This is a genomic window from Persicobacter diffluens (assembly GCF_036244895.1).
GTDB lineage: Bacteria > Bacteroidota > Bacteroidia > Cytophagales > Cyclobacteriaceae > Persicobacter > Persicobacter diffluens.
This window is the reverse complement of the sequence record NZ_BQKE01000003.1, coordinates 1-461373: the sequence shown is the minus strand read 5'-3', so window position 1 is coordinate 461373 and position 461373 is coordinate 1. Positions and strand designations below refer to the sequence as shown.

316 protein-coding genes, 5 tRNA genes, 1 pseudogene and 4 riboswitches (1 of these 326 only partly in view) are annotated in these 461373 nt (G+C 41.6%); of the genes and pseudogenes, 156 read left to right on the top strand and 166 right to left on the bottom strand.

What is annotated here, in order from left to right:
* The 6 genes from AAA970_RS21215 to AAA970_RS21190 all read left to right on the top strand — a co-directional run.
* Nucleotides 1-588 carry the 3' portion of an outer membrane lipoprotein-sorting protein gene (locus AAA970_RS21215; RefSeq protein ID WP_338238888.1) on the top strand. Its footprint begins 168 nt before the window's first position, so 588 of the gene's 756 nt are visible here — the last part of the coding sequence; the start codon falls outside the window, past its left edge; it ends in the stop codon at nucleotides 586-588.
* Nucleotides 589-600: 12 nt separating this feature from the next.
* Nucleotides 601-1821 (top strand): ABC transporter permease, encoded by a 1221-nt coding sequence (locus tag AAA970_RS21210; protein ID WP_338238887.1) that lies wholly within the window; start codon nucleotides 601-603, stop codon nucleotides 1819-1821.
* Nucleotides 1822-1824: 3 nt separating this feature from the next.
* On the top strand, nucleotides 1825-3039 hold the full coding sequence (locus tag AAA970_RS21205) for an ABC transporter permease (protein ID WP_338238886.1): 1215 nt from the start codon (nucleotides 1825-1827) through the stop codon (nucleotides 3037-3039).
* 43 nt (nucleotides 3040-3082) lie between these two features.
* Nucleotides 3083-3784, top strand: coding sequence for an ABC transporter ATP-binding protein (locus AAA970_RS21200; protein WP_338238885.1), 702 nt, complete (start codon nucleotides 3083-3085; stop codon nucleotides 3782-3784).
* Entirely contained in the window at nucleotides 3781-4953 is a 1173-nt protein-coding gene (locus AAA970_RS21195) for a hypothetical protein (protein ID WP_338238884.1), read from the top strand. Before AAA970_RS21200 ends, AAA970_RS21195 begins: the two co-directional genes overlap by 4 nt.
* Nucleotides 4954-5419: 466 nt before the next feature.
* Nucleotides 5420-6607 (top strand): adenylate/guanylate cyclase domain-containing protein, encoded by a 1188-nt coding sequence (locus AAA970_RS21190; protein ID WP_338238883.1) that lies wholly within the window; start codon nucleotides 5420-5422, stop codon nucleotides 6605-6607.
* A 644-nt stretch (nucleotides 6608-7251) separates the two neighbouring features.
* Here AAA970_RS21190 and AAA970_RS21185 read toward each other — a convergent pair.
* Both AAA970_RS21185 and AAA970_RS21180 read right to left on the bottom strand, forming a co-directional pair.
* A complete protein-coding gene (locus tag AAA970_RS21185; RefSeq protein WP_338238882.1) occupies nucleotides 7252-8445 on the bottom strand; it encodes a Pycsar system effector family protein in 1194 nt (397 codons plus the stop codon).
* Nucleotides 8446-8970: 525 nt separating this feature from the next.
* Nucleotides 8971-11097, bottom strand: a complete 2127-nt coding sequence (locus tag AAA970_RS21180; RefSeq protein WP_338238881.1) for a HAMP domain-containing sensor histidine kinase — start codon at nucleotides 11095-11097, stop codon at nucleotides 8971-8973.
* Nucleotides 11098-11189: 92 nt separating this feature from the next.
* On the opposite strand from AAA970_RS21180, the gene AAA970_RS21175 reads away from it, so the two are divergent.
* A complete protein-coding gene (locus AAA970_RS21175) occupies nucleotides 11190-11858 on the top strand; it encodes a response regulator (protein ID WP_338238880.1) in 669 nt (222 codons plus the stop codon).
* Nucleotides 11859-12722: 864 nt separating this feature from the next.
* Here the strand turns inward: AAA970_RS21175 and AAA970_RS21170 are convergent.
* The 3 genes from AAA970_RS21170 to AAA970_RS21160 form a co-directional block, all read right to left on the bottom strand.
* Nucleotides 12723-19247, bottom strand: a complete 6525-nt coding sequence (locus AAA970_RS21170; protein WP_338238879.1) for a S8 family serine peptidase — start codon at nucleotides 19245-19247, stop codon at nucleotides 12723-12725.
* Between the two features lie 436 nt (nucleotides 19248-19683).
* Nucleotides 19684-23778, bottom strand: a complete 4095-nt coding sequence (locus AAA970_RS21165; protein WP_338238878.1) for an Ig-like domain-containing protein — start codon at nucleotides 23776-23778, stop codon at nucleotides 19684-19686.
* Nucleotides 23779-24689: 911 nt separating this feature from the next.
* The gene (locus AAA970_RS21160; protein WP_338238877.1) at nucleotides 24690-27056 is read right to left on the bottom strand and encodes a TonB-dependent receptor domain-containing protein; all 2367 of its coding nucleotides are present in this window, start codon (nucleotides 27054-27056) and stop codon (nucleotides 24690-24692) included.
* Between the two features lie 320 nt (nucleotides 27057-27376).
* Between AAA970_RS21160 and AAA970_RS21155 the strand changes: the two genes are divergently transcribed.
* Together AAA970_RS21155 and AAA970_RS21150 are read left to right on the top strand one after the other, a co-directional pair.
* Nucleotides 27377-27547, top strand: coding sequence for a hypothetical protein (locus AAA970_RS21155; protein WP_338238876.1), 171 nt, complete (start codon nucleotides 27377-27379; stop codon nucleotides 27545-27547).
* 368 nt (nucleotides 27548-27915) lie between these two features.
* Entirely contained in the window at nucleotides 27916-28326 is a 411-nt protein-coding gene (locus AAA970_RS21150; protein ID WP_338238875.1) for a DoxX family protein, read from the top strand.
* Nucleotides 28327-29071: 745 nt separating this feature from the next.
* Here the strand turns inward: AAA970_RS21150 and AAA970_RS21145 are convergent.
* The 7 genes from AAA970_RS21145 to AAA970_RS21115 form a co-directional block, all read right to left on the bottom strand.
* On the bottom strand, nucleotides 29072-33373 hold the full coding sequence (locus tag AAA970_RS21145; RefSeq protein ID WP_338238874.1) for an Ig-like domain-containing protein: 4302 nt from the start codon (nucleotides 33371-33373) through the stop codon (nucleotides 29072-29074).
* Between the two features lie 908 nt (nucleotides 33374-34281).
* Complete coding sequence (locus AAA970_RS21140; protein WP_338238873.1) at nucleotides 34282-35511, bottom strand: M64 family metallopeptidase; 1230 nt, start codon at nucleotides 35509-35511, stop codon at nucleotides 34282-34284.
* Nucleotides 35512-35618: 107 nt separating this feature from the next.
* Entirely contained in the window at nucleotides 35619-37235 is a 1617-nt protein-coding gene (locus AAA970_RS21135; RefSeq protein ID WP_338238872.1) for a helix-turn-helix transcriptional regulator, read from the bottom strand.
* Nucleotides 37236-37416: 181 nt separating this feature from the next.
* A complete protein-coding gene (locus AAA970_RS21130) occupies nucleotides 37417-38490 on the bottom strand; it encodes an alkane 1-monooxygenase (RefSeq protein WP_338238871.1) in 1074 nt (357 codons plus the stop codon).
* A 443-nt stretch (nucleotides 38491-38933) separates the two neighbouring features.
* Nucleotides 38934-39353 (bottom strand): DUF6691 family protein, encoded by a 420-nt coding sequence (locus tag AAA970_RS21125; RefSeq protein ID WP_338238870.1) that lies wholly within the window; start codon nucleotides 39351-39353, stop codon nucleotides 38934-38936.
* A gap of 6 nt (nucleotides 39354-39359) precedes the next feature.
* Nucleotides 39360-39926 (bottom strand): YeeE/YedE family protein, encoded by a 567-nt coding sequence (locus tag AAA970_RS21120; RefSeq protein ID WP_338238869.1) that lies wholly within the window; start codon nucleotides 39924-39926, stop codon nucleotides 39360-39362.
* Between the two features lie 11 nt (nucleotides 39927-39937).
* A complete protein-coding gene (locus AAA970_RS21115; protein ID WP_060688968.1) occupies nucleotides 39938-40798 on the bottom strand; it encodes a TSUP family transporter in 861 nt (286 codons plus the stop codon).
* 556 nt (nucleotides 40799-41354) lie between these two features.
* On the opposite strand from AAA970_RS21115, the gene AAA970_RS21110 reads away from it, so the two are divergent.
* Nucleotides 41355-41567 (top strand): hypothetical protein, encoded by a 213-nt coding sequence (locus AAA970_RS21110; RefSeq protein WP_060688967.1) that lies wholly within the window; start codon nucleotides 41355-41357, stop codon nucleotides 41565-41567.
* Nucleotides 41568-41617: 50 nt separating this feature from the next.
* Here the strand turns inward: AAA970_RS21110 and AAA970_RS21105 are convergent, their stop codons facing one another.
* The 8 genes from AAA970_RS21105 to fsa all read right to left on the bottom strand — a co-directional run bounded on the left by AAA970_RS21105 (nucleotide 41618) and on the right by fsa (nucleotide 51890).
* On the bottom strand, nucleotides 41618-41899 hold the full coding sequence (locus AAA970_RS21105; protein ID WP_338238868.1) for a hypothetical protein: 282 nt from the start codon (nucleotides 41897-41899) through the stop codon (nucleotides 41618-41620).
* A 1139-nt stretch (nucleotides 41900-43038) separates the two neighbouring features.
* The gene (locus tag AAA970_RS21100; RefSeq protein ID WP_338238867.1) at nucleotides 43039-43320 is read right to left on the bottom strand and encodes a hypothetical protein; all 282 of its coding nucleotides are present in this window, start codon (nucleotides 43318-43320) and stop codon (nucleotides 43039-43041) included.
* An 819-nt stretch (nucleotides 43321-44139) separates the two neighbouring features.
* Entirely contained in the window at nucleotides 44140-45087 is a 948-nt protein-coding gene (egtD, locus tag AAA970_RS21095; protein WP_338238866.1) for an L-histidine N(alpha)-methyltransferase, read from the bottom strand.
* A 10-nt stretch (nucleotides 45088-45097) separates the two neighbouring features.
* Nucleotides 45098-46258 (bottom strand): ergothioneine biosynthesis protein EgtB, encoded by a 1161-nt coding sequence (egtB, locus tag AAA970_RS21090; protein ID WP_338238865.1) that lies wholly within the window; start codon nucleotides 46256-46258, stop codon nucleotides 45098-45100.
* A gap of 567 nt (nucleotides 46259-46825) precedes the next feature.
* Entirely contained in the window at nucleotides 46826-47542 is a 717-nt protein-coding gene (locus AAA970_RS21085) for a DUF4197 domain-containing protein (RefSeq protein WP_338238864.1), read from the bottom strand.
* Between the two features lie 21 nt (nucleotides 47543-47563).
* Complete coding sequence (locus AAA970_RS21080) at nucleotides 47564-49126, bottom strand: GAF domain-containing protein (protein WP_338238863.1); 1563 nt, start codon at nucleotides 49124-49126, stop codon at nucleotides 47564-47566.
* A 608-nt stretch (nucleotides 49127-49734) separates the two neighbouring features.
* Nucleotides 49735-51156 carry a D-xylose transporter XylE gene (gene xylE / locus AAA970_RS21075; protein WP_338238862.1) on the bottom strand — a complete coding sequence of 474 codons (1422 nt, stop codon included), beginning with the start codon at nucleotides 51154-51156 and terminating at the stop codon, nucleotides 49735-49737.
* A 62-nt stretch (nucleotides 51157-51218) separates the two neighbouring features.
* Nucleotides 51219-51890 carry a fructose-6-phosphate aldolase gene (gene fsa, locus AAA970_RS21070; RefSeq protein WP_060688957.1) on the bottom strand — a complete coding sequence of 224 codons (672 nt, stop codon included), beginning with the start codon at nucleotides 51888-51890 and terminating at the stop codon, nucleotides 51219-51221.
* A 252-nt stretch (nucleotides 51891-52142) separates the two neighbouring features.
* On the opposite strand from fsa, the gene AAA970_RS21065 reads away from it, so the two are divergent.
* Complete coding sequence (locus tag AAA970_RS21065; protein ID WP_338238861.1) at nucleotides 52143-52946, top strand: hypothetical protein; 804 nt, start codon at nucleotides 52143-52145, stop codon at nucleotides 52944-52946.
* Between the two features lie 98 nt (nucleotides 52947-53044).
* Entirely contained in the window at nucleotides 53045-53521 is a 477-nt protein-coding gene (locus AAA970_RS21060; RefSeq protein WP_338238860.1) for a nuclear transport factor 2 family protein, read from the top strand.
* Between the two features lie 725 nt (nucleotides 53522-54246).
* Here the strand turns inward: AAA970_RS21060 and AAA970_RS21055 are convergent.
* The 3 genes from AAA970_RS21055 to AAA970_RS21045 all read right to left on the bottom strand — a co-directional run bounded on the left by AAA970_RS21055 (nucleotide 54247) and on the right by AAA970_RS21045 (nucleotide 60581).
* The gene (locus AAA970_RS21055; RefSeq protein WP_338238859.1) at nucleotides 54247-55764 is read right to left on the bottom strand and encodes a RagB/SusD family nutrient uptake outer membrane protein; all 1518 of its coding nucleotides are present in this window, start codon (nucleotides 55762-55764) and stop codon (nucleotides 54247-54249) included.
* A 49-nt stretch (nucleotides 55765-55813) separates the two neighbouring features.
* Nucleotides 55814-58822, bottom strand: a complete 3009-nt coding sequence (locus AAA970_RS21050) for a SusC/RagA family TonB-linked outer membrane protein (RefSeq protein ID WP_338238858.1) — start codon at nucleotides 58820-58822, stop codon at nucleotides 55814-55816.
* A 667-nt stretch (nucleotides 58823-59489) separates the two neighbouring features.
* Nucleotides 59490-60581, bottom strand: coding sequence for a hypothetical protein (locus tag AAA970_RS21045; RefSeq protein WP_338238857.1), 1092 nt, complete (start codon nucleotides 60579-60581; stop codon nucleotides 59490-59492).
* 474 nt (nucleotides 60582-61055) lie between these two features.
* On the opposite strand from AAA970_RS21045, the gene AAA970_RS21040 reads away from it, so the two are divergent.
* Nucleotides 61056-64442 carry a glycoside hydrolase family 9 protein gene (locus AAA970_RS21040; RefSeq protein ID WP_338238856.1) on the top strand — a complete coding sequence of 1129 codons (3387 nt, stop codon included), beginning with the start codon at nucleotides 61056-61058 and terminating at the stop codon, nucleotides 64440-64442.
* A gap of 327 nt (nucleotides 64443-64769) precedes the next feature.
* On the opposite strand, the gene AAA970_RS21035 is transcribed toward AAA970_RS21040, so the two are convergent.
* The 4 genes from AAA970_RS21035 to AAA970_RS21020 all read right to left on the bottom strand — a co-directional run bounded on the left by AAA970_RS21035 (nucleotide 64770) and on the right by AAA970_RS21020 (nucleotide 73019).
* Nucleotides 64770-66512 (bottom strand): amidohydrolase, encoded by a 1743-nt coding sequence (locus tag AAA970_RS21035; RefSeq protein WP_338238855.1) that lies wholly within the window; start codon nucleotides 66510-66512, stop codon nucleotides 64770-64772.
* Nucleotides 66513-66902: 390 nt separating this feature from the next.
* The gene (locus AAA970_RS21030) at nucleotides 66903-68240 is read right to left on the bottom strand and encodes an ATP-dependent 6-phosphofructokinase (RefSeq protein ID WP_084792973.1); all 1338 of its coding nucleotides are present in this window, start codon (nucleotides 68238-68240) and stop codon (nucleotides 66903-66905) included.
* 777 nt (nucleotides 68241-69017) lie between these two features.
* Entirely contained in the window at nucleotides 69018-70940 is a 1923-nt protein-coding gene (acs, locus tag AAA970_RS21025; RefSeq protein WP_338238854.1) for an acetate--CoA ligase, read from the bottom strand.
* 726 nt (nucleotides 70941-71666) lie between these two features.
* Complete coding sequence (locus AAA970_RS21020) at nucleotides 71667-73019, bottom strand: porin (protein WP_338238853.1); 1353 nt, start codon at nucleotides 73017-73019, stop codon at nucleotides 71667-71669.
* A gap of 886 nt (nucleotides 73020-73905) precedes the next feature.
* Here AAA970_RS21020 and AAA970_RS21015 point away from each other — a divergent pair.
* From AAA970_RS21015 to AAA970_RS21005, 3 genes are all read left to right on the top strand, one after another.
* Nucleotides 73906-75483: a hypothetical protein gene (locus AAA970_RS21015; RefSeq protein ID WP_338238852.1), complete on the top strand. Its 1578-nt coding sequence runs from the start codon at nucleotides 73906-73908 to the stop codon at nucleotides 75481-75483.
* A gap of 10 nt (nucleotides 75484-75493) precedes the next feature.
* Nucleotides 75494-76876, top strand: a complete 1383-nt coding sequence (locus AAA970_RS21010; RefSeq protein ID WP_338238851.1) for a DUF5723 family protein — start codon at nucleotides 75494-75496, stop codon at nucleotides 76874-76876.
* A 97-nt stretch (nucleotides 76877-76973) separates the two neighbouring features.
* Nucleotides 76974-78689, top strand: coding sequence for an amidohydrolase (locus AAA970_RS21005; protein ID WP_338238850.1), 1716 nt, complete (start codon nucleotides 76974-76976; stop codon nucleotides 78687-78689).
* A gap of 951 nt (nucleotides 78690-79640) precedes the next feature.
* Here the strand turns inward: AAA970_RS21005 and AAA970_RS21000 are convergent.
* From AAA970_RS21000 to AAA970_RS20985, 4 genes are all read right to left on the bottom strand, one after another.
* Complete coding sequence (locus tag AAA970_RS21000) at nucleotides 79641-80270, bottom strand: TetR/AcrR family transcriptional regulator (protein WP_338238849.1); 630 nt, start codon at nucleotides 80268-80270, stop codon at nucleotides 79641-79643.
* 1577 nt (nucleotides 80271-81847) lie between these two features.
* Nucleotides 81848-82615 (bottom strand): helicase associated domain-containing protein, encoded by a 768-nt coding sequence (locus AAA970_RS20995; protein WP_338238848.1) that lies wholly within the window; start codon nucleotides 82613-82615, stop codon nucleotides 81848-81850.
* 224 nt (nucleotides 82616-82839) lie between these two features.
* Nucleotides 82840-84273 (bottom strand): MBL fold metallo-hydrolase, encoded by a 1434-nt coding sequence (locus tag AAA970_RS20990; protein WP_338238847.1) that lies wholly within the window; start codon nucleotides 84271-84273, stop codon nucleotides 82840-82842.
* Between the two features lie 252 nt (nucleotides 84274-84525).
* Entirely contained in the window at nucleotides 84526-85236 is a 711-nt protein-coding gene (locus AAA970_RS20985) for an HAD family hydrolase (protein ID WP_338238846.1), read from the bottom strand.
* 91 nt (nucleotides 85237-85327) lie between these two features.
* On the opposite strand from AAA970_RS20985, the gene AAA970_RS20980 reads away from it, so the two are divergent.
* Nucleotides 85328-86104, top strand: a complete 777-nt coding sequence (locus AAA970_RS20980) for an ABC transporter substrate-binding protein (protein WP_338238845.1) — start codon at nucleotides 85328-85330, stop codon at nucleotides 86102-86104.
* Nucleotides 86105-86118: 14 nt separating this feature from the next.
* Here the strand turns inward: AAA970_RS20980 and AAA970_RS20975 are convergent, their stop codons facing one another.
* Entirely contained in the window at nucleotides 86119-86397 is a 279-nt protein-coding gene (locus AAA970_RS20975) for a hypothetical protein (protein WP_338238843.1), read from the bottom strand.
* Between the two features lie 679 nt (nucleotides 86398-87076).
* Nucleotides 87077-87772 (bottom strand): response regulator, encoded by a 696-nt coding sequence (locus AAA970_RS20970; RefSeq protein ID WP_060688934.1) that lies wholly within the window; start codon nucleotides 87770-87772, stop codon nucleotides 87077-87079.
* A gap of 832 nt (nucleotides 87773-88604) precedes the next feature.
* Between AAA970_RS20970 and AAA970_RS20965 the strand changes: the two genes are divergently transcribed.
* Nucleotides 88605-90053, top strand: a complete 1449-nt coding sequence (locus AAA970_RS20965; RefSeq protein WP_060688933.1) for a RepB family plasmid replication initiator protein — start codon at nucleotides 88605-88607, stop codon at nucleotides 90051-90053.
* 339 nt (nucleotides 90054-90392) lie between these two features.
* On the opposite strand, the gene nagB is transcribed toward AAA970_RS20965, so the two are convergent.
* Nucleotides 90393-92312: a glucosamine-6-phosphate deaminase gene (gene nagB, locus AAA970_RS20960; protein WP_338239114.1), complete on the bottom strand. Its 1920-nt coding sequence runs from the start codon at nucleotides 92310-92312 to the stop codon at nucleotides 90393-90395.
* A gap of 304 nt (nucleotides 92313-92616) precedes the next feature.
* Between nagB and AAA970_RS20955 the strand changes: the two genes are divergently transcribed.
* Nucleotides 92617-93843, top strand: coding sequence for an ROK family transcriptional regulator (locus tag AAA970_RS20955; RefSeq protein ID WP_338238842.1), 1227 nt, complete (start codon nucleotides 92617-92619; stop codon nucleotides 93841-93843).
* Nucleotides 93844-94129: 286 nt separating this feature from the next.
* On the opposite strand, the gene AAA970_RS20950 is transcribed toward AAA970_RS20955, so the two are convergent.
* Together AAA970_RS20950 and AAA970_RS20945 are read right to left on the bottom strand one after the other, a co-directional pair.
* Nucleotides 94130-94996 carry a ParB N-terminal domain-containing protein gene (locus AAA970_RS20950; RefSeq protein ID WP_338238841.1) on the bottom strand — a complete coding sequence of 289 codons (867 nt, stop codon included), beginning with the start codon at nucleotides 94994-94996 and terminating at the stop codon, nucleotides 94130-94132.
* A 15-nt stretch (nucleotides 94997-95011) separates the two neighbouring features.
* A complete protein-coding gene (locus AAA970_RS20945; protein ID WP_060688930.1) occupies nucleotides 95012-95788 on the bottom strand; it encodes an AAA family ATPase in 777 nt (258 codons plus the stop codon).
* 3735 nt (nucleotides 95789-99523) lie between these two features.
* On the opposite strand from AAA970_RS20945, the gene AAA970_RS20940 reads away from it, so the two are divergent.
* Nucleotides 99524-100459 carry a bifunctional enoyl-CoA hydratase/phosphate acetyltransferase gene (locus AAA970_RS20940; protein WP_338238840.1) on the top strand — a complete coding sequence of 312 codons (936 nt, stop codon included), beginning with the start codon at nucleotides 99524-99526 and terminating at the stop codon, nucleotides 100457-100459.
* Complete coding sequence (gene buk, locus AAA970_RS20935; RefSeq protein ID WP_338238839.1) at nucleotides 100443-101552, top strand: butyrate kinase; 1110 nt, start codon at nucleotides 100443-100445, stop codon at nucleotides 101550-101552. The genes AAA970_RS20940 and buk overlap by 17 nt, the downstream gene beginning before the upstream one ends.
* A gap of 148 nt (nucleotides 101553-101700) precedes the next feature.
* Here the strand turns inward: buk and AAA970_RS20930 are convergent, their stop codons facing one another.
* The 4 genes from AAA970_RS20930 to AAA970_RS20915 all read right to left on the bottom strand — a co-directional run bounded on the left by AAA970_RS20930 (nucleotide 101701) and on the right by AAA970_RS20915 (nucleotide 105961).
* A complete protein-coding gene (locus AAA970_RS20930) occupies nucleotides 101701-102186 on the bottom strand; it encodes a hypothetical protein (RefSeq protein WP_338238838.1) in 486 nt (161 codons plus the stop codon).
* 77 nt (nucleotides 102187-102263) lie between these two features.
* Nucleotides 102264-103649, bottom strand: coding sequence for a pyridoxal-phosphate dependent enzyme (locus AAA970_RS20925; RefSeq protein ID WP_338238837.1), 1386 nt, complete (start codon nucleotides 103647-103649; stop codon nucleotides 102264-102266).
* 99 nt (nucleotides 103650-103748) lie between these two features.
* Nucleotides 103749-104255 carry an HNH endonuclease gene (locus AAA970_RS20920; RefSeq protein WP_060688925.1) on the bottom strand — a complete coding sequence of 169 codons (507 nt, stop codon included), beginning with the start codon at nucleotides 104253-104255 and terminating at the stop codon, nucleotides 103749-103751.
* 794 nt (nucleotides 104256-105049) lie between these two features.
* Nucleotides 105050-105961: an aldo/keto reductase gene (locus tag AAA970_RS20915; protein ID WP_338238836.1), complete on the bottom strand. Its 912-nt coding sequence runs from the start codon at nucleotides 105959-105961 to the stop codon at nucleotides 105050-105052.
* A 207-nt stretch (nucleotides 105962-106168) separates the two neighbouring features.
* Between AAA970_RS20915 and AAA970_RS20910 the strand changes: the two genes are divergently transcribed.
* Together AAA970_RS20910 and AAA970_RS20905 are read left to right on the top strand one after the other, a co-directional pair.
* A complete protein-coding gene (locus tag AAA970_RS20910) occupies nucleotides 106169-109516 on the top strand; it encodes a methylmalonyl-CoA mutase family protein (RefSeq protein WP_338238835.1) in 3348 nt (1115 codons plus the stop codon).
* Nucleotides 109517-109812: 296 nt separating this feature from the next.
* Nucleotides 109813-110778, top strand: coding sequence for an ROK family protein (locus AAA970_RS20905; protein ID WP_338238834.1), 966 nt, complete (start codon nucleotides 109813-109815; stop codon nucleotides 110776-110778).
* Nucleotides 110779-111443: 665 nt separating this feature from the next.
* Here the strand turns inward: AAA970_RS20905 and AAA970_RS20900 are convergent.
* Nucleotides 111444-112226 (bottom strand): hypothetical protein, encoded by a 783-nt coding sequence (locus AAA970_RS20900; protein ID WP_338238832.1) that lies wholly within the window; start codon nucleotides 112224-112226, stop codon nucleotides 111444-111446.
* A gap of 150 nt (nucleotides 112227-112376) precedes the next feature.
* Nucleotides 112377-113666: an L-cysteine desulfidase family protein gene (locus AAA970_RS20895; RefSeq protein WP_338238830.1), complete on the bottom strand. Its 1290-nt coding sequence runs from the start codon at nucleotides 113664-113666 to the stop codon at nucleotides 112377-112379.
* A 171-nt stretch (nucleotides 113667-113837) separates the two neighbouring features.
* Between AAA970_RS20895 and AAA970_RS20890 the strand changes: the two genes are divergently transcribed.
* Complete coding sequence (locus AAA970_RS20890) at nucleotides 113838-114434, top strand: hypothetical protein (RefSeq protein WP_338238829.1); 597 nt, start codon at nucleotides 113838-113840, stop codon at nucleotides 114432-114434.
* Between the two features lie 217 nt (nucleotides 114435-114651).
* Here AAA970_RS20890 and AAA970_RS20885 read toward each other — a convergent pair whose 3' ends face one another.
* Together AAA970_RS20885 and AAA970_RS20880 are read right to left on the bottom strand one after the other, a co-directional pair.
* Entirely contained in the window at nucleotides 114652-115587 is a 936-nt protein-coding gene (locus AAA970_RS20885) for an META domain-containing protein (protein ID WP_338238828.1), read from the bottom strand.
* 625 nt (nucleotides 115588-116212) lie between these two features.
* Entirely contained in the window at nucleotides 116213-116398 is a 186-nt protein-coding gene (locus AAA970_RS20880; RefSeq protein WP_338238827.1) for a hypothetical protein, read from the bottom strand.
* Nucleotides 116399-116548: 150 nt separating this feature from the next.
* Here AAA970_RS20880 and AAA970_RS20875 point away from each other — a divergent pair, with 150 nt between their 5' ends.
* The 7 genes from AAA970_RS20875 (at nucleotide 116549) to AAA970_RS20845 (ending at nucleotide 126869) form a co-directional block, all read left to right on the top strand.
* A complete protein-coding gene (locus AAA970_RS20875) occupies nucleotides 116549-117319 on the top strand; it encodes a hypothetical protein (RefSeq protein WP_338238826.1) in 771 nt (256 codons plus the stop codon).
* A gap of 979 nt (nucleotides 117320-118298) precedes the next feature.
* Complete coding sequence (locus AAA970_RS20870; protein ID WP_338238825.1) at nucleotides 118299-121343, top strand: TonB-dependent receptor domain-containing protein; 3045 nt, start codon at nucleotides 118299-118301, stop codon at nucleotides 121341-121343.
* Nucleotides 121344-121355: 12 nt separating this feature from the next.
* Nucleotides 121356-122963, top strand: coding sequence for a SusD/RagB family nutrient-binding outer membrane lipoprotein (locus AAA970_RS20865; protein WP_338238824.1), 1608 nt, complete (start codon nucleotides 121356-121358; stop codon nucleotides 122961-122963).
* 424 nt (nucleotides 122964-123387) lie between these two features.
* A complete protein-coding gene (locus tag AAA970_RS20860; RefSeq protein WP_338238823.1) occupies nucleotides 123388-123777 on the top strand; it encodes a hypothetical protein in 390 nt (129 codons plus the stop codon).
* An 838-nt stretch (nucleotides 123778-124615) separates the two neighbouring features.
* On the top strand, nucleotides 124616-124927 hold the full coding sequence (locus AAA970_RS20855) for an MTH1187 family thiamine-binding protein (protein WP_338238822.1): 312 nt from the start codon (nucleotides 124616-124618) through the stop codon (nucleotides 124925-124927).
* 120 nt (nucleotides 124928-125047) lie between these two features.
* Nucleotides 125048-125110, top strand: a riboswitch (Fluoride riboswitch).
* 69 nt (nucleotides 125111-125179) lie between these two features.
* Nucleotides 125180-125872, top strand: a complete 693-nt coding sequence (locus AAA970_RS20850) for an iron-sulfur cluster assembly scaffold protein (protein WP_338238821.1) — start codon at nucleotides 125180-125182, stop codon at nucleotides 125870-125872.
* 4 nt (nucleotides 125873-125876) lie between these two features.
* Nucleotides 125877-126869 (top strand): GGGtGRT protein, encoded by a 993-nt coding sequence (locus tag AAA970_RS20845; RefSeq protein WP_338238820.1) that lies wholly within the window; start codon nucleotides 125877-125879, stop codon nucleotides 126867-126869.
* Between the two features lie 348 nt (nucleotides 126870-127217).
* Here AAA970_RS20845 and AAA970_RS20840 read toward each other — a convergent pair whose 3' ends face one another.
* From AAA970_RS20840 to meaB, 3 genes are all read right to left on the bottom strand, one after another.
* Entirely contained in the window at nucleotides 127218-127637 is a 420-nt protein-coding gene (locus AAA970_RS20840; RefSeq protein WP_338238819.1) for a VOC family protein, read from the bottom strand.
* Nucleotides 127638-127648: 11 nt separating this feature from the next.
* Nucleotides 127649-128128 carry a DinB family protein gene (locus tag AAA970_RS20835; protein WP_338238818.1) on the bottom strand — a complete coding sequence of 160 codons (480 nt, stop codon included), beginning with the start codon at nucleotides 128126-128128 and terminating at the stop codon, nucleotides 127649-127651.
* 355 nt (nucleotides 128129-128483) lie between these two features.
* Nucleotides 128484-129500, bottom strand: a complete 1017-nt coding sequence (gene meaB, locus AAA970_RS20830) for a methylmalonyl Co-A mutase-associated GTPase MeaB (protein ID WP_338238817.1) — start codon at nucleotides 129498-129500, stop codon at nucleotides 128484-128486.
* Nucleotides 129501-129673: 173 nt separating this feature from the next.
* Between meaB and mce the strand changes: the two genes are divergently transcribed.
* From mce to scpA, 8 genes are all read left to right on the top strand, one after another.
* Complete coding sequence (gene mce / locus AAA970_RS20825; protein WP_338238816.1) at nucleotides 129674-130084, top strand: methylmalonyl-CoA epimerase; 411 nt, start codon at nucleotides 129674-129676, stop codon at nucleotides 130082-130084.
* Between the two features lie 86 nt (nucleotides 130085-130170).
* A complete protein-coding gene (locus AAA970_RS20820) occupies nucleotides 130171-131733 on the top strand; it encodes an acyl-CoA carboxylase subunit beta (protein WP_338238815.1) in 1563 nt (520 codons plus the stop codon).
* Nucleotides 131734-131744: 11 nt separating this feature from the next.
* On the top strand, nucleotides 131745-132116 hold the full coding sequence (locus AAA970_RS20815) for an OadG family protein (RefSeq protein ID WP_338238814.1): 372 nt from the start codon (nucleotides 131745-131747) through the stop codon (nucleotides 132114-132116).
* A 20-nt stretch (nucleotides 132117-132136) separates the two neighbouring features.
* Nucleotides 132137-132565, top strand: a complete 429-nt coding sequence (locus tag AAA970_RS20810) for an acyl-CoA carboxylase biotin carboxyl carrier protein subunit (RefSeq protein ID WP_338238813.1) — start codon at nucleotides 132137-132139, stop codon at nucleotides 132563-132565.
* Between the two features lie 11 nt (nucleotides 132566-132576).
* A complete protein-coding gene (locus AAA970_RS20805) occupies nucleotides 132577-133839 on the top strand; it encodes a sodium ion-translocating decarboxylase subunit beta (RefSeq protein WP_338238811.1) in 1263 nt (420 codons plus the stop codon).
* A 70-nt stretch (nucleotides 133840-133909) separates the two neighbouring features.
* Nucleotides 133910-135202 carry an acetyl-CoA hydrolase/transferase C-terminal domain-containing protein gene (locus AAA970_RS20800; RefSeq protein WP_060689491.1) on the top strand — a complete coding sequence of 431 codons (1293 nt, stop codon included), beginning with the start codon at nucleotides 133910-133912 and terminating at the stop codon, nucleotides 135200-135202.
* 54 nt (nucleotides 135203-135256) lie between these two features.
* A complete protein-coding gene (locus AAA970_RS20795) occupies nucleotides 135257-137104 on the top strand; it encodes a methylmalonyl-CoA mutase family protein (RefSeq protein ID WP_338238810.1) in 1848 nt (615 codons plus the stop codon).
* A 7-nt stretch (nucleotides 137105-137111) separates the two neighbouring features.
* A complete protein-coding gene (gene scpA, locus AAA970_RS20790; RefSeq protein WP_060689489.1) occupies nucleotides 137112-139256 on the top strand; it encodes a methylmalonyl-CoA mutase in 2145 nt (714 codons plus the stop codon).
* A 377-nt stretch (nucleotides 139257-139633) separates the two neighbouring features.
* Here the strand turns inward: scpA and AAA970_RS20785 are convergent, their stop codons facing one another.
* From AAA970_RS20785 to AAA970_RS20700, 18 genes are all read right to left on the bottom strand, one after another.
* Nucleotides 139634-140185: a hypothetical protein gene (locus tag AAA970_RS20785; protein WP_338238809.1), complete on the bottom strand. Its 552-nt coding sequence runs from the start codon at nucleotides 140183-140185 to the stop codon at nucleotides 139634-139636.
* Between the two features lie 361 nt (nucleotides 140186-140546).
* Nucleotides 140547-140924, bottom strand: a complete 378-nt coding sequence (locus AAA970_RS20780; protein WP_338238808.1) for a hypothetical protein — start codon at nucleotides 140922-140924, stop codon at nucleotides 140547-140549.
* 317 nt (nucleotides 140925-141241) lie between these two features.
* The gene (locus AAA970_RS20775) at nucleotides 141242-142927 is read right to left on the bottom strand and encodes an AAA family ATPase (protein ID WP_338238806.1); all 1686 of its coding nucleotides are present in this window, start codon (nucleotides 142925-142927) and stop codon (nucleotides 141242-141244) included.
* A 296-nt stretch (nucleotides 142928-143223) separates the two neighbouring features.
* On the bottom strand, nucleotides 143224-144909 hold the full coding sequence (locus AAA970_RS20770; protein ID WP_338238805.1) for an AAA family ATPase: 1686 nt from the start codon (nucleotides 144907-144909) through the stop codon (nucleotides 143224-143226).
* A gap of 151 nt (nucleotides 144910-145060) precedes the next feature.
* Nucleotides 145061-146746, bottom strand: coding sequence for an AAA family ATPase (locus AAA970_RS20765; RefSeq protein WP_338238804.1), 1686 nt, complete (start codon nucleotides 146744-146746; stop codon nucleotides 145061-145063).
* Nucleotides 146747-146897: 151 nt separating this feature from the next.
* Nucleotides 146898-147410 (bottom strand): PD-(D/E)XK nuclease domain-containing protein, encoded by a 513-nt coding sequence (locus tag AAA970_RS20760; RefSeq protein ID WP_338238803.1) that lies wholly within the window; start codon nucleotides 147408-147410, stop codon nucleotides 146898-146900.
* A gap of 297 nt (nucleotides 147411-147707) precedes the next feature.
* Complete coding sequence (locus AAA970_RS20755; RefSeq protein WP_338238802.1) at nucleotides 147708-149393, bottom strand: AAA family ATPase; 1686 nt, start codon at nucleotides 149391-149393, stop codon at nucleotides 147708-147710.
* A gap of 437 nt (nucleotides 149394-149830) precedes the next feature.
* On the bottom strand, nucleotides 149831-150958 hold the full coding sequence (locus AAA970_RS20750) for a transposase (protein ID WP_338236619.1): 1128 nt from the start codon (nucleotides 150956-150958) through the stop codon (nucleotides 149831-149833).
* A gap of 267 nt (nucleotides 150959-151225) precedes the next feature.
* On the bottom strand, nucleotides 151226-152080 hold the full coding sequence (locus AAA970_RS20745; protein WP_338238801.1) for an RHS repeat-associated core domain-containing protein: 855 nt from the start codon (nucleotides 152078-152080) through the stop codon (nucleotides 151226-151228).
* A 220-nt stretch (nucleotides 152081-152300) separates the two neighbouring features.
* Nucleotides 152301-152411, bottom strand: a complete 111-nt coding sequence (locus tag AAA970_RS27845; protein WP_420916738.1) for an AAA family ATPase — start codon at nucleotides 152409-152411, stop codon at nucleotides 152301-152303.
* Between the two features lie 158 nt (nucleotides 152412-152569).
* Entirely contained in the window at nucleotides 152570-153007 is a 438-nt protein-coding gene (locus tag AAA970_RS20735) for a hypothetical protein (protein ID WP_338238799.1), read from the bottom strand.
* A 2-nt stretch (nucleotides 153008-153009) separates the two neighbouring features.
* Complete coding sequence (locus AAA970_RS20730; RefSeq protein WP_338238798.1) at nucleotides 153010-155100, bottom strand: RHS repeat domain-containing protein; 2091 nt, start codon at nucleotides 155098-155100, stop codon at nucleotides 153010-153012.
* A 118-nt stretch (nucleotides 155101-155218) separates the two neighbouring features.
* Nucleotides 155219-156907: an AAA family ATPase gene (locus AAA970_RS20725; protein WP_338238797.1), complete on the bottom strand. Its 1689-nt coding sequence runs from the start codon at nucleotides 156905-156907 to the stop codon at nucleotides 155219-155221.
* Nucleotides 156908-157075: 168 nt separating this feature from the next.
* Nucleotides 157076-157558, bottom strand: a complete 483-nt coding sequence (locus tag AAA970_RS20720; protein ID WP_338238796.1) for a hypothetical protein — start codon at nucleotides 157556-157558, stop codon at nucleotides 157076-157078.
* Between the two features lies 1 nt (nucleotide 157559).
* Nucleotides 157560-157760, bottom strand: coding sequence for a hypothetical protein (locus tag AAA970_RS20715; protein ID WP_338238795.1), 201 nt, complete (start codon nucleotides 157758-157760; stop codon nucleotides 157560-157562).
* A 156-nt stretch (nucleotides 157761-157916) separates the two neighbouring features.
* Nucleotides 157917-158276: a hypothetical protein gene (locus tag AAA970_RS20710; protein WP_338238794.1), complete on the bottom strand. Its 360-nt coding sequence runs from the start codon at nucleotides 158274-158276 to the stop codon at nucleotides 157917-157919.
* Nucleotides 158273-159112, bottom strand: a complete 840-nt coding sequence (locus AAA970_RS20705) for an RHS repeat-associated core domain-containing protein (protein ID WP_338238793.1) — start codon at nucleotides 159110-159112, stop codon at nucleotides 158273-158275. The genes AAA970_RS20710 and AAA970_RS20705 overlap by 4 nt, the downstream gene beginning before the upstream one ends.
* A gap of 859 nt (nucleotides 159113-159971) precedes the next feature.
* Nucleotides 159972-160271: a rhodanese-like domain-containing protein gene (locus AAA970_RS20700; RefSeq protein WP_338238792.1), complete on the bottom strand. Its 300-nt coding sequence runs from the start codon at nucleotides 160269-160271 to the stop codon at nucleotides 159972-159974.
* 273 nt (nucleotides 160272-160544) lie between these two features.
* Here AAA970_RS20700 and AAA970_RS20695 point away from each other — a divergent pair, with 273 nt between their 5' ends.
* From AAA970_RS20695 to AAA970_RS20670, 6 genes are all read left to right on the top strand, one after another.
* On the top strand, nucleotides 160545-161951 hold the full coding sequence (locus AAA970_RS20695; RefSeq protein ID WP_338238791.1) for a TolC family protein: 1407 nt from the start codon (nucleotides 160545-160547) through the stop codon (nucleotides 161949-161951).
* Nucleotides 161952-161974: 23 nt separating this feature from the next.
* Nucleotides 161975-162928 (top strand): HlyD family secretion protein, encoded by a 954-nt coding sequence (locus AAA970_RS20690; RefSeq protein ID WP_338238790.1) that lies wholly within the window; start codon nucleotides 161975-161977, stop codon nucleotides 162926-162928.
* 13 nt (nucleotides 162929-162941) lie between these two features.
* Entirely contained in the window at nucleotides 162942-164114 is a 1173-nt protein-coding gene (locus AAA970_RS20685; RefSeq protein WP_338238789.1) for an ABC transporter permease, read from the top strand.
* A 456-nt stretch (nucleotides 164115-164570) separates the two neighbouring features.
* The gene (locus AAA970_RS20680; RefSeq protein WP_338238788.1) at nucleotides 164571-164987 is read left to right on the top strand and encodes a DUF2147 domain-containing protein; all 417 of its coding nucleotides are present in this window, start codon (nucleotides 164571-164573) and stop codon (nucleotides 164985-164987) included.
* Nucleotides 164988-165189: 202 nt separating this feature from the next.
* Nucleotides 165190-165774 (top strand): LOG family protein, encoded by a 585-nt coding sequence (locus AAA970_RS20675; RefSeq protein WP_338238787.1) that lies wholly within the window; start codon nucleotides 165190-165192, stop codon nucleotides 165772-165774.
* 12 nt (nucleotides 165775-165786) lie between these two features.
* Entirely contained in the window at nucleotides 165787-167286 is a 1500-nt protein-coding gene (locus tag AAA970_RS20670) for a sodium-dependent transporter (protein ID WP_338238786.1), read from the top strand.
* A gap of 1350 nt (nucleotides 167287-168636) precedes the next feature.
* Here the strand turns inward: AAA970_RS20670 and AAA970_RS20665 are convergent.
* Nucleotides 168637-170508, bottom strand: a complete 1872-nt coding sequence (locus AAA970_RS20665) for a GAF domain-containing protein (RefSeq protein WP_338238785.1) — start codon at nucleotides 170506-170508, stop codon at nucleotides 168637-168639.
* Between the two features lie 312 nt (nucleotides 170509-170820).
* On the opposite strand from AAA970_RS20665, the gene AAA970_RS20660 reads away from it, so the two are divergent.
* The 4 genes from AAA970_RS20660 to AAA970_RS20645 all read left to right on the top strand — a co-directional run bounded on the left by AAA970_RS20660 (nucleotide 170821) and on the right by AAA970_RS20645 (nucleotide 175218).
* On the top strand, nucleotides 170821-171543 hold the full coding sequence (locus tag AAA970_RS20660) for a tetratricopeptide repeat protein (RefSeq protein ID WP_338238784.1): 723 nt from the start codon (nucleotides 170821-170823) through the stop codon (nucleotides 171541-171543).
* Nucleotides 171544-171604: 61 nt separating this feature from the next.
* On the top strand, nucleotides 171605-172525 hold the full coding sequence (locus AAA970_RS20655; RefSeq protein ID WP_338238783.1) for a universal stress protein: 921 nt from the start codon (nucleotides 171605-171607) through the stop codon (nucleotides 172523-172525).
* Nucleotides 172526-172663: 138 nt separating this feature from the next.
* Nucleotides 172664-173377: a DUF2490 domain-containing protein gene (locus tag AAA970_RS20650; protein ID WP_338238782.1), complete on the top strand. Its 714-nt coding sequence runs from the start codon at nucleotides 172664-172666 to the stop codon at nucleotides 173375-173377.
* Between the two features lie 308 nt (nucleotides 173378-173685).
* On the top strand, nucleotides 173686-175218 hold the full coding sequence (locus AAA970_RS20645) for a glycerol-3-phosphate dehydrogenase/oxidase (RefSeq protein ID WP_338238781.1): 1533 nt from the start codon (nucleotides 173686-173688) through the stop codon (nucleotides 175216-175218).
* 507 nt (nucleotides 175219-175725) lie between these two features.
* Here the strand turns inward: AAA970_RS20645 and AAA970_RS20640 are convergent.
* Nucleotides 175726-176670 carry an exonuclease domain-containing protein gene (locus AAA970_RS20640; protein ID WP_338238780.1) on the bottom strand — a complete coding sequence of 315 codons (945 nt, stop codon included), beginning with the start codon at nucleotides 176668-176670 and terminating at the stop codon, nucleotides 175726-175728.
* Nucleotides 176671-177410: 740 nt separating this feature from the next.
* On the opposite strand from AAA970_RS20640, the gene AAA970_RS20635 reads away from it, so the two are divergent.
* The gene (locus AAA970_RS20635; protein WP_338235692.1) at nucleotides 177411-178574 is read left to right on the top strand and encodes a transposase; all 1164 of its coding nucleotides are present in this window, start codon (nucleotides 177411-177413) and stop codon (nucleotides 178572-178574) included.
* 86 nt (nucleotides 178575-178660) lie between these two features.
* Here the strand turns inward: AAA970_RS20635 and AAA970_RS20630 are convergent, their stop codons facing one another.
* From AAA970_RS20630 to AAA970_RS20620, 3 genes are all read right to left on the bottom strand, one after another.
* The gene (locus AAA970_RS20630) at nucleotides 178661-180550 is read right to left on the bottom strand and encodes an LTA synthase family protein (protein ID WP_338238779.1); all 1890 of its coding nucleotides are present in this window, start codon (nucleotides 180548-180550) and stop codon (nucleotides 178661-178663) included.
* A gap of 115 nt (nucleotides 180551-180665) precedes the next feature.
* Nucleotides 180666-181982, bottom strand: coding sequence for a response regulator (locus tag AAA970_RS20625; protein WP_338238778.1), 1317 nt, complete (start codon nucleotides 181980-181982; stop codon nucleotides 180666-180668).
* The gene (locus tag AAA970_RS20620) at nucleotides 181979-182518 is read right to left on the bottom strand and encodes a heme NO-binding domain-containing protein (protein ID WP_338238777.1); all 540 of its coding nucleotides are present in this window, start codon (nucleotides 182516-182518) and stop codon (nucleotides 181979-181981) included. Before AAA970_RS20620 ends, AAA970_RS20625 begins: the two co-directional genes overlap by 4 nt.
* Before the next feature lie 274 nt (nucleotides 182519-182792).
* On the opposite strand from AAA970_RS20620, the gene AAA970_RS20615 reads away from it, so the two are divergent.
* From AAA970_RS20615 to AAA970_RS20605, 3 genes are all read left to right on the top strand, one after another.
* Nucleotides 182793-184259, top strand: a complete 1467-nt coding sequence (locus AAA970_RS20615) for a xylulokinase (RefSeq protein WP_338238776.1) — start codon at nucleotides 182793-182795, stop codon at nucleotides 184257-184259.
* Nucleotides 184260-184277: 18 nt separating this feature from the next.
* Nucleotides 184278-185591, top strand: coding sequence for a xylose isomerase (gene xylA, locus AAA970_RS20610; RefSeq protein ID WP_338238775.1), 1314 nt, complete (start codon nucleotides 184278-184280; stop codon nucleotides 185589-185591).
* Nucleotides 185592-186091: 500 nt separating this feature from the next.
* A complete protein-coding gene (locus AAA970_RS20605; RefSeq protein WP_338238774.1) occupies nucleotides 186092-186343 on the top strand; it encodes a type II toxin-antitoxin system Phd/YefM family antitoxin in 252 nt (83 codons plus the stop codon).
* A 24-nt stretch (nucleotides 186344-186367) separates the two neighbouring features.
* Here AAA970_RS20605 and omp85 read toward each other — a convergent pair whose 3' ends face one another.
* Entirely contained in the window at nucleotides 186368-187690 is a 1323-nt protein-coding gene (gene omp85, locus AAA970_RS20600; protein ID WP_338238773.1) for an Omp85 family outer membrane protein, read from the bottom strand.
* Nucleotides 187691-188110: 420 nt separating this feature from the next.
* On the opposite strand from omp85, the gene AAA970_RS20595 reads away from it, so the two are divergent.
* The 10 genes from AAA970_RS20595 (at nucleotide 188111) to iolE (ending at nucleotide 202118) form a co-directional block, all read left to right on the top strand.
* Nucleotides 188111-188992, top strand: coding sequence for a LamG domain-containing protein (locus tag AAA970_RS20595; RefSeq protein WP_338238772.1), 882 nt, complete (start codon nucleotides 188111-188113; stop codon nucleotides 188990-188992).
* A gap of 394 nt (nucleotides 188993-189386) precedes the next feature.
* Nucleotides 189387-190502 (top strand): aminopeptidase, encoded by a 1116-nt coding sequence (locus AAA970_RS20590; protein ID WP_338238771.1) that lies wholly within the window; start codon nucleotides 189387-189389, stop codon nucleotides 190500-190502.
* 250 nt (nucleotides 190503-190752) lie between these two features.
* Nucleotides 190753-191172 carry a DUF4174 domain-containing protein gene (locus AAA970_RS20585; RefSeq protein ID WP_084792967.1) on the top strand — a complete coding sequence of 140 codons (420 nt, stop codon included), beginning with the start codon at nucleotides 190753-190755 and terminating at the stop codon, nucleotides 191170-191172.
* 523 nt (nucleotides 191173-191695) lie between these two features.
* Entirely contained in the window at nucleotides 191696-193603 is a 1908-nt protein-coding gene (locus AAA970_RS20580) for a GMC oxidoreductase (RefSeq protein ID WP_338238770.1), read from the top strand.
* Nucleotides 193604-193626: 23 nt separating this feature from the next.
* Complete coding sequence (locus AAA970_RS20575) at nucleotides 193627-194748, top strand: ferritin-like domain-containing protein (RefSeq protein ID WP_338238769.1); 1122 nt, start codon at nucleotides 193627-193629, stop codon at nucleotides 194746-194748.
* Nucleotides 194741-195229 carry a hypothetical protein gene (locus AAA970_RS20570; RefSeq protein ID WP_338238768.1) on the top strand — a complete coding sequence of 163 codons (489 nt, stop codon included), beginning with the start codon at nucleotides 194741-194743 and terminating at the stop codon, nucleotides 195227-195229. Before AAA970_RS20575 ends, AAA970_RS20570 begins: the two co-directional genes overlap by 8 nt.
* Nucleotides 195226-196488: an FG-GAP-like repeat-containing protein gene (locus tag AAA970_RS20565; RefSeq protein ID WP_060689455.1), complete on the top strand. Its 1263-nt coding sequence runs from the start codon at nucleotides 195226-195228 to the stop codon at nucleotides 196486-196488. Before AAA970_RS20570 ends, AAA970_RS20565 begins: the two co-directional genes overlap by 4 nt.
* 3 nt (nucleotides 196489-196491) lie before the next feature.
* Nucleotides 196492-198492 carry an amylo-alpha-1,6-glucosidase gene (locus AAA970_RS20560; RefSeq protein ID WP_338238767.1) on the top strand — a complete coding sequence of 667 codons (2001 nt, stop codon included), beginning with the start codon at nucleotides 196492-196494 and terminating at the stop codon, nucleotides 198490-198492.
* A complete protein-coding gene (locus AAA970_RS20555; protein WP_338238766.1) occupies nucleotides 198485-201214 on the top strand; it encodes an MGH1-like glycoside hydrolase domain-containing protein in 2730 nt (909 codons plus the stop codon). Before AAA970_RS20560 ends, AAA970_RS20555 begins: the two co-directional genes overlap by 8 nt.
* Nucleotides 201195-202118 (top strand): myo-inosose-2 dehydratase, encoded by a 924-nt coding sequence (iolE, locus tag AAA970_RS20550; RefSeq protein ID WP_338238765.1) that lies wholly within the window; start codon nucleotides 201195-201197, stop codon nucleotides 202116-202118. The genes AAA970_RS20555 and iolE overlap by 20 nt, the downstream gene beginning before the upstream one ends.
* Before the next feature lie 181 nt (nucleotides 202119-202299).
* Here the strand turns inward: iolE and AAA970_RS20545 are convergent, their stop codons facing one another.
* The 4 genes from AAA970_RS20545 to AAA970_RS20530 all read right to left on the bottom strand — a co-directional run bounded on the left by AAA970_RS20545 (nucleotide 202300) and on the right by AAA970_RS20530 (nucleotide 206018).
* Nucleotides 202300-203529, bottom strand: a complete 1230-nt coding sequence (locus tag AAA970_RS20545; RefSeq protein ID WP_338238764.1) for an acyloxyacyl hydrolase — start codon at nucleotides 203527-203529, stop codon at nucleotides 202300-202302.
* Nucleotides 203530-203767: 238 nt separating this feature from the next.
* Nucleotides 203768-204331: a DNA-3-methyladenine glycosylase I gene (locus AAA970_RS20540; RefSeq protein ID WP_338238763.1), complete on the bottom strand. Its 564-nt coding sequence runs from the start codon at nucleotides 204329-204331 to the stop codon at nucleotides 203768-203770.
* A 4-nt stretch (nucleotides 204332-204335) separates the two neighbouring features.
* Nucleotides 204336-205547, bottom strand: coding sequence for an acyloxyacyl hydrolase (locus AAA970_RS20535; protein ID WP_338238762.1), 1212 nt, complete (start codon nucleotides 205545-205547; stop codon nucleotides 204336-204338).
* Nucleotides 205548-205712: 165 nt separating this feature from the next.
* Complete coding sequence (locus AAA970_RS20530) at nucleotides 205713-206018, bottom strand: type 2 periplasmic-binding domain-containing protein (RefSeq protein WP_338238761.1); 306 nt, start codon at nucleotides 206016-206018, stop codon at nucleotides 205713-205715.
* A gap of 246 nt (nucleotides 206019-206264) precedes the next feature.
* On the opposite strand from AAA970_RS20530, the gene AAA970_RS20525 reads away from it, so the two are divergent.
* The gene (locus AAA970_RS20525; RefSeq protein WP_338238760.1) at nucleotides 206265-206633 is read left to right on the top strand and encodes a hypothetical protein; all 369 of its coding nucleotides are present in this window, start codon (nucleotides 206265-206267) and stop codon (nucleotides 206631-206633) included.
* A 495-nt stretch (nucleotides 206634-207128) separates the two neighbouring features.
* Here AAA970_RS20525 and AAA970_RS20520 read toward each other — a convergent pair whose 3' ends face one another.
* Nucleotides 207129-208190: a bestrophin family protein gene (locus AAA970_RS20520; protein WP_338238759.1), complete on the bottom strand. Its 1062-nt coding sequence runs from the start codon at nucleotides 208188-208190 to the stop codon at nucleotides 207129-207131.
* Nucleotides 208191-208584: 394 nt separating this feature from the next.
* Here AAA970_RS20520 and AAA970_RS20515 point away from each other — a divergent pair, with 394 nt between their 5' ends.
* The gene (locus AAA970_RS20515; protein ID WP_338238758.1) at nucleotides 208585-209028 is read left to right on the top strand and encodes a hypothetical protein; all 444 of its coding nucleotides are present in this window, start codon (nucleotides 208585-208587) and stop codon (nucleotides 209026-209028) included.
* 79 nt (nucleotides 209029-209107) lie between these two features.
* Here AAA970_RS20515 and AAA970_RS20510 read toward each other — a convergent pair whose 3' ends face one another.
* Nucleotides 209108-210205 (bottom strand): ISAs1 family transposase, encoded by a 1098-nt coding sequence (locus AAA970_RS20510; RefSeq protein ID WP_053404476.1) that lies wholly within the window; start codon nucleotides 210203-210205, stop codon nucleotides 209108-209110.
* A 96-nt stretch (nucleotides 210206-210301) separates the two neighbouring features.
* Between AAA970_RS20510 and AAA970_RS20505 the strand changes: the two genes are divergently transcribed.
* Both AAA970_RS20505 and AAA970_RS20500 read left to right on the top strand, forming a co-directional pair.
* A complete protein-coding gene (locus tag AAA970_RS20505; protein WP_338236619.1) occupies nucleotides 210302-211429 on the top strand; it encodes a transposase in 1128 nt (375 codons plus the stop codon).
* Nucleotides 211430-212259: 830 nt separating this feature from the next.
* A complete protein-coding gene (locus AAA970_RS20500) occupies nucleotides 212260-213036 on the top strand; it encodes a DUF3667 domain-containing protein (protein ID WP_338238757.1) in 777 nt (258 codons plus the stop codon).
* Between the two features lie 183 nt (nucleotides 213037-213219).
* On the opposite strand, the gene AAA970_RS20495 is transcribed toward AAA970_RS20500, so the two are convergent.
* Both AAA970_RS20495 and AAA970_RS20490 read right to left on the bottom strand, forming a co-directional pair.
* Nucleotides 213220-214653 carry a sulfatase family protein gene (locus AAA970_RS20495; RefSeq protein WP_338238756.1) on the bottom strand — a complete coding sequence of 478 codons (1434 nt, stop codon included), beginning with the start codon at nucleotides 214651-214653 and terminating at the stop codon, nucleotides 213220-213222.
* 221 nt (nucleotides 214654-214874) lie between these two features.
* Nucleotides 214875-215222: a DUF3024 domain-containing protein gene (locus AAA970_RS20490; protein ID WP_060689443.1), complete on the bottom strand. Its 348-nt coding sequence runs from the start codon at nucleotides 215220-215222 to the stop codon at nucleotides 214875-214877.
* Nucleotides 215223-215705: 483 nt separating this feature from the next.
* Here AAA970_RS20490 and AAA970_RS20485 point away from each other — a divergent pair, with 483 nt between their 5' ends.
* Nucleotides 215706-216089, top strand: a complete 384-nt coding sequence (locus AAA970_RS20485; RefSeq protein ID WP_338238755.1) for a DUF805 domain-containing protein — start codon at nucleotides 215706-215708, stop codon at nucleotides 216087-216089.
* Between the two features lie 32 nt (nucleotides 216090-216121).
* Here the strand turns inward: AAA970_RS20485 and AAA970_RS20480 are convergent, their stop codons facing one another.
* Entirely contained in the window at nucleotides 216122-217030 is a 909-nt protein-coding gene (locus tag AAA970_RS20480) for a diacylglycerol/lipid kinase family protein (RefSeq protein WP_338238754.1), read from the bottom strand.
* Nucleotides 217031-217360: 330 nt separating this feature from the next.
* Between AAA970_RS20480 and AAA970_RS20475 the strand changes: the two genes are divergently transcribed.
* The 3 genes from AAA970_RS20475 (at nucleotide 217361) to AAA970_RS20465 (ending at nucleotide 218831) form a co-directional block, all read left to right on the top strand.
* Nucleotides 217361-217684 carry a hypothetical protein gene (locus AAA970_RS20475; protein ID WP_338238753.1) on the top strand — a complete coding sequence of 108 codons (324 nt, stop codon included), beginning with the start codon at nucleotides 217361-217363 and terminating at the stop codon, nucleotides 217682-217684.
* Between the two features lie 620 nt (nucleotides 217685-218304).
* Nucleotides 218305-218556: a type II toxin-antitoxin system Phd/YefM family antitoxin gene (locus AAA970_RS20470; RefSeq protein ID WP_338238752.1), complete on the top strand. Its 252-nt coding sequence runs from the start codon at nucleotides 218305-218307 to the stop codon at nucleotides 218554-218556.
* Nucleotides 218553-218831, top strand: coding sequence for a Txe/YoeB family addiction module toxin (locus tag AAA970_RS20465; RefSeq protein ID WP_338238751.1), 279 nt, complete (start codon nucleotides 218553-218555; stop codon nucleotides 218829-218831). Before AAA970_RS20470 ends, AAA970_RS20465 begins: the two co-directional genes overlap by 4 nt.
* A gap of 439 nt (nucleotides 218832-219270) precedes the next feature.
* Here the strand turns inward: AAA970_RS20465 and AAA970_RS20460 are convergent, their stop codons facing one another.
* From AAA970_RS20460 to AAA970_RS20445, 4 genes are all read right to left on the bottom strand, one after another.
* Nucleotides 219271-219654 carry a hypothetical protein gene (locus AAA970_RS20460; protein ID WP_338238750.1) on the bottom strand — a complete coding sequence of 128 codons (384 nt, stop codon included), beginning with the start codon at nucleotides 219652-219654 and terminating at the stop codon, nucleotides 219271-219273.
* 151 nt (nucleotides 219655-219805) lie between these two features.
* Entirely contained in the window at nucleotides 219806-220702 is an 897-nt protein-coding gene (locus AAA970_RS20455; RefSeq protein ID WP_338238749.1) for a hypothetical protein, read from the bottom strand.
* Between the two features lie 811 nt (nucleotides 220703-221513).
* Nucleotides 221514-222686 carry a dicarboxylate/amino acid:cation symporter gene (locus AAA970_RS20450; RefSeq protein WP_338238748.1) on the bottom strand — a complete coding sequence of 391 codons (1173 nt, stop codon included), beginning with the start codon at nucleotides 222684-222686 and terminating at the stop codon, nucleotides 221514-221516.
* 346 nt (nucleotides 222687-223032) lie between these two features.
* Complete coding sequence (locus AAA970_RS20445) at nucleotides 223033-223830, bottom strand: metal-dependent hydrolase (protein ID WP_338238747.1); 798 nt, start codon at nucleotides 223828-223830, stop codon at nucleotides 223033-223035.
* Between the two features lie 387 nt (nucleotides 223831-224217).
* Nucleotides 224218-224415: riboswitch (cobalamin riboswitch) on the top strand.
* A gap of 134 nt (nucleotides 224416-224549) precedes the next feature.
* Between AAA970_RS20445 and AAA970_RS20440 the strand changes: the two genes are divergently transcribed.
* From AAA970_RS20440 to AAA970_RS20425, 4 genes are all read left to right on the top strand, one after another.
* Complete coding sequence (locus tag AAA970_RS20440) at nucleotides 224550-225836, top strand: InlB B-repeat-containing protein (RefSeq protein ID WP_338238746.1); 1287 nt, start codon at nucleotides 224550-224552, stop codon at nucleotides 225834-225836.
* 27 nt (nucleotides 225837-225863) lie between these two features.
* A complete protein-coding gene (locus AAA970_RS20435; protein ID WP_338238745.1) occupies nucleotides 225864-226985 on the top strand; it encodes an InlB B-repeat-containing protein in 1122 nt (373 codons plus the stop codon).
* 238 nt (nucleotides 226986-227223) lie between these two features.
* Nucleotides 227224-227415, top strand: a riboswitch (cobalamin riboswitch).
* A gap of 136 nt (nucleotides 227416-227551) precedes the next feature.
* Complete coding sequence (locus tag AAA970_RS20430) at nucleotides 227552-229069, top strand: InlB B-repeat-containing protein (RefSeq protein ID WP_338238744.1); 1518 nt, start codon at nucleotides 227552-227554, stop codon at nucleotides 229067-229069.
* Nucleotides 229070-229403: 334 nt separating this feature from the next.
* Nucleotides 229404-231335: a family 43 glycosylhydrolase gene (locus AAA970_RS20425; RefSeq protein ID WP_338238743.1), complete on the top strand. Its 1932-nt coding sequence runs from the start codon at nucleotides 229404-229406 to the stop codon at nucleotides 231333-231335.
* 425 nt (nucleotides 231336-231760) lie between these two features.
* On the opposite strand, the gene AAA970_RS20420 is transcribed toward AAA970_RS20425, so the two are convergent.
* From AAA970_RS20420 to AAA970_RS20395, 6 genes are all read right to left on the bottom strand, one after another.
* Complete coding sequence (locus AAA970_RS20420; RefSeq protein ID WP_338238742.1) at nucleotides 231761-232822, bottom strand: alcohol dehydrogenase family protein; 1062 nt, start codon at nucleotides 232820-232822, stop codon at nucleotides 231761-231763.
* Nucleotides 232823-233061: 239 nt separating this feature from the next.
* A complete protein-coding gene (locus tag AAA970_RS20415; protein WP_338238741.1) occupies nucleotides 233062-233919 on the bottom strand; it encodes a glycine betaine ABC transporter substrate-binding protein in 858 nt (285 codons plus the stop codon).
* A 77-nt stretch (nucleotides 233920-233996) separates the two neighbouring features.
* Nucleotides 233997-234854, bottom strand: coding sequence for a glycine betaine ABC transporter substrate-binding protein (locus AAA970_RS20410; RefSeq protein ID WP_338238740.1), 858 nt, complete (start codon nucleotides 234852-234854; stop codon nucleotides 233997-233999).
* A gap of 10 nt (nucleotides 234855-234864) precedes the next feature.
* Complete coding sequence (locus AAA970_RS20405) at nucleotides 234865-235731, bottom strand: ABC transporter permease (protein WP_338238739.1); 867 nt, start codon at nucleotides 235729-235731, stop codon at nucleotides 234865-234867.
* 1 nt (nucleotide 235732) lies between these two features.
* Nucleotides 235733-236977 carry a quaternary amine ABC transporter ATP-binding protein gene (locus tag AAA970_RS20400; protein ID WP_338238738.1) on the bottom strand — a complete coding sequence of 415 codons (1245 nt, stop codon included), beginning with the start codon at nucleotides 236975-236977 and terminating at the stop codon, nucleotides 235733-235735.
* Nucleotides 236978-236987: 10 nt separating this feature from the next.
* Nucleotides 236988-238145 carry a hypothetical protein gene (locus tag AAA970_RS20395; protein ID WP_338238737.1) on the bottom strand — a complete coding sequence of 386 codons (1158 nt, stop codon included), beginning with the start codon at nucleotides 238143-238145 and terminating at the stop codon, nucleotides 236988-236990.
* 504 nt (nucleotides 238146-238649) lie between these two features.
* Here AAA970_RS20395 and AAA970_RS20390 point away from each other — a divergent pair.
* Complete coding sequence (locus tag AAA970_RS20390; RefSeq protein WP_338238736.1) at nucleotides 238650-239186, top strand: helix-turn-helix domain-containing protein; 537 nt, start codon at nucleotides 238650-238652, stop codon at nucleotides 239184-239186.
* A 492-nt stretch (nucleotides 239187-239678) separates the two neighbouring features.
* Here the strand turns inward: AAA970_RS20390 and AAA970_RS20385 are convergent, their stop codons facing one another.
* From AAA970_RS20385 to AAA970_RS20340, 10 genes are all read right to left on the bottom strand, one after another.
* Entirely contained in the window at nucleotides 239679-240743 is a 1065-nt protein-coding gene (locus AAA970_RS20385) for an IS110 family RNA-guided transposase (protein ID WP_338237572.1), read from the bottom strand.
* A gap of 840 nt (nucleotides 240744-241583) precedes the next feature.
* Nucleotides 241584-242351, bottom strand: a complete 768-nt coding sequence (locus AAA970_RS20380) for an enhanced serine sensitivity protein SseB C-terminal domain-containing protein (RefSeq protein ID WP_338238735.1) — start codon at nucleotides 242349-242351, stop codon at nucleotides 241584-241586.
* A 479-nt stretch (nucleotides 242352-242830) separates the two neighbouring features.
* Nucleotides 242831-244360 (bottom strand): C1 family peptidase, encoded by a 1530-nt coding sequence (locus tag AAA970_RS20375; protein WP_338238734.1) that lies wholly within the window; start codon nucleotides 244358-244360, stop codon nucleotides 242831-242833.
* Between the two features lie 466 nt (nucleotides 244361-244826).
* Complete coding sequence (locus tag AAA970_RS20370) at nucleotides 244827-246059, bottom strand: IS256 family transposase (RefSeq protein ID WP_338238733.1); 1233 nt, start codon at nucleotides 246057-246059, stop codon at nucleotides 244827-244829.
* 1263 nt (nucleotides 246060-247322) lie between these two features.
* Nucleotides 247323-248129: a 1-acyl-sn-glycerol-3-phosphate acyltransferase gene (locus tag AAA970_RS20365; protein WP_060689421.1), complete on the bottom strand. Its 807-nt coding sequence runs from the start codon at nucleotides 248127-248129 to the stop codon at nucleotides 247323-247325.
* 90 nt (nucleotides 248130-248219) lie between these two features.
* Nucleotides 248220-248294, bottom strand: a tRNA-Val gene (locus AAA970_RS20360).
* A 120-nt stretch (nucleotides 248295-248414) separates the two neighbouring features.
* Nucleotides 248415-248489: transfer RNA gene (locus AAA970_RS20355), tRNA-Pro, on the bottom strand.
* Nucleotides 248490-248579: transfer RNA gene (locus tag AAA970_RS20350), tRNA-Ser, on the bottom strand.
* A gap of 24 nt (nucleotides 248580-248603) precedes the next feature.
* Nucleotides 248604-248678 (bottom strand) — tRNA-Pro (locus tag AAA970_RS20345).
* 34 nt (nucleotides 248679-248712) lie between these two features.
* Nucleotides 248713-248786, bottom strand: a tRNA-Pro gene (locus AAA970_RS20340).
* 292 nt (nucleotides 248787-249078) lie between these two features.
* On the opposite strand from AAA970_RS20340, the gene AAA970_RS20335 reads away from it, so the two are divergent.
* Nucleotides 249079-249903, top strand: coding sequence for a BadF/BadG/BcrA/BcrD ATPase family protein (locus AAA970_RS20335; RefSeq protein ID WP_338238732.1), 825 nt, complete (start codon nucleotides 249079-249081; stop codon nucleotides 249901-249903).
* A 53-nt stretch (nucleotides 249904-249956) separates the two neighbouring features.
* Here the strand turns inward: AAA970_RS20335 and AAA970_RS20330 are convergent, their stop codons facing one another.
* Nucleotides 249957-250475, bottom strand: coding sequence for an outer membrane beta-barrel protein (locus AAA970_RS20330; protein WP_338238731.1), 519 nt, complete (start codon nucleotides 250473-250475; stop codon nucleotides 249957-249959).
* A 270-nt stretch (nucleotides 250476-250745) separates the two neighbouring features.
* On the opposite strand from AAA970_RS20330, the gene AAA970_RS20325 reads away from it, so the two are divergent.
* Nucleotides 250746-251195 carry an OmpH/Skp family outer membrane protein gene (locus AAA970_RS20325; RefSeq protein ID WP_338238730.1) on the top strand — a complete coding sequence of 150 codons (450 nt, stop codon included), beginning with the start codon at nucleotides 250746-250748 and terminating at the stop codon, nucleotides 251193-251195.
* A gap of 419 nt (nucleotides 251196-251614) precedes the next feature.
* On the opposite strand, the gene AAA970_RS20320 is transcribed toward AAA970_RS20325, so the two are convergent.
* The 6 genes from AAA970_RS20320 to AAA970_RS20295 form a co-directional block, all read right to left on the bottom strand.
* Nucleotides 251615-252091 carry a YchJ family protein gene (locus tag AAA970_RS20320; RefSeq protein WP_338238729.1) on the bottom strand — a complete coding sequence of 159 codons (477 nt, stop codon included), beginning with the start codon at nucleotides 252089-252091 and terminating at the stop codon, nucleotides 251615-251617.
* Nucleotides 252092-252238: 147 nt separating this feature from the next.
* The gene (locus AAA970_RS20315) at nucleotides 252239-253255 is read right to left on the bottom strand and encodes a glycosyltransferase family 2 protein (protein ID WP_338238728.1); all 1017 of its coding nucleotides are present in this window, start codon (nucleotides 253253-253255) and stop codon (nucleotides 252239-252241) included.
* Between the two features lie 63 nt (nucleotides 253256-253318).
* The gene (locus AAA970_RS20310) at nucleotides 253319-255745 is read right to left on the bottom strand and encodes a GumC family protein (protein WP_338238727.1); all 2427 of its coding nucleotides are present in this window, start codon (nucleotides 255743-255745) and stop codon (nucleotides 253319-253321) included.
* 6 nt (nucleotides 255746-255751) lie between these two features.
* Complete coding sequence (locus AAA970_RS20305; protein WP_338238726.1) at nucleotides 255752-256558, bottom strand: polysaccharide biosynthesis/export family protein; 807 nt, start codon at nucleotides 256556-256558, stop codon at nucleotides 255752-255754.
* 202 nt (nucleotides 256559-256760) lie between these two features.
* Nucleotides 256761-258125 (bottom strand): sensor histidine kinase, encoded by a 1365-nt coding sequence (locus AAA970_RS20300; protein ID WP_338238725.1) that lies wholly within the window; start codon nucleotides 258123-258125, stop codon nucleotides 256761-256763.
* Entirely contained in the window at nucleotides 258122-258829 is a 708-nt protein-coding gene (locus AAA970_RS20295; protein WP_060689411.1) for a response regulator, read from the bottom strand. Before AAA970_RS20295 ends, AAA970_RS20300 begins: the two co-directional genes overlap by 4 nt.
* Before the next feature lie 875 nt (nucleotides 258830-259704).
* Here AAA970_RS20295 and eno point away from each other — a divergent pair.
* From eno to AAA970_RS20260, 7 genes are all read left to right on the top strand, one after another.
* Nucleotides 259705-260985 carry a phosphopyruvate hydratase gene (gene eno, locus AAA970_RS20290; protein WP_338238724.1) on the top strand — a complete coding sequence of 427 codons (1281 nt, stop codon included), beginning with the start codon at nucleotides 259705-259707 and terminating at the stop codon, nucleotides 260983-260985.
* Nucleotides 260986-261710: 725 nt separating this feature from the next.
* Nucleotides 261711-263738: an LruC domain-containing protein gene (locus tag AAA970_RS20285; RefSeq protein ID WP_338238723.1), complete on the top strand. Its 2028-nt coding sequence runs from the start codon at nucleotides 261711-261713 to the stop codon at nucleotides 263736-263738.
* A gap of 464 nt (nucleotides 263739-264202) precedes the next feature.
* On the top strand, nucleotides 264203-265921 hold the full coding sequence (locus AAA970_RS20280; RefSeq protein ID WP_338238722.1) for an ABC-ATPase domain-containing protein: 1719 nt from the start codon (nucleotides 264203-264205) through the stop codon (nucleotides 265919-265921).
* A 571-nt stretch (nucleotides 265922-266492) separates the two neighbouring features.
* The gene (locus AAA970_RS20275) at nucleotides 266493-267149 is read left to right on the top strand and encodes an LbetaH domain-containing protein (protein WP_338238721.1); all 657 of its coding nucleotides are present in this window, start codon (nucleotides 266493-266495) and stop codon (nucleotides 267147-267149) included.
* 47 nt (nucleotides 267150-267196) lie between these two features.
* On the top strand, nucleotides 267197-268495 hold the full coding sequence (locus tag AAA970_RS20270; protein WP_338238720.1) for a DUF1800 domain-containing protein: 1299 nt from the start codon (nucleotides 267197-267199) through the stop codon (nucleotides 268493-268495).
* Nucleotides 268496-268507: 12 nt separating this feature from the next.
* A complete protein-coding gene (locus AAA970_RS20265; RefSeq protein WP_338238719.1) occupies nucleotides 268508-269701 on the top strand; it encodes a DUF1501 domain-containing protein in 1194 nt (397 codons plus the stop codon).
* A 91-nt stretch (nucleotides 269702-269792) separates the two neighbouring features.
* The gene (locus AAA970_RS20260) at nucleotides 269793-270164 is read left to right on the top strand and encodes a DUF983 domain-containing protein (RefSeq protein ID WP_338238718.1); all 372 of its coding nucleotides are present in this window, start codon (nucleotides 269793-269795) and stop codon (nucleotides 270162-270164) included.
* A 609-nt stretch (nucleotides 270165-270773) separates the two neighbouring features.
* Here the strand turns inward: AAA970_RS20260 and AAA970_RS20255 are convergent.
* Complete coding sequence (locus AAA970_RS20255; protein ID WP_338238717.1) at nucleotides 270774-271898, bottom strand: outer membrane beta-barrel protein; 1125 nt, start codon at nucleotides 271896-271898, stop codon at nucleotides 270774-270776.
* A 161-nt stretch (nucleotides 271899-272059) separates the two neighbouring features.
* A complete protein-coding gene (locus AAA970_RS20250; protein ID WP_338238716.1) occupies nucleotides 272060-273418 on the bottom strand; it encodes an ammonium transporter in 1359 nt (452 codons plus the stop codon).
* A 594-nt stretch (nucleotides 273419-274012) separates the two neighbouring features.
* Here AAA970_RS20250 and AAA970_RS20245 point away from each other — a divergent pair.
* Nucleotides 274013-275344, top strand: coding sequence for an MATE family efflux transporter (locus AAA970_RS20245; RefSeq protein WP_338238715.1), 1332 nt, complete (start codon nucleotides 274013-274015; stop codon nucleotides 275342-275344).
* 308 nt (nucleotides 275345-275652) lie between these two features.
* On the opposite strand, the gene AAA970_RS20240 is transcribed toward AAA970_RS20245, so the two are convergent.
* From AAA970_RS20240 to AAA970_RS20225, 4 genes are all read right to left on the bottom strand, one after another.
* Complete coding sequence (locus tag AAA970_RS20240) at nucleotides 275653-276081, bottom strand: hypothetical protein (RefSeq protein ID WP_338238714.1); 429 nt, start codon at nucleotides 276079-276081, stop codon at nucleotides 275653-275655.
* A gap of 157 nt (nucleotides 276082-276238) precedes the next feature.
* Nucleotides 276239-277318 (bottom strand): YncE family protein, encoded by a 1080-nt coding sequence (locus AAA970_RS20235; RefSeq protein WP_338238713.1) that lies wholly within the window; start codon nucleotides 277316-277318, stop codon nucleotides 276239-276241.
* The gene (locus AAA970_RS20230; RefSeq protein WP_338238712.1) at nucleotides 277319-279238 is read right to left on the bottom strand and encodes a TonB-dependent receptor; all 1920 of its coding nucleotides are present in this window, start codon (nucleotides 279236-279238) and stop codon (nucleotides 277319-277321) included.
* 42 nt (nucleotides 279239-279280) lie between these two features.
* Nucleotides 279281-280387: a PKD-like domain-containing protein gene (locus tag AAA970_RS20225; RefSeq protein WP_338238711.1), complete on the bottom strand. Its 1107-nt coding sequence runs from the start codon at nucleotides 280385-280387 to the stop codon at nucleotides 279281-279283.
* A 104-nt stretch (nucleotides 280388-280491) separates the two neighbouring features.
* A riboswitch (cobalamin riboswitch) is annotated at nucleotides 280492-280685 on the bottom strand.
* Between the two features lie 288 nt (nucleotides 280686-280973).
* Between AAA970_RS20225 and AAA970_RS20220 the strand changes: the two genes are divergently transcribed.
* Together AAA970_RS20220 and AAA970_RS20215 are read left to right on the top strand one after the other, a co-directional pair.
* Nucleotides 280974-282146, top strand: a complete 1173-nt coding sequence (locus AAA970_RS20220) for a sensor histidine kinase (RefSeq protein WP_338238710.1) — start codon at nucleotides 280974-280976, stop codon at nucleotides 282144-282146.
* Between the two features lie 128 nt (nucleotides 282147-282274).
* Nucleotides 282275-283285, top strand: coding sequence for a LacI family DNA-binding transcriptional regulator (locus AAA970_RS20215; protein WP_338238709.1), 1011 nt, complete (start codon nucleotides 282275-282277; stop codon nucleotides 283283-283285).
* Between the two features lie 388 nt (nucleotides 283286-283673).
* Here AAA970_RS20215 and AAA970_RS20210 read toward each other — a convergent pair whose 3' ends face one another.
* A complete protein-coding gene (locus AAA970_RS20210) occupies nucleotides 283674-284879 on the bottom strand; it encodes a DUF418 domain-containing protein (RefSeq protein ID WP_338238707.1) in 1206 nt (401 codons plus the stop codon).
* Nucleotides 284880-285526: 647 nt separating this feature from the next.
* On the bottom strand, nucleotides 285527-286729 hold the full coding sequence (locus AAA970_RS20205) for an NAD(P)-dependent oxidoreductase (protein ID WP_338238706.1): 1203 nt from the start codon (nucleotides 286727-286729) through the stop codon (nucleotides 285527-285529).
* 102 nt (nucleotides 286730-286831) lie between these two features.
* On the opposite strand from AAA970_RS20205, the gene AAA970_RS20200 reads away from it, so the two are divergent.
* The 5 genes from AAA970_RS20200 to AAA970_RS20180 all read left to right on the top strand — a co-directional run bounded on the left by AAA970_RS20200 (nucleotide 286832) and on the right by AAA970_RS20180 (nucleotide 291054).
* Nucleotides 286832-287509: an ACT domain-containing protein gene (locus AAA970_RS20200; protein ID WP_060689393.1), complete on the top strand. Its 678-nt coding sequence runs from the start codon at nucleotides 286832-286834 to the stop codon at nucleotides 287507-287509.
* A gap of 152 nt (nucleotides 287510-287661) precedes the next feature.
* Complete coding sequence (locus AAA970_RS20195; protein ID WP_338238705.1) at nucleotides 287662-287985, top strand: hypothetical protein; 324 nt, start codon at nucleotides 287662-287664, stop codon at nucleotides 287983-287985.
* 130 nt (nucleotides 287986-288115) lie between these two features.
* Entirely contained in the window at nucleotides 288116-288379 is a 264-nt protein-coding gene (locus AAA970_RS20190) for a hypothetical protein (RefSeq protein WP_338238704.1), read from the top strand.
* Nucleotides 288380-289025: 646 nt separating this feature from the next.
* Nucleotides 289026-289844: an XRE family transcriptional regulator gene (locus tag AAA970_RS20185; RefSeq protein ID WP_338238703.1), complete on the top strand. Its 819-nt coding sequence runs from the start codon at nucleotides 289026-289028 to the stop codon at nucleotides 289842-289844.
* A gap of 46 nt (nucleotides 289845-289890) precedes the next feature.
* Nucleotides 289891-291054, top strand: coding sequence for an iron-containing alcohol dehydrogenase (locus tag AAA970_RS20180; protein WP_338238702.1), 1164 nt, complete (start codon nucleotides 289891-289893; stop codon nucleotides 291052-291054).
* Nucleotides 291055-291928: 874 nt separating this feature from the next.
* On the opposite strand, the gene rlmF is transcribed toward AAA970_RS20180, so the two are convergent.
* Together rlmF and AAA970_RS20170 are read right to left on the bottom strand one after the other, a co-directional pair.
* Nucleotides 291929-292873: a 23S rRNA (adenine(1618)-N(6))-methyltransferase RlmF gene (gene rlmF, locus AAA970_RS20175; RefSeq protein WP_338238701.1), complete on the bottom strand. Its 945-nt coding sequence runs from the start codon at nucleotides 292871-292873 to the stop codon at nucleotides 291929-291931.
* Nucleotides 292874-292909: 36 nt separating this feature from the next.
* Entirely contained in the window at nucleotides 292910-293233 is a 324-nt protein-coding gene (locus AAA970_RS20170) for a hypothetical protein (RefSeq protein WP_338238700.1), read from the bottom strand.
* A gap of 132 nt (nucleotides 293234-293365) precedes the next feature.
* Between AAA970_RS20170 and AAA970_RS20165 the strand changes: the two genes are divergently transcribed.
* Nucleotides 293366-294268, top strand: coding sequence for an EamA family transporter (locus tag AAA970_RS20165; protein ID WP_338238699.1), 903 nt, complete (start codon nucleotides 293366-293368; stop codon nucleotides 294266-294268).
* Between the two features lie 420 nt (nucleotides 294269-294688).
* Here AAA970_RS20165 and AAA970_RS20160 read toward each other — a convergent pair whose 3' ends face one another.
* From AAA970_RS20160 to AAA970_RS20150, 3 genes are all read right to left on the bottom strand, one after another.
* Complete coding sequence (locus AAA970_RS20160) at nucleotides 294689-295156, bottom strand: YHS domain-containing (seleno)protein (protein WP_338238698.1); 468 nt, start codon at nucleotides 295154-295156, stop codon at nucleotides 294689-294691.
* Between the two features lie 123 nt (nucleotides 295157-295279).
* Nucleotides 295280-296017: a hypothetical protein gene (locus tag AAA970_RS20155; RefSeq protein ID WP_338238697.1), complete on the bottom strand. Its 738-nt coding sequence runs from the start codon at nucleotides 296015-296017 to the stop codon at nucleotides 295280-295282.
* Between the two features lie 346 nt (nucleotides 296018-296363).
* A complete protein-coding gene (locus AAA970_RS20150) occupies nucleotides 296364-297542 on the bottom strand; it encodes a right-handed parallel beta-helix repeat-containing protein (RefSeq protein WP_338238696.1) in 1179 nt (392 codons plus the stop codon).
* 202 nt (nucleotides 297543-297744) lie between these two features.
* Between AAA970_RS20150 and AAA970_RS20145 the strand changes: the two genes are divergently transcribed.
* From AAA970_RS20145 to AAA970_RS20105, 9 genes are all read left to right on the top strand, one after another.
* Complete coding sequence (locus AAA970_RS20145; protein ID WP_338238695.1) at nucleotides 297745-299130, top strand: exopolysaccharide biosynthesis polyprenyl glycosylphosphotransferase; 1386 nt, start codon at nucleotides 297745-297747, stop codon at nucleotides 299128-299130.
* A 100-nt stretch (nucleotides 299131-299230) separates the two neighbouring features.
* Complete coding sequence (gene rfbG, locus AAA970_RS20140) at nucleotides 299231-300352, top strand: CDP-glucose 4,6-dehydratase (protein ID WP_338238694.1); 1122 nt, start codon at nucleotides 299231-299233, stop codon at nucleotides 300350-300352.
* A complete protein-coding gene (locus AAA970_RS20135; protein ID WP_338238693.1) occupies nucleotides 300324-300878 on the top strand; it encodes a dTDP-4-dehydrorhamnose 3,5-epimerase family protein in 555 nt (184 codons plus the stop codon). Before rfbG ends, AAA970_RS20135 begins: the two co-directional genes overlap by 29 nt.
* Complete coding sequence (locus AAA970_RS20130) at nucleotides 300862-301395, top strand: dTDP-4-dehydrorhamnose 3,5-epimerase family protein (RefSeq protein WP_338238692.1); 534 nt, start codon at nucleotides 300862-300864, stop codon at nucleotides 301393-301395. The genes AAA970_RS20135 and AAA970_RS20130 overlap by 17 nt, the downstream gene beginning before the upstream one ends.
* A gap of 9 nt (nucleotides 301396-301404) precedes the next feature.
* The gene (locus AAA970_RS20125; RefSeq protein ID WP_338238691.1) at nucleotides 301405-302685 is read left to right on the top strand and encodes an NAD(P)H-dependent oxidoreductase; all 1281 of its coding nucleotides are present in this window, start codon (nucleotides 301405-301407) and stop codon (nucleotides 302683-302685) included.
* Complete coding sequence (locus tag AAA970_RS20120; protein ID WP_338238690.1) at nucleotides 302682-303671, top strand: beta-1,6-N-acetylglucosaminyltransferase; 990 nt, start codon at nucleotides 302682-302684, stop codon at nucleotides 303669-303671. Before AAA970_RS20125 ends, AAA970_RS20120 begins: the two co-directional genes overlap by 4 nt.
* A gap of 9 nt (nucleotides 303672-303680) precedes the next feature.
* Complete coding sequence (locus AAA970_RS20115) at nucleotides 303681-304667, top strand: beta-1,6-N-acetylglucosaminyltransferase (protein WP_338238689.1); 987 nt, start codon at nucleotides 303681-303683, stop codon at nucleotides 304665-304667.
* Nucleotides 304630-305865: a glycosyltransferase family 61 protein gene (locus tag AAA970_RS20110; protein ID WP_338238688.1), complete on the top strand. Its 1236-nt coding sequence runs from the start codon at nucleotides 304630-304632 to the stop codon at nucleotides 305863-305865. Before AAA970_RS20115 ends, AAA970_RS20110 begins: the two co-directional genes overlap by 38 nt.
* Nucleotides 305841-306974, top strand: a complete 1134-nt coding sequence (locus AAA970_RS20105; protein ID WP_338238687.1) for a glycosyltransferase family 4 protein — start codon at nucleotides 305841-305843, stop codon at nucleotides 306972-306974. Before AAA970_RS20110 ends, AAA970_RS20105 begins: the two co-directional genes overlap by 25 nt.
* Here the strand turns inward: AAA970_RS20105 and AAA970_RS20100 are convergent.
* Nucleotides 306964-308106, bottom strand: coding sequence for a glycosyltransferase family 4 protein (locus AAA970_RS20100; RefSeq protein ID WP_338238686.1), 1143 nt, complete (start codon nucleotides 308104-308106; stop codon nucleotides 306964-306966). The genes AAA970_RS20105 and AAA970_RS20100 overlap by 11 nt on opposite strands.
* Nucleotides 308107-308179: 73 nt before the next feature.
* Here AAA970_RS20100 and AAA970_RS20095 point away from each other — a divergent pair, with 73 nt between their 5' ends.
* Entirely contained in the window at nucleotides 308180-309016 is an 837-nt protein-coding gene (locus AAA970_RS20095) for a glycosyltransferase family 2 protein (protein ID WP_338238685.1), read from the top strand.
* 125 nt (nucleotides 309017-309141) lie between these two features.
* Here AAA970_RS20095 and AAA970_RS20090 read toward each other — a convergent pair whose 3' ends face one another.
* Entirely contained in the window at nucleotides 309142-310671 is a 1530-nt protein-coding gene (locus tag AAA970_RS20090) for a lipopolysaccharide biosynthesis protein (RefSeq protein ID WP_338238684.1), read from the bottom strand.
* Nucleotides 310672-310796: 125 nt separating this feature from the next.
* Between AAA970_RS20090 and AAA970_RS20085 the strand changes: the two genes are divergently transcribed.
* Nucleotides 310797-311999: a glycosyltransferase family 4 protein gene (locus tag AAA970_RS20085; RefSeq protein WP_338238683.1), complete on the top strand. Its 1203-nt coding sequence runs from the start codon at nucleotides 310797-310799 to the stop codon at nucleotides 311997-311999.
* Here AAA970_RS20085 and AAA970_RS20080 read toward each other — a convergent pair.
* From AAA970_RS20080 to AAA970_RS20060, 5 genes are all read right to left on the bottom strand, one after another.
* A complete protein-coding gene (locus AAA970_RS20080) occupies nucleotides 311983-312396 on the bottom strand; it encodes a hypothetical protein (RefSeq protein WP_338238682.1) in 414 nt (137 codons plus the stop codon). The genes AAA970_RS20085 and AAA970_RS20080 overlap by 17 nt on opposite strands.
* A 35-nt stretch (nucleotides 312397-312431) precedes the next feature.
* A complete protein-coding gene (locus AAA970_RS20075; protein WP_338238681.1) occupies nucleotides 312432-313370 on the bottom strand; it encodes an exonuclease domain-containing protein in 939 nt (312 codons plus the stop codon).
* A 22-nt stretch (nucleotides 313371-313392) separates the two neighbouring features.
* Nucleotides 313393-314034, bottom strand: a complete 642-nt coding sequence (locus AAA970_RS20070) for a porin family protein (RefSeq protein WP_338238680.1) — start codon at nucleotides 314032-314034, stop codon at nucleotides 313393-313395.
* A 117-nt stretch (nucleotides 314035-314151) separates the two neighbouring features.
* Nucleotides 314152-314310 carry a DUF5522 domain-containing protein gene (locus AAA970_RS20065; RefSeq protein ID WP_338238679.1) on the bottom strand — a complete coding sequence of 53 codons (159 nt, stop codon included), beginning with the start codon at nucleotides 314308-314310 and terminating at the stop codon, nucleotides 314152-314154.
* Between the two features lie 63 nt (nucleotides 314311-314373).
* Entirely contained in the window at nucleotides 314374-314841 is a 468-nt protein-coding gene (locus AAA970_RS20060) for a hypothetical protein (RefSeq protein ID WP_060689365.1), read from the bottom strand.
* Nucleotides 314842-315039: 198 nt separating this feature from the next.
* On the opposite strand from AAA970_RS20060, the gene speD reads away from it, so the two are divergent.
* From speD to AAA970_RS20040, 4 genes are all read left to right on the top strand, one after another.
* Nucleotides 315040-315414 carry an adenosylmethionine decarboxylase gene (gene speD, locus AAA970_RS20055; protein ID WP_060689364.1) on the top strand — a complete coding sequence of 125 codons (375 nt, stop codon included), beginning with the start codon at nucleotides 315040-315042 and terminating at the stop codon, nucleotides 315412-315414.
* Nucleotides 315407-316480 carry an agmatinase family protein gene (locus AAA970_RS20050; RefSeq protein ID WP_338238678.1) on the top strand — a complete coding sequence of 358 codons (1074 nt, stop codon included), beginning with the start codon at nucleotides 315407-315409 and terminating at the stop codon, nucleotides 316478-316480. The genes speD and AAA970_RS20050 overlap by 8 nt, the downstream gene beginning before the upstream one ends.
* Before the next feature lie 203 nt (nucleotides 316481-316683).
* Nucleotides 316684-318009 (top strand): serine hydrolase domain-containing protein, encoded by a 1326-nt coding sequence (locus AAA970_RS20045; RefSeq protein WP_338238677.1) that lies wholly within the window; start codon nucleotides 316684-316686, stop codon nucleotides 318007-318009.
* Complete coding sequence (locus tag AAA970_RS20040) at nucleotides 317975-318628, top strand: TatD family hydrolase (protein ID WP_338238676.1); 654 nt, start codon at nucleotides 317975-317977, stop codon at nucleotides 318626-318628. The genes AAA970_RS20045 and AAA970_RS20040 overlap by 35 nt, the downstream gene beginning before the upstream one ends.
* A 444-nt stretch (nucleotides 318629-319072) precedes the next feature.
* On the opposite strand, the gene AAA970_RS20035 is transcribed toward AAA970_RS20040, so the two are convergent.
* The gene (locus tag AAA970_RS20035) at nucleotides 319073-319198 is read right to left on the bottom strand and encodes a hypothetical protein (RefSeq protein ID WP_338238675.1); all 126 of its coding nucleotides are present in this window, start codon (nucleotides 319196-319198) and stop codon (nucleotides 319073-319075) included.
* 21 nt (nucleotides 319199-319219) lie between these two features.
* On the opposite strand from AAA970_RS20035, the gene AAA970_RS20030 reads away from it, so the two are divergent.
* Nucleotides 319220-319948 (top strand): tRNA threonylcarbamoyladenosine dehydratase, encoded by a 729-nt coding sequence (locus AAA970_RS20030; protein WP_338238674.1) that lies wholly within the window; start codon nucleotides 319220-319222, stop codon nucleotides 319946-319948.
* Nucleotides 319949-319964: 16 nt separating this feature from the next.
* Here the strand turns inward: AAA970_RS20030 and AAA970_RS20025 are convergent, their stop codons facing one another.
* The gene (locus AAA970_RS20025; RefSeq protein WP_338238673.1) at nucleotides 319965-320315 is read right to left on the bottom strand and encodes a hypothetical protein; all 351 of its coding nucleotides are present in this window, start codon (nucleotides 320313-320315) and stop codon (nucleotides 319965-319967) included.
* 721 nt (nucleotides 320316-321036) lie between these two features.
* Between AAA970_RS20025 and AAA970_RS20020 the strand changes: the two genes are divergently transcribed.
* A complete protein-coding gene (locus tag AAA970_RS20020; protein ID WP_338238672.1) occupies nucleotides 321037-322437 on the top strand; it encodes a type III PLP-dependent enzyme domain-containing protein in 1401 nt (466 codons plus the stop codon).
* A 444-nt stretch (nucleotides 322438-322881) separates the two neighbouring features.
* Here AAA970_RS20020 and AAA970_RS20015 read toward each other — a convergent pair whose 3' ends face one another.
* On the bottom strand, nucleotides 322882-323727 hold the full coding sequence (locus AAA970_RS20015; RefSeq protein WP_338238671.1) for an SDR family oxidoreductase: 846 nt from the start codon (nucleotides 323725-323727) through the stop codon (nucleotides 322882-322884).
* 276 nt (nucleotides 323728-324003) lie between these two features.
* On the opposite strand from AAA970_RS20015, the gene AAA970_RS20010 reads away from it, so the two are divergent.
* From AAA970_RS20010 to AAA970_RS19985, 6 genes are all read left to right on the top strand, one after another.
* Complete coding sequence (locus AAA970_RS20010; protein ID WP_338238670.1) at nucleotides 324004-325044, top strand: DUF4421 family protein; 1041 nt, start codon at nucleotides 324004-324006, stop codon at nucleotides 325042-325044.
* 480 nt (nucleotides 325045-325524) lie between these two features.
* Entirely contained in the window at nucleotides 325525-326379 is an 855-nt protein-coding gene (locus AAA970_RS20005; RefSeq protein WP_338238669.1) for a DUF1295 domain-containing protein, read from the top strand.
* Between the two features lie 92 nt (nucleotides 326380-326471).
* Nucleotides 326472-327341: a M90 family metallopeptidase gene (locus AAA970_RS20000; protein WP_338238667.1), complete on the top strand. Its 870-nt coding sequence runs from the start codon at nucleotides 326472-326474 to the stop codon at nucleotides 327339-327341.
* A gap of 573 nt (nucleotides 327342-327914) precedes the next feature.
* Nucleotides 327915-328178 (top strand): hypothetical protein, encoded by a 264-nt coding sequence (locus tag AAA970_RS19995; RefSeq protein WP_338238666.1) that lies wholly within the window; start codon nucleotides 327915-327917, stop codon nucleotides 328176-328178.
* 207 nt (nucleotides 328179-328385) lie between these two features.
* On the top strand, nucleotides 328386-329225 hold the full coding sequence (locus AAA970_RS19990; RefSeq protein ID WP_338238665.1) for an AraC family transcriptional regulator: 840 nt from the start codon (nucleotides 328386-328388) through the stop codon (nucleotides 329223-329225).
* Nucleotides 329226-329348: 123 nt separating this feature from the next.
* Entirely contained in the window at nucleotides 329349-329909 is a 561-nt protein-coding gene (locus AAA970_RS19985) for a carboxymuconolactone decarboxylase family protein (protein WP_338238664.1), read from the top strand.
* Nucleotides 329910-330124: 215 nt separating this feature from the next.
* On the opposite strand, the gene AAA970_RS19980 is transcribed toward AAA970_RS19985, so the two are convergent.
* Nucleotides 330125-330361: a hypothetical protein gene (locus tag AAA970_RS19980; protein WP_338238663.1), complete on the bottom strand. Its 237-nt coding sequence runs from the start codon at nucleotides 330359-330361 to the stop codon at nucleotides 330125-330127.
* Between the two features lie 130 nt (nucleotides 330362-330491).
* Nucleotides 330492-331424, bottom strand: a complete 933-nt coding sequence (locus tag AAA970_RS19975) for an Rpn family recombination-promoting nuclease/putative transposase (protein WP_338238662.1) — start codon at nucleotides 331422-331424, stop codon at nucleotides 330492-330494.
* 298 nt (nucleotides 331425-331722) lie between these two features.
* On the opposite strand from AAA970_RS19975, the gene AAA970_RS19970 reads away from it, so the two are divergent.
* Nucleotides 331723-332547: an alpha/beta hydrolase gene (locus tag AAA970_RS19970; protein ID WP_338238661.1), complete on the top strand. Its 825-nt coding sequence runs from the start codon at nucleotides 331723-331725 to the stop codon at nucleotides 332545-332547.
* A gap of 71 nt (nucleotides 332548-332618) precedes the next feature.
* Here the strand turns inward: AAA970_RS19970 and AAA970_RS19965 are convergent, their stop codons facing one another.
* Nucleotides 332619-338300, bottom strand: a complete 5682-nt coding sequence (locus tag AAA970_RS19965) for an Ig-like domain-containing protein (protein WP_338238660.1) — start codon at nucleotides 338298-338300, stop codon at nucleotides 332619-332621.
* Nucleotides 338301-339044: 744 nt separating this feature from the next.
* Between AAA970_RS19965 and AAA970_RS19960 the strand changes: the two genes are divergently transcribed.
* Nucleotides 339045-341699: an MG2 domain-containing protein gene (locus AAA970_RS19960; RefSeq protein WP_338238659.1), complete on the top strand. Its 2655-nt coding sequence runs from the start codon at nucleotides 339045-339047 to the stop codon at nucleotides 341697-341699.
* A gap of 610 nt (nucleotides 341700-342309) precedes the next feature.
* Here the strand turns inward: AAA970_RS19960 and AAA970_RS19955 are convergent.
* The 4 genes from AAA970_RS19955 to AAA970_RS19940 form a co-directional block, all read right to left on the bottom strand.
* Entirely contained in the window at nucleotides 342310-343728 is a 1419-nt protein-coding gene (locus tag AAA970_RS19955; RefSeq protein ID WP_338238658.1) for a sulfatase-like hydrolase/transferase, read from the bottom strand.
* 156 nt (nucleotides 343729-343884) lie between these two features.
* The gene (locus tag AAA970_RS19950; protein WP_338238657.1) at nucleotides 343885-344757 is read right to left on the bottom strand and encodes an energy transducer TonB; all 873 of its coding nucleotides are present in this window, start codon (nucleotides 344755-344757) and stop codon (nucleotides 343885-343887) included.
* A 206-nt stretch (nucleotides 344758-344963) separates the two neighbouring features.
* The gene (locus AAA970_RS19945; RefSeq protein WP_338238656.1) at nucleotides 344964-346508 is read right to left on the bottom strand and encodes a sulfatase family protein; all 1545 of its coding nucleotides are present in this window, start codon (nucleotides 346506-346508) and stop codon (nucleotides 344964-344966) included.
* Nucleotides 346509-346513: 5 nt separating this feature from the next.
* Nucleotides 346514-347884: a sulfatase-like hydrolase/transferase gene (locus AAA970_RS19940; RefSeq protein ID WP_338238655.1), complete on the bottom strand. Its 1371-nt coding sequence runs from the start codon at nucleotides 347882-347884 to the stop codon at nucleotides 346514-346516.
* Nucleotides 347885-348707: 823 nt separating this feature from the next.
* On the opposite strand from AAA970_RS19940, the gene AAA970_RS19935 reads away from it, so the two are divergent.
* From AAA970_RS19935 to AAA970_RS19920, 4 genes are read left to right on the top strand one after another with little or no spacing between them, the layout of a single operon-like run.
* Complete coding sequence (locus tag AAA970_RS19935; RefSeq protein ID WP_338238654.1) at nucleotides 348708-350153, top strand: hypothetical protein; 1446 nt, start codon at nucleotides 348708-348710, stop codon at nucleotides 350151-350153.
* A 17-nt stretch (nucleotides 350154-350170) separates the two neighbouring features.
* Nucleotides 350171-353305, top strand: a complete 3135-nt coding sequence (locus AAA970_RS19930; protein WP_338238653.1) for a SusC/RagA family TonB-linked outer membrane protein — start codon at nucleotides 350171-350173, stop codon at nucleotides 353303-353305.
* Between the two features lie 11 nt (nucleotides 353306-353316).
* Nucleotides 353317-354987 (top strand): RagB/SusD family nutrient uptake outer membrane protein, encoded by a 1671-nt coding sequence (locus AAA970_RS19925; RefSeq protein WP_338238652.1) that lies wholly within the window; start codon nucleotides 353317-353319, stop codon nucleotides 354985-354987.
* Between the two features lie 15 nt (nucleotides 354988-355002).
* Nucleotides 355003-356328: a hypothetical protein gene (locus AAA970_RS19920; protein WP_338238651.1), complete on the top strand. Its 1326-nt coding sequence runs from the start codon at nucleotides 355003-355005 to the stop codon at nucleotides 356326-356328.
* A gap of 564 nt (nucleotides 356329-356892) precedes the next feature.
* Here the strand turns inward: AAA970_RS19920 and AAA970_RS19915 are convergent.
* Nucleotides 356893-357606 carry a metal-dependent hydrolase gene (locus AAA970_RS19915; protein WP_338238650.1) on the bottom strand — a complete coding sequence of 238 codons (714 nt, stop codon included), beginning with the start codon at nucleotides 357604-357606 and terminating at the stop codon, nucleotides 356893-356895.
* Between the two features lie 194 nt (nucleotides 357607-357800).
* Here AAA970_RS19915 and AAA970_RS19910 point away from each other — a divergent pair, with 194 nt between their 5' ends.
* On the top strand, nucleotides 357801-358907 hold the full coding sequence (locus AAA970_RS19910; protein WP_338238649.1) for a response regulator: 1107 nt from the start codon (nucleotides 357801-357803) through the stop codon (nucleotides 358905-358907).
* 348 nt (nucleotides 358908-359255) lie between these two features.
* Here the strand turns inward: AAA970_RS19910 and AAA970_RS19905 are convergent, their stop codons facing one another.
* Complete coding sequence (locus AAA970_RS19905; protein WP_338238648.1) at nucleotides 359256-360599, bottom strand: MATE family efflux transporter; 1344 nt, start codon at nucleotides 360597-360599, stop codon at nucleotides 359256-359258.
* Between the two features lie 157 nt (nucleotides 360600-360756).
* Between AAA970_RS19905 and AAA970_RS19900 the strand changes: the two genes are divergently transcribed.
* Nucleotides 360757-362124 carry a TIGR00366 family protein gene (locus AAA970_RS19900; RefSeq protein ID WP_338238647.1) on the top strand — a complete coding sequence of 456 codons (1368 nt, stop codon included), beginning with the start codon at nucleotides 360757-360759 and terminating at the stop codon, nucleotides 362122-362124.
* 59 nt (nucleotides 362125-362183) lie between these two features.
* Here AAA970_RS19900 and AAA970_RS19895 read toward each other — a convergent pair whose 3' ends face one another.
* Both AAA970_RS19895 and AAA970_RS19890 read right to left on the bottom strand, forming a co-directional pair.
* A complete protein-coding gene (locus AAA970_RS19895; protein WP_338238646.1) occupies nucleotides 362184-363464 on the bottom strand; it encodes a S41 family peptidase in 1281 nt (426 codons plus the stop codon).
* A complete protein-coding gene (locus tag AAA970_RS19890) occupies nucleotides 363464-364960 on the bottom strand; it encodes a helix-turn-helix domain-containing protein (RefSeq protein ID WP_338238645.1) in 1497 nt (498 codons plus the stop codon). Before AAA970_RS19890 ends, AAA970_RS19895 begins: the two co-directional genes overlap by 1 nt.
* A 654-nt stretch (nucleotides 364961-365614) precedes the next feature.
* Here AAA970_RS19890 and AAA970_RS19885 point away from each other — a divergent pair.
* The 4 genes from AAA970_RS19885 to AAA970_RS19870 all read left to right on the top strand — a co-directional run bounded on the left by AAA970_RS19885 (nucleotide 365615) and on the right by AAA970_RS19870 (nucleotide 370199).
* The gene (locus AAA970_RS19885) at nucleotides 365615-366265 is read left to right on the top strand and encodes a class I SAM-dependent methyltransferase (RefSeq protein WP_338238644.1); all 651 of its coding nucleotides are present in this window, start codon (nucleotides 365615-365617) and stop codon (nucleotides 366263-366265) included.
* Nucleotides 366266-366478: 213 nt separating this feature from the next.
* Complete coding sequence (aceB, locus tag AAA970_RS19880) at nucleotides 366479-368074, top strand: malate synthase A (protein WP_338238643.1); 1596 nt, start codon at nucleotides 366479-366481, stop codon at nucleotides 368072-368074.
* 113 nt (nucleotides 368075-368187) lie between these two features.
* Complete coding sequence (gene aceA, locus AAA970_RS19875; RefSeq protein ID WP_338238642.1) at nucleotides 368188-369462, top strand: isocitrate lyase; 1275 nt, start codon at nucleotides 368188-368190, stop codon at nucleotides 369460-369462.
* Nucleotides 369463-369752: 290 nt separating this feature from the next.
* On the top strand, nucleotides 369753-370199 hold the full coding sequence (locus AAA970_RS19870; RefSeq protein ID WP_338238641.1) for a hypothetical protein: 447 nt from the start codon (nucleotides 369753-369755) through the stop codon (nucleotides 370197-370199).
* A gap of 248 nt (nucleotides 370200-370447) precedes the next feature.
* Here AAA970_RS19870 and AAA970_RS19865 read toward each other — a convergent pair whose 3' ends face one another.
* Nucleotides 370448-370675, bottom strand: a complete 228-nt coding sequence (locus AAA970_RS19865; RefSeq protein ID WP_060689322.1) for a hypothetical protein — start codon at nucleotides 370673-370675, stop codon at nucleotides 370448-370450.
* A 512-nt stretch (nucleotides 370676-371187) separates the two neighbouring features.
* Between AAA970_RS19865 and gltB the strand changes: the two genes are divergently transcribed.
* From gltB to manA, 9 genes and pseudogenes are all read left to right on the top strand, one after another.
* Nucleotides 371188-375687 (top strand): glutamate synthase large subunit, encoded by a 4500-nt coding sequence (gene gltB / locus AAA970_RS19860; RefSeq protein WP_338238640.1) that lies wholly within the window; start codon nucleotides 371188-371190, stop codon nucleotides 375685-375687.
* A 23-nt stretch (nucleotides 375688-375710) separates the two neighbouring features.
* Nucleotides 375711-377141, top strand: a complete 1431-nt coding sequence (locus AAA970_RS19855) for a glutamate synthase subunit beta (protein ID WP_338238639.1) — start codon at nucleotides 375711-375713, stop codon at nucleotides 377139-377141.
* 127 nt (nucleotides 377142-377268) lie between these two features.
* The gene (locus tag AAA970_RS19850) at nucleotides 377269-378498 is read left to right on the top strand and encodes a DUF885 family protein (RefSeq protein WP_338238637.1); all 1230 of its coding nucleotides are present in this window, start codon (nucleotides 377269-377271) and stop codon (nucleotides 378496-378498) included.
* A 116-nt stretch (nucleotides 378499-378614) separates the two neighbouring features.
* Complete coding sequence (locus AAA970_RS19845; protein ID WP_338238636.1) at nucleotides 378615-381818, top strand: AsmA-like C-terminal region-containing protein; 3204 nt, start codon at nucleotides 378615-378617, stop codon at nucleotides 381816-381818.
* Nucleotides 381819-382037: 219 nt separating this feature from the next.
* Nucleotides 382038-382742: pseudogene (locus tag AAA970_RS19840) on the top strand (NAD(P)H-dependent oxidoreductase).
* Nucleotides 382735-384099, top strand: a complete 1365-nt coding sequence (locus AAA970_RS19835; RefSeq protein ID WP_338238635.1) for a monovalent cation:proton antiporter-2 (CPA2) family protein — start codon at nucleotides 382735-382737, stop codon at nucleotides 384097-384099. The pseudogene AAA970_RS19840 and the gene AAA970_RS19835 overlap by 8 nt, the downstream one beginning before the upstream one ends.
* A complete protein-coding gene (locus AAA970_RS19830; protein WP_338238634.1) occupies nucleotides 384100-384663 on the top strand; it encodes an NAD-binding protein in 564 nt (187 codons plus the stop codon).
* Between the two features lie 206 nt (nucleotides 384664-384869).
* Nucleotides 384870-387413 carry a beta-mannosidase gene (locus AAA970_RS19825; protein WP_338238633.1) on the top strand — a complete coding sequence of 848 codons (2544 nt, stop codon included), beginning with the start codon at nucleotides 384870-384872 and terminating at the stop codon, nucleotides 387411-387413.
* Between the two features lie 33 nt (nucleotides 387414-387446).
* A complete protein-coding gene (gene manA, locus AAA970_RS19820; RefSeq protein ID WP_338238632.1) occupies nucleotides 387447-388667 on the top strand; it encodes a mannose-6-phosphate isomerase, class I in 1221 nt (406 codons plus the stop codon).
* A gap of 248 nt (nucleotides 388668-388915) precedes the next feature.
* Here the strand turns inward: manA and AAA970_RS19815 are convergent, their stop codons facing one another.
* Entirely contained in the window at nucleotides 388916-389995 is a 1080-nt protein-coding gene (locus tag AAA970_RS19815) for an AI-2E family transporter (protein WP_338238631.1), read from the bottom strand.
* Nucleotides 389996-390305: 310 nt separating this feature from the next.
* Here AAA970_RS19815 and AAA970_RS19810 point away from each other — a divergent pair, with 310 nt between their 5' ends.
* On the top strand, nucleotides 390306-391730 hold the full coding sequence (locus tag AAA970_RS19810) for a sulfatase-like hydrolase/transferase (protein ID WP_338238630.1): 1425 nt from the start codon (nucleotides 390306-390308) through the stop codon (nucleotides 391728-391730).
* 779 nt (nucleotides 391731-392509) lie between these two features.
* Here the strand turns inward: AAA970_RS19810 and AAA970_RS19805 are convergent.
* The 3 genes from AAA970_RS19805 to AAA970_RS19795 all read right to left on the bottom strand — a co-directional run bounded on the left by AAA970_RS19805 (nucleotide 392510) and on the right by AAA970_RS19795 (nucleotide 399215).
* The gene (locus AAA970_RS19805) at nucleotides 392510-393820 is read right to left on the bottom strand and encodes an MSCRAMM family protein (RefSeq protein ID WP_338238629.1); all 1311 of its coding nucleotides are present in this window, start codon (nucleotides 393818-393820) and stop codon (nucleotides 392510-392512) included.
* A 948-nt stretch (nucleotides 393821-394768) separates the two neighbouring features.
* Nucleotides 394769-396373: a CBM96 family carbohydrate-binding protein gene (locus AAA970_RS19800; RefSeq protein ID WP_338238628.1), complete on the bottom strand. Its 1605-nt coding sequence runs from the start codon at nucleotides 396371-396373 to the stop codon at nucleotides 394769-394771.
* 1870 nt (nucleotides 396374-398243) lie between these two features.
* On the bottom strand, nucleotides 398244-399215 hold the full coding sequence (locus tag AAA970_RS19795) for a Gfo/Idh/MocA family protein (RefSeq protein WP_338238627.1): 972 nt from the start codon (nucleotides 399213-399215) through the stop codon (nucleotides 398244-398246).
* A 910-nt stretch (nucleotides 399216-400125) separates the two neighbouring features.
* Here AAA970_RS19795 and AAA970_RS19790 point away from each other — a divergent pair.
* From AAA970_RS19790 to AAA970_RS19760, 7 genes are all read left to right on the top strand, one after another.
* A complete protein-coding gene (locus AAA970_RS19790; RefSeq protein WP_338238626.1) occupies nucleotides 400126-401499 on the top strand; it encodes an NAD-dependent succinate-semialdehyde dehydrogenase in 1374 nt (457 codons plus the stop codon).
* 65 nt (nucleotides 401500-401564) lie between these two features.
* Entirely contained in the window at nucleotides 401565-402179 is a 615-nt protein-coding gene (locus AAA970_RS19785) for a LysE family transporter (protein ID WP_338238625.1), read from the top strand.
* Between the two features lie 455 nt (nucleotides 402180-402634).
* On the top strand, nucleotides 402635-404755 hold the full coding sequence (locus tag AAA970_RS19780; RefSeq protein WP_338238624.1) for a nitrite reductase: 2121 nt from the start codon (nucleotides 402635-402637) through the stop codon (nucleotides 404753-404755).
* Nucleotide 404756: 1 nt separating this feature from the next.
* Nucleotides 404757-405545, top strand: coding sequence for a uroporphyrinogen-III C-methyltransferase (gene cobA / locus AAA970_RS19775; protein WP_338238623.1), 789 nt, complete (start codon nucleotides 404757-404759; stop codon nucleotides 405543-405545).
* A gap of 6 nt (nucleotides 405546-405551) precedes the next feature.
* Nucleotides 405552-406133, top strand: coding sequence for a precorrin-2 dehydrogenase/sirohydrochlorin ferrochelatase family protein (locus tag AAA970_RS19770; protein ID WP_338238622.1), 582 nt, complete (start codon nucleotides 405552-405554; stop codon nucleotides 406131-406133).
* 666 nt (nucleotides 406134-406799) lie between these two features.
* Nucleotides 406800-408365, top strand: coding sequence for a S1C family serine protease (locus tag AAA970_RS19765; protein ID WP_338238621.1), 1566 nt, complete (start codon nucleotides 406800-406802; stop codon nucleotides 408363-408365).
* A 494-nt stretch (nucleotides 408366-408859) separates the two neighbouring features.
* Nucleotides 408860-410554: an AAA family ATPase gene (locus AAA970_RS19760; protein ID WP_338238620.1), complete on the top strand. Its 1695-nt coding sequence runs from the start codon at nucleotides 408860-408862 to the stop codon at nucleotides 410552-410554.
* A 678-nt stretch (nucleotides 410555-411232) separates the two neighbouring features.
* On the opposite strand, the gene AAA970_RS19755 is transcribed toward AAA970_RS19760, so the two are convergent.
* From AAA970_RS19755 to AAA970_RS19730, 6 genes are all read right to left on the bottom strand, one after another.
* Complete coding sequence (locus AAA970_RS19755) at nucleotides 411233-411622, bottom strand: hypothetical protein (RefSeq protein ID WP_338238619.1); 390 nt, start codon at nucleotides 411620-411622, stop codon at nucleotides 411233-411235.
* Nucleotides 411623-412325: 703 nt separating this feature from the next.
* Nucleotides 412326-413840, bottom strand: coding sequence for a sulfatase family protein (locus AAA970_RS19750; protein WP_338238618.1), 1515 nt, complete (start codon nucleotides 413838-413840; stop codon nucleotides 412326-412328).
* A 942-nt stretch (nucleotides 413841-414782) separates the two neighbouring features.
* Complete coding sequence (locus tag AAA970_RS19745; protein ID WP_338238617.1) at nucleotides 414783-416033, bottom strand: hypothetical protein; 1251 nt, start codon at nucleotides 416031-416033, stop codon at nucleotides 414783-414785.
* 11 nt (nucleotides 416034-416044) lie between these two features.
* Nucleotides 416045-418432, bottom strand: a complete 2388-nt coding sequence (locus tag AAA970_RS19740; RefSeq protein WP_338238616.1) for a TonB-dependent receptor — start codon at nucleotides 418430-418432, stop codon at nucleotides 416045-416047.
* A 23-nt stretch (nucleotides 418433-418455) separates the two neighbouring features.
* Entirely contained in the window at nucleotides 418456-419616 is a 1161-nt protein-coding gene (locus tag AAA970_RS19735; protein WP_338238615.1) for a PepSY-associated TM helix domain-containing protein, read from the bottom strand.
* 136 nt (nucleotides 419617-419752) lie between these two features.
* Nucleotides 419753-420472: a CatA-like O-acetyltransferase gene (locus tag AAA970_RS19730; protein ID WP_338238614.1), complete on the bottom strand. Its 720-nt coding sequence runs from the start codon at nucleotides 420470-420472 to the stop codon at nucleotides 419753-419755.
* 612 nt (nucleotides 420473-421084) lie between these two features.
* Here AAA970_RS19730 and AAA970_RS19725 point away from each other — a divergent pair.
* Entirely contained in the window at nucleotides 421085-422317 is a 1233-nt protein-coding gene (locus AAA970_RS19725; RefSeq protein WP_338238188.1) for an IS256 family transposase, read from the top strand.
* 164 nt (nucleotides 422318-422481) lie between these two features.
* Here the strand turns inward: AAA970_RS19725 and AAA970_RS19720 are convergent, their stop codons facing one another.
* The 12 genes from AAA970_RS19720 to AAA970_RS19665 are packed head-to-tail and all read right to left on the bottom strand — an operon-like array spanning nucleotide 422482 to nucleotide 435464.
* Complete coding sequence (locus AAA970_RS19720) at nucleotides 422482-425079, bottom strand: hypothetical protein (protein WP_338238613.1); 2598 nt, start codon at nucleotides 425077-425079, stop codon at nucleotides 422482-422484.
* A gap of 12 nt (nucleotides 425080-425091) precedes the next feature.
* Nucleotides 425092-425256 carry a hypothetical protein gene (locus AAA970_RS19715; RefSeq protein ID WP_338238612.1) on the bottom strand — a complete coding sequence of 55 codons (165 nt, stop codon included), beginning with the start codon at nucleotides 425254-425256 and terminating at the stop codon, nucleotides 425092-425094.
* Complete coding sequence (locus AAA970_RS19710) at nucleotides 425228-425971, bottom strand: hypothetical protein (protein WP_060689294.1); 744 nt, start codon at nucleotides 425969-425971, stop codon at nucleotides 425228-425230. The genes AAA970_RS19715 and AAA970_RS19710 overlap by 29 nt, the downstream gene beginning before the upstream one ends.
* A 5-nt stretch (nucleotides 425972-425976) precedes the next feature.
* Nucleotides 425977-429618: a hypothetical protein gene (locus AAA970_RS19705; protein WP_338238611.1), complete on the bottom strand. Its 3642-nt coding sequence runs from the start codon at nucleotides 429616-429618 to the stop codon at nucleotides 425977-425979.
* Nucleotides 429619-429638: 20 nt separating this feature from the next.
* On the bottom strand, nucleotides 429639-430022 hold the full coding sequence (locus AAA970_RS19700) for a GPW/gp25 family protein (RefSeq protein ID WP_338238610.1): 384 nt from the start codon (nucleotides 430020-430022) through the stop codon (nucleotides 429639-429641).
* 1 nt (nucleotide 430023) lies between these two features.
* On the bottom strand, nucleotides 430024-430311 hold the full coding sequence (locus tag AAA970_RS19695) for a PAAR domain-containing protein (protein WP_338238609.1): 288 nt from the start codon (nucleotides 430309-430311) through the stop codon (nucleotides 430024-430026).
* A 2-nt stretch (nucleotides 430312-430313) separates the two neighbouring features.
* Nucleotides 430314-432050, bottom strand: coding sequence for a phage baseplate assembly protein V (locus AAA970_RS19690; protein WP_338238608.1), 1737 nt, complete (start codon nucleotides 432048-432050; stop codon nucleotides 430314-430316).
* A 14-nt stretch (nucleotides 432051-432064) separates the two neighbouring features.
* Nucleotides 432065-432736, bottom strand: a complete 672-nt coding sequence (locus AAA970_RS19685; protein ID WP_338238607.1) for a CIS tube protein — start codon at nucleotides 432734-432736, stop codon at nucleotides 432065-432067.
* 3 nt (nucleotides 432737-432739) lie between these two features.
* Nucleotides 432740-432901, bottom strand: a complete 162-nt coding sequence (locus AAA970_RS19680; protein WP_338238606.1) for a DUF5908 family protein — start codon at nucleotides 432899-432901, stop codon at nucleotides 432740-432742.
* 12 nt (nucleotides 432902-432913) lie between these two features.
* Nucleotides 432914-433420 (bottom strand): phage tail protein, encoded by a 507-nt coding sequence (locus AAA970_RS19675; RefSeq protein ID WP_338238605.1) that lies wholly within the window; start codon nucleotides 433418-433420, stop codon nucleotides 432914-432916.
* Nucleotides 433401-433838 (bottom strand): phage tail protein, encoded by a 438-nt coding sequence (locus AAA970_RS19670; protein ID WP_060689287.1) that lies wholly within the window; start codon nucleotides 433836-433838, stop codon nucleotides 433401-433403. Before AAA970_RS19670 ends, AAA970_RS19675 begins: the two co-directional genes overlap by 20 nt.
* A gap of 45 nt (nucleotides 433839-433883) precedes the next feature.
* Nucleotides 433884-435464, bottom strand: coding sequence for a phage tail sheath family protein (locus tag AAA970_RS19665; protein ID WP_338238604.1), 1581 nt, complete (start codon nucleotides 435462-435464; stop codon nucleotides 433884-433886).
* Between the two features lie 633 nt (nucleotides 435465-436097).
* Between AAA970_RS19665 and AAA970_RS19660 the strand changes: the two genes are divergently transcribed.
* Genes AAA970_RS19660 through AAA970_RS19650 form a run of 3 tightly spaced genes read left to right on the top strand, consistent with a single transcriptional unit; the run spans nucleotide 436098 to nucleotide 443614 of the window.
* Complete coding sequence (locus tag AAA970_RS19660) at nucleotides 436098-437435, top strand: ATP-binding protein (protein WP_338238603.1); 1338 nt, start codon at nucleotides 436098-436100, stop codon at nucleotides 437433-437435.
* Between the two features lie 41 nt (nucleotides 437436-437476).
* The gene (locus AAA970_RS19655; RefSeq protein WP_338238602.1) at nucleotides 437477-440620 is read left to right on the top strand and encodes a hypothetical protein; all 3144 of its coding nucleotides are present in this window, start codon (nucleotides 437477-437479) and stop codon (nucleotides 440618-440620) included.
* 12 nt (nucleotides 440621-440632) lie between these two features.
* Nucleotides 440633-443614, top strand: a complete 2982-nt coding sequence (locus AAA970_RS19650; RefSeq protein WP_338238601.1) for an nSTAND1 domain-containing NTPase — start codon at nucleotides 440633-440635, stop codon at nucleotides 443612-443614.
* 180 nt (nucleotides 443615-443794) lie between these two features.
* On the opposite strand, the gene AAA970_RS19645 is transcribed toward AAA970_RS19650, so the two are convergent.
* A complete protein-coding gene (locus AAA970_RS19645; RefSeq protein ID WP_060689282.1) occupies nucleotides 443795-444358 on the bottom strand; it encodes a hypothetical protein in 564 nt (187 codons plus the stop codon).
* 81 nt (nucleotides 444359-444439) lie between these two features.
* On the opposite strand from AAA970_RS19645, the gene AAA970_RS19640 reads away from it, so the two are divergent.
* From AAA970_RS19640 to AAA970_RS19620, 5 genes are all read left to right on the top strand, one after another.
* Nucleotides 444440-446197 (top strand): glycosyl hydrolase family 18 protein, encoded by a 1758-nt coding sequence (locus AAA970_RS19640; RefSeq protein ID WP_338238600.1) that lies wholly within the window; start codon nucleotides 444440-444442, stop codon nucleotides 446195-446197.
* Nucleotides 446198-446199: 2 nt separating this feature from the next.
* The gene (locus tag AAA970_RS19635) at nucleotides 446200-446748 is read left to right on the top strand and encodes a Pvc16 family protein (protein WP_060689280.1); all 549 of its coding nucleotides are present in this window, start codon (nucleotides 446200-446202) and stop codon (nucleotides 446746-446748) included.
* Nucleotides 446749-446750: 2 nt separating this feature from the next.
* Nucleotides 446751-447755 (top strand): hypothetical protein, encoded by a 1005-nt coding sequence (locus AAA970_RS19630; RefSeq protein WP_338238599.1) that lies wholly within the window; start codon nucleotides 446751-446753, stop codon nucleotides 447753-447755.
* A 19-nt stretch (nucleotides 447756-447774) separates the two neighbouring features.
* The gene (locus AAA970_RS19625) at nucleotides 447775-450939 is read left to right on the top strand and encodes a contractile injection system tape measure protein (protein ID WP_338238598.1); all 3165 of its coding nucleotides are present in this window, start codon (nucleotides 447775-447777) and stop codon (nucleotides 450937-450939) included.
* Nucleotides 450940-452049: 1110 nt separating this feature from the next.
* Nucleotides 452050-453579 (top strand): IS5 family transposase, encoded by a 1530-nt coding sequence (locus tag AAA970_RS19620; protein WP_338238597.1) that lies wholly within the window; start codon nucleotides 452050-452052, stop codon nucleotides 453577-453579.
* Nucleotides 453580-454767: 1188 nt separating this feature from the next.
* Here AAA970_RS19620 and AAA970_RS19615 read toward each other — a convergent pair.
* Complete coding sequence (locus AAA970_RS19615) at nucleotides 454768-455823, bottom strand: IS110 family RNA-guided transposase (RefSeq protein ID WP_338237047.1); 1056 nt, start codon at nucleotides 455821-455823, stop codon at nucleotides 454768-454770.
* A gap of 4043 nt (nucleotides 455824-459866) precedes the next feature.
* On the opposite strand from AAA970_RS19615, the gene AAA970_RS19610 reads away from it, so the two are divergent.
* Complete coding sequence (locus tag AAA970_RS19610; protein WP_338238596.1) at nucleotides 459867-460979, top strand: fibrobacter succinogenes major paralogous domain-containing protein; 1113 nt, start codon at nucleotides 459867-459869, stop codon at nucleotides 460977-460979.
* The last annotated feature ends 394 nt before the right edge of the window (nucleotides 460980-461373 follow it).

Sequence of the window (461373 nt, the reverse complement as noted above, 5' to 3'; positions counted from 1 at the left end):
ATGGAAATGAAATCCTGGTCCATGGGCGGAGATGAGTATTTTTTGGTTTTAATCACCTCTCCGGCGAAAGACAAAGGGTCTTCCAGTCTGAAGCGAAAAAAAGAAATGTGGAGCTGGACCCCAAGCATTCAAAGAACCATCAAAATTTCCCCTTCGATGATGTCTCAGTCCTGGATGGGTTCTGATTTCACCAATGATGATTTGATGCGGGGATCCTCGGTGGTGGAAGATTATGAACACCAATTAAAAGGTAAAGAAGTGGTTAATGGTCAGGAATGCTTCAAAATTGAAATGATTCCCCATGAAGACGCTGCGGTAGTTTGGGGAAAAGTATTGATGTGGGTGACCACCGATGGCTTGTACAATCAAATGCGGGTGGAAAATTACGATGAAGATATGTACCTGGTCAATACCCTAAACGGTTACGACATCAAAAACCTGGGAGGCCGCCAGATTCCCTCCCGCCAAGAAATGGTGCCTGCGGAGGAAGAAGGTAAAAAGACAGTGATGATCCTCAATGAAGCCGAATTCAACCAAAAGATTTCGGAAAAATTCTTCACGCAGCAAAATATGAAACGCGTACGCTAAAATTCCTGAATCATGATGATTAGAAAAATTGCCTGGAGAAATTTATGGAGAAACCGCCGGCGCACCCTGGTGAGTATTTCCTCCATATTTTTCGCTGTCATTTTGGCCATACTGATGCGCTCCATGCAGGAAGGCTCCTACAACCAAATGATCGACACCGCTGCCAGATTTTATATGGGTTATGGCCAAGTGCACCAGCAAGGCTATTGGGCGGATAAGACCATCAACCAACTGATGGAAGATATTCCTACCAACCGGGCCAAAATCAATGCTGTAGAGAATATTTCATCAGTTTTCGGTCGATTGGAAACCTTTGGTATGGCTGCAACCGATTCCCTGACCAAAGGGGTGATGGTCATCGGAACCGAACCGGAGGGGGAAAACCAATTATCTAAACTAGCGCAAAAATTGGTCAAAGGTCAATATTTAACCTCCAACGGGCCCGACATCATGGTAAGTGAAGGTCTGGCAGATTTCTTACACCTCAAGCCCGGGGATACCCTGGCCATTTTGGGACAGGGCTATCATGGTGCCACCGCAGCAGGTTTGTTTGCCATTACGGGCATTATTCGACATCCGAATCCACAATTGAATAACCAGACCATTTATATGAATCTGCCCACGGTGCAGGAATTTGTCTCCGCCCCACAAATGCTGACCTCCTATATCCTGAATATGGCGGATATCCGAAAAATAGACCACACTCTAAAAGAAGCTCGAAAAGTCCTTAACCCCGAGGATTATGAAGTCATGAGTTGGGAGGAACTCAGCCCCGAAATGGTAAATATGATTGAGGCCGATCGCGCCGGTGGGGTCATTATGGTTTACATCCTCTATATCGTGATCGCTTTCGGCATTTTCAGTACCATCCTGATGATGACCATCGAGCGCGAGCGGGAGTTCGGCATCCTTACTGCCGTGGGCATGGAAAAAGGTAAAATTTACCACATGATGATTTTAGAAGCTTTATTCATCGGCATGCTCGGAATGGGAGCCTCGGTCTTAGTAGGCTACCCCATCCTCTGGTATATGGAAAAACATCCCATTCCCCTGACTGGTGACATGGCTGTAGCCATGGAGAAAATGGGTATGGAGGCCCTGATCAACTTTTCTGCCAGCATGGACATCATCTGGCCACAGGGCCTGGCCATCTTCCTGATCATGCTGGTCTGCACCCTCTACCCTATCTATCATATTGCCAAACTTAAAACGGTGGAAGCCATCCACGCTTAAGCTATGATGATTACAAAAATATCCTGGAGGAATATCTGGAGAAATAAAGTCAGAAGCGGAATTCTGATTGCCTCTATTGCGGTTGGTCTGTTGGCCGGCATATTTTCCATGGCGCTGATCTCCGGCATGATGGACGCCCGAATTCAGGAGGCCCTGAATACGGAGCTGTCCCATGTGCAAATACATCAGTCCGGATTTGAAATGAATTACAACATCAAGGACAGTATTCCCTCCGCAAATGCCATACTCCAACAAAGCCGACAAATGCCGGAGGTACAAGCTGCCAGTGGGCGAGTAGTGGTAAACGGAATGGTTTCTTCGGCCAATGACAGCCGGGGCATTCGCATCATCGGGATGGATCCCGAAGAAGAACAAAAAGTCACCGAAATGAAAAGCTATATCATTGATGGGGATTACTTTGAAGGAAAACGTAAAAATCAGATTGTCATTGGAAAACGCCTGGCAGACAAACTAAAAGTCAAAATCCGATCTAAGGTCGTCCTTGGATATATGGGGCCGGATCAGGAAATGATCAACACCGCCTATCGGATAGCCGGAGTTTTCGCTACCAGCTCACCGGATTTCGATGAAGGAACAGTCTTTACCCAATCTGAGGATATGTGGCGAAACAGTGGCTACACTTTTATTCATGAAATTGCAGTGAAAGGGCAAAACGGGGGGAATAATGCGGAAGTATTGGCGGATTCCCTGCAAAGGCATATCGCCAATAACAAACTAAGCATTCAAAGCTGGAAAGCGCTGGCCCCGGAGTTGAGCACCCTGGCCAATAGTGGTAATGTACAATCTTACCTTTTACTAGGCATCATTCTTTTTGCGCTGGGATTCGGTATCCTCAACAGTATGACCATGGCCATTTTTGAACGCTCCAGAGAAATTGGCGTGCTCATGGCTGTGGGGCTGGAGCGGGGCAAAGTATTTCTCATGATCCTTTATGAGACCATTTACCTCTCTCTGATAGGCAGTGCCATTGGCGGATTTTTCTGCTTTTTCCTGATTCAGTACTATGCGAAAAATGGATTGAAGTATGCCGAAAGCAGTATGGCCGGCTTCAGTAATATCGTATATCCGGCTTTACCGGATGGCTTTCTGATTCCCCTATTGGCCATGATCCTCGCTACCGCCATTTTATCCGCCCTGCCACCAGCCTTTAAAGCCATTCGCATGAACCCTTCGGAAGCTATCCGACATAAAGGATAACTTAAACGCTGATCCAAACAAAGCAACGAAAAAAGAAAATATCATGATTGAAATAAAAAATATCTCCAAAATATATAATGAAAATACCGTTCCCGTACAGGCCTTGAACGAAGTAAATCTGCGCATCGAAAAAGGGGAGTTCACAGCCATAGTCGGACCATCCGGCTGCGGAAAAACAACCCTTTTAAACATTCTGGGTGGGCTCGATACCCCTAGTAGCGGTGACATTCTTATTGACAATGCCAATCTTCACCAACGCTCTTCTTCGGAAATGATTGCCTTCCGCCGGGACCATATTGGATTTGTCTTTCAGGATTATTCCCTGATGCCGGTGTTAACGGCCAGGGAAAATGTGGAATTCATCATGGAACTGCAGGGAAAATCCAAAGTGGAACGCAATAGCCGTTCTACTGAATTGCTCACCGCGGTAGGCATTGCCGATAAAGCAGAAAAATTGCCTAATCAGCTTTCCGGAGGGCAACAACAAAGAGTTGCCGTGGCCCGTGCACTGGCCTCCAAGCCTAAATTAATTTTGGCCGATGAACCCACGGCCAATCTGGACTCCAAGTCCACCACGGACCTGCTGGACATCATGCGCCAACTCAATGAAAAAGAAAACATCACCTTTGTTATTGCCACCCATGACCAGCGCGTGATGGATCGGGCAAAGCGGGTGATTCGTTTTGATGATGGGAAAATCATCGAAGATGAGGTTTCCGAAAAGAATCAGGCATCATCATTATGAAGAAAATAGCCGGCGCATTTTTTATCATTCTTTGGTGCATCCCACTGCTGGGATTAGGGCAGGAAAAAGGTAAAAGTAAATTTCAGGAAAATTTTCAGGCCAACGGTTACCTCAAATACATGCAAACCGTGGCCAGCCTGAGCGAAGGGAGTGATCAGTGGTTCATTGACAATCTGATCCACAACCGACTTAATTTCAGCTATTACGCCAATGATCATCTGACCCTTCATTTAGCGGGCCGCAACCGGATGATTTACGGAGCTAGTCCGGAACTGGTGCCCGGCTTCAAAAAGGGGTTTGGAGCCCAGGACCAATATGCCCTGAATATGTCACATAGCTGGGCCAGCGGAAGTTCATATGTGATTAATTCCGAAATTGACCGGGCGTATTTGGATTACAACAAAGGTGACTGGCAATTTACAGTGGGCAGACAACGAATAAATTGGGGGGTATCGATGGTCTGGAACCCTAATGATCTCTTTAACACCTACTCTTTCTTTGATTTTGATTATGAAGAAAGGCCTGGTGCGGATGCCATTCTGCTCCGGCGATACCTGGGGCCCGTGAGCTCTTTGGAGGTGGTCTACTCCCCTTCCAACGGATTTGACTTTCATAATTTCGCCGGTTTATACAAATTCAACCTTTGGCAATATGATTTCCAGCTTTTGGCGGGCTATGTCCGACAAAACTATAACTTAGGGATGGGCTGGGAAGGGCAAATTGGCGGTGCCGGCTTTAAAGGAGAAGGAAGCTGGTTTATCCCGGATTATGCTGGAGAAGAAGCCAGCCTGGTGCTGGATATTTCCCTGGATTATACCTTTACCAATTCCCTTTATCTTCATACTGAAACCATATACAATAGTGCGGGAGCCACTTCTGCCATTGGTCCTATTATGGGAGATTTTCAGCTTACCCCTAAAACCCTCAGCTTATCCAGATTTGCTTTTTTCAATGAAGCCCAGTATCAAATTAGTCCACTCACCCGCTTAGGGGTAAACAGCATTATTAACAGCAGTGATGGTTCCTACTATATAGGCGGAAACCTCAATACCTCTTTTAGTGACAATTTTGAGCTTCTGGTTTTTGGCCTTTTCTTTTTTGGAGAAGAGAACTCCTTATACGGCATGGGAGGATCACAAATAAATTGGCGTTTGAAATACAGTTTTTAAAGGCAGGGAATCTAAACTTGAACAAATTAAAGAAATCCAGAGGCAGTTCATCCTGCAATAATCCCGGTTCATCGAGATTTTTGCCCGAATGGAAATGAAGTTTAATATCTTCATGTCGTAAACAAAAAATACAATTCTATGTACGAAAATGCCCTTAACCAATATGTAATAAAAGACTGGTTTTGTCACCAAAACAATATTTTAATTCGGTAGAAATCCTCGAATATCCCCTGCATTCAAACAAAAAGGCTTGATAAAATTTATAAGAACAACAAAATAAAGTGCTAAAGACAAACAATATTTATGACCCAAAGTCAAATTCTTGACTCTCCGCTAAAGAAAACCGTTATAAATTGTATACCATACAGCTCAACAACTATTTGGCCATCCTGCTTTAACCAAAATTGGCATTATTTATAGAAACAGATTTACAGACTTCCTGAAAAAGGAAAAGCATTATTAGAATATGTCTTTAATTAAAATATCTCCCCTCAACCAGTACCGCTTATTCAAGTTACTGGTCATGCTGGTGTTTTGGAACCTGGGGATCATGCTCATTGGATTTTTAAAATTTGCAGGAGAACCGGAAGCGGTTGGCCTGATGGAATCTAAAGCCATTATGTTTTTTAGGCACAAACAGTTAATTGCCATTGGAGTGGCCAGTTTTATTGCATTTTTCACCTGGCTGGTGGATGAGTTTGTGAATACCTGGGCCAAAAGACGGTACGAATGTTTACGCGCCACGATTCCGGCAGGTGTAGTGTTTTTTCTGACCTTCATCTTAATCACCATTGCAACCAACCTCTACCATTATACTACTAATTATGGGATGGGCTATTGGGAAGCCTTCAAGCAGCTGCCTGATTTTGTTATGAATACCACCTGGTTGTTTTTTCTCGTGGTCGGCACAATGATTAATGGCGCTATCACCAGTTATATTGCTGCCAATAATTATCTGGGGCCCGGAAATATGCCAAAGATTCTCCGTGGGAAATTCAGAATTCCCCAGGAGGAGAACCGCATTTTTATGTTTGTAGATTTAGAATCCTCTTCTAGAACTGCCGAGATTTTGGGCCATCAAAAATACTCTGAATTCCTTCAGGAAGCTTTCCGCGAAATGAGTAATCTGATTATTGCTCACCGTGCCCAAGTTTACCAATATGTGGGAGATGAGGTGGTATTAACCTGGTTAGCCAAACCCAAGAATTTCAGGCACAGCATTGCATTTTATTTTGATATGGTAGAACAGTTAAGAAAACGGGAGGACTACTATTTGGAAAAATATGGCATTATCCCTCGATTTAACGCCGCTCTCAATGCGGGGAATGTAATGGCAGCCGAAGTAGGGGAAATCAAAATTGAGATCGCCTATCATGGAGATGTACTCAATACTGCTGCCCGGGTATTAAAAGAGTGCAAAAAATACAACGTCCATTTTTTGGTGACCGAAGATTTTGTGAGAAACTCTGGCATTTTGGGTAAAGATTATGAGTTCACTTACCTTGAAACGGCCAAATTAACCGGAAAAGCAGAAGAAGTTTCGATTTATGCAGTGGAAGCCGACATGGAGAAAAATGACCCCAAAGTCAAAGTCCTTCATAAATCCAAAGGAAAACCTAATGATGCCCTGAGACGGCGATCATCCCTTGAGTAATGTGCACGGAGCGGAAGGGAAACATCAACCTTTAAATCCGATATATGGAAAGCACTACGTCAAATTTTCGAGCATCAGATTTAACCCGTAATATTCACCGCTAAATCAAGTAATTCGATTTAAGTGACTTAAATTCTATTCAAAAAGATTATGAATACTAATTTGTTAACAGCCTAAAACGGGGTAAGCTTGCTTTGTCATTATTCATCTGCTTGCTAGGAAAACACTTGAAATAGAGCACGATGCCTTCATTTTTTCCACCTTGCTGCTAAACGAGGATTTAGGCCTGAATTATTAGGGAAAAAAATTAGCTATTCAACACATTGAAAAAGACTAACGATGACCGTTAGTCTTTCTTTTTATAGGTATAATAATCTATTCCTAAAACGCGATCACCTTCCAAAAAAATTACCAATAAAGGACTTGTTTCCGAAACGCTTCTTTTGCCAATCCATGTTCAAAACGTGAAGCCTGAATACAAGCATATTATTTTCCGATCCAAGGATTTGCCTAACTGTACGCTGGCAGCTCCATTCAGTAAGGTCAAATTATTGCCACAGGATTCCTGTTGAAATCATTCCTAAACCAAATACGAAACGCAGCAATGGGATTCCTTGATGTTTTTCCCAAAAAGCCAGACCTTCTCAAATAAAATAAACAAATAGATAAGCCAAAATACTGGAGGTAAAGCCAATCATAAACACGGTATAGGCCAGGCGTAAAAGTTTAAACTTCTTCGCCAAAACAAGCCCTAAAAAATACTGATCCTTGATCATATTATTATATAAAGAATCATAATCCTGCATGAGCCTGTTCACCTCCTTTTCATAAACGCCATATTCCATTCTCCAGAAATTCCCAAAGAACAACAGGTTCACCTTCTTTTGCTTTAGATCTTCATCAGAAGGAATGCCGGAGGTCACCGTGGGGCGTGTAGACAAAATGGCCAAAATCAAAGTGGCTAATGAGGTCAACAAAAAGAGCATCAAAGGAATAAAAAGCTCCTTATTTTCCTGCACCATGGGGTAGCCGGTCATCGCCCCAACAGAAACAATGAGGGAAGTCACGGTCAGCAAAATGTTCGCCTTATTATCGGCAATGGAGCTCAAACTAATCTGGTTTCGGGAAGTCAAGCGAAACATAGACTGAATCCCCCTTTCTGTGGAGGGTTTTTTAAATAATTTCTCTTCCTTTTTAATTTTATGCTTTTTCTCTTCTTTGGCCTTTTTTCCCTTCGACAGCTCCCGCACCCTGTCCATATTCATTCGCTTTCCGGCGGCAAAGTGCTTTTGGGCAAAATCCGTTTTATAACGATGCATTTCCATGAAATTCAAGGTCATTTTCCAATAATAACTGTCCTCGAAATCCTTATTTTCCTTGGCACGCAATTCATGCATAAATGCCTTGGAATACAGTACAAAATCATCTCGATGAAAATGAAAAAAATCCGCATCTGACATGATACAGGCCAATAAACCTTCCGGCTTGGCATCCATGCGGGTAGCATCGATCAACTTTTCAATTTGCTGGATTTCTTCCTCCGGTAATTTCCCGGTCAGAAAAGCGCGCGCCATCTCCTGACTCACCCGCTCATGCCCGTTGGCCTGCTTGCTGTAGCCGGCATCATGAAACCAGGCGGCAACTTCAAGGCAAAAAAGCTCCTGTTCGGAAATGTCATATTGTTTTCCAATCAATCGGGCCTCTTCCATTACACCCAATACATGCTGAAAATTATGAAAAGTACATACCGTTTGATCAATATGCTCATTATAGAAAGCCACTACATGTTCTTCCACTTCTTTCAATAGGGCCTCTTTATCTTTCGTTACTCCAAGCATTGTATCTTAAAAATAATTATCCTTTTCAAATTATGAATCCCAATAACAAAGCCTATTTTAAGCATATTATGTGGGAATTCTAATCAAAACCACCATTATCAATACAAAACAGTAGTTATAAATGTTGATGTCCGCAAACTAAGGTGTTTATGGAAAACAAAAAAATGTGCTTTCCACCCTTATCAACTCATACGTAATGTGCAATAAATCATCCAAATCCCTTTTTTTCTTCAGAGCAAAAGGGGGCTATGGTCTTTTACCTTACACCTTACTTAACCTGAATAATTCAGCCCAAAATTAAGAACCCGCCTTAAGTAGCTTTTTTCAACTCAATAAGGAGATGGTTGCGAACTTGTTAGCCCGAATTATTCACCGCTAAATTTATTAGCCAATCGCAATCGTCTTATTATTTCTCAACAATAACGATGCTTTTCTCTCAAAATAATCGGGAATCACCTGGGTAATCATGAAATTTTCGCTGAGAATTTTGGCGGTTAAACTTGTTCTTAGCATTCCTATCACCGGTTAAATTAACGGTTGGCCTACCGGCTGGCTTTGGAGACAAATTTCAAAAAGCCACATTCCCTCTTCATTAAAGTAACCTGAAATTTCACCCCCCAAGCTTTCTACAAAACGGGCTGTCATGGGTAAGCCGAACCCAACCCCGCCGGCTTTGGCTCCAACAGGATAAAAACCTTCAGAAGGAGAAAAAACTTCCGCCAATTGTGCTTCTGACATACCAGCACCACTATCCATAAGCTGGATTAAAACGTCCTCCTCCCTTTCCAGAAAATCAATCTTAATCCTCCCCTTTTGGGGAGTAAATTTCACCGCATTAGATAGCAAATTCCGAAGGCAAAAGCTCAGCATCTGTACATCCGAAATCAACTTAACCCCACTAAAGTCGGGATAATGAACTTCCAACTGCTTATTTTGAATCAGCTTTTCATAAAGGCGTATATTCTCCTCAACGATACTATGAAAATCGACCACTTCATTTCTGGGAACAATCTTTTGCCCCTGCATCAATGCCCAATTCAATAAATCATTAATCAACATGATCACCGAATCAACGGCCCCCTCCGCCTGCTGAAGTTCTAAAAGTAAGGAGCGATCTAACTGAGGGTTGGATAAAATCCCGTAAATTTGATTTCGAATATTGATCAGAGGGCCTTTGGCATCATGACCAATAATGGAAAACATGCGGTCTTTAATCCCATTTGCCCGCAAAAGCTCCTCCTGAGATTCCCCTAACATTTCATTGATGGCCATCAGCTCCTGATTATGCGCTTTAATCATAACCGCATTGGACTCCACCAGTCGGGTATTTTTCCTTAATTGCACCAACCATAACATTAATAAAGCCACGCCAAAAATGAAGGCAAATAAAATGAGCAGGAGAAAATCATTTTTGGTTTGTTGCTGGTCAAGCATAAGGTTTTTCACATATTTATCCTGCCGAAGGTCAACAATTTGCAAATCCTTAAACCGGTTATCAAAATAGGCATTGGACCGGGCAATAGCATCAATTTCCTTTTGCTCATTACTGCGCTGTTGCGCTATTTTCGAATTACGGATGAGCTCCACCGCCAACTCAAAATTCCCATTGATCTCTGCAATGTCCGCCTTGCCCACCAATGCTATTTCAAGGTTTTCAAAGTCATGATATTTTCGTGCATACCATAGGGCAGAATCGAAACTATTTTTACTGAAAGTAAAGGCCTTCATACTTAATTGCAACTTCCCAATGGCATTAAAAACACATGCTTTCTCTGCATTGTAATTCCCCTGCATGACCTGCAAAGCATTTTGATAAAAGTCTAAAGCAAGTTGATTTTTACCTTGTTGACTATTCACCTTGGCCATATTGATCAGCATATGGTAATAATTCCCATGTTCAGGTTTTGAATAATGTAGCGCTAATAAATACAGGGAGTCTGCCGAAGCCGTATGGTTGAGTTCATATTGCGAATCGGCCCACAAACCCAAAATATAGGCCATTTGACTGGAATCTGCTTGTTGTTGAAAATAGCGTAAAGCAGGAGCCAAATAAACCGGAACCCGATCGTATCTCTGGATATTTTGAGCTAAAGCACCGATTTTCAATTGCGTCTGGGCGATACGCCCGGTATCCTGAAGCGTTTGTGCAAACACCAGGGCTTTCTGCAGATTATCGTTCGCTTTAAAATAATTGTAATGATTCGTATAGTAATCGGAAAGGTCCATCAAGACACTATAATTCTTCACTAAATAAACCTCCGTATTGCGTAAAGCGATATATTGATCTAAAGTCAAACTATCACTGTTCATGGAAATATGAGTTTGACTAATTGAAAGCAGCAATTGATTGGCCAGTGTTTCAGGAATTTCATTAATATATCCTACCGCTTGATATAAGCTATCTAATGCTCTTGAGTAATTACCTACAAAATTATATTGTCGGGAAAGATTAACGTATGCTCTTACGATCTCTGTAGAATAGTCTGCCTCCATCGCCACTTGCAGCGCTTTATGGGCGAAGGCGCCACTTTCCTCGGGATTATCATAAAAACAGCCCTCTGACGCTGTATTTAATTCATCTGCTTTATGCCGCTTATCTATAAAAGCAAAACATAGTATTGCGCAAAAAATTACCGAATATAATTTGGACATTTTTACTCATTCATTAATACAATTTCAAATTTACCACTATTTTTGGTTTTTTATATCGAGAAGTATACTAATATTAAGATAAATGCATCAGTATGAATGATAGAAGCCCTGAATTTGACCTGCTTTTAGTAGATGATCACCCTATCGTCAGTGCTGCCTTAGAGCCATTAATTAAAGCCATTGAGGGAGCAAGTGTTATTGGAATAGCTCGAGACGGCGAGGAAGGCCTTTCCCTGTACCAAAAATATAAGCCGGAATTAGTGATTGCTGATATTGATATGCCTAAAATGAATGGAGTGACATTGGCTAAAAAAATAAAAAAAATAAATCCAGATAGTAAAATAATTTTTATTACCAGTCACAGTGATCTCAACACCCTGGTAGAGGCTATGGATATTGAAGTAAATGGATTTATCTTCAAAGAAAATGCTATGGCAGATATTCAATCCTCTATCATTGAAGTCCTGAAAGGAAACAAGTACCACTGCAAGGAGTTTGAGAAATTCATCAACCTACAAGAAGAAAAAATTAAAGAAATACGAATGAATAGAGATTTGGTGAAATCATTAACCAAAACAGAAATGCAAATTTTACAATTGATTGCTATAGGGAAAACATCCCCTCAAATTTCTGAATCCTTATTCAAGAGTATTAAGACCATTGAAAATCACCGATATAATATTTGTAAAAAATTGCAGGTCACCGGAAATAATCAATTGCTCGCATTTGCCTTTAAAAACAGACAACAACTCGAGCGCTAGGAATGGCCAAATACCGCTGATGCAAAACCAAAAGAACGTGCGTAAAAACGCAGCATCCGAATCAAATTTCGAATGCTTAAAATAGGGGGCGCATAGCATTTATTAAATACAGAGACGGTACGCTCGCAATCCACTTGAAATAATATTATAATGAGGCCGATTCATTTTGAGTTTCAGGGCTTTTTCATAAAAAGCTAGATCAGCCATTCAATACCTTATATAGAACAATTAATCGTTTCTTTTTCATTTTTTCTTGATAAAAAACGAAACAAAAAAATCAAGGCTGTGATCAATGTCGGCGGGACAAGGAACCTGCTGACGGAATCCATCAAGGCGACATTTGCCGATGACGCGAGACTGGTAAAGTATTGCAGAAATGTCGCTGTGATGCCTTCTGGTCGCCAGCAGAACCTTTGTCTATCCGCCCATTGATCAAGGCCGGAGGGTTGATGTGGAAGGTTTTATACCATAATGTCAATACTGTAAAAGGTAGTAAGCTAATCCATAAACAAGCGCTCAAATCAAATAAACTCCCATTGGGAACTAAATCATTCCTATAATTTGCCCATTTGTAGTTTTATGAAAAAGCCGTGTTTTGAGTGTTTTGTATTTTACTGGTATTATTCCTCGGCAGATTTAGAATATGTTTAAAAGGCACTATCTAACTACAAATTCGAATTATTGGGAGTGATTTTGGATAATTTCTCCACAATAGCGATGCTATTATCTCAAAATAATCGGGTATCACTTCTGCAATAATCAAATTTTCGCCGCGAATTTTGCTTTTAAGTGCGCTCTTTGCCCGCTCCCAAAAACGAAAAAAGCTGCAACAAAATCTTGCTGCAGCTTTCCAAAATAATCCACTTATCGAATAAGCTGTTCCGTGCTCCAATATTCCCCATTGGTACCACGAAAATGAACGATGTATAAACCGGTTTCCAAAGCGGAAACATTGAGTTTTGATTCCCCTCTTTCCAATTTTTGCTTTAACACAACTCTTCCGGAAAGCTCCATTATCATTATTGTTCCTGCCTCCTGATGGATAACATTGAGTTGTTCATTGGCCGGATTCGGGTAACAATTTATCCTATTGGAGGCTGGAGGGCTTGTTGTCAAAGTTTGTTTCGACCTAAAGAAGTAATGTTTTTGACTAAGCCCATCCTCTGCGATTATTGTCACAGCGCTTTCCTCATTGACCAAAATCGGATCAGTACCATTCAGTTTGATGCGTTGAAACTGCGTCAGGACCGCCCCGGTAGAAATCACATATTCCATAACGTACTCCTGATCATCTAGAGTTAAATTCTCTTCAAAATAAATATTGTCTCCTTCAATGACCGCCACCATATCTTCCTCCATATTTTCGTTCAAAGCGGCTGGAATAACCAGAGACTTTAAAAGGTGGGCATCATTAATGACCTGCCTGCTCACCACCGGATAATAATGATTGCTGACCCCATCTTCCGCCACCACTTTTAGCATAAATTGGCCTCTGCTATGATCAATCATGGATTTTTCACTTTTCAGGGTATCCTTTCCCATGAGTACCTGAGCTCCCACGGCCGCTTCAAAGGAGACCTTGGTTTGTGACAGGTCATCCTCCTTATTGGCCTGAATAATCCATTCGCCTGCTTCCAAAACACCCTCCATGTCTTCGGAAACCAAAGGATTGTGTTTGGCTAATATCCCATAAGCATTCAAATCGGCCCCATCATTCAATGGATCCATCACTTTTATTGACCAAAGGCTCGTGTTTACGCCATCCATAGAACGAACTTCCCAGATCATATTTTGGGTTAAATCAAAAGCAGCTCCGGTTTTAATTTCTTGGCCCTGATAACTGATTTTTGCCCCCGGAGAAGCAGAAAATTCCAATGGCACATTTTGCAGATTCATGGAAGCCGTGGGATAAATTAAGACCTCTTTCGCTGAGGGATTAATAATGCCATTGGAAAAATGATCTTGAATTTTCACCAAATTAAGTTCATTCAGGCCTCTTGCTTTTGGGGCATCATAAAACATCGCAAATCCAATGGACTTACTCAAAGCTTCATTAATTTCACCATCGTACAAAGTGGCTGTTTCAGGATCTAATTGCCATATGTGGTAGTAATCACTGGTCTTTAAATTATCCCGGCATGCGAGATACATTTTCCCTTCATTATGGTCCCAAAAAAGATGAGGGTGAGGAGCTGTGCCCACAAAAATGCCAATATTGCCAATTAATTCAGTCGTCCAGCTACCTTCATAGAGTCGATATAAATTCCCCAAATCATCAAGCCCGTAAAATTGACCGGAAATATCAGCGGTAATCGTCTTAATCGATTCATTTGAAAGCGTCCCAACCACTTTGGAACGACCATTTTCCATTGAAATCTCATGAATATCCGCAGAATAATAGGCTTTACCATATAGCTTCCCAGTCGGTTCCGAATAAGCCATATCCCGAAATTCCACCTCCGAAATCCCCAACAAATCCAACTCCCCGCTTAAGGCGTCCAGCGTGGATAATTTTCCCCCCGAGGAGCTTACGTACCAATTATTATTAGCGATAGTACCGGCATAAACATAAAAATTCCGTCGGCTGTCTACATTAAAAGTTTCCTGCAAATTTTGTAAATGAAACTTCACGGGACCCGGCGCTAAACCCTCACCACCCAAAATGTTATAAGCATATACGGTGTTTAATGGCATTACCTGAACTTCCAGCTCCCTGCTATTATTCACGCTGACCTCATCATTTTGGGCCGTCAGGCTAACCTTAATCTCATATTGCCCCTCACTGAAGTGGTAGGAAGAGAATTTCACCTCTTTTTGCGTACCAGCCTCATGATCCTTGATGGATTTTGATGCAACTTCGGTTCCATTAATTTGAAGCGTCAATTCGTAGTCTTGCCGTGATTTTCCCTTATTCCAAATCGTAACGGGGAGCATTTTATCTCCCGGCGCCTGGTAACGATCCATACCGATAGCTGCCACCGCCAAATCATTCATTGGCGGTGTTCCGATGAGGTTAATGGTGTAATCTTCCACCTCACCGGTAAAACTCACGCCCACCGGCTCCATTAATCCGAAAGAAATTACCCGAATTCTCAATCGCTTTTTTCCGGCCTCCACATCATAAGGAGGAGTAATCACCGCTTTCATACCATGGGAACCCTCCGGCTCAAAGGCATAGGTTTCCTCTTCAGTAAAAACACCGTCAAAATTCCAGTCTATCCAGAACATTCCCTCTCCATAACTATCATTCTTGGTAACCGAAAGCAAATATTCCTTACCATACTCCATGGTCACCTCTTGGTTGGAGTGGTCTTCATACATATTATCGCCGGAAGACTGATTAATTTCTCCAATGGAAACATTGGAAATATAGATGATTCCAAATCCTAGCGCATCTTCATAATCCGACTGAAAGGCCACCCTGCTGGTATCGTTTCTGGCTAATTCATCTTCCTCAAAAATGGTATAAGCTTTTATATGATAGGGCTTACCAAATTCGTTCAATATTTCCATTTCCGGGAATTCAAAGTCCTGCTGATCTCCGGGCTCCAATGGAGTATTCACCGAAAGAACCACCGGACTGTTGTCATTTACCTGATAAGCGACCTGGTACTGATCTACCTTTTGCTTTCCAAAGTTACTCACCAACACCGCAACATGCTCCGCGGCGGTCAAGCCATGAGAAGTGGTGGGATGCAGGATAGCAGTCACCCCCAAATCAAATTCAATAGTGGGCGCTACCTCTTCAATTTTGGCAATCCAGCCTGCCTCATTGATCATTTCATCGGAATAAAAACGGAAAGTAAGACCACCGTTGTTAGCGGAGGAAATAAAGCTAAGCTCCGGATGATCGGCGGCCCCTCCATTCATGGTCACAAAAGGTTCTCCTCCGACATTTGAACCATCATAAATATATAAATAATCATAATCCTTCTCCAGGGTAATTTCTTCAAAACTAACTTTCAATTTCTTTGAAGGATCCGCAGGCAAAAAGGTATGAATACTATGGGTAGCATCCGGGTAATTGAATACTCGTCCTCCTCCATCAGTGAAAATAACCGACTGATTCACAAAGGTCGTTTGCGTATAATCATGGGCCGCCATGGGCACAATATCTCCGAAATTATAGAAGGGATTACCACTTATTGCATTATTCTCCTGATCCATATCGTTGGCTAACTTTATCCCTGCCTCCACCATATACCGGGCGTCTTCCAAAGAAAAATCCCCTTTAGTATCAAAAGTATATTCCATCACTTCAAAAGAGGCCAGAGATTGCCCCGGGGTTTCTTCCACTGCCGTCCCTTCTAAATCATTTTCTTTAATTTTATAATACAGTTGATAATCATCGACCGCTTGCGATCCTACATTAGCCACCTGCATTTCGACAAGGCCCTCCCCCATTCGCAAACTACTTTTGGGATGACTTAAATTGACCACCGTTAAGTCATAAGCCTGCTTTTCATATAATTTGATATTATCAATACCGACCGCATCCCCCTGTGGAGCCCAGGCAATGACACCCGAAGGGTACCGACACATTGCCCGAAACTCAATATCCATATCACCACCCAAATAGTCAGACAGATCAAAATACATCCTGGCCTCGCTGGTCAACTGTCCCTCACGGCCGGTAAAGTAGCTTTCCCCGGTCACATCGTTGACGGCCTCGCCATTGACATAAATTCGAAATACACTTTGATTGGGTGCTACCGAAGAGCTTTGTTTCAAATCAAAAGATAACACCATGGACTCCAGGCCATCGGGAATTTCCGTTTTCAATTTTGCCATAGAAATAAAAGGCGCATTTTTGGCCCAAACCTGAGCTGCCGTACCGGAGGCATCGTAAGCCATGCCGCTAAGACCTCCCTCAAATTTCAAATAGTGGCTTTGCTGATCGGTATCAAAATTTACCGTGGCGTTAGCATGCTCGGACTTCGATATCTTAATATAAGGAGAGTCCCCGCCTTCGAAATCTTCTAAAAAGGGAAAATTTGAGGCATATTCCCGCTTACGAAAGTCTATGGCTTTTGCTCTCTGACTAAAAGCGCCCTTGCTCCGATTGATGGCGCGAACACTGTACCACCCATCTTCTGCCTGATATTGGGTGGCCGCAATTTCTGCCTCCACTTCTAAATGATCCCCTACTATTTTCAATATTTCATAGGATGACGCCCCTTCAACCTCCTCCCAGCTTAAGGCGTTTTCACTACCCTCTACCAGAACAGGCCGCCCCATGATACAAAAATCGCCCGTGCTACTCTTAAAATGCTTCCCGGAAATAACCCGCATTCTGGCCTTGCCCAGCGCTCCTTCCGGGGCAGGAAAAGCATAATTTCTGACATTCGAAGGTACCTCTGCAATGGTTTTATAAGTTAATCCTGCATCTTCCGAAAACTGAATGACAAATGGCTCCTGATGGTTTTGCGGGGCAGTCCAGTAAACCAACATTCTTTTACCGGCCTCATAGGACTCTCCTCCCACCGGTGCTAAAATATCAATTCCTTCCTCCACAAAGTCCCAACATACACTAAAATCCTGAGGGCCTTTGGCCACTTCAAACCCTTTTACAGCCAGCGTGTAATAGCCTTCTTCCGGCACATCAATAACTACCTGCTCGATATTATTGAGGTGATCCTCCCCTTTCACCGCCAAATCGGCTGGGCGTTCGCCATTTAACACCAAGGGCAAGTACCGCCGACTCCCTTTGCTTACTTTAAGGTCAAGGTCATTAACCAAATTCTTGGCACTAAAAGGACCTGCCGGTGCATCAGACCAGGTCAGCATTATTTTAAGTTGACGAATACCCTTAGGCACCCAAATGTCAAAAGTCTGCTCCTCCTCCTGATCCAGGCTTTGTTCCCAAAATTGGGCATTTTCAATCGCCTTCACCGCCCGCAATGCATTCAGATCCCCATAGCCATAACCGAAATCGGGCCCTTCTGGTCCCAAATCCGTTGCCGTATTACATAAAATGCCCTTTATTAAAGCCGCAGAAGGCATACTTCCGTTAAACTTTCCCTGATACAATTCATACAATTGTGCCGCTACACCGGAAACAATGGGGGTGGCCTGAGAAGTACCATCCATCTGCTCATAATCATTATAAAAAGAACAGCTGTATACTTCTGTTCCTCTGGCACAAATATGCGGGCCAAAGCGGCCATCCGATACGGGGCCCCAGGAGGAAAAGCTGCTCATTTCCCCCATATCCGTTAATGCCCCAACCGTCAATATATTTTTTGCTGATTTTGAGCTTGTTCCATAGGTAACGGTTCCCCTGGAATTACCGGAAGAATAAACATGCAACAGGCCCGGATGGACGTAAGTCACCAGGTCCAGATCAGCATCGCTGGGCAAATAGGGCCAATAAAAACCTCCGGCGTGCGGAATCCCATAGGAGTTCTGCGTGATATGAATGCCCAAATTATCCGCGGCAGCCATCATTTCCTCGGCGGTAGTCAAGCCATTGGTCCCTACATTAAAATTAAAGCTTTCAATTTTGGCATTGTGAGCAATGCCCTCTGCCTGGGGATCTACTAAACCTTTACCGGCCATAATTCCGGCCACATGATTGCCGTGGGCAAATAGATGATCCTCCAATTCATGATTGGTCACCCGGCCATTAAAGTCCATATGGTGCTCCACATCCTGGTCCCATATCCCCAGAATTATGCCTTTCCCCGTTAAAGTTTTGTCCGCACCCAAATGTGTTTTTAGGGCCGATTGTCCGGACATTAAATTACCGGGCAGATCATCACTTTCGGCCATTGGTGCAAGGGGGGTAACGTATTTCAACCAGAAAAAATCGTTCAGCTTTTGCAGGTTGCTGATGTTCAGTTGACAGGAAATGCGGTTGAAATAGGTTGAAAAGTGAATACGCTCCGCCCCTAATTGTTGCAAATCAGATTGAATCTGTGACCGATCCACATCCGAAAAATATAACAGCTCCAGTTTAATTTTATTGTTTCCGGCCAAGGCATGGCGTGGCAGTTCCGCTTCCAGAAGCGCCGGATTTAATTTTTGTACCTCATTCAGGCTAATCACAGATCGAATCCGCTTTTCAGCAGAGCGAGACGGAACAGCAGAAACCGCCGTGATATAGGCATTATTTCCCAGGTACTCATTCAGTACCAGGCCCTGATTTTTCAATTCCTCCCGCATTTGCTGGTTAGGTAATTGGTAAAATTGCAGGATCACGTAATAGGTTTCAGCGCCGGATCGGCCCTTCTTTTGCAGCTCAAAGAAGTGCTGTGCATTCTCTGGAAGCGCAATAGTTCCTCCATTAAAAAGAACTTGCTCCCCTTCGAAAGTCGTCTGCCCCCAGGCCGATGCTCCCATGATCAGCAGCATGGCCAGCATAAGGACTTTACTTTTTAAAAAAGACATCAATATTATGAAATGCTATGGAGTAGAAGCGTTTTTTTGTCTTCTGCTCGCAGGTTAAGAAAATCAGGGAGTCACAAATGCTGAAAACCGATGCGCTTCAACAATGTCACTCCCCTAATGAATAAGAGGGTGCTTAGTGCGTATTTAAGCCGAATTATTCACCGCTAAATTCATCAACTAAGCACAATGAGCTTATTTTCAGCTCGTTAAAATTTATTTTCTTTGATTTATTATAGCCCAAATTTGGGCAAGCTTGCTTGCTCCTCATTCCTCTGTTTCGTTGGAAAAAAATGAAATAGGAAAAATTCCTTCTTTTTTTCCGCCTTACCGCTAAACGAGGATTTAAGCATGAATATTCCGGGTTAAAAGCCAAAATTCTTTGCCACAAAAGCTAATTTGCTTCGGATAAAATGGTTTTTAGACACGCTCCACCTCTTTACCACTTAAGAATAGGTTGACTGTGCTTCCCGGTAGGGGTTTCAATCACCACAAAATACCAGCCCGGTGATAAAGCCCCTACCGAAAGCCGGCTAGTGGTATGGCCAACTTCCCAACGCTTTACGGTCTGGCCCTGTGCATTGATAATGGACACCTGCTGAATGATTTGCCCCTTGGGTGCCTGAATATTGAGCTCCTCCCGCGCGGGCACAGGGAAGACCTTAAACTCCCCGGCCATGGCAGAGGCCAATACTTTATTCACCTTGATATTGATCACTTGCTCCAGGGACCAACCTTCCTGTGTGGCGAACAAAGTCACTGCATGGTCTTCTTCCAAGCTTCCACTCAAAGTGGCGGTTCCATCCTTATGGTCTTCCAGACTTAAAGTGGACGCCAGGTTTTCGGTGGCAATAGCAATAGCAATATCATATCCGGCCAATCCTTTAAAACTAATCGGATAATTAAAAGCAGATCCGGCCATGACTTCCATACTTTGCTCAGCAGTGAACGATAATGGATTATCGATGGCTTTAACGGTCAGGATATATTCCTGGAATAATTCCCATTTTGCCGTAGAGGCCTTTAGTTTCACTGCAAAACCTCCTTGTTTTGGGGAGGTCCCTGCCAGGGAATAAGCACCTTCTGTCTGAGCAAGTTGCAACCAGTTGGGAGCCTGCACTAACTCCAGGGTCACCGGCATATCAATTTCTGATTGTACTTCAATGTTATAGTGATAATCCTCATATTGATCAACTTCCATTGCCGGCAAAGAAGCAAAAGAAAGCGGATTATCAATATCGCTTACTACCACGCTGAATTGGTGGCCTGCCGTCATTTGCCCATCTGTAGCAGAAAGGCGAACACTGAAAGTCCCTATTTCATCCGGTGTACCGGTAAGCAGCAATTCATTATGGCCATTTTCGTGCATAGATAGCCATTCCGGCGCATATTCAAGTTCAAAGGAAAGGTCATTTCCATAGTCATGAGTGGCCTGAGCACTATAAGAGAATTCATGATATAACTGTGCTACTGTAGCAGAGGAAGAGGAAAAGGAAATAGGGTTTTGGCCAATTTCTTCCAACTGAAAATCATCCAAAAGCAATACCCCTTTGGCCGCGGCTGATGTGGCATAAAACCCGAGGTATAAACGTTCGCCCGCAGGAGCCAGGAAGGGCAAGGTAACCGTTTTCCACTGGTCATCTTTCGTGATCAACTCCCCTATTGGCAGTTCCATCAAATAATCAACATGGTTGCTGTCCGCCAGGTAAACTTTTAACTCCTCCTCGAACACTTCCTCTGTGAGGGCATCTGCTACTGCCTTTACTCTAAACGAAAGTTCAAAGCTTGCTCCCTCCTCCATCGCGATAGGAGCAGAAAACAGGATATCTTTTTTCGCGGTGGCCATACTGAAATCCATCATCATCGCTCCGGACCCGCCCTGATCAGCATCCTTATCAGATTCGGCCACATATTTCCAACTGATGCCATCTTCATTCACATCCTCCACACTCCATCCCAGAGGCACCATAGCTCCGGCTTCCGGCTGCTCATCAAAGAATTCCACATAAGGAAAGGTTGAAACTAATGGATCCTCCATAGTGGTAAATGACCATACCGAATTATTCAGACTGCTCCCATAGGAATTGAACGATTCCACTTTCCAATAATAGGTCTCCCCGAAGGCCAGATGATTCAGGTGATGATGAGGTTGCTCCACCGCTAATTCCTCTCCATTCAACACATTGGTTCCTTCCGGATCAGTACCCACAGACAATTTATACCCATCTGTTGCTCCTCCACCATCTGCCCAACTCAAATTTAATCCTTTCATAATATCTACCTCCTGCGCACTCATGGCCGGGGATGGAGCGTTGGCAGGAAGCGGAAACCCATTACTGATTTTTTCCCAGGTAATATCATCCAGCAACATTTTGGTCAGGGCCGAATGCGTTGCGTGCCTAAAGGCGATATAGGGTCCCTTGGCGTTGGGACTGAATAAAATGCTATATTGCTTATAAGTGCTGGTCAAATCAAACGTCTCTATTGTTTCGAAAGTCTCCGGATCTGTTGGATCGGTCATCAGCCCCACTTCTAAAATTAAATCGTAGTCCTCTACGGATTTCTTGGCCTGAAATACCAGGCGATTCACATCAAAATTTTTCACCCCGGGGCTCACCAAAATCAGAGGGGAATCCGCATCATTCATTCTCATCATGCGCATACAATAGGGGCCGGAAAAGTATTCCAAAGATCCACCAATTACTTCAGGGCAAGTCAATAAATCCCAGTCCGATTTTATCTGAGACCACTTTTCGGGCATGGATTTCTCCGCATCAAAGTTTTCAAAAAAGGTATTCAATGGCGCGTAGGAGGAACCACTTAAGCTGATGACACTTTCACCACCAACCGAATTACTTTCAAAAACTAAATCTGCTCCAAAAGAATTTACCTCCTCAGGGTTAAAATACAGATCGGCAATGGCCGTTTCTCCCGCTTGAATAGTCCCGCTAAAATCTGAGGAAAAAGGTCCCGAAGAGCTACTCCCCCGGATGATTAAAGCACTGCGACCTGTATTTTGAATTTCCAGAGGTACTTTGATGCGCCCGCCTACTGAAATAGCGGGGAAATCATAGGTATCCTTTCCCAAAACCATTACCGGCACCTGCTCAATCTCCCTCACGCTGATATTATCGATCCAAAAATTTCGAGGACTCCACGCCCAGGTGCTGTGCGCTCTCCATCTCATGTACACATCACTTCCTGCGTATGCTGAGAGATCAAAAATCTCCAGCTGATACTCCTCCATATGAGATTCAGGCGTCATTTCCCCTACGATAACCCAATTTTCCCCACCATCGGTCGACACTTCAAAATAAGTGGACATAAAAGGGCCGGATCTAGGGGCTGAATTACTACTGTTTTTCCAATAAAAGGAGATTTCTGTATTTTCCGGAAGGTTAAAGCGTGGCGTCGTCAGGGCGAAATCCCCTTTTTGCCATGGGCTCACATAGGCGCCCATTTTTCCTTTATAGATATCCAGCGCATAGTCCGCAATATCCACTGCAGCCCAATCATTATCAAATGACCAATCGGAAGAATCCGGCCAGTTGGTATTCACAATTCTATTAATCCGCTTTCCGCTGAAAGAACTGATATAGTAGTCTTCAAAATCCACATCAAAAGGGTATTCGTTGATCACCTTCTGCGCTGTGAAAGCCAGCACTGGAGAGCTGGTAGTTTCCTCTCCTTTCTTCGCCACAATTTGATAATAATAAGTGGTGGAGGAAGCCCATAGCTCCTGATGCTTATATTCATAAGATCCATCTGCCGCAACCACCTGATTTTCGGCAATCAGCTTTAAATCCTCTTCGGACTCTCCTAAATAAAAGTCATACCGATCGGTATTACAGAGGTCAAATTTGATTGCAGCATTCGCGTCCACTTTGGTCTCATTGTTACCAATGGAGGTCACATAGGGCGTACAGGGTTGATCACCACTGTTTTCATAATAAAATCTAACATTGGGGGTAGCGTCATTCCAGGGAGCATTTCCCGTATTATATTCCGGAAAAGCGCTATCACTTCCACAGATCATTTGCTCCCCAGGCTTAGAAGTCCCAAAGAATAACCCACTGGTGGCCATAGAATTGCCGGAATGGTTCTGCCAGTGAATGATGATATGGCTATCTCCATCATATTCAAAATCATCAATGTCAATCTCCATCCAACCCTCTCCATTTGCGGGATAAGCGATGTCTCCCTCAAATACCTGCGTGTAATTGGCCAGATCCGGATATGCCGGGGAAAGCTCCTCACTGCTTACCTGTCTGAGGTAAATTTTTTGTTGTTCAAAAGCATACTCCCAGCCACCAAAATTTTTATTCGCATAAAAAGCGAGTTTGTTAATAGACTTGGCATCTCCTAAATCCGTTGATTTATAAATAAAACTTCCCCAGGAATATTTCCAATTGATATAAACCGGATTAGTAGTTTGAAGCGTCCCATTTCCGATTTCTACAAAATTCTGAGCTTCCGCTTTCGGTAGGGTAAATACAGAAAACAAAATCCCAAAGAGTAAAAATAATCTTTTCATAAGCTAAGGTTAATAAGGTAAATGATAGGCGAAACAAGCACTACACGTTTGATATCAACTTTCAAACATTGACTGTTCCATGCTCACAATACTACACCTTAGCTTCTCCAAAAAAAATAGGGGCTTCCCCTCATTTTTACGTTAATTGATATCAAATTATCAAAAATAACGCTCCATAGGCTAAATCATGAACACCAAATGAGTAATTTTTCATAAATATCATATTAACACCCCTTTATCAAAGCTGAAAAATACGCTTGCCTATTCCCCCTCCTCTTTTCCTCCAAAAAAGCTAATATTTGCATTATTAACCTTCGTACCAAAGAAAGCCGGAGCTTCCGCCACAATACCCTTTTCTCCTAATTACCGACAGAGTATAATTCGTTGCTTTTATGTGACCTTTTTTCAATGTTCGGATTGCTTCAAGTCTCATTTTTCAATATTCTCTCTTTATTTTCATTCCATTTTGATAAAAAACGAAACAAAAAAGCAAAACAGTAATCAATACCGGCGAACTATCGAACCTGCCCCAGCAAGCCCTCATGCCGTGGTTTGGTCCAAAAAGGAAAGAAAGTTGATTACGTGGAAATATAGTGGAGATGCCTTCCTGATCAGTAACAGCGCTCAAAGCTCATCGCCAATTACTCACAACCAATTAATTGAGGTGGAAGAAGGAAATAATCCTGATAACTCCATTCCGCTAAAAAGGCTACTCACCTGTTCAAGTCTGAAAAATCATTCGTGAAAATTTGGGCAATTTGTGGCCAAAAAAATCGGAATCAAAAAAGGCCACAAGCTTGCTGAGGTGGTGTAACCTTTACCACAACAAACCAATGGCCTTTAAATACTAAAAAGCGTGTAGAAAAGCAGCGATTCCCGCTTTAATCATTCAAAATTTGTCCACAGGCTTATTAAAAGCCCATGTCCATATCATCGCCTCCACCGGAGGTACGCCCTTTAGATCTGCCTTTTTTACTATGGTTGGACTGACCAAAGTTATAGGTCAGCGCCAAATCCACGGTTTGGAACAACATATTAAAAGTCATGTCCTGATAGTAGTAGGGATCCCAGTTTTTAATTTGGAACTGCATCAAATTGAAAGGGTCATTTACCTTCAGGGTGGCGGACATCTTATTCTTCAGCATTTTTTGCTTCACCGCAATATTGGAAAAGATGAAGGCATCTCGCTCCCCATTGGTCACATTTCTGGGGGCGGAATATCGCACCATCGCCTGCAGGCTGGCACCTTTCCACAAATCAAAAGTATTGTTCATGCTCAGGTTATAGGCAAAACCTTCTGCCACGCTCAGTTCCGGATATTCATCCCCCGGATCCATATACTGATAGAATAAATTAGCCGATCCCATTACTTTCCACCAGTCGGTGGGCTGTGCCATTAACATGAAGTCAAAACCGGCATTTTGGGTGGAAGCCAAATTGGCATAAGTACTGTATACGATATCATCTTCCCGATAATTTACACGGGTAATGTCTTCAGTAGAGTAACGATAATAAGCGATAGAGCTCAACGATCCCCAGCTAAAATTATGCGTGTGACCCAGTTCATAACTATCGGTAAAGGAAGGACTCAAATAAGGATTACCTGTACGAATATTCTGCTCATTGGAACGATCCTCGAAGGGGTTCAGCTGGCGAACGCCGGGTCTGGAAACTCTTCTGGAATAACTGGCTTTTAATTTATCCTTATCCGTCAGGTTATAATTCAGATGCAGAGAAGGATAAAAAGCGAAATAATCATTCGGATATCGATCAGTCTCCTCCGTGATTAATTCAGAAGCAATCTGCGCCTGCTCCACCCGGAAACCTAACTGAGCTTGTAGTTTCTCACTGAACTTCCCGTTCATCACCCCATAAAAGGAGTTCACCAATTCATCATATACAAAATGGTTACTACGGCTGGGATCTGATATAAAATCCTCCCCGCTATCACTAGTGCTCACTTTCGTATTCTGATCAATTTTATTATAGGTCGTTTGCCAACCTGTTTCCAGCTTCCATTTTTGAGAAAGCGGATGCACATAATCCAGCTGAAAGTTGATATTGCGGTCATTATAATCCACATCATTAATCTCTCTGGTACCAAAGGTGGAATAACGAGTCATATCACCATTGGCAAAGGTGAAATTGGCGGTTAACTTCTGCCCCGGCTTATTAAAAGTACGCTCATAATCTATCCCAATGTTTTGATTGATGCCATCATCATTACTATTGGAAATTTGCTGAAACTCCGACAAGATATTGCCATCGGCATCTCTATTGCTGGTTAACAAATTATTATAGGAAGATCTACCCGAAAAATTCAGGCCTCCGTTCATTCCCAGGGTATTTTTTCCCCAGCTATATTCAGCCCCTAACTGAAACATATGAGAATCCCGCCCCATTTTCCGATCTGAGGTCTGCTCCATGATAGACTCTACCTGACCATCTTCATCAAAATTCGTTCTAAAAACATCCTGCTCCGCCAGGCGATTGCGCTGGCGAAAACTGTAGCTGGCATTTAAGTTCAATCCATCGCTGTAACGATTCACATTGGCCGACAAACCGTAATTGTCATAGGATCCGGCACTTGCGGTCACCCCTCCAAAGACGCCACCTTTGCGGTCTTTTTTCAATACCACATTGATGATTCCCGCGGAGCCCTCAGGGCTAAATTTGGCCGAAGGGTTGGTGATTACCTCCACTTTATCGATCATATTGGATGGAATCTGCTCCATTAAGGTGGCCGGATCAGAGCCCATTAATTTGGACGGTTTTCCATTAATCAAAATGCGCACATTCTCACTTCCTCTCAAAGAAATATTGCCATCCGTATCCACCTCAACCATAGGAATATTTTGCAAAACATCCTGAGCTACTCCCCCTTCGGCAGACAAATCACTGCCCACAGCATAGGTCTGGCGGTCTATAGAGTTCACATATAACTCCCGTTCCGCCTCCACTGTCACTTCGGAAAGTTCCTGCACCGCATCCGCCAATTGAATTCTACCCAAATTCACCGCTTCGGATCTTCCCGGAAAAAACTTCACTTTCTCCTCCAAAGTTACCTCCGCATAGCCCATGCTTTGCACTTTCACGATGAAGATGCCGGCAGGAATTTCTTTTAAAAGAAACTTCCCATTGTCTTCACTAATGGCCCCATCCACCAAGCTTTCCGGATTTTGCGCATCATATAATGAAATCGTTGCATAAGGCACGGCCTGACCTCCTGCATCATAAACCTCCCCACTTAAGGTTCCTATTTTAGGTCTTTCGTTCATTGGAGGTAATTTTCTTCCTCCCCCTGGGCCTTGAGCCATAGCAAAAAAATTAGCCACAAGCATCAGGCATAGTGCCAGGCTAAAAGTAATATTTTTCATTCCGATTATTGAGATGTTATTTCTGATGATAAAGTCTATTCAAAAATAGGGTAAGCAATCGAACATTTCGCCATTTTTTCTACCAACACGGTATATTCCTCAACCAACGGTCATGAATTAGTCCGATATTAAAAAAATTCATCCCCTAAGGGCTCGATTGATCAAAAGTGGAAGGCCATCGTTTTAGGAATTTGTTTATATAAAAAATAACAAAACCTAACATGCAGAATCGATACTTTAAAAAGGCGGAGACCATTGTGGCCATTGCACTTATCCTTGGAATGGTATGGGCCGGAAAGAAAATTGAAACCAATGCCAAAAAAATTAAATCCGCTTTCATTAGTCAGCATGATGATCCTTTAAAAGCCTATATGCCCTGGTGTGAAAATTAGCCCGAATAAATCATCCCCAGATTTGGCTATCCACCCGAAAGCACCTACTTGCAATGATTTTAGCTGGTTCTATTTCTATTTTCAACGGCCAAATTTGGGTGCCCTTATTTTCTAATCATCTTTTAGAAGGAGAAAACTCAAAATAGGAAAAATTCCTTCCTTTTTCTGCCTTGGTGCTCAACAAGGATTATGCATGAATATTCTGGGTTGAGTCAGAAAATCAGTTTAGACAATAGCCTACTGCCCGTTAAATAAGGGTTTTTAGACCTACAAAAAATCCTTAACTCCACAGGAGCTTCGCTAGTTCCGACATAATTGTTATCCGTGGATCTTTTTTGGATTTATCACATTCGTGTACCTTTGCGCCCATGAATGAAATTATCCAATCCTACGATCAGTGGGCAAATGCGGATTTCGCCTTACTCTGCCTGAGGCTAATCTCCGGCGCCTTTTTGCTTCGCCTAAGCATCCATAAAATCCGACATTATGAAGAAAGCCTGAAAACCTTCCCTGTATTTTGGGGATTGAAGCCCGAAAATGCACTCCGGCTGACCCTCATTTGTCAATTACTTTTTACGCCCCTCATGATGACGGGCTTATTTTTCCCTTTTGCAGTGAGTGGTTTGGTGATCATGTTTTTGGTAATCACTCTGGATGTTCATAAAGGATGGAGTTTTGCCGACCATGAATTTTCCCTGCATTACCTCACTTTTTATTTGATATTGCTACTATCAGGAGCTGGAAAATACAGTTTAGATGATGTGTGGTTTGGCCATTAAAGTGTTTAAATCGTAAATTTATTATTGATAAAAACCGAAACAAAAAAATCAAGGCTGTGACTAATGTCGGCGGGACAACGAACCTGATAACGGAATCCATCAAGGCGACATTTGGAGAATGCAGGTGACGGGTGAAATATTGCTAAAATGTCGCTGTGATGCCTTCTTGTCGCCAGCAGAACCTTTGTCTAACCGCCCATTGATCAAGGCCGGAGGGTTGATGTGGAAGATTTTATACTATAAAGTCAATACTGTAAAAGATAGTGATCTAGCTCATAAACAAGCGCTCAAATCAACCCTCATTGGGAACTAGATCATGCCTATAATTTGTACTTTTATAAAAAAGCCGTGTCATTCAGGATTAACCCGAACTATTCACCGCTAAATTTATTAACTGATCGCAAGTGGCTTAATTTAATTACAATATATTTTCTTTGATTTATAATAGCCCAAATTTGGTCAAGCTTGCTTTCTGCTCATTCATCTTTTTTGTAGGAAAAAACTCGAAATAGGAATGGCTTAATGGCTTTGCCCGTAATGAATGAGTCTAAATTCATTCGTGATCATTCGGGCCATTCGTGGCAAAAAAAATCTCAAAAGCTTCCCGCTGCTCTCATCGGTCAATAAAAAGTCCCGAACCAAAGAATTGGCCGGGACTCCTATTAAGTTTGAGCTAAAAAGCTCCGATGAGTATTCTTAAAACCCCTTGTAAACAAGAAGGTTAAAATTTCTATCCTTTTGGGGCTTAATACTTCACAATTTTCGTGACTTTATCCCCCAGGGAAGTTTTGACCTTCACGATGTAAACACCTGCAGTCCAATCCCCTGCTTTTACAGTTTCCTCCATATTGGCAGTTCCTCCCAACATTTTGCTGTAAACCGGACGACCGTTAACGTCAGTAACTACTAAAGATTCAAACTTTTCATTTTCTTTTCCCCGGTAAGTCACCTTCATTTCATCCTCTACCGGATTTGGTGAAACCCCGCCATATAGTTTTTCAGGATCTTCCCCATCTTCCACCACATTGATCGTCACTACTGAAGAAGAGTAAGTTCCTTCATCTGTGACCATTTCCGCACGGATTTCATAAATTCCGGCTTCATCAAAGTAAAGAATGGTCTGATAAGGGGAATCGGTCAACTCAGCTGAAATTTGACCATTTACATAAATGTAAACTTCAGCTATATAGGAGCTACTGGCTTCCACCTGAACAGGAACGGCATTATTCACAAAATAAACGGCTCCTTCTGTAGGATTAATCAATCGGATTTCATTATCCGGATCCTGGGTTACTGTCACAGTTGAAATCCCCGAGAAAGCCACCTGATTATTCTGATTGTAGGCAATGGCCTGAATTTCAAACTCTCCTTCATGTTCGAAGGTATATTCGTAATCATAGTTCGGGGTGGTAACAGAAGCGACTACGATTCCATTCACGCGGTAATCAATACGATCAACCGCTCCCTTAATTTCCACCTGGAAAATTTCAGTGGTTCCGGGAAGCAAAAGCTTACCATTATCCGGATTTACCAAGTGAACGGTTGCCTGTGTATTGGGCACCATTTCAAAAGTAACCTCTTCGGTGTCCATATAATGCTCGCCCGAAATATAAATTTTTGCATAGAGCATTTGTTTTCCGGAACCTGCTGGGGCATAGTCTATGCTAAAAGGAGCAGTGGTTACGGTTTCAGCCAATTCCCCATTAAGGAAATATTCTACATAATCCACTCGATTAAGGCTTCCAAAAATCTCAAATGGAACCTGACTTCCTTCTGTATATTGTGCGCCATCGGTTGGGCTGGCAATCGCATAAGTACCACCTTCAAAGTCGACTACAATATTTCTTTTGTCCTCGGCCACTAAGGTGTTGCCATAATATGCTTTGGCTTCCAATACTTTATCTCCACTTTGAGTAAAGGTATAATCCAGGGCAAAAGGTGCCTCTGTACGCTGACCAATTTTTCGGCCACCTACATAAAACTCTACCAGGTCCGTAGCAAAACCGTCAACTTCCACTGCCATATTCAAAGGCTCATTTGGCTTGACTAATTCCCCTTCTTCAGGAGTCACAAAATGAACCGTACCTTCCACCGCTATGGAAATTTCATTGGCGGAAGAGGTTAATACCTCATGCCCATTTTCAAAGGCCACCGCATAAATCTCCTGATTTCCAATCACGCTAAAAGCAGTAGTTGCTTCAAAAGGTGCTTCTGTGGCAACAGCCACTTCCAATCCATTGGCAAAATAACGCACCTCATCAATATTTCCGGTATAGCTTACCCGAAGTGGGACTTGCGTATTGACCAAATAACGCTCTCCGGCAGTTGGAGAAGTTAGGTTTAATACACCATGTACATCTTGTTTTACTGAAATATTAACCTGATTAGTTGATGTAGCCAATAATTCATTATTATCATCATAAGCCTTGGCCAACACTTTAAATTCTCCCACTTGTGTTAGGTCATAACTTGCGTGGAATGGAGAATTAGCGGAAGAAATCACGACCTGATCATTCAATAGGTAATCCATTCTTGCTACCCCATTAATGGCTCCGGAAATTTCCAATTGCATCGCATCTCCCACCAAATATTCCTGACCGTCGACAGGGTTGGTCAAAGAAATGGCTACATTCACCGGATCCACAATCTGCACAATACGCTGGGTGGTGGTCGCCAATACATTTCCAGCTTTCATCATTTTCGCAACAATCGGCAAATCATCTCCGGCCTGCTCAGTAACATAATTGAATTCATAAGGGGCGCTGTGTGCAGAACCTACCAATTCATTATTTAAATAATAATCAATCTGGTCAATATCCGTAGCCGTTGGAGTGGCTTTGAAAGGAATAGTGTTCCCTACCGTGAAGGTGGTGTTATTCGCCGGGCTTTCCCAGGAGATGGAATAATCATCCACTACTGAAATTTGGTGAACCCCTGAAGTGGCGATGACCTGCTCATCCTTCACCGCTTTAGCCATTACCGCATAATTTCCTGCTTCCTCAATCGCTTTGACACCCTCCGCATCATTAGTGAACCATTCATCATTCACATAGAAATCAATTTTATCAGCTTCTGCCCCTAACAAGTCCGCTTCGAAAGCAATCGCTTCCCCGACATCGTAAGTCTCTCCGGCTTTTGGTGAAATCAGATTTAATACCGCCTCATCTGGTTCTACTATGGTAAAAGTTGTACTGTTTTCATCCAGCACAGCTCCGTTCCAGTAAGCTTCGGCCTTTAAGGTATATGGACCCGCTTCCTCTAAAATTAAGTCATGCGTAAAAGGAGCAGCTACTGTAGCGATTTGAGTGCCGTTTAAAGTATAAACTACTTCGTCAACCACCTCTAAATTCCCTCCAACCTTCAGCTGAAAGGTTTCGCCTGCCGGTAATTGTGCTCCGGCTGCCGGGCTGGTCACTAACAAATTAATCTCCTCCGGATCTACCAATACGATTCTTCGAACACCACTCTCCGCAATAACATCCCCACTATAAAAACCTTGGGCAGTTAAGGCTGGATTGGCTTCTACCAAAGTGTGATTAAAGGTATATGGTGCTTCCTGCACCTGACCTACCGCCTGACCATTTACATAAAATTCTACATAATCAAAGTCAGCATCTGAGGCTTCCACTGTCAAAGGCACTTCGGAACCTTTCAGGAAGGCAGCGCCTTCTGCTGGTGTTTGCCAGGACAATTTACCGGACAGCTGATCAATATTAACGGTATGGGAAGTAGAAACGGCTTTTTCTTCTCCATCTTTATAAGACTTCGCCAAAACATGGTTGGCGCCCACCTGATGGAACTTATAGGTAATCTCATAGTGAGGGGCATCTTTTGAACTGCCTACCCACTCTTCATTGACATAGTAAGATACAGAATCTACCGGCGCTTCGGTGGTAGAGGCTTTAAATCCGACCTCAGCATCTCTCAGGTGATAGGAATCATCAAAAGGCTCCACCAAAGTAATATCGTAAGCATCCAGCTCTTGTTTGGTGATCTCAATACCATTCAACATCGGGTTTTCAACAATGGCTTCTAATTCAAGCGTTGCCAATCCGTTCAAAGCCACAAATGGAATATCGACGAAACCACCTGTTGCTGCTCCAAATCGCTCCACGATATCAAATCTACTCAATACGGTACGACCATTCATGATCACATCAAATACACGGTCACCCACTTCTGAAGTACCATGAAAACCATCTGCAAAAAACAGTCTCGCTGTATATTCCCCGGAGGCCAATGGAAATTCGTAAGAAAAAGTACCAGTGGTGGAGAAACGATGAGTATTGAAAATCTCTGTTTCCATTTGCGAAACATCGACCGCGTCATCGTACTTATTTATTGGAATTGAGTAAGTGTTATCGGAACCAAGATCTTTGATATACAGGGAAGGATTATTCTCATCATCCACGGACCAATCCAGGCCATCATCCTCCGTCAGCGCAATACCGCCAACATTTACACGATACAAAACATTGGAAGGGTGAACAATGAAGTCTAATGAGTTTTCTACCGACTGACCATTTTCATTAGTCGCCTTTACGATGATCGTTCCGGAATCTTTACCTTCCGTTGGAATATTTACGGTCATGGTATTTCCAGAAATGGAAGCTTCCACCAGGCTACCGGAATTGGATTTGATACTGTAAGTCAAAGGCTGACCTGAAAAATATTCATCCAAATTAAAAATCTGGTCCGGAAGACCATTTGCCCAGTCCATCGTAGGAAAAGGTTGAGTAACGGAAGGAGGAGTTGGCCCGGCCTCACTGATCGTAATTTTATAAGCATAAACAGCGGAATTACCGGCTTTCGCCTTGACCGTTAAGCTTTCGCGTACGGTGATTTTCTCACTGTTGGATCCGCCATTGGAACCGTTGCCCGGGGTGCTACCATCTAACGTCCAGCGAATAGCTGAAGAAGAAGTTAAACTTACGACTACCTCGTCCCCATTTGGACAAGCCGCAAAATTTATGTTCTGGGCGTTAGATACACCCATGCCGACGAATAAGGCCATAATTAGCCCCATCCAAAACTTTTGGTTACTCATAAAAACACTCAAACTTAATAGTCACTCAATTCCATTTCCGCTCAGGAGAGCAGAGAAAAAAACAAATAAAAACTTGACTAAACGCTAAAACACTATTCAGAAAAGTAGATTAAAACTTATTACTTATAATATTTAATTGTTTTAAAATTCAATACTAAAACTGTATTAAATCAAAAAAACAAATTATTAATTTACAAAAACTATCCTCCAACAAATTTAAAACTATCAAAAAATATAAAAACAACACTTTCTATTCCTTTACTAAAATTTTCTTTGATGTAAAAAAACATATATCTAATTCTCCCTTTTTATAAATTCTATTCTTCACTCTATTTCAAGATGTTACCAAAAATGCAAGCAGTATGCCGAAAATGCCTTCCGAAGGAAAAACTTAGACAAAGCCCTCATTTACACCTTGTTTGTGAATCAGCCGTTGGGTGAATCAATAGCACCGCCTTTCATTCCAATACTTTAAGAGGGCAATTCTATGACCAACCGGCTAATTGACTGATCAACAGTTGTTAAACAAAAACGATTCCAAGAAACAAAAAGAAGGAAAGGGAACTGCATTTTCCCTTTATAGTGAAAAAGTATTCACTAATTTCATCAGAAAATTGATGCAAATCGATCTAAAAAAATATTACTTTTTTATACAAAACGTATGTTTAATAAAATGGAGTGTAATAAGATAGCCATATAATTATATTTTGACAGGTCGTTTATCATGGCATTCCTAAAAAGTCAATTAAACAGCGTAATAATTACATTTAAACATTCCCCTAATTAAATTAAAAAAAAGGGCTCATTTTTTATTATTCTGTTAACCCAAAAAGCTCCTTCTGTTTAAGTATTGATTTTCAGCAGATTAAAGAAATTCTTGAAATTTCCCCTGACTTTTTAATCCATTTTTAATACAATTGGATCGTTTTTTGAAGGGCGGCCAAACACACTTTACAAAATGGAACCTGACGATAGCCAAACATTTTGCAATCAATCTGGGGTCGGAAAAATCCCTGGTATTGATGGCCGGCTCCTTCAAAAGCGCCCACTTCCATAGGCCAATTTGGCCGATACAATAGGGCTTCCAGCTTCAAATTTTCTTGTTCCAGAAATTCTTCCCAATCCTTCCCGCTTTGAATATTGGCCTGTTGCATACGCTCCTCCTGCTCCAAAAGAAATGCCTCATAAGGAATTTTATTCCAGGGAGAGGGGATCTCAATATTAACTTCCGTCTTCCAGGGAAGGGCCTCCAAATCATCCCCCACATTGGGTGCCCAGCTCAGAAAAAAGGGATTTATAGGCGCAGATTCGGCCTGCAAGGGGTAGTATTCATCCGCTAAGTCTGACAACAAATGTCCTAATTCATGGATAAAAATGACCTCGGCATATTCATTTTCAGCCCCAACGGTGGCCACCTGTTGATAGATACCTCCTCCTAAATAGGCAGTCCGGTTCCACAAAACCACCTTATAGTGGTGCTGTACGCTACTCAGCTCTTGGTTTAATCGGTGTAGGGCCAAGGTCAAGGCATAGCGATCAGCACCAAAAATATTGCTTTGTAAGCGCAGGTCGGCACTATTCTTTTTTAAATTAATGGCCTTCAGGCTAATCTGTTGACGATGTTCTTTAAAAGGGGGCGTGGATAATAAAGCATCCGATAACGCCCGGGCTTTCAATTCAAACTGACGCTGAGCGCCGGTATCATAATCCACGCCGATCAATAAAATACATAGCGGAGCATCTGCAGCCAGCGCTGGGTTCAGCTCCTTATAGTCTAGAGCAGGACAGGGAAGCGCTTTAATGGAGGAAATCGGCATTTGGGCGACCAGCTGATATTCTCCCGACACCCTGGAAAGCAGCCTTACAGCATAGGCAGTGGGTAATTTTGGAAAGCGAAGGCTGGCCTGAAAACTTGCTGTACTATCCTTTGCCCCAGGCGTGGTTAAAAAATCAGTCCACAGGGTACTCAGCTGACTGCTATAAAGGGTGTCACCCGATTGATTCAACAATTGAAATTGATGACTTCCTCCTTCCTTTATGGCAGGAAAAGAATAAGCGGGGGCGCTTTCCAGAAAAAATCCCACGGAACGAATTTTTTCCTGCTCCCAATTGCCCTCATGATAAAAATCCCATCTCACAATAGGTTGCGCCCACAAAAGGAGAGGGCAAGTGCATAGCAGTAAAAGAAGGCTTATTTTTTTCCGCATAAAAAAGGTCGTTGGCTTTTGTTCCAACGACCCTTAAATTAATTTTTTTTCCACCAGAAGACAATCATTCTCCGGCGTCTTGAAATATCCGTAGGTTCTAGTTTCCAAAAAGTATCCGGTTGCATGAGCAACAAACCACCCTTGTCCACTTTTAAATCATTTATTCTACCTGCAGAAGTAAACAATTCCAGAGAGCCGGTCTGCTCTCCCAAAGCATCTAATGGCATAATGCCCCAAACTAATTTTTCCTCTTCGGGCAAATCAGCACCCTGATCACCGGCCAGGGCACTTTGCTTCTCTATTTGATTGATCCGCTGCGGCGTCAATGGTAGCTCATGCGTCTTCCCATACCAAAGGCTTGTCGCTACCAATTCCAGCCCACCCTCAAATTGCTGCTGAAATTGTCTGAAGTTATCGGTTTCCAACATGAGCGGAAGTGTCTCCATCTTCGTAACAATATCCGGCATACAAAAGGATTCCCGGGTATTGGCTTTATCCTGTAGCCAGCTGAAAAGACTGTTGGCTAGGCCGCGGGTCTCCTCTGAGGTCCACATTTGCGGAATAATAGCATAACCTTCTCCCTTTTCTATTGCGGGCAATTTCACCTCCCGCGGAGCATCTGTTGGGCTGGAAGGGCTTCCACCGGTTAACTGATCCATCATTTTCTGCAAACGACGTCTGAGGCGGTTTTGCAATTTCACCGGAGCAAGCACACGTACTCCCTCCCCAAAACGAATCAGCTCTTCTTCCAGATCGGAATTCAGCTTGAGCTTCAACTTTATCTCCACGCCACTTTCGTCAACTTTTAAAACCTGCTGACTTTTGTGTATAGGCTGGGAAAGGATAAAAGGCGCCTGTTGAAAATCAAAATGCAGACTCACTTCCTCCTCCATATCATCTGCAGGATTGGTTACCCCAATCAAGGATTCAAAATGTTCCCGTAAATCCACACGGGTATTGGCCACATATTGGATTTCCGAATTACTCAATCCCTGCAGACGATCCAGTGCCAGCGTTTGAATGGGGGCTGCCGCCCCCCGGACACCAATAATAAACCAACGATTTCTAAATTCCTTTAATAAGTAAGGATGAAAAACAAATTGCTGAGGTTCGGCCGACCGCAGATCCTGGTAAACCACTTCCAATGCTTTTCGCTGCTTAATATTATCGCGCACCTGCGTCAAATAATTCAGGCTGCTTTCTGATTCCTGATCTTCAAACTGGAACACATTTTCCTCCGGAAACCGATGAGCCTCCACTTTATCCCCCAGCCGCTGAATGAGTCCGGCAATATCATTATAATAGGAAAAGCTCTGAAATTCTGATAAATCTTCCACTACACTACTCAAGCGAGCAAAATCATTCTTGGTCAGTGGTAGTTTGGTAATGGAGAATTCGGGATCTTTATATCGGTAATACTTTCGTGAAAGCACTTCAATGTCCGCATTGTAACCTAATTCATCGGAACGCAACATTTGCAAATCAAGCTGAACGGTCCGCTTTCCTACTTTCTTATCTTCTTCCATTTCCCCCGCATCACGCAAAGCCTGGGTACAAATATCTATCAGATTTTCCAGCGTATAATTTCCGGAGGGGTCTCGCAAACAATTGTCTATCGCCTTATACCTGATGAGCGCGCTACGATTTACTGCCATAAGGATCCTATTTTAAAAAGTTTTGGCAGACTAAAGCCCACCAAAAGGTGCATATATTGATGTTGAACATGAATAGACCAATAAAATTGATCCTAACAGCTTACAAAAAACATAAAATAGGAAAAAGATCCAAAAGTTCCCCCAGCCGGAAATCAGATTAAATAAAAACAAAAAAAGAATTTCAGCCTATCCGGCTGATGGAGACCGGATTACGAATTTCATCCAATTTTGAATGCATCACCTTAAACCAGAGCGGGGGTAAAAAAGCCAACAATATCATCCCGGGATAACCTGTAGGTAACTGCGGAGCCTCCTCATGATGGCGCAGGATCTGATATTTACGAGAGGCCAAATAATGATGATCAGAATGCCGGGACAACTCAAATAAGGTCGCCCGCCCCCATTGGTGGTTGGAGTTCCAGGAATGGCAGGCGCGAGTCCTTTCATAGGAACCATCCTCCAGTTGTTTTCTTAATAGCCCATAATGCTCAATATAATTGACTGATTCCAATAACAAACAGCCCAACAGGGCGGCCAGTAAATAAGCCAAAAATACCTTAGGCGATGTCAGAAAGAAAATCAGGCTCAACCAAACAAGCTGCATGGTCAAAAATTGTAACATTTCATTATGCCAGGACCAGGTGGTGCCATATTTTCTCTGAACACTTTTCGCCGCCAGCTTCCAGGCGGACTGCCAGGAAAACACCATGGACCGTCCCCAAAAGAAAAAGATATTTTCACCCTTTCGAGCAGTAGCCGGATCCAGAGGAGTGGCCACATAGCGATGATGTCCCCGATTATGCTCAATAAAAAAATGCATGTAAAGGGAAGACATCAACAAGAACTTGGCGGTCCATTGCATAAAAGGTGACTTTCGATGCCCCAGTTCATGCGCAACATTAATCCCAAAAACACCACACATTAACCCCATGCTCATGATGTGTCCCACGAAGGTCAGATTCGACATTTCCACAGCCATGATTTTTAAAAAAAGCCACAAAATTCCAAACTGACAGCCCGCGGCCAAAAGTAAGAGAAAATCGAAAATACGGTTGGCCTTTAATTGCTCTTCCTCGGATAAGCCCGGATTGGACACATCAGGACGTAAAAACAACTCCAGCAGCGGAATAAAGCCAAAAGCATAAAAAAAGGGAATAAATGATGCCCATTCTTCCCATTGAAAACTAAGGTAAACCAATAGGGGCAGGATAAAGGCAATCAGGTATTTCAGCAAATATCGAAAATAAAAAAGCATAGACTTGAAAGTTTCTTTGATAGAAATTAATCAAATCCATGCTTTTTTACAACGCTAGCTAGCGATCTGTCAGGGGATTGCAAGCTACCCAAAATCGCAAAAGCAATACATTAAGGCTACTTCATACTTACCGGTGGCAGCTGCAAAACGACTAAGGAAGGGCATATTTTGGCTTATTGAGCGCAATTTTCCTTTTTCACAAAAAGCCCCAATGAGGTCATTTTGCTTTCCCCTCATTCATCTGTTTCGTCAGAAAAAGCTCGAAATAGTAAACTATTCCTTCATTATTTCCGCCTTACAACTAAACCAGAATTTAAGTGTGAATAATCCGGCTTATATAAAATTTATTCAATGGCCAGTCAGGCTTATTGTAAAAACGCCAGTTGCCTTTCAAAAATTTCGAATTGGTAATTCATCCTGTAAACCAACCAGCACTTATTTATCTAGTGGGGCAATTTATGCTTGACCTGTGCGTAAGCAAAAGTTCCCAGCATCGCTGATAAAATAGTCACCAACATAAAGGAAGCTCCTGTACCCACCAGCATATACATCGGGCCCGGGCAAGAACCAGTTAATGCCCAACCCAGACCGAAGATGATTCCTCCGTAAATATAGCGCTTGGGCGAACCCGTTTTATCCGCTGGAGCAATCACCTGGCCTTTTTTATCCCGCATTTCAATACGTTTCATAAAATAAGTCCCTAAAGCACCCACCATTACAGCTGAACCGATCACGCCATACATATGGAAGGATTCAAACTGGAACATTTCAAAAATTCTAAACCAGGAAATGATTTCTGCTTTTGTAAAAACAATACCAAAAGCGATTCCCAATAATATATATTTTATACCTCTTTGTATCATGACTAATTAAGATAATAGATAAGGAAATACCACATGTACCATTACTAAACCGCCGGTAAAAAATCCGATTACAGCGAATAAAGACATTTTTTGGAAATTTGATAGTCCGCTAATAGCATGACCTGAGGTACAACCCCCGGCATATCGGGCTCCGAACCCTACTAAAAAACCACCACCTATTAAGGTCAAAAAGCCTGACAGATGAGTCAGCTGACCCCAACCCATGATTTCCGTAGGGTAAAAATGGTCATGAAAACTGGTAATGTGTATTTTTTCCAAGGCTGCTGCCGTACCTGCAGAAACTGCTACGCCACCATGCGCCCCATTCATCCAATGATAGGCAATAGAAGCACCCAAAAAGGAACCTAACACAAATAATAAGTTCCATCGCTGGCTTTTCCAGTCAAAATTGAAAAATTCATTTTTCTTGCCGGCACCAACAATGCTACAAGCCGTTCGCAAGGTTGCGGATATACCAAAACTTTTTCCCCAATATAAAAGGGTCAAATACACCAATCCAATGATAGGCCCTGCCACCCACCATGGCCAAGGCTGATTAATCCAATCCAACATTTAATTAATTGCTATTTTTTATGTAAAAATGATTGATTCAATTCCAAATTTTCGGGCGCCTGTGAAAAGGTATCCTGTAGGCGTTCCACCAAAATGAATAAGCCCATTACTAAAACAAACCAGCCAAAAAGCACTTTGAGCTTTCCTCCGCTAACATGTTTATTTAGTCTGGCTCCTGCCAAAATACCCACCAAGGCTAATGCGACAAACTGCAAAAGCAATGCCCAATCCACCTGATAAGTGACATTTGAAGCATTCAAAATGTCCGTTAGAAAACCAAACAGAGAATTAATGGTAATAATCACCAAAGAAGTCCCCATTGCTTTTTTTACCGGCAACTTTCCAACAAACATCAGGGTGGGAATGATCACAAATCCTCCACCGGCCCCCAGCATCCCCGTTAACAAACCAATGAATAAGCCGGCAAAAGCTAAGCCAAACGGATGAACAGGACCTGTTGCCAACTGCTCTCCCCTACCCCGAATCATGGCGACAGAAGAAATCACCATTACAATGGCAAAAACCAGCATAAAGGCCAGATCATCGGTCAATACCCATGACTCAAACTCCCACAACACTTCCGGAATAAGCGGAACTACCACTGCACGTGCGAAATAAACCGAAATTAAAGCGGGTATTCCCAGCCAAAGGGATTGCCGGAAATCCACTTGTCCATTTCGCCAAAATCGATACGCGCCCACAGAAGCTGCCATGCCTACAATAAATAAAGAATAGGCAGTGGCTTCTCTCGCCCCGAGTCCCAACAAATAGGTTAATACCGGAACAGTGAGAATGGATCCTCCTCCTCCGATCAATCCCAGCGTTAGGCCAATAAACAAGGCGGCCATCAGTGCCAAGGTCAGTAAGGTCATTGTTTGTTTGTTGATTTGTTACAAAGAAAAAGCAATCCATTTCAGCTTACAGTAACAAAAGTCACTTTTGAAGATTTAATCCAAAATTGGTGTAAGGATATTTTGGAAAGCCTCGTCTGCTGTGAACAAGAAACCCTTTATTTTAGGTTAAAAAAAAGGGTTCAACTATTGGTCCAATACAGCTGTCGCCATTCCTGATTTGATCTAAACCCCAATAATTCAGCGGTAGATTCAATAGGCCACGTTTGAAACTTAATTATTGATATTTTTTAGGTGGTTTTGCTATTTTTTTATTGGCCCATATACGGGCAAGCCAGCTTTCTCCTCCTATATCTGCTTTGCTGGAAAAAATTTGAAATAAGAGACTGTTCCTTCATATTCCCCGCCTTGCCGCCCAAGGAGGGTTTTATCACGGATAAATTCAGACTAAGGTGGCTAATCCATCGATTATAGTTCCGAAAAGCTATCCTATTTCGATTTTTTTACCCAAAAGCTGATTTTGGTTTGATTTTGGCAAAAAAGAAAGCCGTAAATTAGCCCTTGAAAATTAACTATTATGGAAAAATTGGCGATTGGTACCATCTTCAAACTCAATGGTCGTTCACTTAAAGTGGAACAAATTTCACAGCAACAATATGGCGACGATCCGAATTTGTATGAGGTATATCTTACTGATAAAGCAATTTATCGCAACCGGAATATCATCAGTACACACCGGGTGAATACCTGGATAGCGGAGGGAAGAATAGAAATTGTAGCAAATAAATAAGGCAGTGAAAAATCACTGCCTTTTTGCTTTTTATTAAAAATTTGCCAGCATTACTTTACTAATTTTCTGGCAGATTTATCACTTTTTACTTTCTGGAAAGTAGTGGTTTCGTTGTCGGCATCCAATGCATTTACTTTCTTCTGAGAAGCGGCTCTGCTACGGCCTACTTTATCACTTTTAGTTTGCTGCGCAACAAAATCAGCCGCGGGTGCCTGTGTCGTCATTTTTGAAATTCTTTCCTTCGCTACAGCAGTCTTATTACTTTTTACTTCCTGTGCATTAACACTGATGGAAAGCGCCATGGCGAAACCGAATACTAGGGCATTTTTCATTTCAAGATATTTTTAGATTTTACCATTATCCTTTCACTTATATCAGTGCAAATACCGGGCAAAATCCACATCATAAAAATAGCATTATTTTAAGACTAGCACATCCGAAAATTTAAGCCCAACTTCAGATTTAAAGCGCTATTCGGCAAAAATTCAATTGTCAGATCAAAAGGCCATTCCTAATTAATCTATATTCTGAATTTAAGGGGTTTTTCATTAAATGAATGGATGAAATAAAAGCCGAAACAGGCATGCTTAAATCCTGATGTAGCGGTAAAGCAAGGCAAAAAAAATGAAAAAATAATTCCTTATACTGGGGTCTTTCCAAGGAAGCGGGTGAAAGTGGAGAAAGTAAAAATCAGATGATACTTCATAACTCGCTGAGCCAAAACCCCTGGAGGAGGTTTATTGAATCTAGCGTTGTGTGGATTGTATTTGGGAGCATTTGGCGCTCATTTCTCCTCTATTTTGCCGTTGACTTTCGGGGGAAAAAATCGCACCATCAATTCCCATTTGAGTAACTCCTCTCGATCACTGGTCTTTGCGTCCTCGCTAAGACCCAAAATTAAATGAGCGTCCGCTCAATCCACTATATTTTGTTCGCTCCTTCCCATCTTTAAAAATCAATTCTAAAACTCATTGGATGAAATATGAGGGCAAAACATTCTTCTATAATGAAATACACTCATTTTTCATTTTTTCTTGATAAAAAACGAAACAAAAAAATCAAGGCTGTGATCAATGTTGGCGGGCCAAAGAACCTGCTGACGGAATCCATCAAGGCGACATTTGAAGAGGACGGAAACTAGTCAATGCTTTCAGAAATGTCGCTGTGATGCCTTCTTTTCGCCAGCAGAACCTTTGGCTTGCCGCCCATTGATCAAGGCCGATTGTTGAAATGGAAGGTACCGCAGCAACCCAATCCACAAAGGCAACTTTAAAATAATTCGTGCAAATTAGTGTAATTCGCGGTTAAAAAAACCTCACCAACATTCCTGCACTAAGTTCCAATAAGCAGCAAACGCCCCAATTGGAGTAGGCTCCATATTCTCCTAACCAAATGAAGAAGAAAAATTGGACAAAATAAAAAGGCAGCGATTACTCACTGCCTTGAACTGTCCTTGAATTACTCAAGGGATCTATCTTACTAATTTTCTAGCGGATTTATCACTTTTTACTTTCTGAAAAGTAGTGGTTTCGTTGTCGGCATCCAATGCATTTACTTTCTCCTGAGAAGCGACTCTGCTACGGCCTACTTTATCGCTTTTAGTTTGTGGTGCAACAAAATCAGCCGCGGGTGCCTGTGTCGTCATTTTTGAAATTCTTTCCTTCGCTACAGCAGTCTTATTACTTTTTACTTCCTGTGCATTAACACTGATGGCAAGTGCCATGGCGAATCCAAATACTAAGGCATTTTTCATTTCAAGATATTTTTAAATTTTACCATTATCCTTTCACTTATATCAGTGCAAAGACCGGGCAAAACCCACATTAAAAATATAATTTTACCAAGACTACCCTTTAGTTAAAAAAAGGGACGCATTAAAAAATTCACCTCATCGGCTCATGATTTCAAATAATTATTTTAAGTCCATTTAACCGCAAACCACCCTGGACCAAAAGAACAAATTATTTCAAATAATCCCCTAAAAATTCAACCTAGAAAAAATAAAACTTTCCTCAAGATTTTTTTAAAGCTGATTGAAGCAATGGGTTTTTTCTTCTCATTTTATCAGAACCGACCCGAATTTTGCTTTGCTTTCCCTTGCGGAATAAGGACTTTTGAGAAGGCGGATTTCCCCATCGATTCTTTTGAAGCATAGCACGATCTGATCTAATAATTTGAGCCTTCCCATACGGTAAATGAAGGATTTTTAGATTATTATGATTAGGCGCCCATAATATAGCCTCCGTACGATTTTGAGCAAACAGTCCGCTAGAAACCAGCAGTAAAAAAAGTAATATACTTATCTTCATAATCGGATCCTTTGTATAATTAACTCCAATTATGAATACTTGGATTCAAGCGCTCAATATGCCTTATTTGGCATTAATACCGAAATGAAGGGGATTTTATGTCAACCACTTTCATCATAAAAAACTTGCCTTTAATTGCATCCCCAGATCCAGAGGATTCAAATAAATATTAATGAAGAAGGTGATTTTTAACCCCAAAAAAAAATTGCACAAAAAAAGGAACACCAGGTTCCCTTTTCTTATATCCAATACCTAAGCTAGGCCTATACTTTTTCCCAAAGCGAATCCACAAAATACTCCTTTTCATCCTTAAACTCTTTTCGGACATAAAACCCGGTACGAAAAGCCAATCGGTCGATCTGCTCTCCTGAGAATTTCCGACTCAATTCGGTGTGAATTAATTCATTTTTTCGAAACAAAAATGACTTATCCATGGCCGAGAAATAAACAATTTGCTTTTCCAGACTCACCAAATAACTATTCACAAAGCCACGAACCGGATCATAATGGGAATAGAATTCAAAAGCATCCAGATTAAAATTGGCGCCCAACTCCCGATTCATCCGCTTCAACAAATTCAAATTAAAGTCAGCGGTAACACCGGCTTTATCATTATAGGCCTGTTCAATTAATGCCGGATTTTTCTGCAGGTCCATGCCCACCAAGAGCAAATCCCCAGAATTCATGGAATTGGCAATCATTTGAATAAAAGCCTCCGCTTCCGCAGGCTGAAAATTCCCAATATTGGAGCCTAAAAACAAAAATAGTTTCGGGTGTGGATCAACCTTTAAGGAAGGTAAAATATGGAAATAATCACCCGCGAGCACATCAATGGACAGCGTGGGCAAATCCTCCAACATATGCGCTTTGAGTTGGCCCAGCACATCCCGGGAAATATCCATAGGCCGGTAAACAAAATCCATTTCCCGGCGCAACATTTCCTGTAAGAGGGTTTTCGTTTTGGAACCATCACCAGCGCCTAATTCTACCACCTCAAAAGCCTCTTTGAAGGGAAGTGCATCAACAATGCTGCCCCCCTTTTTTTCAAATATTTCTGCTTCGGAGCGGGTCAGGTAATATTCCGGAAGTTCCATAATCTGCTGGAAAATGCGATCTCCGGCAGCATCATAAAAATATTTGGAAGGAATAAATTTTTGAGGGGATTCAAAACCGCGTTCTATATCTACTTTGAAATTAAATTGATCACTCATGAACTAAAATTTAAAGAGATTCAGCCAAACGGATTCCGGTGAATTGCCAGGCCAATTGTGGATGGAAAAAATTTCGGTAGGTTTTGCGCGCATGCCCCGGAGAAGTGGCAACAGAAGCCCCTCTAAGGACCATCTGGCTTACCATAAATTTTCCGTTGTATTCTCCCACCGCGCCCGCCGCTTTTTGATATTTAGGATAGGGCAAATAGGCCGACTGCGTCCATTCCCAGCGCTTGCCCCAGGCGAACAAATCAGCCGCCGCCTCCCATTCAAATTCCGTGGGCAACCTCAAACCCCTCCATTGGGCATAGGCGAAAGCTTCATAATAATTGACATGACAGAGAATTTCTTCCCGTCTCACGGGCACTCTGCCTTCCATGGTGAAATGCACCCAATCCTGCCCTTCCTTCTCCCAATATAGCGGTGCCTTTCTTTCATTTTGATTCACCCAATCCCAGCCTTCAGAATGCCAAAACTCATGTCTTTTATAGCCATCTTCTTCTATAAAAGCCATAAAGTCACTATTGGTGACCAAATCCTTGCGAATCCTGTAAGGGTTTAAAAAAGCCTGATGACGGTTCAGTTCATTATCGAAACAAAAGCCTTCCCCCTCAAAGCCGATATCTACCATTCCTCCCTCCTGCTCCAGCCAGCCTCTCTCCTCATTAATCTGGTGTAATAAAGCACCACCCTGCTTATAAACCGGATAAAGCGGATTCAGGCTAAAAGTAAACTTGGTGTCGGTCCAAAAAAGTTCCTGATGCTGTTGTTCATGCTGCAGGCCCAGCTCTATTAAATCCCGTACTTCAGGACTCAACTGCTCTTCCTGCTGCAAAAAAGCCTGCATATGCGCATCTACATAAGCACGGTATTCCATCACTTCCTCTACTGTTGGGCGGGACATCCATCCCCGATGCGGACGAGCCACCCGATCACCAACAGACTCATAATAAGAATTGAAAACATAACGATAACGAGGGTGGAAAACCTGGTAATCGGATAAATTTGGGCTTAGGATCATTTCCTCGAAAAACCAGGTGGTATGTGCCAAATGCCACTTTGGGGGACTGACATCTACTACTGGCTGAGGGACAAAATCTTCGGTTTTTAGGGGTTCGACCAACTGCAGGGAATGACTCCGTACTTCCTGGTACTTTTTCAATAAGATCACAAATAAAGCGTTAGATTTAAGATGATTGTGTTAAATAAATTAGGACATTTACCCTATAAATCAAACTTATCCTAAAAAATATAATCTTACCGAGAAATTAATTAACATAAAATGTAGGAATCCTGAACCGAATGATGCATGAAGAAGTCTTCGTTTAGCTGCAAGGCAGGAAAAATGAAGGAATTTTCCCTATTTCGAATTTTTCCCAACGATGCAGATGAATGAGAAGAAAGCAAGCTTGGCCAAATTTGGGCTATAATAATTTAAAGAAAATAAGTTTTAAAGACCTGAAATTAAGTCACTTTTGCTTGATCAATAAATCCGGCGGTGAATAATTCGGGTTAAATTCAGCGGAGAATATCCGGGCTAATTTCCTCAAAAAAAGGCTTTGATTTTGGTGGAGCATTATACTAAAAAAAGCGGTATCGTGAATAAACAAGACACCGCTTCAATATTGCAGTTGATTAAACCGAAATCCCTATTTACAAGGATTTTCAAATAAGCTTTAAATTTATTACCGAATCAATACCGGTTTATTTGGGGAGCATTTTGGCATTTCAAAAATTGCTAGAGCCCTATACCTCCACCCAGCACCCTGCTGATCAAGGAACTTCCAAATTCAGAAGGATTCGCCCTTACTTCGCGCTCTCTTTCTTCCATTTTGATAAACATGCCGTCCAGGGCTTTTTCCGTCACATAAGCCCCAAGTGTTTCCGCATCTATGGTTCCACTCGAAAAAGGATAAGCATTATAAACCCCGGCAAAAGCCCGGTACAAATCATTTGTGGATTGGCCCGCCAGAATTTCCTGATCCAGCTGCTTGTTTATTGGTGTCCCGTAAGCTTCCATCAGCTGATCAAAAGCTTCTGCTTTCAGGTATTCGGTCGCTTCGTTGCCATTAGCCCCATACAAAATGCTGGCGGCATCAGTGAAGGTAAGATCAGCGATGGCGCCCTTAATGATTTCCGTAGCGGCATCACTGGCCGCTTCTGCCGAACGGTTAATGCCCAATTCTACCTGCTCCATATCTACTACTGCAGCCACCAGCGCTTTGATAGTTGCATTTTCCAACACCTTTTGCGCTTCCGGTGGGAGAGGAATTTTCACCTCTTCATCGCCATAATAACCATCTTCCACCCCTAAAACATCAACGGCACTGTCTACGCCAATATCCAACACTTCTTTAAAGGCTGCGGATACCTCTCCTTGGCTCAGTTTTTCTACCACCTCACAGGCCGTAAAAAAACTGCCTGCAATCAACAGGCAGTAAATCAATTTTTTCATAATAAATAGGTTAAACTCAGATTATGATTCTACAGATGTTTTCAGTGTTTCTACCTCCTCTCTCAACTTCACGAGCTCTGTTTCATCAAATTGAATTCCAAGCAAACCATTTTGTTTCAAATGATCAATATAAAATGGCATTTTTATCGTTCTAAGGTATTGTTCTTTTCCACCGGACAAAGCATCCTGCTCTCTTTGCAAGAATTCCTGCGCCCCATTTCGAATAATGTCTTTTTCTACGGCCACTAAATCGCCTCCTTTTTCGGGTCCAAAGAAATCAATATCGCTCAAACCGATGATCTTGCTATCATCTCCTCCCATAACAGCACGGGTTGCCTCATTAATGATCACCATCCTACATTCGGCATCCTTCAAAAAGACTTTATTGGGTAGCTGGTCCAAAATTTTCTTGAAGACATTCGCCAGGTCCTCCGAACGTTGTTTTTCTTCATTCAGCTCGGCTTCTTTTTCCTCTCTTAATCGATGGAAATTTTCCTGAGTGGCCTGTAGTTCTTCCAAATTCTGGCGTAATTCCTCTTCCTGCTGGCGGGTCTCGTGCTCACTTTCCTGCAAACGTTTCATCATTTGCTTGGTATTGATCGCAATTTTCCAGGAAGAAAGAGCGCTTGCCACATTATTCCCCAGCTTATCTAAAAATTCCATTTGGAACTCTTCGATCTTTTCAAAAGAGGCCAATTCCAAAATGCCATGCACCTCTTCATTAAAAATTAAAGGCATCACCGTTACACAGGTGGGCAAAGCCTCTCCAAGACCGGAAGTAATTTTCAAATAGTCTTGGGGTACTTCTGTAAGATAGATCGTTTCCTTTTCCAAATATGCCTGCCCGACTAATCCTTCTCCAACCTGAATTTCAGCTTGCTGATATTTCTTACGACCATAGGCATAGCAAGCGGCCATTTTCATCACTGCCTTGCCTTCATCAGTTTCCTCCACCACATATAAGGCCCCCTGATTGGCATCAAGATATCGCACCAAATCGGACAGGAAAAGATCAAAAGCAGTATCCTGCTGATCATTATTTATTTCTCTTAAAATTGAGGTGAATTTGGCCAGCCCTTCATTGGACCAGTTGCGTTTTTCTTCTTTTAAGCTGATTTCTGCCAAACGATCACGTAAGGCGATCAAGCTTTTGCCTAAACGATCGTTTTCATTCATTAACTCGAGCTCCTGTACATTTTCGCCCTTGGCCCCCAAATTCTCCACAAAATCAGTGGTTTTAGAGAGGTAGTTGCTAAAATCAAACAAATGCTCACGGTATGGGGTGGACCAATTCTTCTTTTTACTAGGCCGCACCTCACCCCATTTGCCGGAATACAAAGTATCCAGGCCTACCAAAATGGCTCCGATTTGCTTACCAACAGACTTGGTAAAGAAGAAAATCAGCCAAGTGGCCACAATGTAATATCCTATAATAATGGCATAAAACACCGTAAAAAATTGACTTACCCTCTCATTATCAAAGTCATGCAAAAAATAGTAAGTCAATAATGAAAGAAGCAATGGAAAAAGTACAGTGATGCATATCACCGTTACCGCCAGCGGGTGAGTGAAAAATTTTCTCATATACAATAGTTGGTCATCCTATAATTTTAAAAAATCAATTCCCGTCTTCCAGATAAAACAGCGGAATTGTGCTGTAAAGATAAGGTAATATTCTTCACCTTATTCTAATAAAATGTATAAAAATATTCTTTATGGTGCAATTAATTACATATAAAATCATTCCATGAGTTTCCTTATTCGCGCTCCTTGAATTGCTTAATTTACTTAAGGATGCATGGCTTAAAAAATAAAGACCTTTCTCTCTTGCCCCGAATTATTCATCACATATTTATTTACTTCCTCCAAGTCACTCACCATCATTTCATTACTTGTATTTTTAATCCCCCCAATTTGGGTAAGCTAGCATTCTCCTCCATCATCTGCTTGTTTGGAAAAAAACGAATTAGGAAAAATCCTTCATTTTTCCCGCCTTGCAGTTATACGCGGACTTAAGCATACCTTATGCGGGCAACGAAATTTTCAGACTGGCGGCAGAAGAATGGGGCAGAAAGTATGCATCATTCGGGCTGATTGCTTCTCCATTCCCTCATAAATAAAAAAGGGAAGCCATTTTCAAGCTTCCCTTCTGTTGTTATTATTGACTCCTATCAATATTCAATTGTCCATCCTTATTTGCTTTTAGTCCAAAGCTGCTCCATATCCTCCAGGGACTTCCCTTTAGTTTCCGGAATCATTTTCCAAACGAAAAGTGCCGAAAGCAAACTCATTACGCCATAGAACATATAAGTGGCGCCTCCGCTGAAATCCATCATGGCAGGATAGGTGGAGGAAATAAAATAATTGGCTGCCCACTGTGAAGCCACTGCGATGGCCATGGCCTGCCCCCGAATTTTATTCGGGAATATTTCCGCTACCAGCACCCAACAGATAGGTCCCCAGGACATCATAAAAGACGCGGTATAAATAATGATAAAAACGAGTGTCCCAATTCCGATGATTTCCATAAAGGATAAGGCACTAATGGCCAGCATCCCTAAAGCCATTCCCAAAGAACCAATAATTAACAATGGCTTTCGTCCCCAACGGTCCACGGTTAGAATGGCGAGAACGGTAAAAAGTACATTTACCACACCCATCACCACCGTTTGTATCATGGAAGCATCTCTACCAGCACCCATTTGTTCAAAAATTCGTGGCGCGTAGTATAATGCGACATTAATACCCACAAATTGCTGAAAAATACACAATAGAATCCCCACGATTAAAACTTTGGATCCATAGGTCATAATATGTGCTCTGACCTGCTTGCCCAATGAACCTTTAATATCCTGCAAAATTTCACCGGCCTTGTCTACGCCATTGATTTTGGTTAAAACCGATAATGCAGCGGACTCCTGATTTTGTAATGCTAAATAACGGGGCGTTTCTGGTACTCCTAATAAAAGTAAGCCAAAAACCGCTGCCGGAATACATTCCGAAAGGAACATCCATCTCCAGCCTTCCTGAAAAACCCACTCATCAGGTTGGCCATTGGTAATTCCCCAATTCACAAAATAGACCACCAGCATACCGAAGATAATGGCAAACTGATTGAAGGAAATCAAACGACCCCGAATTTCCGCTGGAGCGATCTCACTAATGTACATCGGGCAAACCGCCGAGGCCAATCCCACCCCTATTCCTCCGATGATTCGGTAGAAATTAAACATATAGAGCAATCCCATGGTCGGTTCTCCTTTGGTGAAAAACAACATCTCCGGATTACCAGAACCCAAAGCCGAAAGGAAAAACAAAAAAGCAGCAAAAATTAAAGATCTTTTACGGCCAAAACGGGAAGCCAGCATACCAGACACCGCCCCACCGATAATACAGCCAATCAATGCACTGGAAACCGTAGCCCCGTGCACAAAATTACTCAAGCCCAGTCCCTGTATTAAATACAACTGAATGGATTTCTCTGCTCCGGAAATCACGGCGGTATCATAACCAAAAAGTAATCCTCCCAAGGTGGCTACCAGGGTGATTCCAAAAATAAACGCATTATTTCGCGAAGTTGCCTGCTTGGGCTTCGCTTGTATTGTCTCCTGCATACCAAAAAAAAATTAAAAAAAATCGGGAGATTCCCCCAAATCTCCCGAACACACATTTTTACCTAGACGGCCGCTAACTCCTGCGCTTTGGCGTGGTCTGCCAAAAATTGCTCCAAGCCCCGATCTGTTAATGGGTGCTTGGTCAGAGAAGCGATCACCTTATATGGACAGGTGGCCACATGAGCTCCTGCCTTTGCACAGTCCAATAAGTGCATATTTCCACGCACAGAAGCGGCTAATACTTCTGTTTCAATTGCGGGATAGTTATTAAAAATCGTTACAATATCTCGTATCAATCCCATTCCTTCGGTGGCGATATCATCCAAACGGCCAATAAAAGGGGATACATAAGTAGCGCCCGCTTTGGCGGCAATCAAAGCCTGAGTGGCAGAGAAGATCAATGTGCAATTGGTACGGATCCCTTTATCGGAAAGATATTTTACCGCCTTCACCCCATTCTCAGTCATTGGAATTTTTACCACAATTTTAGGATCAATGGCCGCCAGGCGCTCGCCCTCGGTGATCATGCCCTCAAAATCAGTTGCGATTACTTCCGCACTCACCTTATCTGCCACTACATCACAAATGTCTTTATAGTGCTGCAAAACGGCTTCATCTCCTGAAATACCTTCTTTGGCCATTAATGACGGATTGGTCGTTACCCCATCCAATATGCCTAAATCCTGCGCCTTTCTGATTTCCTCTAAATTGGCGGTGTCAATAAAAAATTTCATATTTTGAAGCTATAGTTGATATTTCTTTATTTAAATATAAATTCTCCACGGCCAAATTCATACGGCACGGTTAACATTTTCCCAAAAAAACGGTTTCGCAACCGCTTCCAATAAATTTTAACTCCTGAATTTAGCGTGGATTTTCGGAAATTATTAAATACTACTAAAGCCCGGTCGTACTATTGAGCTCCGCATCAGTAGAGAATTAGCCTCCCTGCTTTTCAGAAAAGCGAGAAATCACTAAATTTTGAAATGAAAAAAGCTTATTCCCTTCTATTCCTGTTGATGCTCTTTTCCGCCTGTGAGGAAAGCACTGAAACCACAAAAGATATACATCTGCCCCTATTGGTGGAAGACCAAATGGCGCAAAGTGCTTTAGGCCATCGGCAGGAATACCGACTTCAACAGAGCTATCCTTTTAGCTTGGGAGGAGACAGCCGGTATTCGGTAAGTCATTTTTCCCATGACAGTTTAGCGGAGGTTTATGAAGTCTATCAGGATGCAGGGGATTATGGTCATCAAAAAACGCAATATTTTTTAAAGCAGGACACCGTCTTTCTGATTTTGGAGGAAGGTTATCGCAATGTGCTGAAAGCGGGAAATTACCAGGGAGAATTTTATGAAAGGAGAATATACCTTAAAAACGAAAAGATCGATTCGGCTTCTGAACAGACCGCTGCGACCAAAGAACAAGTAAATCTGGCGTTGCCCAACTCCTGGGAGCCGGCGTACCTTACCGAAGGTCAGCTTCACCAGCTTTGGATGCTGGAAAATAATTTTAAAAAAGCACCCCAATTCCAATGGACTTTTCAGGGCATTCAAAATGTTGGCGCTGGTCACCCCTTATTTTTACTAAAAGGAGAAGAACACCGACAGGCCTATTTCTATATTGACGCCCAAAGTCAGGATCCGGAAATACTGGAAGTTTTAGCCAATCCTGCCCGGTATGTGGACAAGCCTGTTAAAGTTCGGTATAGCATGCAAGCCATCGATGGGGGCATACAGGCTTTTCTGGATGAAATTATTTGGCTAAAGCGGGAAGATTCTCCAAAATAGTTTCCCAATTCAGCGATAATTTAAATCGAAATATAGGGAGAGCATTTTATTTATGCTGCAATGTCCATAAATTGCCGCGAAGCTAGAAGCGCATAATCATGATCGATATATTAAACAATAAAGAATCAATAGTAAATTTTGTTAATCGGTTTTTTGTAGCCGTGGATGATCGCAACTGGAACCGGGTAAAAAAGCAATTTGCGCCTGAAGTTCAATTGGATTATTCTTCCATGGGCGCAGGAGCTGCCGCCAGCCTGAAAAGGGAAGAAATCATAAAGCAATGGAGTAGTTTCCTACCGGGTTTCGACAATACCCATCATCAAATAGGGAACCATATTATTGAGCACTCCTTAAATACGACCACCGTGGTTTGTTATGGTACAGCACTTCATTATTTATACAATGACAGTGGCGATCATATCTGGCGTGTGGTAGGGAGTTATAATTTAGAATTGAAAGCGGATGAAAACAATAAGTGGAAGATCCACCTGTTACGTTTCAATCTTAAATTCGCCGATGGAAATCTCGACCTTCCTGAAATGGCCAGAAAAAAAGTAGAAACCGCCAATACATAGAGCGTTTTTTAAAAGCCATCCAGCTGCAGGTTCGATTTATTGGAAGCTATTTGCTCAAAATAATCGGGTATCGCCTCTCCAATACTTCAAATTTCCACTGCGAATTTTGGCTTTGTATCAAGCTCTTAAAAATATCAAGACTTACTAAGTTCAGTAAGTCTTTTTTTTATCTATCATTCGCGAAAAAAAACATAAAAGAATCCTTCCTGAAAGCAAATTATTGGCCGCAGGAATCACAGGCCCCCACTAGCAAACTTACCACCAATCCCTTATCATTCGTTTCGCCGATTTTTTTTCGCTTAAATTTGGGGAGTTTGCTTTCTGCTCCTTTATCTGCTTCCCTGTCAAAAACTCGAAAAAGGAAAAATCCTTTCATTTTTCCCGCCTTGCAGCTAAAAGAAGATTGAAGCCGAATTATTCACCGCAATATTTTTAATCAGGCGCAAGTGACTTATTTTCAGTTCTTGAAACTTATTTTCTTTGAATTATAATAGCCCAAATTTGGGCAAGCTTATTTTCTCCTCATTCACCTGTTTCGTTGGAAAAAACTCGAAAGAAGAAAAATCCTTTCATTTTTCCCACTTTGCAGCTAAAAGAGAATTGAAGCCTGAATAATCCGGGTTAAGCTTACATAATTCGGCTTAAAACAAAAAATGGGGAAATTTAAAAAATCTCCCCATTATGCTATTGACTGCTAAGCCTGCGCTTATTAAACATCACCTGGATTAATAGCCCCAGTTATTTTCATTAATATTTTCGTTGGCATTGATTTCACTCATTGGAATAGGCATCCAGAAGTTTTTGTCTCCCGCAGGAACAATGGCCATCTCGTCGTCTAATGAAATCGCATCACCAAAGTCTGTAGCCTTGCCTGTAAAACGATATTCCGATGGCAGGTTATTTCGGCGAAGGTCTGCAACAGCATATCCCTCATAAGCCAATTCCTTTTGACGCTCCAACAATACATCTTCCAAATCTGCTGAATTAAAGTTGGTGATCTGCTCGTCGTAATAAGCCTGCTGGTCAGCAGTAGGTTCTTCCGGTAACACAATGCGATTCATTCTTACCTTTTTCACCCATTCTGCCGCTTCGCCCTGGCGATCCAATTTCACCAAAGCTTCCGCTACGTTCAATGCAACTTCAGAGGCACGCAACACCTTTGGAGCATGCAATCCCCAGGTATCATCACACTCAAAGAATTTACCATTGTAAACTTCCCAAACATCCTTTTTATTTGAAGGGATATTTTTCTCATCCCCATTATCGTGCGTTCTCACCAAGAACATCTCCGAACGAACGTCCATATCATGATTGAAAGTATTGTAGAAATCATAGCCTGCCTGAAACTGACCGTATCCACCACCTTGCTCATCACGCATATACATACGACCCAAATTGTTGGCACCCTGTGACTGGTTACCGGTAACCACCAATTCGAAAATGGCTTCCGCATTGGAACCATAACCCTGGAAGAAATTGTACCAATCCTCTGCTCCAACAATCGACGTACTCACTAACTGACCATGGGCTACTACTTGCTCTAAGTCCGAACGATTCCCCTCAAAATTGCTATTGCCTTTATCAGCGAATTCCTCTACGGATTTTTGCAAATACACACGAGTGGCCAGGGCATCACAAGCTTCTGCTGTTGGATAAGCCGATGAAGTATTGGTGATCAATCCTTTAGCTTCTTCCAAATCTGCCAAAACTCCGGCATAAATGGTCGCCATATCATCCTTTGCAGGGTGCTCTGATGGGGAAATCACAGACGTTACATAAGGAACCGACCCATAGAAACGCAATAGATCCATGTGAACATAGGCTCTTAAAAATAGGACCTGACCACGCTGATCCTCCGTGATGTCCTCACGCTCCAGGAAGCGGTTCACATTGGCTAACACCGCATACATTTGCTGAAAAGCCTGGATTTCCGTAGAGCCTGAAACCGGTGCATCCGGCTCAGGAAGGTTGGCACTTTTATCCATGGCGTGAAACTGCAAGAATCGAGATCCCTGTGGGTCCAAAATGACCGAACTGGTTCCGATCTCACCAAAGATGGTGGTGTTTCGACCATAATAATTGCGTTCGAACATCAGGTATAACATCCCGTTGATCGCCTCCTGAGGCGCCACATCTTCAGGGATTTGCCCGTTATTTGGATCAGTATCCAAAAATCCCATACAACCTCCGGTCATCATACCAACCAAGAGCAGGGCGAATATATTTTTCAAATTAAATTTCATAAGCTTAATATTTTTAACTCCAGCCTTTTAAGGCGAACAAAAAATATGATTAAAATTTAACGGTTACACCACCGGTAAAAATCCGTCCTTCAGGATATTCGAAGAAGTTGATTCCATCTCCACCTGCAGTAATCGGTGTAAAACCAGAATAGCTAGAGATGGTGAACAAGTTCTGCGCCTGTACAAAGAAGCGAACGCCTCCAACTCTCCAGTTTTCTACAATATGGTTAGGCAGGTTGTAACCTAAAGTAATGTTTCTCAATGACAGGTAAGAACCGTTCTCTAAATATCTGGAAGAGTGGTTGGCGCCTGCCACATCATTCAATGCCGGACGATAAGCAATATCTCCAGGCTGCGTCCAACGGTCTTCCATCGCTCTTACATGCTGGTTGGAAGTACGGTTATCAGAATCTACAAATCGGCCGGTAGAATTATAAATGCTTCCACCAACAGAGAAAGTAAACATGAAGGACAAATCAAACTGACGATATCTCAAATCATTCGTGATCGCACCTTGCAACCATGGGTATGGGTCTCCTAAATCCGTGTATTCTGCCTCCCCGTAAGAAGTGGTGGCCACTCGTCCTGTACGCGGATCTACATACATATTTTCACCCATGTTCTCTGGCGTTACGGATGGGTCATTCACAAACCAGGAGGACTGACCGTTATTTGGATTTGCTCCTGCATATTCCGGTAAATAGAAAGAGTTCACAGGCAATCCTTCACGTACGATGTTAACCGCTCCTACCAGAATGTCCTGACCACCGTATAGCCTTGTTACCTCATTCACATTGTGCGTCAGGTTAACAGAAGTAGACCAGGTGAAATCATCACGCTGCATATTCTGAGTAGTGAAGTTCAATTCCACCCCTTTGTTCACCATTTCCCCAACGTTGGCGGTTTGTGTTACGAAACCGGTAGTGGCGGAAACAGGCGTTTGCATTAACAAATCCGAAGAGGTTTCATGGTAAAAATCCAAACCCCCGGATAACCATCCGTTGAAACCAAAATCAACACCAATAGAAGATTTCAATCTTTTCTCCCAAGTCAGGTCTTCATTCCCCAACTGCGTCCAATAAGCTGCCGGATTACCATTATACTGGTTAAAAGCATACAATGGACGATAAGCATAATCTCTTGACAATGGGTTCAGACCAATGCCCAGGTTTGCGTTACCCGTCGTACCGACAGAGGCACGTAACTTCAATTGATCAAACTTGGTGCTTGCCATAAAATCTTCCTTGGCGATGTCCCAAGCTCCTGCTACGGACCAGAAATTACCCCAACGGTTTTCAGGTGCGAAACGAGAGGAACCATCACGACGGTAAGAAACCGAAGCAAAGTACTTATTATCATAATTATACTGTACTTGTGATAGCATGGACAAGAAGCGATATTGCTCCAACCAACCTGTAATTCCCTGGTTCATGGCAATACCATCTGGCGCTTCAATACCGGAAGGCAAATTCTCACCATAAGCCCCGGTTACTGAACGGTCATTGGACTGTGCTTCCCAACCCGCCAAAACATTCAGGTTATGTAAACCAAAAGAGGTTTCATAATTGAAAGTATTGGTAGAAGTAAGCGTCATGTTGAAGGCGTCCGTATTGTTCAAAGAACCATTGGTTGCCGATCCATCATAAGTGGTTCCGTCCACAAAATAACGGTTGTTCACATATTCAAAACGTGCCGAGTTGGTAGAACTGAAAGATAAGCCTTCGTAGATGTCCACATTCAAACGGCCCATCAAACCACCATTCAACGAATTCATTCTACGGTAATTGTGGTTCAAATCATAAAGGAAGTTGGCCGTAGAACCCTGACCCGTAACCCCTGATGAAGCATCCAAAATTGGACGAAGATTTCCACTTGCATCATAAGGTGAAACAAAAGGAATCTGCATATAACCCGCCATCAAAGGTGAAGAATACAAGTTACCATTAGAGGCATTATTCTGTGTGATATATGACAAATCGGTTCCAAGCGTGAAGCTCACACGATCATTCACCTGATTGTCCACATTCATACGCATCGAGAAACGCTCAAAATCGGATCCCTTCACAATACCTTCCTGATTGAAATAACCTACCGAGGCAAAGAACTTGGTCTTATCATTACCCCCCTGGGCGGACAATTGATAATTGGAAGTACGTCCTGGCTGGAAAGCCAAATCAAACCAATCATACGAATTTCCATCCCAGCCTGCTGGATCATATTCCACTCCACCGGCCATGGCCGTACGGTAATCGCGGTATTGGTTCAGGTCCATCATGTCCATATTACCATAGTTAACCACGGACACCCCTTCCTGCACCGAAGCAGAAAATTGCGTTTTACCCACCGCACCACGTTTGGTCGTGATTAAGATTACCCCATTCGCTGCACGAGAACCGTAAAGTGCCGTAGCTGCCGCATCTTTTAAAACCTTTACATCCTCGATATCATCCGGGTTAATATTGGACATCGGATCACGCTGCGCCTGCTGATTGGCCTGTACCATATCATCAGTATTGATAATCACTCCATCGATCACATACAATGGATCAGTTGAAGCAGTGATGGAGCCCACCCCACGAATACGGATGTTGTTCTTCGCTCCCGGCTGTCCGGTAGAAGTCGAAACACTCACCCCTGTAGCCTTACCCTGCAGGGCATTGGTGACGTTTGGCGTAACAATATCAGTGACCACTCCAATGGTTTGCACCGGAGACGCCTCATCCTTTTTGGTATAACCGACAATCACTACATCATCCAACTGCTCGGCATCAGCCCCTAAAGTAATATCAATTTGTGTCTGGTTGCCCACCAACACTTCTTGTTCCTGCATCCCCACAAAAGAATACACTAAAATCGCATCTCCGTTTGGTACTTCCAAGGTGTACCCGCCTTCAAAATCGGTCACCGTCCCGATAGTCGTTCCTTTTATGACTACATTCGCCCCGATCAGGCCTTCTCCGGTGTCGCCTTCCATAACAGTACCTTTCACCAATTGCTGTGCATAAGCACTTAGTGAAAAGCATACTGCCAATAAGGTCATCAGTAATTGATTTCTCATTCGGCAATTAAAATTAAGATAAACATTATAGGTAATTGAAAAGAAGAAGGCTTACCTCAATGCCGACAGGAGTGTTAAATCAATTGTTAAATTGATAAAAATTTGCAGGTTTTAATCGTAATAAGATTACAAACTTAGATAAAAAATACGAAAAACAAAACAGGATATCCCAGACCTGCAGCGACACTCCGCTACGACCACCCTTGAATATTACAATACCGGTATTTGATTTCAAATTCCAATTAAGAATTCACCGATTTAAAAAAAGGGGGGCGAAAATTTACAGGATTTATAAAAATAAGGGGCATTCAATGCAATTGAGCGGGTTTAAAAGGGGAATGCCCCCGCCATTTTAAAATAAAATTAGACGCATTAACGCCTAAGTAGTATTTGAATACATTTAAGATTTCCTTAGGATGTTTTAACCCAAAGGTATGCCTTTTGACGGAGCACTCATTGAAGAAGTATCAATCGAACGTTCATTTAATGGAATTCCAACCTTAGGCGTAACCACAGAATTACTCTCAACGACAAGTCTACTCGATGAAGTCTATTTTTAATCAAATTCATAAAATTATAAATTTCATAATTTTATCAGTAACGTAATAAAAATAGCCCAAAACGAAAAAAAGCCGGTTTGTGCCAACCAGCTTTTTTAATCATTATTTTACCAATCTCCACTATCAAAATCGAAGAAATCACCATCATCGCCACCCCCACTAAACCAGGAATTTTCGGAATCTCCCCCAAACCATCCATCGGAATCGGAGTCATCATCAGACCAGCCACCAGTATCATAATCATCGCCGGCATATTCTTCCTGACCAAAATCCTCGGTGTTATTAAAATCCGACATGCGTTCCTCCATTTCCATGTTTTCATCCAACAAGGATAATTCCGCCGCATCCGCAGACGCCACAAAGCCCATATCATAGCCATCAGGATCTATAACATTCACATTATTCACCATGATATGATGAGAATGACTCATGCTGGACCATAACATCGAATAAAACAAGAAATCTCCTAAACCAAAATAAGGCTGATATCCTCCATAATAATGATGATTTTCCACCCTTTCCTGTCCAGCCATAGCCTCCCTGGGCGCCACCATCTTTTGCTTGATCTGAAGTCTTATATCATCTACGCGTATGAATTGCGCTAAATGCTGTTTCAACTGGTTCATAAACGTTTCGAACTCCAATTGTTTGGCATTTAAATAGTTGTCATAACCTTCCTGACTACTGAAAAGTGCCTCCATTTTCACCTTCATCTCCTCCACCGTAGCGGTAGGAGCCGCTTTAAAATCGCGAAGCAAACCTTCCACCTTGATTTCAATAGGGTAAGCCCCCACCTCATGTGTCCGGTTAATGTCCACTTCAATTAAATAGTAAAAAGAGCCCTGTTCATGCTCCAGCACTAAAAACAACTGTTCAAAAAAAGTGGACATCGCATGGTTAACCTTCAAATCATACTGATCAAAAGCCTGCTCAAAATCATCCTTTTTTCCTTTGGTATCTACATAAAAGTCTATTTCATCATGAGATAAGCGAACAATATTATTAATACCGGCCTTCTGAAACCCATTCTTTAATTGTTGTAATAAGGATACCGCTTTAAAAGTCTCCACTTCCGCTTTCTTACTGGAAAGTCCCATGGTCAGACTATGGAAAAATTTCTTAATCCCTCCTTCCGGTTTTACCCGCTCAATATGGGTTAACTGAGCAGGATCTATTGCCATTCGTGCTGAAAAAATCATATCATTCAAATTAAATTTTGATGCATCTTACGAAGAAAATTTATTTTCTGCACCTGAAAATGTAATTCATCTCCTCAGCAAGGCCTAACGCTTGTTTGCATTATGTTAAATTAACACCGTTTAAAAGGAATCGAATTACGCAACAATGCAGGAATAGCCATCGGGTATTGCGTAAATAGGATATATTATTCCAATAGCTTTTAGCATTAAAAAATGTTTTTAAAATAGAAAAAGATCCTCGATGAAAAACAAAGGGAAAGGCGTTCTACCTAAAAAAAATATACAAAAGATGCTGTGGGTTGGCTCCAAAGAGGAATTAACTCCTCAAAATCAGGGATTTGAATCCTATCGAATCTTTTATAAAATTATATATACCATTGAGGATCGGAAAATACATCCTATAGTATTAGTAGCTTCCGTTCCGGAGATGTCAGGCGCCTGTTTTTAAATCATTTTTTTACAAGATGCAGTATAATGAAAACATCAACACTTAGAAGGAAGATGGTCTGTCTGATTTTTTTTCTGACAGCATGGCCTATTAGTCTCTGGGCTCAACACAATTATGGAGAGGCACTTCAAAAATCATTATTATTCTATGAAGCCCAGCAAGCGGGGCAACTACCGGAATTTAACCGGGTATCCTGGAGGGGCAATTCTGTTGAAAATGATGGAAGCGATGTTGGCCTGGATTTATCTCAGGGCTGGTATGATGCGGGCGACCATGTAAAATTCAATTTTCCGATGGCTTTTTCGGTCACTGCTTTGGCCTGGGGTGGAATTGAAGCAGAATCGGTCTATAAAAGCACGGGCCAATGGGACATCCTGTTGAATAATCTTCGGTATGTCACGGATTATTTTATCAATTGCCATCCGGAGGATAATGTCCTGTATGGGCAAGTCGGAGATGGGAATTTGGATCACAGTTATTGGATACCGGCCGAGGTAGTAGAATTAAGCTATCCCCGGGAAAGCTTCAAGGTAGATGCTGAAAACCCGGGAAGTGATTTAGCCGGAGAGACTGCCGCAGCCCTGGCGGCCACGGCGATTTTGTTCCAAAATGAAGATCCGGCTTATGCGGCCCTACTCATTGAACATGCCAAATCTCTTTATAACTTTGCTGATCAATACCGTGGTGAATACTCTGATGTAATTCCTGCCGGAAGCTTTTACAATTCCTGGAGCGGCTATCAGGATGAGTTGGTTTGGGGAGCCATTTGGTTATACAAAGCCACGGGTGAACAAGCTTATTTAGAAAAAGCCAAAACGGAATACGCCTTCCTGAATGAAGAACTGGGCATGGAGGGTTCAAAATCTTTTGGCTGGACTTTGGCCTGGGATGATAAAGGCTATGGCTGCTATGTGCTCATGGCCCAAATTACCGGGGAAGCCACTTATAAAACAGATGCCGAACGCCATCTGGACCAGTGGTTTGAAGACAAACCTATCCCAAGCAAAGGACCTAACTTCACTCCTTTCGGTTTACCACATTTAGATACCTGGGGGTCCTTAAGGTATGCGGCCAACACTGCCTACCTGATGCAAGTTTATGCCGGGGTGATTGAATCGGAGAATGCAGCCAAAGCCCAAAAATATCGGGATCAGGCCAAATTCATTGTAGACTACACGCTGGGAGATAATCCAAGAAACAGCAGTTATATGATTGGCTACGGCCAAAATTCACCCAAGAATCCTCACCACCGTACCGCTCATGGCCCCTGGTCCAGAAGCGAAAGCATCCCTGAAGTGTCACGACACGTTTTAATTGGTGCTTTGGTCGGTGGGCCAGGATCGCCAGATGATTTTGACTATGAGGATGATAGAGGGGATTATATTGCCAATGAGGTTGCCTGTGACTATAATGCTTTATACACCGGTGCCCTGGCCATATTACAAGGAAGTCATGGCGGCGAACCACTTTCTGACTTTCCCGTGGCGGAAACCCCTAGTGGAGAATTTTTGAATGAGGCTAAAATTAACAGTGAAAACAAAACATTTACTGAAGTAGCCATTTGGAGCAATAACCGGAGCGCCTGGCCCGCCCGTGTTCCACGCTTAATGTTCCGCTATTTTGTGGATTTGTCGGAAGGTTTTGATTTAGGTTATGACTTGTCAGATTATACCGTTTCTTTCAATACCAGTAATGCGACTGCCAGTGATTTACTAGCCTGGGATGAAGAAAGCCATTTGTATTATGTGGAAGTTGTATTTAAGGAAGACGTACTAATTTTCCCGGGCGGCCAGTCTGAATATCGGGAAGAAGTACAAATGCGAATCGCCTTACCCGACACTTATCCGGCAGAGGCCTGGGATCCTACCAATGATTTCTCCTATCAGGGGATGACCAATAGCCTGGCCGAAAATCCGAATATCCCAATTTATGATTTCAGCACCGGTGCACTTTTGGCCGGAAATGAGCCTGATGGAGGGAACATTCCAACGGCCAGTTTTACTGCTACGCCAGAAAAGGGATTTGGTCCCTTAACTGTCAACTTTGATGCTTCCGCTTCTTCTGACCCCAATAACGAGCCGCTTTCTTTCATTTGGGATTTTGGTGATGGCAATACCGGAAGTGGCGTAACAGCAGAACATACTTATACGACCTTTGGAACTTTTTCGGCTATGCTTACCGTGACCAACTTGTCCGGGTTGAGCCAGCAAAGTCAGGCCACCATCACAGTGGAAGACCCGAACCAACCTCCGGTAGCCAGTTTCACCGTCACTCCACTAACCGGGGAAGCGCCACTAGCGGTAAGCCTGGATGCCTCCGCCTCCACCGATCCCAATGATGACGAATTAACCTATAGCTGGGATTTAGGAAATGGAGAAAGTGCCACTGGCATGTTGGTGGATTATATTTATAACCAAACCGGAATATTCACCATTACGCTGACCGTCTCTGATGGCGTGTATAGTGACGAGGCGACTGAAACCATAACCGTTTTTGATGATCACCCAATTGCATTATTCACAGCGGATCAAACTTCCGGATATGCTCCCCTATCTGTCAACTTTGACGGAAGCCAATCCTATAATCCGGCAGGTGGTGAAATCAGCCTTGACTGGGATTTTGGTGATGGCACATCAGCCAGTGGGCCATTGGTAAGTCATATTTATGAGGCCATCGGCGATTATTGGACTATTCTGACCGTGACCAATGCTTCCGGAAAAAGTAGCATGGACAGTATCATGATTGCAGTCAGTGAAAAACCCGCCTTTGACTGTACCTTCGGTACGCCGATGGATGCCCCACTACCTACTACCGGGCATACTGATTATCAATATGCTCATGTATTGGGAGAAGGGGGACCGGATTTGTCCAATGTCAGGAAATTTTCCATCAATTGGGGGCTGGAAAACAACGGACTCTGGCAAATGGCTTTTGATACCAATGATGGAAATCCGGACTGGTATATTGATTTAAGAAGCTCGGCTTCCTGGTCACTGAATACCGCCTCCCCTCAAATCAGCTTTGATGGAAGTGGAATAAGCGGATTTGATGGGGATTATTGGGTGGCCATGGATCAGGGGAATTTTGTGATGGTAGCGAAAAATGCCCCCTATAGCCTTTACTTCTCCAATGAGGCCATCGCTCCGGATTGTGAGGCACAAAACCAAAGATTACTGGCAACAGAAATCGTTGGCGGAGCGCGCGTTCTCCCTAATCCGACTAAAAGCCAATTCTATTTACAATTACCTGCAGGAAAAGAAAAAGCAGAAAGTCAGCTCTTTACGATTGACGGCCGAATGGTTAAAAATCAGGTAGGACAACAATTTGGAGCGAAACTACCTGCCGGCATTTACCTACTAAGAATTAACTATGGAAATGGAAGTGGGGAAACCTTAAAAGTGATTAAACAGTAAAAATTCCTATGTTGAAGGAGCTGCGACAAATTAGGGAGCAGCTCCTTTTTTTTTTTTGCGTGTTTAAAAACTTTCACTTAACAAAATAAGACTGGAATTTTAAACCGGATGATACCTACTTCCATTCTGGTTTGCTGCAAGGCAAAAATAATAATGGAACTCTTCCTATTTCAAATTTTCACAACGAAGCAGATATAGAGATAGAAAGCAAAATTATCAAATTCGGGCTATTAAAAAATCAATAAAACGACCTTATTGGCCTGAAAATAAGCCATTAATGTGAATTGTTAAATTTAGGGTGAATCATTCCGGTTTAACAAGCTCCTATTACTTAACAGGGAAGATCCTGCCTTTATAAACCGTTGCGCTTACCTCAATATCCTTCAACTTTTCTTTGCCGACAACATAGGGATTCTGATTCAGAATGGTGAAACTGGCTTCCTTCCCGACGGTGATAGAACCCAACCGCTCCTCCAGGCCAATCACTTTTGCGGCATTAATGGTGATTCCTTTCAGCGCGGCATCCAAACTTACCTCTAAATCCTGTCGTAAAACATTTCCTTCCATGCTTTGCCTGTTTGCACTGCACCAGGCCAAAAAAAGCGGATCTGCAGGAGCCACAGGCAAACCGGAATGCAAGCCAAAAGGGATGCCTAATTTTTCCACCATCCCCAAGGGACATATAGCATGACTCCTGACCACTCCTAAAGCCGCCTTAGAAAAGGTCTCCCCAAAGGCAGTTAATAAATAGGGATTCGCATTAATCATCCCCCCCAAATCCCGAACCGTTTCGATCTCCTCAAATTCGGCGCAGGTAAAATTGACCAGCGTAAACGCCTGAAAACCGCTGGGAATTTGTTTACGTTTTTGCATTACTTTCTCTAAGCCGAGGTGGATGGCCTGATCCCCATCAGCATGATAATGAATTCGGTAAGGTTCTTCCCAGAAAATATCCATTAAAGTTGTTATCTCCTCCGGCTTTTGCAGCCAAATGGGCTTTGCCATTTGCAGTCGGGGATTTTTCATGACAAAATTACCAGAAATAAAGGCACCATCTCCCCGAATACTGATTTGATTTTCAAGCACTTTTATTTTAGGATGATCAGGAAATTGCTCAATCTTTAGCTCCAGGCTGTCAATTATGGCAGCGCCATATTGATGATAAAAAGTCCCACTTCCGGGAATAAAAAAGGAATTTAACGGGCTATCATCACTCCCCAAAATTTCCAGATAGACCGCGACATTCTGGGGACGAATCATGGATCCCGTTTCGCAAATTGTGGTTATCCCTTTGGCATGCAATAGCTCGATCAATTGTTCTAAGCCAGCCCTCAATCGATTGTCCGCTGCCAGGATAGGAAAAATTTTGGGTAACAAATAAATTAAAGCGCCCTTTTCCTTAAAAACACCAGCCGCTAAATCCACTTGATCCTGCACCTCCCGGGGAAAGCTTTTTAATTCAGATGCACTTGTCCCTAATATGTCCATCATTTCCTGGTTCAACAAAAATTCCTGGGTAGATCGATGCCAAATACCCATGGGGCGGCCCTTAGCAATAGAATCCAGTGAATGAATGGTTAGTCGACCATGAAAAAGCGGATGATAACCCCAGCTAAAAAATAAGGCTTTAGGGTGTTTCAACAGTTTTAATTCCTGCTGCAATCTTTTTCGGTATGCTTGTGGATCCCGCGCGGCAGTCCATAATCTGTCGGGCAATTCCCAGTCTTCGGGCGCAATAATGGGCATAGACAAGCATAAAGCACCCAAAAAGGGATGTAGTTCGGGTTCGATAAAACCGGGCATCATTGTTTTTCCTTCCAAATTATAATCATCGGCAACGGGAAATCTTTCCATGGCCTTACGAATACTCCCGACAAAGATGATGCTGTCTCCCTCCACCACTACCGCTTCTACCTGCTTACCGATATCCCCGTCCATGGTTAGAATATCACCACCATGGAAAATTTTAAAGCGAGATTCATAAGCCTTTTCTTTCAATTCCTGCTGTTGCCCACTATGGCAGGAAAAGCAAAAAAATAACAATAGAAAATAACATAACCGGTAAAACATGGAAGAGCATTAATTAGGCTAGCCGAAAAGGAAAAATTCAAATCATTGGAAATTCTTACCTCTTCCCTGTTATAATCAATCTTGTCTTAAATTGTTAGCCCGAATTACTCAACCCTGGATATAGCCCCCCTTAAATGGCTTATTCTCATCCTGATAAGGTTATACAATATAAACTAATAATAGCCCCAATTTGGAAAAAGGTGCTTTCTCCTCATTCATCTGTTTCGTTGGGAAAAACTTGAAATAGGAAACTATTCCTTCATTTTTTCCGCCTTACAGCTAAACGAGAATACAAGCATGAAAACTCCGGATTAAAAGCAGTCGCTCAATAAAAACGGCAAAAAAAAAGCGACCCGAAAGTCGCTTTTAAAATCTATTTATAAGAAAAACTTATTTCTTATCGTTTTTCATGCTGTAAGGCTGTCCCGTATTTTCCAATACAGACCACCACAATTCACCATTCAGGTCAATTTTCTTACGTGAGCTCGTTGCAGTTGGAATCGGCAAATAAGTGAAGTGCGTATTCCAACGACCTACTACGAAATCCGTTTTTCCTGCCATCACACCATGAACAGCGTTCATAGCCAATGAAGAACAGAAAATAGAATCAGAGGCATTGGCCTGCTCAGAACGGATGATATAAGAAGGGTCAATATATTTAACCGTTGCTTCAAACTCCTGATCTTTAAAGAATTTGGTGATAGTATCTTTCAACAATACCCCAATATCTTTGTGCTTCACGTTACCTGATGCATCTTTCACAACTGAATCATCACTGTCGAACAAGTTCTGACCTGCACCTTCTGCTACTACTACCACTGCGTGACGCCCTACCTGTAAACGCTCTTTCAATGCTTCCAGGAATCCGTTTGGTCCGTAAAGATCAAACTCGCTCTCTGGCACCAATACAAAGTTTACATCTGGCATAGCCAAAGCAGCATTAGCGGCGATGAATCCAGAATCACGACCCATCAATTTCACAATAGCAACACCATTGAAAGCACCAGTAGCCTCATTGTGTGCATCACGGATGATTGGCGCTGCAGTGGTAAATGCAGTTTCAAATCCGAAAGTCTTGTGAATGAAATTAACGTCATTATCAATCGTCTTAGGAATACCCGCCGTAGCGATTTTCAATCCGCGACGCTCAATTTCTTCCTGAATAACGTGGTTACCTGACAACGTTCCGTCTCCACCGATGGTGAACAACATATTGATGTTGTTACGCTCCAAAGTATCCACCATACGCTCGATGTTCTGACGTCCACGTGAAGATCCTAAAATAGAACCCCCAAACAAGTGAATATCCTTCACCACATTAGGGTTCAAATCTACCCAAGTGTGACCGAATTCCGGAATCAAACCTTCATAACCGTAAGGGATTCCGACAATATTTTTAACATTGTAACGGTAGTATAAACCGTTGACAACCGAACGAATTACATTGTTGATACCTGGGCACAAGCCACCGCATGTTACAATGGCTGCTTTGGTATTCGCTGGCGAGAAAAAGATTTTTTCGCGAGGACCAGCTTTCTCAAAAGTGATAGGCTCGATTCCTTCTTTCAGACACTTTTGGAAGTTTTCCAAAGTAGCATCATAAAGAATACGATCGTTGTTATCTACAAATAGCCCATCCACCATTGGAGTGTTTGCATAGGCATTATAAAGTGGAGAAGTTACCGAGCACTCTCCTAAAGATTTTACTTCGAAATCTTGATTTGTCATTGCCTTTATTTCCGTTTGCTTTATTCCTTCAATACTAAATGTTTCGAGCCCAAAGGTATTCGAATACATTTATAAAAGTAATGACCTTCCTTATTTTTTTAAACTTTATGCGCCAAAAAAAATGATATTTGGTAGTTTTCTCATGAAACAAAAATTAAAAAGAGGCCATTTAGTACTTTACGAAGATCATTTTCTAAAATAAACCAAACAAAATCCGAAATACTCTTCCCAAAATGCTACGTAAGTTTTGGGAGTAAATAAACGAATTTTGTTGAAATTGCAAGCAGCAGATAAAGCTTAAGCACCTTAATCCGAATGATCGCCGCTGGATACTGGAAGTGGCGTTAAAATTCTTATGATCAGTACATTTTGAATGGATTTGATGATTTTTTAATAGTATAAATAGGGCTAAGCTAACTTTCGCCTCCATCCTCTATTTTGTTGTGAAAAACTCCAATTAGACTGCTTTTCCTTCATTTTTTTTGGCCTGGTAACTACGGGAGAATAGGAGCAGGAATAATCCGGCTTAATGTGAGTAATAAGATTGAAAAACAACCCATTTTCCAAATAAATATTGACTTGCATTGGCCACCAATTAAAGGGAAAACAACCCCTGTGCGCTTTCCGGATATAAGTTAAAAAATGTTGATCATCAAACTGTTTGCGGGCTAAAGGCGGTTTACACAATCGTTTTCGATTTTTAGAATTTTCCAAGAAAACAGCCCCAGGAAAAAAATAAAATAGGGAGCAGAAGCCCCCTATTTTTCTTGTTAAATATCAGCTTTCGGTTAGCTCATCTTTTTGTGCTCCCTCCTTAATGGACTCCACAATTGAGGGATCCAGTAGGGTGGAAATATCCCCAAAATTATCCATTTGCCCTTCGGCAATTTTCCTTAAAATACGCCTCATAATCTTACCAGAGCGGGTTTTAGGCAATCCACGAACTATCTGTACCTTGTCCGGACGGGCGATTTTACCAATTTTTTCCACTACCGTCGCCATGATTTCCGTTTTCAAATCACTGATCGTGCTCACTTCCAGTTTGGAACTGTCACAAACCACATAGGCATAAATGCCCTGCCCTTTGATCTCATGTGGATAGCCGACCACAGCACTTTCCACCACGCCCTGGTACATATTAATCGCATTTTCAACCTCTGCCGTACCCAATCGGTGGCCGGAAACATTCATCACGTCGTCAACGCGGCCTAAAATTCTATAATAACCGTCCTCATCGCGGCGACAACCATCACCGGTAAAATAATAACCCTTAAAAGTCGAAAAATAAGTGTTTTTACATCGCTCATGATCACCCCAGGTAGTTCGGATCATGGACGGCCAGGGGTATTTTATACAAAGATTTCCCTCTACGCCTTTGCCTTCAATTTCATTACCTTCCGCATCCACCAATACCGGCTGAATACCCGGCAAAGGTAATGTGGCATAGGTGGGCTTGGTAGGCAATACTCCGGCAATGGGACTGATCATAATACCGCCAGTCTCGGTTTGCCACCAGGTATCGACAATGGGGCATCGTCCCTTTCCAATATGTAAATGGTACCACTCCCAGGCTTCCCGATTGATCGGTTCTCCCACTGTCCCCAACACTTTGAGGCTGTCCAGCTTGTATAATTCGACATACTCCAACCCCTGAGCCATCAATGCTCTAATCGCTGTGGGCGCGGTGTAGAAAATATTCACCTTCAAACGATCTACTATTCGCCAGAAGCGTCCGGCATCCGGATAAGTGGGAATCCCCTCAAACATCACGGAAGTAGCCCCCTCCAGTAAGGGGCCATAGACAATGTAGGAATGTCCGGTAATCCAGCCAATATCTGCCGTACACCAATAAACATCATTTTCCTCATATTGAAAAACATTGCGGAAAGTGTAGGCGGTATACACCATATAGCCTCCGGTGGTGTGCATGACCCCTTTTGGCTTACCGGTAGAGCCGGAAGTATATAAAATAAAAAGGGGATCTTCGGCATCCATAATTTCCGCTTCACAGGCAACCTCCACCTTTTCTAATTCCTCATGCCACCACAAGTCACGTCCCTGTACCCAGTTTACCTCCTCTGTCGTGCGCTGATACACAATGACTTTCTCCACGCCTCCGGCTTTTTCAACGGCTTCATCAGCTATGCTTTTCAGGGGAATGACCTTGTTTCCTCTTGGACCGAAATTGGCGGTTAGCAATACTTTCGCGCCAGCATCCGCAATTCTATCTGCCAAAGCCTGTGCCGAAAAGCCTCCAAAAATCACGGAGTGAATGGCCCCAATACGCGCGCATGCCAATACTGCAATGGCCAATTCCGGCACCATGGGCATATAAAGGCAAACACGGTCTCCTTTTTGGACGCCATTATTTTTTAACACATTGGAAAATTGACAAACTGCCTGATGCAATTGTTTATAGGTATACACCCGATCCTCATCACGGGGATCGTTAGCTACCCAATGAATGGCCGTTTTATCAGACCGATGTAGTAAATGGCGGTCAAGGCAATTTTCGGTAATATTTAATTGCCCGCCTTTGAACCACTCCACCTGATAGTCTAAAAAATCATAATTCAGGACTTCCTCCCATCTTTTCCTCCAGACGAATCGCTCCGCCTGGGCAGCCCAAAAAGCTTCGGGGTCCATTACACTTTTCCGATAGTCTACGGCATAATCTTCGAGGTTTTTAATTCTGCTCATGGTTATAGTTTATGGTTAGGGTTTTGTGTTTGCTAGACGAGGCAAGTCGGAATAGTTTCCTACTTATATTATAAATTCAGGAATTTTTAGAAAAAATCAAACGAAATAAAGCATTATTAAATAAGGCTTAATATTAAATATTCTTTCTTTAAATCGATCTTTTACAATAATTTATACTTTTATTCCCGATTTTCCAATATTTAAAAGCCTCCAAGTAGCCGAGCACCCCAATCAAAATCTAAGACATCGGTTTCCATAAAAAAAGCCTGTACGAATGGTACAGGCTTTTTTATTTTTGCCTTAATAAGAAGCAGGCCAAGATGTGATCCCATATTTCAATTTGAAATTCAGGCGGCAATGCTATTGATAGTTACAGTGTGGCCGGTGGTTCTGCATTAACCGGATTGTGCTCCGCTAAATTTATTGGATTATTTCAAAAAGCTTATTATTGGCGCAACGCAATTATTTACATGGATTATTTAGTAGCACAAATTTGAGAATACTTGCTTTTTGCTCCTTCCCAGCTTCCTTGGAAAAAACTCCAAATAGAAAACTATTCCCTCATTTTTCCCACCTTGCCGCTAAACGAGAATCCAAACAGCCATAATCCGGCTTATTTAACATCGCTTTACAAAAGCTATTATCAAATCCAATCCAAAAATTTCAATTAGCATTCCTGATTGGATTCCTAACATCCTCAAAATCCAAAATTTCCATTCCTACATGTTAAAGCGCAATCTGCGCTTGAAAACGAATCTGCTGTGTGGTAGCCCCGGGCAGCAAATTGTTGAAGTCATTCAAATACTCCAGTGAAAGCTTAGCATGATGAGACAGAATCAACCAGTTGGCGCCAATATTTAATTGATGTCCATTCTGATCAGCCACCTTGAAATCATTCTGAGAATAGCCGACATAAGGCTGAAGACGGCCGTGATCGGAAAATCTAGGAAGCAAATATCCCCACTGCGTATAATAAACACTTCCGGTAGAGGTCCATTTTCCCTGATATTGATCCCCATAATCATAATGATAATAGGCCGCATAGGCCGTCAAGGCACCTTCTCCTACCGGCGCATCATAAAATACATCCGCCGAAAAATGCTGAATGCTGGTCAGCTCAGTTTGCGCTTTTAGTTCCGAAGTAGAAAGCTTTCGAAGCTCCTCAAACGATTTTGGCTCCATACCTTCCTTGGTAGAAATAAGTCCGTCCTTATGATAGAAAAATCCGGCCCCAATGTTAAATACCGTTTTTGCCCCTAAATAAGTTCCTGCCAAGAAAGGCAATTTATCCGATTCCTGATCCAGAAACTGGTAGGTAAAATAACCCTGATACACTTTTCGGCCCAGGTTACCGTTGGACAAATATTTGGTAGCATAAGCACCGGATCCATCCAGCATGTCCATGCCTGTGGCGTCAAATGAATTCTCCATGGCCTCATTCGTGGATATACGGTAATGAAATTTACCCAATTTCCCTTTGGCATATAAACCGATATGACGTCCAAATTGATCCGAATTACCCAAGGAAGGCCACATAAAGAAAGGCTTCTGGGCATCCAAAGTCAAAAAAGTAATGGTTGAAGCATTAGACAAACGGGAAAGCCCATTCCAATAATGCAATCCACCGCCCAGGTAAAAAGAGTATTGATTGTTATCAAAAACTTTATACTCCCCCCAGGCATCATGTAGAAACATTTGAGAGGCATTAGCCGTGCCCGTTGGCGAAAGATTATCCGGCCCTAAATTATTTAAACCAAAATGGGTCACAATCAGGAAGCGATCCGATACCTGAGCATAGGCCATCATACGTGCCCTTCGGACCGAAGGGGAAAACTGTGTGCTTCCTTCTTCATTTTGATCTGCAACTCCCCAAAGCTGGGTCCACAAAAGAAAACGAATATAGGCATCACCAGTTTCGTCTAAATTTAACTGTAAAGGGTGGTAAATATCGTCCTGCACGCGTTTCAGGCCTTTATCTTTCTTGCCCTGACCTTCTGCCCATACAGCAGCATTCATTCCTCCGATCAATAACAATACTAAAGACCATCTTCCAATGGCAGAGGGTAATAAATGTCCCATTTAAAAATACTTAAAGGTAAAAAATTTAACGGGCGCAAAAATACACCCATATTTCTTAATTCGGAATATTTTAAAGGCATTTACATTAATACTTGATGAGAAATTTCTCCTCATCTGGAGGAAAATCCTTTCAAAGCTCCATAATATCTTACGCCTTCTCCATTCAAAATAAACCACTTTTATATCGTAAGGACTTTGGTGAAAAAATTGGGGGTGTGCTGCCGATATAATGCCATTCGATAAAATGGAAATAATGGAGCAACTTATGGAGCTATTGATAGGAATGACTGACCTCCAAAAATATTATGGGTGGCCCCATCGGCCTATGGGATTTTAAGCCAAATTATTCACCGCTGAATTTATTGAGCCACCACTTACCTTTCATTATCAAGGGATTCCAGTTGATGTTTTATTGTTTTGATAGGCCAAAATTGGGTAAACTTACTTTCTCCTCATTCAGCTGCTTTGTTGGAAAAAATTCAAAATAGGGGACTATTTCTTCAATTTTCCCGCCTTGCAGCTAATCGAGGCAAGCATGTATAATTCGAATAAAAACCCTATCAGAAGGGGAGCTTTAATTGGGTTTTTTTTAAAGGAAAGCCCCCCATTTTAATGCAAGATGAGGAAATTCCGGAGGGAGAAATGCGAATAAGTTTCTGATATATTACTTCCTGATCATTGCACGCCGGCATTTTGTTAATTTTCTTTTAATAACTTTGGGACAAAATAAAGATACTTGGAGTATGTAGAAAGCCATCATGAGGGGTTCAAATTTGAGGATCAGGGAAGAGATACAGGATTTCTTTTCAAAAATAAATCAAATTTGCTTCGAAGGCTGCGATTTTAAACCCGCGCGAAACAGACTCCACATTAACCTGACTCCTATATGAATAAAAATTTTAGTGTTATAGGCCTAATGGCACTATGCATTTTTTCGGCCTGTAAGTCTGCCTGGCTCAATGTGGACCAGCTCCAGGTGGACACCGACCAAATGACCAATGTCTACAGTCCAATCGGTGAGGCGTCTTATTCTATTGCCGATTTGATGACCACCCTTATTGATGATGACGCAGTAGAATTGCGTACTGGTGAAAATGGCGAATTATCCATTGTGTATTCCCATAAAAATGAACCCTTTGTTTTGGATGATTTATTGGGCCTGGACAATCAAAAATGGGAAGAGGACATTACCCTTTACCGATCATTGCCCAGCAATCAACGCAACAATCAAGAGCAACTCATTGCCCGCAAAACATTCTACTTCACCTTTGACCGCATGGAGGGTACTACACTCACCCAAATTGCGTTTGTGGAAGCCCTGCTCACCATGAGTTTTGAGCACCCTGATCGATCGAATTTCCGGGCCGAGGTCACCTTTCCAAAAATGTTGGATGAAAGTGATCAGCCAAAATTTTTCGCGGTAGACTTAGCAGATTCCAAACCACAGATAACAGATGATTTATCCGCCCACAGCCTCACGATGAGCTCGCCGGAAGGCACTAACACCATCAGGGTAGACATTGATGTATACCTGAAAGATGCTGCTAATATCGATATTATCCAATTCAACACCCCGATGGACATCATATTGGCCTTAGGCGATATTGAACCAGAATGGATTGAGGGCTATATCGGGGAGGAAGAAAGAAACTTTAGTAGCGGGCCTATTCGTTTAGCTTTTCTGGACAAATTCGAGCCAGGGCAGATCGCAATTCATAATCCTACCTTATCATTTACGATAGAAAATGGTTTCGGAGCCACCTTCAATACTTCGCTTCAGGTCAATGGTCAAAGTGGGCAGCAATCGGTGTACCTAACCGGTGCCACGGATTTTGAAGTGGCCAGACCTCAAAAGAGGGATGATCAGCCCGTAACCACCAGCCGTACTTTTGATAATACCAATAGCAACCTGGCTGAACTTGTCAACAGCTTTCCGTCAGCAATGGAATTTGAGGTAAAAGTAATCTCTAAGGCCAATAATAATACCAGTCCCGAGCCCGTCAATTTTTATAAACCCGATCAGGGAATTCATACAGCGTTAGAAATCACCCTGCCATTAACCCTCACGCTAGACCAGTTTCTTTTCACCCAATCCACCAACATCAATCCAATGGAAGTGGATACGGCTATGGTAAAAAGTGCACAATTAATTGTGAATGGCGCCTCAAGCCTGCCCGCTGACCTTCGAATGCAAATTATAATGGCCAATGAGCAGGATCAATTCATCGGCCAGTTATTCCCGGCAGAAGGCTTTCCGCTCTCCGGGAGCCATGGCCAGGAGGAAGAACACACCAATATCATCGCAGACCTGGACCAAAATACTCTTCATGCGCTTTCCAATACCGAAAAGCTGCATATCTACCTGTATTTCGATAGCCCTGAGGGAATGGTGACTTTTCGTGCTGATCAGCACATCCGGCTAAATTTCGGAATAAATGCCAACATTAAATCCCTTGATTTTTAATTCTGAACCTATGAAAAGCCTATTTACCACCCTCCTGTTGATCATCACTGGCTATCAAGGTATGGCGCAGTATATGCAAACCCTCTATCAGTTGGATCCCCATGCGAATGTGGTGGGTTACAATTTAAATCCCGCCTATATCAGCGATGCAAAAGTTACTGTTGGTTTACTTCTCGGAAATTTTTCAGCACAGGGAAGAATCGGAATGTCTGCCAATGAGATGTTTAGCCTGGATGAGCAAAATAATACCCTGACCTTAAAGCCGGAAAAATTTCTTGAAAATGCTCCGGATACCTATTACAACCGGATTTTTACCAATTACAACCTCCTTTTTGTGGGCGTTTCCAATAAAAAAAGTTATTTCACCTTTGCTATTGATGCCCGTGCCTTCACAGAGCAGGAAGTTTCCAATGGCTTACTCTCCCTGGCCGTCAACGGAAATGGCTTTAGCGAGGAAGATCTGGCTAATGGACTTTCTTCCAAAAGTTTTACGAGTGCCTTAAGTACCGCCACCACCGCTTTTGGACAGGCAGCATTGGGATATTCGAAGAACATAGATGATCGATTAACCATTGGAGGAAGAGCAAAATTCCTTTGGGGAATTGGGCATGCCAGCTCCAACGAAGTTAGCCTGACCATTCAAAATGACCTGACGTCCAACTCCACGACCCTCACCACTGAAGGAGGGAATTTTCAAACAGCAGGAGTGGTAGATTTTATGGACCCAGACGGCAATAAGGTGCCCACATTTACAGGAAATTACGGCATGGCGATAGATTTGGGCGCCACTTATCGTTTAACGGAAAAAGTCACCTTAAGCGCCTCCCTCCTGGATTTGGGAGGAATTAAATGGACCAAAAATGGGCGTCAGCTTAGCCTAAAAGGCGGCAGTTATGCCTTTGATGGAATAGATGTGGAGCCACTGATCAATTTAACGGGCAAACATGATCATGCTTCCATCAATTTGAATGAAGATGTTTTAAGGGAGCTGGAGGAAACTTTACAAATCGATACCTTAAGCAACCAAAACTTCCACACGGCTTTGCCTGCTCAGTGGTTTCTGGGAGGGTCTTACCAGTTGGCTGAACGTCATCGTGTAGGAGGCACCTGGATGAATAGTGTATATAAGGGTCGTTGGCTCAGCGGATTCAGTGCCTTTTACAATATTTATGTAGGCGCTGGCTTATCTGCCCTGGTGAACTGGACGGGTGTTAATGGTACTTATGCGAATGTAGGTGCTGGCTTACGATTAAATATGGGCGCCGTCCAATGGCATATTTCCTCCGATAATTTACTGGCAGCTTTTAAATTAGAAAACGCAAGAAACTTCTCATTGGCTACCGGTATTAATTTTCAGTTTGGAAGAAAAGACATGAAAGTAAAAAATTGGTAAGCCAATAAATACCAAAAATAAAGGAAAAGGGGGAGTCATCAGGCTCCCTTTTTTTTTATCCCGAAGACCATTATTTTAGTCATTGAAATTCAAACCTATGATGAAAACATACCTCAGTTTATTCCTCCTCCCACTAATGTGGGCTTGCACCTCCGAACCAAAAGGAGATCGAATATTTTACAATGGAGCCATCTATACTGCCAACCCACAGCATCCGAAAGTGGAAGCAGTTGTGACTCAAAAAGGAAAAATATTATTCGCCGGAGAGGAACAGCAGGCCCGAAAGTTTGTGGGAGCATCTACTCAGGCTTTTAATTTAGAAGGTAAAACCATGACTCCGGGCCTCATTGATGCACATGCCCACCTGATGGGCATCGGCACGCAGCAGGTACAGCTCAACCTTTTGCGGGATCAGTCCTGGGAAAGCATCATAGAAAAAGTACGACTACAGGCGGAACAATTGCCCGAGGGCAGCTGGATACAAGGAAGGGGTTGGCATCAGGACAAATGGGACAGCTTACCGGTATTGATCCATGGATTTCCCATCCATGATGAATTAACCAAGGCGGCTCCAAATCATCCGGTATGGTTAAAACATGCCAGCGGACATGCCGGAATTGCCAATCAAAAGGCCATGGAAATGGCGGGCATTTATGCCAATATCAAAGAGCAAAAAGGGCAATTGCAGGTAAATGGCGGTGAGGTAATGCTGAACAGGAGAGGAGAACCCACGGGGCTTATGAATGAAAATGCCTGCAACTTAATTGAAAGCAAGATTCCCACAAATGATGCCTCAGCCAATGACCGCACCCTCCAAAGGGCCATTCAGCATTGCCTGGAAAATGGAATTACCGGCTTACATGATGCCGGAGCAGGGGAAAAAACGCTGGAGACTTATTTTAGGGCTTTAAAAAATCAAAAGCTTCCCCTTCGCTTATATGTTATGCTGGATGGAAGTGATGCTGCTTTACTTGAGGAATGGGCAAAAAGAGGGATTTATGAGGATTCCTCTCACCATTTAAAAATTCGCTCGATAAAATTGTATACTGATGGTGCCCTGGGCTCTTCCGGCGCCTGGCTTTTAGCGCCTTACGAGGACCAAAAATGCTGTCATCATGGTCATGCGGTAACCCCGGCTGACACCCTGGGACAACGCATCAACTGGGCACTTAACCATGGCTTTCAAGTCTGCGCCCATGCAATTGGTGATCAGGCCAACCGGGCCATGCTGGATCATTTTCAAAAGGCTTTCCAGTTACGTGACCTGAAGCCTCAAAACTATCGGTTTAGAATAGAACATGCCCAACACATTCACCCTAAGGATTTGAATAGATTTGCGGAAATGGGCGTTATCCCCTCCATCCAGACCATTCACTTTGCCTCCGACAGACCTTGGGCTATTGATAAATTAGGTAAAGAAAGAATTGAAAAAGGAAGCTACGCCTGGCAGACGCTCTGGAAGTCAGGAGCTATCATCATTAATGGGACGGACGCCCCGGTGGAGCCCCTGAATCCTATAGAAAACTTTTATGCTGCAGTGTCCCGAAAAACCCTTAAAGGCACTCCTGAGGGGGGCTATGAAGCCTGGGAAAAACTTAGTCGACAACAGGCACTAGAGGCCAGTACTGCCAACGCAGCATTTGCCGCATTCCAGGAAACCATTAGTGGAGAAATAGCAAAGGGAAAACTCGCCGATTTCACCATCTACAACCAAAACCTTATGGAAGTGCCTGAACAAGAGATTTTAAATACTAAAATAATGTATACCATAATTGGAGATAGTATCTACTATCAAAACACTGTTACACAGTGAGTAACAACAGATACCCTTCAACGGACGGATAGCCTACCATTCTATAAAACAGGTCCTCAAGAGCGTGTTTAAAAAGCTAAAATTCGTAGCGAAAATTTGAAGTGTTGTAGAAGCAAAGCCCGATTATTTGGAGCGATTAGCATCACGAATATGGAGCAACTATCCAAAATCACTTCCAATAATTTCGAGTTTGAGTTAGATGATGCGGTTTTGAACATGCTCTTAAATGAAAGAGGAAAGCTTAAATCCTCCTTTGACTGCTAGACTGAAAAATGAAAGAACTGATTCCTATTTCAAGTTTTTTCCACCGATGCAGATAGATGAGGAGAAAGTAAGCTTGCCCAAATTTGGGCGATAATAATTCAAAGAAAATAAGTTTTAATGACTTGAAAATAAGTCACTAATGCTTGGCTAATAAATTTGGCGGTGAAATTCGGGTTAAGCCTATTAATGCGTCTTTTAGCACGATGCAAGGAGTCTTGCGGTGAATAATTCGGACTAAATCCTGTTTGAACTACAAGGCTGAAAAAAGTAGGCTTTGTTTCCTATTCCGAGATTTTCAAAATAAGCGGATGAATGAGGAAAAAGCAAGCTCCGCAAAATTTGGACGATAAAAGATCCCTAAAAATACTAAAACATCCTGATTTTGGCGTTTTAGGGCGACTACCTAATTCTGAGGGGGAATAATCCAGGTTAACAGCGGCTGGGATGGCATAATCCGGGAGTTCGTTCTGAGCATGTTTACTTGTCAATATTATAATCGAAACAGCATTATGGTGACAGTGTTACGAGAGGGTAACAATAAATAAATCGCTATTCATAAACCCTCTCCCCCATCAATATCGATTATTCCAGTTTTTATTCTGAAATATTGGTGCTACACATGCTCTGAACTAAAAAACTCACGCTACCGGCTCAATTTTAAAGCAATCTACCGGAAAATAAAATGGCTTAGACTAATGACAATTCTCCTTGTGTAATCGGTAGTAGATTTTCTTTCAACATTTTAGAAATAAAATCTTTGAACTTATTCACCTGTATCGGTTTTTGACTTTTTCTCTTAAAAAAAGTATAAATCTGCTCTTCTGATAGAATGTACATCATCACCATACTGTAAAGAGAGGGGACAAAAATGGTAGGCTCAACTCTTGGTTTGAAAACCTCCTGTTGTATCCCCTGATTCACAATAGAATTAAGTTCTTTTAATACCATGTCGGAGGTCACCGTAGCTTTGGTATACAATTCTTCACGAACGCCCAAAAATTGCTCAATCTTTACAAGTTTAAGCAAATCTGCATTCTCCATTCCTAAGTCAATTAATCGGAAACAAACTTCTCTTAATTGATCTTCAGGGCTTAATTTTCCCTTTTCAATTTCTTTGAAAATATCCTGTACATGGTGTTGGTAAATGGCAATAGCTTCCTCCAGGATACGTTCCTTGGAACCAAAATAATAGTTCAGCATACCCTGACTTACGCCGGCAGCTCTGGCAATCTCACGAGTAGAGGCCCCATCGAATCCTCTTTGCGCAATAACAGCAATCGCGTGTTTTAAAATGTTTAATTTCTTGGTATTAATCATAGGGTCTGATTTTTGACAACCCGACTCCCGCCTTTTTAAAGGGCTGAAATGCCGAGTATCGAGCCTGGTTTGGGCTCATTAAAAAGTATCTGTGATTATTAAAACAGTGGTTGATAATCAATAGATTAATACAAATTTCAATTAATCATGTATAAAAACCAAACATTAAAATGCGCCAAAATGATATTTAATTTTACGGATTAATTCATTCGATTGAATAGTATGCGCTGAGGTTAATCTATGGCTATTTTTTAAAATTTTTATAGCATTAACAGAAAATAAATTTATTTAATTTTATTGAGATTCTAATCTGGATATTTCTCTGACGTTAAGGATTAAAATAGTATTTGACTTATATCCCAATTAGAAAACAGGTATATAATACTCAATATTTAATATAAAAACTTCTAAATTTATAACAAAAGGCATAAATAGGCCAAAAAGTAGACACTTGGCTCCCCTATCCAGGAACACTTTAATAAGCCTGAGCCCGATGCCAGGCACGTACTATTAAAAGGGGAATAGGATTAGTTTTCTCCATATGGGATGGAGTCCTGAAAAAATTCCTAAGCTACTCAAGCCTTTATCAGGAATACTGATTACGCTCTCCTCATCGAAAACAGCCCTCTCCGACTACTAAAATCAAAATACCCATCTCTAAGGATCAAGCGATTGGTTTATTTACCACCAAGCCCTGCCCCCCACTCACCTGATTTAGCCCACCAGCATTAATCCGGCTTAATCATTCCCAAAACCTCTTTTAGCTGCAAGCCGGAAAGAATGAGCCGCATTGTTCTACATTTTTTCCAACAAAGGTGATGAATGAAGTGAAGGTAGCTTACCTAAATTTGGGCTATAAAAAACTTAGTGAACAAAATCGTAAGGAATTGATAGTAATTCAATTATGGTTAATCTCTAAATCTAGGGGTGAATTTCTCGAGCAAACAATTTGTTTTTGCCTTAATTTCTTAGCGCGTCTTTAAAAGCGAAAATTCGTAACGAAAAATTGAAATATGGTAGAAGCGATACCCGATTATTTTGAGCGCATAGCAGCGCTATTGTTGAGATATTATCCAAAATCGCTTACAATAATTCGAATTTGAAGTCGGATGGTGTGCTTTAAAACACCCTCAAAAATCAGTTTTTTAGCCTTGACTTCTTAAACCGAAAATTAATGCTTAACCCGGATTATTCATGCTTTACTCCTCCTTTAGCTGCAAGGTGGACAAAATGAAGGAATTTTTCCTATTGCTAGTTTTTTCCAACGAAGCAGATGAATGAGGAGAAAGCAAGCATGCCCTAATTGGGGATATTTTTTGCCTAAGACAAGCACTCGTATTTACCTCATTACAACCTACCTGTGTCTATTTAGTGAATTTATCGGCGAATAATTCGGCTTAAATTCGTCTTAATCGTCAGCCGATGAGCACCATATAAAAACCCATTGTCGAAAAATACAACAATGGGTTTAAATGCCCTTCCCTCCTTCAAAAGAAAGGAAAATATTTTTTTAGGTTAAGTCTGAGAAATTATCTTTCCACAAAAAATGGAATAGGAAACTAAAGACCACTACCTCCTTAAATATTGGTTTTCTCTGCTACCTTTTTCCTGTCTTCTGCTTCACTTTTCCCTTTTTTAAAACTCTGTACCTGCTTTTTGATATCAATCTCATCCATGGCATTGATGGCATTTTTGGTTCTTTCCCGCTTTAATTCAAAAGGGAATCCAATGCTTTCCAATGCCTGAAGTTGCAGTGGGGTTCTGGTGCGTTTAATTTGATTATACATCCAGGCGTACAATTTCTTATCAGAGGTAGGAACGTTGAAATGTCCATTTTTCTTATGAAAACGTTTCATTTTCAAGAACATTTTCTCCCAATAGTCCTCGAGTACATTCCAGGAAAATCCAATGTCTTCTAACCGCTTTATGCGCTCTAAAGGGATTCTGTTTTCTTTATATAACCTTCTTTGCTCATTTACAAAACGGCTCAATTTATACAAATCAGAACCACGAGGCCATAACGTTTGAGACACATGAGTGGTGCCGTACTTATCTTTGTACTCTAGCAACTTCTCCATATTTTCCTCAAACTTGTCTTTGGTGCGATAACCCCAATCGAATTCTACACTTTCAAGTAATTCCTTTTTTTCATCTGAAAATACTTTACGGGTCCGGGCAAATCTCCTTTGGTTTTTACACCATAGATACAATTTGGCATATTTAGCATCTCCGTGTGGGACCCTTGAATGACCATTCTCATCGTAGAAATCCTTGAGTTCATTATATCGCTCCATCCATTTGGCATCCCAATACTGATGATTTGAAGCTTTTGATATCTTGTCCATCAACGATTAATTCTATTTAAGCAAACACATTACATACCATTAGAAATTCTTCAGTCGATAAATTTGACACTTCTTTCTAATTGGGTGTCAATTTAGGATAATATTACACGAAATCAAATTCAAAAGCGCAAAGCGGGGATAATTTTAAGGATAATTTGGTTATTTGATTGCAGAAAAGGCAGAAAACATGTCCCAAATACACATTCCTGCCTTTTCGTTTTCTGCTATAAAGTACTTGGACAAACGGCATCCGTTAAAGGAATACTCGTCTCACTAATCGCTTTAAATCCACCTTGAATATCAGTCAGATGGCTATAGCCTTCCCTCTTCAATATGGAGGTAGCAATCATAGAACGATACCCTCCGGCACAATGTACAAAGTAAGGTTGGGCCTTGTCCAGTTTACTCTTCCAGTCCTGAATAAAGTCAAGGGCATGATGTTGTGCCTGGGGAATATGTTGTTTGGCGAATTCCCCTTCTTTTCTGACATCTAAAATTATTCCTTCAGCCATTTCTTCGGAAAATTGCGTTGCCGAAATGCTTCGTATAGATGCTAAGGCTTCTTTATTTTTAATCCAATTTTCAAGTCCACCTTCTAAATATCCAATTACCCCTTCATAACCAACCCTCGCCATTCGTGTAACGGCCTCCTTCTCTCTGCCTTTTGGTGCAATCAGCAGAATCGGTTGAGCCAAATCTTCAATCAGGGCGCCAACCCACATGGCAAACTGTCCATCCAGCCCAATAAATACGGAATTTTCAATATGTCCCTGAGCAAATTCTGCTGCAGAACGTACATCTAAAATCAGCGTGTTTGGCTTCAATGCATAACTTTTGAATTCCGCCACCGAAAGTGCTTTGAGGCTTTTATCTTCCACCTCTGCAAGGTTCGCATAGCCTGATTTATTTAACAGGGCATTTTTAGGGAAGTATTGTGGGGGAGGTGCTATACCGGTGGTCACTTCCTTAATAAATTCCTCCTTAGTCATATCAGCTCTTAGCGCATAATTAGTCGCCTTTTGAGCACCAAGCGTATCGACTGTTTCCTTACTCATATTTTTCCCACAGGAAGAGCCCGCTCCATGTCCCGGATATACCACCACTTCATCAGGCAGCTGCATGATTTTGTTTCTCAAGGAATCAAAAAGCATACCTGCCAACTGCTCCATCGAAAGGTCCGATCGAACGGTAAGGTCCGGCCGCCCGACGTCTCCAAGGAAAAGTGTATCCCCAGTAAAGATCGCCATTGGTGCACCCTGGGCATTTTTTAAAAGATAAGTACTGGATTCAGGCGTATGCCCGGGAGTATGTAACAATTCCAAAGTAACTTCTCCCAAAACAAACTTTTCCCCATCCTGCCCTATATGAGCATCAAAACCGGTTTCGGCACCGGGACCATAAATAATTTTCGCACCCGTTCTTCTGGCCAATTCTACATGGCCGGACACGAAATCCGCATGGAAATGGGTTTCGAAAATATATTTGATCTGGCTCTGGGTTTCCGCTGCCATTTTGAGATATTCATCCACATCTCGAAGGGGATCAATTACGGCTGCTTCTCCATTGGAGTGAAGAAAATAAGTGGCTTCTGCCAGACAATTAGTGTAGAGCTGCTTTACGCTGACTGCATCACTGTTAATCTCAATGGGTTTCATCATTATGGTTTGTTGTTGTAGTTGAATTTCACATTCAAGAAAGAAAATTCCAAACAATCAAACCGTAACATTTGTCACTCAGCTCAAAACAAAAAAAACGGGTACGAAACTAAGCGTACCCGCATTTCCACTGTTCAACCTGCAAATTGCTGTTATCCAAAAGTAGGCAAATTTTCTGAGGTGTCGAAACGCTGATTGATTTATATTTGAGAATAATGAAAGAATAAAGCACTCATCCGCCCGACCATCAGTCCATTATCCTTTTAAGCCGGAAAGTTGCTCTGCAAGCTGCGCCATATTTTCTAAAGATTCAAAACGAGACTTTTGATCTGGCGTTAAATCAATTTTTTCATGTTCCCAGGTAGACTCAAATGGGATATAAACCGCCTCTGCTCCAATTTCCAAAACGGGCATGATATCAGACTTCAAAGAGTTGCCCACCATCAGAAATTCCTCCGGACGGTAATCATATTTTTGCAATATTTCTTGATATTGGACTGAGGACTTATCCGAAACAATTTCAATATGCTTGAAAAAATCCGCCAATCCGGATCGTGCCAATTTACTTTCCTGATCCATTAGGTCCCCTTTGGTAATAAGTACCAATTCATATTGACCGTGCAATTTTTGAAGGGTCTCTCTTATGGTAGGCAATAGCTCCACCGGATGGGCGATCATATCTCTGCCCCAGTCAATGATCATCTGAATGTCCCCTCCCTTAATTAAACCTTCCGTCAATTCTACGGCGGTTTCAATCATGGACAGGATAAAGCCCTTTATGCCGTAGCCAAAGTACTCCAGGTTACGAACTTCTGTTTTATATAAATGCTGCATTAATAGTTCCCGCGGAACATATTGCTCCAGGAGTCCGGCAAACTTCTCCTGAGTGGCATTAAAAATTGTTTCATTTATCCACAGCGTATCATCTGCATCAAAGGCTACTACACGAATATTTTGATAATCCATAATTCTCTTTTGCTAGGGATAGTTTTTCAAATAAACTTTATATTACGAGGGAATTACGTTATATACGAACAAAATCTCATTTTTTTACTTTATGCCAGTTGAAAATATCTTCTTTCCGACCAAAGAATATAATACCCTTGCCTCCCTTCCAAAAGATATCCTCTCTGTGGTGCCCTCTATCACAGAATTACTTTTTGATCTCGGCTTAGGTGATAAAATTGTCGGACGAACCAAATTTTGTATTGAACCCAGAGAGCAGGTGGAGCCCATCCCCACCTTTGGGGGCACAAAAAATCTTTGGAGGGAAAAGATACTACAGCAAAAAGATGTCGTTCTGATTGCGAATAAGGAAGAAAATTTAAAAGAAGATATTGAATTTTTAAAAGGAAAAATTCCTATTCTGCTTACCGATTATGAATCGCTGGAGCAAAGCCTGGAATCTATTGCCTGGCTGGCTGAAATATTAGGCGTAAAAAAAGCGGGAAAACAATTATTGGGCAGCATTAAGTCAAACTCAACACCCAAAACTCAGGGGAGCATGAAAGTCCTTTATTTAATCTGGCAAGAACCTTACATGACTGTAGGAAAAGATACCTATATTTTTGACCTGCTGGCACAGGGTGGTTTACCACATATGGTTTTTAGTGAATCTGACAGTCGATACCCGGAAATTTCGAGCCATCAATTAGCCCAGGCGGATATCATTTTGCTATCAACAGAGCCCTTTCCGTTTAAGGAAAAACACCGCCGCAATTTAGAAAAAGCCTTAGCGAAGCCGGTGGTACTCGTAAGTGGGGAAGATTTCTCCTGGCCAGGCCATAGAATTCCCCATGCTTTCAGATGCATGGAGAAGCTGGCCAGCAAATAGGAATAAGAAAAGAATTACTCTTTCTCGAGTAGTCCGTTCATAAACTCAATTCTATTTTGAATTTCATCTTCTACTACTTCCAGAATTTTCATGATTTCAGCGTGATTCATACGATCAACCGCTTTCATCTTCTTATTGTAGGACTGATAGCTAATCCCTAATCCACTGACAATATCAGTCTGTTTAATGGGAAGAGAGGCAATCAAATCGGGCAGCTTATTGATCATAGCTTCATAAGCCTCAACCACATCTCTCATTTCCTTAAGAGATGGAACCGTGTTTTCTTTACTCATTTCTTTTATGTGTTAACCTTTACAAATCAATTTTAAATGGCAACATGCTGCATCCAATTAAAGTTAGGCGAGCTTCACCAATTTTTTATTTCAAAAATACTGCACCAAGATAATTGGAGGAATTTGAAAATGTAATAATGCCTCCATTTTTGATTAAGGAATAAAAGAGCAAAACATACGTTGGCTAAAATAAATAATTGAAGAAAAAAAACGTGTGGACTTTTTAATCCAGGAGGAATAGTACAAACTTAAAAAATTAATATACAATCAATTATATAGAAAAGCATAGCAATAAGGATCCATATTTAGATCAATTACTAACAAAATAAATCAAAAAAATAAAACTTAAATTACATCATAAATAGCATTTGGCATTTTCTAAAAAATAAAAGGGACTACCTTTTTGAGGTTAGTCCCGATAAATTTGATCGTCCGGAAGAATGCGTTACCGAAATATTATGGAAATATCGGCTTCTAATTTTTTTTCTAATAGCGGAGAAGGATTATAAACCGTCAGTTTACAAACACCTCGATCCTCCCTAAAAAAAGGAAATGCGATAGGAGCCTATTTTAATAGAACATCCCTATTTAGACCGGATTATTCCGGCTTAAGATAAGTTTGATCCTCTCAGGAAATACCAAAAATAATCTAAAAGAATTCCGGCTTTAATAAACACGTTTAAAGATTATCATTGAATTTATAACCTACCCCTTTGATGGTCACAATCAAATCATTGCCAATTTTTTCTCTGACCTTTCGCACGTGCACATCTACCGTTCTTGGTAAAATATAAACATCCGTTCCCCAAATATCTCTAAGCAACTCATCTCTGGACAGTATCTTGCCCGGCGTTTGCGCCAAGGTATACAAAAGTTCAAATTCCTTTTTGGGCAAGGAAAATTTCTCCCCATTGGCCTCTACCGTATAGGAAGTTTTATCAATGCGTATACCTGGGAATTTTAGAATATCACCCGTTCCCTGTTCTTTTACCACAGAGCGCTCCATAAGAGCCTCTATCCGCCTTTTAAGCGCACGAGGCTTCACTGGCTTAATGATATAGTCATCTGCCCCCATATCAAAGGCAGCGACCTCAGAATACTCCTCAGCCCTTGCGGTCAGAAATACAATCAGTGTATTGTCCATCTCCGGATTATTACGCAATTGTCGACAAGCCTCAATACCATCCATAGTCGGCATCATAATATCCAACAGGATCAGGTCCGGTTTAAAAGACCTGGCAATGGCTACGGCCTCCTGACCATCTTCAGCCGTTTGTATCTGATAACCCGAGGCTTTCAAATTATATTCCAACAAGTCACGGATATCTTCTTCATCATCCACAACTAAAACTTTATGCTGTATATTTTCCTTCATAATGATTGTCTAGTTCTTATCACAATACTAGCACTAGCGGATGAATATATTTTTTCCCTAAAATTATCTTTAAATTAAGGCATCATGCGATCTGTTAACATTTAGTTTTTATAGCTCCATTCCGAAAAGAAAAACGCCAAAAATTTTAGAGAAGACATAACAAGGATCGCCTGTCCATGTTTTGTCGCGTCTAATTTACGTGGCTCTCAAACAGCTAAAATAAGGTGAAATCTTCCTGCGACAGATTATGGACTCTGCTAAAATAGATTGTTTTAAAATTTCAATCCCTATTTTGTCTAACTAAAAATGATCAAAACGGTGTTTTGTAATGTTTTAAAATGTTTTTATTGTTTTAAATGTTTTAGGCTTTATAATTCACAGTAATTCAATTAGTTACAACGGTATTTTGCGACAAAGAAAGGATAAGCTACGACATCATATGTATAAGTCGTGACAGATCGTGGATTTAGGTCGACGTGATGGGGATTTAAAGGGACGGAATGAGGATATTGACGTCATCATAGGGATTTATCGAGACACTATAGGGATTTTATATAGCATAGCTTTTCAAGCCATTTCTTCAATTGTTGGAAAAATGATGATTGATAATGATCAAGTGCAAATATAAGAGAAAGTTTGTATTTTTGACTCCCTCTTCTGTCGTATATAAGCCATTTTTATACTTAATATGTCGTGCTTAGTATAAGGGGCATTTGGGGCTTATTGTGTATCAAACCATGATTTTCTAAATTATTGTCCCCTAAATGTCGTATTCATTTTGGAATATCCCTACAATGTCGTAGTTTAGATTTAGAATTGAATACGACATTATATGAACATCACTGATCGTTCCGTCGCTGGAATAAAAAATTATAAGATTGTTAAGTCTAATAAGCTTATCAATTCCAAACATACTTTGAGCCCTTTGCAGTGGCGATTAATTCTATTGACTGCTGCTCAGATCAAGAAAGACGATACTGAATTTAATGAATGTGTGATCGGTTTAAGAGAGCTTTTTGACCTCAAACGTGGGGATAAAATCTCCGATAAATACAATCAGGCCAGAGAGGCTGCCGTCGGTTTGACCAACTCTTCGGTCTATATTCAAAAGGGTAAACATTGGGTAGCTTTCCCCTTTGTAACAAAAGCAGAGGGAAAGGAAGGAGAAGATTATATTAAAATCCGTTTTGCCCAGGAAATGAAGCCTTTTTTCCTGCAATTGAATGCAGGTGAATATACTTCTTATAAACCGATCAATTGTTGGGGATTCGTAAGTGGGCATAGTTTCCGCCTGTATGAATTGTTGATTCAGTATTTCCCTAATATCAATAAACGCACCTTCAAAATTGCTGATTTTAAGAACCTTTTGAATGTAGAAGAAAAATATAAACGTTTTTCTGATTTAAAAAGAAGGGTAATTGATCCGGCCGTGCATGATATTAATAGTTATGAGCCCTCCGGGATGTTCGTAGATTATGAAATTAAACGCAGAGGCCGTTCGGTCAACGAGATTATTTTCTCTATGTCCAAAAAAGGCAATGGATTGGTTTCGGATGGGGCGCATGAGTTAATGGGCGAGGTGAATATTAAACCGCAAACTATTCAGCCTCAATTGAATTTTGATCAGCTTACCGCTGAGGACGTTACTCCTGTAGAGAGCCTTTCAGAAGATGAGGAAATTTTGGCTGCTATTGGCTATAAAGCAAAGACGAAAAACGGCATGTCGCAGGCATTAGAGGCTATTTCTCATCTGATCAGGCAATATGGATTAATTCAGGTTCGTAAAAAGGTACGTGTCGTGCAGCAGGCCAAAAAGGTGGAGAATCCAATCGGTTATTTGACCATGGCTTTAAAAGAAGATTATCAGCTGCGCATGGAGCCTGCGGTTAATCAAAAGGCGGATGCCACTCAGGCTGCTTATGTCGAGAATAGACAAAAGGAACAGGAGGCCCGTCAGGCGGTTATGTTGCATAAGAAAAAGCAGGAAAGTATCTCCCGTGAATTTGATAAATTTTGGAAGGATCTGTGTTTCGAATATTTGAATAATAATATTTTTGGCCAATTCCCAAATTACGTGAATTATTTAAATGGAGAAGCTTCTGCTTATGAACGTAAGTTCCTTCAGGAATGGAATTGTAATAAGCCCACTACCGAAGCGAAAAAGTATTTTGGTCGATGGATTATCGGACAAATCGGGACGGAAGAACATAAGCGTTATTTGAATGATGGCGTCAAATTCTACGCCATGAAGCATCATAAATTTAATTGGGACCAATATTAATACGACATTTTAATTTCAATAAAAAATCAGGAGTACAGCAGTACTCCTTTTTTTGTCACTGTTGTTTTAGTCACTCGTCGATTTGTAAATCGCTGTAAAACAGTGGGTTGAACGATACTCTTACCAAATATTATTTGGCCTACTCTTCAACTTGTTGCAAAACAGCACCTTACAGCAAAGTGGTCACAAAAGGGATATCCACACTTTTGGTTCAATACGACTCCCTTTTTTGTCGTAATTGATCTTATTGCGCAGCTTTTAACTAAAAATTTTAGCATAAAAAAGCCGCCCCGTGCAAAGGGCGGCATATTGAAATTGTGTTCAATTTGAACGGTGTGCCTATTTATTCAAAAAGTCGTAACGAACAAAAGCTTCCATGGCTTCATATTCTGCCAGTCCCAACTGATTGTAAAGATCAGCCGTCTCGCGATTACGTTCTTCTGCTCTTTGCCAGAATTCGCGGGAATCATTTCCCTGGAAAACAACTCCGTCTTTCTGGGATTCGTGGTAGAAAATTGCTTTTCTTTTTTTCAATACCTGATCCGGAGACATCGGTACCGCCATTTCAATTTCGTGCACCGGCCATTCGTGCCAAGCTCCACGGTAAAGCCATACCCAGCAATTCTTCATATAGCTTTCTCCTTTCAGTTGATCCAGTGCACTAAATATAGCATCCAAACATACCCGGTGTGTACCGTGTGGATCTGCTAAATCTCCTGCTGCGTAAATTTGGTGAGGCTTCACCTCTTCGATCACATTCTTGATGATATCAATATCTTCACTACTAAGAGGTGCCTTTTTCACGCGACCCGTTTCATAAAAAGGAAGTTCAAGGAAGTGCATGCGCTCTTTTGGCATTCCGATATATTGGCAAGCAGCAATAGACTCCTCTTTTCGGATGAAAGATTTGATTTTTCTTACAGAGGGCGTATCAATATCACCCGTCTCTTTCATGTCTAAGAATCCAACGATTTCTTTGTAAGCAGCATCAGATTCTTTGGTCGAAATATTAAACTGGTCATTAAAATCTTTTACAAATCGGGCATATCGACGGGCATCATCATCCATTACCGCAATATTCCCGGAGGTTTGGTAGGCCACATGTACTTCATGACCCTGATCTACCAGGCGCTGTACCGTTCCTCCCATTGAAATAACATCATCATCCGGATGCGGAGAGAAAATCAAAACCCGTTTCTTTTTAGGTTCCGCTCTTTCCGGACGCTGAGAATCATCTGCTTCAGGTTTACCTCCGGGCCAGCCGGTGATGGTGTGCTGAAGCATATTAAATACTTTAATATTGATATCATGAACAGGACCTTTTAGCGTAATCAGCTGATCCAGTCCATTCTCGCTGTAATCCTCGTTGGTTAATTTTAGTACCGGCTTACTTAATTTAAGCGATAGTGAACAAACAGCTTTTTTGATCATTTCATCTGTCCAATCAATATCACGTACCAACCACGGATAATCGATTCTCGATAATTTTTCTGCTGCAGGCTTATCCAGAATAATATCACAGTTATGATGTTCTTGCAGGAAAGTAGTCGGAACGCTTTCCGTAATCGGGCCTTCCACTGCTTCGCGAATAATGGGTGCTTTGCCATTACCCCATGCCATCAGAATAATTTTCTTGGCCTGCATAATTGTGCCTACTCCCATCGTGATCGCGCGTCTTGGAACATGAGAGATTCCACCAAATCCGGGGGCGGCATCACGGCGGGTTAATCCATCCAGCGTAACCATTCGTGTAGTGGAACGGATACCGGAGCCTGGCTCGTTAAAACCGATATGACCGGTACGGCCAATACCTAAAATTTGTAAATCAATCCCACCTGCCTCGCGAATTTTCAATTCATAGTTTCGGCAAAACTCCGGAACTTCTTCCATTTTCAGGGTTCCGTCCGGTACATGGGTGTTTTCAGGAAGGATATCAATATGGTCAAATAAGTTTTCCTTCATGAATCGTACATAAGAATGTACCGATTCTGGTTGCATTGGATAATATTCATCCAAATTGAAGGTTAAGACATTGGAAAAACTCAGTCCATCCTCTTTATGGGCCCGGATTAATTCTTCATAGACCTTTAATGGAGAAGAACCAGTGGCCAAGCCAAGTACTACTTTTTGTCCTTTTTCCTGACGGCTTTTAATTAAACTAATAATTTCTTGAGCAATCCACTTAGAACCTGTATTAGCATCTTCATAAATCGTGGTGTTTAAATGCTCAAATTCTCGGTCTGTTAGGAATTTTTCCATGTTCAGCCCGATTTCTTTTTCATTTACCGTATCAAAATACCCTTCCATTATATTGAATATTTTACAAAATTAGCTTCTTTAATAATAAAAAGGATTAATTACCCCTTTGTTTACGAATGTATCTATAATAAAAGGGAACTACAACTTTTTAATATTAAAAAATCAAAAACTACGGGGTATTTAATAAAAAAAGTTATTTTTATAATGATAATTGACTTCAGGATCCTTTTGTTTTGAAGTTTTTTAGATTTAATTATTTAGTGAAAACCATTTTTTGGTCAAAATTTCTAAGAACCCAAATTTAATGGAACCGACAGTTAGTAAAATTTCCATAAAAAAGCAGATACGTAAAAATCAGATTCTTCGGTTTTTTCGAGAGAATCCGCTGCTTTCTCCTTCAGATATTGCCAGTGAGACGCAATTAACCCTACCAATGGCTTCTTCTTTAACAAAAGAGTTGGCTGATGAGGGCTATATTGTCGTGGCCGAAGCACAAAATTCAAAAGTAGGTCGTCCGGCGACGCTCTATCAGTTAAATCCGGAAGGTGGTTATACCTTGGGAATAACGTTAGGGGCTCGAAAGTCCAGAATGATTTTACTCAATTTACGGGAGGAAGAACTCGATTTCATTGAATATTCCACCGTTGATTTGAATGATACGGAAGCGACTATTAATACTTTGTCAGAGAGAATAGATGAATTGGTCAGCAAAAATAGCATTCCTAAGAGTAAAATTTTGGGGGTGGGTTTTGCCTTATCCGGTTTGGTAAATGCTAAAAGTGGAAAATCTTTAACCTATTTTAAAGATTCCCCTTCTTCTTTGAAAGACTTATTAGAAGAGCGATTGGGCATTGAGGTCGCCCTCGAAAATAATGTGAATGCAGTCACCCTGGGAGAGCTTTATTTTGGGAAAGCGAAAAGCTGTGAAAATGTAGCTTGTATACACCTGGACTGGGGTATAGGAATGGGCCTAATTTTGAACAATGAATTGTATGGAGGCCATTCCGGATTAGCTGGTGAAGTGGGCCATATTCGAGTGGTGGAAGATGGTGATATATGTTCTTGTGGAAAAATAGGTTGTTTGGAAACGGTGGCTTCAGGTCGTGGATTGGTTAATAAGGCCGTCCGACTTTTACAAAAAGATCACCCTAGTATTTTGAAGAAGAAATTAGGGAATAATTTGGAGTCACTTACTTTGGATCAGCTTTTGGACGCCGTGAAAAGCGGAGACCAGTTTTCTCTGGAATTGGTAGAAGAGGCCGGTAAATACATTGGGAAGAGCATTGGTATATTGATTAACCTACTGAATCTGGAGCGTGTGATTTTAAGTGGAAAATTATCTCAGATGGGAGATGCTATCCTCTACCCTATTCGTTCAGCCATCATGCGTAGCTCTCTTACGGAGATGAATGATGATGTCGATATTGTGATTTCTGACATAGATGAAAGAGCCGGTTGCCTGGGTGCGACGACCATGATTAGTCGGAAAGTATTTGAGACGGTGAATGTGGAAGCAGATATGTACGTTTAAGCCGAATTATTCACCGCTAGATTTAATGAGTCGATATTAGTATTAAATAATCAGGCTTTTGCGGTTTATTTTTTCGAATTATCAATAGCACAAATTTGGGCATGCTTGCTTTCTCCTCATTCATCTGCTTCGTTGGGAAAAACTCGAAATAGGAAACTATTCCTTCATTTTTCCTGCCTTGCAGCTAAACGAGGATTTAAGCATTAATAATCCGGGTTAACCTATTTCTTCGGAAATGAAAAAAGCCGTCTTTTATGGACGGCTTTTTTTATATTTTTATTAGTAATTAATGATAGCTTTTTTGGAGTTTGATGATCATTTCCTGTAAAAGCTCGAATTCTCCATCTTCACTTTTTGCGTTGATTTTTTTCAATCGCTGATTGATTTCTTTTTTTAACAGATCGGAGGGGCTTAATGCTTTAGCAACTTTTTTTGTAGGTGTGGTTTTCTTCTGAACTATTTTGGTGATGTCCTCTACGGATTCAATCGGTTTTTTAACCTCCGCTTTGGCCAATTTCTGTACATCTGATTTCCTTACCTTAGTATCACCTGTTAAAATGGAAGCTTTTAATTCCGGATTTTGATCCCCAATGACATCAAGTCCTTTTGCAAATTCCGCATTGTTTCGAATGGATTTTGGCGAAGTTTTGTACTCCTCAGCTAATCTTTCTTCCGTTTTTTGAACCACTGCTCCTTCTTCCACCGGAAGATTTTTGCGATTTCCACCATGACTTCCCTTCTCTCTTTCATAGCGCATTCCTATTAAATACGCCCTTTGTTCATCTGTAAGATTTCGTCGGCCCAGCTGATTATTAATCATCCAGTCTTTCGCTTCTTCCAGATTTTTGAATTCCAACAATCGGAAATCAAAGTGTAAATGGTGTTTCTGAGTGATCGCATATCGGTTATGGCCGTCCACCAAAATATACTTCCCCTCATGTTTCCAAATTAGAATGGGTTCTCGAAGTCCCTCCTTAAGAATGTTATTTTCCAATTGCTCAAACTCCTCCTGCTGTAAGGCCGGAATTAATTGTTTCAGCTCTTCATTAATGGAAATATTATTCTTAATGACTTCTTTGGAATCCCCTAAAAAATTAGCGGCAGCAGTTCCGGCTACCTTTTTCTCTTTTGCAATTTGGAATTTCTTCGCCATAGGTTTTGCTTACTCCTAGTTCAGGTTTTTTACTAATTCTTCTGTCAGTTTCATATAATCGGTCGCACCATTGGAGGTGGGTGCATAATCCAGTATATGTTGGCCAATTTCTACAGACTCGGCCAGCGAGATATTCTGTCGAATATTGGTGGTCATCAGCTTTTGCTCCCCGATCAAATCACGAACCTGGTTGACGGCCTCCTGGGAAAGCACCGCCCGGCTGTTATACTGGGTGAAAAAGGCTCCGGCCAAATTCAAAGTTTGGTTTGCACCAGCTTCTTTGATTTCTTCAATAATGGAAATGACCTTTTTTAAACCATCCAAACTGTATTTTTGGGCGTGTAATGGCACGATTACTTTGTTGGCTGCTACCAATGCGTTAACCGTAATAATTCCCAAAGAAGGAGGACAATCCAATAAGATGAAATCATATCGATCTTCCACCTCCTCGATGGTTTTCTTTAGTTTGAACTCTCTGCCTAAGCTGGCATTTAGTTCAGTTTCATAATCCGCTAAAGAATCATTGCTACTGGTCATGTGAAGGTTTTCTTCCAATGAAATGATGATATCTTCCAGCTTATAATTCTTTCTAAAAACCGAAGTAATATTGCGATCATCGCTCATGTCAAACCCCAAACCATTGGAAAGATTCCCCTGGGAGTCCAAGTCCATGATCAATGTTCTGTATCCTAGTCTTGCAAGACAAGCCCCCATACTCGCTACGCTTGTAGTTTTGGCTACTCCTCCCTTGCGGTTGGCAAAAGCCAAAATAAAAGGTTGTTGTTTTCCCATCGTAAAATTAAATGAATCGAATTCCTCCAGAAAAAGTGATTTTAAAATGAAGGTTTCTGAACTTCAAAATTAGAAATTCTCCAGCTTCCAAAAAATTAATCAAGGCTCATTATCTAAAGAAAATTGAAAAATCAGTTCGGCGAATGCTCATTTTTTCGCCTTAAGCAATTTATTAAATCATTTTGATAAAATCCTTTTCACTGAATTTTTTGTCTTCTTTTCTTTCAAAATTTTTCATGGGGTAACTTTTACCATTTGATTTTTATACTCTTTACTGGAAAGAAATTTGTTTATCCATCCGCTTAAATTGGGCGGTTATCGGATCTCTTTGGGGCTATTGACTGGAATTAAAGTTATTGATAAAGCGGTAGATTTCTAAAAGCGTTTTTTTTGCGCACTGGTATTTTTTTCGGGTTTTAGAGGAAGTGGCTTTTACGTTTTTTGTCCTATATGTAGACCGTTATAGTGTCCAATAGATTTGCGGATAATAGATATACGTTTTGTTAAGCGGAATTAAAAAACTTGCTAAAATCATTCCCATTGGTAGATTTTATTAGTCTGTAGATGCAGTGCTATTTCCCAATCCCTATTTTTTTTACTTCTATTCTCCGTTTTTAAAATTGGGTAGTAAGTTTATGATTCGTCTGCAAATCAAGCGGTAAAATTTGCCCTTTGAATTGGGGTTGATAAGGCCGAGGAATTTGAATAGATCAGGTAAGGTTTGAGCCTCGTTGGATTTATTTGTGGCGTTTAATTAGTGAAAAAATACTTTGGTAGGTGGTTGGTCCAGGAGATGGTTTATTATTGCGTGCTGGCTATTTTCTTAGGCCCATAATTGTGTTGCTGAGTTTGAAACTGTCGTATTAATCAAGCGGCAAATTTTGCCCTTTGAATTGGGGTTGATAAGGCCAAGGAATTTGGATAGATCAGGTAAGGTTTAAGCCTCCATGGATTTATTTGTGGCGTTTAATTAGTGAAAAATACTTTGGTAGGTGGTTGGTCCAGGAGATGGTTTATTATTGCGTGCTGGCTATTTTTTTAGTTCCATAATTGTGTTGCTGAGTTTGAAACTGTCGTATTAATCAAGCGGCAAATTTTGCCATTTGAATTGGGGTTTATAGGGGCGAAGAATTTTGATAGGCCAAGTAAGCTCCGGTCTCAATGGAATTCATTTGTAGCGCTTGTTTGGATAAGAATAGTTTGTTAAGCGGAAGGCTTAGCAAGTGATTTATTATGGCGTCTTGGCTATCTTGTTAGTTCCATAAATTGTTTTACTCAGTTTGAAACTGTCTTCTTATTCAAGCGGTAAAATTTACCATTTGAATCGTAGTTCATAAGGTGGAAGAATTAGGATAGGTTGTGTAAGCTCTGGTGCTCATTGGAATTCATTTGTGGTGCTTTTTTGGATAAGGATAGTTTGGTAAGCGGAAGGTTTAGCAAATGGTTTACTACTGAGTCCTGGTTATCTTGTTAGTTCCATAAATTGTGTTGCTCAGTTTGAAATTGTCTTCTCATTCAAGCGGTAAAATTTGCCATTTGAATCTATAGGGTCAATGAATTTGGATAGATCAGGTAAACTCTTGTGCTCATTGGAATTATTTGTGGCGCTTTACTGGTTAAAAATAGTTTAGTAGTTGGTAGGTCCAGGAGATGGTTTATTATGTCGTTCTCGCTAATTTTGTAGTTCCATAATTGGTGTTGCTGAGTTTGAAATTGTCTTCTCATTCAAGCGGTAAAATTTGCCATTTGAATCTATAGGGTCAATGAATTTGGATAGATCAGGTAAACTCTTGTGCTCATTGGAATTATTTGTGGCGCTTTACTGGTTAAAAATAGTTTAGTAGTTGGTAGGTCCAGGAGATGGTTTATTATGTCGTTCTCGCTAATTTTGTAGTTCCATAATTGGTGTTGCTGAGTTTGAAACTGTCGTATTAATCAAGCGGCAAATTTTGCCATTTGAATTTGAGATTATAAGGTCGATGAAATATTTTATTTCAAGTATTCCCAGGGTCGCCAGAACCACTGGTCTCAGTTGATATACTTAACCCAAATTGTGTAGGCTTCAATCGTAGTTTAGCGGCAAGGCGAACAATGTTGAAATATTCCCTACTCTAAGTTTTTCCAAGGAACAAAATGAACAAGGGTACAGCAATCTTAGCTAAATTGGCCTTTTTAAAAAATCAGAAATTAGGTTTTCAATGCTCTTAAAAGATCTCGCCTGGGGTAGATCTTTTGCGGATTTTTCATATAATCACAAATGAAAAAATTTTAAGAAAGACCACTTGCAAATAAGGTTTTTTTTGATTGGAATGTTTTTTAATAGGCTACAACCTTCTACCCTATTGGTTTTATAACTTAAATTCTTCCGCACTATCAGTGGGGCTTTGATTGAAAAGCGAAAAGCATTGCTGCTGTCGAAGAGATTCCTCATAGCGTTAATTCCTTAAATTTTTCTCTATTCGATTCAATTATTAAATCATGCCTTGATGGCTTCCGGCAGCTAGTATTGTGGTTCGCTGGAATTGATGACCGCCTTGTTTTTTTATCAAGACAAAATGAAAAATAAGCGATGGAAAATAAGTTATTGAATGGCCGGTCTATCATTTTATTAAAAATGGCTGGTGGATTTATTGAATCTAGCAAAGTATGAATTCGGTTGAGGTAGTCTGGAAACAAATTGATCTAGTCCAATGGCTAACTATTTCCCAACACCATTATCCATTTTTAAAATAGAGCTGAGCAGTTTGTGGTTCGTCTGCAAATCAAGCGGTAAAATTTGCCAGTTGAATTTTTGTGTCCATAATCTTTATGGTAGAGCTTAGAGATCAATTATTGAATCAGGCAATAAGTGATTAATAATTTTGGTGTTTTGTTTACCATTAGCGCATCGGTATTCCCTTTAATAGCAGGCTTGATAAATCGCTTTGCTTAGAGCGGGTTTAATAGCCTATTTTCGCAACGAAAATTTGAACCATTGCAGAGGAGATACCCGATTATTATGAGAGAATAGCAGCCCTATTGTTGAGAAATAATTCAAAATCGCTTTCAATAATTCGAATTTGCGGTCGGATGGTGCGCTTTTAAACATACTTTTAAATATGACCGGGGAGTTTTTCTTCCTGTAAACAAGAATTACCCACAAGAGCCTGACGGATTCTTACCAATTTTGTTCATGGGTGGAATTTTTCTTTGGTGGCTCAATTTAAAAAGGAAGGGAATATCTTTTGACTCCTCATTGTTCTACCTTTTGGGTTGAAATGACCTGGTTGAAAGATTAGTTGACAGAAAATTATTTGATAGTTTTAGGGATATCACTTTATAGCCGACAGGCCTCTAGTAATAATTTCTTTTTACGGGGAGATTTTAATTACGTCTCTCCCCCATTAGCTTTTATTAAGGGGTAAGAAAGTACTTTAAAAACCTCTTATTTTTTCGTTTTTACTGCTACCTGTTTGAGTTTGGGATAAAATATCAAAAGGTAAATTTTACCATTTGTGTATTTTCGTTCGAAATAAAGCAAAAAAACATAAATTGGTTAAGGTCAGAAGGTTTGTTTAAGAAGCCTGAAATATGCAGAATTTTTTTTGGTTCATTCCTGTTAAATACTGCTTAAATAGTGGATGATTGTTCTTTTTGGCCGAATTATTTTTGTTTTTGGTGAGATTTTTGAGTCTTTTTTATTGTGTATTTTTGATAAGTAGAGACAGAGTAAACCCATAGAATAAACCCGTATAAATGAGGCTAAAGAAATTATCGGATTTAAAAGAAATCCTAGCTGGAACAAGTCAGAAGTTGCGGTTGGTAGTGGCTGGAGCCGCTGATGAACCCGTTATTGGTGCTGTTTTAAAGGCCACCAAATTAGGTTTGATTACCCCCATTTTGGTTGGTGATGTGGATAAAGTCCGTGAAATTTCAGCGCGAAATAAATGGTCTTTGGACAAGGTAGAATTGCATAATGAGCAACGAGATGTTGAGGCAGTGGAAGTGGCTGTTCGTTTAGTATCGGAGGGTAAAGCGGATGTTTTAATGAAAGGCATGGTCGCGACAAAGATCTTGCTGAAAGGAGTGTTGGACAAGAAGTGGGGTTTACGCGAATCCAAGGTACTATCCCATTTGGCCATGTTTGAAGTTGCTGGTGCAGGACGGTTAGTGGGATTGACTGATGCGGCCATGAACATTCAGCCCGACCTCCATCAGAAAGCAGATATTATTCAGAATTCTGTAAATTTTCTTCGCCAGATTGGCTATGAAAAACCATTGGTGGCGGCCCTTGCTCCGGTGGAAGTAGTTAACCCGGCGATGCAGTCTACTATAGATGCGGCCTGTTTATCAATGATGAGTCAAAGAGGTCAGTTAAGGAATTGTGTGGTGGACGGCCCATTGGCTTTTGATAATGCTTTTGATCGGGAATCTGCACATCATAAAGGAATAGAATCGGCAGTTGCTGGAAATGCTGATTTATTGGTGGCGCCGGATATTGATGCCGGCAATGTGCTTTATAAGTCCTTAAGCTTTGCCGCCAGAGCGGAGTCGGCTTCTGTGGTTTTGGGAGCCAAAATTCCAGTGGTGCTCACTTCAAGGGCAGATACGGAGATTTCAAAATTATATTCGATTTTACTAGCGGCAGCAGCCGTAGCTATGAGAAAGGAGGCTGATGATGCTACAACATAAAATATTGACGATCAACCCTGGTTCTACTTCAACCAAGATCGCCATCTATAAGGGGGAGTTAGAGTTATTGAATCAAACAATTCGGCATAGTCGTGAGGACTTAGAAGCTTATGTGTCGATATTCGACCAGCTGGATTTCCGAAAGCAATTGATCGCTGAAGCCTTACAACAGGCTGGCATTGATATCGCCCAATTAGACATGGTTGTGGCGAGAGGGGGCTTGCTTGAGCCGATTAGTTCGGGAATTTATGAAGTCAATGAAGAAATGTTGCATGATCTAAAAACGGCTACTTTGCAACATGCTTCTAATTTGGGGGCTCCCATTGCTCAGGCAATCGTTGAGGAAGCTCCGCAAAAATTGAAAGCCTATATTGCTGACCCGGTGGTAGTAGATGAATTGGCTGATGTAGCAAGGGAATCCGGTCACCCTCTTTTTCCCAGGAAATCTATTTTTCATGCTTTAAATCAAAAGGCAGTAGCTCGTCAATTTGCCCAAAAAGTGGGGAAGCCCTATGAAGAGTTGAACCTAATAGTGGCTCATTTGGGAGGCGGAATTTCCGTAGGGGCGCATCAACAAGGGAAGGTAATTGATGTAAACCAGGCCCTGGATGGAGAAGGGCCCGTTTCTCCGGAACGATCGGGTACCTTACCTGTCGGAGATATTATTCGTGCTGCTTTTAGTGGAAAGTATTCCGAAAAAGAAATGCTTTCGATGGTGGTCGGAGAGGGAGGAATGGTGGCCTATTTAGACACTAATGATGCCTATCAGGCCGTTCAATCAGTAGAAAAGGGAAATGCGAAAGCGAAGCATTTTTTTGATGTACTCACCTATCAGGTAGCGAAGGAAATTGGCGCCATGGCTGCCGCTCTTGGAGGTAAAGTGGACGCTATTATTTTGACTGGCGGATTAGCAAAAAGTGATCGCCTTGTTGAGTTGATTGCTGATCGGATCAAATTTATCGCTAAAGTAGAAGTCTTTCCCGGAGAGGATGAGATGAGAGCCCTCGCTCTGAATGGTCTTTGGTTATTGGAAAAGAAAATTGAGGGTAAAATCTATAATCCTCACGGAAAATCTTTTGAAATCCAAGGCTAATATTTAAGTAGCTGGTAGTCAGCTAAATAGTAATTTGAAGGTTTTTCCCTATCCTTATCTAAGAAATTTCCTATCGCAATTACTAGTTTAACATAATAATTAAATTTATACAACAAAAAGGCGCATTATTGAACATGCGCCTTTTTTATTAGTTTACTTCTTCCATTACTAAAGGAGTATTGACTCCCTGTGCAATTCTTAATTGTGTATCTATCACATTTTCAATTTGGAAGAAACGAACCGCAATGAAGACGTTCAATTCCTTTTGCAATTGTTTAAAATATTTCTGTTTGATTTTTAGAATGGCTTTTTCCTTTTTGAAATATTCCTTCCCTATTTCATCCAGACGTTCCGCTGAAATTTTCTTTTCTTCAAAGTTTGCTAAATGCACCAGATTTTCAATAACCTCATAAGAATAAGGTGCCATCTCTTGCTCATAAGCGTTGTATATGGGCCAGAAAAGCTTGCTTTCGCTTTCTTTTAATTGCATATTTTCGACAAATAATGCTTTCTTCTCCACCTGAATTTCAGTATGGATCATCTGAATCTGATCTGCACTTACTTCGGTTGTTTGCGCCTTTACTGACCAGGATACTGCAGCGAATGCAAGGAATAAAAAGAGTTTTTTGATCATAATAAATGTGGTCTTTGTTTTGAGGTAGATGTGCAATTTAGATTTATTTTCCCTAAGAAGAACATGAAAATTTCTATTTATTCATTGAATTTTAATCTCATGTGATTTAATAAATCTATTTGTGTAATGAGTCCGAGGAATTCCTCACCGTCCATTAGAATGGGAACCAGTCCTTTACGGAATAATTCATGAAGCACTTCCACCGAATCATCTTTTTGAACAAGCCTCAGTTGGGTACTCATAATGTCTCTGATAGGTAAATCAAAATCAGAGGAATGATTTTTAAGAGATATTAATAAGTCGGATTCATCTACTATGCCCACAATTTGATGATCCTCCATTACGGGTAATTGAGAAATTTCATACAGCTTCATCCTTCTCAGGGCATGACTGATTTTGTCGGTAGGTTTCAGGGTCACCACTTCCCCTTTCTGGAAATTCCTCGTTAATACATCTCTAAGGTCTCCCCTTTTTTCGACTTTTAGAAAACCCTGGTCACGCATCCAGAAGTCATTGTACATTTTGGACAAGTACTTGTTCCCCGTATCGCAGACAAAAGTAACGACATTCTTGGGACGGTCTTGCTTTTTGCAATAAGCCAGTGCGGCGACGATTAGTGTTCCTGAAGACGAACCGGCCAAAATTCCTTCCGTCTGTAGCAAGGTTCTGGCAGTTTCCAGGCTTTCGGCATCAGTTACGGTAATGGCTTCTTTTACATGGGAAAAGTCTCCTACGTCAGGAACGAAGTCCTCCCCTATTCCTTCCACCATCCAGCTACCTGCCTCATCAAAACTACCTTTGTTGATATAATCGGCTAAAATGGAACCCTGAGGGTCGGCCAGAATAATTTCCGTATTGGGGTAATGCTCCCGGAAGTATTGACTGAGGCCGGTAATCGTACCGGAGGAACCGACGCCCACCACCACTGCATCTACCTCTCCTTTCAGTTGGGCAGCAATTTCGGGTCCAGTGGTTTCGTAATGTGCTTTGGGGTTTGCAGGATTATTAAACTGATTGATGAAATAGCTTCCGGGCGTTTCTGAGGCAATCTTTTCTGCCAGGTCCTGATAATATTCGGGATGTCCTTTGCCTACGTCAGATCTCGTCATAACAATCTCTGCTCCCATTGCCCGGAGGTGTTGTACTTTTTCCTGACTCATTTTATCCGGTATAACTAATATAAGACGATAACCTTTTATGGCAGCGACAAGGGCCAGGCCCAGACCGGTATTTCCGGCTGTGGCTTCAATGAGTGTACTGCCTTTTTGAATGAGTCCTTGCTTTTCGGCTTCATTAATCATGGATAAGCCTATGCGATCTTTAATGGAGCCTCCGGGATTAAGGGATTCAAGTTTGAGGAAAAGGGAACATGGACCGGTGTCCAGCCGGTTAACTTTTACCATTGGCGTGTTGCCAATCATACTTAATGTGTCGTAGAACAAGGATGCCTCGGTTGGGTTCATTGTTGGTTTATTTTGGATTAAAAAAATGTTTGATGTCTACATAAGCAAACGAATAATGGACGCAATGGGATAATTTGCATAAAAAAAAGTCCTCTAAAATTAGGAGGACTTTAAGTAGGGAAGCCAATGATTTTGGTTTAACCCATTGTTTTGCAACATCATTAAAAAGGAGGGCCGGAATGGTTGGTGCCTCATGGGCATTTGAGCTTCCTCTGGCGTGCGATCTCCTTTTTTTGAATTGCAGGACTGACATGCCGTTACGAGGTTTTTCCAGGTGGATTTTCCACCTCGGGATCTGGGTAAAACATGATCAAGGGTGAGGTCCTTTTTGGTATCGCAATAAACGCATTGGTTAGCATCCCTTTTGAAAATATTGCTTTTTGATAGAATTACCTTTTGGTAAGGAATATTAACATATCGACGTAGCTTGATGATAGAAGGAACAGGATAGGCTTTATCCACGGTGTGCAGGTACTCCCCCTCTGCTGCATTCACAATTTCCGCCTTTTCTAGGAAGACCAAAAGAAAGGCTTTGTAAATATCACAGATGGCCAGGGCACTGTAATCAGCGTTTAAAAGAAGCGTATGTTTGTGAAATCGAGTCATACAAAATGGCTTTAATATCCTTAATATTAGGAATTTAGCCATTTTGTTTGAATAAATAGTACTTCTGTAATGAATTCACCATTTTTTGGCTTTTAATAAGGGCTTTTGGCATACATTGGTCCCATAGTCGGCATTAAGCGGAAATATTTACCGCTAGATGATTTAGGCTATCACAAAGAATCCGATAGCAGAGTGTTAGGCTTATTTTTGCTGATTTTCTCATTTTTCCAAATTGGGCTAGGATTGCTTCCTCCTCATTCATCTGCTGCCTTCGGAAAAACTTGAAACAGGAAAAATTAACCCGAATTATTCACTGCCAAATTCATTGATCCAACTCAAGAGTTTTAATTTCAGTCTTTCCCAGGTATTTTTCTTTGGGTGTCAATAGTCCAAATTTGGGTAAGCTTGCTTTCTCCTCATTCCTCTGCTTCGTTGGACAAAACTTGAAATAGGGGCCTATTCCTTCATTTTTTCCGTCGTGCATCTAAATGAGGATTTAAGCACAAATAATCCGGGTTACGGCATTTTTCTGCTTGTCATTATACGAAAATTTAAGAGCATGTTTAAAAGTTCTCCATCCGGCTTCAAATTCGAATTATAGGAAACGATTTTGGATAATTTCTCAACAATAGGGTTACTATTCTCTCAAAATAATCAGGCATCGCTTCTGCAATACATCAAATTTTCGCTTTTAAACACGCTCCTAATCAGCTTCATCAATCGTTTTGGTAAAAAGCGTTTAGGGGGGATTGCCCTATCCTATAATCTTACCTTTCCGAAATGATCATATTGGCTTACGGTACTTCTTCACCAGTAGCAGCAGTCCAGAGTTTGAACCAGTCCTCTGTGCTTAATTGATGGTGAATCACTTTCAGGGCTTTTACCATACGTTCCGCCTTGGAGGTTCCCAGAACCGGTACCGGTTTTGAAGGGTGTTGCATCAACCAGACCAACAATAATTCATCTAAAGCCAGCTCGTATTTCTCCATTAGCGTGTGGGCAACTTCCAAAATCGCCTGATTTTGCGCTTTTCCCTCCGCAGTGAATAAAGCACCACCCCCAAGAGGAGACCAAATCATAGGAGCAAAGCCGTGTTGCTGGGCCTGATCGAAAGTACCGTCAAGATAGGGACGGCGATGCATCAGACTTGCCTCTACCTGATTTGTCACCAAAGGGCTGATGCTACGGAGTAATTCAAATTGATGTGGAAGGAAATTAGATACTCCAAAATACCTGACTTTTCCGGATTGCTTTAGCTTTTCCATTGCTTCAGCCATTTCCTTAATATCCATCAATGGGCTTGGGCGGTGGAAAAGTAATAAATCGATATAGTCAGTATGTAGATTTTTTAACGATTGTTCTACCGACTGGAGGATATAATTTTGGCTGTAATCATAATATTTGATATCAAAGGCAGGCCGGTTGTCCGAAGGAAGGCAGATTCCGCATTTGGTCACTAGCTCCATATTCTGTCGTAATGAAGATTGCCCCTTAAGCACTGCGCCAAATTCTGCTTCTGTAGTGAAATGACCATAGATATCAGCATGGTCAAAAGTGGAAATCCCTCCCTGCAGGCAGGCTTCGATCATTTCCTGATATTGAGCCTTGCTAAATTGAGCTCCCCATTGTCCCCATTTCATTGTTCCGGCGACAATACGGGATATTTTCGGACCCTCTTTAGAAAGGGTTATTTTGGTATTATTCATAGTTTTCTGGGTTTTGATAAGATGAAGTTAATCATTTCTGATCAGTGCCTCCTAATGCTCCCTAATTTGTCGTGTTTATATTGCTAAATCGTTTGCAATTTTTCCTCCAAGGCCTTGTAAGCTTTGGTGAAATCTACAGGAAATTTGGGATCTCTCAATTAAAATGTAGAATTTAAATAGAGAACCAACAACAAACACAGCACCCAAATGAAAGCCGTTGAAAAATATCAACCCAAAAATCATATCCGAATAGTGACGGCAGCCTCTCTTTTTGATGGCCATGATGCTGCCATAAATATTATGCGCAGGATCATCCAACAGACTGGGGTAGAGGTGATTCACTTAGGACATAATCGCTCCGTTGAGGAAATCGTTAATTGCGCCCTGCAGGAAGATGCTCAGGCCATCGCCATTACGTCATATCAGGGAGGGCATATGGAATTTTTTAAATATATGTTCGATCTCTTAAAAGAGCGCGGCGCCGGGCATATTAAAATTTTTGGCGGGGGAGGAGGTACCATTCTTCCCCAGGAAATCGCTGATTTACACCTTTATGGTATTGCTAAAATATTTTCTCCTGACGATGGCCGCGCAATGGGCCTGCAGGGAATGATCAATCACCTGGTTCAGCAAGCCGATTTTGATACCGGTAAGCATATCCCCGAAATCCATAATTTGTCGCATAAGGATCCCTATTCTGTCGCAAAAGCGATTTCTGCGGTGGAAAATCATCCGGAACTCCATAATGTGTCGATCGAAAATTTGAAAAAGATAGCGCAAAATAAAAATATACCTATTTTGGGTATTACCGGTACCGGTGGGGCAGGGAAATCATCCGTGACAGATGAATTAGTACGACGACTTATCAGGGACTATCCGGCTTTGCAAATTGCGTTATTGTCGGTAGATCCGACCAAACGCAGAACAGGAGGCGCACTTTTGGGCGACAGAATAAGGATGAATGCCATCCACCATCCGCAGGTGTTTTTACGCAGCATGGCTACCCGTGCGCAAAATGCGGCTTTAAGTGGACACATTAGGGATGCCATAAATGTGGTAAAGGCGGCGGATTTTGACCTGATTCTGTTGGAGAGCTCGGGCATTGGGCAATCCGGCAGTGAGGTCGTCGATGTCGCAGATATGACGCTGTATGTGATGACGCCGGAGTATGGCGCTGCCAGTCAGTTGGAAAAGATTGATATGCTGGACTATGCAGACATGGTGGCCTTGAATAAGTTTGACAAAAGAGGGGCGGAGGATGCTTTGCGTGACATCAGAAAGCAATATATGCGCAACAGGGATTTGTGGGACACTAAAATGGAAGATTTGCCCATCATAGGAACGATGGCTTCCCAGTTTAATGATGCGGGTGTAAATGTGTTGTATGCCAAAATAGTCCATCATCTGTCGACTTTGGGCTTTGATTTTTCGTCCAACATTCCGGAGGTTCCCAATTTGGAGCGGCAGGTGATCATTCCGCCGTCCAGAAATCGCTATTTATCAGAGATTTCGGAGGAAATTCGGCAGTATAATGCGCAAACAGAAAAAAATGCTCTGCTCGCTGAAAAGCTACAGTCCTTACAACTTTCCGCTGAAATAGTACCTGATGTGTCGTTAATACTGGAGAATAAGATCCTGGAATTGCGACAAAATATGGATGCTCAGGATTTGGAGTGGCTGGAATCCTGGAACGACAAAAAAAGGACTTACCAGGAAGGCGTGGTGCGCTATCAAGTGCGACAACGGGAGATTAAAGTCGACAATTATACGTTAAGCTTGTCAGGCTTGCGGATTCCTAAGGTAGTCATGCCGACACAAAAGGGATGGTATGATTTATACAAATGGTACCGACAGGAGAATTTACCGGGCGCATTTCCTTTTACGGCTGGCGTTTTTCCTTTTAAAAGAGCAGGGGAGGACCCCACGAGGATGTTTGCCGGCGAGGGCGGCCCGGAGCGTACCAATAAACGTTTTCATTATGTAAGTTTGGGGCAGCCAGCCAAGCGTTTGAGTACCGCTTTTGATTCCGTGACACTTTATGGATCAGATCCTGCTGCGCGTCCGGATATTTATGGGAAAGTTGGAAATTCAGGTGTTTCCGTTTGTTGTTTGGATGATGCAAAGAAATTGTATTCCGGTTTTGAGCTGACTAATCCCACTACTTCCGTTTCCATGACGATCAATGGACCTGCGGCGATTATAACGGCCTTTTTCATGAATGCGGCCATTGATCAGGAGTGCGAAAAATATATTCGGAAAAATGGGCTGGAGGAGGAAGTGCGACAGAAAATGGACCGAATATTTTTCTCCCAAAATCGTCAGCGGCCAGCGTATCAGGGAGACTTACCTGCTGGCAACGACGGATTGGGGACTTTGCTCCTGGGGGTGACAGGGGATGAGGTTTTACCGGCAGCGCAATACCGACAGATTAAGGACGAAACCCTCAAGAAGATTAGAGGGACAGTACAGGCTGATATTTTGAAGGAGGATCAGGCCCAGAACACCTGTATTTTTTCCACTGATTTCTCTCTTAAACTGATGGGAGACATGCAGTCATATTTTATTGAACAACAGATACGTAATTTTTATTCGGTATCCGTTTCGGGATATCATATTGCCGAGGCCGGTGCTAATCCTATTTCTCAGCTGGCTTTTACCCTGGCCAATGGTTTTACTTATGTGGAATATTATCTGGCCCGCGGTATGCATATCGATGATTTTGCCCCTAATCTGTCGTTCTTCTTTTCCAATGGGGTGGACCCTGAGTATGCGGTGATTGGTCGGGTGGCCCGCCGCATTTGGGCCAAAGCAATGAAATATAAATATGGCGCCAATGAGCGCTCGCAAAAACTAAAATATCATATTCAGACCTCGGGCAGATCCCTGCATGCCCAGGATATTGCTTTTAACGACATCAGGACTACTTTACAGGCGCTGTATGCCATTTATGATAATTGTAATAGTCTTCATACCAATGCTTATGATGAAGCCATTACAACGCCTACCGAGGAGTCCGTCCGCAGGGCCATGGCCATTCAATTGATCATCAATCGGGAGTTGGGGCTGGCCAAAAATGAAAATCCGCTGCAAGGGGCCTATATTATAGAAGCCCTCACTGACTTGGTGGAAGAGGCAGTACTGGCTGAATTTGATCGGCTAACCGATAGGGGAGGCGTTCTTGGCGCCATGGAAACCATGTATCAGCGGTCGAAAATTCAGGAGGAGAGTATGTATTATGAATCCCAAAAAGCGGATGGAAGTCTTCCGCTGATTGGGGTCAATACTTTTTTGTCTTCCGAAGGTTCTCCCATTGAGACCCCCGGAGAAGTTATTAGAGCCACTGAGGAAGAGAAAAATCACCAAATAAAAATGTTGGAAGCTTTACATTCTGCTCATCAGGAACAGTCAGCTGCAGCTTTGGAAAAGCTTAAAAAATGCGCATGGGAGAACGGCAATTTGTTTGAGGCATTAATGGAAACGGTCAAGTTTTGTTCTCTTGGTCAGATTACTCAAGCTTTGTACGAGGTGGGAGGGCAGTACCGGAGAAATATGTAAAATTTTAAAAATCAATTAGAAAAGCCCATGGAATGTGAAATTCCGAGGGCTTTTTTCGTTTTCTCTTCAATAATATCAATAAATTGCAGGACCGTCGGGTTTGAAGTGGTGCTGAATAGAAAAGCGCTCCTGAGCGATTTCTATTTTTTATCCAGCAATTCAGGGAATAATTGAAATTTAAATTATTTATTCTCCTTTTGTTGGAAAAAACCACCTAGGTCATAAAAAAGACGCTCGATTAGATGGTATATTTGAATCATTGTAAAAAATAAGAAACGATATTTTTTAATATTGGTATGAAAAAGGTAGCAATCGGAATTGATATTGGGGGTACCAACACCGCCATTGGTATTGTAGACGAAGTAGGAACGGTTATTTCCCGAGGAAATATTCCTACTGACCGTCACGCTGATATTCAATTATATATTGATGATTTGGCATCTGAAATTGAGCGTGTTATCGCTTCAGTAGACGCTGAATTGGATATTCAAGGCATCGGTTTGGGAGCACCAAACGGAAACTACTACAAAGGTACAATCGAATTTGCACCAAACTTGAGATGGAAAGGGGTAGTACACCTGACAGATCTTTTGGCGGAGAAATTCCCTTACCCAATCATTAAATTAACCAATGATGCCAATGCGGCCGCTTTGGGAGAATCTATTTATGGATGCGCCAAAGGTATGCGTAACTATATCATGATTACTTTGGGTACTGGTTTAGGTTCTGGTATTGTCATCAATGGTGATTTAGTTTACGGGCATGATGGTTTTGCCGGTGAGCTGGGCCACGTACGTGTAGTGGATAATGGCCGTGAGTGTGGTTGTGGACGTTTGGGTTGTTTGGAGACTTATTGCTCTGCTACCGGTTTGGTACGTACTGCTTATGAGTTGTTGGGTACTTCTAATAAGCCTTCTGCTCTGCGTGAGGTGGTAAATCAGGAGAAATTGACTTCTAAATTGGTTTACAAGTACGCGATTGAAGGGGATGAGTTGGCGATCGAATGTTTCCGTTTCACGGCGGAGATGTTAGGTAAAGCCCTTGCGGACTTCGCTACTTTCTCCAGTCCTGAAGCATTTATCTTGTTTGGTGGTTTAGCAAATGCAGGTGACTTATTGTTGAAGCCTACTAAAGAGTATATGGAAGCAAATATGTTGGAGATCTTTAAAAATAAGATCCGCGTAATGCCTTCTGAATTACCAGGTGCTGATGCAGCCGTTTTGGGTGCTTCTTCATTGGTTTGGAATGAGTTGAATAAATAATATTCAAATAGATATATTATAAAGCACGGCCTCGGTCGTGCTTTTTTTATGGCTATGAAGTCCATATTCTGTCGCTATAATCCCTTTTGTGTCGTATTATTGATTTTTATCGAAATCGAAATAGGGCAATTTAAGCCGAATTAAGGACGCTTAAATCCTCGTTTCGCTGTTGAGGGTGGAATGAGGGAATATTGTTCTATTTCGAGTTTTTGCCAATGATGCAAAGGTATAAGGAGAAAGTCAGCTCCGCCAAATTTGGGCTATTATAAATCAAAGAAACTAAATTGCAATGAACTGAAATTAATTGAGATCAGTTAATAAATATGGCGGTGAATAATTCGGCTTAAATCCTCGTTTCGCTGTTGGGGGAGGAATGAGGGAATATTGCTCTATTCCGAGTTTTTGCCAATGAGGCAAAGGAATAAGGAGAACGCCAGCTCCGCCAAAATGGGATTATAGAAATTTAGGGAAATTAATATCCATGACCTGACATGAAATGGTTTAGCCTAATTCACTAAAGCGCTCGGTGAATTATTCCGACTAATTTAGCCTACCTCTGAAATTTTGACTACCAAAAGCTTTTGGCTTATTGCCCCGATTTTTCAGCAAAAAAAAATGCGACGCTATCGAAAGCATCGCATTTAAATATTTTATTGGTCTACTGATTAGTTCGCTTTATGTTGTTTCTGAAAGCGCTCAGAGATTTTCTTCCATTTCTCCCATTGTTTCCCCTCCTCTAATTCTATATCAGCAATTTTGAAGAAGTAACGGAAAAGGAAAAAGCAGGCGCCGGCCCCGAAAGTATGCCACATAAAGTGTAGTCCTACAGGCTCAAAATAACGCTCAGGGTTTGGATCCAAAAAGCGCATACTAATGGCACCAATGAAGCAAAGTAATCCGTACAACACCATTCTCCCATGGTAAAAGTGGGTTCTTCTTAAGAAGACAATCAAAGGCAATAGCACCAGCGTTGCCATGGTCAAGTAAGACAAATTGGTAGAAAGCGGATCAGCGATGAAATTGTTCACATATATTTCAATCAATGAAACTATAAAACCAATGGCTAGTGGAATTTTCCAGCTGTTAAACAGCTTGTACATCAGATACATCGCTCCGAAGAAGCCGATAATTAAAATCGGAAGGTAATCCATCATCATATAATACCAGGAAGAGCGGAAAGCATGGTATAGCGTTCCACCAACGCCACCGATGAGCAAGAGTACCGTAATGACGGTCATGAATGCATAACGCTTGAAATCTCCTCCTACCTTCATCAACCAATAGATCGCAATACCAACAAAAATAATAGCGGTAATGGTGTTCATCGGTTCCACGATGAAGTCATTCAGGTTAGTTTCTGTATAAACGGGGCCTTCATCAGGCATTTGACCATCTACCAATTGTAGTGGTGCGTGAATAAGTGCGAATAAAAATTTAAATAAGAACATTAAATGGGATCAAATTCGATTCGACAATAATTAAGTATAGCGTCGATGTAAAATGCTTCTAAACGGTACAAGTTGCAAAAATAAGGAAAATTGAACATCAGCCAAAAGAAAAGGGGACAAGCGTCCCCTTAAACTTGAATTTTTTGCAACTTAGTCGCATTTATCATTTAAAACTTCCAGCATCATCGGATCCACTTTTTCTAATCCTTTGACCCCAAGTTGTGCTAAATTCTTGATCGTAATTTCCACATCTTCATGTACAATACCATCAGCAAAGGGAACCACGGCATTATCTAAAGCGAAATCTGCTGCATGCATAGCTGAATGAATGGAGGAGCTGATTTTAAGTGCGCAAGAGGGTTTCGCACCATCGCATATCATCCCGGAGAGGTTGCCTACCATATATTTCACTACATTTTCAATGGCAGTATAGTCGCCATTCTGAAGGTAGGCCACTCCGGCACCGGCACCAATAGATGCCGGAAGAATACCACAAAGGGCAGATAGCGGCCCAATACGTTTCTTTATATGGATCGGAATACAATGAGCGATAATCAATGCTCTGGCTAATTCTTCAGTGGTACTGCCTAAATTTTCGGCCATTTCAACTACCGGAAGGGTGACCGTAATACCTTGATTACCGGAGCCGGAGTTGGTCATAACCGGAAGACCACAACCCGCCATTCGGGCGTCTGAACCAGCGGCTGCGCGGGCAGCTGCACGGGTGGCAAAATCGGCCTTTAAACCTTGTTTTTCAAAGTTAGTCAGCATCCTTTTTCCAACCTGAAGGCCATAATTGTTGGCCAGGCCTTCTTCCGAGACTTTGGTGTTGTATTTTACCGTATCTAGAATAAACTGGATCTCTTCAAAGCTGGCTGTTTTTCCCATTTCCACAATTCTGGCAATGGTTAAGCCATCCACGGAGCCATCTGCTAATATATGTGCAGCGTCTACCTTGGGTTGCTCAAACATCATTTCCCCATTTTTAGAATAGGAACGGAACTCCGTGTGACGGTGCTCGATAACAGCATTGGCTTCCTGACCTTCAAAAAATAAAACCGCCTCAACGTACAGGTTATCTACTCCTTCTATGACCTCTACCTTTACCTTATTGGCATTGACATAGTCCTGGGCTTTGATAATCGTTTCATCCGTAACGTCCTTCAACACTTCCAACAAATACTCACTTTTACCGGAAAAAACGCCCAAAGCAGCGGCAATCAACATGCCTTTATGGGAGGTATTAGGGATTCCGACACTCATGGCATTTTTATACATATTGCCACTTACTTTCAAAATCACCTCTTCCGGTAAGCTTCCCAAAACTTCCCGGGCTTTTACAACTGCTAAGGCTACGGCAATGGGCTCTGTACAACCTAAGGCCAATTCAACATCATGCTTGATCAGGTCAATGATCTGAGCGTTGGAAATTTTTGTCATTTAATGTTCTACGTTTAATCTAATCGCCTTAAAAAAAAGGCCCAAATGCGTGGGGTTCACTTGTAAGATTTTAGCTGTTTATCAAAAAAATAGCCTATTCCTATGCTCTTTGGAACCACAAAGTACAAATGTACCTTATTAAGATGAGCAAAAAAACAAAGGTGTTTAATTATGATCGTTCGGAGTAATAAAGTGTTGATTATTGGTTTTTTGGTGTTAGTCGTCCTGCTAGCCTCGTGTAAAAGCGATGATAATGGAAATGTAAACATTGGAGAAGTTGACGATTTTGAATTAGTGGCAGGCTATTATCGATTTGAACAGGCCACGGCCCTTTCAGCATTTACCATTAATGTAAACGGGCGGGATAGGACATTAGAGGTCGGGGAACAAGCGACGGACTATTTTGATCATTCTTTTGTGATGATGTTAGCGCCTTGTGAGCGTGAAAATACCTATCTCCATTTTCGAGAGGACAAATCCCTCGCCCTGGTATGTACCAGTGGGGAAATCCGGGAATTGGGTACGTATACGGTAGATGAATTGAACCGCATTGTTCGGATGAATGTAGAAAATCCGCTAATATACACCATTGTATTTGAGGAGCTTACCTATACTGATGGAGATCTTTTTGCCAGGGTAAGAGCATTTCCCATGCCCTCCGTTGTGAACACAAATATGAGTCTGGAGGAATTGGTATTGGCCAATCTGAATCAGATTCAGCAGGTGGATCTTTCTATTGAGGCCAGGTACTTTGAAAATCTCCCTTAAGCAGGATTATTCCTACTTAAATCCTTGTTTAGCTACAAAGGGGAAAATGAAGGAATTTCCCTTATTTTGAATTTATCTTATGAGGCAGATTCAGAAGGAGAAAGCATTTCACTCCAATGTGGGCTATTTAAAAATGAGTAAACCTTATAGTAATTTATAGGTAATGGATAGCTTAAAGTGGTTTAGTGAATCTATCAGTAAATAATTCGAGTCAAATTTATAAATACAGCGCCTCAAAAGTAAGCAAAGGAAGATTGGCTTCCATTAAGATCAACTCATCTCCGGTGATTTTGAAATTGTGGCCTTTGTCCAGCATTTCCCGAAAGGTGTGATTAAGCTCATTTTGACATGAATCTATTTCGGTATCAAATTCAAAATTGATGATGGGAGCCTCCAGCTCGTAGGTACCTGAAAAATGGTTGCATCCATCGAATCCTCGAAACTTTTTTCCTTCTAATAAAGTGATGTGGATCTCACGCTGGATGCTTCTTAGTTGGGGGATGACGCTTTGTTCGTGTATGGCCCTAAGCGCCCAGCGCGTATTGGTCAGGCTGGCGTCAGGTTTTTCGGTGACTTCAATATTTTTGAAAATCATATAAGGGCGGTGATTTTTAAACTTCTTGATAAAGCTTACACGAACGGCCTTATTCTTCATTTCAAGTTCCCTGGGCGCCCATTTTTTGTAATTTTCAGGGCTCATTTTAAAGGTGCAAAGATTGCCATTGGGTAATTCCACTGACAAATAGCCCCCTGATTTGGCAGAAGAAATGGAATGCAACTTGCCCTCATACATCTTTTTATTCTCCGATGCCTGTATAAAATTCCGGGCTTTCAAACTATCCGCTACGAAATAGGCGTCCTCGGTAGGAAATTTATGAAATACGTTATTATTGAGTTCATATAAATTGTCCGCCGTTTTGGAAAGAAAAGCAATATTTTTCTTCTCTGCATAGTATCGACGATGGCGGTTGATTTGGAATAGGTCAATGTCATCAATCTCCTGACAATCGACTTTTATCAGGTTCCCTTCCTTGAAGAAATAGTCCTCTCGTAGTCGGAAATCAGGTCCGAAGGAATTCACAATGACATGTAAAGGACGATAAGAGCGATCAAAATAGGCTTTGGGCTCTATCAACCAGCCTTTATGCTCCATTATGTAGCCCTCGCGTATTAAATTCTGCTGGTGTTGAAATTCAAGCTTTCTAATAGAATCGCAATATTGATTAATTTCAACTATCGGATCCTCCATTTCAGTAACCTCTTCAGATTGAGTTGATTTTGGTTCTATGCAACCACTAAATCCAAGGATAAGTAAAAGAAAGAAAAAATTTCTGAAATGGGTAAACATGCGTGCTTTGAATTTTTGGAACTTCAAATTTAGGAAAAAATGGGTAATTAAGCCTACTCTAATTCAGTTCCTAATTCACCTTTAAGGTGGTATTCGTTGAATCGGGACATTTGCCTCGTCTATTGATTGTATAATAGTTTGTTCCGATGTTTCTTTTCATGGATGCCTTATTTTAGAAATCAAAACTGTAATAGAGTTGTCCAGTGTTTGCTTTAAATTTTACCCTCATTAAAATAAATAGGTGGATTCGTATTACGGATTTTTGTTTGTTTTCACACTTTTTAAAATAGGGGACATAGACCCAAATGAATTTATGTCTTCTATTCGTTGGAATGAGCAGGCTTTGATTGCCCCTAATTGTTTTTCCAAATAGATCGTGAAAAGGCCGGAGGATTCTGGCCTTTTCCATTATCCGGGGCTCTTTGGGAGTTTAAAAAGCCGAATGCTTTATTTGAATTACTACCGGCAGATTTATTACAAATAGAAAAGAGTTTTTTAAAAAGGCTGATTTGGTTTGTCCTGCTGATTCTTTAATTGCCCAATTTGGGAAAAGCTTGCTTTTTCCTCTTTCACCTACTTCCATGGTAAACACGCGAATTGGGAAAAATTTCGTCATTTTCCTGCTTTCAATCTAACAGAAAATTTAAACCTACCTATTACGGGTTAATTTCATAGTGTTGTCTTCTCTCTTGCCAATCCGCATATTCTTGGTATTGTAGTCTCCCTGATTTCTTGTAACTTGCCATTTATTAAAAACCTCATTTGGATGGATATTAAAGTAGAAAAGAAATATTTGCTGGAAGCGCTTCAGCAGCACCTTAATTTAGATGGCTTTGAAAATGCAGATGAGCTGCAGGAAGCCTTAGAGGCCGCTCCTCAAATTTATGATCATTTTCCGGAACTTGTTGGATTTATTAAGTTTTGGAGGGCGCAGGAAGACAAATTAAATGTCATTTACATTGACTATGCCCTTCGTACGGGGAAAAATGCGGTGGATCAGGAAGGTTTTTATGAGTTCCTTTTGTTCGCTTATGAAAATGCTCGCGTGAAAATTGAAGGTTTAAGTTTACAAGAAGCCAGTGATAATGCTACTTTAGACTATATCTTAGGGCAAACAGAGGCGGAATCGGAAGGCTTGGAGTATAATTTTACTCCCTCGCAATGGACCCTGACCTTAAGTAACCTTTTGGAACTTTTCATCAGTAAGCAGGCTGATCTGCTAGAAGCTTATGAGGATTTCACAAGCAAGCAAGATGGCCAGTATGATTTCCATACTTATATGGGCGTGGTTTTTACTAAGGGTGTTTTAGAGAAAAACTGGCAAACGATGCGTCAGTATTCTGCTCCGGATGAGGAAGTTTTCCTTACCCTGGATCATATGGCGGTTTCTAGTCATATGTCGCAATTCCTGGATTATTTCCAAAAAATGGAGAAGAAGCTATACAAAGATTTTGAACGACTTCATGGTGATGATGATAAACGTTTTGAGGATTTTGCGGCACAGATCTATGTAGCATTTCAGTACCAAAGAGATTAATGATCCCGTAAAGGGAAAAATTTCCCAATATTGAGACCGAATCAATCTAGAACAACGGTTTATTGCTAAAAGACTGGTTTACAGTGGATGGCATGATTGTTGTTCATAGTTTAGCAGGTTGATGTTGGGTTAAAAGGCGAATGTGTTCTTAGAATGCAGTTCGCCTTTTTTTTTGGCCTTTATTTTTTAGAAGAGAAGCTGAACGAATGAATTACTTTTTTTCCATATTAATTAAGGGGTTCATTTTATGGTTTTTACTTTTTAAAGGGGCTGACCACAATTTGGTAGTTTGACTAACCAACCGCTTTTATTGCTTGTTTATTGATTTTTTGCGGCTATTCCCTTATTTTCCTTATGGAAGGAGAGGGATTTCATATTTACGCTATGGGATAGTTTTTCCCACATAAACTTTTTCAATATTGGGGCTATAATTATCCCATTGCAGCCAATTATGGTATTTTTGAGGGAAGGCCGTTTTAATTGTTAATTTTTATATCTCCACTAATTAATGGCTTTAATTTTTGAGTTTTAAGCATTAAATCCCTGTTTTTTTACGTTATGTATATTTTTTTAACGCCTTTTATAAAGTAATCTGCGTAAATTTTCCGCTATTTATTAAAAAAAGTTTTTTATAGTTCGGAAAGCTTTCTATATTAGTACTAAGCAAAAGGAGTAATACTCTATTTGCCTATTACACACACACACACAACTTACTTTACTTAAACTTACCTAACTAATGAAACATTATACCTTACTTATCTCGCATTTCACCGAATAGCAATCACACCAATTGATTTGTGATGCATTTTTTGCATTTTTTTAGCACTCGGTCCAGCGGAAACGCTGGTGGAATTTTGTGTATTTTTATCTAAGACGCATACCATCGATGGGCGTTATCGAAAAAGCAAAATTCGAATTTTGAATTCTTTGGGGATCACACCTCCCATAAATTACTTAAATTTTTAACCTTAACAGGTACATGAAACAACTTAACCTTTTAATGGCAGTAGTCATACTGCTATGTGGAACCACTATGTCTATGGCCCAAGGCCTGACCGTAAGTGGAACAGTAACCGCTGCTGAGGACGGCAATCCTATACCAGGCGTTAACGTGGTAGTAAAAGGAACCACTACCGGTACTGCAACTAATTTTGATGGCCAATTTACTTTGAATGTCCCGGGCGAGGATGCGGTATTGTCCGTCTCTTTCATTGGTTATACCGCCCAGGAAATTACCGTGGGCAAACAATCTGTAATCAATTTTGCTTTGGAAGCGGATGTAGAGCAGTTGAACGAAGTCGTGGTGACTGCTTTGGGTATTGAGAGAGCACAGGAGAGTTTGACTTACTCCATGCAATCTATTGACTCAGAAGGCCTGACCATGGCCAAAGACCCAAACGTTGCTAACTCTCTTTCCGGTCGCGTTGCCGGTATGCAATTGCAAAGAAGCGGCTCCGGTGCCGGTGGATCTGTGAAAATTAATTTGCGGGGTAATCGTTCGGCTTCCGGAAATAATAATCCTTTGATTGTAGTGGATGGTATGCCAATCGCTGGTAGCGGTGCCTCACAGCCAGGTTCATTGGAAGATCCGGGGCGTGATGGTGGTGATGGTTTCTCCAATATTAACCCGGAGGATATTGAAAGCATTAATGTGCTAAAAGGAGCTGCAGCCTCGGCGCTGTATGGGTCTCAGGCAGCAAACGGTGTAATTTTGATTACCACCAAAAGAGCAAAAGAAGGACAAACACGTGTTTCCTTTTCTTCAAACTTCATGACTGAGTCCGCCTACCTATATCCTGAAATGCAGACCAAGTATGATGCGAATGGCGATGCAATTTCCGGTGAAACGCCATTTACTGCTGATGATTTCTATCAAAATGGATCTACATGGGTAAACTCTATCTCTTTGGCGAGTGGAACGGATAAGTCCTCTTACTATTTATCCTATGCCAATACAGATGCAACGGGTATTATGCCGACCAATGAGTTCAGTCGTCATAACTTCACTTTCAATGCTTCTTCTAAGATGTTTGATGATAAGCTGGAAGTGAACACTACCGCCTTTTATATCACGCAAGAAGGAACGAATCGCCCTTCTTCTGGTACATATATGAACCCGATTTACAATGCTTATCTAACGCCTCGTACTTTGGGTCTGTCTACCATCAAGAATGATTATGAAGTTTTCGACTCCGGCCGTAACATATATGTACAGAACTGGGATTGGAACAATGTTTCTTCTGAAATCGCGAATGAAAACCCATACTGGATCTTGAACCGTGCCAAGGCAGAGGAGTCCAGAAAGCGTTTGATGTTGTTTGGTTCTGCAAAATATAATTTCAACGATTGGTTGTGGTTACAGGGACGTGCCTCTGTGGATCGTACAGCAGATATCTGGAACAGAAATGTACATGCAACCACCAATGCTATATATTTCGGTACGCATTCAGAAACGAATCTGCATCATGGTGGCTATTTCAGAGATGATTTTAATGTGCAGCAACTTTATGGAGATATGATTCTGAATGCTAATAAGAAATTCGGTGATATTTCTGTGAATGGTTTATTAGGAACGGCAGTTCGTGATGAGTTTTCGGAATTTCAGCAGGTAACTTCCGGTAAGCGTTCCATCGAAAAAACCAATATGTTTACCATGGCGAACCTTCCTACCGGAATGGTGCCGGTACTTACTCAGGCCCAGCGTCAGGTGCAGTCTGTTTTCGCTAGTGCGAATATTGGATATAGAGAAATGCTATTTTTAGATATTACCGGAAGAAATGACTGGTCTTCTACCTTACCGGCTGACAACAACTCTTATTTCTACCCATCTGTTGGATTGACAGGGGTAATTAACCAAATGGCGGATTTACCGGATGCTATTTCTTTGCTAAAGGTTCGTGCCAACTACACCATGCTTGGTAATGATGCGGCACCAGGACTGACGGTATTGCAACACCGTTTTGATGAAAATGGAAACTTTGTTTATGCAGATACTGCGCCTTTTGAAGATCTGAAACCGGAACTTTCAACCTCCATTGAACTTGGTGGTGAGTTGGAATTATTCCAGGGTAAATTTTACATGGATTTTAACTACTACAAAACCAACACCGTTAACCAGCTATTCCGTATTCAGGCACCTACCGGTGCAGATTACACCTATCAATATGTAAATGCTGGTGATATTGAGAACAGAGGTTTTGAATTGGCTATTAATGCGATGCCTGTATCTCAGGATAACTTCACCTGGACTACCGGATTGAACTTTGGTAGAAACGTGAACGAGGTAAAAGAATTGTATAAAGATGCTGCTGGTAATGAAGTATTGACCGAGATTATTACCAATGGAGGAAATACCAACTATAACCAAATTCTTCGTAAGGGTGGCCAGATTGGTGATATTGTGGTGTCTGATTTTATTAGAAATGCTGATGGTAGCATTGCTTACGCTCAAGATAACTCCGGAAATAATTTGGACTACCCAGCAGGAGCAGGAAACGCCTCTGTGGAAGAAGGAATTATTGCGAACAGTAACCCTAAATTATTAGCAGGTTGGACCAACTCCTTCACTTATAAAGGTATAAACTTAAACATGGTGATTGATGGGCGTTTTGGAGGTCAGGTATTAGGTTTGACGGATGCGTATATGGATCAGGTGGGTACCTCTGCACGATTTGGAGAAGTGAATGCTAATCCTGATGCCATTATCACGGTGGAAGGCAATACATTTAATGAGAGAAACTATTTGAATGCAGTTTCTGGTCGTACCGGTGTAACTTCAGAGTATCTTTATGATGCCACCAATATTCGTTTGAGAGAACTTTCTATCGGATATACCTTTAACAAATTGGGTCCACTTCATGACCTGACTGTATCTGCAGTTGGAAGAAACTTGTTCTTCTTCTATAATGACGCACCATTCGATCCAGACTTAGTTGTTTCTTCCGGTGGAATGGTACAAGGAGTACAGATGTTTGGTTTGCCTACTACTCGTAGCTTTGGATTTAACGTAAGAGTGAATTTCTAATTTTTTTGCGACATGAAAATGAATTTTAAAAAATATATGGCGGCTGGTTTTACGGCATTAACCCTTTTGGGAGCTTGTACCAGTGGTTTTGAAGATAAAAATCTGGATCCAAATAAAATTACTAATGATCAGGCCTATGCAGACTTTATCATTGTAACAGGATTCTTCCCTCAACTTTCCAGATCGGTTTATTATAATTTTGATAATTCTAACTGGAAGTGGCAGGTACAACAGAACTTAAATGGGGATGTATTTTCTGGTTATATGGCGCCTCCAACACCATTTGCCGGGAATGCCAATCAAACCCATTATCTGATGACCTGGAACCTATGGCCTTGGTTACTGGCCTATGAAAATATCATGCCTCCGGCAGCGAATATCGAGAAGTTGAAAGATGAGGCTGACCAACGCCTGTATGCGGCTTCTTTGGTTTTGAAAGTATTGGGCATGCACCGCATCACGGATATTTATGGTCCAATACCTTATAATAGTTATGGTTCTGATGCCGTTACTTTTGATGCACAATCGAGCATTTATGCTAAATTTTTCGAAGAGCTGGACCTGGCCATTGATTTGTTTGAGGCTAATGAAGGCGCAGATCCCATTCCGGCATTTATCCCGGCAGATGATTTATTCGGAGCTGACTTCGCCCAATGGAAAAAATTGGCAGCTTCTTTGAAATTGCGTTTAGCCATGCGGGTATCTGAGGTGGATCAGGCTTTGGCTCAAAAAATGGCGGAGGAGGCCATCGCTACCGGAGTTTTCGAAGGGCAGGAGCTTGCTCAGGTAGGGCAATCTACCAGTCCGATGATCAATCCATTGGCTACCATCGCTCATGGTTGGAATGATATCAAAATGGGTGCGGATATGGAGTCTATTTTGGGTGGTTTGAAAGACCCTCGCTTGGGCTATTATTTTACTACAGTGGGAGATAACGCTGGAGTGGAAGATGGAAGAACATTTGCGGGAATTCGTTCAGGGGTAAACCTTCCAGACAAGGCGGGTAGTCCATATACTGCTTACTCCGGGGTGAATCCAAACTATATTTCTCAAACCACGCCTGTAGTTCTAATGACAGCAGCAGAGGTTTATTTCTTACGTGCGGAAGCCGCTTTGAATGGTTGGAATGCAGGTGGATCAGCGCAAGATCTATATGAAATGGGCGTGCAGACTTCCTTTGATCAGCATGGTTTGGGTGATGCTTCTGCTTATTTAGCGGATGATACATCCGTACCTTCCGACTATACGGATCCTAATGAACTGACCGGAGGAAATGATTATGATATTGCCGCTGCTTCTCAGGTTAAAGTGAAGTATAATGCGAGTATGGCAAAGGAGCAAATTCTCACCCAAAAGTGGATAGCGATGTTCCCAGAAGGCATGGAAGCTTGGGCAGAATTTCGCAGAACAGGTTTCCCAAAGCTATTCCCGGTTAAATTTAACAAAAGTGCGGGTGAAGTGAATGAAGGAGATTTTATCAGTCGATTGGCTTACCCATCTCAAGAACGGGATAATAACCCCGATGCTTATGCCGATGGAGTAGCGAATCTTAAGTCCGATAATCCGGCTGCCTCTAAAGGTGATTCAGCAGGTTCACCATTATGGTGGGACGTAGACTAAGAAGTCCAATTTCAATAATTCAGATTTCCGCGGGCTGTAATGGCCTGCGGAATTTAGCGAATGGATTAAAATATTACTTATTGCTGAATTTTTCCTCATGGAATGGAAGGCAAATATTTGGGATGTCAAGATTTGGAATATTGGGGGATAGTCCGAATTAGGTCATACTGAAAGCCCCATTGATTGGATTGAATTAGGTTAGAAACCTTAGGTAAGAGGAAAACAGTAATTGTTTGGGACACTGTCAAATTTTGGCAGTGTTTTTTTATGGACGGGAAGTTATTTTTGAGGAGGAGATCGTCACATTTGTTGAGCATTTAACCACAAAGATTGAAAGTTATAAAAGAATCTACATCAACTTTTAAAGATTGAAAAACTATCGCCCTTCCAGATTAGTGGTATAGTCATATTAACGATATTGACGATGAAAACTGCTTATGTACTGGTGATGTTGGTTGTAATTTCTGGCATTGAACTCAAAGGGCAATTCCCTCCAAATGATATTTCCTTTCGGCATATAGAGGCCGGGCCACAGCATATTATGTATGCCCTTTGTGATGATAAGGAAGTCAATCTGGTCATCCAGAACCTTTCTTTTCAAAAGATGCACTTTGAATATGATTTTGAATTGACAGATGCTTATCATCAATATGCCGGTAAAATTGAAAATGTATCCGGTAGTCTTGATCCCGGTGAAAAACGAGCGTTTTCCCTCAGGCAAAGAAAGGTTTTTATTCGGGATTACCTTTACTTAAGGGTTTCGGATCGGCAGGAGATTTTTTCAACTGCTACCACTTTGGCAGAGGATTGGTAAAGCGGTTTCAAAATAATTTAAGGGATCACCCGATGGTAAAGATATCAGGTGGTCCCTTTTTAGTGGGATGACCGGGATGGAAAATGAATAACTTATTTTTTTTTGAGATCATTTTCCTATCAATACGGCGCTGTGCCATTGAAAAGCAATAAAGTTTGAAATAGGAAGCAACATCCTTATTTCGTTTTCCGATGGAATCAAATGAGCGTGGTGAAAATAATTTCACCAAAGATAACTGAGTAAGAGCGGGTTTAACAGCATACCATCCGGCTGCAAATTCGAATTATCGAAAGCGATTTTGGATAATTTCTCTACAATAGTGATGCTATTCTCTCAAAATAATCGGGTATCGCTTCTGCAATAATCAAATTTTCGCTACGAATTTTGGCTTGATAACACACTCTCAACAGTTTGTTGAAAACCTTTTGGGTAAGGTTGTGCTGCTAAAGATGTTTGAATCTGACAGGTAGGTACTTCATTTTCAGTAGGAGGCAATGCTCCTACTTACCTTTATCTTGTTTGGTAAGCAAGCCGAATAAACCGGCTTATTCAGGCTAAATCTCCCTTTAGCTTCAAGGCAGAATACATGTCGGAGTTTTTTCCATTTCGGTTTTTTGTTAAGAAAAAGATAAATGTGGAGCGGGCAAACTTATCCTATTCGGCCGATTAGAAAATCAGTAAAATCAAACTTTATAAACCGAAATAAAGCGCCTTAGGGTGACGCACTGGATCTGGTGGTAGATAATTGGGGTAAAAAGGAGGCATAGGGAATCAGATAATAAATTTGACTGATGAAGTAATATGCAATATCTTCGATTTTTTAATCAACAATTACGCGATGGCCGCTATTTTAAATTTTGCAATTTTCCCAATGGATAAAGGTTCAAATTTGGGAGACTACGTTAGTAAAGTCATTCAACACATCAGGGAGAGTGGGTTGGATTATCAGCTTACCCCTATGGGAACCATTATCGAAGCCCCCACCGTGGGTGAAGCCCTTAAAGTGGTAGAGGAGGCTTATGAAATTCTGGAGCCTATTTCTGATCGGATCTACTGCGTGATGAATATGGATGTGAAGAAAGACAAATCGGGACTGATAAAAGGGAAGATTGCTTCCATTGAAGAACGCATCGGGGAGGTGAATAAATAATCAGTGAAAAAGCATCAAAAGCGGTTAATCCTTAGCGGGTTTAATCGCTTTTTTACTTGAAGGGCTATCCGGTTTTTCTATTAGAGGAAATAGGGTTGGTATGGTATTAGAGATTGATTAAAAGTCTCAGGCTATGGGGTTAGCCTTTAACCGCCTTAAAAAGCTGATAACTCCTGTTTTTGAATCGTCAGAAAAGATCTTTCAATGGGAAAGGTGTAGCTGATGGAATGTTAATCAAAAATGGTAGTTGTCATGGAATATACACATGAAGTAACTGAGGTGGAATGCGTCGCCAGAGGCGCCAATCATGGAGCCGCTCCAATTCCGATGGAAGGAAAATGGGTGCAGGCCACAGAAGTCAATCAAATTTGCGGATTATCACATGGGATAGGTTGGTGTGCCCCGCAGCAAGGTGCCGCTAAATTAACCCTCAATGTAAAGAATGGCATCATTCAGGAGGCCATGATCGAAACCATCGGTTGTACCGGTATGACGCATTCGGCGGCCATGGCTTCCGAAATTTTACCTGGAAAAACCATCCTCGAAGCTTTAAATACGGATTTGGTATGTGATGCCATAAATGTGGCGATGCGGGAAATTTTCACCCAATTTGTTTATGGAAGAACCCAAACCGCCTTTTCTGAAGGTGGCTTGCCGGTAGGTGCTGGTCTGGAGGATTTAGGGAAAGGGCTGAGAGGCGTGACAGGAACGTTGTACGGCACCATAAGCAAGGGGCCGCGTTATCTGGAAGTAGCCGAGGGATATGTGACCCAACAAGCTCTGGATGAGGATGGCGAAATTATCGGTTATGCTTATGTAAATATGGGCAAGATGATGGCGGCCATTAAAACAGGAATAAGTGCAAAGGAGGCACTGAAATCGGCTTCAGGTACTTATGGTCGGTTTGCCGAAGGTGTAAAATTTATTGATCCCCGAAAATCCTAAAGTCATGCCCTTATTTGAAAATTATGAACGTCGTATTGATCAGATCAATCAGACATTGTCCAAATATCAAATCGCCTCTTTATCTGCCGCCAGAGAAATGTGCTATGCTGCCGGCATTCAGCCTGATGAGCTGGTCCGTCAGATTCAACCCATTGCCTTTGAAAATGCTTCCTGGGCTTATACCCTGGGCGCTGCCCTGGCACTTAAGCAAGGCTTGCGTCAGCCGGAAGAAATAGCAAGTACTATCGGAAAAGGGCTGCAGGCCTTTTGTATTCCCGGCTCGGTGGCTGATCAGCGAAAGGTGGGCATAGGACATGGTAATTTGGCTGCGCGGCTTTTGAAGGAAGAAACCCAATGTTTCGCTTTTTTGGCGGGTCATGAGTCTTTTGCGGCGGCCGAAGGCGCTATTGGCCTGGCAATGTCTGCCAATAAAGTTCGAAAAACACCTTTAAAAGTAATCTTGAATGGCTTAGGGAAAGATGCGGCCAAGATTATTGCCCGAATAAATGGGTTTACTTACGTCCAGACGAACTACAATTACTATACGGGCGAATTAACAGAAGTGGGACGTAAAGCCTATTCCAAAGGGCCGCGGGCGCAGGTGTTATGTTATGGCGCCAATGAGGTGAGGGAAGGGGTAGCGATTATGCATCGCGAGGAGGTAGAGGTCTCCATCACAGGGAATTCGACTAATCCTACCCGTTTTCAGCACCCAGTAGCGGGGACCTATAAAGCGGAGCGCTTTCATATGGGCAAGGCCTACTTTTCCGTGGCCTCAGGTGGTGGTACTGGCCGCACTTTGCATCCCGATAATATGGGAGCAGGGCCAGCATCCTATTGCATGACCGATACCATGGGGAGAATGCATGCTGATGCACAGTTTGCGGGTTCCTCCTCAGTGCCCGCTCATGTGGAGATGATGGGCTTGATTGGAATGGGGAACAACCCGATGGTGGGCGCCACTGTCGCTTTGGCGGTAGCCATTGCTCAACGGTAAAAAAAACCAAGCGGTGGGAAATATTAGCTCACCGCTTGGTTGATGGTTTTTTTATTTAAAGGAATCCCTGCTGTATTCAGGAAGTCTTTAAAAGTGGAATTTGTCGGAGTGTTACGGTTGGTTTCACTGATGGTTAAAAGCTCAAATTGGGGCAAGCTTGCTTGCTCCTCATTCATCTGCTTCGTTGTAGAAAACTCGAAAATAGAAAACTATTCCTTCATTTTACCCACCTTGTAGCTAAACGAGGAAGGAAGTATGAATAATCCGGGTTATGCATGAAATCATTTCGAATTTGCAGCCGGATGGTGCGTTTATTAAATACGCTATTAGGCGCTTTTTCCTATTAATTTATGGTTGGGTCTTCTCTTTTTGAAGGTGGAGCATCCACTTTACGCCAAATTTATCATGCAGCATGCCGAATTTGGCGCCCCAAAAGGTGTCGTTCAGTGGCATAATAACTTTTCCTCCTTTGGAAAGGGCTTCGAAAACTTTAGCCTGTTCGGTTTCCTCTTCAAAGTTTACATTTAGCGTCACATGCCCCCCTTCCAGTATGGGATTGCCGTTCATATTGTCGGAGGCCATCAGGTGGATTCCTTCTGCCTTGATTTCCGCATGCATAATCTGGTCTTTCATTTCCTCCTTGCAATCCATTGGGGATTCGCCAAAGGTTTGCTTGGTCAGGTAGCTTCCGCCGAACACTGTATTATAAAAGTCTAAGGCGGCTTCTGTTTGTCCGTCGAAAGTGAGGTAGACACCTAGTGTTTTCATAGGGATGGAATTTATATGTTGATCAGTCGTCTGTGGTAATTGATTTGTCCTCTGTGATAAGTTAGATGACTGAGCAAATGTTGCATAAAATAAGCGGTAGACATCGGCTTGCCAAATACTTCTATAGGGTATGGGGCGCCCCAATCGGCCTCCGGAATTTGGGGCAGTGTTTCCTGAATGAGGCTTTTAACACGGTCGATTTCAGAGATTAATTCCTGCAAGGGGACGTTCTTTATGGCAAATTCTGCTTTTCGGTCGCGGACATAACCATTTTTTGCCAGAACGGCCCCGATAAAATGATTAAGATTGCCCAATAAGTGGGTGGCTAAATTTCCTGCCGAGTTTTTTATTTCTCCTTTAGTCAGCCAAAGTTGGTCTTCAGCCTCGGTATAAGCTTCTAATTCTTCCTGAAGTTGCTCTAAATTACCAATAAATAAAGCGCAAAGACTTTCTATGAAAATATTGCAATGGGTGGTGGCTTGAGGTAGCATTATTTAGTTTTGATTTTTTACACAGATAAAATAAAGTTTTTTTTAAAGTATTTAGATGATTTTATTAATCATAACCTAATTTTTATCTGACACGAATCAGGTAATTAGTTTACAATAATGAGGTAAATCATTTTTTGAGAAAAAACTGATCTATGTTATTTTCGCTATACAGATGGTCGTAAAAAAATGCAATTTTGAAAATTAATGAAAATTGTATTTTTCTAATAAATTTAGCTTAAGCTTAAACAAATAAAAGCCCTCCTCCAAAAACAATATCGGAAGAGGGCTGAAATTTCATTTTTTGAATATGTAAAAATGAAAAAACATGCTTTTGGACTGCTGGATTGGGCTAATTTTACTCCTTTAATTCTTGTTCATAAGCCTCCAAAAGTTCATTGGCAGCCGTAATGGGGAGTCTTACTTCTTTCATCACTTCCTGCTCCAGACCGCTGATTTTATCCGCCACAACAGGGTGGTGATAAAAGCGCTGTTTTAGTTCCTGAGCGATCCATTCGTGCATCCAGTGCTTGTTTTGCTCTTGTCGGTTATGCTGGAACCAGCCGTCAATCTTCATTTTTTCGGTGAACTCACAGATTAATTGCCAGGCCTCTGCCATGCCCCATCCTTCATAACTGGAGGCCGTCATTACTTTCGGGCTCCAGTCTTTATCCGTAGGCGGAAACATGTGAAGGGCGTTCTGGTACTGTCGCATGGCCATTTTTGCCTTTTCCTGATTACCGGAATCGGCTTTGGTGATCACCATGCCGTCACACATTTCCATAATGCCCCGCTTGATGCCCTGAAGCTCATCTCCGGCCCCTGCCAGCATTAATAGCAGGAAGAAGTCTACCAGCTGGCTAACCGCTACTTCAGACTGTCCAACTCCCACGGTTTCAATCAGAATAACATCATAACCTGCCGCCTCGCAGAGTAACATGGTTTCTCTGGTGCGGGCGTGTAAACCTCCCAGGGAGCTTCCTGCTGCAGAGGGGCGAATGTAGGCATTCGGATTATTGGCCAAAGTTTCCATTCGGGTTTTATCCCCCAGAATGGAGCCTCGGGTGCGCTGTGAGCTAGGGTCAATGGCTAATACGGCGATCTTTTTACCTTTATTAATGAGTTCTTCACCGAAAGCCTCAATAAAAGTACTCTTGCCAACTCCGGGAACACCCGTGATACCAACTCTGAGTGATTTGCCGGTATGGGGCATAATTTGTTCCAGCAATTTTCGGGCGGTGAAATTATCACTTTTCAAAGTTGATTCCACCAAAGTGATTGCCTGGCTTAAAGCTACCCGATCTCCTTTTAAGATGTTGGTAGCGAGTAGATTAGTATCTATTTTTCTTTTTCTTATTCTTACTTTATCCTTCATTGTGATAAGGATTTTATAGTTTACTGATCTATATCAGTTGAATGAAATAAAATGGCGTGTACTTTTATGCCGTTCTTAAAAAGGGAGTTGAAATTTAGCGTTTATTTGGAATTTTTCAAATTACAATCGATAAGGGCTGATTTTTTATCTTCAAATAATAATTTTTATTCAATATGGATATTAAAAAGATTGAGCACATTGGCATTGCGGTTAAAGATTTAGAGGCCTCAAAAAAGTACTATGAAGAAGTATTGGGTCTGGAGTGTTATGCCGTGGAAGAAGTAGCTGATCAGAAAGTGAAAACTGCATTTTTTATGGTGGGGGAGACCAAAATTGAGTTATTGGAATCCACACAGCCAGATGGCCCTATCGGTAAATTTATCGAGAAGAAAGGGGAAGGTATCCATCACCTAGCGTTTGCAGTGAACAATATTGAGGGTCAGTTAGCAGAAGCTAAAGAGAAGGGCGTTCGTTTGATTGACGAAACACCAAGAAGTGGCGCTGAAGGTTTGGATATTGCTTTCTTGCACCCAAAATCTACTCACGGAGTATTGACGGAACTTTGTGAGGATAAAAACAAGTAAAATATCAGCACTGTAGGAGGCTGATTTTTTTTTATATCTTTTTAACGCCTGGGTTAGAATTTAATCAAGGAAAATTAACTATCAATATGTCCATTAACAGCGAAAAAATCCGAGAATTAGTAGAGAAACGGGCTGAGGCACGCTTAGGTGGGGGAGAAAAGCGTATTGAAAAGCAGCACGCGCAGGGTAAGTTTACCGCACGTGAGCGTATCAATATGCTTTGTGACGAAGGTAGCTTTGAGGAGTACGATATGTTTGTGACCCACCGAACCAAGAGTTTCGGTTTGGATAAGCAACAGTATTATTCTGACGGGGTAGTAACGGGCCGCGGAACCGTAGATGGTCGCGTAATTTTTGTTTTTGCCCAGGATTTCACCGTATTCGGGGGATCTTTATCAGAGACTTTTGCAAATAAGATTTGTAAGATCATGGATCAGGCCATGAAGGTGGGAGCACCGGTAATTGGTCTGAATGACTCCGGAGGAGCCCGTATTCAGGAAGGGGTTCGTTCATTGGCGGGTTATGCCGAGATCTTCCAACGTAATATTATGGCTTCCGGAGTGATCCCGCAGATTTCCGGTATCTTTGGCCCATGTGCGGGTGGTGCGGTTTATTCTCCGGCACTGACGGATTTCATCCTGATGACCGAGGATACTTCTTATATGTTCGTAACCGGACCAAAAGTAGTGCAGTCTGTAACCGGTGAGGTGATTACCACGGAGGATTTGGGAGGTGCACGTGTACACTCTACGAAATCTGGCGTTTCTCACTTTGTTGCACAGAATGACGAAGAAGGGATCATGTTGATCCGCAAGATGCTGAGCTATATGCCTTCCAACAATTTGGAAGAGCCGCCGGTATTGGAATGTGACGATGCGATCGACCGTTTGGAAGATTCATTGAATGAGATCATTCCGGATAACCCGAACCAGCCTTATGATGTGCTGGATGTGATCCATGCGATTGCCGATTATGGCGAATTTTTAGAAGTTCAACGTAACTTTGCCAAGAACATTTGTATCGGATTTGCCCGTTTCAACGGTCGTCCGGTAGGTATTGTAGCCAACCAGCCAAAATTCTTGGCTGGGGTATTGGACATTCAGTCCTCTATTAAAGCAGCGCGTTTCGTAAGATTCTGTGATGCCTTCAACATTCCAATCGTTACTTTGGTAGACGTACCAGGCTTCTTGCCGGGTTCTGGTCAGGAGTACGGCGGAATTATCACCCATGGAGCGAAATTGTTGTTTGCTTATGGTGAAGCAACGGTACCGAAAATTACCATCACTTTGAGAAAATCCTATGGTGGAGCACATGATGTAATGTCTTGTAAGCAATTGCGTGGTGATTTGAACTATGCATGGCCTACTGCAGAGATTGCAGTAATGGGTGCTAAAGGTGCTGTAGAGGTCCTTGAAGGTCGAAATATCCGTGGTATTGAGGATAAAACGGAGCGTGCGAAATTCATCCAGGAGAAGGAGGATGAATATTCAACCAAATTTGCCAATCCATATTTGGCGGCAAAATACGGTTTTATTGATGATATTATCGAGCCAAGAAATACTCGTTTCCGTATCATTCGTGCTTTGGAAGGTTTGTCTACTAAGAAAGAGCTGAACCCACCGAAGAAACACAGTAACATGCCACTTTAAATTAATCGTCTATGCCAGTTCAAGATTATGCAGCAGCTCACCCCATGGAGGAGGGCTGGATTATACTTGCCGTTGGGATGACGATGATATTTTTGTCCCTATGCCTGTTGTTTGTAGTGTTTGGTAAAATCCTTCCTTGGGTTCTAGGCCTGTTGGAGGGTAAGCCAAAGGTAAAAATGAATGTAGAGACCGGGGACGGTAGTTCCCGCCAGGAAGATATGTCCGGGGAAGTCGCTGCAGCCATTGCGGCAGGTGTTTACCAGTTTTTGGATGCGGCCCATGATGACGAGAACACGATTCTGACCATCGACAAGGTGAAGAAGAATTACTCGCCGTGGAGCTCCAAAATTTACACTACTCACACTAATTATTTTGGCAAATAGAGTTTTTTAAGGCCACAGCTATGAAAGATTATAAATTTAAAATTAACGATAACGACTACGAGGTTAAGATTAAAAGGGCTGAGGGGAGTGAGATTCAGTTAGAGGTGAACGGAACGTCGTATACCGTACAGATGGAGAAGGAAGTGAAAACTTCCAAAACGCCTACCTTGAGTCGTAAGCCGACCGGTGTGGAACAGCCAAAGCCGGCTGTGAAAGCAGCAGGTGCTGGTGGAGCAGTGAAGAAAGTGGAGGCACCTCTTCCTGGTGTAATTATGAGTATTGCCGTTCAGGAAGGCGATACCGTAAGTGTTGGAGACCAATTGCTGACGATGGAAGCCATGAAAATGGAAAACACCATTATGGCGGAGATCTCCGGTACCATCACTTCCATTAAAGTTAATCCTCAGGATTCTGTATTACAGGGGGATATTTTGGTAGAAATTTCTTAATCCCTGTATTTATGAAAAAGTTTAAAACCGTAATGGGGGCATTGGCAATTCTTGTAATTGCCGGCGCCTTCGGAGGATTTTTAAATGCTTTTGCTGCCAGTAGCCAGGCTGCTGTAGCGGCAGGCGAAGCCACTACTTTTTGGGGAGAGGCCTTTAATGGCGCCATGGATTTCTTGGGCAAAACCGGCTTTGCACAGGTGGAGCTTGGAAATATCCTGATGATCACCATTGGCTTAATCTTTATCTTCCTGGCCATTCGTTTTGATTACGAGCCATTATTATTGGTACCTATTGGTGCCGGGGTGGTGATTGGTAATATCCCGGGCGGAGCCGGCGTATATATGGATGGTTCTGTGATGAATTATTTATACTTCGGGGTAACTAAGGGAATCTATCCACCGCTGATCTTCTTGGGGATCGGGGCGATGACGGATTTCTCCACTTTGATCGCCAATCCAAAGCTGATGCTTTTGGGGGCCGCTGCTCAGATCGGGGTCTTTGGAACCTTCATCGGCGCGATTGCCTTAGGGTTCTCCTTACAGGAAGCCGGAGCAATTGGTATCATTGGGGGTGCGGATGGTCCTACTTCTATCTTCCTGGCGTCGAAATTGGCACCGGATTATGTAGGAGCAATTGCCATAGCCGCTTACTCTTATATGGCCTTGGTACCGGTGATTCAACCGCCAATTATGCGATTGTTGGTGCCGAAGAAAGAGCGTACCATTCGCATGAAGCCACCAAGAGTAGTTTCTCCACGTGAGAAGATACTTTTCCCTATCATCGGATTGTTGCTGACTACTTTCATTTCACCATCCGCATTGCCACTGTTAGGAATGTTGTTCTTTGGTAACTTATTGAAAGAGTCCGGCGTAACTGAAAGATTGGCGGAAACGGCCAGAACGAAGATGATTGACATCGTGACCATTTTGTTGGGCCTTACCGTGGGTGCTTCCACTCAGGCTTCGGTTTTCTTAACGGCTGATTCCATCAAGATCTTTGTTTTGGGTGCAATTTCCTTCTGTGTAGCGACGGCTGGTGGATTGATCTTCGCTCGTTTCATGAACTTGTTCCTGAAAGGCGACAACAAAATCAATCCTTTGATTGGAGCGGCAGGGGTTTCTGCCGTACCGGATTCAGCACGTGTGGTTCAGCATGAAGGGATCAAGTATGATTCCTCCAACCACTTGTTGATGCATGCCATGGCGCCTAATGTGGCTGGGGTAATTGGATCAGCAGTGGCGGCAGGTATTATGCTTTCATTCTTAGTGAACTAAGGCTCACTTTTTTGTAAGGGCCGGGCATTGCCGATCCGGCCCATTGATCAAACCAAATAGTTTTTTAATTATGGCTAATTTTGTAAAAGATGCTGCGGAAGCAGTAAAATTGATAAAATCCAACGATCGCGTATTACTTCATGCGGGATCGGCAACTCCACAAGCTTTGGCTAAAGCGATGACGGAGCGTCATGAGGAGTTAAGAAATGTGGAAGTGGTACACATCCACACCGAAGGTTATGCTGAATATGCAAAGCCGGAGTATTCTGAAAGCTTCAAATGTTCTGCATTTTTCTTGGGAGGTAATATCCGTAAGTCGGTAGACGAAGGTTATGCGCAGTATAACCCGGTATTCCTTTCTGATATTCCGGTATTGTTCCGCAACGGTACTATTCCGATTGATGTGGTATTGTTGAACGTTTCTCCTCCGGATAAGCACGGTTACTGTTCTATGGGGGTATCTGTAGACGTGATGGTGGGTGGTGTAGAAACTGCAAAGGTTTTGATTGCACAAATCAACCCGAATATGCCACGTTGTATGGGAGATGGTATCATTCATATCGACCGTTTCGATGCTTGTTTCGAGATTGATGAGCCGATTTATGAATTGAAAGCACCAGCGGCCAGTGAAATTGAGCAGCGTATTGGTAATCATATTGCGGAGATGATTCCGGATGGCGCTACCTTGCAAATGGGTATCGGTGGTATTCCAAATGCGGTATTGAATGCTTTGGGTAACCATAAGGATTTGGGTGTGCATACGGAGATGTTCTCTGAAGGCCTTCTTCCATTGATGGAAAAAGGGGTGATCAATAACAGCAAGAAGCATATCATGCCGGGTAAAATCGTTTCTGGTTTTGCCATGGGTACGCGCAAGTTGTATGACTTCATGGATGACAATCCGGAAGTTTGGATGATGGACATCCAGTTTGTGAATGATACGGCTGTGATTCGTCAGAACCCATCCGTTATGGCGATTAATTCTGCATTGCAGGTAGACTTAACCGGTCAGATCTGTGCAGATTCTATCGGAACGCGTATGTATTCCGGTGTAGGTGGTCAGATGGACTTTATGCGTGGTGCAGCACTTTCTGCAGGTGGTAAAGCCATTTGTGCATTGCCAGCCATTACGCCAAAAGGTATTTCCAAAATCTGTAATACCCTGAATGAGGGTGCCGGTGTGGTAACTACTCGTGCGCATGCGCAATACGTTGTAACAGAGTACGGTGTAGCGGTTTTAAAAGGCCGTAACTTAGCGCAAAGAGCAAAAGCATTGATTGACGTAGCGCATCCGGATGCACGTGAAGAGCTGGAAAGAGCAGCGCGTGAGCGTTTCGGTAAAAGCTTTGTGACATTTAATTAATTGAAATCCAGGGGAAAGATTTTTTTTACTTTCCCCCAACAAATATTTTGCATTATGGCAGAGGAAAAACTATTCCAGGAATTTTCTCCGGTAAGCAAGCAGGAGTGGATCGATAAAGCGACCGCTGACCTGAAAGGCGCCTCATTTGATAAGGTGCTTCGGAAGAAAACCATTAATGGTAATGTACAGGATCCATATTTTGCTCCAGAAGATGTGGACACTACTATTGATTGGAGTCAATTGAAAAATTTGATCCCGGCAAATCAGGATGCTGAGCAAGGTCCAAGAGATTGGGTCAATTATCAAAAAATTACCGTTGCAGACGAAGTAGAAGCCAACAAAATGGCGCACAAGCTTTTGGGCTTTAGCGTTACCGGCCTGATCTTCGATTTGCAAAGCAGCAGAGCCAACTGTAAAAAGGTGGATTTTGCAGCACTATTAAAAGGAATCAAATGCGATGCATTGGCCATTTCTTTCACGGGTGTTTGTTGTGCAGAGGTGGTGGAAGGCTACTTCGCACAGGTAAAAGCACAAGGGGATGAGGTGAGCAAATTGTTCGGTTTTATCGCTTATGATCCGATTGCTACTTTTACAACCGGTGGTAAACTGGAGGAGCAGTGGAAAGAAGAATTGGTGAAAGTTCACCAGCTAACGGCCGCTTCGCCGAATTTGAAATCTTTGACCATCAGTGGTCAGGAGTTCGTAAATGCCGGTGGTTCTCACGTCCAGGATATTGCTTTCACTTTGAATAAGTGGGTGCAGGTATTGGATGTATTAACAGAGGCAGGCGTTACGATTGAGGAAGCGGTGAAGAACACCCATTTCTTAATGGGCGTGGCGACAGACTACTTCCACGAATTAGCGAAGTTCCGTGCATTCCGTTTGTTGGCGCATGAGATTGCTGGCGAATACGGTGCAAACTTCCCGACTTCCGCTTTTGAAATTACAGCGATTTCTTCGCTTTGGTCTAAGTCTTTCTTAGACAGCAACGTAAACATGTTGCGTAATACTACAGAGGCCATGTCCGCTATTTTGGGTGGTGTGGATGCCATCTGTATTCTTCCTCACAACGAAATGTTTGAAGCCCCTACTGCGATGACGCACCGTATTGCTTTGAACCTTTCACACATGTTGAAAGAGGAATCTTATTTTGATAAAGTAGTAGATCCGGCTGCCGGTTCTTACTATATCGATAACTTAAGTACCTATTTGGCGAAGGAAGCTTTGGCATTGTTCCAAAGAGTAGAAACTGCTGGTGGATTCCTGAAAGCTTTTGATGAGAAAGTGGTGCAGGCAGAAATCAAAGAAGTTCGTGAATTCCAGGAGAAACTGATTCGTCAGCGTCGTCAGGTATTTGTAGGTACCAACCGTTATCCTAACATGATGGAGCAATTGGATCCTGCCAAATATGTGGAATGTGCTGATGCGGAAGATCACCTGCAGCCACGCTATGCCGGTCAGACTTTCGAAGCGATGAGAATGGCTACGGAGAAATTTGTGGCAGAAGGCAATGAGCGTCCGAAGGTATTCTATGCGCTTTATGGTAACCTGGCGATGCGTCGTGCACGTGCTAACTTCGCAGGGGAGTTCTTAAGTACTGCCGGATTCGATTCTGATGAGGCTTATTTTGATGATGCGGTAACTGCTGCGAAGGAGTCTGCACAGAAAGGTGCTCAGATCGTAGTGATTTGTGCTTCGGATGAGGATTATACCGCGTCTGCGGAAGCATTCGTGAAAGAGTTCCGTGCAAATGACTTGCACACTACCCTCCTTTTGGCGGGTAATCCTACCGATGTAGCGGACAAGCTTACGGCTGCCGGATTGAACGGATTTGTTCACGTTCGTACCGACATCGTTTCCACGCTTACTGATCTTCAAAGAATTTTGGACATTGTAAAATAGGCAGATCATGAAACCAGATTTTTCAAACATCAAAATAGAAGGTTTGAAGGCCACTCCGGAAGAAGTGATCTTCGCCAACAATAACTGGGATACTGCAGAGCAGATTCCGGTAAAACCATCTTTCACTAAGGAAGATATTGCGAATATCGAGCACGATAAATTTGCTGCCGGATTGCCTCCATTCCTGCGCGGACCATACTCTACCATGTATTCTTCGCGTCCATGGACCATCCGTCAGTATGCAGGTTTCTCTACTGCGGAAGAGTCTAATGCATTCTACAGAAGAAACCTGGCTGCGGGTCAGAAAGGACTTTCTGTAGCATTTGACTTAGCAACTCACCGTGGTTACGATTCAGATCACCCACGTGTAGTAGGTGATGTAGGTAAGGCCGGTGTGGCGATTGATTCGGTGGAGGATATGAAAATCCTTTTCGATCAGATCCCATTGGATAAAATGTCTGTTTCCATGACCATGAACGGTGCTGTATTGCCGGTATTGGCATTCTACATCGTGGCAGCAGAAGAGCAGGGCGTTTCCAAAGAGAAATTGGCGGGTACCATCCAGAACGACATTTTGAAGGAGTTCATGGTACGTAACACCTACATTTACCCACCAGCACCTTCTATGAAAATTATCGGTGATATTTTCGCTTATACCGCGCAAAATATGCCGAAATTCAACTCTATCTCTATTTCCGGTTACCATATGCAGGAAGCCGGTGCTACAGATGATATCGAGTTGGCCTATACTTTGGCTGATGGTTTGGAGTACATCCGTACCGGTTTGAAATCCGGTTTGACCATTGACCAGTTCGCACCACGTTTGTCCTTCTTCTGGGCAATCGGTATGAACCACTTCATGGAGATCGCTAAAATGAGAGCGGGTCGTATGTTGTGGGCGAAAATGGTGAAGGAATTTGAGCCGAAGAATCCAAAGTCGATGGCTTTGCGTACGCACTCTCAGACTTCCGGTTGGTCTTTGACGGAGCAGGATCCGTTTAACAACGTAGGTAGAACTGCCATTGAGGCGATGGGTGCCGCTTTGGGGCATACGCAGTCTTTGCACACCAACGCATTGGATGAGGCGATTGCCCTTCCAACGGATTTCTCCGCACGTATTGCGCGTAACACGCAGTTGTTCATTCAGGATGAAACCAACGTTTGCCGCGTGGTGGATCCATGGGCAGGTTCGTACTATGTGGAGTATTTGACGCATAAGATTGCGCACCGTGCATGGGAGCACATTCAGGAAGTAGAGAAACTGGGCGGTATGGCGAAAGCGATCGAGACCGGTATTCCAAAACTTCGTATTGAAGAGGCTGCTGCACGTAAGCAAGCAAGAATTGACTCTGGTAAGGATACCATTACCGGTGTAAATAAATACCGCGTAGAAGAAGATACCGATATTGAGGTATTGGATGTGGATAACACCGCAGTAAGAGAGTCTCAGGTGGCGCGTCTGCAGGCATTGCGTGCAAATCGCGATACGCAGGCGGTAGAAGCTGCTTTGGAAGCACTTTCTAAATGTGCGGAAACAGGAGAAGGTAACCTGTTGGAATTGGCCGTAGATGCAGCGCGTCTGCGTGCTTCCTTAGGGGAAATCTCTGATGCATTGGAAAAACATTTTGGTCGTCATAAGGCTGTCATTAAAACTGTATCCGGCGTGTATTCAAAAGAAGCTGCAGATAATGCGAAATTCCAGGAAGCCCGTGAGTTAGCCGACAAATGGTCTCAGATGGATGGTCGTCGTCCAAGAATCATGGTCGCTAAAATGGGTCAGGATGGTCACGATCGTGGCGCGAAAGTAGTGGCCACTTCTTTTGCTGACCTTGGTTTTGATGTGGATATGGGTGCCCTTTTCCAAACACCGGAAGAGGTTGCGCGTCAGTGTGTGGAGAATGATGTTCACGCAGTGGGTGCATCTTCCCTTGCCGCTGGTCACAAGACTTTGGTACCACAGCTGATCGAAGAATTAAAGAAATTGGGTAGAGAGGATATCCTGGTATTTGCCGGTGGTGTAATTCCACAGCAAGATTATGATTACCTGTACGAAAACGGCGTTGCCGCAATTTTCGGCCCTGGTACCGTAATTCCGGAATCCGCTGTGACCCTACTGAATCTGATGTTTGACAGATTCACTGAAGAAGAATAGCCCCGTCTATTATTTATATTTCGTTCTGGTAAAACAGAGCGTTGCTGTTTGTGGATAAGCCCGGTTGAAAGACCGGGCTTAATTTGTTTATGGGGGAAAATTTCAGACCGAAGGATAGCTTGTTGTTTTTCGTGGAGTGCTGGTGTTTGAGAGTGAGGAGTGGGCTGGACGCGAGATGGAAACCACGAATGCACACGAATTAGCACTAATTTTTTTATGGAGAAAGTGCTTTTACATTTCTGGTTTTTGTGAGCAGTGTGAATATCACTATGCCCCATAGAATTTTAAGCCCTGAGAGCCCGGTCGTTTCGCCACGCAGCATTATTACTAAACTTCCAGGTTTGGTGTGCAAAGACTAACAACTGGAGGATAGTGACTTATTGCAAAGACATAACAACCTCCATAATTAACAATTGATCATAGTTTACTGGATAAAAATCCATGTAATTATCTGTTTGATATATATTATGTGATTTTTCTTTAATTTTGTCGCTAGTAATGAATTTCATTTCTTTTTCTTCAATAAATTTTAATGGGAATAAATCCTTCTTAATGTATATCGCAAAGTAAATTCCTTCATAAAATACCCAAATATAATCTTTTTCGAACGCAAGCATATTAATTATATGCTCATCATATATCTCGATATAAGTTCCCCCATTTTCATCTACACATTTCTGAGTAGCACACATTATACAAACCACCCCAATATCTACTTCCTCCGATTTTCTATTTTCGAAAATATTATTGTTGGCCAAATAAGAATCTAAAATAGGTTTCAATTTGAATTCCACTTTCTGTAATCGCTCATTCTGAGCATAAGAACACGATAAAAAGACAAGTAATAAGGAAATCGTACCAAAAATTTTGATCATTGTAAAATTTGTTGCATGTCCGCGACTAGTTTTAGTTCCTGTTACAGCAAACATCACCAAGACCAACCACTAAGTTTTTTAAAACTCTGTGAGCCCGGTCATTTCTCCGCACAACATTATTACTAAACTCCCAGGTTTGGTGTGCAAAGACTAACGACCAGTGGATATTGGAAGCTTCCCGTTTCAAACAAAGATTTTCAGAAAGTCTAAAACGCACAAGCCACTTCTTTCCTCCTCTGGTCTTAGTGTTACAGTGAGCAGTGCGAACATCACTAAGACTACGTACTAAATATAAAACCTTGTGGACTTGGTCGTAGTTGCCGCGCTAGGTCTTTACAAGACCTTGAATTGCGGCAAGCGAAGACTAACGACCAGTGGAGACTTGGTGCCGATGTGCTAGGGAACTATATCAAACTTAGTGCTGAATTATTATCTTATTTTTATTTATTATCTCAATAGTGTCTTTTTCCAGGATAGCGAAAAAACTTAATGTTTTTGATACCTCTTCCATCTTTTTGAAGTAAGAAACATTAAACTCTACATCCGGATAAATTATGTTTGAATACAAATACATTGTTTTGTATTCATTAGGTAGCAAAAAGTATTCATTATTTATATCTAAATAGTCGTAATAGAAAACGCTTGTTGCTTCCTGATCATCAGTTGTGAAATTACAATGAATGGTAATATTTTCGAAATATCCTAATATAAGCGTGTCTTGGGTATTATTATGGATAGAGAGGTGAGCGGATAATACAGGCCCCATCCATAATGGATCTATTTCATCATCCATATACAAATTGGAAATTTTCACTTCTCTTAAATTGAATATCTGCGTAAAACCTGTATTAGCTATGAATAAGCTAAATATTACTGTAATTAATATTTTAACACTCACCTGAAATTCTCCTTATATGTAAAACTTTTTTTGATTTTGGCTTGCTCGGATGGCTTTTCGCTCCTTTGGGCTTAGCTTTACTACAAGCATCACAGCTCCTCTTCCATTAAACATTTTTTCATCCACCAATATGGGTGCCCATTTTAACGGCAGCAGTTAGCTGAATTTTAAAATGGCATTAGATTGCAGTTGTCCTTTTGATTTGTATCGACTTAAAACGCACAAGCCACTTCTTTCCCGTCAAAAGCAATCCCCATGCACATAATTTCGGTTTTTCCATGGCCGTTTAATTCTGCTACATATTGCTGCTCATGAATCTGATCCAGGGCAGATTGGGCCAGCTCCTCTAAACTCTCTTCAATGTCAAGGTTCTTTTTCTTAAACTCCAAAATCCATCCTTTGGGATTGTTCTGGTCTTTAGGGTAGATGATCAGATCAGCACGACCTATGCCCGATTCGCGATTCGATTTCACATGGTAATACTGATTCAAATGCGCCATGGTGCCGAGCATAAAGGCATGGTAAATTTTTTCCGGTAAAAAGCCCTTCTTACCAATATCAAAAAAGCTGAAGGAATGGAGCATATAGCGTTTCAACGCATTCGCAAAAGTCTTGGGTTGTTGCTCGAGCAATGCATCCAATAGTTCGTTATTACTGACTTGTTCCGAGGCATTCAAATAACGTTTCAATAAGCGTTTATAAGCCGTCTGCACCTCCGCATTGGGGATGCGAATGTTATATTCCAGGGTCTCTCCACTATGCGGTAAATGGCTGGCGGTCAGATAACCACTAAAAAGCAATAAGCCTAACACCGTCTCCGCCTCGGCTTGTTCCAAATCCTGAAAGATGGTATGATCCGCAATTGTAGCCTTGACGCTTTTCCCCTCGGTCAGATCAAAAAGCAGTTCTTGTGCTTTGGCGTTGACTTTGGGTAAAATTTCTTTGATCAATCCATCGGAGGAGGTGTTGACCCAGTATGGGCGTAGTCCTGTTTCATGACGAGAAACAAAATTAAGGATTGACCAGGGATTGTAGATTTTTTCTAGCTGTCCGAAGGTGTATCCATTATACCAGTCCGCTACATTTTGACGATCGGTGCCGTAGCCCGCATCGTTCAATAACTGGTCGACCTCAGGCTGTGTGAGACCGAATTTATCCGCAAACTCATAATCCAGAATGGAATAAGTTGCCAGATTATTCAGTCCGGAAAAGATGTCTTCTTTTGCCACACGCAAAATACCCGTGATCACTCCTTTAGTGATGAGATCCTTGTCCTTGAAACCAGCAGAAAGGAAATTCCGCATAAAACTCACCATTTCCGACAAATAGCCATGTTCGTGAGCCGCATGAATGGGCGCGTCGTATTCATCAATCAGGAGGATGGGGGCGATGCCGTGGTGTTTCCCTAACATCTTACTCACCTCTCTTAAGTAATCTTCCAGGTCAAAAATATCCGCCTCTCCCTTTCTCAAGTTCAAAATGTATTCTTTATCCAAATCATCCAGTTGATTTGAAGTAAATAAATAGCCGTATTTTCTACTAACATCTCTTCTTAATTCTTTGAGCAACTTTGAAATGGCCTGTTCAAATGTGGCCATCTTCAAATCCTTAAAGGTCAGAAAAATCACCGGATATTTCCCTTGAAGCTTCCATTCTTCTGAATGTTCAATGGCCAGGCCCGAAAACAAAGCTCGGAATTTTTCTGCATGATCAATATCGAAAAAATAGCTCAGCATACTCATGTTCAGCGTTTTCCCAAAACGACGAGGACGTGGTAACAACAAAGTCTGCGCATTATTATGCATCAGCTCTTCGATGAAGAGCGACTTGTCGATGTAGTAGGCATCCTCGTTGCGTATTTGTCGGAAATCGGACTGGCCGATGGGAAGTCTTTTCATGCTTCTTACTTTATATGGCAAGTTAAGGATTTTTCCCCAAGGGATAAAAAAATGGTGACCCGCTGTTGTGGATTGCCATTTTAGAGTATTCTGTGATGCTGTATATTCAAATTTGTTCGTAGGGCAAGACTTCGAACTAAGGGAAACACGGGTATTGCTAAAACCAAATGGGAGTATTCGTGAACTCAGTTGTTTCGCGGCACAGCATTATTACTAAACTCCCAGGTTTGGTGTGCAAAGACTAACGACCAGTGGATATTGGAAGCTTCCCGTTTAAACAGATATTTTCAGAAAGTCTAAAACGCACAAGCTACTTCTTTTCCATCAAAAGCAATGCCCATACACATCACCTTCGTATGGCCATGTGTATAGATCTCGTTGAGATATTCTTTTTCGTGAATCTGTGCTAATGCTTCCTGTGCCAATTCCTCCAAAGTTCCTTTATCATCCGCATCTTTCTGCTTAAACTCCAGCACCCAGCCCTTAGGGTTATCGCGGTCTTTGGGATAAATAATCAGGTCTGCGCGACCATAACCGGACTCCCGGTTGGATCGAATATGATATTCCCTACTGAGATGTGCTAGCAATCCGAGCATAAAAGCATGGTAGATTTTTTCAGGAACGGATCGGCGCTTTCCGATATCAAAAAAGCTAAAGGAAGTTTTTAAATATTCGCTGAGTGCATTGGCAAAAGTCTGCTGTCTTTGTTCCAGCAGGGAAGTCAGCAATTCATTCTGCCCAACGGTCTGTGAGGCATTCAAATAACGTTTCAACAAGCGCTTATAAGCCGTCTGCACCTCCGCATTGGGGATGCGAATGTTATATTCCAGGGTCTCCCCACTGTGCGGTAAATGGCTGGCGGTCAGATAACCGCTAAAGAGCAACAAGCCCAATACGGTCTCCGCCTCGGCTTGTTCCAAATCCTGAAAGATGGTATGATCCGCAATGGTAGCCTTGACGCTTTTCCCCTCGGTCAGATCAAAAAGCAGTTCTTGTGCTTTGGCGTTAACTTTCGGTAAAATTTCTTTGATCAATCCGTCGGAGGAGGTGTTGACCCAATAGGGGCGAAGTCCTGTTTCATGACGAGAGACAAAATTAAGGATTGACCAGGGGTTGTAAATTTTCTCTAACCGTCCGAAGGTGTATCCATTGTACCAATCCGCCACATTTTGACGGTCGGCACTATAACCTGCATCGTTCAATAACTGGTCAACCTCTGGTTGTGTGAGCCCGAATTTATCCGCAAACTCATAATCCAGAATGGAATAAGTCGCCAGATTATTCAATCCCGAAAATATATCTTCCTTGGCCACACGCAAAATGCCGGTGATGACTCCCTTGGTGATGAGATCTTTGTCTTTAAAACCGGCAGAGAGGAAATTCCGCATAAAACTCACCATTTCCGACAAATAGCCATGTTCGTGAGCCGCATGAATGGGCGCGTCGTATTCATCAATCAGGAGGATGGGGGCAAGGCCGTGGTGCTTTTTGAGGGTCTCAGCTAATTGACGTAGAAAAAGCTGGCATTTACCTTTACTGGCCTCTTCCATCAATATTTTATGGAGGTATATCTTATCCAGTTCATCAATTTTTGAAGACGACAGTAAATATTTGAAATTTTCATTCACATATTTGGACATCAAGAGCTTAAAACTTTCGAAGGCATCTTCAAAAGTTGGCTCCTTCAAATCCTTAAAGGTCAGAAAAATCACCGGATACTTCCCCTGATGCTGCCATTCCTCCGACTGCTCAATGGCCAAACCGGAAAACAAAGGGCGATACTCCTTTGCATGATCGATATCGAAAAAATAGCTTAGCATACTCATGTTCAGTGTCTTCCCGAAACGACGAGGACGTGGTAACAACAAAGTCTGCGCATGATTATGCATCAGCTCTTCGATGAAGAGCGACTTGTCGATGTAATAGGCATCTTCCTTGCGTATTTGTCGGAAATCGGATTGGCCGATGGGAAGTCTTTTCATGCTTCTTGCTTTATATGGCAATTTAAGCATTTTTCCCCAAGGGATGAAAAGATGGTGACCCGCTGTTGTTGATCACCATTTTGAGGGTTTGAATTTATTTTTGTTGGATTTGTTCGAAGCTTCCCGTTTCAAACGGAGATTTTCAGAAAGTCTAAAACGCACAAGCCACTTCCTTCCCGTCAAAGGCAATGCCCATGCACATCACCTCCGTATGGCCATGAGCATGAATCTCGTTAAGGTATTCTTTTTCGTGAATCTGTGCTAAAGCTTCCTGCGCCAATTTTTCCAGAGTACCCTTATCGTCAGCATCTTTCTGCTTAAATTCCAGGACCCAACCTTTGGGGTTATCACGGTCTTTTGGATAGATAATCAGGTCTGCACGACCATAGCCGGACTCCCGGTTCGATCGAATATGATATTCCCGGCTGAGGTGTGCTAGCAATCCGAGCATAAAAGCATGGTAGATTTTTTCAGGAACGGATCGGCGCTTTCCGATATCAAAAAAGCTAAAGGAAGTTTTCAAATATTCACTTAAGGCATTAGCAAAAGTCTGTTGTCTTTGTTCAAGCAGGGAAGTCAGCAATTCATTCTGCCCAACGGTCTCCGAGGCATTCAAATAACGTTTCAATAAGCGTTTATAAGCCGTCTGCACCTCCGCATTGGGGATGCGAATGTTATATTCCAGGGTCTCTCCACTATGCGGTAAATGGCTGGCGGTAAGATAACCGCTAAAAAGCAATAAGCCTAACACCGTCTCCGCCTCGGCCTGTTCCAAATCCTGAAAGATGGTATGATCCGCAATGGTAGCCTTGACGCTTTTCCCCTCGGTCAGATCAAAAAGCAGTTCCTGGGCTTTGGCGTTGACTTTGGGTAAAATTTCCTTGATTAATCCGTCAGAGGAGGTATTGACCCAATGTGCTTTTAGACCTTCTTTTTGGTTGGATACGTAGTTCAGGATCGACCATGGATTGTATATCTTTTCCACCTGCCCGAAGGTGTAGCCGTTGTACCATTCGGCAATTTTTTGTTGATCCTCTGCACAGCCGGCATCTTCCAAAAGCTGATCTACCTCCGGTTGCGTCAGACCGAACTTATCCGAAAATGGATAATTAAGCACCGTGTAGGTCGCCAGATTATTCAATCCGGAAAAGATATCTTCTTTTGCCACACGCAAAATACCCGTGATCACTCCCTTGGTGATGAGATCCTTGTCCTTGAAACCCGCTGAAAGGAAATTCCGCATGAAACCCACCATTTCCGATAAATAGCCATGTTCGTAAGCGGCATGGATAGGGGCGTCGTATTCATCTATCAGCAGGATAGGTGCAATGCCGTGGTGTTTTCCTAACATCTTGCTCACCTCCCTTAAATAATCTTCCAGGTCAAAAATATCCACCTCTCCCTTTCGGAAGTTCATCAGGTATTCCTTATCTAAATCATCCAGCTGATTGGAAGTAAATAAATAGCTGTATTTTCTGCTAACATCTCTTCGAAACTCTTTGAGCAGCTTTGAAATGGCCTGCTCAAAAGTGGCCATCTTCAAGTCCTTAAACGTCAAAAAAATCACCGGATACTTCCCCTGATGTTGCCATTCCTCTGACTGCTCAATGGCCAGGCCGGAAAACAAAGGCCGGTACTCCTCCGCATGGTCAATATCGAAAAAATAGCTCAGCATACTCATGTTCAGCGTTTTCCCGAAACGGCGTGGGCGGGGCAACAACAAAGTCTGCGCATGATTATGCATCAGCTCTTCGATGAAGAGCGATTTGTCGATGTAGTAGGCATCTTCGTTGCGGATTTGGCGGAAATCGGATTGGCCGATGGGAAGTCTTTTCATGCTTCTTGCTTTATATGGCAATTTAAGCATTTTTCCCCAAGGGATGAAAAGATGGTGACCCGCTGTTGTTGATCACCATTTTGAGGGTTTGAATTTATTTTTGTTGGATTTGTTCGAAGCTTCCCGTTTCAAACGGAGATTTTCAGAAAGTCTAAAACGCACAAGCCACTTCCTTCCCGTCAAAGGCAATGCCCAAGCACATCACCTCCGTATGGCCATGAGCATGAATCTCGTTAAGGTATTCTTTTTCGTGAATCTGTGCTAAAGCTTCCTGCGCCAATTCTTCCAGAGTACCCTTATCGTCAGCATCTTTCTGCTTAAATTCCAGGACCCAACCTTTGGGGTTATCACGGTCTTTTGGATAGATAATCAGGTCTGCACGACCATAGCCGGACTCCCGGTTCGATCGAATATGATATTCCCGGCTGAGGTGTGCTAGCAATCCGAGCATAAAAGCATGGTAGATTTTTTCAGGAACGGATCGGCGCTTTCCGATATCAAAAAAGCTAAAGGAAGTTTTCAAATATTCACTTAAGGCATTAGCAAAAGTCTGTTGTCTTTGTTCAAGCAGGGAAGTCAGCAATTCATTCTGCCCAACGGTCTCCGAGGCATCCTCCTTGCGTATTTGTCGGAAATCGGACTGGCCGATGGGAAGTCTTTTCATGCTTCTTACTTTATATGGCAGGTTAAGGATTTTTCCCCAAGGGAAAAAAAAATGGTGACCCGCTGTTGTGGATTGCCATTTTAGAGTATTCTGTGATGCTGTATATTTAAATTTGTTCGTAGGGTAAGACTTCGAACTAAGGGGAAACACGGGTATTGCTAAAACCAAATGGGAGTATTCGTGAACTCAGTTGTTTCGCGGCACAGCATTATTACTAAACTTCCAGTTTTGATGTGAAAAGACTAACGATCAATAGATATTCAAAGCTTCCCGTTTAAACAGGGATTTTCAGAAAGTCTAAAACGCACAAGCTACTTCTTTTCCATCAAAAGCAATGCCCATACACATCACCTTCATATGGCCATGAGCATGGATCTCTTTGAGATATTCTTTTTCGTGAATCTGTGCTAATGCCTCCTGCGCCAATTCTTCTAAAGTACCTTTATCGTCCGCATCTTTCTGCTTAAACTCCAATACCCAACCTTTTGGATTATCGCGGTCTTTGGGATAAATAATCAGGTCTGCACGACCATAACCTGACTCCCGGTTGGATCGAATATGATATTCCCTACTGAGATGTGCTAGCAATCCGAGCATAAAAGCATGGTAGATTTTTTCAGGAACGGATCGACGCTTTCCGATATCAAAAAAGCTAAAAGATGTTTTCAAATATTCACTTAAGGCATTCGCAAAAGTTTGTTGCCTTTGTTCCAACAAGGCAGTCAGCAACTCATTTTGCCCTACGGTCTCCGAGGCATTCAAATAACGTTTCAACAACCGCTTATAAGCCGTCTGCACTTCCGAATTGGGGATGCGAATGTTATATTCCAGGGTCTCACCACTATGCGGTAAATGGCTGGCGGTAAGATAACCGCTAAAAAGCAATAAGCCCAATACCGTCTCCGCCTCGGCCTGTTCCAAATCCTGAAAGATGGTATGATCCGCAATGGTAGCCTTGACGCTTTTCCCCTCGGTCAGATCAAAAAGCAGTTCCTGGGCTTTGGCGTTGACTTTCGGTAAAATTTCCTTGATTAATCCGTCAGAGGAGGTGTTGACCCAATGTGCTTTTAGTCCCTCCTTTTGGTTGGATACGTAATTCAGGATCGACCATGGATTGTAAATCTTTTCCACCTGCCCGAAGGTGTAGCCGTTGTACCATTCGGCAATTTTTTGTCGATCCTCTGCACAACCGGCATCTTCCAAAAGCTGATCAACCTCCGATTGCGTTAGACCGAACTTATCCGAAAATGGATAATTAAGCACCGTGTAGGTCGCCAGATTATTCAATCCCGAAAATATATCTTCCTTGGCCACACGCAAAATGCCGGTGATCACTCCCTTGGTGATGAGATCTTTGTCTTTAAAACCAGCAGAAAGGAAATTCCGCATAAAACTCACCATTTCCGACAAATAGCCATGTTCGTGAGCCGCATGAATGGGCGCGTCGTATTCATCAATCAGGAGGATGGGGGCGATGCCATGCTGTTTTTTGAGTACTTTAGGCATTCTGCGGAGATATTCTTCCAAATCCGAATGATCCGCTTCATTCTCCACAATGCGATCTAAATAGCGCTTTTCACTTCTCAAAAAATGATCATTATCCAAAAGGTATCCGAAACGCTCTTCCGTATATTCCTGAAGCATTTTTTGAAACTTGATGATGAAATCAGCAAAAGTCTCATGCTTCAAATCCTTAAAGGTCAAAAAAATCACCGGATACTTCCCCTGATGCTGCCATTCCTCAGACTGCTCAATGGCCAGGCCGGAAAACAATCCACGATATTCCTCTGCATGATCGATATCGAAAAAATAGCTTAGCATACTCATGTTCAGCGTCTTCCCGAAACGGCGTGGACGCGGCAACAACAAAGTCTGCGCATGATTATGCATCAGCTCTTCGATGAAGAGCGATTTGTCGATGTAGTAGGCATCTTCGTTGCGGATTTGGCGGAAATCGGACTGGCCGATAGGAAGTCTTTTCATGCTAATGCTTTATACGGCAATTTAAGCATTTTTCCCTAAGGGATAAAAAAATGGTGACCCGCTGTTGTGGATCACCATTTTGGATGTTTGAATTTTTTTGTTGGATTTGTTCGAAGCGAGACGCTTCGAACAGAGGGGAGACTAACAACAAGAATAATTTAATATTCAATTATATCTCTAAAATCGAATTTCCGTCGAAAATCTGGGCTTTTCCCAACTCCTTTGGTATAATTTTTATTACCAATTTTATAATAAAAATCTCTATTTAAAACACCTGCATAGTTTAAGTATAACACTTTTCCATTCTTATTCAAAAATATTAATTGCCCCCAATAAAGATAACTTCGGGGAATAGGGATCCTTTCAAATTTTCGTCTCGAATATTTTAATTTCTCTGACAATACATTTATATCAATTTCTGATATTTCCCCATACAACTAGACATTTATTGATTTGGGGCAAATTTTCCGATCATGACTCAAGAAGTGATTCAGGATATACTCGCCCCAATTTTCTATTCTGTAACCAGCTTCTGCGATGCATTCGACTCCTTTTCGAAAAACGGAAATGGATCTGTACCTTTTACCATTGGCATAAGTTTTCAGACGAACATTTTTGTACTTTTTTAATCCATGAGCTATGGATACCGAATATGCAAAAACGACAATAGCCATCATTAACCGGCATCTATCTGCTCCCTGAACATTCATTTTTTCAAGGTCAAAACCATTGGTCTTCAAATGTCTGAAACATGTCTCAATTTGCCATCGCTTCCGATAGTCCTCAGCCACTTTATATGCGTTTTTAGACAGGTTTGTCAAAAGGAAAATCACAGGTTCCTTTTCCGCATCTTCACTTTTCTTGATGACCATCCGGCAATTGTCTCCAGCTTCAAACTTCATTTTAGCGGACATCGTTTTACCTTTCACCTTACTATTGGTGACTTTTGAAATCATTTGCGCTTTCGTCATAGATTTTTCATTCCACTGAGTCTTAAAGTTGCATTCTTTTACCCGAAGCACATATTTAAAGCCGTTATCTTCAAGGTATTTGATGAATTTCTGTCCTGCATATTCACGATCAGCCAAGAGAATTTTACCTTCAAGATTGAATAACTTTGACGCCTCTTCAAGCAACTGAATTCTTTCTTCCTGATTACTGATGCCCTTCTTTTCCAGATTCATGAAATAGATCGGCACCGCTACTCCATTATACAAAATGGCCAAGGTCATGAAATGAAAAGTACGATCCCCTTGCGTCCAGCTGGTGCCATCGACCATCAAAAAATCCCCACCTTTGTGCATATGCATGGCGGATAATTGCAATAGATCACTCCATAAATTGGTGTCAGAATATTCCGTAAATATGCGGGTTAAGCGTTTGTAATGGCCAGAGGCGGAAGTACGCTGATTATCTAAAATGCTACCGATGGAATCTTTCACTTTATTAAGACAAACGGTTCCTTTTCGGATGATGCCTAAACTTAGGGCGAGTACATTTTTCCAGCAAGCTTTACCCCATTTTGGAAATTCTTGCGTAAGTTTGCTGTGAAGCGAATTGAACATAGATCTTTGTTGGTGTGGGAACCCAAAGTTACTATTGTTGATTCGCTTTTTACGTTTTTAGGCAAAAATGTCTAGCTGTATGACCATTCACCTTATATTTATAAGTTACTAAGTAATGTTTATAATATGAATTGTTTAATAAAATAGCTTCAGCACATCTAAATTCATGATTTTCATATTTTTTCTTTTCAGATTCATGATAATAATATGAAAACAACCATAACAATATTGCCACTAATAAATAAAGGGCATTCGATATTTTTTCCTTTAAAACCATGCTTTGAAAAAATCTGTTCCGTACTTCAATTTTAGACCATCAATACCTGTTTGAGCCACCGCACCATAGAGACCTTTTTCTGTTGGATTTTTAAAGGCCAACCCATCTTTTCCAGTAAGATCAACAAATTGACCTACAGTATTCTTAGCAAAATTCGCATAAACCGAACTTCCTGGCACCTTATTTAACGCCAAATCAAAATAATCAATTCCATCAAATCCTTTTTTCCAATCACCTTGATTGGTTATGGTATTTTTCGCAAAATGAATTCCATAACCAACCCAACAAGCTGGTCCGGAAATTAGAGTTATTGCAAATCCGGCCGTCATTTTAGTCGCGCCATGATCTAAAAATTCTGATTGACCTGAATGAACTGCATCTATCATTGCACTTTTTTGATCTTCTAATACTTCGAGTTTAGTGGGAGTGATTACAATTTCTTCCAAACCTATTGCATCAAAATCATAGCCAAGCCCCGAAATGAAACCTAAAGACTCCCAACCTTTAATTTCACCGGAAACTCCAAGAAACCACTTTTCTTCATTTGTCGTCAAATTTCTATACCATTCATTCCCATCCGGATCCACCCCATTCACCGGATTATTCCCCATCCCCACATAACCACTCGCATACTGCCTTGCCGGATCCACGGAAATCCATCGGCCAATCACCGGATCGTACAGGCGTGCTTCGAAGACGTTGTAACCGCTTTCTTCGGTTTCGTCATCAGCGAAGTCGCCCTGGTAGCCATAGCGGTAATTGGCGTTGATATAGCGGTTTTGGCGGAGACCGAAGGGGGAATCGCAAAGGGTTTGATTTACTGGAAAAACAGCCTTATTGCTCAATTTTGACAAAAAATATTATCCGACAAACACTTAATAGTTCTTCAATATACGTGCTTATTGAACTTAATTAGTTAGCCAAAATTAAAAATGGGATGAGAGAAAGATTACTACTTAAGTCTCAGGTTCCTTAAAACGCACAAGCCACTTCTTTCCCGTAAAAGGTAATCTCCATGCACATGATTTCGGTTATGCCTAGGTCATTTAATTCTTCCACATACTGCTACGCATGATTATGCATCAGCTCTTCGATGAAGAGCGATTTGTCGATGTAGTAGCCATCCTCCTTGCGGATTTGTCGGAAATCGGACTGGCCGATGGGAAGTCTTTTCATACTCATGCTTTATACGGCAATTTAAGCATTTTTCCCCAAGGGATAAAAAAATGGTGACCCGCTGTTGTGGATCACCATTTTCAGGGTTTGAATTTTTTTGTTAGAGGGGTAATTACCGCGCAGTAATTTTACTAACCTATGGAGTTAGCGCATAAGCCCTAAGGATCGGAGGGTTGTTCAATATTTAGTTCCTTATTATATATTGGAATCCCTTTTGAATTACTATTTGATTTATGTTTCAACGTTTTTGATATAAACACCACTTTATCATAGAAAAAGTAGGATTTAAAATAGTCCACGGGTCTCAACTTTGAAATATCTAATTTATTGTCTCTTAGAATAAAAGCAATAGTTGGACATTTTTCTGAATATACAATTCTTACATGCTCGCCAATTTCAAATTTTTTTGCAGGAATCCCAGTGGAATAGTAGCTTCCATTTACTCTGTACATAACTCCTAATTTTCTGTTATGAAAAATATAAGTAACTCCAGCAGTCTCGGAAATTGGATAATTGTTTATCACATAAAATACATTGAAAATATTATAAAATATATATGTGAAGAATAATATTAAGAATATCTTTCCCTTATTCATTATCACTCTGATTTAATTTCATTATCAATTACCCCATTGATTAAGCCATTTACAATTGAGCTCCCGCCGTCAAATACCGTTTCTTCTATTTTACCAATATTGGTGGGTTTTAAATTTGCAGGTATCAGGGTAAATGCGCCACCTACAGCAAGTTTTGTAAATGAGTTTGCATTAAATTGTATGATTTCAGTGTCAGAATCCAGCATACTATTTCCCGAAACGGTAACAAAAGACCCAATAATCCAACCATAACCCAGTTTTCCTAATTTAGACTGATAAGATCCCGGTATTGCAGAAGCCAAATTAATATTCATCATTGCTTCATAAGCGTCTCCACCCGAAAATATCATTTGACAGGCAAAATCTGCGGATAAGGTTATTGCCGTTTCTTTTGTTAGTAAGAGCCCAATTCCTTTTCTCGCCAAACCCGAAAATGGGGCTCCTAAGGCAAATTGCACACCTGGGGCAAAATCTGCTCTCCCTGAAGCCAAAGGCAAATGCTTTGGATGCGTTGAAACTGCAATAAAAGCGGGCTCTTTTCCGAAAGCGCCGTAATTTACTTCACTAAATTTTGAAACCTTAATATCAAAATCATCATCTGTTCTTAAATGAGCTACCATTTTACCATCATCAAACCAGTACCAGTCTCTCCCATCCGGATCCACCCCATTTACCGGATTATTCCCCATCCCCACATAACCACTCGCAAACTGCCTTGCCGGATCCACGGAAATCCATCGGCCAATCACCGGATCGTACAGGCGTGCTTCGAAGACATTATAGCCACTTTCTTCGGTTTCGTCCTCAGCGAAGTCGCCCTGGTAGCCGTAGCGGTAATTGGCGTTGATATAGCGGTTTTGGCGGAGTCCGAAGGGGTAATAGTCGGAATAGCCGAGGGCAATCAGGCCTTTGTCATTATTGCTTCGTTTCACCACGGAGCGCACATTACCCAAATGATCTTTGAGCTCATACTGGTTGTCGCGTAAAATGGATCCATCGGCCAGCGTTTCCACATATTGGGTACCCAGGCGGTTGGCGCCATAAAGCGGAATTTCCACTAATTCTAGGGCTGCAGTGGCTTTATCTGCAAACAATGCCGCTTCGGAGAGTAGGTTGTTTTTCGCATATATGGCCAATACCTTCCCACTGGCATCACGGGTATAGTAAGTTACATTGGCTTCCTCTTCCTCATTGCGCATATTCGGATGATAACTCACCTTTTTGCTTCTATGCCCCAGTGTATTGTAATAGTATCGGAAAAGCACATGATCCGCTCCATCCTTTATCTCGGTGACCAGACCGGCGGTATTGTAGGATAATTTGGTTACCCGTCCCCCATTATTCATTTGGGTCAGCTGTCCAATGGCATCATACTCATATTCCGCATAGGTTTTGCCATCCGCCAATACTTTCACCAATTGGTTCGGGTGCTCTTCATCGTACTCATAAACCAGTCGATGTTTATAGATGAAATCCGATTGCCCCTTGGTTTTAATGGTATCGGAAAGCATATTCCCTTTTTCATCATAGCGGCTCAGTTGTTGGATATTCATATTTTCATCATAATCCAGATCTGTTACTTTCCAGTCATTGCCCTGATCAAGGAAATAATCCTGTTTGACATAGCCGAAAGTAGCCTCTTTCAATTGTCCCTGCTCATCATAAGCATATCGATAACCACTGGTAAGTGCCGGTATTACCGCCTGAGTTTTTGACTTGCCATTCTGATAAATCCTGGCCGAAAATGTTTTCCCTTCCTCGGCCTTAAAATGAAAACCTTCCCCGAGCGTAATGGAATTCATGGCGACAAACTCCCCGCCCTCTTCCGGAGCTTCGTTCATTTCCAAATCAATTTCATAGGGCAGGTCACAGCCCTCACAGTCCTGTTCCTCCCCATTTCTCCACAGGGAAGCGGCAATCTGACCATCATAATGACTCTCCACCCCTTTGGTAAAGACGAACTCCGTTCCTTTGGCATCATTATGATAATAGTCCAGCTGCATGGCAAACTCTTTTTTGTCCTCTACAAAATGAGGGTTATTGATCGCCTTCAGGCGACCATCTATGGTGTAAACATAGTCTAATATTTGCAAAGGGTCAAATACTAAATTGGTGACCTATTATTGTGTCTCTAAATTTTTGGGTAGCCCTAATTACTGTTTGTTGAATTTGTTCGAGACCGTTCTCCTCATAAAGAGATTTTTAAAAAGTCTAAAAAGCACAAGCCACTTCCTTCCCATCAAAAGCAATCCCCATGCACATGATTTCGGTTTTTCCATGACCGTTTAGTTCTGCCACATACTGCTGCGCATGAATTTGATCAAGTGCGGATTGCGCCAGCTCCTCCAAACTCTCTTCAACGTCAAGGTTCTTTTTCTTAAACTCTAATATCCATCCTTTGGGATTACGCTGGTCTTTGGGATAGATGATCAGATCAGCACGACCATAGCCCGATTCACGGTTCGACTTCACATGGTAGTACTGACTCAAATGCGCCATGGTGCCGAGCATAAAGGCATGGTAAATTTTTTCCGGTAAAAAGCCCTTCTTACCAATATCAAAAAAGCTGAAGGAATGGAGCATATAGCGTTTTAATGCATCCGCAAAAGTCTTGGGTTGTTGCTCAAGCAATGCATCCAATAGTTCGTTATTACTGACCTGCTCCGAGGCATTCAAATAACGTTTCAACAATCGCTTATAAGCCGTTTGCACCTCGGCATTGGGAATGCGAATGTTATATTCTAAAGTCTCTCCACTGTGCGGCAAATGGCTGGCAGTCAGGTAACCACTAAAGAGCAATAAACCCAATACCGTTTCTGCTTCTGCCTGTTCCAAATCCTGAAAGATGGTATGATCCGCAATGGTGGCTTTGACGCTTTTGCCTTCGGTCAGATCGAAGAGCAGTTCTTGTGCTTTGGCGTTAACTTTCGGTAAAATTTCCTTGATCAGCCCGTCGGAGGAGGTGTTGACCCAGTGTGTTTTTAGTCCTTCTTTTTGGTTAGATACGTAGTTCAGAATCGACCATGGATTGTAGATTTTTTCCACTTGCCCGAAGGTGTAGCCGTTGTACCATTCGGCAATTTTTTGTCGATCCTCTGCACAACCGGCATCTTCCAAAAGCTGATCAACCTCCGGTTGCGTCAGACCAAACTTATCCGAAAATGGATAATTGAGCACCGTGTAGGTCGCCAGATTATTCAATCCGGAAAAGATATCCTCCTTCGCCACACGCAATATACCCGTGATTACTCCTTTAGTGATAAGATCTTTATCTTTAAAGCCAGCCGAAAGGAAATTACGCATAAAGCCCACCATTTCTGATAGGTAGCCATGTTCGTAAGCGGCATGAATAGGGGCGTCGTATTCATCGATCAGCAGGATGGGGGCAATGCCGTGGTGTTTCCCTAACATCTTACTCACTTCCCTTAAATAATCTTCCAGGTCAAAAATATCCACCTCTCCCTTTCGGAAGTTAAGCAGGTATTCCTTATCTAAATCATCTAACTGATTGGAAGTAAATAAGTAGCTGTATTTTCTGCTAACATCTCTTCGAAACTCTTTGAGCAACTTAGTAATGGCCTGCTCAAAAGTGGGCATCTTCAAATCCTTAAACGTCAGAAAAATCACCGGATACTTCCCCTGATGCTGCCATTCCTCCGATTGTTCAATCGCCAAGCCGGAAAATAAAGGTCGGTACTCCTCTGCATGATCAATATCGAAAAAATAGCTCAGCATGCTCATGTTCAGGGTCTTTCCGAAACGGCGTGGACGTGGCAATAAAACCGCTTTGGTTTTATTCTTACGCAGTAACTCTTCGATGAAGAGGGTTTTATCTACATAATATGCATTTGCAGTAATAATTTCCCGAAAATCTGATACTCCGATGGCTAAGTCTTTCATGCTTTCCTTGATTTAATGCAAGTTAAGCATTTTTCCCCAAGGGATAAAAAAATGGTGACCCGCTGTTGTGGATCACCATTTTGGATGTTTTGAATTTTTTTGTTGGATTTATTCGAAGCGTGACGTTTTGAACGGAGGGGGCTAATAACCTTCAGTGTTGTTTATGAATTACTTGATTATTAAACTCTCAAGCCAATCATTATTTATAAGAATGACCTTTTTTTTGGACTTCACCTTAAAAACATAGCATAAAATATCTTCATAAACCCTGTCAAAAATCACAAAAGAAGAATCATTTATATCAATACTTGGAAAGATTATTTTTTCAAAATAATCCAAACTGATTACATTGTTGACTTTATAGATATCCCAGCCTTTCCATCCTCCTACAATAAACAAGTCAAATTCTGATCTATAACAGCCATAAATAGTATTATCACCTTGTAAATATGAAATGATATCATAAGCCGTTGCCTTATCTAAATATGCAACCCCAAATGTATTTTCATCTAATGATATAGCTAAAACACATTGCTTATTTGAATTAAATGATTCAGGAATTTGCTCCAAACTCAATTGTATGGAATTAATAGCATTACCTTTAATTTCATTTATATTATTTTGAAAAATATTGAATAAAAATACTAACAAACTAATTTTTAACACCATCTTTGTTATATTCTATTGTATTTTTGTATGGAACTTGATATATAAAAAGGCTAACTCCTTGGAGAGATTCATATTTTGTAAAGGTCTCAGCAAATTTCTTATCGGCAGGGGATGGGCCAGAACCTCTTGGATGTGAATGTGTATGAGAAATTACCGATAATTTTAAAACATTTGAAATGTTCATAATTAAACCTCCCCTGGTTTTAGTGTTACAGCGAGCCGTGCGAGCATCACTAAGACCACATACTAAATTAAAACCTTGTAGACTAGGTCGTAGTCGCCGCACTACGACCTTACAAGACTTTGAAGTTCAGCAAGCGAGGACTACGACCAGTGGAGACTATAGATTAGTTGGAGATAAATCTTTAAAATTAAAGGTGCAACTTTGACCTGAACTTTTCTTTATAAGGAAATATTTCGTATTCGTTTCTTTAATAATTGAGTCACCTTTTTCGACAAATTGCTTAAACAGTTTGCCGTCACAATTCTTGTCGTTTTTTATCCAAAAAGGAAATTCTCCTGAAGAATGAGTTATAACATATGTTATTCCAGCACTTGAGTGAATCTTTTTTACTATATCCTTTATTTCCGAATTAAAAGAATGTGCATAACCTTCTTCCCCTCTTTTGGTAACAGACCTTCTTTGCAGGATTATGAAAATTATTACTAAAATTACAATTATAAATTTAAAATATCTCATTGTAAAACATCGTTAAAATCATATAAAATAAAAGTATTGCTGGTTCCAGTTGCCCCATTTACTGGTATTGGAGCTGGTCCAGACGGCATAGGTAACCCTCCACCAAAATTAAATTCTCCACCAATAATTGCCTGATTATTGGGTTGGGGTGTAAATGTCCCAGTGACTCCTAGTTTTCCTCCAGCCGCTACGCCTCCTCCTATCCAAGTAGTAACATCTCCTGCTTTAATAGAAGTGGTAACCATATCCCGAGAAACATCTGATGTATTTCCCGTATAATATGCAGCACCTATATTAAGGGTAGCATCTACTGAATACCCGGTACCAACCGATGGGGTGGTAGAAAGAACTGGTAACAGTGATGCTTCCGGCCCCACTGTAATCCACGTCAACTCTACGCTTTCGCCTCCTCCTACACCTGCTATTCCTGTAAAACCGGCTCCAACAGATATAAAATGCGGTCTGTTCGCAAATTTTAAATCAAGATACGCTTTTGTTATTTCCAGAGGCCTTAATAATTGTTCCTTAAATTGCTGTTTTAAACCTTCAGCTGTAGGTATTATGAAGGTTGCATAGGTGATTTCGGGATTAGAGTGTTTCCCATTTGGTGGATCCGACCATCTCCCATCCGGATCCACCCCATTCACCGGATTATTCCCCATCCCCACATAACCACTGGCAAACTGCCTTGCGGGATCCACGGAAATCCATCGTCCAATCACCGGATCGTACAAACGTGCTTCGAAGACGTTGTAACCGCTTTCTTCGGTTTCGTCCTCAGCGATTCGCCCTGGTAGCTGTAGCGGTAATTGATGTTGGTATAATGGTTTGGCCAAAATTGATGATTTTGCTTTTGGTGGTCTTTTTTTAGCCGTTCCTGATTTATAAAATCAGGGAAAGGTGAATGTAGCGTAGCTTGCCTAAGGGTTGACATTAAAAAAAAATAGTTCGATTTGTGCAATCAATTGTAACCGAAGCGCAAGATAAATTTTTTACGGACCGCCGGAATGTCATTTTTTTTAAATCGACATTAATTTGTGATGAGTTTGCAGGAGTGGTAGCAATTATTGGGGCTAAACCACTAGTCCTTTTGGGCTCAATGGGGGAATAATCGTTTTAGAACTACTGGCTTATTTCGGGTAGAAATTTTAATTATGGGTCAGATTCGTCAATTTGATTCAGGAAGGAATACTTTGGTCCGGCAGCGATTAAATTAGAAATCAAATTGAGTCTCTATTTGTAATGAAATCTACGGGGTGTATTGATAAGATTACTTTAGCTATTAGAATCTCAAGTTGATTGACGTGTGGGGTAGTATTCCATTGGTTATTGCTGGATTGATGGGGATTTCCCAAATGCATTTGGGCCAAGGATGAAGGCAGTTTGTTTGAGCTCTTTTGGCTCGCCTAAAGCGAAGCGGGCGCAGGTAAAAAGCGAGTGCCGCCAGCCTGGTTTTGCGTCAGCAAAAGGCCCCCTAAAAAGGTCTCTCTTTTTAATAGGTTACCGGAAAGGGCGCTGGCTTGCAAAAGAAACAGGAAGTCGCAGGTGTTTTTTATAATGAATTGTATTCGCGAACAAATAAACTTGTTGGACTTGTTTTTAGCGAATGGATTTGCCAGATGCTTTTATGCGAAAAAAAAGCGCCATGGAATTATACCACCGCGCTTTTCTGTAATTTAGGCTTTCTTTTTTCTGTTAGACGTTCATCCAACTGCCTGCATTATACACTTCCATGCCGGCATCTTTCAGGATGCCCATTACGCTGGAGGCGCGCATGCCGGAAGCGCAACACAATATTACGGGGCTCTTAAGGTTTTTTATCTGCTGAATTTTTTGCGGAACTTCATTGACTGGAATATTAAGCGAGCCCTCCGCATGGCCACTAGCATATTCTTCTCTAGACCTTACGTCCACTACTTTGGCTCCATTTTCAATAAGTTCTTGATAATCTACATTTGAGCCGAATCCCAGGAATTGTTTGAATTGTTGAATCATGTTCTTGTTTTTTTTATAAAGGTAGGGAGGCCCAAAGGGGGATACAGTGACTAAGGTTACATTAAGGAAATTGGGATCAATTTTGAGTTATGAAAAAAAATTCATTTTTAAAAATTTTAGATGGTTTCCTTTTTAGGCTAATTGGAGCTCGCTTTTATAAGTTTTATGACTTTCTGGTTTCCGTAAAGGGAACTCAAAATGATATTTCGGTTTCTTAATTTCATTTTTAGGTTTACCTTTGTGTGGTATTCATAAATAAGGTGAAAGTCAGAAATGGAAAAAAGACGTTTTTTTATTTTGAGTGGTTTATTGTTGTTATTGCCCTTTTTGGGATTTGGGCAGGAAGCCTCCAATACCCCACTTCAGGAATTAATTCAAAAAGCCCTTCAACAAAACCGAGAGCTGGAAAATCTTCGATTGGGCTATCATAAAACTCAAATTCAAAAGAAACAGGCCTGGGGGACTTTTATTCCTAAAATATCGGTGAATGGAGGATATTCCTATGCCAATTTAAATGTATATGATATCCCAACCCCGGAAGCATTATTAGGTTTGGGCGGTACCATTGGTAGTTTAATACCGATTCTTCCTCCACAATTAGGGGGTATGCTGGAGGCAATGCTGGGGCAGATGGGGCCTATGCCAGAGACCCTGGGCGCCTCTATTAATGATATGAACATCTGGAATGCCGGGATCAATGCGCGTATGGTGTTGTTTAGTGGTTTGAAGGTGACTTATTTATCCAAAGCCTTAGATCATAAAATGATGGCGGAGCAGTTTATGGTCAGTCGTCATCAGGGGGAGGTGATGAAGGAGGTCAGTGATTATTACGATAAACTGGGGATGATTCAAGCTTCCGCTTTGGTGTTGGAAGATGGTCGTAAATTACTGGATAAACAGCGAAAGCGTGCAGAGGCGGCCATGGCCAATGGTTTAATCACCAAATATGATTTTCAGAAAATAGAAATCGCCGCTTTGGACCTAGATACCCGTGAAGTAGAATTGGAGGGGAACCGGGCATTAGTACTTCATCGACTACATCAACTGACCGGGGAAGATATGGCTACTTTGAAATTGATGAAGGTAGATCTGAAAGTATGGGTAGATGTCAATGGTGAAAATGGCATTGGCGCAAGACCGGAATTGGCCGCCCTGGAACAGGTGGTTAAGGCTAGGGAATATCAGGTAAAATCAACAATTTCCGGCTATTTACCCAAGGCGATGGCCTTCGGTACACAGCAGTATATTAAGATTGAGGATGTCGCTACCATTGATCCATTGAATATGGTCGGGGTAGGGGTTACCTGGGAATTGTTTGACGGTTTTCATACGGCTCATGAACGACAACGTGCCAAGATAGATCGGCAGATTGCTCAAAATCAGCTGGATGATGCCCGGGATTTGATGGGCTTAGCTTTGGAGAAGACGAAGGTAGATTATGAGGTTAATTCCGGAAAAATTGAAGTGCTTCAGAAGAAAAGTGAAAAGGCGCAACTCGGTTTGCAAATCAGATCAAAGGAATACGGTGAAGGTTTGGCGACGGTAAATGAATTACTGGAAGCTTTAACCGACTTACAAAAAACTGAAATGGAACTGAATCAAGCCATTTATGCGCAAAGAAGAGCAGGAATCGCGCTTTTGGAGGCTACCGGTAATTTGCATTTAGAAAACATTCAATAATATAATTCAGCATTTAATTCATCATGAAATCAATTCAATATATCGTTTTAGCTGGTTTGGGCGTTTTGGCCGCTTGTAATCCTCAGCAGAAGATCGAGGGGGTAAGAGGTAAAGTGAAGAAATCATCTTTGTCTATTGCACCTAAAGTACCAGGTAGAATTGTAGCGTTTTTGGTAGAAGAAGGGGATTATGTCAGAAAGGGAGATACCCTGGCCATTATTGATATACCTGAAGTAGAAGCCAAAAAGCATCAGGCGGAGGGCGCTCTATTTGCCGCCAAAGCGCAATATGAAATGGCTTTGAATGGGGCGACTTCGGAACAATTAAAGCAGGTGGAGGCGAAACTAAGCGCGGTTAATGAGCAGTATGAATATGCGAAAAAGTCATTTTCCAGAATGGAGAATATGTATAAAGATTCATTGATTACGGCTCAACAGTTTGATGAGATCAAAATGAAACTGGAAGGAGCAAAAGCGCAATATGAGGGCGTTTTGGCCAAGAAGAAGGAAGTAGAAAAAGGCGTAAGAAATGAGAAAATCCGGATGGCGCTCGGTACTTTGCAGCGTGCCGAAGGGGCGGTGGAATTGGCAAATGTGGCAGAGGCAGAGCGCTTTGTGATTGCGCCAAAAGATATGCAAATCAATACCATTACCCTTAAAGAGGGGGAGCTTTCTCTGGCCGGCTACAGCCTGTTTGTAGGTTGGGAGCCGAATAGCATTTATTTCAGGTTTACGGTGCCCGAGTCTGAGGTGAATCAGTATCGCAAAGGGCAGGAAGTGACGGTTTATGTGCCCTATATTCAGAAAGAATTTAAAGGGAAAGTGCGTAAAATTTCCGAGCTGACGAAATATGCCGACCGCACCACCTCTTACCCTACCAATCGATTGGGGGAAGCCTCTTTTGAGTTAGCAATTCAGCCAATTGATATTGCGGCGGCCAATGAATTATTAGTGAACACCAACGCTTTGTTGAAATAAATAAAAGAGCGTAATGAAAGATTTTCTTTTTTTAATCAAAAGGGAGTTTAAAAAAATGGCGACCAACTCCGTAGTTATGGCCATTTTTTTCGGGGCGCCCATTTTGTACGGTTTGTTACTTGGGGTGGTGTATGAAAAGGGATCGGCAGTGGATTTACCGATTTTGGTGGTGGATTTGGACCAGACCGCCCTTTCTTCCAAAGTGATTGATCTGCTGGATGATAATGAAGTATTGGTGGTGGAGCTGGTCAAGTATGATAATGAATATTTGGAGGAGCTGGTGAAGTCAGATCAGTACAAAGCGGTGGTGACGATCCCGGATCGTTTTGAGGCTGATATTTTGCAAAAACGCAATCCGGAGGTTACGGTGGGGATCAATACGGCTAATATTGTGACGGCTAATTATTCTGCCCGTGGCATTCAGTATGTGATGAAGACCCTGCAGGTGGGCGTGGAAGTGGAGGCTATGAAAAAAGCAGGTATTCCAACAGCCGCGGCTATGGATCAATACGAGCCTTTTTCGGTGAACTATGAAAGATATTATAATGAGACAGCCAATTATATGCGTTTTCTCTGGCCCGGGATGATCGGTACCATTATTCAGCAGGTGTTTCTTTTGGCCGTGGCATTGACCTTTGCCCGGGAGTTTGAAGAGTCCAGCTGGCATGAAGTTGTCAGTGTTACCAGGTCCCCATTGAAAATTATCGCAGTTAAAATTGTGCCTTTTTTAATTACCGGCTTATTTGTGCTTGCTTCATTGGCGGTAATGTTCCCTTTATTTGACATTCCGCTGGCGAATAATTTATGGGCTTTATGTGTGGCTTTGATGGCTTTTATTTTGCCGGTTATCTTTCTGGGTATTTTGGTCTCATTGGCAATACCCAATCAGTTAAAAGCTACAGAAATTCTGATGGTCATTGCCACTCCGAGTTTCGTGTTATCCGGCTTTACCTGGCCCTTGTCTCAAATGCCTGCAGGCGTGGCCTTTATCGGTAAATTAATTCCACTGACGCACTTTTTGGAGGCGTTTAGAGAATTATCTTTTTATGGTTCCGGATTGCAGGACATTATGCCTGAAATAAAGATTCTATTACTAATGGCGCTTGTATTAGGTGTATTGAGTTATGGTGTCGTTTATTATAGGATTAATTCTTCAAGAGTGAAGCCGGAAAAACAGATTGGTTAAGAGCGTGTTGAAAAATGGTCGGCAGAAGGGTGATTGAATAACTAACATTTATTTTCAGTGATTTTTTTAAGCCGGATTATGCCTGTTAAAATCCTCGTCTAGCTGCAAGTCGGGAAAAATGAAGGAATAGTTCCCTGTTTCAAGTTTTTTTCCAATGAAGTAGATGAAGGAAGGGCAAGTAATCCGGCTAAAATTAGGGCTATTAACCAATCAATAAACTCAATGTTATTGATCTGAGAATAAGCGTTATAGGGTGGTCTGCTTAATTTAGAAGTGAATAATTCGGCTTAACAATAGTGATGGGATTGATTCAATTCCTTTTTTCCGAAGACTGCTATTTAAGCTACCTTTAAGTATAATTATGTAAGGTTTTATAAAGGTTATGATCAATATGAATGATGACCTTTTTTTTTGTTTATATATTTACTACTTTCTGGAAAATATACACCAATGATAATGAAAACTTTCGCATCAGCCCTATTTTTAATGTTTTTGTCTTTGTCTACCTTTGCTCAACAAAGTCCATTTGGAAAATGGCGAACAGTTGATGATGAAACCGGAGAAGAGAAAGCCATAGTCGAAATTTATGAGTCAGAGGGACGAATGTATGGTAAGATTGTGGAGATCCTTTTAGACGATAAATCGGCCCTATGCGAGGCTTGTCCCGGAGATAAAAAAGATCAACCCATTTTGGGGATGGTCATTATTGAAGGGATGGAAAAGAAAGGAGCCGAATGGGTGAACGGTCAAATTTTGAAACCTGAAAATGGGAAACTATATGATGGGAAGATCTGGAGAGAAGGTGATAAATTAATGGTAAGAGGATATCTGGGCTTTCTATATAAGACGCAGATTTGGCATTTTGTAAACTAAGGGGTGTAGCATTAAAAGGGGAATGGTAGTCGAAGATGGTAGTATTGCAGAGGAATTGGCGGATTTTTTTGTGGAAATCACCGCTATTTTTTTAATATATTCCTACTCCTTTCTCCCCAAACGGATGGCCTTTAACAGGCTATTTACATCTTCAAAAAAATAATATCGCAATAATTATATTTAAACTTAGCTGAAAATTTTCATGGATGAACAAAGGCTGATAGCCAAGCGAGTGGCCGTTTTTTGTGGTTCAAAGAAGGGGCTCAATGAAAGGTATGAACAGATGGCTTTTGATATGGGAGCAGCTTTAGCCAAGGCTGGCTGGGAGGTGGTGTTTGGTGGTTCCTCTTCCGGTTTAATGGGTGCGATGGCCTCTGGAGTGATGCATCAAAAGGGCAGATTGTTAGGGGTTTATCCTCCTTTTTTAAAGGAAAGAGAATTAGTGCACCGATCGTTAGATGAGATATATCAGGTAGCGGATCTGGCCGAACGTAAAAAGGTCCTCAGTGAGTTGACCATTGGTAGTATTTGTTTGCCCGGCGGGGTGGGGACAATGGATGAACTCTTTGAAATGATGACCTTCAATAGTATCGGGCAGCATAATGCTCGCTTTTTTGCCTTGCATAATGTTCATGGGTATTACGACCATCTGATGCGCTTTTTTGACCAAATGGCGGATGGAGGCTTTGTCTCTGATCAAATTTTGGGAAGAGTGGTACTGGAAGAAGATTGTCAAACCATGGTGAAAAAGATAGAACATTTGTCTAACTTAAGCGGCGATCATTAAATTTTATGGCATATGACAGAAAATAATCAGGCATTTAGTAATCGATGGGGTTTAATTTTGACTTCCCTGGGCATGGCGGTGGGTGCAGGCAATTTATGGCGGTTTCCCAGACTGGCGGGTCAATATGGTGGAACTTTCATCGTGCTTTGGTTATTTTTTCTGCTCATTTGGTCTATCCCTATTTTAATGGCGGAATTTTCTATTGGAAAAAAATATAAGAAAAACGTCATTTCATCTTTTGCTGCAACCGCCGGCCAAAGGTTTAGCTGGATGGGATTCTTTATATTGTTTTGCACTTTAGGTATCGCTTTTTATTATTCCGTAGTTGTGGCATGGGGTATTCGGTTTTGGGGATGGTCTCTGGAGTACACTTTGAACGCTATCAGTTATTCCGGCCCTATTATTTATAATGAGCAGTATTTTTCGGATTTTTGGGGAGAGGTGTCCAATAGCAGCTTTACCACTATAGGCTTTCATGCTTTTGCCATAGCTGCAGGGATGTTAGTTTTATGGAAAGGGGTCCAGAAAGGCTTGGAAAAAGCCAGCCGGATTCTGATTCCCACTCTTTTTGTATTGCTGATATTGATTATGATTTTAGCCCTGAATCAGGAAAATGGTATTCAGGGGTTGAATTATATGTTTAAAATACGTTCGGAATTATTTATGAATCCCGTGGTCTGGATTGAGGCCCTCACCCAATCCGCCTGGTCTACAGGGGCCGGCTGGGGGTTAATTATGACCATTGCTTCTTACTCCAAGAAAAAGGAAGATGTGAGCTTAAATATTATGATTTCCGGTTTTGGGAATAATTTAGCTTCCCTGGTTTGCGGCATGGCCATTTTGCCGTCCGTTTTTGCTTTAGCAGAAAATCCGCAGTCTGCGATTCAGCTGTTGAAGTCCGGAAATCAGGCCTTAACATTCACTATTATCCCTAACCTTTTTGTCAAAATACAGGGTGGAGAGTTGTTGTCTGTTTTATTCTTTTCGGCTTTTACCTTAGCGGCTTTCACCTCTTTGTTAACGATGCTGGAAATGTTTTTGAAACTGATTACCGACATGGGCTTGTCCCGAAATCAGGCTTTAGTGATGGTGGGTTTACTCTGCTTTATATTCGGAACGCCTTCGGCTTGGTCACTGGACATTTTCACCAACCAGGATTGGGTTTGGGGGGTTGGCTTAATTTTATCCGGGATCTTTATCATGTTTGCCGTATTGAGGGTGGGTGCGGAGAAGTTTAAGCAATCCTACATTGATCCGGATAGTGATTTTCAATTTTCCACTCGCTTTTTTAAGGCCGTGGTGGTTTTGAATATTCCGATGGGCTTAGCCCTGATTTATTGGTGGTTATCCCAGGGTTACAGTGAATATCCATGGTTTGATGAAGCCGGTAGTTGGAATTGGCTGGATGTTTATTCTAATGCCACCGTGATCACGCAATGGGCTTTGGTGCTGTTCTTAGGAGGCATTTTGGGAAAATATTTCCAGGGGAAAAATAAGGGAGCTGTTTCCTGATTTTGGTTTCGAGGGGAAAAGTTTCTCTATCATATGATGATAATAAACGATTAAAGACGAAATATTATGGAGTGGGATAGTTTGATGAGTATGTTCCTAATTTTAGGAAGTGTTATGGGCGCATTCGGCTATTTTCTGAATTTAGCATCGAAAGCTGAAAAGGAAAAATGAGATTTTAAACCTAAAACATTACATTCATCCTTCATTTGCATGTAAGGCGCTTTGTTTAGGAGATTTTTTTTTACATTCTGATACTAAAGCGATTGATATGAAGAAAATTATACTGTTTTTAGGATTTGTGACCTGCGCCCTCCTTTTGTATGATATAGGAACCGAAAAAGGGGTTGAGGAATTTAGGAATGAATGCGTTCAACCGGCGCTAATTAGTCAGAAAATGAGTACAACTTCCGATACTACTTTCCAGGTAAAATAATCTAATAGGAGCTAGTCGGATTTATACCAATTTAGTCTATTAAGCGAAATATTATTTGGAGGCTCATATTTTTATTGAAAAAGCCTCGATCAAATCCCTGAAAAATGGCATTTGTAACTGTGTTGACCTCACTGCGTACTGACATGTCAAAATAATATTTTGTGATTCCAGTGAAATCACGTGTAACCCGACAGGCTCCTAGACCTTATCATTCATCTCGTGTTTTTCATTTGAGCACGAAAGGATCAATATCAGGGAAGGTCTCGCCAGCTTATTTTCGGATTTCAGTTCCAAAATGAGGTTTAAAGTGAATGGGAGGAATTGTTCATCAGGGAAATGTTTAGGATGAATTGTTTCTGAATTAGTCTTTCATTAGTGGCATAGCGGTAAAACAGAGGGTATAGCTCTTTAATTCATTTTTTTAAAACGAAAAATAGAAGAGGAGAAATCAAGCTTTCACAAATTTGTTCTGTTAGAAAATCCTCCAGAAAACCAACATCATGATGTGACGCTCTTTATTGGGGTTTATCAATTCTGTTAGTAAGTAATTCAGATGAAGAGGTCTTCGTTGATATATGTTTCCTCCGCTGCTCTTTTCATTTTTGAAATAAAAGCATACGCCAGCGGAATAAGGGTTCTTCTGGTATAAAAATTCTTCGGTGCCGGCTATTTTCTTTGAGTTTCAGCCAAAATTTTGCTCTGCTAGTTGAAGTGGTTTGCTTTAAGTGGCTTAATTTCAGTCTGGTAAAAATAGCGTTTGCTGATTTTTTTCACCTAAATTTGGGCAAGCTTGCGCTCTACTCATTCATCTGCTTCCTTGGAAAAAAAGAAATAGGAACTATTCCCTCCTTTTCCCGGCCTGCAGCTACACTAGAATTTAAGCACGAATAATCCGGGCAAAAGTGAGTACCACTCAATCAATAATTATTTAATAGTTGTGCTGTATTTAAATTCAATTTTGATTTGAGTACTTCAATCTTTTCGTCCTTCCGGATTATTTGCTTCCTGAGTTCTTCAATAGTCAGGACTTTTTCTTCCGAGACCCTTTTCATTTCTTCCTGTGTCGCTTCCAGTTCCTCCATATTTTGGCGCAATTCTTCTTCTTGGGCTTTTAGCTCTTCGGCTTGTTGTTGGGAGTTTTGTAATAATTTTTGGGTCTGCTCCCGGCTAAAGGCTGAGGCTAAATTGGCCCCCAGATGATTGGCCATTTCCTTAATGAGTTCCATATGGTGGGTTTCCATTTCATGGAAGCTGGCCACTTCAATTATTCCTTCGACCTGTTCATTGTAAACCATCGGTACTAAAAATAAGTGGCGCGGCATTGATTCTCCTAATCCGGAAGTAATGGCCAGGTGATCTTCAGGAATATCAGTGAGTACGATGGTTTCTTTCTCCTGCCAGCAAGTTCCGACCAAGCCTTCTCCCGGAAGAATTTCTTTTTCTATGAATTTCTTTCGGTTGTAAGCATAACATGCTGCTAAAGCCATATGGCTATGCAGTACCCCGAGTTCTTCATTAGCAATTTTACGGATGAAAATTGCCCCCTGATTCAAATCAATATAATCAATCATGAATTTCAGCAATTGATCACAAATGCCATTCACAGAACCTCTATCCTTTTTAGTGATTTGATGCATTTGATTAATGCCCTGCATTACCCACTTTCTTTTATTATCTTCTTCAAAGGCTTTTTGAAGCTCTTCCTTTTGCTCATTGATCTCGCTCATCTGTTTGTTGATCTGTGCAATCATCTTCTTGAAAGATTTGGCAAGCGAACCAATTTCATCTTTAGTCTTTATTTGGTTCAGTAAATCATTATGCCCTTTCTTTCCCTCCAGGATGCCCTTGACCGCCTGATTTAAAAGTTTTATGGGGCGGGTCATATTGGTGCCTAATAGGAAGGCGACCGCTACCCCAAGGAGTAGGTTGATCAAAAGGGAGGAGACTAAGGCGATTGTGGAGATATTCTTGACCTGCTGTGACCTTTTATTAATCACCAGTGATACTTCCTCTAATACAGGTGTGATTTGTTTGAAAATGCTTTTGATATCTCCCTGTAGCCCTTGATCCTGATTCAGACCAATGGTTTGTTCTATGGCCACAAGCTTATTAAAGTGGGCCACATAATTTTCTATTCCATCGGTCACTTTGCCAATATAAGTTGACTCCCTATGCTGTTTTTTAACTAGGGATTTGAGATCCGCCGCTGTTTTTTGAAGTTTATCCTGATACTTTAAATCTCCCCTGAGCATGAAATCTTTCTCGTGCCGGCGGAGCATTAATACTTCTTTTTTTTCTGCTAAGGTTCTAGTTTCCTCAAGAGGATGTATGGCCCCCCGCATGTCTCCTTCAAGGCCATAATCCTTAAATCCTCTTTTACGGTAGGTGCTTTTCAGCTGCTCAAAAGTGTCTTTATATTGTTGTAATAAAATCCAAATCCGATTAATTTTAAATTCTACACGGTTTGCCAAAATGACTTCATCATTTTCCAGCTGAGTAATGAGTAGGTCCATTTGAGCAATGGAAGACTCTACCTTTTCAATTTCAGCTGTAGTGCCCTGGGTATAGAATTCCGGATTTTTTCTTCCTTCTGTTTGAAATAATAATTGATATCTTAGAGCAGTCTTGTAATGTGACTCCAGCTCGTGTAAATTTGATTGCGTATAATTAAGCTGATTGTTTCGGACAAATAAATAATAGGAAAGCATTCCGCTAAGGCAGGAAATCAATACCATTACTGAGCAGGCCGCCATGAATTTTTGTCGGACATTTCCGAATTGAAAGGTCATAATTGGATGAATATATTTTCCGCTAAATTATCATCTTCTTAGGATAGGCAGGTTAATTCATAATTTTCTTTCCATTACCAAAATATTACTAAACCCATTAATTTTAATAAAATTATTACTTGAGATATCGGTTCTGCTTGCTTAAATACAATTAATTTTCTTACTCGTAAGTTAGTTGGTCATAAATACTATTATTTTAGTCAAATCCCTTATTATTTGGTAATTGGCATGGGGTAAGGGGCTAAACAAGAAAGGTGTTAATGGACTTTTAAAGATAAAATAAGTGATTTATGCTAAAAAACTACATTCTACATGACCAGCAATTTATGGTTTGTTAGAGCAAATATAGCCATATTATCTATTTGCCTAACCTTTACCCTTTTATTGGTATTTGAAGTGCCTGTAACCTTAAAATACAGCATTAGTGCCGACCGGATGTTCCTCTCCGGAATGCGTAAGCTGGAAGAGAAATCTTTAAATGACGGCGTCTTGAATACTGCCATTCACCACCTTGAAATTGCAGCGCTTCAGGGGCACACTGGTGCGCAAAAACAACTGGGGAAATTGTATGCCAAAGGCGAAGCGGTTGAAAAGGATTTGGATCAAGCCTACTATTGGTGGCAGATGGCCGCAGAATATGGAGATGCCGAATCCCAATATTATCTGGGTAAAGAATATGAATCGCACAGTGATGTTTACGATAAACAAGACGCGGTCGCATGGCTGAAAAAGTCCGCCACCCAAAATTATACAGATGCTCAAATTCTCCTGGGTAAATATTACCTTAAGGAAGGTATTGAGAATAAAAATAATCTTGATCTGGCACTTTATTGGTTGGAGACCGCTGCTTTTCAGGGAAGCGGTGAGGCCCAATTTCTTTTAGGGCAAGTGTATCATAATGGAATGGGGGTGGAGAAGGATATTCAAAAGGCAGTGCTTCATTATGAAAAAGCTAAAAATGCTGGTTTGAAGCCTGCCATTCAGATGCTTAATGACCTGTCTACCGAAACAAAAAAAGCTAATTTTGGGCCCTAACTGCTGACTTGATATTCCGTATATATTTATATAATTATTTTTTTACGTTAGCCCCGGTATTATGGACAAATTTAAAAGAGTTATTGTTGGTCTAGATTTTTCCACCTCAGATGCTGTTGTACTTTCGGCCCTGGATAAGCTTCAGGCTATTTTTAATTTTGATAGTATACATCTGCTCCATATTATTCGAGATTTGAATCATCCCCACTACGGAAATACGGAACGCAACGGGATTCCTTTAGATGAATTTCTAAAGAAGAAAATGCGTGAAGAAGTGTCAAAATTCTATGAGGGAGACCCCACTGTATTGGATTTTATGGTCAAAGAAGGGGAGTTGAGGGAAGAATTTTTAAAGTGGCAAAAAGTAAAGAATGCAGATTTATTGGTTTTTGGTCGAAAAAAGGGGATCAAGGAAACCAATTTATATGGCATTTTAAATTTGGCTCCATGTTCCATATTGTTCATTCCTCCTGTTTGTGATTTTAATCAACTGGAGTATTTCATGTTGCCGGTAGATGGTGGAGAAGAATCCAAACTGGCGATTGAGTTCACGAAATACCTAAGAAATAACAGTTCCCACGGACAGGATTTTAAAGTGGAAATTTTGAATGCTTATACATTACCTCAGGGATATTCATTTTCCGGAAAAAGCGCTAAGGAGTTTGCACAAATAATGAAGGAAAACGAACAGAAGCTTTTGGATAAATTCCTTCATGATAATCATTTTGAAAAGGACGTTAATAAGCTCACCCAAAAATATGTGGCGGATTGGGCGGACCTGGTCAGAGATTTAAGCACCTATATTAATGAATCTGATTGCCATGCTGTCGTTATGGGGACCCAAGCCAGAACGAAGTTAACACGTTTTTTAATGGGATCCAGAACCAAGGATCTTCTAGAGAATGTAAAAGATAAAATCATTTTTGTGGTAAAAGACAAAAAGAAAACATTTGATATGGTAGACTTTTTCTTCAAAATATAAACGGGCAGCTTGCCTGAGAATATCCTGAAATAGCAAATTTGTTTTTAGAATTAAGAAAATTAGCATTTGTTAAGGATTAGGTTTGATTTTTAATGGATCTACCTTGAATTTTAATGCCTTCTTTTTCATTTTTGTGAGATGAAATGGAGGGCATTATTTTTTATATTTTTTTCAACTTGCAGTTTTCAGTTAAAGGCTCAAAAAAGCAGAATTTGGTTACGGCATTTTGATACGCATAAGGTAGGGGCAAGTGCCTCTGTGAATAGTGATTATGCTTATGTGAATTGGCTGGATGGGCATCGGGATCGATTTCAGGTAAGATCGAAATATGTGTTGCCCCTTTCAAAGTCAAAAGTGTTCACTTTGGGTATCGGAGGGGGTTTCTGGAAGGATTGGTGGCACAATAATCAGGGGGAAACGCCTTCAAATTTGTGGCAGAATGAAATTCGTTTAAATCAGGATTTTGGGGCTAAGCACGGTTTGGGCATTGATCACCTCAAAGTGACCCATAGATTAAGATTTGAGGAACGATATTTTTGGAGGGAGAACGGGAAAGAAGACTGGGCAGTCAGGCTACGTTATCTGGTGGGTTTAAATTATTATTTCCCCTGGCCGAATGTAGCCAATGGTAAACAGGTATTTGTGATGGTCATTAATGAGATATTTATGGCCTCACCTACTAATCAGGCGGTGGTAAATGATCCGGAAACCAATCGCTTTTCTCTGGGTATGGGTTATAAAATTGGAGAGCATTGGCAAATTGATTTCACTTATATTCTGGAAGATAATTTAACCAAAGGCTTTCGACTCTATGAGAACGTATTCCAATTGGTGGTAAGATCACGATTTTAGACTGAATTTAATGTGATATGCCGGCTTAGATCTTATTTATGGATTTTATGTTTTTAATATATTTCAAAACTGTTGCCGTCATTTAAAAATTTTAAGGCAGCCACTTAAGGGTTTAATAATTTTTTCCTCAAATATTGACTGATCAATTTGTTGCTTTTTTACAAAAAACAATTTGTTTTTCATGATTTTTGTCAGCTACAGGCAAAATTTTTGTTGAGCTTCGGAGACTTTTTCTGGATGCCATCCTGATTTCTTTTGATTGATCATCAGATATCGGCGTTACTGTTAAGGGCTACGTTTATTATTAAATGAAGAGGGCTGAAAAATTACAACAATTGGAGTGTCTAACTTTCGATGTATTGGTAGTTGGAGGTGGAGCCACAGGCTTAGGCTGTGCTTTGGATGCGGCTAGTCGAGGTTATAAGACCCTCCTGTTGGAACAGGCAGATTTCGCCAAAGGTACCTCAAGTAAAAGCACCAAGCTTATTCATGGCGGAGTTCGTTACCTCGAGCAGGGAGATCTTTTTCTGGTACGGGAAGCGCTTCGCGAGCGAGGTATTCTTTTGCAAAACGCGGGGCATTTGGTCAAAAAAATAGGGTTGATTATTCCCTCCTATAATTATCTGTATGGATTATATTATTTGATGGGGCTGAAGGTGTATGACTGGCTATCCGGTAATTTAAGTTTAGGAAAGTCTCAATGGTTGAGCGTACAGGAGGTGGAAGAGGCTTTGCCTACCATCAAACCGGATGGATTGGCCGGCGGTATTCGTTATTTTGATGCACAATTTGATGATAGCAGGCTGGCCATTGATTTGGTGAAAGCGGCAGAAAGGGCAGGGGCGGTTTGTCTGAATTACTGTAAAATGAAGCGCCTACAGATTGGTGAGCATGATCGAATAAATGGAGTTATTGCAGAAGATTTAGAAGATGGCCAGTCGTTTTCCATACAAGCAAATTGTGTGGTCAATGCTACCGGAATTTTTGCAGACCAATTATTGGCGGCTCATTCAAAGAAGTCGATTGCTATTCAGCTCAGTCAGGGGGTGCATTTGGTACTTGCCCGACGGTTTTTACCGCGGGAAGAGGGGATTTTAATTCCAAAAACCCGGGATGGAAGAGTGTTGTTTATTATTCCTTGGCACAATGCATTACTATTAGGAACCACAGATACGCCGGTTGAAAAGAAGCAGTTGGATCCTGTGGCCTTTCAAGAAGAGATTGATTTTATTCTAACAACGGCAGCGGAATATTTAAACAGCAAGCCCCGGAAGCGTGATGTGCTTTCCGTATTTGCGGGATTAAGACCATTGGTGATTCCCTCTGATCAAAATACGGCAACTGCGACGAAATCCATTTCCAGACGACATTACCTGCATATGGAGGAAAATGGCCTAATTACCATTACAGGAGGGAAATGGACTACTTTCAGGAAGATGGCGGAGGATACCATCGATTTTATACAAGAAAAATTTAATCTGCCTAATCGGCCTTGCCAGACCCAAAATTTCACATTTTCTGGAGTGGATGAAGGTCATTTTTTTGGGGTGGATCAGGCACAAATGGAGGCGCTTATTTTGCAATTCCCCAGAGAGATCAGTGAAAAATTCAATTTAAAAGAAGGACATATTCGTTGGGCCATTCGTGGAGAAATGGCGCTGCACGTGGAGGATATTTTAGCCAGAAGATTTCGTGTTTTATTTCTTGATGCCAGGGAAGCCATTTGTATTGCACCCGATGTGGCTCAGATCATGGCGGAAGAATTGGAAGAAAATCAGGAGTGGATAATGGAGGAGCAAGAGCGTTTTATTAGACTGGCCCAAACCTATTTACCCATTTAATCTGAAATTTTTATGCATAGTGCATGTTAATAAGCACACCAAACGGCTGCAAATTCGAATTATTGGAAGCCCTTAGGATAATTTCTCAATAATAGCGATGCTATTCTCTTAAAATAATCCTTTAATGCTTCTGCAATAATCAAATTTTCGCTGCGAATTTTGGCTTTTAAACACACTCCTGGGCTTAAGCTTTTAATAAAACGACGAAAGGGAATAGCAAGCTCGTCCTAATTAAGGCGATTAAAAATCAGCAAATCAAACTGAAATAACTTGGTAATAGATCGTTTTAGGCCAAGAGCCTGTGGGATTATAATTGACTTCGCTAAAATCACAACATATTATTTTGGCCATTAAACTGTGCATTGAAGTCAAATTAACCTTAAAGGCTATTTTGCGAGAATTGGAAAGATATTTCCTTCAATTGAAATTAGAGATCCCCAATAATATTTCGTCTAATTGACTAAATTGGTATAAATCCAATAGGTTCCTAGCGGTAAATAATCCTGCTTAAGCTTCGGCAATTAGATCCAGGAATTCTTCTTCGCTGATGATTTCAATATGATAATCTTTCGACCTGAGTTCCGCCACTTTTCGCATTTTGGTAGATCCGCTTTGTGGGTTATTGGTGACTAAAAAGGAAGTATAACGGGAAACATTTGCCGGATGAGTGATGGCGCCTGCCTTAGCCGCCATGCTTTGGGCCTCCCCTCTGGAAAGTGAATTGAGCGCCCCGGTGAAGGCGACTCTTTTGTTTTTGAGCAGGCTATTTTGATTAATGGCAATATTGGTAGGGGCGTTATAATCTACCGGTATGGTGATGGGGCGGTTGATTTCCGGTCTCCGGTAAGTACCTGCCAGGAGTTTTCCACTTTGGCCTGCAAATATTTCATACAAATCTTCAATATGATTCAATTCAAAGTGCTGAAGAAAGTGCACCATTAATTGTCCACATACTAAAGCATCGCTTTCCGCATTGTGGTGGGTAAGTTGCAACTGGTAGCAGTGTGCTAAAGTGTTAAGCTTATGATTGGGGAGGTGAGGGTGGATTTTTTTGGCTATTTGGTAGGTGCAGGCGTAATTTTTGTCAGGGAAGGAGATGTCTACGGCTTCCAGGGAAGCGCGTAGCACGCTCATGTCAAAACCTGCGTTATGACAAACAATCATATCGGCCTCAAAATCTTTTTCAATGATGTCCCATATGGCCATAAAATCCGGTGCATCCTCCACATCTTCTGGCCGGATGCCATGTACGCCGATATTGATAGGAGCAAAATACAGGGGCTCCGGACGAATATAAAAGTGTGCAGAACGGATGCATTGGCCATTTTCAAATAAGGCTACCCCCACCGAGCATGCGCTGTTCCTTGCCGTATTGGCTGTTTCAAAATCTAATGCTAAAAACCTCATCTCTTCCTTAAATAAGCCGACAAAGATAGCAGATTTATGCAGCATATAATGTATAAAATCAGAGATTACTGCATTGGAGGCTTTGGTTATGGGAAAGGGATATTTTAACTGAATTATTTGTAGTTAAATAAAGTGATTCGTCTGTGGTGGCTTTTGTTTTAATATAATAAGTTATCAATTGCTGAATTGATAATTGCCCAAATTTGAGCACGCTTGCTTTCTCCTCATTCATCTACTTCGCTGATAAAACCTTGAACTAGGAGCCTGTCGGATATAATTGACTTCACTAAAATCACAAAATATTATTTTGTCCATTAATTGTGTATTGAAGTAAAACTAGCTCTAAAGGCTATATTTCGGGAGTTGGAAATATATTTTCTTCAATTGAAAATAGAGGCGCCAAATAATATTTTGTCTAATAGAATAAAATGGTATAAATCCGACAGGCTCCTAGGAGAAATTATGTCATTTTTGCCTCCTTGGAGCTTAATAAGGATGTAAGCATGGATAATCCGGGCTTGCTGTGATTTCGCCAAATAAGTCTGCCTCTGGTACAATTGGTTAAAAAACGCAGGTGGGGAAATAGAGGGTTTGGCTAATAGTTTTCGGATATGCTGCTTTGTTCAATTTCAGGTGTTTAGTAAGCAGTCCTTAATATCAATACTCCGTAGAGTTTTGAGCTATTGTAAAAAAAATGGTGACCTGTATATTTGTATCGCCAAACACCAACATACTAAGTCACCATCAAGAGCATCGAAACACTCCTAGCGCAAATATTCCATAAAATGTTAGACATTAACAAATGGGAGAGGGATTTCATGATAGAAAATTTGAAAGGACTACTGTCTTTCCGTGGTCGTAATAATTTCACCAACATGAGTCGGTATCTGCGGTACAATGAGGCCACGATTAGATCATGGTATGAAAAATATTTCAATTACCTTTTTTTCAATATTGAGCTCATTAAGACACTTAAAGATGAATTGCGCATCATTGCCTTTGATCCAAGTTATGTTTCCAAAAGTGGTCAACTCACCCCAGGTTTAGGGTACTTTTGGTCAGGCTGCGATAATTCAACAAAAAGAGGTCTAGAAATTACTGGAATAGCAAGTGTTGGCCTCGAAAGTAAAACCGCAATGCATTTAGAGGCCCATCAAACCTTTAAGAGTGAGGACGAGTCATTTAATTTGCTGACCTTTTATGCCAATTTGATTTTGTCAAATGTTGAATTGTACAAGCAAGTATCAGATAGTGTGGTTGTTGATGCTTACTTTTCGCGCTTTACATTCGTCGATCCAATAGTAGAAAAAGGGTTTATTGTCATTAGTAAATTGGCTAAAAACGCATTTCTTCGTTACAGAAATACCGAACCACCTACCGGAAAAAGAGGGCGACCCAAGGTCTATGGAGAAAAAGTGAAATTTAATAATCTTGACCAAAGACACTTTACACTATGTTTCAAAAATGAAAACTCGGAGGCTTTCGAAGCAGAGGTTCATAGTAAAAGTCTTAAACGATGGATCAAGTGTGTGGTCGTCGTTACTGAGCTTGACAATGGGAAAACCAGACGAGAAATTTTATTCAGTACAGACATTAATCAAAGCGGTTCCGCAATAATTGAGCGTTATCGACTTCGATTTCAAATTGAGTTTCTATTTCGAGATGCCAAACAATTCACCGGTTTGACTCACTGCCAAGCAAGGAGTAAAAATAAGATACATAATCACATAAATATGTCTCTAACGGCGGTGTCCGTGGCAAAGGCGCTTCACTATTTTGATAATAAAACCGAAGAAAAGGAACCCTTCTCATTATCAAGTATTAAGATGCTATATTTTAATCGAAACTATATCCAAAGAATATTTAAAGGGTTCGGGATTGCCCCCGAACCGTACAATAATTCAGAGCAAATGCTCCAAATAGAGAGATTTGGCTGTATTGCGGCCTAATTCTTTACGGAGTATTGTAATATTAAGGCCTCAAAAGGGACGTATGTTTGCTGCAGTAACTGTTGGTTTTGGCATGGTCCCTCTGACTATTTTTCAAAAAAGTCCTCCATTAGTAATTGTGTATATCCCTTGACTAAATTGATTTCCTGTTTCGAATATGCTCCACTCAAATGAGGCACGGGAACATTTTTATCAATGTCGTAAACCACATATTTTTCAGGACTCGCCCAAATAATGTTTTCAAAAGAAGACGAATAGGCGTATTCCGGCATTTGATGGTTAAAGAGGTTTTTACTCCAGGGATATCTTGTTGTCGGGATTTCCATCAGATGGAAGAGCGAAGCAGCAATGTCTATTTGGGAGACCATACGCTCATCCCTTATGCCGCGGTATTTTTCTTTAATGACATCTCCGAAAAAAAACAGCGGGATCAGTCGCGATTCATAGCAGTCTCTGGGCCATTGGCGGGGAGATTTACGAGCATGATCGGCTACAAAAACAAAGAGAGTGTTCTTATACCAGTCGGTTTGCTGGGCAGCCTGGAAAAATTCTTTTAAATGGTGGTCCGTATAATAGGCTGCATCCAATAAGTGATTCATGACTTTCCCCACCTTGAATGTTTTAATTTTAGGGTGATCAAAAGGATCATGTGTGGCCGTCGTTAAAATGCCGGAACAGAAAGGTTTCGGAGCCTTATTCAAGTCGTCCAGTAGTTGCGGAAATACCGTTTCCTCATGGTAACCCAGTCCGCCTTTTTTTTCCGGTAAATCCCAAAAGGTTTCATCTATGATTAGGTCCAGTTTTTTGGTATAAAGCCAGGCCTTCATATTGATATAGGATAGTTCGCCCCCATAATGGAAGGAGGTCCAGTATCCTTCCTTTTGTAATTCTTCCGTGATGCTGGGGGTGTTTTTATGTTTGGAGAGCTGCCCGACAATGGCAGTTCTGGGCTGAGCCGGATAGCCGCCGTAAACGCAGGTAAGCCCTTGCTCTGTACGGGTGGCGGAAGAAATACATTGGGTAAACGTATAGCCTCCATCCATTAAGGTTTCCATAAAGGGTGTGGCGCCGGGATATCCACCCAAACTTTCCACTACATCAGAAGTGAATCCTTCTAAAAGAAAAATGAGAATATTGGGGCGCTTTTGCGTCAGGATGTTAAAGGAACTATCCTGCTGCTCAGGCTTTAGGAATGCTTCCAGATATTGCTCTGCTTCCGCTTTTGGCATATAGATCATGGTGTTTTCTTCCCCGTTACGCGCATTATTTTCAATGCTTTGGATTAGATTCCAATGACTATTAATGGTTCCCCAATTGATGATATCGTGCCTGGAGAAGATCACCACACTTTGGGTGATGGGCGTCATTTGAAAGAGTCCTCCCCTAATGCCCCAAACCAATGCTAACGTTAAGATGACAAATTGTGGAATCGCTAAAATCGGCTGGTGAGTGAGTTGTATTTTTTGATGATGGATAAAGCGAAGATATAATAAAAGGCCGATAAAAACCTGAACTATGGAGAGGAGTGTAGTTTGAAGGGTAATACCGGGACTGGTGACATCCATAACCAGTGCCGGCTCTTTCAAATAGCGTAAAACATTAAAACTTAATTTTGTCTGCCATACTTCATAAACGGCAATTTCTGAACTAATGATAAATGAAAGCACCACCAGAAAAAAGGTGGTAAATATCAGGTTGATGCTTTTAACCAACTGACTAATTGGAAATAGGGTGCCCAGCAAATTGAGTACTAAGGGAAAGGCAATCAGATAACCTGCCGTGGAGGTATCTAATTTCCATGATTTGAAGTAGGAAAAGATGATTTCTGAAAAGGGAACGGGAGCCAATTCTGTCCAGTTCATGAGATAGAACAAACTTCTCTCCACCGCAAAGATGACCATCCAAAAAAAATAAAGACGCAGGGTCATGGTGGTCAGACTATATTTGGTAGTAATTTTTTCCGCAAATTTGTGCATAAATTTACAACACATGGGAGGGCGAACAGGTGTAATATTTTTCCCTTTTTAGACAGAAAAGCAAAAAAATGTACAAACGCAGGGAAAAAAATTTCAGATTAAGTGGGCAGCGTGCTTAGATCTTATGGGTAAGGTAATGATGTAAGGTGGATCGGAAAGTGTCCGGGTCAAAAGGTTTGGTGAGGTAATCATCCATACCCGCAGATAAGGCTTTCTTTTTGATTTCAATGGTAGCATTTGCCGTGAGGGCAATAATTGGAATGTGAGGATATCGGCTCCTTAAAATGCGAGTGGCCTGGTAACCGTCCATCACGGGCATCTCCAAATCCATCAAAATTAAATCCGGTGTTTTATCATCTTCTAAATGCTCTATTACTTTTTGCCCATTTTCTGCATGCACCATCTTCAAGCCCATTCTCTTTAAAAATCCGGCCGCGACCTTCACATTCATTACATTATCCTCCGCCAGCAGAATGGTTTTTCCCTTTGGAATGTAGTCCGTAATAATTTCCTGTTTAGTGATGGATTTATCCGATAATGGGAAATAAAGGCTAAATCGGAAGGAAGAGCCTTCGTTGATTTTACTTTCTACGGTTATGCTGCCCCCCATAATTTCTACTAGGTTTTTGGTGATCGCTAAACCCAGCCCGGTTCCTCCAAATTTTCGGGTGGTATTGACATCGGCCTGCGAAAAGGATTCAAAGATTTGATCCACCTTGTCCTCGGGAATGCCTATTCCGGTATCAAAGATTTCAAAAGCTACCTCTACTGCATGGGCATGTCGTTTTAAAATGGACAGCCGCAAACCCGCATGTCCCTGCTCAGTGAATTTTATGGCATTTCCCCCCAGATTGGTAATAATTTGTCCCAGGCGGGTAGGGTCGGTAAGTACAGGAGGTATATCGTCTGTACATTTAAAAAGGAATTGAATGTCTTTTTCTTTCGCCTTAAAATTTAGTGCTTTGGAGAGCTGTCTGCAGGTATATTCTAAATCTGTGGGGATGGCTTCTAACTCCAGTTTTTGGGCTTCAATCTTATTGAAATCCAAAATATCACTGATTAAGCCCAGTAGATGTTTCCCTGAAAAATGAAGCGATTTTAACAAGTCTAACTGATCAGGTCTTGGGTTTTGATCCAATAATAAATGCCCCATACCAATAATGGCATTAAGCGGTGTTCTGATTTCATGGGACATTACCGAAAGGAATTGGGCTTTGGCATGGGCAAGCTGCTCTGCCTTTTCCTTTTCAATTTTTAATTGCCGGGTCCTGTGTTGAATTTTTTCCTCCAGGTTAGCATTATGCTCCTGTAACTTTTGATTGGCATAGAACAGCTCTAGAGACTTCTGCTCTAGTAATTGCTCTGCTGATTTACGGGCATTTTTTTCCCTTTGAATGGCGCGTTTAAAGGCATTTAACTCCAATTCACTCATTTGCGAGAAATTAGAAATTCCACCTTATCTCCTTTTTCGGTCAGCATTTTGGTTGAAATACTACACGCTGAATCGAAATATTTCATACAACCCATAATCAGACCTTCGGCCACCGGAGAAAGACAACGAATGGACTGGTATACCATTTTTAATGTCCTATCGTCCATTAGTTCTGTTTCAAAAGAAGGAAGCTCGGCATCCGGATATAACTTTTTTACCTCTACATGAATATAATTTTCGATAGTGGCCAAAAATTCAAAGGGATCGGTGACCCCCTCCATAAAATGAGGGTATAAACTGGCCAGCCTTGAAAACAAATGCTCCCCAAACACTTTCATTAAGTCTTCTACTCCAATCTGGGTTTCCTTATGCAGATTAGCCACCAGACTCAGCATTTCGTGGTAATCATAAGTGCCCACAGCGGTATAGGCCCCGCCGGAAGGCAGATTACTATTTTCAATGATGTTGTCCACGGTGGTGAAGCCGAATTTATCTTCGACCATATCAATAAACTCTGTAAAAACGACGCCTTTCATATTTGAGGTTGCTTGGGTACTTATAAAAATGGAACGTGGTGCAGGGCTTCAAGTTGGTTTTCCGGACTTAAGATTTCCATAAATGTAAGTAAATGTGAAAAAGATCGCTTTTGGGAACGGTTGCGGAACCGTTTTTTTTCGATGCACCCTTTTGACCCATTGTGTTTTCTATTTGTAACCGCTTATTTTATGACAAATGGAAAAACAATAGAGAAAAAAGCTTTTCAATTGTTAATCTGTTAAAAGGCTTCATTTGTAATTTATTTTAGCTGATATGTATTTTTTAGGTTATGATATTGGTACTTCTTCGGTAAAACTGTCCCTTGTGGATGCCGAGAGTGGTCAACAAGTGCTTTCGGTTACTTATCCCGAAACGGAACAGAAAATCGATGCGCCCCAAGCCAATTGGGCAGAGCAGGCACCTGAAATGTGGTGGGCTTCGCTTGTACAGGCCACTCGTATTGCCGGTGAAAAGGTGAATCTGAAAGAAGTGAAGGGCATCGGGATTACCTATCAAATGCATGGCTTGGTGATCGTAGATAAAAATCAAAAGGTTTTGCGTCCTTCCATTATTTGGTGTGATAGCCGGGCAGTGGAAATTGGAAATGCCGCTTTTGAAGCCATTGGAGCCGAGACTTGTTTGGCCCATCACCTCAATTCTCCCGGAAATTTCACCGCTTCCAAGCTGAAGTGGGTGAAAGAAAATGAGCCGGAGGTGTATGCCCAAATTCATAAGATGATGTTGCCGGGCGATTATATTGCCATGAAGTTGAGTGGTGATATTACCACAACTAATACGGGTTTGTCGGAAGGGATTCTGTGGGATTTCAAAGAAAATAATATTGCCTCCCTGGTGCTGGATCAATACGGCATATCCAAAGATTTGATTCCGGATGTGGTGCCTACTTTCGGCGAGCAGGTAAAGGTAAATGCGACTATGGCTGCCGAATTAGGACTGGCAGAAGGAACACCGGTATGTTACCGCTCAGGAGATCAGCCGAATAATGCGCTTTCGCTGAATGTGATGAAGCCAGGAGATATTGCTGCAACGGCCGGAACATCCGGTGTAGTATATGGCGTGAGTGATCAGTTACAATTCGATCCGAAATCCAGAGTGAATACCTTCGCCCATGTGAACCATACGGAAGCAGAGCGTCGGCTGGGGGTTTTATTGTGCATCAATGGAACAGGAATTCTGAATAGCTGGCTGAAAGGGCAAATCGGCAAAGAACTGAGCTATCCGGAAATGAACGATCTGGCCGCTCAGGTAAGCATCGGATCTGAGGGGTTGTCCATCTTGCCATTCGGAAATGGTGCCGAGCGAGTATTACAAAATAGTAATCCGGGCGCGAGTTTGCACGGTATCAATTTTAATCAGCATGGCCGTCCGCATTTGATGCGCGCAGCACAGGAAGGGATTGTTTTTTCCTTTTACTATGGGATGGAAGTGATGGCCGAAATCGGCATTAACCCCAAGGTAATTCGTGCCGGAAAAGCCAATATGTTTTTAAGTCCAATATTCCGTGAAACCCTGGCTGGGGTGTCCGGAGTACCGATAGAATTATATGAAACAGACGGAAGTCGTGGTGCCGCTTTAGGTGCTGCCTACGGAATGGGGCAATTTGCCACTTTCGATGAGGCCTTCGCTGCTACTGAAAATTTGGGCATGATCGAGCCGGATATGCAAAATGCGGCGCAGTATCAGGATGCCTACCAACGTTGGAAATCATTTTTGAAATAAATATTAATACCCAATACTATGAGTGAGTTTTTTAAAGGAATCGACAAAATAAAATTCGAAGGAGCAGACTCCAAAAACCCTATGGCTTTCCGCTATTATGATGAAAATCGTGTAGTAGCAGGCAAAACCATGAAGGAGCATTTCAAATTCGCGACTGCTTACTGGCATACTTTCTGCGGAGAGGGCGGCGATCCTTTCGGTCCGGGAACCCGTGAATTCCCTTGGGCAAATGTAGAGGACGCAGTTGAGCGCGCAAAAATGCGTATGGATGCCGCTTTCGAATTTATGGCAAAATTGGGTACACCTTATTACTGTTTCCATGATGTGGATTTGGTGGATGAAGGCGAGAGCATTGAGGAGTATGAACGCCGCATGAAGAACATTGTGGAGTATGCCAAAATCAAACAGCAGGAGACAGGGGTGAAGTTGCTTTGGGGTACAGCGAATGTATTCTCTAACCCACGTTATATGAATGGTGCTTCTACCAACCCTGATTTTAACGTATTGGCTTATGCCGCTACGCAGGTGAAGAACTCCATCGATGCAACGATCGCTTTGGGTGGTGAAAACTACGTATTCTGGGGTGGTCGCGAAGGTTATATGTCTTTGTTGAATACCGACATGAAGCGTGAGAAAGAGCATTTGGGACGTTTCCTAACCATGGCACGTGACTATGCGCGTAAGCAAGGCTTCAAAGGTACTTTCTTCATTGAGCCTAAGCCAGCTGAGCCGACTAAGCATCAGTATGATTTCGATTCTGAAACCGTGATTGGCTTCTTGAAAGCGCATGGTTTGGAGAACGATTTCAAATTGAATATTGAGGTGAACCACGCTACTTTGGCGAACCATACTTTCACTCACGAATTACAGGTAGCAGTGGACAATGGCATGTTGGGGTCTATCGATGCCAACCGTGGTGACTACCAGAATGGATGGGATACTGATCAGTTCCCTGTTAACTTGACTGAAATCACCGAAGCCATGTTGGTGATTCTTGAAGGTGGTGGATTGCAAGGCGGTGGGGTGAACTTCGATGCGAAGATTCGACGTACTTCATTCACAGATGAGGATCTGTTCATCGCGCATATTTCTTCTATGGATCTTTTCGCTAAAGCACTATTGGTAGCGAACGATATCTTGGAGAACTCAGAATACAAGCAAATCCGTAAAGATCGTTATGCTTCTTACGATGGCGGAAAAGGTGCTGCTTTTGAAGCAGGTCAGTTGACTTTGGAAGATTTGCGTGCACACGCATTACAAGCTGGTGAGCCGGAGCGTAAGTCCGGTCGTCAGGAATATATCGAGGCGATGATTAACCGTCACCTTTATTAATCAATAGCATTTGTTTTTACTTCTAAATTTGGAGCTCGGGTCATTGATCCGGGCTTTTTTTTATCCCGGATCATTCCTGTTTAAATCCTACTTTAGTTTCAAGGCGGGAAAAATGAAGGAATTTTTCCTATTTCGAGTTTTTCCCAACGAAGCAGATGAATGAGGAGAAAGCGGGATTATCCAAATTTGGGCAATAAAAAAATTAGCTGGAGTGAATGTAATGGAAAGATAATAAATCAGTTAAGGTGAATTACTAAAAATCTGGCGGTGAATAATTCGGCTTATGGGGGCTGCGGCCGCTTAGACGTCCGCACCGGGCTGGCGCGGCTCACCCCATCGGCCTTTTGGGCCGCTGTGGTTTAAACAGACCCGCTTCATCCCTGCCCCGGCCGGGCTAATCGCCCGTAAAGCTGGGGGAAGGCAGGTGGTTTTGAATCAAGAAACCGAAAACCTGAGGGAGAATTGCTTGTTTAAATGGAGGAAACCTATTTATTGAATGGATGAAAGTTGTTACAAACGCTGTTTTCCAAAAGGAAATGGATGCCCTCTTTGACGAGGTAGAAGAAAGCGAAGAGACGTTTTTACTTCAAAGAACGCCTACCTCCAATGGCGTGATCTTGCTTTCCCTAAAGGAATATAATTCAATCTTGGAGACCCTTCACCTCTTTTCAACCTCAACAAATTGGGAGGCCTTGAATAAATCTATGAGACAATTCAAGGCAGGTGAATCTTTAAAAACTAAAATTTGGTGATAGGCGAGTGTTCTTGGATCAAGCTTAAAACATATAATTCAATCCAATATAAACCGCATTATTCCCATCCTGCAGATTAAGTGCCTTGCCGTAATCGATACTTATAATAAAATTATCATTCATTGCCACCATGGTGCCTACTCCCATAGAAAGGTGCAGGCTCTCATTTTGGTCCCCAAAATGCAAGGCTAAATCCTCATCCGAGATTTGACTTTTATCGAAATCCACCGGATTGATGATCATTCCTCCATCCACAAAAGGGACTAATCCCAGGTAGAAATTTTGATTCAGCATTTGCCAGCGCACCACTTTAAACCTCATTTCAATATTGGCCAGTCCGAAGCCATCACCAACCACCCGGTTACGCAAAACCCCTCTCAGGGAGCTTCCACCACCTAAGGCATAGGAGGAGGCTCCGGTCAACACTGAAGTAATCATTTGGTTTTTGGCGTAAAATGGGATGTCTCCCCCAATTTTGCTTTGCAATGCCAGACGATAGGAAAAGTTGATGTTTTTGGGCACAATCGTTATATAGTGTCGGAAAATCATCGATCCAATGGTGTAGGTAGGTTGGTTTTCGAAAGGTAAGGCCTGAGAAATTAAACTTTCAAACCACATACCGGACATCGGGCAAGCCAATTGGTCCCGGCTGTCATAGGTGATACCTGCGGTGAGCAATGGAATCCAGCCGCCGCTGGCTTCTTCATCGGAGATTATACCCCATTCCTGATATTTTTGAAAAAGTCCAGGTTGGTCATCATGGGAAGGAATAAGTTCATCCGCCGATTTTCCCTTATTCAGCTTATCGATGTCTACCAGGTCGGAGGAAATTTTCTGCATATTCCAGCCGGCAATCCATCCCCAGTGAGACTGCGCGAATTTCCCCTGAAAGTCCACTTTGAAGCGGAAAAAGTCGTTTTTAAACCGATAGAACATCTTGGATTTGTAGGCGGACGATTCCTGATCTTCCCATTCAGGATGATAGCGCGATTCATATCCATTATACCCAAAGAAATTTTCCGCTTCATTGGGTATATAACTTAAATCTGCTGTCAAACGGATTTTAGGGATCAGGTATTCCGAATCGTAATACAAACGATAAATACTGCTTCCTTTAGTGAATCGGCTGTATTCCATATACAGGGAGTGGTGATATTGCGGATAGTCTTGGCCGTCACCGTAATTGTAAATATTGGCCAGGAAACCATATTGAAACCCAAGGTCGTGGTCATAGCTGACCACAGGGAGCGCTCCCACATTATAGCCTTTTTTTATTTCTTCTTGTTCTTGCGCCATGCAAAAAAATGGCATCAGGCACAGGGTAATGAGTAAAAGTGGTTTAGTCATTTTCAGGTAGTACAGGTATTAAGCAAAAATCAAAGCTAAGCATTTCATGGGAAGTAACCAGTTCATTTGGGCATCACTTTGAATATACCTTAACCGGAATTATACACCGCAAAATTCATCCAATCAACTCAAGTCGCTTTACTTCAGTTTTTTACTGGTGTTTTCTTTGGTTTTAAACAGCCCGAATTTGGACAGGCAATCTTTCTCTTCATTCATCTGCTTCATTGGGAAAAAATCGAATTAGGAAACTATCTCGTCATTTTTTCTTCCCCTGCAGTTCAACGAGGATTTAAGCCTGAAAAATCCGGTTTAAAACTAAAAAATGTTTGATTCAAAAATCCGGGCCGGTATTGGAGGTGATTTTTTTCCTTTCCTAAGCGTGAAAAAGGCTTAATTGGGTCTTTCTTAAAATGGTTTAATATGAAAAGATTTTTTGTTTTATTAGTGCTGGTGGTTGTCAATGTCAGCTATGTTTTGGCACAACCTTATTTTTTGGAAGGAAAAGATCCTTTGGAAAAAGGAAAAAAATGGCAGAAGGTGGAAGCGCTGTCTGATGAGTTTGAGGGGAAAAAGGTGGATTTGGAAAAATGGCAGATCGAGCCGGAAGGAAATGGCTGGATGTGGATTGGCAGACCGCCCGGATTATTTGAGTCCAAAAATGTTTCGGTGAAGAAAGGTAAGTTGAAGGTGGAAGTTTCCAAATTGAAAAAAGAGCAACACATTAATGGCCGGGATTTCAAATATACCGGCGCTATTGTGCGATCCATTGAGCCGGGACAGCCGGGCTGGTATTATGAGGCGCGCATGAAAGCCAATGCTACGGAGATGTCTTCTACCTTTTGGCTGATGACCAATAATAAGGATTGTCAGAAAAAATTGGAGCTCGACATCCAGGAATGTGTGGGCGTCACCTCTGACCTGACCCATAAATGGGCGAAGAACTGGGATCAGATTTATCATTCCAATGCGATTCACCGTAAGACCAACTGTAATCCGGAGCCGACGCAAATGCAAGCCAGTGTGAAGACGGAGGTGGCAAACCATGAGCGTTACTTCGTGTACGGGGCCTGGTGGAAATCGCCGGAAGAGATTTTGTTCTATCTGGACGGGGAATATCAGTACACCATTAAACCCAGTACGCCTTTTGATATGCCGGCATGGATTCAGATGGCCATTGAAACCTATGACTGGAACCCGGTGCCGGAAGATGGCGGTATGGTGGCCTCCGGCAATAAAGCAGAACGGACGACCTCCTATGACTGGGTTCGGGTTTGGGAAGTGGTGGACGATATTGCACAGTAGCACTGGTTTGGCTTAGGGATGAAGCGGGCTTGTTTGAGCTCCTTTTGCCGGCGATGGTTTTGGGGTCAAATTATTCATGGCCGGCAAAAGAGCGAGCCGCGCCAGCCCGACCGACGACAGGAGGGAAGCCCCCAAAAAAGTTCACGTAGAGCGTGTTTAGAAACCCGACCATCCGGCTGCAAATTCGAATTATTGGAAGCGATTTTGGATAATTTCTCCACAATTGCGATGCTATCCTCTCAAAATAATCCTTTATCGCTGCTACAATTATCAAATTTTCGCTACGCATTTTGCTTTTAAACAAGCTATTTAAAATGCAATATTCCAATCAAATTTGAATTTTGGATGTTGGTTGTTTAGTTTCGCTGGATTTTAATTTGTAAATGATAACACTATGAAGGACCCAAGAATAGACCAACTGGCCCATAATCTGATTAATTACTCTTGTGAATTGAAAGCAGGGGAGAAGGTATTGATTGAGAATTTTGGAGTGGAGAAGGAATTGGTGACCGCCTTGGTGCGTGAGGCGTATAAGGCCGGGGCGCTGCCATTTGTTGCTTTGAAAGATCTGGAGGTGGAGCGTGCTTTGCGAATGGGCGCTTCAGAGGAGCAATTTGAGCGTATGGCAAAGGCGGAAGCGGATTTGATGCGTGATATGGATGCTTATATTGGCTTACGTTCCGGTTCTAATGTGAATGAACTTTCGGATGTGCCACAAGAGAAAATGAAGATTTTCAATGAGACCATTCTGAATAAGGTGCATTTGGAATTGCGTGTGCCTAAGACACGTTGGGTAGTGTTGCGTTATCCGAACCCTTCTATGGCGCAGCTGGCAAAAATGAGTACGGAAGCTTTTGAGGATCATTACTTCAATGTATGTAATTTGGATTACTCGAAGATGGACCGTGCGATGGATAGCCTGAAGGCCATGATGGAAGCGACAGATGTGGTGGAAATCAAAGGACCGGGGACAGATTTGAAATTTTCGATTAAGGAGATCCCGGCGATTAAGTGTTCCGGTAAACGCAATATTCCGGATGGAGAGGTGTTTACCGCTCCGGTGAAAACTTCGGTGAACGGTACGATCAGCTATAATGCCATGTCGCCTTACCAGGGCTTTATGTTTGAAAATGTAAAACTGACATTTAAGGATGGGCAGATCGTGGAGGCGACGGCCAATGATACCGAGCGTATCAATAAGATTTTTGATACGGATGCAGGGGCGCGTTTTGTGGGCGAATTTGCCATTGGCGTGAACCCTTATATCATGCACCCGATGGGGGATATTCTTTTTGATGAGAAAATTGGTGGATCTTTCCATTTTACTCCAGGTCAGGCTTATGAAACGGCTGACAATGGAAACCGTTCTTCGGTACACTGGGATTTGGTTTGCATTCAGCGTGAAGATTATGGTGGAGGAGAAATGTATTTTGATGGCAAGCTGATCCGTAAGGATGGTATTTTTGTGGTGCCGGAACTGGAAGGCCTGAATCCGGAGCAGCTGAAGTAAATCACGATTTTTCTTTAGAGCTTGTTAAAAAGCCACAAATTCGCAGCGAAAAATTGATTATTGCAGAAGCGATACCGATTATTTTGAGAGCATAGCATCTCTATTGTGGAGAAATTATCCAAAATCGCTTCCAATAATTCGATTTTGCAGTCGGATGGGGTGCTTTTAAACATGCTATTATCAATAAAAGGGCAATTCCGCGGAGGAGTTGCCCTTTATCTTTTTGTGGCTCTTCTTCGTAGGTTAATCTATGAGGTATCTATTATTATTGGCTTTTCTTTGTTGTTGTCTAATGGGAAAAGCACAGGACCTGAACCAATTTAAATGGCACCACCGGATTATTCTGCTTTTATCTGAAGATACGCTTCAGCCGGCTTATCAGCAGCAATGGCAATGGTTAAAAAAAGAGGCGGAAGGAATGAAGGCCAGACAAATTTTGGTCTTTCACCTTGATGGGCAGTATAAACAGCAAATATTTCCTGAAAAAATCGCTAAAACCGTAGACCAAGACCTTTACAAAAGTTTCCAAAAAAATCATGATTTCACTTTTGTCTTATTGGGAATTGACGGAGGAGATAAATTAGTAAAGCACAAAGTTATTTCGCCTGCCGAAATATTCGAATTCATTGATCAAATGCCGCTAAGAAGAATGGAGATGGGAAAGGATTAATTGTTATTTTCCACAACTAAATGTTAAATATCCTTTTTATCTCTTGCTGTATAGAATGGCTTTAATTTGAACTCCTATTATGTTTTTTAAGGGGAAAGGGTCTCTTGAAGGGGTTTTGATTAATATTCGAAAGGTTGGAAATTAAACAAAAAGGAATTTTTGGTTACGGTAAAGAGTTGGTGATTTTTTTGACAAAGACCTTGAATATCGGACAAAAGATGGAATTTTTCATTTGAATTATTATTCGGGACACACGTTTTTTTTTGATAGAATCCAGTGTTTTTTATTATTTGGTTTGATTTTCATCCTCTTTATTACATTATTTTTTATTTGGCATGACATGACATAATTCTCCTGTTGCGCAATATGTTATGACAAATACACATTTTTCCTGAATTTAATAAAAGGCTTGAGGGTAGACTGTCTTCACCACTTTGATTATTTATTATTTTCATACTATAGTTTAATAGTATGAGTGGATAATATTGTCAAAATATTTTAACACCAACCTAAATACAGATTTATGAGCGATTCTCACGGAGGCCTAACGGCCACTGTTACACCAGAAATTGCGCAATCCACTTTTTATGATGCGGTGATTGTAGGATCCGGCGTTAGTGGTTCTATTGTTGCTAAGGAATTAACCAAAGCAGGTTATCGGGTATTAATGTTGGAGGCCGGGCCGGGAAAAGACCTGACCATTCCCGGTTATCAAAAGTATGTGGACCAGTTTTATACGGCTGCCACCAAAGACAATAATGCACCTTTTAAGCGGAACCCCAATGCGGCCATGCCCCGGGGTACTGATGTAAAACCTCTCCGCCCGGGAGAACCGAATACTGCAGCTTATATGGTGCAACAAGGGCCATTCGTCAGTGATTCTTCCTATTCCAGAGTTTTAGGAGGAACAACCATGCACTTTGAGTCCAAAACTCCCCGCATGCTGCCAGAGGATTTTAAAATGCGTACGCTCTTCGGACATGGTCTGGATTGGCCTTTATCTTATCAGGAGCTTCAGCCTTACTATCGTAAAGCAGAAGCAGAAATGGGGGTTTCTGGGGAAGTGCAAACGCAGGATTTTAAGCACATCAATCCCGAAAGTGGGGAACCCACTGAGGCTTCTTTATATGCCGATGATTATGTTTTTCCAATGCATGGTATGCCGCCTTCTTATTTGGATCAGTGTGTAGATAAGGGTATTGAAGGGATGGAGGTTGAAATTGGAGCGGAGAAACATGCTTTAAGAGTACGGCCATTTCCTCAGGGAAGAAATGGTATTCCTAATCAGGCTTATGCTCCTTATAATAATGGAAAGCCATTTTTGCCCAAAGGTGCGGTAAGTGCGCATCAAAATGAAATGGGAGAGCGCTGTCAGGGAAACAATAACTGTACACCCATTTGCCCGGTGCAGGCAAAATATGACGCCCGGAAAACCCTGGCAGATGCCATGCGTACCGGTCGGGTTGATTTATTACCGCAGGCAGTGGCTTCCCGGGTGACCGTCAATCCAGATAATGGAAAAATTTCTGAGGTAGAGGTGAAATGTTATCAGGAAATGAATAATCCTTCTCATCAGTCCATTAAGGTGAGTGGGAAATTATTCATCATGGCGGCGAATGCAGTGGAAAATGCACGTTTAATGCTGGCCTCAGGTTTGAGTTCCAGCAGTGGCCTGATGGGGAAAAACCTGATGGATCATCCCTACCTGCTAACCTGGGGCTTGCTCCCGGAAATTGCCGGTACTTACCGCGGAACGGTGTGTACTTCCGGGATTTCCGATTTGCGTTCCGGTTATTTCAGAAAGCAGCAGGCGGCTTTTGCGATAGATATCCATAATGACGGATGGGGATGGGCCACCGGAGCACCTTATCAAAATTTAGTGCAGGCGGTTGACGGAATGAATAAATATGGAACAGCATTAAGGGAAGAAATGGTCAGTCAGTTGTCCCGACAATTATTAATGGCCGTAATGGTGGAATTACCTGCTATGGAGAGTAATCGTATTACGGTGGATCCGCAGTTTACAGATGCTCTGGGAAATATGCGACCAGTCCTTTCCTTTAATGTTCCGGATTACTCTTTGGAAGGGGTCAGCTATGCCCGTCAGCTTACCGAACGCATTTTCCAACGATCAGGAGCTGAAGATTATACGCAATATGATCCCCTGAATTACGGTTATATTTCCTATAAAGGTCAGGGCTATGAATTGAAGGGCGGAAATCACCTGGCGGGCACGCACATTATGGGAACCTCTAAAGCCAATTCCGTGGTGGATCGCCATCAGAAGTCCTGGGATCATGATAATTTATATCTGGTTGGGGCCGGTAGTATGGTTTCCATCGGTACTTCGAATACCACGCTGACCATGGCAGCTACCTGTTTCTTGGCTTCAGAAGCCATTTTGGCGCAATTAAAAACCATGCAAAACTAATTTCATCGAAACAATATTGAACTATGGCCTTAACACCCATTAATACGTTAGAGGATCTTTATGATTATCTCTATGCCGCAATCCAGTTGGAACATGCCACCATTCCTCCCTATCTCACTGCTATGTATTCCATTATGCCGGAGCATAATTTGGAAGCCTATAACCTGATCCGGGTAGTGGTGGTGGAGGAGATGTTACACCTTACGCTTTCTGCTAACATACTGAACGCTATTGGAGGTACTCCGGATTTGAGCCGGGCGGATTTTTGTCCGTTGTATCCTGCTTATTTACCCAGTGGGGAGACAGATTTTACCGTTAGCCTGGAGAAGTTTTCTAAAAATTGTATTGAGACTTTTTTAAATATTGAGCGCCCGGCAAAATCACCTGAAAAAGTAGGTAAGCAGCCTCACTTTTTGAAAAAACCCTTAAAAGAAATGGGAGGTAATTATATTTTACCGACTGTTCAACATGATGATGGTGAACATTATCATTTTTATAGCATTGGGGAATTTTACCATGCGATTGAAGAAGGTCTGGAGAAAATTGCCGCCGAAATCGGGGAAGATGCCCTGTTCTGTGGTGATGCCTCTAAGCAGATTACCTCGGATTTCTACTATTCTGGCGGTGGTGAAATCATCACGGTAACGGACTTAGCCTCCGCAAAAGCAGCGATTCGCCTAATCTCTGAGCAGGGCGAGGGTTATGAAGGCGGTATTTTTGATTACGAAGGGGAGCTGGCGCATTATTATCGTTTTGAGCAATTGATTTTAGGAAAATATTACCATCCGGGTGATGAGGCGGGAAAACCTAGCGGAGAGCCTTTGGATATTGATTGGAATGCGGTTTATCCGATTTTGACTAATGCGCGTTTGGAAGATTACCCCGAAAATTCGGAGGTCCGGAGGGCCGCTGCTGATTTCAACCAAGTATATAAAACGTTTCTTGATAAATTAACCAAGGCCTTTAATGGGGCACCGGAAACGCTCATTCCAGCGGTATCCGATATGTTTGTGATTAAGGATAAAATGTATCAGATCGTTCGTAATCCTGCTCCGGGAACGGCTGGTAATAATGCCGCTCCTACCTTTGAATTAAGCTTAGTGAGTGAACAGGTTAAAGCGACGGAGGGCTTGTCTTATGAATAATTCTGAAACATTATTCGTTGCCCTCTCGGAACAATTGACTGCCTTTTCCACCTTCGAACTTTATGGAACAGGGCAGGTGGCTGAATATTTAGCTACTGTGGAAAATGTGGTGGGCCCCACAATATTGTGCGACCTATTGGAAGCCTATTCTAAAATTCAGGATCTTGGCGGGGAGGCGTTTCATACCGCCCTGAGAGAAGAGATTTTATCTGATGAGTGCTATGGTCCGGTGGCACGGAGCCTGATCAAAATGTGGTTCTGCGGTACCTGGTACCAACTGCCTTCAGCATGGACAGATAAATTTGGTCAGTCATTAGCAAATTCAACTTTTGTGGTTTCGGCCAATGCCTATAAAGAAGGCTTAATGTGGCCGACCATCGGCAGTCATCCTATGGGCGCAAAAGCTCCTGGCTATGCCTCCTGGACGAAAGCGCCAGAAATTCCTGAAATCGAAACCTCCATAATCGAACAAACATCATGAGTGAAACAAAATACGATGAGCTGGGCTATTTGAATAATGGCACAGTGAAGACGCCTTCTTTTAAGAAGCATACGCTGGCTGATCACCAAAAAGATGGCTATTGGATAGAGGCCGTGGACATTAACGGCAATGGAAAATTGGATATTGTGACTTCCGGGCTGGCCGAGGGAGAGGTGGTATGGTTTGAAAATCCCGGATGGAAGAAGCGTACCATAGCGAAGTTTCCCTTGCCTGTGGCGATAGATACCGGAGATATTAATGGAAATGGCCGGAATGATCTAGTGATTTCCCACAATTATGGGAATTGCATGTTTTGGTGCCGTCCGGAGGATGGGAAGATTTCCTGGCTGGAAAACCCGGGGAGCTATGAGGATGAGCAGGAATGGAATCGTCATTTCATCAGCGACCTGATGGCGGCTCACCGCCTGCAGTTGGGCCACTTCACCCAGACCGATAAACTGGAACTATTGGCCCTTCCGGTAGTGGGATGCCGACCCTATGGAGAAGGGGTGCATGAGCCGGTAGCGGTCACTCTCTTTCAGGTGCCGGACCATCCGGAAGAAAAACCGGAGTGGGAAGGCAGTTTGATCAATAATACAGATTTCCGGGTGATTCACGGAGTGGTGAAAAACTGGTTTGGGGGCTATTCCGGACCAGATTTACAATCGGTATTGCTGGCCAGTGAAGAAGGCATCAGCTGGTTTTATTATGATCAAAAATCGGATGGCTGGAAGATTGTTCCCTTTGGAGAAGGGGATCAGACCGGGCAGGCTGCTGGTTTCCGTGGATGCGGAAATGTGGCTTATGGCCGGGTGGGAAATGACCCTTACGCTTATATCGCGACTATTGATCCTTTCCATGGCAATATCGTGGCGGTCTATACTCGGAAGCCGGGACATGATCTGACGGATCATCCCTGGAAAAGGACCATACTGGATACTTTTGGAGAATTTGATCCGGAAACCCAAGGGCCTGGCCACCATGTGGTAACGGGTGATTTTGATGGGGATGGAAATGATGAATTTCTGGTGGCACTTCGTGGTCCGTTACCCTATCAGGGGGTGTATTATTACAAATGTATTGATGTGGAGAAAGGCTTGTTTGAGAGATGGCGGGTGTCTACTGCTTCCGCAGCACGCATAGTGGTGGGTGATTTTAATGGGGATGGCCGTTTGGACTTTGCCACCACCGGCTATTACACTCCGGGTTATTATCTCTGTGACAATTCACAGGTAAATGTGTTTTACAATGATTTTTAGCTTATGAAAATACATTTTGGCAGAGCGGTAACGGGTAATTTATCCGTTGCCGAATCCAATGAATGGTTGGTGACCAATGGCATCGGAGGTTATGCTTCCGGTACCATTGCCGGCTCCTTGAGCAGAGGCTACCACGGATTATTGGTGGCCTCTTTGAATCCACCGGTGGATCGGCATCTGATGCTGGCAAAGCTGGAAGAATGGTGCACCTATGAGGATCAGGAATTTGAAATGACCACCAATCGCTGGGAGGGAGGGTCCATAGCTCCTCAGGGATTTAAGCATCTTCAGGGATTTTGCCTGCAGGGCAGTTTTCCAAGCTGGGAGTTTGCCTTTGGGGATGCCATGCTGGTGAAGAAAATTTGGATGGAATATGGCCAAAATGTTACTTATGTTTCCTACCGTTTGGTACACGCAGCAGCGCCGGTGGAGCTGAAGTTGAGTGCGATTGCCAATCAGCGTATTTTTCATAATACCGGGGAGCTACCGGCTCAAATCCAGGTAAATCCGCATGAGGGTGGATTATTGGTGCAGTATGGAGCGCATCAACCTTCCCTCTATCTTCAAATGCCCGGTGCTGAAGCCACTCCTGCTTTTGAGCAATATCATGGTTTTTATTTGCCGCGGGAAGCAGAAAGGGGTTTAAATGCTCTGGACAGTCATTGGCATGTGGGCAATTTCCGCATCAAATTGGTGGAAGGGCAAACGGTCACTTTTGCCTGTGGTACAGCTCCTCATTTTGATTTTGGGCAGGCCTTCCGAAGGCGTAAGGAGAGAGACCAATATTTAGTGGACTTGTGGGCTAATGAACACAAGGTCCATGAAGATCATATCGATCCTTATCGCGCACTTATTTTAGCTGCGGATCAGTTTGTGGTCCGTCGGCAGGGAGATGGCCGAAGTATCATTGCCGGATACCATTGGTTTGAGGATTGGGGGAGGGATACCATGATCTCATTGACCGGCCTGACCTTATTGACCGGCCGCAAGGAAGAAGCCGCTAAAATTTTGTCTACTTTCTCCGAATATATCAGTGAAGGCATGTTGCCCAATCGCTTTCCGGATGCTTCGAATCAACCGGAATATAATACCATAGATGCAACGCTCTGGTATTTTGTGGCGATTTGGAATTACTGGCAGGAAACCAAGGATTTAAGCCTGATTCAACAGTTATTTCCCAAACTAGAAGATATCCTCCAATGGCATATTAAAGGGACGCGGTATCAAATAAAAATGGACCCGGAGGATCACCTGCTTTATGGCGGGGAGCAGGGGGTACAACTCACCTGGATGGATGCCCGGGTTGGCGATTGGGTGGTCACGCCCCGAATAGGGAAACCCGTAGAAGTCAATGCGCTCTGGTACAATGTGATCTGCATTATGCGGGAATTTTCCAGCCAGCTAAAACAGCCCAATGAAAAGTATGAGCAGCTGGCCGCCGGGGTGGAGGAGGGCTTTGGGAAATTCTGGAATAAGGAAAAGGACTATTGTTTTGATGTGATTGACGGCCCGTCGGGAGTAGAAGATTTACTACGTCCCAATCAGTTACTGACCTTGGCCTTACCATTCTGTCCCTTTGGGGAGGAGGAACAGCGGAAGATTTTTGATGTCTGCTCTTTTCACTTATTCACCAGTCATGGATTAAGGTCATTGGCCCCTTTTGAAAAGGGCTTTCATGGTTTTTATGGAGGAGACAGTACTCAGCGGGATAGTGCCTACCATCAGGGTACCGTTTGGGCCTGGTGGATTGGACCTTATATCAAGGCACTGATGCGGGTTTATCAGGACTCCAAAATGGCCATGGATTATTTGAATCCCCTATTAGATCATTTATCAGCAGTGGGCTTGGGTTCGATCAGTGAAATATTTAATGGAGAGGCGCCTTTTGAAGCCAAGGGTTGTATTGCCCAGGCCTGGTCTGTCGGCCAATTAATTGAAGGCCTCATGTTGGTGCTGAGGGAAAGTGAGGAATTGATCATTTTAAAAGAATTTAGTCATGGATAATAACAAAGAAAGTCAACGGTTAAAGGCGGCTTATGAAGGGAAATCGTCTGATTCCTGGTTGTATTGGGGACCTTATCTTTCCGAACGTCAATGGGGAACAGTGCGGGAAGATTATAGTGCGGATGGAAATGCCTGGGATTATTTTTCTCATGATCAGGCGCGTTCCAGAGCCTATCGTTGGGGAGAGGATGGATTGGCGGGCATCTCGGATCCGGAGCAGCGGCTTTGTTTCTCTTTGGCCATGTGGAATGGTAATGACCCTATCCTAAAGGAGCGCCTGTTTGGGCTGACCAACAGTGAGGGCAACCATGGGGAGGATGTAAAAGAATATTACTATTATTTGGATAATACGCCTACGCATAGTTATATGAAATGGCAGTATAAATATCCTCAGCGGGCTTTTCCCTATGATGATTTGGTGGCAGAAAATGGCAGGCGAAAGGCAGATCCCCATTCGATGGAATACGAACTTATGGATACGGGCGTCTTTGAAGAGGATCGATATTTTGATGTACAGGCGGAATATGCTAAGGGAGCTGAACAGGATATTTTTATCAAAATTACGGTAAAGAATCAGGGGCCGGAGGCCGCGGGTTTGGTATTGTTGCCGACCCTGTGGTTTCGGAATACCTGGAGTTGGTATAAGAATGTAAAGGCGCCGGAGATGTTTGGTGAAAAAGCTTCCGGAGATCAGGCCTTTGCAAAAATCAGCACTTCTGAGCTTTCTGATGGCGGGCCATCTGCCATGACGCTTTATTGCCAGGGGGCGCAGGATTTGCTGTTTGTGGAAAATGAAACCAATAATGAGCGTTTGTGGGGCGTACCGAATGCGACCCGTTTTCCCAAGGATGGCATCAATGATTTTATTGTTCATAAACAGAAAACGGTGAATCCGGACCTGCAGGGCACCAAGGCGAGTGCGGCCTATTACCTGAAATTGGAAGCCGGAGGAAGTCAGGAGGTATGGTTGAGGTTGAGTGATCAGCAGCATTTAACCCACCCTTTTGATCAGGAGTTCTCCGCAACTTTTGAGGAACGGATTCAGGAGGCAGATGCCTTTTATGAGGCGATTTCCCCAATAGCCCATGAGGCCGAAGCCATGCAAATTCAACGACAGGCTTATGCAGGTATGCTGTGGAGCAAGCAGTATTATAATTATGTGGTAGCCGATTGGTTAAATGGAGATCCGGCAGGCCCTCCTCCTCCGGAGGGAAGAGGCCGAAATATGCAGTGGTCCCATATGTACGCCTCTAATGTATTGTCCATGCCGGATGCCTGGGAATATCCCTGGTTTGCGGCCTGGGACCTTTGCTTTCAGGCAGTGGTTTTCGCTCGATTGGATTTGGAATTTGCCAAAAATCAGTTGCGTCATTTGGCCAATGAATGGTATATGTCTCCGGGGGGGGCGATTCCGGCTTACGAGTGGTCATTCAGCGATGTGAATCCCCCTCTTCATGCCTGGGCCAGTTTGAAAATTTTTGAAATTGAAAAAGCGCAGACGGGGAAAGGTGATTTTGAGTTTCTGGCGGATATCTTCCGGCATTGTCTGATCAATTTCACCTGGTGGGTCAATCAGGTGGATGCCGATGATAATAATTTGTTCGAAGGTGGATTTTTGGGATTGGATAATATCTCCATCCTAAACCGGAGTAATCTGGCCGATTTTGAAAATCGCGTGGGGCACCGGGTGGTGATGAGCCAGTCTGATGGGACCAGTTGGGTGGGCATGTTTTGTCTGAAAATGATGGAAATGGCGCTTATTCTTAGTGAAACAAACAGTAAAGAATATTCGCATTTGGTCAGTAAATTCTTCCAGCATTTTGTTTTCATAGCCGATGCGATGAATGGCATTGAGCACCGGTCTAAGGGTAAAGTAAAGCTTTGGAACGAGGAGGATGGTTTCTACTATGATTTCCTGACCGTTTATGATAATCCCGTGGAATACTATTCGGTGAAGTTACGCTCTCTTGTTGGGGTCATTGCCCTGTTCCCGGTAGCGAGCCTGGACCTCTCCGCTTTAGGAGATGATTGCGCCAATGAGATTAAGGAGAAGATTGATTGGTTTTTGGGGCAACATCCGGAATTGATTGATCAGGTGAAAACCACCAAAGCGGATAATGAAAATGAATTGTTATTGTCCTTCGTTAATCCGGATCGTTTAAAGCGCATTTTGAGCCGATTGTTAAGTGAATCTGAATTCCTGAGTCCGCATGGTATCCGTGGAATTTCCAAAGATTATGAACAAAATCCTTTCTATATGGAGGTGGATGGCATTGGTTTAAGCGAGCAATATGCCCCGGCAGAGTCACTAGATCAATCTTTCGGAGGGAATTCTAATTGGCGGGGGCCCGTTTGGTTCCCCATAAATTTCCTGCTGATTGAAACGCTTCGACAATACCATACCTTCCTGGGCCATGATTTTCAGGTGGAATATCCAAGTGGCTCCAGAGAGCTACATTGTCTGGAAGAAATTGCGACGGATCTTTCTAAAAGACTCATCGGCATTTTCCAAAAAGATGAAAATGGAAATCGCCCCGTCTTCGGGGGTAATCAGGTGATGCAACAGCATCCTGATTGGAATCAATTGTTGTTCTTTTATGAATATTTCCATGGAGACAATGGTGCCGGATTAGGGGCTTCCCACCAAACAGGCTGGACAGGCTTAGTCGCAGAATTATTGAATCAAACTAAAGTAATGAGCCATGAGCAACAAAAAGTTTAACAAAGAAAAAGTTTGGGTAGGGATTACCCCGACTTCCTGGTGGAATGATGATTTTTTGGACATTGACATTGGGATTCCTTTTGAGCAGTGTGTCAGCGAGATGGCTTTGGCCGGCTATCAGGGCTGTAGTGTGGGACATAAGTATCCTACTGATGTGGAGGTGTTGAAAAAGGAATTAGGCCGGAGAGGATTACGTGTATCTGAACCCTGGACGAGTACTTTCTTTACCGTAAATGAAATGTATGATCAAACGGTGGAGGATTTCAAGCATTCCCTGAATTTTATTAAGGAAATGGGAGGAACGGATATCGTGGTGGCGGAATTGGGGCATTCGGTGCATCAGCGTTCAGTGGCTTTAAAAGCCAATAAGCCAATTTTCTCTCCGGATCAATGGGAGGATTTGTTTCGTGGCTTGCACCAATTAGGCGCCATTGCCAAGGCGGAAGGCATGCGTCTTTGTTACCATCACCATATGGGGACCGGGGTGCAGACAAGGGAAGAAATCGATCATCTGATGAAAAATACGGACCCGACATTGGTACATCTGCTGTTGGATACGGGCCATATTACTTTCTCCGGAGGTCCGAATGATTCCGCTTTGTCTTTAGCGCAAACTTATGCAGACCGCATTAAGCATGTGCATCTGAAGAATATCCGTAAGGAAAAGATGGACATCAGTGATGAAAAACATTTGTCCTTTAAGCAATCCATTTTAGAGGGGATTTTCACCGTTCCGGGAGACCCTGAGGGGATGATTGATTTTGCCCCTATTTTCCAGACGCTTGCCAATGCAGATTATGAAGGTTGGCTGATCGTGGAAGCAGAACAGGATCCGGCAAAAGCTTATCCGCTGGATTATGCCAAAATGGCTCGGGCGCATATAGCAGAAATCACCGGTTTGTAAGCATAGCTGAAGTGTTGGCCATTAGAGACTATTGATTATCACGCCTAGCACCGAATGGTTAAAGGTTAATTATAGAAATGTCATAGTTCCTGTATCATTATTAAGAGAAGCTCCGGAAATTCCGGGGCTTTTGCTTTGGGCAAAAAAAAACCTGGCGTTTTGCCAGGTTTTGATTTTTTATCTATCCACCAAATCTATAACCGATCTGCCATTCCAGATAATCCGCTACAGAAAAATGATAAGCCCGCACATATACGCCAGCGAAGATATTATCATAGAAGCGGTATTTTAAACCAATACGCTGGTACATGACCGGTTTCACTCCCGGGTAATCATCCTTACGTAAAATATAAGCTCCGGCATTCATTAATAGCGACAGGCGATCCAATACCAATTCATAACCCACATAGCCTCCTAAGCTGAATTTGTCCGCATTTGAAGCTTCGGGGGCTTTTTCTAATTCCCCCTCAGAATTGTATTCTACTTGTGCATTAATGGATTCATCATAAGTCAGATCCAAACCAACTCCAAACTTGGACTTTTGCGTCACGCGTTTCATCCAATTCGCGGTCAGATTAATCGCTAAATAATCGATATTGGCAAATTTATCATCCGGATCAACAGGCTCTCCATCTGAGGTGGTGCTGAAATCAATCTGCTTGGAGGAAAAGTTCAGTCCAACATTGACCTCTCCCACTTTTTCGACCGGATCAAGTTCCTTGCGAATTAATTCTTTTTTGATATTATCATTGAAATTGTATTGTACCATCAGATAAGGCGCCATCAAATTTATCCCGTAATTGGGAGTAGAGGATGCCCCATTGGAGAAATGGGTAAATCCGGCTCCGGTGCCCACCATCCAGCGGTCATTAATCTCGTAATCAAGTTTAAGCGCCGCCTCAATGTATACGGTGTTTTTTGAACCAATAGCAATTTGGAAAGGATTGTCCACAGGGTCATATGGGTTCCAGTTGTAGGTCAATCCAAAGCCAAGCCGATATCCAAACAACCACCTACTGTCCCGCTTTTTGCCAAAGGGGCCTTCGAAAAAACCATAAATGGCGGATGGCCTTCCCAGGTAGTCTTTCACATTCTGACCAGTAGTATTAAAAAAGGTAGCTGAATAAAGCCCGATCCCGTATTTGGGAAAATTGTAGGCATGCTCCCAGTCATGCTGACCAAAGGTTTGTTTTCCATATTCAATGGCTAAGGATTGGTAATAATCAATGGGCTCATCGAATTCATTGTTGCCAGCCAAGAAGTCGTTGGTCAATAATACGGTTCCTGCCTGATACTTTAAGCGTAGAAAGCTATTGCCTTTTTTGGTATTGATCTGCGTGGAGTCCGACTTTTGTGCCATGACAGAAATTGGCAAACACAAGAGTAGTAGGAGTAAATGTTTAAGTTTCATAGATTGTTATATTGTGATCAGGGAGTGTTCAAAAAGCCAAAATTCTATGTGAAAATCAGAAGTATTACAGAAGAGCTGTGGGATTTTTTAAGCGAAATACATCGCTTTAATAGTGATCACCTCCACAAACGCCTCCAATAATTCGAATTTTCTCTGGTTAAATTGGTTTCAAAACACGCTTCGAAAATAATACTTCGAAACGGTAATTCGAACGGTTGACCGTTTTATTTCTTTCTTATCATTTGGTCAAAGCGTGGGCCGGGCAGGAGGTTAAATGATCATTCACCATACCCACTGCCTGCATATAAGCATAAATAATTTTTGGACCAACAAATTTAAACCCACGTTTTTTTAAATCTTTACTCATTTTAACAGAAATCTCCGTTTCGGCAGGGACTTCCTCCAGGCTTTGAAAATGATTAATGATTGGGGAGTGGTTTACAAAAGACCAAATATATTCACTAAAGCTACCAAACTCTTCCTTTACCTTTTTATAGGCCAAAGCGTTGGTGAAAACAGCATTGATTTTTAATTTATTTCTGATAATACCGGCATCTTGGACTAAAGCCGAGCGGTAGTCCGGAGAGGTTTCCAAAAGTGCATCCGGATCAAAATTTAAAAATGCTTTTCGGTAATTGTCCCTTTTTTTTAGGATGATATGCCATGAAATTCCCGCCTGCGCGCCTTCCAGGCATAGCATTTCAAAAAGCTTTTGGTCATCAAATTCGGGCTTTCCCCATTCCTGATCATGGTATTGTCGGTAAAGATCATCGACTTCTGCCCAGGGACATCTGTTTTCCATAGTATTAATTTTTAAATATGCGATAGCCAATTTGCCATTCGACAAAATCTGCCACAGCAAAATCATAGGCTCTTACATATATTCCGGCAAATAAATCATTATATACGTGATATTTTAATCCAAGTCTTTGATACATTACAGGTTTAATATCTTCATAATGCTCTCTGAGAAAGTAAGCCCCAACATTCATGACCAATGATAGGCGATCAATGACTAATTCATAGCCTGCATAAGAACCGAAACTAATTTTATATTTCAAACCATTATCCTCTTTTATGGGTAAGCCATCTTCTCCTGCAATGATATTGGCATGATTGGAACCATCATAATTGAGGTCTAAACCTAAACCAATTTTTGATTTTGGACTTATCCTGCGCATGAAATTGGTGTTAATATTAGTTACCAAAAAGCCCAGGTCCGGAAATCTTTCCAGCTCAGAATTGGATGGGTTGGTAATTTGCTTCATGCCCATGGCATAGCCAATATTTATTTCATTTTCGCTTTCAAAAGGAGTTGGGTCTTTAAACTCAAATTGATTTCGTTGTTCGTTAATAAAATTGTATTGCACCGTTAAATAGGGTGCAAGCATATTGATGCCATAGTTAGGCGTGGTGGTAGCGCCATTGGAAAAGTGGGTGACTGAAAAGCCTGCCATCAGGTCCCAGCGTTTGGCTATTGGATATTCCAGATAAGTTCCTCCTTCTATATAGACTGTCTTTTTCGAGCCGATGGCAATTTGAAAGGGATTATCCTCCGGATCATAGGGGTTCCAGTTATATGTAAGGCCAAAGGCCATTCGATAATGCCAGCTTAATTTTCGCCATCTTTTGAAGGGCCCTTCAAAAAAACCATATATCGCCAATGGATTGCCCAGTTCTTTGGCTGAAATGTCATTGGGGTTCTCTTCCCCTTTTTGAAAGAAAAAGGCAGCGGAGTAAAATCCAAGGCCATATTTCGGGAAAAGATAATTTTGTTCCCATTCGTTATCTCCAATGGTTTGTCGACCAAATTCAAGAGAGTAGGAATGGTAATAATCAATGGGGAGCTCCAGTGAATTTTCTCCTTTCAAAAAGGAGTTTGTTTCCATTACGGTGCCCGCCTGTGATTTGAGGCGCAAAAACTGATATGGTCGGCTTTGAGATAGGGCTGACGGACTGATCATCAAACAAGTAGGAATAAATAAAAGTAACAGTTTATTCCATATATAATTTTTCATTGATCATTTAGGTTGTTTTGGTCACCCTGCTCAAAAATCGTGTCAAAATGTACTTAATGGAGCTATTTGAAGAATAAAATTATTTATAAAAATATTGATGGAAATCCATATAGGCTGATTAATAGGCGCTTGACTAAAAAAAAAGTGACCCGGAGGTCACTTCAATTATTCATTTTCTTCATTCATGTAGGGAAGCTGATCTTCCAACTGATTTTCTGTCTCCAAAAAAATTTCCTTTGACTCTTTTTCCTTTTGAGCAGAAATTTTGGAAGCTGCCTTTTTTTGCTGATAAGGGAATCTGACCAAAATGATGGTGCCCTCATCTTTGGGATAGGCGACGGCTGAAAAGTAATTGCCTTTATGATCAATCAGATTTTGAAGGAAATTTTTGACCTCTCCTTTAAAGTACTGATCGATTTCTCTTTGGAGGGATTTTGGCATTTTGCTCCAGTCTTGAATTATGCGTTTCATAGCGATCAAAATGGGTTAATTGCGTGATTAACTGCTGTTTTTAAAGCATAGTTCAACGAATAATTAAAAATATTTCAGGAAAATGATAAACTATTTCGGCTGTACGTTAATGTTCGGCAGTGTACGATCCTGTACATGTTTTATAGAACAGTTAGAAGAAAAAGTGGATTTGCAGTCCATGGAAAGCCTTTTGGGAAATTGGCACAATCCTTACAAATAATAGGATAAACTAAACCATTAAACACTATGAAATTCTTTTTCTCATTCTTAATGATTTTCAGCTTGATGACTGCCCCACTTTTTGCCGAGCATTTGGAGGACTACCAATTCCTGGGGCATAAAAATGACCTAGCTTTTTATATGAAAGCGGAAGGAAAGCAGTTAGAAATTCTGGTGAAGAACAATTGCGATCAGCAATATTACTTTGAATTCGATGCCCTGTTAAAAAAAGAGCAGAAAGTGGTGCATTCTTACCATGATATTATTGGTTTGGTAGATGCTGGAGATCAGCGTAAAATTTCCATCATTTGTGAACAGGAATATTATAAAGATTATACCAGATTATTACTTCAAAATTTGAATTTGAGTCCCATGCGGGAAGGTCGGATTTATTAAAGTCTGTATTAAGCCGAATTTTTCATGCCCAAGCCGGATTATTTTACGCTTAAATCTTCGTTTAGAGCATGTTCATAAGCCAAATTGCGAAACAGAAATTTGATGATTGTAGCAGCGGTAGCCGATTATTTTCAGAAAATAGCATTGCTATTATTGAGAGTTGTCCAAAATTGCTTCCCATAATTCGAATTTGTAAACGGATGGTGAGCATTTAAACGCGCTCTTAGCTGTAAGGTGGGTAAATGAAGCAATGGTTCCCCATTTCAAGTTTTTCTCAAAGTATCGGATGCATGAAGAGAAAGCACGCTCACCCCAATTGGGGCGAAGCGAAAATCAGTAAAATTACGCCAAGCCACCTGATAAAGAGATTTTTGGGCCTGTTGATGAATAATTCGACTTGAAAATCACCATTTACCTGTAAATGGAAAGGGTGCTTTACTATATGCCACTTATTTTATTACGGAATGCATTTTGAAGGGGGCTTAGCCTCCTTTTTTACATTTGCACATCATTCAGTTCCGGGAATTGTCCCGGGATTTCTTCGGCATCTTCATCAAGCATTTGGCGGAGATCGATTTCTATTGCTCTGGAAATGGTTGAAATCGGCACATCATTGGCCGAACCTTCAAAAGGGTTTTCTCCCACACGCCCGATGCGCTCCATCGTATGAAAAATCCAGGCTACTAATGCACAGAAAGGAATGGATAGCCAAACGAAATACGTACCTGCAAAAGGAAAATTTACCGCCAATTTTTTACCAATTTCTGAAAATTCGGGAACAGTGGCAAAGGGGAAAAGTAAAATAAAAATCCAAACAAATATATGCCCTAAAGTGGCGTATTGCCTTGGATAGGGGAAATTCTTAATGCGTTCGGATTTGCCCTGGAGGTTAAAAAATTCTCCTAAAACATTTTCCAGCTGTAAAAAAGCAAACTTCCAAAGCGCCCCTTCCTCTTTTAATTTCCGGATGTGACGCGATTGTAAATATAGAATGGCAGTGGCTTTATTACCCTTTGATAAAACATAGGTCAGTTCTTCTTCAGATAAATACATCACTAAATCATCAGAAAGGCTGGTAATTCTTTCCGGTATGTGGGAAAGTGCAGACCACTCCCGATTAGTAATATGCTTATCAAAAACCTCCCATTTTTTCTTTTGGCGCATACTGTGACGTAAAGCGGTAAGCCAGGCAATGTGACGATACACTAATATGCAGCGTATTTTTTTGATACTTTGGTCATCATACCGGCCATTACTATTTTCAGGTGTGACCATATCCGCTGTTTTCATGCCCCAAATCCGGGAGTTATTCACAATGCCTCCCCAAATCTTTCGGGCTTCCCAAATTCTTCCGTAGGCAGCATTATTTTGAAAACCAATAATGAAGGCTACTGCTGTACCGACTACGGCCAGAGGAGCCCAGGGCAAGTGAAAAAAGAAATGATCTGCCAGAACATAAAAGGTGCAGATGGCAGTGGCATAGCTGGTGAATGCCAGGCTTTCCCAGCGGGTCCATCTGGCCATTTCTTTATAGGAGTATCGGACTTTGGTGAGCATGTATAATTCCTGATGATATTAAAAAATATATAAAAAATATCGAACATATGGAAGGTTATTTCCTTTGGGATGAGGATCAAGTTGTTTTTATACTGGTAGGTAATCATGAAATAATTGTCCATAAAGAAGAAAGTTCCTCATCAGTAAGGCGGTCAAGCTAAAAATGATCAACGGGGCCTGTTGCTTAAATAGTACAAAGACGAGATGGTAATTTAAATAAAGCGAGTACACCTTTTTATTGAATAATATCTATTGGAAAATATCCTTAAGAGTTTTAATGCTATATGAAATTAATATTATTTCAGAACCCTGAACATAGAAGGGGATCCTAAGGGATCGTAAGGATAGTCATTTCGTCCGATTAAGGTTTAATAGGTAAACCAATTGTACCATTATGAAAAAATTAATTCAAGTTTGCTTATTATCCATTTGCATGATCTGGGCCAGTGTGGAATTGACTCAGGCTCAGGATAAGCCCTATAAAGAAGGCTCCGTATGGTTTGTTGATTTTATCAGCATTAATACGGGCATGGGTGACCCTTACGTGATGAACCTGAAAGATAATTGGAAAAAAATGATGGATGCTGCGGTAGAGGAAGGTTATGCCAAATCTTATAAAATTTTGTGGGGACAAAAAAGCCACCCCAAAGATTGGAACATGATATTAATGGTGGAAGTGGAGAATTATGCCATGTTGGATGGTCTTGATGATAAGATGCGAGCGCTGGGCAAAACGCTTATCGGCAATGAAGATCAGTTCATGAAAGGAAACAAGGAAAGAGGGGAAATGCGGATTCTATATGGTTCCAGGACTATGCAAGAAATTATGATTGAGTAGTTTTTATAGTACTGACTCATACAGCTAGACATTTTTGCCTAAAAACGTAAAAAGCGAATCAACAATTAGGGCAAACGCATCAGGAGATGATGGATATAAGGTAGTTATGATCCATTGAAGCCTTGTATCTCCTCTTTTTCTTACTGAGTTTATCATCCATTCTAGAAATTCTCTGCAGTGCGATTTTTCGGAGGATATTTAAGTTTTCAGCGGAATGATCCTTTCTGGCTCTACAAGCATCCTCATTAAATGTCACATCCAAATGCCAGTGCAGTTGATTCTCTATGCTCCAATGTCCTCTTGCCAATAAATTGTAGTATTTTGGATCTGAAATTTCTTCAGAACTCATGTAGAATCTAACCTGCTTACTTTCCTTCCCTTTAACATTTCGATTACTCTCAATCTTAACAATAGTTTTTAGCCCTTCCCAACCAGTTAATTGCTCCTCTTCCGGCAAAGATGCCATTGAAATTATAGTGCATTTACGTTCTTCTTTTCTTCCATGCCCTTCTTCAATCATTAAGTCAAATTTGCTAGGATTGTGGAAGCGGAATGCATCTTCAACAATCTGATAACTGTTCCTCTGGTTTTTTTTAAGCGAAAGAAAGTATTGAGCATCACAATCTTGTGTTATTTTTTGAGCAATCTCCCTTTGACACCCTATCGCATCAATACTCACCGTAGCGCCGGCCAATTCTATGCTATCAAGTAATTCAGGAATGGCTGTAATTTCGTTGCTTTTATTTTTAACCTTTTGTTGGCCTATGCAAATATTATTTTCACCAACCCAAGCACTTAATATGTATAAACCTTTATTCCCTTTTTGATTTGGAGAAACTCCCCTTAATTTTTTCCCATCTAAAATCACCTGCTTTTCATTTACAACGTCCAGTAATTGTTGCCCATCTTCTTTGAGACTATTCAGCAATGAGTCTGGTCGTAATCTTTGTAGAACTCGATTAAAGGTATCATGAGAGGGGATACCATTCGATAAATCAAGGCACTCGGCTAGCCATTCATAATTTTGCTCTCCGAAAATTACCATATCTTCAAAATCTTCGCCATTACAAATCATTGTTGCTAAGGCGATAAAAAGGATATTTTCTAATGGATGAAGACATCTCCACTCTTGGCGAGGGTCTTCTACTCCTGAAAAAATAGTCGTGGGTGTATTCATAGGGCAAAAATAAACCAATTTCTCAATAGTTTTTAACTTGATGCGTTTGCCCTAATCAACAATAGTAACTTTGGGTTCCAACGCCAACAAAGATCTATGTTCAATTCGCTTCACAGCAAACTTACGCAAGAATTTCCAAAATGGGGTAAAGCTTGCTGGAAAAATGTACTCGCCCTAAGTTTAGGCATCATCCGAAAAGGAACCGTTTGTCTTAATAAAGTGAAAGATTCCATCGGTAGCATTTTAGATAATCAGCGTACTTCCGCCTCTGGCCATTACAAACGCTTAACCCGCATATTTACGGAATATTCTGACACCAATTTATGGAGTGATCTATTGCAATTATCCGCCATGCATATGCACAAAGGTGGGGATTTTTTGATGGTCGATGGCACCAGCTGGACGCAAGGGGATCGTACTTTTCATTTCATGACCTTGGCCATTTTGTATAATGGAGTAGCGGTGCCGATCTATTTCATGAATCTGGAAAAGAAGGGCATCAGTAATCAGGAAGAAAGAATTCAGTTGCTTGAAGAGGCGTCAAAGTTATTCAATCTTGAAGGTAAAATTCTCTTGGCTGATCGTGAATATGCAGGACAGAAATTCATCAAATACCTTGAAGATAACGGCTTTAAATATGTGCTTCGGGTAAAAGAATGCAACTTTAAGACTCAGTGGAATGAAAAATCTATGACGAAAGCGCAAATGATTTCAAAAGTCACCAATAGTAAGGTGAAAGGTAAAACGATGTCCGCTAAAATGAAGTTTGAAGCTGGAGACAATTGCCGGATGGTCATCAAGAAAAGTGAAGATGCGGAAAAGGAACCTGTGATTTTCCTTTTGACAAACCTGTCTAAAAACGCATATAAAGTGGCTGAGGACTATCGGAAGCGATGGCAAATTGAGACATGTTTCAGACATTTGAAGACCAATGGTTTTGACCTTGAAAAAATGAATGTTCAGGGAGCAGATAGATGCCGGTTAATGATGGCTATTGTCGTTTTTGCATATTCGGTATCCATAGCTCATGGGTTAAAAAAGTACAAAAATGTTCGTCTGAAAACTTATGCCAATGGTAAAAGGTACAGATCCATTTCCGTTTTTCGAAAAGGAGTCGAATGCATCGCAGAAGCTGGTTACAGAATAGAAAATTGGGGCGAGTATATCCTGAATCACTTCTTGAGTCATGATCGGAAAATTTGCCCCAAATCAATAAATGTCTAGTTGTATGGTACTGACTATTTTCTTTCGGCTCTTAGGAGTAGAATAAGCTCAAAATATGGTGGTTTTGGGCTTATTTTTTTACCGTTTTAAAGAAAAGAGGGCTTTAGAACCAGCTGAGTTATAGTTTAGCCTACTGTTCTCCGAACCAAATCCGGGCTATTGAGTGGTTTGGATGGATTTTGCTTCCCTGCTGCATTTTCCCTTTCATTAGGGATACCTCAAAACCATGACAATGAAATGTAATTAACAATTTTGGTTATTTAGAGGGTGTTTAAAAGCCAAAATTCGCATCGAAAATTTAATTATTGTAGAAGCGATACCCGATTATTTTGAGAGAATAGCATCTCCATTGTGGAGGAATTATGCAAAATCGCTTCCCATAATTCGAATTTGTTGCCGGATGGAGTGCTTCTAACATGCGCTGAATAAAATACAATACAATAAGCCAAAGTAAGCATGCCTAAATTTCGTTTAGCTGCAAGGCGGTGAAAATGAAGGGATTTTCCCATTTTCGTTTTTTCTAAGGAAGCAGATGAATGTGGTAATAGCAAGCATAGCCAGATTGGGACTATTTTTTTTAAAAAATCACCAAACGTCCACAGAAAGCTGATAAGGGCTTAAGGAATAGATTTGTTGAATTTGGTGGTGCATCATTCGGGATCAGTGGCTGAGCTAGTCTTTAAGAAAAAGCCCTGATACAGCCATGGTAGGATGCGCTTTTTCAGCCTCCGAGAACAGGCGATCGGTCTGGTATTCATTCTCCTTGATCTTTTCTTTATATAGGATTTTGAAAGAATTATCTATATTTTGAGGGTCTCACCTATTTATGAATGAAAATTGATGTCATGGCCTCTTTGTGTAAAAACTGTCAGCAAGAAATTAATGGGAACTTCTGCTCGAATTGTGGTCAATCTTCACGTGTGGGGCGGATGAGCTTTACGAATGTTATGCGACAGATTCCTGTAAGTGTATTTTCTTTAGACCGGGGAATGCTTTTTACGATAAAGGAAATGTTTCTGGAACCGGGCTTAATGGTCCGGAATTATTTGGAGGGACAAAGGGTGCGATATGTAAAGCCACTCTCTTTTTTGGTGGTCATGATTACCTTGAATTTATTGTTCCAAACAGGAGCACCTAATACCTTAAATTTTGGGAATGCAGAGCAGGTAGAAAATCTAATGACTGTTAAGCTCTTACGTTACCTTTTTATAGAAAAATTTGCCTATGGGGTGTTGGTGCTGCTATTTATCGGGTCAATATCCACTGCTTTGGCTTTTTGGAAAAGAAAGTACAGCTATTTTGAACATGTGGTGCTCAATGCATACTTATTCGGATTTTTAACGTTTGCGGTTTTATTATTTAAGCCGCTTTCTATATGGAGTGAAGGTGTTCCTTTTTGGGAAGAGGTGGTCGGTAAGGTAAAGTTTCTTTTTATGGCTGGCTTCCCTTTAAAGGTATATTATGAATTTTTTGAAAAATATTCTATTTGGAAAACCATGAGAAGGGTGACGCTGGCAGGTTTTATTTTTAGTATTTTATTGATCCTGTTTTTGGTTTTGCTTTCCGGTCTGGAATGGGATCAGATTCAGCAAATGGCCAATTCGTAAATGGAGGTGCCTGTTTTAATCTTTGTCATTTGAATTATTGAATTTTTTATTCAATCATATCGATGTTTTTTTCTTAAAATAACCAGGAAATATTGTCGCAATCATATGATTTTAAATATGAAAATTGGTTATTCGATTACTAAAAAAAGCCTCCCGAAGGAGACTTTTTTAATTACTATCCTATTATGGATTATAATTGTATTGTCGATTTTTCGGGCCACCCCACCAGGCATTGTCTGGTAGTTTACTGTCCCATAAATCAAATAGGTGCTGTAATTCCTTTTTGATTTCGGGAGAGGCTTCACTTAAATCGTTAAATTCTTTTGGATCTTCCGCCAGGTTGAAAAGCATACTGTCGCTTCCTTTGGGGCAGGAGTGATCGTTCCAGCTAAGTTTCCAGTCACCTTTTCGGATAGCATAATCATTATCTCTACGCCAATACATGATCTCATGCGGACGGCCAGATTGATGACCATTTAGGTAGGGAATTAAATTGACCCCATCCAGGGCAAAACCTTTTGTGCCTCCATTCAATGCTAATTCCTCATTAAGACTTCCCACAATATCCAGCGTTGAAACCGGAAAATCGTATTTCGTCCCCTTCACCACTTTTTGGGGCCATTTCATAATAAAGGGAACACGAATTCCTCCTTCATAGGTATCTCCTTTATAGCCTCTCAGCCCCAAAGTACTAGACATCACATGTCCGCCTCTTTCCTGTCGGCTATCTTTTTTGCTTGGCTTTAATCCCTGCCCTCTGGGTGAGCCATTATCGGAAACAAAGAAGATAATGGTATTTTCCTCCAGACCTGCCGCCTTTACAGCTTGATTAATTTTTCCTACACCATCATCCAGGGCTAAAACCATGGCCGCAAAAAATTGACGGTCTTCTCGAGCGTTTAAATGTTTGGTGCGCTCCAGGTATTCCTCCGGTACCTGCCAGGGATGGTGTACCGCATTGTATGCTACGTATAAGAAAAAGGGCTCTTCCTTATTTTCTTGGATGAAATTTACCGCTTCATCGGTGAATAATTCGGTAAGATATCCATTGTGAGGGTCTTCCACTTCCCAATTACGGAAAATAGGCCACTTACTCTTGTTTTTGGTGAAATGCTTAGAGGCATAATAATAATCATGCGCCCCATTTAGGAAACCATAAAAGAAATCATAAGACCGGGAATTGGGTCTTAGAGGTTTATCAACCCCCATATGCCATTTTCCAATCATTCCACACTGATAACCCTGTGGTTTCAATAATTCTGAAAGCATGGGTTGAGCAGTAGGGACACCCGCCAGTTTAAATCTGGGATTTTCAGGGTATCCTTCGGCAGAAGGATTTTCCCCACAACCAAAGCGTTGTTGGTAAACGCCCGTGATCATACCTGCCCTTGAAGGTCCACAAACCGATGCTGTAACATATCCCTGAGAAAAGTGTACGCCTTCCCCTGCCAGTGCATCAATTTCCGGAGTGAGAATGTCGTCCACACCATGGTAACCAACATCTCCATACCCCATATCATCGGCGTAAATAATGATGATATTAGGCTTGTCCTGGCTTATTCCTTGCCGGCCAAAGCAGCAGCATACAAACAATAAAAAGTATAATCTCTTGATCATGATTTAAATAATTTTGGCTCGTATTTAAAGATGATCATGAAGCTTCAGATTTTCTCTTTATTAAAGGAAATAAAGCCTCCAGCCTCTCCTGAAATGGTTTGGGAATATTGTTTTTTTTGCGGTTGAATAGCAGAAATAATCACCCCTATTGTGCTGTAGGCCGAAGAAATGAGGTTTCCCAACAGTTTATAGACGGACAAAGAAAATGGTTTTGCTATGGTTTATCCCCAAAAACAACCGTATTCGTCCTCATTGATGATCTCAAATACATCTGTTAAGTTCTCTAATTCAGGATTGGGTTGATAAGGATCCCAGCTTTCATCTGCCCGACACCAGTATAATTTCCAAATGCTTCGGGATTTGATAAACTTAGCCTTGGCGATGGGGCTTTTGACGATGATACCCGGCTTTACATAGGAGGGACGAATTTCCAGTAGGATTAGGGTGTTTTTTTCAAAAGTGTAGCCAATATCCACTTCATCTCGCATATCTTCTGCTGGACGCATGGCCTCCACGAAAGAGGCAATTGACTTCTCAAAAATACTGACTACTCTAGAATTCTCCGACATATACCATTAGACTGCTTCAGCCGTGAAGTTATTAATTTATTTTTGAAAATATGCCAATTTCACTTCTTGAATTTTGCCTCCTTTCGGGCATGGGCTTTTCCTTTTTATTCGGCAACGAACTATCTAAGGGCGTGGTTAAAAGCCAAAAATCGTATCGAAAATCTGATTATTGCAGTAGCGCTCCCTGATTATTTTGAGTGAATAACATGGCTATTGTTGAGAAATTATCCGAGATCGTTTCCAATAATTCGAATTTGAAGTCGGAAGGTGTACTTTTAAACACGCTCTCCGGGAGGATTTTTCGATCAATGCTGATTTGGAGCGCCTTAGCTGGTTAGAACCCCTCCTCATATTGGAATGGGTGGTGAATATTGAGGTCCAGACAAACCCTCTTGTTTTATTTATTTTTTTTAGGCTTTTTTTGATGATAAGTTTGTTCTTATTGACTATTTTTAAAAAATATTAATCTTTATTATACGAACTATGGAATGGTATTTAAAAGTATTAAAACAATACTTTGATTTTAGTGGTCGCGCTCGCCGTAAGGAGTTTTGGATGTTTGCCTTGATTAATTCAGCTGTTCTCATTTTACTAGGGGCCTTCAGTGCGGCAAGTGAAGTTTTGGGTGGTGCCCTTTATGCCTTGTACGCATTGGGTGTATTTATCCCTAATTTGGCGGTAACCGTAAGACGCTTACATGATGTAAACAAGAGCGGTTGGTGGTATTTTGTGATTATTGTGCCTTTGGTTGGCGTTTTTTGGTTGATTTACCTTTTGGCAAGTGAAGGTGACACAGGCCCGAACCAATACGGAGCAGACCCAAAAAATCCGGAGGATTTGGTAAAAGAATTTATCGAAGCATCATAAGTTTTAAAGACCGACAATTGTTCGGTCTTTTTTTATTCCTGCTTTAGGAAGTGATTGTCATTGGTGGTAATGTAAAGGTTAGCAGCAGGCAATATTTTTAATTCCACCTGTTTGGTTTTTCCAATGAGTTCCCCATCTAACTGAAGCATCCGGTCATGCTTTAATTTAATCACGGCATGTTTGGTTTGAATGATTTCCCCATAGTTCTCCATTGCCCCTAATGCTTCTTCCGTGATGCTACTCAATCCCAATGAAATTAAGCCGGAAAGGTCATGTCGAGTTGCGATGACTAATTCAAATTTTCCGTCGTGTGGATTGCCCATGGGATTAATCACGGCTCCGGTTCCATACATTCTGGTGTTGGCTATGATTACCGCATAGGCCATATAGGATTTGGTTTCCTGATTGGCTGTTACCTCCACCTCAAAAGCTTCGGCTTCTGCCACGGCCTGTATGAAATATTTCGCATAAGAGGCCCAGCCCCGACTTTCCTCCTTGCTGTAGCTTTCCACTATTGCCGCATTAATGCCAAAGTCTCCCAAATGCAAACTGTAGTGTTCATCATTGATGGAAATCATATCAAGTGGTACAATAATTTGGGAAAACAGGGCATCTTTCAGGGCGTTAATGGGATTGTTATCCACTGCCAGTTCTTTACTCATGCCATTGGCAGATCCCATAGGAATGATCCCGAAAGGAATGTGACTTTCTTGCAAGCTTAAAGCCGTAAGGAGGGTAGTCCCATCACCACCAATACTCATTACCCTGTCCGGTAAAAAGTCCTGTACTTCCTTCCGGATTTTGGCTTCATCATCTTTTCCTGTAGTCAAATAAATCTTGCCTTTTATCCCATAACGATTTAGTAGTAATTCAGCTTCATCTAAAAAATCAGCTTTTGATCTTCCTCCGGAAATGGGGTTGAGAATGAAGAGTACTTTCATAGATGCAAATTTGGGGGTGAGGGTAGGTCTTGTTGTTCAGAGCAAGTCTTTTTTGCAAGCTTTGAGTCAAATTATTCAATGAAAAATTTAACTTCAGCTTGTATTTTAGATTATTTTGAGTTCATCATCTGTCCCTGTAATCAGTAATTTGAATCTGCATTGAGGTGATGTGGTATTCAATACGTTCTGGTCACAGTGCTAGAAGTTGCAAATTTTTTGTTAATCTCCCAAGCTTACCATAAAAAGATACAAGGGTCGCGCATAGGACAGCGATTGGATAGCGATCTTTTTTTTGATTTCGTTTTAAAATTATCACCTAAACAAAATATAATGGTAAAAGGAGCCTATATGCCGGTGGACTGCCATTTCTATGATCAGTTAACGGACCTCAGTGTTATGAGGCAACCGGTCAAAATTAATTACTTTGTCGCCGAGGAAAAATTAGAGGATGTGGAAGCCCCAATTCGCGATATCATTAAAGAAGGCAAAAGTGAAATTGCACTGGTGGGAGATCATCGTATACGTCTGGATCAAATCGTTACGCTCAACGGTCGTCCCGGCCCGGCCTATGGTATTTATGAAAGTTACAGCGACGCTTGTATGAGTTGTAATTTGGGTTATGATCATCAAGGGAATCCGAAGCATTGGAAATAGCACTTTAATGGTCAATGGAGTTTTATGAATAAAAAAGCGAGGTGGAATCTTCATTCCCCTCGCTTTTAGTTTTATTTAGAGCTGAAAATGGGCTCTGATTATTCGGTTTTTGTGTCAATCTTTTGGGGATTAAAATTTGCTAATCCAATAATGCACCCCTTGATCTTAGTGTTTCCGTAAAACCTTCGTGCACCAAAGAACCAACCAGCAAATTCCGTGGACTGGGTCGTAGTCGCCGCGCTACATTCTTAGAAGACTTTGAAGTTCAGCATGCGATGATTACGACTAGGGGGCATGTCAAGCTTTCTTTTCCAAGTGCCCTTAACTTCTTCGTACAAATTCGACCAGTGGGGATTAGGACTAGGGGGGCAATGGCAATTCGATTTACAGGTAGTAAAAAAGTATTCTCCATGACATTTTTTTGGTCTAAATTTCATAATCTTCCAAAATCGGTATTCCTAATACCTGCGATGAGAGCCTATAGTAAATGGTTTAATTTGCTGATTTACAGCAGGTATTATTTCGTGATTACAATTATGTGCTTGTAGGTCCCCTGTTTTGGTAAAGGACGTTATATATCCTATATTTGTACCAGTTTGGTACATGAAATTTACGATACCATGTTAGTAATTAGTAGCAGAGAATTCCGTCAGAATCAAAAAAAGTACTTTGACAAGGTTGATCAGGGAGAGCAAGTTATTGTCCAGAGGGGAAAGGATAAGTCTTACGTTTTGAGCCCGGTTAGCGAAAATGATTTATATTTTAACGCAGAAATGATTGAGCGCCTGAAGCAGAGTGTGTTGGAGGTGAATAAGGGAGAAACTAAAAAGATGACGACACCGAAGGAAATCAATGATTTACTGGGTTTATGAGTTATACCTTAGAATTCTCAAAAACCGCTTTAGCAGACATAGAGAAGCATAAAAAATCAGGTGATAAGGCTTTACTAAAGAAAATCGCCAAGTTACTTAATGAGTTATTGGAGCATCCGACAACAGGAACAGGACAACCTGAAAAGTTAAAGCACCATTTGCAAGGGCTGTATTCAAGAAGAATCAACCAGAAGCACCGATTAGTTTACTCCATCAAAGATGAAATTGTAACCGTTTACGTACTCAGTGCTCATGGTCATTATTATGATAAGTAACGGTATTTCAGCTTAGGCAAATTTATTTGACCTCATCACCACTTCAACATCCTGAACTTCAATGCTCTTATTAAAAACATAAAGCGCCTGCTTCCCGACAAAGGCATTCCCCATGCACATGATATTAGTTTTTCCATAATCGTTTAATTCTGCCTCTTACTGTTGCTTACAAATCTGATTCTAGTTGGATTTTGACAGTTCTTCCGGAACGCCTACGGGGGAATGAAATTTGCCAACCAAATAATTCAGCCCCCTTGATCTTAGTGTTTCCGTAAAACCTTCGAGCTTCAACAGCCCAACCACCAAATTCCGTGGACTCGGTCGTAGTCGCCGCGCTACATCTTTACAAGGTATTGAGGTTCAGCATGCGAAGACTACGACTAGAGGCGGGCTTTGAAGTTCAGCATGCGAAGACTACGATAAGTGGCGAGGGACACAATTAATTTTCTTGTATTTTATCATACTTCCCCAAAGGGCCTAATGAAATTGTATTCCCTTGTATCTTTACTTGAAATATATCCATGCAAAGAATATCTAACCTTTCTTCTTTTAATTGACTTGTAAGTCTATTATCATGATTTACATAATAATGAGTGAAATTCACCTCACCGTCTCTAAGTATAACTTTACCTGAATTATCAATTAATAGATTTGAATCATAATTTGAGAAAATTCTTTGGCGATAAATATATTCAACAGAGTTAGATGTTTCTTTTCTGTAAATAGATAGACTATCAACAGTATTATTTAAACTATTGACATAATTTCCTTCGATGTTTGAATTACAGCCTAGTAAAAAAAACACAAATACAAAAATTCTCATTATATATTATTCTATTAAATTATCAATCCACATGTAAGTTTGATGGGTTACCCTTGAAGGAGCGTGCTTTAATAGTATAGAAAACTTAGGCCCTAACCTATCTAATGATTCTATTGATTTTGAATCCATTGCTAATGATAACCTACGACCATCACCTAAAGTCATAAAAGCTAATAATCGTGGACCCCATCATTTGTAGTGTCATATTTATTCCAGACAAGACAACTGCTTTAAAACCGGGTAAAAATACTCCAAAGAATATCAGTTTACTTCCCTTAATTATTATTTCATCAAAATCATAACTTTTATCTTCTAAATAACTATTTCTCACGATATGATATAAATTACCATTTCTTATATCAACATTCATTGGATGTTGCCTTCCGAAAATTAAACTAGCTCCGGGACCTGTTCCTGTTTTCCATTCATTGTATATTGAAAGCCAATTTACCTCTTCTCCTCTTATATCGTATTCCATAATAAATTCAGGGCCTCCATTAATAATATTTTCAAAATTATTAAAAGTGTTAATTACCTTTGTATAAGATCCTCCATCAGAAGAAAAGTAATGGATGAAATCCAAGCCAACATCATCTCCTAAATCTGATATTTTAGTTTTTATTTCTTCCCCATTATTTCCATTAGTCACCACATATTCTCCAAAAAACCTCCCATCCGGATCCACCCCAATCACCGGATCAAATACCCTTGCTTCAAAGAAGTCAAAGCTTGTCACCTCATCTTCTTCAGCGAAATCTCCCTGATAGCCAAATCGACTGTTGTGCTTAGAATCTAAGCCTCTGGCCATTTGCAGACCAAAGGGATAATAATCCCGCCATTGGTCATGCACCATGCTTTCGTCATTCCAAAAGGCGCGGGCACGTACAGAGCCTAAATGGTTCTTGAATTCAAAGACATCGGTGCTATTACGGTCGGTGGAACTATCCACAAAGCGAACTCCTAAACAGCCGTTGCCATACAGCAGAATTTCCTTTTGATTTTTATTACCATCGTAAATGATTACAATATTTCCTGAGGCAACCTGCACGTAGTATTCGGTTGATTCAGTTTCTAAATTAGCCTTTTTCGCCCGAAAACCAAGGGTGTTGTAAGGATAGCTCGCCTTTAATTTTTGCGCATCCTGATCTTCGATGGTGTTGATTTTTCCTAACCCATGATTTAAATCATGGGTTAGGAACTGAACTGGGTCATGGTGTTACAGCATTGCCAAAAAGCCTAAATAAATCAACACAAAACCTCGTGAATGGGGTCTTAATTGCCACGGAGTCTACCATGGAAAACTGAAAAATCGGTGTTGCGAAGATTAGGAGTGGGGGTTGATGGCTTGGAATATGCCCGATATGGTCAATGCTTTATCCCGAAGGGATTAAATTCAATAGCGATGGGTGCAACCCATCGACAAAAGATCACAGATGAAAAAACCTGAAAGGGTTAAACTAAAATTTGGGAAAGCGATATCAAATTTCCTTCAAACTCTCTTTTCAATAGCGCTACCTTCCAATACCGATATGTTCAAGCCTTTCAGGCTTGGGGGGAGAGGGAATCTAAACGATGGGTTTTACCCATCGCTGATTAGTCTCACCTCCACGGGGTAAATAATGTTTTGTAATTATATAATCTCCCGGCTAGTGCCTTAATACGACAACCAAATTCCGTGGACTGGGTCGTAGTCGTCGCGCTACATCCTTACAAGGTATTGAGGTTCAACATGCGAAACCTATGACCAGTGGGGAGTTCAACAAGAGAAGACTACTACCAGTGGGGGTGAGCAAATAGGTCCGATATTTCCATTTCCTCACCCTGACTAGCGTTTTTGCTGCTTTCTTTACCCCCAAGAATCAGGGTCTTCGGCTTGCCAATTTATCCACTACAATGGAAATTGCGCCATCTCCCGTCACATTGCAAGCCGTTCCGAAACTGTCCTGTGCCATATAAAGGGCCATCATCAAGGCCGTAAGGTTGGGAGGGAAGCCCAGCATGGTTTCCAATAAACCGAGTGCGGCCACAACCGCTCCACCCGGTACGCCGGGAGCAGCAATCATGGTTACGCCTAGCATCATGATAAAACCGAATATTAAGCCGAAACCGGTTGGCATTCCGTTCAGCATCATGATGGCCATTGCGCAGGAGGTAAGCGTAATTGTACTACCTGACAGGTGAATGGTTGCACATAGTGGAACCGCAAAGTCGGCCACTTCTTCACTTACATTATTTCGCAGGGTCTGCTGCAAAGTCACCGGTATGGTAGCTGCAGAAGATTGGGTGCCAATAGCAGTAAAGTATGCCGGTAGCATATTTTTTAGCAGCTTAAATGGATTTTGCTTCGTCAGGCTTCCCGCGATGGTATACTGGATCATCAGCATGGTGAAATGCAAAAGGAAGATGATAAGGAACACCTTCAGAAAAACGGAAAGCACCATGGCCGTTTGCCCACTGTAGGTCATTTGTGCAAAAATTCCTGCAATATGATAAGGCAATAACGGGATGATAATAACCGTAATAATTTTTTCAATGATTAGCTGGAATTCCTTCATCACATTTTTGATCGCTTCCCCTTTTTGAATCGTGATGCCCAGGCCAACAATAAAAGCCGTCAGTAAAGCGGACATCACACTCATGATAGGCGCCATTTCCACCCTGAAAAATGGGGCAATGGTTTGTTCTTCGGATTCAATCATCTGAAAAGCGCCTGTGTCCAACACCATTGGAAATATTATACTGTCCACCGACCAGGCCAGGGTTCCTGCCAGGACAGTGGAGGCATAGGCAAGACCTGCGGTAAGGCCTAAAAGTTTTCCAGCTCCGGTGCCCAGGTCTCCAATGCCCGGGGCAATGAATCCAATAATAATCAAAGGAATCACAAAGCCCAGAAAGTTGCCAAATATTCCATTGAAGGTAGCCAGTAATCTGACGACGGGAAGGTAACCGGTACTACCAATGACAATACCAAGGATGATGGCGATGATGAGTTTGGGCAACAGTCCCATTTTTTGTCCAAAAAGCTTTTTCATACAATTCTTCTGCTGAGGCAGTACTTTGATAAAATAAAAATAGGTTGCTAAGGGAAATGCAAAAATAGAACTTCCTTTTTGATGAATGGCACTTTCGGATATTAATTTCCGTTTTTCCTCATTTTGTGCAATTCATTCTTTGAACTTGGACGAATAGTCTTTGAGCGTTTTGGAAAGTTCAAATTCGCAGTTGTCTCATGAGGTTTTACCTCTGCTCCTTTGACCTCAGTGGAAAGCGAAAACTTCCTTGTGGGGAGCTTATTCTCCAAAACAAAAAAGACTGGCTGCAATGATTTTCATTTGAAGAGCGCTTAAAAATGAATTCCGCCTTACGCCATGACGATGATTAAAAGTAAAAAGGCAATTGCTGATCAAACTTTTCCATCCAGTGATAAAGCCGGGGACCCAGAATTTCAAGCTGGATATTTTTACTTTTCTGTTCAAATTCCTGATAACGTGTGGTATTACCAGAATAAGCGAAACTGATAGGTCTCGTATTGATTTGATAAAGGGCCAGGCCGAACCCTAGCATCAATACGGTTCCGGTTAATTTAAAGGCCTGGATCGGGATGTGCTTTTTAAAAGTGTTGATGGCGAGATTCGTCAGGATGACGCTTACAATGATAAGAAAGAGGTCATAATTATTCCACCACCAAATTTTCCCCCAACCACCGGTATAATTTGTGGAAGGCCAGAAGAAATTTACCCCTCCCCAACTTGAGGCAGGGGTGGGCATATCCTCGAGGAGATGAATAGTAAAACCGAAGAAAAAAGCGACAAAAATAAGGGTACTATTTTTTATGAAGTCGGTCTTCTTATTTTGCTGGAATTGGTTAATTAGGAAAAACAAAAGTCCCAGCAGAGCGGTGCATAAGAAGGCGGCTGCCAGACTGTGGAGAAAGCCATGATGGGAGTACCAAAATTTTTCGGAATAAATGTCCCTGCCCAAATGACGGTGTTGGAACCATTGCCCCAGCGTACGGTCAAAGCCTGACCACAGGCTAATGGCATCCAGATCCGGTAGTGCGCCGGCCAATGTCGAAAAGCCCAGAATAGACCAACGGTGTTTTCGACCCAGGGAAGAAAAGCTTGAAATAAAGGTGCCCACGGCCAGTCCGGAGCAAGCATGCGAAAGGATATCCATAAAAAATAAAGCGTTTTACCAAATTAAACTAGGAGGATTGTTGAATTTTTCAAAGAATATCCATGATTGTTTTTACTGAACAGGATATTTATTTTCTACACAGATTGTATGCCATATAGTAGGGATATAAAGTTGATATTAAACAAAATTGTGTAGTAGGGCAGGTATGTTTCATGTATTTAAAAAGAGATTAATCTCATTACTTAATTTATTGAATAATGATTTATATCATTCTTTTATTTCTTTTCCTCTATTTTGTCATATATTTTTTGGGTAACGTTTACCGATGTCCTAGTCCTGTAGGTCAGTGATTTAAGTGGATTTGCGCCATTTTTAATGATCATTATATGAAATTTGTGAATTATATTATTTGTATTATAAATTTTGAACCTATATTTGTGACATGGTTCTGAAGCACATTCCTGTGTGGAAGATTAATAGGGAATTTGGTGTAAATCCAAAACTGTACCCGCAACTGTAAATTACCGAAAGGTTGATTAGTCCGCTAAGCCACTGTCTTTATGGAGATGGGAAGGCCCTAATCAAGGTAAAAGTCAGGAGACCTGCCATCATAGAATTAATGCTTTTTTACTTCGGGAGTTAGGTAAAAGGGGGTAGGAATAATATTCTTATTCAATTTATGGGTGCGCGACTGTTGGGGTCTCCGCGGAAATAAAGAAGCGTTATTTTTTAAGCATTTCAATTAATTTTTTATAGATATGAAATACTTACAACGCAGTCTTGTTTTGTTTTTTGCTTTCCTGATCTCTTGTGCGCAGCAGGAAGAAGCATTACCCACTTTTGAAGTGGTTTTTAAATCCATGGGCGGTACTGAAGTCGCGGCGCAATATGTGACTTCTGGAGAAATGGCCGAACAGCCAGCCGATCCGGAACTGGAGGAGAATATTTTCCAGGGATGGTTTTTAGGGGAAACGGCCTATGATTTTAGCAATCCGGTATCTGAGAATATTACCCTAACCGCCAAATGGGAAGGGAAAACCTATTTGGTTGCCTTTGATACCCAGCAGGATTTCTTAATTGATGATGTGGAGGTGGTTTCCGGCGCATTAGTGGAAGCACCGGTATTGGAAGAAGTGGACGGTTACAAGTTCAATGCCTGGATGTTGGATAATCAGCCGTATGATTTCACTCAAGCGGTACGTCAGGATATTGCACTTATTGCAGATTGGGTGGCGGTTTATACGGTTTCCTTCGATACCGGACATGAAGGTGTTGAGGTTGATCCTCAGGAGATTGAAGAGGATGAACTAGCGTTACTTCCTGCAGCACCTGAAGTAGAAGGTTATACTTTTACCGGTTGGTTTTTGGGTGATGAAGCCTTTGATTTTAACACGCCAATCCAGTCCAATCTTACACTGACAGCGGCTTGGGAGATGAATGATGGGGCCACAACGGTTATTTATGATGATATTTCCAGGGCTTCGTTCGAGGATTTGGCAATGGGAGAGCATATTCTAGTGAAAGCTGATATTCATTTTATGATGAGAGGTTGGGCCTGGGGATCCGAGGTTTATTTGGTGGATGATCAGGGGAACTCTTCGAAAGATTTCTATGGACATTCTGACTTTGGGATGTTTTCCTTTCCCCTGCGTGAATCTGATGGCTTTGAGTTTGAAAAGGAATACGTTTTTGATCTTGTAAAAGATATTTACATGAGTAGCCCGCAGATGGGATTCGGTCATAATCGGGCAGATGGCTATAATGGATCTCGCTGGATTGGGGAATGCCGATATGGCATTGAATATTTTGATGATGTGCTTAGAGGGAATTTAAAGGAAGTAAATGCTGACGCTGGAGTTGTAACTATTGTGATTGGGGATGATCAATCCATCATTATCGAAGATATGAGCGATGCGGAGATTACCGCATTGGAGAAAAAAATAGGAGAGAATGTCTTCGTGAATGTGATCTCTACGGAGACAGGCTATGCTTCGATTTTGAAAGCGGGTAAGCCACAGGTGTACAATACTTTTAACAATAAATAATTATTATATTTTTTAATTATTTTATTTATGGTTAAAAGAATAATTTTACCTCTAATGCTGTGTGTTTTATTCATGGCTTGTGAGTCCGCTGAGGAAGGCTTGCCTGTTTTTGAGGTAAGCTTTGACCTCAATGGAGGGGAATCAAAAATTGAGGGACAGCAATTGGAGGCCGGGGAATACGTGTTAAAACCTGCAGATCCTAACCGATATGCTTATCTTTTCGAAGGTTGGTATAAAGGAGATGTGGTTTATGATTTTAATGCCCCAGTGGAAGAAAGTTTTACCTTGCGTGCGGAATGGACCAAAGTGGAGGTTGATGGAACACCATGGATTTCAGAAGTGCTGGATTTTCGCCCGGCGCCGGGGCAATTCCTCAATAAGGTGGAGGATGACCTGGCTGCTGCAAAAGAGAATTTGGTAGGTAATTCTCACCAATTTATCTCTTTAGGGACTTTTGGAGGGCAGGTTACTTTTAAATTTGATCACCCTATCAATAATGGCGAGGGAGAAGATCTGGCGATTTTCGGGAATGCTTTTGAAGGGAATAGCGAGCCTGGTATCGTGATGGTATGCCAGGACTTAAATGGAAATGGTTATCCTGATGAGGAGGAGCCTTGGTTTGAGTTAGCAGGAAGTGATCATTTTGAAAAAGAAACGATTCGCGATTATCTGGTTACCTATTTTCGCCCCGAAGAAGGAGCCGACACCCATTTGATTCCTTATACGGAGGTGGTTAATGGGCAGGAAAATAGCGGTATGATGGATTTCACCTTAGTTCGGGATTTCCACCCTCAGCCGATGTTTCCTGATATGTATTCGGAAGATTCGGTGACCTTTAGCGGGACTTTATTAAAATCAAAGACTTATAATCAAAATGAAGGTCAATCCGATAACCCATATTATGTAAGCCCTAAATTTGATTGGGGATATGCCGATAATGCCGGATATGAGCAGGAAGGGATTTTTCGAGGTGCGGATTTATTTGATATCGATCATGCAATTGATTCGCAGGGACGGTCGGTTAAGTTGGAGCAAATTGATTTTGTCAGGGTCTATACTGGTGTTCGAGATATTGCAGGTTGGTTGGGCGAATTGAGTCCGGAAATTATTAAAGCAGCCGATGTTCATTTGTTGAAAAATCTAGAGTAGATTGATTATAAAATGACTTAAAACCCGGGTCGATTACTCGGGTTTTATATGTTATAAAATATATAGTATATAACTAATTTAGAGAAATGGTTATGATCGTATTCCTAATGTCTCTATCGATTTATTTCATTCTTCGATTTAATCACTTGTAGTTGATGTAGGGCGTTGGTAAAAAAGTATTTCAATTAAAAATCTATAATAATTCATATTTTAATTTTGCTTTTTTTAATTTTTAATGTAAATTTGTGATGTGGTTTTGAGGCACTTTCAGTGCTGATAATTAATTGGGAATTTGGTGTAATTCCAAAACAGTACCCGCAACTGTAAATTACCGAAAGGTTGATTAGCTCACTGGCCACTGTTTTTCAGGAAATGGGAAGGCACTAATTAAGGTAAAAGTCAGGAGACCAGCCATACGTATTATTAATGCTTTTTTACTTCGGGAGTTAGGTAAAAGAATTGGGCAAATCTTTCAGGTCAATTGATGAGTGTGTGGCTGTGCAGGCCTCCATGCAAATAAAAAAGCGTTATTTTTTTTAGCATTTTAGTTTAACCTTTTATGATAAATGAAATATATTCAACGCATTTTTATTTTGCTTTTTTTTACCCTGATCTCATGTAAGGGAGAAGATGCATTACCTGTTTTTGAGGTCGTCTTTGAGACCTTGGGCGGTACCGCTATTAAAAGCCAACGGGTTACCTCTGGAGAGCTGGCGGAACGCCCTGAAGATCCTGAAATGGATGAATTTATTTTTCAGGGATGGTATTTGGGGGAATCCCTGTATGATTTTGAACAGCCCGTGACGGAGGATATTGTGCTGAAAGCACGATGGTCCGGGAAAACGTATTGGGTGTCTTTTGATACGCAACAAGATTTTCAAATTGATGATGTCGAGGTGCTTTCCGGCCAATCCATAGCTGCTCCGGAAGTAGAAGAGGTTGAGGGATTTCAGTTTGCCGGTTGGATGTGGAATGACCTTCCCTATGATTTTAATGAACCGGTTTATGAGGATATTCACCTTATTGCTACATGGACGGCCATTTATACGGTGAGTTTTGAGGGGGCTGAAGTTGATGCGCAGTCCGTAATGGAGGGGGAAATATTAAGCCAGCCTGAAGACCCCGTCCAATATGCATTTACCTTTAAAGGATGGTACAAAGGAGAAGAATTATATGACTTTGATGCCCCGGTAACGGCGTCTTTTACTTTGAATGCGATATGGGAACGTGAAACTGCTCACCTTACCGGAAGCCCTTGGATTTCCGAAGTGTTGGATTTTCGTCCAGCTCCGGGACAGTTTATTAATAAGGTCGATGATGATCTGGCCTCGGCTAAGGCCAATTTACCGGGTGATTCGTATCAGTTTATTTCTTTAGGTACTTTCGGTGGAAATGTGACCTTTAAATTCGATCATCCTATTAACAATGGTGAAGGGGATGATTTGGCCATTTATGGTAATGCTTTCGAAAATAGTAGCGAGCCAGCGATTGTCATGGTTTGTCAAGATTTGAACGGTAATGGGTTGCCGGATGAGGATGAGCCCTGGTATGAATTGGCGGGAAGTGATCATTTTAAACCTGAAACCACGCAAAACTATGAAATCACCTACTTTCGTCCCGAAGAAGGTGCTGATACGCATGTGATTGCCTATACAGAAGTGATTGACGGAGTAAGTACCAATGGTGTGATGGATTTTAATGATGTCAAAATGTTCCATCCACAGCCCATGTTCCCAAAGATGTACCTGGAAAATGAGGTGACCTTTAAAGGAACCCTTTTAAAATCCAAGGCAGAGGATATCAATGCCAATGATCCTGATGCGGAATTTCCTTATTGGGTTTGTCCTAAATTTGACTGGGGTTATGCCGATAATGCTGGCTATGAGCAAACCGGCGTCTTGCAAGGGGCAGATTTGTTTGATATTGACAACGCCATTGATGGCGATGGTAATGGTGTGGCCCTTGTGCAGATTGATTTTGTACGGGTCTACACAGGAGTAAGAGATATTGCAGGTTGGTTAGGGGAATTGAGTCCTGAGATTGCCAAAGCTGCTGACCTGCACCTATTAATGAATGAACAGTAAACAACTAAACAGCTACGCTTTGTGACCTTAAAAGATAATGACCCGTCATTGGTCGTTCTTATATAGGTTTGGCCTGGGGGAAAATCCCTCAGGCTTTTTTTGCTGCTTTGGATGCGCTATATTTTGAATTGACAGGGTGGGTAGTTTTTATTTGGCTTGCTGGTGAGCATGTTTTTTTAATTATTTTTGAGTAGTGTCTGCTTGCTTAAAAAGCAGATAAACAGCTTCTTGAATTTAAGTTTTTTGTCACTGATGCGGCATTTAAAAAGGGGGGTATTTTGGGGTGTTTGTACGATCAAAAGGAATCCTGTTATTTAGTTTAAAAAAAAACGATATGCGCCCCTTTTTTTTATTGCTTTTAGGATGTTGTTGGTGGACTCAGGTTTATGCCCAGCAAGCCTCTGAAACTTTTTGTAATCCGGTAGATCTCGATTATCAGTATGGCGAGATCATTCCGATGGATCGGTCCAACTTTAAGGATCATCCACCAGTTATTGCCCGCGGAAGTGCTGATCCGGTTTTTATTAACAATGAAGTTGGCGGTCAGCATGAAGCCTATTATATTTTTTGTACTTCTGCCAGAGGATATTTCCGTTCTGAAGATTTAATAAAGTGGGAGCATATTGAGCCGACCCAAGAATGGCCGGTGAGTTATTTTAAAGGTAAAGAGCCTTCCACCTTTGAGGAGACTCTGGAAGATGGTACTACCGCTTTCTATAAAGATATGATTGCGCCAGCGGCGATTTCCGTAAAGGATACTTTATTTCTGATGGCTTCCAGCCGTAAGTTTAAAGCGCCGATTTTTTATAGTGTAAATCCGGCAGCAGGGGAGTGGGCGGTTTATGAGAAAAGTTTGGATTTTCCTCAGGGGGCGGATCAAAATCTGTGGGATCCGGGTTTATTTTATGATGAGCAAACAGCGGATTGGTTCCTGTATTGGGGATCCTCCAACCTGCACCCCTTGTTCGGTGCAAAATTGAAAAATAGTAAGGATCCGGAGCATCGCTGGGAATTGGATCGTTTTCAGAAATCCATGTTGTATTTGTATCCGGATCAGCACGGTTGGGAGCGCTTTGGTTATGATCATGAAAGGGAGCATTTTAAGCCTTATATCGAAGGAGCAGAAGTAGATTATCACAATGGAAAATACTACCTGACCTATGCAGGGCCGGGAACCAGCGAGAATGTTTATGGGAATGGCGTGTATGTGGGGGATTCTCCTTTGGGGCCCTGGACTTATGCCCCGAATAATCCGGTGGCCTATAAGCCGGGGGGATTCGCGGTAGGTGCCGGACACGGGAATGTTTTCCAGGATCGTTTTGGGAATTACTGGAATACGGGAACCACCTGGGTAGGGGTGAATTGGGTGTTTGAGCGTCGGATCATGATGTTGCCTGCCGGCTTTGATGCGGATGGTCTGATGTATGCCAACAGCCGCTTTGCTGATTTCCCGCATTTCGCCCCAACGGGCAAATGGGAACAGCGTGAAGATTTGTTTACCGGCTGGATGTTGCTTTCTTATAAAAAGCCGGTAAAAGTCTCTGCGCAATTATCTGAGGATTTGGGAGGAAATCAACTGACGGATGAAAATCCGAGAACCCTTTGGGTCGCAGGGAAAGCGCATCAGGGGCAGACGGCCATAATTGACTTGGAAGCCCTGCATGATGTCCGCGCAATTCAGATTAACTACGGTGACTATCTGCAACACGATTTAGCTTTGTTCCCTCCTCAGCCATTGCTTCAGGAATCTGCCGGATATAAAGATCGTGTGTATACACATTATAAGCTTTACACTTCCAAAGACGGGAAGCGCTGGAAGGAAGTGGCCAATAATCTTCAGGAGAAAAAACATCGTTCCAATCCCTATATTGAATTGGAGAAGTCAGTGGAGGCACGCTATGTGAAATTTGAAAATGTTTATTGTGCGAATGAAAATCTGGCCGTATCCGATATCCGTGTTTTCGGGCATGGTAAAGGGGACGCACCGGCTACACCGAAGAGCTTAAAAGTAAAGAGAGATCAGGATGAACGGAATGCTTTTGTGAATTGGTCCCCGGTGGAAGGAGCAGTGGGTTATAATATTCGTTGGGGTATTGAAGCGGATAAGCTGTATACTACTTATCAGCTTTGGGCAGATGCCCCTACGGAGAAGGAGATTCGAGCGCTGAACATTAAGCAGGATTATTATTTCGCGGTGGAGGCGTTTAATGAGAATGGGGTGTCGGCCTTGTCGGAGGTAATGTATTGTCCGGCAGGAGAAAGGTGAAACCATTAATTTTACGAATTAACGTTAAAGTATTTTTTTTTTTTTTGGCCACCAATTTCACAAATTTATAAGATTGCTTTAAAGGAAAAAGCCCGAGATTTTATTTCGGGCTTTTTGTTTGAATTGCGGTGAATCAAATATTATTAATCAATTATTCGTAAAAATTAGTGTCAATTTGTGGTTCCAAAAGTTTCGTTTTCCTGATATTTCTGAGAGGTTATTATCAATTAGTAGTTTTGTGTAGTAAGTAGGTGTTATCCAGCGGGTGTCAGGTGAAACCACTAATTTCACGAATTAATGCTAAAGTATTTTATTTTTTTTAGCCACAAATTTCCCAAATTTATAGGATTGTTTTTGTTTAAATCGCTGTTGATCAGACAGGATAATTAGTCATTGATTTGCTATAATTTGTGGTCGCTTCTTATTTACAAATTCATATTAATCACCAACTTCCCAATATGTTGCTTCTGTTGGAAAACTTCCTGTGCTTTGGTGATGTCTTTCAGCGCGAAGGTTTCCGCAACCAGGCCTTTGATCAAGCCCGATTCAATTACCCGCACCAAATTCGGAAAAACTTCTGGTTCCAGTACTGTGCAGCCAAACAGGCTTAAATCCTTCAGGTATACGGTGCGGATATCCATGGGTACTTCGGCTCCTCCTATGGCGCCTGCCACAGCATAGCGCCCTTTTGGCTTGAGGATTTCCAGTATTTCTGCAAAAGCAGGGCCGGCTACCAAGTCAATCACCACTTCAACGCTGCTATGACCAATGGCTTCGGTCAGGCTGTTCCCACGGTGGATAACCTGATCAGCTCCCAGATTTAAAAGATCCTGTGCTTTTGCCGCTCCTACCACTGCAATTACTTTTGCTCCCCGAGCTTTAGCCAATTGCACCGCAGCAGAACCTACGCCTCCGGAAGCACCCGTGATGAGTACGGTATCTTGGGCAGTCACCTGAGCGCGGGTTAATAAATTCTCCGCAGTGGAGTAGGAACATGGGAAAGAAGCCAGTTCCTGATCTGTCATTTCGGTATGGACGGCGAAGGCATGTCGGCCATCCACTTTGGTATATTGTGCAAAACCTCCATCACATTCCGAACCAAAATACCAGGCATGTTCCAAAGCTTCCCCGTTTACTTGCTGTAGAGAGGGCTCAATAATTATACGTTCTCCTAATCGACGTTCATTGATCGCTTTACCAATTCCCACAATATGTCCGCAAACATCGGCGCCCTGAATTCTTGGGAATTTGAGTGCTTCCCCGGACCAGCTGGCATCCTCTGCCTCTCCCTCGCCTTTGGAATACCAGGCAATGCGGGTATTGATATCCGTATTGTTGACGCCTGCAGCACTCACCTTGATCAGTACTTCATGATCGCCAATGGATGGGACCGGAATATCTTCCCGATACTCCAGTTGACTTTCATCTCCATGTCCTTTCAGGTAGACCCCAAACATTTTCTCTGGTATTGCTTCCATGTTATTCATATCATTGCGGTTTTTTAATCTTATCTTTTTTGTGGCTGGTGCTCAGGAGCCTTTTCGGTATTACTTCTGCAAATAAACAAAAAGCAGAAGCGGTGCTGCTGCTTTTTGAATTATTTTTATCCCATGCTATTGGAAGCAGGCCTCGCCAAATTGGAGCAAATAATAGGAGTTGAAACATCCAGAAGGCGATGAAAAAAAGCTTGAAGTAAGTTAATCAACTTTGCGGTGCATCATTCCGCTTAAAGGAACCAGCCATCTACCAAAGCTTTATTTTCGGCATAAAATGCTTTGGCGCCTGGAACTTCACCCATGGTAGCGACTTTTCCCATCAGGTCATATAGTTTTTCTTCACTTAGATTAAAATTGGCGAAAAATTGAGCGGCTTCCGGCTGATCTTCTTTGAAACCCTGACGGGCAATAATGGTACATTCATCTTTTTGGTAAATCCCTTTTGGATCTTCCAGATATTTCAGATCAAATTGTGCCCATTTGTAATGCGGTTTCCAGCCGGTAATCACAATGGGAGATTGTTTTTTATAAGCTTTTTCTAAAGCGGCGACCATGGCCGGACCGGAGGAAGTAATTTGTTCCAACTCCAAAGCATATTCGTCTATGGCCTGTAAGGTTTGTGCATGAATGCCCGCGCCACTGCCAATACCAATGATTTTCCCTTTTAAGGCTTCTTTGTGATCATTCAGCTCTGTGATGGATTGTATATCCATATAGGCCGGAACTACTAATCCGGTGGTGCCATCATCAAATGATTTTCCGATGATGTCAATTTTTTCGCCGTACTGTTTCCAGTAATCTTTATGCGTGTTGGGTAACCAGGCATCCAGGTAAACATCTCCTTTGGAATTCTTTTTGGACAATTCCCCATAAATGAGGCCGGGCTCCAGGCTGGTAAGTTTCACCTCGAAGTCATGGTGCAGCAAAGCTTCATTGGCGAGATAACTCATGGCAATGGCCTCTGCCCAATTCCCATAAAGGATACTTACACTGGCTTTTTTTTCTTTATTTTCAGAGGTGCAGCCGCCAAGGCTAAGGGCCATCACCGCACAGAGCAGAAAGGCGATTAATTGAGTTTGATATTTCATATTGTTGAGAAAGGTGTACTTAAAAAAAAAGCATCAGGTCTCCCCAATGCTTTTTAGAATTATTTTTTTATGGGAGCTTAATTGAACCAGCCATCCACCATGGCTTTGTTCTCACTGTAGAATGCTTTTGCACCTGCTACTTCGCCCAATTCAGTTACTTTACCCATCAATTCATACAACTTTGCTTCTTCCAGTTTGAAGTTGGCAAAGAAAGTGGCAGCTACTGGTTTTTCCTCTTTGAATCCACGACGTGCAATAATGACTACTTCGTCCTTTTCATAAATACCCTTTGGATCTTCCAAATATTTCAGGTCGAACTGTGCCCATTTGAAGTGAGGTTTCCAACCTGTGATGATGATTGGCTCATTTTTCTTATATGCTTTTTCCAAAGACGCTACCATGGCAGGTCCGGAGGAAGTAATTTGCTCGAAATCCAATTCGTAATCTTTGATTGCCTGAAGGGTTTTGGCATGAATACCCGCGCCACTACCAATACCGATAATCTTTCCTTTGAATTCGTCTTTGTGTGCATTCAACTCTTCAATTGAGTTGATGTCCACATAAGCAGGCACTACTAATCCGGTGGTTCCGTTATCAAAAGCAGTCCCTACTTTTTCGATTTTAGCACCATACTGTTTCCAGTAGTCTTTGTGTGTGTTGGGCAACCAGGCATCCAGACAAACATCTCCTTTGGAGTTTTTCTTGGATAATTCTCCGTAAATCAAACCCGGTTCAAGGCTGGTTAAATCAACTTTGAATCCTTTTTCCTGTAAAGCTTCCTGTGCCAGATAAGTCATGGCGATACCCTCCGCCCAGTTTGGGTAAAGAATATTAACAGAAGGCTGTTCTTCTTTTTCTCCACCGCCACAGCTGGTGAAAAACGTAACAGCGGCCATCAGCAGCATCAGGCCTGTTTTTGTGAAAAGATTTTTCATGATGTTATGGTTATGCATTATTTTTTCCAAATGATTGGGTGATACGATCCAGGATGATAGCCAAAATCACAATGCCCAGTCCGGACTCAAAGCCTTTGGCAATATCATTTTGCTGAATTCCCTGATAAACCACTGCACCCAGTCCTTTTGCTCCTACCATAGAGGCGATCACCACCATGGATAGGGAAAGTAAGATTACTTGGTTGACCCCGGCTAAAATAGTCGGCATGGCCAGTGGCAATTGGATTTTGAATAAGATTTGGTTTTCCGTTGCACCGAAAGCGTAACCCGCTTCCACTACATCAGAAGGCACACTCTGAATTCCCAGAGCGGTAAGACGTACCGCAGGAGGTAGCGAGAAAATAACCGTAGCAATGACGCCAGGGGTATTCCCTACACTGAAAAAGAAAATGGCCGGAATCAAATAAACAAAGGCCGGCATGGTCTGCATCAAATCCAGTAAAGGGCGGATGATCTTGTTGGCGGTTTTATTTTTTGCCGCCACGATGCCCAATGGAATTCCACTTAACAAAGCAATGAAAGTAGCCACCAATACGAGCGTAGTCGTTTGGATAGCCTCTTCCCAATAGCCCATCAGATAAATGATGATTAAGCCAAAAAAAGTTCCGGAGGCAAGCCCTAATCCATCTTTGATTTTGGCTTTTTGCAATCCTTCTTTACCTGTTTTAGCAAAATAAGACAGGCCAGCTACCAATATAAGCATTAATGGGAATGGGATGGCCAGCAAGAATGTGTTCATTGCTTCCACCGTCCAGGAGATGGCATCGTCCATGGCTCCCCAGATGAAATACAAATTCTCTTCCAGGAATTCGATCCCGGCTTTGATGTATTTACCGATAAATATTTTTTTCTCCATCTTATTGCTCGTTTGCCTGATCTTTCATTTCCTTGATCTCCGCCTTGTCGTATTTGGTAGCCTCAATGATCAGTGAAGTCTGGGTCACAACGCCCAGCAATTTATTACTGTCTTTGTCCACTACCGCCAAGGGTGATTTTGTGCCAGTAATCAAAGGCAACATCTCTTCCACGGTATATTCCGGATAAACACTCGGTACATTGGTTTTGATGATGTCTTTGATGCTTTCTGCCTTTGCTTTGGAAGCTTTTAAGGCATCATTCAACCAGACAAAACCCAGGAAGGATTTTTGTTCATCCACCACGGGCAATACATCAATTCCGGCAGCACGCATTTTTCTAAGTGCTCCTTCCGGGCCGTGGTGTTTGACGTTTACTTTGGATACTTGTTCAAACATTAAGGTGCCGGCGGTGATCACGGTCTTTCGGTCAATCTTTTCCACGAAAGCCTTGACATAATCACTGGCTGGATCTGTCAGAATTTCTTCTGCCGTTCCCATTTGCTCAATCACCCCATCTTTCATGATCACGATACGGTCGCCAATCTTGATGGCTTCATCCAAATCATGCGTAATGAAGACAATCGTCTTCTTCAGCTTGGCCTGAATGCTCAGTAGCTCATCCTGCATATCGGATTTGATTAGCGGATCCAAAGCGGAGAACGCCTCATCCATCAGCAATACTTCCGGATTATTGGCCAGGGCACGTGCAAGACCCACACGCTGCTGCATACCGCCGGAAAGTTCGGAAGGTAACTGCTCTTCATAGCCTTTCAGACCTACGGTTTCCAGTGCTTCCTGCGCAGATTGAAGACGACTGCCTTCTTCCTCTCCACGGATCTCCAATCCGAAGGCGGCATTTTCCAAAACCGATCGGTGAGGAAGAAGTCCAAATTTTTGGAAAACCATACTCATCTCCGTTCGGCGAGTCTCCAAAAGCTCTTTGTTATTATCTCTGGTAATGTCATGGCCATTTACAATCACCTTACCTGAGGTAGGTTCATGCAATCGGTTCAGGCATCGTAGTAGAGTCGACTTACCTGAGCCCGAAAGCCCCATGATAACGAAGATTTCGCCCTCATAAATTTCAAAGTTCGCCTTATTCACCCCTACGGTGCAGCCCGTTTTTGACAGAATATCCGCCTTGCTGGCAGATTTCTCCAGCATCCGCAAGGCTTTCTTCTTCTGATTCCCAAAAATCAGGGTCAGGTCCTGCACCTGTAGTTTAATGTTTTTATTTTCATCCATAGTTCAGGATTTAGAAATAGTATCCAACGTTTATGTTAAAACGAAAGGTCCAGTCTGCATCAGGGTTACCGGCACCTAAACCATCGGTCCAGTCAGGGCCTAACCAAGGTTGGTTTTTTCCGGCAGCTAAGTCAATATAGGTGAAAACGGATCCGGCGGTTACTAATACTCCGGTTACGTTTTGGTAGGCATCTGCGAAATCTTCTACGGTTTTGTTCATCCAGCCGAAGTCATTGTAGAACATCAATGAGGATACCGGCCCCCATGCTACTGGCTGAGTGTAGGCGATGCCTGCAGTGTATAGAGATGCCTCTGCTGCTACCAAATAAGGCGCACCATAAGCTCCCATGGCAATCAGGTCTTTGGAATCCGTGTCCGGGCCAGCGGTATTATAATTGTAGTGAGATGCCTGCGCTTTGAAGTTAAAGCGTTTCCAGTCCATCATATAGTGCAGGGCTACGGCGTAGTGGTCACCCATTTCTTCCGTATCCAGGTTGTAAATACCACCGTACTGTACAGAACCACCGATTTTGTGCTTACTTTCGCTCCCTTCAATATTATAGGAAAGCTTACCATTGAAGGTATTGGCTTCTTTGTTTCGGTACTGCAATCCGTTGCCCAGGTCAATCGAACTTACATCGTAAGCATATCGGCTGTTGTCCAGGTCGGTCCCATCTCCAAAGGTTAATTCTTCCGCATTTTTAAAGAAGGCAATGTCGTATTCCCACTTTTCGCCTTTATGGCTGTATTTAAAACCCATGTCGTGGTCATCTTCCAAACCAACATAATAATTGATGGAGAAGAACCAGTTGTTGGAATTGTAAGTGGTGTTTCCAAAAGGCACCTGGGTTAAACCTAACTGGATTTCATTCACTTCAGAAAGATCATAGGCCAACCAACCCTGCTTTAGCATAGCACCGCCAAAGGCCGAAGAGTAAAAACGGTATTCGGCGTCTAATCGGATGCCTTTGTAGGAAGCCTTGGCATTCAAACGAAATACATCCATTCCGAACTCACCGCCCTTTTTCTGGTGGTCGGTTTTCCAGTTGGAGTAATTGTAATTAAAGCGTAAGGCACCGCCAACATGCAATTCAGGCTTGTCCTGAGCAAAACTCAGGATAGTGGTCAATAAAAAGAGAAATAAGAATGGTAATGATTTAAAATTCATATAAATAATTAATGTTGGTTTACAAAAAAGAAAATGTAAACCAAATGAACATATGCGCTGATTCCCGTGGGAAAGGTGTTGTTTAACCACAGGGGTTCAACAAAAATTGTATAAAGAATAATTTGTTAAAGGCGAAAAAAAACAACATTATTCCCTTATGGGTGAAAAATTTTTTTGGAAATTTTCAATAAAAAAAATCCAATTGCCACGGTTTCTTCATGGCAGAAGGGATGATTGTGCTGCTGATGAGAATTATGATAATACATAATGTTCGCCAAACGTCATCAAAGGTCTTTGTTCTAAGACCGAGGGGCTATAAATGGATAATGACTACTAGGTTTGATAATAATTTTATCATTTTTCCGATGACTGGCGCAAAAGTAGTAAATATTTTTTACAAAAAATTTTCTCAGGACAAAATAATTACAAAGCTGACAATAATCATATTCCAATTAAATTCTCTATTTTTGTACTTTAAAAGGTCATTTTAGTAGTAGACAGTACATGAAAATATTTGCGGACAATCTGAAATTTTTAAGGAGACAGGCAAAATTGAGCCAGGAGCAATTGGCTAAACAAATTGGATTAAATCGCGGAAATATAGCCTCTTACGAAAAAAGTACTGCAGAGCCTAAAATCGAAAATTTAGTTCGCATCTGTAAATTCTTTAATGTTGAAATTATTGACATCCTTGAAAAGGATTTTACCAATATTGCGGCAATACAGGAAGAGTTGGAGAATATTGAAGGGCCCAAATCTGAGGTAGCTTTGGGGGAAGGAGAGGCTCGGGAGCATATGATCACTGAGCTGATTGATAATAAAAAACGAATGGAGCGATTCATTAGCCAGTCCGATGATATGCATAAAATTCTAGAGGGCTTTCGTCAGTTTCATAGATTTAAAATGGCCAACCATAAATTGATCTCTGACGATGTGAAGAAAATGGCAGATGAATATGAAAACCTGATGGAGGTGATGGAAGCTTTGTTAGCCTCGAATCGTGAGCTGATCCAGTGGTTGGGCAAAGAGGGCAATTCTTGATAAATCTCTGCTGCTGATTTTTTAGGATAGGAATAAAGGGGTTGTTAAGGGGGAGGCAAAGCTCGAATTTCAGGATTTAATACTAATTATAGTGTGATTTTCGTTTTTGTCGTAAGCAAGGATCAGCATCAATGGGCTATTGATTTCAGGATTAGATTTTGTCTATTTCTCGGCTGTTTTTGCTGTAAATTGGTGTGGTAAATAATTGACTTAGGTACTGTCTAAAAAAGCAATTTTTTGAATTGAATTATTTTAATATATTTGAAATTCAAAGGAGGCGTTTACGTCTACCTTCTGTAGCTGTCTTTTTTTAAGGCAGCTACTTCCATTTTAAGGGGGATTATCCCTTTTATTATTATCTTCAGGTTAAATCCTAAAGATTGTTATTGGCAAGCCTATAGTTGTTCTTAGGGATTGATTATCGGATCAATGGTTAAAGATTGCCGATTGCTTCTATGCCCGCCCGTAGATGGGGGCACTTCCCGTTTTTCCTTAGGCAACCTTCTGTTCCACGATCAATTGACTTGGATCGCCTTCGACTGTCCTGGCACAATTTCGATGATATTGATTGTCATAAGGCTGTTCATTGTGCCAGAGGGTATACATTATCCTTAATAATTTGGACTGCACGGCCACATACCCTTTCATTTTGATATTTGTCTTTTTATAGATCCGTTCCTGAAGCGCTTTAAATGCGCCCTTTTCATGCTTAACGACATTCAATGCTGCCATATGTAGAATTCTTCTAATGTGTGAATTTCCCTTTTTACTGATTGAAGTCCTTCCCTCTTTTTGACCAGACTGATTTTCCTGAACATCATATCCTGCATAGCTGGTAAGTTGCCGTAGGTTTTCAAACAACAAGAATCCGTTAGTTTCTGCAATTATGGTAGCTGCTGTGATGGGGCCGATCCCTTTGATGGAAGTTAAGAATTCGGTTTTTCGGGCTAATTCTGAATCCTTCTGAACCACTTCTTTAATCTGCTCTCTGCACTTAGAAATTTGTGTTTCTATCGCATCAATCGCCTCTTGCAGGCATTGCTGGGCATCTTCGACAATGATCATCGTGTGCTTGGCATGCTCCATTCTATTTTTCAAGCTTGTTTCTACCTTTAGCAAATCTTCCAATAAGCGGGTACGTTCCCTTAGCTGGTAGAGGCCTTTACTCATCGGCTCCCATTCTTTCAAATGTTGAAAAGCACCCATGAAGGCCAAACCTTTGGCGTCCATTTTATCATTCTTAGTTTTATGCCCGATGCTTTTCATATAGGATTTTGCCCGATTCGCCAGTACAACACTCACACGGTGCGAATTCAGATTTAAGTACCAGGCGAGCTTCTCATGGTAATTTCCCGTGGCTTCCATGACAAAGCTTAAAGGCAAATCCAATTTACATTTCTTAGCAGCCCACGAAACTAATTCATCAAAGCCTTTTTCCGTATTTTTAAATTTTCTACTGCCTAAAACCTTTGGCTCACGATCCGAGAAACCTAAAACCAGGCTGACCTTAAAATCTGATTTGGCGATATCAACGCCTGCTACATACTTGATTTCCATAGTCCTTTACGATTTAATAAATACTCAATTTGTCACCAATCTTCATCGTCTTTTCTCATGATTGATACTGAATCGAGGGCAAGTTCCCACGTTCTTAGGTACTGTTCTAACTCTAAAGCTTGGGCAAAAAGGGGATTTCCTAAATTGCTAGATTGACAATAATGCCATCTTTTGAGCGTATGTTCTTACTCCTTTTTGCTGACAAGCTATAATATAATGAAAATTGAATTATTTCGTTATCTGCTTTATAGAAGTCAAGATATGAGAGCGTGTTTAAAAACACAGCATCCAGTTTTAAATTATTGATAGCGATTTTGGATTATTGCTCAACAATAATGCTGCTATTCTCTAAATATAATCGGGTATCGTTTCTGGAATTCAAATTTTTGCTGCGAATTTTGGCTTTTAAACACGCGCTAAATTTTGCCTTGAATATTCGCGTTAAATGGGGTGAACTTCTCATTTAACCGGAATTATTCATGCTTCAATCCTCGTTTAGCTGCTAGGCGGAAAAAATGAAGGAATAGTTTCTTATTTCGAGTTTTTTCCAACGAAGCAGATGAATGAGGAGAAGGCAAGCTTGTCCAAATTTGGGCTATTGATAATTCGATAAAACTAACCAGAAAGCACTGAAATATAGGTATTTATAGTGGTTCACTAAATTTAGCGGTGAATAATTCGGGTTAAATTAGCAGGTAGAAATTTGATTCCCTTGAGCAAATCTTGAAAATCAATCCTGTTCTCTTCATCAAAGCCAAAAAAAGAGTTCTGCCTCATCAAGAAACAAAACTCCGGAACGCTGTATAATTTTAAATCACCCCTTATGATAGGGATGAGATTTTATCGCTTAAAAAAAGGTTTTGCCTTCTCTTCAAAAAAGCTAACCATCGCAGCATTTTCTTGATTCAATTCCAGAAACTCAATATTGCAGTTTTCCGGTAGGTGCGCCTTCATTATCGGGCCGGCAAGATTGGCGATTTTTTCCAGATCCCCTTCATGTTCCAGAGCCAATAGCCAATGGGGAAATTCTTCCTCTTCCTTCGTGTAGTAAACGGCAAGATAGGCGCGAATACCTTTTTCATTCTGAAGCATGAAAGAGAGCTTTTCCTTCATCCCTTCCGGTATATCTTTAGGAATTCCGATGCGCACCTGATCATCCTCATCGGCTTCCATTTGCACTTCCTGATGTTCACCGAAAATTTTCCCGGCCAGCAGGTCTTCAATCTCCAAAGGTAACATTTCCTTACCAATATCGGAGAAAGGGTTCAGGATGAAAGTGGTCTTAGGCAACATCTCATGAAGGTCTTTCACCGACATCGGCATAAAATTGACCTTGTCAATAAAGTGATCGCCCTCCATGATACGGTTCGGAGAAGTGAAGATGGGTAAGCGGCCATCGCTAAATGTCAGTAGGTTGATTTGCTCACCTTTGGCCACTTGTTTGGGGCTTTCTTGCTGTTTTTTCCCAAGGCCCGTTATGACCAACACTTCGTTTTCCAGCAGATCCTGATAAAATTGATTGATATATGATTTGTCTTTCGCCGCAAGGATCAAGCTTTCCTCTATTGGGAATTGATCATTAGGAAAAGAAGACTGGTGATCTTTCATTCAGATAAAAAATTTATGCGTAGGCCAAATTTAAACATTATTTTTTTATTTACGCTTATTGCCACCCGGGGTTATCGGCTTGGGATATTCCTGGGCAGCATTATAGTGCATTAAACGATTTAAAATCAGCTCTTTTATATCTCTTTCTTTTATTTTTATAAAATGAAAATTAATCCGAATTATTCACCATTGGGTTAAGGAAGTTGCGCTAAAAATGCTTTTTATCAGTATGTTTTGGGTGATATTGAGGACTTGTAATAAACCTAATGGGGCTTAGCTTTCCCCTTCCTTATTCCTTAGCTTGCTTGGAAAAAACCAGAATAAATTACTATTCCTTCCTTTTTTTCCGCCTTGACATTAAGCGCATGTTTAATAGCACACTATCCGGCTGCAAATTCAAATTATTGGAAGCGATACTTCAATTTTCGCCACGAATTTTGGCTTTTAAATACGCTCTAGGCCATTTGTATATCAGTTTTTTATTCCTTATCAATGGCGATAACGATGGCCAGGGTATTTTTCTGAGGGCTGTTGGCCACTATGCTGACCTGCTTCCCTGCCGAGGATTGGAAATCCGTGATGATTTCATTTTGTAAAGCATTTTGGATTTTATCTTCAAAATCATTTCCCTTGGCCTGATTAAAGGCGTTATTCAATTGCTTATAGTTTAAGGCTTGTTTACTTACAATGATGGCCATTTTATCTTGTCGGCCTAAATCATCCAATTCCATAGAATAATCTCTTGGGAAAAGTCGCGTTCCCACAATTCCGCAATAGGCAGAGTGCTTTTCGGTATAAGGAAAAAGGACATAGGAGCTGCCATCGGTTTCCTGACCGAAAACATAGGTATAGCAATCCAGATTATTGGTGACCTCTATTTTAAATAAAGTGCCCGGAGTTAATGGGCTTTGGGTCCGGTAGGTAAAATCATTTTCTTTTGTGAGAGGGATGTATTGTTTTTGTGTATTAAGGAGGAGGCCGATTCGCATTTCAAATTTTTCAGGATTGTCAATCCTCCGCCCCATGGGAAAGAGGGCGTAGGCTTCTTTGGTGAAATACATAAAATCTCGATAGCTCACCCAGGCCAGGCCATTATTGCCCCAATCGTCACCCCAGCTGTTCATAATTTGGAAAGCGCCTTCTCCATCCATTTCGTCATCATAGCCAATCACTGCCATGGCGTGGCCTCCAAATCCGGCCATCTGATAGTCGCGCTCTTGAGGGGTCCATTTATTTTTGCCTTTCATATCCGTCATGAAGCTGCCGCCCACCATCATTCCAATGACCACAGGAGCGCCCTGGGCAAGGTTCTGACGGATACCGTTCAAATCAAGTGCCTGCACGTTATCTCCTTTAGTCAGCCGGTTGAATCCCTTCATTTTAAATTGCCCTGCCTGCTGGATCAAAGATTGGTCCGGCATATTATTACAATTTTCATCCGTATAGGCAAAGTCACTGTAGGGGACGGAGCCTTGTTCTGTCATTTTTTCCATGGCCCGGATGATATAGGAACCCTGACAGCCCTGTAGTTTTATCTGGTTGTATAAAAAAGAAGGGCTGAATCGCACGGTGTTGGGATCTTTTCCGCTGGCGGAACTTTCCAATATGGTGCGGGCCGCATAGGCACTTGACCAGGCTACGCAACTGCCTTGTTGCCCCTGATTCAATCGTTGAGGAGCGTATTGTGCAAGGCTCACTCTTACCGGTAAAGGGTTGGAAGGATCATTAATAATGGGCTCATAAATTTTGGCCCGGTCAAATTGCACAGGATCAAGTGTAGCGCCAGTTGAGAATACCATGGAAGCCACATTGACTGCAGTTTCTTTCCCCCCGAAGAAATAAATGGCCCCAAAGATCAATAATAGCGGGATTAATAACTTTGGATTCCGAATTAGCAAGGGCAGTAACATGGAGATGATTCCCCGTCCTCCGCCGGACCTTCCCCGGTAATTCCCTCCTCCGCCTGAGTTATTGGGTTGATCCGGGTCTTTACGCATTCTTATGGGCATAGCAGTTGATTTTGATTCTCATTAGGATAAAGCTTTAGTGGGCGGGGCTGTTTGAAAAAGAGGGGGGATTGACGTCTTTTTGAATCTTTTTTTTGGCGAATTGCGGTTTATCCCGGATTATTCATGCTACATCTTCTTTTAGCGGGGAGCCTGTCGGATTATGAGTGGTTTCATAAAAATCTATAAATATTACTTCGACAACTTATTTCGAAAAGAGGTCAACATGGATAATAAAGCTTTTAAAATAGGTTTGCCAGGAGTCCTCTTCAATGCTGTCTCCGAATGATATTTCGTTTAATAGACTAAATAGGTGTAAAGCCGAGAGGTGGCTGGGAGCTGGAAGGGGAAGTTCCTGTTTTGAGATTTTGCTAACAAAGCAGTTGTCTGAGGAAAAAGCAAATCATCCAAATGTGGGCTACTTAAAATCAAAGAGCTATGCCCAAAAGTGGTGTTCAGGAGGTCGAAGTTAAGCGGCCTGTTTGATCTCTTCGCCGTCTTTAAATTTAACTTCTCTGATTACTTTTTCAATGGTTTTATAGCCCCGTATTCGATTCCAGTTTTTCTCCGCACACATGCCGAGTTTGAATATCATATGGAGCATTCCGTCCCGATCCAGGCAACCCTTTGATCGCTTCGTACGATGTCTGATCGTCCCAAAAGCGGACTCTATCGGATTGGTGGTTCGGATGCTTTGCCAATGTTCGGCGGGAAAGTCGTAAAAATTCAGCAATTCATCACGGTCTTTTTGTAAACAAATTACAGCTTTCGGATACTTTGCTTCATAAGTGTCTATGAATAAGTCAAATGCTTTATCTGCTTCATCTTTGGTTTCGGCCACCCATATTTGATGGATTTTGTCCTTAGCCTTTTGTTGAGCCGATTTGGGAAAGCAATTCAAAACATTGCCGGTTTTATGCATCCAGCAACGTTGTGCCTTTGTTTTGGGGAACTCTTCTTCTAGTGCTGCCCAAAAGCCCAGCGCCCCATCACCAATCGCTAATTTAGGCGCATTCATACCGCGGTGTTTCAGTTCGAGTAATACCTCTTTCCAGCTTTGTTTTGACTCTCTGATCCCATCTTCAATCGCTAAAAAATGCTTCCTGCCTTGACCGTCAACTCCAATAACGACCAGTGCACAAAGTTTATCATCTTCCTTCCTCAGACCACTGTAGATGCCATCAACCCAAATATAAGCCCACTCTCTATCTTCTAAAGAGGCTTTTCGCCAGACATCGTATTCCTTTCCCCATTCTGTTTTTAAACGGGAAATAGTGCTAGAAGACAAACCGCTGGCTCCGGGGCCTAAGAGCGCCTCTAAGGCATCATTCATTTCTCCTGTTGAAATCCCCTTGAGGTAAAGCCAGGGTATCGCAGCCTCCAGGGATTTCGATTTTCGAACATATGGCGGAACCAGAACCGATTGGAATGAAACCGGGGCTCCTGTTTTGGAACGAATCTTTGGAACTCTGACCGTTACGGGGCCAATACCTGTCTGAACTTCTCGTTCCGGCAAATGACCGTTTCGGACTACTGCGGCTTTTCCATCATCAGTTTTAAGGTCGCGGAATTGCTTTAAATATTCCTCTAACTCCGCCTCAACCGCAAGGCGTATGATTTCTTTAGCTCCCGCCCGAATCGTCTCTGTTAATAGATCGTGAGTTGTTTCCGTAATCGGTGGGATTTGATTAATTTCGCTCATGGTGGCAAATTTTTGGTTAGTTTTTTATTCGCATTTAAATCAACCAATTTTGCCGCTATTTTTCAACCCCCAAACACCACTTTCGGGCATATCTCAAAATCAAAGAAAAGTTCCTGTAATGATCTGATTATAAGCTTACTTGACTTGATTCAATAAATTTATCAGTGAATAATTAGGCTTAAAGCATAGTAAATTTTATTGAGCTACTTCATAGGTTATTATATATTGATTCTGTTTTGATAAAACATATTTTTCCCTTTAGGGGCGATTTTCCTACGTTTAGCCTAAACCAATTTTTTCATAGATTTAGAAAATGAGATGAACAATTCAAGCTCTTAAATCAAGTAATTCTTTTTACTGAAAGATAAATCTTTAAATATTGGAAGTTTCGAAGAGGGCTTTGATTTTTCTACCGCTTCGGTAATATTGGATTTAATGCAATGCGTAATCGAGCTGGTTGAGCTTTGGCGCAAGGCAAAGGGGAGCCTATCACTAATTGTCCCTGCATCTGGATCGGGTATCAAATTGTCAGGGTGTTAGTGTTCGGATTAAGGAGAGGATGGCAACAGTCCATGGATTTCTAAACCAAAATTCCCTTTCCCTGCTGAAGGATCTCCTTAAGGGTATCTTTTGAGCTAACAATATAGGTGTAATTGGTGCAAAACCTCGTCTTCTTTAGGATTTCTTTGTTCTGAAAACACTAAAGAATAAGGCTCCACCAAAAATCAACAGAAAGCCCAATATTATGGTAAGCCCTTCGTTGTTAGCCAGGGCCGGCCGGGTATTCATGACACGATTTAAACAAAAGGCCAGGAAAAATATGAAACCAGAAAAAAATAAAAATTGAAAGCGAGACATAAAAGTAATGGTTGATGTGATCTTGTGCTTTTAATTTAAAAAATAGTTCAATAAATGAAAATAAATATCCGATGATATTTGTGTAAATAGTTAAAATTTAGTCAGATAAGGTATGATTAGGCTTTGTGTTGATTCAAATATTTATATTTGATGAAGATAATGAAAATAAACATGGAGCAAGTCGTTGTTGCTGATGTATAACATTGTTTCCTTTCGATAATTCCAAGAAGTCGGCTGGTAATCCACTGCTTATTAGGGAGTTGTGGGTTTGGTTTTCTTTTAATTCAAAGGGTTAATATTCAGTCTCTTACTATATAAGTGAAGGCATAAGGATTTAAACAAAAATAAAATTTATAGTCAAAAAAAAATCGCCTCTCCATGATAGAAAGGCGATTTTTATAGGTTTTATTTTTTCTTTTCCAGTTCAAATACTTTCGATCGGAGGAAGGTTCTGATCTCATCAGGCTTGTCCATATTTTGAATCACTTCAGCAGGAATCGGGTCTCCAATACTGAATCTTACATCCTGATGTGACTTTTTGAAAAACTCCGAGGGAATGGCTACTGTCCTCAGCATTGGGTGAATTTTCCCCAGAAAGTGAAATAATGGACTGTTGTAGCCTCCAAAATGAATAGGGATTACGGGTACATTGGCCTTCTTAATCAGACGCATGGAAGATAAGCTCCAGGGGCGGTCCGTTACTTCTTTATTGCCATCATAGGTAGTGGCCACTTCTCCTGCCGGGAAAATACCGATAGGATGCCCGGCCTCTATCCTTTGCAGGGACCTTTGAAAAGCGCCCATGCCTGACTTTCTGTTTTTCCCTTCGAAGGGGTCAACAGAAATAAAGCAGTCTTTCAGCGGCTCCATCATCGAAAGCAGATAGTTCGCGATCACTTTATAATCCTTACGCTTTCTGCCGATCACCGCGATGATCATGATGCCATCTAAAAGCCCGAAGGGGTGGTTGCTGACCGTAATGAAAGCCCCCTCTTGTGGGATTTTAGCCATTTCTTCCTCTGAAAATACCGGATTGGTCTTATTGTAATCCAGCGCCGCATTCATCAAATCAATGCCGGCAGCGGGATAGCAACTGTCATAGAGCTTGTTCAGGTCTTTGATTTTGGTCACCTTCATCACCCACTTAGTGAGCCATAAAGGAAGCTTCATGCTCTTTTGAACTTCGGCGGTTTTTATGATTTCGTGCTGCATCGTTCCTGCGCTAAGGTTTTAATTTTTTTGCTCAAAATAAAAAAAGGCAAACCCAAAATGGATATGCCTTTTCGTGTCTTCAAGAAAATGTGGGCCCTGCTGGATTCGAACCAGCGACCCCCTGCTTGTAAGGCAGGTGCTCTGAACCAACTGAGCTAAGAGCCCTTTGTTGAGACAAGGGATGCCTTGTCTTTACTTGGGAGACAAGACGAATCTTATCTTTTTTTTGAGACAGAGAATGTACTGTCTCAACGAACCGACAACAAACAAATTGCTGCGGAACAGTCGGGGTGGCAGGATTCGAACCTGCGACCTCCTGCTCCCAAAGCAGGCGCGATGACCGGGCTACGCTACACCCCGTGGCGGAGAGTGGGGGATTCGAACCCCCGGTACCGTTTCCAGTACGTCAGTTTAGCAAACTGGTGGTTTCAGCCACTCACCCAACTCTCCATTGGTTTTCAAGAAAAATCTCGGTCGGGGTGGCAGGATTCGAACCTGCGACCTCCTGCTCCCAAAGCAGGCGCGATGACCGGGCTACGCTACACCCCGCAAAAGTATCCGAAGATACTTTTTTATTTGTTCGTCGGGATGACTGGATTCGAACCAGCGACCCCATGCACCCCATGCATGTACGCTACCTGACTGCGCCACATCCCGAACTAGGCTACAAATATAGGCCTAATAATTTCAAAAAAACAAGGGAATTACCGGAGCCAAAAGGCAATGAAGATTATCAAGCGCAATAAAAGACGAAAAATCACCTACTTAGGTCGAAAAAAAAAGATAAATTTTTTTCAAGAAATTCTGGCAAGAAGTAATAAGGCCTTTTCAGAGGCGCCTTTTGTTAATTGTTTTGCTCCGGCTAGCGGATACATTCAGCATTTTCTTTTTTTGTTGGATGATATTTTCTTTCCCGTTAACTTCCCCTTTTCAAAAACTCTATAATCCCATGGCGAAGTTTATGATTGGAATTGACCTTGGAGGCACCACTACGGATTTGGTGGCATTCAAGGGGGATAGGATGTTGGCTCCCGTAAGTGTTAGGGCTTCGGATCCCATCACTAGTGCGGCAGGGGCTTTGGGCAAATTTATTCAACAGGAAGGGCTTAGTCTGGCAGATGTGGCCGGGGTGGGTATGACGGGCGTAGGGTCTACTTTTTTCACGGATCATCTCCTTGGCTTGCCGTTGCAGAAAATCAGTGAGTTTGAAGCTATTGGCCGAGGGGGACAGTTTTTATCTAAGGAATCAAAGGCTTTAGTGGTGAGTATGGGAACCGGAACCGCTTTGGTTCGGGTAGACGGGGCTCACATTGATCATGCCGGGGGGAGTGGTATTGGAGGGGGGACCTTGATGGGACTTTCCCATAAAATGCTCGGCATTTCCGATTTGGATTTACTTCAGGAATTAGCTGAAAAAGGGGATCTTAGAAAGGTGGATTTATTGGTCGGTGATATTGTTAATGGTAATATTGATGGCCTGCCGGATGATCTGACCGCCTCTAATTTTGGGAAATGTAAAGATTCCGCTAAACCCGAAGACTTTGCTTTAGCGATATTGAATATGATATTTCAATCTGCCGGGGTATTAGCCAATGCCCACGCCATGGCCTATGATACCAATAAAATTATCCTAACGGGAAAATTGCCTACGCTTGGTTATGCTGCCTCCGTTTTTGATAAATTGTCTCAGCTTTATGGCCGGTCTTACATCGTCCCGAAGCATGCGGAAGTGGCTACAGCCATAGGTGCTGCAAAAATTGTGGGACAAAATTAAAGGCCACCTGACGGGGAGTCAAGGCGACCTTTACTAGGGGGAGATTATTATTTTTATTTTCCGATGAACCAGGCGAAGGTGAGCCCGAAATCAGAAAAGGTTGGAGAAACGGTCGTTTCAATATTTACTCTTTCTGAGATGAAATAGGTTACACCTGGTCTTAAATTAAAATATAAACCATTTTTTGTACCCTCCTCTCCCGAAGGATCGTTTTGTGCGAAGCCCAGGGAAGCCTTACCTACCAAACCAAGTGCATTAGTAAACATCAAATAATATCGTACGTTGCCACCAATTTTAAAGGTTGAATTTGAAAAGTCTGTATCTCTGTAAACGAATTCCCCGCCTACGGCAAAGTTGTTAAATAAGAAATAATTGATTTCCATTAAGAATCCAAATTGATCAACCGAACCGGGTTCAATAGCTAAATTTAAATCCATTCCTAACCTTAGGCTACCTGCCGTGATACTGGCGTTGGTGATATTTTCAATCTGGGGTACACTGTTTTGTTCCTCTTGTGCCCATGCAGACATGCTCAATATCAAGCAGCTAATTAACAGTAGTATAGGTTTCATAAAATTCTATTTGATTTTGCTTAAAAAATAGAATTGAAAAGGATTTGTTTGAGGCAAGGATGAAAAAATAATTATTTGAAAAGGTCTAATAATGAATTGATTAGCTAAAGATGATGTGTAAAATATTTCTTTGAAATAGTCAATTATTTAGGTGGCGTTTTTATTCCTCAAAAAGCCGTTTTATTTTGTGGCCTGAATCAGTTGGATATTATGTTGAGATTGAAAATTTTCCTTTTTTCTTTATTTCTTATTGGATATAGCCAAATTTCCATGGCGCAGGTAAAGGTGGGATATGTTGATGTGGATTTTGTATTGGAACACCACAATGGCTTTAGTTTGATTCAGGCCGAGTTAGAATTATTTAAACGTCAGATTGCAGAGAAAAGGGCAAAGAAGATGCAGGAGTATCAGGAGGCCATTATTAGCTTGGAAAAATACCGGGAGACCTTCAATGATAGTATTGTGAAAACCAGAGAAGCACAGGTGGAGGAAATGCGTAAGCAACTCATTGCAATGGATGGTAGTACCCAAATGGCCATTATAGAAAAAGAGCAATCCTTGTTTCAGCCGGTGTATAATAAGGTGGACATTTTTATTAAAGATATCGCCCAAAAAGAAGGATTTACCCATATTTTTACTGCCAAGGTGCGGGGGACGGTTTTTATGTTGAGTGGAGCAGAGGAATATGACCTGACGCAGGAGGTGCTCGAGAGATTCTAAAATAAATAAAAAAAGGCCTTCTCAAAAGTAAAGTCCGGTCTTGGAGAAAAGCATATTTTAAAACACGCTCTTAGGAGGGTACTTGCATTATAGACAAAAAAAGAGGCTATCTCGATTTATGAGACAGCCTCTTTTTTTGCGCTTGTTCCTCCAAGCCTTTAGTGTTGATGTAGCTTTTTGTTGATTCTGTGTAGGGAGTCCTGAATCCATCCAAGTCCTCCAGTAAAACAAATCAGCAAAAAAATGGTGAGCGCGAGAAATCCTAAAAATTTAAAAACTACCATCTCTTTAAAAATTTATGTTGTACACTAATATCCAAAATTAGACCTGATCTACACATGTCCATTCTGGACATTTCCTTGTTTATTTTATATACGATGCTAGCCTGAACCTGGACTTAGGATTTTGCGCTGTTGGCACTATTTACCACAACATTTTTTATATTTTTTACCACTGCCACAGGGGCAAGGTTCATTTCGCATTACCCGATCGCTTTTGGCTTTTGGATTGATAGCTCCGCCAACATAATACCATTGCTCGTCACGTTTTTCAAAAATTGAACGTTCATGGTGTTGTTTGGTTTTTCCTGCGTCTTTATAGTAGGCCTTGAACTCCACTACGCCCTCATTTTCTTCCGGACCATCATTGGTGGAAACTATTTCCAGTCCGCTCCATTCCGTTTTGTAGGCCCAGTCCAAAACTGCTTTTTGATCGATTTCTCCCTGTTTTTCCGGTAATGTGGTTTTGGTTATATAATCCACATTAACTTTTACGTGGGCAGTATATCGTGATCGCATCAGGTCCAAAGGGGTGGGAGCGGGTGTTTCTCCGTCAATATATCTTCCACAGCAATCTGCATACAGGCGTTGCCTTCCGCAAGGACAAATCATACTCATTAGCTTTTATTTTTTTGCAAAAATCTTCTTTTTCTGGCAATTCACCATGAGAATGATCGGTTTTTAGTCCAAAGCTTCATTCTTTCTTTTATTAGAGCGGAATAATACCATTTTTGGAACTGGCGGAAAAGGGGTAAAGCAGTATGGTTAAGCAAAAAGGATAAAATCACGGCCCTCTTTGTATGATTTTTTCAGCAAGAACTGCTTGATTTTTTCCCGGCTTTCCGGAATGGCGATTAAGGAAAGAATAAACAACTGATCTTCTGAAGTTTTATCGGGAAGTTCCAGGTAGTGCAGGCTGTGGTCTTTTTCACATTTCTTTGGGTCTACATCGATGTAGCCGTGAATTGCAAGACCATAAGCTTTAAGGAAGTGAATGCGCTGTTTTGTTTTTTTTCCTGCTCCCCAAATCATAATTTTTTTATCGGTAGCCTGTATTTGCTTCAGGTGTCGCATCAGATACTCACTTTTGATTTTATAGAAGTTTTCTTCGGTATATCTGAAATTAGTGCGGGTTAGTCTGCTGGCGGAATCCCGCCAGATAATTACCGGATTGTCTGTTTTGGCCATTTTGGCACCCTTTTCCTGCCAGCGTAGCAATAATTCGTAATCCTCCGGAAAATTACCGGCCCGATAGGTACCGAATTTATCAAGCGAGGATTTTCTGAACATCAGGGAAGGGTTTACAATAGGGGACTCAATAAACATGGCTTTTTTGATTTCCTCTTCGGTTTGTATGCTATTCACCCAATCCACATATTTTTGAAAGCCTCCTGAGGGGATTTCCCCCTTTTCAAACCGGACGAGCCCGCTGCAGAGGTCTACATCAGCTTGGGTCTGCAGGAAGTGTATTTGATCACTGATCCGGGAGGGCAGGGCAATATCATCAGCGTCGAGTCGAAGGATAAAATCCCCTTTCGAATTGGCCAGCCCTTTATTGAAGGCAAACATTACCCCTTGTCTGCTTTCTGTAAAAAGGTGAATTTGCGGGTGCTGTTCCGAATAAGTTTTTGCTATTAGCCTACTGGCCTGATCAGCATTATTGTTTACCAAAATGATTTCCTGACGGGGATAATCCTGTTGCAGCAGACTTTCAATGGCTTGGGCTAAAGTCTCAGCGGAATTGTAAAAGGGAATAATAGAGGAAACGAGGGGTTGTGGCATAAAAAAAAGGATTTTGACAAAAATACCAAAATCCTTTTGATCTCCTGTATCAAGCGGGAGGGACTAATTAACTTTTTGTTTGAGCTTTACTTTTTTGCCGTTTTTATTCTCATAGGTTTTGGAATAACTGGCAGCATAGGATTTGTACCGATCGGAAGTAAAATATCCGGCTTTTACACAGTTTAGTAAAATGGAAATATTTTGGATTTGTTTTTTTAGAAAAAGTCCATTTATTTTTTCGAGTAATTGTGCTTTGGTATAATTGGCACGAACGACATAAATAGTGTTGTCCACCAATTTCCGAAGGATAATATATTCCGACACAAAAGTAAGCGGAGGAGTATCCACAATGATATAGTCATATTCCGCTTTTAACTGCTCGATTAAATCATTCATCCGGTTGGAGGAGATCAAATCAATGGGGTTAGGCGGTGTGGGGCCCGCGACGATTACGTCCAGATTTTCTACTTCTGTTTTTTGCTTAATTTCATTTAACTCATGCTGACCTACTAAAAAACTGCTCAGTCCTTTTTGCGTGCTAAAATTGGAGGCGGTCCAATAGGTGGCGATTTTTGGTCGCCTTAAATCTCCCTCAATAAGGATGGTCTTCTTTCCCGCCTGTGCTAACACCACACTTAAATTCAGGGAGGAAAAGGTTTTTCCTTCCCCGCTAATAGAGGAGGTTACCCCGATGATCTTATGCTCCTCTTTGAAAGTGAGGTATTGTAGATTCACCCTGATGGATCTGAATGCCTCTGCTAATACTGTGTCCGGGGCATAGTGGGTCACCGCAACTGTCTTTTGCATTTCTTTATTTCCCACCGGCACCTGGCCCAGGATGGGGATTTCGGTTAATGTTTCCAATTGTTGTTTAGAAGAAATGGTGTCATTCACTGCATCCAGAAGTACAATGATTACCAAGGGAATTAAAATCGCAAAAAACAGGGCGAGCAGGTAGGTGATTTTGGGCTTGGGGGCTACGGGGAAGTCACCTTTGAGCATGGCCTGGTCAACGACCGTTTTGTTGGAAGTATTGGAGGCAATGGCGATGCCGGCTTCAGCTCTTTTTTCCAGCAGGTAATTGTAGATATTATCATTAATATTGAACTGCCGCTGTATGTTTACCAATGCTCGTTCATTGCCCGGTAATTTGCTCAGTGTTTTTTTGATCTGCCCTAATTGTTTGTTCAGGTCATTTACAGCAAATTCTGTGGTTGAAATAATATTACTGACGTTTTCCTTGACAGCAGATTTACCATTTTTGATTTTGGCATTGATTTGCTGGACCACAGGGTTATTGGATTCCGTGCTGTAATCCAGGGCAGCTTTTTCCTGATTTAACTGGGATAGCTCAATTAATAAATTGGTTAAAAGCGGATCATCTACACCAATAGAAGAAGGTGCTACAATATCCTGAAAATCATTTTGGGAAGCATTTAGATATTCATAGATGTACTCATAATACTTGAGTTTTGATTTTAATTGTCGCTGTTCCGTTTCTAACCGGTCAAGCTTAGCATACAGATTGGTGGAGGTGGTGGAAATGTCCAGAATTTCATTGTCGGACCGGAAAGATTCCAAAGACTTTTCCACGCTTTTCAGGGAGTCACTCACCCCTTCGAGTTGGCCGTCAATGAACTTAATGGTTTGGAGCCCCAGTTCATTTTTCCTCTCCAAATCAGTTTCCAGATACACCTGAATCAGGGTATTGATAAAATCAACATCTTTTTCCGGAAGGGCTCCCCGAATCCCGATTTCCACTATGCTACTCTCTTGCGAAATAGGGTTAATACTTGTTTTATTTTTGTAATCCTTCGTCATTTTATGCAAAGGATTAATTCTGAAACTGAATTGTTCCTGATAATAATCACTCAAATCTGTTTCATGGAAGGTGATTTTAAATCGAAAATAGTCATTGCTGAACCATTTATTAATCGGGAATTCTCCCTCGAAGGAGGCATTTTCTATCTTTTCTTTAGTCTTCAGCTCGGTGGTCATATCGTACAGCGGACCATTTTCAATGTCATAAAACAGCTTGACGGTTTGGTCATCCAGGACGATAAAATTAACGTACTGTTGGGCCACCTGTGGTTTTGACCGATCGAACTCCACCGTAAAAGGGCTGGTGCGGTAAAGCTCTTTCTTTTTATATTGATTTCCTCGAAAGTAGGAGATATCAAATTTTTCTAAACGTCTCAGGGTTTTTTGGACCATGGTGTAAGAACCCAAGAGGCCTATTTCATCCTCCAATTCCGTATCCTGACTAAATAGCTCCATGCCCTTAATAAAGTCTTCAGGAGCTTTGTTTCCGGATTTTTCTATCAGTAATACTTTAGCCGCCACCTCAAACACCAATGGAGAGGTGTATATGTGCCAAAATGCGATCGCCAGGCAAATGGAAATGGAAATGGCGAACCAGTACCAGTGTTGCAATGCTTGTTGAAAAAGTGCTCCAATATTTAGCCTTTCTCCTTTAATGATTTGTCCCATAAGCTATTATTGAAGATAGTTTAAAACGAGTACCAGCGTAGAAATACCTGCAAAGAAAACCGTCAGCAGGCTAAGATTAGAGCGAGAGGTTACTGCTCCTATTGGTTGAATATACAGTATGTCATTGGGCTGTAAATAATACTGTCTTTTCCCCAACAATTCAGAATCCCGAAGATCCACATAGAATACTTCATTGCCTTCCGGGGTCTGTCGGATAATTTTCACATTCCGGCTTCCGTTAATGGTAAGATCTCCGGCAAGACCGATTCCATGAAAGATTGTCGCTTTTGAATGAAAAATGGTGTATCTGCCCGGCATTCTTACCTCTCCTAGAATGGTAATATTAAAACTTACCAGTTTGGCGATTACCGTGGAATTCTTCAAATATTGGTCTACACTTTTTTGAATCAGATCTTGTGCCTGCTCTATGGTATTCCCGGCGACCTTTATCGCCCCAACAAAGGGAAGTGAAATTTCACCTTTTTCATTCAAAGAAAAGCCGGTGAGGTAAAATGATGCTTCCGCTTCACGAAAACCTAAATTATTGCTTTTTTGACCTTGTCCATTAAAAATTTCTGCTGCTTGTGGATCAGGCGAAAGGACTTCAATGGATAATACATCGTTGGGTTGTAGCCTGTAAGTTTCTAAATCTTTGGTTTGGTAGGTTTTGACTTCTTCCGGGCTAAGTTCCTCGTCATTGAGATAAACCAATTTTTTGTTGGAGACGCAGGCGGTACTACCAAAGAGTGACAGATAAAAAATGAAAGTAAGATTTGCCCTAAATCTTTCGGATATAAATTTCAGGATAGGCATGAGGTCAGGTTAATGTTAAAACACTTGCGCAGCAAGATTTTAAACTTTTAACTTCAAAATGCGGTAAAGGTTTTTCCTGAAAAAAGAAAATACCGATAGAGGAATTGTGTCAGGATAAATAGGGAAATCGAAAGAGGAAATCCTCATTTTTCGGATAAAAATTACAAAGCAAAAAAAATCAGCACAATGGCTGATTTTTTCTTTATTTTTTCTGCTTGGATTTAAAGGTTAAATGAGCGGTCGTGCCTACTCCAACTTTGGATTCCAGCTCCAGCTTTCCGCCACAAATCCGGATAATTTTAGCCGCTAAAGCCAGTCCTATTCCATTTCCCGGAGCAAAATCTTTGGCTCTTTGTGATCGGTAAAAAGGTTGCAGGACTTTTTTTAAATCCTCCGGTTCAATCCCGATTCCTTGGTCGATCACTTTGATGTTGGCAGTCCCATTGGCATGGTAATACTCGACTTTAACCGGACGCTTTTCTGAATATTTAAGCGCATTTTCTACCAAATTACCAATGGCTAACCTTAGCAGTCCTTCGTTGCCCATCACTTCCATTTCATCAAAATCTTCCGGCAAATCTCCAAAATCCAATACCACTTCTCCGGCAGGTTGTTGGGCATGAATTTCAAATATCAATTCATCCAGTCGGATGGGGGTTAGCTTTTCCGTTAACATCCCTTCATTTGTTTTCGCTAAAGTCAACAAATGATTGATGATTTCCCGTAAGGATTTGGCTCTTATCAGAGCGGTTGCTATGCCTTCCTGGTATTCTTCCGTATTTCTCTCTCTCATCATCATTACCTCCAGCTCCCCAATCAGGGCGGTCAAAGGAGTTCTTAATTCATGAGAGGCATTGGATACAAAGCTTTTTTGCTGTTGAAAGCCGTCCTCTATTCGATCCAGCATGCCATTAAAGGAGTGTGCCAGTTGGGCAATTTCGTCTTTCCCGTTCCCTTCATCCAGTCTTTCTTCCAGGTTGGAGGTGGTAATATTACCTACATCGGAAATAACGTCATTAATGGGTCGCAAAACTTTTTCGGCAAAAAACCAGCTGGTCAGCATCACAGTGGCCATACTTACCAGATAGCTCAGAAAAATAATCCATTGTAAAGTGGCCAGATACGACTCTCCATTACTGTCCACCGCACAGACCACTACCACATATTCTCCAGTATTATCCCGTTTGTACTGGGCTACATAGAGTCTTTTTTTGTTAGTGAAATGCACCGTCTTTTCTTGTTTTACCTGCTCAAATGTTATGGGCAAATTTTCAAATTCGGGATGGTGCGGCGGAATTACCGGTTTCATTTGATCATTAAATATTTGATCACTTTCATCTGGTAATTTTTTAAGGTATCTGGCAGCGAAATCTGCGTAAATCGTGGCTTCTAATTCGTCTTTTTCAAAGTAAATTTTGGAGGATATCTGAACTCTTTGTTCTAATCGCTCATAAAATTTGACTTCAATGATTGCCTGTGTAACATTATATACCGCTCCTAAAATGACAGCCAAAAGGAAGCCAAATAGGAGCGTAGTGTTTAAAGCAATCTTTAGACGGATTTTCATGCCGAAGGAGCTTCTTCGTCTTTAAGAATATATCCGAAACCGACTCTGGTATGGATTAATTTTGTGTCAAATTCTTTATCTACTTTCTTTCTCAGGTAGTTGACATAAACATCCACAATGTTTGTCCCGGAATCAAAGGTAAGTCCCCAGATTTTTTCGGCAATGGTAGCGCGGTCCAGTACTTTGTTTTTGTTTTTCAAAAACAACTCCAAAAGGGCAAATTCCTTGGCGGTTAACTGGATCTCTTTACCGGAACGTGTTACTTGTTTGTTATCCAGGTCACAAATCAAATCTCCGGCAACCAATTTTCTATGTTCGGTTTCTTCCGGCTGGCTGCTTCCCAAAGAAGATCTGCGAATCAAGGCTTTAACTCTTGCCTCTAATTCACTAAAATCAAATGGTTTGGCCAGATAATCATCCGCGCCAGCGTTTAATCCTTTTACTTTGTCATCAGTGGTATCCAGAGCCGTTAACATTAAAATAGGCACCTCATAGTTGGTCATTCTAATGTTTTTACAAACCTCGATACCATTCATTTTTGGGAGCATTAAATCCAAAATGATCAAATTAAAAGTATCAGAAGTAGCAATCTCCAGACCTGTTTTTCCGTCTGCAGCTACGATCACTTCATAATTTCTTTCATTCAGACCTTTCTTAATAAATTCCGAAATCTGGAATTCATCCTCAACCAATAATATTTTCATGATTCAAAAACGTGTAATATATAAATAATCCTTCGGGAGTCTAATAAACAAATTTCGAACCAAAAATTAAAAAATTTAAATTCTTCTTTATGGGTTCGGCTACTTAGGAGACTATAAAATTTTGGAAAAAACCCTCATTATTGATCATTTTAAGGATAATCTATTGAAAAATAGTGAGGTGTATTTTTGTGGCGGACTTGGAATTGAAAGTAGGTTTAGGTTTAAATAAGTCAAAAAAAATTAATTCATAGAAATCTAACTCCTGGGATGAAATCGGTATAAAGTTAAAATTTCACACTTATTTATTAATATTTTAATTTCCCTAAATGTTTTTTTACGGGTCAGGCTTCGACGCTTATGAACTATAAAGTTACTAGTGTCCGATTAGTTTTATAGTCTCCAGATGTCTTGCTGAAAAATCGCATTATGGGAAGCGATTTTGGAAAATTTGTCAACAATAGGGATGCTATTCTCTCAAAATAATCGGGCATCGCTTCTGCAATAATCAAATTCTCCTGGCGAATTTTGGCTTTTAAACACGCTCTGAAAGTGTTGATGGATAATGATTTTATTTAAGCTGCATTATTTCCTGTTAGATGCAGGGAGGCTGTGATAAGAAATCCTATAAACAGCACATACAGCGAGCGGTGTTGCTGATTTTTTAATAGCCCACATTTAGGTGAACTTGTTTCTCCTCCTTTATTGGAAAAACTCCGAATAAGATGACTATTCCTTCATTTTTCCGTCATTCCGCTAAACCCTGTTTTATACATGATTAATCGGCCAGAACGGGCTTTTTTATGAATTTTTCTGAAAGCAATAAATCATTTTGCCTGCGGTAGGTCTATTATCTAATGGGTATAAAAGGTTAAGAAATGAAAATAGAAAAGATTTTTGCACAGGAACTTTTGGATTCAAGGGGAAACCTAAAGGTCGATGTGGAAATTACATTGAAAAATGGGGTTAAAAGTAGGGCAATTGTGCCTTCAGGAGCTTCTACCGGCGAAAAGGAAGCAGTGGAGCTCAGGGATGGTAATGCTAAGAGGTATGGAGGGAAAGGTGTTTTGAAAGCGGTAGAGCATGTAAACGCCATCATTGCTCCGGCGCTTCATGGTTTTGATATCACGGAGCAACGGAAAATTGATCATGAAATGATTAGTCTGGATGGTTCTGAGAATAAGTCCAATCTTGGAGCCAATGCCATTTTAGGCGTTTCTTTGGCAGCGGCACATACTGCTGCGGCCGCTTTAAATATTCCCTTGTTTCGCTATATCGGTGGAGTTAATGCTTCCGTAATGTCGGTTCCCTGCATGAATGTGATCAATGGCGGAGTTCATGCACAAAATTCTATTGATTTTCAGGAATTTAAGATTGCACCGCATAATGCGCCGGATTTCGAAACTGCCATACGAATGGGAGAGGAAACATTTCATGCTCTAAAAACTGTGCTACATCATGATAAATATAATACTGCTGTCGGAGATGAAGGTGGATACGCCCCTGATTTGAAGTCAAATGATGAGGCGGTGGAGTATATTCTGAGGCCCATTGAAAAAGCGGGCTATATCCCGGGCGAGGATATTTCCATTTGCATTGATCGGGCCTCCTCAGAAATGTGGAAGGAGGGTAAATATTTCTTTTTTAGCAGTACTCAGGAACTGAAATCTTCGGAGGAAATGGTTCGTCTGTATGAGGATTGGTTATCAAAATATCCGATTGTTTTGTTGGAGGATGGTTTGGGAGAACATGACTGGGACGGATGGAAAACCCTCACTCAGGAGCTTGGGGATAAAGTAGAGCTTGTTGGGGATGATATTTTCTGTACCAATCCTAAAATTTTACAAAAGGCGATTGATCAGGGCGTGGGAAATTCTATTTTGATCAAGTTGAATCAAATCGGGACATTAACGGAAACGCTGGATACTATTTATTTAGCGCAGCAAAACCACTATGGTTGCTATGTTTCTCATCGTTCGGGTGAAACGGAGGATACGACCATCGCGGATTTGACGGTGGCCATTGGTTGCGGACATCTTAAAACAGGTTCCGGCTGCCGTTCAGAGCGGATAACTAAATTTAACCAGTTGCTTCGGATAGAACGTTATCTGGCCGGACAGGCACAATTTGCAGGCCTTTCAGCTTTTAAAAAGCACTAATGCTTTTTGTAATAGTAAAAGGTTTTGAATAACAATTAGCCCGAATTATTCCTCCTCAGCTGGAGTAGCTCATTCTAAATTAAATAATATCAATGCCCTATGGTGGATTTGTTGATTTTGTTAATCGTCCAATTTGGGGTGAGCTTACTTTCTCTTCCCTCATCTGCTACATTGAAAAAAACGAAATAGTAAACTTTCCTATATTTTTCCCCATAGCGGCTACAGGAGGATATATGTTTGAATCATCAGGTTTGAACAGGAGAAGTCATGGCTCAAGGAGCTACCATAAGATTGCTAGTGTATTCCTGTTCCCCACTATTAGCGAAGGCGTTTAGGTTTGACGTTAAGAGATCATCACTTAACCTGAATTATTCACCGCTAGATTCAGTGAATTACTTTAACTTGCTTAAAATCAAAATACTACATTATTTCTGCTGATTTCTGCATAGCCCATATTTGGGTAAGCTTGCTTTCTCCTCATTCATCTGCTTCATTGGTAAAAACTCGAAATAGGAAAAATTCCTTTATTTTTCCCGCCTTGCAGCTAAAGGAGGATTAAAGCATAAATAATCCGGCTTAGATGAATTGAACCCAAAATGGATATCTTTATTTGATCATGTAGGCAAAAGGATATGCATGTCATAAAAATGCATTATTTTTACAAATAATTAGATAAAAAAATATGATTGTCGTTTTCTTTATTAAGAGAATTTATCTTAATCGACATGAAAATTTTTGAGAGACTAATAATTTGGCTTTTTGCCCTTGCTTTAACAGCCTGTTATCAGACCAATCCTTATGTGGAAATCAGTTCCACTTTACCTAAGGTAGCAGATGATTTTACCTGGTCTGCCAGCAATTCCTCCGATTGGAATGTTATCCTGCCCGCTACGGTGAAGGAGGATGATCTCGCTTTTTTAAAATCCGGAGGTCAAATTTTTGCCGCAGCCCAGGTTTTAAATGGCGAATTAGCCTTTCATTCCAAAGTCCCATTAAATCTTCAGGAAGTAAGCCTTTGGATTCCTTCGGGAAATTATACTATTGCGATTTCGCCCAATGGAGGGAATTTAGATTTATCATTAACTAATGGCAGCAATTTGCGGATAAGCAATGCGGTGGATGATGCTTACAGTCGGGTGGATAACCTTGGAGGTGACATTACCATTGATGGGGAGGCTGTTGCCTTGGAGGCGGTTGCTTATGACAGGATTACTCTGAAAAATGGGGGTAAAGCGGTGATTATAGGAAGTTCCGTATCCTGTTCCCAGTTAATGTCCAATGGTAATACCCAAAATGATTTGGTCATTGCCTCGGGCGCTAAATTTACTATTGGGAGCGGTTTTACGGATAACAAAACCAATGTGTCCAACTATGGAGAGCTGATTGTGAATGGGAATTATATAGTAAGTAGTGAGCAATTGACCCACAATACGGAGGCGGCTCTAATGCGGGTAAATGGCAATATGAATAACAATAATTTTGTAGAAAATCGCGGGAGCCTCACGGTAACCGGAAATGCGCATAATAATGGCCAGGCTACCATGGATAACTATTGCGCGATGTATGTTTTAGGTGATTTTCATCAGAATAATACCATGGGGCATTATGGGTATATCAGTGTAGGAGGGAAAACAACCTTTGCCGGTGCTACTTCGACTACATTTTCTGATGGGGCGTTTTGGGAAGGTGAAGGAGATATTAATGTAAGCGGGAATTTGTATAGTGTTAGTGGAACCGCATTGATAGCTACGGTTGCCGAAACCTCGATTACCGGAGCGGCAGGTGTTGCTACTGCTTTGAGATTTTGCACGGGAACAGGGGCATTTAAAAATAATATCCTTGGATTGGACGAACAGGAGGTGATCAACTGTAATTATACTACTTCTAATATTGACTGCGGCAGAACGTTCACCTTTAGCCTTCCGGATGCGGACAATGATGGGATAGAGGATGAAAATGATGATTATCCAAACGATCCAAATCGTGCTTTTATGATGCGCTATCCTGCAGTTGGAGATGTAGTTGTGGGGTTTGAGGATCTTTGGCCTAATAAAGGAGATTATGATTTCAATGATATGGTAATGGCCTATCATTTAGAATATGCCCTAAGCGCCAATAATGAAGCGGTGGACCTGAAGGTGGTGGGGAATTACCGTGCACATGGTGGAAGTCTGGAGAATGGGATTGCATTAAGATGGCTCTCCGGGGGACAAGTTATCAGTGGTGATTTATTCAGCAATTCTACTTATGGTGTTTTTGATCAGGGAAGAAAGGATGTATTGCTGCTTTCGGAGAACATTACGGAAACCCTTTCCCCTTATTTCAAAAACCATGGATCTGGTCCTTCAGCCGCTCCGCAGGAATTCTCGGCTACTTTGACTTTTGTTCCAGGCTTAAGTGCCTCAGATATCAGCGCCTTGTCCACGAATGCTTTTATTTTTAGATCCGCAGATCGTACTCATGAAATACAACAGGTGGATTGCAGGGCAACTGCTAAAATGAATACGGCTTTATTTCGTACCGCAGATGATGATTCAGATCAATTAAACAGATGGTATAAAACCGTGAATAATATGCCATGGTCCGTTGAAATATTATCCGGTGATGTGAATTTCAAACATCCGCTAGAAAATATTAATATAGAGGAAGCTTATCCGGATTTCAGAGAGTGGGTGGAATCCAATGGGCAGGCTAAGCAGGAATGGTTCCGATACCCTAATGAAGCGAAGGTTTTCAATTGGGATGAATTATAGCGTATAGTCCAGATTTTCATCAGAATCGCAATTGATGGTAGGGGAAATTAAAAGGTCGTGCTTAGCTTTTCTCGAGTGAGAAATGAAAAAGCGCATAAAACAAGCCTCTCCAAATATTTGGCTTATTTTAATTTTCTTTACAGGACTTAAAATTTAAAGACGTCTGGTTTTGCTTGAAATTCAGGTGGAATAATGGGGTTGGATAAATCCTTTTAATTGAGGTCATGGTGAACGCCATGGCCTTTTTTTGTATGTTTGATTTTTGAGCAATAATCATGGAAATGGTATAGCCTGGCTTATAGATAACAGTCTCTGTTCTTTCGAAAAGTGAATAAGGAGGAATATTAAGAATGCCCTCATCAGCAGCAAATGAACGGTTGCTCAGTTTTTTGAAGATAGGTGGTATTGGTGGTGGGGGATTGTAGGTCAACATTTCAGGTATATCCGGATAAAATGAAAATAAGATGCATAAGTTAAAGCAACTATTACATAAAATTGATGGGCAGTCCTATGGTGCCTATAAATCCATCAAAGGGAGATATGAGTTTGAGCGATTTGACCTGGACATTATTAAGGTGCAGGGTGATCCCTTCGCCTCCCCTTCGCTGTTGGAAGTCAGTTTTTTGTTGACTGATTTTGGCTTTGAACCTCAATGCTGGTCGAATGCGGACCGCCGCTTGGGTTTGGAAAATGGGATTCATCACCTGGCGTCGGACGCTTTGGGCAGAGGTAAAAGGAGAGGCAGTGGTAAAAGTGGGGCCATTCAGATTCAAACTGTTGGACAGACCATGTTCAAACGATCCTCTGTGGAAGTTGAAGGCAATAAAGTATTTATCAAATTTTATGTAGGATTGCCAGCGGCGGGCCGAAGGGTTTTAGGCCGGGAAGCGATGGAGATGTTACTCACTGATATTCCGGATTGGGTGGAGCGCATGGATTTAAATGACAATGGACAAGCTTTGAAAATGGAGCGGTTTGCCCTCACCAATGAAAAAGCAGAAGCAATCCGAAAGCATTTGAAAGCGAATAATTGGCTGGCCTTTATTCAAAATGGGAGTGTTTTGGCTCGGAAGTCCGGGGTGGATGATCGCCCTATGGAGGATGCAGTAAAATTTCAAAGCCCGGCATCCATGGAAGTAGAAATCTCCGTATTGGGAGAATCAATGAAGGGAATGGCTATTCCGCATGGGATTACGGTTATTACAGGTGGTGGCTTTCATGGAAAATCTACTTTATTGAATGCACTGGAATATGGGGTTTATAATCACATTCCCTCAGATGGCAGAACCTATTGTATTACCGATGAAAATGCGGTGAAGGTAAGAGCTGAGGATGGGCGTTATATGCAAGGGGTCAATATTTCTCCATTTATCAATAATCTACCCCATAAAAAGGATACGGTGAATTTTTCCACCGAAAATGCCTCCGGTTCTACTTCTCAGGCGGGGAATATTATGGAGGCCATTTCTTTAGGTGCGAATGCCTTACTTATTGATGAGGATACCTCGGCTTCCAATTTTATGGTGCGGGACCAAAAAGTGCAGTCATTGATTAAAGCGGATAAAGAACCTATTACGGCTTTTATTGAACGAGTGCAGGATTTGAAAGCGGCCGGAATTTCTTCTGTGATGGTGATTGGCGGTTTGGGAGATTACTTCGAAGTGGCTGATCAGGTGCTGATGCTTGATGAATATAAGGTGAAAGAGGTGACTGCAGAGGCTAAAGCCATTATTGAAAAATTTGGCGGACACCAACGTACGGTGGAGCATCAGGCAGACTTCCAGCCTTTTCAAATGAAATTGGACTGGCCGCGCATTAAATCCCATTTCGGTGATCGGGCTAAAACCAAGAGTCGTGATTTGGATGAAATTTCAGTCAATAAAGATAATATTAATATACGGTCTCTGGAACAGCTGGTAGAGCCGGCACAGGCGAATCTTATTGCTGCTTTATTGGCGAAAATGGGTAAAGGTAATTTTGGGTCCGGTGATTTGGCTGCTGTGGCGACCGAAATGCAGGAGCAGTTGAACCAACAGAATTTTGAAGATTTGACCGGCCCCAGCGGAAACCTTTCCTTTGTGCGCAAGTATGAATTTGCAGCGGCAGTCTCCCGCTGGAAGGTGAGTGAACAACAACCGCAGAGAGAAAGAGGAGGAGGCCGAAGATATGGCCGTCGACATTAGGGGAAAGGTCTGCTTATAAGAGCATGTTTAAAAACACACTATCCGGCTGCAAATTCGAATTATTGGAAGCCATTTAGGATAATTTTTCAACAATAGCGATGCTATTTTCTCAAAATAATCCTTTATCGCTTCTGCAATACTTCAAATTTTCGCTGAGAATTTTGGCTTTAAATATGCTCTAAAACGATAGATCTCATTGAATTGGCATTTGTCGGTTTCCCCTCTGGTGGTAAAATTGATCGGTTTTACCGCCGGAGGGAAAACTTGTATACCAACACCTTTTCGACTTCCTTTCTTTTGGGGGGAAGTCTTTCTGTTTTTATTGTTATCTTAAGTTGAATTATTCACTGCCAGATTCAGAAAACCATTCTAAAAGACCAATTGCGAGCTTTTTTGAATGGTTTTGCTAATTTTCAAATAGCTCAAATTGGGGTGAGTCTGCTTTTCCTCATTTATCTACTTCCTTGGAAAAAATTCAAAATAGGAAAAACGCCTTTATTTTTTCCGTCTTGCAGCTAGGGGAGGATTCAAGTCTGAATAATTCGGCTTAATTCATTGAAATTTTTATTGTATGAAATCCAGTCAATTTTTTGATCTCAGCCATTCCATCTTGGGGAAGGTATTGGAGGACCGTAGTCCCTTCCAGGTGATTGCGGATTTACCCCATTTATTGCCAAAATTAATGGAACGTTTACCGGATCACTATCAGGAAATCATGCCGGATGTTTGGGTGGGAAGAAAGGTCGCTATTGATCCCTTTGCGAGAATCATCGGTCCCTGTATTATTGGAGAAGGTACGGAGATCAGGCCAGGTGCTTTTATTCGTGGAAATGTGGTTATCGGTGACCACTGTGTTATTGGCAATGCGGTGGAGGTGAAGCAAGCCATCTTGTTTGATGGGGTACAGGCTCCACATTATAATTATATTGGAGATGGTATTTTGGGCTATAAAGCGCATTTGGGTGCCGGAGCTATTATGTCGAATTTTCGTTCATTGCCGGGAGATATTACCATTAAAATGCCGGATGGTAGCCGCTATCCCACGGGGCTTCCCAAGTTCAGTGCCTTAGTGGGCGACCATGTGGAGGTAGGTTGCCAAGTAGTTTTAAACCCCGGTACCGTTATTGGGAAATCTTCCATGGTTTATCCTTTGCAGTCGGTAAGGGGCTGGCTTGGGTCCAATTTAATATTTAAGAGTCCGGAAGAAATAAAAAAAAGAACCTCATAGATTAAACCGTCCTTCACTTTCTGCATCTAAGATTTAAATTTTTTGCCATGGAACAATCAAACTATTATCATCTGTTGCAAAGAGCGGCTTTTGGCTCTGCTTTGGGGCAGGAGGTGATGAAAAAGAAACAAGACAAAGTGGTGGATGCATTAATGGCAACCGCAGTTGGCATAAAGCCATTGGAATTTCGCCCGCCAAAAGGGGTGGGCGAAATAATGATGATGGGCAGTGCGGCGCAAAAAAAAGATTTGCAAAAGGCTTCCCGGGAAGCGGTCATGAGGTTGAATGTGCAGTGGATGAGACAAATGGGCGATCCGGATTTAATGGTGAGAGAAAAGGCGGTTTTATTCTGGCATGGGCATTTCGCAACAGTGGATCGTAATCGGCCGGATTTTGCCGCAAGCATGAACAATACGCTTCGTGAATATGCCTTGGGAGATTTTAAGTCTCTGGTTTTGGCGGTGTCCCGTGAGCCGGCCATGTTGCGATTTTTGAATAATCAACAAAACAAGGCGAGTCATCCTAATGAGAATTTCGCCCGGGAATTAATGGAGCTTTTTACATTGGGCCAGAGGCATTATTCCGAGCAGGATATCAAAGCGGTAGCCCGGGCTTTTACCGGTTGGGGTTTTGACCGGGAGCAGGAGTTTAAATTCCGTCAGAAATGGCATGATCAGGGCGAGAAAACGATTTTTGGGCAATCGGGAAATTTTGGAGGAGAGGAGGTCATTGATTTAATTCTCGAGAAGGAACGCTGCGCTTATTTTATTACCGAAAAAATTTGTCGTTACTATGTGTGTCCAAATCCCGAAGTTCATCAGGTCCAGTATTTTGCAGATACGCTTTATCAGGATCAGTACCACATCGGCCGATTATTGAGTCGAATTTTTAAATCCGACTGGTTTTATGAGCAAAAAGGCGGTTTGATCAAATCCCCTGTGGAATTATTGGTTGGGATCGGAGATATATTTGATTATCAATTTAAAAACGAAAAGGCCGCCGTAGCACTACAGCGAAAAATGGGGCAGGTTTTGTTTTCTCCCCCTAATGTAGCGGGCTGGCCGGGTGACCGGCATTGGATTGATTCCAATACCATGGCCATTAGAATGAATTTGCCTTTTGCACTTTGGTCAGGTAAAGGTGGGAAAAAAGAAAAGCAGGAGCGGGTTCAAAAAGAAAGGGTGAACACCAAATGGGAAGGGGAGGATTTGGAGGCGCTGTCAGCCATTCTCCTGCGTAAGCCACTAACGTCAGCCTCGAGAGAAATCTTGAGTAAAATGCATTCTAATAATCCCGCTATCGTATTACCGGCCATGATGGCCCTACCAGAATTTCAATTAGCTTAAGCCCCTGAAGTCATGAAAAGAAGAGATTTTATAAAAACATCTGGTTTGGTGTCTGCCATGGGTTTATTGCCCGGTTTTCTTCATCCCTTAAAAACGCTGGCTGCCGGCAGTATTCAAAAGCGTTTAGTTGTGGTTCAATTGTCGGGAGGCAATGACGGTCTGAATACCATAGTCCCTTTTCGGAATGATATCTATTATCGGGAACGACCGGTCATAGGTTTAAAAGGGGAACAATTAATCAAGGTTTCGGATGAATTAGCCTTCAACGCCGCGGCCAAAGGAATGGTTGAATTGATGGACAAAGGATGGTTAACGGTGGTGAATGGGGTGGGGTATCCGAACCCTAACCGTTCTCATTTTCGATCGCTGGACATCTGGCAATCAGCAGCGGCCGCTGATCAATATCTGCCTACCGGATGGTTAGGTCGATATCTGGACAGTAGTTGCGGAAAACAAAGTCAGGTGATTCAAACGGGTGGTGGTCTGGACCTGGCCATGAAGGGAGAAGAACGAAAAGGTTTAGCGATTGAACAGTTAAGGCAGTTTAATGAGGCCTGGGGAAGACCACTGCAAAAGCGATTGTATCAACAATTGCAGGAGGAGCATCTAGGAGAGGATAATTTGGGTTATTTGTACAAGACTTTTGCTGATACCATGTCTTCTCATGAGTATATTAATGAGCGCTTGTCTCAAAAAGTTCAGGGATCTGATTTTGGGAATTCTGATTTGGGCAGGCAGTTGGCACTGATTGGGAAAATGATGCAGGCTGAGATTGATGCTCCGGTTTATTATGCCTCTACCTCCGGATTTGATACACATGCAGGGCAGCAGAAAACACAAGAACGCCTTTGGAAACAGACTTCGCAGGCATTATTGGAGTTTAGTGAATATCTGAATAAATCCAATTTACTGGAAAATACCCTGATTATGGTTTTTTCTGAGTTTGGAAGACGTGTCAGTCAAAATGCCAGTCAGGGGACAGATCATGGAACGGCCGGTAATCTTTATCTTATCAGTAAAAATTTACCCCAGGCAGGTTTCTACAATGAGCTGCCTTCCCTCACCGATCTGGATGCCAATGGTGATTTGAAATATTCCGTGGATTTCCGATCGGTTTATCGCTCCGTACTGGAGGATTGGCTGAAATCCCAAGATCAGGTCATTAAGGATGCGAAGGTAAAAAGACTGAAAAATTTAATAGTGTGACGTTTGTCACCTAAACACCCATCTTTATGCAGTAATTTCTTAGAGGATTCAAGAATTTTTTTCAATTTCATTCAAAATTAAGACTATAGGAATGAAAGTACTTTTAGAGGGGAAATGCCCTCGTTGCCATGAAGGAGATATGTTTGTACATCCACTGAAAAAGCTGCATAAGTTTTCCGACATGCATGAGAAGTGTGAAAACTGTGGTTTACGCTTCGAAGTAGAACCTGGTTTTTTCTTTGGAGCCATGTATATTTCTTATGCGGTATCGGTGGCAATTTTTATCGGTGTGAGTCTGGCCTTGAATATTTTCATGACCGATCCTCCGCTGTGGTTGTATTTATTGGTCATAGGCAGCCTTGCCCTATTGTTATTGCCCTTTACTTTCCGATATTCCCGAATTTTGTTTCTCCATTGGTTCGGTGGAGTCAAGTTTCAGAAAGAATTTTCAGGAAAGGCCTGAATCAATGACCGGATTGAATTGTATATTTTCTATAGATGGAAATAAATTCCCAATTTGGGAGTATGGGATGTTGATGCATTAGTCGTTTATCCCGAATTAAAAATATTTGATCAGCCAAAGTCTCCTTTTTATCATCATTCTTTGATTAAACCGCACTCTTGGTAATATGGCATGGTGATTGTTTAAATACAGACATAGGTTGATGTTGGGTTAAAGGGTGGAACCATAAGTGGTTTCGCCCTTTTCTTATTTTAGGCGCTTCGCTTTTTATTGTTTCCTCTACGCTTATTGGATTGTATTATTCAGTTTTTCTAGTTCTGGGGAATTCACCCTCCATTCAAATAATATTTCAATTCAAATTTGTTCTTATTCTCGAGGTTTTCAAAACTTCACAAAAGGGCCGTAATGATTGGTTTTGTTTTAGAGTAGTCTCAATTGGGGGGATTTCGCCTACAGTGACGCTCTTTCCCTGTGGAAACTTGAAACCGGCAACCGTTCCGTTTATTTAACCATCCATTTGTGTTCATGCTGTAACCCCAAAAACAAGCAAGGAGCGCCCTAGGACGCTCCCGCTACAGTTTATTTACAGTTGTAAATAATCCGTATTTATTAGAAACTAAATACAGCCGCCATCATTGCTTGGAAACCGGATCCTTCCATGGTGCCATCCATTCTTTCGAATGGTTTTGGCTCGCCGTCACCACCGGCTACATCGTAGCGGATCTCAGGGATTAAGCGTAGAGCGCCAATGTTGTAGGAACCGGAAAGGGTTAGTGCAGTGAAGTTACCTTTCATTTCGTCGGTACCGTCATCAAATAGGGTAGAGAAGTATTCTCCTCTTACGCCCATTCCAAATTTTTCGGAGAACATATAATTCAGGTAAAGTGCTGCACCGCTGAAATTGTCTTTGATCTCAGTGCCTTCAATTTTTGTTGTGGTAGGGGCAATGGCTCCATTGAATCCGATAAGGAAGTCATCGTTTACAGAGTAAGTAGTGGTGATGTCGAATTCCTGAGTAAAGGTGCTTTCTGCATCTACGGAACCACCGATGTAGTTCAAATAAACATCCCATCCGTCAACCGGAGCAAAGTAGATCTGTCCACCGAAATACTTAGGATTAATCGATGCAAATTTGGTATCGGTTTCGTTGAAGATGCCGGCCATTACCGCAAATCTGTCAGAAAAAGCATAATCTGCTTTTAAACCAGTGTGGTAAAATGGGCCGTTAGAGAAAAGATAAGAAGTAGTGTAGTTGAAGTTACCGTTGGCATCAATCAACTCATATCCTACATGGGTGGAGAAGTTACCCATAGTGAAGGTTAACTTTTCTGTGGCCGCCCAGGTCACATACAATTGTTTGATAATAGAGAGGTTACTATCGATAAATACACCATCTTCGATTTCTCCCCCATAGCCATTGGCCTCTAAAGCTCTTGGTCCAACCGCTAAGTCTGCAACAAAACCCACATTCCCAACTTGTTTGGCAAAAACCAGGTTGGCCATGCCCAAAGAGAAGGAGTTGTTGTCTCCGGCAAAAGAAGTTTGAGAATTTTTAAAATTTGCCGCTCGGTAATAGGTGTCTATAAAACCACTGATTTCCAAGGGGCTGCTTTCTGCCGGTACGGCCGAGCTATCCTCAGCATCTTCGTTTTCTTTAGATGCAAAGGTGTTGGTAGTGGCAAAAAGGCCCATGAATAGGACAAATAGCGATATTTTCGTAAATTGACGATTCATTCTTCGTTTGGTTTAATTCTAAAATGACGTGATGGTTTTTTTGGAAAAAGCTCGTTTGGCGATGAGCTTTCCTCGAAGATGTTTGACCCTTTTTTTGGCGATTAAGGGCCAGTTTTTAGGCAGGGAGTATTGGCGTACTCCCTGTTTTTTTTGATGATTGCTTAATCGTCGAATACAATAGTGTATCCTCTGATTCCGTGTTCGTGACTATCCATACCTGCTTTCTCATGCTCAGCGGTAACGCGGATTCCCCAAATAGTATCCAATACTTTGAAGATGATGAAGGATGATCCGAAAGCTACACCACCGCAAACAAGTACTCCGATAGCCTGATTGATTAACTGATCAAAGCCAGCTTTGGCACCGAACATTCCTACTGCCAGGGTGCCGAAGATACCACAAACCAAGTGAACCGATACTGCACCTACACAGTCATCCAATTTAAGTTTGTCCATGGTCATGGCTCCCAATACTACTAAAGCACCAGCGATAAGACCAATGATAATCGCTTCTAGCGGGCTCATTAAATCAGCACCAGCGGTAATTCCTACTAATCCGGCTAAAATACCATTTAATCCCATTCCCAAATCTAAACGCTTGAATACGGCTTTAGCGGTTAAAACACCAGATACGGCACCAGCACAGGCAGCCAAAGAAGTCGTTACCAATACCAGGGAAGTGGTTGCAGGATCAGCTGATAATACAGATCCACCGTTGAAGCCGAACCAACCTAACCAAAGCAAGAACACACCGATCACCGCCAAAGGAACAGAAGAACCAGGGAAGTCATTAACTTCTCCATTAGCACCGTATTTTCCAATACGTGGCCCCAAGATCATAATTCCGGCTAATGCAGCCCATCCACCCACAGAGTGAACTAAGGTAGAACCTGCGAAATCATAGAATCCCATTTCGGAAAGGAATCCGCCACCCCATTGCCATGATCCGATAAGTGGGTAAATGAAGGAAACGTAAATCGCCGTGAAAATCAAATAAGAGGAGATCTTGATACGCTCGGCTACTGCACCTGATACAATAGTGGCAGTCGTTGCGGCGAACATTCCCTGGAACAAGAAATCAGTCCAGTAGGTGTAGCCGGAATTGTAGGTTAAATCCAATGCTCCGTCTGCCCCGGTAGGAGAGGTAAGTCCAAAGCCGAAGCCGAAGATACCATCCACCAACCAGTTGCTTGGATACATAATCATAAAGCCCACAATCGCATAGGAAAGTAAGCCGATGGCCGGGGTCAAGGTGTTCTTGAAAAGAATGTTTACTGTGTTTTTAGCCTGAGTAAAACCTGCTTCTACTCCTGCGAAACCTAGGTGCATGATGAAAACCAGTGCGGTGGCTAACATCATCCAAACGTTGTTGGCCGTCAGGGCATTGGTAGACACCTGAGTAGAAAGGGAGTTTAAGGCTTCCGCGGTAGAAGCGCTTTCGGCTGCCGCGGCTGTGGACACCGTCTCCAGGGCGGTTGGCGCCATTGCCAAGAGACTGTCTGCTGCTGTAATAGTAATCATAATAAAACGGTTAATTGAAACCCATAACAGGTTATTTTTTGGTAATTGATTTTCGGAAAATATTCAACCTTAAAAAGATTGAGTTGGATTATTTTCTTTGGTTGAAAGCAATTTATACGAAATTTTTTTCGAACAAAAATTGCAGGAAATTTATACAAGCCTCATGAAATTCATTATGATTTAATTATTGAATTTGTGAAAATGATAATGAACTCGCCTTTTGATTTAGATATCCGCAAAAAGAGGATTAAAATATGGTTAATTTCAAATCTAAAAATGTTATAATTCGAATAATAATTTGGATTCTTAATTGTCGCTGTTTGTAATAAAACAATAAATTTTCAAATGTTTTTTAAAAAATAATCCAAGTAGGGTTGATAATCACCTAGTAAAATCAAAAATGATGTAAAAATTCTGAATCAAGGCTCTGAAAACACCCAAAAGATGACAAAGCTATGCTTTTCATGATTTAAAATAATTAATCTTATTTTAATGCGTGGAGCTGTTTGGTTGGCAAGGGCGGGAATGTGTATTTATCCAAGAAAGGCTAATTATATAGCTGATAGGAAAGCAGGAATGTCTAATTTTACATTAATGAGCAAAATTGATCAAAAAATATTACGGCTGGCAATACCAAATATTATCAGCAATATTACGGTGCCCTTATTAGGGATGGTGGATCTGGCGCTATTGGGGCATTTAGATGATCCTGTTTTTTTGGGCGCCATGGCGTTGGGCAGTATTATTTTTAACTTCCTTTATTGGTCTTTTGGTTTTCTAAGAATGGGGACCACCGGTTTGGTTGCCCAGGCTTATGGTCGTAATGATCGCTCAGAAATGCGATCCTTATTATTTCGAGCCCTGGCAGTGGGCGTTGGGGTTGGTTTGTTATGTATATTATTTCAATGGCCCATCGGAAAGCTCGGATTTTATTTGGTAGAAGGTAGTGCTACTTTGAAAGCGGAGGCCTGGCGGTATTTTATGGTACGGATATGGGCTGCTCCTGCAACGATCGGACTGTATGCTTTAATGGGTTGGACGATCGGTTTGCAGAATGCAAAACTTCCCATGGCCATTACTTTATTGATAAATGTTTGTAATGTGTTGTTGTCGGCATTTTTCATTTATCAATTAAATATGGATGTAGAGGGGGCTGCATTAGGCACTTTGATGGCCCAGTATTTAGGTTTTTTCGTTTTGGGAGGCGTAATATTATACAAGTATCCCTGGGTGTTGAAAGAGGTGAATAGGAGTTTAATCTTTAATTTGAAAGGCATGACTGCCTTTTTCCTTGTGAATCGAGACATCTTTATCAGGACCATTTGTTTGCTATTGGTTTTCAATTTCTTTACTTCCGCCTCTGCGGGTATCAGTGAGGAAGTCTTGGCAGTGAATACCTTATTGATGCAGTTTTTAATGTTCTTTTCCTATTTGATCGACGGATTTGCTTATGCCGCTGAAGCAATAGTAGGGGAGTATGTAGGGGCTAAAGATCAATGGGCTTTGAGAAAGCTGGTTAAGAGGTTGTTCCATTGGGGATTGTTGTTGGCCGCTTTGTTTAGCCTGTCCTATTGGTTTGGTGGAGAGTTGATTTTATCACTGCTGACAAACCAGGAACATATTATTAGGCACGCCCTTCAGTATTTGCCCTGGGTAGCGCTCATTCCACTTATTTCTTTTCCTTCCTATCTTTGGGATGGGATTTATATAGGGGCTACTGCTTCCAAATGGATGCGCAATACTATGTTTCTGTCTACTTTTTTGGTGTTCTTCCCATTTTATTTGGTGGTATGCCGTTGGGATGAACAGATGGCATTGTGGGGTGGGATGTTATTGTTTTTAATTTCTCGTGGCCTCTTTCAGTGGTTGTTCCTCGGGAAGGCTATTCCGGTGCTTAAGCGAAATAATGCCACGCTAGCCGCATAGTATTTTCAAATTGGACTGAGTGTTCATCTTTTGGATCGCTGGATAAAAATGTATGGAGCTTTTGTGAGCATAGCTTTTTTTAATTTTGTCTTGGCTCGAATTCTTTATGCTTTTTTCCTTGTTTAGCTTCAAGGTGCTCCAATGTAGTAACGCTTTCTTATTTCGAGTTTTTTTATCCAAACATATGAATAAGTAGGAAGCAAACTGACTCAATTCTGAGCTATCAAGGCATTAGCAAATACACTATTTAAACCCTGTTAGTGGGTTTTATAATTTTATGTTCGATATCCAGCGGTGAATAATTCGGCTTAGGACACCTGTTCTTGAGGCTTGGTAATTTGAGCGGGCTTCTGAATTGTTAGAGGAATATACAATACCAACTCCCTGATGGCTATAGGAAGCGTGATGAGTATTAATAATCCAAGCAGATATTTGGAAAACCACCAAAGTACGAGACATCCTATACTTAAGGTAATTGCAAGGATTGTCATGGCTCGCGCTGGTATGCGATTAAGGTATTTGACTAATAAGTTCAGCGCTTTTGGGTCAATGGATTTTCGGAACCAAAGGTCATGACAGTACGCCCCCAAGGTGGAACCCAAATGGATAATGGGCCAAAAGAAAAGGGAGGCGGAGAGGTAATGATGCTCGCTTATCAGTACTGCCACGGTTAGATAGAGCAGATAGATCAAATAAAACAAAGTGAAAATGATCGGATTATTCAAATTCTTTTTCATGCCGCTTTCCTCATTCAGGTCCCAAAAAGTTACTATATCAATAAACGGGAAAGCGATTAGCATTTGTGATCCGATGCCTTTATGATTAATTAAAGGATTCTTTATCTGTATATTATCAAAAGGAGGTTGCTTGTTTTGATCTGTTTTATTGGCGATTTTAAGGTCGCCAAAAAATGAACTGGTTGGGCATTACTTCCGCCTTATCTTCTAATAATAAGCTGCCCTCTGCGCTGTATTGATAGATCAATCCTCTTTGTAAATAATCGATGGCGTCAGAGAGATAAATATCTCCATTTTCCGGGTCTATGTCTAGTGCAAAGTAAATTTGATCTTTAGCCGCATCGATGATCGGCTTTTGGGGCAATTGAGAAGCCGTAATTTCAAAAGCATAAATTCCACCGTTTATAAAATACAACATATCTCCGGCCGGATTTATTCGTAGGTTTCCCGGATAAGTTGCTGCCTGGTTATCGAAAGCAAATCGCTGAATGATGGTCATGTTTTCAGGTTCTAATTGAAGGAGGGTGGGTTCTTTTTGAATGAGTCCTCCATTGCATAGTACCCAAATTTTTTCATTCTTGTCAAGCACCAAACCTGACGGACCCGGAGGCATGGTTACCCGATCAACTATTTTATCCGATTGAATATCTATTTTCAGGATTTCCTGGTCGGCTTGTTCAGGATCTCGTACTTCCCTTTGTTTGGTCATATAAACGAAATCCCCAAGCCGGACCATCGATTCTGTCCAGCCACCGCTTACATCAACTTTTTTATCAACTACCTCATTTTCGAGATCAAGCACCCAAAAACAACCAGCATATAATTCAGTGAGGTAGGCCTTATTGTCAGAAATTTTTTCCATATAGCGAGGGCTCCCTCCGGGAATACGAATTCTGCCAATCCATTCAGCGGTATAAGGATTGATGATTTCCACTTTTTCAGAATTGTTCACTACGATATAGCCTTTATCTCCATGAATGGACATTGATTGCGCTACATTTCCTAATTCAAAGCCATTGGTATCCCGAAAAATTAAATTGTCTATTTCTTGTGTTTCCGTATGTAAAAAAGAAAGGGAAGCAACGCCCCAATCAAAGTTTCCCTCATTCAGAATGTATATTCCTTGCTGATAGTCCCCACTAACCGGAGGATTAATATCCACTGGTCTGGCGTCCTCAGGATTGTTGCAGGCCGGAAGGAATAAAATTAGAAAGAAAAATATATTTAGCTTATTCATTTATTGCAGATAATAGGTCAGCGTAAGTAAAAAGTTACGAGGAGGCATTGGTTTGTAGGCCACAGACTGATAATGGTAGTTAAAAAGATTATTAACTCTGAGCTGAGCGTTGAATAACTGATTTTTCCAGTTCAAATCTTTCGATAAAACCACATTGGTCAGAAAGTATGCTGGCAGGTATTGCGTTTCGTCCGTTTTCGTAAACCGCTTACCATAGGCCGTTTCCTCAACTGTGAATTTCCATTTGCCCAGACTTAGCCTGTAATAGGCTTGAAGACTATACATTGGGGTGTAAATCAATTGTTTGCCGACGGATACATCCCGGTCATTTTTAGGTTTCTGATTTTCGGCCTTGGTGTAAGCAATGTTTAGAAAGAAATGATGATTAGCATGATTAGTTTGAATATTGTACTGAAAGTTTTGCTCAATTCCTCGGCTGAATACCAGCGTAATATTTTCCGGACGCCAAAGATTAAATACTCCCGGTTGCCAGATAATCCAGTTATTTATATATGAGAAGAACAAAGTGGTTTCTGAGGAAAAGTTTGTTTTCTCTTTATTTTTTTGAAGCTGGAAAGCGATTTCTCCTTCCCACCCTTCTTCCGGAAGTAAATCCGGATTGCCTACTGGCCACCAATAACGGTCATTGAGACTCGGGGCATGGAAATTTCGGGAAATGTTTCCTCTTAGCCCCCATTCCCAATCCATAATTCTATTTTTAAAATAGCGGATGCCTAAGGAAGGAAGTGTGGGTTTCAGATCTCCATCAATCCACTGCTGTCTGCCTAATAGGGATATCGACCATGCCGGATTAGGGATATATTCTATTTCACCGTAGATATCCTGTTTAGATTGCGTCCGTCTTATGGTCTCATCTTTATTTGGTTCATCATAGTTATCGGAATTGGCGATGTCCAAAGTAGCATTTGCTCCGGCTCTTAGGCATAAAGTATTGAACCATTGATAGCTGTATCGAACATTGGCCTGGAAGATATCCACCATGCTTTTGGAGTCAATTCCTGACTTATTGTCTTTGTAGCTTGTAAATTCCCGCATGTGAGCAAAATTTGCTGTCAGCAAATAATCGTCCCGTTTGCGTTCAAAGTCAATGAGATTTCTGATCGCAGCATCCTGTTGCCAGCCGTAGCTATCAGGTACTGTTGTGGATGGAGGGAGGTTCCGGTCATTATATTGTCCCCAAAAGCGATAGCCAATTCGGTCTCCGTTATTAAGTTGGTAATGCCACTCCTGGCTAAGTCCGTATTGATTTTGTTCCGCATTAATATTGGTCATTTTAACCGGCTCCGAGCTTTGGCTAATGTTCCAATACTTAAAGTCATTGGCTGCGGTTTTATAGTAAAATTTTGTTACTGACTGCCATTTGTCATTACCCTTACTATAACTTCCGGATGTAACATATTCAGAAAAACTTCCGATGGATTGCGTAAGCCGAAGGTCGGAGATTTTGCCGAATGATACCCGGTTGTTCATGTGAATCGCCCCTCCAAGTCCTCCTGTGCCATATAATAAGGAAGAGGCTCCATAATCAACTTTTATTTCATCACTAAAAGCCACCGGGAATAAAGATAAATCCACCTGGCCCAACATGGGGGAATTCAAATTAATCCCATTCCAGTATACCTGAGTATGAGAGGCTCCGGTACCGCGAAAGGATACAGTCTGAGCTCCACCGGCACCATAGCTTTTGATGAAAATAGGGGTTTCCAAAGTGAGTAAATCCCCCAAATTAGCCGATAGGTTTTCCTCTATAATGTGGGATTCTATCCGGCTTTGTTTAAAAGTCTGGCGATCCTCTAGTTTTTCGCCTTCAATTTCGATTTCTTTCAGGATGATTTGCCTGGTGGAGTCCTGCGGTTGCTGAAAACCCAGCAATAAAAAAAATATATTTAAAAAAGACATGACTTGGAAAAAAGTGGGGAGTGACCTCCCCGGATGTAAATCTTAATGCAGGTTTTCTATGCCGGCTATTTCGGTCGAAACCTCTCCTAGGTGGCCGGCATTATCCAAAACAGCAGTATAGATCCGGATGAAATTGATTTCACTCAGTTTCACCTGATTGCCGTTTTCATCTACTGCCCAGGAAATGTCAAAATTGTCTGCTCCATCATTGATGGAAGTCATGTCCGCATAGCCCCAGCCGTTTTCCGGTGCTGGGTTTTTCCAGCTCCCATTTTCCTGATAGCTTTCAGAAGCGATTCTGGTACCACGTACTTTAAAAGAATCTCCCTGATTATCTGGATAATGATTTTGTGGGTAATAAGTGCCCATGTGGTTGATCACGCCTTCTTGCCCCTGATTGTCGGTCCATCTGACATCGTCCATATCCGAATCCGGGCGATAATAGGTTACTTCATAGTTCTTGATGGTGGTGCTTTTAGCATATTCGGATCCTGCTAATTCATACCAGGGCCCTTCTTCGCTTGTGGCGACTTCAACAATGCCCATTTCCGCAGAATTCTCGAAGGCATTGCCATAAATGACCAGGTCCATGCCCTCCTCATTTGGAATGGCGGGTTCAAACTCCACGGTAATTGATCCGCCAAAGGCACCAAGGCTTAGCAGTCCCCCTCTTTTTTTGCCTATTAATTTTTGAGCACCTGCCAGTGTACCAATATTTTGTTGATTGATAAATTGGCCTGGTGCGGGGTCAAAAGACACAATTCGGTGAATGTATTTTTCCGGTTCCCGGTCTCCACCGTCATTGGAATAAACTTCTACCATCAGCGTGTCTTGGGCAACTCCCACGCCATTGTTGACTTCAAAAACAATTTGAACGTTGCCCGCATGTTCAAAAGCATAGTTATTTAAGACTTTTTCATTACTGATGACCTCTCCGAATTCTGACCAGGTGTACTGGCTCTGTGGGCTGTCATTATAAATAAGAGGTTCAATTTTTAAAATGCCTCCCTCTTGAACCCGTGGATTGTCAACAGGAAATTCAATCCTTGGGGGGCCATCCGGTAAAAAGGTTTGGTTTTCTTGATTATCACAAGATACCCAGCTCCATGAAATGAGGAAAAAAAGCCAAAACTTCGGTGATATTTTCATCCTAACAAAAAAAAACTACATACCCGGGAAAGTATGATGGTCAATAATTTTATTTCTTATATGCTATTGACTCTCCTTTCTTACATCAAATCCCGGATGTAAGAAAATGGGGAGGTAGATTGGCAGGTCTCCTGGCTCGTACTTAACTTTTTATAACCTTCCCATCATGAACGACAGTGGCTTGCGGAAAAAGTGCAATAATTGCGTAGTACTTACAGTTGCGGGGACAGCTTTCGAATTGAACGAAATTCCCTATTATCGATTAAAAAGCTAATCGACCAATCCGAGGCGAAGATAGAAAAGTTCATTTTGAATGGAAACGAACCAATTAATTACTTAGGTTGATTTTTATCATTTTTTGGAATTTTTCCGCTAATCCTAAACAACCGAATGATTGTAAATATGAAAAAAGTCGTATTTCGTGTGAAAAAAATCAAAAAACTAGTAGATTTGGTACGATAGTGAACTTTGATATTGCCAAGAAATAGTTTTCTTTTTCAATTATTATATAGAAATTGGTCAAAAGAAAGTGGAATAAGTCTTAATTTCACTGCTTATAAAGCTAATTTAATCAATCCAAAAGATCATGTTCTCAGCAATTTTAGCAGAAAACAATCTTACAGATGCTCATCAGGAAAACCTGTTGCAGTTTATGTTACCCGCCACCATTGTGTTATCCAATAGTGGCGAGGTGATCGGTAGTGCCGGAAGGTTTGCCGATTTTATGGATTGGTTCGAAATGCTTCCCGATAGTCAGCAAGAGGTAGTGATGTTCAGACTATCCCTTTGGGTGCACCATCAGATGGAGAAGACGATCGGAGAGGAAATTTTTGTAGTGATGGGGGAGCATTCTGATGTGGTTTGGGAGTTACGACTTAGTTTTCGAAAAGCTGAAAATCAAAATGCCTATTTGTCATTATCGGTTTATGAGTCTTTTGCCAAGCCATCGATTATCGCCAGAGAAAAAGATAAACTCACCGATGAAATAGAGCTATTAAATGAGCAGGTTCGTTTTTTCAGTACTTTTGCTTATTCCTCCGCCCACGATTTGAAGGGGCCGGTTAATACCCTGAAAGGTTTACTACAATTATTACAGCTCTCCGATGATGACGCCACGCGCAATGAGGCTGTTAGGCGAATAGGTCAAACTGTTGGGCGTGTAGAGAGCTCTTTATTTGGAATGTTGGAAATTTTCAAAACGGAGCAAAAGGCTAGACAAGCACCTGTTAAAGAAATTTCTTTCACTGAAATGTTTGAGAGCATAGAGGAAAAGTTACAGGGCTTAATTGCGGATATTAAACCAAAGATTTTTTATTCTTTTCAAAAGGATCTTATTGTTTACAATGAGCTTTGCCTGGAGATTGTCCTGCAGAATGTGCTTTCGAATGCCATAAAGTATTCTAAGGTAGCGGGTCGGGAGCCTGAAGTGAGAGTGAAATCAAAAATGGTTGGGGAGTTTCTTCTGGTGAAAATCTCCGACAAGGGGATTGGAATCGATATGGTGGCCAATAAACGTGAGGTAGGAAAGCCATTTAAGCGATTTAATCGAGATATTGAAGGTACTGGTGTCGGGCTTTTTATGGTTTATTCTTTAATGGAAAGAAATGGGGGGCGTGTAGAGATAAGCAGTAAGCCGGGAAGAGGCACCACGGTAGATTTGTATTTTAAGCAAGCCAATTTAGAAAGAGGAACCGAAGAAATGGCTCAAAAAGTAGCTTTTAGAATGACCAATATAAAGAAGGCTGTTCGGGCAAAATAATATTATATTTTTTGCAATAGAAAGAGGGATTAGTTCAAAAATGGGCTAATCCCTTTTTTAATGGCTTTTTTTCCTTAATTTCCTGCAGATTATTTTTTGACGTATTGGGGGTTCAATTCCCTTTTTTTATGAAAAAGCCGATAACCATATCAGATATAGCGATCAAGCTGGATATTTCTAAATCTACCGTATCGCGTGCATTAAAAGATCACCCTGATGTAAATCCGGAAACCAAAAGGCGCGTTAAAGCGCTTGCTGAGAAGTTGGATTATGAACCGAATTTACTGGCCTCTAGTTTAGCCAAAAAGCAGTCTAATTTGATTGGGGTTATTCTTCCGGAATTCAATCGGACTTTTTTTTCGAGCGCATTGGAGGGGATTCAGCATGTAGCGCGGGCGAATGGATTTAATGTGATTATTTGTCAGTCAAATGAAGAGTTCGAAAATGAGGTATTGAATACGAAAATGTTGGCTTCTAATAAAGTAGCTGGGATTTTAATGTCTTTGACTTTGCAAACCGAAGACTTTAGCCATTTGCGTAAGTTGCAAGATAAAAACATCCCTTTTGTATTGTTTGACCGGGTTGCAGATAATGTGGATTGTCCTAAAGTGACCGTGGATGATTTTCAGGGGGCTTATCAGGTGACGTCTCATTTAATAAAAAAAGGATACAAAAATATTGCTCACCTTTCGGGTCCTTTGGGTTTGTCTATCTCCAAAAAGCGATACGAAGGATTTATGAAAGCGCTGGATGATCATGGATTTGATCAGGCAAATGCTCAAGTGTATGAGTGCAAGCTGTTGAATGAAGATGCCTATCACTCCGCCCGCAAATTATTGGAACTTAATAAGGATCGACCGGATGCCATTTTTTGTGTGTCTGATTATGTGGCTTTTGAGGCGATGCGTTGTATTCGAGATTTGGGTTTGCGAATTCCTGAGGATGTCGCATTGGCCGGTTTTACCAATGATCCAGCTACTAATTATGTCACCCCGCCTCTCACTACTATGGAACAACCGGCAAAGCTGATAGGGGAAAAGGCCTGTGAATTACTGCTGCAACATCTCAAAAGTGAGGAACACTCGGAATTTCCCCATTTGGAACTGCCCACGAATTTGATTGAAAGGGGATCTACCTAATCGGAATTATTCACCGATAGATTTGTTAAGGCGCTGCAAGGGGTTAGTGATCAATGTTTGACGGTTGTTTTTGTTGATTTTCAGAAAGCTCGAATTTGTGTATGTTGGCTTACTCCTCATCCATCTGCTTTGTTGAGGAAAATTCGAAATAGGAAACTTTTCCTGCTTTGCAGCTAAATGAGTATTCAGTCATGAATAATCCGGCTATAAGATCCATAATTCGGTGAAAAGCATAATTTTTAATTTTATTCAATGCCAAAAAAAGAGGCCGTCTCAAAAGTAAAACCTAGCCTCAGAGAATCACATATTTGAAAACGCTCCTGTGGGAGGGTACTTGCATTTTTGACAAAAAAAGAGGCTATCTCGAATTATGAGACAGCCTCTTTTTTTATTTTATCCAGGTGAGCTTATGCCAAAGCTTTTCAAATGGCCCCTGTTTGTACTTTTTTATCCAGTAATGACAGCAGATCATTTGAACCACGAGCATGATCAAACCAATGCTAAAGCTGATGGTGGTTCCACAAGTTTTAGCCAAATAAAATCCATAACCGAAATAAAGGATTCCCCCAAAGATGGATTGGGTAATGTAATTGGTCATACTCATTTTCCCATAGGTTTTCAGCGGAGCAGTTAATTTTTGGAAAAAGGAGAATTTATACAGCAAAATGAATAGTGATACCCAAATGAAGGTAAAAGACAACTTCCACCACATATCGAAAATAACGCCCAGAGTGCGTTTTATCGTAACTTCATCCACCCCCTGAAAATGGAGCTTAGTGTAAAATAATGGGATGCAAAAAAGGATTGCGAGTGGTAATACCTTTTTCCAGAAATCGTAGAAATGACTTCCAAATAAACCCTTTTTACCGATCAGGAAACCCACCATAAATAGCCCAATGGTTTGGGTGAACCGGCCATTTTCAATAGCCCACAGTAAACTCCACCACTGACCGGTGGTAATATTGGATTTGAAGGTGATCCATATGGAATCAGAATGAAGTGCCTCCATTACTGGTTTCCAGTATTGCGAATTTATTTGCTTGGGCAGACTAAAATCCGCTATGGAAACATATTTGATATAATTGAACCATTCCCAAGGCTGGGAAAGGAAAAACAGGGCGATGAAAAACAGACTTTTGTTGCTCCAGTTCCTTACAAAATACAAGGAAACGCCGGTGATGGCATAAAGCATGAGTACTTCTCCCGGGAAAAACATGGCATTGAAACAGGCAAAGCCCGCTAAAAGCAGTAATCTCCATAAATAACGCTTTCCAAAATCAATTCCTTGTTGCTGTTGCTTCAAAAACATGAGGGAAAAAGTGAAGCCAAACAAAATGGCAAAGATGGAGTACGTTTTTCCTCCAAAAAGAAAAAACATGCTGTCCCAAATGTTTTTATCCAAAGCATTTAGCCAATCGGCTTGCCCGGCTTTATCCGGGAAAAAGTAAAAATTGAAATGCTCAATATTATGAAGGAGCATAATCACGAGAATGGCAAAACCTCTTAAAACATCTACAATCTCAATTCTTTTAGAAGATTTGGGCTCCGTGCCTGTGTCGGCTAGCAGCGTTCCACTGTCTGCTTGATTATTCATAAAAGTATCCAACGAGTTAAAAAATCGAGGGAATTTACATTTGTTTTACAGAAAAAACACCCTCTAGGGAGCGTTTTAACCCGAATTATTCATCGCTAGATTTAGTGGGTTAACACAAAGTGCCATCGATCAGAGCGTTAGGGGTCGTTTTGCTGATTTAATAATAGCTCAAATTTGGGGAGGCTTGCTTTCCCCGCATTCATCTGCTTCTTTGGGAATCTCGAAATAGGAAAAATTCCTTCATTTTTCTCGCCTATCAGCTATATGATGACTTAAGGATGAATAATCCGGCTTAAGGAAAACATTTTGCGCTGGATTTTTGACTTTATGAAAACGGAAACTTTCCGAAGAATATCTTTGGGGAAAAGTAACCTTCGGAAAGCCTTACCCGGAATTAAGTCTTCCGGGATTTAACCACTTTAATTAAGCCGAATGATTCACTTCCAGCTGTAGAGAATCAGGCCGAAGAGCTTTATGGGAGTCTTTTTAGCCTGATTCCACTGATTTGATCAAAGCTCAAATTTGTAGTGGCTTGCTTTTTTCCTTCCCCACTGCGGCATTGGAATAATTCGAAATAGGAAGCATTTCCGTCATTCTGATCGCCTTGCAGTTAAACGAGAATTCAAGCATGTCGCATTCAGGCGAACTTATTTTTCTTTCAGCCAATCCTGAAGGTATTGAAAATGCTTGCCCAGTTGACCGTCTTTACATATAGTGGCCCTTGTGATAATCGGATTTTCCTCCTTTTGCAGCAGCAAAGGGATGATGTGCTCCGCGATGGAGGCGCCGAAATCCTCGGAAGCATCCGTGGGTAGGGCGCCCGGTAAATTATCGACCGCCATGACCGTTAGTCCATTTTGGCTGAAAGCAGGGATCTCTTTCAGGGATGATAAATTAACATCATAGAAGGGATCATCGAGTTTGCTCGGTCGAATGGTGGTTGGGATAGGACCATTTATATCACAGCTGATATCCCCGATTACTTTGAGTTTGCTCATGGAATCGATAGCCTCTTTTGGTATTAGTACAGGCCAATTGGCATCATAAAAATGCCCGGTAATGAGCATATCAGAAACTGCCACAAACTGCGTAAATTGACATTGGTATTCTTTTGAGTTTTTTAGAAAATGATCCCACTGGAAGCTTCTGCTCTTATGGGTGTAATATTGGTCCGTATCTAAATTACAAAAGACTACTTTCTCAAATTTCTGCTTGATAAACTGCTCTGCATTGACTTCCATAATGTCCAAGGTAGTCAATATTTCCCTTATTCCGGAAGCAACCCGACCTCTTCCTGAGATAAATATTTTTTGAGGGCCGCTAAAGGAAACTCTCGATTTTAACTGGGTCAACATATCGGCCAGATTATCGCACTCCTGAGGAAGAGGAAGTTCAAAGCTGTTTGTTTTATGTCCCCAGGCTTTAAGGCTCATGTAGGCACCAATTAAACCTGCAAATCTGCCAAAGCCTAATATTCTTCTGCCGTTTTCCCAGGTGAGGCACTCATAATCGATTAATTGTATTTTTTCCTGAATACAGGCCTGCAAGAGGCCTTTGTTGTAGGGTTGGAATTTATGGGTGTGAGAGAAAAATAGGTGTTGTTTGTTTTGTAACAAATCCTTGATAGGTACTTCTTTTACTCCTAAAATTATATCACAGTCTTTCAGATTTTCCTGCAAATTAATTCCCGCCTTCTGATATTCCTGATCGCTAATACTTCTTATTTTTGAGGGTTGTACGACAATGGAAAGTCCTTTGAATTGGTTTTGTAACTGAACACATTGTTGGGGGGTAAGGGCAACTCTTCTATCAGGAGGAGTTTTCCCTTCTTTGATAAGTCCTATTTTCATCTTAGTTGGATATAGTTTGTTTTGGGGTTCTCTTGTTATGAAATTTAATATAAATTTTTAAATTGCAAATCAATTTAACACCAAGTTTTTCGCCTAACAACTATGCAAACAGTACAGGAAGTAGTTAGCCATTTAATTCAACAAGCTCCATTTCTGGAGGAATCCCTGGCCGAGGGAATTATTAATTTCACGGCACTAGCCCGTAATATGAGGGAAGATGTAGAGCGTTACATGAGTAAACCAGTTCAAATTGGAGCCATTGTAATGGCTATTAAACGTCATGTTCCAAAGCCCGCTCAAAGTACACTCCTCTCCGAAATGAGGACTTATGTATCCAAATTGGGTGAGATCATTATCCGCTCCGATTTGGTGGATTATACTTTTAAAAATTCGGATTCTTTACTTAAATCTCAGGAGGTCCTGATGGCCCGATTACAAAAAGAGTCCCACGAACTTTTTATGGCGTCCTCTAAAGGAGTATACGAGACGAATGTGGTCGTATCTGCCACTTTGATCCCTTTAATCGAAGAAATTTTTGAACATCAAAGTATTTTAAACAAACGAGCGCAATTGTCTTCTTTGACCATCCGATTGCCCCAGGATAATACCGTGGTGCCGGGTGTTTACTATGTGCTGCTTAAGACACTGGCCTGGGAAGGGATTAATTTGGTGGAAATGGTTTCTACCACACATGAAATCACCCTTATTTTAGATGAAGAAGATCTGAATCGTGCTTTTGGGCTTTTACAAACACTAACCAGAAGTAACCGATTGATGTAATAGGATTATATTTTTTTAAACCATAGTACTTTTTCTTATTGGAAAAGTACTATGGTTTTTTTTATGTCCTTTTTTGGACGGAATTGTGGGTTGATGATCAACTCCTCAAGAAACTCCTGTGGTGGTTCAGTTATTTAATTAACTGATAAATTATGGGGAAAAACAGACTTTTCATTGGGTTAATCATCTTTATCTTTTTTTTCGGGATGGTCGCCGTGGAGGCCAAAGCATTTAAGGATAAGGACAAAGATAAAGCAAAAGAATTAGCGAAAGAACGGCGTGAGTTGGATAGGAGATTCCAGCACTATTTCGTTTGTCAAAGGAAAATATCAAAACAACAGAAAAAAAAGTACCGGCAAAATTTTCAGTCCACTAATGGCCGGAAAAAGGCGATGAGTGCAAAAAAAGCGGCTAAAAGACAAAGGCGATATCAACGTGATATGATGCGGTATTATTTTGTGGAAAGCAGGTATTAAAAATCAAAATAGTTGACCAATAGACCATTAAAGTGTCTCTTATATCTGTTTATGGTCATGTGGTGGCATTGGTTTTTGAAGTGTTTGGAACATGAAATTCACTTGTATTTTTCTTTTGTTTTTGCTTTTGATGAGTTCCGATCTTTTTGCTCAGGAAGGTGCAAGAAAACGGCGTTTAAAAAAATACGAAAGGCTATTAAAAGAAGATCAACGCCTGAGGAATTGGACTCATGCCCGGGAACAAAAAAAGATGAATGGGCTCAAGCGAAAGCATAAGCGTAGCTTCAGTGCCTTTAAAGGCCAAAAGAAAACCTCTAGTCCTGCTCAGCTACGTCGGAGACACCGCAGATCGCAAAAAGAACTGAAGCGGTATTATGCCGCCTATCGGCAGTAGGGGGCAAGTGCGAAGTAAATCATTCTAAACATCAATAGTGCATTTGCCCAGATTATTCAAACTTAAATCCTCGCTTAGCTGTAAGGTGGGAAAACGAAGGAATAGTTTCCTATTTCGAGTTTTTTCCAAGGAAGCAGATGATTGAGAAGAAAGCAAACTTGCCCAAATTTGAGCCATTATTGAACAAAGAAAATAACGCAAAATAACCTGAAAATATGTCGCTTGTGCTTATTAGATAAATTTAGCGATGAATAGTTCGGCTTAACTTTTTTCGAGCTGTTAATGATTTCGTGGTTTATCTTTCAAGGCTACATATTTGACTTCATCCATTGTTCAATCGTCAGGCTTCTTGCAACTGGTGATTAATTCCCCGGTTTTATAATAATTGGTTATTATTTTTTCTTGCGGCAAGTTCAGCGAGAGAAGAATGAAAAGACTAAAAATGCTTCCCTCTAATGAAAGTATATTGTTGTTGGCTGTTCCGTTAACCCTAACCCTTAAACCCTAAATTGACTATTTTTGTCGGTAATTACGACGAGTATTTTTACCCATGACCGACAAAAATATCGATCTGAATTGTAGAGGTGAGAATTGATGGTTAAATTGTCGTAAAATTCGTTAAATGTTTGGTTAATTTTAAGACAATATGATTGCTATTCCATCTGAGCAGGTTTTTCTTGGAGAGAACTTACGTTTCCTACGGAAGATTAAAGGCTGGAGCCAGGAAAAGATTTCAAGGTATTTGGGGGTAAAACGCTCCACTTACAAAGAGTATGAGCTTAATAGATCAAAACCCGATTTTCAGTTGCTCATTAAAATGTCCGAATTGCTCTCCGTAAAAATTGATGATCTTTTGAGGGTAGAGTTAGAGGTTATGTTTAACGAACTCAAAGCGCGGGAGGGTAAAGGGAATATTAAGCACCGGCTTGAGCGGGTATTAGCAGTAAGTGTGGATGACCAGGGGAGTGAATTGATTGATTGGGTGTCCACTAAAGCTAAAGCGGGTTACTTAAGTGAGTATGACAAACCCGAATTTATCCGAGATTTAAAGAAGATAAATCTGCCTATGGTTCAGTTTGGCACCTATCGGGCATTTACTTTAAGCGGAGATTCCATGTTTCCGGATTTTCCAGATGGCGCCGTTTTTATTGGTCGATATGTAGAACAACTGACAGATTTAAAGGATCACCATACTTATATTTTCGTCACCAAAAATGAAGGGGTAGTTTGTAAAAATGTCCTTAATTTGGGAAATATGGAGCGTTTGATGATGTACTCCCTCAATGCCGTTTTTGCACCTTATTCTGTTAAATATGAAGAGGTACATGAGGCCTGGGAGTATTATGCGTTGATTACTTTCGACCATCAGGGGGATCAATCGGTACTTTCTCAAGTTTTGGACGAATTGGCTTTAATGCGTCTTAAGATGGGGCAGGAGGTTGATCCTAGAAGACTTAACCACTAGATTCGCCTTCTGTGATATTGAAAACATAACAACCAAATAAATAACGATGAATAACTTTGAATTTCAGAACCCTACTCAATTACTCTTTGGCAAAGGGCAGATTGCAAAATTAAAAGAAGTAATTCCCGCTTCTTCAAAAGTATTAGTGGCTTATGGAGGGGGTAGTATTAAGCATAATGGTGTCTATGATCAGGTAATGGCAGCCTTAAATGGCTACGAGGTCGTGGAGTTTTCAGGGATAGAGGCTAATCCTCAATATGCTACACTGATGAAGGCGGTTGAAATCATTAAAGAAAAGGCCATTGATTTTATTTTGGCAGTCGGGGGAGGTTCCGTAATAGATGGCGTGAAATTTATTTCCGCAGCGGTTCCTTTTGAAGGAGAGCCGTGGGATATTTTAGAAAAGAATCTGGGGAAATCTTTGAAGTCGGCTGTTCCCTTTGGTACCGTATTGACCTTACCTGCCACAGGTTCTGAAATGAATTCCGGTTCCGTAATTTCCCGCTCAGAGATAAAAGAAAAACGTGCTTTTGGGGGACCATTGATATTTCCTAAATTCTCTATTCTGGATCCTGAGGTAGTTGCTTCCCTTCCATCACGCCAAATTGCCAATGGGGTGATAGACGCTTTTACACATGTAATGGAACAATATATTACCTATCCGGCTGGAGCTTTTCTTCAGGATAGATTTGCCGAAGGGATTTTGCAGACTTTGGTGCAGGTTGGCCCTAAGGTGATGGCTGATCCCAAAGATTATGAATCCGCCTCCAATTTTATGTGGTGTGCCACCATGGCCCTCAATGGTATTTTGCGTTTAGGGGTACCTACCGATTGGGCGACGCATATGATAGGTCATGAATTGACTGCGCTTTATGGCATCGACCATGCCCGGACTTTAGCCATTATTGCCCCCAACTTATACCGTTCGTTACTATCGGATAAACAAGAAAAGTTAGCGCAATATGGAGAGCGTGTTTGGGGTATTAATGAAGGAAGCCAGGAAGAAAGAGCATTAGCTGCTATCGATAAGACAGTGGAATTTTTCCACTTAATGGAAATACAGACCAATTTGTCTGATTATACGGACGATTATCAAGACACGGCCAGCATTATTGTGGAGCGCTTTGAAGAACGTGGTTGGAAAAAATTAGGAGAGAAGGGAGCTGTAACTCCTGAAAAAGTGGCTGAAATCGTAGAAAACAGCTATTAATTCCTAAATGGCTTAATCATAAAAAACTGATTCGGCTAATTTATTGGCCGTAATATTCAATGGCTTCTTGTCCCTTTTTCCTGATAAAGAACGAACCATAAGTTCAACCCTTTGATTATTCCCGGCGCACCCTATAATCTGCTACCGGGATTCATCAGGTCATTATGGAAGTGCGATTAGAAGGAAATTTGGCTGAGAGACCGTCTCACAGCAGGAGCCTTAAGCGGAATTATTTATGTTTGAATCCTCGTTTTGCTGCAAATAGGGATAAATGAAGGAATAGTTTTCTATTTCGAGTTTTTTCCAAGGCAGCAAATGAATGAGGCGAAAGAAAGCTCCCCCAATTTTGTCTATTTAAGAAATCAGTTCATCCAACCATAACGAACCGGTTTAAAACTATTTAGATAAATCATCCACGCATAGCGACTTGGGGTGATTGACCAGGTGGGAAAGGGAATTATCGACTTATAAGATACTTGTCCTATGATCAATGCCAGGGGAGTATGGAAAGAAATACTTCAATTTCCCATCAAAGTATTTAGCGCTTCCAATTGGAGGTGTTACCAGGGTTTTGGTCGATAAAATGGGAGGCCTGTTTTGGTTTTCTAAAAGTAAACTCACCATTTCTTTCATAGGAAATGGTGAGTTTTTTAATAGCCCGGAATATTCATGCTCAAATTCCTCATTCAGCTGCGAGGCAGAATATATGACGAAATAAATCCTAATTTCGAGTTTTTTCCAACGAAGCTGATGAATGAAGAGCAAGTAAGCCTTTCTAAATTCGAGCTGTTTGAAGATTAGTAAGGTTCTGCATAATAAATAGTTATAAAGATCCTTGTTATGATTTACTGAAGTTTGTGAAGAATAATACGGTCTAGTTCCAGTATTGCTTGGCCCAGGATTTTCTCTCCTCCTGAGCTTTAAATGTCCAGGCGATGAATCTGCTTACTTTATTGCCCTGCGCCATTTGAATGATCTCAAAGTCTTTTACACCAACTTTTCTTAATTGCTTTTTCAGAGGGAATAAATGATCTTTATTGGAGATTAAGCTGCTAAACCATAAACATTGATCCTGGTACCTTTTACTCTCAAAAATCATTTGACGGACAAATTGTAATTCACCTCCTTTAGCCCAAAGCTCAGATGATGTGCCCTGAAAATTGAATTTGTTATTCTCGGATTTCTCTACTTTCAGTTGGTTCCATTTGCGTTGATTAGCTTTTTGAGCTTCTTCCTCCGAACTGAAAAATGGGGGATTACAAATGGAAAAATCTACTCTTTCGTCACCGATAATATTAGTGAAATAATAGTGGGAGGTGGGTTGAAGTTTTACGTCGATCACTTTTCGACTGACCTTATTCTCCTTAAGGATTTTCAGGGCATTATTGACGGATTTTTGATCAATGTCGCTCGCCAAAAATTTCCATTGGAAATGCTTATTGCCCAAAATTGGATAAACAGCACCAGCACCGGTGCCTATGTCAATTCCCTTTATTTTGCTGTGATCTATGGGTTGTTCACTGTCTTTTTCAAGCAGATCCTTAAGGTGGCAAAGGTAATCCATTCTCCCGGGGATTGCCGGAATAAGGTTATGCACAGGAAGTTTCCAATATTTTAATTGGCAGCTTTCCAACATCAGGGCAGCATTGAGCGCATTGACGGCTTCGGCATTGGAAAAGTCTATGGTAAGTCCTCCATGTTTTTTCCGGATGATATATTGCTCCAGGGCAGGGTATTGTTCCTGAAGTTTTGGGAGGTCATAACTTGCGTTATAGGGGTTGTCAGGGTGTATTTTGGTGACTTGCTCAGCTTTTTTCATACCGCAAGTTAGGGAATCATCAGCAATTTTTATGATCTATTTATTTAAAGCCATCGCTTTTGCTTCCGTATTCATAAATAAGCCTATAACGATGTCCTCCTCTAAAACATTTTTATTGCTATTGATCAGCAAAATTCGATCATTAAAAAGGCCTTGTTCAAAGAAAAACTGATCTCCCAATTTTACATTAAATTGATTAGAAAATAGGATTGCACCTGTATCTCCTTTTGCCCAGAAGCTGGAGTCGTCCTGCTGTTGTATTTCTTTGACGGTAAGGAGTGTACGCTCCGGGAAAAAATGAAGATAAGAGAGCACTAGGCTACCTGTGAGTAAAATGATGGCGAACACAAATTGCTTCATCTTTTTGGGTTTTGTTTACTCCTATATTAGTGCAAAGGGCAAAGGAAAACCGAATTTACCCTGATGTTTAAATTGATTTATTAATGATTTAATCATAAAAGCATTTAAGCTAATATTTTTACCTTTGCGGCCATGTGGATTTATATGGGCCTGATGGCAGCTCTATTTTTGGGCTTGCACAATATTACAAAAAAGCACAGTGTTAAAGAGAATGCTGTATTTCCGGTTTTATTTTTTACGACCTTGACCAGCTTGCTTGTCATTTCTCCGGTATTAATACTCTCTCAGTTAATGCCTGAAAAAATGGCTGATTTGAACCTATTAATTCCCCCTTTAAGTTTTCGGGAGCATGTATTTATTTTCATAAAAGCGGCAATTATGACCGGATCATGGTGTTTGGGTTATTCTGCCATGAAACACCTTCCAATTACTATTGTGAGCCCCATTCGATCGGCAGGACCTTTTTTTACCCTGCTGGGAGCATTAACGATTTATGGGGAACGGCCTTCGGCCTATCAGTGGTTAGGATTCGCCCTGATTATTATTTCCATGCTAATTTACTCCCGAGTAGGGAAAAAGGAGGGGATTGATTTTCAGACCAATCGTTGGGTCTTGGCCATAATAGGCGCGACTTTCCTAGGCTCATCCAGTGGACTGTATGATAAATTTTTAGTCCAATATCAAGGATTGGCAGCACAGACTGTCCAATTTTGGTTCTCTTTATATGTGGTGATTTTGGTAGGTGCGGTTTGTCTGGTGTATTGGCGACCCAGGAAATCGGCTTTGGGTGCATTCCAATTCAGATGGAGTCTGGTCGGAACCGGAATTTTTATAGTCCTAGCTGACTTCTTTTATTTCCGGGGACTAGAAGATCCGGAAGCCTTGATAATGTTACTTTCTGCCATAAAGCGCAGCCAAATTTTTATAGCGGTTTTTGTAGGTGGAGCGTTGTTTAAAGAAAAAAACAAACGGAAAAAGATGGTGCCACTTACTGGTGTTTTAACCGGAGTCGCTCTTATTTTATATGCGAGTTAATTCTGATAAAACATCTTCAGATTTAATGGTGCTGTAAAATACTTTATCTCGGGAATTTTTAAGCACTTAGGCTGCTTGGCCTTGTTTTTTGAAATTTATTGTTTTCGTAGGGAGAGATTGGTGATAAAGCGCTATTTGTACCATTGTTACCTACACCGGATTATTCATGTTTTTATCCTCGTTTAGCTGTAAGGCGGAAAAAATGAAGGAATAGTTTCCTATTTCGAGTTTTTCCCAATCAAACAGATGATTGAGGAGAGCCAAGCTTGCTCAAATTTGGGCTATTTTAATTCAAAGAAAATCAGCTTTAAAGAAATGAAAATAAGTCACTTACGATTTGCTAATAAATATAGCGGTGAATAATTCGGGTTAACGCTAAAGATGTTTTAGTAATCCTATTTAGGTCAAGGGAGTAATCTCTCATGGTGATAGGTGATTTTTCCAGTGCTGGTTGGCCTGTCTCATGAGTTGATCTTCATTTTTATTCCAGCTATCAAGCGTGTTATTGAAAAATTTATTGTAGAAAAGGTATAGCCGATCATTGATGATTTTAAAGGTTTCGGGGTTCACCTCTACTTTTTCTCCATTTGCTCCCATTGCGTAGGCACACCAACCTCCATAGGCGGGCTCATATTTTTTGGGATTGCGTTTAAATCTTTGAAGGTTTTCCTGATTTTTGAAATAATAGGTGATCCCCTGATAGCGGAGTTTATAGGAAGATTTACCTTTTGCCGGTCTTTTTCCAAAATAAGAAACAGGGTCAAAGCCTTTAAGGGCAAGGCCTTCTTCTATATTGAATTGGTTTTGCCGTATTTTTGAAGATTCCTGACTTACTGCAAATATGGAATATAGAACAAGTGAAAAAGTTAGAAGGGCCTTTAATTTCATTTTTATGATTTTTATATAAAAATAATTTTTCTTCGCGGTCTGTCGCTCTTAAAAACGGTAAAGTGGTTGCTAGTGGTAAATTTTTAAGTGGAAAAATTTACCACTTTGAACCTATTCGCCCTTTTAAAAATGGAATTCTTTCCAATTTGTTATGGTGTTGTTATCTATAATTAATAATAGGACAAATTCTTTTTCATGACCATTGAGTATGGAAATACCTTCAATGATCATTTGACCTTCGGTCCTGTTAGTTTGTGTCACTTTTTTGTAATCAAGTCTAATATTGGAGGCTTCCAGGTCTTTTTTGAGGATTTTGGCAAGAATACTTCCTTTTGGAATATGGTGATTTGGGTTAGCGTTGAAATTTTGATTTATGAAAGGGTATAGTGCTTTATAATTCTGGCCGAAAAGTACATCTTCAATAAAATCCCAGACCTTTAAGTCAGATTTTACCCCTGTTGGGATTGATTCTGCTGTGTTGTCAGTTGTTTTGAGCTCTATTTCCGGCTTATTTATCCAATTATGAGAGATTTCCAGCCAAACTATTTTTTGTATTTTTCCAATTTCATCTAATTTACATAGATGAGCAATTGCTAATTCCTCCCCATTCTCCAAAGTTATATCACCATGGATAAATGCAAAATCATGCTCGCTCCACTGTTTCAATATTTTTCCGCTCCGATTAGGGTTTGCGCGATGCCATGCACCGTGATACTCAATGAACTCTGGAGTAGTTCCCTGGTAGGGGGCGTTTTTGGTGATGAAATTTTTCGTAAAATGTTCGTTGATCACTGATCTGAAATCTCCGTTCAAATATCCGGAGTTAAATAGTTCAATTAGGGGGTTTGATTTTTCTTCCATGGTTCAGTAGGTTTGTAATTAGATTATTTGAATATATTTCCTTTATTACAAACTAACTTTGTGATCAATTTGGTTTTAAATTGGTCTTTGGATGGTAAAAGAGCGTGTCTTTAAAGTAAGGGGTAATTTCGTTTTTTGGTAATTGTTTTGAAATGTCTAAAACGGAAATGATCCTCTCTTCTTTATTTTTTTCAAAAATTTTGTGGCGAGGGGATCATTTGTGAGCACAAAATTATTTTAACTTTTTTTATAAGAAGCGCAACTTTTTTTGAATGATTGGCGGGATCACTAAAGGTTTTGGTTTTTTGGCTTTTAAACATGCTCCTAATAGGAGGATTGGTAATTTTTATTTTTGCTGATTGAAAATTTGAGTTCTTACGCCATACAGAGGTCGGGGAGTGCAGTGATTTTTGGGGTAATAATTGGGGCTTAAAGCAATTAGATTTTTTTCATTATCGATGAATAGGGGAGGAGAACATTTGGCTGTCACCGGTTCATTGGTAGACCTACTCCCGACCCAGATTACCGCACGCTGATTAAAGGGAGCGACAAAAAAGGCTTTTCTGCTGTAGGGGTTCATGAGGTTTGGGGTAACAAACCAGCTTGAGTCATAGACATTATCATGTAGGTTGATGCCCCCTAAAATGTTTATTGCTTTATTTTTTTCCTCTTTTACCGTCGAATTGGTCGCTAGTACTGCGGAGACATTTTGGGCTGAGAAACGGTTATCAAAAATTTCAATTTGGTTGGCGCCCTCTAATTTGATGCCCATTCCATAATGGTGGAAAGTCCACCAATGATCCTTTCGGTTATTGTGTGAAATGATATTATTAAAAATCCGGACATTATCTGCTGGTTGATCTGCCAAATTGTTGCTGATTCGAATTCCAATCCCATTGTTTTTTACCTGGTTTTCGTAAATATCTACAATCTGATTATTGAGGACTGAAAGCCCTATCTCACTATATTCAATTTGGTTTTTCGAAACTTCTAAAAACTGAGAGGATTGAGCCAATATACAGGCTTTTTGGGCATGCTTAACTTTGGTGTTTTTTATCTGGATAAATTTATTATCCACCAAGTTTATCCCGAATAGGCCATTATTTTGGCTATTTTCGAATGTCCAGGCAGATTCTATTTGTTCCAGATGAAGGTATTGGCAACCTTGAATTTTTAAATTGGCCAGAGGGGCATTTAAAATAGTAAATCCTTTGAAATGAATATTTTCCGCATTAAGTATTTCTATTCCATTGCCATTGGAAAGCTGATGAAAGCTTAAAATAGTCTTGCCCATACCCTGTCCAATGATGGTAATATCGTGTTTCTGCTGAATTATTAGGCTTTGATCGAAACTGTATTGACCTTGTGGGAGGAATAAGGTGTCTCCTGCCTCGCAAATGTTTATTTGCTTTTGCAGATCTCCCATAAAGTAAAGAAAGTCTCCTGTTTTTAAAGACTTTTCAGGATGGCAGGATGAAATGGCCAATATAAGGCCGAAAAGATAGGTCTTATAAGTCGAGCACATAGGTTGGTGATGGATTAGTCTTATATTAAGTTAAAAAAATACTAGCAGTATTATAGGTTTTCAGGAGGAATTATTATGCTTTTTAGCTGGAAAAGGATAGGCTTATTGTAATCGTGACCAATGCAAGCTTTTACTGATTTGTATGTCCAACTATGGCCTGTGGGGAGCGTTAAAGCAATAGTTACGCTTTAAAACCAAAAAAATGAAGGTAAGATTTAACAAATTTTGGCTGGTTTTCATCGCCCTGCTCGATGTGATTTTTATTTATTCAGCCCTGGAAATTTCTTTTTTTATGAGGTTTCAAAATTCCTATGTGGAGGATTGGTATAAATCTTTCTTTTTATTCTTTATGCTTTCTTTTTTAGCAATATCCACATTTGTACAGATGCCCAATTTATACAAGCGGCTTAGTCTTGTTCAAATATTAAGGAGTAATTTTGTGGTATTTTTATTACACTTATGCCTTTTGATTGGTGTCCTTACTTTTTTCAATAAAGCCGATTATTCTATCCCCTTTATTATACTTTCCTATATGCTGTCAATGCTGTTGACCTCTTCTGTGCGAATAGTATTTGTTTATCTTTTGGAAAGATATAGTCATAAGGCGTACAATCATTTTAATGTAGCGATTTATGGGAATGACAAGGATGCTCATAAGCTCAAACAATATTATGAAGAGGAACATACCGTCGGTTATCAATTCAATGGATTGTATTATGATGAGAATCCTGAAGATCCTTATGGTTACGGAACAGACTTACGAATGCTGGAACAGCAATGCCGTAGCGGGAAACTAGATTTGGTTTTGGTGACCGAGGATATAAAAATAAAAGGTAGAGAGGTCTGGGAACGTTTCTCGAATGTTTGTGATTTGTATTGCGTGAGTTTGGCGATTTCCCCTCAAATGTCGGTAGAACTAAACAGGTCTGTAAAAGAATTGATTTCATTTAAGGATATAACCATGGTGCTGAAGAGGCCTCTTCCCTTATCATATTATTCCAATGTGCTGGCGAAACGGGTCTTCGATATTCTATTTTCATTAATGGTGATTTTTTTAATTTTTCCCATATTATTCCCAATAGTTGCCTTACTCATAAAGCTGGAGTCTCCCGGGCCTATTTTTTACGAGCAGCTTCGTCCGGGTAAAAAGAATAAATTATTCAAATGTTATAAGTTTCGTACAATGCGGGTAAATGCAAATGGTCATTTACAGGCAAGCAAAAACGATCGGAGGATTACCCGTTTTGGTGCCTTAATGAGAAAAACCAGTATAGATGAATTACCTCAATTTTTTAATGTATTAAAAGGGGATATGTCTGTGGTGGGCCCCAGGCCAAACATGGTGATCCAACTGGAGCAATTCGGGAAGCAATTTAGAAGTTATTCTGAGCGGCATTTTGTCACTCCGGGTATTACTGGTTATGCACAGGTAAATGGCTTTAGAGGAGAAACAAGGGAAGAGGGGCTAATGGAAAAACGAGTAGCGTATGATGTGAATTATATCGAAAACTGGAGCTTGAGCCTGGATATTAAAATCATTTTCCTGACCGTTTGGAATATATTTAGCGGAGAGGAGAATGCTTATTAAGCACTATTATTGGATTTTATAAATGATGGATACAACCTTTTTTATATGAAGGAGTTATCAAAATTATAGAGATTTCCTTACCCAACCTAAACCTAGCATTTTGAAAACATTACAACAATTTTACAAGGGTAAAAAAGTTTTGATTACCGGGCATACAGGCTTCAAAGGAAGCTGGTTAAGCATTTGGTTACAACACTTGGGTGCCACGGTATACGGCTATGCCCTTGAGGAGGAGTCAGGCTCTCTTTTCGAGTTGGCCTCTTTGGGAGGGACAATGAACCATCGTATTGGGGATGTTCGGGATTTTTCTTCCCTCAAAGAATATATCAATCAGATCGCACCGGATCTGATCTTTCATTTAGCTGCACAGCCTTTGGTGCGAAATAGTTATGAAGCACCCAGATTAACCTATGAAGTTAATGTTAATGGTACGCTGAATCTTCTGGAAATATGCCGTCAGGCCAATAGGAGTGTTTCTCTGATCTGCATTACTACAGACAAAAGTTATGATAATAAAGAATGGTTGTGGGGATATAGAGAAAATGATGCTATGGGGGGATTTGACCCTTATTCCTCCTCAAAAGGATGCTGTGAACTATTAATTGACTCCTACAATAAATCATTCTTTTTGGAAGAGCGCTCTCCAGTTCGTTTAGCTTCTGTCAGAGCTGGTAATGTAATTGGTGGAGGAGACAGGGCTTTGGACAGGATTGTCCCTGATAGTATTCGTGCTTTAGAACAGCAGGTCACCATAGAGGTTCGAAATCCCTATGCTACACGTCCCTGGCAGCATGTCCTTGAGCCACTCGGTGGATATTTGTGGTTAGGGAAGCTAATGACCGAACATGAAGGCAAAGCCCTTTGTACGGCTTTCAATTTTGGTCCACAACTTACTTCTAATAGAAGTGTCGGCGAATTGGTTAGTGCTCTTATCGCGGAATGGGGGGTGGGCAATTGGGAAAGTCAATGGCAGGGCGAGGCGCCTCATGAAGCAGGTATGCTTAATTTAGCCACAGACAAGGCCTTTCATTTATTAGGGTGGTTTCCGGTTTGGGATTTTGAGGAAACGATTAAGCAAACGGTACATTGGTATCAAAATCAAAATAATTCCGATCCGTATATGCTCTGTAAAGAGCAGATATTGGATTATCAGTATAAATTTTTTCAATCACTAAAAAACAGACTCCCAAAAAATGCAACGCCAATTAACACCACTGATTGATTGCTTTGAATTTGATATACCTTCTTTCACGGATTCCAGAGGCCGTTTGGTGAAATTGTATCACCAGCTTTCTTTTAAGGAACTTGGGATCGACAAAGAGGTAGCGGAATTTTATATTTCCGAATCAAAAAAAGGCGTACTAAGAGGTCTTCATTTTCAAATTCCACCTTATCAGCATAGCAAAATTGTCTCTTGTATTAAAGGAGCCATTTTTGATGTGATGGTTGACCTTCGGGAAGGGAGCTTAACCTATGGTCAGGCACATTCCACTGTATTAAGGGGGGATCAGCCAAGGGCTGTTTTTATACCGGAAGGTTTTGCTCATGGATTTCTGAGTTTGGAAGAGGAATCTCTTTTTTCCTGCATTTCCTCTCATGTATTTGAGCCAAAAGGAGATGCTGGACTTCGATGGGATTCTATTGCAGTGGATTGGCCCGATATACCTCTCAATATTTCAGAGAAGGATCTTGAACAGCCCGGTCTTCAGGATTTTGTTTCACCATTTCAGTATGAAGTTAATGGATAACCTTTTGATAGCCGAACATCAACTTATTGAACCCAAAGTAAATATACAGGATGCCAGAGGGAAATTTGTGAAAATATTTACCACAGGTACGCTTCCGGAATTTGTGATAAAAGAAATTTTCTATTCCGATAGTGATAAGGGAGTGATAAGGGGAATGCATTTTCAGGCGCCTCCTTTTGCTCAACCCAAAATAGTGACTTGTGTTAGCGGAGCAATTTTGGATGTGATTGTAGATTTACGAATGTCCTCAGAGGCTTTCGGGAAAGTATATGCTTATGAACTTAATGAAGAAAATGGAAGAAGCCTATATATTCCTGTCGGTTTCGCACATGGTTTTAAAGGATTAAGCGAGCATAATAAGGTGTTGTATCATTGTTCCACTGTGTATGCGCCTGATCATGAGGGAGGTATTGATTTCCGGAGTATAGATTTTGATTGGGGAGAAATAAATCCATCCTTAGTTTCGGAAAGAGATTTAGGGTTCCCCGAACTTATTAATTTTGATAGCCCATTTTAATTTTTTATCATGATATTAATCGACAAAGCATTACAAAAAAGGCAGAAAGAAGGCAATCCTATCAGGGTAGGGATTGTTGGGGTCGGGGCGATGGGCGCTGGAATAATTAACCAAATTATGTTGCATACTTCCGGAATGGAGGTGAATGCAATTTATAATAGACATCCGGAAAAAGGGCTCAATATTTTATCCAAAATTGGAGCCAGTCTCAATAATATCCTTGATGATGATCGGCAAAGATTTCGGGAGGGACATATCCGGTTAACCGGGAACTTAGAGGTGTTTTTAGAAACGCCTAATGATATTGTTGTAGAGGCTACCGGCTCCATAAGTTTTGGCTTACAGCTTTGTAAAAGTGCTTTTGAATATGGAAAGCATGTTCTTTCTTTTAATGCTGAACTTGATGCCACCTTTGGACCTTATTTAAAAAAACTAGCTAAATCAAAGGGGGTAATCTACTCCGGAAGTGATGGAGATCAACCAGGAGTGATCATGAATCTTTATCGTTATGTAAAAAATATAGGGCTAAAGCCATTAGTATGTGGAAATATTAAAGGTTTACAGGATCGATATCGAAACCCGGCGACACAGCAACAATATGCTGCGACCTATGGCTTGAGTCCCGAAATGGCCACTAGTTTTGCCGATGGGACTAAAATCTCTTTTGAGCAGGCGACTGTGGCAAATGCTACCGGGATGCGAGTAAATAAAAGAGGGATGAATGGCTTTTCATTTCATGGTCACATTGATAAGGCGGTTGATTTTTATGACTTTAATGAATTAAGAAAAGGAGATGGTATTGTCGATTATTTTGTAGGAGCACAGCCAGCTCCCGGTGTTTTTGTTTATGCTTATTCAGAGGATCCTTTGGTTAAGCACCATTTAAATTATTATAAATTAGGGCATGGCCCAATTTACTCTTTTTATACGCCATATCATCTATGTATTTTTGAAGTTCCTATATCTATTTGTAGGATAGTAGATTTTGAAGATATTATTATTGAGCCCAAATCAGGCATTTCGGTGGAGGTCATTACGATGGCTAAAACAGCGCTTTTTGAAGGGACGGTTTTGGATGGGATAGGAGGCTATCATACCTATGGGGTTTGCGAAAATTCAGAGCTTGCGCGCTTAGGGAAGTTATTACCCATGGGCTTGGCTCAGGGATGTAGGCTCATTCGGGATATCAGTCAGGATCAACCTATATTGATCAGTGATGTTGAGGTTTTGGATGAGGACCTGTTCAATACCTACGAACTTCAGTTTTCATTAAATATTGTAGGCGGATGATACGATTGCTATACGTCATTTTATTCCATAAAGAGGCCAAGCAATTATACCGTTTGGTGGAAAGGCTTCAAAGCTCAGGCAATGCTATTGTGATCCATGTTTGTAAAAATGTTTCTGATGATGAGTTTTCTGAAATAACGGAGTACTTTTCTTCCTTTTCCAATGTATTTTTTTGTAAAAGAGTCAGAGGGACATGGTGTACCTTTAGGACAGTAGAGGCCATGTGTAATGGAATGCAGAAAGCTTTGGAGGAGCAATTGAAGTTTGATTATTGTTCTGTAATCAGTGCGCAGGATTATCCCATAAAATCCAATGAGGCAATTGCTCACTTTCTAGCAGAAAATAGGGGAAGTGAATTTATTAATTACTGGGATATGCAGCCTTTGATTGACCGGGGAGAGCCTTATTATAATACTATTCTTCAGCGGGAGCGGGTGAATCGTGAAGCTGAAAAATGGGAGCATTATACTTTTCATTATGGGAAAAAGTTCCGTGTTGAAATTCCTGGGAAACATAATCCTAATGCCAAGGGCTTTGCCGCTCATTCTGCTAACTGTGTAAAGAAATTACTCTCTCTATTGATAAAAAAGAGGAATTTTTTGCCTGGTCTGCATCCTTACGGTGGATCGGATTGGTATACGATCAGTAAAGAGGCGGTAGAATTTGTTGTGGGAGTTTATCAAAACCCAAAACATCCTATCAATTCCTTTATGCGTACGGTATCCTGTAGTTCTGAAATCTACTTTCAAACCGTCTTAATGAATTCAGATTTTAGGTCGGCTATCGTAAATAATAATTTACGATTGATTCTCTGGCCTGAGGTCAATTGGCACCCTAAGATTATTGAGGCTTCTGATCTCCCAGTAATAAAGTCTTCCGCTCAGCTCTATGCCAGAAAGTTTGATCAAAATATAGATTCAAAAATTTTGGATTTAATCGATGATCAGATATTAAATTCATTAACGCGCCCAATAGAACAAAAATAATTGAATCTTTTGTTTATCATATTGTACCATAAAAACCCTGATCAGTTGATTCGGTTAGTAAATCGGTTGAGTGGAGACGGGGTCTATATTGTGGTACATGTTTGTCTGAATGAGCGTGAGGAAAATTTTAATTTTCTCCAACAATCATTGGAAGGAAAAGTGCATTTTTCTAAGCGTTTTCGTGGGGAGTGGGGTGGCTTTTCGTTGGTGGATGCCACTTTAGCGGCGATGGAAATGGGCAAGCAGTTTGATTATCAGTATTGCTATCTCCTCAGTGGGCAGGATTATCCCTTAATTTCCCTATCAGACATGAAGGCCGATCTGGATCCTAGGGCTAAGAAACAATATATCAACTATTGGATGCAAAGTAGTTTGATTAGTCAGTCCCGTTACTTTAATGTTATTAAGCAAAAGTGGCAAGAAAGTGTGGACAGACAAAATCATAGGTTCAATCAATATAAAATTAAACTGTTTAACCGTTACTTTTTCTTCCCAGGTTTAAAAAATCCGAGACCAGTATCATTAAAGGACAGGGGGTTGAATTTGGGGAAAAGTTTTTTGGGTAAACTAATGCCCAAAAGGAAATTTATGAATGGCATTCTTCCTGCTGTGGGGTCTCAATGGTTCACGATTAGTAAAGCATGTGTTGATTATTGTTTGGATGTGGCGCGCTTACGATCAGATTTAAAGGATTATTTTAAAAACAGCGAGGTGCCAGATGAAATGTTTTTCCAAACGATTATTTTGAATAGTCCTTTTTCAGAGGATATCACGCAGGACAATTTGAGAGCGATATTTTTTCAGGAAGGAGTATATGTACGACATCCTGATTTATTATCAGATAAAGATTTTTCTAAACTATCTAGTGCTAAAGCGCATTTTGCTAGAAAGTTTGACTTATCCATCAATAAAAGGATTTTTGATTTGTTAGATCAATTTCAATCAAAAGGTATAAAGCATGGCGATAATAAAGAAAGTGAAGAGCAAATTAAGTGAATTTGCTTATAATAATATTCCAAGGAATACGAGTTTCAAGCCCAGAGGCTACTTTAATGATTTTCAGTCCTATTTTGATGCTTTTCCTGAAAGTGATCTTGAGGTGAAGGAGGTATACCCGGACCTTGAGACAAAATTGAGGTTGAGCAGAGAATTTTATGCCCAATTTTCCGAATTTACTAAATATGATAAGGCAAAGGATGTTGGGGAGGAACAATTGGAACTAAGCTGTACTACTGATTATAAAGTGGCCATTATTCCGATGGGACGTGTGATGACAAACAATATGTCCATGGTGGCGGTGATTTCAGAGGAAAATTATCTTTTGGCCGATGTTTCCCTTCAATATCATATGGATCGGCCGGCTTTTGGAGAGGATAATATAGTATTTAAAAGAAAATATTTTCCGGCACCTACATTCATAAACGGTACCGTTTTCAATATGCTTGGTGGGGGAGGAACGGTCGCAAATATCGGGCATTGGTTTTTGGATGCATTTGCCCGGATTCATTTATTAAAAAAGGCTGGTTTACTGGAGGAGGTTGATTATTTCCTAGTGCCGAATTTTGATTATTCTTATCATCGGGAAAGTTTTGCATTGCTGGGCATTCCAGGGGAAAAAATTATTAGTGCCAATGAGATTCAGCATTTTCAGGCGGAGAGGTTAATTTCGTCCACTCACCCACGAGGTGTAAGAAGTTATTTGGTTCCGCATTGGTTAATTCACTTTTACAAAGAAGCTTTTATACCCAAATTCGATGAGGAGAAGCAATTCCCGGCTAGGGTTTATATCAGCAGGAGAGATTCAAAACTTCGGGGTATCAGTAATGAAGAGGAATTAATTTCCTTTTTGGAGTCAAAGGGTTTTGTAACTTATGAAATGAGTAAATTGACTTTAATTGATAAGTTTAATTTAATTCATCAGGCTGATGAAATTGTTGCAATGTCCGGGGCGGGTTTAATCGGAATGTTGACAGGGAAAATTGGGGCAAAATTTTTAGAGCTATTTCCGAGAGGTTTTGTCCATTCCTTATACTATAATATTGCGGTCTTTCAGGAGATGGATTATGATTACCTTATATGTGAATCGGCTCATAAATCTGAAAATATGAAGGCTGCTCAGCTGGAGGACATAAAGGTGGATATAGGAGAGGTAAAAGCGATTGTAGAAAAATGGACCAGCGAAAAAGAGTACTAATCATTCAAAAGTCTTTGCCTCATTACAGAATTCCATTCTTTGAAGGTTTACGGACGCAATTGAAAGATCAAAATATTGAGTTACAGTTGGCCTACGGGAAAGGAAGTCAATTTGATCAGGCAAAAAAAGATCAATCCGATTTGGCTTGGGCAATTCCCTATGATAATAGCGTTTTTCATTTTTTAGGAAAGGAGTTTTATTGGCAACCACTTAAGCAATTGGTGAAATCCTTCGATTTGATCATTGTTGAACAAGCGAATCGTTTGCTATTTAATTATTGGTTAATGGGCAATCGAGTTTTGAATAATTACCAATTAGCTTATTGGGGGCATGGCCTGAGCAAAAACCGTGGTGTTGGGAAATTTAGTAAATTTTTTAAGCAACAATTGCTGCAACAGGTAGATTGGTGGTTTGCCTATACAGAGGGTGTTAAAAACTTTTTGCTACAAGAGGGTTTAAGTTCAGAAAAAATCACGGTGGTGGATAATGCGATCGATACGAAGCAATTTATTACAGATTTACAAGGGCTAGATAGTGACTATCTAGAGGCCTTACAAAAGCAATATGGAATTGGGAAGGGTTTAAAGGCGATTTATTGTGGGGGCATTTATGCGGAAAAGAAACCGAAAATGCTTTTAGAGGCCGTTATTAAAATTCGATCAAGTATTTCAGATTTTGAGATGATGGTCATTGGTGCCGGGGATGAGGCTTATATATGGAAGGAGGCGGCGGAAAAACATGATTTTATTCACTACCTCGGTGCAGCTTTTGGGAAAAAAAAAGCAGCATTCTTTAAAATGGCAGATGTTTTTTTGAATCCCGGGCTTGTTGGTTTAGCCGTTTTGGATAGTTTTGCCGCAGAATGTCCGATGATTACGCAGCCTTATGAGTTTCATAGTCCAGAGTTTTCATATTTAAAACACGGAATAAATGGTTGGGTCGGTTCAGCGCAAACGGAGGATTATAGTAATGAGGTCATTCAAGTTCTACAGGACGCTTCATTACTGAATCAATTGAAAGCAGGATGCAGAGCAGCCAGTACGCAGTTTACAATTGAAAATATGATTGAAAACTTTGCATTGGGGATAAGCCTAGCCATTAACAGGTAAGCTCATTGATTATTGATTCAAATTGTTGCAGATTAGCCTCCGGAGTATATTTGGATAAATAGGTTTTACGTGCGTTGAGGTAATATTCTTCGTTTAGTTCCGCTTGGTTTAATGTTTGGCTTAAATCATCACTGTTTCCCCATTGAAAGTGGAGGCCGTTTATACCATCACTAACAATGTCTTTTACATTATCAATATTTCCGCAAATAACGGGAGTGCCGGTAGAAAATGCCTCCAATATTGTCATCGGCAGGCCCTCATACCATTCAGAAGGGAAAATCAAAGCTTTGCATTTTTTGAGTTTTTCACTCACAAAATCTTTATTTTGAAATCCATGAAATTTTAGATGGGGATACTTTTTACTAGCCTCAATTACCTTTTCCTTTAATGGGCCATCTCCAATTATTTCTACTTTTTGGTTGGAGGATTCTAATGATTTTAATAAAGTTGGTATGCCTTTTTCTTTAGATAATCTTCCAATAAATAAGAAGTAATTTTTTCTTTTACTATATTCAGAATATCCAAAATCTTCAATGAAATTTGGTTTTACTATTGATTGATCATCCGCAATATTCATATGGCTACTTTGAAATATTCTTTTTGCAAATGGCGTTAGGAAAATAAATTTAGAAATGCCTTTTATAAATGTTTGATTTAAATGGTGAAGGCCAAGAATTAAGCTTAAATGAGCGGTTTTTAATCTTGAGTTTTTAAAGCAGGCATGTTTAATTCCTGAGAGTGGAATGGCTTGTGTTATGCATAGCTGGCAGGGGCTGGATGCTTTAGTAAGTAGGGCAGAAGGGCATAGAAGTCTATAATTGTGAATAGTAATCATCAGTGGCACCTGGTGTTTTTTGGCTATTATGAACACCGCTGGTGACATTTGGTAAAAAAAATTGTGTAAATGAATGACGTCAGGTTTGAAAGATAAAATTTTATTTTCTAACAGTTGACTACTATCCGTATTGTAGATTCCTTTCCAAATAAATGAAGCTGAATTAATGTCCTTATTTTCGAAAATAAGCTGGTCCACGATGTACTTTTTTTTAAGTAGCTTTGATTCGTTTTCCAGTACACTATCTTCCCCCCCATACTTGAGGTATCGATTATGAAGAATAAGGATTTTTTTCATGTTGGTCAGATGCTTTTAAGGAATAACAATTTGCTAATGTTGAAGTTATATTATTAACCTTAAATTTCAATCTATGCTCTATATTATTATCCCTGTTTTTAATAGAAAACATTTCACTAAGGCGTGTTTGGAAGCTTTAGAAAATCAAACCAATAAAAATTTTAAAGTAATTGTCGTAGACGATGGATCAACTGACGGTACAGGAGAGATGATAGCTAAACAATTCCCTGAAGTTTTAGTGCTTAGAGGGAATGGGGATTTGTGGTGGACCGCAGCTACTAATATGGGTATAAAAAAAGCGCTGTCTTTGGGTGCCGAGCGTGTAATGACTCTCAATAATGATACGCTTCCTCCCAAAGAATGGATTGAAAAAATGTTAGAAGCTTCAGATCAATTTCCTAATGCGCTTGTAGGGGCCATTAATATTGAAAAAGAAAGTGGTATGATTCACTATGGAGGCGAGCGGATAAATTGGAAAGGTTATCACACCACCAAACTGGAAGAGGAGTTGGAGCAGCAGGAGAGGAAGGGTTTACATGAAGTGACGCATTTCCCTGGACGGGGATTAATTATTCCCTCTTCCTGTTTTGAGGCCATAGGTTTATTTGATGAGGTGAAACTTCCACATTATTTGGCCGATTATGAATTTACCTACCGAGCTTTTGCCTCAGGTTATAAGATTTATTGTAATTATGATGCCCCTTTGTTAACCTATCCTGAAGCATCCGGGGACCAGGCTAACAGAAAGAAAAAATCGTTTAATGCCTATTGGGATCATCTTTTTGGAATTCGGGGAGGTGGTAATTTAAGGAATTTCACCAGATTTACCCTACGTCATTGTCCGGGGAAGCATTTGCCGAGGTATATGGCGGAAGGTTATATGAGAAGAATTTTCGGATATTGGCTATGAATTTCGGAGAGATTATTATTGAGTTATGGGATTAATTATGATTCCATTGAAGTATATTGTCCTGAAAGTAATGCTTATTTTCAGGCTTTTTTTGTGAAAAAATTTACTTAGGGAGAGGGATTACGCTATTTGGCTACTCTGAATTTGAGAAAATTTAAAATATTCATCACTGGAGATCCTTGTATTTTATTGATTAAGTGCTGGCTAAGTATTTTTTCTGAAATGAAATTTCTCACAGGTTCATTATATTTTTGACGGATTATCGAAACGCCTAGAATCAAGAAAACACAAATGTTGAGGATAAGAATCAAAAGGAAATGCCAGCCAAGTTGATTAAAAAGATAAGATGATATACTAACCCCTGAGGCAATAATGGTGAAATTGAATAAGGCGGGCATTAAATTTTTCACCTGCGTTCTAAACGGAATCTTGAGCAGGCGCTTCATTAGGATTGAAAAGCCAATGGTTTTAATAATATTATTGATCGCCATAGCCCAGGCAATTCCAATTAACCCCCAGGTTTTTAGTGACCAAATAAGAATGATTACTGTAATTAAATGTATGAGGGTAAATACAGTTTTAGGTTTCAAATAGGCAGTGGCATCACAAACTACACCGGCCAGGGAGCCAATAAACTGAAAGCCGACTCCAAATGCTAAAACCTGAAATACGTGTATGGCCTCCAGATATTGTTGTCCTAACAGGACCTGGATAATTTCACGAGCCGAACCGAGGCAAAAACCTGTAAAGGTTAAGATTATACAGGAAAGTAGTAAGGTGCTTTTCAGGTAGACTTCAGAAAGCTTTTTCAGGTCATTTTGAATGGCACTTAGGGCGGGGAAAATTACGCGGGTAAGGCTCGCGTTGATTTGCACTAAGGGAAGTCTTAAAGAAAACATCACGCGGTTGTACAATCCTAATTGATAAAAACCTAAAGTTTTTCCAATGAGCATAGTGTCCAAATTAGTTTTGATAAATTCTAAAAAACTGATCATCGATAATTTGGACCCATAATTTAATATAGGTTTGTAAAATTGAAAACCAATGATGGGAACTATGCTATGCCTTACCATTCGATATAGGGCAATCAGATTAATAGCGCTTTGCGTAATACCGGCAAAAACGATACTCCAAACACCAAAGCCGTACCAGGCCAGACCAATTCCTACACAAACATAGCCTAAAAAGTAAGTAACCACCTCTGTCATGGCCAAGGCTTTTATCGCCATATTTCTTCTGAGGATGTTTTGTGAAATGGCGGTCACACCATTTATGATAAAGGTGATCCCCAACAGCCGGATTATCGGAATGAGTTCGGGTTTAGGTTGATCGAAAATTTTTATTAAAAAGGGAGCAAGTACATAAATTCCTACGTAAATGATAATGGAGAATAGCAGGGCAAGGGTGAAAGTCGCTCTTATGTCGGTTTGTTTTAATTCTTTTTTCTGCACCAATGCAGCCCCCAGGCCCATTTGCGAAAAATAACTTCCAAATCTCAACACCACATTGGCCATTGCAATCATTCCAAATTCTGTTGGCGTGAGAAGACGGTTTATGACAATAGTATAAGCAAGCTGTATCAGGGCACTGACAAGGGTGGCTAAATAGCTCCATTTTAAACCATTAATGGTTTTATGGCGTAAATTTTGAAGCATGCAGGTTGATTGTAAGGTTTGGAGATATTTTTATAAAGAAATCACTAATTAATGAACTAGTTCTCTTGTATTATGTTTCTATATCAGCATTTAGAATCCACCATTTTTGACCTATTATATTGTGTATGAAAATTGCCATTGCTTCTTGGATAAATATAGATTCCTTAAAAGAATTTTTTGATCAGGAAATTCCGGAGGAAATTCGTGCTTTAGGTGCTCCGGCGACTGCTATCACCAATATTGTGAAAGGCATGCACGCTCTGGGCCACGAAATCATCATTTTTACTTTAGATTATCGGTCTACCGGTAGGTTTGTTTTCAAGGGAGAAAGAATCACATTGGTTTTAGACCAGGAACGTAACCGTGCTCGCTATAAATTATGGGATGGCTGGAAGTATGAAATCAATCAAATTAAATCTCTTTGTTTAGAATACGAGGCGGATATTTATCATGCGCATTGGAGTTATGAATATGCCCTGGGTGTTATAAAAAGTGGTCAACCACATCTGATTACTTTTCGGGATGATGCCTGGGAAATTTTAAAATATTTCAAAGACATTTACCGATTGGGAAAATTCGCTTTGGATCGTAGGGTAAAAGCAGAAGGGAAACATTTTTCGGTTAATTCGATTTATCTTCAGCGGCAATTGGCACGGTTTCAAAATGGAATTCGCATTATTCCGAATCCGGTGAATCCGGATATGATTCATGACCAAGAAAAAGCGTTTCCGGAAAACGGTACGATTCGGATCCTTAGTATTTTAACAGGTTTTCAAAAAAGAAAGAACCCAAAGCGCGCTTTGCAGGCTTTTGATTTACTTCGGAAGCAATTAAAAAGACCGATGGAATATCACATTTACGGTATGGGTTTTTATAAGGGAAGTGAAGGCCATCAATGGGCGCTTGCCAATGGTTTGACAGAAAATGTGGTGTTTCATGGGCATGTGGCTTATGATGAATTGGTAAGAGATATGGGGAAATATGATTTGCTTTTTCATCCTGCCCTGGAAGAATCTTTTGGAAATACCCTTTTGGAAGGAATGGCCACAGGTATTCCTGTAGTGGCAGGAAAGGCTGCTGGCGCAGTTCCCTGGGTGTTGGGGAATGGGTCTGCCGGTTATTTAGTGGATGTAGAGCGCGTGGAGGAGATGGCAAAAGCCTTACAAAATGTACTTACTGATGGTGCGCTTTATGCCCGTCTGGTAAAGGGAGGCAAGGCGCGAATCAGCGAAAGTTTCGACAGAAAGAAAATAGCGCAACTATATATTGATTACTACCATGAAATTATTGAAGACGCCAGGGGGAAGCAGGTCAGAGTGGTGGGATAAGCCAGACCTGATGATCTTCTTTTTCAATAATTTTAGCTTTTTTCTCAAATCTTTGAATAATACTAAGATCTTCTTTGAGCATGATTTGAGGTAGAATCAATTTTCGGGCTGATTCAAAATTTATTTCGTCAATGCTGTCGAAGGTACCATACCCTTCGTATTTCCCCTGATTGACAACGATGAGGTTATATTTGTCCGGTCCTCCTTCCCAGATCAGAAGCTTGGGCAGTTGATGGAGCATCTGACGGAGTATTTTTTTTAGTACCGTAGTTGCAAATCTCTGGCCGTTGCAGGGAGCACTACAACAGCTATCACCTCTGCTTTTGCATTGTGCATTTTTCTTAAAAAGTCCGGCTTGCCTACCGCAAATATGCTGCTCTACGACTAATTTTCGCATAAACTGCCTTCCTTCTCCTTCATTTTCGAAGCTGATTAAGGGAGTGAAATAGGAGCTTTTTTTACTAATTCAAGGTTTAATTCTCCTCCCCGGTTTTCTATACCAATGAGATCGAATCGTTTGGCTCCTTGTTTTTGAGCGGCATTATAGGGCGGCCAATTTTTTTTGATATATTGATTTTCCTTTAATAGCGCTAATAATTCCCCATGGGTTTCTTCCACTTTTATATCAGCAATTTGCTGTATCATGGATTGCTTCTGTTGACTGTCTGAACCCTGATCAAAATGATTGAGCACTCTTTTTTGAATGTTTTTGGCCTTGCCGATATATAAGATTTTGCCCCGATCATCATGGAAAAAGTAGACTCCTGCATCCGTGGGTAGCTCAAATAAAAGTTTTTTTTCAATCTTGGGAGGGAATAACTGTTGACGGTCAAAGCGGATTGCCTCTAATAAATATTCCGGATCCCGCTGAATGCCTAGTTTCAGGATTTCCAAAGCAATAAGGGCATCCGGGTGTGCCTGGTGCAGGTCTTTAAATCCCAATTGCAGGAATTCATTGATCGTGTTTAATTTATGATTTGGAAGTTCTGGAAACAGATGTTTAGCCAATTTGAGGGTGCATAATTTTTTGGGGTGAAAGGCTAAACCCTGTTTTTCAAAGGCATTTTTCAAAAAGCTAAAATCAAAGCTGATTTGATGCGCAACAATGATACAATCCTTTAATTTTGAATGAAGCGACTTCGCAATGGTTTCAAAACTAGGGGCTTCCTGTAGGGCGGAAGGCTTGATTTTGGTCAGTTGAATAATGGCATTGGGAATGGTTTTTTCCGGATGAATAAGTTGATGGTACTCTTCTATGATTTCACCATTTTTGAAATAAATGATGCCTATTTCAAAAATGCTATCCTGATCTGCCTTAAAACCAGTAGTTTCAAGGTCTACCACCGCAAATACTTTTTCCTCCAAAGCCATTCCCAATGTTAAGGGAATTGCCTTAGAAATAAAAGGCAAGATCAATCATGAGTAGGTCTTTTTTCAATCGAATATCCTCTCCTTTACTGGCCGCATTGATTAAGCCTCTTTGATACACCAATCCTAGTCCAATTGTATTGCCAAAGGAAAGATCATAAGTTATCCCACCGCCAAGGACCAAAGCTACATCCATAAAGAAGAATTTATCAATAATTTGGTTACCACCAGTTTCCTGGTTAATGAGGAAATCAACCGTTCCTCCAAGTTGCGCATAGGCACGTAATTCATCCGTGATGGGGTTGGTAAGTAGTTTTACCGTTAATGGAACCTGCAGATAATGAGTTTTATAAGTTTCCTTAAACTTTCCTCCCCCATCTTCAGGTCTGGCTTCTATTTTTGCTCCTTTCGGAAGGTAGATTATTCCAGTGCTGAAATAATAATTATCGCCGAATGGTTTATCTGCTACCAGACCAAAGGCAAGCTTGGTACTCGTACCACCAGGGCTAATATCAAAATTTGAAGAATTATCATCCAGTCGATTGAAAGAAAATACCGGGGAAATTTTTAACCCCAATTTTAGTTTTTGTTCGCTTTCCTGAGCAAAAGATTTTCCACCAATAAATAGGAGTGCCAACAGGCTTAAAAGTAGTCGTAAGTTTCTCATTCGTAATGAATATGGTTTTTTCAAAGAGAATAAAAAAAAATCACCCAAAAAAGGAAAAGAGAATAAATTAAAGGGGTATGTTTTTTGATCGTAATAGAAAGCTGTATCTGCCCACCGCTATTTGTAGGGACATTCCGGACACTTATGCATTCTGCCGGGTTTGCAACAATGCCCTCTTTTAAGGTGGAACTCTTTGGTAAAGACGGTCCTTCCGCGTTCATCCTTATAATAATCCTTTCCTTCCTGCAGTTGATTTATGTTTACCGGAATCGCCATCGTTTTTTTCTTTGAAGGTAAAAAAAAGCGCTCAAATGCGCTTTCTTTTATTTCTATATTTCTTTAAGGCTGTGCTACTGGGAGATTGGCCATCACCTGCGCCTGAAGGATCATGTCTAAATAGCTTTCTAATTGAATTATTTGAAGGGCTCGCGCTCCGGAAAGGCTTTTTTGTAAAGATTTATGGTACGCTTTATCTAATTTTGCGATTTGTTTTTTCTTGGCCTCCAAATTTCCAATGAGCTCAAGTGCCTCTTCATCTGATATGTTTCCCTCTGTTTTAATGTATTCCATTAAGTGCTCCAATCTGCCGGAATAGGCTTGCTTTCTTTTGGCGTGGTATTCATCATAAATCGGCCAAAAAACTTCAGACTCTTCCGGGCTTAAATTAGTGTTGGCCATCATGATGGCTTTCCTTTCTGCCTGTACATCTGCACGAACCATTTCAATATAATCGTTCATATTTTGTGCCTGAACGATGGAGGTTGCTGCAAAGAAGAAAAAGAAGAGGGCAGTAATTTTATTAATCATGATAGGGTATTTAAAGTGATAATTTTTTGAATGAGAAATTTTTATGTTAATTACGAATTTCAGTAAGGTGAGTCTTATTTTCAGTCAACATTGTTTTGCCTACCTGAAAAAATATTTTTTATTAAATACGGGTTCCTAAAGTAGGGATGGGGATTTCATGGATTTTTTTTCATCTTTGCAGCTTAGATTTAAGTATTCATGAATTCATTTTTTCCTCCCAAGGGTAAACATCTCTTGCTAGACCTGTCGAATTGTACGAAACCATTATTGAACGATGCGGCTGAAGTAGAATTAATTTTAAAACAAGTGGCGGAAGAATCCGGCGCCACAATTGTATCATCTTTTATTCATCAATTTAAACCTGTAGGCGTTTCAGGAGTTATAGTAATTCAGGAAAGTCACCTTTCTATCCACACCTGGCCTGAAGAAGGTTTTGCCTCCTTTGATTTTTACTCCTGTGGCGATTCTGTGGATTTAGAAGGGAGTGTTGAGCGTTTAGTTAAGGCTTTCGAGGGAGAAATTCACGAAATGAAAATAATAGATAGGGGTTTTGTGCCCTCTGATCATGATTAAAGATAAAAAACAACTGCAGATTGCCGGATTTAACCCTAACGGAGTTGGGGTGCAGGGCACTTTATTCGGAATGCCGTTTGATCAGGAAACGGCGGATTTAGTTGTGATCCCTATGGAATGGGATGTGACGGTTTCTTATGGTGCAGGAACTCGAAAAGGGCCCTCAGCAATATTACAAGCTAGTCCTCAGTTGGATTTCTATCAGGAGGATATTCCTGATGCGTGGAAAATGGGCGTTACTTTAGGGGAGTTTCCCTCATCTTTCCGGCTGGAGGGGGAACAGTTACGTCCGGAAGTCGAGGCCTATATCGAAGCCATGGAATCTGGAGAGGTTTCTGCGGGATCTGCTGCTTTCATTCCCTTGCTTGACAAGGTACAGAACGCAGGGGAGCGCGTAAACGACTGGTTAAAACAACAATCCCTCAACTTAATGGCGCAAGATAAGCTGGTAGGTGTTCTTGGAGGAGATCATTCCACTCCTTTGGGCTTAATCCAGGCTCTTGCGGAGCTTCGGGGTAATTTTGGTATTCTGCAAATCGATGCCCATGCCGACTTACGAGATGCCTATGAAGCCTTTGAATTTTCTCACGCTTCCATCATGTTTAATGCGCTGAAAGTAGAGCAGGTGGAAAAATTGGTGCAGGTAGGAATTCGTGATTATTGTGAAGATGAGGCTGTTTTGGCCGAGCATAGCGATGGCCGGGTTCAGATGTTTACGGACCGCAATTTAAAGGAGGCAGCATTTAAAGGCATTACTTGGCATGAAAAAGCCATAGAAATTGTGCAGGCATTGCCTGATCAGGTTTATATTAGTTTTGATATTGATGGTCTTGACCCTAAATACTGTCCGAATACCGGAACGCCTGTTCCGGGGGGAATGGAATTTGATCAAGCGATGTATTTAATCGAGTTGGTCGTAAAAGCGGGGAAAACAATCATCGGTTTTGATCTTTGTGAAGTTGGAGAAAGTGATGACGAATGGGATGCCAATGTAGGGGCTAGAGTGCTGTACAGACTCTCTAATTTAATGGGGGTTTCTCAAAATAGGCTGAAATTCAAGGATTAGAATGCCAAAATGCGTAACAAATTTTGAATTGTTTAAGGCCTTGCGTAATTTTTGCACGGTTTTTTCAAATAGAGTATTCAATTAGGGGAAATTCTTTTTTAGAACGGATTATTTTTGTTGTGAATTTGCTTAGAGGGAGAAAAAAAATAAATTTATTCAAGGCGGTTTTTTGTGCTTCATTAACATTGTTGCTCATCTTTCCGATGAAGCCTTTTCAGGCGCATCGGGTAATAAAGATTGACTACGATAAAGAGTACCTGACGCCCGCTCTCGAAAATTTTGTTTCTGAAGGAGAAAGTTTCAGCCGGATGAACGCCTATCTTGATCGTTGGTTAAAACGATGGGAAGTAGTGGGTGCTTCAGTCGCGGTGATGAAGAACAATAAGCTGGTTTATGCAAAAGGCTTTGGACATACCGACGAAAATCAGCAACTGGAAGTAAATCCCACGCATTTATTTCGTGTGGCCTCCATATCCAAATTGATCACGGCCACTGCCGCAATGAGGTTGGTGGAGGCTGGCATTTTGGAATTGGATCATTCGGTGTTTGGGCCCACCGGATATCTAAAAGGCGGGATCTATGATCAGTTTAGAGACAGTCGGGCATATAAGATAAAAGTAGAAGATCTGATTTATCATCGAGGAGGGTTTACCGCCAAGCTAGGGGATCCACTTTTCGATGCTCCGAAAATTGCCGAGGAGATGAGTTGGGAATTACCTCTTCCTACTGATAGTCTTATTTCTTATACTTTAAAGAAACGAAAATTACGTTATACGCCTTCAAGAGGCTATGAATACAGTAATTTTGGTTATTTGATTCTGAGTCGGGTGATTCAGGAAGTGACCGATATGCCCTATGAAGAATTTGTAAAATGGAGCATTTTGCAACCTTTGGGTATTAAGGACATGGAATTGGGTAAGCCTTTGGAGCAGGACAGAAATAAGTTTGAAGTAGCGTATTACGATTTTCCAAAGGGTGAAAAACGTGCCTCCAACTTTAAAGTTAATGAGGAAGGGCTCACCACCGCTTCGGCTTCCGGGCTTCCGTATTTAGAGGGAGCAGGTGGCTGGATTGCCTCTGCTTCAGATTTGGTTCGGATGGTGGCGGGCATCGATGGTGTTCAGGATGGGGTGGTAACTGACATTCTGGCGCCGGAAACCGTTGAACAAATGGTGACGCCGCTTGATTCGAAAAATCCGTCTTTGGTGATGGGTTGGCGGGCAGCCAATGAAGGACGCTGGTGGCGAACGGGCACTTTGGCCGGTACCAGTGCAATGGTTTCCCGCGAAAAAGATGGCACCGTTTGGGTTATGATTTTGAATACTTCTACATATAAACGAAATTATATGCCCTCCCAGATTCGATCTGCCATGCGTTATGGAATGGCATTGGTCAAGGACTGGCCGGATCGGGATTTATTCGATAATTATCTTTACGGGGGTCGTTACCTGAAGCATTCCACGGTGCCACCTCTGAATCCGAAGGAGTTAGTAAATGAAGCAAGCATTTCCCAAACATCAATTCCTTGATATACATTCCCACCTTTCTCCGGAAGAAGGGGTGTTTCGTCTTCGAAATTTTTTCTTAAGCGAAAAGCCTGCTTACCCGGCCTCGCTGGGTTATCATCCGATGCATATTCGGGGGGACTGGAAAGTTTCCTTCCTGAAAAATGCGGCCAAATTCTCTGATTCTGAGGTTTTGTTGATTGGCGAATGTGGTTTTGATAAACGATATGCGCAATATTTCACAGAACAATCTCAGGCTTTTGAATGGCAATTGCAGTTGGCTTTAGAACTTCAAAAGCCGATGGTATTACATATGGTAAAAGGTTGGGGGCAGCTGAATGCGGTTTTGGCAAAATTTGAGGAGCTTCCGCACCTGCTTGTTCATGGCTTCAGGGCTAAACTACCGCTGGCTCATCAATTATTACAGCGGGGATTTTATTTATCCTTCGGTGAAGCACTTTTAAGAGACAACCACCTGCAGCAATGTTTTGCCCAAACTCCAATAGATCGTATTTTCCTGGAAACCGATGAGGCAAATATTGATATAAAACAACTCTATCAAACCGCCGCTACGCTCCTTAAATTGAATGTGAGCGACCTTCAAGGCCAAATTTGGGAAAACTTCGAACGATTATTAGGCTGATGCAGGAGCTTGCCACTTTTGTATTCAATCCCACTAATGTGGCTCCTTCTTTTTAGCAGCTCGTTTATCCGAATTATTCCCCTCCAGGCTTGGTGTAATGCACGAATGGCCGCTACTTCTTTTTGTTGGTATTGATTTTACGGATTTTGTAATAGCTCAATTTTGGGCAGGCTTGCTTTCTCCTCATTCCTCTGTGTCCTTGAAAAAACTTGAAATAGGTAGAATTTCTTCATTTTCTCCGCCTTTCAGCTAAAGAAGGATTTTTAGCAAGAATTATTCGGCTTATTTGTCAGGGAGTTACGGTTTAGGCTAATGAACGGATAATCCCCTGTTTTGAGTTTTGTAAGGAAGAAAATGACCGATGAACAAATAGGCATGGACAAGATTGAGCTATTGAAATATCAGCTGCAATAACTTGAAAGGATTGACCAATAGGTCTTTGGGTCAGGTTTGTACAGCAAACTGAAGTCCATTGGTGTCATGCACATCAAATGCACTCAAAGCAATCAGCTTCTTGCCTAAGCGATCATCTATAGCAATTTTGATGGGCCATCGTTTTCTGAAAAACATGATATTCCTTAGCTTTGCCTCATGGATAGAACATGGTTGGAACGCGCCGAACTTTTATTAGGTGCCGATAAATTAGATAAATTAGCCAATAGCCACGTTTTGATTGTGGGCCTGGGCGGAGTAGGTGGATTCGCCACGGAATGCATCGCCCGCGCCGGAGTGGGAAAAATGACCATCGTGGATGGCGATACCATTGATGAATCAAATCGTAACCGGCAATTGGTTGCTTTGAAAAGCAATACCGGTAAGCAAAAAGCAGATGAATTAGGCGCACGCCTGATGGACATCAATCCGGATTTGAATTTGCGTGTGGTGAATCAATACCTGACAGATCCGGAGATTCAGGAGCTGTTGGATTCGGATCAGTTCGATTATGTGATGGATTGTATTGATACGCTGACACCGAAAGTATACCTGATCACCAACTGTCTAAGTCGTAAATTGCCATTGGTTTCTGCTATGGGTGCGGGTGGCCGAATGGATCCCTCCAAAATTATGGTGGCGGATATCAGTAAGTCTTATAATTGCAAATTAGCCCGCATGTTACGAAAGCGGCTGCATAAGCAGGGCATTCGTAAAGGCTTTAAGGTTGTATTTTCTCCGGAAGATATCGATACTTCCAGAGTATTTGAAGTGGAGGGACAAACCAATAAGAAATCGGTCATTGGGACGATCTCTTATATGCCGCCAATGGTCGGTGGTATGGTCGCTTCAGTAGTGATCCGGGCGCTGCTTGGAGAAAAAGTATAAATTAAAAAGGCCTGTTTCAGGCCTTTTCTCTTTTAAAGGTAAAAATGCCCAATACCCCCTGTGCATCTTCCGCTTCTCCCACAATTAGTTGGTCATTTATGATTTGTCCGTCCCAGCTATCCAGTTGATAATCCATTTCAGGATCTCCTTTTGTGATTTTATAGTCCGTCGCCTGAAGTTTTAGGTGGTTGTCTTCAATTTTACCCCGGGCTTTAAGTTCTACTTCAAAAGGGGCCTCTCCTTCACTCTCCTCTCTAAGTTGAAATATTCCGGAAATAATGCCATTGGCAGATTTGATTTCTACGGTGCCGAAAGACTTCCCGTATCCGAAGTCTTCCATATAATTCCATATTCCGTCCGGATTCATATGATTTTGATTTTTTTGCAAGATTAATTCCTTCCTGATAAAAATGCACGGCTTTTCGTAAAAAACTGTTTATCCCATAACCCCGTGGTCTTTGCAATAGGCCTCTTTTCATTTGGAGCTGATACCCTAGTTCTTGATTGTTAGCCATCTTGTTTTTCACGCTGAGCTTATTTTGTTCTCAATTCTCTGTTTTTATTGATTATGGATTAAATAAGTGCCAGGACTGAATAGTTGCTGCTGTATCTTTTTAAAGAAGGCAGCCTCTATTAATAGGCTGTGTGCCACTTTGATCTTTTCGATCAAATTCATTTGACTTGTTTGAGCTATATCAATGGTGCATGCAATTGTTTTGCTCAGGTTTGACGCTGTTGATGAAAAAGTTCCTTTATTGAAGTAGCCCTGCGAATTGCCGGTCCTTACCATTGAAAGGGCATTGGATTCAGGGATCGAAAGGATTTTAATGGACAATTATTATCTAAATCTAATGCACCTACTTGAGGTCCACTAAAAGGTAAGTAAGTTTATTAAATTATGCTGGTGAAATCCAAAAAATGAATTAGATTGCCTCCCTATTTCCCGATGCGGATCCATGGAGTAGCCACATAGCCTGTTTAGCGGGTGTTTGTGATCGCAATTGGCCTCAGGAGGAATTAAATTAATATGGTTTTAAAAATTTAAAAGCGTTGGATGAGTAGCATCCATCTCATTTACTTCTACCCTAATGAAGGACAAGTATATTGATTTAATTGAACAAACTTTCGATTTTCCAATCGAAGCGTTTGATGTCAATGAACAAGGTGAATTGGCATTTGAAGATATTCCATTGATGGATTTGATTAAGCAGTATGGAACCCCATTGCGTTTTTCTTATTTGCCGAATATCTCCCGTAATATCCGCAGGGCCAAAACTTGGTTTAATGTAGCCATGGCAAAGGTCGACTATCAGGCCAGTTATAATTATTGTTATTGTACTAAGAGTTCGCATTTTTCCTTCGTGGTGGAAGAGGCGCTGAAGAATAATATCCATTTGGAGACCTCTTCTGCTTTTGACATTAACCTGGTGGAAAATCTTGCTGAGCGAGGGCTGATTAAGCAGGATAATTTTATTATTTGCAATGGATTTAAGCGGGATACTTATGTAGAGAATATTGCTCGTCTGATTAACAATGGGCATTACAATACCTTTCCGATTCTGGATAACTATCAGGAGCTGGAATCATTGTCCGAGTTGGTGGATCAAGACAAAACCCTGAATCTGGGTATCCGGATTGCGAGTGAGGAGGAGCCAAAATTTGAGTTTTATACCTCCCGTTTGGGCTTGGGGTATAAAAGCATTGTTCCTTTTTATCAGGAAAAGATTAAGGACAATCCGCGTTTTAAAATGCGAATGCTGCATTTCTTTATCAACACCGGAATTCGGGATACCGGTTATTACTGGAACGAATTACGCAAATGTCTGAATGTGTATAAGGACTTGAAGAAGATTTGCCCGGAATTGGATTGTCTTAATATCGGTGGTGGATTTCCGATTTCCACTTCATTGAATTTCGGCTTCGATTATGAATATATGGCGGAAGAAATTATTGCTCAGATCAAGGCCATGTGTACAGAGGAAGATATTCCGGAGCCTCATATTTTCACCGAATTTGGTTCCTTCACTGTGGGAGAAAGCGGGGGGATGGTTTATTCCATACTGAATCAAAAACCGCAGAACGATCGGGAATTCTGGAATATGATTGATAGCTCTTTCATGACTACCCTGCCGGATGTTTGGGCGATCAGCCGACGCTTTATCATGTTGCCGATAAACCGATGGAATGATCCCTATGAGCGGGTGCTATTGGGCGGGATGACTTGTGATTCGGATGATTATTATAATTCGGAACAGCATGCCAATGCGATCTTCCTGCCCAAATTTGATAAGCAGAAGCCGTTGTATATTGGTTTTTTCCATACAGGCGCCTATCAGGAGACGATAGGGGGCTTTGGTGGACTACAGCACTGTTTGATTCCGCAACCCAAGCATGTGATTATTGACCGGGATGAAAACGGGGAGTTAACGACCCGACTTTTCTCTAAAGAGCAAAGTCATAAGGCAATGATGAAAATTTTGGGCTATTAGCAGGGATTTTCGGGGCAGGGATAGAGGCAAGGGCAGCGCCCGATGTGGAGTTCCTTTTGGGCAGGCGGTCCTTGTCGGTTTTTAATCAAGTGGCCCGCCCAAAAGAACGACTGCCGAGAGCCCGCCGCGCGGCTGCGCGGGCCCCCATAAAAAAAAGAGGAGTGGAATGGATCTGCTCCTTTTTTTATTTTGTACGGTTTTAGCACCATCTTTCGAAGTAAATAACTTTCATCCCAATGATCCTCCCCAAATTCAAGTAATCTACAATAGTAGTTTGATTTCAGGTTCCGGGGAAATGTTTCAGCTTTATTTAGCCTGAATTCGGCTGCCTTCGCTTTCTCCTCATTCATCAGCATCGTGGGAAAAAAAAGGGTCTGAATTTTTATCTTTCTATCTTACGGATTAGCGAGGATTGAGGCATGATTCATTGGGCTTATCTTAAACTTAGAGTTGGTAAGCTTCGATGGCCTTTTGCAGGGCAACTTCGCTTTTTTCAAAATGAATACCCGCCTCCGCAAGTTTGCCATTGGCCAGGCGGATGTCGCGATAGGGCGCCTTTTTTTCTTTTAATAAATCGAGGGGAATGTTGACAGTCTGCATGATTTGTCGGACTACTTCATGACGGGAGAGGTCATTTTCTGAGCCGAAATGATAGGTGCCAAAAGGAATACGGGTGATCTGCGTGAGTGCGTGAAGCAGTTCATAAACGTCGGTAAGGCCACGGTATTCGTTTGGGGCCGCCTTTATATCTGTTTTTTGATAGGCTGCCTGAAGTGTGGACCATAAGATATTTGCGCCGATTTTACCTTCACGCTCCGGCATTCCAAATACCCAGGTGAGGCGGAGAATCCAGTGCTCAGGACAAACTTCCCGGATGGCCTCTTCCGCCCAAAGTTTAGTTTTACCATAATAGGTATCGGGCTGAGGGATGCTTTCTTCGGTGTAAGGTCCTTTTTCAGGATTGCCATTGAAAAGTTGCTCGGTGGAGAAGAAAATCAGTTTGGCACCTATAGCACGGGCCTGTTCTGCTATACATTTTGTTGCCTCCACGTTGATCTGATAGGCCAGCTGCTGATTCGCCTCACAGCCTTCGGTGGTGGACATGCCGGCGGTGTGAAAAATCAGGTCAGGTTGAAAGTCCTGAATAAAATTTTTTACTGCCCGATGATTGGTGATGTCAAGGGCTTTTCTGTCAGGGTTTTGTACTGTGTTGTTCCCCTGTAATAATTGGGTCAGGCGGGCCGCAATGAAACCTTTTCCTCCTGTTATGAGTATTTTGAGCTTATTCATTCGTATAAAGATTCAGAGATGTATTTAATTTAAAAATCCTTTGAGTAGTCAATTAAATATTGATGAAATCAGGGGATTTTGAGTGAAGTATAGAAAGAAAAACAAATTATTAATTGAATAATACAGTTTAAGACTGAAAATTAGCAGATCGAAAAGAAATTTAGGCAGTTGATTGGACTTTTCTATCTTTTTAACGGTTGATTTCAGAATTTCGGTATGTATGATGACTAACAGATGACTTATAGCGCGAAAACTACTTTCTTTTTTTTAACCGTAATGTTGCTTTCCAAAATGGCGGCTGGACAAATGCTGGAGGATAGCTGGGTAGCGCAAATGACGGGAATATATGATCATGATAAATGGCGAGGTTATGATTCTGCCTATGTCAGGGATTATTCCCATTTATGGACTGTGCGACTGATTTCCACCTATAAAAACAATCAGTTCCGAATTATTAATGTTGACAAGGATGGCAACCTGCACCGATTGAAATACAGTCCGGTAGCGCCTTGGAGTGTGGGGGTTGGCATGAACCATAATTGGCTGGGGGTGAATGCCAGTCTTACCCTTCCTTCCGGACAGGACGGACTTAAAGATACCGGTTCTCAGATTGATATTATCGGTCGTTTTTATGGCAGAAAGATTGGTGGGGAGCTTCGTTTTCAATACTTTAACGGGCACTATGCAGAAATTCGGCCTGTAAATCCATCGGGATTGGGCAGCGTGATTCCTTTAGAAGACAGTCCAAAGCTCAACTCGCTGATTATTTCAGGTAATGCCATGTATGTGTTTAATCAGAAAACCTATTCCTATATGGGGGCGATTACCCAGACGCAATGGCAGCGGCAAAGTGCAGGTAGTTGGATGGTAGGCGGATTGCTGAATTATCATTCTTTGTGGGCGCATAAGGATAATTCGGCTATGGAAAAGGAGGAATTGAACCTCGATAATAGTCAGTATGTAACTTTGGGCGGCACTGCAGGGGGAGGCTATACCTTTGTTTTTGATAAGCATTATTACATTGGAGGCACATTTATGGCGGGCATTGGAGCCAATTATATTTTCCTCAATACCTATTCAGACCTGCAGGATAATCAAAATTTTTTCCGTCCTTCTTTGGTTTCGGTGGCAAGAATCGGAATTGGTTATAATTCCAATCATTTCTTTGCCGGCATACAAGGGATTCTGGAGGGGAATTATATTCTTATGGAGGGATATGACCCTACTTATATACAGGGCTATTTGCGATTAGCAGTAGGTACGCGTTTGAATTGGTCCTCTAAGAGTAAGGTATTACATGAGATGGGATTGGATTAAGCTTAATTATGTATTGAAAGGGATAATGAAATTGCCACATAGACTTATTTTATGGGTGGTCTTGATTTTTTTCGTGAACTTAAAATTGGCTAAACTCGACTAAGCTTGCTTTTTCCTCATTTATTTTCTTGGCAAAAAAAGAAGTGGGGTACTAATCCTTGTATTTTGGTCGCCCTTTGGCCAAAAAAAGATTTAAGCCTAATTATTCCACATCAGATTTACAGACTGCATTAAAGCTCCTAATATTTTTATGGAAGTGTCGGCTTTGTTGATTTTTATAGCCCAAATTTAGGCAAGCTAGCTTTCTCCTCCTTCCTCTGCTTCGTAGGAAAAAGCTTGTTGTAAGGGCCTGTTCCTCATTTTTTCCGTCTTGCAACGGAACGAGGATTTAGGCCTGTAAGTCTGTTGCTAGCATGAATAATTCGGGATAATTTGATAATCTATTTTATTGGATTATTTTAAGGGTTAAATAATAATCCTATGCCTAAAAGCAAATCTCTTCTGATCGTTTTTATTATTTATGTTTTGGCCTTTTTAGCCGCTGGCTATTTCCTGCAATATTGTGCGGATCCCTATTCCATTTGGAATGTATTCTGGGCAGATGTAATCGCCACGGTAATCGTATTCGCCGGGAGCCTTTTATTTCGAAATTCCAGTATTTATGATCCTTATTGGAGCGTAATTCCTCCTGCGATTGCACTTTACCTTTCTCAAGGAATAGGAGGGGATTTTCACAGGAATGTTCTGGTGATTGGCGTAGTGATATTTTGGGGATTAAGACTAACGTTAAATTGGGCTAGGGGCTGGAAAGGAATGGCTGAGCAAGACTGGAGGTATAGCCAATTATCATCTCAAACCGGCATTTGGTATTGGGGCGTAAGTTTTTTCGGCATTCATATGATGCCGACACTCTTGGTTTTTTTGGGCTGTATACCACTGTGGAATACGCTGGGCAGTGATGCTCCTCTGGACATAGTCGACGGACTGGCCGCAGGGATTTGTTTTGTTTCCACGGTGATTGAATGGGTAGCGGATGAGCAATTAAAGATGTTTAAAAGCAAGGCAAAAAAAGGAGAAAATATGGAGCGCGGTCTTTGGAGTATTTCCAGACACCCAAACTATTTTGGAGAGATAGGTTTATGGTTCGGTTTACTGGTGTTTTCCATGGGGAATCCCGGATTCCAATGGTGGGAAGTTGCTGGTTATGTTGCTATGCTTGTCCTTTTTATTTTCATTTCTATTCCAATGATGGAAAAGCGAATGCTGGCCAGCAGGCCCCTGTATTCGGATTACCAAAAAAGGGTACCGATGCTATTTCCTTTCCTTAAAATTTAATTAAGGGGACTAGTTTTGTTCGCATTATTTCTTCAAAAATCAAAGAAATTCCCATCTTGTAAAATTAATTTTAAAAGAGAGATTCTGAGGACATGGGATTATTTATTTTTTTAGGACTGGCAGGGGTTTTTATCGCCGTATTTTTTCTGAATTATTATGGAAAACAATGGAAATCACCGGAAAAGGGTGGGTTTCCACCACTATGGCGGAAGCCCTTACAAGAGAAAGTGGCCTTTTACAATAGCCTGAGTGAAGAAGAAAAAGAGCATTTTGAGTATAAGGTAGAGGAGTTTTTACTCAACCATAAAATTACCGGTGTCGGGGTAGAGATAGATATCACGGACAAATTGCTGGTTTCCGCTTCAGCCGTGATTCCGATTTTTAAATTTGATGACTGGCGCTATGATAACCTTTTTGAGGTGTTAGTGTATCCGGATCATTTTGATGAAAACTTTAATACTGAGGGCGATGGCCGTAGTATTCTGGGCATGGTCGGTACCGGATATATGGAAGGGAAAATGATTCTTTCCCGCAAAGCTTTGCACCATGGGTTTTCCAATGAAAAAGACAAGAAAAACACAGCCATCCATGAGTTTGTACATTTAGTCGATAAAATGGACGGGAAGGTAGATGGGATTCCTGCTTTGCTTTTGGAGAAGCAATATGCTTTGCCCTGGCTGGATATGATCAGTCAGAAGATGGAAGAAATTTATGCAGAAAAGTCAGACATCAACCCTTATGGAGGGACCAACCAAGCCGAGTTTTTTGCTGTAGCCAGTGAGTATTTCTTTGAAAATCCGAAGGCCTTACAACGCAAGCATCCTAAGCTGTACGATATGATGGAGGAGATTTTTGAGCATGATATGGCTGAAAGGGAGCAGGAATTGAAGAAAACGAACCTGAGCCGCAATGCCCCATGTATTTGTGGGAGTGGGAAGAAGTATAAGCATTGTTGTGGTTAAATCGGATAGTGGCTTAGGAATATTGAAGCAGTATTTTTTATAATTTTTTCTCTCACGTGACGAACCTTTGGATGGAAGTTGGTCATTATATTTTTTATTCTATGAGCTCTACTCAAGCTATTTACCATTTCTTTTTACATATTTTTTTGGGCTTTATCACGCTTTGCCTTTGCTGGGTGATGTCATTTTGGTTGCCACTTATTTTTTTACCATCCTGGGTTTTCGTGGGAGTAATTTTTTTCCCTTTTTTAGCGGCGATCTATGGTCTATTGAACCGCGTGAAACATACACTTTTATTAACCCGGATGATTCATGCTTAAATCCTCGTTTAGCTGTAAGGCGGAAAAAATGATGGAATAGTTCCCTATTTCGAGTTTTTTCCAACGAAACATATGAATGAGGAGAAAGCAAGCCTGCCAAAATTTGTGCTATTATAAATCAAAGAAAATAAACTGTAATGAACTGAAATTAAATTACTTGCGATTTGTTAATAAATATAGCGGTGAATAATTCGGGTTAAATCGCAAGGCCTATGCCTGCTACTTAGGGGTTGCATTTTTGTTTATACTTTTATTGATTAATTTTTCCGGAGCGAGTCAGTATCAGGAAATTATACTTCCACTTGAGGTGGATCATCATGGGGAGTATTGGGTAAGTCATGAAGGGGAAAATATTCAATTGTCCGGAGAGAATGTGTTGGATGAATATTGGGATCATGCAGTATGGGGTAAAATTGTGCTTCGACGTGGTAGATTAGGCTGGCTAATTGTCGAAGAGCAGGACCTACTAAATAATGAGTATAAAACACTGGATTTCATGAAATGGGAGGAGGATTAACTTTCGAGCTGTACAAAAATGCTAAATTGCTTTCGTGCATGTAGACGCTTTCTCCAACAAAGAAAATGACGGAGCCTGACTTACAAATTTTTTATTGTTGTCGTCCGAATGGCTTTTGCTTTTTTTCTTTCCCTCCAACAACCATTTCCCTTTTCTGAAACAGATTAATTCCATATTATTCGGGAAGTTCGCTATTCGGAAAAATCTATGAAAACCGTAAAACAAACCTTTGATTACAAGGATAAGGTAGTGATTGAGAAGGCCACTATTCGTCCGCCCTACCGACATGAAGCCATTTTTCAAAATCAGGGTTGTTTTCTGCATTTAAAAGGTGCGGCCACGCTGGTGCGATCGGCACAGGATAATATACCCCTTCAAAGTCAGGATGCGGTGCTTTTGAAATGCAATACCTACTTTATTGATTTTTTAAAAGGCCGGGAGGAAGATGAGCATGAGGTGGTGGCTTTCCATTTGTATCCGGAGCTATTAGAAAAAATTTATAATAAGGAATTGCCTCAAATGGTCCGACAACTGGGCAACAGCCCCAAAGCTCAAAAAGTAGATGCGCATGTCATTCAACAATTCATTGCTTCCATGGATTTTTACTTTGAGCATCCGGAATTGATGAATGAAGAGTTAATGGAAATGAAAACCAAGGAACTGGTAATGTTGCTGGTTCAAACCGGTAATATTTCTTCTATTCAGGAATTGCTTTCAGATTTATATCATCCACACAGGGCTAATCTTCGTGAGGTAATTGAACTACATACTTTTTCCAATTTATCTCTGGACGAATTGGCCGAACTTTGCCACATGAGTTTGTCTTCCTTCAAGCGTGCTTTTAAAAAAGAATTTGGCCAAAGTCCCGCTCAGTATTTAACAGGAATCCGGCTCTCTCGGGCCAAAGAATTATTACGCATTTCAGATCAACCTGTTAGCGATATAGCCTATGAGCTCGGATTTAATGATCCTCTATATTTTACCCGTCTGTTCAAAAAACATGAAGGACTGGCGCCTACCGCCTTTAGGGAGCGATTTTCAGCCTGAACCAATTCTCCATATCAATGGGCTTTTTGTCCATTTGCTTGTTTTTGGTGGTCACTACCTTTGTAATAACAAATCAGGGGAATGCTTGCCATTCCTTTTTCGTCAACAAAAAATTACAAAGCTATGACTGCATTTAAAGTTCATAACCTCGAATCCGCTCCCGAAAAAAGTAAGGCTTTAATGGAACCTGCATTAAAAAGTATGGGCATGATCCCGAATCTTTATGGCACGATGGCCGAGTCTCCAGAATTATTGCAGGCATATCAGCAGCTGCATCAGCAATTTACCCAAACTTCCTTTAATGCAGAGGAACTGACGGTGGTTTGGCAGACTATTAATGTTGAGCATGAATGTCATTATTGCGTGCCAGCTCATACTGCTATCGCACATTCCATGAAAGTGGATGCCGGCATCACGGAAGCTTTAAGGAATGAATCACCATTAGCCAATCCAAAGTTGGAAGCGCTAAGAGATTTTACCCTTAGTGTGGTGCGCAACAGAGGAAATGTTAGTTCGGCGGACTTGGAAGCCTTCTATGCTGCGGGTTATGGACAAAAACAGGTTTTAGAAATAATTTTGGGTTTGTCCCAGAAAACGATAAGCAATTATGTGAATCACCTAGCGAAAACTCCAGTGGATGCCCCATTTCAGGCCTTCGCCTGGGAAAAAGAGACTGCACAGTAAAATATTTTAGCCGGAGCTCAGTAAAGGGTTCCGGCATTTTACTTTTTGGGGCTATCCCTCACAGGCTCGGGTCGGGCTGTCGGTAGTCGCTATTTTTTCCGGCCCGCTTCGCTTTAAGGCTGAAAAAATGAGCTCCGACAATACCTCCATCCCTTAGCCAGGGGGACGGTGTTTCAATCTCTAAGCAAGGGTAACTTTGTAGTTTAGGACCAGATTCATGCCTTCACCCAATCCTGCACTTGTTGAATGCTCACCTTTAAAATATCAGCAATGGTTTTGAGGTCAAAACCCTTTTCATGCATAGCCCGAGAGGTGGCGATATTGGTCGCTGTTTTTCCTTCTTCTCGACCTTCTGCTAGTCCCTCCGCCTTATCTTCTTCCCGACCAATAATCTTTCCCTTTTCTTCGCCTTTTTTCTCGGCATGATCAAGTGTATTTTGGTAATCTCTCATTTTTTCTGGGTTCAAGTGATAATCCGGGGACTTTAGGGCTTTAGCTTATATTATTTTATGAAAAGCTGTGATGCTTAAAAAGGATTTGGAGCATGTTAGGAGGCTCTAAAGCGAATTCAAAATTCGGTCTTTATTTCTTCACCCAATCCTGTACTTGTTGAATGCTCACCTTTAAAATATCAGCAATGGTTTTGAGGTCAAAACCCTTTTCATGCATAGCCTGAGAGGTGGCGATATTGGTCGCTGTTTTTCCTTCTTCTCGCCCTTCTGCTAGTCCTTCTTCTCGACCCTCCGCCTTACCCTCTTCCCGACCAATAATCTTTCCCTTTTCTTCGCCTTTCTTCTCGGCATGATCAAGTGTATTTTGGTAATCTCTCATTTTCTCCAGATTTATGTGATAATCACGGGCTTCTTCGGGCTTCAATTTAGCAATTTTTGCGCGTTCGAAGAAGCGTAAGAAAATTCTATCCCGTAGAGCGGCGGGGCGTTGCTCTAATTTTGCCAAATTTTTGAACAGAAACAGCCATTTGTCCTGCCTGTTTTCTAATTGGTTTAACGGTTTATTGAATTTAGGGACTTCCAGATAAATGAAATTCACTTTTTGACTGATGGGTACCAGGCTTTCGGTATGTGAAATCAGGGCGTGATGGATGATTTGATTTTCGGGAAATGCTTTTTCTTCCAACAAAAATTGTAAGATGTTGATGGAGTAAACAGTGTTCAGTTCATACTGCCACTGGGGACCTTTTTGTCCCTGTTCCTGCAAAAGGAAGGAAAGGTAATAGATACTCCGGTCGATGAGGTGATCCTGTCGGGCTCTTTGGAGTTCGATGATAAATCTTTTCCCCTCCTGATTAGTGCAAAGTAAATCAAAAATGGCTAATCGGTCAGTCTCCGTTTTGGGTAGGTGCTCATTCTTTCCGTACTCAAGACTGGCAATTTGATCGTGGGCAGGTAGAAATTGATTCAGAAAATCAATGAGGGCCTCTTTGCTTTCCTCTTCTCCGAAAAGTTTTTTGAAACCAAAATCCGTGAAGGGATCAATGAATATTTCTTTGGACATAATGGTTTTTTCTATTTCTCTTATGAAGAAATATATTCGGGGGGAAGTTCTCCACAGGATAATTCGAGCGTGTAAGAAATGCTACCTTTTGATTAAAATTGTTTGTGTCCGAATAGAATCCGGTAGTTCAATGTTACAGGAGATGTTCGGAAGGATTTTCTAATGGCTTCTCTTGTGTTGGAATAATAGCGATTTACAGGGAACGGAGCCGGTTGATGACAGGAAAAATGGTAATTCTTTTATACTGTTCGTTTAAATTGCTTTTATTTAAATTTTTAAATGAGGAGAGATTTTTCAAATGAAGATTATTAGCGTACTGTCATTTTTATTCTTTTGCGCCAACAGTATTTCCGGGCGTGCAGCAGCGGTGGATACCGTGGAGGTTGTTGCCCAAAAAATGATGAAACCTGTTAAAAGCGTGATCCTGCAGCCGACCGTAAGGGAGCAGGACAAATCCTATCCGGTTTTATATTTACTGCATGGAGCCTTTGGCAAATATGACGATTGGGTTAAAAAGGTGCCGGAACTGCAACAATGGGTAGATCATTATGAAATAATTGTCGTGTGCCCGGATGGAGGCTATAATTCCTGGTATTTCAACAGTACAAGGGATGATAATTTTCAATATGAAAGTTATATCATGGAAGATTTATTGCCGTGGGTAGAGGAACATTTTCCAGTGAAAAGGAATCGGAAGGGAAGGGCCATAAGCGGGCTTAGCATGGGGGGACATGGCGCTTTTTATCTGGCGACGGGCTATCCGGAAATTTTCGGAGCAGTGGGGGCCATGAGCGGCGGGCTGGATTTTCGCCCATTTCCTGATAATTGGAATATTAAGGATCGTATTGGTAATTTTAATGATCATCCTGCGGCATGGAATGAGCGGGTGGCGGTAAATCGGGTGGAAAGGTTGAAGCCGGGACAGATGGCGATTGCTTTCGATTGTGGGACCGGGGACTTTTTTTACGAGGTCAATCTGCAGCTCCATAAAAAATTGGAACAGTTGGAGATTCCCCATCAATTCACGGTGCGTCCGGGAGGCCACGATTGGGCGTATTGGAGTAATTCCTTAGAATATCATATGGTGTTTTTTCATCGGTTTTTTTCAGGTTCTACTGAATAATTGGCTCATCCTGAGCAATAACAAAAACGGCCGGCGCTAATTCAGCCGGCCGTTATTTAAATTTTAAAGGTTTATTCCAGCACCAATCGGATAATTTCCATCGCTCCGTCTTTTTTCATAACCCTCAACAGGTAAACTCCGGATGGATGTTCCCCTAGATTCCAGGAAATTTCTGGTTGATTCAGCGTGCTTTTATGCTCCACAATTTGCCCAGCGCTACTGATAAGCGTTAGCTGGCAACCAGCTTGGGGCAATCCTTTCAAATGAACCATGCCATTGGTCGGATTTGGATTCAATGTAATGGCTTCCTGTTCCCCAATCAGGATTCTCTGGTTCGCCTGATCGTAATCCAGGGTAAAGTAATCCATATTCCATTCCCAGCCATGCGTACCGGCACCTGAAAGTCGGATGGTATGCGTCCCTTCGGTCAGATAAAGCAGGCTTGCAGCCTGCAATGGCTCAAAGACATCCCAATTCCCATTGTTAGGAACAGGGGTGGTAGAAGCCGGATTTCCATCCACCGATAAGGCTATAGCGGCTCCTGTAACAGCGGTTCCGATTAGGAAAGTCACCTGATAGTCCCCGGTGACCGGTATGTAAACCTCATAATCGCCCCAGTCCCCGGTCTGTACATAGTTGATCGCCTGAATTCCCGGGGCAGGCGAATAAATCTCAAATCCGTTGTAGGTTCCTCCGGTCTGAGTAAATTCTTCAGCTTCAATCCGAATGGAGGAAGTCGTTGCTGTTACGGTTATAGTGGCGCTAGCGGTAAAATTGCCCTCTACTGTTCGTGCGGTTATTGTAGCCATGCCCGCAGCTATTGCAGTGAGGCTCCCTTGTTGATCAACCGTTACAATGGAAACATCGGAAGTTTCCCAGCTTAAGGATTTGTTTGCCGCATTGGTCGGAAGTACTGTGGCGGTAAGTTGCGCCGAGGCTCCTGTACTTAAAGTTAATTCCTCCGGGCTCACGCTAACTCCACTGACCGGGGTGTCGGGCTTCAATGCACTTTCCCATTGGAAGGCAATTTTATCCAGGTTCCATTGCCAGTCATTACTTCCGCTGGCGACTAATTTTATTTGATGCAAACCCGCGGTCATGGCAATGGTTTTGGCCGCTGCCGTTGGCTGACTGTAATCATCCCAGGCGCCGTTATTGGGTACATCCAGGCTTCCCCACAGGACATCATCCAGATAAAGGGATATTTGAGCCCCCTCCATTGGAGTGGAAATATAAAAACCCATCCCATAATTCCCATCCTGCGGAACCTGTAAATCATATTCTGCCCAATCTTCCCGGTTAACCCAGTTGATTTTTGTTCCTGCATTATTAACGCCATAGGGAACAAAGCCATCATTAAAAGTCCCTCCGGTGCTTTTGAAGTTTTCCGCTTCCAGTACCAGGCCTTCTATGGCTTCACTAACCGTTATCAGGGAGCTGGCGGTGAAGGTACCCTCCAGGGTGGTGACGGTAATGGTGACGGTGCCTGCAGCTAAGGCCGTCACCTGGCCGTCGGAATTGACCGTTGCTACCTGTGCGTTATCCGTGGTCCAGCTGACCGCCTGATTTGCTGCATTTTCAGGGAGTACACGGGCCTCCAGGGGATAAACCTGGCCTGTTGATAAGGTTACTTCCTCCGGCATAAGGGTTACTCCACTTACCGGAATATCTTCCACGGTGATTATTAACTTTCCTTCATAGCCCTGACTGCTGGCGGTAATGGTGGCTTCTCCGGCTTTTATTGCGGTGACTTCCCCCCCGGCCGATACGGCGACTATCTCTGTTTGATCACTACTCCAACTCAGTTCAACAGGACAGGCATTGGCCGGACTGATAATCGGGTTAAGCGTTTGCGTTGTGCCAGTGGACATGGTCAGCTGGTCGGGATCGAAAGTAATGCCGTTCAGGGGATCACAATCCAATTCACCTTCGAAAGTCATGGTGAAATAATCCATATTCCATTGCCAGTCACTGCTACCACTGCCGGTAAGCCGGATCGTTTGCTGCCCCGCGGAAAGATTAACCTGCTGGGGGTAAGTCAGAATGGAATAAGCATCCCAATCATTTACAGGGACCTGCTGGCTGAGCAAATCATTTCCGGCAATACTTAAGGTGATCTGTCCGTCCTCTACTGCGGTGGCGGCTCTGAATTTGATCAGATAAGGGCCTGAAGCCGGTATAAAAACATCAAACGCTACATAATCCCCTCTTTGCACATTGTTGATGCCCTGTCCGCCTGTCGGGATGTCATAAATTTTGATATCTCCCACAGCACCTCCCATACGGTCGTATTCCTCCGCTTCAATATGAATGGTTTGCCCGACGGTTACTTCTACTTGCTGACTCACCCCTGCATTGGCAGTGGAGGTGGCCGTAATAAAAGCAATACCTTCCTGGCTTCCGGCAGTCAGCATTCCTTGTTCATTTACGGATACAATTGCAGCAGCTGAACTTTCCCAAAGCAGTTCTTTTTCGGTGGTCCATTCCGGTATAAAGGCCGGAGTCAATGCATATTGGTTATTCGGCAGCAAGGTTAATTTGGACGGAAGTTCTATGGCGGTCGGAGGCACGACAACCTCCTGCACTACCTCGATGAGTACTTCTGCAAATACGCCATTATCAGCTGTGGCGCTCAGAGTGCTTTGACCCAGGCTTAAACCACTCACTTTCCCCTGAGCATCTACCGTGGCCACATTTACATGGCTGCTAGTCCATCTGATTTCTCCGTTATAGGCTTCTTCTGGCAGCAGCGTAACCGCTAACTGAATTTCATCTCCGGGAATAAGCTGACGGATACCCTCTTCAAATACAATCTCTTCCACTTCAATGGCCGGTAAGATTTCCAGCGGACGACTGCAGTTGCTGATTTGCTGAGCTTCGTCCATCAATTTAGCCCTGAGTTCATAACTGCCGGTAGCGGGTAAGCTGTTAAGTTCAAGGGATAGCGGAATGGTCATTTTTCCGGTGGCCGTCACATTTTCCTGAACCAGTCCTGTGCGGCTGTTATTTTTCCAAAGTTCCAGTGCCACGGTTCGGGAACCCAATGCATTGATGCTCAATTCAAAGTTCAACTGGGTATGAGCAGGTGTGAAAGCCGGAAGGGATTCGCAGTAAATGGTTTCTTCCCCGGCCAGGCCAACCGTTAAAGTGATTTCATCACTGAAAGTTTGCTGGTTGCTTTCGTCCAATATAGTGGCCTTCACTCTGGCTTGTGCTCCTATCACTTTTCCGGTAACTTTTCCTGATACCGGATCCAGCATAATTGTCGTATCCGTGGTGGACCAGACGATCTCCCTGCTGGTGGCATTTTCCGGAAGGATGCTGGCAGTTAGTGGGGTGGTGATATAATAACCGATTTCCAAATTTGTGCCCTGATCAATACTGAAGGCCGTAATGGCAGTGGGGCTGAAAGGGGAAAGATTGACACTTACCTCCTGCACAAAGCCACCGTCTTCTGAGGTGATGGTCACTTTTACACTTCCCTGTGCTGCATTGGCGGTCATTTGTCCGAATTCATCAATGGATAAAAGGGAAGGGTCCGAGCTCTCATATTGCAGGTTTTTATTACTGGCATTTTCCGGCTGAAAGCTCACCGGCAGGCTTTCCACGACGCCCTGCATGATTTCAAAAGTTGCAGGAGCGGTAATGCCTTCAAGGGCAATAGCATTCTGACTTCCGCGGCCAGGGGTGTTGGAAAAATCCCAGATTTGGATCATGACTGTGGCATATTCAACTCGGTTGTCTGCCTTACAGGTGATCACATTGGAGGCGGCGAGGTACTCCATTGGCACCGGCACCTCCAGCACGCCCAGCCATTTGTTCTGCGTGTCAATATTCTCTCCTCTGTAATTTCCATCAAAGTTTACATCATGTCCGTTCACGGTAATGACCGGTGTGTTAATGTGATCCGCAAAGAAGTCACCGCTGATCCGCACCATGGCTTCTGCATAACCGGAAGGAATCTGAACATTATTCACCTGAGCGGTCAATGTTCCGTTACTCACGGTAGTGTGAATTTTTTGCCCGCCGGCAGGAGTAGTACCGCTGCCGAGTTTTTCTCCCATAAATTTATATTCCTTTACCCGCTCATTAAGGGCCAGCGGTTTTTCAAACTGATAAGCCAAAATCATGGTGCCTTCGGCCTTTAGTAAAATATTCCCGGGAGCGGTGTTCAGGCGGAAATCCTTCAGGACTGGTTCGCCATAGGCTCCCAGGCTTTCATCCAGATATAAATGCTTGACATGAATACCGGAAAGGGCACTTTGCTGGCTTTCAAAATAATTCAGACTGATGGTCTGGTCTTTGGTAAGCAGATTATTCAGAATGAGGTAGGCCGTACTGCCATCTACGTAGCAATCCACTTGCACATCTATATCAGAGGATTTGGTTTCCACCCGCGTACCGTCCACATCACTCCACAGCTCGAAAAATTTAATGTATTCCGTCCATTGATACTCCCCGCTTCCGGTATCGTCCAGCATTTTGTAAGGGTAGCGGCTCTTGATAGAACCATCCTCATTCAGGTGGTCTCCCCAATGGGCTTTTACCGGGGTAAAGGGCATCGTCAGCCGAACATGAGAAGGGCGCTCCAGAAATTGCATCAGCATGGAATTGAAGGGACGCACATTTTCCCAGTCCCGGCGTTTGGGATCGGCATTAGGCATATTGTTGATGTAATGCCCGCTAACGGCGCCGTATTCAGAAAGGATAATCTCTTTTCGCTCTCCGAATTTATAAAAATCGTACCATTCCATAATATCCAGCATGGCTTCGGTATGTCCACCGGTGCGAATATGGCTTGCTGGTGTTTCCCATCCCGGCCAGTCATAAATATGAACGGAATAGAAGTCCATATTTTCTCCGCAATGGTCGATAAAACCTTGCCACATCACGTCCCACTGGTACCAGTCGTCAGTCATATAGGGTTCAAAAGCGGTTTGTACGGCTTCTTCTTTTACCCCCCAACTCAGGGCCTGAGATACCGGAAATCGGGATACCCAATCCCGCATATGGAAATCATGCATCCCCCAGGTCATGCCTCCAACGGCCGGAGCACTGGCACCCAGTCTTTCTTTTACTTGTTGCGCTACCAGATTGTGATAGGCCCACACCTGTTCCAGACTGGTAAAGGTCAGGTGGCCGGTCATCATGACCATATCAATTTCATTGACCACCTCCCAATAAGTGGGCATAGGTTCTCCGGATCCGCCCGGATTGGTTTTGAAATAATGCTCCAGGTACTGAACTACCCAGTCTGCTGAGGTTTGTACATCCTGTGGTTGCCATCCTGTCCAGGTAAAACCATCGGTATGCCAGCTGAGGGTAGGGTAGGTCGGATGCGGGTTGGTCCCCATAATCATGGGGCCCTTGTATTCGTACTGGTGGGCCAGCAATTGTTGATCATAGAGCTCCTTGAGGCGCTGTGCCTCTCCTTTCATCCATTCCATATCCGGATAATGAGGGCGGTTCGGGTCGGCGGGTGTGTTGTTAAATTTCCAGGTGGCGGAGCCATTGTCCCGGCCAAAATATACATCCAGATCGTCAATAAGATAACTAAGTTTATCTTCCGATCCTTTCCAGTCAGGGTCGGTAGGAGTGGCATGTATTATAATATGCCGGTCACGGCCGAAATCACTGACCCCATCGACTTCGTGGACCATGTTGAGGTTTATATTCACCTCCACTTGTCCCCACAAAAAGCGGGGAAACATTACTCCTAACAGAAGAAATGCATTGTAAATAATGTTTTTCATTAGGTAAAAAATTAGGCTGCAGTAGCGGTTAAAAAATACTTTTTGAAAGGCTTTCTGCAGCAGTTTGAAATAGTGACTGTACCTAATTTATATACTAAGTCGCTGGAAATCTTTTGATTAAAACTCCACCAAAACTGTACAGGGCTGATGCAGGACTCCATAAAAAATAGAAAAACATCAAAAATGCTTCCACAAAAAGTCGGTTATCAATTGATTCCCAGTATGATAAAACTTTACAAGCATCTGAATGAGTATTTATACCTAATTTTGCGCTTTGTGCAGGCTTATGAATTTTAATAGAGAAGATAATAATGGATATCCAGATGGCACTTCCGTTTTTTTCTCTGAACCTCTATGGTTTGACGGGAAGTTTGGTGGTATTTCAGTTATAGCTGCTAGCATTTTTTTTGGGGTTATGGATTTGAGGAGAATGGTAATCGATAATATATTTTATTATGTTCGTGCCCATTATTTTTCTAACTGCATGAGATTTCTGTGTTGCTCTTTCCACTGATCCGATTTGGAGGTATAATTATTTCAGGCGGTCACTTTTAGCTTTTTGACGATGGTTCCCTAAAAATCCCCTGATTGCTGTAATAAAAAAGGGGGATATTTGTCCTGAAACATTTTTTTTTCCCGATAAACCCCTTTTTCGGTTCAATTCTATAGCCCTACTCATTGTTCGAATGATTATTTTTGATACGATCCATGATAGATGGGATTTACTTTTTTTCAATCAATGCCATGACAAAATTTCTTCAGGCGCTTGGAGCGCTCATTATTTGGGGGTTTATGATTAACGTTCCACTCAAGGCGCAGTCCTATAAAACTTTGGCCGATAAAATCCATTCCCATCAGGAGGAACATCCGGTGGAGAAAGTTTTTCTTCACACCGATAAACAGATTTATAGTGCTGGTGAAAATATCTGGTATAAGGCTTATATTTTCAATCCGGAGACCAGACTACCAGAAAGCAAGAGCGGCTTGTTGTATGTGGAATTATTGTCCGAAAACGAAACCGGAATTGTGCAGAATAAATCCCGGATCGTGTATGCCGGTGCTTCGGGAGATTTTTCCTTACCCGAAGATTTACAGGCCGGAAATTACCGCTTAGTGGCTTATACCAATTTGATGAAGAACTATGGGGAGGCTTATTACTTCCAGCAGAATATTCAGGTGGTGAATCCGCATTTTGAGCAACTGCATATCCAATATGAGCAGGAATTTGACCAAAACGCCCGAACAGTGAATTTGAAGTTGTCCGGGGACCACTTCTCTGGTGAGCATGGCACCAGTACTTACTATTATCGATTACGAAATGGTGAAAAGGATTTTAAAAAGGGAAAAGTAAAGGTTGACCCCCAGGGGCAGGTGGCTTTAACTTTTGATCCGACTAAAATTGCGGATGATAATTTGTTGTTAGAATTGGCTTATGAGGTGGAAGGCAAAACTATTATCAGAGAAATAGGACTAGGAAAGCAACAGGAGGATTACCAGTTAGAGTTTTATCCGGAAGGGGGCGATATGATCGCCGGTCAGAGTGGGCGTATTGCTTTCCGGCTGATTGATAGTAATGGCAAACCCATGGAAATGGCAGGAGAGGTTTTGGACGATGCCGGAGAAGTGGTGGCTAATTTTCAAAGCCTTCATGAGGGATTGGGGATGTTTCATATGAAGCCGATTTTGGGTGAAAAGTATCGCATCAGGGCGAAGTCCGGAGATCGAATCATTGAAAAGCCATTGCCCAAGGTGCTGTCAGAAGGCCTGGCTTTGAATTTGCAAATGAACAAGTCTGCTTTTGCGACTCTGCGCCTCAGCGGCAAGGATTTCGGTGGTCAGGAATTTTATATTTTAATTCAGGATGGCCAAAATATAGAAAAGCTGGTGAGCATAAGCTGGCCGGTTGATCGTGATTATTATTTGATGAAGTTGCCGTTGGAGCAATTATCCTCAGGGGTGAAAAGGCTAACGATTTTCGATGAACAATTGCGTCCGCATTGTGAACGCTTGTTTTTTGTAAATCATCATCAGGAAGAAGCCGCCATTACCTTTGAGGTCAATGAGACATTTGGAAACCGGGAACTGGTGGCGCCAAAAATTACCGTCCAGGATTCTCTTGGAGATCCGCTGGCCGGACATTTTTCAGTAGCGGTGGTAGACAAAACCGCAGTTTCGGAGAATATGGATCATGATATCACTAGTTATTTGCTGTTGAATGCCGATTTGGAAAATGCGCCGGAAAAAAGTGTACCTTATCTTGCTGGTGCCAATTCTAAGAATCCTTATCTAGTGGATATGGTCATGATGACCAATGGCTGGAGACGATTCAGCTGGCGTGATGTTTTTGAGGCTTCGGAGAATAGTTATGCCATCGAGAAGGGCATTATTTTGAAAGGACATTTGGAGGGTGCTTTTGGGAAGAATCAGAAAGGTGGACGCCTGATTTTGGCCAATGCACATAATTTGTTGGAGTTTACGATGACGGAGACGGATGAGAACGGAGATTTTGTTTTTGAGAATCTGAATGTACAGGATACCAGTCAATTGGTTTTGCAGGGGAGAAAGCGTAGGGGGAGTTCGCATGTGGTGGTGAGTGTGGATACTGTGCCTCATTACTCCAGCCTTTATCCGGCAAAAATGGAAATGGCGAGTGAAGGAATAGCGGCTTATATCAGTCGTCGGGATGAAATTTTTAAATTTGATACCCTCTACAATGTTGGATTTGATGTGAAGATGCTGGAAGAATTTGTGGTCAGTGATACGCGTCTGGAGGACGAGGAAATGTCCGACCTTAATAGTACCTGGTTTACGAATTATGATAAAACATTAGAGGCTGAAGCTATTACTCAATATCCCTCCATTGAAAATATGTTGCAGCAAATGTTGCCCGCCAGTCGTCAGGCCATTAATGAAGAAAGTGGGACAACAGATTTAATCTATCGTAATCAGGCTCTGGCCTTTACTCTGGATGGGATGCTGGTGAGCTATGATGATATTCTGATGTTATCGCCAATTGATGTGAAGCAGGTGTTCTTTGCTTCTGATGCCTCCGTTTCCGGTAGTGGAGGTATGGGAATTGTTGCTTTCCATACCATTTCCGGAACTGGTGGTACTTCAGGAGAGACCTCTCTGGGTTTAAATATCCTCACCAATATTGGTTATCATTCCCCTCGGGAGTTTCCAAAAATGAACTATTCCGAAAAGCAACCAGAACATATTAAGCCCGATCACAGAACCACTGTTCATTGGCAGCCTTGGGTGATCACTGATCAAGCCGGAAAAGCCAAATTTGAATTTTATACTTCCGATGATCGTAAGACCGAATATGAAATTCGACTGCAGGGGGTGACAGCCGGAGGCTTGTTGATCAATGCCACCAAGCGCATTCAAATTCAATAATCACCTTTGATTGGAATAAACAAAAAGAGGCTGGCTCATTTTATGAGCCAGCCTCTTTTTTGGGGTTAAAAATGCAATTGCTCTCCTAACCCGGATTATTCATGCTTAATTCCTCGTTTAGTTGCAAGGCGGGAAAAATGAAGGAATAGTTTCCTATTTCGAGTTTTTCCCAACGAAGCAGATGAATGAGGAGAAAGCAAGCACCCAAATTTGAGCTATTGATAATTCGACAAAACTAACCATAATACCCTGTTTTTAAGATATTTATAGTGAGTCACTAAAATTAGCGGTGAATAATTCGGGCCAAGGGAGCGTTTCTACAAATGCGCCTCTTAGCCCGATTTATTCGCTGCTAAATCTAATAAGTCGGCTCAATGCATTTGTTATTAGTTTAGTGGTATTTTTTTTGGTTTTTATTCACCCAAATTTGGGCAAGCTTGTTTGTCATTACTCAGCTTCGTTGTTAAAAACTCGAAATAGGAGGCTATTCCATTCTTTTTAGGCCTTCCAGCTGGACAACGGGTTTAACATAGCCTATTCGAGTTAAAACTTTTCGTCTAAGAATGGCTCATAAAAAAGCCCGAAGATATTTCCCCGGGCTATTATTCTTTTAAGATTTTCTCGCGTGACTTGGGAGGCTCAACTCCCATTGGATATAATCCTCAATTAACTCCTGCAGAATTAATGGGTTCTTATCTGCTACATCATTTGTTTCGGCAGGATCTACTCCCAAATGATAAAGCTCAGGCTTGAGGAATAATTCATCTGCCCTTTCTCCATCTGTTATGGGTCTGCCTTTGTGGTCTTGAATTCCCTGAGATTTCAGGTACTGGCGGTGTTTCTGCTTGTCAATCTGCCACACTAATTTCCAGTCGTGTTTCCGAACTGCCCGCCAGCGGGTATTTCTCCAGAAATGCAATTCTCTTTGTTGCTCGCTTTCCGTATTTTCCAATAATGGTAAAAGGTTGCGCCCGTCAGTCTGGTAGTCTTTCGGCAGTGCTACTTCAGCCAGAGCCGCAAAGGTGGGGAGCATATCCAGATTGGAAATCATTTCCTCCATTTGTAGTCCTTTTCGGATTTTGGCCGGCCAGCGCATCCCAATCGGAACTTTTACCCCTCCTTCATAATAAGTGGCTTTATTGCCCCGAAGAGGGGTCTCATAAATCGCTTTGCCACCATTGTCATTCGTGAATACGATTAAACTATTGTCCAGTTTACCTGCTTTTTCTAAAGCGTTAATGATCGTTCCAACGGCGGCATCCAAACCTGCAATTTGGCCATCAAAGCCATTTCCGCCATCCGGAATATATTTACTGTCTACCGTTTCTGCTGGTGCGTGGACGTTGTAGGGGGCGAAATATAGGAAGAAAGGTTGGTCCTGCTCCGAAATCCAGTCTGCTGCTTCTGCTGCTAAATGATCCGTCAAATAGCCGGTCAATCGTTGGGGTTCTCCATTCCGCACAATATTTAGCATAGGTTTTTCATCCTCGCTAACCTCAGGAAGGGGAAGTCCATTTTTGATGGCTTGCACCTGACTGCGAAACTGGTAATAACCACACCTGCCGCGATAACCAAACCAATGATCAAAGCCACGCTCATGAGGCTGAAAGCGGTCCGCATCTCCCAAATGCCATTTTCCGATCGCCGCAGTGGCATAGCCAGCAGGTTTCAGGATTTGAGGAATCATATACTCCTTGGTATCTACGCCGAAATCACTTTTGTTATGCTGGAGTTTAGTGCCCGGTAATATTTCATAATTGAATCTGGCCTGATAGCGTCCGGTCATGATTCCGGCACGTGATGGCGCACATACGGCATGTGTCGCATAGCCCTGATTAAATTGCACGCCTTCTTTGAAAATGCGGTCAATATTGGGCGTTTCCGCTATGGTGCAGGTAGAGCCCGTTACGCCCAGCGCACTGTAGGGCAGGTCATCCACCATGATCAGGATGATGTTGGGTTTGTCCTGGGCTTGTGTGGAGAACAAATTCCCCGCTATAAGGGCCAGTAATAGCAAATATTTTTTCATTTTTGATTATTTTAAATATCCTTTGTAGGGCCTCTTCAGCTTTTTTAACGCCTCCTAATAAGGCCCAAGTTTAAAAGTAACGGGCAGAATGAGCTCACCATTAACCGCTATGCCTCTTTCATATTCTGGTAACCAGCGGTTGAAAAGTTCACAAACTCATTTGGCTTCTGCATTGAGTGTGGGCGAAATGCCTTTGATAACTTTAACCTCCTGGCATTTTCCCTTTTTATCGATGGAGATTTTTACAAATACTTTCCCCTGGGTTCCTCTCTTTCTGTCTACCTCGGGGTATCGGACTTTACGGCCGATAAAGCGGTAGAATGCAGGCATACCACCTATTATTTCCGCTTTTTTTGTAATTTCATCGTAAGTAAATTCCTCTCCGGTGGAGGTGGTACTTTTGCCCTTAATGAACTCGCCATTCTGATAGGTCTCCTCAAAGGTTAGGGCATTTCCCTCAGTAAATCCCTTCCAAAGACCATGCTTTTCTCCCGCAATAAGTTCTCCCTTAAAAGAAATTCTATCGATTTCCCCTTCAAAGATTCCGTTCCCCTCTGATACTGTTTGGTGTCCATCCTCATTCCAGGCAGCGTTAATCATCAGTTTTCTGCTAAGCCTTTTATCCTTATCGTTTTTTATAAGTAGACCTTCCATTTTCATCCGGCCATTGGGATACCAATTTTTCACTATGATATCCGCATATTCTTCCTGGTATTCCAGGGTTTTTTCTAAACTTTTTGAGGAGGAGTAGTATTGGTGAATGCCAATCGCTCTATTTTTTTTGTTTATCTTTTTAAAGTTTCCCTCAAATAATAATTCACCTTCCATTGAATAATCCTGGATATGAAGAATCGATGGATCCTCTTTTGTTTTAGTGCCCACTCTTTTAAACTGAGCATCTTCTTTTGGGCATTTTCTTTTGTTTTGATCAAGAAAATGAACTCCCGGGCGAATCGGTCCAAAAGCATTTTGAGCATTCACATTAAGCGCAAAAACCAGAAATAGAATTAAAGTGGAAATAATTTTCATAAAAAATGGGTGCTGTTGAAGTTAAAATTGGTTAGCTGTCTAAGCCAAATGAAAAAAAGCCACCCCAATAGGGATGGCCAAAAAGTACTGAACACTTGGCTTTCAAAAGAAATAATCTGATATTATTTCTTTAGCTTAGCAGGGCTTATCTGCAGAGAGGAGAATTTTTAAGAGACAGCGTTCAGTTTACACTCCCACTGATATAGTTATTTACCCTTATTGTTCTTGCGCTGTTTTGCCTGCTGCTGACGTTTTTTACGGGCCAGCTTTTCGGCTTTTTTTCTAGCCACCTCATCGATTTGTTCCTGCGGCATCAAAGATTCTTTATTTGGGAATTCTTTATAAGCCTTTTTCAATTGGCCAGGCTTATTCATGATGTCCACATAATTCAAAGCAATGTCATTGTTTTCCTCCATCCACTTTCTCAATGCTGCACGGTAGAATTTCAACTCCTTCTTGAATTTCGGATCGTCAATCAGGTTATTGACACAATCCGGATCTTCCTGAATGTCATATAATTCTTCCGGTACGCGGTGACGGTACATGTCTGCCCATTTTTCCAGTTCCGGATATTTTCCTGCTTCAATTTCTTTCAGGATTTCCCCTTCATTGGAATTGCTGTAACGTACTTCCGCCACGCTCCAAGGGTTAATGATGTATCGGAATTTTTTGTCCTGAATAGAACGCATTACTGTTGGTTGTTTTCCACCGATTTTATAATCAATCTCGGCAAAGGTGTATTCAAAACCATCACGCTTTTCTCCTTTGGTTAGTGGTAAGAAAGACTGCCCGTCTAATTTTCGATCTACTGAAAGGCCGGTTGCTTCCAATACGGTTGGGAAAATGTCAATGGATTGAACGAAATGCTCATCATCAATCAGACCATCCTTGCTGACGCCATTCCATTTAACATAAAATGGTGTGCGGGTGGAGCAAACATACGCATTGGCCTTAGCGAATGGGAAAGGAGAACCATTGTCCGAAAGGACGATGATCAGCGTATTTTCATAAACACCGGCCTCCTTCAGCGTCTGTATTACTGCGCCGAAAGTATCGTCAAATCTACGAACGGAGTTATAATAACAGGCCAATTCGTAACGAACCTGTGGTGTATTCGGTAAATAAGCCGGAACTTCCACCTCCTCTGTAGAGAAAATTTTGGAGGGCTTTTCCGCTCCTTTTTTCATCGGCTTGGCCGGGTCATGAAAAGTTCGGTGAGGGTCATGGGAGTTTACCATTAAATAGAATGGCTTCTGCTCCTCTTTTGCTCGCTGTGCAAATTCCCCAACATAGGTGGAGTATTTTTTAGGACTACGACCGGAGCCTAGGTCTCCATAATCCTGTTCGAAATCCCACTGAAATCCCATATGTGGGGTAGAGTGCTTCACTTTTCCTAAAACTCCCGTCAGGTAACCATTATCCTGCAAAGTTTGCATAATGGTTGGGTTTTCTTCCTTCATATGGATAAAGCCCATCATGCCGGAATTCATGCCATAAAGTCCGGTCGCTATACAGGAACGCGAAGGCTGACACATGGGGGTGTTGGTGTGTCCGTTCATGAACTGCACCGCCTCACTGGCAAAGCTGTCCATTTGTGGGGTCAGGTTGGGAATGTCCCGGCCAAAGCTATTGACAGCTTCATATCCTAAATCATCTGCGGTGATCACGACCACATTAGGCTGGTCTGTTTGTGCAACTGCCTGAAATTGAACAGCGCAAAAAGTGAGTATGCTGAATAATATTTTTTTCATTTCGATTATTTCATAGGTACTTTAACCGGGCCACCAAATTTCGGTTGCCAACTCCATTGTGGGTCCATCATATCTCCTGACCAGTCATCAAATGCTTTCTGCAGGCGCTTGGCTACTTCAGGGTGCTCTTTGATCACATTTCGGCTTTCACCCATATCCTCTTTTAGGTTATAAAGCGCCACCGGATTTTTAGGCCCTTTCAGCTTGACTAATTTCCACTCATGGTCACGGATTCCCCATTGGTAAAGGAATCTCCAGTAAAGATAACGGTCTTCATTGGAACCCTCATTTTCAATGATATTCAACAGGTCTTTTCCATCTAAATTTTCCGGAACAGCTGCTCCCGCCGCAGTTAGCAGGGTAGGCAGGATATCTATCGACTGCACCGGGGTTTCTATTTTGGTACCGGCTGCTACCTGCCCATTGTATTGCAGCAAAAATGGCACCCGAATACCACCTTCCAGCAATTGGCCTTTTTTGCCATTCAGAGGACCATTAATAGAGGTGTTGCCACCATCTCTTCCGGTTCCCCCATTATCGGATAAGAAGATGATCATGGTGTTGTCCATCAGGTCTTTTTCTGCCAGTTTATCCACAATTCTCCCAATGTTCACATCCATTCGCCACATCATGGCCGCGGCTTTCCGACGCTTCACATCCTGAATGTGCTGATATTTTTTTATATCATCCGGACGTGCCTGAAGTGGGCCATGGATGGCATTGAAAGGAACGTAAAGTAAAAAGGGCTTGTCCGCATGTTCATCGATGAAGGCACAGGCCTCTCTTCCAAAAGCATCGGTCAGGTATTCATCCTCCTTACTGACTACTTTGTCATTGTCAAAGAACTGGGCCTTTCCGTTCTCTTCCATATCATAAAAGTAGGAGGAAGCCCCATTCATAAAACCATAGTAGCGGTCATACCCCCGGTTAAATGGATTCATTTCGGCTGTAGCAGTCTGGTGGACTTTCCCGATCAGGGCGGAGGTATAACCATAAGGCTTTAATTGTTCTGCCATATTCTTCTCGGAGGTTGGAATGCCGGGAACAATGCCTTCCGCCTGTCGGAATGGGCCCGGATTATCCTCGGCGCCAAAGCGCTGCTGGTAACGGCCGGTCTGTAAGCCTGCTCGCGAAGGAGAACATACCGGAGCGGTGACATAGCCCGTGGTGAATTGGGCGCCAGCCTCGGCAATTTTGTTAATGTGAGGGGTGTCAAATTCCGTGTCCCACTGATAGGCCACATCTCCATAACCCAGGTCATCCGCCATGATGACGACGAAATTGGGTTTGGCTTTCTTCCCCTCCTTTGCCATTAAGGTATCAGTACTGATGAGTCCTAATACCGTAAGGCTTAAAGTTCTGAAAAATTTTCTCATGTAAATTTATTTTAGGTGTGTTCGTCTTGTCGGAAAAAATAACCTCTTGGGTTTTTAGCATCCCTAAGATTCCGATCGACTTTGGAAGCTATTGTTTTTTGCAAAAGGGACAAAATATACCTCAGGATTAGGGTGAAAAGTAATGTTTTAAACGGCCAAAAGGGCATTGGTTTTTACATGATAAAAACACTCTATTGGGCAATTGAGGAGGATTTTTAATTGTTTGTTCAGAAGATAAACAGAAAACACGCAGTGGATACCGAGCCAAAAGGCTTAATGGCGGGTGCTTATGGGTTTAGCGATACACCAGCTAATTTTTCCTTAAACGATATGCATTAACCCTTTTTTAATTTTTTTGACTAATAACAGTAGTGGGTGGTTATTTGTCGGATTGCGATGATGTTATATATTAGTAAAGTGCAAAATTATCCCAATTTCCTTTTTTAAACTTGATCCCTGTTGACTTCTTATCTTAATCTTTCTACTATTGAGCTTTTTTATTTGATCTGGTAATCTTCTCTTGATGTTTTAATGGTAGTTATTCTTGTTGTTATAACGCTTTGTAATTTAGTTATGCCCCTTCAGGGCTAATTATAGCTATTTTGAGATGTTTTTTATGTGGTGATTTTTTTGTGATCACCTTTGTTTTTCATTGGTATTTATTGCCTATTATTTGCCTTTTTTTTGCGGGATTACGGATGAACATTACCTTAGAATTATGAAAGCATAAGGTTCGGCTTAGACAGGTGTTCTTTAAAATGTTCAAGTGATGTTGGACTCTTTGTTATTCATAAAATTGACCCATTATTTACTTTTATTAAGTATGAGTAATCGTTTACATTTATTTTTTCTTTCGGTGTTGTTACTGTCGGTGACAATCGCCTGTAATCGGGAGGATGAGTTTCGAGCAGAGCATCCCAAAAATTTGCAGTATGCAAGCATTACCGATTATTCCATCGGAGATTTGTTCATTTCGCCTCAGCCTTCCATAGAGGGTGGTGGGAATATGACTTTTTCCATTGTTGGCTTTTCAGGTCCGGAAGGACTCGATGATGAGCGCATGGCAAGTTATATTTCCATTGTTCCAGAGACAGGTGAGATTATTTTGGCAGAGTATTGCCAATTGGTGGAAGGAGCTTACTCCTTGGATATTAAGGCTGAAAATTCAAAGGGGAATGAGACCTTTCCAAAGGCCTTTAATTTGATCGCTAATATGTCGGAGGCCAATGGTATTAATTATACGCCTTCCATTGTTTCCATTCGTGGAAAAGATGTAGATTTTAAAACCAATCCTGCTCAGGTGAAAGGTGGCGGTAATTTTACCTTTGCTTTTTCTGAGCCACAAGAGTATTTGCAAATTGATCCTCAAACTGGACAGATTTCTCTAATTTCTGAAGTAGCCATTGGTGATGATGATTTTATCTCCCAGAAAATCGGCGTAATCGCTGAAAATGAATTGGGAGAGAGCTATAACGCTAATGCCATTGAAATTGAAGTGATCGGTAACAATGTAGGCGCTATTCTATATAATTTGGAAATGGGTAGTCACCAGCGTACTGATCCAGGTTTCTTAAATGGGGGTTCTCAGATTTTTATGGATGAGTATTCGTTTGAATATGATGGTACTCCTGGCACTGTTGAGCTTAATAATGGTTCATATAGTTACACACCAGCGAATGGTTTCCGCTTTCAGTGGTATAGTCAAGAATTAGCGGTTACCAATGAATTGGAGGAAGAAGTATTTGAGAAATTGGCCTTATTCCATCCGTCAAATGGGAATAACAATACAGTTTCATATTTATTCACGGACGCTATTGCAATTCCGGATGAATTAAAGGGTGCATATATTGACCTGATGGGATATAGCATGGCAGGTAAAGTACTTCATGAATTTGGTCGCTTGTCTTTGTGGGCTATGGAAGAGGTGGAATCCTTTGATGAGGAGGAACCAGAATTTTCTGATTTGATTATGGTAAGTGATTTTCTTCAGGAAAAAGTGTGTCAGTATGGGCGCAATGATTCTAAAATTCGGATCTCTGATTTGATGAGAAATTGGGATGAATTTGTTGATGATAATAATAATAATATTCCTGCTGGTCAGACCTTAAATGGAGGTCGTTCCCAACATGTTTTACCAGCCGAATTAGTAGGTAAAAAGGTTAGACTAGTGATGAAAATGGAGAACTTTAATCCACAGATCGATGGTGTGAGCGCTGTTCGGGGGCGTCGTTACGGATTTTGGAAGTTTCAGGTGAGAGAACAACAATAAGTAATAGTAGAACAGTTATGAAAATTAATATTCTTTTGAAGAAGAATGCAGGAATGCTATTGCTTATGCCTTTCCTGTTCATATTCGGATTGAATACGGCCTTCGGGCAGGCCAATCAGCATTATATGCTGAAGGGTACGGTATATGATGAGACAGGAGAAGGATTGCCGGGCGCGAATGTGGTAATCAAGGGTACCACTAAAGGTACTGCAACTGATTTTGAAGGACATTATAAGCTTCGTGTGAAGGCTAATGATGTTCTAGAAGTTTCCTTTACTGGTTATGATGTACAGGAAATTAAGATTGGTGCGCGTGCGATTATTGATATTAACATGATGCAGGATGTGGAGCAATTGGAAGAGATTGTAATTCTGGGTTATGGGGAGCAGAATTCTAAAGACGTTACCGGATCTGTACAGTCCGTTAAGATGAAGTCTGTGGAAGATATGATCGGAACATCTGTGGATCAGATGGTGCAGGGGCGTATGGCCGGTGTACAGGTGAGCTCTAATGAGGGTTCTCCGGGAGCGGCCATGAATATTCAGATTCGTGGTGCCAATACCATTACGGGGGAGTCCTCTCCTTTATATGTAGTGGATGGTTTTCCGGTGGAGGATCCTGATTTCATTACCACCATCGATCCTGCGGATATTGAGCGTATGGATATCCTGAAAGATGCTTCTTCTACGGCAATTTATGGTTCCCGTGGTTCTAATGGTGTGGTTTTGATTACCACCAAAAGTGGCCGTGCGAATAAGTCGGTGGTATCTTTCAATATGAAAACAGGGGTTTCTACGATTCCTCGTGAGCGTCGATTGGATGTATTGTCTCCATCTGAATTTGTGGAGTTGCAGCATGATTTATTCCCCACCAACCCTTATGGTCCCGCTTCTGATTACACGGATGCAGACGGTAAAAACTGGCAAGATGAAATTTTCCAGGGGGGTATTTTCCAGAACTACAATGTTTCGTTGAGTGGTGGAAATGAGGCGACCCGTTATTTAATGTCTTTGGGTTATGTGGATCAGGAAGGAACGATGATGAATACCGGTTTCAACCGTTTCACCGGTCGTTTGAAAGTAGATCAGGATGTGAACGAGCGTTTGAAGGTAGGATTGAATGTTTCTTATTCTCATACGGAAACTTATGGAATGAATATTTCTTCCGCATCGGTTTCGACCATCCGTTCGGCCATTATGTTTCGTCCGGTTGTACCTCCGGGATCCGATATGGATGAGGATGCAGGTTTTGACCCTTCTGATTTGGGAGCAGGATTCTACTCTCCTGTAAAAACACTAACAAATACCCACCGTTCTGAGCCACGTGACGTATTGCAGGCTAACGGTTATCTGGATTACAAAATTTCAAAGGAATTGAAATTCCGTTCCACTTTTGGTTACACTTTGGATCAAAGGTCACTTCGTCAGTTCTATGATGAAGGAACTAACCAGGCAGATAACGGATCAGATGGTATTAATGCTTCTGTAACGGATTTTACTACCCGCCGAATGATCAACTCCAACGTTTTGACTTATAATAAGCGCATGGGTAAGGATCGTTTCAATCTGATGATGGGGCAGGAAATGCAGTACCGCGAGCAGTATCAGATTTCCATGAAATCCACCAATATGCCGGTAGGTGATTTTGGCTGGAATGATATGTCTTTGGGAATTCCACGTCCGACGACTTCTTCCCTGGTACAAAACGCTTATTTGTCTTTCTTCTCCAGAGCCAATTATTATATGGCAGATGGGAAGTATATCTTCGGTGCCTCGATTCGTGCGGATGGTTCCTCTAAATTCTTAGGAGCAAATAAATGGGGTTATTTCCCATCAGCTTCCTTTGCCTGGAGAATAGGTGATGAAAATTTCATGCAGAATCAGAATTTCTTCTCTGACATGAAATTGCGTGCCAGCTATGGTACTTCCGGTAATGACCGTTTAGGAAATTTTGATGCGATTGCCACTATGGCTGCCATTGAAGGCGCATATTTTGACAACAACTACCTGGTGGCTGCTTACCAGTCTCGTCTGGCCAACTCGGATTTGAGATGGGAGACTTCCAAAGAATTTAGTGCAGGGCTGGAGACCGGTATTTTTGATAACCGTGTTTTGATTGACGTGGAGGGATATTATAAGTATACCAATGATCTTTTGCTGGATGCGCAGATTCCTCCTTCAGCGGGAACTGGTGTGGTGAAACAGAATGCCGGAGCTGTCGTCAATGCAGGTATTGAAATCAGTGTAAATACCGTGAATATTAAGCGAGAGGATTTCGAGTGGACTTCTTCTTTTAACATCACTTTCAACCGTAACCGTGTGACGGCATTGAGCCCGGGGGAGTCTGAGCGTTTGTTTGTGGGACATAATGCGGTTTTCAACACCGAAAACTATTATGGCTTGTTTGTAGGTGCTCCGGTAGGGCAGATGTACGGATATAAATTCGATGGTCTGTACCAGATGGACGACTTTAATTACAATGCTTCAACCGGAAGGTATGAATTGAAAGACGGTGTAGTGGATATTAATGCTGCCAACGGTTATGTTGAGCCGGGTATGCCGAAATATGTTGATCAAAATGGGGATGGTATTATTGATGAGAGTGACCGTACTTTGATCGGTAATGCGCAGCCATTGCACTTTGGTGGTTTTGGTAACAACTTCCGCTATAAGAACTGGGATTTGGGAATCTTCATGACCTGGTCTTACGGAAACGATATTTTCAATGGTAACAAAGCTACTTTTGGTGTTGTCGGTCGTCAGCAAAACCGTAACTATTTAGGAGAAGTTCGTGACCGCTGGACACCGGAGAATCCGAATACCATTGTTTGGGGAGCTCCAATGTCTGATGATAACAACTACCTGAAGGTGTATAACGGTATGATGGCTTCTGATTACTGGATTGAGGATGGATCGTATTTACGTATCAAAAACATCACTGTCGGTTATACTATTCCTAAGGAGAAATTGAAAAAAATCAAGATGTCTTCTTTGCGTATTTCCGCTACGGTAGATAATGCTTTCACCCTGACAGGTTATTCCGGATACGATCCTGAAGTATCTGTAAGAAACGAAGCGATGTACGGTGGTATCGATTATTCTTCTTATCCTCGTGCAAGAACTTTCACATTAGGTCTTAACGCCACTTTCTAAAACTGAGCAAAATGAAAATGAAAAATATTTGGATATGGAGTTTAGCTCTTTGGATGGGGGCTTGTAACTTCTTGGATTTCGATCCTAATAAAGAGTTTATCCGTGACGATTTTTACAAGGATGCCACGCAAACAGAAATGGCATTAGGCGCTTTATATGCTTCTTTACGTGATATTTATGCGGTTGATCTATCCGTTTGGATAAATGCGGGGACTGACGAGGGTTTTCACGGTCAGGGAAATGAAGCCAATGATGGTGTTCGTTTTGCCCAGCTGACTTATAACCAAAACGATGTCACGACCATTCGTGTATGGGACAGATCATATGCTTCGATTAACCGTGTCAATGACTTTCTGTATAATCTGGAAAGAGCAGATACGATTTCCGGTCTAAGTCAGGAAGCGAAAAAAGGAATGATCGCAGAGGCACTGACAATTCGTGCAGTAAATTACCTGAACCTGGTAAGAATGTATGAACATATTCCATTGCGTTTGGATCCTTTGGTAGATATTGCCAACCATCCTGAAGGCGTTTCTATGCCGAACGCTCCAGCAGCTGAGGTATATGATCAGATTGTGGAAGATTTGACTTTGGCCATAGAAGATTTACCCAATGTGGCTACCCAATATGGTAGAATTGGAAAATTTGCCGCCGAAGGAATTTTGGTTCGTGCTTATTTAACCATGGCCGGAAAGCGAATTGATGGGGGTAACATTGGTGTAAATACTTGTTTGGAAAGAGCGATTTACCATGCAGATCATGTGATTAATGGCTCTAATCACAATCTTTTGCCAGAATATGAGGATATTTTTTGGAATCAGATAAAAGGAATGGATGATGACACTGAGGTGATGTGGGAAATTGTTTTCCAATCTGATTCTGACCGCGACAATGGGGGGGATTTGGGGGCTCGTATTGGTCCAGCTGTTCCAAATACGGATATTCAGGTTGCAGCTACTGCCTGGGTGAATACGACTCCATTTATGGATGTGGTTTATGACCAAGTCGATGAAGAGGTGGTTGATGCCCGTAAGGAGTGGAATATCGCCGATTGGAGAGCACAATATAGCAGTGATTTGAGACGCTTTGTTTATGGTAGTGTGGGAGATTCTTATGCATGGACTCCTGGCAAGTGGAGACGTGTCAACAAAGTGCCGGTTTATGATGAAGAAGGAGAAGTTTCCGGCTATGAGCTTGAAATGACCGAAAGCGGTTTTACCAGAAAACACACGACTTCATTTAACTTCCCGGTGATTCGTTTTGCAGATGTTTTGTTGATGAAAGCGGAGGCTTTGAACCAATTGTCAGGTCCTTCAGAGGAGGTGTTTAGCCTGGTAGATCAAATTCGTCATCGTGCACATATTGGTGAAATGCGTGCGGAGATGATCGAAAAAGACATGGGCTTTGATAAAGAAAGTGTGTTGGAAATGATTCAGATCGAGCGTCAGCGTGAGCTTTGCTTTGAAGGCCATCGTCGTTTTGATTTGATCCGTTGGGGGATCTATGAGGAAAGAATGCTGGAGCTGAATCGCTTTATGGACAATGACCCTTCTTTCCCATCTAATCGTCAGCAATTAAAAACGCCTGGTAACCAAATCCGTGAACAGCACAATGTATTCCCGATTCATTTCCGTGAAATGCAGCTAAATAAGGAAATCGTTCAACACCCACTTTGGAACTAAATTCCATTTTTTAAGATGAAAAAATTATTGAAATATTTATTCCTGTTCACAGCCCTGGCGGGTTGTGTTCAGGATGATGAGCAAGAATATATTGGTCATAAACCTACCGCTCTGGTTTATGAATACTACCAAAAGGCGATAGTTCCCGGAATGGATTGGGAATCAAATACTCCTTATGTTAGAGGAGAGGGTCCTTTCCATTTCGAATTAGTAAATGTGACCTTTAGTGGCATTGCCCCTGAAATGGCCATGGAAGATTTGTTCTCCATTAATGAATCAGGGAATGTCTTCTTTTCTGCGGCAGAAGATCATGCTTTGGGGCAGTATACATTGGATATTGCGGTGGAGAACGAACATGGTCGTTTGGTGAAAGAAGAAGCTATTCAATTTGAGGTGGTGGAGTATGTGCCAATGGAAATCATCATTAATGGAGGCGATCAATCTCCCATCGAAGTAGAACTGGGTGAGGATGGTATTCCAATGCATCCAGTGGTAGAGGGCTTTTCTGTTGAGACTGTGGGTTTCAATAAAAACCAATTGAAGGTTAATCCTGAAGACCAATTTGAAATTGATTATTTAGGGGAGCTTTCACTAATCGCTGATCGATATGAATTAGGGAGTCAATCTGTTGAGGTGTATTTCACTATTTCAGAAGAGGAAAAGATAAGCAGTAGTATTGAGATTAATTTTATAAAAAGGGCTACTGAAGAATGGAAATCCTTATTTGTATATGATTATACCTTAGGAGGTGAATCAGGTCAGCAAAGGGGATTAACCGCTCTCAATGTCGGAGGATTTGAGGCGGAAATGATTTTTGGGCCAGAAATGCCCAATCCAGAAAGTAACTTTTGGTGGAACTTTACTAAAGATGCCGGAAATCCTAATCCGGATTGGACGAATGAATATCCTTTGGCAAAATTAGTAGGAAATAATTTCGCTACCGGAGAGGGTTCGCAATCTCAACATATATTGGCTAGTCCTGAATTTGAAGGTGCTAATCTTTTGGATATTCAAATTGAAGGCGGGATCTTCATATCTACTTCTGTTATGAATAATGTAGATCAGGATTTTGAAATTTTTATGGTGAAGGCTTCTGATTTTAGCGTTAGTTCGGCTCCCTCCGAAAGCTGGCTGTCAATTGCTCATATGAATGATTTATCGCCAAACACCAACGGTGGATCACATTTTGCCTTTTCATTAGAAGCACCAGAAGGTTTTGTTCAAGAGAATTTTCATATTGTTGTGGTACTTAAACATGGAAGAGAGACGGCTTCTAATACCGGCTTTATGGCCGTGGATAATTTTGAGATTTCAGGTCTTTACAACCTGATTGCTGAATAAATTTATAAAGTTAAATTTAAAAGCCGATCAGGATGAATTTCCTGATCGGCTTTTTTTTGATCAACTTGTAAGTCTAATCAGGGCTTTTTCATAAAAAGCTAGATCAGCCAATCAATACTTTATATAGGATAATTAATCGTTTCTTTTTCATTTTTTCTTGATAAAAAACGAAACAAAAAAATCTAGGCCGAACTGTTGATGTGGAAGATTTTACACCATAATGTCAATACTGTAAAAGGTAGTAAGCTAACCCATAAACAAGCGCTCAAATCAAATAGACTCCCATTGGGAACTAGATCATTCCTATATTTTGCCCATTTGTAGTTTTATGAAAAAGCCGTGTAAGTCTAATGATTCATGCTTAAATCCTTCTTTAGCTGCTAAGGGGGATAAATCCTGGATCGCTTTTCTATTCCATCGTTGCCAGAAGGTAGATCAATATGTAGAATTTGAGCTCCTCCAAATTAGGACCATTAATAAATCAGTAAAATCCCTCCATACAAACCGATATAAAGTCCTTTATTATAGTAAGCCAAATCTGGCGGTAAAAAATTGGGTTAAAGGTCAGATTATCCATTGTTCATAATGTACCCAAATCCATTTGCCCCAGGAGGTCAGCATCAGGATGTTTTCGGTATAGCTTGGCTCCCATAGCCAAAAGAAGGCAATTAAAGCGGCAATATAAAGGCCTGCGTATAAAGAGGCCTGTTTAGGATCAAATAAGGTCAAAGCAGTCCCTAATGAAAGCTTGATCTTCATGATACTATAAAGTTCATCTAAAAGCAGGTGCACCAAATAGCCCGTAAAAAAGGCAAAAGCTGCGCTCAGCGGAATTGTTAAAGGGAAAGCTACCATTTCATGGAAAAGGCCCAGATGGAGTACCGCCCATTTTATAGTCCCTCCGATTAAAAAAGAGCTTAATAAGGCCATGGGGAAGGAATGCCATGCACCCCGGTGTTTGGTATGTTGGTTGAACAGGGGTTTGAGGATAAAAAGCACAAATCCAAATACCCCAAAAAAGAGGATGAAAGTTTGAGTGGGAGTTAAAAGATTATAGCTCAAAAAGGAAAAGAAAAGCCCTAAACTTACACCAATAAATCTGAATAAAATTCGCGTAAAAATCGCGTTTTTGCTATCTACATCTGGAAAAATACTTCCTATATAGGTCAACAAACCTAAGCTGAGTGCAGGTAGAAATGCTTCAGTAGCCATATAATGATAGCTTACTGCTACGGCCGCGCTTGCTCCAATAATAGAGTGGGTGGTGAAATTCGCCATGCTAAAAATTTAATCCCTCAAAAATAATATTCGTCGATATTTCCATCAAAGTTTTGGTGGTTATTTATTTTTTAAGTGCTGTTTTTTTGTAAAAAATGCAAAAGGGTCGTCTTTTCATTACATAGGGGTGCATTGAGCGAAAAAAACTTATTGTTTAATAACCGTTCTTTTTACAAACACTGCTAATAATTACTATGACCAGAATTCTAGTTGTTGAGGACGAACACCATATTCGCCAAAATCTGCTTGATTTTTTAAGCTTTAGAAAGTTCGAGGTTTTAGGTGCGGAAAATGGAGAGCAAGGCCTGGAACTATATGAATCTTTTCAACCTGATTTGATTATTTGTGATGTAATGATGCCGGTGATGGATGGTTTTGCCATGCTAAAAGTTCTCAGGGAAGACAAAAATCAATATCAAATACCTTTTTTATTTTTAACAGCAAAAGCGAGTCGAAAGGATTTTCGCGAAGGGATGAATGCCGGTGCGGATGATTTTATTACTAAGCCCTTTACTTTTTCCGAAATTGAGGAGGCCATCAATATGCGCCTAAAGAAAAAAATTAATACGGCGAAATCACTTAAAGAGCAGTTAAATGACCTGAAAATTAATATTGAAAAGGTGACGGATAATGCTTATAATCAGGAAACGATTGAAGGATTAAGGACAGAAATAGAGAAATTAAGTAAAGCTTTAGGGACCAAAAATCAGCAGATGGAGGATGTTTCCTATATTGCCTCTCATAAAGTAAGAGCTCCCCTTTGCAACATTTTAGGCTTATTGGATTTGGCAAAAGATGATCGTATTGAATTGGATTTTGACTTTATGAAACTCATCAAAGAGTCTGCGGCCGTATTAGATGAGTCGATTCACCAATTAAATGACCGCCTGAACCATATGGTGGAGACGATTCAGGGGGAGGACATGGAGGAAGTGAAAACCATCTTTTTAGTGGATGATGACCCTTTTCAGCATAAAATAAACCAGCGAATTCTGGCCAAATCGCTTCCAGAAACGGAGGTGGTTTGTTTTACGGATCCCAAAATAGCCCTTGATGCCTTTAGCAGGGACGCACCGGACTTATTATTATTGGATATCAATATGCCGGAGGTTAATGGCTGGCAATTTCTAGACCATCTATTGCATAATCCACAGCCTAAAAAAACCAGAATTTTTATGTTATCTTCTTCCATTGACTATAATGATGAAAGAAAAGCTTTCCAATATGAGATTGTTCATGGTTTTATTCATAAACCTTTATCTAAAAATCATATCAAGCAATTATTTTTAAAAAAGGTTTAGGGCATATTTTTCCGTTTACCTAAATTATTTGTTCTCAAATCCTCCTCTAGCTACTTGCGGGAAATAAGGAAGAATTTTTTCCTATTTCGCGTTTTTCCCATGGAAGCAGATGAATGAAGAGAAAGCAAACTTGCCCCAAGTTAAACGATTAAAAAATCAGCACATCCAATCCTAAAATCTTGTTGATGAAATGTGTAGGGTTACCCACTAAATCTGATGATGAATAATTTGGCGGAAGTAATTACTCATGGCATGATATAGGTCGTCTCCTGCTTTCCATTCAAAGGCAGTCTTACAATGAAAAGTAAATGGTACCGCAAGCCCTATTGATTTCCTTTTTTTTAGCTTTTAGTTAGGATCATAGTTTAATCTTTTCCAGCTATGAATCAGGAAAACCATGGTAGTGGTAAAGGAAACCACGTCGGCGATGGGGATGGCATAAAACACCCCATGAATACCATAAAATTTAGGGAGGAAATAAATCAAGGGGATAACAAAAATTACCTGCCTGGAAAGGGTGAGGAATAAGGCCGGTGCTGCTTTTCCAATAGCCTGATAGTAACTGGCGCCTATCATTTGCATGCCGACCAAGGGTAAAGAAATGCCAATTATTTTCAAGGTATCTGCGGCCGCTTTCACCAACTTTTCGTCGGTAGAAAAACTTGACATAATGAGATTTGGGAAGAGCATAATCACAATAAAGCAAACACAGGAGACCAGGGTAATCATCCAACTGGCGGATTTTAATGTGGCTTTTACCCTTTGCTTTTCTCTTGCACCAAAATTATAGCCAATCAATGGTATGAATCCCTGTACGATACCAATCATGGGGAAAAAAGTAAACATCATTACCCTGTAGATCAGCCCATAGATAGCAACATAAAACTCGCCTCCGTGATGAATCAGGGCATGGTTGATCATTGCCGCAATCACGGATGCGGCACTTTGGCGAGCAAATGTTGAACTTCCAATGGAAATGGTTTCTTTGATCAAGACCCCTTTGGGTTTCCAATATTTGAAGGACAGGGATAAAATACTCTTTGAAGAATTAAAATATCGTGCCAGGTAAAGGCTGGAATAAACCTGTGCCAGGAAAGTAGCCCAGGCAGCGCCGGCGAGTCCCATTTTGAAAACCATCATGAAAAGCGCATCCAAAAGGATATTGAGTAAAGCCGAAAATACCATTGCATTCATGGCGGTTTTGGAATCTCCTTCGGCACGGGCAATATTATTTCCAACCATGGAATAGGCCAAGAAAGGCGCACCAAGAATGACTATTCTGAAGTAAATGAGTGCCTCATCAAAGATGGCCCCTTTTGCTCCGAAAGCGATAAGAATGGGTTTTGCTGCTACTAAACCAATAATTACGGTGATTATCCCAAAAATACTGGTGATCAGTAAAAGGTTGCCAAAAGTTTTTTTGGCCATTAGCGTGTTAGTGGCACCATAATACCTGGACACCAGAGACGCACCACCTATGCCGGTGGCCATGCCAACCGCGGAGATTAACATGGTGATCGGAAGCACAATGGAAAGCCCTCCTATGGCTTCGGTACCCACTAATCTCCCGACAAATACGGTATCTGCAATGTTATACAGGGCCATTACCATGATGCCCATCATCGCCGGGATGGACAACTGTAATAGTGCTTTGTTTACTGGAGCTTCCTTTAGGATTAATTCTTTCTTCATAATTCGCTATCGCGGCTCAAATTAGTTTATTTTTCTGTAGGAAGGGTAATGTGGACAAGAATGTTCCTAAATTTTAAAACGTATCAGGAGGAAGACCTTTGGTGGAGCTATCCAAGGTGGAGGAATTACGTAATTTATTAATAAGTGATTTTTAAATATGATTTTTAAAATTTTTAAGCAATTTCTTTCAGCACTTAAATGGGTACTTCCCTCTCCATTTAATTTTGCTGTATTTTTAACGATACTGAGTTTTATATTAGCTTTTCTGGTAGGAAAGCCTGCTGACGAAAGTGCAATAGCTTATTTTTCACAATTGGCGCTGGCCTGGTTTGAGGGCTTATGGTCACCTCCTTTTTTGACGTTTTCTGTGCAGATGATGCTGATCTTGGTTTTGGGTTTTGCCCTGGCACAGTCTACTTTATTTGAGGGTTTGATTTTGTTTTTGATCAAAAGATTTCCAAATCCACGAGTGGCTCCGGTATTAATCGTCCTGATGTCAACCTTCCTCTGCTGGCTTAATTGGGGCTTGGGTCTGGTGTTTTCGGCTTTGTTGGTACGTAAAATGGGGGAGTATTTCAGCGCTGGTCAAATACCCTTTAATTATCCCTTAATGGGAATGGCGGCTTATTCGGGTATGGTGATTTGGCATGGTGGACTTTCAGGGTCCGCTTTGTTAAAAGTGGCGGAGAAAGGTCATTTAAATGAGTTATTACCCGCTGTTTTTGGGCCAGATGAGGTATTAAGTATTCGCCAAACCGTTTTTTCTGCAGGTAATTTATGTACTTCTTTAATTTTGATTTTTTGCCTGTGTGGCTATTTCTTCTGGATGGGGCGAAAAGACAAGGGCTTGGTTTTGGAAATTCATGCCAAGCGTTTTGCAAAGTGGGAACATGGGAAAGGAAGTGGTGCCGCCCTATTGGAATACAGTGCCATTTGGTCAAAAGTACTGGCTTTAATTTTTCTAATACTTTTTATCCTCATCATCACGCATTTCCCGTTGGGTTTAAACCCGAATACGATTAATTTCGGACTTTTTATCCTGGCTTTGGGTTTTCATCAACATCTCCACTCTTTTTGGCAGGCATTAAGGAAAGCGATGCCAGCAGTAACCGATGTATTAATTCAATTTCCTTTCTATTTCGGTATTTTTGGAATTTTTAAAGCTTCCGGCCTTTTGCTTTGGTTTTCCACTGGTTTTGTGGAGTTAGGATCAGCAGAAAGTTTACCTTTTCTTAGCATGCTTTCTGCCGGATTGGTTAATTTTTTTATTCCCAGTGGTGGAGGGCAGTGGGTGCTGCAGGGCCCCGTTATTTTGGAGGCTGCGCATCAATTGGCAGTGCCTGCGCCGAAAGTGGTCCTTGCTTTGGCCTATGGGGATGAGTTAACCAATATGTTGCAACCCTTTTGGGCGCTTCCTTTATTGGGGATCACCGGAATTAAGCCGCAGGACTTATTCCCCTATGCGGTGCCCGTTTTTTTGATTGCAGCTGCCGTTTTTTCGCTTAGCCTATTTTTTTGGGTATAAAAAAAGCGGCAACCGCTGCTTTTGGTGCAGTGGTTGCCGCTTTTAGCTCGGAAATTGAATCAATCTTTTCTTTCAATGAATTCTTGGCTATATGGGCCATCCAGGGCATTCAGTGGAATACCCTCGGTTCTAATTTTTGCCGGTAATGCCTCGCCCTCCTCAATCCATGCTAAGGCCGCTTCCACCCGATACTCTTCCCGGCTGTTAAGTGGGTTATTCAAGATATTGGTCAGGGACTCATTCACGACTACATCCGGTAAAATACCGTTTCCATAATCACCCTGATCATCTTTGTCCGTTATTCTAAAAGCGATAGGGTAGAAGTCATATCCATGTTCGGTCAGCACAAAAGAACCTACATCTTTACCTACTGTGGTTTTTCCAAAAGTCCGAAGTTTGTTTCCCAAATAAGGACGCAGACACCAAATAATACTTTCGCTTGCCGAAGCGGTATTCTGGTCCTGAATAATGGCAATTTTATTAAAAGTGTTTTGTATACCCTGAGGATCGAAGGTTACCGTTTGGTTTTGAGCCTGGTATCTATTATTGAAAGATTCTTTTAAGTATATATCATAGGCTTTTCCTTCCGGGTAGATTAGGGATGCCAATATTGCACTGGTGGAAACCAGGCCACCACCATTGTACCGCATATCCAATATCAGGTTATTGACACCTTTTGCGGCGAAATCTGAAAAGACATCTCTAAGCGCTTGCTCAGAAATACTTTTAAAACTTTCGTAATGCACATAGCCCGTTTTTACCGATGGGTCATTTTCTTTAATGAAAATTTCCGTGGGACCGACATAATCCGCCTGAATCTGAGCAATCTGAAAGGTATAATCATTAATGCTATTATTCCTCTTGATTTCAATATCAATATTTAGCCCTTCTTCCTGCGCATATAATTGTTCAATAGCAGATACAGAACTGCTATTATTCACACTTACGATTTCGTCGCCTCTTCGAACCCCGGCATTGTGAGCAGGACTTCCCTCGGTCACATGGATGGCAAAATATTGCTCATCGGTAGTGACGCCTAAATAAATACCGGAGCCAATTTCAATTTCAAAATCATTACTCATCCTGGCATTATCTGCTCCATAGGATTTCTTAATAAAAGTGAACCGATCCTGGCTGACTTTTAGTTTCTTCACCAATTCTTCCGGCTCATAATTACTGATATCTTTCAGCACTGGCGATTCCTCTGACCATAAATATTGGTCATGCATGACTTCGTCAATATATTTATTGATTTCTGATACTTCCGTATTGGAATCTGTATTGTTACAGGAAAAGCAAATCGAAATAGCAAGCAGGAAAAAAAATAAGGATTTATTCATTAGGTTAATTGATTAAGTTCATGGAGTTGATTCATGATTTTATTGCGTTGAGCCGCCTTCTCCAACACCAGTGGCGCAGAAGCTCTTTCTTTACATGATCTGATGGAACAACGTTCGCAGGTTTCATTAACATTCAATATCGGAATATTTGGATCATCCCAAAAATGAAATCTCTCCTTAAATACATCATTGAAGGTGAAACCAATGGAAACACTCACCTGATCCGAATCGCCTGTTAAGGAAGGTCGTACTAATGAAATTACGAAATATTCCTCTCCGGAATCCTGATACTGTGATCTTTGTACCATAAAGTGAGCGTCCGGTGCCTGATCTTTGGCCTTTAATTCCTGATATTCATCGAATATGCGTATAGAACTCCAGCGTCGGCAGTAATGCTCTCCATTTTCTATGGCATGGGCAGTATGGTGGCGCGCGAAGTGTAATTCTTTAGTCACGGTGTACTGGTGATGCACCGGCCCATGATGAAACCTTAAATAGAAGAGGTTGTTAATCTCCCAATATGTGGGGATCAGCGTGGTCAGGCGGTGCATAAAAGTCTCTGAGGAGGACGTATAGCGATACATCATGGTTCGGAAAGCTTCCGAATCCCATTCTGTATTTTTGGCAAATTGATCCAGATCCTGTAGAAGGCGGGTGCGATTCATGATAATGGCACCTGAGAAATAGGTTACCTTATGGTTGTTGAGTACCTGTTCGAAAGAATCAATCTCTACTGAAGAATAGGTATATTCCCTTTCTTTAATGTTAAGGAAGCGGTAGCCCAATTCGCGTCCGATGACGAAAGTTTTTTGACTTTCATTCAGTTCCCCCTTGATGTATAAGGTGGGTTGCTCTCCCTCTACCATTACGGAGCGAATGTGCTGTAATTCGCTGAATTTGGATAATGAATCCTCCTCAATTTTGATATTGTAACTTTCATAGAGAATTTTCGCCAACTGTTCAAAATTCACTTTGTCATTCACATTCATGGAATGTTTTTTCATGAATTTTTCGGCTTCTTCCTCCAGATATTCGAAATAATTTTCATGCATTTCCAAATAAGAGCGTAGGGCGGCAAGGTTAAAATCCTCCTCACTCATATTATACCTTCGAGAAATTTTGATCAGGGTGGAGATAAAAGCATTGATCTTAGTTGGAGCGGAGGCAATTATTTCCACTAACTTGTTCAGTTCCAGTCCCAGCATCTCCAAAGGCAGGTTTTCCAGTATATTGGAATTCAATAAGGTGCCTATAGGCTCCATTTTCTTACTGAGCTTCAGCCCTACCAAATCATCATAGCTCACTTCCAGGCCTTCCGCCAGATCCATCAACTTTTTGGTTTTAGGGTATTTTTTGCCTTTCTCAATTTCATTGAGATACGAAACACTCAAACCGGTTTTTTTGGCTAATTCGGTTAGAGAGAGTCCATGATGCGTTCTGAGTTCTTTTACTTTAAGTCCCAGAATAATTTTAATGCCTTCTTCACTTATATGCACAGGTAGCTATTTTCGTCGATGGTAAAATGAAGTCTTTCCCTCCATTTTATGTTGGATGAAGGGGAGTGGTGTAAAAATAGTGAAATTTCGCTGAAAACAATCAACTTTGACTAATACTACGATTTATTATAGTTTTTTTCTTTAGCAGGATGATTCATGCCTAAATCCTCCTTTAACAGCAAGGCGGGAAAAATGGCGGAATTTTTCCCATTTCACTTTATTAGAGCGAAGCAGGTTTATGATAAGAAGGCAAGCAGGCATGAATAAGGGTTATAAAAAAATCCGCCATTATTTGGCTTGAAAAATATCCGAAATCGTCTTGAATCTCTCTCCATTGGCCCTGGTGAGCATATATATAATGGTGCCATTATCAGAGGTCATAGTTCTGCGGTTCATCAATTTTTTTTCATTGAGAAAATGGCTTTTAAACACTATACCCCTAAAAAGGAGTTAAGAAGGTGGTGTAAGAAATGAGGAAAAGTGAAAAATTTTAATTTAACAAAAGTACTACTCAAGCTTAAAAATCAAGCTAAATTATCCCCAGTCGAACGTCGAAAGCTTTATAGGATGTTCTGTGGCTATTATTTTGGTCTGAAACATAATGCGCTTGATAAAGTGAAGTCCATCCAGCTTTTTGATTTTAAATTCCATTTTTTGGATAAAAAAGATATCGTTAATCAATTGGCCAGAATATTTTCTACGGATGATTATTGGGTCGAACTGGATCATCCAGAACCAGTAATTGTCGATCTCCGTGCTGGAGAGGGATTAAAAGTTCTTTTTTTTAAGTGGCTTTATCCCGATGCCAGAATATATGCCTTTGAACGGGACTTCCGATTGTTTCAATTATTGCGTCGGAATATTGAAACCAATGATTTGCAAGGCGTTATCGCGAAACATGGGCTGGTGCTGGATTATGATGGGATGGAAGTTTTCGAAGAAGTATCCGACCGGGTGCCGGCTTTTCGCCTAGCCGGGGTGGTGGGGTTGGAGGAAATAGATTTAATGAATTTCCCATTAGATGAATACTCTGACCGGCTATTAAAAAATTTAGATCGGGAGCATATTTTAAGTAGGATAGATCACCTTCTATTGGATCTACCTAAAGAAGGATTGCCCCAGCAGCAAATCAATCATTTTTTTGATACCCTATCCAACGTGGGTTGGCGTTTGGCGCAATTTCCGGTGCAGCGAAGTGTAGCATTGATAGATGATATCGATTTTTTCACTTATCCTTTGCAGGAAGCGTTAAGAGAAAATTTTTTAAAGAAGTGGTGGGGGAAGTCCCTGATTAAGTTGCGCTAAGGGGTTGGTTGTTAGTGAGAAGTTATGCAAAGCAGAGGAAACTCTGCTTTTTTTTATGATTTTTTTTGAGCTCAAAATCCTCTTTTTTTTGAGGTTTCGATCAATTGAGTGAAAAACTGATAAACTGCGTATAAAATCATTCCAGCGAAATTTCGCAAAAAAGAAATTTTTCTCTAAATTCCGTTATACTAATAAACAAACCAAGCTGAACCCATGACGATAATTAAACAATCAGAGAAGGTGGCATTGCTGCAAATGCATCCTGCCAATGCGACTATTTTAAGTCCGGAGGCCATTGCCTTTATTCAAACACTCCATGATGAGTTTAATGGGCGGCGGATTAAGTTGCTCGAGGACAGAAAGGAATTCCAGCAAAGACTTAACAAAGGAGAGCGTCCGGGATTTTTACCTGACACCAAGCATATCCGTTTGAAAACCTGGAAGGTGGGTCCTTTACCTGTTGATATACTGGATCGCCGGGTCGAGATTACCGGGCCGGTAGATCGGAAAATGATCATTAATGCTTTAAACTCGGGGGCCAATGTCTTTATGGCGGATTTTGAAGATTCTACCTCGCCGACCTGGTCCAATGTGATCGAGGGGCAATTGAATCTGAGGGATGCGGTCAAAAGGGAAATTGCGTTTACCAATCCCACCAATGGAAAACATTATGAATTAAAGGAAGAGATTGCCACGCTATTTGTGAGGCCAAGAGGATTGCATTTGGAAGAAAAGCATTTTTTAATCGATGGGGAACGGATCTCCGCTTCTTTGTTTGATTTTGGGCTTTATCTATTTCATAATCACCTATCGTTACGTGAAAAAAGCACTGGCCCCTATTTTTATCTGCCCAAATTGGAACATTATCAGGAGGCCCGCTGGTGGAACGAGGTGTTTGTTTTTGCACAAGACTATCTGAATATCCCGCAGGGAACCATTAAAGCGACGGTTTTAATCGAGACCATCACCGCCTCCTTTATGATGGATGAAATTCTGTATGAATTGAAAGACCATAGTGCGGGTTTAAATTGTGGCCGTTGGGATTATATTTTTTCCTATATCAAGAAGTTTCATGCTATTCCGGAATTCCTGGTGCCGGATCGTGCTCAGGTGGGTATGGATAAACCATTTATGAAGGCTTATTCCCAATTATTGATTAAGACCTGTCATAAAAGAGGGGTGCATGCCATGGGAGGAATGGCCGCTCAAATTCCTATTAAGAATGATGAGGAGGCCAACACCCGGGCCATGGAAAAAGTGAGGAATGATAAATTGAGAGAGGTTAAGGCCGGGCATGATGGTACCTGGGTAGCGCATCCGGGTTTAATTTCCATGGTGAAAGAGGTCTTCAATCTTTATATGCCACGAATGAACAATTTGCATGTGGAGCGGGGAGAGGTGAAAGTAAGCGCTGAAATGCTGGTGGAGGTTCCTCAGGGGTCTATTACTTTTGAGGGCCTGGTGAATAACATTGATGTTTGTTTACAATATCTGGAAGCCTGGTTAAATGGAAATGGGTGCGTGCCTATCTATCATTTAATGGAAGATGCTGCTACTGCGGAAATTAGCCGTACACAAGTTTGGCAATGGTTGCACCATGCTCAGGCACGATTAGAGGATGGACGGGAGGTAAACGAAAACTTATATCAGGAGGCCCGAGCTGCTGCTATCGACCGTATCAAAGCCTTGGTAGGAGATGCGCAATTTGAGGCAGGAAGGTATCAAAAAGCAATTGAGCTTTTTGATGAAATGACCCTTTCAAATGAATTGGAAGAATTCCTAACCTTGAAAGCCTATGAGTTTATTTAAGAATAGGCAGAAACTAGTCCTCAAAAAAAAGACCCGCAAGCTTCTGATTGAAACGGAAACTCACGGGCAACTTTAACCTAAAATAAGATTCCCTACTATAATCTACATAAAAAATGACAAAGCAAGAAAGAATAAACGCATTGATTGCAGATTGGAAATCAAATCCACGCTGGAATGGCTTAGAACGCCCATATAGTGCCGAAGAAGTGATTAATCTGCAAGGTAATATATTGGTGGAACACAGCCTTGCTAAAGCAGGAGCCGAAAAACTGTGGGGAAAACTGAATACGCAATCCCTTGTGGCTGGATTGGGTGCGCTTACCGGAAACCAGGCGATTCAGGAAGTAGAGGCCGGACTTGAAGCCATTTACCTTTCCGGTTGGCAGGTGGCAGCAGATGCCAATCTTGCCGGAGAAATGTATCCGGACCAAAGCTTGTATCCTGCTAATTCTGTTCCCATGGTGGTCAAAAGAATTAATAATGCGCTACGTCGAGCCGATCAAATTCAGTTTTTAAATAATGGAAAGAAAGACTACCTGGCGCCCATAGTCGCAGATGCTGAAGCGGGCTTTGGCGGTAATTTAAATGCTTTTGAGTTAATGAAGGCCATGATTGAGGCAGGTGCTTCGGGCGTACATTTTGAAGATCAACTATCATCTGCTAAAAAATGTGGTCATTTGGGCGGTAAGGTGTTAGTCCCTACTTCCGAAGCAATAAATAAATTGGTGGCAGCCCGTTTAGCCGCGGATGTTTGTGGGGTGCCCACAGTATTAATCGCCAGAACTGATGCGGACGCAGCAAATTTACTCACCTCAGATATTGATCCCCGTGATCATAAATTCTTAACGGGTGAACGTTCTGCCGAAGGTTTCTTTTATGTGAAAAATGGTTTGGAACAGGGAATTGCCCGGGGTTTAGCCTATGCGCCTTATGCGGATTTACTTTGGTTAGAAACCTCCAATCCGGATATTGACCAGGCTCGGGCATTTGCGGAAGCCATTCATGAAAAGTACCCTGATCAAATGTTGGCCTATAATTGTAGTCCTTCTTTCAATTGGGCCGCTAAGCTTAGCGTTAAGGAAATGGAATCTTTTAGAGAAGAATTAGCAGCTTTGGGGTATAAGTTTCAATTTATAACTTTAGCCGGATTCCATGCTTTAAATACCAGTATGTTTGAACTTTCAAAAGCCTATAAAGAAAGGGGAATGGCAGGCTATTCCCAATTGCAGGAAAGAGAGTTTGGTCTACAGGCAGAAGGTTTTCGGGCAGTCAAGCATCAGTCATTTGTAGGGACCACTTATTTTGATGCCGTTCAGAATACGGTCACTCAAGGCCAGGCGGCCACAACGGCCATGTCCGGATCAACAGAAGAGGAGCAGTTTAAGTAGGTCGCCCTGTTGGTTTATTCGTTTGCTGAAAAACAAATATGCGGGACTAAAATCAGATGACTGCGGAAGCAATTGAGACTTTCACAGGATTACTTGGACCATGCTGAAAGCTTTTTCCTCGGCCAGTTTATAATAGTCGGATGTTGCGCATATAAACATGCTTTAATTAAGGCTCCTTTGGTTATTATTGCCAGAGGGGCTTTTCTGTTTTGAACATTTTTCGCTGCACTCGGTTTTTGAGGCGTTGGTCAATCTTGGCCGATTTTAAAAATTTATTCATTAATAGTTTTATGATGAAAAGTTGGTCTAAATTACTGTATGTTTTAATGGCGGCTGCTTTTATGGCTTGCGCTGAAGAGAAATCCACTGGTGAAAAAGTGAAGGAATCCGCAGAAGAGGCTGTAAAAAAAGTTGAAAAAAGCGTTTCGAATCTTGGTGAAGATTTTTCTGGTGAAATGGACGAGATTTCAAAAGAGATGGATGATCTGCAAAAAGAAATGGAAAATGCTACCGAGGAGCAAAAAAAGGAAATGCAAAAGCAATGGGATAAACTTTCTAAGCAAAAAGATGACCTGATGAAAAAAATGGAGAAAACGGGTCAGGAGGTAAGTGATAAGGCTTCGGAAAGTTATGAGGATGCAAAAGAGGAAAGTCAGAAAGCAGTTGAGGAGGGAAGTGAAGCCGTCAAAGATGCTGCAAAAGATATATCTGATAAAACAGAAGAAGCATTGGATTAACCCGAATTATTCACCGCTTAGTTTATTAACTAAGCGTAAGTAGTTTATTTTCAGCTCGGAACAACTTGTTTTTTTTGGTTTACAATAGCCCAAGTTTGGGCAAGCTTGCTTTCTCCTCATTCCTCTGTTTCGTTGGAAAAAACTCGAAATAGGAAACTATTCCATCATTTTTTCCGCCATACAGCTAAACGAGGATTTAAGCATGAATAATCCGAGTTAAAAAAAAGAAGCGGCCGAAGCCGCTTTTTTTATTTTTGAGAGGATTTTATCACTTCCAGGATTTCCTGAATGTCCACATCCATGGCGTTGATCATTTCCTCCGGAATTGCAGAGATTAAATTTTCAACAACCAGCCCCAACACCTCCAGCATTTTTTCCGGGCTAATGTCAGAACGAATATTGACATTCTCCAATATCCCTTCCTGATCATGGTCCAAAATTAATTCGATCCGTTTTCGAATAAGCTTTTCTTTCATAATAAATCTTTCCAACTTTCCTTATAACTCCAATCAGAAGTATTTGATTCATGGTTTGACTGCTAACTACCCCCTAATCTTACATAGCGCTTTCTGTCTTTTTCTGCTATTTTTTAAAGCAGTCCGTCGCATTAATCTTTTATTAAATTCCTGAATGCAGTCTTTTGATTGGCTGTTGGTGGCTCTTTCGAAAAAAATTTTGGGGACGGCGAAAATAAATAAAATAAAATTTTGGATGCCATAATTAAAGGATTATTAAAAATAGGTCGTTCAAAGGGCATACATTTCTTAGCTTCCTTGAAATAAGGTCTTAAGTTTTAAATTTTTCTAAAAACAGCGGGTGTTGTAAATAAAACACAGTTTGTGAAAGCTGTTGGTTGGAGTGCTGTTTGTTTGAGTATTACGCAAAAAATATGTAATATAGTGATGAATTTAGCAATGTAATGCGAATTCAATTATATGGATGATTGTTTTTTTGAGTAACACCTAAAAGTTTTTAAATCGGAATTTGTATGGCAGAAGGACAGCAGCAGGGGTTGTATGATCCCTCCTTTGAGCACGACAGTTGTGGAATTGGATTTATCGCACAATTGCAGGGGATTGCCTCCCACGGTGTCGTAGCGGATGCACTAACCATGTTGAGAAATATGGAGCACCGCGGAGGTTGTGGTACTGATCACCGTTCAGGAGATGGAGCAGGTATTTTAACCAAAATACCACATGAGTTTTTTTTAGAGCAGGCGCATGAGCACGGTTTTGAATTGCCGGATCAGGGGACTTATGGCGTGGCCATGTCGTTTTTGCCTCCCTCACCAAAAGCATATCAGGAGTCAGTTCAGGCCTTAAAAACCTCCATTATGGAGCATGGCTTTGAGTTGTTAGGCAGAAGACCTGTGCCTACTGATCCTAGTATTTTGGGAGAAGCACCCGCTCGTAATATGCCCAATATTGAGCAGTGGTTTGTGAAACATAAGTCAGGGGCTTCTGGGGTAGATCTTGAAAGGAAATTATATGTTTTAAGAAAGTACACTACCTTTCTTATTCGCAGCCTTTCTGATAAAGCACAAGAGCATTTCTATATTCCTTCATTTTCAGGAAAAACTATTGTATATAAAGGACAGCTGACCACTTTTCAGCTTTCACAATATTACCCGGACCTACACAATCCGGACTATACCTCAGCGCTTGCTTTGGTGCACTCCCGATTTTCTACCAATACTTTCCCGCAATGGAAACTGGCACAGCCATTCCGTTTCATTGCACACAATGGGGAGATCAACACCATCCGTGGTAATGTGAACTGGATGCGTTCTTATGAAAAGAATCTGGAGTCAGAAGTTTTCACTAAAGAAGAGCTTGATCTTTTAAAACCTATTTGTGATGATCACCATTCAGACTCAGCGAATCTGGATGCTGCGGTAGAGCTGCTGACCCTGAGTGGTCGTCCTCTTCCACAGGTATTGCGCATGTTGGTGCCCGAAGCCTGGCATCAGGATCCGGATATGCCGGAAGATTTGAAAAACTTCTATCGTTACCATGCCTCTTTGATTGAGCCTTGGGATGGACCAGCCGCCGTATGTTTCACCAATGGTGATGTGGTTGGAGCAACTTTGGATAGAAATGGTCTGCGCCCGGCCCGTTATGCGGTTACGGACGACGATTATGTGGTGATGTCTTCAGAAGTTGGAGCCCTGCCCATGGATCCTTCCAGAGTAGTACGTCAGGGACGTTTGCAGCCAGGTAAGCTTTTCGTATGTGATTTGATTGAAGGAAAAATCAAAGAAGACGAGGAAGTGAAGGCGGAGATGTCCAGCCAGCAGCCTTATGGTAAGTGGCTGGAAGAAAATCAGGTGGAGATTGAGGATTTGCCTGAAAAGAATGCAGCTGAGAAAGGCTATGAATTAATGCCTAATCAGGTAGCCTTTGGTGTTACCGATGAAGAATTGAAAGAGATTTTGATTCCGGTGGCGGAGCAAGGAAAGGAGCCTTTAGGGGCTATGGGTTCTGATATCCCATTGGCGGTTCTTTCCAAGAACAGTCAGCATATTTCCCATTACTTTCGCCAGTTGTTTGCTCAGGTATCTAACCCACCGATTGACCCGATTCGGGAGCGTACGGTGATGTCATTGTATACCTCTGTCGGTATTTCTCTGAACCTTTTGGGAGAATCTCCGGAGCACGCGCGCCAGATTGTCATGGAGCAGCCGGTAATGACCCGGGCGCAGATGGCCCGCATTTCCGGTTTGGATCATTCCTTCTTTAAGGTGAAGACCCTTTCCCTATTAATGGATAAGACGGAGGAAGAGGGCGAAATGGAAGCCTTTATCGACAGCTTGAAGGAGGCCGCTGAACAGGCGGTTGTGGAAGGCTACAATGTGATTGTATTAAGCGATAGAGGGGTAAATAAAGATAAAATTGCTGTTCCGGCGCTTTTGGGTGCAGGAGCAGTTCACCAATATTTAGTAAAAACCGGTCACCGTGGACTTTGCGGTTTGATTGTAGAAACAGGGGAGGCAAGAGCCGTTCACCATTTTGCAACCTTGATCGGTTATGGGGTAAATGCTGTTCACCCTTATTTAACTTTTGATTCTTTGGAGGCATTATCTGCCGAAGGAAGATTGAAAGTAGATTATGCTACGGCTGAAGCCAATTATATCCAGGCTATTGGAGCTGGTTTGCTGAAAATCTTCTCTAAAATGGGTATCTCTACTTTGCAGTCTTATCACGGAGCGCAGATTTTTGAGGCGCTGGGCATAGCGAAATCCGTTGTGGCGAAATGCTTCACGGGCACCGTTAGCCGACTGGAAGGTTTAACTTTTGACGGTATTTGTGCAGAAGTATTGGAGCGTCACGGACAGGCCTTTGATCAGGTGCGTGAGCATTTGGATTTCGGTGGACTATACCAATGGCGAAAGGAGGGCGAGAAGCACCTTTTTACGCCGGAGACCATTTCGCTAATGCAAAAAGCATGTCGTACTGGTGATTATGAGTTGTATAAGCAGTACGCTTCTTTAATTAACAATGCCGAAGATGCGCCGATTACCTTGCGTAATCTTTTCACTTTCCAGGGCAGAGAAGCCATTCCTTTAGAGGAAGTGGAATCGGTAGAGAAGATTTTGAGACGTTTTGCCACTGGTGCGATGTCTTTCGGATCCCTTTCGCATGAAGCGCACAGTACATTGGCAATCGCCATGAACTCCATTAAAGCCAAATCCAATTCCGGTGAAGGTGGAGAAGATGAGGCTCGTTACAAGCCGGGGCCAAATGGAGAGAATTTGCGTTCGGCCATTAAGCAGGTGGCTTCGGGTCGATTTGGGGTGACCTCCTACTATTTGTCAGAGGCTACAGAAATTCAGATAAAAATGGCGCAGGGAGCCAAGCCCGGAGAGGGTGGTCAGTTACCCGGCCATAAGGTGGATGAATGGATTGGAAAAGTGAGACATTCTACTCCGGGAGTAGGTTTGATTTCCCCTCCACCTCACCACGATATTTATTCTATTGAGGATTTGGCGCAGCTGATCCACGATTTGAAATGTGCCAACCGTGATGCCCGTATCAATGTGAAATTGGTATCGGAAGCCGGTGTGGGTACCGTAGCTGCCGGTGTAGCGAAGGCAAAAGCCGATGCTATCCTGATTTCCGGTGCTGACGGTGGAACTGGGGCATCGCCGATCAGTTCTATTTACCATGCTGGTTTACCATGGGAGCTTGGTCTGGCTGAGGCGCATCAGACATTGGTGATGAACCAATTAAGAAACCGTATTACGCTTCAGGCGGATGGGCAGATTCGTACCGGTAAAGATTTGGCTTTTGCCACTTTACTTGGAGCGGAAGAGTGGGGAGTATCCACCGCTGCTTTGATTGCCGAAGGTTGTATTATGATGCGTAAGTGTCACCTGAATACTTGTCCGGTAGGGGTGGCGACGCAAAATCCAAAATTGCGTAAGCTTTTCACCGGTAAGGCGGAGCATGTGGTGAATTTATTCAAATTCATGGCCATGGAATTACGTGAAATCATGGCTGAGCTGGGCTTCCGTACCATCAATGATATGGTAGGGCAGGTACAGAAACTGGCTGTCAAGGAGGAAATGTCGCATTGGAAACACCGTACGCTGGATCTTTCGCCAATCCTTCATCAGAACGAAACGCATGAAGCACAATATAAGCAAGTGCCTCAGGAGCATGGTTTACATGCCCATTTGGATTTCCGTTTGGTAGATGCTACCTGGCCATCGATTGATGCCGGAGAGCCATCAAAGGTGCGTTACCCCATCCGCAATACAGATCGGTCTGTCGGGGCCATTATTTCGCATGAAATTTCTAAGCGTTACCGCTCACGTGGTTTACCGGAAGATACCGTTCAGTTGAAATTTAAGGGGGACGCCGGGCAAAGTTTTGGCGTGTTTGGTGCAGCCGGATTGACATTCGAATTGGAAGGTTTGGCCAATGACTATTTAGGAAAAGGTTTTTCAGGAGCGAAAATGATCGTTTATCCGGATCGAAAAGCGGCTTATTCTCCAAGAAGAAATATGATTGTCGGTAATGTGGCCTTTTATGGCGCAACTTCCGGTGAGGCTTATATCCGTGGTATTGCCGGAGAGCGTTTCTGTGTTCGAAACTCCGGAGTGAATGTCGTAGTGGAAGGTATCGGTGATCATGGTTGTGAGTACATGACCGGTGGTCGTGTGATTGTGCTGGGTAAGACCGGACGAAACTTTGCGGCCGGTATGAGTGGAGGTATCGCCTACATTTACGATCCAAAGAAGAAGTTTGCCAAGAACTGTAATATGGAAATGGTGGACCTTGATCCCTTGGATGGCGAAGATGTGGTTTTCATCATGAAAATGATTGAAAAGCATAAGCAATTCACTGGCAGCCGTACGGCCACTTCGCTGATCAACAACTGGCAGGAAGGCCTGGCACAGTTTATCAAAGTGATGCCAAAGGATTATAAAAAAGTTTTGCAGGCACAAAAAGCGGCCAGCGAAAATCCAACATTAACTGAAGCTTAAGGCGAACCTTTAAAAATACTGAAATGGGAAAAATCACTGGATTTTTAGAAATAGATAGAGCACTTCCCGGCAAAATTCAGCCTGAGGAGCGCGTTAAGAATTATAAAGAATTTTATAAGGAGGCTGAATTCTCGGATGAACAAACCAAAGAACAGGCCTCCCGCTGCATGGATTGCGGTATTCCTTTTTGTCATTCGGGCTGCCCATTAGGCAACAATATTCCGGATTTTAACGATGCGGTCTACCGTCAGAATTGGAAAGAGGCTTTGTCCATTCTTTCCAAGACCAATCCTTTTCCGGAGTTTACCGGTCGTATTTGTCCGGCCCCTTGTGAGGGATCGTGCGTTTTGGGATTGAATAATGAATCCGTAGCAATTGAGCATATTGAAAAGTCTATCGGGGAAAAGGCATTCGAGCTGGGCTTGGTAAATCCCGCCACGCCTGAGGCGCGTACGGGTAAGAAAGTAGCCATTGTAGGTTCCGGACCGGCAGGTTTGGCCGCAGCGCATTGGTTAAACCTTTACGGACATGAAGTAACCGTTTTCGAAAGAGATGACCGCCCGGGAGGTTTGCTCAGATACGGTATTCCGGATTTCAAACTGGAAAAATGGGTGATTGACCGCCGTCTGAATGTGATGAAAGAAGCCGGCGTGAATTTCGAGGTGAATGCCGAGATTGGTAAAACCGTGCCTGCTTCGGAAGTCATTAATGGCTTTGATGCTGTTTTGATGTGTACCGGTTCTACGGTAGCCCGTGATTTGGATATTCCGGGTCGTCATTTGAAAGGGGTGCATAAGGCCATGGATTTCCTGACCCAGTCCAACAAGCGAGTGGCAGGAGATCAAATCCCAACGGAGGAAGAAATTTTAGTGACGGGTAAAGATGTAGTGGTGATTGGTGCGGGTGATACCGCTTCCGATTGTATCGGGACATCGAATCGTCAGGGAGCGAAATCCATCAATCAGCTTTATCGTCGTCAGCAGCCGCCAAAGGAAAGAGCGGAGTCTAACCCATGGCCGGAGCAGCCTAAAACCTTCACCCCTTCCTCTTCTCAGGAAGAGGGAGTGGATAATCAGTGGTCGGTGATGCCGGTAGAGTTTATCGGTAATGATCAGGGCGAAGTGACTCATGTGAAAGTAGCCACGGTGGAATGGATAAAAGAAAATGGTCGCCTGAAGATGATCGAATTGGAAGGTACCGAAGAAATTCAACCTTGCGATGTTGCGCTATTGGCCATTGGTTATGCGCACCCTGAACATGAAGGAGCCGTCGAGGAGTTATCCCTTGGTCTGGATAAATGGGGTAATATCAAATCCACAGGATTTCAGACCTCCCACGAAAAAGTTTTTACTGCCGGGGATTCCCGCATAGGGCAGAGTTTGGTGGTGACCGCTCTAGCTGATGGACGTCAGTCAGCGAAAGCGATCCACAAATTCCTCGGTTTTTCAATTTAGAATCATCCATCCATACGATTCCGGCACGGCAAGGCTTTTAGCTTTCGCCGTGCTTTTTTTTATCCCCAAAGGGCAATCCTTTTCTGATTTTAGCGCAATTGTTTAATTTGCGGCAAATAGCACCCATATGAGATTCTTTTTTAGCTTATCAATCGTTTTTTTGCTTTTTTCCTGTTCGGAAAAGAAAACCAAAATATCTTTCAACGATTTGGTAACCGACTATATTCAAAAGTCAGAGCGTTTTGATTTAAAAGATTATCCTTTTGATTATCAGGATTATTTTAAATCTATACCCACCCTGGATTCTGTATATTTACATGCCAGTTATTATAAAAATGTTAAATCCCAATTATCAAAAATAGACTGTCAGGGGCTTCGAATTCCTCAACAATTGGTTTATGATCGCTTAAATTTCCAATTGGAAATTCAAATTCGTCGTACCACTCATTTGAAAGCTTTTCATGATTCCTGGGGCTTAAAAGCCCTGCCGGACGAAGGGATTGGTGTATTTGATTTTGGAAGAGACTGGTACCGTTTCCGATTGGAAGAATTGGGCGGAAAAGTCGATAGAAACTGGGAAGGGGTTTTTGCTGATGCCAACCTGCAGATCAATCAGTGTAAGGAGGAAAAAATGAAGCTGGTGGAGGATTTACAGTTGGAAAATCTGATGCAACTGGGGCGTTATTTTAAAAAGAAAAATTTCCCGATGTCAGATTCCCTGGTGAGAAGCCATACGGTGGATCTGAAATATAATGCGATTGTAGGAAAATTGCCCTCCAGCTTTTCAAACAGGAAAATCGAGCCTTCGGCCATTCACTTTTTGAAAGATAAGCCTAAATTGAAAAGAGCCGAGATTGAACCAATAATTTTGAAAGGCATTATTCCGGGTGCTTTATTTTTCAGGGATAATCAGCCAAAGGAGTTTAATCAATATCCGATAGGAACAGATGTTCCCTTTATCAAAGGTTGGTCTGCTTATGCTCAGGGGCTGGGCAAGGAGCTGGGACTCTATCAGGATAGTTTGGCCATTTACACCTATTGGGATCAGCGAAATATACGTCTGGCAAAAATGGTGGTAGATTTAGGGGTTAATTATTTTGAATGGTCCGATGAGAAAGTGGCGGATTTTTGGGTCACAGCGGTTAAAGAGCATCCTCAGCATTGGAAAAAGCTGAAACAGGAAGTGGTAGAGGCGCCGGGAATTTATATTTCCGAAGGACTGGTCGAAATGGATTTATACCGATTGAGGGATCATTTTATGGTCCGGGATGAAAACCCCTCTCATAAAAAGTTTCATGATCGCGTACTAAGTTTGGGTGCCTTGCCAACTCAGGTATTGGAAAAAAATATGTTCTAATAATATAAATCTCAACGTTTTTCAATCTACCTTTTTTATATTTGCATATCCATTAATCTTGACCTCCTCATAACTCCTGAATTTTCATTGGCCTCCAATTTTAATTCAAATCAACCATGACCATTGTTAAAAAGGTATTTAAGGTATTATTGATTTTATTAGGAGTTTGGCTGGGAATTTTAATATTAGCTTCGGCCCTCTTTTACGTTTATCGGGGTGAAATCAAGGAAAAAGCCATTTCGGTTTATAATCAGCAAGGTATGGGCTATATCAATATTGGTGATATAGGCCTGGATCCCTTTAAAGATTTTCCATATATCGATCTACATATTGAAAATCTGGCTTTTTATGAACATGATCCCCAAAGGTCAAATGCAGAACCCATTTTTAGCATGGGGCATTTCTATGGTGCCTTGGATGTATTTGGTTTACTGAATCAAAAAGCTTCTGTCAAAAAGGTTTATTTCGGAGATGGTTTGATCAATTTGCAGGTGGAAAAGGATTCCACCTTAAATATTCAGCGTGCTTTAGACTTAACTTTTGAAGATTCGGAAGAGGAACAGATCGTAGTAGAGGATACCACTTCTGGTTTCGACTTTGCCGTTGATTTGAAAAGCTTGCAATTTGAGCAGATTCGCTTAAAATTCCTGAATAAGATTAATGACGCACATTTTGAGGCGGTGGTCAATGACTGGAACAGCCACCTTTCCTATGCGGATTCCGGAATAGTGGCGGGGACAAAACTGGATTTTTTGGTCGATACGGTGCAAATGGGAACCATGCAATGGTATCAGGTGCCCATCAAACTGAATTCCGAATTGACCTTTGATACCACCAATACGGTACGCATTCCTAAGTCCAGATTGTGGATTGACAATACCCGTTTTTTTGTAAAAGGGAGTTATGATTTAGACGGGCAGGGCGAGGCGGATTTAAAATTCTGGATGAATGACCCAAGCGTTGGATTAGTTACCCTCTTGAGTAGTGGTATGGTGGATATGTCAGACATCAATATTGGGCAGGAGGCAAAGATGAAGTTTAAAGCCAGTGTCAAAGGACCGACTATTGGAGCTAAGCCGGATGTTCAATTTGATTTTGAGTTAAAGGATTTATCTCTGAGCCACAATGACTGGGAGCAGCGGTTGGATGAAGTCGGGCTGAATCTTGCCGTAGATTTGAAAGGGGGGAAAGACTTGAAAGAAGGCGAAGTCCACCTTAAAAATTTAAGGTTGAAAGGGAATACGATAGATTTTCATGCCGATTTATCTTTGGTGAATCACGGAATTCCGAAACTTTCCGCCAAATGGGATGGTCAACTGGACCTTTCTTATTTTGATAAATTTGTGCATGTAGAAGAACTGGATTCTCTTCGTGGCTTTGTCGTTACCTCAGCGGACTGTTCTTTCACCGGAAATGGTAAAAAGAATGTTGATATCGACGGTTTCCTGAATATGGGGGTGAAGGAGCTGGGCATTCATTTAAATCCTATCGAAAAATCCATTACGGATGGGAATATGTTGATAGAGCTGGCCCCCGGCGCACTGGATTTTAAAGATTTTAATTTACAATTAGGCAATTCGGATTTGCATGGAGATTTAAGGCTTCATGATCCCTGGTTGATCGCTACTAATCGTCAGGATTCTATTGATGTAGATTTAAATTTAAGAGCTAATTTGATAGATTTTCCTGATTTAGTTGCCTTTGATTCGGCATTGGTAAATTTAGTGGGAGATTATTTAGTGGAAGATGTGAACCTTCAATTGAAGATGAGAACGACCAAGGAAGGGATCAAAAACCCTTTATTGCCGTTGGGAAATATTCGTTTGGTGGATTTATCTGCTAAACCGAAGGGCTTTGGCGAAGTGAAACATTTTAATGGTGTTTTTGGCGTACGAGAAAAGGTATTAGGAGTTAGACGACTAAAAGGCCGTCTGGGAGAATCTGATTTTAAATTTTCCGCCGGCGTGATTGACTATGCCAGCCTGATGAATAAGGAAATGGATGGCAAGGTGAAAATAGCCTACAATCTGGAATCCACATTGGCCCGGGTAGAGGACTTATTGAAAATTGGAGATACTTACCTGGTGCCGAATGGTTATCAGACCGAAAGCTTGAAAGATTTCAAATTTTCAGGTGAAGTCATCGTGCATAATGAGTCCTTACTCAATGCGCGAGAGATTCCTACCCTGGATATTAAGATAAAAAATATCCATGGAGCTACCACCTTAGTTCCCATGGCTTTGAGGGATTTGACCATGGACATGCATGTGGATTCTCTTGGGGTGAACCTGGCTTCTCTGTCCGGGCAGATCGGAAAAAGCGACTTTTATATGAATGGAAAAGTGGAGTGGCCGGAAGACAGTACCCACCTTCCCTCGGGTTACCTGACGGTGGGCGCCAAGTATTTTGACGTGAATGAATTGTTGCATATTGAATTACCCGAAGGAACAGCTGAGGAGCAAAGGGCACAGGTGGAGGCTGCGGCTCAGCAGGAGGCGAATGAGGAAATGATGGATCTTTCTCAGGTGAAATTTCCAAACTTTACTTTTAACCTGAATATTGATACCCTGCATTTTATGCGGGCCAATTATGTTCACATTAAGGGGAAGATGAATTCATCAGAAGAGAAAGTGGTGACCCTGGATAAATTGGTGGTGGATTTTGCCGATGGACAAGTGGAAATGAACGGGGGCGTTAATTTGGCTGATCCTTCAGATTATACCATGAATGGAAAATTCCTGATGCGCGATGTGGAAATGAGTAAGATTGATTTCGCCGTCGAATATGAAGGGGATACTATCGATTTTTCTAAAAACTTTGAGGGGAAAATGAATGCTGAGGTCACCACGGAATTGCATTTAAATCCTGACTTTACGGTCAATATTCAGTCCACGGAAGCTGAAATTACCGCTAAGGTAACCGATGGAGCGGTGAAAGATTTCGGTCCCTTGTCTGCTATGGCTTCTTTCTTCAGTAATAAAGATTTGAATAATATCCGTTTTGCTGAAATGGAGAACACTTTTACCTTCAAGCAAAACACCCTGACCATTCCCCGAATGAATATTGCTTCTACGATCGGTCAAATATATATGGGAGGCGAACAAAATATTGATGGGAATATGGCTTTTTCTGTAGAAGTCCCCTGGAAATTGGTGCGAGGGGTCGCCTGGAATATGATGACCGGCCGTAAGAAAAAAGGAGACGGGGAAGATGAAATCATGCAGGATGAAGGCGGGAAATACGTTTCCGTTACGGTAAAGGGAGATGTGGAAGACTTTGATATAGGTCTCGGAAAGAAAAAAACAGTATATAAAGATTAAGAAATAGAATTAGCCCGAATTATTCACCCTCATACTCAGACGCAGTAGGCTGACAAAAACCGTTTATTTCCAACTTAATAAAGATGGGTTTTCTGGTTTTGTTAGTCGCTTAAATTGGGGCAAGCTTGTTTTCTCCTTATTCATCTGCTTTGATGAAAAAATGAAATAGGCAACTTTTCCTTAAATTTTGCCCCTTTCCCGTTCCAAGAGGATTGAAACATGCATCATTCGTATTCAGCCGGTGTTCATTTCACCGGCTTTTTTTATGGCCTGATTTTAAACCAGCGAGGCATGAGCGATGTTAAAACCAAAACATGGCATATGAAGATTTTAATACTCTTTGGGCATCCGGCGTTTCAAAGTTCACATGTAAATAAATATTTAGTGAAAGGCCTCGATCAATTTCCCGGGGTCACCTTTCGGGATTTGTATGAGCATTATCCCGAGATGGACATTGACATTGATGAGGAACAGCGATTATTGAAGTAACACGATTGTATCGTTTTTCATCATCCCATGTATTGGTACAGTACTCCGGCGATTTTTAAAGAATGGCAGGATTTGGTGTTGGAGCATGGTTGGGCTTATGGCAGTCAGGGGAATGAATTAAAAGGAAAGTGGTTCTTCAATGCCACTACTACTGGTGCTTCCCGATTGGCCTTTAAAAAGGGGGAGTTTCAAAATCATACGGTACATGAATTTTTTGTCCCTATGAAGCAAATGGCTTTGCTTTGTGGCATGATCCCACTGCCTCCTTTTGTGGTACATGGAACGCATTTGGTCACGAAAGAAGGAGTGTTGTCTGCTCAGCAATCCTATCATAGACTACTGGAGCTCCTGGTGCATGATCGCCTTCCTTTGGGGGAGATCCTGAAAGTGAATTACCTGAATGATTTATTAGGAAAGGAGGTGAAAAATGCATGAGGGTGATTTCCTTTATCAGGCGATGATTTATCTTGCTGCGGCCGTCTTTTTGGTGCCTTTGGCCAAGCAGGTTGGTCTTGGATCTGTTTTAGGTTTTTTGATTGGTGGCATTGTGATTGGCCCCTATGTGCTTGGGTTTATCGGGGAAGAAGGGCAGGATGTGATGCACTTCGCAGAATTCGGTGTAGTGATGATGCTGTTTTTAGTAGGATTAGAACTGGAGCCTTCTCTTTTATGGAAATTACGGCTTCCCATTCTGGGACTGGGGGGAATGCAGGTGGTTGGGACCACGGTGCTGGTGAGCGTTATCACGCTTTTGGTTACGGATCTTCCCTGGCAGACCGCCCTGGCCATCGGGCTGACGCTATCCCTTTCTTCCACTGCGATCGTTCTGCAAACACTGAATGAAAAAGGTTTACTCAAAAGTGAGGGAGGACAAAATGCTTTTTCTGTTTTGCTTTTCCAGGATATTGCAGTCATTCCGATTCTGGCTATTTTTCCACTGCTGTCTCAAAGCCATGGGGGAAGCGAGGGAAGTCACCTTTGGATTGATCAGTTTTCCACTCCCATCCGAACGCTAATTATTTTGGGTGGGATTTCGGCCATCGTGGTCATTGGGAAATTCGCCGTCAGCCCCATTCTGGCTTTTATTGCTAAAAGCAGATTAAGAGGAATCTTTACCGCCGCGGCTTTATTAATTGTGGTGGCCATTGCGGAATTAATGGGCATTATGGGGCTGAGTCCGGCATTGGGAACATTCGTTGCCGGGGTGGTGCTGGCACAAAGTGAATATCGCCATGAACTGGAGTCCGATGTAGAACCATTTAAGGGCTTATTGCTAGGGCTGTTCTTTATTGCTGTGGGTGCCTCCATTGATTTTGAGCTTATTTTCTCTGAGCCCGCCCTGATCGCCGCATTGGTGGTGAGTCTAATTGTGCTCAAATTTTTGGTGTTGCTACTTATTGGTCGTGTCTTTGGAATGAAGCATGATAGTAATTTTCTTTTTACTTTTTCATTGGCGCAGGGAGGTGAATTTGCCTTTGTGCTTTTCTCCTTTGCACTTCAGAATGAGGTCATGGATACCAGTGTTACTAATCCGCTGATTGCTGCAGTGGTGATTTCCATGGCATTAACGCCTTTATTGATGATGTTCAACGAGTTTGTGATTCAGCCGCGTTTTGGAACCAAAGAATCTGGGGAGCGGGATACGGATGAAATTGATGAAGAGCATGGGGTGATTATCGCGGGTTTTGGTCGATATGGAAGTACGGTCGGTCGGTTTTTACAGGCGAATGCTATCAGTGCAACTTACCTTGATTTTGATCCCAATATGGTGGATCGGATGCGGAAAATGTGAATGAAGGTGTTCTATGGAGATGCTTCTCGTTTAGATCTGTTAAATGCCGCCGGAGCTTCCAAAGCAAAAATGCTTATCGTTGCGGTGGATGAAGAAGAAACCGGTTATGAGATCATTAAAAATGCGCAAAAGTATTACCCCCATCTGAAAATTCTTGTTCGCTCACGTAATTGGGCCAATTCATATAAAATCATGGATTTGGGCATTGATCAATTTTATCGGGAATATCTGGACAGTGCCTTGCGATTGGGCGCTGATGCGCTGAAGTTTTTGGGTTTCCGACAATATCAGATTCATCGTTCTGCTAAAACCTTTCGCAAGCAGGATGAAATGCTGGTGCGAAAATTATATCAGGTGAGAGACCAAAAAAGAGAAATGCTCCAAAGTTCAAAAAATTTGATTGAAAATATTGTACAAGTATTGAAGGAGGATAACCGCCGAATTGGAAAAGATAAAAATGAAGGCTGGAATACCGAGCAGATGAAAAAGGATTTTAAGCAGGTGATGACCAAACTGGAAGAAAGGGAAAAGAGGGAGGAGAAGAAGGATAGGGATAATGCTTGAGTAGTTTTTTTAGTGAGTTTTTATGTTCCATTAAAAGGGAGCAGGGGGGCGTATGTATAGACATGAGGGCTAAATAGTGGGTTATATTTGCCGTACATATGAGAAATTGGATTTTTTTGAAAAATTACTGATGAAGGTCTTTTTGAAAATGCAGGAAAGCCTATACATTTGATTGTATTTTTTGATTATTGTAAACCCCTTTATCAATGTTAAAAGCATTCTCTTTTGGCTTTTTTTTCGTCATTTTCATGGGCATTTTGAGCTGTTCCACCACCCAGGAACCACCAGTACTCACCAAAAGTATCAGGGAAGGCTGGCAGTTACGGGAGCTTGGAAAAGAGGCCAAATATCCCGCAATTGTTCCTTCGGAAGTTCACTGGGATCTGATGAAAGCCGGTGTCATTCCGGATCCTTTTTTGGGCTCCAATGAGGATGCTGTTCAATGGGTTTCCGAAAAAGACTGGGTGTATACCAATGAATTTCAACTGGAGGAGCACTGGCTGGATTATGACCAGGTAGCCCTGCAATTTGAAGGTTTGGATACCTATGCGGAAGTGAGTGTGAATGGTCATCGGGTGCTTCAGGCGGAAAATATGTTCATAGCTTACGAGGCGGATGTTAAGGAATATTTAAAAGCCGGAACGAATGAATTAAAAGTGGTATTTAATTCTCCTTTACGCGTAGCCAAACCCCTTCATGATCAGTTCAATTATGAATTCCCTGCTCAGAATGATGCAGCGGATGAGAAGATGAGCGTATTTACCCGAAAAGCCCCCTATATGTATGGCTGGGATTGGGGACCACGTTTGGTGACCATGGGCATTTATCGTCCTGTGAATTTACGCGCGTATAATGCCGGGGAAATCCGCGATTTTCACCTGAAGCCGCAATCGATTTCGGAACAGGCTGCAGAAGTGGAAGTAGCGGTTGAAGTGCATTCGCTGCTGCATGAATTTGGTGAGCTGGATATTTATGATGCTCAGGATAATTTGATCGCCTCTGTAGGAGAGAAATTGCAAAAAGGGGCTAATGAGTTGAAGGTTTCCTTCACTGTGGAGGATCCAAAATTATGGTGGCCGAATGGTATGGGTGAGCAGCATCTCTATGAATACCGGGCAGATTTACGCATCAATGGGAAACTGGCCGATCGTCAGGAGCAGCGCATTGGATTTAAAACGGTAGAAGTGGTAAATGAGCCGGATGCCGATGGAGAAAGTTTCTACCTGAAAGTCAATGGTAAGCCGCTATTCATGAAAGGCACCAACTATATTCCTCAGGATAATATTTTACCTCGCGTAACCGAAGCGGATTATGTTCAAATGTTAAATGCTGCCAAGGAGGCGAATAACAATATGATCCGAGTATGGGGTGGTGGAATATATGAAAATGATCAGTTCTATGAACTGTGCGATGAATTAGGATTATTGGTGTGGCAGGATTTTATGTTTGCCTGTACGATGTACCCCTGGGATAAAGCCTTTTTAGCCAATGTAAAAAAAGAAGCCGAATATAATGTGAAGCGTTTGCGCAATCATGCATCCCTGGCCATGTGGTGTGGTAATAATGAAGTCCAGGTGGGTTGGGAAAATTGGGGCTGGCATGATGCTTTTGGTTATTCCCCGGAAGATTCGGTAAAGATGTACCATGGCTATGAAGCCTTATTCAAAGAACTATTACCGGAAGTGGTCGCGGATTTGGATGCTGGTCGTTTCTATTATCCATCTTCTCCGATTTCCAATTGGGGGGACACCAAAGATTTCGCCATAGGTGATAATCATTATTGGGGTGTTTGGTGGGGGAAATTACCTTTTGAAAGTTACAATACCGCAATTCCTCGTTTTATGTCTGAATTCGGATTTCAGTCCTTCCCGATAATGTCGAGCATTAAGCGTTTTTCTGAAGAGAAAGATTGGGCATTGGAATCTCCGGTGATGAATATTCACCAAAAGTCCTCTATTGGTAATGTCACCATTTTGGAATACATGCAGAGAGATTACCGCGTACCGGAAGATTTTGAGGATTTTGTCTATGTTTCTCAGGTGCTTCAGGGTTACGGTATGCAAATCGGAATGGAAGCACACCGCCGGAATATGCCTTTCTGTATGGGTTCTTTAGTATGGCAGTTGAATGATGTATGGCCGGCTGCTTCCTGGTCAGCGATTGATTATTATGGGAAGCGTAAAGCATTTTATTTCACAATGCAACGTGCTTTTGAGCCGATCCTGATCAGCACAGAAACGGAGGAAGATCAATTGAAAATTTATTTGGTATCTGATTTACCGGAGCATAAACGAGGTAAATTAGTGTTAGAGTGGAAGGATTTCACAGGAAAAGTCTATCAGCAAAAGGAGAAATCAGTGGATATTGCTTCCTCAAGCAGCGAAGTGGTGGAACAACTGGCCCTGTCAGATTTACCGAAAGGATTTATTGCTTCCAAAGGCTATTTAAAAATGACCTTAGAAGTGGACGGGGAAAAACAGGAGAAGCATTTCTTCTATCGCAGAACCAAGGACCTGAAATTACCGGAAACAGCAGTGAAGATTTCACAAAAGCAGGTGAAGGAGGGTTTTGAGCTAACGCTTACGGCAGATGCCTTTGCCAAGGATGTTTATGTGGACGCTGGAAAGGCTTCGGGCATATTTTCCAATAATTTTGTGGATGTGGAAGCGGGTGTAGCCCAAACCATTTTGTTCCGTTCAGAAGAACAGGCAGTGAAATTCAGTACCAAACACATCAGGGAAACCTATTAATACAAGAACGAGATTTTTTTTAAAGTACATATCATGAACAAATTTGTAGAAGCGGCCAAAATCAAAGGAGTAGTACAGCATTATGCCTGGGGAGGTTTTAATTTCATTCCCGATCTTCTTCATCTCAATAATGAGGAGCATCAGCCTTATGCAGAATACTGGATGGGCGCTCACCAAAATGCACCAGCCACTTTGGTTGGCGTGGAGCCCAATGTGGCCCTGGATAAATTAATCGCTGAGGATCCTTCGGCATATCTGGGAGAAGCAATTGCGTCAAAATTTGATGGGAAATTACCTTTTCTCTTCAAGGTGTTGGATGTTAAAGACATGTTGTCTATTCAGGTACACCCAACCAAGGCAGAAGCAGTAAAGGGTTTTGCTCGTGAAAATGCGGAAGGTATTCCTGCAAATGCAGCGCACCGAAACTATAAAGATGACAACCATAAGCCTGAAATTATGGTGGCGATGACAGAATTCTATTTGTTGCATGGCTTTAAGCCGGCTGCGGAATTAAAAGCGGTTTTGGCAGAAGTTCCTGAATTCGCTGAATTAGCATCCTATTTTGAGGGGGACAACTATAAAGCCCTTTATGCTCACATCATGGAATTGCCTCAGTCGGAAGTAGATCGCATTTTGGCTCCTTTGATGGAGCGTATCGTTCCGGCTTTTCAGCAAGGCAGTATTGAAAAGACTTCTTCTGATTTCTGGGCTGCGAAAACAGTTGCGGAAGCAGACAGCATTTCGGAGAATCTGGATCGTGGTATTTTCTCTATTTATTTCTTCAATGTGGTAAAAGTGGAGAAAGGGGACGCTGTTTTTCAGGACGCTGGTGTACCGCATGCTTATTTGGAAGGGGTGAATATGGAGTTGATGGCCAATTCGGACAACGTATTGCGTGGTGGCTTAACGCCGAAGCATATTGATGTTCCTGAATTGTTGAAACATACCAAATTCGAGCCTACTGTTCCTAATATCCTAAAAGGGGACGATCGCACGGCTGCAGAAAAAGTTTATGGTTCTCCTGCGCCTGATTTCGAGATTTCTCGTGTGGAGGTATCGGAAGGCCAGCTTTTCAATGCGCCTGCGGGACACTCTTTCGACATCTTGATTATGTTGGAAGGAGAGGAAGCCACCGTAAAGTCTGCCAATGTAACTTACAATCTTAAAGCCGGTGAAACGGGTATGGTAGCGGCCGGAGTGGATTATACCATTGAAGGTAATGGGCTGCTTTTCCGAGCAACGGTGCCGAACTAATTGAAACTATATATAAAAAAGCGATACTGAAAAGTGTCGCTTTTTTTGGCTCTAATCTGGATTATTAACTGCTAAATTTCGAGCGTGTTTAAAAGCCAAAATTCACAGCGAAAATTTGAATTCAAGATTTATAAATCAGGTATTCCCAAATTTGACCTCCGCCATACCAAACGAACCAACCGACCAGTCTTAGTCACCTAGTGAACAGGCTTTGTTGTCTTTCTGGAAGTCCTTTCCGGGAGCCAGCCTTAATCAGGATTGTCTGCTTCAGGCGCACGCTCCATCTCCAGCCAGGCTATCAGTAATTTATAACCTATCGACAGGACGATGGCCCCAGTGAAAAGTCCCATAAATCCGCTGAGTAAAAATCCCCCTATAGAGCCAAGGAAAATTACGAGTGTCGGCACCGCAGCACCTTTTCCCAATAATATAGGTTTTAATACATTGTCTGAAAGCGTCGCGATGAAAATCACGATTGTCCAGAAGGAGGCAGTCAGGCTGCTTTCTGTATTAAATAGATAGAAAATTATGGGTAAAGCCACTAATCCGGGGCCAATTTGCACGATGGAAAGGATGAGGCAAAAAAGTGTCCATAATCCTGCATATGGTATTCCGGCTAATAGGAAAATGACACCAAGCAAGAGCGATTGGATCACTGCTACCCCTAATATTCCTTTGGTCACATTCCGGATGGTACTTTCCATTAATTCGGTGAATTCTTTACCTTTATTTCCTACCAGTTTAATGAAAAACCGTTCGGTAAGATGATAAGTACCACTGGTGGCCAATAATACTCCGGCGATAATGATCGAAACTACGAATTGTAAAACCCCTATTATGGTACCAAGGGTTGCGGAAAGCATCCATTTTCCCAGATCCGCTAATTCCGTGGTATAATGGGACAACAGTGTTTCCATATCCTTATAGGCTTCCGCCCATAATTCGAATACCTTATCACCGATCAGTGGGATTTCCCTTACTTTGGCATTAGGAGTCGGAACCTTGATTTCTCCATTTTGAATTTGTTCTCCTATTTTATTTAGGCTATCGACTAGGGAATCAATTAGGAAATAGGAGGGAATGATCAAAATAAGCAGCAAAACGATAACGATAATGGAGGAGGACAGCTTATCATTTTTATTCAGACGCTCTCTCAAGCTTAAATACACGGGTGATAGTGCTACTGCGAAAATGACGCCCCATAGTACCACATTCAAAAACGGATATAATAAGGACAGGCACCAGGCAATGACTAAAAGCAATAAAATCAGTCGGATGCTGACCTCCAGGGTGTTACTTATTTTGCGGGCTAAATTATTATCGGACATGAGCACTGAATTTAAATTTTTCGAAGAGGTTCCGCTACTCGGTTTTTAAAAAGTAACGTGCTAAATGGAGAGATTGTTAGCAAAGTACAATTTCACCCAGTACCATTTGTTTGTCCCATCCTGCTTGGGCAAGATCCTCCTCTTCCCTTTTTTATTACGGTAAGTTTATTTCCAGTTTTATTGAGCCTGATGATAAATTCCTGAAATATAACCCCTTCTTTTCGGGTTTTTCCTCCCCATGCTATTCCTTCCAGTCACCTTTCTTTACTGCAGTTATTTTTTAAAAAGTGTTGATTAAATTTTTATTGCTATGAAAAAGCTTTCTCCTGACTTTTGGCGCCTTATCTGCTTAATGTTTTTGTTGATATTTAGTGGCTTTGCTGTTCCTGCTCAAAAAACCAATATCATTTTTCTTTTTGCCGATGATGCCGGGTATCATGATTTCGGTTTTCAGGGGAGTAAAACTTTTGAAACACCTCATCTGGACCAATTGGCCAGAGAGGGAGTCCTTTTCAAACAGGCTTATACCACTTCGGCTGTTTGTGGCCCTTCACGGGCAGGCTTGTTGACGGGGCGCTATCAGCAGCGATTTGGCTATGAAGAAAATAATGTCCCGGGATATATGAGTGAATCTTCTAAACTGCTGGGAGATGAAATGGGCTTGCCCTTACATTTAAAAACCATAGCAGATTATCTGAATCCGCTGGGATATAAATCTATTATTCTGGGGAAATGGCATATGGGTAATGCAGATAAATTTCACCCTTTGAACAGAGGTTTTGATGAATTTTATGGTTTCAGAGGTGGATCCAGAAGTTTTTTCCCGCTGACGCAAAAGCAAACTTATATTAAAAAAGAGGACCGACTGGAGAGAGGATATGGGAATTTTGCAGAAACCGATCAATATCTGACCGATGCCATTGCCGAAGAAGCCTGCGACTTTATGGAGCGACACCAAAATAAACCATTTTTTATGTATGTATCTTTCAATGCAGTGCATGCGCCACTGCAGGCTACCAAAGAAGATTTGGAAAAGGTGAAGGGTTTGGAAGGGAAACGTAAAAAGCTGGCAGCTATGGCACTTTCCCTCGATAGGGCCTGTGGTACGATTATGGAAAAAGTGAAGGCGCTGGGGCTGGAAGAAAACACCCTGATCGTCTTTTCCAATGATAATGGTGGACCCGATGGCACCATGACCAGTAATTATCCGCTTAGTGGTTGCAAGTCGAATCATCTGGAAGGTGGTATTCGGGTGCCTTGTTTGATGAAGTTGCCAAAGGTGATTAAGCCAGGGACTACTTTTCAACAACCCATCAGTATGCTGGATATGCTCCCTACTTTTGTGAATGTAGCAGGTGGTGATGCGCAGCAAATTGAAGGATTGGATGGGGTGGATCTGATTCCTTTTGTGAGTGGAAAAAACAAATCAGCTCCCCATGAGGTGTTGTTCTGGAAAAAAGAAAACAGGGGCGTCATTCGGGAAGGAGATTGGAAATTATTGCGCTATCCGGATCGTCCGGCAGAGCTTTATAATATTGCCAAGGATGAAAGTGAAGAAAATAACCTGGCCTATGAGCATCCGGATAAAGTAAGGGCCATGTTTAAGCGCCTTTATGAATGGGAGGCAGAATTGGAGCGACCGCTGTGGCAGTTGAAGCGGGTGTATGAGGTAAACGCCATGAAACGAATGGACGATAAGCGACTTCCATTGACAGATGATTTGCTTTATGATTAAGAATTCGATTAAAATATCAAAAATTCGGAATCTAAGTGCGTGTTTAAAAGCCAATTTTCGAAGCGAAAATTTGAAGTATTCTAGAAGCCATACCCGATTATTTTGAGAGAATAGGATCGGTATGGTGGAGAAATTATCCAAAATCGCTTTCTATAATTCGAATATGCCGCCGGATGGTGCGTCTTAAAAATGCTCTAAATTGAGTTGTGGTATAATCGAATCTGAGAGTATGGAAATTATAGGGCTCCAAATTTATTCAAAGATATGGAGTTGATTTAATCTGTATTATTCACCGCTTCTTGATTGGGGGGTAATAAGGTATTAGTTGTCTGGTTGACTTGAATGGTTTTGCTGATTTTTTAATTATTCAAATTTGGCTAGGCATACTTTCTCCTTATTCCTCTGCTTTGTTGGAGATAACTCGAAAAATTAACTTTGCCTGTATATTTCCTGCCTAGCAGCTTAACGAGGATTTAAGCATGAATTAACGCGAATTATTCACCGCTAGTTTTAGGGTCTATCGCAAGGGGCGATAGTCAATTTTTTACGATTGGATCTACTAAATTTCTGAAAGCCCAAATTTGGCTAGGCATACTTTCTCCTTATTCCTCTGCTTTGTTGGAGATAACTCGAAAAATTAACTTTGCCTGTATATTTCCTGCCTAGCAGCTTAACGAGGATTTAAGCATGAATTAATCAGGTTAATAAATAAAGGCCGGTTCTCCAAATGCTAGAGAACCGGCCTTTTTAGTAATTTAAAATAATTATTTCAACGGACGTTATTCAACAATTTGAATAAGCCCCATTTGGTCTTCACTCATGGAGATTAAACTCCATCCTCCTGTGTTATTTTGATCTTTGCTGGCATAAACTTTCCAACGGTAAATACGCCCTGCTCTTAAAGCCGGACCGTCATAGGTAATAGAAGTTGCCTTGGTGGAGATATTTTTGATAGGAGTTTCTCCGGTAGTGTCAAAGCCACCCCAGATAATGTTTCCATTGATGTCCTGGAGTTCAATCACATAATCGGAGGTGCTTGAATAGGCTTTCCACGAGAAGGTAAGGCCAGCAGCTGAAGTTTCCATTGGGATGATTTCAGCAGGGTCGTTTGTCGGTCCTTCCAAAAGAATGGCGCCAGTAACTGCAAAATCAAGCACGTTTTTAATGGACTCTCCTTGTGATACGGTGGCATTTCCAGCTTCAACACTTACTACAGGCTCCCCAAACTTTACAATAAAATCAGGGTCAACCACCAATGAATCATTGTTGTAACTTGCTCTAGCCAAGTAAACGCCATCCGGAATATCATTCAAAGTAAAGGAGCCTGAAGTGGTGGTGGCAAGTCCTGGGATGGCCTGTTTTGTTAAAGGATGGATCAAAGCAACGTCTACAATTTTATTGCCGGTAGCCAAAAATTTTACACTACCATCCAAACTGGCAACACCACCTGAAGTCATATTAATATTGACTCCTTCTGTAATTTGAGCTTGGCTGGTATTAGTGGTAATAACTTCCGAATCAAATGCTTTAATATAGCCTTTTACCTGGTAACTGCCCGTAGGGACATTCCAAATGGTATAATGGCCATCCTGCCCGGAAATAGCCGAATAAGCTATATCACCATTGGCATTAGTTGCGGTGACCAATACTCCCGCCATTCCTTGGCCATTATTTTGAATCTGGCCACTAATCGCCCCCACATCTTGGTCTGTTAATTTTACCAGATCATACTCCAGTTTAGTGGTAAGACCTGCGGTTATGGTGAATGGAATAGCGGCTACGCCTACCGGAGGAGCTTCCTGGTATCCTAAAGTGGCCAGTCTTAAAAAATAAGTTCCGGGCTCCAGATCAATGGAAAAGTTCCCTTCTTCATTCGTGGTGGTATTTTCCCCCACCGGTGCATTACTGTCAGCATGGAATACGCTCACATTTACATCTGCTAGTGGTTGGTCATTTTCATAGGCCAATACGATTCCACTTACCGTACCGTATGCTGGAGTAACCTCATCATCTTTGCTGCAAGAGCTTAGAGAAAAGTTGAACAGCAACAGAAGTGCAGGGATGATTAAATTGAATCTCGTTTTTTTCATCACGATTTTGGTTTCTGTCAGGTTAATTTCACATTTAAAAATTTAAATATAATAAAATGTTTTTTATTATTTAAAGGTAAAATCTGGGGATTATACTGATTATTGGATTGTTTGTTTATCATTAACTACTTCGTTTTGAAAGTATTTGGTAATGAGTGAGATGAGGTTTTTTTTCTTTGGAGGATATAGAATTTTGTCAATTTTTTATTGAGGGTAATGTCGCCTTAATGTTGATGTATGTTTATTCTTTTTTGATAGGTGATTGCTCTATTTTAAAGCGTACGGTTGAGGTTTTAAGGTCCTGATTAAGAGTTGAATAGGGTGCAGGAGGTGCCCCTCATGTTTTAGGATATAGTCGCACTAGTGCTGAAATTTAATGCAATTACTTACTATGGTGTTATCCTGTTGAAGAGCGTGTTTAATAGCCAAAATTCGTAGCGAAAATTTAATTATTGCAGAAGCGATACCCGATTATTTTGAGAAAATAGCATTGCTATTGGTGGGAAATTATCCAAAATCGCTTCCCATAATTCGAATTTGCAGCCGGATGGTGCTTTAAACCATGCTCTAAAAGAAGCCTCAAGGTAGATCCGATAAATCGCCGACTCAAGATTGATGTTGTAGTGCTTGGCGATTTTGGAAACAGGAAATAATTAAGCTTTATAATGTTTGTGGTGACCCTCCATTCGTTACCCATAGGTGAAAATATAGGAATAGTTGCCCATTTCGTGTTTTTCAACAGGGCAGAAGAAGGTGGAAAAAGCAGGCTTAGCCCAAATTGGTTTTTTTTGAGTCAATAAATACCCCTAAATAAGAGCTATTTGAAAGGGTTTGTTCCATCCGGGGATACAGAATTTGGCATTATCAGGAAAGAAGAAGGCTGGTTTTTTGGAAAAAAATCAGCCGCATTTCCTTATGATCATACGGCTGATGTACTTTGATGTAAGTCTATTTTTCTTTTAAAATGAGTTTACTACTGGATTGTTGCTGGTCCGTGTATTGAATCAAATATTTACCCTCTTCCGGACAAAAACTCGAAGGAATGATCGTTACCTTTTCTGTGATTTTCTGGCCAAATACCACCTTTCCCGAAAGATTCATTATCTGTATTTTTCCCTCGCCGGTAGGCGTTTCAATGCGAAGAGGTCCTGCCTTCCATGGGTTAGGATAAGCCTGCCATTCTTCAGTATGACGCTGGTCGACCACGTTTGATCGCTTATTGTTTTCAGTGTAATTGATAATAAGGGTAGGAGCATTACCTCCTTCTTTAGAGCTGAAAGCGACATCATTGCCGGATTGCTGTTCAATAATGAGGCTCAGTTTGCCTGCAGCAGGGAATGTTTTAAAGTCTAAATCCCAAAGGTAGGTGGTGCCATTACTAAAAGTTTGATTTTTGCTGGCTAATAGTTCGCCTGCAATAGGCTTATTGCTACTGCTTAAAGTGCTTTCAGTCCAGTTGGAATGGGAGGCTAATTGAATGTTTATTTGCCCATAGCCCGGATCATCCTTACATCTTAATTGCAATTGTACAGCACTAATCGGTTGGCTCGACTGCGGTATTTCAAACATCATATAGCTGGTTCGATTATTAGGTTCGACCCGTAGCAGGTTGTTATTGAATCGGGTGTTTCCCTGCAGGTAGGCATCGTGGATCGGGCTGATTTTTAATTGACTAACGGGATTTTCGCCATCAGAAATCGGGTTGAGGACAAAGTTTTCCCAAAAGCTCTCGATGTTTGTGCCGATATTACCCATTTCAAATATCCACCAATTCTCCACACAGTCAGAAAAGTCGACTCCACCTTCTTTAATGGTAGGATTCGCCCAGCTTGGTACCCAGTTTTTGCAAATTTCATTGGCGCGGGTCCAGTATTCCCGACTGTAAGGGTTGGGGTTGTTAATAGAAGTCGCTTGCTGCATCCAGCTTGTGTTTTTATTATTATAACCCGGAGTGCCATTGCAGCAGGAATTACCATCAGAAATCTTATAATAAGAGGTGTTGCCTTTCACCCAATTAAGTTTCCATTGAGTGGTCTTGTCCTCATTCCATTGGCTGTGTTGCACTACCACCACATTTGATTTTATGAGAGCGGATGACATTCCATCCGAAATAAGGGCTTTAAGCACATCATGGATAAAATCTGACTGGCCGGCTTCTTGTACAAACACTTTTGCTCCGGCGTTTAATTTTTGTTTGACTAGGGACTTGACCCGATTAACAGATCCTTGCCAATCACCATGGGCATGAGTCCATTTTTCGTTCTCAGGGCCAAATAGTACATTATAAAAATCGGGCACGGCGGTGGTAATATAGGTGCCTCCCTGTATGCCGTATGCTCCGGCTACTACATAATATTCGATATTGGAATAGTCAGGATGTTTCAGGATGCTGGCCAAAGCTGCAGCTGCATGGACATCGTCTTCATCCGGTTTAAGATCAAAACACGCTAGTAGGAGATCCTTGTTTTTGTTAAAAGAAGGTCGAGCCATTGTCGAGCTGAAGAGTAACACCATAAGTAGGCAGGTGGAACTGATTTTTAAAAATCGTTTCATGTTATTTTTTATAGGTTAAAAATAGGTTCCCAACAGAGATGTAGGGAACGTTGAGTTCTTTGTTTTAATGTGAAAAATTCTCCCACATGTTTCATTAGTTGAAATAAGTATTTTTGTGATTTTCAGTGGTCTTATTTTTAGGTGTTTATTTGGGGGTGTTTATTGGTTAGTTGCGTATTTAGATTGATCTTTTTTAGGGAAGCTATATGCGTTTTTTCTTGTAGGGTGTTTCAGGGACACGAGTAGCCTTACTTCTACTTAAAATTATTTATTTCAAATGTTGATTTAATGCATGAATGTAAAAAGTTACATTTTTTGAATTGTTGATTTTTATGTCAATCAATTGTTTTGGGATAAAAATATATATTAAAAGTAAGTTTAGTTATTTTTTAGGTAAAAGCTGTATTCATAGCCTTAATTTGATATTATTGGCTTATTACTCGATAAAATACATTAATTTGTGTGTTTTTGTTCATGGGTGTTTTCTGATGTTCTGATTTTGTTCAGTTTGGCTTTATTTGTTGGTATATATTAAGTGATATTTATAATTTTGAAGTATTACTGTATATTGCGTTATTAGTGTTGTTTTTTTATATTAAAAATTGTAAGCCTTGTTGGCCTTATTTCCTATTTAAAATTCAGACAAGTGTGCGGCTGATGGGCTTTGTTTAAATTGACTTTTTAAGCCTTTCCTACATAGGGATGGGAGTGGCGTTTAGCAAGGGATTTCTTCAGTTTAGTATTGTTTTCCGGTGAGAAATACAGCGTGCTGATGGTTGTAAATTGGATTTAAATAAGAGCTCCTTTTTATATATGGAGGGAAGCGGGTTTTAACCCGGATTAGGCATGCCTAAATCCTCCTTTTGCTGAAAGCGGGGGAAATGGGGAGCTGCCTCCTTTTTTCGATTTTTTATGCAGGAAAAAGGAGAAGGTGGAGTAAGAAAGCTTGTCGAAATTTGTGCAATTCATAAATCACTAAACACAAACTTATGGTTTTGAAAAAAAGCTGTTTAAATCAAAGAAATAATTAAAGAAGTGAATAATTCGGCCAAGTTGAATTACCAAAAGAGGAGAGGTGCTCTCGTGGCTATAGAGGATCAGGATATTATTGGCTATTTCGGGCTGACTATGCCAATCATTTTGGAGGAAATTTTGCCACTTTTCTGGGATAAATCAATTCGAGGATTCCAAGATATTGGTGCATACTGAAATCCATCTTTTGCCAAAATGTGAGGGGAAATGAAGGATTAACCCGAATTTTTCACTGCTAGTTTTAGAATTTACCGTAAGAGCTGCTAATCATTTAGTTGTAATTTGCCCTACCAATTTCTGATAGCCCAATTTGGGGCAGGCTTGCTTTCTCCTCGTTCATCTGCTTCGTTGGGAAAAACTCAAAATAGGAAATATTTCTTCATTTTTTCTGCCTGGCAGCTTAACGAGGATTTAAGCATGATTATTCCGGGTTAATTACTCAATTCGACTTTTTTCCCAACAAGCAGGTGGTGGTAAGCTCCACCAAAATCGGGCAATAAATGACCCCTAAAATCTTACCAATAGGCTGGGAAAAAATGCTTAGCCCGGATTATTCCTTCACGCATGAATAATCCGGCTTAATTTGTTAAAGTGCTTCTGTCTCAGGTCGTAATATGGGATTTATTTTTCACCTGTGTATAAAATATAAAGTTAAACCCTTACCCATGACGGTAGCGCCTTTTGAATCAAAATGATTTATTCCAATGGAGAGAATGGATTTAATTCCCATAATATAGGCGTGATGGTAGTTTGATATCGGCCATGGTAAGGGTAATGCGTTCTCTTTTTATAAGCGTTTAAAGCTAAAACTTTATCTTTAATATTTTTTTCAGGCTTTTTATCCCCGCAAAATTGCTTCCATTACCCAGGCGGTATGGGCGGCACTTTTTCCTGTGGAAGGATGCGGTACTCCTGTTGCCAGCGTTTCCTGTATTTTTTTCAAATGATCATATTGGATATGTTTGGGATAGGCAATATCAGTATATTTTTGGCCTTTTTGAGTGATCAGCTGAAAAGGCCGGTCTTCAAATATTGCGCATTCAATTACGCCTTTAGCACCATAAATTTTCACCTTATCCTCCCGGCTAAAAGAACCGAAGTTCCAGGCGCCTGTCCCGGTAACCCCACTTTCAAATTGCCAATGCGCTACAACGGCATCCGGAACTTTATATAACTGTTGTTGATTGCATGCCAGCCCATTGACCTCCTTTATCGAGCCCAATAAATAACAGAGAAAATCAATGCCATGGCTGGCCAGATCATCGAAATAGCCACCAGGAGCGATTCGCTCATCCGTTCTCCATTGATACTTTTGGGCAATATCAAAATCAGAAGCGGGTTGACTTAATTGCCAATGCACATGACGGGGAGTGCCAATCTCTCCCTCGCTAATCCATTTTTTAACCTCTTGGAAGCGCTCCAAACTTCTTCTGTAATAAGCAACAAAAAGAGGTAATCCTCTGGATTCAAATGCCTGATTAATAGCGACACAGGATTGATAATCATTCGCCATGGGCTTTTCTATACAACAGATTTTACCTGCCTTGGCGACTTGAATGGCGTATTCCTGATGTGCGTCAGGAGGGGTGGCGATATACACTGCATCCACCTCGGGGTCATTAATGAGTGCCTGTGCATCCGAGTAATATTGGGGTACCCCATGTCTTTTGGCGAAATCCTGTGCCAATTGTGCATTTCGCCGCATGACCGCATGCAATTCAAAGCCATCCACTAATGAAAAGGCCGGACCTGATTTTACTTCTACCACATCTCCACAGCCAATAATTCCCCATTTTGTTGCTTTCATCATGTTATGAGTGCGCTAAAAAAACTTTGGTTAAGTCATTTTAAAAATTGAACATCGGCAAATTCTTTTCTACCTCTACTTAATGCATGATTATGCCGAAGTAAATTCAGATGCTGCCGATTTATTGAGCAATATATTGAATTTTTTATCATATATGCTGGAAGATCATTCCGGATATTCACCCAAAAAATTCACCGCCAAATGGTGTGAATTTACCCAAAAGGCTATGTATCAGTATGGTTTTTAAGGTTTTGCTGATTGTTGAATAGTCAAGATATGCACAAGCTTGCATTCTCCTCATCCCTTCGCTTCGTTGAAAAAAAGAAATAGGGGAATATTCTTTCATTTTTCCCGCCGAATGTTGTGCTTTTAACACGATCTTAAACATGAATAATCCGGCTTAGGCATTAATCACTCAGGCAAAGCGCCAAATGTCCACCTTATTTCCGATTGTTCCGGTCTTTGAGAAATCCAAAGTTGAGCTTTCTTGCCTGCCCTTCATTGCTGCTTTTAGAGGATAAATGCAAAAGCAGAAGCTTTTCCTTCCCGCTTGCGATCATGCCATTAGCCGATTTTATCATGTCCTATTCGGCTGAAACGGATTTTGTAGTATGTTTTTGAAAGCCCTGCTTGGGGAGCCAATCACTTCCTTTTTTCACAGTAAATATAGATGATTAGCGGCGAACAGTGGAACAGGAAGGATCCCTACCGATGTTACCCTTTGATGTATATTGAAAGACGTGATATGGTTTTATCGGCGGAAATGGCTGGTGTTTTTTTAAACAATCGTAGAATTATTGTTAGTTCACCAATATATTGGGTGATTTGTAGGTGGTATAAAAGGCATTTTTCGTGGGACTGTTTAACTTGCAGCCTATTTTAATGTCCATTTAGGATCGAGCAGTCAATTATAATGTCAAATATATTTCAATCAGTGAATCCCTATACGGGGGAGGTATTATCCTCTTTTACGAAAATGAATGAGGTGGCCCTGGATAGCCAGTTGGAAGAAAGTGCAGCAGCATTTCGATTATGGGCTGATTATTCATTGGAACAACGTAAAAAATATGTAGGTCTTTTTGCGGAAGAACTCAAAGCTCATCGTCAGGAATTGGCGGAGCTGATTACTCGTGAGATGGGTAAACCCATTAGAGAATCATTGGCAGAAGTAGACAAATGTGGTGTTTTAATTGATTATTATTTACAGCATGCAGATGCGATTTTAGCGGAGCGAAAGGTTAATACGGAATTTTCGGAATCTTACGTTCGCTTTGATCCTATTGGTGGAGTGCTTGCGATTATGCCCTGGAATTTCCCTTTGTGGCAGGTGATCCGCTTTGCTATCCCGACACTTTTATTGGGGAATGTGGTATTATTAAAACACGCGCCCAATGTGCTCGGATGTGGGGAATATATTCAGGCATTATTCCATAATGCCGGATTTCCTTCTTCGGTATTCCGCCATTTTATAATAGAGGTGGAATTGGTAGAAAAAGTAATTGCCCATCCCTCCGTTCAGGGTGTCACCTTAACCGGGAGTGATCGTGCCGGCAGGGCTGTGGCCGCCCTGGCTGGCAAGCATTTGAAGAAATGTGTGCTGGAATTGGGCGGTTCTGATGCTTTTGTTGTCACCGAAACTGCAGATGTACAAGCTGCCGCCGCCAAAGGATTTACTTCCAGAATGCTCAATAGTGGGCAAACCTGTATTGCGGCGAAACGCTTTATCGTGCATGAGTCCGTGGTAGAGGAGTTTGAACAAAAGATTCAGGCCCTTTCGGAGGACTTAGTCATTGGGGATCCCCTGGAAGCAAATACGGTAATGTCCGTGATGGCCAGAGAAGATTTGGTGGATGAGTTGGAACGTCAGTTGGATCAGCTTTTGGCGCAGGGAGCGGAATTGGTTTTTGGGGGAAATCGCATCGATAATCATTTTGAACCTACCTTGGTGAGAGGCGTGAAGCCGGAAATGTTGCCTTATCAGGAGGAATTTTTTGGACCAGTAGGGATGATTACTACTTATTCACATAAAGAGGAATTGCCGGACTTGATCAATAAGGTGCCGCATGGCTTGGGGGCATCCGTCTGGACGCAGGATGAGCTGCTGGCAAATAGCCTGATTCCGAAAATACAAACCGGATTCGTAGCCATTAATGAAATGGTGAAATCGGATCCAAGATTACCCTTTGGCGGAGCCAAGCAGTCCGGTTTTGGCCGGGAAATGGGACAGGAAGGCATGCTTGAATTTGCGAATATGAAGACGGTAATCGTCAATTCCCGGACGGATTAGGTTATTTCTAAGAAAATCTTCTAATTTTAGCTTAACAAAAGAATCCTTTATCGATATAAGATTACATGTCACAGTCTATTATTGCCTTATTGTTGGGTTTTGGTGGTAGCTTTGTTGGAGCTATTCCCATCGGCCCCATCAATATGACCGTATTGAAAACCAGTTCGAATAATGATTTGCCTTCTGCCCGCATGATGTGCTATGGAGCAGCAACGGTGGAGATTTTTATGGGTTTATCTGCGCTGCTGATCGGGACGATGGTGCTCCATTATTTGGAAAGTCATCCGGTATTGAGAGGGTTCATTGGCCTGGCACTTATTCTTATCGGAACCACTGTATTGGTGACACCGGCGCGTTCAAATGATCAGCCCTCTATTTGGAGTAAATTCCCACCTTATCTGCGAGGACTGATAGTAGCGAGCCTGAACCCACAGGCTATTCCCTACTGGTTATTTATTTTTGCCTGGTACCCATTGAGTGAATTAATCAATTTTGAACCTTATACAGTAGCCCTATTCTTAACCGGCGTCTTCTTCGGTAAGTTGGCGATTTTAAGATCTTACAGCCAATTGGGCAAATGGGGAAGTGAACGTTTGATGGGGCACCAAAAAAAATTGAGTGCCGTTTTAGGAGGGATTTTCATTGTTATCGGGCTTTCACAGCTTCAGTTTCTGTTTTAGGACAGAGGATAAAGTTTCAGGATATTCCGTTTTGGCCATAATTAATTTGGCTAGTGTTGGCTTGAGCTTAGGATTAATTAAAAAATATCGACTTTTTCCAGAGGTCGATATTTTTTTGTCAAATTTGAAACTTTCAGCGGATATTTTGCATACTAAGTAACAATTGTCACTGAAAAGACGAAAATTGAAAATGCAGGGGTTGTGTAATTGCCAGACTTTCTCTACTTTTGAATTAATCTTAAATTAATAAGCATGTCTCATACCCACTTTAATTTGTATTTGTACTTTGCAAAGCAAGCAGGTGATAAAAACCATTGTTGTTGGATGGGTGGGAAAGGTATGCTTTGTTGTGATTGCTGTTAGCAGCTCATATTCCTTCTATTAAAAGCATGCCTTCTTATTTTATAGGAAGGTTTTTTTATATCCAATCGAATCTAAATACTCAAACCATAATCATGCAAAGCTTCAGATCTGAACTAGAAAATATCGAGAATCCTGTGGTACAACAGGACATTATCGATTTGGCTGAAAAAATTCAGCTGCACAAAGATGGAAAAATTGACGACGATAAATTTCGGAGCCTGCGACTGGCTCGTGGGGTTTATGGTCAGCGCCAGCCCGGTGTCCAGATGATCCGGATTAAATTGCCATTTGGCCGTTTAAGTGCGCGCCAATTGGTCAGAATAGCGGATCTGGCGGAGGAATTTGGTAGTGGTAATCTTCATGCGACCACCCGTCAGGATATTCAATTGCATTATGTATCGCTTGACCGATCGCCGGAATTATGGGCAAAACTGGAGCAGGACGATATTACCCTGCGTGAGGCTTGTGGTAATACGGTGCGTAATATTACCGCTTCAGCCTATGCAGGCGTGGATCCGGCAGAACCCTTTGATGTGGCTCCTTATGCGGAGGAAATGTTCAAGTATTTCCTGAGAAACCCGATATGTCAGGAAATGGGCCGAAAGTTTAAAATTGCTTTTAGCTCCAGTGAAGAAGATAGCGCATTATCCTTTATTCATGATCTGGGTTTTATTCCTAAAGTGAAAACTGTGGAGGGAGAAGTTGTTCGTGGATTCAAAGTGTTATTGGGTGGAGGGCTTGGTGCCCAGCCTTCCATGGCCGAGCCGATTTTTGATTTCCTGGAAGAAGATCGATTAATTCCTTTTTCTGAGGCGATTATCCGCGTTTTTGATCGTTGGGGAGAACGAAACCGAAGAATGAAAGCCCGTTTCAAATTTCTGTTGAAAGATTTGGGCGTGGAAGAAATTTTACGACTGGCAGCGGAAGAAGAGCAGGCATTGCCGAATAAATCTTATGCGATTCCCTATGCCGATTTCCAGCAAGCCAGTATACCGGAGGAAATTTATCCGGAGGTGGTGGCTTCGGAATTGGAAGAGAAATTTGCCCTTTGGAAAGAAGTAAATGTTAATCCGCAGAAACAAGAAGGTTTCTTTTCAGTGGCCATAAAATTGCCCAATGGTGATTTGAAATCTGATCGCGCCCGTGCTTTTGCGGCCGTGGCCCAAAAGTTTGCACAGGATGATTTTCGCGTGACGATTAATCAGGGTTATATTTTACGGTTTGTAAACGAGGAAAACTTACCTGCTTTATTCAATGCTTTGGATGCGCTGAATTTAGCAGAGCCAGGATTTGATTCTTTGGCGGATATCACGGCTTGCCCCGGGACAGATTCCTGTAATTTGGCCATTAGTAACTCCACCAATATCGCGACGGTGTTGGAAAATGTGGTGATCAATGAATATCCGGAATATGTGAAAAACCATGCGATGAATATAAAAATTAGTGGTTGCCCGAATGCCTGCGGACAGCACACCATCGCGTCCATTGGTATTCATGGCTCCTCCCTAAGAAATAAGGAGAATAAAAAGACCTTGCCCGCACTTCAGTTATTGTTGGGTGGCGGTATTGGGAAAGATGGTGTGGGATATCTGGGAGAGAAAGTGATCAAAATTCCTTCCAAGAGAGGGCCTGAAGCGCTTCGAATGTTGCTGAATGATTATGAAACACATGCAGAGGATGGGGAATATTATTATGCTTATTTCCTGCGTCAGGGTAAGGATTATTTCTTCAATCTATTGAAGCCATTGGCGAATCTGACCACTTTAATTCCGGACGATTATTTGGATTGGGGCTACACAACAGAGTATAAAGTAGAGACTGAGGTCGGAGAATGTGCCGGTGTGATAGTGGATTTGGTGGCGACGCTTTTCTTTGAAGTAGAAGAAAAGATTGGTCTTTCAGAAGCCGCTGTGGCGGATGGGAGATATGCAGATGGAATTTATCATGCCTATGCGGCTTTGGTGAATGCCGCCAAAGCACTTTTGATTGCCAAAGAAGTAAAAGCGAGTAATCAAGTCAAAGTGATTCAGGCATTTGATAAGGAATATGTACAGACGGGCGATGTTTCCGTTGCGGGTGGAAGTTTTGAGGAGTTTGTGTTGCGAATCAACAAGCAGGATCCAACCGCTGCCTTTGCGCAGCAGTATCTGGCGGAAGCCAAAGCATTTACAGAAACCTTAAAGGAATTTCAAAAAAAGCAGGAGGTGGTGTAGCATGAAGCATGAAAATCAAAATTTACCTGCACTCACTTTGGTGGGGGCAGGACCCGGAGACCCGGATTTAATTACGGTAAAAGGCATTAAAGCCATTGCGGCTGCTGATTGTATTTTATATGATGCTCTGGTGAATCCGGAATTGTTGCAGCATGCGCGTCCGGGTGTTCCCAAAATTTATGTGGGGAAGCGTGCCGGGCAGCATTCCGCCAAGCAGGAAGAGATTAATCGCATGATTGTGCAGTATGCGCGTATCTGGGGGCATGTGGTAAGGTTGAAAGGAGGCGATCCCTTTGTTTTCGGAAGAGGACAGGAGGAAATTGATTACGCCCGAACCAATGGTTTGTTGACCGCAGTGGTGCCCGGTTTGAGTTCTTCTTTATCCGTTCCGGCCTCAGTGGGTATTCCGTTGACGGAAAGAGGGATTTCTGAAAGTTTCTGGGTGATCACCGGTACCCTCCGCAATGGTCAAATGTCCAATGACATCCGCCTGGCGGCTCAGTCAACGGCCACGGTGGTCGTGTTGATGGGCATGCGCCGCTTACAGGAAATTGCTGCAGCTTTTCAGGAGGCCGGAAGAGCGGACCTGGATGTGGCGGTGGTGCAAAATGGAACAACAGAGGAGGAACAATCTGTAGTGGGTAAAGTGCATAATATTGCTCAACTGGTGGAGGAGAAAGGAATGGGAGCTCCGGCGATTATCATTTTTGGTGGTGTGGCCCGAAGGTTAAATTCCAATGTATTATCTTCTGTTTTTGAACAAGCAGCTTTGAAGCAAGCCTTAAATTAAATTGATATGGAAGGAAATCCTTTATTTCCCATTTTTGTAAAAGTAGACCAGACGAATATTTTGGTCGTGGGTGGTGGTTTTGTCGGGACGGAAAAAGTGGGGGCTTTGCTGAAAAATGACCCCCGGGCAGCCATCACCATCGTAGCCCGAGATATTTCTGCGGAATTGAAGCAATTAGTGGCCGATAAGCCTCAGATTCGCTTATTAGAGCGGCCCTTCATGTGGGATGATCTGGATGGCCGCGATTTACTTTTTCTGGCCACTGATAATCCAAAGCTGCATGAGGAAATTAAGCCGGTAGCCAAAAAGCGGGGACTGCTCACCAATGTAGCCGATACTCCGCATTTGTGTGATTTTTATCTGGGCTCCACCGTCAAAAAGGGGGATTTGAAAATCGGGATTTCCACTAATGGAAAATCACCGACGCTGGCCAAGCGCATCAAGGAATTTCTGAATGAGGAATTGCCGGATAATACCCAACAATTATTGGATAATTTGCGTGAAATCCGTGATCGCTTAAAAGGAAACCTGGAAGAAAAAATTAAAGTGCTCGATGGGGTGACGGAAGATTGGTTGAAAAAGAATTAATTCCTATAGTTTACAACAACTATTTACCATTGAAATATTGCTCCATTTCTGAAGCAATTGGTTTGATTATTAGACCCCCGATTTGTCGGGGGCTTTTTTTTTGCATAATATTTCGGTAGGGGTAAAGCTTTGGGATTTGTTTGAGGTCTAGCCTTTGATTTTCCGCTCTTCCTGTGTCGCTTACTGCCCGTCCCACTGGTAGTAGTTTTCACACCAAACTATGAAGTTTAGTGCGGAAGTCAGGTGGCGACTACTATCGAGAACATGGAATTTAGTGGTTGGACTGTGGAAGCTTTTGGGGGAACCTTAATAGAAAAGGACATTAACCCAAATGACCTAGTTTTCGCACACAGAACCTTAAAGTTTTGTAAGGATGAAGCGCGGCGACTACGACCGAGTCCAGCGAATTTAGTGGTTGGGAATTTGATGCTCGCATGGTTCTCTGTAGCATTTGATCTGCAAGTGTATACTGATTGAGGGTTATATACCCGATATGTAAGTGTATTATTGTTCATATTTGGAGTATTTTTCTTTAATATAAGAAATACCCCTCCCCATTGATTGCTTATTTTTCCATTGAGAATACATGGTCTATTTATTTTGCCTCATAAAACTTAACCTGATAACACATTTATGCATTTTTTAAAATCTATTACATTGTTTATAGTGACATTACTATTTTGCTCTGGTTGTGTCGCTTCTATTTTTAATCCCAGATATCAAAAAATTTATATTGACGCTCCCAAAAACGCACAAGTCTCCATTGACGGGAAGAAAGTCAAAAAACAAAAGGGGAAGTATAAGGTCAAACGAGACCTTAACCCCAAGGAAGTCAAAATTGAAAGAGAAGGTTACAAAAGCCAAACGAAGGTGATTGTACAGGAGAAGCGGTCACCTTTGAAATATGTTTCTATTGCTCTTATTCCTGCTTCAGTTGTTGTTAATCCGGCCGTGGGGTGGTTGATGACCGTACCGGTAATGTTTGATCTTGGGCCTAAAGCGTACAATTATAAGAGGGAATTAGCCTTTGATAATTTAAGACTTCATAGACATAAGGAGGAGGAAGAGAAGAATATTAAAATTAATAAAGTGAGTATGAATGTGGATCCGGATGCGGTTTTGTTTGAACTGTTTGACGGTGTTAAAAGGTATAGAAAAGATCGGGCTTTGATTTCTGATAAATTGGATGAGAAATTGGAGTTGGAAAACACCATATTTACCGAGCCACTAAATGAAATCCTGACAACGAGTGGATATATTGATCAATCGAATAAAGTCTTGAAGCAAGGATATTTGAACGACTTGATCTTGAATGTGAATATCAATGATTTAAAGGCTTCAATGATTCAAAGGGATGTTAAAATTAATTATTCTGCTTACGGTGGGTTCGTCGTTGTTGATTTATCGACGGAATGGCAAGTAATGAATTACTATGGAGAAGAAGTATATAAGGTGAAGCTTGATGCGACATCTGGGCAATTTGCTTATGAGGAGAAAAAGGAATCAAAGGCATTTAAAAGTGCGATTAAGGATGCGCTCGAAAGCAGTTTACTTACGTTTTTGAATAACCGAAAAGTGAAAGAATTATTGAAAGATAAGAGTACAGTCGAGGAAGAGGCGGGTTTTGAACCCATGCTCATCACGAATAATGGCCCAAAGGTGGAAAATGTGGGACAAGCGATTAAATCGTCGGTAACGATCATTTCAGAAACAGGGCATGGTAGTGGTTTTGTCATTGGTGAAAAAGGATATATTGTGACCAATTATCATGTTATTTCAGATTCTAAATCCCTAAAGGTCATTTTAAATGATGGTTCGGAATTTACGCCTGAGGTGATCCGGACCAGTTTGATCAATGATCTGGTACTATTAAAGATCAATACGGAGGGTTTGTTGCCATTCCGCCTGAGTGCCTCTAGGGAGATGGAGGTAGCAACAGAAGTCTTTGCGGTCGGTACACCATCGGCGGAGGATTTGGGCCAAACGATCTCCAAGGGGATTATTTCCGGACACCGGAAAAATGTACAGGGTACACCACTGATCCAGACCGATGCCAGTGTGAACGGTGGCAATAGTGGCGGTGCTTTAATTACCCGTAATGGAGAAGTCATTGGGGTGGTTACTTCCAAATTACATGGATTTGGCGTAGAGGGTGTGGCCTTTGGTATTCCAGCGCATGTTGTTGTAGAGAAGTTGAACCTTAATGTTGTTGAGGCAGGCAATATTCAATAGATCTTAGGATTGCGCTTGAAAAATATTTTGAGGGGTACTGCTAGGTCGGTACCCTTCTTTTTTTGCTTGGGAGCTTCCGCCACTAGTCGTAGGTACTGTCATAAAAACCCTCAATGGTCGTATGTCTTCGCATGCTGAACTTCAAAGTCTTGTAAGGATGTAGCGCGGCGACTACGACCTAGTCCACGGAATTTAGCGGTTGGGCTGTTGGTGATCGAAGAGTTTCCGGAAGTGCTAATATCAGGGGAGGATTATTGGGTTAGCAAATTTCATCCCCATTAAAGGAGTGACACAAAGCAAAAGTGGTTAGTTGAGTTTAATATCTTTGGGTAGGATAATGGCTTTTTGGTAGACAGGTATTCTGTTTATTTATGCCGCCTCCCCTACAGCCGACCAAATGAATTTAAAACCTTTAGGAGGAAACGTATAACAGTGAATCACCATTTTTTATCCCTTGGGGAAAAATGCTTAACTTGCTTACTAAAGCAAGTAACATGAAAAGACTTCCCATCGGCCAATCCGATTTCAGACAAATCCGTAATGAAGACGCTTATTATATCGATAAGTCCCTCTTCATCGAGGAGCTGATGCGAAATAATGCGCAGACTTTATTGTTGCCACGTCCACGCCGTTTTGGGAAGACGCTCAATATGAGCATGCTGAATTATTTTTTTGATATCGATCATGCGGAGGAGTATAGAGGATTGTTTTCCGGTTTGGCCATTGAGCAGTCGGAGGAATGGCAACATCAGGGAAAATATCCGGTGATTTTTCTGACTTTTAAGGATTTGAAGCATGAGACTTTTGTTGAATTCATCATCAAGTTTCAAAAAATGCTTCAGGAGTATACCGAAGAGCACTTTGAATACCTTTTGGAGAGTGATCAATTTTTGAGAAGTGAAAAGCGATATTTAGATCGAATTGTGGAGAATGAAGCTGACCATTCGGATTTGGAAGAGTATCTCCGTAAAATGGCTAAAGTTCTCAAAAAACACCACGGTATTGGGCCCATACTCCTGATCGATGAATATGATGCGCCCATCCATGCGGCTTTCGAATATGGTTACTTGTCGGAGATGGTGGGTTTCATGCGGAATTTTCTTTCTGCCGGTTTTAAAGATAAAGATCTAATTACTAAAGGTGCGATCACCGGCATTTTACGTGTTGCCAAAGAGGATATCTTTTCTGGTTTAAATAATCTGGTAACTTATTCCATTTTGGATTATGAGTTTGCAGATAAGTTCGGGCTGACTCAAACTGAAGTCAATCAATTGATGGATGATGCAGGCTATAGTGCAGACCGGCAAAAAGTGGCGAATTGGTATAACGGCTATACTTTTGGTCAGGTTGAGAAAATCTACAATCCGTGGTCTATCCTGAATTTTGTTTCCCGGCATGAAGAAGGACTCAAACCCTATTGGGTGAATACTTCCTCCAATAAGTTGATTCAGGAGACTTTGCCCAAAATTGATGCACCTACACAAGAGCTACTTTTCGATTTGTTGCAAGGAAAATCGGTGCGTGCCCGACTGGCAGATTTTACCATTTTTGAAGATTTATATAGCGGCGACTCTAAGGTCGTTTTAGGATTATTGATATTCAGTGGCTATCTCACGACGGACGGTACAGCCCTGGATCCGGGCCGACTGGAATACAAACTTCGGGTGCCTAATGAGGAGATCCGCATCATGTATGAAACGATGCTGGCAAGGTATTTGAAAGCGAGTGAGAAGGTTTCGGAGAATGAATTGTTGGTGGCATTGTTGGAACAAAAACCCCAGACTTTTGCCGATGCGCTGAAGAGATACCTTTTGCATTCTTTCAGCTTTTTCGATATCGGAACAAAAGGATTTTTACCCGAAAAAATCTATCATGCTTTTATGTTGGGATTGATGGCGCACCTGAATCAGGAGTATCATGTTAAATCCAATAGGGAAAGCGGTTTGGGGCGTGCGGACCTGATCATTTACCCTAAAGATGCGAAGAACCCAAAAGGTTGGGTGTTGGAGTTCAAAAAGAAGACGCTTGATGATCCCGAAAGCCTGGAAGAACTGGCACAATCTGCCCTAGAACAAATTCATGAGCAGCAGTATGTGGCAGAATTAAATGGGCATGGAAAAATTGAAATCATGTGCATGGGGATTGCCTTTGACGGGAAGCAAGCGGCTTGTGCGTTTCAGGTCAGATAAAGATTAATAATGGGAGTGCAGGAAAAGGTTCGTTTACCCTCCCGGGCGCACCTGTAATTATTGCAGAGATCTTGTGGCTATGTACCAAGCTCTGAAATTGAGAGAAGGCCTATTGATGCTTGTTCTTAGTGTGATTTCCTCAGGATAGACTTTATTCCATTGCACTTGTAAATAAATTCAGACGATGGGCCGGTTTTTGATATTCCGGGCATTTACACCGGGTGAATTTAGAAGCGCGGAACCCTTGGGCCAGGGATGGAGGCGGAGGCGTTAGCCGGTTGTGGAGCTCTTTTTTGGTAGGAGCAGGCTCATGTATTTTCCTGCAAAGCTGTCTCCAAAAAAAGCGACCGCCTTGAGCCCGGTGCGCAGTTGCGCAGGCCCTCATTACCGAAATATATCGTTAAGCCGAATTATTCGCTACTAGATTTAGTAAGTGGATTTAACCAAATTAATATCAATTCCTTGCGTAGATTTTGATTGATTTTTTAATAGTTCAAATTTAGGAAAGCTTGTTTTTACCTCATTTCTCTGCTTTGTTAGAAAAACTCGAAATAGGAATCTATTCCTTCATTTTTCCTGCCTGGCCTTGATTTTGGGAAGACTACTAAGTTAGGGCTGCTGTCTGCAGAGAGATACCTGGGTGGAATTATGAGGGAGATATTTTGTGACAGGATTCAGTTAGTGAATGTTGGCAATGTCTAAGGAATCCATGCCATTGTTTTGGTAAGGATAAATCAAATCTGATATCCAGAAACAGCCACCTTCATAGTATTCCTTGGCATAATCATAAGTGTCGAAGCAATAGGAATCACCATCGATCCAGGATTCGGTACTCATTGGATCGGGATCAAAATAATAGACGGGATGGTTTACCCAATAAGAGGGCCCGAAAGGGGGTTGAACCCATGTTCTTGCTTGTCCACCGGGGAAATCCACAAAGGTCTGAAAAACAAAATCATCCCAATAAGTGGCCGGGAAACTAATGCGCTGTCCTCCCGGGTTATTCTGGCCATAATCGAAATAGCAGGAGGAAAGGAATAGTAGAAGAAATATTGTTAATGCCCTCATATGTCTTTTTTTGTAAGCTACAATTTACCGCAATTATTCAATCGAAGGATTAAATTAAAGTTAATCCGGCTTATTTATGCTTTAACCTATGTTTAGCGGCAAGGCGGGCAATTAAGCATGAATTATTCGGCTAAAGGCATTACTTTCGCTCTATCTCAATGATTTACATTTATTTCATGGTATTGGATCATTTTTATAAATCGATAGTGTTTTTTGCAAGATTGTTCATTTTTATAAACGGCAGGGCAGGGTTTTAAGGATAGGCAATAATTCCAATGATTATGGGGCATTTGATTAAGACCGTGTTTAAAAGTGCACCAACTGACGCTAATTCGAATTAATGAGAGCGATTTTGGATAAATTATCAATAATAGCGTTGCTATTATCTCAAAAAAAAGGTATCGCTTCTGCAATAATCAAATTTCGCTGTGAATTTTGGCTTTTCAACAGGAACAAAGTCGATTGCCTTAGCTCTTTTTCCAGGGGATTCTCTCCGTAATTTAACAGAGTGGTGAGTGTCGGGTAAAGATATCAGGCTGGCCTTGTCTTTACCCCAAAGGCGGTCTTCTCAAAAGATGGTCTAAGCAAGAGCAATGTCTTTTTTTATCATAATTAACTTTTTTGCATTAAAGAAAGCCAAAGGTATACAAAAAAATGGGTGCAACAGTTGCAATTTAACTGTGCACCCTGTGTGGGATTCAAATTATTTTGTTGCTTTTCGGGTAATGGCTTTGCCGTCCCGAAGCTGATTATATTTTTCAAACATTCGCGAAATGCGTTCCTGCTGATCAGGTTTATTAATCAAATTATCCTGCTCTCGCTCTGCTAAATTATCTTTTAGGTTAAAGAGTTTGGAAGGGCTTCTTGTGGCGTTTGTTTTATCCTTTTTATCCACCTGAATGATCAGTTTCCAATCGCCTTCCGTAATGATCACTTCTTTTCCTGTCCCGCCCTGCGTAATGAGAAATGGTCTTTCTTTGGCTCGTTTTTCGTTCAACAAGTGCGGGAGTAGGTTGTAAGAATCTAAACCTCCATTTTCAGGTAGTTTTTGATTGGTAATTTCCGCCAGGGTCGACATAATGTCCAGACCTAAAACCGGAGTACTATTTTGTTGGTTCGCTTTTATTTTATTGGGCCAACTTACCATAAAGGGAACGCGGTGTCCGCCTTCAAATGGAGTGTTTTTGCCCCCACGGTAGATGCTGCTGGATTTATGTCCGCTGGCAATGGTGGCTTTTTTTTGTAAACCACCATTGTCGGAGGTAAAGATGAAAATGGTATTTTCATAAACGCCTTTTTTCTTGAGGGCTTCCACCAACATGCCCATTTGGACATTTAATTCCTTGATCATGTCCATATGAGCACTAGGCGTGGTGCCGGCAATTTTAATCCCATTCAGGCTTTCAGGTGGGGTGTGGGGAACGTGCACCGCCTGGCTGCAATAATACATAAAGAAGGGCTGCTTTTTGGAAGTTTGTTCGATGAAGGCGACCGCTTTTTTGGCAAGCATAGGCCCCATATCCTTAGGATCCCAGTAAGTATCTCCCATTCCAGGGCCTTTGTCTAGTTTTACGCCCTTTTTCGCCATCATCTCTTTGGTAATAAAGGTGATTTCGGATTTTTGATTCAGGGGCAGCCATTTACCATTTTCATAAACGGCATAAGGAGGAGCCTGAATGCCTGCAGGATAAGTAAAGCTGTATTCAAAGCCTTTAAATTGGGGGCCGCCGCCAACGATTTCGCTTAAATCTACACCACCGGCTTTATTTCTGGACCCGCGATATATTGCGTTGGCATTATTCGAAGATCGGAAATCTCCGCCTAAATGCCACTTTCCGAAAAAGGCGGTTTGGTAGCCTGCATTTTTCATCAGGTGTCCCAAAGTCATTTCTGATTCATCTGCAATGGGGCTTTTATCATAGGCTCCCCATACTCCCCATGGGAAAGGACTTCGGTAACAACTGTTACCGGTCATGATGGCGTAGCGGGAAGGCGCACATAAAGCGGCCGGGGCATGGGCATTGGTGAAGATCATGCCTGATGTTGCCAGGCGATCCAGATGGGGTGTTTCTAAAATTATATTGTCTGAATGTAATTTTCTATAGTGAGAAATGTCCCCTGTTCCGAGGTCGTCGGCCAGTATCACGACGACATTGGGGTTTTGAGCTCCCAGCTGCAAACAAAATAGAAGCGCTAATAGTGTGAAAAAATATCGCATAGTCGAAAAATTATTTTAGGCAATTAGCTGAAAATTTTTCAATCAGAAGGTGGGAAAAAGGATGTTTATACGGGAAAAAAAATTCGATACAGGTTTTGACTAGGGATATTAGGCTTTCCCGGGGAACCGGTTTAGCGCAATCAAGCATATAAAGCCAATGGTTATAGGAAGGATGCGGCTCCAAAACAGGCTGGGGAGCAGGGCGAAATCAGCCTCATGAATTAAATTTTTGTAGATACATGGTCCGCTTCCCATGATTAAGAAGCAGAATAGCCAGATTTGGAGTGCGGATAATTGATATTTTCTACGATAGGCTAAAATTCCCAGAATCAGCCCATTCATCATCAGGACTAAGCTGCAGGCAAGGGAGTTCATTGACCAAAGGCAAAAGCTTTCCAAAATGGAAAATGAAAGTATGATCAGGTAAATGAATCGGAGGGTGTTTTTCTGGCCTTTAGTAATTCCCATCATGTTTTTTTGATGAAATATAGATGCTTTTTTTGCGGGATATATTGAGCAAATGGAGCTCAGGATATGATTTTTGTTTTACAGAGTTCGTGTTGCGGAAATAGAAAAACACGGCACTATTCCCTGTGCCGTGTTTTCTAAATGATTGTTTTAAAGCAATATGGTAAGCGCGTGTTTAATAGCCAAAATTTGCAGCGAAAATTTGAATATTGCAGAAGCGATAACCGATTACTTTGAGAAAATAGCAGCGCTATTGTTGAGCAATTATCCAAAATCGCTTCCAATAATTAGTATTTGTGCCCGGATGATGCGTTTTTAAACTTGCTCTAAGAAATAATAGTTTTTTATAGGTGTTGATTCGTCATTCTTTAATGTATTGGACCACAACATTATGTAGGGAAGAAATATTAATTCCCCAAAACTAAATTTATTTATTGGAATTTTATTTAAATATATTAAAATCAGGTTATTAGCTTATCTGTAAATGCCCTGAATGTAAACGTTTCCACCATCTAATTTTAATCCGGGATTTGCCTCGGTTGAATTGGCAGAGAATTCATAGACGAAAGCTTCCTCTGGTTGTGCGTCGGGGCTGATGGCCATGTAAAATTTATCCCCAATGGCTAAGCCATTCTGATAAGGGAATAGGTTAGAGAGCGGGACATTTAATTTGGTGGCGGTTTTGTTAATCAAATCTACGCGAGCAACCGTCCAGGTATTCGTAGCTTCGGTGACATAAAGGTCATCATGTAAGATTGGCAAATAAGCAATGCCATTTCCGGCATAAAACCATCCCACTGCACTATAATTTTGTCCTAGTATTTCATTGATGTTTAATTCATAGTTTTCATCATATTTACCGTCTTTCAAGCGGGTGAAGACTGTTTGGGATGCTGGAGTGCCTTCCACCTGATCATTGAATCCAAAGCGTGTCGTTGCATTCAGTTGGTATACATAACCATCTCCGGCGGTGTTCATTGCTGGAGCGCGGTAGCCGTAAGTATGTCCAGCGTATTTATCATTGTGTACGACTGAAATTTCTGTCATTTCAGGGTAATTCAAAACGATGGTCTCAATACCTTCCACCAGGTTTTCAAATTCGTCATTGGTTTCACGTGCGACTCCAAAGTAAATTTTTCCTTCCAGGATGGTAGGGGAGTCTACGCGGTATATGATGGCATTTTGTTCTTCAGATTGTGCGGATTGCTCAATTACAATTTCGGTATTGGATTTTAGTTTTAAGGCCGGTATCTCAATGGCCACCACCTGTAATACTCTGTCATCCCCATTAGTAGCAACATTGTATACCAAAATATCATTTTGCATCACTCGGATTCTGGGGTGAGTCCCCACAAATCCTTGTGCGTCAAATTCACCTATTCTCTCGTAGTCGCCATTATCTAAAACCATGTATTGGGTGATCATTCCTGTTCCATAATTAAGCGAATAGATGTAGCCATCATTACCCGCTACTCTTGCGGAACGGTCGCCCACCAGCTCTGTTCCGTTTCCAATGAAAGTTAAATCTCCTGAAGTTAAAGCCTCGGAAGTAGCCATATAATAGGAGCTTCCTTGTTCTCCCCCAATCTCCGAGGCCAGGGTAAACAATTCCGTATTAGGCTGCCCGCCGGAACCAGGATTATTCGTTTCATTTTCCGTACATGAGCATAATCCTGCCAGTCCTAACAGAGAGGCGAATACGATTGATTTAAATTTATGAAGCATGATATAAGTTTTTATAAAATATTATAGTTCAGTTTGATGTAGAATCCTCTGCCCGGTCTTTGAACACCATAATTATCAAACACCTGAGCGTTCATGATATTTCGGATATCCAGGTTGAGGGATATTTTTTGATTAGGGAATTGATAGCCCACTCCCATATTATGGACCATTTGCGTGGGAATGGTTTGCTTGTCCCGGCTGCCCAGGGCTTCCCAATCCAGGAAAAATTCATGTACATAATTATAACTCCAGTAAATGGATAGGGCATCGTTGGTCCGGAATAAATCCAATAATTGGTATCGGATCCGATTATTCATTTGGAAGAAGGGAACGTTTCTTAATCGGTTGTTGTAGTAAACGTTTTCATTTCCATTACCATCATATTTCATTTTATTTCTGGCATCTAAATAGGATAAGCTGAAATCAATAAAAAGCTGTTTGCTCCAGTTATATGAAATTTCGGTGTCCAGCCCTTTACTTAAACTTTGCCCGATGTTTTCACTGACCAATTCTTCTCCATCGGAACCTTTTCCGCTAATACTTTGTAAAATCTGATCCTGAGTGTCCCGGTAGAAGAAGTTCGTATTCCAGGAAATTTGATGTATGCCTAAGTGGTAAGGCCCCAGATTTACTCCTAGGTTGAGGTTATTACTTTGTTCCGGATTTAGTTCATAGGAAGCCTCCACATTTTCTGCCAGATTGCCAAAAACTTCATTTACTTCGGGTAGTCGGATCGCCTGTTCTGCGGAAGCCAATAATAAAACTTTTGGGTGTAGTCGAAGGGAAGTAGCGGCTCCAAAGCCCCATCGTCCATCATATTTTGAAAATTGATAAGGTTCCCAGAGGGCTCCATTTTTTACCGCATCCTCCACATTGATTTGGTAACCATAATATTTGGCGAATACTGAGCTTTTCCATTTTTCATTGAAGGCTAATTGTTGGAAATTGAAGCCTAAATTATGTTTGGCTATCCTTTTTTCCCCTACTAAATCTTGTCTGCTTGGAGCCGCCAAAGGGTCGTTGCTGTTTTGTCTGGAATCAGTATAAACATAGTTAATACCGATTTTTTGACTCCTGCTTAAATCGTAATTTAGGTTAATGCGATTAATTAACGTATTTATTTCATCCAACTGTAGCGTGGCATCGCCTCTTTCGCCCGGAGTTTGGTTGGTCTGTCGAATTTGTCCATACCAATTGTATCGATTAGTGGTGGTGTCCACCGTCTGTCTCTCCATTAGGGTATAAGCCGCAAAGGCATTTACGTTTAAGCCTTTCAGAATAAAGTCATCCTTGATATAAGAGGCATTTGGGGTGAGGGTAGATTGCGTATAATGCCTTTCCCCATAAGGAACATCCATGGTAGCTCCATGCTGAATTTCGGAATACAAATCGGCATATAGCAGCCCTACGTAAAATTGATCCGCCCACCATTTGTTGGTAAAACCTAAATCTACCTTGGGTGCATAGGAATAGAACGCATCGTTAAACCTTTTGACTTTCATTCCTCTGTTTACAGATCCATCCGGATTACTGACATAAATATTGTCTCCCCAAACTTCGTAGTTATTATCGGAATAATTGTAAAACATGGATCCTTTCACACTAAAGCCTGATTTCGTATCTCTCCACATCCCGTTCAATACCGTTTCGTGTGTATTGAAACTTCCTATAGAGTAAGAAAAATCTAAAGCATTTTGTGCATTTTTCTTGGTCACCACATTAATGGCTCCACCTAAAGCGTCACTCCCTAAATCTGTGGGGATAACTCCTTTATAGATTTCCATGCGTTCAATGAGGTTTACCGGAATATTTGCAATGGAGTAGGCTTGTCCAAAGTATTGCATCGGGACGCCATCAATAAAAAAGCGTATAGAATTACCTCCCAGCCCGTTGATATTGTAAGAAGCATTGGAGCCCAGCCCGCCGGATTGTCGAACCCGAATCCCAGCCGTTTGATCCAGCAAATCGTTCATCTGAACGGTCTGCATTTTTACACGCTTCATTTCCACCACCTGAGCGGAGAAGCCCTTTAATGCAATTTCTTTTGCCGCCGCTTCTCCTTGAATCACCACCTCTTCCAGTTCTGTTTGATTTTCATGAAGGCTGATTTGCAGGTAGTTGTTTTTATCTGGATTAATTCTAATTTGGTTTGAAAAAAATGCATATCCAATGCTACTGACCTCCAGTTGGTGATGCCCGGCCTGGAGGTTATTGAGTGTGAATTTTCCTGTTTCATCTGAAGTCGTTCCTTGCTTTCCTCCGTCTATTACGATGTTAGCGAAAGGGACAGCTTCACCTTTTTGATTGGTTATTTGTCCCTTAAGGCTGATTTTTTGAGCCAAAAGATCCCCTGATCCTATGAAAAATAGGATAAATAAAAAGGGTAGAAATTTATTCATAATTGTTTTCCTAAGGCGTTTGCTTAAACGGATGCGAATGCTTTGGTGGCATTTTTCTTTTTCGTCTTTCGATTGATTTTCAGTTTTTTCAACCAAATAATCACCCCCGTAATGGGAAGGGAAGTAGCAATTAAACTAGCAATGAAATACAAGAATTTTGAAAGCTGTCCATAAATATCTCCTAAATGCAGTGGCTTTATCAAAGCAGCAATTTTTTCATTAAAAGCTTTATCGGAGAAACGATTTACCTTTAAAACTTCCGCTGTTTGTGGGTGTAGCATTATCTGATCCGCTGCCTTGGCTTTATACCACTTTGGATTATAGGTCGAAACTGTAATATATCCTCCTGGATTTTTGGGGAATCTGACGCTGCTTTCTCCCTGGTAGCCAATGGCCGTTTGTGCTGCCTCGAAGAGTGTTTCGTAGCTAGCTGCCTCTTGGCCGGGAATGGATTCAAATTTTATATGTTCGGCTTCTGAACGCGATAATACCCTGGCCTGCAGTACCGCACTCAAACCATCTCGATACCAGCCAAATGACCAACATAGGCCAGTTAAAGCCATGATTAATAGTAGGATTAAAGAATAAAAACCTAAAGTATTGTGAAGGTCATAATTGAGGCGGTACCAGTTACCATTAGTTTTGATTTTAAATCCCTGTTTCCAGTTTTTCCATTTTTTGGGAATCCAGAGGATTAGCCCGGAAATACAAATAATGACGAAGCATACTGTTGCCCAGCCTACTATAGGGCGGCCAATTTTGGTATCTAAGAGTAACCAGCGATGCAATTTGAAATTGGTCATAAAGAAAGCTTTAGCGGCTTTACTGCTCTCTGGTAATATTTCTGCAGTGTAAGGGTTTACTAACAAGGTTTTTCCCCTTCTCTGTCCTTTTTCCGGCGCAAAGTAAATGCTGATAGCTTTACCTTCTTGCGCTGGTATATTAAATCCTGTTATTCTTTTATCAGTATAATGGGCAGTTTTGGCAATAATATCATCAATTGCCATTCTCTTTTCACTGATCTCTACATGGTGGGCATTTTGATTAAGCCAGTCGGTGATTTCTTTCTGGTATATCAGTATAGTTCCGGTAAGACAAACCACAAAAAGGACTAACCCACTACCTATTCCCAGCCAAAGGTGAAGATCTCCTATAAATTTTCTGAATCTATTTTTCTGCGCCATTATTAATATTATCAACAATCAATAATACAAATATAGCGGTTATTTAGAATTGTTAAAAATAAAAAGAAGCTTATTTTGAATTAGTATAAATAGAAACTTGTGACGCTTGGTGGCTTGGGGTGTTAGTGCATAGATATTAAGGGGATTGAATGTTTTTTTCAAAGTCAGCCATAAAGGCAGAAAGTAAAAAAGGGTCCAAATTGGAGTGATCGAAAGTGATTAAAAGCGGGATGAATTGACGTTCTTCCTGATTATAACGTTTGCCAAAATAGAAATAGGGGCGACCGCTGCTTTTGGCTGGTGTATGAAGGCTGAAACCGGTGAATTGCAAATTTGGTAAGTTGCCTACAAAGTGTGCTGTTGCCCAAACCGATGGAGGAAGGGGACTGAAAGCATCACGGTTTTTACTTTCCTTAATGGCTAGTCGGTAATTTTTAAAAAAGTCTTTTGGCGGATCACCTGCCACATTATCTACCGTAATTTCTGTAAAACGGATATCGCCTCCTATAGCAATGGGGGAAAATAGGGGTAGATTATCAAAAAGGTACCATTGATCTCCGATTTTTCGATAACGAAATGCGGGATGGCTCTTCATGGTTTGTACCAAATGCCACATCAGATAGGCTGTAAATGAGGCTTCAGGGACGTTATTGTACTGGTCTTTATATGTTTTTAAAGCTTCTGTGATGTCCAGTTGCAGCGTCATTTGCAAATTGGGCTCATTTACAAATGCCTTATTATGAAAAAAATCCAGGGACCAACGCTCATAAGAACTGATCTCTTCTTGACTTAATGCTCTACCTTGGTATTGTTTCAATAATTCCTCTAAAGGGATATCGTTAACGGGAATGGACATAATGCTGCTTTTTTAGGGCGGCAAAGATGTGTTGATTTTTGGATTTATCCAATCCTCCTTTATGATCTTTATGTTAAAATATGGCTGCTCCTCATTATGCCGAATAAAGCTAAATTATTCGTGTTTAACTGCAATGCGGGAAAAATGAATGCATAGTTTGCTATTTCGTGTTTTTCGATCGAAGCAGATGATGAGGAGAAAGCAATCTTCCCCAAATTTTGGTGATTAAAAAATCAGCCAAAATAAAAGTAAAGGACCGAAGATTAGTCAGGTGGATGGAGTCCTTAATTGATCCGGGAATAATTCGGATAATAGGGGATTAATGAAATCAGAAAAAACTTTAATCAATTTAGAATGTGTTTAAAAGCCCAACATCCGGCTGCAAATTCGAATTATTGGAAGCGATTTTGGGAAATTTATCAACAATAGCGATGCTATTCTCTCAAAATAATCGGGTATCACTTCTGCAATAATCAAATTTTTCGCTGCGAATTTTGATATTTAAATACGCTCATTGGAGATATGCCCGAAAGTGGTGTTTGGGGGTTGAAAAATAGCGGCAAAATTGGTTGATTTAAACGCCAATAAAAAACAAGCCAAAAATTTGCCACCATGAGCGAAATTAATCAAATCCCACCGATTGCGGAAGCAACTCACGATCTATTAACAGAGACGATTCGGGCAGGAGCCAAAGAAATCATACGCCTTGCGGTTGAGGCGGAGTTGGAGGAGTATTTAAAGCAATTCCGCGACCTTAAAACTGCTGATGGAAAAGCCGCAGTAGTCCGAAATGGTCATTTGCCGGAACGAGAAGTTCAGACAGGTATTGGCCCGGTAACGGTCAGAGTTCCAAAGATTCGTTCCAAAACAGGAGCCCCGGTTTCTTTCCAATCGGTTCTGGTTCCGCCATATGTTCGAAAATCGAAATCACTGGAGGCTGCGATACCCTGGCTTTATCTCAAGGGTATTTCAACGGGGGAAATGAATGATGCTTTAGAAGCGCTCTTAGGCCCCGGAGCCAGCGGTTTGTCTTCCAGCACTATTTCCCGTTTAAAAACAGAATGGGGAAAGGAATACGATGTCTGGCGAAAAGCCTCTTTAGCGGACAAGAAGTGGGCTTACATTTGGGTTGATGGAATCTACAGTGGTCTAAGGAAGGAAGATGATAAACTTTGTGCACTGGTCGTTATTGGAGTTGACAGTCAGGGAAGGAAGCATTTTTTAGCGATTGAAGATGGGGTCAGAGAGTCAAAACAAAGCTGGAAAGAGGTATTACTCGAACTGAAACACCGCGGTATGAATGCGCCTAAATTAGCGATTGGTGATGGGGCGCTGGGCTTTTGGGCAGCATTGGAAGAAGAATTCCCTAAAACAAAGGCGCAACGCTGCTGGATGCATAAAACTGGCAATGTTTTGAATTGCTTACCCAAATCGGCTCAACAAAAGGCTAAGGACAAAATCCATCAAATATGGATGGCCGAAACCAAAGAAGAAGCAGATAAAGCATTTGACTTATTCATAGATACTTATGAGGCAAAGTATCCAAAAGCTGCAATTTGTTTACAAAAAGACCGTGATGAATTGCTAAATTTTTACGACTTTCCCGCTGAACATTGGCAAAGCATCCGAACCACCAATCCGATAGAGTCCTCTTTTGGGACGATCAGACATCGTACGAAGCGATCAAAGGGTTGTCTGGATCGGGACGGAATGCTCCATATGATATTCAAACTCGGCATGTGTGCGGAGAAAAACTGGAATCGAATACGGGGCTATAAAACCATTGAAAAAGTAATCAGAGAAGTTAAATTTAAAGACGGCGAAGAGATCAAACAGGCCGCTTAACTTCGACCTCCTGAACACCACTTTTGGGCATAGCTCCGCTCATTGTGCTTTGGGTAATCTGTTTGTCTCGGGTATTCTGTTATTATAGGTCAGCATTTTTCACTGCCTGCTCTTTGCCTGAACGAAAAAAAAGCCAGTAAAAATTTTACTGGCTCCATGAGGTATTACCTGATTTTCAGGAATGTATTAAAAAGCATTTCTGCTAGATTTCTTCTGGCTGCTAATGCTATTTTATCGTCTTTGCCGTAGTAAAGCTTTTCCTTTTCCGCTTTGAACGCTACCCATTCCTGAAATGAAATACTAATAAATTTCAAATCAACGAATGCCGGTTTATGTTCAATCATATACTTCATTACTTTTTCCCTGAAGGCGGACTGTCCTAATGGAATAGACCAGGAAGGGAAGCATACAGTTCCGGAGTAATTAATTTGATTTTCACGGATTCTTACTCCATCCTCATATTTTATAAAGTAATCAATTACTTTTTCCTTGAAATAAGTCTCCGATATATGGCTGAAATATTCTACAATTTCGTCTAAATCGTGGTGAATTTTTTCTACAGATATTTCCGCTATTAATCCTTCAAATTGAATGTTTTCTTTCTCATCCTTAAAGGCTAATGAAAAAGTCTGGTTGCCGTTATTAGCGACATAAAACATACTCGCATTTTGTAAGGATTTGAATATTTTAGGGATGAGTAATTGTCGTTCCTCTATACTGTAAGTATTGGTCGAGGCCAGTACTGTTTTCCCTTCTTTGTTTTTTAAATAAATACCGAAATAGCCCTCTTCAGGTCTTGGTCTTAGCCTAATATGCTCTAGAAAACCCAAAGAATTGGATTGCTCATTCAGCTGATTCAGCTGTCTTTCGAAATTGCCGATAAATTGAATTGCTTCTTCCTTATTTTCCACCTGCTGTATAGTGGAAATGGATTTGTCTTCCATATTTTGAAGGAAAACCTGGCTTGGGTTAGCAAAGTCCAACAGATAATTGGATGAATTTAATCCACTTTGAAATACCCATTCAGGGATGGCATGCTCCCTTATCTGCTGGTTTTTTTTGTATTCTACCAAATCATCCTCATCCAGGAAGTCTAATGTTGCCGGTAATTTCTTTAATATTTGAGAAGCATCTACTTCAGGGGTAACTTCTATGCCGTTTTCAAAATTAGAAAATTCCTTCGGGTTCAAATTAAAGAACTGGTTGGTCCGCTGAATAAGACCAGCAGGGATAATCCCCTGTTCTTTGACTTCCTCCCCTTTATTTTTACTTAAATTCAGGTGATGGATCTCCTGCAGTAGGGCCCTTTTTCCTTTTAGGTTAATATTTTGATCAGAATACGTTGGGTATTCTTCTCCATATAAACTTAGCAGATAATCCAAAAATCTACTTTTCCGAAGTTGTTTCGCCTCTATGGTTTTACCTAATTTGGTAAGCAGGCCAGGGTAGTCCTCTGGCTTTTCAGTATCTAATATTTGATCCATTAAAGGAATGCCCTCTAAAGGTATGAAATGATAGGTTTTACTATCTTCCGTTCCGGCAGAGTAGAGGTGTTTTACATGATCCAACTGACCAAAAAAGTTGGCCATGATTTGTTCCAAAAGCATTAGGAAGCCCTTCAACTGGAAGATTTTCCCTTTTACTTCTTGTGGGGCTTGTAGTCCAATACCATCTTCACCCAACCTGTATATATTGGGGAAATCATGTTGTATAGAATAATAGGACGAAAGGTCTTCCTCTACTAATTTGGCATTAATTTCTTGTATTCCTCCCTCTGAATTGGAGTGAATATGGGTAGTTTTTTCTTTATACCTTCTTAAAAATGAAATAAAGTCAGGATTACTACTACTTTCATTTTCTTTCTTAATTTTAAGCGTGTAGGTACTTTCCTCCTCTGGAAGAATAAGTGAGGGTTTAGAGAATTTTGAGATTTCCAACTGTTCCTCAAATTCTTCCTCATTCAGTTGAATCTTAAAGTTTTCCAGTCTTTTTACCCCTTCGGTATCTAAAATAATTTTTGTTATCTCAGATAATAATATGCGCTTAAGTTTTGGCCTTAATTGATCATCCAGGATAATACCGTTCTTTAGTCTTGGCCCGGCATATAATTTTTCCTCTCCCAATGCAATGCTATGATATTGTTCGGGATCCAAATAATTGATTTGCGGACGGATGAAGTCTTCAATCTGATGGTATATGGCGGCAAGGATGGATTCTCTATTGTAATTTTCCTGAATTTCAATACTTCCGCAAAGTGCTAAAGGTTGCTTTTTCAGGATATGAATGCTTTCCAGATCTTCCCCCAGGTTCCGGTTTTTGTAGAAAGTCTCTGCAACTTTTGCTTTAATCTTGCTAATTTCTTCCTGACTATTCGAAACCAGGTCAATGTCTACAAAAATTTCATACAAACCTTTGATATGGTGGCCGTCTTCAATGGGACTCACCCATATATTTCTGGCTTCCGGAATTTGATCATAGATGACCTTCCGCAAATCCTTTTCCGTGATGGCTCCGGAAGGAAAAGCTTGCTGAGGGGACAGTAAAGTGTTTTGATTTTGATTACTGGAGAATAAAATTTGCTCAGGATTTCTCTGAGCGCGATAAATCATATCAGCGGTAGCCAGGGCTAATTGTTCAAGTATGGTGATCCCCGGGTCATGTATATTATGATCCGTCCAATACTTACTGCCATAGTCTCCTAGTAGTTCCCTTCCGTATTCAAATAATTCTTTGAAATCCAGAATATTCTTTACCTTATCCATCCGTGCTACCTTTTATTTTTGAGCGCTTTGTTCGTTGATTTGTAGATTGAGTTTTCCAATTAATTCGAAAACTTCCTCAAAAGGTCTTTTACCTAATGCTGCAAAAATGATAGCAGCTTCCTCTTGACTGATTCTAATCTCTAATTCTTTAGTCGTTTCCTTCTTCAATGCTTCCATCCATGAAAGTGTCTTGCCATAATTCGGCGATTTGGTATTGAATTTTAAAATCTCCGTTATAGTCGGATCTGGTTCTCATTTCCAGTTTATAATTGTAAGTGTCTCCACTCCAGCGAATCTGAATTTTATTAAGCCTGATGCCGTAGTGTGCCTGTTCAATTTTTATGGAATTTTTTGATTTTCCATAGGTACTTAAGGCGCGCGCATAGACCATTGCGTAGCGCCCCGTCTTTTTCTTACCTACCCCTGCGACCACTTCAAATAAGTGACAACCATTTAACTCGTCCGCTACCGTATGCCATTTACCATCTGCCGGGATTTTTCCGGCATAGGCAGTTCCCTTACGGCCATGGCTGGCGATAAAGCCATTAACATCCAGCGGGGCAGCGGGAGTAGGGTTTTTGATGCCCACATTTCCGTTTTGCTCTAAGGAAAGTACGGGTTCTCCTATGGTATTTTTATAATGAAGGGTGGCCGTAGATTTCTCAATTGCCGCATTCCAGGCCGGGCTTCTGTCTTCAATGTTCTTGAAAAAGGAGATCAATTTCTCAGAATTGCCTACCGCAGAAAGCATTAAGCCATCCTCCATGGTTTTGGACATTCCGTCATCTACCTTATTGACCACAGAATCAATCAAATCATGGAAGTTCGATGAGGCAGGTAATTTCCCTTTGTTGAAATATTCCTTTAAAGTATTTCTATTTTTTAAACTCATAGTTTTTAATCTTCAATGATAAAATCATCACCTAATGATAGATGAGATATACCTGCTTGTTCCGCTTTAATATCTTCACCCTCTTCTATTAATTCAATTTGATGTTGCTTAGCAGAAATGAGGATACTCCATGGTTTAGTGGCCTTTAATCTATCTTTTGATTCTCCCTCTCTAGCGGTATCAATTAAAGTAAATTGCCCATTATACTTTTGTGCCGTTTGCACAATGGAGAATCGGGTGATGTGGGCTACATAAGGAAGCGTTCTTAAGTAACTTAATACATCCGCAATATTGATATGTCCGCCCAAATTTATGGGATTATCCTGTGCATATGGCCCATTGATATAGTCTGAAATTGCCGTTTGCAATTTTTGAATTGAATAACCGTTATTTTGACCTGATTTAAATCTTACCGCTGTTAGAATCTTTATTCTTTCATAAGTAGGATTACTTACCTCAATATTACAAAATGGGGTGGTCAATTCCTGCAGAAATTGCTTAATTTGATAAAGCATTTCGCTGGACACCATACGTTCCTGATGTCCCTTGTGACTACTTTTAGGACTGACGATCATCAGTATCGAATTCGATACATCTTCCGACTTCGTACTTAAATTCTGAAGACAGTGGGCATGGTTCAATTCATGGAATTTTTCCAACACCAATCTTTCAAAGTCCCAGGAAGTAATCGCTCTTTTTTTATGTCGTAATCTTTCTGCTATGCGGAAAGTGAAATTTTCATGATTTTCTGCCGGGATTCCTCCATAAGAAGCCAAAGGCTGTTGAATCTTTTTTACCCCTTTAAAGTGAACCATTCCTCTCTTGATCTGATATTCCGGAAGGTATTGATCCTCATATTTCTGTCCAATATCTGTAGAGGAAGAAGCAGTTACACTGATGAATTGTGTACTGATTTTTTTTATTTTCGAACTAACATGAATATTCCCTTTTGCACTTGCTCGTAACCAGTACAATTGGTCATCCATTATGGTATTGCCCTTTTTGATTTTTTCAGGAAGGGATAATCTTATTATACCCGATTTTAGGAAACCTTTGGTAGTGTCCAATAAAATCGCTCCTGAAGGTAATTGATGCCATTCATTGTTGGATAGATAACTCCACACAATTGTAGGGGGGATATCTTCGGATGTGGCGGTTGAAGCATCGGACATCTCAAAAAACAGGTTCACCGTTTCAGGAGCATGTACTTTATCGAGTCCGATATGGAAAGCGCCGTCATAATCGATTGCGGGTAAAAAAGAGGGGATCAGCGATTTTTCATTCGGGAAGATTTTTTCATATCCAAAAGGATGAAAGTGATACATTCCAAAATGCTGGTCTTCTTTTCCCTTAATCTGGGTTTCATCCAATCCATGAATTTCCTGGCTTGCGGAATAATTCAGGGTGATTTTCTCAATCTGTGGCGTGTAAGGCGCCAAGGGTACAGGTTTTTCTTTCGTTTTACTGAAAAAACTACTTTTGGCATTGTGGGTAGTTACTTCCGTTAGTACGGAAGGATATACCAAATGCCCAAAACCCTCTGAAGGATTTTCCAATTCAATTTTTATAAACCCACGTTTGGTTAATTTGTCAAATTGGGTTTTTTCATGGATGTTTTGGAAATGATGTGGGATTTCTAAATTCGAAACCCTGCCAAATTTCCAAAATGTTGTTGGTTTTAATGGCCCTTTTTCCTGAGGTTTCTCCTGGTTTCTGTCGGTGGTTTGAAAAAGGAACTTTTCGCCATCAGGAATAAGTTTCCATTTTCCTTCCTGTAATAAGTATACCTTCGCCTTAAAGGTGCTATTGTCCCATTCCAGCGGGTAGGACTGGTAGTGTCCATACATACCGTCGGCCAATTCAGGAATCTGATACCATTTGATTTGAATATCCAGGGTATCAATCGCTTTTTGGAAAATTTCATTATTCCCCAATAACAAATAAGAACCTTTTTTGGGCGTAGGGCCAAAGGGTTGAAACGGAGCGTCTGTATTGAGTTGGCCGATTTGATTATAGGCCGTTAAACTTTGGGATAATTTTACATCTGTCTTGATAAAGATAGAAGCAAATACTAATGGCTGTAGTAAGCTATATCCATAAATATAGTTGTCATTCTTTACCTTTAAATAAAGTAGTGGCGTGTTTTCTATGCCATTTTTCTGGTGTATATTTTTTTGGTAAGCAGCCCAGGACGGCTCATTTTCATTGAGCGTGATGTTGACGCCTAAGATATTTTTTTCCTGATCAATGGTAATTTTCTTTTCCTCGATATTGAACCAGCCATTAGGACTTGTAATATATATTTCAAAAAGGTCAAGGAAAGTTTTGACATATAGCACTTCAAAGCTCTCGCTATCGTCCGCTTTCAATTTGGTGATCAGTTTGCGGAAGCTGGTAAAGGTGGCCTCGGTTAACTGAAATTTGATATTGATATTACGGTTTCCTTCTGAAAGATAAAATAGAGGCGAAGCCAGGGTGAGCCCCAAAGTACCTTCATCCATCAGGAAATTTACCTCATTTTGTCTTTCCTGCTCTTCACCAAAGGGTGGAATTTGAGTTTCATGTACTTCTTTTTCCTTTTCTGAATAAGGCTGTACCTCAAATTCTTTGGCATATAAGGATTTAATTATTTCGAAATTTTTACCCTTATAAATGCCTCGTTGCTTACTGGCGTAATATACACCCGCTTTTTTGGCTTCTGCCTGGGTGATTACACTGTGATGATCCGCCTCATAAATTAGTTTTTGGCCATCAGCTGTTTCCCCTGCAACGAAAGGGGTGTTTTCTTCTATCTCCACGGCAGGAACACCCTCATCCAATTGGAATTGTAAATAGGTTTTATCCGCTTTAAAGTTATATGGAGCCTGTTTAAGGATGTTTTTATAATAATGATTCAGGTGTAAAAGCCCTAATTTATTAATTTCCTGTTGAGGGATTTTATATAAATCCAGGAATGCCAGCAACAAACTAATGTGTGGCTGGTGATTGTTTTGGCTTAAGTTATGAGATAGCAGTGCTTTCCCCTTCTGGTTAAGATAAAGTAAAGCTTCCGCTATTTCTCCAAAAATTTCCTGTGGACTATGATTTATTTTTTTAACCTTATCTTCCTCTGGTGTCCAAATCGTGGCGAAATCCTCTAAGGTGTATTCTTCTCCTAGCAGGGCTTTGGAATCCGGCCATACAGGAGATAACTTTTCATTAATCAGGTAGCTGATTTCATTTAAAGTTCTGGAGTGTTCCTTGTATGCCGGGTAAATCTTCTTTAGGAAAGTATACCAATAATTAATGGTATTTAAACTTTTAAAAATGATATCCTTGCAGATGGCCAGATATTTAGCCTTTTTTTCAGGTCTGCTAAACTTGTTATATTTAAGATATGCCTCCGCAAATTGATTGTTGAATTCCTCAAAATCCAGCGATAATATTTGAGCTATAATAAATATTTCGTCTTGAAGAATTTTTGAAAAGTCCCCATCAACCTGACCTTTTTGATTATAATAGGTTAGGAATTTTGAAAAATCATACAAGATCACCAAAAGATCTTGACTTTTTAATTCATCAATTTTTACATAATCAGGATGCAGTGCAGAGAATTTTCTTCCCGCCTGTACACTTCCTTCATTGATATATTTGAATGGGATTTCCATTTATCGTTTTCCTAAATTTATTAGTCCAAATAATAAGGGAAAATAAAATTTCCCGTTGTCTGGCTTTTATTGATCGTATAATCAATCATGATGTTGACCTTGCCATCAGCTTGTTCACTGTCATCAACCGATACTTTGTCAACCGTTATTCTTTTCTCGAATTGTTCAATGGCTTTAGAAACCGTACTTGATATGCGTACTTTTAATTCCTCAGTTATTGATTCAAATAAGAGTAGGTGGAGATTACACCCATAATCAAAAAATATCGGACGTTCACCGGGTTTAGTGGACAGCAATATTCTCAAACTTTGATGAATATCCTGCTTACCATGCACCATTTCGATACTCTCCTCTTCATTAAAAGTGGTTGGAAAGTGCCAACCTGTTCCTAATTCTAAATCCATATCATCCTCCTATCATTACGGTGGGCGCTCCGGCAGCGATAGTGCCCCCATGAGCAGTGCTATCTCCCATACGGGCAGCAGGTTTCCCTCCAATTAAAACTGTTCCGGAGCCCATGGCAATGGTATCCGGTGGGCCAACGCAAATGGCCATATCTCCTGCACGGGCGGCAGGCATTCCCTCAATAAGTACGGTTGGTTCTCCCATGCTAATGGGCCCGCCCACATGGGGTACTGTCCCGGTAGTCATGGGGCATACATGATTATCCGATATTCTAGCTGCTAGTGACATAATTAATTAATCATGACCATTCCTCCTTTAATGACGGTTTGTCCTGAACCTTTTAATTCCGCATTGGCACCTTCTGCGGCAAAAGCAGAAGAGGCTTTTTGGTTGATGTTCATTCCTTCTGCAGAGAAATCTCCAGAAGCGGTGTTTACTATATTTCCGGATGCGGTGAGATTGATATCCGCCTCCGCATTTAAATTAATATCTTTTATGGAATTTAAACTTATACCTTCTTCATTAAAAATCCCTTCATTTCCATGGGCATCCCTGATAGTAATGGCATTTTCTTCATCATCAAGAATAATGGTATTACCTGCAGGTGTTTCTATGGTAATGGTTTTTAATTCGTCATCTAATATAAGTTTTAATTTTTCCGGACTTATCCAACCTTTTTTAAAATTGGTGTCTTCTTGTACAAAGTCCTCTGGAGGTGTATTCACTTTATTATACACACTACCAATGATGATGGGGCTTTCCATTTTGCCATCCAGAAAAGTCAAAATGACCTCATCATTTATTTCAGGTAATATCCAGCTTCCTGCCGTAGCGGAAGCATACTGTTGGGATAATCTTGCCCATACCGGGAAATCGTCCTGCTGGAAAGCGGGAAGGGTCACTGAAATACGGTACTGGCCCAGAGGATCTCCCTCCAAAGTCTTTACAATACCTATAAAAGTAGGTGCAGATTCGGGTAATTTTAAATTTTCAGATGGCTCCGGTAAACCGATTTGTAAATGGGTGTACCATTTATTGCCAGTGTATTCATATTCAATTCCTCCCAGGAACATCTCTCCGGCGATCACGTGATTTTCTCCTGAAAAATTGACCATTTGTCCGATAGGGAGAGCTTCTTCGGTCGGAATGGTGATGGTTCCTGTTATCTGATCCAGCTTTCTCAGCTGTTCCCGGGCAGCCGCAATCAATTCCAGTTGTTCCACCGCATGCGGCTGATTACTACTAACCATATATTCTTCCCCGCCTGAAACCTCACAAATTTTATCGTTTAAAAAAGGGTGGGTAGGGGCGATGGTTTCCGGCGCGGAACTTTCGATCATTTCCTGATCATCCGCACTCCAGCCATAGGCTACACTGGATTTTATCTGTTGCGTAGCAGTTGCTGCTAAATTGTATTCTGTTTTATCTGTAAGTTCAATTTCGAGTTCATCAAATTTGCCTGAATGGGCCTGAATAAATTTTACTGCTCCTTCTTCATTGATGCAAAAGGCGGCCGTATTATAGGCACGTTGCAGCATGAAATTCCAATCACTCGTTTGATATTGTAATACCTGCTCTAAAGGGGTTGCTTTACCCTCAAAACTTACTTCAATCCCATTTTCCTGCCCAATTTCCTGCAGGATTTCATCATCCCCTTTTTCTAAAAAAATCCGGTTATTTCGTTTTCCTTTAAGTAGTACGGCCTTATCCATCACATCTAAAGTCACAAATGCCGAACCATTAGCGTATTGATGGTTAATGCCCATTAACAGGCCGGTAAAAAGTACAGTTTCGTTAATATCTTTACAGGAAATGGCAATTTCGTCACCAATGGCCATATCTGCATAAAGCGAATTAATTTTTCGCTCATTATTATCAATGGGGTTATTAATAAGTATTTCGGCACGATTAAGCTGATTAATATTTTTATATATATTAACCTGATTAATGTATTTTTCAATACCGTCTATTACCTTCCCATTTACCTTTAAAAGGCATTCTTGATAATGATGTGATTGGTGCTCCATCCCCTCTGTAATTATTAATTGATTTTCCTTATTGTGGCTGCTCCCAGTTTGGCTGCTTCCTTCGCTACTCTTGCGGTATCACCAAATTCCCGCATGACAATATTCGTGATACTTTCTCCATTTTGGATTTTGACTACAGCATCCAGGGTCTTATCGATGACCTTTTTGACTCCAGTTTTTTTTTCAGAATTCCCTTTGAATTTCATTGATAACTTGGATCTCAAAGGGGTGCCATCATGTGAAAACATTTCATGACTTACCGAATAGGTTTCCAATACTCCTATAAAATCTAGCGTACTGCCCCATTTAATATTAACAGGAGGGCAGAATAAGGATTCATTAGAAACACAAATGTTGTGAAACTTTTCAATGAAATCATTGATGGATGATAATATGCCCGAAGGTATCGCCCCGGTATCATCCAGGACCAGGTCAAAACTAATTTCCTCATAAAACCCTTCTGAATTTTCTTCCGTTTCAACCTTTTCAGTTTTATTCGCGGCAGGAGGTTTAATCCTTGAGGTAGTAGAGGTAATTTTAGAAGGATTTATCTGAACCTCCAAACCACTTGAAAGAAATCCAAAGGCAAGAGGGTTCTTGGTAATTCTGTTTAGAATTTCCTCAAAAGTAATATTTGCATCTGTCTTCCCTTTGGGGCCGGGATAAAATGTCAATTTAGCAGCCATAGCTTAGCGGTTTTGGTTTTTCTTAAGTTCCCTTATTACTTTTTTAGTACAGGCATTGACAATATCATGAATAGGTGCCATTTTGGGAGCCCCTTCTGTTTTTTGTTCTTTTGCCCCACTGTCTCCAAACCTCACACTGACATTTAATTCTTTTATTTCAATCATTCCTATAGTAATTTATAATAAGGGAATTACCTGGAATTTTCGGTATACAAACTCCATAGATTCAAATACAATATTATTTTCCATGGAATTGAAGGTACTTACTTTCCAGCTTTTTGGATATGCGTGTTCGCAGATCCAGGCATTAACAGGTAATCCGTGCTCATTTAAGAGGCTGATGACAATGTGCTTTAGTTCAACTCTGATTAAACCATTCTCAAAAGTTCTGGAGCACCAGGAGGCTAACTCCGAATTTTGGTTGGTTTTTCCCCTCTTCAACACCAGCGGGCTATATTTTATGCTCGATGGTGCCTGATAGGTGAATCTATTTTCCCCTCCTTCTAAAATTTCTTCCGTTTGAAGATCCACTTCCAATCCGGAAATTTCACTGAATTTTGCATCTGATTCCCCTAAACCAATTTTAGGACCAAGGGTAATTGATCCTACCGGATCAATTACCTTGGCAATAAAGTGGAATCCAACGTTAGGATCCGACCACATATTATTGAGCTTCTTGTTCAATACCTTCGTGTGCCAACTCGATGGTTTCTACTGCCACCTCGTTTGCGTCTGCTTTCAAATCCGTTGCCGTGATTTTGATTGGGAAAGCATTACGAACAGTCCAAACCATTACCGGAGAATTTTCTTCATCCAAAAGGCTAATGGTTACGTCCATTCTACGATCTTGATTCGTCTGTACGTCGGTGAACCAATCCCACATTTGGTTATCACCACGGAAAGTACCTTTTTTCAAAGTTACCGTTCCATGTTTCTTTAATCCAGGGATTTTTTGTGTGATAAATGTGCTGTCATCACCTGAACGGTATTCGATGAATTGAGATTCCATTTCCAGGCCGGAAACTTCCTGAAAGCCGGATTCTCCACCTTCCCATTCCACGGTGAAGTGAAACTTAGGGATTGGCCAAAGTTCATTTGCCATGATCTATATAGATTTTAAAATTAATGAATAGTTAAATGTGCAAGATTAGTTCTCCTGCATTTTTTGTTGGAAAGTCAATACGATAAATTCAGCTGGTCTGCTTACTGCAACTTTTACCGTAATTCTCATGATGCCATCTAAAACATCTTCCTGAGTCATGGTGGTACCAAGGCCCAAGTCTACCTGATAGGCATCCGCCGGATTCAATCCAACTAATCCACCTTGTTTCCATAGATCATTAAGGAATGAATTGATCATACCTCTGATTAAAATCCAGGTGTTGGCAGTGTTAGGCTCGTAAACGTAAGCTTTAGCGGCATATTTGATGGACTGCTCAATGAAGATTAATGTTCTGCGAACGTTAATGTATCTCCAGTCACGGCTGTTACCATCCAATGTTCTGGCTCCCCAAACAGTAGTTCCTTCACCAATGAAAGTTCTCAAAGCATTAACAGACTTACCAGTTACGGTAACGTTTAGGTCTTCCTGATCTTCCTGCGTAAGTTTAACGGTAGGTTCAATCGCTCCCATGAATCCAACATTGGCAGGGGCTTTCCAAACACCACGTTGTCCGTCCACCATGGCCATTACACCGGCAGCACCAGCCGCTGGAGCCAATACGTTCAATTGCTTGCGAACGCTGTCGTGAAGTGATTTGAAGGCAGGGCTAACTGTGATCAAAGTTTGATTAAGTTGCTCAACATTAGTACCGGCAGCACCGATTTTGTTGATCTCCTCTTTCAATTCAGCCGCTTTTTTAGGCGTTTCGCTGATGGCGTCAGCTTCCTGTACCAATAGTTGTTTCAATGCTTCTTGATCCTGGAAGAAAGTGTAGTCAATTTCATCACCCTGAACAATGCTGGCATTGATCCATGGGTAATAAGCCGCACCATAATTCAAGTTGTTTCCACCAACTCCTTCGCGGAATTGCGTGATCACATCTTGTGCATCATAAGTACGCGCTTTAGTGCCCTCGAAAACGTCCAATACCGCGAAACGGTTTTTCATTTGGTGACCACAGTGCATCAACATTGCTTGTTGTAATGCATAGCAATCTCCTTTTTCCAATTGAACGGCTTCCGGAATCGCCAAAATTGTTGGCTCTTCCTCCCCAATAAGGCTGGTGATACCGGCCTCCAAATTCTTTTTCAAGATTGGGTTTGGAACCATTTCAGTCACCTGTACGGTTTTGCCGGTGTCTTTACCGTCTTTACCAACTGGTGCTTTTACAGTTTTGCTTACTTCTTTCGCATATTGTCCAACAGAAACAATATAACAGTCACTTCCGCCGTTCGCGAAGAACATACGTAGTGAATCGTAGAAAGTGAAACGGGAAGATTTTACAGGCTTAGCTGCAATTTTTTTATCACCAACTACTACATCGAAATCGTCTCCTTCTGCTGGCTGAATAGCGAAAGCAGTTTTAGGACCTTGACCGAATAGCTTGTGATATTCAGTTAGGGAACGAATACGAGTCGGTTTTTGTACAAGAGATTTTCCTTCTCTCTGTGCAAATTCAGTGTACCCGATGAAAGCCGGTACAGCAGTAGGAATACCCACTACAGCATTACCAAAGGCACTTTTTTCCTCTATGTATACCCCTGGTGTTGCGAGTCTTTGAACCATAATGACAATTATTTATTTAGTCAAAAATTTTAAAGTTAAGCTCAAAGTAATGGGGAAAGTATGAAAATCTAAATGTTGTAAATCCGTTACAAATAAATAAAGTCCGTTATTAATAATCAATATTAATTCAGGAAAATTCTAAAAAAAATATAGGAATAGGTAAAAGTTGCGCGATTTGTATCTGTTTTAATTGCCTTATTCACCTTTTACTATTTTCGACATTAATGTTTTAGTGAGAATCAAGGGTAGTTTTAATCTGCCTTTAAGGATAAGTGCTTAAATTGATGTGCTGCGCATTATTATTCGGGAAAAATCTTTGATATGTCTTAAAATGTCACGAAACTTGTCATGTTATTTGAAATTTATGATAAAATATTTCACTTAATCAATAAATCAAGTCTCTTTCCCATCTTATTGATAGGCTTACCAATTATTGCATTAAGGAAATCAGTTAATAGAAATTTTTCTATCAGATAGTAGTTTTGGCCTACGTCTAGGAAAGGTATGCTGCTGATTTCTATGCTTTTGAAAAGGTGAATATTCGCCTGTACCTATTTTTACAATTTGTAATTTAAGGTTCGAGTGAGTGTTTGAATAGTTTTATTTGTCAGTAAAGGATAAAATTCTAAATAATTGAATATTTGGGAGCCATTATTGGACTGGGGAGAAAGAGAATTCATTCGTAGCTTTTCTTTTCTGGTGAAAGAATCCTCCAATGGGCAAAAGGAGAGGATCGAGTTTTTTGAGGATGAAAATACTTTTTCAGTTTTGGAAAAGCAGGGCTTGTTATGTCCAAAATTAGGACAGGAGGCGGAGGCTTTTTCTCAGGATTTACTGCTACTAGCCTGCTTAATGCTGCAGCAATTCAGGCCCTGGGTACTGGATAAGCTGGGCAAATATAGTCTTGGGGGCTTTTCGCCTAATAGTATTCAGTTCTTAGATAATGGAAGAGGAGAAAAGCAAGCCAGTCTGGAAACATGGTTGTTTCTCATTTCAAAAGGTTCACCCTTACATTTTATTGCGCTGAAGCGAAAGTTCACCAGCCAGCATGAATGGGTAAAGAAAGGGATTTGGGAGATTTCCCAGGGATCGCATTCGGCCTGCCACCGGCTTATTCAATTTTCTCAGGAAATTTATTCAGAGTGGATTTTGAATCAGCCCTTTCGTGCAGAACGTTCCGCCTCATTTGCCGCTGATTTACTGGAGACCGAAGAAGAGTGGAGTGATTTGCGCCTGGCTCCGGAAACAGAAGAAGCATTAGAGGAAATTGTGGTTTGGTGGAAGGTGCAGTCTGATTTAATGAATCAGCCGCACGTCCGCAAGAAAATGCGTAGGGGTTACCGTGCTTTATTTTTTGGGCCTTCCGGGACGGGAAAGACTATGGCAGTAGCCGTGATTGGAAAACGCTTGGGTTTACCTGTATATCGGGTGGCCCTTTCGGCTTTGGTGAGTAAATACGTAGGGGAAACGGAAAAAAATCTGGAATTTATCTTTAAGCAGGCAGAGGGAAAGTCGTGGATATTATTTTTTGATGAGGCAGATGCTTTATTCGGAAAAAGGGGGCAATCTCAGGGAGGTCAGGACCGCTATGCCAACCAGGAAGTGGCTTATTTGCTTCAGCGAATTGAGCAGTTCAATGGTTTGGTGTTTTTATCTACGAATTTGAGGTCCAATTTGGATGTGGCTTTTAGTCGAAGATTTCAATCCATTATTGGCTTTCAGCCTCCGGGAGAAGATCTCCAATATGAATTATATGAAGCGGCCTTTAGTGGTGACTATGCTTTGGAGTCCATGGATTTTCTTCGGGATATCATCCGTAAATATCCTTTCACCGGGGCGGAAATTAACAATGTATTTTCTTATTGTGCGATGATTAAGACTTTTGAAGGCGCCTCCACAATATCTCAATCATTACTGGAAAAAGGAGTGAGAAGAGAATGGGTGAAGAAAGGAAAGAGCATAGGGAAATAAAGGAATATAAAATAAATACTGAATTACATCTGTTTAGGAAAATGAGTTTAAAAAAATCACAATTACTCACCTATGGGTTGCTGTTAAGCCTGGGGCTTTTGCTCTATGAGGTGCAGTGGTTTTATGAGTTATTTTTTCAGTATGAGGTCAAGGATATCCTATTAAATGTAGGGCTCTCCATACCGCTCTTTTGGGTAGGTACCAATATTTTTTCTCTCATTCAGAATAGATTTAACTTTCCGTTATGTCATTTATATTTGATTCTTTTATTAACGGCGTTTTATCGGGGATTAATACCTGAAATTCATCATATTCCCCTTCTTATTGAAGGGACTCATTATTTACCCTATACTTTATTTGGTCCTTTATTTTGGCAGTTGCATCAAATGCTTACGGAGCAACTGGGAGAAATGTATACCGATCATGCCCGGCTGGCCAAAGAGGGGAATCCCGTTACGGTCATTCGATTGCTATTTGCCGCATTATTGTTCGGTTTATTGGCCTTTTTCGGAGAAGATGCGCTTGTTTTTTGTCAGCAAAACACCATAGCATTTGGCTGGCAAATCGGGATGTTGATCATTTTAGGGGTGTATTGGGGCAAGGTACCTGCTTTTGGTGCTTTTCGTCAAAACCTGATGCGCCTTAATGAAGAGCATAGTGCATGGGGACTGTTAAAGCAAGGTTTTTTTCGCAAACTGATCCTTTTAGTCGCCTTTTCTTTCAGCGTATATATCGTTTTTCAATGGGTTTTCTGGGATATTTTTGTTCAGCGATATTTGAATGATTATCTGGGACTACGCGTATTTTATGGCTTGTTGGCCCTGGCCTTGCCTCTGCAATTGGTCATGGAATATTTCGCCAGACCTTCCCTGAACAGGCGTTTTGGCGTGGCTTTTCCCATTAATATTACGGCAGGTTTGTTTGTGGTGTTGGCGGGTATTACCGCTGCTATCGGTTGGCAGTTTGGTGCAGATCCAAACGAACCTACCCATCTGTTATACTTTCTGCTTATTTTATTTAATCTCTTTGTAAGTCAATTGATATTTTGGGGTTTAAGTCAGCCTTCATTAAAGATTTATACCCTGACCAATCATGCTTTGCTGCGTTTGGATTATGTGAACAGGATCAATCGCATCGGGATGGTGCTGGGGGGATGCCTGGCTTTAGTCTATATTTTTTGGTGGAAAGATCATGAATATTTTCAGGAATATTTAGCGCATTTACTGATGTTTATTCCATGTGTTGGTCTTTTTATTATGAGTAAATTGGTATATAGTAGATATCAAAAAGCGCTAAAAGAGGCCATTCAAAGGGATAAGCCGGAGGCTCCAAAAAGTGCCCTCGTTACGGAATCCATGGAAGACATTATTCTGCGGAAATTGGAACAATTCCCGACACCGTTTTTCGGGAATTTACTATTAGAGTATAATTATCTGGAAGGGGAGAAATTTTTAAGAAAACAAGCAGAGGAACAATATCAGGGTCCGCTGGAGGGCTTATTACTGGGGCAATTTCGCTGGCGAGCGATGATAGAGGTTTTACCTCATTTGCTTGCCAGAATGAATACCGATCGTTTTTCCTTTTCTGAATATCAATGGAAAACGAAGGTGGTTACAGAGGACTTGGAGCGCTTTAAATATAAATGTGAGCATTTACTTTTTGGTTTTCAGATGTCGGATAGTCAATTGCCACATGAAAGACGCAAGGGAGCCTATTTACTGGCCAGGGCTTCAGAGGAAGAGCAACACCGGTTTTTCCCTAAATTATTTCTGGATGATGATTTTTGGGTAAGAAAGGCCGCCGCCGAGGCTGCCGTGGGCATTAGTGATACTACCGTTCAAAGACAGCTGCTGCAGTTATTGGAAGAGGAAAGTTTGCATCATACTATTGCGCATACGGTTTCGGCTTCATCGCAGGACTGGATGGGGGTATTGAAGTCTTTCTTTGAAATGCCCGGACAGAAAGAAACCGTGAAAATTGGTATTGTAGGGATTTATGGTGCTTTAAAATCAGAAGAAGCCATAGATGAATTATTGGAACTCCTGGAGTACCCGCAGCCTGCAGTAGCCTTACGTGCATTGGAAAAGCTGGTAGAGTCTAAAACGAATTTATCAAAAGGGAAACACCTGAAAATCCGTCGGGAAATTATGGAATATGTTCAGGTGGCGCTTTGGAATTTTCAGGCCATAGAGGATATTCAAAATGCCAAAGGCGATAAAGCTTTGGCTGAAGCAATGGATGAAGAAATCTATTCTACTTATAATAGAATCTTAAATCTGCTGGCCTTAATTTTTGATTCGCAGTCCATTGCGCTGGTAAGGATTAATTTGTTCAGTAAAGTCTATGAGCAACATTCTTACGCTTTAGAGTTATTAGAATGGTTGCTGGATGAGGAATTGCAGGTGCTCTTATTGCCAGTGATGGGAAAAAGTGAACCTCAGGATAAGTTAAAAAAATTGAAAGATTTTTATTTGACGAAGCCATTGGCCTATGAGGAGTTATTACGCACCCTGGTATTACGGGATTATCGATTTATTAATCGTTGGACCAAGGCGGTGGCCATGCAATTATTGAAGGGTAAACAAGATCCGGAGAATGAAAAGTTATATCTGGCGAATTTGATTAACCCGGATGCCTTATTGGCCGAGACAGCCGCTCAGTGTTTGAAATCCATTAATGAAGAGCTGTTCACGCTTTCGGCAGATCGATTTGTGAGTCACCCTCATTTTGCCGGGCGTGCATTGCTTGGGGAGGAAGATCAACAAACTTTCCTCAGCCAGTTTGATAAAATTAAGTTATTACAGTCTACGCAATATTTTCGTTCCGCTGGTGGTATGGATTTACGTCCTTTAGCCGCTGCTATGCGGGAATACCCCATTGTGAGTGGGCCGGGAGTTTGGGCTGGAAGGTCCGAAGAGATAGGCGCGTATTTGGTGGTGGATGGTGCAGTAGCCTTAAGCGTAGGGGAAGAAAAGTGGACGTTGGAAAAGGGAGATTTATTTTTACCCTTTGAAAACATCTCACCCGATTTACCTGCTCAATTACAAGGTTTGGCAGATGGAAGATTATTTTATATACCTTCCGCTCAGTTGGTGCAGCAATTAATGGCCAATGAAGCTTTAACCTTATTATTAATCAACAGGACGACCGAAGTCCTGAATTCTCAATCAGAAGTTTACGCATAAAGATATTCCTAAATGGAAATTTTACACCAAAAATCAGCGGTAGAGCAAGGCGAGCTTTACAATCCTTATCCCGGTTTACGTCCATTTAATATGGATGAACACCACCTGTTTTTTGGACGGGAACATCAATCCGATGAGGTGGTCAGCAAATTATGGCAACACCAGTTTGTTTCCATCGTGGGGAACTCCGGTATCGGTAAGTCTTCTTTTGTCTATTGTGGGGCCATTCCAACACTTTTGGCCGATCATGGGGGAGAAGAGGCCTGGTTAATTTTGAATTACCGTTTTGGGGACCATCCGGTGAGGGCATTATCGCAGCTATTGGCTGAAAAGATGGAGCAGGAGGGAATGGAGGTTTCCGTTGAAGGCTTGGAGGAAAACTTGCTGCATGATAAGGACAGCTTGAGGGATGTGCTGCAAAAGTTGAAAGATAAAACGGGCAAACGCATTCTACTTTTTATTGATCAGTTTGAGGAATTATTCCGATTTCGGGTGAATCAGGAAGAAGAAGCTTACTTCTTTGTGGAAATGCTATTGCATTGCCAGCAGGCAGAAGAGCATCCGCTTTATACAGTGTTGACCATCCGCTCTGACTTTGTGGGTGACTGCGCGCAATTTCCTAATCTTACCCAGGAAATTAATAAAAGTCAGTTCTTGATTCCTCAAATGACGCGGGAAGAAAGACGACGCGCCATTGAGCAACCCCTGAAATATATTGGTGTAGATATGGCGCCCGAGGTGGTAGAGGAAGTTCTGGAGCATATGGGCGAAAAGGGCGACCATCTCCCGATCATGCAGCATGCAATGATGCGTACTTTTGATTATTGGAGGGAAGTCAACCGCGGGCAGGGACAAATTTCATTGAAACACTATCGTGCTATTGGTACCATGGAGCAGGCGATGTCCCTACACGCCAATGAGGTTTATAATAGCCTGGATGAGAATGGCCAAAAAGTTTGTCAGGGCTTGTTCAAGACCATTACGGAGAAACGTGGTGAGGGTAGAGGGATTCGAAAACCTACGCCTCTTCATGAAATTGCCGAGGTGTTGAATGAGACGGAATCCGCTGTGATTGAGGTGGTGGAAGCTTTTCGTAAACCGGGGACTACTTTATTGATGCCTTCCAGTGCTCAGCCGCTGGAGTCCGAAACGATGGTGGATATTTCCCATGAGAGCCTGATGCGGATTTGGGAAATGTTGCGCATTTGGGTAGATGAAGAATCCGAATCGGTGAAGATGTATCTTCGATTGGCTGAAGCGGCGGAAATGCACCAAAATGGCAGTTCCGGATTATGGTTACCACCGGATTTGGATTTGGCGGTCAACTGGAAAAAGCAGGAGAAACCGACGATGGCCTGGGGGGTTCGTTACCATAAGGCTTATGAGCGGACCATGCTCTTTTTGGAATATAGTGAGCAGGAATACGAACGTTTTCAATTGCTGAAGGAAAAGCAGCAGAAACGACGCCTGATGGTCGCCCGCATCGTGGCCGGGGTGCTGTTTATGGGTATCGTGGTGGCCTTGCTGTTTTTATTCTATGCAGAACAACAAAGAAGAATTGCAGCGGTGAAGTCCGCCGAAGCCGAGTTACAGCGTGACTCTGCCGAGCAGTCTGCTATTCGGGCGAAATTGTCGGCGCTGAAAGCCGATTCGGCCATGGTGGTTGCGCAATATGAAGCAGAGCGCGCGGTTCAGCAAAGTGAGTTCGCCAAGGAACAGCAAAGTGTAGCAGAAGAAAAGGGGCGGCAGGCACAAATTGCCGAGCAGCTGGCAGTGATGGAAGGAGAGAAAGCCTATAGATTACGTTTATTATCTGTAGCGAGATCCATGGCCATTAAATCCAGACAGATTTCAGATAGTACTACCCAGGGATTGGTGGCACAACAAGCCTTTAATTTCTTTGCCAACAATGGCGGAAAGATGTTTGATCCGGATATTTATAATGGATTATATTATGGCTTGAAACGTCTGAAGCCGGAGGCTTATAATGTGTTGGAAGGCCACCAGTTTAACGTTCGGGCGATTAGTTCCACCAGTTCGCGGGAGGATATTTTCTCTGCCGGATCCGATGGAAAAATTTTACAATGGAAAGGTGGTGTATATGAGATGGTGCCGGAAGTGATTTTCGATGATCGGAAATTGGTGCATCAAGCCATGGCAGTTTCCGAAAATGGACGCTACTTATTAGCCGGAGGTGCTTATCCTTATCTGTTATTTTTCGATTTAACAAATGGATTTGAACCGGAGAAAATTCCATTAAAGGGCAATGAAAGCTGGAGAATTGATTTTGGAAATCATGATCGCTATGCGGCTGTACTGACCTCTTCCGGAGAATTATATAAATTTAATATACAGGAGAAAGCCCTGGAATTCCTACTGAAAAAAGAAAGCAAGATCAACACCATGGCCATGCACCCAACGCTTCCGTTGGTGATTACCGGGAATACTCGCGGGGAAGTGCATCGGGTAGAGTTGGCCTCCGCCTCAGAGAATTTGTTATTCAAACGAAACACCTCCATGATTACCCTGGCGATGAATAAAAAAGGAAGTCGATTGGCCTGTGGAGCAGAGAATGGGGTAGTGTATTTATATCATTGGGCACGCATGCATGTGGCCGAAGAATTCAGAGGGCATAAATCGCGGGTGAATAACCTGAGTTTTAATACGGCCGGTAACCGATTGGCTTCCGGAAGTTTTGATCGTACGGTGCGACTTTGGGACTTAGATTTCCCAAAAGATCAACCGGTTATTCTGGACGATCATAAAGACTGGGTATGGTCTATTGGCTTTAGTGGGGAGGATGATTTCTTACTGGCCGGTTGTAAGGATAATTTGATCCGAAAATGGCCAGCGAAAACCGAACAAATGGCACGTGAAATGTGCCAGTTGCTGCCAAGAGACCTGAGTCAGGAGGAATGGAAAAGTTATGTGGCCGAGGATATTCCTTTTGAACAAACTTGTCAGATGGCACAGGAGCTTAGTCAGCTCCGATAAAGAGTAAAATACTCCTATAGGAGAAAAAAAAGGCGACTCAACCGGAGTCGCCTTTAATAGGGTTTTGAATCGTATCGAATTTTCGATGAAAGAAAAAAGGATACGTTTTCACATACCCTTTATTATTGAATGTCTGAATATTTAGTTGGTTACTGTGCTAAAGTATGCAGTCTCATCTTGTTATGATTTGGAAAGTAACAGGAGATCTTTGGTATCCTTTATGGAATTTTGAATGGTGGAATCTACCTTTTTAAGTTTGCTTTCAAATAAGAAAGTGAAGGGTTTAAGTAGGGTAGCACCTGCTTTCACTATCCAGGGGGTTGGTTTTTTACCACTTTCCAGGAATACCATTGATTCGTAGACGTCCTTACCGGTACCTTTCATTTTGTATTTGCCGTTGATGGGCATATCTGAAATCAGCCTTCCTTTTTTAAAGGTTTTGGCTTTGATCATTTCGGTGCTCACCACTGCTAAAAGGTTTTCGGTAAATAGTTCACTGTTCTGGCTGATTTGGTCTGATTTCAAGTCATAGCCAAACGACTGGATGTCTTCTTGTCCATAATCGATCAGTAAGCTCCAGGATTTGCGGTGTTGAAAAACATATACCTGATATTTATTTCCCTGGGAAGTTTCTCCGGAAAAGTTGGGTTGAAGCTTTGAAATAGAAGCGTGATTGGATTGAGCATTTCCCGCTAGTGGAAAGGCCAGTGTCAGCAAAGCAATCGCTAAATATCGACGTTTCATTATACTTATTATTTTGTTTATTAATAATTGCAATTTGCAATATTTTTATAAATTTTGAAGATAAATTTCTATTTATATCAGATGAAATTAAGACTAGCAATTCTTTTTTCCTTATGGCTTTCCTGGGGTAATTTATTTGCACAAAACCAATCCCTGCGTGGGCACCTGGAGCAATTCGTTGATCAACGCAATTCCGCCATAGACCAACAGGATTCTCTTTTGCGTGCACAGGTACAGCAAATGAAAGCCGATTCGGTAAAAATGGTGGCAGAACTGGATTCCCTGCATGCTTTGCAGAACCGTACTGCGGCCATTGAGGAAGTTTCCATTGATACCGCGGCTTTTATTGAGCGGCAGGAAGAGGTGAAGCAAAATCCATTTCCGAAAAAATTTGCTTCTGAAGAGGTCTATGACAAAAAACAAGTCATTAAAAATCTAAATCCTTATAAGAAGCAACATGACCTGAAATCCGGGGTGAATGTTTTTGGCTGGCACCCTTATTGGATGGGCTCTGCTTATAAAAGTTATAATTTCTCTCTGCTGACGCATGTCGCCTATTTTTCCTATGAACTGAACCCGCTTACCGGGGGGTATACCACCATTCATGACTGGAAAACTACCGCCATGGTGGATTCCGTTCAGGCCCATGGAAAGAAAGCATTACTGACCGTCACCAATTTTGGCGGAGGAAATAACCACCAATTTCTGAAAAATGTAAAAGCGCAAAAGCATTTCATGAAGACGGTCATTTCTTTATTAAAAGACCGGAATGCGGACGGATTGAATATTGATTTTGAAGATGTGCGTTCTGCGGACCGTGCTGCGCTGACCAACTTCCTGATTGATTTGGCCTCTACCATGCGCTCACAGAGGTCCGATTATCAATTGACCATTGCATTGCCAGCCTTTGACTTTCATAATGCTTACGATTTAAAAGCCCTGCATCCTCATGTGGATTTGTTTGTGATTATGGGCTATGAGTTTCATGGAAGCAATTCAAAGGTGGCCGGACCGGTAGCACCCTTGGCCAGTGGGACCACCTGGTGGGAATATAATCTGGAGCGTTCCGTGGATGAATATTTAGTGTCCGGAATACCTGCACGCAAATTGTTGTTAAGTATTCCTTATTATGGAGCAGAGTGGGAAACGGAAGATTTACTGTTTCCGTCCAAAACCCGTGCATTTAAAGGATACTGGACTTACCGTAAAATCATGGATAAATATGGAAATCAGGCCTGTTGTTATGATGAGGTCAGTGATTCTCGCTACTATGTTTTCCGTGATGATAATAATGTATATCGACAAATCTGGTTTGAGGATTCTACCTCCCTGGCCAAAAAATATGACTGGATCAATAAAAAGGAAATTGGGGGAGTCGGTATTTGGGCATTGGGCTTTGATAACGGACACAATGAACTCTGGGAATTATTAGCAGGGCATTTTGCCGAAGAGCCTCCTAAAAACATAGCGGGATTCTGGAAAAAATTTACCCGTGGATTCCGTCGGTACGCTTTTTACAGTTTGAGAGTGATGCAAAATCCGCAGACTTTATTGCGTAATCCGCGCCCATTGATGGGGCTGGTCGGCGGCTTGTTTGGGGTTTCCATGGTCGGTTTCTTCTTCCTTTACCGATTCGGTTATCGATTAAAGCGCTACAAATTATTGGCCTTCAAGGGAGTCTCGGTAATCGTGCTTTTAGCAGCCATTATTTTTATTCTTTTCGGGATGAAATTTATTGGGTTCGAGCAAACAAAATTTTTATTATTAGGGGCCATGATCGCTACTATATTATTTTTAATTTATAGTTATCGTTCAGTAGCAGAAAAAGATTTACCTTAGATATGATACATGAAGTAATGTCGGCATTGCAGGATGCCATTGAAGATTATTTTCGTGGCCGTTTTGATGCCATGGATGGTAAAATTCTCCTGAGTGGTCTGGTAGATCAGGAAGGGAAGCCCCTGGCCTTTGAAGAGGATAATGTGGTCATTACCCTCGTTAATATTGAGCGAGAGCAGGTATTGGGACGTTCTCGTGGCCTGGTGGCAGATGGGGAGAATATCCCTTTTCATTTAAAGATTTGGTTGCTGTTCAGTGTACCCTCTGTCGAGGGCAACTATGAAGAAGCGCTGAAGTTAATCTCCGGATTAATTTCATTCTTTCAGGCCAATCAAAGTATTCCCGGCGCCGATTTAGGCCTGCCCTCCAATATTGAAAAATTAACCTTCGAATACCATGCAGAGGAGCTTTTAGGAATGAGTAATATGTGGGGAATGCATGGTGGGCGTTATCTGCCTTCCGCTTTGTTTAAAGTGCGTATCGTGACCTTCAATGAGGATTTTTCCGCTCCTACGGGCAGAGTGAAGGGTTTGGGCGCTAAAATATTCTAGTTATGCTGAATCTTCAATTACAATATCTTCCACTTCTTAGCTTTGAGCTCCGTCAGGAATATTTTCAGGACGATCAGGGTAGAAATTTTGACTTAAAACTGGCCCCTTCTTCTTCCGCCATTTTGAGTAAGTTGGACATGGTGTTTAAGAAGGATAATAATCGCTATGTGCTTTTGTACAATGCCTCCAACCTTAGCCGATTGCAGTGGCACCTGGAGGATCTTGAGTCCTTTAAATTAAATTTTCAGGTCTTTAAAAAAGATGTGTATACCTTTTCGGCTTCCGATTGGGGAATGGACAAACAACTGAATCATTTTTTCTATCAGGAATTATCTATTGGTAAAGCCGCTACTACAATTAAACTAGCGGACGCCCATTTTCTGGCGGAGGTTGAACAGTGGCCGTTGGAAACAGATCCTGCTGTAAAGGCATTACAATTTGAGGGCGCCACAGTAACCTTGGACGAAGCTCAATCGGAACTTGATCTCACCAAAGGACAGGGTCCGGTACTGGATGCAAAAGGAAAAAGCCTTGGCGTCGGCTGGGCCGGAAGCAGCAGTAGTTTGGAGCGTCCCTTAGGCTTGATTCAAGTAGCCTTCGATGCCCCCATGGTGAAATCTCTTTTAAAAGCCCTGGAGAAAGAGGAATTGCCTGCTGAAAGTCAGTTCGTATTTGAAATTCCTGCCCGCAAAATTATTCAGAAATATATCATTGTGCATGATGGCCGCTGGAAGGAGCTTCAAATTGAAGACCGTACACAAAAATCCAAATTTAAAACGGAAGAGGTGGAAGTGCAGGGGAAAAAGGCCACCATTATCCGCAGTGAACAGCCCCAACCGTTGGCTTTTACCGATGAGCGGGATTTGGTATTAAAAGGCGTTCCCGCCGGAGGCAAGGGACTTCGTTTATTAAGAAATAAAATGCCTAAATTTCGGGCCGAACATGTAAATGTTGATAAAACAGGAGGGAAACTGAGCTATGAAGCCCTGCTGTATTTGGTATTGTAATTAGAAGCAGGAGTTAAGGATGCAGGACGACGATAGACTGGTCAGAATTAATAAATTAAATCTGGAGTTATATTTTGATAGTAGGGAGGAATATGAACAGGTCTCTGCAGATTTTACCACCTTTATTAAAGGTAAAATTCTGCCATCCTTAGAAAAATCATTATACCAGTGGTTTGAAAAAGAAGAGATTGGCAGCCTGCGGATAGAAAAGTTAAAGCTGGACCTTTCCGATATCGATTTTGATGTTCAGATGGAGGCTTTGGATCCTGATTATATCAGTCTGGCCCTGAACAAAGCCTGGGAGGATTTACCGCTGGAAGAGATTAAAAAGCAAGATCAGCGCACGAGTACGCGCCGGGCTTTTGAAATTTTTCTCGAAGGAGGAACTTATGTAGTGGATGGGCAGTGGGAAAAAGAAAGCCTGAGCAATTTGGTGAAGTGGGTACCCGCAGCCGGCTGGAAACCACATTATTTAAATCATTTGTTCCAGCATTTTTCCTTGGGAGAAGTGATCGGGGCGGTCATGCCCCAGGTGTCAGAAAATCAGCTATGGATTTTACAGGCTTTTGAGCGTATCGTGGAAACCTCCACCTTAACGGTTAGCCCGGAAATGGGTGAATTTATAGCGGTCCTGTTGAATGGCGCGCCTTATGAGCAGGCTTTTGAACAAGTATTTTCGCAATTAAGCTTCCCGCAGCGGCAGGCGAATTTGTGGTTATCAAAGGAACAAATCCCGGGGGATTATATCCGGGCCGTGAGCGCATTTGAACCGGTTTTAAAAGAAGATATCCTGCAGTTTTATTTACCTTCAACCGCCTTTCCGTTTACCTCAGCTCCCTTAGCCGATTTTCAGGCTGCATTCATAGATTGGCTTTATGCTCATTTAGCGCGGGAGGAAGTATCGCCCACTCCAACATCTTTTGCACAAAAATTCTCCGATCCAAAGGCGACGATAGCACCATTTTTCAGGGAAGTTTACCACATTCAATTGCCCAAAGCAGAAGTCGAAGCACAGGAGGTGAATTTACTATTGCTTTCGGCACTTTTCGAGGCCTCAAAATTTGAAGCTCAGGGCATTCGACTGGAACGCTTACTTCCAGATCTGCTAAGAAGCCAAACACCTTTTAATAAAAATCAAAAGCAACTGTTAGCAGGACATTGGGCCCGCTTTTCCTCAGAGGAAATCCACAGCGTCATCGGGAAATATCCTTCCAGTATTTCGCTATGGCTCAAAGCATTTTATTTGGAGAGCCTGATGGCGGTTGACCCCAAGAGAGCAGGGCATGGTTTAGCCCGCTTGTTTTCCAGCCCGCAAGCTTTTGAACAAAGTCTGAGCCTGATGGCGGAGCCGGCACATTTTTCAGCGCAATTATTCCGTCAGCCGGAGCAGCAATTAAAAACGATTATACTGGCGCGGCCAGATACGGAATGGAAGGCTTATTTTTTCTTGGCCAGCCTGCAAGAGCTGAAAAAGCAAAATGCCGAAAATCAAATCCATTCATTAATAACCTCCCTTTCATCCGCAGATCTAAAAGGACTGCCTGAGCCACTCAGCCAGGCAATTGTTGCCTTACAAAAAAGCCAACCGGATGCAGAGACCTATCAGCAGGTTATGAAGGAGTTATGGGAACAAAAACCAGCATTTCAGGGCCCGGCAGATAAAGAAAAGCTCATGGATCAGATCAAAGCACAGGAAAAAAAATGGGGAAACCTGTCCGATAGTTTACCCTCCCAATCCTTCACTACCAGCCAGCTAAATCAATTGCTGGAAGCATTGGCGCCGCTGGAAGAAGAAGTCCAGTCTGAGGAGATCATAAATTATATCAAAAGGCAGGTTTTTCAGGGGAATCTGACCCTAACACTTTGGTTGCAATGGCCTTCCTTTGCCCAAAATTTTCCTTTCCTGAAAGGGGAGACCCTTCGTGGCCTGCAGGAAATTTGGCTAAAGTATCTGCCTTATCAGCGCTTAAAAGGCCCCATAGGAGCGGCGATAAAAGCCCTTCAGTTACCCTCCGGACACTGGGAAGCTTATCTGTGGGATAGTCTTTCCAGGGAGAAAACCATTTCAGCCACGGCCAAAACAGCTGAAAGCTACCTGGTGGAAAAATTCCTGGAATTTAGCCTTCAGGCCAGGGTGAGTCCTTCACAACTCACCGCTGTGCGGCTTGATCACGCCAATAAACAGGCGTTAAAATGGCTTTTTACCGAAAATCATCTGCCTGTCCTCAAAAGCATAGACGCCGGCTTTGCCGAGGAATATCTGCAAATTTATGATTTCTACGACAAAGGGATGCCCCTCATCAGGCAGCTGTTGCAGCAGGTGGAAAAGCATATTCAGCGACTGCCCGAATACCCTAAAGCGCGTGCTGCCACTTTTGAAAATCTAAAACAGGACATGTTGCAGCTGTTGCCGGACCGGGGTCAGCCTGTTTTGGATTTGGAGCGTATTCAACAATTATTACATCAAGCCTCAAAACACTGGGACTCCTCCGGCTTTGCTCAGGAATTTGATCTGTCCAAGCTCTTCCCGGATCTGCAGGGGCTGGAGCAATTGATACAAAGAGGAGCAGGGGATATTTTTGCCGGTATCCAAAAGACATTAGAAGAAGCCGGCAAGCAAATAGAGGAGGAAAAGGAGCCAACCATCGCAGAATTTGCAGTGGACGCCTTGCAAAGGGGCGAAACCATTGAAATTAAAAATGCCGGTTTAGTATTGCTTGCGCCTTTCATTCCTCGCCTGTTCAAGATGAAGGAAATTGTTAATGGCAAAGAAATCGGCCCGGTAGAAAAGCAAATACTCGGGATTTATTACCTGCAATATTTGGCGACCGGACAAACTCAGGCCAACGAAGCTGACCTTTTCCTGAACAAACTCCTCACCGAATTTCCCATGGGACATCCCGTTCCCGAAACATTCGAATTAAGCGCTGAGGACAAGGAACTTTTGGATGGTCTACTCAATGCCGCCATAAGCCAGTGGAGCCAGCTGGGCAAAAGTAGCCTGAATAATTTTCGCGCCTCCTTCCTCATGCGGGATGCCCGCATCCACCTGGTCGAAGAGCAACTATGGGAAATGACCGTCGAGAAAAAAAGCTGGGACGTACTACTCACCAGTTTACCCTGGAGCTACCAATTCCTCCGCTTTCCATGGATGACCTTCCCCATACAAGTAACCTGGCTTTAATTTTGGGGCTTCCCTCCTGACGTCGGTCGGGCTGGCGCGGCTCACCCCATCGGCCTTTTGGGCCGCTGTGGTTCAAACAGACCCGCTTCATCCCTAAGCCGGTTGGAACGATGATGTATATCAGAGATACCAGCAGCTTAAAGTTCAAACACTGGTCGTTGTCCCAACACTGGTCTTAGCATGTTGCTACGACCTTTTGCTTAGGAGCGTCCGCTCCGAAAACACCAAAAATTAACAAAACGGAAGCCTTGCACGTCCATGCGCATAATTCCCTTCCATTTTCTATTGTAATAGTATTTATGATAAAAAATTTTGTAGAAGATCGGCAAGCAGAAGAGAGCGGACGCTCTCGGGATTTTGGGTCTTAGACTGGAGCCTAAGACCAGTGGGGGTATAGAACTAAACACTGGTCGTAGTCTTCGCACGCCGAACTTTTCGGATTAGTATAGAACTTCCAGCGGCGACTACGACCGAGTCCACGGAACCAAAAATTCCAACACTGGTCGTAGCATGTTGCTACGACCCTTTTGCTTAGGAGCGTCCGCTCCGAAAACACCAAAAATTAACAAAACGGCAGCCTTCCCCGACCACACGCATAATTCCCTTCCATTTTCTATTGTAATAGTTTTTATAATAAAAAATTTTGTAGAAGATCGGTAATCAAAAGAGAGCGGACGCTCTCGGGATTTTGGGTCTTAGACTGGAGCCTAAGACCAGTGGGGGTATAGAACTAAACACTGGTCGTAGTCTTCGCACGCCGAACTTTTCGGATTAGTATAGAACTTCCAGCGGCGACTACGACCGAGTCCACGGAACCAAAAATTCCAACACTGGTCGTAGCATGTTGCTACGACCCTTTTGCTTAGGAGCGTCCGCTCCGAAAACACCAAAAATTAACAAAACGGCAGCCTTGCACGTCCATACGCATAATTCCCTTCCATTTTCTATTGTAATAGTATTTAGGGTCTGCTGAAATAGCTCGAATTATCTAAAAACGACTGAAGATCAGCTCATTAAATCACATTAAATCTCTTTTAGTGCAAGGGGAAATTTTGTAAATTGTCCTTTAAATAGCCCCAGGGCTCCTTTCCTACTTTTTTAGCTTGCACTATGATTAAGCATTCCCCTGATCAACTTGAGATTTCTGATTTTATGGACCCGTATTTGGGTGGCCTTAATCCCAATAATAGATGGATTATTATGGCCAAAGAAATTCCTTGGAGTCAATTAAAAAGGATCTATGAACGGAACATGTCCTTCGACAAAGGAGCTAGACCTAAACCAGCGCGTTTAGTGATTGGAGCCTTGATTATCAAACACAAATATAAGTTGTCTGATAGAGAAACAATTGAACAAATCAAAGAAAGTCCATATCTACAATACTTTGTTGGATTGCATAAATTTCAACATGATCAGGTATTCGATTCTTCATTATTTCCGACAATTAGAAAGCGTTTGACCATAAAAGACTTTAATGATTTAAGTCACTTACTCCAGAGTCATGACGTTAGTATTGATGAGCAAAGCGAACTTCGTGATGAAAAAAATGTAGAAAGTGATACAAAATATAAGAAGCCTGAAATTGAAAACTCGATATCAGTTGATGCTACTGTAGCGGTGCAAGAAATTCCTTATCCGACCGACCTGGCTTTGATCAATAAGGCTCGCATTGAATCAGAAAAAATCATCGATATATTATGGGAATTTGTTAAAACAGATGCTAAGAAACCTAGAAGCTATCGACAAAAAGCCCAAAAAGAATTTCTAGCGTTGACAAGAAAAAAGAAGAAAGGCGCCGATTTTTGGAGGGCTGCAAATCGAAAACAACTACAGTATCTTCATCGAAATATAGGGCATATTCATCGTCTATTAGACCAAATTAAGGTAGGTATTCCTTTGAATAAGCGTTTTTTGAAGCTATTGTATGTTATTCAAGAAGTGTATCGCCAACAAATGGAAATGATTGAAGAGAAGAAAAATACGGTTGGTTTCCGTATTGTAAACTTATATCAACCACATATTCGCCCCATCATAAGAGGGAAGTCTGGAGCGAATGTTGAATTTGGAGCTAAAATATCAATATCTATTGACCAAGGCTATTCTTATATTGACCATCATGATTTTGAAGCATACTATGAAGGGGAAGAGGAGATTATCAAAAAGCATATTGAAGCACATAAACTACGGCACCCTCACACTAAGCTAAATGGAATTGTTGGAGACAAAATTTATGGAAATCGAAATGCTAGAGAAGTTTATGATCAAAATGATATAACTTTCGTCGGCTCACCTCTTGGAGCTCCTCCTAAAGATCCTGAAAAAATTAAAGAGCGGGAAGAGAATAAGGTTATCCATCAAAAATTGAGGAGTCATGTAGAAGGAAAATTTGGACAAACTAAAAGAGGGTATGGATTGAATAATATTAAGGCACGAAGATCAGACACCACAAATTCTTGGATTGGTGCCATCTTCTTTATTGCTAACCTTGAAAGATTCATGAAAGGAATCTTTTTTGACCTTTTTTTCATTATTTATGAATATGATTTATGGGCATTAGTAACATCAATAATCGAAGCTGGAATTGGTCAACCAAATTTCAAGAAAAATAAAGAGACCTTTTTAAGCAGACCCTATTTATGATAAAAAATTTTGTAGAAGATCGGTAAGCAGAAGAGAGCGGACGCTCTCGGGATTTTGGGTCTTAGACTGGAGCCTAAGACCAGTGGGGGTATAGAACTAAACACTGGTCGTAGTCTTCGCACGCCGAACTTTTCGGATTAGTATAGAACTTCCAGCGGCGACTACGACCGAGTCCACGGAACCAAAAATTCCAACACTGGTCGTAGCATGTTGCTACGACCCTTTTGCTTAGGAGCGTCCGCTCCGAAAACACCAAAAATTAACAAAACGGCAGCCTTCCCCGACCACACGCATAATTCCCTTCCATTTTCTATTGTAATAGTTTTTATAATAAAAAATTTTGTAGAAGATCGGTAATCAAAAGAGAGCGGACGCTCTCGGGATTTTGGGTCTTAGACTGGAGCCTAAGACCAGTGGGGGTATAGAACTAAACACTGGTCGTAGTCTTCGCACGCCGAACTTTTCGGATTAGTATAGAACTTCCAGCGGCGACTACGACCGAGTCCACGGAACCAAAAATTCCAACACTGGTCGTAGCATGTTGCTACGACCCTTTTGCTTAGGAGCGTCCGCTCCGAAAACACCAAAAATTAACAAAACGGAAGCCTTGCACGTCCATGCGCATAATTCCCTTCCATTTTCTATTGTGATAGTATTTATGATAAAAAAAATTTGTAGAAGATCGGTAAGCAGAAGAGAGCGGACGCTCTCGGGATTTTGGGTCTTAGACTGGAGCCTAAGACCAGTGGGGTGTGGAAAGCCCCGCGGCGACTACAACCGAGTCCACGGAACCAAAAATTCCAACACTGGTCGTAGCATGTTGCTACGACCCTTTTGCTTAGGAGCGTCCGCTCCGAAAACACCAAAAATTAACAAGACGGAAGCCTTCCACCTCCATACGCATAATTCCCTTCCATTTTCTATTGTAATAGTATTTATGATAAAAAATTTGTAGAAGATCGGTAAGCAGAAGAGAGCGGACGCTCTCGGGATTTTGGGTCTTAGACTGGAGCCTAAGACCAGTGGGGTGTGGAAAGCCCCGCGGCGACTACAACCGAGTCCACGGAACCAAAAATTCCAACACTGGTCGTAGGTACTGTCATAAAAAGCAATTTTATTGATTGAAATATTTTAATATATTGCAAGCCTAAAGAGGAGGCTTTGCCTACCTCGCGTAGCTGTCTAATTTTAGGCAGCTACCACTGTTTTAAGCTGATTTTTTGATTGATTAGATTTGTCTCTTAGCCCATAATTATTGTCAAAATCTGTTTCATTTTTCCAGAGGGCATACATAATTCTTAACAATTTGGACTGCACAGCCACATAACCCTTCATGCTTTGTTTTGTCCTATTATGGATCCTTTCATAAAAAGGCTTGAATTGCCCCTGCTCGTAAGTTACCATATTGAAGGCCGCCATAAACATTATTCGTCGAATGTGCGCATTTCCCTTCTTGGTAATTGATGTTTTACCCTCTCTACTTCCTGACTGATTCTGGCGCACATCATATCCAGCATAACTGACCAATTGTCGTTCATTTTCTATTAGTGCGAAGCCATTAGTTTCAGCCGCCACCGTAACAGCTGTAAGCAAACCAACCCCTTTGATTGACATCATATGTCCGATTCTTTTCTTCAACTCCGGATCCTTTGCTACCGCTAAGGCTATTTCTTGTTCACATATTCTAATCTGCTCATCAAGCCCTTCAATTACTGCCTTCAGACCCTCCATCACCTTTTCAGACACAATTGCTTTGTGTTTAAGCCCTTTTAGCCTGCTTACCATCGATGTACGATCTTTTTGAAGGTCTTCCAAAAAGCGGGTTAGCTCCCTCAAAGTGTAAAAAGCCTTGCTAATGGGCTTCCATTTAGCCAAGGACTGACAAGCTCCCATGAATGCTAAACCTTTGGCATCCACCTTATCATTCTTTGTTTTAATCCCCAGGCTTTTCATATAGGCCTTTGCACGATTGGGTAAAACAATGCTCACCGGCACCTCATTATCTGAAAGAAACCAAGCCAATTTTTCATGGTAAACGCCAGTGGCTTCCATCACAAACTCCACGGGAAGATCCTCCTTCTGTTTCTTCAGACACCAATCTTTAAACTCCAAATGCCCTTTTTTACTATTGTCGAACTTACGGGAAGCGATGACCTTTGGTGTTTTGTCCAATTGACTCAAAACAAAAGCAACATCAAACTTATCTTTACTAATGTCGATGCCTACAACGTACTTGATTTTCATGGTTCCTGCGGTTTTATTAACATTTTTTTGATCCCCATCCTTCTTCGTTTTGTCTCATATTTGACGCTGGGTAGAAGCAATTAAAGCGACTCCCTTAGGTACTGTTCTAACTCTAAAGTTTGGTCAAAAAGAGGAGTTCCTACGACACTGGATTGCAACGAATCACATCCTTTGATGCGCTAGCCCCTTCCTCCTTTTTGATGATCATTACTTAATATAATAAAATTGCATTATTTTTGGCCCCCTCCATTAATTACAAAGGTATGAGCATGTTGCTACGACCCTTTTGCTTAGGAGCGTCCGCTCCGAAAACACCAAAAATTAACAAGACGGAAGCCTTCCACGTCCATACGCATAATTCCCTTCCATTTTCTATTGTAATAGTATTTATGATAAAAAATTTGTAGAAGATCGGTAAGCAGAAGAGAGCGGACGCTCTCGGGATTTTGGGTCTTAGACTGGAGCCTAAGACCAGTGGGGTGTGGAAAGCCCCGCGGCGACTACAACCGAGTCCACGGAACCAAAAATTCCAACACTGGTCGTAGCATGTTGCTACGACCCTTTTGCTTAGGAGCGTCCGCTCCGAAAACACCAAAAATTAACAAGACGGAAGCCTTCCACCTCCATACGCATAATTCCCTTCCATTTTCTATTGTAATAGTATTTATGATAAAAATTTTGTAGAAGATCGGCAAGCAGAAGAGAGCGGACGCTCTCGGGATTTTGGGTCTTAGACTGGAGCCTAAGACCAGTGGGGGTATAGAACTAAACACTGGTCGTAGTCTTCGCACGCCGAACTTTTCGGATTAGTATAGAACTTCCAGCGGCGACTACGACCGAGTCCACGGAACCAAAAATTCCAACACTGGCCGTAGCATGTTGCTACGACCCTTTTGCTTAGGAGCGTCCGCTCCGAAAACACCAAAAATTAACAAAACGGCAGCCTTCCACGACCACACGCATAATCCCCTTCCATTTTCTATTGTAATAGTTTTTATGATAAAAAATTTTGTAGAAGATCGGTAAGCAGAAGAGAGCGGACGCTCTCGGGATTTTGGGTCTTAGACTGGAGCCTAAGACCAGTGGGGCTGTTTAGTGTGGAAATCCCCGCGGCGACTACGACCGAGTCCACGGAACCAAAAATTCCAACACTGGTCGTAGCATGTTGCTACGACCCTTTTGCTTAGGAGCGTCCGCTCCGAAAACACCAAAAATTGACAAAACGGAAGCCTTGCACGTCCATGCGCATAATTCCCTTCCATTTTCTATTGTAATAGTATTTATGATAAAAAATTTTGTAGAAGATCGGCAAGCAGAAGAGAGCGGACGCTCTCGGGATTTTGGGTCTTAGACTGGAGCCTAAGACCAGTGGGGGTATAGAACTAAACACTGGTCGTAGTCTTCGCACGCCGAACTTTTCGGATTAGTATAGAACTTCCAGCGGCGACTACGACCGAGTCCACGGAACCAAAAATTCCAACACTGGCCGTAGCATGTTGCTACGACCCTTTTGCTTAGGAGCGTCCGCTCCGAAAACACCAAAAATTAACAAAACGGCAGCCTTCCACGACCACACGCATAATCCCCTTCCATTTTCTATTGTAATAGTTTTTATGATAAAAAATTTTGTAGAAGATCGGTAAGCAGAAGAGAGCGGACGCTCTCGGGATTTTGGGTCTTAGACTGGAGCCTAAGACCAGTGGGGACATTACAAGAAAAAATTCCCGCCTTTTTTAAGCCTTTGGAGCAAAGTATGATTTTACCCTATTTGATTTTACTTTTTGGGGTAGATTGTAATGTCAATAATGTTATCAGTTTATCGCTGCGGATTTCACCTGCTTTTTGGCGGAAGTCATTTTGATGTTCAATCATGCCTCAAGTATAGAATTGTATTATTTGACAAAAAAAACATGTCGCATATTGTGATCTATGGAGATTGTACATGAAGTCACAAATTAGTATAGTGGATTTTAGCCCCGAATTTCCCTGATATTAGCGTATGTAATTGGGTTATTTCCTTACTAATTGCATTATTTTTATGGAAGTGATTTATGAGACTGCTTTCGTTAAATTTTTGAGCACTTCTTTGTGTTTCTGTAATATTTTGAGGTATATAAAATATCGAAATTGATCATTTTCTCAAAAATTATTAATCATTTGATTAATAATTACACCCTGAAAGATGATTGCGCGTCACGACGTGTTATCTTTATTTGCATGTTTTGTTTGCGTTTTGAGTAAAAAATTTCCCCCAAAATCCCGCTCTACTGGCATTATTCCCCTTTTTATTAAGAAAATTTTGCGTGTTATGTTAATCGCGATTTATAATTGCGTAAAAGTACAGATGTTTGCGTGTTTTGATCGGGAAATAAAAAATGAATTTTACCATTTTTTTAAGTTATGTAGGTTTTTCTGTTAATCACGCCAATGTTAAAATCATATTGCCCTTTCATTAAATGTAATAAAAGAGGAAATAATTTAAATTTTTGCTTGGATAATATAAATAATAGATAGATTTTTACTGCAATTCAAAGAATGGGTTTGAATTAATGTAAATCTAAAATTGTATTTTAACCATATGCGTGAAATTTTTAAGCAGATAGGGTTAATGAAATTAGGGAAAGGTTTCATTGCGCTTATCAGTTTTAAGGACTTTCACGCATAGGTTAAAACTAAATCCGTTAAATCAGTGGTTTAATTGTAATTTTTATTGCCTATAGGAATATTTTTTCAAATGGTTATGGTCTGCAATATGCATAAGGAATGACGCGCCTCACCTTTAGAGGTGGGTAGGTTTATTGTGACCTTTATTTTAATGCGACGTTTTAGGTGGGCTAAAACTGTTGTCATGCTGAGTTTATGTGGGCAATTCTTATGCTCGTACTACTGAGCGCTGATGGTGTATCCATATTTAATGCCTTTTAGGTCTAAGTTGATTTAAATAACAACGCTAAATCATAATAGACGCTTGTCATTAGTAGCTTAAAGCTGCCTATGATTACGCTTTGAATTTGGTGTTTTTTTATGGACAACTGAAGCCAAAATGGAGTGGGATTTATCACAAACTTTAGAATAGAGAGTTATTTGGTTTTTTCTACACCCTCCAACTTATGTCACTCATACTTTTTTTTCTAGCCAATCCATAAGGCTTTGGAATAAATACAGTAGAGCTATGTCTCGTCCAAAATGGTATTTATGTCAAAGCCTTGTTGAAGTAATGGGCAAGTTTGAAATCAAAGGATTGGTGGTCTTTTTGGTGTTTAACATAATGTGGTAGTGGTAGGCAACCATACTTTATTCATTGTATTTGATATTCGGTGGCGGGTCTTTTCGGGAGTTAGTCAAACACTGGTCGTAGTCTTCGCTTGCGGAATTCAGCAGTTTAGTGTGGAAAGCCTCGCGGCGACTACGACCGAGTTCACAGAATGAAAAAATTCAGTGGTTGGTCTTAGTGATGCTCGCACGGCTCGCTGTAACACTAAGACCAGGCCTAAGACTAAACAGGGGTCTAAACACTGGTCGTAGTCTTCGCTTGCGGAACTCAGCGGTTTAGTGGGAAAGCCCCGCGACGACTACGACCGAGAGCACGGAATGAAAAAATTCAGTGGTTGGTCTTAGTGATGCTCGCACGGCTCGCTGTAACACTAAGACCAGACATAAGATGGAACACTGGTCGTAGTCTTCGCTTGCGGAACTCAACGGTTTAGTGAGGAAAGCCCCGCGGTGACTACGACCGAGTCCACGGAATGGAAATTTCAGTGGTTGGTCTTAGTGATGCTCGCACGGCTCGCTGTAACACTAAGACCAGATAACCAGGGATGAGCTCGCTGTAACAAAAGACCAGAGATTAGGCGGCGACCAAATGCACCGAATCGATTCAAATAAATATTAGACAAAAAAATAATTAATAACACTATAGAGAATTGGAAAAAAGAGAAATGGATTATGAACGGTAAAGGTTTTAATGGCCTTTCCCATACCTTAATCTCATGAATCTATTTTGACAATTTGATTAATCCGTTTTACAATTAAATTTTAATGCCATGAAACTTCATGAATTAAAGCCTTTTGCAGCCGGGCTAATGGCCGCAGCGATGATGTTTTCTTCCTGTGGAAGTGATGATGAGGGAACGCCGGATCCAGGACCGGGACCAGAGCCGGAAGAGATTTTTTTACCGGAATTGACCGTTAGCCTGGTAGATGGTTTTCAATCTATTGAAATGAACAGCACGGCAGATCACCTTTACCTACATGCCGATTCTGTTCAGTTGGTATTGAGCTGGGAAAAAGAAGCGGATAAAAAGTACGCTACCATGGGGGATCTGAGTCTGAAAATGGGCGATGAAACTTATGCCTTGACAGCAACCGACAATGGTTTTGAAACCGCTGTTCTAAGAGATGATTTCAATGATGCCTATTTAACCGATTTTGACTTATTGGCTGAGGCCCCTGTGGAAGATGAGGAATATGAAGGCGATGAAGAAAAAGTAAGCCTTGATTTTACCCTAACGACCGGTAAGTTTGGTTCTGTGGTGTTTGATTTTCAAACGGACTACCGTTATAGCACGGTGCAAATCTGTGATGCAGCAGGTGGAAATTGCCAGGTTTGGATGGCTGAGAATTTGAGATGGGAAAGTGATGAAATAGGTGGTGGTAGGGATTATATACAACCTGAGGAAACGGAAAAAATCCCAAACTATGTGCGTGATTTTGGGCATTTATATACTTTCTCTGAAAGGGACAAAATTATTCAGGATTTGGAAAATAGTAATTGGACAGTTCCAACTGGTGAGGAGTGGTATTCTTTGTGTGATTTGGTTGGAGGCGAACTTGGCGAGGGTGATTATAGCGATAGGTATTTTGGAGTATTTGAAGTTTTAAATGATCCTAATTTTTGGAATGATCCAGAATATGATAAAGCTGACTATAATAAAGAAAATTGGACTAATTCAACGGGTTTAGGCTTGCGAGCAGGTGGTAGATTTATGGATTTTTTTGGTTCTGAAGGTGTTTGGAATTTACAAAGAAGTGCCAGATTTCATGTGGTTCCTATGGGAAATAATAACCGTCATATAAGAGTAGATGAGGGGTTTGTTTTCTTAGCTATTATAAATGGTGAAGATGATATGCTAAGTATAAGGCTATTTAAAAAGTAATCTTATGAGGAGGATATTAGGTTTATTATTAATTTTGATTTCCAACAGTGTATGTGCACAATATAGAGTTGGAATTCCCCACTGGTCGTAGTCTTCGCTTGCGGAACTCAGCAGTTTAGCGTGGAAAGCCCCGCGGCGACTACGACCGAGTCCACGGAATGAAAAAATTCTGTGGTTGGTCTTAGTGATGCTCGCACGGCTCGCTGTAACACTAAGACCAGACATATATTTAGCTGTTTAGTTGGAAAGTCCAGCAGCAACTGCGACCGAGTCCACGAAATGAAACAAATTTGGGTTTGGTCATTTAATGCTCGTACGGCTAGTTTTAACCCTAAGGGCAGATTAAATTGTTTGAGGTACTATCAAAAGCAGGAAAAGGAAGAATAATAACAAA

Bases quoted from the DNA above. Each gene is read 5' to 3' on its own strand.
- AAA970_RS20395 (WP_338238737.1), bottom strand. From the start codon at position 238,145: ATGAATTTTAAATCATTACCATTCTTATTTCTCTTTTTATTGACCACT.
- AAA970_RS19975 (WP_338238662.1), bottom strand. From the start codon at position 331,424: ATGTCCAAAGAAATATTCATTGATCCCTTCACGGATTTTGGTTTCAAA.
- AAA970_RS19655 (WP_338238602.1), top strand. From the start codon at position 437,477: ATGAGTTTAAAAAAATCACAATTACTCACCTATGGGTTGCTGTTAAGC.
- AAA970_RS19845 (WP_338238636.1), top strand. From the start codon at position 378,615: ATGACCATTGTTAAAAAGGTATTTAAGGTATTATTGATTTTATTAGGA.
- AAA970_RS20215 (WP_338238709.1), top strand. From the start codon at position 282,275: ATGAAAAAGCCGATAACCATATCAGATATAGCGATCAAGCTGGATATT.
- AAA970_RS19795 (WP_338238627.1), bottom strand. From the start codon at position 399,215: ATGATGAAAGCAACAAAATGGGGAATTATTGGCTGTGGAGATGTGGTA.
- AAA970_RS20815 (WP_338238814.1), top strand. From the start codon at position 131,745: ATGCCAGTTCAAGATTATGCAGCAGCTCACCCCATGGAGGAGGGCTGG.
- egtD (WP_338238866.1), bottom strand. From the start codon at position 45,087: ATGAGTGATCAATTTAATTTCAAAGTAGATATAGAACGCGGTTTTGAA.
- AAA970_RS21205 (WP_338238886.1), top strand. From the start codon at position 1,825: ATGATGATTACAAAAATATCCTGGAGGAATATCTGGAGAAATAAAGTC.
- AAA970_RS19630 (WP_338238599.1), top strand. From the start codon at position 446,751: ATGCTGAATCTTCAATTACAATATCTTCCACTTCTTAGCTTTGAGCTC.
- AAA970_RS20230 (WP_338238712.1), bottom strand. From the start codon at position 279,238: ATGTCTTTTTTAAATATATTTTTTTTATTGCTGGGTTTTCAGCAACCG.
- gltB (WP_338238640.1), top strand. From the start codon at position 371,188: ATGGCAGAAGGACAGCAGCAGGGGTTGTATGATCCCTCCTTTGAGCAC.
- AAA970_RS19665 (WP_338238604.1), bottom strand. From the start codon at position 435,464: ATGGTTCAAAGACTCGCAACACCAGGGGTATACATAGAGGAAAAAAGT.
- AAA970_RS20065 (WP_338238679.1), bottom strand. From the start codon at position 314,310: ATGGCGATTCCGGTAAACATAAATCAACTGCAGGAAGGAAAGGATTAT.
- AAA970_RS19915 (WP_338238650.1), bottom strand. From the start codon at position 357,606: ATGGCGAATTTCACCACCCACTCTATTATTGGAGCAAGCGCGGCCGTA.
- AAA970_RS19785 (WP_338238625.1), top strand. From the start codon at position 401,565: ATGTCACAGTCTATTATTGCCTTATTGTTGGGTTTTGGTGGTAGCTTT.
- AAA970_RS20590 (WP_338238771.1), top strand. From the start codon at position 189,387: ATGAAGGACCCAAGAATAGACCAACTGGCCCATAATCTGATTAATTAC.
- AAA970_RS21020 (WP_338238853.1), bottom strand. From the start codon at position 73,019: ATGGGACATTTATTACCCTCTGCCATTGGAAGATGGTCTTTAGTATTG.
- AAA970_RS20170 (WP_338238700.1), bottom strand. From the start codon at position 293,233: ATGAAGCAATTTGTGTTCGCCATCATTTTACTCACAGGTAGCCTAGTG.
- AAA970_RS19960 (WP_338238659.1), top strand. From the start codon at position 339,045: ATGACAAAATTTCTTCAGGCGCTTGGAGCGCTCATTATTTGGGGGTTT.
- AAA970_RS21035 (WP_338238855.1), bottom strand. From the start codon at position 66,512: ATGTTTTACCGGTTATGTTATTTTCTATTGTTATTTTTTTGCTTTTCC.
- AAA970_RS20390 (WP_338238736.1), top strand. From the start codon at position 238,650: ATGAAAATATTTGCGGACAATCTGAAATTTTTAAGGAGACAGGCAAAA.
- AAA970_RS20480 (WP_338238754.1), bottom strand. From the start codon at position 217,030: ATGAAAGTACTCTTCATTCTCAACCCCATTTCCGGAGGAAGATCAAAA.
- AAA970_RS20080 (WP_338238682.1), bottom strand. From the start codon at position 312,396: ATGCGAAAATTAGTCGTAGAGCAGCATATTTGCGGTAGGCAAGCCGGA.
- AAA970_RS19620 (WP_338238597.1), top strand. From the start codon at position 452,050: ATGATTAAGCATTCCCCTGATCAACTTGAGATTTCTGATTTTATGGAC.
- AAA970_RS20335 (WP_338238732.1), top strand. From the start codon at position 249,079: ATGGCGAAGTTTATGATTGGAATTGACCTTGGAGGCACCACTACGGAT.
- manA (WP_338238632.1), top strand. From the start codon at position 387,447: ATGAACAAATTTGTAGAAGCGGCCAAAATCAAAGGAGTAGTACAGCAT.
- AAA970_RS19760 (WP_338238620.1), top strand. From the start codon at position 408,860: ATGAAAAGACTTCCCATCGGCCAATCCGATTTCAGACAAATCCGTAAT.
- AAA970_RS19925 (WP_338238652.1), top strand. From the start codon at position 353,317: ATGAAAATGAAAAATATTTGGATATGGAGTTTAGCTCTTTGGATGGGG.
- AAA970_RS20465 (WP_338238751.1), top strand. From the start codon at position 218,553: ATGAGTTATACCTTAGAATTCTCAAAAACCGCTTTAGCAGACATAGAG.
- AAA970_RS20570 (WP_338238768.1), top strand. From the start codon at position 194,741: ATGAATAATTCTGAAACATTATTCGTTGCCCTCTCGGAACAATTGACT.
- AAA970_RS21120 (WP_338238869.1), bottom strand. From the start codon at position 39,926: ATGTTGGATTGGATTAATCAGCCTTGGCCATGGTGGGTGGCAGGGCCT.
- AAA970_RS20320 (WP_338238729.1), bottom strand. From the start codon at position 252,091: ATGAGTATGATTTGTCCTTGCGGAAGGCAACGCCTGTATGCAGATTGC.
- AAA970_RS19650 (WP_338238601.1), top strand. From the start codon at position 440,633: ATGGAAATTTTACACCAAAAATCAGCGGTAGAGCAAGGCGAGCTTTAC.
- AAA970_RS20235 (WP_338238713.1), bottom strand. From the start codon at position 277,318: ATGAATAAGCTAAATATATTTTTCTTTCTAATTTTATTCCTTCCGGCC.
- AAA970_RS21180 (WP_338238881.1), bottom strand. From the start codon at position 11,097: ATGTCCAAATTATATTCGGTAATTTTTTGCGCAATACTATGTTTTGCT.
- AAA970_RS20840 (WP_338238819.1), bottom strand. From the start codon at position 127,637: ATGAAAACACTAGGTGTCTACCTCACTTTCGACGGACAAACAGAAGCC.
- AAA970_RS21210 (WP_338238887.1), top strand. From the start codon at position 601: ATGATGATTAGAAAAATTGCCTGGAGAAATTTATGGAGAAACCGCCGG.
- AAA970_RS21055 (WP_338238859.1), bottom strand. From the start codon at position 55,764: ATGAAATTTAATTTGAAAAATATATTCGCCCTGCTCTTGGTTGGTATG.
- AAA970_RS20680 (WP_338238788.1), top strand. From the start codon at position 164,571: ATGAAAACTTTCGCATCAGCCCTATTTTTAATGTTTTTGTCTTTGTCT.
- AAA970_RS21145 (WP_338238874.1), bottom strand. From the start codon at position 33,373: ATGAGTAACCAAAAGTTTTGGATGGGGCTAATTATGGCCTTATTCGTC.
- AAA970_RS20185 (WP_338238703.1), top strand. From the start codon at position 289,026: ATGATTGCTATTCCATCTGAGCAGGTTTTTCTTGGAGAGAACTTACGT.
- AAA970_RS19720 (WP_338238613.1), bottom strand. From the start codon at position 425,079: ATGGATAAGGTAAAGAATATTCTGGATTTCAAAGAATTATTTGAATAC.
- AAA970_RS19900 (WP_338238647.1), top strand. From the start codon at position 360,757: ATGATTTTTAAAATTTTTAAGCAATTTCTTTCAGCACTTAAATGGGTA.
- AAA970_RS21130 (WP_338238871.1), bottom strand. From the start codon at position 38,490: ATGCTTTTTTATTTTCGATATTTGCTGAAATACCTGATTGCCTTTATC.
- AAA970_RS19770 (WP_338238622.1), top strand. From the start codon at position 405,552: ATGGAAGGAAATCCTTTATTTCCCATTTTTGTAAAAGTAGACCAGACG.
- AAA970_RS20675 (WP_338238787.1), top strand. From the start codon at position 165,190: ATGGATGAACAAAGGCTGATAGCCAAGCGAGTGGCCGTTTTTTGTGGT.
- AAA970_RS19780 (WP_338238624.1), top strand. From the start codon at position 402,635: ATGCAAAGCTTCAGATCTGAACTAGAAAATATCGAGAATCCTGTGGTA.
- AAA970_RS19825 (WP_338238633.1), top strand. From the start codon at position 384,870: ATGTTAAAAGCATTCTCTTTTGGCTTTTTTTTCGTCATTTTCATGGGC.
- AAA970_RS20785 (WP_338238809.1), bottom strand. From the start codon at position 140,185: ATGTTTGCTGTAACAGGAACTAAAACTAGTCGCGGACATGCAACAAAT.
- AAA970_RS20800 (WP_060689491.1), top strand. From the start codon at position 133,910: ATGGCTAATTTTGTAAAAGATGCTGCGGAAGCAGTAAAATTGATAAAA.
- AAA970_RS20540 (WP_338238763.1), bottom strand. From the start codon at position 204,331: ATGGAAAACAGATGTCCCTGGGCAGAAGTCGATGATCTTTACCGACAA.
- AAA970_RS20715 (WP_338238795.1), bottom strand. From the start codon at position 157,760: ATGAACATTTCAAATGTTTTAAAATTATCGGTAATTTCTCATACACAT.
- AAA970_RS21115 (WP_060688968.1), bottom strand. From the start codon at position 40,798: ATGACCTTACTGACCTTGGCACTGATGGCCGCCTTGTTTATTGGCCTA.
- AAA970_RS20975 (WP_338238843.1), bottom strand. From the start codon at position 86,397: ATGAGTAAAGAAAACACGGTTCCATCTCTTAAGGAAATGAGAGATGTG.
- AAA970_RS20685 (WP_338238789.1), top strand. From the start codon at position 162,942: ATGAAAGATTTTCTTTTTTTAATCAAAAGGGAGTTTAAAAAAATGGCG.
- AAA970_RS20470 (WP_338238752.1), top strand. From the start codon at position 218,305: ATGTTAGTAATTAGTAGCAGAGAATTCCGTCAGAATCAAAAAAAGTAC.
- AAA970_RS21045 (WP_338238857.1), bottom strand. From the start codon at position 60,581: ATGATTTTTTCAGCACGAATGGCAATAGATCCTGCTCAGTTAACCCAT.
- AAA970_RS19750 (WP_338238618.1), bottom strand. From the start codon at position 413,840: ATGCGATATTTTTTCACACTATTAGCGCTTCTATTTTGTTTGCAGCTG.
- AAA970_RS20405 (WP_338238739.1), bottom strand. From the start codon at position 235,731: ATGGAGAAAAAAATATTTATCGGTAAATACATCAAAGCCGGGATCGAA.
- AAA970_RS20270 (WP_338238720.1), top strand. From the start codon at position 267,197: ATGGAACAATCAAACTATTATCATCTGTTGCAAAGAGCGGCTTTTGGC.
- AAA970_RS20040 (WP_338238676.1), top strand. From the start codon at position 317,975: ATGAAGCAAGCATTTCCCAAACATCAATTCCTTGATATACATTCCCAC.
- AAA970_RS20775 (WP_338238806.1), bottom strand. From the start codon at position 142,927: ATGAAAAGACTTCCCATCGGCCAGTCCGATTTCCGACAAATACGCAAC.
- AAA970_RS21185 (WP_338238882.1), bottom strand. From the start codon at position 8,445: ATGCTTGGAGTAACGAAAGATAAAGAGGCCCTATTGAAAGAAGTGGAA.
- AAA970_RS20210 (WP_338238707.1), bottom strand. From the start codon at position 284,879: ATGAATAATCAAGCAGACAGTGGAACGCTGCTAGCCGACACAGGCACG.
- AAA970_RS19805 (WP_338238629.1), bottom strand. From the start codon at position 393,820: ATGAAAAAAACGAGATTCAATTTAATCATCCCTGCACTTCTGTTGCTG.
- AAA970_RS19680 (WP_338238606.1), bottom strand. From the start codon at position 432,901: ATGATTGAAATAAAAGAATTAAATGTCAGTGTGAGGTTTGGAGACAGT.
- AAA970_RS19910 (WP_338238649.1), top strand. From the start codon at position 357,801: ATGACCAGAATTCTAGTTGTTGAGGACGAACACCATATTCGCCAAAAT.
- AAA970_RS20865 (WP_338238824.1), top strand. From the start codon at position 121,356: ATGAAAATGAATTTTAAAAAATATATGGCGGCTGGTTTTACGGCATTA.
- AAA970_RS20760 (WP_338238803.1), bottom strand. From the start codon at position 147,410: ATGAAAAGACTTCCCATCGGCCAGTCCGATTTCCGACAAATACGCAAG.
- AAA970_RS19955 (WP_338238658.1), bottom strand. From the start codon at position 343,728: ATGAAAAAATATTTGCTATTACTGGCCCTTATAGCGGGGAATTTGTTC.
- AAA970_RS19640 (WP_338238600.1), top strand. From the start codon at position 444,440: ATGAAATTAAGACTAGCAATTCTTTTTTCCTTATGGCTTTCCTGGGGT.
- nagB (WP_338239114.1), bottom strand. From the start codon at position 92,312: ATGGAAAAATTCCTAACAGACCGAGAATTTGAGCATTTAAACACCACG.
- omp85 (WP_338238773.1), bottom strand. From the start codon at position 187,690: ATGACTAAACCACTTTTACTCATTACCCTGTGCCTGATGCCATTTTTT.
- AAA970_RS20145 (WP_338238695.1), top strand. From the start codon at position 297,745: ATGAAGGTAAGATTTAACAAATTTTGGCTGGTTTTCATCGCCCTGCTC.
- xylA (WP_338238775.1), top strand. From the start codon at position 184,278: ATGAGTGAGTTTTTTAAAGGAATCGACAAAATAAAATTCGAAGGAGCA.
- AAA970_RS20155 (WP_338238697.1), bottom strand. From the start codon at position 296,017: ATGGAAGAAAAATCAAACCCCCTAATTGAACTATTTAACTCCGGATAT.
- AAA970_RS20925 (WP_338238837.1), bottom strand. From the start codon at position 103,649: ATGAACCCAACCGAGGCATCCTTGTTCTACGACACATTAAGTATGATT.
- AAA970_RS21150 (WP_338238875.1), top strand. From the start codon at position 27,916: ATGAATGAAATTATCCAATCCTACGATCAGTGGGCAAATGCGGATTTC.
- AAA970_RS20420 (WP_338238742.1), bottom strand. From the start codon at position 232,822: ATGAATAACATGGAAGCAATACCAGAGAAAATGTTTGGGGTCTACCTG.
- AAA970_RS20245 (WP_338238715.1), top strand. From the start codon at position 274,013: ATGAGCAAAATTGATCAAAAAATATTACGGCTGGCAATACCAAATATT.
- AAA970_RS21195 (WP_338238884.1), top strand. From the start codon at position 3,781: ATGAAGAAAATAGCCGGCGCATTTTTTATCATTCTTTGGTGCATCCCA.
- AAA970_RS20425 (WP_338238743.1), top strand. From the start codon at position 229,404: ATGCGCCCCTTTTTTTTATTGCTTTTAGGATGTTGTTGGTGGACTCAG.
- AAA970_RS20285 (WP_338238723.1), top strand. From the start codon at position 261,711: ATGAAAATTTTTGAGAGACTAATAATTTGGCTTTTTGCCCTTGCTTTA.
- AAA970_RS27845 (WP_420916738.1), bottom strand. From the start codon at position 152,411: ATGAAAAGACTTCCCATCGGCCAGTCCGATTTCCGACAAATCCGCAAG.
- aceB (WP_338238643.1), top strand. From the start codon at position 366,479: ATGACGATAATTAAACAATCAGAGAAGGTGGCATTGCTGCAAATGCAT.
- AAA970_RS20380 (WP_338238735.1), bottom strand. From the start codon at position 242,351: ATGAAAGATCACCAGTCTTCTTTTCCTAATGATCAATTCCCAATAGAG.
- AAA970_RS20845 (WP_338238820.1), top strand. From the start codon at position 125,877: ATGCCCTTATTTGAAAATTATGAACGTCGTATTGATCAGATCAATCAG.
- AAA970_RS19730 (WP_338238614.1), bottom strand. From the start codon at position 420,472: ATGTCCATTCCCGTTAACGATATCCCTTTAGAGGAATTATTGAAACAA.
- AAA970_RS20735 (WP_338238799.1), bottom strand. From the start codon at position 153,007: ATGAATAAGGGAAAGATATTCTTAATATTATTCTTCACATATATATTT.
- AAA970_RS20765 (WP_338238804.1), bottom strand. From the start codon at position 146,746: ATGAAAAGACTTCCCATCGGCCAATCCGATTTCCGCCAAATCCGCAAC.
- rlmF (WP_338238701.1), bottom strand. From the start codon at position 292,873: ATGAAAAAAGCTGAGCAAGTCACCAAAATACACCCTGACAACCCCTAT.
- AAA970_RS20985 (WP_338238846.1), bottom strand. From the start codon at position 85,236: ATGGATTATCAAAATATTCGTGTAGTAGCCTTTGATGCAGATGATACG.
- AAA970_RS19940 (WP_338238655.1), bottom strand. From the start codon at position 347,884: ATGAGAAAATTTTTCAGAACTTTAAGCCTTACGGTATTAGGACTCATC.
- AAA970_RS21110 (WP_060688967.1), top strand. From the start codon at position 41,355: ATGGAAAAATTGGCGATTGGTACCATCTTCAAACTCAATGGTCGTTCA.
- AAA970_RS19830 (WP_338238634.1), top strand. From the start codon at position 384,100: ATGAAGGTGTTCTATGGAGATGCTTCTCGTTTAGATCTGTTAAATGCC.
- AAA970_RS20650 (WP_338238782.1), top strand. From the start codon at position 172,664: ATGAAATGGAGGGCATTATTTTTTATATTTTTTTCAACTTGCAGTTTT.
- AAA970_RS19715 (WP_338238612.1), bottom strand. From the start codon at position 425,256: ATGGAAGCATTGAAGAAGGAAACGACTAAAGAATTAGAGATTAGAATC.
- AAA970_RS20555 (WP_338238766.1), top strand. From the start codon at position 198,485: ATGGATAATAACAAAGAAAGTCAACGGTTAAAGGCGGCTTATGAAGGG.
- AAA970_RS20400 (WP_338238738.1), bottom strand. From the start codon at position 236,977: ATGGATGAAAATAAAAACATTAAACTACAGGTGCAGGACCTGACCCTG.
- AAA970_RS20510 (WP_053404476.1), bottom strand. From the start codon at position 210,205: ATGAATACACCCACGACTATTTTTTCAGGAGTAGAAGACCCTCGCCAA.
- AAA970_RS20565 (WP_060689455.1), top strand. From the start codon at position 195,226: ATGAGTGAAACAAAATACGATGAGCTGGGCTATTTGAATAATGGCACA.
- AAA970_RS21030 (WP_084792973.1), bottom strand. From the start codon at position 68,240: ATGACAAATCAAGATTTCGAAGTAAAATCTTTAGGAGAGTGCTCGGTA.
- AAA970_RS19865 (WP_060689322.1), bottom strand. From the start codon at position 370,675: ATGAAAGAAAAGCTTATTCGAAAACGGATCGAATTAATTTTGGACCAT.
- AAA970_RS20615 (WP_338238776.1), top strand. From the start codon at position 182,793: ATGTATTTTTTAGGTTATGATATTGGTACTTCTTCGGTAAAACTGTCC.
- AAA970_RS20220 (WP_338238710.1), top strand. From the start codon at position 280,974: ATGTTCTCAGCAATTTTAGCAGAAAACAATCTTACAGATGCTCATCAG.
- AAA970_RS20945 (WP_060688930.1), bottom strand. From the start codon at position 95,788: ATGGGAAAACAACAACCTTTTATTTTGGCTTTTGCCAACCGCAAGGGA.
- AAA970_RS20560 (WP_338238767.1), top strand. From the start codon at position 196,492: ATGAAAATACATTTTGGCAGAGCGGTAACGGGTAATTTATCCGTTGCC.
- AAA970_RS20880 (WP_338238827.1), bottom strand. From the start codon at position 116,398: ATGACGAAATTTTTCCCAATTCGCGTGTTTACCATGGAAGTAGGTGAA.
- AAA970_RS20415 (WP_338238741.1), bottom strand. From the start codon at position 233,919: ATGAAATATCAAACTCAATTAATCGCCTTTCTGCTCTGTGCGGTGATG.
- AAA970_RS19745 (WP_338238617.1), bottom strand. From the start codon at position 416,033: ATGCTTCATAAATTTAAATCAATCGTATTCGCCTCTCTGTTAGGACTG.
- AAA970_RS21065 (WP_338238861.1), top strand. From the start codon at position 52,143: ATGAAAAAAGCTTATTCCCTTCTATTCCTGTTGATGCTCTTTTCCGCC.
- AAA970_RS20520 (WP_338238759.1), bottom strand. From the start codon at position 208,190: ATGCTCACCAAAGTCCGATACTCCTATAAAGAAATGGCCAGATGGACC.
- AAA970_RS20900 (WP_338238832.1), bottom strand. From the start codon at position 112,226: ATGTTCTTATTTAAATTTTTATTCGCACTTATTCACGCACCACTACAA.
- eno (WP_338238724.1), top strand. From the start codon at position 259,705: ATGAAAATAGAAAAGATTTTTGCACAGGAACTTTTGGATTCAAGGGGA.
- AAA970_RS20385 (WP_338237572.1), bottom strand. From the start codon at position 240,743: ATGGAAATCAAGTATGTAGCAGGCGTTGATATCGCCAAATCAGATTTT.
- AAA970_RS20575 (WP_338238769.1), top strand. From the start codon at position 193,627: ATGGCCTTAACACCCATTAATACGTTAGAGGATCTTTATGATTATCTC.
- AAA970_RS20890 (WP_338238829.1), top strand. From the start codon at position 113,838: ATGATCGTTCGGAGTAATAAAGTGTTGATTATTGGTTTTTTGGTGTTA.
- AAA970_RS20635 (WP_338235692.1), top strand. From the start codon at position 177,411: ATGTTAGACATTAACAAATGGGAGAGGGATTTCATGATAGAAAATTTG.
- buk (WP_338238839.1), top strand. From the start codon at position 100,443: ATGATGCTACAACATAAAATATTGACGATCAACCCTGGTTCTACTTCA.
- AAA970_RS20450 (WP_338238748.1), bottom strand. From the start codon at position 222,686: ATGAAAAAGCTTTTTGGACAAAAAATGGGACTGTTGCCCAAACTCATC.
- AAA970_RS20755 (WP_338238802.1), bottom strand. From the start codon at position 149,393: ATGAAAAGACTTCCTATCGGCCAGTCCGATTTCCGCCAAATCCGCAAC.
- AAA970_RS20060 (WP_060689365.1), bottom strand. From the start codon at position 314,841: ATGATTAATAAAATTACTGCCCTCTTCTTTTTCTTCTTTGCAGCAACC.
- AAA970_RS19935 (WP_338238654.1), top strand. From the start codon at position 348,708: ATGAGTAATCGTTTACATTTATTTTTTCTTTCGGTGTTGTTACTGTCG.
- AAA970_RS19895 (WP_338238646.1), bottom strand. From the start codon at position 363,464: ATGAATAAATCCTTATTTTTTTTCCTGCTTGCTATTTCGATTTGCTTT.
- AAA970_RS20120 (WP_338238690.1), top strand. From the start codon at position 302,682: ATGATACGATTGCTATACGTCATTTTATTCCATAAAGAGGCCAAGCAA.
- AAA970_RS19870 (WP_338238641.1), top strand. From the start codon at position 369,753: ATGATGAAAAGTTGGTCTAAATTACTGTATGTTTTAATGGCGGCTGCT.
- AAA970_RS20015 (WP_338238671.1), bottom strand. From the start codon at position 323,727: ATGAATAAGCTCAAAATACTCATAACAGGAGGAAAAGGTTTCATTGCG.
- AAA970_RS20580 (WP_338238770.1), top strand. From the start codon at position 191,696: ATGAGCGATTCTCACGGAGGCCTAACGGCCACTGTTACACCAGAAATT.
- AAA970_RS21100 (WP_338238867.1), bottom strand. From the start codon at position 43,320: ATGAAAAATGCCTTAGTATTTGGATTCGCCATGGCACTTGCCATCAGT.
- fsa (WP_060688957.1), bottom strand. From the start codon at position 51,890: ATGAAATTTTTTATTGACACCGCCAATTTAGAGGAAATCAGAAAGGCG.
- AAA970_RS20905 (WP_338238834.1), top strand. From the start codon at position 109,813: ATGAAAAAGGTAGCAATCGGAATTGATATTGGGGGTACCAACACCGCC.
- AAA970_RS20475 (WP_338238753.1), top strand. From the start codon at position 217,361: ATGGTAAAAGGAGCCTATATGCCGGTGGACTGCCATTTCTATGATCAG.
- AAA970_RS20895 (WP_338238830.1), bottom strand. From the start codon at position 113,666: ATGACAAAAATTTCCAACGCTCAGATCATTGACCTGATCAAGCATGAT.
- AAA970_RS20020 (WP_338238672.1), top strand. From the start codon at position 321,037: ATGAAGGACAAGTATATTGATTTAATTGAACAAACTTTCGATTTTCCA.
- AAA970_RS20805 (WP_338238811.1), top strand. From the start codon at position 132,577: ATGAAAAAGTTTAAAACCGTAATGGGGGCATTGGCAATTCTTGTAATT.
- AAA970_RS20630 (WP_338238779.1), bottom strand. From the start codon at position 180,550: ATGCACAAATTTGCGGAAAAAATTACTACCAAATATAGTCTGACCACC.
- AAA970_RS20240 (WP_338238714.1), bottom strand. From the start codon at position 276,081: ATGAAAAAGAATTTGAATAATCCGATCATTTTCACTTTGTTTTATTTG.
- AAA970_RS20130 (WP_338238692.1), top strand. From the start codon at position 300,862: ATGAAGTTAATGGATAACCTTTTGATAGCCGAACATCAACTTATTGAA.
- AAA970_RS20250 (WP_338238716.1), bottom strand. From the start codon at position 273,418: ATGATTACTATTACAGCAGCAGACAGTCTCTTGGCAATGGCGCCAACC.
- AAA970_RS20325 (WP_338238730.1), top strand. From the start codon at position 250,746: ATGGCGCAGGTAAAGGTGGGATATGTTGATGTGGATTTTGTATTGGAA.
- AAA970_RS20595 (WP_338238772.1), top strand. From the start codon at position 188,111: ATGAAAAGATTTTTTGTTTTATTAGTGCTGGTGGTTGTCAATGTCAGC.
- AAA970_RS20295 (WP_060689411.1), bottom strand. From the start codon at position 258,829: ATGAAAATATTATTGGTTGAGGATGAATTCCAGATTTCGGAATTTATT.
- AAA970_RS20780 (WP_338238808.1), bottom strand. From the start codon at position 140,924: ATGGATGATGAAATAGATCCATTATGGATGGGGCCTGTATTATCCGCT.
- AAA970_RS20660 (WP_338238784.1), top strand. From the start codon at position 170,821: ATGACCAGCAATTTATGGTTTGTTAGAGCAAATATAGCCATATTATCT.
- speD (WP_060689364.1), top strand. From the start codon at position 315,040: ATGAATTCATTTTTTCCTCCCAAGGGTAAACATCTCTTGCTAGACCTG.
- AAA970_RS20490 (WP_060689443.1), bottom strand. From the start codon at position 215,222: ATGTCGGAGAATTCTAGAGTAGTCAGTATTTTTGAGAAGTCAATTGCC.
- AAA970_RS19705 (WP_338238611.1), bottom strand. From the start codon at position 429,618: ATGGAAATCCCATTCAAATATATCAATGAAGGAAGTGTACAGGCGGGA.
- AAA970_RS19950 (WP_338238657.1), bottom strand. From the start codon at position 344,757: ATGAAAATTATTTCCACTTTAATTCTATTTCTGGTTTTTGCGCTTAAT.
- AAA970_RS19610 (WP_338238596.1), top strand. From the start codon at position 459,867: ATGAAACTTCATGAATTAAAGCCTTTTGCAGCCGGGCTAATGGCCGCA.
- AAA970_RS20075 (WP_338238681.1), bottom strand. From the start codon at position 313,370: ATGGCTTTGGAGGAAAAAGTATTTGCGGTGGTAGACCTTGAAACTACT.
- iolE (WP_338238765.1), top strand. From the start codon at position 201,195: ATGAGCAACAAAAAGTTTAACAAAGAAAAAGTTTGGGTAGGGATTACC.
- AAA970_RS19670 (WP_060689287.1), bottom strand. From the start codon at position 433,838: ATGGCAAATGAACTTTGGCCAATCCCTAAGTTTCACTTCACCGTGGAA.
- AAA970_RS19920 (WP_338238651.1), top strand. From the start codon at position 355,003: ATGAAAAAATTATTGAAATATTTATTCCTGTTCACAGCCCTGGCGGGT.
- AAA970_RS21085 (WP_338238864.1), bottom strand. From the start codon at position 47,542: ATGAAAAAATTGATTTACTGCCTGTTGATTGCAGGCAGTTTTTTTACG.
- AAA970_RS19970 (WP_338238661.1), top strand. From the start codon at position 331,723: ATGAAGATTATTAGCGTACTGTCATTTTTATTCTTTTGCGCCAACAGT.
- AAA970_RS20085 (WP_338238683.1), top strand. From the start codon at position 310,797: ATGAAAATTGCCATTGCTTCTTGGATAAATATAGATTCCTTAAAAGAA.
- AAA970_RS21165 (WP_338238878.1), bottom strand. From the start codon at position 23,778: ATGAAAAGATTATTTTTACTCTTTGGGATTTTGTTTTCTGTATTTACC.
- AAA970_RS20025 (WP_338238673.1), bottom strand. From the start codon at position 320,315: ATGAATCCGGACGGAATATGGAATTATATGGAAGACTTCGGATACGGG.
- AAA970_RS20315 (WP_338238728.1), bottom strand. From the start codon at position 253,255: ATGCCACAACCCCTCGTTTCCTCTATTATTCCCTTTTACAATTCCGCT.
- AAA970_RS20160 (WP_338238698.1), bottom strand. From the start codon at position 295,156: ATGAAATTAAAGGCCCTTCTAACTTTTTCACTTGTTCTATATTCCATA.
- AAA970_RS19725 (WP_338238188.1), top strand. From the start codon at position 421,085: ATGAGCGAAATTAATCAAATCCCACCGATTGCGGAAGCAACTCACGAT.
- AAA970_RS20965 (WP_060688933.1), top strand. From the start codon at position 88,605: ATGAACATCACTGATCGTTCCGTCGCTGGAATAAAAAATTATAAGATT.
- AAA970_RS19930 (WP_338238653.1), top strand. From the start codon at position 350,171: ATGAAAATTAATATTCTTTTGAAGAAGAATGCAGGAATGCTATTGCTT.
- AAA970_RS19815 (WP_338238631.1), bottom strand. From the start codon at position 389,995: ATGTCCGATAATAATTTAGCCCGCAAAATAAGTAACACCCTGGAGGTC.
- AAA970_RS19800 (WP_338238628.1), bottom strand. From the start codon at position 396,373: ATGAAACGATTTTTAAAAATCAGTTCCACCTGCCTACTTATGGTGTTA.
- AAA970_RS20200 (WP_060689393.1), top strand. From the start codon at position 286,832: ATGCAAACAGTACAGGAAGTAGTTAGCCATTTAATTCAACAAGCTCCA.
- AAA970_RS20305 (WP_338238726.1), bottom strand. From the start codon at position 256,558: ATGCCTATCCTGAAATTTATATCCGAAAGATTTAGGGCAAATCTTACT.
- AAA970_RS21060 (WP_338238860.1), top strand. From the start codon at position 53,045: ATGATCGATATATTAAACAATAAAGAATCAATAGTAAATTTTGTTAAT.
- AAA970_RS20995 (WP_338238848.1), bottom strand. From the start codon at position 82,615: ATGGACAAGATATCAAAAGCTTCAAATCATCAGTATTGGGATGCCAAA.
- AAA970_RS21155 (WP_338238876.1), top strand. From the start codon at position 27,377: ATGCAGAATCGATACTTTAAAAAGGCGGAGACCATTGTGGCCATTGCA.
- AAA970_RS20710 (WP_338238794.1), bottom strand. From the start codon at position 158,276: ATGAGATATTTTAAATTTATAATTGTAATTTTAGTAATAATTTTCATA.
- AAA970_RS20265 (WP_338238719.1), top strand. From the start codon at position 268,508: ATGAAAAGAAGAGATTTTATAAAAACATCTGGTTTGGTGTCTGCCATG.
- AAA970_RS19755 (WP_338238619.1), bottom strand. From the start codon at position 411,622: ATGAGGGCATTAACAATATTTCTTCTACTATTCCTTTCCTCCTGCTAT.
- AAA970_RS20070 (WP_338238680.1), bottom strand. From the start codon at position 314,034: ATGAGAAACTTACGACTACTTTTAAGCCTGTTGGCACTCCTATTTATT.
- AAA970_RS20000 (WP_338238667.1), top strand. From the start codon at position 326,472: ATGGGATTATTTATTTTTTTAGGACTGGCAGGGGTTTTTATCGCCGTA.
- AAA970_RS20300 (WP_338238725.1), bottom strand. From the start codon at position 258,125: ATGAAAATCCGTCTAAAGATTGCTTTAAACACTACGCTCCTATTTGGC.
- AAA970_RS20275 (WP_338238721.1), top strand. From the start codon at position 266,493: ATGAAATCCAGTCAATTTTTTGATCTCAGCCATTCCATCTTGGGGAAG.
- AAA970_RS19810 (WP_338238630.1), top strand. From the start codon at position 390,306: ATGAAAAAGCTTTCTCCTGACTTTTGGCGCCTTATCTGCTTAATGTTT.
- AAA970_RS19945 (WP_338238656.1), bottom strand. From the start codon at position 346,508: ATGAAAAAAATATTATTCAGCATACTCACTTTTTGCGCTGTTCAATTT.
- AAA970_RS20190 (WP_338238704.1), top strand. From the start codon at position 288,116: ATGAGTTCCGATCTTTTTGCTCAGGAAGGTGCAAGAAAACGGCGTTTA.
- AAA970_RS21125 (WP_338238870.1), bottom strand. From the start codon at position 39,353: ATGATACAAAGAGGTATAAAATATATATTATTGGGAATCGCTTTTGGT.
- AAA970_RS20255 (WP_338238717.1), bottom strand. From the start codon at position 271,898: ATGAATCGTCAATTTACGAAAATATCGCTATTTGTCCTATTCATGGGC.
- xylE (WP_338238862.1), bottom strand. From the start codon at position 51,156: ATGCAGGAGACAATACAAGCGAAGCCCAAGCAGGCAACTTCGCGAAAT.
- AAA970_RS20195 (WP_338238705.1), top strand. From the start codon at position 287,662: ATGGGGAAAAACAGACTTTTCATTGGGTTAATCATCTTTATCTTTTTT.
- AAA970_RS20515 (WP_338238758.1), top strand. From the start codon at position 208,585: ATGAAAAAATTAATTCAAGTTTGCTTATTATCCATTTGCATGATCTGG.
- AAA970_RS20700 (WP_338238792.1), bottom strand. From the start codon at position 160,271: ATGATTCAACAATTCAAACAATTCCTGGGATTCGGCTCAAATGTAGAT.
- AAA970_RS19980 (WP_338238663.1), bottom strand. From the start codon at position 330,361: ATGAGAGATTACCAAAATACACTTGATCATGCCGAGAAAAAAGGCGAA.
- AAA970_RS20095 (WP_338238685.1), top strand. From the start codon at position 308,180: ATGCTCTATATTATTATCCCTGTTTTTAATAGAAAACATTTCACTAAG.
- AAA970_RS20500 (WP_338238757.1), top strand. From the start codon at position 212,260: ATGAAAATTGATGTCATGGCCTCTTTGTGTAAAAACTGTCAGCAAGAA.
- AAA970_RS20690 (WP_338238790.1), top strand. From the start codon at position 161,975: ATGAAATCAATTCAATATATCGTTTTAGCTGGTTTGGGCGTTTTGGCC.
- AAA970_RS20820 (WP_338238815.1), top strand. From the start codon at position 130,171: ATGTCCATTAACAGCGAAAAAATCCGAGAATTAGTAGAGAAACGGGCT.
- AAA970_RS20180 (WP_338238702.1), top strand. From the start codon at position 289,891: ATGAATAACTTTGAATTTCAGAACCCTACTCAATTACTCTTTGGCAAA.
- AAA970_RS19790 (WP_338238626.1), top strand. From the start codon at position 400,126: ATGTCAAATATATTTCAATCAGTGAATCCCTATACGGGGGAGGTATTA.
- AAA970_RS20655 (WP_338238783.1), top strand. From the start codon at position 171,605: ATGGACAAATTTAAAAGAGTTATTGTTGGTCTAGATTTTTCCACCTCA.
- AAA970_RS20695 (WP_338238791.1), top strand. From the start codon at position 160,545: ATGGAAAAAAGACGTTTTTTTATTTTGAGTGGTTTATTGTTGTTATTG.
- AAA970_RS19990 (WP_338238665.1), top strand. From the start codon at position 328,386: ATGAAAACCGTAAAACAAACCTTTGATTACAAGGATAAGGTAGTGATT.
- AAA970_RS19710 (WP_060689294.1), bottom strand. From the start codon at position 425,971: ATGAGTTTAAAAAATAGAAATACTTTAAAGGAATATTTCAACAAAGGG.
- AAA970_RS19635 (WP_060689280.1), top strand. From the start codon at position 446,200: ATGATACATGAAGTAATGTCGGCATTGCAGGATGCCATTGAAGATTAT.
- AAA970_RS19985 (WP_338238664.1), top strand. From the start codon at position 329,349: ATGACTGCATTTAAAGTTCATAACCTCGAATCCGCTCCCGAAAAAAGT.
- AAA970_RS20620 (WP_338238777.1), bottom strand. From the start codon at position 182,518: ATGAAAGGCGTCGTTTTTACAGAGTTTATTGATATGGTCGAAGATAAA.
- AAA970_RS20125 (WP_338238691.1), top strand. From the start codon at position 301,405: ATGATATTAATCGACAAAGCATTACAAAAAAGGCAGAAAGAAGGCAAT.
- AAA970_RS21160 (WP_338238877.1), bottom strand. From the start codon at position 27,056: ATGAACGAAAGACCTAAAATAGGAACCTTAAGTGGGGAGGTTTATGAT.
- AAA970_RS20005 (WP_338238669.1), top strand. From the start codon at position 325,525: ATGCCTAAAAGCAAATCTCTTCTGATCGTTTTTATTATTTATGTTTTG.
- meaB (WP_338238817.1), bottom strand. From the start codon at position 129,500: ATGAAGGATAAAGTAAGAATAAGAAAAAGAAAAATAGATACTAATCTA.
- AAA970_RS21080 (WP_338238863.1), bottom strand. From the start codon at position 49,126: ATGAGAAAATTTTTCACTCACCCGCTGGCGGTAACGGTGATATGCATC.
- AAA970_RS20990 (WP_338238847.1), bottom strand. From the start codon at position 84,273: ATGATGAAACCCATTGAGATTAACAGTGATGCAGTCAGCGTAAAGCAG.
- AAA970_RS20280 (WP_338238722.1), top strand. From the start codon at position 264,203: ATGCATAAGTTAAAGCAACTATTACATAAAATTGATGGGCAGTCCTAT.
- AAA970_RS20365 (WP_060689421.1), bottom strand. From the start codon at position 248,129: ATGCAGCACGAAATCATAAAAACCGCCGAAGTTCAAAAGAGCATGAAG.
- acs (WP_338238854.1), bottom strand. From the start codon at position 70,940: ATGAGCAGAATTAAAAACCTCGAAGATTATGCCGTAGACTATCGGAAA.
- AAA970_RS19690 (WP_338238608.1), bottom strand. From the start codon at position 432,050: ATGGAGCACCAATCACATCATTATCAAGAATGCCTTTTAAAGGTAAAT.
- AAA970_RS21105 (WP_338238868.1), bottom strand. From the start codon at position 41,899: ATGAAAAATGCCCTAGTATTCGGTTTCGCCATGGCGCTTTCCATCAGT.
- AAA970_RS20090 (WP_338238684.1), bottom strand. From the start codon at position 310,671: ATGCTTCAAAATTTACGCCATAAAACCATTAATGGTTTAAAATGGAGC.
- AAA970_RS21000 (WP_338238849.1), bottom strand. From the start codon at position 80,270: ATGATTAATACCAAGAAATTAAACATTTTAAAACACGCGATTGCTGTT.
- AAA970_RS20110 (WP_338238688.1), top strand. From the start codon at position 304,630: ATGGCGATAATAAAGAAAGTGAAGAGCAAATTAAGTGAATTTGCTTAT.
- AAA970_RS20440 (WP_338238746.1), top strand. From the start codon at position 224,550: ATGAAATACTTACAACGCAGTCTTGTTTTGTTTTTTGCTTTCCTGATC.
- AAA970_RS21005 (WP_338238850.1), top strand. From the start codon at position 76,974: ATGATGAAAACATACCTCAGTTTATTCCTCCTCCCACTAATGTGGGCT.
- AAA970_RS20050 (WP_338238678.1), top strand. From the start codon at position 315,407: ATGATTAAAGATAAAAAACAACTGCAGATTGCCGGATTTAACCCTAAC.
- AAA970_RS20545 (WP_338238764.1), bottom strand. From the start codon at position 203,529: ATGAAACTTAAACATTTACTCCTACTACTCTTGTGTTTGCCAATTTCT.
- AAA970_RS20920 (WP_060688925.1), bottom strand. From the start codon at position 104,255: ATGACTCGATTTCACAAACATACGCTTCTTTTAAACGCTGATTACAGT.
- mce (WP_338238816.1), top strand. From the start codon at position 129,674: ATGGATATTAAAAAGATTGAGCACATTGGCATTGCGGTTAAAGATTTA.
- AAA970_RS21040 (WP_338238856.1), top strand. From the start codon at position 61,056: ATGAAAACATCAACACTTAGAAGGAAGATGGTCTGTCTGATTTTTTTT.
- AAA970_RS20310 (WP_338238727.1), bottom strand. From the start codon at position 255,745: ATGGGACAAATCATTAAAGGAGAAAGGCTAAATATTGGAGCACTTTTT.
- AAA970_RS19855 (WP_338238639.1), top strand. From the start codon at position 375,711: ATGGGAAAAATCACTGGATTTTTAGAAATAGATAGAGCACTTCCCGGC.
- AAA970_RS20375 (WP_338238734.1), bottom strand. From the start codon at position 244,360: ATGCCCATAAGAATGCGTAAAGACCCGGATCAACCCAATAACTCAGGC.
- AAA970_RS20445 (WP_338238747.1), bottom strand. From the start codon at position 223,830: ATGGATATCCTTTCGCATGCTTGCTCCGGACTGGCCGTGGGCACCTTT.
- AAA970_RS20410 (WP_338238740.1), bottom strand. From the start codon at position 234,854: ATGAAAAATCTTTTCACAAAAACAGGCCTGATGCTGCTGATGGCCGCT.
- scpA (WP_060689489.1), top strand. From the start codon at position 137,112: ATGAAACCAGATTTTTCAAACATCAAAATAGAAGGTTTGAAGGCCACT.
- AAA970_RS20150 (WP_338238696.1), bottom strand. From the start codon at position 297,542: ATGTGCTCGACTTATAAGACCTATCTTTTCGGCCTTATATTGGCCATT.
- AAA970_RS20835 (WP_338238818.1), bottom strand. From the start codon at position 128,128: ATGCTACCTCAAGCCACCACCCATTGCAATATTTTCATAGAAAGTCTT.
- AAA970_RS20370 (WP_338238733.1), bottom strand. From the start codon at position 246,059: ATGAGCGAAATTAATCAAATCCCACCGATTACGGAAACAACTCACGAT.
- AAA970_RS20970 (WP_060688934.1), bottom strand. From the start codon at position 87,772: ATGAAGGAAAATATACAGCATAAAGTTTTAGTTGTGGATGATGAAGAA.
- AAA970_RS20955 (WP_338238842.1), top strand. From the start codon at position 92,617: ATGGAACCGACAGTTAGTAAAATTTCCATAAAAAAGCAGATACGTAAA.
- AAA970_RS19740 (WP_338238616.1), bottom strand. From the start codon at position 418,432: ATGAATAAATTTCTACCCTTTTTATTTATCCTATTTTTCATAGGATCA.
- AAA970_RS20205 (WP_338238706.1), bottom strand. From the start codon at position 286,729: ATGAAAATAGGACTTATCAAAGAAGGGAAAACTCCTCCTGATAGAAGA.
- AAA970_RS20885 (WP_338238828.1), bottom strand. From the start codon at position 115,587: ATGGAGCATAAAGGCTGGTTGATAGAGCCCAAAGCCTATTTTGATCGC.
- AAA970_RS21200 (WP_338238885.1), top strand. From the start codon at position 3,083: ATGATTGAAATAAAAAATATCTCCAAAATATATAATGAAAATACCGTT.
- AAA970_RS20030 (WP_338238674.1), top strand. From the start codon at position 319,220: ATGGATAGAACATGGTTGGAACGCGCCGAACTTTTATTAGGTGCCGAT.
- AAA970_RS20810 (WP_338238813.1), top strand. From the start codon at position 132,137: ATGAAAGATTATAAATTTAAAATTAACGATAACGACTACGAGGTTAAG.
- AAA970_RS20870 (WP_338238825.1), top strand. From the start codon at position 118,299: ATGAAACAACTTAACCTTTTAATGGCAGTAGTCATACTGCTATGTGGA.
- AAA970_RS20665 (WP_338238785.1), bottom strand. From the start codon at position 170,508: ATGACCTTTCAATTCGGAAATGTCCGACAAAAATTCATGGCGGCCTGC.
- AAA970_RS19625 (WP_338238598.1), top strand. From the start codon at position 447,775: ATGCAGGACGACGATAGACTGGTCAGAATTAATAAATTAAATCTGGAG.
- AAA970_RS19700 (WP_338238610.1), bottom strand. From the start codon at position 430,022: ATGGATTTAGAATTAGGAACAGGTTGGCACTTTCCAACCACTTTTAAT.
- AAA970_RS21190 (WP_338238883.1), top strand. From the start codon at position 5,420: ATGTCTTTAATTAAAATATCTCCCCTCAACCAGTACCGCTTATTCAAG.
- AAA970_RS19615 (WP_338237047.1), bottom strand. From the start codon at position 455,823: ATGAAAATCAAGTACGTTGTAGGCATCGACATTAGTAAAGATAAGTTT.
- AAA970_RS20585 (WP_084792967.1), top strand. From the start codon at position 190,753: ATGAGGTATCTATTATTATTGGCTTTTCTTTGTTGTTGTCTAATGGGA.
- AAA970_RS20165 (WP_338238699.1), top strand. From the start codon at position 293,366: ATGTGGATTTATATGGGCCTGATGGCAGCTCTATTTTTGGGCTTGCAC.
- AAA970_RS20915 (WP_338238836.1), bottom strand. From the start codon at position 105,961: ATGAATAATACCAAAATAACCCTTTCTAAAGAGGGTCCGAAAATATCC.
- AAA970_RS20435 (WP_338238745.1), top strand. From the start codon at position 225,864: ATGGTTAAAAGAATAATTTTACCTCTAATGCTGTGTGTTTTATTCATG.
- AAA970_RS21135 (WP_338238872.1), bottom strand. From the start codon at position 37,235: ATGGCAGTAAATCGTAGCGCGCTCATCAGGTATAAGGCGATAGACAAT.
- AAA970_RS20950 (WP_338238841.1), bottom strand. From the start codon at position 94,996: ATGGCGAAGAAATTCCAAATTGCAAAAGAGAAAAAGGTAGCCGGAACT.
- AAA970_RS19905 (WP_338238648.1), bottom strand. From the start codon at position 360,599: ATGAAGAAAGAATTAATCCTAAAGGAAGCTCCAGTAAACAAAGCACTA.
- AAA970_RS19835 (WP_338238635.1), top strand. From the start codon at position 382,735: ATGCATGAGGGTGATTTCCTTTATCAGGCGATGATTTATCTTGCTGCG.
- AAA970_RS20645 (WP_338238781.1), top strand. From the start codon at position 173,686: ATGAAGAGGGCTGAAAAATTACAACAATTGGAGTGTCTAACTTTCGAT.
- AAA970_RS20225 (WP_338238711.1), bottom strand. From the start codon at position 280,387: ATGAAAATATCACCGAAGTTTTGGCTTTTTTTCCTCATTTCATGGAGC.
- AAA970_RS21050 (WP_338238858.1), bottom strand. From the start codon at position 58,822: ATGAGAAATCAATTACTGATGACCTTATTGGCAGTATGCTTTTCACTA.
- AAA970_RS20860 (WP_338238823.1), top strand. From the start codon at position 123,388: ATGAAAACTGCTTATGTACTGGTGATGTTGGTTGTAATTTCTGGCATT.
- AAA970_RS20605 (WP_338238774.1), top strand. From the start codon at position 186,092: ATGAAAGTTGTTACAAACGCTGTTTTCCAAAAGGAAATGGATGCCCTC.
- AAA970_RS20640 (WP_338238780.1), bottom strand. From the start codon at position 176,670: ATGCTGCATAAATCTGCTATCTTTGTCGGCTTATTTAAGGAAGAGATG.
- AAA970_RS21170 (WP_338238879.1), bottom strand. From the start codon at position 19,247: ATGTCTTTTTTAAAAAGTAAAGTCCTTATGCTGGCCATGCTGCTGATC.
- AAA970_RS20430 (WP_338238744.1), top strand. From the start codon at position 227,552: ATGAAATATATTCAACGCATTTTTATTTTGCTTTTTTTTACCCTGATC.
- AAA970_RS20530 (WP_338238761.1), bottom strand. From the start codon at position 206,018: ATGAAACGCATAATTCAAGACTGGAGCAAAATGCCAAAATCCCTCCAA.
- AAA970_RS20485 (WP_338238755.1), top strand. From the start codon at position 215,706: ATGGAATGGTATTTAAAAGTATTAAAACAATACTTTGATTTTAGTGGT.
- AAA970_RS20260 (WP_338238718.1), top strand. From the start codon at position 269,793: ATGAAAGTACTTTTAGAGGGGAAATGCCCTCGTTGCCATGAAGGAGAT.
- AAA970_RS19735 (WP_338238615.1), bottom strand. From the start codon at position 419,616: ATGGCGCAGAAAAATAGATTCAGAAAATTTATAGGAGATCTTCACCTT.
- AAA970_RS20850 (WP_338238821.1), top strand. From the start codon at position 125,180: ATGGAATATACACATGAAGTAACTGAGGTGGAATGCGTCGCCAGAGGC.
- AAA970_RS20855 (WP_338238822.1), top strand. From the start codon at position 124,616: ATGGCCGCTATTTTAAATTTTGCAATTTTCCCAATGGATAAAGGTTCA.
- AAA970_RS20795 (WP_338238810.1), top strand. From the start codon at position 135,257: ATGGCAGAGGAAAAACTATTCCAGGAATTTTCTCCGGTAAGCAAGCAG.
- AAA970_RS20940 (WP_338238840.1), top strand. From the start codon at position 99,524: ATGAGGCTAAAGAAATTATCGGATTTAAAAGAAATCCTAGCTGGAACA.
- AAA970_RS20525 (WP_338238760.1), top strand. From the start codon at position 206,265: ATGAAATTCTTTTTCTCATTCTTAATGATTTTCAGCTTGATGACTGCC.
- AAA970_RS21010 (WP_338238851.1), top strand. From the start codon at position 75,494: ATGAAAAGCCTATTTACCACCCTCCTGTTGATCATCACTGGCTATCAA.
- AAA970_RS20980 (WP_338238845.1), top strand. From the start codon at position 85,328: ATGCCAGTTGAAAATATCTTCTTTCCGACCAAAGAATATAATACCCTT.
- AAA970_RS20725 (WP_338238797.1), bottom strand. From the start codon at position 156,907: ATGAAAGACTTAGCCATCGGAGTATCAGATTTTCGGGAAATTATTACT.
- AAA970_RS20670 (WP_338238786.1), top strand. From the start codon at position 165,787: ATGACAGAAAATAATCAGGCATTTAGTAATCGATGGGGTTTAATTTTG.
- cobA (WP_338238623.1), top strand. From the start codon at position 404,757: ATGAAGCATGAAAATCAAAATTTACCTGCACTCACTTTGGTGGGGGCA.
- AAA970_RS19850 (WP_338238637.1), top strand. From the start codon at position 377,269: ATGAGATTCTTTTTTAGCTTATCAATCGTTTTTTTGCTTTTTTCCTGT.
- AAA970_RS19965 (WP_338238660.1), bottom strand. From the start codon at position 338,300: ATGAAAAACATTATTTACAATGCATTTCTTCTGTTAGGAGTAATGTTT.
- AAA970_RS20770 (WP_338238805.1), bottom strand. From the start codon at position 144,909: ATGAAAAGACTTCCCATCGGCCAATCCGATTTCCGACAAATACGCAAG.
- AAA970_RS20035 (WP_338238675.1), bottom strand. From the start codon at position 319,198: ATGTTTTTCAGAAAACGATGGCCCATCAAAATTGCTATAGATGATCGC.
- AAA970_RS19645 (WP_060689282.1), bottom strand. From the start codon at position 444,358: ATGAAACGTCGATATTTAGCGATTGCTTTGCTGACACTGGCCTTTCCA.
- AAA970_RS20495 (WP_338238756.1), bottom strand. From the start codon at position 214,653: ATGATCAAGAGATTATACTTTTTATTGTTTGTATGCTGCTGCTTTGGC.
- AAA970_RS20505 (WP_338236619.1), top strand. From the start codon at position 210,302: ATGTTCAATTCGCTTCACAGCAAACTTACGCAAGAATTTCCAAAATGG.
- AAA970_RS20750 (WP_338236619.1), bottom strand. From the start codon at position 150,958: ATGTTCAATTCGCTTCACAGCAAACTTACGCAAGAATTTCCAAAATGG.
- AAA970_RS20535 (WP_338238762.1), bottom strand. From the start codon at position 205,547: ATGAAAAATTATATATGGAATAAACTGTTACTTTTATTTATTCCTACT.
- aceA (WP_338238642.1), top strand. From the start codon at position 368,188: ATGACAAAGCAAGAAAGAATAAACGCATTGATTGCAGATTGGAAATCA.
- AAA970_RS20010 (WP_338238670.1), top strand. From the start codon at position 324,004: ATGTTGCTTTCCAAAATGGCGGCTGGACAAATGCTGGAGGATAGCTGG.
- AAA970_RS19685 (WP_338238607.1), bottom strand. From the start codon at position 432,736: ATGGCTGCTAAATTGACATTTTATCCCGGCCCCAAAGGGAAGACAGAT.
- AAA970_RS21175 (WP_338238880.1), top strand. From the start codon at position 11,190: ATGAATGATAGAAGCCCTGAATTTGACCTGCTTTTAGTAGATGATCAC.
- AAA970_RS20930 (WP_338238838.1), bottom strand. From the start codon at position 102,186: ATGATCAAAAAACTCTTTTTATTCCTTGCATTCGCTGCAGTATCCTGG.
- AAA970_RS20625 (WP_338238778.1), bottom strand. From the start codon at position 181,982: ATGAGTGAATTGGAGTTAAATGCCTTTAAACGCGCCATTCAAAGGGAA.
- AAA970_RS20105 (WP_338238687.1), top strand. From the start codon at position 305,841: ATGGACCAGCGAAAAAGAGTACTAATCATTCAAAAGTCTTTGCCTCAT.
- AAA970_RS20910 (WP_338238835.1), top strand. From the start codon at position 106,169: ATGAAAGCCGTTGAAAAATATCAACCCAAAAATCATATCCGAATAGTG.
- AAA970_RS20100 (WP_338238686.1), bottom strand. From the start codon at position 308,106: ATGAAAAAAATCCTTATTCTTCATAATCGATACCTCAAGTATGGGGGG.
- AAA970_RS19695 (WP_338238609.1), bottom strand. From the start codon at position 430,311: ATGTCACTAGCAGCTAGAATATCGGATAATCATGTATGCCCCATGACT.
- AAA970_RS20330 (WP_338238731.1), bottom strand. From the start codon at position 250,475: ATGAAACCTATACTACTGTTAATTAGCTGCTTGATATTGAGCATGTCT.
- AAA970_RS20460 (WP_338238750.1), bottom strand. From the start codon at position 219,654: ATGAGAATTTTTGTATTTGTGTTTTTTTTACTAGGCTGTAATTCAAAC.
- AAA970_RS20135 (WP_338238693.1), top strand. From the start codon at position 300,324: ATGCAACGCCAATTAACACCACTGATTGATTGCTTTGAATTTGATATA.
- AAA970_RS21015 (WP_338238852.1), top strand. From the start codon at position 73,906: ATGAATAAAAATTTTAGTGTTATAGGCCTAATGGCACTATGCATTTTT.
- AAA970_RS20875 (WP_338238826.1), top strand. From the start codon at position 116,549: ATGGATATTAAAGTAGAAAAGAAATATTTGCTGGAAGCGCTTCAGCAG.
- AAA970_RS20045 (WP_338238677.1), top strand. From the start codon at position 316,684: ATGAAGCCTTTTCAGGCGCATCGGGTAATAAAGATTGACTACGATAAA.